General features: G+C 42.3%; 461 protein-coding genes, 8 tRNA genes, 1 other RNA gene, 11 pseudogenes, 4 riboswitches and 2 other annotated features (2 of these 487 cut by a window edge). Of the genes and pseudogenes, 84 read left to right on the forward strand and 397 right to left on the reverse strand.

Features of this window, described 5'->3' with window-relative positions:
- The 12 genes from V1497_RS10835 to V1497_RS10890 form a co-directional block, all read right to left on the reverse strand.
- Positions 1-813 carry the 5' portion of a heptaprenyl diphosphate synthase component 1 gene (locus V1497_RS10835; protein WP_349407571.1) on the reverse strand. It extends 6 nt beyond the left edge of the window, so only the first 813 of its 819 coding nucleotides appear in the window; the start codon lies at positions 811-813; its stop codon lies off the left edge, out of view.
- Positions 814-1,038: 225 nt separating this feature from the next.
- Complete coding sequence (gene mtrB / locus V1497_RS10840; protein WP_349407572.1) at positions 1,039-1,263, reverse strand: trp RNA-binding attenuation protein MtrB; 225 nt, start codon at positions 1,261-1,263, stop codon at positions 1,039-1,041.
- A 16-nt stretch (positions 1,264-1,279) separates the two neighbouring features.
- A complete protein-coding gene (folE, locus tag V1497_RS10845) occupies positions 1,280-1,837 on the reverse strand; it encodes a GTP cyclohydrolase I FolE (protein WP_349407573.1) in 558 nt (185 codons plus the stop codon).
- A 113-nt stretch (positions 1,838-1,950) separates the two neighbouring features.
- The gene (locus V1497_RS10850; protein WP_349407574.1) at positions 1,951-2,223 is read right to left on the reverse strand and encodes an HU family DNA-binding protein; all 273 of its coding nucleotides are present in this window, start codon (positions 2,221-2,223) and stop codon (positions 1,951-1,953) included.
- A gap of 326 nt (positions 2,224-2,549) precedes the next feature.
- Complete coding sequence (spoIVA, locus tag V1497_RS10855) at positions 2,550-4,028, reverse strand: stage IV sporulation protein A (protein ID WP_349407575.1); 1,479 nt, start codon at positions 4,026-4,028, stop codon at positions 2,550-2,552.
- A 312-nt stretch (positions 4,029-4,340) separates the two neighbouring features.
- Positions 4,341-5,060 carry a hypothetical protein gene (locus V1497_RS10860; RefSeq protein WP_349407576.1) on the reverse strand — a complete coding sequence of 240 codons (720 nt, stop codon included), beginning with the start codon at positions 5,058-5,060 and terminating at the stop codon, positions 4,341-4,343.
- 40 nt (positions 5,061-5,100) lie between these two features.
- The gene (locus tag V1497_RS10865; RefSeq protein ID WP_349407577.1) at positions 5,101-5,301 is read right to left on the reverse strand and encodes a DUF2768 domain-containing protein; all 201 of its coding nucleotides are present in this window, start codon (positions 5,299-5,301) and stop codon (positions 5,101-5,103) included.
- A 305-nt stretch (positions 5,302-5,606) separates the two neighbouring features.
- Positions 5,607-5,864 carry a stage VI sporulation protein F gene (locus tag V1497_RS10870; protein ID WP_349407578.1) on the reverse strand — a complete coding sequence of 86 codons (258 nt, stop codon included), beginning with the start codon at positions 5,862-5,864 and terminating at the stop codon, positions 5,607-5,609.
- 62 nt (positions 5,865-5,926) lie between these two features.
- Complete coding sequence (locus V1497_RS10875) at positions 5,927-6,985, reverse strand: NAD(P)H-dependent glycerol-3-phosphate dehydrogenase (protein ID WP_349410800.1); 1,059 nt, start codon at positions 6,983-6,985, stop codon at positions 5,927-5,929.
- A complete protein-coding gene (gene plsY / locus V1497_RS10880; RefSeq protein ID WP_349407579.1) occupies positions 6,985-7,587 on the reverse strand; it encodes a glycerol-3-phosphate 1-O-acyltransferase PlsY in 603 nt (200 codons plus the stop codon). Before plsY ends, V1497_RS10875 begins: the two co-directional genes overlap by 1 nt.
- A gap of 9 nt (positions 7,588-7,596) precedes the next feature.
- Positions 7,597-8,910: a ribosome biogenesis GTPase Der gene (der, locus tag V1497_RS10885; RefSeq protein ID WP_349407580.1), complete on the reverse strand. Its 1,314-nt coding sequence runs from the start codon at positions 8,908-8,910 to the stop codon at positions 7,597-7,599.
- 150 nt (positions 8,911-9,060) lie between these two features.
- Positions 9,061-9,666, reverse strand: coding sequence for a hypothetical protein (locus V1497_RS10890; protein WP_349407581.1), 606 nt, complete (start codon positions 9,664-9,666; stop codon positions 9,061-9,063).
- Between the two features lie 133 nt (positions 9,667-9,799).
- Between V1497_RS10890 and V1497_RS10895 the strand changes: the two genes are divergently transcribed.
- Positions 9,800-9,934, forward strand: a complete 135-nt coding sequence (locus tag V1497_RS10895) for a YpzI family protein (protein ID WP_349407582.1) — start codon at positions 9,800-9,802, stop codon at positions 9,932-9,934.
- Between the two features lie 42 nt (positions 9,935-9,976).
- Here V1497_RS10895 and rpsA read toward each other — a convergent pair whose 3' ends face one another.
- The 8 genes from rpsA to prsW all read right to left on the reverse strand — a co-directional run bounded on the left by rpsA (position 9,977) and on the right by prsW (position 17,120).
- Positions 9,977-11,128 (reverse strand): 30S ribosomal protein S1, encoded by a 1,152-nt coding sequence (gene rpsA, locus V1497_RS10900; protein ID WP_349407583.1) that lies wholly within the window; start codon positions 11,126-11,128, stop codon positions 9,977-9,979.
- 146 nt (positions 11,129-11,274) lie between these two features.
- Positions 11,275-11,856 carry a lysophospholipid acyltransferase family protein gene (locus tag V1497_RS10905; RefSeq protein ID WP_349407584.1) on the reverse strand — a complete coding sequence of 194 codons (582 nt, stop codon included), beginning with the start codon at positions 11,854-11,856 and terminating at the stop codon, positions 11,275-11,277.
- Between the two features lie 6 nt (positions 11,857-11,862).
- Positions 11,863-12,540, reverse strand: coding sequence for a (d)CMP kinase (gene cmk, locus V1497_RS10910; RefSeq protein WP_349407585.1), 678 nt, complete (start codon positions 12,538-12,540; stop codon positions 11,863-11,865).
- Between the two features lie 132 nt (positions 12,541-12,672).
- The gene (locus tag V1497_RS10915) at positions 12,673-12,897 is read right to left on the reverse strand and encodes a YpfB family protein (protein ID WP_349407586.1); all 225 of its coding nucleotides are present in this window, start codon (positions 12,895-12,897) and stop codon (positions 12,673-12,675) included.
- A gap of 64 nt (positions 12,898-12,961) precedes the next feature.
- Positions 12,962-13,618 (reverse strand): flagellar brake protein, encoded by a 657-nt coding sequence (locus V1497_RS10920; protein ID WP_349407587.1) that lies wholly within the window; start codon positions 13,616-13,618, stop codon positions 12,962-12,964.
- Positions 13,619-13,949: 331 nt separating this feature from the next.
- Complete coding sequence (gene ypeB, locus V1497_RS10925; protein ID WP_349407588.1) at positions 13,950-15,299, reverse strand: germination protein YpeB; 1,350 nt, start codon at positions 15,297-15,299, stop codon at positions 13,950-13,952.
- Positions 15,300-15,314: 15 nt separating this feature from the next.
- Positions 15,315-16,106: a spore cortex-lytic enzyme gene (gene sleB / locus V1497_RS10930; RefSeq protein WP_349410801.1), complete on the reverse strand. Its 792-nt coding sequence runs from the start codon at positions 16,104-16,106 to the stop codon at positions 15,315-15,317.
- Between the two features lie 318 nt (positions 16,107-16,424).
- The gene (gene prsW / locus V1497_RS10935) at positions 16,425-17,120 is read right to left on the reverse strand and encodes a glutamic-type intramembrane protease PrsW (protein ID WP_349407589.1); all 696 of its coding nucleotides are present in this window, start codon (positions 17,118-17,120) and stop codon (positions 16,425-16,427) included.
- Between the two features lie 200 nt (positions 17,121-17,320).
- Here prsW and V1497_RS10940 point away from each other — a divergent pair, with 200 nt between their 5' ends.
- Complete coding sequence (locus tag V1497_RS10940; protein WP_349410802.1) at positions 17,321-18,253, forward strand: asparaginase; 933 nt, start codon at positions 17,321-17,323, stop codon at positions 18,251-18,253.
- Between the two features lie 59 nt (positions 18,254-18,312).
- Here V1497_RS10940 and V1497_RS10945 read toward each other — a convergent pair whose 3' ends face one another.
- From V1497_RS10945 to V1497_RS10970, 6 genes are all read right to left on the reverse strand, one after another.
- Positions 18,313-19,305 carry a YpdA family putative bacillithiol disulfide reductase gene (locus V1497_RS10945; RefSeq protein WP_349407590.1) on the reverse strand — a complete coding sequence of 331 codons (993 nt, stop codon included), beginning with the start codon at positions 19,303-19,305 and terminating at the stop codon, positions 18,313-18,315.
- Positions 19,306-19,496: 191 nt separating this feature from the next.
- A complete protein-coding gene (locus V1497_RS10950; RefSeq protein ID WP_349407591.1) occupies positions 19,497-20,762 on the reverse strand; it encodes a Glu/Leu/Phe/Val dehydrogenase in 1,266 nt (421 codons plus the stop codon).
- Between the two features lie 276 nt (positions 20,763-21,038).
- On the reverse strand, positions 21,039-21,638 hold the full coding sequence (locus tag V1497_RS10955; protein ID WP_349407592.1) for a genetic competence negative regulator: 600 nt from the start codon (positions 21,636-21,638) through the stop codon (positions 21,039-21,041).
- Positions 21,639-21,770: 132 nt separating this feature from the next.
- Positions 21,771-22,535: a metallophosphoesterase gene (locus tag V1497_RS10960; protein ID WP_349410803.1), complete on the reverse strand. Its 765-nt coding sequence runs from the start codon at positions 22,533-22,535 to the stop codon at positions 21,771-21,773.
- Positions 22,535-22,930 (reverse strand): hypothetical protein, encoded by a 396-nt coding sequence (locus V1497_RS10965; RefSeq protein WP_349407593.1) that lies wholly within the window; start codon positions 22,928-22,930, stop codon positions 22,535-22,537. The genes V1497_RS10960 and V1497_RS10965 overlap by 1 nt, the downstream gene beginning before the upstream one ends.
- Before the next feature lie 47 nt (positions 22,931-22,977).
- The gene (locus V1497_RS10970; RefSeq protein WP_349407594.1) at positions 22,978-23,613 is read right to left on the reverse strand and encodes a CBS domain-containing protein; all 636 of its coding nucleotides are present in this window, start codon (positions 23,611-23,613) and stop codon (positions 22,978-22,980) included.
- Positions 23,614-23,805: 192 nt separating this feature from the next.
- Here V1497_RS10970 and V1497_RS10975 point away from each other — a divergent pair, with 192 nt between their 5' ends.
- Entirely contained in the window at positions 23,806-24,024 is a 219-nt protein-coding gene (locus V1497_RS10975) for a hypothetical protein (protein WP_349407595.1), read from the forward strand.
- 8 nt (positions 24,025-24,032) lie between these two features.
- On the opposite strand, the gene V1497_RS10980 is transcribed toward V1497_RS10975, so the two are convergent.
- From V1497_RS10980 to V1497_RS11000, 5 genes are all read right to left on the reverse strand, one after another.
- On the reverse strand, positions 24,033-24,500 hold the full coding sequence (locus V1497_RS10980; RefSeq protein WP_349407596.1) for a DUF2663 family protein: 468 nt from the start codon (positions 24,498-24,500) through the stop codon (positions 24,033-24,035).
- Between the two features lie 69 nt (positions 24,501-24,569).
- Positions 24,570-24,890, reverse strand: a complete 321-nt coding sequence (locus V1497_RS10985) for a hypothetical protein (RefSeq protein ID WP_349407597.1) — start codon at positions 24,888-24,890, stop codon at positions 24,570-24,572.
- Between the two features lie 24 nt (positions 24,891-24,914).
- Positions 24,915-25,526 (reverse strand): type II CAAX endopeptidase family protein, encoded by a 612-nt coding sequence (locus V1497_RS10990; protein WP_349407598.1) that lies wholly within the window; start codon positions 25,524-25,526, stop codon positions 24,915-24,917.
- The gene (locus V1497_RS10995) at positions 25,519-27,030 is read right to left on the reverse strand and encodes an ATP-dependent DNA helicase RecQ (RefSeq protein ID WP_349407599.1); all 1,512 of its coding nucleotides are present in this window, start codon (positions 27,028-27,030) and stop codon (positions 25,519-25,521) included. The genes V1497_RS10990 and V1497_RS10995 overlap by 8 nt, the downstream gene beginning before the upstream one ends.
- The gene (locus V1497_RS11000; protein WP_349407600.1) at positions 27,020-28,111 is read right to left on the reverse strand and encodes a helix-turn-helix domain-containing protein; all 1,092 of its coding nucleotides are present in this window, start codon (positions 28,109-28,111) and stop codon (positions 27,020-27,022) included. Before V1497_RS11000 ends, V1497_RS10995 begins: the two co-directional genes overlap by 11 nt.
- A gap of 284 nt (positions 28,112-28,395) precedes the next feature.
- Between V1497_RS11000 and V1497_RS11005 the strand changes: the two genes are divergently transcribed.
- Positions 28,396-28,644 (forward strand): ferredoxin, encoded by a 249-nt coding sequence (locus tag V1497_RS11005; protein ID WP_349407601.1) that lies wholly within the window; start codon positions 28,396-28,398, stop codon positions 28,642-28,644.
- 188 nt (positions 28,645-28,832) lie between these two features.
- Here V1497_RS11005 and V1497_RS11010 read toward each other — a convergent pair whose 3' ends face one another.
- Positions 28,833-31,223 carry an immune inhibitor A domain-containing protein gene (locus V1497_RS11010; protein WP_349410804.1) on the reverse strand — a complete coding sequence of 797 codons (2,391 nt, stop codon included), beginning with the start codon at positions 31,221-31,223 and terminating at the stop codon, positions 28,833-28,835.
- Between the two features lie 214 nt (positions 31,224-31,437).
- On the opposite strand from V1497_RS11010, the gene V1497_RS11015 reads away from it, so the two are divergent.
- The gene (locus V1497_RS11015; RefSeq protein ID WP_349407602.1) at positions 31,438-31,926 is read left to right on the forward strand and encodes an inorganic diphosphatase; all 489 of its coding nucleotides are present in this window, start codon (positions 31,438-31,440) and stop codon (positions 31,924-31,926) included.
- 121 nt (positions 31,927-32,047) lie between these two features.
- Positions 32,048-33,622, forward strand: a complete 1,575-nt coding sequence (gene serA, locus V1497_RS11020; RefSeq protein ID WP_349407603.1) for a phosphoglycerate dehydrogenase — start codon at positions 32,048-32,050, stop codon at positions 33,620-33,622.
- Positions 33,623-33,865: 243 nt separating this feature from the next.
- Here serA and V1497_RS11025 read toward each other — a convergent pair whose 3' ends face one another.
- From V1497_RS11025 to V1497_RS11100, 16 genes and pseudogenes are all read right to left on the reverse strand, one after another.
- Positions 33,866-34,021 carry a hypothetical protein gene (locus tag V1497_RS11025; RefSeq protein WP_349407604.1) on the reverse strand — a complete coding sequence of 52 codons (156 nt, stop codon included), beginning with the start codon at positions 34,019-34,021 and terminating at the stop codon, positions 33,866-33,868.
- A 17-nt stretch (positions 34,022-34,038) separates the two neighbouring features.
- On the reverse strand, positions 34,039-35,190 hold the full coding sequence (locus V1497_RS11030; RefSeq protein WP_349407605.1) for a restriction endonuclease: 1,152 nt from the start codon (positions 35,188-35,190) through the stop codon (positions 34,039-34,041).
- Positions 35,191-35,374: 184 nt separating this feature from the next.
- Positions 35,375-35,733 (reverse strand): annotated as a pseudogene (locus V1497_RS11035) (VOC family protein).
- 151 nt (positions 35,734-35,884) lie between these two features.
- Complete coding sequence (locus V1497_RS11040) at positions 35,885-36,988, reverse strand: flavin monoamine oxidase family protein (protein ID WP_349407606.1); 1,104 nt, start codon at positions 36,986-36,988, stop codon at positions 35,885-35,887.
- A 164-nt stretch (positions 36,989-37,152) separates the two neighbouring features.
- Positions 37,153-37,965 carry a histidinol-phosphatase gene (locus V1497_RS11045; RefSeq protein ID WP_349407607.1) on the reverse strand — a complete coding sequence of 271 codons (813 nt, stop codon included), beginning with the start codon at positions 37,963-37,965 and terminating at the stop codon, positions 37,153-37,155.
- Positions 37,966-38,053: 88 nt separating this feature from the next.
- Positions 38,054-39,856, reverse strand: a complete 1,803-nt coding sequence (locus V1497_RS11050) for an ATP-binding protein (protein ID WP_349407608.1) — start codon at positions 39,854-39,856, stop codon at positions 38,054-38,056.
- Positions 39,853-40,572 carry a response regulator transcription factor gene (locus V1497_RS11055; RefSeq protein ID WP_349407609.1) on the reverse strand — a complete coding sequence of 240 codons (720 nt, stop codon included), beginning with the start codon at positions 40,570-40,572 and terminating at the stop codon, positions 39,853-39,855. The genes V1497_RS11050 and V1497_RS11055 overlap by 4 nt, the downstream gene beginning before the upstream one ends.
- An 82-nt stretch (positions 40,573-40,654) precedes the next feature.
- Entirely contained in the window at positions 40,655-41,845 is a 1,191-nt protein-coding gene (gene ccsB, locus V1497_RS11060) for a c-type cytochrome biogenesis protein CcsB (protein ID WP_349407610.1), read from the reverse strand.
- Positions 41,846-41,864: 19 nt separating this feature from the next.
- A complete protein-coding gene (locus V1497_RS11065) occupies positions 41,865-43,490 on the reverse strand; it encodes a cytochrome c biogenesis protein ResB (protein ID WP_349407611.1) in 1,626 nt (541 codons plus the stop codon).
- A gap of 12 nt (positions 43,491-43,502) precedes the next feature.
- Complete coding sequence (gene resA / locus V1497_RS11070; protein WP_349407612.1) at positions 43,503-44,030, reverse strand: thiol-disulfide oxidoreductase ResA; 528 nt, start codon at positions 44,028-44,030, stop codon at positions 43,503-43,505.
- A gap of 82 nt (positions 44,031-44,112) precedes the next feature.
- The gene (locus V1497_RS11075; RefSeq protein ID WP_349407613.1) at positions 44,113-44,832 is read right to left on the reverse strand and encodes a pseudouridine synthase; all 720 of its coding nucleotides are present in this window, start codon (positions 44,830-44,832) and stop codon (positions 44,113-44,115) included.
- Between the two features lie 220 nt (positions 44,833-45,052).
- Positions 45,053-45,586, reverse strand: a complete 534-nt coding sequence (locus V1497_RS11080) for a spore maturation protein (protein WP_349407614.1) — start codon at positions 45,584-45,586, stop codon at positions 45,053-45,055.
- Positions 45,587-45,588: 2 nt separating this feature from the next.
- Positions 45,589-46,182, reverse strand: coding sequence for a nucleoside recognition domain-containing protein (locus V1497_RS11085; RefSeq protein ID WP_349407615.1), 594 nt, complete (start codon positions 46,180-46,182; stop codon positions 45,589-45,591).
- The gene (locus V1497_RS11090; RefSeq protein ID WP_349407616.1) at positions 46,175-47,341 is read right to left on the reverse strand and encodes a D-alanyl-D-alanine carboxypeptidase family protein; all 1,167 of its coding nucleotides are present in this window, start codon (positions 47,339-47,341) and stop codon (positions 46,175-46,177) included. Before V1497_RS11090 ends, V1497_RS11085 begins: the two co-directional genes overlap by 8 nt.
- 107 nt (positions 47,342-47,448) lie before the next feature.
- On the reverse strand, positions 47,449-48,018 hold the full coding sequence (locus V1497_RS11095) for an isoprenylcysteine carboxyl methyltransferase family protein (RefSeq protein ID WP_349407617.1): 570 nt from the start codon (positions 48,016-48,018) through the stop codon (positions 47,449-47,451).
- An 18-nt stretch (positions 48,019-48,036) separates the two neighbouring features.
- Positions 48,037-49,131, reverse strand: a complete 1,095-nt coding sequence (locus V1497_RS11100) for a type III polyketide synthase (RefSeq protein WP_349407618.1) — start codon at positions 49,129-49,131, stop codon at positions 48,037-48,039.
- A gap of 143 nt (positions 49,132-49,274) precedes the next feature.
- On the opposite strand from V1497_RS11100, the gene V1497_RS11105 reads away from it, so the two are divergent.
- Complete coding sequence (locus tag V1497_RS11105) at positions 49,275-49,373, forward strand: YjcZ family sporulation protein (RefSeq protein ID WP_349407619.1); 99 nt, start codon at positions 49,275-49,277, stop codon at positions 49,371-49,373.
- Positions 49,374-49,451: 78 nt separating this feature from the next.
- Here V1497_RS11105 and V1497_RS11110 read toward each other — a convergent pair whose 3' ends face one another.
- Genes V1497_RS11110 through V1497_RS11120 form a run of 3 tightly spaced genes read right to left on the reverse strand, consistent with a single transcriptional unit; the run spans position 49,452 to position 51,216 of the window.
- Positions 49,452-49,850, reverse strand: a complete 399-nt coding sequence (locus V1497_RS11110) for a hypothetical protein (RefSeq protein WP_349407620.1) — start codon at positions 49,848-49,850, stop codon at positions 49,452-49,454.
- On the reverse strand, positions 49,847-50,461 hold the full coding sequence (gene scpB / locus V1497_RS11115) for an SMC-Scp complex subunit ScpB (protein ID WP_349407621.1): 615 nt from the start codon (positions 50,459-50,461) through the stop codon (positions 49,847-49,849). Before scpB ends, V1497_RS11110 begins: the two co-directional genes overlap by 4 nt.
- The gene (locus V1497_RS11120) at positions 50,458-51,216 is read right to left on the reverse strand and encodes a segregation/condensation protein A (RefSeq protein ID WP_349407622.1); all 759 of its coding nucleotides are present in this window, start codon (positions 51,214-51,216) and stop codon (positions 50,458-50,460) included. Before V1497_RS11120 ends, scpB begins: the two co-directional genes overlap by 4 nt.
- Before the next feature lie 215 nt (positions 51,217-51,431).
- Between V1497_RS11120 and V1497_RS11125 the strand changes: the two genes are divergently transcribed.
- Positions 51,432-51,959 carry a DUF309 domain-containing protein gene (locus V1497_RS11125; protein ID WP_349407623.1) on the forward strand — a complete coding sequence of 176 codons (528 nt, stop codon included), beginning with the start codon at positions 51,432-51,434 and terminating at the stop codon, positions 51,957-51,959.
- Positions 51,960-51,972: 13 nt separating this feature from the next.
- Here the strand turns inward: V1497_RS11125 and V1497_RS11130 are convergent, their stop codons facing one another.
- From V1497_RS11130 to V1497_RS11265, 28 genes are all read right to left on the reverse strand, one after another.
- Positions 51,973-52,347 carry a GNAT family N-acetyltransferase gene (locus tag V1497_RS11130; RefSeq protein ID WP_349407624.1) on the reverse strand — a complete coding sequence of 125 codons (375 nt, stop codon included), beginning with the start codon at positions 52,345-52,347 and terminating at the stop codon, positions 51,973-51,975.
- A 379-nt stretch (positions 52,348-52,726) separates the two neighbouring features.
- Positions 52,727-53,194: a 6,7-dimethyl-8-ribityllumazine synthase gene (gene ribE, locus V1497_RS11135; protein WP_349407625.1), complete on the reverse strand. Its 468-nt coding sequence runs from the start codon at positions 53,192-53,194 to the stop codon at positions 52,727-52,729.
- Positions 53,195-53,263: 69 nt separating this feature from the next.
- Positions 53,264-54,457, reverse strand: coding sequence for a bifunctional 3,4-dihydroxy-2-butanone-4-phosphate synthase/GTP cyclohydrolase II (locus tag V1497_RS11140; protein ID WP_349407626.1), 1,194 nt, complete (start codon positions 54,455-54,457; stop codon positions 53,264-53,266).
- A 27-nt stretch (positions 54,458-54,484) separates the two neighbouring features.
- Entirely contained in the window at positions 54,485-55,132 is a 648-nt protein-coding gene (ribE, locus tag V1497_RS11145; protein ID WP_349407627.1) for a riboflavin synthase, read from the reverse strand.
- A gap of 3 nt (positions 55,133-55,135) precedes the next feature.
- The gene (ribD, locus tag V1497_RS11150) at positions 55,136-56,224 is read right to left on the reverse strand and encodes a bifunctional diaminohydroxyphosphoribosylaminopyrimidine deaminase/5-amino-6-(5-phosphoribosylamino)uracil reductase RibD (protein ID WP_349407628.1); all 1,089 of its coding nucleotides are present in this window, start codon (positions 56,222-56,224) and stop codon (positions 55,136-55,138) included.
- 199 nt (positions 56,225-56,423) lie between these two features.
- Positions 56,424-56,573, reverse strand: a riboswitch (FMN riboswitch).
- Positions 56,574-56,926: 353 nt separating this feature from the next.
- On the reverse strand, positions 56,927-57,361 hold the full coding sequence (locus V1497_RS11155; protein ID WP_349407629.1) for a peptidylprolyl isomerase: 435 nt from the start codon (positions 57,359-57,361) through the stop codon (positions 56,927-56,929).
- Positions 57,362-57,537: 176 nt separating this feature from the next.
- Complete coding sequence (lysA, locus tag V1497_RS11160) at positions 57,538-58,863, reverse strand: diaminopimelate decarboxylase (RefSeq protein WP_349407630.1); 1,326 nt, start codon at positions 58,861-58,863, stop codon at positions 57,538-57,540.
- Positions 58,864-58,970: 107 nt separating this feature from the next.
- A riboswitch (Lysine riboswitch) is annotated at positions 58,971-59,141 on the reverse strand.
- A gap of 63 nt (positions 59,142-59,204) precedes the next feature.
- The gene (locus V1497_RS11165) at positions 59,205-60,677 is read right to left on the reverse strand and encodes a spore germination protein (protein WP_349407631.1); all 1,473 of its coding nucleotides are present in this window, start codon (positions 60,675-60,677) and stop codon (positions 59,205-59,207) included.
- Positions 60,625-61,233, reverse strand: a complete 609-nt coding sequence (locus V1497_RS11170; RefSeq protein WP_349407632.1) for a stage V sporulation protein AE — start codon at positions 61,231-61,233, stop codon at positions 60,625-60,627. Before V1497_RS11170 ends, V1497_RS11165 begins: the two co-directional genes overlap by 53 nt.
- A 6-nt stretch (positions 61,234-61,239) precedes the next feature.
- Complete coding sequence (gene spoVAE, locus V1497_RS11175; RefSeq protein ID WP_349407633.1) at positions 61,240-61,590, reverse strand: stage V sporulation protein AE; 351 nt, start codon at positions 61,588-61,590, stop codon at positions 61,240-61,242.
- Complete coding sequence (spoVAD, locus tag V1497_RS11180) at positions 61,590-62,612, reverse strand: stage V sporulation protein AD (protein ID WP_349407634.1); 1,023 nt, start codon at positions 62,610-62,612, stop codon at positions 61,590-61,592. Before spoVAD ends, spoVAE begins: the two co-directional genes overlap by 1 nt.
- Before the next feature lie 21 nt (positions 62,613-62,633).
- Complete coding sequence (spoVAC, locus tag V1497_RS11185) at positions 62,634-63,083, reverse strand: stage V sporulation protein AC (RefSeq protein WP_349410805.1); 450 nt, start codon at positions 63,081-63,083, stop codon at positions 62,634-62,636.
- A 56-nt stretch (positions 63,084-63,139) separates the two neighbouring features.
- The gene (locus V1497_RS11190) at positions 63,140-63,562 is read right to left on the reverse strand and encodes a stage V sporulation protein AB (RefSeq protein WP_349407635.1); all 423 of its coding nucleotides are present in this window, start codon (positions 63,560-63,562) and stop codon (positions 63,140-63,142) included.
- A complete protein-coding gene (locus V1497_RS11195) occupies positions 63,552-64,148 on the reverse strand; it encodes a stage V sporulation protein AA (protein ID WP_349410806.1) in 597 nt (198 codons plus the stop codon). The genes V1497_RS11190 and V1497_RS11195 overlap by 11 nt, the downstream gene beginning before the upstream one ends.
- Positions 64,149-64,330: 182 nt before the next feature.
- A complete protein-coding gene (sigF, locus tag V1497_RS11200; protein WP_349407636.1) occupies positions 64,331-65,089 on the reverse strand; it encodes an RNA polymerase sporulation sigma factor SigF in 759 nt (252 codons plus the stop codon).
- 12 nt (positions 65,090-65,101) lie between these two features.
- The gene (spoIIAB, locus tag V1497_RS11205) at positions 65,102-65,542 is read right to left on the reverse strand and encodes an anti-sigma F factor (protein ID WP_349407637.1); all 441 of its coding nucleotides are present in this window, start codon (positions 65,540-65,542) and stop codon (positions 65,102-65,104) included.
- On the reverse strand, positions 65,542-65,892 hold the full coding sequence (gene spoIIAA, locus V1497_RS11210; protein ID WP_349407638.1) for an anti-sigma F factor antagonist: 351 nt from the start codon (positions 65,890-65,892) through the stop codon (positions 65,542-65,544). Before spoIIAA ends, spoIIAB begins: the two co-directional genes overlap by 1 nt.
- Positions 65,893-66,017: 125 nt before the next feature.
- Complete coding sequence (locus V1497_RS11215) at positions 66,018-67,196, reverse strand: D-alanyl-D-alanine carboxypeptidase family protein (protein WP_349407639.1); 1,179 nt, start codon at positions 67,194-67,196, stop codon at positions 66,018-66,020.
- Positions 67,197-67,479: 283 nt separating this feature from the next.
- A complete protein-coding gene (locus V1497_RS11220; RefSeq protein ID WP_349407640.1) occupies positions 67,480-68,781 on the reverse strand; it encodes a pyrimidine-nucleoside phosphorylase in 1,302 nt (433 codons plus the stop codon).
- A gap of 18 nt (positions 68,782-68,799) precedes the next feature.
- Positions 68,800-69,621, reverse strand: a complete 822-nt coding sequence (locus V1497_RS11225) for a purine-nucleoside phosphorylase (protein ID WP_349407641.1) — start codon at positions 69,619-69,621, stop codon at positions 68,800-68,802.
- Positions 69,622-69,637: 16 nt separating this feature from the next.
- On the reverse strand, positions 69,638-70,456 hold the full coding sequence (locus tag V1497_RS11230) for a purine-nucleoside phosphorylase (protein WP_349407642.1): 819 nt from the start codon (positions 70,454-70,456) through the stop codon (positions 69,638-69,640).
- Between the two features lie 10 nt (positions 70,457-70,466).
- Positions 70,467-71,651 (reverse strand): phosphopentomutase, encoded by a 1,185-nt coding sequence (gene deoB, locus V1497_RS11235; protein ID WP_349410807.1) that lies wholly within the window; start codon positions 71,649-71,651, stop codon positions 70,467-70,469.
- A gap of 204 nt (positions 71,652-71,855) precedes the next feature.
- Positions 71,856-72,746 carry a site-specific tyrosine recombinase XerD gene (gene xerD, locus V1497_RS11240; protein ID WP_349407643.1) on the reverse strand — a complete coding sequence of 297 codons (891 nt, stop codon included), beginning with the start codon at positions 72,744-72,746 and terminating at the stop codon, positions 71,856-71,858.
- 17 nt (positions 72,747-72,763) lie between these two features.
- The gene (locus V1497_RS11245; protein ID WP_349407644.1) at positions 72,764-72,994 is read right to left on the reverse strand and encodes a YqzK family protein; all 231 of its coding nucleotides are present in this window, start codon (positions 72,992-72,994) and stop codon (positions 72,764-72,766) included.
- Between the two features lie 195 nt (positions 72,995-73,189).
- Positions 73,190-73,666, reverse strand: coding sequence for a Fur family transcriptional regulator (locus tag V1497_RS11250; RefSeq protein ID WP_349407645.1), 477 nt, complete (start codon positions 73,664-73,666; stop codon positions 73,190-73,192).
- A gap of 113 nt (positions 73,667-73,779) precedes the next feature.
- Positions 73,780-74,430 (reverse strand): stage II sporulation protein M, encoded by a 651-nt coding sequence (gene spoIIM / locus V1497_RS11255; RefSeq protein WP_349407646.1) that lies wholly within the window; start codon positions 74,428-74,430, stop codon positions 73,780-73,782.
- Between the two features lie 77 nt (positions 74,431-74,507).
- A complete protein-coding gene (locus tag V1497_RS11260) occupies positions 74,508-75,671 on the reverse strand; it encodes an endonuclease Q family protein (protein ID WP_349407647.1) in 1,164 nt (387 codons plus the stop codon).
- Between the two features lies 1 nt (position 75,672).
- Positions 75,673-76,215, reverse strand: a complete 543-nt coding sequence (locus V1497_RS11265) for an NUDIX hydrolase (protein WP_349407648.1) — start codon at positions 76,213-76,215, stop codon at positions 75,673-75,675.
- Between the two features lie 100 nt (positions 76,216-76,315).
- Between V1497_RS11265 and mciZ the strand changes: the two genes are divergently transcribed.
- A complete protein-coding gene (gene mciZ, locus V1497_RS11270; protein ID WP_349407649.1) occupies positions 76,316-76,456 on the forward strand; it encodes a Z-ring formation inhibitor MciZ in 141 nt (46 codons plus the stop codon).
- Positions 76,457-77,119: 663 nt separating this feature from the next.
- Positions 77,120-78,028, forward strand: a complete 909-nt coding sequence (locus tag V1497_RS11275; RefSeq protein WP_349410808.1) for an aldo/keto reductase — start codon at positions 77,120-77,122, stop codon at positions 78,026-78,028.
- A gap of 60 nt (positions 78,029-78,088) precedes the next feature.
- On the opposite strand, the gene V1497_RS11280 is transcribed toward V1497_RS11275, so the two are convergent.
- The 6 genes from V1497_RS11280 to V1497_RS11305 form a co-directional block, all read right to left on the reverse strand.
- Positions 78,089-78,436 (reverse strand): hypothetical protein, encoded by a 348-nt coding sequence (locus V1497_RS11280; RefSeq protein ID WP_349407650.1) that lies wholly within the window; start codon positions 78,434-78,436, stop codon positions 78,089-78,091.
- A 96-nt stretch (positions 78,437-78,532) separates the two neighbouring features.
- Positions 78,533-79,714 (reverse strand): thiolase family protein, encoded by a 1,182-nt coding sequence (locus V1497_RS11285; RefSeq protein ID WP_349407651.1) that lies wholly within the window; start codon positions 79,712-79,714, stop codon positions 78,533-78,535.
- Between the two features lie 29 nt (positions 79,715-79,743).
- Positions 79,744-81,060 carry a short-chain fatty acid transporter gene (locus tag V1497_RS11290; protein WP_349407652.1) on the reverse strand — a complete coding sequence of 439 codons (1,317 nt, stop codon included), beginning with the start codon at positions 81,058-81,060 and terminating at the stop codon, positions 79,744-79,746.
- 46 nt (positions 81,061-81,106) lie between these two features.
- On the reverse strand, positions 81,107-81,778 hold the full coding sequence (locus tag V1497_RS11295; RefSeq protein WP_349407653.1) for a CoA transferase subunit B: 672 nt from the start codon (positions 81,776-81,778) through the stop codon (positions 81,107-81,109).
- Between the two features lie 18 nt (positions 81,779-81,796).
- Positions 81,797-82,486, reverse strand: coding sequence for a CoA transferase subunit A (locus tag V1497_RS11300; RefSeq protein ID WP_349407654.1), 690 nt, complete (start codon positions 82,484-82,486; stop codon positions 81,797-81,799).
- Positions 82,487-82,506: 20 nt separating this feature from the next.
- A complete protein-coding gene (locus V1497_RS11305; protein WP_349407655.1) occupies positions 82,507-83,688 on the reverse strand; it encodes an acetyl-CoA C-acetyltransferase in 1,182 nt (393 codons plus the stop codon).
- Between the two features lie 199 nt (positions 83,689-83,887).
- Between V1497_RS11305 and V1497_RS11310 the strand changes: the two genes are divergently transcribed.
- From V1497_RS11310 to V1497_RS11330, 5 genes are all read left to right on the forward strand, one after another.
- Complete coding sequence (locus V1497_RS11310; RefSeq protein WP_349407656.1) at positions 83,888-84,796, forward strand: hydroxymethylglutaryl-CoA lyase; 909 nt, start codon at positions 83,888-83,890, stop codon at positions 84,794-84,796.
- 147 nt (positions 84,797-84,943) lie between these two features.
- Positions 84,944-86,518 (forward strand): spore germination protein, encoded by a 1,575-nt coding sequence (locus V1497_RS11315; protein WP_349407657.1) that lies wholly within the window; start codon positions 84,944-84,946, stop codon positions 86,516-86,518.
- Positions 86,519-86,541: 23 nt separating this feature from the next.
- The gene (locus tag V1497_RS11320; protein ID WP_349407658.1) at positions 86,542-87,741 is read left to right on the forward strand and encodes a Ger(x)C family spore germination protein; all 1,200 of its coding nucleotides are present in this window, start codon (positions 86,542-86,544) and stop codon (positions 87,739-87,741) included.
- 5 nt (positions 87,742-87,746) lie between these two features.
- A complete protein-coding gene (locus V1497_RS11325; RefSeq protein WP_349407659.1) occupies positions 87,747-87,980 on the forward strand; it encodes a hypothetical protein in 234 nt (77 codons plus the stop codon).
- 12 nt (positions 87,981-87,992) lie between these two features.
- Entirely contained in the window at positions 87,993-89,087 is a 1,095-nt protein-coding gene (locus V1497_RS11330) for an endospore germination permease (protein ID WP_349407660.1), read from the forward strand.
- A gap of 5 nt (positions 89,088-89,092) precedes the next feature.
- Here V1497_RS11330 and V1497_RS11335 read toward each other — a convergent pair whose 3' ends face one another.
- The gene (locus V1497_RS11335) at positions 89,093-89,635 is read right to left on the reverse strand and encodes a PadR family transcriptional regulator (RefSeq protein WP_349407661.1); all 543 of its coding nucleotides are present in this window, start codon (positions 89,633-89,635) and stop codon (positions 89,093-89,095) included.
- 167 nt (positions 89,636-89,802) lie between these two features.
- Between V1497_RS11335 and V1497_RS11340 the strand changes: the two genes are divergently transcribed.
- Positions 89,803-92,931, forward strand: coding sequence for an efflux RND transporter permease subunit (locus V1497_RS11340; RefSeq protein ID WP_349407662.1), 3,129 nt, complete (start codon positions 89,803-89,805; stop codon positions 92,929-92,931).
- Between the two features lie 163 nt (positions 92,932-93,094).
- Here the strand turns inward: V1497_RS11340 and V1497_RS11345 are convergent, their stop codons facing one another.
- From V1497_RS11345 to V1497_RS11400, 12 genes are all read right to left on the reverse strand, one after another.
- Positions 93,095-94,183 (reverse strand): FAD-dependent oxidoreductase, encoded by a 1,089-nt coding sequence (locus V1497_RS11345; protein ID WP_349407663.1) that lies wholly within the window; start codon positions 94,181-94,183, stop codon positions 93,095-93,097.
- A gap of 22 nt (positions 94,184-94,205) precedes the next feature.
- Positions 94,206-94,868 carry a haloacid dehalogenase type II gene (locus V1497_RS11350; RefSeq protein ID WP_349407664.1) on the reverse strand — a complete coding sequence of 221 codons (663 nt, stop codon included), beginning with the start codon at positions 94,866-94,868 and terminating at the stop codon, positions 94,206-94,208.
- Positions 94,869-94,898: 30 nt separating this feature from the next.
- Positions 94,899-95,561, reverse strand: coding sequence for a TVP38/TMEM64 family protein (locus tag V1497_RS11355; RefSeq protein WP_349407665.1), 663 nt, complete (start codon positions 95,559-95,561; stop codon positions 94,899-94,901).
- A gap of 261 nt (positions 95,562-95,822) precedes the next feature.
- Positions 95,823-96,356, reverse strand: coding sequence for an RNA polymerase sigma factor (locus tag V1497_RS11360; RefSeq protein WP_349407666.1), 534 nt, complete (start codon positions 96,354-96,356; stop codon positions 95,823-95,825).
- A gap of 16 nt (positions 96,357-96,372) precedes the next feature.
- Positions 96,373-98,382, reverse strand: a complete 2,010-nt coding sequence (locus V1497_RS11365) for a DUF6449 domain-containing protein (RefSeq protein ID WP_349407667.1) — start codon at positions 98,380-98,382, stop codon at positions 96,373-96,375.
- Complete coding sequence (locus V1497_RS11370) at positions 98,357-99,256, reverse strand: ABC transporter ATP-binding protein (RefSeq protein ID WP_349407668.1); 900 nt, start codon at positions 99,254-99,256, stop codon at positions 98,357-98,359. The genes V1497_RS11365 and V1497_RS11370 overlap by 26 nt, the downstream gene beginning before the upstream one ends.
- Positions 99,240-99,638: a GntR family transcriptional regulator gene (locus tag V1497_RS11375; protein WP_349407669.1), complete on the reverse strand. Its 399-nt coding sequence runs from the start codon at positions 99,636-99,638 to the stop codon at positions 99,240-99,242. The genes V1497_RS11370 and V1497_RS11375 overlap by 17 nt, the downstream gene beginning before the upstream one ends.
- Positions 99,639-100,172: 534 nt before the next feature.
- Positions 100,173-100,505 (reverse strand): YolD-like family protein, encoded by a 333-nt coding sequence (locus V1497_RS11380; RefSeq protein ID WP_349407670.1) that lies wholly within the window; start codon positions 100,503-100,505, stop codon positions 100,173-100,175.
- Between the two features lie 17 nt (positions 100,506-100,522).
- Positions 100,523-101,785 (reverse strand): DNA polymerase thumb domain-containing protein, encoded by a 1,263-nt coding sequence (locus V1497_RS11385; RefSeq protein ID WP_349407671.1) that lies wholly within the window; start codon positions 101,783-101,785, stop codon positions 100,523-100,525.
- Between the two features lie 191 nt (positions 101,786-101,976).
- Positions 101,977-102,234: a DUF6954 family protein gene (locus V1497_RS11390; RefSeq protein WP_414703561.1), complete on the reverse strand. Its 258-nt coding sequence runs from the start codon at positions 102,232-102,234 to the stop codon at positions 101,977-101,979.
- A 166-nt stretch (positions 102,235-102,400) separates the two neighbouring features.
- A complete protein-coding gene (locus tag V1497_RS11395; RefSeq protein ID WP_349407673.1) occupies positions 102,401-103,741 on the reverse strand; it encodes an FAD-binding oxidoreductase in 1,341 nt (446 codons plus the stop codon).
- A gap of 148 nt (positions 103,742-103,889) precedes the next feature.
- Positions 103,890-104,861 (reverse strand): nitronate monooxygenase, encoded by a 972-nt coding sequence (locus V1497_RS11400; protein WP_349407674.1) that lies wholly within the window; start codon positions 104,859-104,861, stop codon positions 103,890-103,892.
- Between the two features lie 178 nt (positions 104,862-105,039).
- Between V1497_RS11400 and V1497_RS11405 the strand changes: the two genes are divergently transcribed.
- The 3 genes from V1497_RS11405 to V1497_RS11415 all read left to right on the forward strand — a co-directional run bounded on the left by V1497_RS11405 (position 105,040) and on the right by V1497_RS11415 (position 107,872).
- Entirely contained in the window at positions 105,040-105,978 is a 939-nt protein-coding gene (locus V1497_RS11405) for an AEC family transporter (protein ID WP_349407675.1), read from the forward strand.
- Positions 105,979-106,081: 103 nt separating this feature from the next.
- The gene (locus V1497_RS11410) at positions 106,082-107,263 is read left to right on the forward strand and encodes a processed acidic surface protein (RefSeq protein ID WP_349407676.1); all 1,182 of its coding nucleotides are present in this window, start codon (positions 106,082-106,084) and stop codon (positions 107,261-107,263) included.
- Positions 107,264-107,269: 6 nt separating this feature from the next.
- Positions 107,270-107,872 carry a class D sortase gene (locus V1497_RS11415; protein ID WP_349407677.1) on the forward strand — a complete coding sequence of 201 codons (603 nt, stop codon included), beginning with the start codon at positions 107,270-107,272 and terminating at the stop codon, positions 107,870-107,872.
- A 30-nt stretch (positions 107,873-107,902) separates the two neighbouring features.
- Here V1497_RS11415 and V1497_RS11420 read toward each other — a convergent pair whose 3' ends face one another.
- From V1497_RS11420 to nagA, 4 genes are read right to left on the reverse strand one after another with little or no spacing between them, the layout of a single operon-like run.
- Positions 107,903-108,883, reverse strand: a complete 981-nt coding sequence (locus tag V1497_RS11420) for an N-acetylglucosamine kinase (RefSeq protein ID WP_349407678.1) — start codon at positions 108,881-108,883, stop codon at positions 107,903-107,905.
- A complete protein-coding gene (locus tag V1497_RS11425) occupies positions 108,883-109,623 on the reverse strand; it encodes a GntR family transcriptional regulator (RefSeq protein WP_349407679.1) in 741 nt (246 codons plus the stop codon). The genes V1497_RS11420 and V1497_RS11425 overlap by 1 nt, the downstream gene beginning before the upstream one ends.
- Positions 109,616-110,359, reverse strand: a complete 744-nt coding sequence (nagB, locus tag V1497_RS11430; RefSeq protein WP_349407680.1) for a glucosamine-6-phosphate deaminase — start codon at positions 110,357-110,359, stop codon at positions 109,616-109,618. Before nagB ends, V1497_RS11425 begins: the two co-directional genes overlap by 8 nt.
- 4 nt (positions 110,360-110,363) lie before the next feature.
- A complete protein-coding gene (gene nagA / locus V1497_RS11435) occupies positions 110,364-111,524 on the reverse strand; it encodes an N-acetylglucosamine-6-phosphate deacetylase (RefSeq protein ID WP_349407681.1) in 1,161 nt (386 codons plus the stop codon).
- A 180-nt stretch (positions 111,525-111,704) separates the two neighbouring features.
- Between nagA and V1497_RS11440 the strand changes: the two genes are divergently transcribed.
- Positions 111,705-113,252 (forward strand): glycine betaine uptake BCCT transporter, encoded by a 1,548-nt coding sequence (locus tag V1497_RS11440; protein ID WP_349407682.1) that lies wholly within the window; start codon positions 111,705-111,707, stop codon positions 113,250-113,252.
- A gap of 58 nt (positions 113,253-113,310) precedes the next feature.
- On the opposite strand, the gene V1497_RS11445 is transcribed toward V1497_RS11440, so the two are convergent.
- From V1497_RS11445 to V1497_RS11470, 6 genes are all read right to left on the reverse strand, one after another.
- Entirely contained in the window at positions 113,311-114,564 is a 1,254-nt protein-coding gene (locus V1497_RS11445; RefSeq protein ID WP_349407683.1) for an MFS transporter, read from the reverse strand.
- A gap of 100 nt (positions 114,565-114,664) precedes the next feature.
- Positions 114,665-115,267: a TetR/AcrR family transcriptional regulator gene (locus V1497_RS11450; RefSeq protein ID WP_349407684.1), complete on the reverse strand. Its 603-nt coding sequence runs from the start codon at positions 115,265-115,267 to the stop codon at positions 114,665-114,667.
- A complete protein-coding gene (locus V1497_RS11455) occupies positions 115,242-116,156 on the reverse strand; it encodes a GNAT family N-acetyltransferase (RefSeq protein ID WP_349407685.1) in 915 nt (304 codons plus the stop codon). Before V1497_RS11455 ends, V1497_RS11450 begins: the two co-directional genes overlap by 26 nt.
- 94 nt (positions 116,157-116,250) lie before the next feature.
- Positions 116,251-116,427: a hypothetical protein gene (locus V1497_RS11460; RefSeq protein ID WP_349407686.1), complete on the reverse strand. Its 177-nt coding sequence runs from the start codon at positions 116,425-116,427 to the stop codon at positions 116,251-116,253.
- Between the two features lie 157 nt (positions 116,428-116,584).
- Positions 116,585-117,370 carry an SDR family oxidoreductase gene (locus tag V1497_RS11465; RefSeq protein ID WP_349407687.1) on the reverse strand — a complete coding sequence of 262 codons (786 nt, stop codon included), beginning with the start codon at positions 117,368-117,370 and terminating at the stop codon, positions 116,585-116,587.
- Positions 117,357-118,343: an MBL fold metallo-hydrolase gene (locus V1497_RS11470; RefSeq protein WP_349407688.1), complete on the reverse strand. Its 987-nt coding sequence runs from the start codon at positions 118,341-118,343 to the stop codon at positions 117,357-117,359. Before V1497_RS11470 ends, V1497_RS11465 begins: the two co-directional genes overlap by 14 nt.
- Before the next feature lie 119 nt (positions 118,344-118,462).
- Here V1497_RS11470 and proC point away from each other — a divergent pair, with 119 nt between their 5' ends.
- The gene (gene proC, locus V1497_RS11475) at positions 118,463-119,344 is read left to right on the forward strand and encodes a pyrroline-5-carboxylate reductase (RefSeq protein WP_349407689.1); all 882 of its coding nucleotides are present in this window, start codon (positions 118,463-118,465) and stop codon (positions 119,342-119,344) included.
- A gap of 153 nt (positions 119,345-119,497) precedes the next feature.
- Here proC and V1497_RS11480 read toward each other — a convergent pair whose 3' ends face one another.
- A complete protein-coding gene (locus tag V1497_RS11480; protein WP_349407690.1) occupies positions 119,498-121,114 on the reverse strand; it encodes a M20/M25/M40 family metallo-hydrolase in 1,617 nt (538 codons plus the stop codon).
- 269 nt (positions 121,115-121,383) lie between these two features.
- Between V1497_RS11480 and V1497_RS11485 the strand changes: the two genes are divergently transcribed.
- Together V1497_RS11485 and namA are read left to right on the forward strand one after the other, a co-directional pair.
- A complete protein-coding gene (locus tag V1497_RS11485; RefSeq protein ID WP_349407691.1) occupies positions 121,384-122,172 on the forward strand; it encodes a glycerophosphodiester phosphodiesterase in 789 nt (262 codons plus the stop codon).
- Positions 122,173-122,364: 192 nt separating this feature from the next.
- Positions 122,365-123,381 (forward strand): NADPH dehydrogenase NamA, encoded by a 1,017-nt coding sequence (gene namA / locus V1497_RS11490; RefSeq protein ID WP_349407692.1) that lies wholly within the window; start codon positions 122,365-122,367, stop codon positions 123,379-123,381.
- Between the two features lie 463 nt (positions 123,382-123,844).
- Here namA and V1497_RS11495 read toward each other — a convergent pair whose 3' ends face one another.
- The 4 genes from V1497_RS11495 to V1497_RS11510 are packed head-to-tail and all read right to left on the reverse strand — an operon-like array spanning position 123,845 to position 128,436.
- Positions 123,845-125,086, reverse strand: a complete 1,242-nt coding sequence (locus V1497_RS11495; RefSeq protein ID WP_349407693.1) for a DUF4129 domain-containing protein — start codon at positions 125,084-125,086, stop codon at positions 123,845-123,847.
- On the reverse strand, positions 125,083-126,291 hold the full coding sequence (locus V1497_RS11500; RefSeq protein WP_349407694.1) for a DUF58 domain-containing protein: 1,209 nt from the start codon (positions 126,289-126,291) through the stop codon (positions 125,083-125,085). The genes V1497_RS11495 and V1497_RS11500 overlap by 4 nt, the downstream gene beginning before the upstream one ends.
- Positions 126,288-127,238 (reverse strand): MoxR family ATPase, encoded by a 951-nt coding sequence (locus V1497_RS11505; RefSeq protein ID WP_349407695.1) that lies wholly within the window; start codon positions 127,236-127,238, stop codon positions 126,288-126,290. The genes V1497_RS11500 and V1497_RS11505 overlap by 4 nt, the downstream gene beginning before the upstream one ends.
- Positions 127,213-128,436 carry a DNA polymerase IV gene (locus V1497_RS11510; protein WP_349407696.1) on the reverse strand — a complete coding sequence of 408 codons (1,224 nt, stop codon included), beginning with the start codon at positions 128,434-128,436 and terminating at the stop codon, positions 127,213-127,215. The genes V1497_RS11505 and V1497_RS11510 overlap by 26 nt, the downstream gene beginning before the upstream one ends.
- Positions 128,437-128,548: 112 nt before the next feature.
- On the opposite strand from V1497_RS11510, the gene V1497_RS11515 reads away from it, so the two are divergent.
- Positions 128,549-128,776: a hypothetical protein gene (locus V1497_RS11515; RefSeq protein ID WP_349407697.1), complete on the forward strand. Its 228-nt coding sequence runs from the start codon at positions 128,549-128,551 to the stop codon at positions 128,774-128,776.
- Here the strand turns inward: V1497_RS11515 and V1497_RS11520 are convergent.
- The 5 genes from V1497_RS11520 to V1497_RS11540 all read right to left on the reverse strand — a co-directional run bounded on the left by V1497_RS11520 (position 128,773) and on the right by V1497_RS11540 (position 134,814).
- Entirely contained in the window at positions 128,773-129,270 is a 498-nt protein-coding gene (locus V1497_RS11520) for a MarR family transcriptional regulator (protein ID WP_349407698.1), read from the reverse strand. The two genes, V1497_RS11515 and V1497_RS11520, sit on opposite strands and share 4 nt — an antisense overlap.
- A gap of 263 nt (positions 129,271-129,533) precedes the next feature.
- Positions 129,534-130,664, reverse strand: a complete 1,131-nt coding sequence (locus tag V1497_RS11525; RefSeq protein WP_349407699.1) for a M20/M25/M40 family metallo-hydrolase — start codon at positions 130,662-130,664, stop codon at positions 129,534-129,536.
- A gap of 24 nt (positions 130,665-130,688) precedes the next feature.
- On the reverse strand, positions 130,689-132,236 hold the full coding sequence (locus V1497_RS11530; RefSeq protein ID WP_349407700.1) for an acyl-CoA carboxylase subunit beta: 1,548 nt from the start codon (positions 132,234-132,236) through the stop codon (positions 130,689-130,691).
- Between the two features lie 2 nt (positions 132,237-132,238).
- A complete protein-coding gene (gene mce / locus V1497_RS11535; RefSeq protein ID WP_349407701.1) occupies positions 132,239-133,081 on the reverse strand; it encodes a methylmalonyl-CoA epimerase in 843 nt (280 codons plus the stop codon).
- Positions 133,082-133,158: 77 nt separating this feature from the next.
- On the reverse strand, positions 133,159-134,814 hold the full coding sequence (locus tag V1497_RS11540; RefSeq protein ID WP_349407702.1) for a methylmalonyl-CoA mutase family protein: 1,656 nt from the start codon (positions 134,812-134,814) through the stop codon (positions 133,159-133,161).
- A 161-nt stretch (positions 134,815-134,975) separates the two neighbouring features.
- On the opposite strand from V1497_RS11540, the gene prli42 reads away from it, so the two are divergent.
- Complete coding sequence (gene prli42 / locus V1497_RS11545) at positions 134,976-135,065, forward strand: stressosome-associated protein Prli42 (protein WP_349407703.1); 90 nt, start codon at positions 134,976-134,978, stop codon at positions 135,063-135,065.
- Between the two features lie 103 nt (positions 135,066-135,168).
- Here the strand turns inward: prli42 and V1497_RS11550 are convergent, their stop codons facing one another.
- Complete coding sequence (locus tag V1497_RS11550) at positions 135,169-135,684, reverse strand: L,D-transpeptidase (protein ID WP_349407704.1); 516 nt, start codon at positions 135,682-135,684, stop codon at positions 135,169-135,171.
- A gap of 58 nt (positions 135,685-135,742) precedes the next feature.
- A complete protein-coding gene (locus V1497_RS11555) occupies positions 135,743-136,699 on the reverse strand; it encodes an aromatic acid exporter family protein (protein WP_349407705.1) in 957 nt (318 codons plus the stop codon).
- Between the two features lie 189 nt (positions 136,700-136,888).
- On the opposite strand from V1497_RS11555, the gene V1497_RS11560 reads away from it, so the two are divergent.
- Entirely contained in the window at positions 136,889-138,244 is a 1,356-nt protein-coding gene (locus V1497_RS11560) for an arsenic transporter (protein ID WP_349407706.1), read from the forward strand.
- A 49-nt stretch (positions 138,245-138,293) separates the two neighbouring features.
- On the opposite strand, the gene V1497_RS11565 is transcribed toward V1497_RS11560, so the two are convergent.
- The 4 genes from V1497_RS11565 to V1497_RS11580 all read right to left on the reverse strand — a co-directional run bounded on the left by V1497_RS11565 (position 138,294) and on the right by V1497_RS11580 (position 140,793).
- A tRNA-Arg gene (locus tag V1497_RS11565) sits at positions 138,294-138,368 on the reverse strand.
- A 144-nt stretch (positions 138,369-138,512) separates the two neighbouring features.
- Positions 138,513-138,944, reverse strand: coding sequence for a BrxA/BrxB family bacilliredoxin (locus V1497_RS11570; protein ID WP_349407707.1), 432 nt, complete (start codon positions 138,942-138,944; stop codon positions 138,513-138,515).
- Between the two features lie 217 nt (positions 138,945-139,161).
- Positions 139,162-140,139, reverse strand: coding sequence for a metal ABC transporter solute-binding protein, Zn/Mn family (locus V1497_RS11575; RefSeq protein WP_349407708.1), 978 nt, complete (start codon positions 140,137-140,139; stop codon positions 139,162-139,164).
- A 159-nt stretch (positions 140,140-140,298) separates the two neighbouring features.
- Complete coding sequence (locus V1497_RS11580) at positions 140,299-140,793, reverse strand: lactoylglutathione lyase family protein (RefSeq protein WP_349407709.1); 495 nt, start codon at positions 140,791-140,793, stop codon at positions 140,299-140,301.
- 121 nt (positions 140,794-140,914) lie between these two features.
- Here V1497_RS11580 and V1497_RS11585 point away from each other — a divergent pair, with 121 nt between their 5' ends.
- Complete coding sequence (locus V1497_RS11585) at positions 140,915-141,259, forward strand: helix-turn-helix domain-containing protein (RefSeq protein ID WP_349407710.1); 345 nt, start codon at positions 140,915-140,917, stop codon at positions 141,257-141,259.
- Between the two features lie 86 nt (positions 141,260-141,345).
- Positions 141,346-141,669, forward strand: coding sequence for a hypothetical protein (locus tag V1497_RS11590; protein WP_349407711.1), 324 nt, complete (start codon positions 141,346-141,348; stop codon positions 141,667-141,669).
- 57 nt (positions 141,670-141,726) lie between these two features.
- Here V1497_RS11590 and V1497_RS11595 read toward each other — a convergent pair whose 3' ends face one another.
- The 3 genes from V1497_RS11595 to V1497_RS11605 form a co-directional block, all read right to left on the reverse strand.
- Positions 141,727-142,197 (reverse strand): SRPBCC family protein, encoded by a 471-nt coding sequence (locus tag V1497_RS11595; protein WP_349407712.1) that lies wholly within the window; start codon positions 142,195-142,197, stop codon positions 141,727-141,729.
- Complete coding sequence (locus V1497_RS11600; protein ID WP_349407713.1) at positions 142,190-142,540, reverse strand: MerR family transcriptional regulator; 351 nt, start codon at positions 142,538-142,540, stop codon at positions 142,190-142,192. The genes V1497_RS11595 and V1497_RS11600 overlap by 8 nt, the downstream gene beginning before the upstream one ends.
- 172 nt (positions 142,541-142,712) lie before the next feature.
- Positions 142,713-143,612: a GNAT family N-acetyltransferase gene (locus V1497_RS11605; protein WP_349407714.1), complete on the reverse strand. Its 900-nt coding sequence runs from the start codon at positions 143,610-143,612 to the stop codon at positions 142,713-142,715.
- Between the two features lie 208 nt (positions 143,613-143,820).
- On the opposite strand from V1497_RS11605, the gene V1497_RS11610 reads away from it, so the two are divergent.
- Positions 143,821-144,165 (forward strand): hypothetical protein, encoded by a 345-nt coding sequence (locus V1497_RS11610; protein WP_349407715.1) that lies wholly within the window; start codon positions 143,821-143,823, stop codon positions 144,163-144,165.
- Between the two features lie 75 nt (positions 144,166-144,240).
- A complete protein-coding gene (locus tag V1497_RS11615; protein ID WP_349407716.1) occupies positions 144,241-144,984 on the forward strand; it encodes a HipA family kinase in 744 nt (247 codons plus the stop codon).
- A 40-nt stretch (positions 144,985-145,024) separates the two neighbouring features.
- Here V1497_RS11615 and V1497_RS11620 read toward each other — a convergent pair whose 3' ends face one another.
- The 8 genes from V1497_RS11620 to V1497_RS11655 form a co-directional block, all read right to left on the reverse strand.
- Positions 145,025-146,362 carry a dihydrolipoamide acetyltransferase family protein gene (locus tag V1497_RS11620; RefSeq protein WP_349407717.1) on the reverse strand — a complete coding sequence of 446 codons (1,338 nt, stop codon included), beginning with the start codon at positions 146,360-146,362 and terminating at the stop codon, positions 145,025-145,027.
- A gap of 20 nt (positions 146,363-146,382) precedes the next feature.
- The gene (locus V1497_RS11625; RefSeq protein ID WP_349407718.1) at positions 146,383-147,366 is read right to left on the reverse strand and encodes an alpha-ketoacid dehydrogenase subunit beta; all 984 of its coding nucleotides are present in this window, start codon (positions 147,364-147,366) and stop codon (positions 146,383-146,385) included.
- A gap of 12 nt (positions 147,367-147,378) precedes the next feature.
- A complete protein-coding gene (locus V1497_RS11630; protein WP_349407719.1) occupies positions 147,379-148,371 on the reverse strand; it encodes a thiamine pyrophosphate-dependent dehydrogenase E1 component subunit alpha in 993 nt (330 codons plus the stop codon).
- A 27-nt stretch (positions 148,372-148,398) separates the two neighbouring features.
- On the reverse strand, positions 148,399-149,820 hold the full coding sequence (gene lpdA / locus V1497_RS11635) for a dihydrolipoyl dehydrogenase (protein ID WP_349407720.1): 1,422 nt from the start codon (positions 149,818-149,820) through the stop codon (positions 148,399-148,401).
- Positions 149,821-149,837: 17 nt separating this feature from the next.
- The gene (gene buk / locus V1497_RS11640; RefSeq protein WP_414703562.1) at positions 149,838-150,956 is read right to left on the reverse strand and encodes a butyrate kinase; all 1,119 of its coding nucleotides are present in this window, start codon (positions 150,954-150,956) and stop codon (positions 149,838-149,840) included.
- Between the two features lie 134 nt (positions 150,957-151,090).
- Positions 151,091-152,194 (reverse strand): branched-chain amino acid dehydrogenase, encoded by a 1,104-nt coding sequence (bcd, locus tag V1497_RS11645; RefSeq protein ID WP_349407722.1) that lies wholly within the window; start codon positions 152,192-152,194, stop codon positions 151,091-151,093.
- Between the two features lie 82 nt (positions 152,195-152,276).
- The gene (gene yqiS / locus V1497_RS11650; protein ID WP_349407723.1) at positions 152,277-153,170 is read right to left on the reverse strand and encodes a phosphate butyryltransferase; all 894 of its coding nucleotides are present in this window, start codon (positions 153,168-153,170) and stop codon (positions 152,277-152,279) included.
- 145 nt (positions 153,171-153,315) lie between these two features.
- Positions 153,316-155,364, reverse strand: a complete 2,049-nt coding sequence (locus tag V1497_RS11655) for a sigma 54-interacting transcriptional regulator (RefSeq protein WP_349407724.1) — start codon at positions 155,362-155,364, stop codon at positions 153,316-153,318.
- Positions 155,365-155,498: 134 nt separating this feature from the next.
- Between V1497_RS11655 and V1497_RS11660 the strand changes: the two genes are divergently transcribed.
- Positions 155,499-155,747, forward strand: coding sequence for a DUF2627 family protein (locus V1497_RS11660; RefSeq protein ID WP_349407725.1), 249 nt, complete (start codon positions 155,499-155,501; stop codon positions 155,745-155,747).
- The gene (gene yvfG / locus V1497_RS11665; protein ID WP_349407726.1) at positions 155,747-155,956 is read left to right on the forward strand and encodes a protein YvfG; all 210 of its coding nucleotides are present in this window, start codon (positions 155,747-155,749) and stop codon (positions 155,954-155,956) included. The genes V1497_RS11660 and yvfG overlap by 1 nt, the downstream gene beginning before the upstream one ends.
- An 86-nt stretch (positions 155,957-156,042) precedes the next feature.
- Here the strand turns inward: yvfG and spo0A are convergent, their stop codons facing one another.
- The 15 genes from spo0A to accB all read right to left on the reverse strand — a co-directional run bounded on the left by spo0A (position 156,043) and on the right by accB (position 171,252).
- Complete coding sequence (gene spo0A / locus V1497_RS11670; RefSeq protein WP_349407727.1) at positions 156,043-156,837, reverse strand: sporulation transcription factor Spo0A; 795 nt, start codon at positions 156,835-156,837, stop codon at positions 156,043-156,045.
- A 274-nt stretch (positions 156,838-157,111) separates the two neighbouring features.
- Entirely contained in the window at positions 157,112-158,425 is a 1,314-nt protein-coding gene (gene spoIVB / locus V1497_RS11675; protein WP_349407728.1) for a SpoIVB peptidase, read from the reverse strand.
- Between the two features lie 121 nt (positions 158,426-158,546).
- On the reverse strand, positions 158,547-160,274 hold the full coding sequence (recN, locus tag V1497_RS11680; protein WP_349407729.1) for a DNA repair protein RecN: 1,728 nt from the start codon (positions 160,272-160,274) through the stop codon (positions 158,547-158,549).
- Between the two features lie 18 nt (positions 160,275-160,292).
- Positions 160,293-160,742, reverse strand: a complete 450-nt coding sequence (gene ahrC, locus V1497_RS11685) for a transcriptional regulator AhrC/ArgR (RefSeq protein ID WP_349410809.1) — start codon at positions 160,740-160,742, stop codon at positions 160,293-160,295.
- Positions 160,743-160,890: 148 nt separating this feature from the next.
- Entirely contained in the window at positions 160,891-161,721 is an 831-nt protein-coding gene (locus tag V1497_RS11690) for a TlyA family RNA methyltransferase (protein WP_349407730.1), read from the reverse strand.
- A 1-nt stretch (position 161,722) separates the two neighbouring features.
- Positions 161,723-163,615, reverse strand: coding sequence for a 1-deoxy-D-xylulose-5-phosphate synthase (gene dxs, locus V1497_RS11695; protein WP_349407731.1), 1,893 nt, complete (start codon positions 163,613-163,615; stop codon positions 161,723-161,725).
- 9 nt (positions 163,616-163,624) lie between these two features.
- Positions 163,625-164,239 carry a hypothetical protein gene (locus V1497_RS11700; RefSeq protein ID WP_349407732.1) on the reverse strand — a complete coding sequence of 205 codons (615 nt, stop codon included), beginning with the start codon at positions 164,237-164,239 and terminating at the stop codon, positions 163,625-163,627.
- A 765-nt stretch (positions 164,240-165,004) separates the two neighbouring features.
- Positions 165,005-165,892, reverse strand: a complete 888-nt coding sequence (locus V1497_RS11705; protein WP_349407733.1) for a polyprenyl synthetase family protein — start codon at positions 165,890-165,892, stop codon at positions 165,005-165,007.
- Between the two features lie 2 nt (positions 165,893-165,894).
- Positions 165,895-166,128: an exodeoxyribonuclease VII small subunit gene (locus V1497_RS11710; RefSeq protein WP_349407734.1), complete on the reverse strand. Its 234-nt coding sequence runs from the start codon at positions 166,126-166,128 to the stop codon at positions 165,895-165,897.
- Positions 166,115-167,479: an exodeoxyribonuclease VII large subunit gene (gene xseA, locus V1497_RS11715; protein ID WP_349407735.1), complete on the reverse strand. Its 1,365-nt coding sequence runs from the start codon at positions 167,477-167,479 to the stop codon at positions 166,115-166,117. The genes V1497_RS11710 and xseA overlap by 14 nt, the downstream gene beginning before the upstream one ends.
- A complete protein-coding gene (gene folD / locus V1497_RS11720; RefSeq protein ID WP_349407736.1) occupies positions 167,480-168,346 on the reverse strand; it encodes a bifunctional methylenetetrahydrofolate dehydrogenase/methenyltetrahydrofolate cyclohydrolase FolD in 867 nt (288 codons plus the stop codon). It abuts the gene before it with no gap.
- Positions 168,347-168,359: 13 nt separating this feature from the next.
- On the reverse strand, positions 168,360-168,752 hold the full coding sequence (nusB, locus tag V1497_RS11725; protein ID WP_349407737.1) for a transcription antitermination factor NusB: 393 nt from the start codon (positions 168,750-168,752) through the stop codon (positions 168,360-168,362).
- A gap of 203 nt (positions 168,753-168,955) precedes the next feature.
- Positions 168,956-169,363, reverse strand: a complete 408-nt coding sequence (locus V1497_RS11730) for an Asp23/Gls24 family envelope stress response protein (RefSeq protein WP_349407738.1) — start codon at positions 169,361-169,363, stop codon at positions 168,956-168,958.
- Position 169,364: 1 nt separating this feature from the next.
- Positions 169,365-170,738 carry an acetyl-CoA carboxylase biotin carboxylase subunit gene (gene accC / locus V1497_RS11735; RefSeq protein WP_349407739.1) on the reverse strand — a complete coding sequence of 458 codons (1,374 nt, stop codon included), beginning with the start codon at positions 170,736-170,738 and terminating at the stop codon, positions 169,365-169,367.
- A gap of 10 nt (positions 170,739-170,748) precedes the next feature.
- The gene (gene accB, locus V1497_RS11740) at positions 170,749-171,252 is read right to left on the reverse strand and encodes an acetyl-CoA carboxylase biotin carboxyl carrier protein (RefSeq protein WP_349407740.1); all 504 of its coding nucleotides are present in this window, start codon (positions 171,250-171,252) and stop codon (positions 170,749-170,751) included.
- 169 nt (positions 171,253-171,421) lie between these two features.
- Between accB and V1497_RS11745 the strand changes: the two genes are divergently transcribed.
- A complete protein-coding gene (locus V1497_RS11745; RefSeq protein WP_349407741.1) occupies positions 171,422-171,676 on the forward strand; it encodes a hypothetical protein in 255 nt (84 codons plus the stop codon).
- A 36-nt stretch (positions 171,677-171,712) separates the two neighbouring features.
- Here V1497_RS11745 and V1497_RS11750 read toward each other — a convergent pair whose 3' ends face one another.
- The 13 genes from V1497_RS11750 to V1497_RS11810 form a co-directional block, all read right to left on the reverse strand.
- Entirely contained in the window at positions 171,713-172,255 is a 543-nt protein-coding gene (locus V1497_RS11750; protein WP_349407742.1) for a SpoIIIAH-like family protein, read from the reverse strand.
- A gap of 2 nt (positions 172,256-172,257) precedes the next feature.
- The gene (gene spoIIIAG / locus V1497_RS11755; RefSeq protein WP_349407743.1) at positions 172,258-172,908 is read right to left on the reverse strand and encodes a stage III sporulation protein AG; all 651 of its coding nucleotides are present in this window, start codon (positions 172,906-172,908) and stop codon (positions 172,258-172,260) included.
- A 6-nt stretch (positions 172,909-172,914) separates the two neighbouring features.
- Positions 172,915-173,523, reverse strand: a complete 609-nt coding sequence (gene spoIIIAF, locus V1497_RS11760) for a stage III sporulation protein AF (RefSeq protein ID WP_349407744.1) — start codon at positions 173,521-173,523, stop codon at positions 172,915-172,917.
- Between the two features lie 14 nt (positions 173,524-173,537).
- Positions 173,538-174,698, reverse strand: coding sequence for a stage III sporulation protein AE (gene spoIIIAE / locus V1497_RS11765; RefSeq protein ID WP_414703640.1), 1,161 nt, complete (start codon positions 174,696-174,698; stop codon positions 173,538-173,540).
- A 50-nt stretch (positions 174,699-174,748) separates the two neighbouring features.
- Positions 174,749-175,138 (reverse strand): stage III sporulation protein AD, encoded by a 390-nt coding sequence (gene spoIIIAD / locus V1497_RS11770; protein ID WP_349410811.1) that lies wholly within the window; start codon positions 175,136-175,138, stop codon positions 174,749-174,751.
- A 13-nt stretch (positions 175,139-175,151) separates the two neighbouring features.
- Entirely contained in the window at positions 175,152-175,358 is a 207-nt protein-coding gene (gene spoIIIAC / locus V1497_RS11775) for a stage III sporulation protein AC (protein WP_221565492.1), read from the reverse strand.
- 19 nt (positions 175,359-175,377) lie between these two features.
- On the reverse strand, positions 175,378-175,890 hold the full coding sequence (spoIIIAB, locus tag V1497_RS11780; protein ID WP_349407745.1) for a stage III sporulation protein SpoIIIAB: 513 nt from the start codon (positions 175,888-175,890) through the stop codon (positions 175,378-175,380).
- Positions 175,887-176,843: a stage III sporulation protein AA gene (spoIIIAA, locus tag V1497_RS11785; RefSeq protein ID WP_349407746.1), complete on the reverse strand. Its 957-nt coding sequence runs from the start codon at positions 176,841-176,843 to the stop codon at positions 175,887-175,889. The genes spoIIIAB and spoIIIAA overlap by 4 nt, the downstream gene beginning before the upstream one ends.
- Positions 176,844-176,918: 75 nt before the next feature.
- Positions 176,919-177,200: a YqhV family protein gene (locus V1497_RS11790; RefSeq protein WP_349407747.1), complete on the reverse strand. Its 282-nt coding sequence runs from the start codon at positions 177,198-177,200 to the stop codon at positions 176,919-176,921.
- A 339-nt stretch (positions 177,201-177,539) separates the two neighbouring features.
- Positions 177,540-178,097, reverse strand: coding sequence for an elongation factor P (gene efp, locus V1497_RS11795; RefSeq protein ID WP_349407748.1), 558 nt, complete (start codon positions 178,095-178,097; stop codon positions 177,540-177,542).
- A gap of 18 nt (positions 178,098-178,115) precedes the next feature.
- Positions 178,116-179,183: a Xaa-Pro peptidase family protein gene (locus V1497_RS11800; RefSeq protein ID WP_349407749.1), complete on the reverse strand. Its 1,068-nt coding sequence runs from the start codon at positions 179,181-179,183 to the stop codon at positions 178,116-178,118.
- Positions 179,184-179,624, reverse strand: coding sequence for a type II 3-dehydroquinate dehydratase (gene aroQ, locus V1497_RS11805; protein ID WP_414703563.1), 441 nt, complete (start codon positions 179,622-179,624; stop codon positions 179,184-179,186). It lies immediately after the preceding gene.
- Between the two features lie 139 nt (positions 179,625-179,763).
- Complete coding sequence (locus V1497_RS11810) at positions 179,764-180,276, reverse strand: YqhR family membrane protein (RefSeq protein WP_349407750.1); 513 nt, start codon at positions 180,274-180,276, stop codon at positions 179,764-179,766.
- A gap of 273 nt (positions 180,277-180,549) precedes the next feature.
- Here V1497_RS11810 and V1497_RS11815 point away from each other — a divergent pair, with 273 nt between their 5' ends.
- Positions 180,550-181,509 carry a DUF1385 domain-containing protein gene (locus tag V1497_RS11815; RefSeq protein ID WP_349407751.1) on the forward strand — a complete coding sequence of 320 codons (960 nt, stop codon included), beginning with the start codon at positions 180,550-180,552 and terminating at the stop codon, positions 181,507-181,509.
- Positions 181,510-181,528: 19 nt separating this feature from the next.
- Complete coding sequence (locus tag V1497_RS11820) at positions 181,529-181,918, forward strand: SA1362 family protein (RefSeq protein WP_349407752.1); 390 nt, start codon at positions 181,529-181,531, stop codon at positions 181,916-181,918.
- Here V1497_RS11820 and V1497_RS11825 read toward each other — a convergent pair.
- From V1497_RS11825 to V1497_RS11855, 7 genes and pseudogenes are all read right to left on the reverse strand, one after another.
- Complete coding sequence (locus V1497_RS11825) at positions 181,913-182,851, reverse strand: patatin-like phospholipase family protein (protein WP_414703641.1); 939 nt, start codon at positions 182,849-182,851, stop codon at positions 181,913-181,915. The two genes, V1497_RS11820 and V1497_RS11825, sit on opposite strands and share 6 nt — an antisense overlap.
- Before the next feature lie 314 nt (positions 182,852-183,165).
- Complete coding sequence (mntR, locus tag V1497_RS11830) at positions 183,166-183,600, reverse strand: transcriptional regulator MntR (protein WP_349407754.1); 435 nt, start codon at positions 183,598-183,600, stop codon at positions 183,166-183,168.
- A 100-nt stretch (positions 183,601-183,700) separates the two neighbouring features.
- Positions 183,701-184,729 carry a spore photoproduct lyase gene (splB, locus tag V1497_RS11835; protein WP_349407755.1) on the reverse strand — a complete coding sequence of 343 codons (1,029 nt, stop codon included), beginning with the start codon at positions 184,727-184,729 and terminating at the stop codon, positions 183,701-183,703.
- Positions 184,730-185,265: 536 nt separating this feature from the next.
- A pseudogene (locus V1497_RS11840) lies at positions 185,266-187,008 on the reverse strand (vitamin B12-dependent ribonucleotide reductase); the annotation flags it as partial.
- Between the two features lie 439 nt (positions 187,009-187,447).
- On the reverse strand, positions 187,448-188,338 hold the full coding sequence (locus V1497_RS11845; protein ID WP_349407756.1) for a helix-turn-helix domain-containing protein: 891 nt from the start codon (positions 188,336-188,338) through the stop codon (positions 187,448-187,450).
- A gap of 218 nt (positions 188,339-188,556) precedes the next feature.
- Positions 188,557-189,348 (reverse strand): annotated as a pseudogene (locus V1497_RS11850) (ribonucleotide reductase N-terminal alpha domain-containing protein); the annotation flags it as partial.
- 367 nt (positions 189,349-189,715) lie between these two features.
- Positions 189,716-190,549, reverse strand: a complete 834-nt coding sequence (locus V1497_RS11855) for a biotin/lipoate A/B protein ligase family protein (protein ID WP_349407757.1) — start codon at positions 190,547-190,549, stop codon at positions 189,716-189,718.
- Between the two features lie 181 nt (positions 190,550-190,730).
- Here V1497_RS11855 and V1497_RS11860 point away from each other — a divergent pair, with 181 nt between their 5' ends.
- Positions 190,731-191,111, forward strand: a complete 381-nt coding sequence (locus V1497_RS11860) for a rhodanese-like domain-containing protein (protein ID WP_349407758.1) — start codon at positions 190,731-190,733, stop codon at positions 191,109-191,111.
- Between the two features lie 43 nt (positions 191,112-191,154).
- On the opposite strand, the gene V1497_RS11865 is transcribed toward V1497_RS11860, so the two are convergent.
- The 8 genes and pseudogenes from V1497_RS11865 to gcvT all read right to left on the reverse strand — a co-directional run bounded on the left by V1497_RS11865 (position 191,155) and on the right by gcvT (position 199,615).
- Positions 191,155-191,469: a multidrug efflux SMR transporter gene (locus tag V1497_RS11865; protein WP_349407759.1), complete on the reverse strand. Its 315-nt coding sequence runs from the start codon at positions 191,467-191,469 to the stop codon at positions 191,155-191,157.
- Entirely contained in the window at positions 191,469-191,762 is a 294-nt protein-coding gene (locus V1497_RS11870) for a DMT family transporter (RefSeq protein WP_414703642.1), read from the reverse strand. Before V1497_RS11870 ends, V1497_RS11865 begins: the two co-directional genes overlap by 1 nt.
- A 123-nt stretch (positions 191,763-191,885) precedes the next feature.
- Positions 191,886-191,988: riboswitch (guanidine-I (ykkC/yxkD leader) on the reverse strand.
- A 61-nt stretch (positions 191,989-192,049) separates the two neighbouring features.
- A pseudogene (gene recQ / locus V1497_RS11875) lies at positions 192,050-193,822 on the reverse strand (DNA helicase RecQ); the annotation flags it as partial.
- A 181-nt stretch (positions 193,823-194,003) separates the two neighbouring features.
- Positions 194,004-194,324: a hypothetical protein gene (locus V1497_RS11880; RefSeq protein WP_349407761.1), complete on the reverse strand. Its 321-nt coding sequence runs from the start codon at positions 194,322-194,324 to the stop codon at positions 194,004-194,006.
- Between the two features lie 130 nt (positions 194,325-194,454).
- Complete coding sequence (locus V1497_RS11885; RefSeq protein WP_349407762.1) at positions 194,455-195,516, reverse strand: nitronate monooxygenase; 1,062 nt, start codon at positions 195,514-195,516, stop codon at positions 194,455-194,457.
- 181 nt (positions 195,517-195,697) lie between these two features.
- Entirely contained in the window at positions 195,698-197,161 is a 1,464-nt protein-coding gene (gene gcvPB, locus V1497_RS11890; RefSeq protein ID WP_349407763.1) for an aminomethyl-transferring glycine dehydrogenase subunit GcvPB, read from the reverse strand.
- Positions 197,158-198,501: an aminomethyl-transferring glycine dehydrogenase subunit GcvPA gene (gcvPA, locus tag V1497_RS11895; protein ID WP_349407764.1), complete on the reverse strand. Its 1,344-nt coding sequence runs from the start codon at positions 198,499-198,501 to the stop codon at positions 197,158-197,160. The genes gcvPB and gcvPA overlap by 4 nt, the downstream gene beginning before the upstream one ends.
- 19 nt (positions 198,502-198,520) lie before the next feature.
- On the reverse strand, positions 198,521-199,615 hold the full coding sequence (gcvT, locus tag V1497_RS11900; protein ID WP_349407765.1) for a glycine cleavage system aminomethyltransferase GcvT: 1,095 nt from the start codon (positions 199,613-199,615) through the stop codon (positions 198,521-198,523).
- A gap of 207 nt (positions 199,616-199,822) precedes the next feature.
- Positions 199,823-199,912, reverse strand: a riboswitch (glycine riboswitch).
- Between the two features lie 254 nt (positions 199,913-200,166).
- Here gcvT and V1497_RS11905 point away from each other — a divergent pair.
- The 3 genes from V1497_RS11905 (at position 200,167) to V1497_RS11915 (ending at position 203,281) form a co-directional block, all read left to right on the forward strand.
- Positions 200,167-201,846, forward strand: a complete 1,680-nt coding sequence (locus V1497_RS11905) for a DEAD/DEAH box helicase (RefSeq protein WP_349407766.1) — start codon at positions 200,167-200,169, stop codon at positions 201,844-201,846.
- Entirely contained in the window at positions 201,824-202,615 is a 792-nt protein-coding gene (locus V1497_RS11910; protein ID WP_349407767.1) for a YqhG family protein, read from the forward strand. The genes V1497_RS11905 and V1497_RS11910 overlap by 23 nt, the downstream gene beginning before the upstream one ends.
- Before the next feature lie 189 nt (positions 202,616-202,804).
- Complete coding sequence (locus tag V1497_RS11915) at positions 202,805-203,281, forward strand: YjdJ family protein (protein ID WP_349407768.1); 477 nt, start codon at positions 202,805-202,807, stop codon at positions 203,279-203,281.
- A 39-nt stretch (positions 203,282-203,320) separates the two neighbouring features.
- Here the strand turns inward: V1497_RS11915 and V1497_RS11920 are convergent, their stop codons facing one another.
- The 12 genes from V1497_RS11920 to V1497_RS11975 form a co-directional block, all read right to left on the reverse strand.
- Positions 203,321-203,497 carry a YqzE family protein gene (locus V1497_RS11920; protein ID WP_349407769.1) on the reverse strand — a complete coding sequence of 59 codons (177 nt, stop codon included), beginning with the start codon at positions 203,495-203,497 and terminating at the stop codon, positions 203,321-203,323.
- A gap of 18 nt (positions 203,498-203,515) precedes the next feature.
- Complete coding sequence (locus V1497_RS11925; RefSeq protein WP_349407770.1) at positions 203,516-204,034, reverse strand: shikimate kinase; 519 nt, start codon at positions 204,032-204,034, stop codon at positions 203,516-203,518.
- Positions 204,034-204,411, reverse strand: a complete 378-nt coding sequence (comGG, locus tag V1497_RS11930) for a competence type IV pilus minor pilin ComGG (protein ID WP_349407771.1) — start codon at positions 204,409-204,411, stop codon at positions 204,034-204,036. The genes V1497_RS11925 and comGG overlap by 1 nt, the downstream gene beginning before the upstream one ends.
- The gene (comGF, locus tag V1497_RS11935) at positions 204,408-204,860 is read right to left on the reverse strand and encodes a competence type IV pilus minor pilin ComGF (protein ID WP_349407772.1); all 453 of its coding nucleotides are present in this window, start codon (positions 204,858-204,860) and stop codon (positions 204,408-204,410) included. The genes comGG and comGF overlap by 4 nt, the downstream gene beginning before the upstream one ends.
- Positions 204,823-205,152, reverse strand: a complete 330-nt coding sequence (locus V1497_RS11940; RefSeq protein ID WP_349407773.1) for a hypothetical protein — start codon at positions 205,150-205,152, stop codon at positions 204,823-204,825. The genes comGF and V1497_RS11940 overlap by 38 nt, the downstream gene beginning before the upstream one ends.
- Complete coding sequence (gene comGD, locus V1497_RS11945; protein ID WP_349407774.1) at positions 205,139-205,549, reverse strand: competence type IV pilus minor pilin ComGD; 411 nt, start codon at positions 205,547-205,549, stop codon at positions 205,139-205,141. Before comGD ends, V1497_RS11940 begins: the two co-directional genes overlap by 14 nt.
- A gap of 13 nt (positions 205,550-205,562) precedes the next feature.
- Positions 205,563-205,886, reverse strand: a complete 324-nt coding sequence (gene comGC, locus V1497_RS11950; protein ID WP_349407775.1) for a competence type IV pilus major pilin ComGC — start codon at positions 205,884-205,886, stop codon at positions 205,563-205,565.
- 18 nt (positions 205,887-205,904) lie between these two features.
- A complete protein-coding gene (gene comGB, locus V1497_RS11955) occupies positions 205,905-206,936 on the reverse strand; it encodes a competence type IV pilus assembly protein ComGB (protein WP_349407776.1) in 1,032 nt (343 codons plus the stop codon).
- A complete protein-coding gene (gene comGA, locus V1497_RS11960; RefSeq protein ID WP_349407777.1) occupies positions 206,923-207,948 on the reverse strand; it encodes a competence type IV pilus ATPase ComGA in 1,026 nt (341 codons plus the stop codon). Before comGA ends, comGB begins: the two co-directional genes overlap by 14 nt.
- 150 nt (positions 207,949-208,098) lie before the next feature.
- On the reverse strand, positions 208,099-208,323 hold the full coding sequence (locus V1497_RS11965) for a hypothetical protein (RefSeq protein WP_349407778.1): 225 nt from the start codon (positions 208,321-208,323) through the stop codon (positions 208,099-208,101).
- Between the two features lie 225 nt (positions 208,324-208,548).
- Positions 208,549-209,028, reverse strand: a complete 480-nt coding sequence (locus tag V1497_RS11970) for a hypothetical protein (RefSeq protein ID WP_349407779.1) — start codon at positions 209,026-209,028, stop codon at positions 208,549-208,551.
- A 44-nt stretch (positions 209,029-209,072) separates the two neighbouring features.
- Positions 209,073-209,795 carry a DUF4272 domain-containing protein gene (locus V1497_RS11975; RefSeq protein WP_349407780.1) on the reverse strand — a complete coding sequence of 241 codons (723 nt, stop codon included), beginning with the start codon at positions 209,793-209,795 and terminating at the stop codon, positions 209,073-209,075.
- Positions 209,796-210,084: 289 nt separating this feature from the next.
- Between V1497_RS11975 and V1497_RS11980 the strand changes: the two genes are divergently transcribed.
- Positions 210,085-210,168, forward strand: a complete 84-nt coding sequence (locus V1497_RS11980) for a helix-turn-helix domain-containing protein (protein ID WP_235989001.1) — start codon at positions 210,085-210,087, stop codon at positions 210,166-210,168.
- A 462-nt stretch (positions 210,169-210,630) separates the two neighbouring features.
- Here V1497_RS11980 and V1497_RS11985 read toward each other — a convergent pair whose 3' ends face one another.
- The 11 genes and pseudogenes from V1497_RS11985 to V1497_RS18705 all read right to left on the reverse strand — a co-directional run bounded on the left by V1497_RS11985 (position 210,631) and on the right by V1497_RS18705 (position 215,724).
- Positions 210,631-210,834, reverse strand: a complete 204-nt coding sequence (locus tag V1497_RS11985; RefSeq protein ID WP_349407781.1) for a hypothetical protein — start codon at positions 210,832-210,834, stop codon at positions 210,631-210,633.
- 13 nt (positions 210,835-210,847) lie between these two features.
- Complete coding sequence (locus V1497_RS11990; protein WP_349407782.1) at positions 210,848-211,225, reverse strand: hypothetical protein; 378 nt, start codon at positions 211,223-211,225, stop codon at positions 210,848-210,850.
- A 255-nt stretch (positions 211,226-211,480) separates the two neighbouring features.
- Positions 211,481-211,642 (reverse strand): annotated as a pseudogene (locus V1497_RS18700) (RHS repeat-associated core domain-containing protein); the annotation flags it as partial.
- A gap of 86 nt (positions 211,643-211,728) precedes the next feature.
- The gene (locus V1497_RS11995; RefSeq protein ID WP_349407783.1) at positions 211,729-212,406 is read right to left on the reverse strand and encodes a hypothetical protein; all 678 of its coding nucleotides are present in this window, start codon (positions 212,404-212,406) and stop codon (positions 211,729-211,731) included.
- Entirely contained in the window at positions 212,342-212,764 is a 423-nt protein-coding gene (locus tag V1497_RS12000) for an HNH/endonuclease VII fold putative polymorphic toxin (RefSeq protein WP_349407784.1), read from the reverse strand. The genes V1497_RS11995 and V1497_RS12000 overlap by 65 nt, the downstream gene beginning before the upstream one ends.
- Positions 212,765-213,173: 409 nt before the next feature.
- Positions 213,174-213,551, reverse strand: coding sequence for a hypothetical protein (locus V1497_RS12005; RefSeq protein WP_349407785.1), 378 nt, complete (start codon positions 213,549-213,551; stop codon positions 213,174-213,176).
- A 4-nt stretch (positions 213,552-213,555) separates the two neighbouring features.
- Positions 213,556-214,014, reverse strand: a complete 459-nt coding sequence (locus tag V1497_RS12010) for a polymorphic toxin-type HINT domain-containing protein (RefSeq protein ID WP_349407786.1) — start codon at positions 214,012-214,014, stop codon at positions 213,556-213,558.
- 45 nt (positions 214,015-214,059) lie between these two features.
- Positions 214,060-214,227, reverse strand: coding sequence for a hypothetical protein (locus V1497_RS12015; RefSeq protein ID WP_349407787.1), 168 nt, complete (start codon positions 214,225-214,227; stop codon positions 214,060-214,062).
- Positions 214,228-214,255: 28 nt separating this feature from the next.
- Complete coding sequence (locus V1497_RS12020; protein WP_349407788.1) at positions 214,256-214,699, reverse strand: hypothetical protein; 444 nt, start codon at positions 214,697-214,699, stop codon at positions 214,256-214,258.
- A gap of 246 nt (positions 214,700-214,945) precedes the next feature.
- Positions 214,946-215,509 (reverse strand): imm11 family protein, encoded by a 564-nt coding sequence (locus tag V1497_RS12025; RefSeq protein ID WP_349407789.1) that lies wholly within the window; start codon positions 215,507-215,509, stop codon positions 214,946-214,948.
- The gene (locus V1497_RS18705; protein WP_414703564.1) at positions 215,506-215,724 is read right to left on the reverse strand and encodes an AHH domain-containing protein; all 219 of its coding nucleotides are present in this window, start codon (positions 215,722-215,724) and stop codon (positions 215,506-215,508) included. Before V1497_RS18705 ends, V1497_RS12025 begins: the two co-directional genes overlap by 4 nt.
- Positions 215,725-215,938: 214 nt before the next feature.
- On the opposite strand from V1497_RS18705, the pseudogene V1497_RS12030 reads away from it, so the two are divergent.
- A pseudogene (locus V1497_RS12030) lies at positions 215,939-216,139 on the forward strand (helix-turn-helix domain-containing protein).
- Between the two features lie 330 nt (positions 216,140-216,469).
- Here the strand turns inward: V1497_RS12030 and V1497_RS12035 are convergent.
- The 8 genes and pseudogenes from V1497_RS12035 to V1497_RS12070 form a co-directional block, all read right to left on the reverse strand.
- Positions 216,470-216,766, reverse strand: a complete 297-nt coding sequence (locus V1497_RS12035; RefSeq protein ID WP_349407791.1) for a hypothetical protein — start codon at positions 216,764-216,766, stop codon at positions 216,470-216,472.
- 1 nt (position 216,767) lies between these two features.
- Complete coding sequence (locus V1497_RS12040; RefSeq protein ID WP_349407792.1) at positions 216,768-217,061, reverse strand: hypothetical protein; 294 nt, start codon at positions 217,059-217,061, stop codon at positions 216,768-216,770.
- A 342-nt stretch (positions 217,062-217,403) separates the two neighbouring features.
- A pseudogene (locus V1497_RS12045) lies at positions 217,404-217,463 on the reverse strand (hypothetical protein); the annotation flags it as partial.
- A 289-nt stretch (positions 217,464-217,752) separates the two neighbouring features.
- Entirely contained in the window at positions 217,753-218,211 is a 459-nt protein-coding gene (locus V1497_RS12050; RefSeq protein WP_349407793.1) for an Imm26 family immunity protein, read from the reverse strand.
- Positions 218,212-218,435: 224 nt separating this feature from the next.
- Positions 218,436-218,675: a hypothetical protein gene (locus V1497_RS12055; RefSeq protein ID WP_349407794.1), complete on the reverse strand. Its 240-nt coding sequence runs from the start codon at positions 218,673-218,675 to the stop codon at positions 218,436-218,438.
- A 448-nt stretch (positions 218,676-219,123) separates the two neighbouring features.
- Positions 219,124-219,519, reverse strand: coding sequence for an SMI1/KNR4 family protein (locus tag V1497_RS12060; protein WP_349407795.1), 396 nt, complete (start codon positions 219,517-219,519; stop codon positions 219,124-219,126).
- 613 nt (positions 219,520-220,132) lie between these two features.
- On the reverse strand, positions 220,133-220,354 hold the full coding sequence (locus V1497_RS12065) for a hypothetical protein (protein ID WP_349407796.1): 222 nt from the start codon (positions 220,352-220,354) through the stop codon (positions 220,133-220,135).
- A 9-nt stretch (positions 220,355-220,363) separates the two neighbouring features.
- Positions 220,364-227,107, reverse strand: coding sequence for a polymorphic toxin-type HINT domain-containing protein (locus tag V1497_RS12070; protein WP_349407797.1), 6,744 nt, complete (start codon positions 227,105-227,107; stop codon positions 220,364-220,366).
- A 339-nt stretch (positions 227,108-227,446) separates the two neighbouring features.
- On the opposite strand from V1497_RS12070, the gene V1497_RS12075 reads away from it, so the two are divergent.
- On the forward strand, positions 227,447-227,692 hold the full coding sequence (locus V1497_RS12075) for a DUF2626 domain-containing protein (protein WP_349407798.1): 246 nt from the start codon (positions 227,447-227,449) through the stop codon (positions 227,690-227,692).
- A 52-nt stretch (positions 227,693-227,744) separates the two neighbouring features.
- Here V1497_RS12075 and V1497_RS12080 read toward each other — a convergent pair whose 3' ends face one another.
- Together V1497_RS12080 and V1497_RS12085 are read right to left on the reverse strand one after the other, a co-directional pair.
- A complete protein-coding gene (locus tag V1497_RS12080) occupies positions 227,745-228,845 on the reverse strand; it encodes a class I SAM-dependent methyltransferase (protein ID WP_349407799.1) in 1,101 nt (366 codons plus the stop codon).
- Entirely contained in the window at positions 228,842-229,483 is a 642-nt protein-coding gene (locus V1497_RS12085) for an MBL fold metallo-hydrolase (protein WP_349407800.1), read from the reverse strand. The genes V1497_RS12080 and V1497_RS12085 overlap by 4 nt, the downstream gene beginning before the upstream one ends.
- Positions 229,484-229,604: 121 nt before the next feature.
- Here V1497_RS12085 and V1497_RS12090 point away from each other — a divergent pair, with 121 nt between their 5' ends.
- Together V1497_RS12090 and V1497_RS12095 are read left to right on the forward strand one after the other, a co-directional pair.
- Positions 229,605-230,078 carry a hypothetical protein gene (locus V1497_RS12090; RefSeq protein WP_349407801.1) on the forward strand — a complete coding sequence of 158 codons (474 nt, stop codon included), beginning with the start codon at positions 229,605-229,607 and terminating at the stop codon, positions 230,076-230,078.
- 135 nt (positions 230,079-230,213) lie between these two features.
- Positions 230,214-230,399 (forward strand): DUF2759 domain-containing protein, encoded by a 186-nt coding sequence (locus V1497_RS12095; protein ID WP_349407802.1) that lies wholly within the window; start codon positions 230,214-230,216, stop codon positions 230,397-230,399.
- A gap of 51 nt (positions 230,400-230,450) precedes the next feature.
- Here V1497_RS12095 and V1497_RS12100 read toward each other — a convergent pair whose 3' ends face one another.
- From V1497_RS12100 to V1497_RS12140, 9 genes are all read right to left on the reverse strand, one after another.
- Entirely contained in the window at positions 230,451-230,759 is a 309-nt protein-coding gene (locus tag V1497_RS12100; RefSeq protein ID WP_349407803.1) for an MTH1187 family thiamine-binding protein, read from the reverse strand.
- Positions 230,760-230,772: 13 nt separating this feature from the next.
- Complete coding sequence (locus V1497_RS12105; protein ID WP_349407804.1) at positions 230,773-231,543, reverse strand: ABC transporter permease; 771 nt, start codon at positions 231,541-231,543, stop codon at positions 230,773-230,775.
- A gap of 5 nt (positions 231,544-231,548) precedes the next feature.
- A complete protein-coding gene (locus tag V1497_RS12110; RefSeq protein WP_349407805.1) occupies positions 231,549-232,250 on the reverse strand; it encodes a phosphate ABC transporter ATP-binding protein in 702 nt (233 codons plus the stop codon).
- 203 nt (positions 232,251-232,453) lie between these two features.
- Positions 232,454-233,644, reverse strand: a complete 1,191-nt coding sequence (locus V1497_RS12115; protein ID WP_349407806.1) for a M14 family metallopeptidase — start codon at positions 233,642-233,644, stop codon at positions 232,454-232,456.
- Between the two features lie 597 nt (positions 233,645-234,241).
- The gene (locus V1497_RS12120; RefSeq protein WP_349407807.1) at positions 234,242-236,122 is read right to left on the reverse strand and encodes an LTA synthase family protein; all 1,881 of its coding nucleotides are present in this window, start codon (positions 236,120-236,122) and stop codon (positions 234,242-234,244) included.
- Between the two features lie 507 nt (positions 236,123-236,629).
- Complete coding sequence (locus V1497_RS12125) at positions 236,630-237,601, reverse strand: ROK family glucokinase (protein ID WP_349407808.1); 972 nt, start codon at positions 237,599-237,601, stop codon at positions 236,630-236,632.
- A 12-nt stretch (positions 237,602-237,613) separates the two neighbouring features.
- Entirely contained in the window at positions 237,614-237,814 is a 201-nt protein-coding gene (locus V1497_RS12130) for a YqgQ family protein (protein WP_349407809.1), read from the reverse strand.
- Positions 237,815-237,920: 106 nt separating this feature from the next.
- Positions 237,921-239,381 (reverse strand): spore germination protein, encoded by a 1,461-nt coding sequence (locus V1497_RS12135; RefSeq protein WP_349407810.1) that lies wholly within the window; start codon positions 239,379-239,381, stop codon positions 237,921-237,923.
- Positions 239,382-239,501: 120 nt separating this feature from the next.
- On the reverse strand, positions 239,502-240,554 hold the full coding sequence (locus V1497_RS12140) for a M42 family metallopeptidase (protein ID WP_349407811.1): 1,053 nt from the start codon (positions 240,552-240,554) through the stop codon (positions 239,502-239,504).
- Positions 240,555-240,650: 96 nt separating this feature from the next.
- Between V1497_RS12140 and V1497_RS12145 the strand changes: the two genes are divergently transcribed.
- Complete coding sequence (locus V1497_RS12145; protein WP_349407812.1) at positions 240,651-241,532, forward strand: hypothetical protein; 882 nt, start codon at positions 240,651-240,653, stop codon at positions 241,530-241,532.
- Positions 241,533-241,539: 7 nt separating this feature from the next.
- Here the strand turns inward: V1497_RS12145 and V1497_RS12150 are convergent, their stop codons facing one another.
- The 7 genes from V1497_RS12150 to V1497_RS12180 form a co-directional block, all read right to left on the reverse strand.
- Positions 241,540-241,716 (reverse strand): hypothetical protein, encoded by a 177-nt coding sequence (locus V1497_RS12150; protein WP_349407813.1) that lies wholly within the window; start codon positions 241,714-241,716, stop codon positions 241,540-241,542.
- 138 nt (positions 241,717-241,854) lie between these two features.
- On the reverse strand, positions 241,855-242,958 hold the full coding sequence (locus tag V1497_RS12155) for a Xaa-Pro peptidase family protein (protein WP_349407814.1): 1,104 nt from the start codon (positions 242,956-242,958) through the stop codon (positions 241,855-241,857).
- A gap of 300 nt (positions 242,959-243,258) precedes the next feature.
- The gene (locus V1497_RS12160; protein ID WP_349407815.1) at positions 243,259-243,453 is read right to left on the reverse strand and encodes a hypothetical protein; all 195 of its coding nucleotides are present in this window, start codon (positions 243,451-243,453) and stop codon (positions 243,259-243,261) included.
- Between the two features lie 98 nt (positions 243,454-243,551).
- Positions 243,552-244,940: a Na+/H+ antiporter NhaC gene (gene nhaC / locus V1497_RS12165; protein ID WP_349407816.1), complete on the reverse strand. Its 1,389-nt coding sequence runs from the start codon at positions 244,938-244,940 to the stop codon at positions 243,552-243,554.
- Positions 244,941-245,294: 354 nt separating this feature from the next.
- On the reverse strand, positions 245,295-245,696 hold the full coding sequence (locus V1497_RS12170) for a hypothetical protein (RefSeq protein WP_349407817.1): 402 nt from the start codon (positions 245,694-245,696) through the stop codon (positions 245,295-245,297).
- 40 nt (positions 245,697-245,736) lie between these two features.
- A complete protein-coding gene (locus V1497_RS12175) occupies positions 245,737-246,342 on the reverse strand; it encodes a molybdenum cofactor guanylyltransferase (protein WP_349407818.1) in 606 nt (201 codons plus the stop codon).
- Positions 246,339-246,920: a 5-formyltetrahydrofolate cyclo-ligase gene (locus V1497_RS12180; RefSeq protein ID WP_349407819.1), complete on the reverse strand. Its 582-nt coding sequence runs from the start codon at positions 246,918-246,920 to the stop codon at positions 246,339-246,341. The genes V1497_RS12175 and V1497_RS12180 overlap by 4 nt, the downstream gene beginning before the upstream one ends.
- A 111-nt stretch (positions 246,921-247,031) precedes the next feature.
- Here V1497_RS12180 and V1497_RS12185 point away from each other — a divergent pair, with 111 nt between their 5' ends.
- Positions 247,032-247,946, forward strand: coding sequence for a nuclease-related domain-containing protein (locus V1497_RS12185; RefSeq protein WP_349407820.1), 915 nt, complete (start codon positions 247,032-247,034; stop codon positions 247,944-247,946).
- 514 nt (positions 247,947-248,460) lie between these two features.
- Here the strand turns inward: V1497_RS12185 and rpmG are convergent.
- The 4 genes from rpmG to V1497_RS12205 all read right to left on the reverse strand — a co-directional run bounded on the left by rpmG (position 248,461) and on the right by V1497_RS12205 (position 254,656).
- Positions 248,461-248,610 (reverse strand): 50S ribosomal protein L33, encoded by a 150-nt coding sequence (rpmG, locus tag V1497_RS12190; RefSeq protein ID WP_221565576.1) that lies wholly within the window; start codon positions 248,608-248,610, stop codon positions 248,461-248,463.
- A gap of 193 nt (positions 248,611-248,803) precedes the next feature.
- A complete protein-coding gene (locus V1497_RS12195; RefSeq protein ID WP_349407821.1) occupies positions 248,804-251,215 on the reverse strand; it encodes a sugar phosphate nucleotidyltransferase in 2,412 nt (803 codons plus the stop codon).
- Position 251,216: 1 nt separating this feature from the next.
- Entirely contained in the window at positions 251,217-254,009 is a 2,793-nt protein-coding gene (locus tag V1497_RS12200; protein ID WP_349407822.1) for a 1,4-alpha-glucan branching protein domain-containing protein, read from the reverse strand.
- Between the two features lie 14 nt (positions 254,010-254,023).
- Positions 254,024-254,656: a DUF4912 domain-containing protein gene (locus V1497_RS12205; protein WP_349407823.1), complete on the reverse strand. Its 633-nt coding sequence runs from the start codon at positions 254,654-254,656 to the stop codon at positions 254,024-254,026.
- Between the two features lie 328 nt (positions 254,657-254,984).
- Between V1497_RS12205 and V1497_RS12210 the strand changes: the two genes are divergently transcribed.
- Positions 254,985-255,188, forward strand: a complete 204-nt coding sequence (locus tag V1497_RS12210; protein ID WP_349407824.1) for a hypothetical protein — start codon at positions 254,985-254,987, stop codon at positions 255,186-255,188.
- Positions 255,189-255,201: 13 nt separating this feature from the next.
- Positions 255,202-255,705: a hypothetical protein gene (locus V1497_RS12215; protein ID WP_349407825.1), complete on the forward strand. Its 504-nt coding sequence runs from the start codon at positions 255,202-255,204 to the stop codon at positions 255,703-255,705.
- A gap of 297 nt (positions 255,706-256,002) precedes the next feature.
- Here V1497_RS12215 and phoU read toward each other — a convergent pair whose 3' ends face one another.
- From phoU to V1497_RS12305, 18 genes and pseudogenes are all read right to left on the reverse strand, one after another.
- Positions 256,003-256,662, reverse strand: coding sequence for a phosphate signaling complex protein PhoU (gene phoU / locus V1497_RS12220; protein ID WP_349407826.1), 660 nt, complete (start codon positions 256,660-256,662; stop codon positions 256,003-256,005).
- A gap of 14 nt (positions 256,663-256,676) precedes the next feature.
- Positions 256,677-257,441, reverse strand: a pseudogene (gene pstB / locus V1497_RS12225) (phosphate ABC transporter ATP-binding protein PstB); the annotation flags it as partial.
- Between the two features lie 90 nt (positions 257,442-257,531).
- Positions 257,532-258,416, reverse strand: a complete 885-nt coding sequence (pstA, locus tag V1497_RS12230) for a phosphate ABC transporter permease PstA (protein ID WP_349407828.1) — start codon at positions 258,414-258,416, stop codon at positions 257,532-257,534.
- A 2-nt stretch (positions 258,417-258,418) separates the two neighbouring features.
- A pseudogene (pstC, locus tag V1497_RS12235) lies at positions 258,419-259,323 on the reverse strand (phosphate ABC transporter permease subunit PstC).
- A gap of 167 nt (positions 259,324-259,490) precedes the next feature.
- On the reverse strand, positions 259,491-260,441 hold the full coding sequence (locus V1497_RS12240; protein ID WP_349410813.1) for a PstS family phosphate ABC transporter substrate-binding protein: 951 nt from the start codon (positions 260,439-260,441) through the stop codon (positions 259,491-259,493).
- A gap of 312 nt (positions 260,442-260,753) precedes the next feature.
- Positions 260,754-262,808: a peptidoglycan D,D-transpeptidase FtsI family protein gene (locus V1497_RS12245; RefSeq protein ID WP_349407829.1), complete on the reverse strand. Its 2,055-nt coding sequence runs from the start codon at positions 262,806-262,808 to the stop codon at positions 260,754-260,756.
- 208 nt (positions 262,809-263,016) lie between these two features.
- Positions 263,017-264,279, reverse strand: a complete 1,263-nt coding sequence (locus V1497_RS12250; RefSeq protein ID WP_349407830.1) for an MFS transporter — start codon at positions 264,277-264,279, stop codon at positions 263,017-263,019.
- Between the two features lie 245 nt (positions 264,280-264,524).
- The gene (locus V1497_RS12255) at positions 264,525-272,753 is read right to left on the reverse strand and encodes a carboxypeptidase regulatory-like domain-containing protein (RefSeq protein ID WP_349407831.1); all 8,229 of its coding nucleotides are present in this window, start codon (positions 272,751-272,753) and stop codon (positions 264,525-264,527) included.
- A 179-nt stretch (positions 272,754-272,932) separates the two neighbouring features.
- The gene (locus V1497_RS12260; protein WP_349407832.1) at positions 272,933-273,544 is read right to left on the reverse strand and encodes a superoxide dismutase; all 612 of its coding nucleotides are present in this window, start codon (positions 273,542-273,544) and stop codon (positions 272,933-272,935) included.
- Positions 273,545-274,074: 530 nt separating this feature from the next.
- A tRNA-Phe gene (locus V1497_RS12265) sits at positions 274,075-274,150 on the reverse strand.
- A 204-nt stretch (positions 274,151-274,354) separates the two neighbouring features.
- A tRNA-Met gene (locus tag V1497_RS12270) sits at positions 274,355-274,431 on the reverse strand.
- 273 nt (positions 274,432-274,704) lie between these two features.
- A tRNA-Ser gene (locus V1497_RS12275) sits at positions 274,705-274,797 on the reverse strand.
- A 25-nt stretch (positions 274,798-274,822) separates the two neighbouring features.
- Positions 274,823-274,899: transfer RNA gene (locus V1497_RS12280), tRNA-Ile, on the reverse strand.
- Positions 274,900-274,925: 26 nt separating this feature from the next.
- Positions 274,926-275,001, reverse strand: a tRNA-His gene (locus V1497_RS12285).
- Positions 275,002-275,017: 16 nt separating this feature from the next.
- Positions 275,018-275,094 (reverse strand) — tRNA-Met (locus V1497_RS12290).
- A gap of 1 nt (position 275,095) precedes the next feature.
- Positions 275,096-275,170 (reverse strand) — tRNA-Asn (locus V1497_RS12295).
- Between the two features lie 135 nt (positions 275,171-275,305).
- Positions 275,306-275,788 carry a DUF456 domain-containing protein gene (locus V1497_RS12300; protein ID WP_349407833.1) on the reverse strand — a complete coding sequence of 161 codons (483 nt, stop codon included), beginning with the start codon at positions 275,786-275,788 and terminating at the stop codon, positions 275,306-275,308.
- Position 275,789: 1 nt separating this feature from the next.
- Entirely contained in the window at positions 275,790-277,430 is a 1,641-nt protein-coding gene (locus tag V1497_RS12305) for a Na/Pi cotransporter family protein (RefSeq protein ID WP_349407834.1), read from the reverse strand.
- A gap of 187 nt (positions 277,431-277,617) precedes the next feature.
- Between V1497_RS12305 and V1497_RS12310 the strand changes: the two genes are divergently transcribed.
- Positions 277,618-278,394: a DUF1189 domain-containing protein gene (locus V1497_RS12310; RefSeq protein WP_349407835.1), complete on the forward strand. Its 777-nt coding sequence runs from the start codon at positions 277,618-277,620 to the stop codon at positions 278,392-278,394.
- 245 nt (positions 278,395-278,639) lie between these two features.
- Here V1497_RS12310 and V1497_RS12315 read toward each other — a convergent pair whose 3' ends face one another.
- The gene (locus tag V1497_RS12315) at positions 278,640-279,500 is read right to left on the reverse strand and encodes a DUF1002 domain-containing protein (protein ID WP_414703643.1); all 861 of its coding nucleotides are present in this window, start codon (positions 279,498-279,500) and stop codon (positions 278,640-278,642) included.
- A gap of 191 nt (positions 279,501-279,691) precedes the next feature.
- Between V1497_RS12315 and V1497_RS12320 the strand changes: the two genes are divergently transcribed.
- The 3 genes from V1497_RS12320 to V1497_RS12330 all read left to right on the forward strand — a co-directional run bounded on the left by V1497_RS12320 (position 279,692) and on the right by V1497_RS12330 (position 281,867).
- Positions 279,692-280,015, forward strand: a complete 324-nt coding sequence (locus V1497_RS12320; RefSeq protein ID WP_349407837.1) for a hypothetical protein — start codon at positions 279,692-279,694, stop codon at positions 280,013-280,015.
- An 88-nt stretch (positions 280,016-280,103) separates the two neighbouring features.
- Entirely contained in the window at positions 280,104-281,216 is a 1,113-nt protein-coding gene (gene ispG, locus V1497_RS12325) for a flavodoxin-dependent (E)-4-hydroxy-3-methylbut-2-enyl-diphosphate synthase (protein ID WP_349407838.1), read from the forward strand.
- A 99-nt stretch (positions 281,217-281,315) separates the two neighbouring features.
- Positions 281,316-281,867 (forward strand): hypothetical protein, encoded by a 552-nt coding sequence (locus tag V1497_RS12330; protein WP_349407839.1) that lies wholly within the window; start codon positions 281,316-281,318, stop codon positions 281,865-281,867.
- 37 nt (positions 281,868-281,904) lie between these two features.
- Here V1497_RS12330 and V1497_RS12335 read toward each other — a convergent pair whose 3' ends face one another.
- The 7 genes from V1497_RS12335 to V1497_RS12365 all read right to left on the reverse strand — a co-directional run bounded on the left by V1497_RS12335 (position 281,905) and on the right by V1497_RS12365 (position 286,588).
- Entirely contained in the window at positions 281,905-282,267 is a 363-nt protein-coding gene (locus V1497_RS12335; protein ID WP_349407840.1) for a DUF4190 domain-containing protein, read from the reverse strand.
- 138 nt (positions 282,268-282,405) lie between these two features.
- A complete protein-coding gene (locus V1497_RS12340; RefSeq protein WP_349407841.1) occupies positions 282,406-282,618 on the reverse strand; it encodes a DUF1540 domain-containing protein in 213 nt (70 codons plus the stop codon).
- Between the two features lie 89 nt (positions 282,619-282,707).
- Positions 282,708-283,112, reverse strand: a complete 405-nt coding sequence (locus V1497_RS12345) for a Fur family transcriptional regulator (RefSeq protein ID WP_349407842.1) — start codon at positions 283,110-283,112, stop codon at positions 282,708-282,710.
- Positions 283,109-283,966, reverse strand: a complete 858-nt coding sequence (locus tag V1497_RS12350; RefSeq protein ID WP_349407843.1) for a metal ABC transporter permease — start codon at positions 283,964-283,966, stop codon at positions 283,109-283,111. The genes V1497_RS12345 and V1497_RS12350 overlap by 4 nt, the downstream gene beginning before the upstream one ends.
- A gap of 12 nt (positions 283,967-283,978) precedes the next feature.
- Entirely contained in the window at positions 283,979-284,737 is a 759-nt protein-coding gene (locus V1497_RS12355) for a metal ABC transporter ATP-binding protein (protein WP_349407844.1), read from the reverse strand.
- 152 nt (positions 284,738-284,889) lie between these two features.
- Positions 284,890-285,615 carry a transglycosylase SLT domain-containing protein gene (locus V1497_RS12360; protein WP_349407845.1) on the reverse strand — a complete coding sequence of 242 codons (726 nt, stop codon included), beginning with the start codon at positions 285,613-285,615 and terminating at the stop codon, positions 284,890-284,892.
- Between the two features lie 103 nt (positions 285,616-285,718).
- A complete protein-coding gene (locus V1497_RS12365) occupies positions 285,719-286,588 on the reverse strand; it encodes a YitT family protein (protein ID WP_349407846.1) in 870 nt (289 codons plus the stop codon).
- A gap of 143 nt (positions 286,589-286,731) precedes the next feature.
- Between V1497_RS12365 and V1497_RS12370 the strand changes: the two genes are divergently transcribed.
- Positions 286,732-288,006, forward strand: coding sequence for an NCS2 family permease (locus tag V1497_RS12370; protein ID WP_349407847.1), 1,275 nt, complete (start codon positions 286,732-286,734; stop codon positions 288,004-288,006).
- Between the two features lie 29 nt (positions 288,007-288,035).
- On the opposite strand, the gene V1497_RS12375 is transcribed toward V1497_RS12370, so the two are convergent.
- Positions 288,036-289,451 (reverse strand): ATP-binding protein, encoded by a 1,416-nt coding sequence (locus V1497_RS12375; RefSeq protein ID WP_349407848.1) that lies wholly within the window; start codon positions 289,449-289,451, stop codon positions 288,036-288,038.
- A 326-nt stretch (positions 289,452-289,777) separates the two neighbouring features.
- Here V1497_RS12375 and V1497_RS12380 point away from each other — a divergent pair, with 326 nt between their 5' ends.
- Positions 289,778-290,038 carry a DUF2624 family protein gene (locus V1497_RS12380; RefSeq protein ID WP_349407849.1) on the forward strand — a complete coding sequence of 87 codons (261 nt, stop codon included), beginning with the start codon at positions 289,778-289,780 and terminating at the stop codon, positions 290,036-290,038.
- 71 nt (positions 290,039-290,109) lie between these two features.
- Here V1497_RS12380 and V1497_RS12385 read toward each other — a convergent pair whose 3' ends face one another.
- Together V1497_RS12385 and V1497_RS12390 are read right to left on the reverse strand one after the other, a co-directional pair.
- Entirely contained in the window at positions 290,110-291,003 is an 894-nt protein-coding gene (locus V1497_RS12385; RefSeq protein WP_349407850.1) for a deoxyribonuclease IV, read from the reverse strand.
- A 19-nt stretch (positions 291,004-291,022) separates the two neighbouring features.
- Complete coding sequence (locus tag V1497_RS12390) at positions 291,023-292,294, reverse strand: DEAD/DEAH box helicase (RefSeq protein WP_349407851.1); 1,272 nt, start codon at positions 292,292-292,294, stop codon at positions 291,023-291,025.
- A 257-nt stretch (positions 292,295-292,551) separates the two neighbouring features.
- Here V1497_RS12390 and vrrA point away from each other — a divergent pair, with 257 nt between their 5' ends.
- Positions 292,552-293,181, forward strand: a complete 630-nt coding sequence (gene vrrA / locus V1497_RS12395; protein WP_349407852.1) for a VrrA/YqfQ family protein — start codon at positions 292,552-292,554, stop codon at positions 293,179-293,181.
- A gap of 80 nt (positions 293,182-293,261) precedes the next feature.
- Positions 293,262-294,209 carry a 4-hydroxy-3-methylbut-2-enyl diphosphate reductase gene (locus tag V1497_RS12400; RefSeq protein WP_349407853.1) on the forward strand — a complete coding sequence of 316 codons (948 nt, stop codon included), beginning with the start codon at positions 293,262-293,264 and terminating at the stop codon, positions 294,207-294,209.
- Between the two features lie 377 nt (positions 294,210-294,586).
- Here the strand turns inward: V1497_RS12400 and V1497_RS12405 are convergent, their stop codons facing one another.
- From V1497_RS12405 to rpsU, 27 genes are all read right to left on the reverse strand, one after another.
- A complete protein-coding gene (locus V1497_RS12405; RefSeq protein ID WP_349407854.1) occupies positions 294,587-295,711 on the reverse strand; it encodes a Nif3-like dinuclear metal center hexameric protein in 1,125 nt (374 codons plus the stop codon).
- Positions 295,708-296,400 carry a tRNA (adenine(22)-N(1))-methyltransferase TrmK gene (locus V1497_RS12410; protein ID WP_349407855.1) on the reverse strand — a complete coding sequence of 231 codons (693 nt, stop codon included), beginning with the start codon at positions 296,398-296,400 and terminating at the stop codon, positions 295,708-295,710. The genes V1497_RS12405 and V1497_RS12410 overlap by 4 nt, the downstream gene beginning before the upstream one ends.
- A gap of 167 nt (positions 296,401-296,567) precedes the next feature.
- A complete protein-coding gene (cccA, locus tag V1497_RS12415; RefSeq protein WP_349407856.1) occupies positions 296,568-296,945 on the reverse strand; it encodes a cytochrome c550 in 378 nt (125 codons plus the stop codon).
- 184 nt (positions 296,946-297,129) lie between these two features.
- The gene (locus tag V1497_RS12420) at positions 297,130-298,770 is read right to left on the reverse strand and encodes an AMP-binding protein (RefSeq protein ID WP_349407857.1); all 1,641 of its coding nucleotides are present in this window, start codon (positions 298,768-298,770) and stop codon (positions 297,130-297,132) included.
- A 102-nt stretch (positions 298,771-298,872) separates the two neighbouring features.
- Complete coding sequence (locus V1497_RS12425; protein WP_349407858.1) at positions 298,873-300,012, reverse strand: acyl-CoA dehydrogenase; 1,140 nt, start codon at positions 300,010-300,012, stop codon at positions 298,873-298,875.
- A gap of 319 nt (positions 300,013-300,331) precedes the next feature.
- On the reverse strand, positions 300,332-301,453 hold the full coding sequence (rpoD, locus tag V1497_RS12430) for an RNA polymerase sigma factor RpoD (RefSeq protein WP_349407859.1): 1,122 nt from the start codon (positions 301,451-301,453) through the stop codon (positions 300,332-300,334).
- A 32-nt stretch (positions 301,454-301,485) separates the two neighbouring features.
- On the reverse strand, positions 301,486-303,297 hold the full coding sequence (gene dnaG, locus V1497_RS12435; RefSeq protein ID WP_349407860.1) for a DNA primase: 1,812 nt from the start codon (positions 303,295-303,297) through the stop codon (positions 301,486-301,488).
- A 56-nt stretch (positions 303,298-303,353) separates the two neighbouring features.
- Positions 303,354-303,815 (reverse strand): DUF188 domain-containing protein, encoded by a 462-nt coding sequence (locus V1497_RS12440; protein ID WP_349407861.1) that lies wholly within the window; start codon positions 303,813-303,815, stop codon positions 303,354-303,356.
- A gap of 365 nt (positions 303,816-304,180) precedes the next feature.
- A complete protein-coding gene (locus V1497_RS12445) occupies positions 304,181-304,999 on the reverse strand; it encodes a pyruvate, water dikinase regulatory protein (RefSeq protein ID WP_349407862.1) in 819 nt (272 codons plus the stop codon).
- 45 nt (positions 305,000-305,044) lie between these two features.
- Positions 305,045-305,692 carry a helix-turn-helix transcriptional regulator gene (locus tag V1497_RS12450; RefSeq protein WP_349407863.1) on the reverse strand — a complete coding sequence of 216 codons (648 nt, stop codon included), beginning with the start codon at positions 305,690-305,692 and terminating at the stop codon, positions 305,045-305,047.
- A gap of 196 nt (positions 305,693-305,888) precedes the next feature.
- On the reverse strand, positions 305,889-307,973 hold the full coding sequence (gene glyS, locus V1497_RS12455) for a glycine--tRNA ligase subunit beta (RefSeq protein WP_349407864.1): 2,085 nt from the start codon (positions 307,971-307,973) through the stop codon (positions 305,889-305,891).
- On the reverse strand, positions 307,966-308,850 hold the full coding sequence (glyQ, locus tag V1497_RS12460; RefSeq protein WP_349407865.1) for a glycine--tRNA ligase subunit alpha: 885 nt from the start codon (positions 308,848-308,850) through the stop codon (positions 307,966-307,968). Before glyQ ends, glyS begins: the two co-directional genes overlap by 8 nt.
- A gap of 761 nt (positions 308,851-309,611) precedes the next feature.
- The gene (recO, locus tag V1497_RS12465) at positions 309,612-310,355 is read right to left on the reverse strand and encodes a DNA repair protein RecO (protein ID WP_349407866.1); all 744 of its coding nucleotides are present in this window, start codon (positions 310,353-310,355) and stop codon (positions 309,612-309,614) included.
- A gap of 34 nt (positions 310,356-310,389) precedes the next feature.
- Complete coding sequence (locus tag V1497_RS12470; RefSeq protein WP_349407867.1) at positions 310,390-310,539, reverse strand: YqzL family protein; 150 nt, start codon at positions 310,537-310,539, stop codon at positions 310,390-310,392.
- 109 nt (positions 310,540-310,648) lie between these two features.
- Positions 310,649-311,557 (reverse strand): GTPase Era, encoded by a 909-nt coding sequence (gene era, locus V1497_RS12475; protein WP_349407868.1) that lies wholly within the window; start codon positions 311,555-311,557, stop codon positions 310,649-310,651.
- Positions 311,550-311,948, reverse strand: a complete 399-nt coding sequence (locus V1497_RS12480) for a cytidine deaminase (RefSeq protein WP_349407869.1) — start codon at positions 311,946-311,948, stop codon at positions 311,550-311,552. The genes era and V1497_RS12480 overlap by 8 nt, the downstream gene beginning before the upstream one ends.
- A 5-nt stretch (positions 311,949-311,953) precedes the next feature.
- Complete coding sequence (locus tag V1497_RS12485; RefSeq protein ID WP_349407870.1) at positions 311,954-312,322, reverse strand: diacylglycerol kinase family protein; 369 nt, start codon at positions 312,320-312,322, stop codon at positions 311,954-311,956.
- Positions 312,319-312,792, reverse strand: coding sequence for an rRNA maturation RNase YbeY (ybeY, locus tag V1497_RS12490; RefSeq protein WP_349410814.1), 474 nt, complete (start codon positions 312,790-312,792; stop codon positions 312,319-312,321). The genes V1497_RS12485 and ybeY overlap by 4 nt, the downstream gene beginning before the upstream one ends.
- Positions 312,789-314,963 carry an HD family phosphohydrolase gene (locus tag V1497_RS12495; protein WP_349407871.1) on the reverse strand — a complete coding sequence of 725 codons (2,175 nt, stop codon included), beginning with the start codon at positions 314,961-314,963 and terminating at the stop codon, positions 312,789-312,791. The genes ybeY and V1497_RS12495 overlap by 4 nt, the downstream gene beginning before the upstream one ends.
- 368 nt (positions 314,964-315,331) lie before the next feature.
- Positions 315,332-316,294 carry a PhoH family protein gene (locus V1497_RS12500; RefSeq protein ID WP_349407872.1) on the reverse strand — a complete coding sequence of 321 codons (963 nt, stop codon included), beginning with the start codon at positions 316,292-316,294 and terminating at the stop codon, positions 315,332-315,334.
- 6 nt (positions 316,295-316,300) lie between these two features.
- Positions 316,301-317,488: a sporulation protein YqfD gene (gene yqfD, locus V1497_RS12505; protein ID WP_349407873.1), complete on the reverse strand. Its 1,188-nt coding sequence runs from the start codon at positions 317,486-317,488 to the stop codon at positions 316,301-316,303.
- Between the two features lie 21 nt (positions 317,489-317,509).
- Complete coding sequence (gene yqfC / locus V1497_RS12510) at positions 317,510-317,794, reverse strand: sporulation protein YqfC (protein WP_349407874.1); 285 nt, start codon at positions 317,792-317,794, stop codon at positions 317,510-317,512.
- Between the two features lie 151 nt (positions 317,795-317,945).
- Positions 317,946-318,452, reverse strand: coding sequence for a hypothetical protein (locus V1497_RS12515; RefSeq protein WP_349407875.1), 507 nt, complete (start codon positions 318,450-318,452; stop codon positions 317,946-317,948).
- Positions 318,452-319,459, reverse strand: a complete 1,008-nt coding sequence (gene floA / locus V1497_RS12520; protein ID WP_349407876.1) for a flotillin-like protein FloA — start codon at positions 319,457-319,459, stop codon at positions 318,452-318,454. The genes V1497_RS12515 and floA overlap by 1 nt, the downstream gene beginning before the upstream one ends.
- Positions 319,460-320,824, reverse strand: coding sequence for a nodulation protein NfeD (locus V1497_RS12525; RefSeq protein WP_349407877.1), 1,365 nt, complete (start codon positions 320,822-320,824; stop codon positions 319,460-319,462).
- 213 nt (positions 320,825-321,037) lie between these two features.
- A complete protein-coding gene (locus tag V1497_RS12530; RefSeq protein WP_349407878.1) occupies positions 321,038-321,481 on the reverse strand; it encodes a GatB/YqeY domain-containing protein in 444 nt (147 codons plus the stop codon).
- Positions 321,482-321,496: 15 nt separating this feature from the next.
- Complete coding sequence (rpsU, locus tag V1497_RS12535; RefSeq protein WP_221565661.1) at positions 321,497-321,673, reverse strand: 30S ribosomal protein S21; 177 nt, start codon at positions 321,671-321,673, stop codon at positions 321,497-321,499.
- Between the two features lie 170 nt (positions 321,674-321,843).
- Between rpsU and V1497_RS12540 the strand changes: the two genes are divergently transcribed.
- Positions 321,844-322,776 (forward strand): Na/Pi symporter, encoded by a 933-nt coding sequence (locus V1497_RS12540; RefSeq protein WP_349410815.1) that lies wholly within the window; start codon positions 321,844-321,846, stop codon positions 322,774-322,776.
- Positions 322,777-323,077: 301 nt separating this feature from the next.
- Here V1497_RS12540 and deoC read toward each other — a convergent pair whose 3' ends face one another.
- The 12 genes from deoC to gpr all read right to left on the reverse strand — a co-directional run bounded on the left by deoC (position 323,078) and on the right by gpr (position 336,742).
- A complete protein-coding gene (deoC, locus tag V1497_RS12545; protein WP_349407879.1) occupies positions 323,078-323,743 on the reverse strand; it encodes a deoxyribose-phosphate aldolase in 666 nt (221 codons plus the stop codon).
- 49 nt (positions 323,744-323,792) lie between these two features.
- Entirely contained in the window at positions 323,793-325,145 is a 1,353-nt protein-coding gene (mtaB, locus tag V1497_RS12550; protein WP_349407880.1) for a tRNA (N(6)-L-threonylcarbamoyladenosine(37)-C(2))-methylthiotransferase MtaB, read from the reverse strand.
- Between the two features lie 6 nt (positions 325,146-325,151).
- Entirely contained in the window at positions 325,152-325,907 is a 756-nt protein-coding gene (locus V1497_RS12555; protein ID WP_349407881.1) for a 16S rRNA (uracil(1498)-N(3))-methyltransferase, read from the reverse strand.
- Positions 325,907-326,863 carry a 50S ribosomal protein L11 methyltransferase gene (gene prmA, locus V1497_RS12560; RefSeq protein ID WP_349410816.1) on the reverse strand — a complete coding sequence of 319 codons (957 nt, stop codon included), beginning with the start codon at positions 326,861-326,863 and terminating at the stop codon, positions 325,907-325,909. The genes V1497_RS12555 and prmA overlap by 1 nt, the downstream gene beginning before the upstream one ends.
- 39 nt (positions 326,864-326,902) lie before the next feature.
- On the reverse strand, positions 326,903-328,012 hold the full coding sequence (dnaJ, locus tag V1497_RS12565; protein ID WP_349407882.1) for a molecular chaperone DnaJ: 1,110 nt from the start codon (positions 328,010-328,012) through the stop codon (positions 326,903-326,905).
- Between the two features lie 243 nt (positions 328,013-328,255).
- Entirely contained in the window at positions 328,256-330,088 is a 1,833-nt protein-coding gene (gene dnaK / locus V1497_RS12570; RefSeq protein ID WP_349407883.1) for a molecular chaperone DnaK, read from the reverse strand.
- A 40-nt stretch (positions 330,089-330,128) separates the two neighbouring features.
- Positions 330,129-330,680 carry a nucleotide exchange factor GrpE gene (gene grpE, locus V1497_RS12575; RefSeq protein WP_349407884.1) on the reverse strand — a complete coding sequence of 184 codons (552 nt, stop codon included), beginning with the start codon at positions 330,678-330,680 and terminating at the stop codon, positions 330,129-330,131.
- 103 nt (positions 330,681-330,783) lie between these two features.
- Positions 330,784-331,818, reverse strand: coding sequence for a heat-inducible transcriptional repressor HrcA (gene hrcA, locus V1497_RS12580; protein ID WP_349407885.1), 1,035 nt, complete (start codon positions 331,816-331,818; stop codon positions 330,784-330,786).
- Between the two features lie 90 nt (positions 331,819-331,908).
- Entirely contained in the window at positions 331,909-333,051 is a 1,143-nt protein-coding gene (gene hemW / locus V1497_RS12585; RefSeq protein ID WP_349410817.1) for a radical SAM family heme chaperone HemW, read from the reverse strand.
- A 124-nt stretch (positions 333,052-333,175) separates the two neighbouring features.
- Positions 333,176-335,002: a translation elongation factor 4 gene (lepA, locus tag V1497_RS12590; RefSeq protein ID WP_349407886.1), complete on the reverse strand. Its 1,827-nt coding sequence runs from the start codon at positions 335,000-335,002 to the stop codon at positions 333,176-333,178.
- A gap of 201 nt (positions 335,003-335,203) precedes the next feature.
- Complete coding sequence (locus V1497_RS12595; RefSeq protein WP_349407887.1) at positions 335,204-335,557, reverse strand: DUF3679 domain-containing protein; 354 nt, start codon at positions 335,555-335,557, stop codon at positions 335,204-335,206.
- Between the two features lie 81 nt (positions 335,558-335,638).
- On the reverse strand, positions 335,639-336,742 hold the full coding sequence (gpr, locus tag V1497_RS12600; RefSeq protein WP_349407888.1) for a GPR endopeptidase: 1,104 nt from the start codon (positions 336,740-336,742) through the stop codon (positions 335,639-335,641).
- 340 nt (positions 336,743-337,082) lie between these two features.
- On the opposite strand from gpr, the gene rpsT reads away from it, so the two are divergent.
- Positions 337,083-337,349 (forward strand): 30S ribosomal protein S20, encoded by a 267-nt coding sequence (rpsT, locus tag V1497_RS12605; RefSeq protein ID WP_349407889.1) that lies wholly within the window; start codon positions 337,083-337,085, stop codon positions 337,347-337,349.
- A gap of 366 nt (positions 337,350-337,715) precedes the next feature.
- Here rpsT and holA read toward each other — a convergent pair whose 3' ends face one another.
- Positions 337,716-338,750 carry a DNA polymerase III subunit delta gene (gene holA / locus V1497_RS12610; RefSeq protein ID WP_349407890.1) on the reverse strand — a complete coding sequence of 345 codons (1,035 nt, stop codon included), beginning with the start codon at positions 338,748-338,750 and terminating at the stop codon, positions 337,716-337,718.
- 343 nt (positions 338,751-339,093) lie between these two features.
- Between holA and V1497_RS12615 the strand changes: the two genes are divergently transcribed.
- Positions 339,094-339,228 carry a YqzM family protein gene (locus tag V1497_RS12615; protein ID WP_349407891.1) on the forward strand — a complete coding sequence of 45 codons (135 nt, stop codon included), beginning with the start codon at positions 339,094-339,096 and terminating at the stop codon, positions 339,226-339,228.
- Positions 339,229-339,324: 96 nt separating this feature from the next.
- Here the strand turns inward: V1497_RS12615 and V1497_RS12620 are convergent, their stop codons facing one another.
- The 3 genes from V1497_RS12620 to V1497_RS12630 all read right to left on the reverse strand — a co-directional run bounded on the left by V1497_RS12620 (position 339,325) and on the right by V1497_RS12630 (position 342,757).
- Entirely contained in the window at positions 339,325-341,613 is a 2,289-nt protein-coding gene (locus tag V1497_RS12620) for a DNA internalization-related competence protein ComEC/Rec2 (protein WP_349407892.1), read from the reverse strand.
- Positions 341,614-341,615: 2 nt separating this feature from the next.
- Positions 341,616-342,206 (reverse strand): ComE operon protein 2, encoded by a 591-nt coding sequence (locus tag V1497_RS12625; RefSeq protein ID WP_349407893.1) that lies wholly within the window; start codon positions 342,204-342,206, stop codon positions 341,616-341,618.
- A 62-nt stretch (positions 342,207-342,268) separates the two neighbouring features.
- Complete coding sequence (locus V1497_RS12630) at positions 342,269-342,757, reverse strand: helix-hairpin-helix domain-containing protein (protein WP_349407894.1); 489 nt, start codon at positions 342,755-342,757, stop codon at positions 342,269-342,271.
- A 270-nt stretch (positions 342,758-343,027) separates the two neighbouring features.
- Here V1497_RS12630 and comER point away from each other — a divergent pair, with 270 nt between their 5' ends.
- On the forward strand, positions 343,028-343,855 hold the full coding sequence (gene comER, locus V1497_RS12635) for a late competence protein ComER (RefSeq protein WP_349407895.1): 828 nt from the start codon (positions 343,028-343,030) through the stop codon (positions 343,853-343,855).
- Positions 343,856-343,948: 93 nt separating this feature from the next.
- Here the strand turns inward: comER and V1497_RS12640 are convergent, their stop codons facing one another.
- Genes V1497_RS12640 through V1497_RS12675 form a run of 8 tightly spaced genes read right to left on the reverse strand, consistent with a single transcriptional unit; the run spans position 343,949 to position 348,971 of the window.
- Positions 343,949-344,704 (reverse strand): class I SAM-dependent methyltransferase, encoded by a 756-nt coding sequence (locus V1497_RS12640; protein ID WP_349407896.1) that lies wholly within the window; start codon positions 344,702-344,704, stop codon positions 343,949-343,951.
- A 12-nt stretch (positions 344,705-344,716) separates the two neighbouring features.
- Positions 344,717-345,070, reverse strand: a complete 354-nt coding sequence (gene rsfS, locus V1497_RS12645) for a ribosome silencing factor (RefSeq protein ID WP_349407897.1) — start codon at positions 345,068-345,070, stop codon at positions 344,717-344,719.
- The gene (yqeK, locus tag V1497_RS12650; RefSeq protein WP_349407898.1) at positions 345,067-345,642 is read right to left on the reverse strand and encodes a bis(5'-nucleosyl)-tetraphosphatase (symmetrical) YqeK; all 576 of its coding nucleotides are present in this window, start codon (positions 345,640-345,642) and stop codon (positions 345,067-345,069) included. The genes rsfS and yqeK overlap by 4 nt, the downstream gene beginning before the upstream one ends.
- Positions 345,635-346,210 (reverse strand): nicotinate-nucleotide adenylyltransferase, encoded by a 576-nt coding sequence (locus V1497_RS12655; protein WP_349407899.1) that lies wholly within the window; start codon positions 346,208-346,210, stop codon positions 345,635-345,637. Before V1497_RS12655 ends, yqeK begins: the two co-directional genes overlap by 8 nt.
- A 6-nt stretch (positions 346,211-346,216) precedes the next feature.
- Entirely contained in the window at positions 346,217-346,510 is a 294-nt protein-coding gene (gene yhbY, locus V1497_RS12660) for a ribosome assembly RNA-binding protein YhbY (protein ID WP_349407900.1), read from the reverse strand.
- Positions 346,510-347,358 carry a shikimate dehydrogenase gene (gene aroE / locus V1497_RS12665; protein ID WP_349407901.1) on the reverse strand — a complete coding sequence of 283 codons (849 nt, stop codon included), beginning with the start codon at positions 347,356-347,358 and terminating at the stop codon, positions 346,510-346,512. The genes yhbY and aroE overlap by 1 nt, the downstream gene beginning before the upstream one ends.
- Positions 347,345-348,451: a ribosome biogenesis GTPase YqeH gene (gene yqeH, locus V1497_RS12670; protein WP_349407902.1), complete on the reverse strand. Its 1,107-nt coding sequence runs from the start codon at positions 348,449-348,451 to the stop codon at positions 347,345-347,347. Before yqeH ends, aroE begins: the two co-directional genes overlap by 14 nt.
- 4 nt (positions 348,452-348,455) lie before the next feature.
- Positions 348,456-348,971 carry a YqeG family HAD IIIA-type phosphatase gene (locus V1497_RS12675; protein WP_349407903.1) on the reverse strand — a complete coding sequence of 172 codons (516 nt, stop codon included), beginning with the start codon at positions 348,969-348,971 and terminating at the stop codon, positions 348,456-348,458.
- Positions 348,972-349,448: 477 nt separating this feature from the next.
- On the opposite strand from V1497_RS12675, the gene V1497_RS12680 reads away from it, so the two are divergent.
- The 8 genes from V1497_RS12680 to pssA all read left to right on the forward strand — a co-directional run bounded on the left by V1497_RS12680 (position 349,449) and on the right by pssA (position 355,899).
- On the forward strand, positions 349,449-349,592 hold the full coding sequence (locus V1497_RS12680) for a sporulation histidine kinase inhibitor Sda (RefSeq protein ID WP_349407904.1): 144 nt from the start codon (positions 349,449-349,451) through the stop codon (positions 349,590-349,592).
- 258 nt (positions 349,593-349,850) lie between these two features.
- Complete coding sequence (locus V1497_RS12685) at positions 349,851-352,187, forward strand: Na+/H+ antiporter subunit A (RefSeq protein WP_349407905.1); 2,337 nt, start codon at positions 349,851-349,853, stop codon at positions 352,185-352,187.
- A gap of 2 nt (positions 352,188-352,189) precedes the next feature.
- Positions 352,190-352,528, forward strand: coding sequence for a Na(+)/H(+) antiporter subunit C (locus V1497_RS12690; RefSeq protein ID WP_349407906.1), 339 nt, complete (start codon positions 352,190-352,192; stop codon positions 352,526-352,528).
- Positions 352,521-353,999: a Na+/H+ antiporter subunit D gene (locus V1497_RS12695; RefSeq protein WP_349407907.1), complete on the forward strand. Its 1,479-nt coding sequence runs from the start codon at positions 352,521-352,523 to the stop codon at positions 353,997-353,999. Before V1497_RS12690 ends, V1497_RS12695 begins: the two co-directional genes overlap by 8 nt.
- A 6-nt stretch (positions 354,000-354,005) precedes the next feature.
- Positions 354,006-354,482 (forward strand): Na+/H+ antiporter subunit E, encoded by a 477-nt coding sequence (locus V1497_RS12700; protein WP_349407908.1) that lies wholly within the window; start codon positions 354,006-354,008, stop codon positions 354,480-354,482.
- Complete coding sequence (locus V1497_RS12705; protein ID WP_349407909.1) at positions 354,479-354,769, forward strand: Na(+)/H(+) antiporter subunit F1; 291 nt, start codon at positions 354,479-354,481, stop codon at positions 354,767-354,769. The genes V1497_RS12700 and V1497_RS12705 overlap by 4 nt, the downstream gene beginning before the upstream one ends.
- Positions 354,750-355,085, forward strand: coding sequence for a monovalent cation/H(+) antiporter subunit G (gene mnhG, locus V1497_RS12710; RefSeq protein ID WP_349407910.1), 336 nt, complete (start codon positions 354,750-354,752; stop codon positions 355,083-355,085). The genes V1497_RS12705 and mnhG overlap by 20 nt, the downstream gene beginning before the upstream one ends.
- Positions 355,086-355,359: 274 nt before the next feature.
- Entirely contained in the window at positions 355,360-355,899 is a 540-nt protein-coding gene (gene pssA, locus V1497_RS12715) for a CDP-diacylglycerol--serine O-phosphatidyltransferase (RefSeq protein WP_349407911.1), read from the forward strand.
- A gap of 66 nt (positions 355,900-355,965) precedes the next feature.
- On the opposite strand, the gene V1497_RS12720 is transcribed toward pssA, so the two are convergent.
- The 3 genes from V1497_RS12720 to V1497_RS12730 form a co-directional block, all read right to left on the reverse strand.
- Positions 355,966-357,747 carry a M3 family oligoendopeptidase gene (locus V1497_RS12720; RefSeq protein ID WP_349407912.1) on the reverse strand — a complete coding sequence of 594 codons (1,782 nt, stop codon included), beginning with the start codon at positions 357,745-357,747 and terminating at the stop codon, positions 355,966-355,968.
- A gap of 317 nt (positions 357,748-358,064) precedes the next feature.
- Positions 358,065-358,889: a cupin domain-containing protein gene (locus V1497_RS12725; protein ID WP_349407913.1), complete on the reverse strand. Its 825-nt coding sequence runs from the start codon at positions 358,887-358,889 to the stop codon at positions 358,065-358,067.
- A gap of 111 nt (positions 358,890-359,000) precedes the next feature.
- Entirely contained in the window at positions 359,001-359,573 is a 573-nt protein-coding gene (locus V1497_RS12730) for an HAD-IA family hydrolase (RefSeq protein ID WP_349407914.1), read from the reverse strand.
- Positions 359,574-359,726: 153 nt separating this feature from the next.
- Here V1497_RS12730 and V1497_RS12735 point away from each other — a divergent pair, with 153 nt between their 5' ends.
- Both V1497_RS12735 and V1497_RS12740 read left to right on the forward strand, forming a co-directional pair.
- Entirely contained in the window at positions 359,727-360,182 is a 456-nt protein-coding gene (locus V1497_RS12735) for a staygreen family protein (protein ID WP_349407915.1), read from the forward strand.
- A gap of 103 nt (positions 360,183-360,285) precedes the next feature.
- A complete protein-coding gene (locus V1497_RS12740) occupies positions 360,286-360,720 on the forward strand; it encodes a hypothetical protein (protein ID WP_349407916.1) in 435 nt (144 codons plus the stop codon).
- 36 nt (positions 360,721-360,756) lie between these two features.
- On the opposite strand, the gene V1497_RS12745 is transcribed toward V1497_RS12740, so the two are convergent.
- The 8 genes and pseudogenes from V1497_RS12745 to V1497_RS12780 form a co-directional block, all read right to left on the reverse strand.
- Positions 360,757-361,845, reverse strand: coding sequence for an AI-2E family transporter (locus tag V1497_RS12745; protein WP_349407917.1), 1,089 nt, complete (start codon positions 361,843-361,845; stop codon positions 360,757-360,759).
- Positions 361,846-361,948: 103 nt separating this feature from the next.
- Positions 361,949-362,335: pseudogene (locus V1497_RS12750) on the reverse strand (sigma-70 family RNA polymerase sigma factor); the annotation flags it as partial.
- Positions 362,336-362,363: 28 nt separating this feature from the next.
- Positions 362,364-363,872 (reverse strand): recombinase family protein, encoded by a 1,509-nt coding sequence (locus V1497_RS12755; protein WP_349407918.1) that lies wholly within the window; start codon positions 363,870-363,872, stop codon positions 362,364-362,366.
- Between the two features lie 966 nt (positions 363,873-364,838).
- On the reverse strand, positions 364,839-365,168 hold the full coding sequence (locus V1497_RS12760) for a hypothetical protein (protein WP_349407919.1): 330 nt from the start codon (positions 365,166-365,168) through the stop codon (positions 364,839-364,841).
- A 75-nt stretch (positions 365,169-365,243) separates the two neighbouring features.
- Entirely contained in the window at positions 365,244-366,314 is a 1,071-nt protein-coding gene (locus V1497_RS12765; RefSeq protein WP_349407920.1) for a hypothetical protein, read from the reverse strand.
- 92 nt (positions 366,315-366,406) lie between these two features.
- Positions 366,407-367,267, reverse strand: coding sequence for a YiiX/YebB-like N1pC/P60 family cysteine hydrolase (locus V1497_RS12770; protein ID WP_349407921.1), 861 nt, complete (start codon positions 367,265-367,267; stop codon positions 366,407-366,409).
- 309 nt (positions 367,268-367,576) lie between these two features.
- On the reverse strand, positions 367,577-367,828 hold the full coding sequence (locus tag V1497_RS12775) for a DUF3006 domain-containing protein (protein ID WP_349407922.1): 252 nt from the start codon (positions 367,826-367,828) through the stop codon (positions 367,577-367,579).
- Positions 367,812-369,554, reverse strand: coding sequence for an S-layer homology domain-containing protein (locus tag V1497_RS12780; RefSeq protein ID WP_349407923.1), 1,743 nt, complete (start codon positions 369,552-369,554; stop codon positions 367,812-367,814). Before V1497_RS12780 ends, V1497_RS12775 begins: the two co-directional genes overlap by 17 nt.
- A gap of 774 nt (positions 369,555-370,328) precedes the next feature.
- Between V1497_RS12780 and V1497_RS12785 the strand changes: the two genes are divergently transcribed.
- A complete protein-coding gene (locus V1497_RS12785; RefSeq protein ID WP_349407924.1) occupies positions 370,329-370,538 on the forward strand; it encodes a hypothetical protein in 210 nt (69 codons plus the stop codon).
- Positions 370,539-370,694: 156 nt separating this feature from the next.
- Here the strand turns inward: V1497_RS12785 and V1497_RS12790 are convergent, their stop codons facing one another.
- The 4 genes from V1497_RS12790 to V1497_RS12805 all read right to left on the reverse strand — a co-directional run bounded on the left by V1497_RS12790 (position 370,695) and on the right by V1497_RS12805 (position 373,786).
- Positions 370,695-371,279: a hypothetical protein gene (locus V1497_RS12790; protein ID WP_349407925.1), complete on the reverse strand. Its 585-nt coding sequence runs from the start codon at positions 371,277-371,279 to the stop codon at positions 370,695-370,697.
- A 215-nt stretch (positions 371,280-371,494) separates the two neighbouring features.
- Positions 371,495-371,938 carry a JAB domain-containing protein gene (locus V1497_RS12795; RefSeq protein WP_349407926.1) on the reverse strand — a complete coding sequence of 148 codons (444 nt, stop codon included), beginning with the start codon at positions 371,936-371,938 and terminating at the stop codon, positions 371,495-371,497.
- A gap of 342 nt (positions 371,939-372,280) precedes the next feature.
- Positions 372,281-372,862, reverse strand: coding sequence for a recombinase family protein (locus tag V1497_RS12800; RefSeq protein ID WP_349407927.1), 582 nt, complete (start codon positions 372,860-372,862; stop codon positions 372,281-372,283).
- 234 nt (positions 372,863-373,096) lie between these two features.
- Complete coding sequence (locus V1497_RS12805) at positions 373,097-373,786, reverse strand: hypothetical protein (protein ID WP_349407928.1); 690 nt, start codon at positions 373,784-373,786, stop codon at positions 373,097-373,099.
- Between the two features lie 344 nt (positions 373,787-374,130).
- Here V1497_RS12805 and V1497_RS12810 point away from each other — a divergent pair, with 344 nt between their 5' ends.
- The 3 genes from V1497_RS12810 to V1497_RS12820 are packed head-to-tail and all read left to right on the forward strand — an operon-like array spanning position 374,131 to position 376,672.
- Positions 374,131-375,267, forward strand: coding sequence for a DNA cytosine methyltransferase (locus V1497_RS12810; RefSeq protein WP_349407929.1), 1,137 nt, complete (start codon positions 374,131-374,133; stop codon positions 375,265-375,267).
- Positions 375,268-375,314: 47 nt separating this feature from the next.
- On the forward strand, positions 375,315-376,064 hold the full coding sequence (locus tag V1497_RS12815; protein WP_349407930.1) for a PmeII family type II restriction endonuclease: 750 nt from the start codon (positions 375,315-375,317) through the stop codon (positions 376,062-376,064).
- A gap of 32 nt (positions 376,065-376,096) precedes the next feature.
- On the forward strand, positions 376,097-376,672 hold the full coding sequence (locus tag V1497_RS12820) for a hypothetical protein (RefSeq protein WP_349407931.1): 576 nt from the start codon (positions 376,097-376,099) through the stop codon (positions 376,670-376,672).
- A 163-nt stretch (positions 376,673-376,835) separates the two neighbouring features.
- Here V1497_RS12820 and V1497_RS12825 read toward each other — a convergent pair whose 3' ends face one another.
- The 17 genes from V1497_RS12825 to V1497_RS12905 all read right to left on the reverse strand — a co-directional run bounded on the left by V1497_RS12825 (position 376,836) and on the right by V1497_RS12905 (position 399,725).
- Positions 376,836-377,141, reverse strand: coding sequence for a hypothetical protein (locus V1497_RS12825; protein WP_349407932.1), 306 nt, complete (start codon positions 377,139-377,141; stop codon positions 376,836-376,838).
- A 470-nt stretch (positions 377,142-377,611) separates the two neighbouring features.
- A complete protein-coding gene (locus tag V1497_RS12830; protein WP_349407933.1) occupies positions 377,612-383,248 on the reverse strand; it encodes a DEAD/DEAH box helicase in 5,637 nt (1,878 codons plus the stop codon).
- A 13-nt stretch (positions 383,249-383,261) separates the two neighbouring features.
- A complete protein-coding gene (locus V1497_RS12835) occupies positions 383,262-386,048 on the reverse strand; it encodes a hypothetical protein (protein ID WP_349407934.1) in 2,787 nt (928 codons plus the stop codon).
- 303 nt (positions 386,049-386,351) lie between these two features.
- The gene (locus V1497_RS12840; RefSeq protein ID WP_349407935.1) at positions 386,352-386,906 is read right to left on the reverse strand and encodes a hypothetical protein; all 555 of its coding nucleotides are present in this window, start codon (positions 386,904-386,906) and stop codon (positions 386,352-386,354) included.
- Positions 386,907-388,010, reverse strand: coding sequence for a lysozyme family protein (locus V1497_RS12845; RefSeq protein ID WP_349407936.1), 1,104 nt, complete (start codon positions 388,008-388,010; stop codon positions 386,907-386,909). It lies immediately after the preceding gene.
- Between the two features lie 12 nt (positions 388,011-388,022).
- Positions 388,023-389,900: a CD3337/EF1877 family mobilome membrane protein gene (locus V1497_RS12850; protein WP_349407937.1), complete on the reverse strand. Its 1,878-nt coding sequence runs from the start codon at positions 389,898-389,900 to the stop codon at positions 388,023-388,025.
- A gap of 4 nt (positions 389,901-389,904) precedes the next feature.
- Positions 389,905-390,264: a hypothetical protein gene (locus tag V1497_RS12855; protein WP_349407938.1), complete on the reverse strand. Its 360-nt coding sequence runs from the start codon at positions 390,262-390,264 to the stop codon at positions 389,905-389,907.
- A 16-nt stretch (positions 390,265-390,280) separates the two neighbouring features.
- The gene (locus tag V1497_RS12860; RefSeq protein WP_349407939.1) at positions 390,281-392,722 is read right to left on the reverse strand and encodes an ATP-binding protein; all 2,442 of its coding nucleotides are present in this window, start codon (positions 392,720-392,722) and stop codon (positions 390,281-390,283) included.
- Positions 392,719-393,135, reverse strand: coding sequence for a conjugal transfer protein (locus tag V1497_RS12865; protein WP_349407940.1), 417 nt, complete (start codon positions 393,133-393,135; stop codon positions 392,719-392,721). Before V1497_RS12865 ends, V1497_RS12860 begins: the two co-directional genes overlap by 4 nt.
- 12 nt (positions 393,136-393,147) lie before the next feature.
- Complete coding sequence (locus V1497_RS12870) at positions 393,148-393,369, reverse strand: hypothetical protein (RefSeq protein WP_349407941.1); 222 nt, start codon at positions 393,367-393,369, stop codon at positions 393,148-393,150.
- Positions 393,370-393,382: 13 nt separating this feature from the next.
- A complete protein-coding gene (locus V1497_RS12875; RefSeq protein ID WP_349407942.1) occupies positions 393,383-394,360 on the reverse strand; it encodes a conjugal transfer protein in 978 nt (325 codons plus the stop codon).
- Between the two features lie 31 nt (positions 394,361-394,391).
- Positions 394,392-396,290 (reverse strand): TraM recognition domain-containing protein, encoded by a 1,899-nt coding sequence (locus V1497_RS12880; RefSeq protein WP_349407943.1) that lies wholly within the window; start codon positions 396,288-396,290, stop codon positions 394,392-394,394.
- On the reverse strand, positions 396,274-396,993 hold the full coding sequence (locus V1497_RS12885) for a hypothetical protein (RefSeq protein ID WP_349407944.1): 720 nt from the start codon (positions 396,991-396,993) through the stop codon (positions 396,274-396,276). The genes V1497_RS12880 and V1497_RS12885 overlap by 17 nt, the downstream gene beginning before the upstream one ends.
- 399 nt (positions 396,994-397,392) lie before the next feature.
- Complete coding sequence (locus tag V1497_RS12890; protein WP_349407945.1) at positions 397,393-397,554, reverse strand: hypothetical protein; 162 nt, start codon at positions 397,552-397,554, stop codon at positions 397,393-397,395.
- 73 nt (positions 397,555-397,627) lie between these two features.
- Complete coding sequence (locus V1497_RS12895; RefSeq protein WP_349410818.1) at positions 397,628-398,485, reverse strand: DnaA ATPase domain-containing protein; 858 nt, start codon at positions 398,483-398,485, stop codon at positions 397,628-397,630.
- A complete protein-coding gene (locus V1497_RS12900; RefSeq protein WP_349407946.1) occupies positions 398,442-399,332 on the reverse strand; it encodes a phage replisome organizer N-terminal domain-containing protein in 891 nt (296 codons plus the stop codon). Before V1497_RS12900 ends, V1497_RS12895 begins: the two co-directional genes overlap by 44 nt.
- A 15-nt stretch (positions 399,333-399,347) precedes the next feature.
- On the reverse strand, positions 399,348-399,725 hold the full coding sequence (locus tag V1497_RS12905) for a helix-turn-helix transcriptional regulator (protein WP_349407947.1): 378 nt from the start codon (positions 399,723-399,725) through the stop codon (positions 399,348-399,350).
- Positions 399,726-399,894: 169 nt separating this feature from the next.
- Here V1497_RS12905 and V1497_RS12910 point away from each other — a divergent pair, with 169 nt between their 5' ends.
- Together V1497_RS12910 and V1497_RS12915 are read left to right on the forward strand one after the other, a co-directional pair.
- The gene (locus V1497_RS12910) at positions 399,895-400,305 is read left to right on the forward strand and encodes a helix-turn-helix transcriptional regulator (protein ID WP_349407948.1); all 411 of its coding nucleotides are present in this window, start codon (positions 399,895-399,897) and stop codon (positions 400,303-400,305) included.
- Positions 400,268-401,092 (forward strand): ImmA/IrrE family metallo-endopeptidase, encoded by an 825-nt coding sequence (locus tag V1497_RS12915; RefSeq protein WP_349407949.1) that lies wholly within the window; start codon positions 400,268-400,270, stop codon positions 401,090-401,092. The genes V1497_RS12910 and V1497_RS12915 overlap by 38 nt, the downstream gene beginning before the upstream one ends.
- 45 nt (positions 401,093-401,137) lie before the next feature.
- On the opposite strand, the gene V1497_RS12920 is transcribed toward V1497_RS12915, so the two are convergent.
- From V1497_RS12920 to V1497_RS12975, 12 genes and pseudogenes are all read right to left on the reverse strand, one after another.
- Positions 401,138-402,910 (reverse strand): hypothetical protein, encoded by a 1,773-nt coding sequence (locus V1497_RS12920; protein WP_349407950.1) that lies wholly within the window; start codon positions 402,908-402,910, stop codon positions 401,138-401,140.
- Between the two features lie 2 nt (positions 402,911-402,912).
- Complete coding sequence (locus V1497_RS12925; protein ID WP_349407951.1) at positions 402,913-403,383, reverse strand: Panacea domain-containing protein; 471 nt, start codon at positions 403,381-403,383, stop codon at positions 402,913-402,915.
- Positions 403,384-403,785: 402 nt separating this feature from the next.
- A pseudogene (locus V1497_RS12930) lies at positions 403,786-404,094 on the reverse strand (sigma-70 family RNA polymerase sigma factor); the annotation flags it as partial.
- 196 nt (positions 404,095-404,290) lie between these two features.
- Positions 404,291-404,437, reverse strand: a complete 147-nt coding sequence (locus V1497_RS12935) for a hypothetical protein (RefSeq protein ID WP_349407952.1) — start codon at positions 404,435-404,437, stop codon at positions 404,291-404,293.
- A 114-nt stretch (positions 404,438-404,551) separates the two neighbouring features.
- Positions 404,552-404,701, reverse strand: a complete 150-nt coding sequence (locus V1497_RS12940; protein WP_349407953.1) for a hypothetical protein — start codon at positions 404,699-404,701, stop codon at positions 404,552-404,554.
- A gap of 401 nt (positions 404,702-405,102) precedes the next feature.
- Entirely contained in the window at positions 405,103-405,768 is a 666-nt protein-coding gene (locus V1497_RS12945) for a GNAT family N-acetyltransferase (protein ID WP_349407954.1), read from the reverse strand.
- A 585-nt stretch (positions 405,769-406,353) separates the two neighbouring features.
- The gene (locus V1497_RS12950) at positions 406,354-406,590 is read right to left on the reverse strand and encodes a YrhC family protein (RefSeq protein WP_349407955.1); all 237 of its coding nucleotides are present in this window, start codon (positions 406,588-406,590) and stop codon (positions 406,354-406,356) included.
- A 133-nt stretch (positions 406,591-406,723) separates the two neighbouring features.
- Positions 406,724-407,860 carry a bifunctional cystathionine gamma-lyase/homocysteine desulfhydrase gene (locus tag V1497_RS12955; RefSeq protein WP_349407956.1) on the reverse strand — a complete coding sequence of 379 codons (1,137 nt, stop codon included), beginning with the start codon at positions 407,858-407,860 and terminating at the stop codon, positions 406,724-406,726.
- Position 407,861: 1 nt separating this feature from the next.
- Entirely contained in the window at positions 407,862-408,785 is a 924-nt protein-coding gene (locus V1497_RS12960; protein WP_349407957.1) for a cysteine synthase family protein, read from the reverse strand.
- Between the two features lie 24 nt (positions 408,786-408,809).
- On the reverse strand, positions 408,810-409,280 hold the full coding sequence (locus V1497_RS12965; protein ID WP_349407958.1) for an S-ribosylhomocysteine lyase: 471 nt from the start codon (positions 409,278-409,280) through the stop codon (positions 408,810-408,812).
- On the reverse strand, positions 409,273-409,977 hold the full coding sequence (mtnN, locus tag V1497_RS12970; RefSeq protein WP_349407959.1) for a 5'-methylthioadenosine/S-adenosylhomocysteine nucleosidase: 705 nt from the start codon (positions 409,975-409,977) through the stop codon (positions 409,273-409,275). Before mtnN ends, V1497_RS12965 begins: the two co-directional genes overlap by 8 nt.
- Before the next feature lie 12 nt (positions 409,978-409,989).
- Positions 409,990-410,634: a class I SAM-dependent methyltransferase gene (locus V1497_RS12975; protein ID WP_349407960.1), complete on the reverse strand. Its 645-nt coding sequence runs from the start codon at positions 410,632-410,634 to the stop codon at positions 409,990-409,992.
- A gap of 268 nt (positions 410,635-410,902) precedes the next feature.
- Between V1497_RS12975 and V1497_RS12980 the strand changes: the two genes are divergently transcribed.
- Both V1497_RS12980 and V1497_RS12985 read left to right on the forward strand, forming a co-directional pair.
- On the forward strand, positions 410,903-411,112 hold the full coding sequence (locus V1497_RS12980; protein WP_349407961.1) for a DUF2536 family protein: 210 nt from the start codon (positions 410,903-410,905) through the stop codon (positions 411,110-411,112).
- 155 nt (positions 411,113-411,267) lie between these two features.
- The gene (locus V1497_RS12985) at positions 411,268-412,125 is read left to right on the forward strand and encodes a DUF4097 family beta strand repeat-containing protein (RefSeq protein ID WP_349407962.1); all 858 of its coding nucleotides are present in this window, start codon (positions 411,268-411,270) and stop codon (positions 412,123-412,125) included.
- A gap of 44 nt (positions 412,126-412,169) precedes the next feature.
- Here the strand turns inward: V1497_RS12985 and V1497_RS12990 are convergent, their stop codons facing one another.
- Positions 412,170-412,859 carry a DUF1510 family protein gene (locus V1497_RS12990; protein ID WP_349407963.1) on the reverse strand — a complete coding sequence of 230 codons (690 nt, stop codon included), beginning with the start codon at positions 412,857-412,859 and terminating at the stop codon, positions 412,170-412,172.
- 191 nt (positions 412,860-413,050) lie between these two features.
- On the opposite strand from V1497_RS12990, the gene V1497_RS12995 reads away from it, so the two are divergent.
- Positions 413,051-413,287 carry a KTSC domain-containing protein gene (locus V1497_RS12995; protein WP_349407964.1) on the forward strand — a complete coding sequence of 79 codons (237 nt, stop codon included), beginning with the start codon at positions 413,051-413,053 and terminating at the stop codon, positions 413,285-413,287.
- On the opposite strand, the gene V1497_RS13000 is transcribed toward V1497_RS12995, so the two are convergent.
- The 17 genes from V1497_RS13000 to cymR form a co-directional block, all read right to left on the reverse strand.
- Positions 413,277-415,046 carry a penicillin-binding transpeptidase domain-containing protein gene (locus V1497_RS13000; RefSeq protein WP_349407965.1) on the reverse strand — a complete coding sequence of 590 codons (1,770 nt, stop codon included), beginning with the start codon at positions 415,044-415,046 and terminating at the stop codon, positions 413,277-413,279. The genes V1497_RS12995 and V1497_RS13000 overlap by 11 nt on opposite strands.
- Before the next feature lie 155 nt (positions 415,047-415,201).
- Complete coding sequence (gene greA / locus V1497_RS13005) at positions 415,202-415,678, reverse strand: transcription elongation factor GreA (RefSeq protein ID WP_349407966.1); 477 nt, start codon at positions 415,676-415,678, stop codon at positions 415,202-415,204.
- A gap of 159 nt (positions 415,679-415,837) precedes the next feature.
- The gene (udk, locus tag V1497_RS13010) at positions 415,838-416,479 is read right to left on the reverse strand and encodes a uridine kinase (protein ID WP_349407967.1); all 642 of its coding nucleotides are present in this window, start codon (positions 416,477-416,479) and stop codon (positions 415,838-415,840) included.
- 18 nt (positions 416,480-416,497) lie between these two features.
- Positions 416,498-417,151 (reverse strand): O-methyltransferase, encoded by a 654-nt coding sequence (locus tag V1497_RS13015; protein WP_349407968.1) that lies wholly within the window; start codon positions 417,149-417,151, stop codon positions 416,498-416,500.
- Positions 417,152-417,236: 85 nt separating this feature from the next.
- Positions 417,237-418,376, reverse strand: coding sequence for an endolytic transglycosylase MltG (mltG, locus tag V1497_RS13020; protein ID WP_349407969.1), 1,140 nt, complete (start codon positions 418,374-418,376; stop codon positions 417,237-417,239).
- Positions 418,377-418,576: 200 nt separating this feature from the next.
- Positions 418,577-418,864 (reverse strand): DUF1292 domain-containing protein, encoded by a 288-nt coding sequence (locus V1497_RS13025; protein WP_349407970.1) that lies wholly within the window; start codon positions 418,862-418,864, stop codon positions 418,577-418,579.
- Between the two features lie 18 nt (positions 418,865-418,882).
- Positions 418,883-419,302 carry a Holliday junction resolvase RuvX gene (ruvX, locus tag V1497_RS13030; RefSeq protein WP_349407971.1) on the reverse strand — a complete coding sequence of 140 codons (420 nt, stop codon included), beginning with the start codon at positions 419,300-419,302 and terminating at the stop codon, positions 418,883-418,885.
- A gap of 9 nt (positions 419,303-419,311) precedes the next feature.
- A complete protein-coding gene (locus V1497_RS13035; protein WP_349407972.1) occupies positions 419,312-419,584 on the reverse strand; it encodes an IreB family regulatory phosphoprotein in 273 nt (90 codons plus the stop codon).
- A gap of 77 nt (positions 419,585-419,661) precedes the next feature.
- Complete coding sequence (alaS, locus tag V1497_RS13040) at positions 419,662-422,298, reverse strand: alanine--tRNA ligase (RefSeq protein WP_349407973.1); 2,637 nt, start codon at positions 422,296-422,298, stop codon at positions 419,662-419,664.
- Between the two features lie 660 nt (positions 422,299-422,958).
- Positions 422,959-423,167: a binding site (T-box leader), on the reverse strand.
- Positions 423,168-423,209: 42 nt separating this feature from the next.
- On the reverse strand, positions 423,210-424,283 hold the full coding sequence (locus V1497_RS13045; RefSeq protein ID WP_349407974.1) for an AI-2E family transporter: 1,074 nt from the start codon (positions 424,281-424,283) through the stop codon (positions 423,210-423,212).
- A gap of 143 nt (positions 424,284-424,426) precedes the next feature.
- Positions 424,427-424,561 (reverse strand): DUF3918 family protein, encoded by a 135-nt coding sequence (locus V1497_RS13050; RefSeq protein ID WP_349407975.1) that lies wholly within the window; start codon positions 424,559-424,561, stop codon positions 424,427-424,429.
- 13 nt (positions 424,562-424,574) lie between these two features.
- Positions 424,575-424,766, reverse strand: coding sequence for a hypothetical protein (locus tag V1497_RS13055; protein WP_349407976.1), 192 nt, complete (start codon positions 424,764-424,766; stop codon positions 424,575-424,577).
- A gap of 78 nt (positions 424,767-424,844) precedes the next feature.
- A complete protein-coding gene (locus tag V1497_RS13060) occupies positions 424,845-427,139 on the reverse strand; it encodes an ATP-dependent RecD-like DNA helicase (protein ID WP_349407977.1) in 2,295 nt (764 codons plus the stop codon).
- A 16-nt stretch (positions 427,140-427,155) separates the two neighbouring features.
- Entirely contained in the window at positions 427,156-427,836 is a 681-nt protein-coding gene (locus tag V1497_RS13065) for a tetratricopeptide repeat protein (RefSeq protein WP_349407978.1), read from the reverse strand.
- Positions 427,837-428,056: 220 nt separating this feature from the next.
- Positions 428,057-429,169: a tRNA 2-thiouridine(34) synthase MnmA gene (gene mnmA, locus V1497_RS13070; protein WP_349407979.1), complete on the reverse strand. Its 1,113-nt coding sequence runs from the start codon at positions 429,167-429,169 to the stop codon at positions 428,057-428,059.
- A gap of 17 nt (positions 429,170-429,186) precedes the next feature.
- On the reverse strand, positions 429,187-430,329 hold the full coding sequence (locus tag V1497_RS13075; protein ID WP_349407980.1) for a cysteine desulfurase family protein: 1,143 nt from the start codon (positions 430,327-430,329) through the stop codon (positions 429,187-429,189).
- 44 nt (positions 430,330-430,373) lie between these two features.
- Positions 430,374-430,793, reverse strand: coding sequence for a cysteine metabolism transcriptional regulator CymR (gene cymR, locus V1497_RS13080; protein ID WP_349407981.1), 420 nt, complete (start codon positions 430,791-430,793; stop codon positions 430,374-430,376).
- Positions 430,794-431,051: 258 nt separating this feature from the next.
- Here cymR and V1497_RS13085 point away from each other — a divergent pair, with 258 nt between their 5' ends.
- Together V1497_RS13085 and V1497_RS13090 are read left to right on the forward strand one after the other, a co-directional pair.
- A complete protein-coding gene (locus V1497_RS13085) occupies positions 431,052-432,383 on the forward strand; it encodes an AAA family ATPase (RefSeq protein WP_349407982.1) in 1,332 nt (443 codons plus the stop codon).
- Positions 432,384-432,479: 96 nt separating this feature from the next.
- Entirely contained in the window at positions 432,480-433,241 is a 762-nt protein-coding gene (locus tag V1497_RS13090) for an RsfA family transcriptional regulator (RefSeq protein WP_349407983.1), read from the forward strand.
- Positions 433,242-433,298: 57 nt separating this feature from the next.
- Here the strand turns inward: V1497_RS13090 and V1497_RS13095 are convergent, their stop codons facing one another.
- From V1497_RS13095 to V1497_RS13115, 5 genes are all read right to left on the reverse strand, one after another.
- Positions 433,299-434,066 (reverse strand): tRNA threonylcarbamoyladenosine dehydratase, encoded by a 768-nt coding sequence (locus V1497_RS13095; protein ID WP_349407984.1) that lies wholly within the window; start codon positions 434,064-434,066, stop codon positions 433,299-433,301.
- Positions 434,067-434,189: 123 nt separating this feature from the next.
- Positions 434,190-434,370: non-coding RNA, 6S RNA (ssrS, locus tag V1497_RS13100), on the reverse strand.
- A gap of 499 nt (positions 434,371-434,869) precedes the next feature.
- Positions 434,870-436,654, reverse strand: a complete 1,785-nt coding sequence (gene aspS / locus V1497_RS13105) for an aspartate--tRNA ligase (protein WP_349407985.1) — start codon at positions 436,652-436,654, stop codon at positions 434,870-434,872.
- Complete coding sequence (gene hisS / locus V1497_RS13110; protein WP_349407986.1) at positions 436,651-437,937, reverse strand: histidine--tRNA ligase; 1,287 nt, start codon at positions 437,935-437,937, stop codon at positions 436,651-436,653. Before hisS ends, aspS begins: the two co-directional genes overlap by 4 nt.
- 194 nt (positions 437,938-438,131) lie before the next feature.
- Positions 438,132-438,369 (reverse strand) — a binding site (T-box leader).
- A gap of 69 nt (positions 438,370-438,438) precedes the next feature.
- Entirely contained in the window at positions 438,439-438,612 is a 174-nt protein-coding gene (locus V1497_RS13115) for an RNA polymerase subunit sigma-70 (RefSeq protein ID WP_349407987.1), read from the reverse strand.
- Between the two features lie 162 nt (positions 438,613-438,774).
- Here V1497_RS13115 and V1497_RS13120 point away from each other — a divergent pair, with 162 nt between their 5' ends.
- Complete coding sequence (locus V1497_RS13120; RefSeq protein ID WP_349407988.1) at positions 438,775-440,511, forward strand: SH3 domain-containing protein; 1,737 nt, start codon at positions 438,775-438,777, stop codon at positions 440,509-440,511.
- A gap of 50 nt (positions 440,512-440,561) precedes the next feature.
- On the opposite strand, the gene dtd is transcribed toward V1497_RS13120, so the two are convergent.
- From dtd to V1497_RS13165, 9 genes are all read right to left on the reverse strand, one after another.
- Positions 440,562-441,017 (reverse strand): D-aminoacyl-tRNA deacylase, encoded by a 456-nt coding sequence (dtd, locus tag V1497_RS13125; protein WP_349407989.1) that lies wholly within the window; start codon positions 441,015-441,017, stop codon positions 440,562-440,564.
- A gap of 15 nt (positions 441,018-441,032) precedes the next feature.
- Positions 441,033-443,225: a RelA/SpoT family protein gene (locus V1497_RS13130; RefSeq protein ID WP_414703565.1), complete on the reverse strand. Its 2,193-nt coding sequence runs from the start codon at positions 443,223-443,225 to the stop codon at positions 441,033-441,035.
- Between the two features lie 248 nt (positions 443,226-443,473).
- Positions 443,474-443,986: an adenine phosphoribosyltransferase gene (locus V1497_RS13135; RefSeq protein WP_349407991.1), complete on the reverse strand. Its 513-nt coding sequence runs from the start codon at positions 443,984-443,986 to the stop codon at positions 443,474-443,476.
- 5 nt (positions 443,987-443,991) lie between these two features.
- Positions 443,992-446,352 carry a single-stranded-DNA-specific exonuclease RecJ gene (recJ, locus tag V1497_RS13140; protein WP_349407992.1) on the reverse strand — a complete coding sequence of 787 codons (2,361 nt, stop codon included), beginning with the start codon at positions 446,350-446,352 and terminating at the stop codon, positions 443,992-443,994.
- A gap of 66 nt (positions 446,353-446,418) precedes the next feature.
- Positions 446,419-446,754: a lipopolysaccharide assembly LapA domain-containing protein gene (locus V1497_RS13145; RefSeq protein WP_349407993.1), complete on the reverse strand. Its 336-nt coding sequence runs from the start codon at positions 446,752-446,754 to the stop codon at positions 446,419-446,421.
- Positions 446,754-447,662, reverse strand: a complete 909-nt coding sequence (locus tag V1497_RS13150; protein ID WP_349407994.1) for a cation diffusion facilitator family transporter — start codon at positions 447,660-447,662, stop codon at positions 446,754-446,756. The genes V1497_RS13145 and V1497_RS13150 overlap by 1 nt, the downstream gene beginning before the upstream one ends.
- Before the next feature lie 513 nt (positions 447,663-448,175).
- Complete coding sequence (gene secDF, locus V1497_RS13155; protein WP_349407995.1) at positions 448,176-450,410, reverse strand: protein translocase subunit SecDF; 2,235 nt, start codon at positions 450,408-450,410, stop codon at positions 448,176-448,178.
- An 84-nt stretch (positions 450,411-450,494) separates the two neighbouring features.
- The gene (locus V1497_RS13160; RefSeq protein WP_349407996.1) at positions 450,495-450,779 is read right to left on the reverse strand and encodes a post-transcriptional regulator; all 285 of its coding nucleotides are present in this window, start codon (positions 450,777-450,779) and stop codon (positions 450,495-450,497) included.
- A 96-nt stretch (positions 450,780-450,875) separates the two neighbouring features.
- Positions 450,876-451,361, reverse strand: a complete 486-nt coding sequence (locus V1497_RS13165) for a small multi-drug export protein (protein ID WP_349407997.1) — start codon at positions 451,359-451,361, stop codon at positions 450,876-450,878.
- Between the two features lie 132 nt (positions 451,362-451,493).
- Here V1497_RS13165 and spoVB point away from each other — a divergent pair, with 132 nt between their 5' ends.
- Positions 451,494-453,041, forward strand: coding sequence for a stage V sporulation protein B (gene spoVB, locus V1497_RS13170; RefSeq protein WP_349407998.1), 1,548 nt, complete (start codon positions 451,494-451,496; stop codon positions 453,039-453,041).
- 236 nt (positions 453,042-453,277) lie between these two features.
- Here spoVB and V1497_RS13175 read toward each other — a convergent pair whose 3' ends face one another.
- From V1497_RS13175 to V1497_RS13185, 3 genes are all read right to left on the reverse strand, one after another.
- Positions 453,278-453,913 carry a hypothetical protein gene (locus tag V1497_RS13175; RefSeq protein ID WP_349407999.1) on the reverse strand — a complete coding sequence of 212 codons (636 nt, stop codon included), beginning with the start codon at positions 453,911-453,913 and terminating at the stop codon, positions 453,278-453,280.
- Between the two features lie 221 nt (positions 453,914-454,134).
- Entirely contained in the window at positions 454,135-454,806 is a 672-nt protein-coding gene (locus tag V1497_RS13180) for a DUF421 domain-containing protein (RefSeq protein ID WP_349408000.1), read from the reverse strand.
- Positions 454,807-454,878: 72 nt separating this feature from the next.
- On the reverse strand, positions 454,879-456,177 hold the full coding sequence (locus tag V1497_RS13185; protein WP_349408001.1) for an ArsB/NhaD family transporter: 1,299 nt from the start codon (positions 456,175-456,177) through the stop codon (positions 454,879-454,881).
- 127 nt (positions 456,178-456,304) lie between these two features.
- Between V1497_RS13185 and V1497_RS13190 the strand changes: the two genes are divergently transcribed.
- Positions 456,305-456,682 carry a TIGR04086 family membrane protein gene (locus V1497_RS13190; protein ID WP_349408002.1) on the forward strand — a complete coding sequence of 126 codons (378 nt, stop codon included), beginning with the start codon at positions 456,305-456,307 and terminating at the stop codon, positions 456,680-456,682.
- 70 nt (positions 456,683-456,752) lie between these two features.
- Here V1497_RS13190 and yajC read toward each other — a convergent pair whose 3' ends face one another.
- From yajC to V1497_RS13225, 7 genes are all read right to left on the reverse strand, one after another.
- On the reverse strand, positions 456,753-457,019 hold the full coding sequence (yajC, locus tag V1497_RS13195; protein WP_349408003.1) for a preprotein translocase subunit YajC: 267 nt from the start codon (positions 457,017-457,019) through the stop codon (positions 456,753-456,755).
- 33 nt (positions 457,020-457,052) lie between these two features.
- On the reverse strand, positions 457,053-458,192 hold the full coding sequence (gene tgt, locus V1497_RS13200) for a tRNA guanosine(34) transglycosylase Tgt (RefSeq protein WP_349408004.1): 1,140 nt from the start codon (positions 458,190-458,192) through the stop codon (positions 457,053-457,055).
- The gene (gene queA / locus V1497_RS13205) at positions 458,189-459,241 is read right to left on the reverse strand and encodes a tRNA preQ1(34) S-adenosylmethionine ribosyltransferase-isomerase QueA (protein ID WP_349408005.1); all 1,053 of its coding nucleotides are present in this window, start codon (positions 459,239-459,241) and stop codon (positions 458,189-458,191) included. Before queA ends, tgt begins: the two co-directional genes overlap by 4 nt.
- Positions 459,242-459,302: 61 nt before the next feature.
- Entirely contained in the window at positions 459,303-459,494 is a 192-nt protein-coding gene (locus V1497_RS13210; protein ID WP_349408006.1) for a DUF2905 domain-containing protein, read from the reverse strand.
- Positions 459,491-460,495: a Holliday junction branch migration DNA helicase RuvB gene (gene ruvB, locus V1497_RS13215; protein ID WP_349410819.1), complete on the reverse strand. Its 1,005-nt coding sequence runs from the start codon at positions 460,493-460,495 to the stop codon at positions 459,491-459,493. Before ruvB ends, V1497_RS13210 begins: the two co-directional genes overlap by 4 nt.
- A gap of 16 nt (positions 460,496-460,511) precedes the next feature.
- Positions 460,512-461,108, reverse strand: coding sequence for a Holliday junction branch migration protein RuvA (ruvA, locus tag V1497_RS13220; RefSeq protein ID WP_349408007.1), 597 nt, complete (start codon positions 461,106-461,108; stop codon positions 460,512-460,514).
- 169 nt (positions 461,109-461,277) lie between these two features.
- Positions 461,278-461,373, reverse strand: partial view of a BofC C-terminal domain-containing protein gene (locus tag V1497_RS13225; RefSeq protein WP_349408008.1) — the end only. It continues 477 nt past the right edge of the window; only the last 96 of its 573 coding nucleotides appear in the window; the start codon falls outside the window, past its right edge; it ends in the stop codon at positions 461,278-461,280.

Raw genomic sequence — 461,373 nt, forward strand, 5'->3', positions numbered from 1 at the left:
TTCTTCCGCATATTTCTTCGTTCGGAAACCGGACTGTTGGATGTACTCCTCAATCCGATGTTCCAATATTGTATACATGACCGGTTCTTCAGCCCATAATTTCTCCAATCTTCTTTTAGAGTGGAGAATATAGGAGTCGATGACCTCCAAGATCTGATTTTTAAGGGAGAGCCAGCCAGCTTTCGAGCGATTCATATGATTCATAATCTTAGCCGCTAATGGTGTATACGTATTATCTTGTATGTTTTTCCGTTCAATCAACATACGTTTCATGAACAAGAATTCATCAGCGATCCCTTTCCATAACGGAAGGTGGAAGTGATCTGCCGTCTTCAATAAGAGGGAAGATTCGATTCGATGGATGTTTTCCATCGAATTCTCAATGGACTGGTGGTCGTTCTTGTAATATTGCATCTTATTTTCATTGATCTCCTGAATCGCCTGTGCAAGTGTCCGGATCATCGATAAATCCTTCATGTCAGATAAAAGATAATAGTAGAGACTACTGTAATAATCTCCTGCTAAAACAGTAAGCTGGCGATTCTTCTTATCATGATCAGCAATGACTTCATTAGAAGTGATGGATTCATGCGTATCCAATGCAATTTGCACGAGCATTGTAGAAATGGCGTATTTGTCCAAATCTTCTTCTGCTAGTTCTTTCTCATTCAAGATAATGTACGTCAATAACAGTTTATCCTCATCAATCACAGGTTGATCAATATAGCGCATCAAATACGGATGTTGCAACCGTTTATTAATCTTATATAGTAAATCTGAAATTTTCATTTGAATCGATTGTTTCTGCGTCATGCCCTATGCCCCCACCAGTTCCGATTTAAACGTGAAAGGAACCGTCGTGTTAATCCTATGTATTGAGAACTTATGATAATGTACTGTCTGTCTATTATATCATAAAACCCCTTTGACCATACTGCTATACCTGCCTCATGCCAGAAGGGGCTTCTGGTTTGTCATTATGTACATCATGTCTGTTGAGCCAGTGCTCCTTAAGAGCCTTGACTCAACAAGCGATGATTATTCTGTATCCGTATGCATTTCACCATGTCGTGTCTGGATGACCGCTTTACCTCTCACCTTCACAGCAGAGGTGTGTTCTGTAAACTGAGCAATCATCACTTCATCTTTATCAAGCTTTTCAGAATGATGAAACCTTGTGTCCGATCCTCTCGTCAACCCGATGACATTCACACCATTTTCCTTCGCCTTGATGACAAAGAATTCATTTTCAGATGTCGCCATTTTCCATTCCTCCCGGTTAAGACTTAATTAAGCTCATGACCTCTGCACGAGCCGCTTGATCCTCTTCAAAAATACCCCTCACAGCAGAGGTGATCGTTTGGGAACCAGGCTTCTTCACGCCTCGCATCGTCATACACATATGCTCCGCCTCGATGATGACCATCACTCCATGTGGCTGTAGTGAACGTAATAAGGAGTCTGCAATTGTCGAGGTGATCCGTTCTTGTAGTTGCGGACGTTTGGCAACAGCTTCGACCGCCCTTGCGAGTTTACTTAATCCAGTGACTTTTCCACCTTTAGGTATATAGGCAACATGCGCCTTCCCGAAAAATGGGACGAGGTGATGTTCGCACATCGAGTAGAATGGGATATCCTTTACAAGGACCAATTCTTCATGATCCTCTCCGAAAACCGTTTTGAAATGTTCTGAAGGATCTTGATCCAGGCCTTGGAAGACCTCTTCATACATTCGGGCAACACGTTTCGGTGTATCCAAAAGACCTTCTCGTTCAGGGTCTTCACCGATTGCTTCAAGTATCATTTTGACTGCGGTTTCAATTTTGGTGTGGTCCATGTTCCTTACTCCTTCATTAATACAGTATCAAACAGATAATAGCACAATAGTATCTGAAGACGCAAAAAAAGAAGAGCCGGATGAACGACTCTTCTCTATGCCCTATGTACATCTTACTTAACAGCGTCTTTAAGGGCTTTACCTGGTTTGAATGCAGGCACCTTGCTTGCAGGGATTTCGATTTCTTCCCCTGTTTGCGGGTTACGTCCTTTACGAGCAGCACGCTCACGTACTTCGAAGTTACCGAAACCGATGAGCTGAACCTTGTCCCCATCTTTAAGAGATGATTCAATTGATTCGAATACAGCGTCAACTGTCTTTGAAACATCTTTCTTAGAAAGTTGGGTCTTTTCAGATACAGAATTGATTAGATCTGTCTTGTTCACTCGACTCACCTCCTCTCAAAAAGTATTTCAAATTTTCATGCTAGTCATTATAACCAATTATTCAAAGAACTAACAGCTTGAATACGTTGACATGCCTTATATTAAACGATATTGAAGTGAAATTCAATCATTTTTCAGCATATTTGCTGAAACGAAAGGGAATATCAGTCAAATCTCGCTGATTCTTATCATATCAATGGTTTGTCCCAACAGCATAACATCCAACGATCATAACGGCAAAGGATATTGCACATAAAAGTAAATATCGACTGAATATTGCTGCAAATACAAAAAAAAAAGACTCCACTGGATTGGAGTCTTCTGGATTATAGGATGATCGCAATCAGGCCGCCTGAACCTTCATTGATGATGCGTTCCAAAGTCTCTTTAAGCTTGTAGCGTGCATTCTCCGGCATCAACGAAATCTTTGCCTGAATGCCTTCCCTTACGATCGAATTGAGTGAGCGACCAAAGATATCCGAATTCCAAATCGAAAGTGGGTCGTCCTCGAAATCCTGCATCAAATATCGTACCAATTCTTCGCTCTGCTTTTCGGTTCCGATGATCGGTGCAAATTCAGACTCCACATCAACCTTGATCATATGGATGGACGGAGCGACAGCCTTCAATCTTACTCCGAACCTGGATCCTTGACGGATGATTTCCGGCTCATCCAAGCTCATATCCGATAGGGCAGGTGCAGCGATACCGTAGCCTGTTTGCTTAACCATTCTCAGTGCATCTGCAATCTGATCATACTCAGATTTGGCATAAGCAAAGTCCTGCATTAACTGTAAGAGGTGGTCCTTCCCTCTTATTTCAACCCCTACGACATCTTTGAGGATTTGATCATACAGATCATCTGGCGCATAAAGGTCGATCTCGGCAATCCCTTGCCCCATTTCAATACCTGCAAGCCTTGCCTCATCAATGAATTCGTAATCAGTGAAATTACCGACAACCCGATCGACGTCACGCAGACGCTTGATGTCCTTCACTGTCTCTCTGACGGATTCCTCGTAGCTGTTCCGGAGCCAATGTTCATTGTTCAATACCATGACCCAGCTCGGAAGATTCACGTTCACTTCGAGGACAGGGAATTCATAGAGCACTTCTCGGAGAACATTATTGATATCGTGTTCCGTCATGCTCTCTACACTTAACGATAGGCAAGGGATATCATAACGTTCACAGAGTTCCCTTCTGAGTTTCTCTGTTTCTGGGTGATGCGGATGAACAGAGTTGATCACCATGATGAATGGTTTTCCGACTTCCTTCAACTCTTCAACAATTCGTTCCTCGGATTCCACATAATCATATCTCGGGATTTCACCGATTGAACCATCGGTTGTCACAACCACCCCGAGAGTGGAATGTTCTTGAATGACCTTTCTCGTTCCGATCTCTGCTGCTTCATGAAACGGTATTGGTTCTTCATACCAAGGTGTATGGATCATACGTGGTCCGTTTTCGTCCTCGTACCCCTTTGCGCTTGGAACAGCATATCCGACACTGTCCACTAACCGTATATTCACTTCTAGACCCTCGTCTACCTCAATCTTTACGGCATTGTTCGGTACGAATTTAGGCTCTGTCGTCATGATCGTTTTACCTGCCGCACTTTGAGGCAATTCATCCTGGGCTCTCATCTTTTCTGATTCACTTTCGATGTTCGGCAGCACGACAAGTTCCATGAACTTCTTGATGAACGTCGATTTACCGGTACGGACAGCCCCCACTACACCCAAATATATATCGCCACCAGTCCGTTCTGCGATATCTTTGAAGATATCAACTTTTTCCATTAGTTCCCCTCCCCATTCCAGAGTAGTGTTTGGGTAGTTATAGACAATATATGTCTATGATGTTGTCCAACGAATATGACTGTTCCTTGAACAAAACTGAAAATATATTTTAATAGGCTACCTATCACCTCATTGCGGGAAACTCTTTATATTTGTTCGGGGTATGAATAACCCTCCCATACTACACTTTATTGATAGGAATAAGGGAACATGCCAATTTTCTTGACGAGTCCTCCAATTATTTCAATAGAAAGAGGCACTGTTCTTTCGAACAGTGCCTTGCCTTTTGTGAAAATCATTCAAGTGAAATGCCTATGAGTCCTTAAACAGGAATACCGGCTCGCCCTCTTCTAGTGTATAAGGTACTGAGTAAGCTGGGACGAACGGTGAATCTTTCATAAGGAGATCACGGATGTCATCTCCTTTTTTATAGGCATGTTCTTTCTCGTTCAACGCTTTGTATAAGTCCATTGCATAATCGATATAGACATTGTTCTCCCCATCCACGATAAGGGGGAGGTTATTCCCGGTGTACGGACTCTTCACCACCGGTTGTTCCTTGTAACCTAATTTTTTGTGGTCCAAGGTATATCGTCCATTTGCTAGAACGTCCCGATAAGGGGGATAATCATTTCTTTGAAGGTAGAGCCTTAATTTCATCTTGTAATCTTTCACGACTTCCACTGCTTCAAGGTCTACCAATTTCACCTTAGGGTCCTTCTCAACATTTACAAGGACATACTGGAATACTCCGCCATTCTCAAAGGAATTTCCAGGGGGCTCCGGAAGGTAACGTGGAACCAGTTTGTTGAAATTGATCGGGTATTTTATATAGATGGAAGTATCCTTATCTCGATTCTCAATCGGCAGGACACCTCGATTCGTCTGGTATTGATTGACCGCATCCTGGACAGCGTCCAGCTGCTGTTTATGTGGGATCCTGTTCTTTGCGAGACGTTCATCAGGATACAAACATCCTGTAAGCACAGAAATGGAAAGACTTATCACGATAAAACCTAACATTCGCTTCATACTATCACCTGACTTGTTTGGCTATGTATAGATCTTGCATTTATTCAGGTACTGGACCACTGAAGACGACAAACAAAATGAGAATGCCTGCTGTAATCATACATGCATAGGCAAAAATGGAAATGATGTATTTAATGATGCCGTTAAGTTTCGTACGGCTGATGGAAATGGAAACGACCGCAATGAACATCAGACCGATAGCTGCAAGTGCGATCCACATTTTGATTAATCCTTCAGACATTGGCTTACCTCCTTAATACCGGGTTTTATTATAGCATATTTTGTCCTTTGAGAATATGTAAGAAGAAATCCCATAAAAAAGGATGACATGAATTCAGGGTGTGGTCACCCACTTGTTTAATTTCAATTCCTCAACGACCTCACAAATCGCTTTGCAGGCATTAAAAAGCTGGAGAAAAGGGCGTCTTTTCTCCAGCTTCTGACTAAATAACATTTCCCACAGCAGCTCAAAATGTCCATTCCATGCTATTTTATGCAAATTTATGGATACTGTATCGCTCAATCGCCTAATTTTACATCGATTAATTATTTCTTATTGAACATTTTCGCGATCGAGGCCATGTCCAGAGGGATATTATTATTAATGATCGCCTTGACGATTTGATCTTCTTTCTCCTTGGATACGGGTACACCAGCTAATCGAGAAACTTGGGAAATCAATTGTCGTATCGTTCTTTCATCACGTAAATTAGCACCTTGAACCGAGTCTGCTAACTTGAAAATATCTTCTTTTTTAACGCCCGTCTTCTTTTCAATGTCATCCATGAAATTATTTCTGTCCATCGAAGTCCTCCTCACACGTAACATTCATGATATCTTATGCGATAGAAAGGACTTCGTGATATTTATTCTGGTTTTTTTTCGTTGAAGGTTGGGGCCTTTGAAATCATGGAGGTCAAATCTTCCACTTCATTGGTCCGGCTTCTCATCATCAAGGAGTCAACAGCTTCTTTTGGCGATTTAGAATGGAATAGAACTTCATAGAGTTCGTTCGTGATCGGCATCTCCACGCCTTCTTTCTTCGCAAGCTGATACGCTGCTTTCGTCGTTCTGACACCTTCTACGACCATCCCCATGTTTTCTAGGACTTCTTCAAGGGAGTTTCCCTTACCAAGCATATTTCCTGCGCGCCAATTCCGGCTATGTACACTCGTACATGTGACGACTAAATCACCTATTCCTGAAAGACCTGCGAATGTAAGTGGCTGTGCACCCATATTCGATCCGAGTCGTGCTATTTCAGCAAGACCTCGTGTCAACAGGGCTGCTTTCGCATTATCCCCGTAACCAAGACCATCCGATAACCCTGCTCCTAATGCGATGATATTCTTCAAGGAACCCCCCAATTCAACTCCGACGATATCAGGGTTTGTATATACTCTGAAATTCGGGTTGATGAACAGATCCTGCACTTGTTCAGCTGCTTGCTGGTCCTTAGAAGATACGGTAACAGTCGTCGGCTGCCTTAAACTCACTTCTTCTGCATGACTAGGTCCTGATAAGACAACGATGGCACGACGTAACGTTTCCGGGAGTTCATCCTCTATCACCTCGGAAACGCGGAATAGCGTATCCGGCTCAATCCCTTTACTCGCATGGATCAATGTGACGCCTTCCTCCAAGCAACCCTTCAATTGTTGTAAGATCTCCCTCATCGCACTCGTCGGTGTAACGAGCAGAACTGTATCCGTATCCTTAACAGCTTCCGCTAGATCATCTGTAGCGATAATATTCTCCGGAAGATCAATGTTCGGAAGGTATTTCTCATTGGTATGCCTTTCGTTGATTTCGTCGACTTGTTCCTTTCTACGTGCCCAAAGTCGAACGTCATGACGATTATCCGCTAGTACGAGAGCTAATGCTGTTCCCCAGCTTCCTGCACCAATTACTGCTATTTTTTTCATCAACTTGTCACTTCCTTTTTCTGTCCGATCTTACTTTCAGTACCGTTCAATAAACGTACGATGTTTGTCCGATGCCTCCATAAGGATAGCAGTCCAATGACAGCTGCTAAGAGGATATGGATCGTGTCATATCCGAGTACAAACGTAAGGGTAGGTGCTGAGACCATGAACACGAGTGAACCAAGAGACACATATCTCGTAATCACAATTAATAAGATCGCGATGATACCTGAAATGAGTGCAGGGATAAAGACGAGTATCGCAAAAACGCCAATCGTCGTCGCGACCCCTTTTCCCCCACGGAAACCATAGTAGATCGGCCAATTATGTCCGACGATCGCAAAGAGTCCCGCTAAGAATGCAACCCATTCCTCCGCTCCCAAAAGGTAACTGAGGAGGACAGCCACAATCCCTTTTGATGCATCAAGCAGAAGCACAGCTATGGCCGGTCCCCAACCTAGCACTCTTAATGTATTGGTAGCACCGGCATTCCCGCTCCCTTGCGTACGGATATCGACCTTTTTGATCTTCTTTGCAATCAAATAGCTAAAGCTGATCGAGCCAATGAAATATCCGATTAAAATAGCAAGAATGATGTTCATAAGTTCCTCCTATTCATTTTTTCTTCTGGCAATGATTCGAATTGGGGTTCCTTTGAACCCAAACGCTTCCCTTATGCGATTTTCGATAAAACGCTTGTAGGAGAAGTGGAGCAATTCAGGATCATTGACGAACAAGACGAAAGTCGGAGGCTTGATCGCGACTTGGGTGACATAATTGATCTTCAATCGACGACCTTTGTCTGTCGGAGTCGGATTCATCATGACGGCGTCCATGATGACATCATTCAGCACATTCGTCTTCACACGCATCGTATGATTTTCCGCCACTGTTTCAATGACCGGCAGTAATGTATGTAATCGCTGCTTGGTCTTGGCGGAGACAAATACAATCGGTGCATAATCAAGGAATAAGAAATGATCTCGGATCTTCTGTTCAAATTCCTTCATCGTTTTATCATCTTTTTCGACTGCATCCCACTTGTTCACGACGATGATGACTGCTCGTCCTGCCTCATGGGCATACCCTGCAATCTTCTTGTCCTGTTCGATGATTCCTTCTTCTGCATTGATGACAACCAGCACAACATCAGAGCGATCAATGGCTTTAAGCGCTCTCAAGACACTGTATTTTTCCGTCGTTTCGTATACTTTCCCTTTTTTCCGCATACCAGCAGTATCAATGATCACATACTCCTGGCCGTCCCTTGTAAATTTAGCGTCAATCGCATCCCTTGTCGTCCCAGCAATATCGCTGACGATGACACGCTCTTTTCCTACGATTGCATTGACCAATGATGATTTCCCTACATTCGGGCGTCCGATCAGGGAGAACTTTATCGTTGAGTCATCGTAATCTTCGCCATCGTTTTCAGGAAAATGCTTGACGACTTCATCCAAGAGATCTCCTAGTCCAAGACCGTGAGCACCAGAGATTCCAATCGGTTCTCCAAAGCCTAAGGAATAGAATTCATACACTTCGCTCATGCGTTCAGGGTTGTCGATTTTATTAACTGCAAGAACAACTGGTTTCTTTGACCGGAACAAGATTTGAGCGACTTCTTCATCGGCTGATGTAATTCCTTCACGACCATTCACCATGAATATGATGACATCTGCCTCTTCAATCGCAATTTCCGCTTGCTGACGCATTTGTTTCAGCAACGGTTCATCTCCTAGGTCGATTCCACCCGTATCAATAATATTGAATTCTGTATTCAGCCACTCTGCTGAACTATAGATCCGGTCACGTGTCACGCCTGGCTTATCTTCTACAATTGACAGGCGGTCCCCAATGATGCGGTTGAATATTGTGGATTTCCCCACATTCGGTCTGCCTACTACGGCTACTACCGGTTTACGCATACTATCACTTCCTTCTTTAAAGGGCTACAAAAATCACCCATTCCATCCTCTTTATGTATATCTCCTCTAAATCAGTGGAGTCTGATACAGATAGAACTCATTTATTTTAGCAAAAAACCGTTATACCTACAACTGCATATAAAGGGGCCCTTAATGGAGTCCTTCTTTAACATGCTTTTTCGGACGGTCCATTTTCACTTTCATACCTGTCGTGATCTTTTCATAGAGAGTCCATAAAAAGAGTATGCACCCTGAAATAGATAAATGGCTTAGAAATAATTCACCACCCATTACCTGGATATCCGGTACGTTGACGAACAAACCATAACCTAATTCTCCATGAACGTATGCGGATAGGAGAACCCCTATCCTTATCCTTACATCCTTGATCATGATCAACAGTAATAAAACGATCGGAACCGCAGCGAACAAATTCACGCCATACACAAGCCAATACGGGTCATTCAAGACGACATACTGCATGCCTATATAGACGATCGAAAGCATCAGGCTAAGTAGTATGGCTGGAATGACGAGCTTGTTATCCTGTATCCCAATGTAAGCATAACCCAAGATTCCGATCAAGAAAAGGGAACCATTGAAAGAGAATTCCTCATAATGAAGCGTAATGGACGATGTATGGATAATAAGTAATAACACCGCGGAAACATAAAATCGTTCTTTCGTCTTTCGTAGAAAAAAAGTCGTTACGGTCCAAATGATCCAGGTCACCCAGTAAAAGAACAAACCCTCCATATATACCTCCGTAGATGATCGTTATTGTTCCTATTAGAAGTATGGAAGGTGGAAGGGAATTCTAAACAAGGAAACCGTAATTCATGCATAGGAATGCGCACATTCCCCAAACTAATGAAAAGGAGTGAAAGGCATGGGAAAAGATCGACAAGAAAAGAAGCTGAAGCAATCAGGGCGTGTCGAATCGGACCGGGATCGAGGAGTCCGGTTCAAAGGCGCTACACGACTTGATACCCCTGAAGAAGCGCAAAGGGAGAACAGGAAATGAAAAAGGCTGACCCAATATAGGGTCAGCCTCTCTATTTATCGTTTATTTGTATTTTTTAAGTTGGTCGCCGATCATGTCGCCTAATGAGAATCCAGTGTTACCGTCAGTTTCTTTACTGTACTCTGGATCGATTTTTGAAGGGCGGTTTTCTTCTTCCAATGTAGCACGGATGCTAAGTGAAATTCTCTTTTCATCCGTATTGATATCCAATACTTTCACTTTGACGACATCGCCTTCACTCAAGACTTCGCTTGGTGTGCCGATATGTCGGTTTGCAATTTCTGAAATGTGTACAAGGCCTTCAACACCTGGTGCAACTTCTACGAACGCACCGAATGAAACGAGGCGTTTGACTGTACCTTCTACAACTTTTCCTTTTTCAAGTACATCCGATACATTATCCCAAGGTCCAGGTAATGTTTCTTTAATGGACAAGGAAATGCGTTCATTATCACGATCGACGGAAAGGACCTTCACTTTTACAGAGTCCCCTTCACTAACGACCTCAGAAGGCGTCTCCACACGATGGTGAGCGAGCTGAGAAATATGGACGAGTCCGTCAATTCCTCCGATATCAACGAATGCACCAAAATCCGTCAAACGTTGTACCGTTCCATCAAGGACTTGACCAGCCTCAAGAGAATGGAGTACTTCCTGCTTTTTGCTTTCTTCCTGTGCTTCCAATACAGCACGGTGGGAAAGGATCAATTTGTTGTTTTCTTCATCAAGCTCGACGATTTTGACTTCAAGCGTCTTCCCTTTATAGGAAGAGAAATCTTCTACAAAGTGTCTTTCAACTAGAGAAGCAGGAATAAAACCACGGACGCCAAGGTCGACTACAAGGCCGCCTTTCACTACATCTGCGATTTGAACTTCTAATGTTTCGTTATTTTCTTGTGCTTCTTTCAACTCAGACCAAGCTTTACCTGCGGAAATTGCACGCTTGGAAAGAACAAGCTCATCTTCTGTCAGTTTAATCACTTGAAGTGTTAATGTATCTCCTTCAGATAAAACATCACTTACTTTTTCAACATGTAAGCTTGAAAGTTCACTGATCGGCAGGATGCCATCCATCTTGTACCCTGCGTCGATCAAAGCATGTTTTTCTTCGACCTTTGTAACGGTACCTTCTACTACATCTCCCATTTCCAAAGGCTTCATTTCTGAAAGTTCTTGATTCATTTCATCAGTCATTGACTCTACCTCCTTAAGTGTCTAAACGAAGAGAAAACTATATGGGACCCTTCACATTGTGAAAGAGTATGTATAAGGTTCATTTCCCTTTCCTCTAACTTCTTATAAATAGCGAGATTTGTCAAGTAACTAAACCTCGGACTTTCCTACTTGTTCTCGTCATATAATTTTCGGATTTCAGCCATGATTTTTTCTGTCGCTTCCTTGGCAGAAGCTTTCTGTTCTTTCATTTCCGTAAAATCAATCGGTTTCCCATATACGATTTTGACGGATCTAAAGAGCTTGAAGGGACCAATGATTGCGCAAGGAATGACCTTTGCATCCGTCTTCATTGCAAAGAATCCGGCACCAGCTAATCCAGCACCGATATCCCCGGTCTTACTGCGTGTCCCTTCTGGAAACAGACCGACCGCTTCTCCCTGTCTTAATAGCTCTAACCCTTTACGCAAAGCTTGTTTATCGCTCATCCCCCGACGAACCGGGAAGGCATATATCTTTGGAAGGATTTTTTTCAATATCGGCATTTCGAAAAGCTCAGCCTTCGCCATGAAGTGGACGGTACGGTTTGATGAGCAGCCAACGAGAGGAGGGTCCAAATAGCTGATATGGTTACTACAAATCAAAACTCCGTCCTCTTTTGGTACATTTTCCACACCTATGACCTTCAGCCTATACCCGGAATTGAAGATCCCGTTGAATAAATTCTTACCTATTGTATAAAGCCTCACCAACCATCAAACCCTTTCATATTCTCGAACAATCGTAAGGATGGCATCGACTACCTCATCAATTGTCATCGTTGTTGTATCCAGCTCGATTGCATCGTGCGCCTTCATCAGAGGAGATGCTTCACGCTGGGAATCCAATCTGTCGCGTTGCTCAATTTCCGTTTTGATCTGCTCAAGATCGGACGGAATTCCTTTTGTAAGGTTCTCTTGATGTCTACGTTTCGCCCGTTCATCTACAGATGCAATGAGAAAGATCTTGACTTCTGCATCGGGAATGACATGAGTACCGATGTCCCTGCCGTCCATAACGACTGAATGTTCATGACTCAGCTCCTGCTGTTGTTTCACCATTTCCTTGCGTACGTTCGCGTGCTTTGCCACTTCTGACACATTATTCGTCACGTCCGGTGTACGGATTTCATCTGTTACATCTTCATCGTCCAACAAGACGACTTGCCGATCTTCCGTTTTTCTCAGATCAATCTTTGTGGATTTCAGCAGAAGTTCCAGGGCTTCCCCATCACAAACATCCACTTCATTCCTCAGTGCTTTCAATGTAATTGAACGATACATCGCGCCTGTATCGATATAGACATACGATAATATGTCTGCTACTTTTTTTGCTACTGTACTCTTCCCAGCACCAGCTGGTCCATCAATTGCGATTTTCATCAAATTACTCATACTTCCTCCTGCTATTTCCGGTTGTCCTAAGTTATCTATCCATCTTGAGTGAAAGGGTAAAATCACAGAGAAAACTTGGCTCAAAGGGAGGTCTGGATACTCCTTGGACCAAGTTTATTATCATGTGAATTTTCACTTCTTCAGATCTTTTTCAACTCTTTCATGATACCATAGGTCGTTTGAGTGGTCTATGGTTTCCACGGTTTCTCCCCTTTGTCCACTGAGGATCCCCTCATATTGATAGACACGGTTCAAATACGATCCGATTCCCGTTTGCAGGACCAATAATTGTCCAACAATCATAAATATGACCTGACAGATGATCACCTTCATGATGATCCGCTCGATGGTTTTCATAAAACGCTATACCTCATTTCAGCTCTTTCCATCTAGCGTGTCCAAATAAAGCCAATCAGTTACATCAAATCAGGCCATTCTTCTTGAATTTCAACTGTTCTTCAAAACAAAACCGGAGATAATTTTGTTTGTCTTTCTCTGTAACATCGATGAATTGCAGTGGGGCTTTAAGCCTTCCGTTTTCTCCTTCTAAAATCCGTAAGACCATCGCCTTTTGTTTTATGTACCATGTATACTGCTTTAACGGGATGACCATCCAACAATAGATCACCTGACCATTTCGCAATGGATGACGTTCTGGCAAATTTATCATACAGCCACCTGCGCTAATATCAGATGTCAATGTTGTGAAGGGTGAAAACTGATGTGCTGTAGGGTGTATTGCGACGTCGATGGCAGAATCGACTCGTACGAATTCCCTTCTCTGTACTTTTTCAAGCCCTTCTTCTCCTGGAAACGATAAAATCAATAATGGGATACGATCCTTGAAACGATCCACCATTTCCGTTGAAAAAGCGTAGGTCGATTTATCTGAAGTTGTAAAACTCGCCCGGAACCGTGAACCAATCATGAAAAACTCCGACTTGTTCGTCTGAAGGTTGGTTGGGTAAGTGACAAAGATTCTACCATTATCAATTTTATCGACCTTGCATTTATATTTCACAGTCTTCCGGCCTGGTTTCTCCATCTCAAGTTCAAGTGTTTCTCCAGCCTTAATCACGGGTGTCCCTCCTTTCCTCATTCAATGATTCAATTAGGTCTATTATCTCATTTTAACTCAAAAAGGAAAAGCAAATCTTGCTTTTCCTTCTCCATTTTCAAGGTGATAAAGAGGGCCGATTCCTTCATCCTCCGAAAACGCACAAAATGGAAATATGGAGGACGTATGAAGCGTTTTATGAGTCCTCCATATCGAGAAAAACTGAATATGGGGGACGCATGGAGCGGTTATGAGTACTTAAAATTGAAAATATGGAGCTCGTATTTGAACCACTCCCAATAAAAAAGCTTGTAAAGAAACACTCGGTTTCTTTACAAGCTGCTTAAAACGTTCACATGCTATTGACTGGTGTGTTCGGGTCATCCAATTTCTTTACTTTCTCCTCGTAACCATTGTTTGCATTAATGAAAATCCTGAACGTTTCGTTTTTCAAAGTTGCCAGGAATTCATAGCAATGGACTTCCTCACCGAGGTCGTTCACGATGATTCCTTGATGAACCTCCATGATTTTGAGCTTTGGATTCATTTTACCTCTTGCTTCTTGCTCTGAGAGTTTCGGTGAAGTTATCTTTCGTTCCCTTTCACCGACCAGGTAATTCATCCCTTCATACCCGATAATGTCCCCGTTATCTAGTGCGACCTTGATGGTGATTGTTTGTGGGTAGATCCTGACATCACCCTGCTTTTTCACGTACGTGTAAATTCCGATGTTGTCGTACTGATCGCTTACCGACATCTCCATTTTGTCCATCGCATGAGCCTTCAAGAATGCAAGGGCTTTTTCGCTCCCTTTATATAAGCTGAGCTTCGCTTTCTTTACATCCCGATCCTGAAGGATCCAAACCGGATGTCCACCCTTCTTCGTCAATTCCATATAGATGTTCGATTTGCTTTGCGGCTCGTTAATCGATACACGATATGCCTTATATGGACTACCTTTTCCGTTCTCCTCGACAATCACTTTACTTCCTTGCTTCAAATCCAGAAACTTGAATGCGAGCTTTTTCGCTTCTTCCTTCGTGATTTCCTTACCCTTCAATGCCTTGTATTTATTATCCTTAAACTCGCTGATCTTTGTCATTTCAGGTCCCCAATTGACTTCCGAGTACCCTTCTGACGATTTGTCCACCGTTTTGAGGCCATCAATGATCGTGTTGTCTTTCGGATCCGATTCAGTAGCCAAAGCCAATTCGACATCCATCCACCTCAGGTTCTCCTTCATCACGAGAGATTGGACTTTTCTTAATTCATTCTTTATTTCAGTCGCATTTTCATGGAGCTTTTCGAGCGTCTGGTATTCCTTGTCTGAAAGCGGGGATTTTGTTAAGTCTCGAATCGCGATCCTATAACTGAATTCCCCGATCTTTGTCAGGAATTCCTCCGTCTTATTGAAAGGTAACAGCGCCAAAGGCAATTGTCCCACATCGTTATGCGCTTCCGATGTCAATCGCCACACTTCTGCAAGTGCTGGAGATAGCTGCTGCCTCGAATTCATCGCCAATGTCGTTCCAATCTTTTCTTCCAACGCATCGAAATGGAAGTTCAGATCATGGAATGCACGTTGGTAATTATTCTCTGCATTGATCAATACCGCATTTTTTTCCTGATGCTCTTTATAACCCCAATAGCCTGTTCCGACAACCGCTAATGCTAAAATGGTCAAAAGGACTGTTCTTATCACAATGGTTCACCTCCATCATTTTGCGAATATATGTTTTCCGATTTGGGTAACTTGACTTCTTGTCCAAATCCAGCCTGATGTCGCTGTGTTTGGATTGAAGTAATAAATACTTCCATCAGTAGGGTCCCACCCATTCAACGCATCCTGTACAGCTTTCTTGGCTTTCTCATTCGGTGTTAGCCAGATCTGACCGTCAGCTACAGCTGTGAAAGCCCCTGGCTCAAAGATGACACCCGAAATCGTATTTGGAAATGAAGTGCTTTCAATTCGGTTGAGAATGACAGCTGCCACCGCAACTTGACCGACGTATGGTTCCCCTCGTGCTTCTCCATAAACTGCGTTTGCCATCAACTGCAAATCATTTTCAGAGTATCCACTCGGTACATTTTTCCCTTGCTTCGGTGAAGCTTTCCCTTGACCAGCTGGCGCCTGGGCTTTGCCCTGACCTGAAGGTGCCTGTGCTTTGCCTTTCTTGTCCTTCTCCGTTTGTTGATCGAGCGGTTGCCCGCCATAATGGGTGAAGTCCTTCCCCTTCCTGATGTTTTTCTTGACATAGCTTTCATAATATTTAGAAGCATCCGCTAACTTCTTCTTTGTTGTAAAGCCTGCCAAACCATCCACTTCCAATCCGAACTCATATTGGAAGTTTCTAAGCGCCCAATACGTCCCCCACCCAAAGATCCCGTCTATATTCCCATTGTAGAATCCTAGGTATTGGAGCCTTGATTGGAGCTCAATAACATCCTCACCAGTCGCACCCCTCTGGATGACTTGAGGGCTGAATGCCTCCGCTTTCTCTGTTGTCATCGATCCGAACAAAGGAATGATAAAAAGAATAGTGGTTATGCAGATTTTCAAATAAAAAATTGGACTTTTCATCGGTACAGCCTCCTGTAGAATCCTGTATGACTTTTCAATGTCCGTAGTTTCTGCCACTATTGGAATTTTATACAATGTTACCGAACAGCTTCAGGCGGAAGCTTTCCGCTGGAGTCGCCGTATTACGCTTCTATATCACTAATAAAAGCTTACAGAGCCAAAAAAAAGAAGCCATCCATCCTTCAATTTCTCATCATCAATGTAAAAGTGATGATTGGAATTGCTAGGAAGAAGGCTTCAGCAGGTTCAAATCGTAGAGCTAGAGCTTTTTTTCCGTGGATTGTATCGTTGTTCTGAAATCCTCTGTGCATACTTGATTTTACGAAGGCCAAGCCACCAAAGGAAAACCATGAATGGCAGCATGAAGAAAATCCATTCCCCTTCCATGAAGGAAAAGATAATGTAATCATAAAAGCCATGGAAGATGATTGGTATAAGCACAGAAATGAAAATGAAAATTCTCTTTCGTTGCAAACTTCTAGCTGATTTACCACGTGATAAATAATAACCCATCGTAACGCCGAACAAGGCATGACTTGAGACAGGAAGCAAAGCTCTGTACATGGCAGTCTCTACACCGTTGGATAAGAGGTAGAGTACATTTTCAGCAGTTGCAAAACCTAAAGAAATGGAAACGCCATATATGATACCGTCATAAGGATCATCAAAATCAATATGCTGATACGCAGCAAAATAAAGTAAAAACCATTTAAAGAATTCTTCCAGCATGCCTGAAACGAGAAAGGCATCCACCCATGCAGGTACGAACAATTCTTCGTGTATCCCGAACTGGAGCACCATGACAGGAAACACAAGGAGAATGCCAATGATGAACGTTCTCAATACCATGAGGATCGGTTCGGGTTTATACTTCTCTTTCAAGTAAAAAAAGGAGAGCAAAGCTACACCGGGTGCTATTCCAGCAGAAAGGATCGTAAACATGTCTATCGTCTCGTTTCAATTTATTTTCTCTATCGTAACATGAACGGTCTTTATATGAACGGAAATTTTTGCCGTGATGGATTGTTCCTTTTAGACGAAAAGTGACGAACGTGGTATCTTTAACGTTGGAGAATATTCGGATTGGGGTGACGTAATTGAAGAAAAAGATACTAGTTGTTCATACAGGTGGAACGATCGCCATGAGTGAAGATAAAGAAACTGGAAAAGTCCTGCCTGGTGAAGTCAATCCTTTACATGAAACATATGCACTTTTGTCCCAAATTGCAGAGGTGACGATGGACGATTTTATCAATCTTCCCTCTCCTCATGTTACACCAGATCATATGATGGAATTATCCAATTATATACGAGCAAAGCTGGTGGAAACTGATTTTGACGGAGTTGTGGTGACTCATGGAACAGATACGTTAGAAGAGACCGCTTATTTACTTGATCTGATGCACGGTCACGACGTTCCGATCATCCTGACAGGAGCCATGCGATCCAGTAACGAGTTAGGGGCAGACGGACCTCATAACCTCATTTCATCAGTTCGGGTGGCTGCAAGTGACGCGGCTAGAGACAAAGGCGTATTAGTCGTTTTCAACGATGAAATCCATACGGCAAAGAATGTTACGAAAACCCATACGAGTAATATCGCAACGTTCCAGAGTCCTCAATACGGGCCGATAGGGATTGTGACGAAAAGGGGAGTCTTCTTCCACCATAATCTGGTGAATAAAGAACATTACAAAACATTAGCATTAACAAAAAATGTGATTCTTTTGAAAGCCTATGCAGGCATGCAGAAGGAACTTTTACGCTCCGTCCGGATGATGGATGTCGATGGTCTTGTCATTGAAGCGCTCGGACAAGGGAACCTGCCTCCTGAACTCCTTGAGGAAATTGATGCTTTTATCGAAAAAGATATTCCGATCGTACTTGTCTCAAGGTGTTTCAACGGTATCGTCCAAGACATCTACAGCTATGATGGCGGCGGTAAACAATTGAAGGAACGAGGCGTCATTTTCACGAATGGCTTAAACGGTCAAAAAGCACGGCTGAAATTGATGGTCACCTTGGAGATGAACCTTACACACGATGAACTAGTGGAAGCGTTTCGAACGAATTGAAAACATGCAAAAAAGGCTGTCCAGAAAACATTTCTGGCAGCCTTTCGTTTAGTGACGGATTAAAAAGCTCCGTCTTTCTCTCTTCTCAATATTTCGTTGGCAATGAGACCACCATGAAAACGACCGTTCTCAATGAATATTTCATTGGCGTTATTTCCAGCTGCAATTACACCCGCAATGAAAATACCATCCACGTTTGTTTCCATCGTTTCATCATTGAAATGAGGCCGTCCCGTTTCAGGATCGATTTCGACTCCCATCTTCGTCAAGAACGTATGATCAGGGTGATAGCCAGTCATGGCAAATACGAAATCATTCGGAATTTCAACCTTCTCTCCATCTGCCTCATATACGAGTGATCCAGGCTTGATTTCTTTCACCTCAGCATTGAATACCATGTTGACCCGGTCATGTTTCACTAATGCTTCGAATTCCGGTAAAATCCATGGCTTTATGCTTCCGGAATACTCTTCCCCTCGGTAAAGGACCGTTACGCGGGCACCTACCTTCTCTAGTTCAAGTGCAGCATCGACAGCAGAGTTCTTCCCGCCTATGACTGTAACATCACAATCGAAATAAGGATGAGCTTCTTTAAAGTAGTGGAAGACCTTGTCTAGCTCTTCTCCCGGTACATCCATATAATTCGGGTGATCATAGTAACCTGTAGCGATGATCACATAGGGGGTTACATACGTATGTTCAGCTCCGCCCTTGCGAACGGAAAAGACCGTGAACCGCCCATCCTTCATTCTCTCCACACGTTGCACCTTCTCATATGAATGAACGGTCAGTCGTTTCCTCTTCACGACTTCCCGGTAATAAGATAAAGCTTGATTTCTCTTCGGTTTCCTTCCCTCGATAACAAACGGCATATCCCCGATCTCCAATTTCTCACTCGTACTGAAGAACTGTTGGTGTGTCGGATAATTGTATATTGAGTTGACGATATTCCCTTTTTCAATGACAACCGGTTTCAAACCGATTTCTTCAAGTGCGATTGCAGCCGAAAGACCACAGGGACCACCGCCTACGATGATTGCGTCAGCATGCATAGTTCCGTTTCACTCCTACTGTGACTTCTCTCTTTCTGTTTCTCTTATTCCTATCATATGCCAAATCGACATATTGATCATTTCTCGCTGGGGATGACCAAAACATTGATTTAACATGGTCCTACGTCAAAAACCCCCTATCATACATATAGATGATAGGGGATTTTGCTATAGGTTTCAACTGAACAGTCTTAGATCCAACCTCTGAAACGGGATGCTTCCGCCATTTTCCTAACGCCTACCATATAAGCCGCAAGCCTCATATTCACCTTACGGTTGGTTGCCGTTGTCAGGATATTGTTAAAGGCTTTCACCATTACTTGTTCTAATTTCTGCTCGACTTCCTCTTCCGTCCAGTAATATCCTTGATTGTTCTGGACCCACTCGAAGTAAGAAACTGTGACTCCACCTGCACTCGCCAATACATCCGGTACGAGGAGGATATCACGCTCAGTCAGGATGTTCGTCGCTTCAATCGTTGTTGGACCATTTGCAGCTTCCACGACGATTGATGCTTTTATGTCATGAGCATTGTGCTTCGTGATCTGGTTTTCGATTGCAGCTGGTACAAGAATATCGCAATCGAGTTCAAGCAGATCCTGATTTGATATCGTATCTTTGAACAGCTTGGTAACAGTACCGAAGCTGTCTCTTCGATCCAACAGATAATCAATGTCCAATCCGTCCGGATCATGTAATCCGCCATAAGCGTCGGAAATTCCGATCACTTTTGCTCCAGCATCGTACATGAATTTGGCAAGGAAGCTTCCTGCATTACCGAAGCCCTGGATGACGACACGCGCTCCTTCCAGGTTGATTCCTTTTTGTTTAGCAGCTTCACGGATACAGATGGTGACACCTTTCGCCGTAGCTGATTCTCTTCCATGGGAACCGCCCAGAACGAGTGGTTTTCCTGTAATGAACCCTGGTGAATCGAATTCTCGGATCCTGCTGTACTCGTCCATCATCCAGGCCATGATTTGAGAGTTCGTAAAGACATCCGGTGCAGGGATATCTTTTGTCGGTCCTACAATTTGACTGATTGCACGGACATATCCACGGCTCAACCTTTCGAGTTCGCGGAATGACATATCCCGGGGATCACAGATGATTCCACCTTTACCCCCGCCATAGGGTAAATCCACAATCCCAGCTTTTAGACTCATCCAGATGGATAGAGCCTTGACTTCCGTTTCAGTTACATTCGGGTGAAACCTTACTCCACCTTTTGTCGGTCCTACTGAATCATTGTGTTGAGCACGATAACCAGTGAAGATCTTGATGGCGCCATCATCCATTCTTACAGGAATACGGACGGTCATCAATCTTACCGGCTCTTTTAATAGCTCGAACACCTCTTCAGGGTACCCTAACTTATCTAAAGCATCATTGATAACGGTTTGTGTTGATAATAATACGTTGTCTTGTCCATTGTTCTCTTGTTCATTGGCAGACATGGTTTACCTCCCGTGAAAAATCCAAAAGTAAATAAGTATGATTTCAATTTCTCAATGCATAGTATACACCCTAGCAGGCATTATGAGAAGTGATATATATAAGTTTTCTATATTAAGTTGTAAACGCTTTCTTAGCTTGCAAACCAAACGCGTTTTACATACATGCAATCTTGGTTCAAGGGTGTTTGAACGCTGTAAAACATCCATTACATCAGGATATTTCCGTTATTGAGGCATATAAATAGAAAACTTGGCGTTTGCCAAGTTTTTCTTCAATCATTTATTTTTTGATAAGAAGTGATGATTGATGCGTCCAATTGCCTCTTGATCGAGAATCAACTTTCCATATTCCCTGACACGCCATTTCGTGATCGTTGAAGGGTTCCCGAATTCTGACAAAAGCGCGACGAACATATCAACATCAAGCTGGACATAATCCTCTTCTTCAAAAGAGGCATAATAACGTCCATTGAAATAATAAATCTCGCCACCTGTGATACCAAGCGGGTATACACGAGATGTCAATGAAATCAGATCATCGAACCCATTAAATTCGTAGAAGACATCATCACTGATATCCATAGTCACTTGAAGCTCCAGGAATTCATCATCATAATCTTCATCTTCATTCGTGGATTGCCCCTTCGTAACAATTACGACCATCCCTTGAGCAGGTAATGAAAAAACCTCGACAGCAATCGGACCATCTGCTTTGAAGCCCAATTCATCATCAGCTTCCAACATCATATCCCTGAAGAGTTCATGTACTTTAGGCAGGTCTTGCCACATTTCATCTTTGGAAATGCCACGTTCGTCAAGGTCATCCAAAGTTAAAAACACTTTGATTTTATTATATGTCAAACGCTCCAGTCGCATATATGGTCCTCCTTAACAGCAATACTCCACCCTTTCTACACTATATGATTGGTGAAAGAATAAGGTTCATGATGGTCATGTTGTTCTTCATGAAATCAGGATGAGTGAGGGGACCCCCCCTGATGATTGCATTCAGTTTTTCCGATGAAAGCTGAAAATATGGGCCTCTGAAGGAGCACACAGTCTCAGTGGCAGAGCAGTGTAACCATAACCGTTACTGATGAACAATTTTGTAACTCCTTTATCAAATAAGCCACCTCTAGCTGCGATCCCCCATTTAAAAAAACGGATTTGGCCTCCGTGTGTATGTCCGCTCAGTACAAAGCCTATATCATCTTCCTTTTTAATTTTATGAATAATAGCGGGGTTGTGGCTGACCAGTATTTTGTATCCATCTTCATCCACATCCTGAAGAGCCAGATCAAGTCGGTCTCGATCCATAGTGGGATCATCGACACCGAGCAGGTACAGCCTGTCTTCCTCTGTGTCAAAACGGGCACATGTATTGTCAAGGATCGAAACACCTTTCTCCCTCAACAAAACATCGAGTTTACGAAAGTCCACCTCATAATCATTATTCCCCCATACAAAATAAATAGGTGCCAATTTTGACAATTGATTCAAATTTTCCGAAACTCTATCAAATGGAACCCCTTTTTCTATAAGATCTCCACCTATGATGACGAGGTCCACTTCCTCATCAACCTGATCCAGTAATCGATTGTCGATTTGCCGTGTATGTATATCCGAAATAAAAAAAACCTTTAAGCCATTGAAGCTTTCAGGAAATCGATCCAAGTAGATGTCTTGTTTTTTTACAACGTTACGATGCGCTTCAAACCACATATAGAGGAACATTGTAATCGCTGAAAGGACAACAACGATTATCCAAACCATCATTCTGCACCATCCTGTCTCCTCACGACATTTTTGCTTTGTGTCATCGACATGATACCATAGATTGCTATACATGGTAAGATGACAAGCATGACCATTGCGTTCATGAGATAAAGGAAGTATACACTTAAAATGAACAGGATACAAAACAAAACGCGCATGAACCAGGTCGTTTTGGTCATTTGACGTAAATCGTCCGCCATCCACTGTACAATCACGCCATAGGCAATGATGCCGATAAGAGCCAGCACGGAGACCCAAATAAACGTGAACGGTTGGAAAATCAAGGACATGAGCCACCGCCTGAAATCCGGGTAAGACTCCGTCGGGATTTCATTGACGACAAGGTATAAGGACCAATAGCCAATCGATAATGCCAACAATCGCTTATACAAAAAATCCCCTCCCCCTACACGATATGTAGGGAGAAGGGGAATCATGTTCAGTCTTCTTTAATATCCAATACACGGAAGCCAGATGATTCAAGCTTTTGGACGAATTTATCAATATTTTGTTGCTTTTCTACCTTCATGACAATCCGTCGGACGAATTTATCGGTTTCATCAAACGTGGCGAGTGAAATGATATTTTCATGGAACTGTTTTGCAATTTCAGCGAGCCTTGCGATCCGTCCCTCTGCCTCAGAAGCTGAAAAGGAAATTCGAACACCCTTCTTCTTCATGCCGAAAGCACTTTGGAATTGTTCAATGACATCATAGCGTGTCACAATTCCAGTGAGATCCCCTTCACGATCCACTACTGCGACTAACGGTCGATCCTTCACAGTCAGAAAAGTCTTTTCAAATACCTCTTCTTCGTCAATGAAATCTTCCTTATAGGTTGCTACATCACCTGCGAGAGTCGATGAAAGGAAATCGTCACGTGTTAACGAAGACTCGAAAAAGGCTTTATAAATTTTATTAAGTGTGACAAGGCCGCCGTATTTACTGCCATTTACGACGGGCATCCCATCAATCTGGTATTCCTCCATCTTATGTAGGACATCCTTCAAGCAGTCAGTATGTTGGACCACATACGCTTTATTTTTCGGTATCATAACACTTCTTACAAACATCATATCCCCCCTGTTAATTTGCACTATAAACTATTTTCTCTAGAGAGCTGATAATTCCTACGTAACGTGGCACATTTTGTTTTTTGTCTGAATATTTAAACAATAGAGGTTGAAAATTATGTAAATTTACATTAAGATAATAATAAGAAAATCAGATCAAAAATTATGAAAATAAAAGTTAGGAGAGGACACACCATGACCATATCCAAGTTTACGAATAAGTCTCTCGTTCTCGATCAGGATTTGGAATACAGCCAGAAAATCGGACTCCCAGTAGAAGTTTATTGTATGAAGGAATACGAAACCGTTGCGTTCGGCCGCATTCAACTGATTACAAAGGATCATGTTCAAATCAATGACCAGCTTTTTTGCAGAAATGATAACGCTTTCTTCGGATGCCCTTGTCCCATGTAACTGAAGGATTACTTGTGGTAAAGGTTCACATCATATTCTTTTTTCAGCCATTCATAAACCTCATGGCGACGATCCCATGGAGCAGGTTTCTCCCAAAGTTCTTCTCCTCGTTCAATTGTTGCAATCCTTAACTCTTCATACTCTTTTTCAGCTTTCATATGTTTTCTTTTATAGAGGAACATTTGAATGAAGCAGAATACGCCAATAACAAACAAGATGAAAAGGATTCGATCCTGGAACAAATAGGCTGTCATTTTTCCTGCTGATAAAAACATGTTTTCAAACATCGGAAGTTTGTAAAAGTAAATATATAACAGTGAAAAAAACATGATTACGAACAAAGACAAAGACCACTTCAACAACAATTGCTCAAATCGCTGTTCCTTCTGTCTACGTTCCACGAGGTTCTTCACAACCTCTAAAGTCACTTCAGACACTTGGTATTGTTTGAACTTCCATAATTGAAGACCATCCATACGCATTCCCTCCTATTCAAACCTATGCGTGGAGGAAATGACGTATACATTGAATCAGAGCTCACGTTTTCAACGATCGATCTTAATGAAAACGTCAGATTCACTCTCTATCTCTGGAATCAAGTTAAAGCCGTTTGTAAAATAAAAAATCGTGAAAAACAATAAGAAAATAAAAGCAATGACGATGCCCCGGGTCACCCATATATGACCTTTACCGGAATAGGGCGTCTCTTTTTGTGTTGTCTTTTTTGGGCTTTTCCTGTGCTTGCTGCTTCTTGGCGGAAGGTTAAGGACATCGATTTCCTCAGTATCCTGAATCGCATTCATTTCGAGATTTGAAACGGGCTTCACCTTATTTCGTAAAGATGATGCTTGATCATGCTGGGTCATGATGAATCCTCCTTCATCGTTACTCTATTCTTGAAAGTTCGACTTGGCACGTACAGAGAAAACGTTATAGCGTATGATAAGACCTAATATGAAATCGATGAATATATGGACCACGATCGGGATGAGCAGATTCTGAGTCAGAAGGAAAATTCCACCCAATAGAAAGCTCAGCAACGTTACGAATAGCAGCAGGACAGGTTTGTAAACATACCGGATATGCATGAATGCAAAGAGTATACTAGCTGGAACATATCCTAGATTGACCTGCAGAATCCCTCTGAATAGTAATTCTTCTGAGATTCCGATCATGCAAGAAACAAATAAAAGGTGTGGAAACGAAATGGTGGCGAAGATACGCTCGTTGATTCCTCCATCATCCATCCATTTTCCAGGAGCTTTCTTCCACAGGATAACGTCAATGACAACGACAATCAGGATTGTAGGTATCGCCCACAACAAGATGGAATTGAGATCGAATGAAACCAAATCCAGCCAGGCAGATACATCTTGTTTGAAAATGAATGAAAGGATGACGGTCAATGCTAAGAAAATGATTTGGGTAAAATAAAGGTTGGCATAGAGCTCCCGTTGAGACAAGCTTTGGATGAGTTCTCTTTGATTCCTTCTCTTACCCATGCTCTACACGCTGGCCGAACATTTCAGCTAATTCCCTTTCCCAATCAAAATGATGTCCTCCCGATCCATCTCCTTGGTGCTGATCATTTTGATCCTGTTCAAACGTGCTTCTATCAATACCACAATGTGTACAACAATTTTCAGGCCGGTCCAAGAGGATTTCTGCAAATTCACTAAGGATGCCTGCACGCTTGCAATCATCGGATTCAATCCATTGCTTCATCCGCCGTAATCGATTACGCTTCTCATTGATTCGAACCTGTATTAATTCGAGCATCCCTTCGGTCCATTGCGTGAGTGAATCAGTACTTGAACGTAGATATTTCTCATAATGGAAGATCATGAATCGTTCACAGGTTTCACTCAACTCCATCCGTTCAAGTAATTCCTTCCATCCCTTTTGACGGTCCGGCATGGCCGCTACATTTTCTGCGAATTTCTGAATATCATGGCTACTCGGGAACTCGGACATCAAGAGTCTTTCCGGGATGAAATCATCCTGGTCATGATAAAGTAATAAAGCCAAGCTCTGGTCACCATCCCTGCCAGCTCGTCCGATTTCCTGAAGATAGGACTCCATATTCGGTGGAAAATGATAATGGATAACATATCTGATGTTCGATTTGTTGATGCCCATACCGAAAGCATTTGTACAGCATATAACATCCAGTTCATCGTAAAGGAACTGTTTTTGTATGAGAAGTCGATCGTCGTTTTCCATTCCCCCGTGGTAGTAAGCGACCCGTTCAACCCCTGCCTGTTTCAACATCTCAGTCAAATCCTCCGTCATCGCCCTGCTGGAGGTGTAAATGATTCCTGGTTTCTGCAAACGTTTCACAGATTCAATCAGGAGGTCGGTCTTTTCAGCAGGGTGATTAGCCTTTTCCATATGTATTGCAATGTTCGGTCGATCAACTGAATAAATATGCTGCTCGGGTTCTTCAAGGTTGAGCTGACGAATGATATCATCTCGGACTTTATTAGTAGCCGTTGCTGTCAGGGCAAGGACAGGAGGTCGCCCGATCCGGTTCCTGAAATCATCCAGCTTAAGGTAATCCGTCCTGAATTCATGTCCCCATTGGGAAATACAATGCGCCTCGTCGACCACGAACAAAGAAACCTTCAATTTGGCTATGGTGTTGGTGAAAACCTCTGTTTGTAACGTTTCTGGAGAAACATAAACAATCCTGTAGCTGGATAGATGTCTTAATATCCTTTTACGAATTTCGAACGGCAATCCACTATGAAATGTACAAACACGTCGTTCCCCATTCTTCTTCATTTGTTCGACCTGATCTTCCATCAAGGAAATGAGTGGAGATACGACCAGGACCAAACCATCCATCATATATGAAGGTAATTGGTAACAGATTGACTTTCCGGAACCTGTTGGCAGCATGGCGAATACATCTTTACCTTCTAATACATCTTCAATGATCTCCCTTTGACCTTTTCTGAATGATTTGTATCCAAAGCGTTCATAAAGTACTTCTTCAATCAACACGGCTTCGAACCCCTTTTTCTTCCTTTAAAACGTTTTCTATCCCTTTTGCCAAGGTTAGACGAATTTGAAAATAGCTGAATTCCTCTTGAAGCTCCTGTTTAATCCATTTCAGCCTTTTACTGCGTAAGCGTTTTGACACTGCGAAAATCCTTTTTTGATCTTCAATTGAAATGAACGGGCTTATTTCGAATTCCGGTACATGTATGGCGATCTCGACAATATGGTCCTCAATCGTACTTTCCTTTAATTTCCTGATACGCACGATATCATCAAATGTATATCCGTCCTTAAGCAATTCAAAGGTTTTCCTTGTAGACTCTGTCAACGTATAGGGTTGGCTACAATCCGCTATGAAGATATGTATATGGGGGAACGATCTCCGATCAGCCATGACTGTTTGTATCATCTTATGAAGGGTGCCTAGGAAACGGATATGGCTTTCAAAAGGATCCAGTCCGATGATTTCCCCGATCTGTCGGGTAGTTTTTCCGATGCGATCCTTTCTGGATAGACGAAGGACGAAGTTGTCTGCATCGTTACCTTCTACAGTCGATAGCAAGATTTTCAACTCACTGTATATCCCCTCAGCACTCATATGCCTTGAACGTGGATCACGAGGAAAGTGACGCTTCACCCATTGTAAAACCTGTGGATCATTTTGAATCGGATAGAAGTGGCGCTCATTTTCCAATAAGTGTGATAAGGTTTGGACATATAACGTAAAACGACGCCAGAAAACTGTACCGATATCTCCATAACGCCAACCATCGAGTGAAGTTGGAATCGGACTCCTCTTCAAGTTTTCGTCGAGAACCGATTGACCTCGTTCGGTCAACCGGGCATTAGAGGCATCCGTCAGATTGATCCAACCCGATTGTATAAAATCTTGCATCTTTTCTTCGAATCGCGCATAGGTATAGCCATGAAAAGTCCCAAACAGGTGAGACAGACCGAATAGTTTGCCATCCTGAACCGTTTGAGAGGATTTCTTACCGGTCAACAGATGGTATAGACCTGAGACGGTACGCTCACCATCCATCCGTTCAAGGCCATACAGCAACAGCGTGTCTGAATAATCCATTGAACCTCTCCTCATTCCTTACACTTCTTATATTGTATCAGAGGTTGTTTAGAAATTGGTCTTTTTGGGAAAATTGCTTATGTAGTCGTCACATGTCTGTTAACCCCTAATTTGATAAGGATTCTCAATGAATTTAACTGTTGAAATCTCAAATCAACAGTTTTACAATAGTAACATGGATATAAAAATGGTTTGATTTGGAGAATATGAACTGTTTTTTGGCGTTTGATAGAAAGAGGAAGATAAAAGACAGTTTCATCAATTTCTAGGAGGGTAATTTCGATATGCCAAAGTACACAATTGTTGACAAAGAAACTTGTATCGCTTGCGGAGCTTGTGGAGCAGCAGCACCTGACATCTATGATTACGATGATGAAGGAATTGCTTTTGTTACATTAGATGACAACCAGGGAATCGTTGAAATTCCAGAAATCTTACATGAAGATATGACAGATGCCTTCGAAGGTTGCCCGACAGATTCCATTAAAATTGCAGATGAGCCATTCGATGGAGATGCAACGAAATTCGAATAAGATAGTACGGTATTAAAAACGCGCCCTTCTCTGTAGATCAACTAGGGCGTGTTTTTTTATTAGCTTATTACAAATGATAATCATTGTCAATTAAAAAATTAGAATATTGGCATGACAAAGCCTTCATAACAAGGAAAATGTCAGACACCCCCGTTAAGCATAACTCGCCGGAGGTATCTGACATTTTTTTATTGTTCTTTATAAATGCCGATCAAGGCAGTCGATTTATCTTTTGTATGTGCAATTACGACGAAATGCAGGCCGAAATCCGGTATATTACGTCCCGCATCCAGTAACCCTGAATTCAAAAAGTCGTCACCGTCATAGAATGAGCGGTCCCCCCGCAGTTCAGGTGAAGTCAGTGAGATTCCTAACGTATCCCCGTAATCGAGAAATTCTTCATTCGTGTTGACGATACCGAAAGCGGCATCATTGATCTGGTATTTCGTCGATGCAATGGAACCATCACTCCACTCCAGTGTATGCTGGTGAGCATCGACGACACCGACAAATCCTTCACCAGGATGATCCCCTGTCCAGTTATCTGTATAAGATTCATCAATATACCAGACAACCAAACCAGGGTCATATTCCATCAATGAGTTTCCACGAAGAATGTGCTTCAGACCCATATCGACCCCATGATGGTTTCGCCATTCAAGCAGGTAATACTGTTTAGACGAAAACTTTCCTTTATCTTTTTTGAAACCATGCATCCTGAATTTCGGAACAGATTCTGCATTATCGTGAAGGAATGGCTTATCATTCACGTATATCCGGATATCATCGATATACAATCCTTTTTCTGCTACAGCCATATCGGTCCAATAATGGATTCTCAGCTCGATTTGCTTTCCAGCATATTGTGTAAGATTGAAATACCCTTCCACCCATCCGTCTGAGTGACCAGTAATGCCATGCCCTGGGTTCTGATCATTCGGATTTTCGGTCGTCGTCAAGTTCCCAGGAATGCTTACCCACTCATCAGTACCAAATTCTCTCACTTGTATGGAAGCATAATCCCAATCCTTTTCAATTTCATACCAGGCCTGGAAGGTCAATTGAGCCTGTTCAGCTGTGGTCAGGTCGAGGGAAGTCACCATTGAATGGTTCAAAAGATTTCCTTTTCCACTATGATATTCATAGCGACCATTGTAAGGTTGATTCACAATTGTCACCTTATCCGGCAGTTCAATCCGTATCGCATCATTCCACCTTCCCTTTTCACTCGCCTGATCTAAAAAGATCAGTTGACCGACGAAGGTAGGATCTTCCGTATCTATGGACACACCCGTCAACCAGTTCCCTCCGATATAACCTTGAAGGAATTCCTTGGCCCAAACACTGAAACCTGTCGGTTCTGTGCCAGGAATTTTACCAGCCCAACTTCCACTACTCATGATTGACCAATATGCGACCGGTTCACCTTGTCCGGTATACTGCGTATCATACTCATCCGGCAGAGCTAAATCGTGTCCATATTCATGTGCAAAGACGCCGGTTGCTCCATCCTCAGGCTCAATCGTATAGTCGTATGCTCCTAAAAATCCGTTCCAATACGGAACATTCGTATACGTACCAGGAATGAGGAAAACTCCTCCGAGATTCCAGCGATGTGACCAGATGGCATCACTTCCAAGACTGCCCCCTCCAGCTTCTTCACCGACCCCTGAATGAATGATCATAAGATGGTCAATTAGCCCATCGGGTTCACGATAGTTCCCGTCGTTATCCAAATCATAACGGTCTTCCTGATCATAGTCCGCAAGATTGATTGAAGGATCCTGAGCTGCTTTCGACAAAGCCTCAGCTACTAAATATCGTGGTCTTCCGTCCCGGCCATCAGGATTTGGTACATTTGCGCCATAATACGCTGCAGGATGTTCTGCTGTATACCAGCCTGCAACCTCACCCTGTACGCTATAGCTCCCTCCTGACTGTTGTTCATAATACTGCTTCATGGAGATGAACGTTTCACCGTTCGGACCTTCATACCCTTCATCTCCGAAAATCATATCTTCATAGTGCTCGACAGGATATTCATCATAGTACATATCGGTTTCTTCTGGAGTAATGCTTCCAGTGGGATAGTCAGGGAAATCAATCGCAATCACCAATACACGATCCTTCCTGACTCCCCCGTTCCATTCTTCCGATTGAATTGGAGGTAGTTCGAGGCGTTCGATCCGTTCATGAAAATGTTTTTGCTCTTTAACATTCATCCCTTTTTGAAGAAAAGCACGAGTATCCTGAATCTTATTCTTTTGCTCTTCCTCTAATGTATAATGGTGTAGATAAGCATCATCAAGTCCGTCCGTCTTTCTCTCAAGGTAACGTTTAAGTGCCGCTTCTTTCCCTGATACACTTAAACTGTTCGATATTTCCCCTCGTTCAACCAATGCTTCAATCAATTTTTCATCATTCACGACACCGAGATCTATTGGGCCAGGGATATCAAAGTCCGGGTTCAATGGGTCATCCGAGAAGATCGTCTTTGCTGAGGATTCTTGTGGCGATGCACCAAATACGAGTCCGACTGACAATGTGGAAAGACATACGATGGTCTTCCATATTTTCATCACCCTCTTAAAACCTCCTAACCGAGTTACTTACATCGTATGATTAAATCCTAGGTCTGCTCGTAAGGACGAGTAAGAAGTCGCCCAATTTCTTTTGAAGAGGTTGACCGAATCATGGAAAACCAGCTTTCTTGCGCTCTCAGTTTTCAAATGCACACCAAATTGCTATAATAGGTTATTGTAAGTTGTACATAAAAGGGAGGATGTTTGAAGAATGGAAAATAAAGTAGTCGACGCTTTCATCGAAATTCCGACTGGAAGCCAAAACAAATACGAATATGATAAAGAAGCAGGCGTATTCAAACTGGATCGCGTATTGTTCTCACCTATGTTCTATCCAGCAGAATACGGCTATCTCGAAAACACACTCGCTCTTGATGGTGACCCACTTGACATTTTGGTCCTAGTCACCAATCCTACTTTCCCAGGATGTGTGATTGAATCTCGTGTAATCGGGTACTTGAACATGATCGATTCAGGAGAAGAAGATGCAAAACTATTAGCGGTACCGGTAGAAGACCCACGCTTTGATCACGTCAAGTCCCTTGAAGATGTATCCGAACACACGCTCAAGGAAATTTCCCATTTCTTCGAACGCTACAAGGATCTTCAAGGTAAGAAGACCGAGATCGGCTCATGGGAAGGCCCTGAAAAAGCAGCTGAGCTTGTTGTTGAGTGTCAAAAACGCTACGAAAATCAATAATCGTTCCACGATCAAAGACCCATGGAGATAAGATCCATGGGTCTTATTTAAATCTGTTGACATACATTGTGAACAATAGGAAAATCAACTATTAATACACATGGATGAGGTGAGATCGCCAATGCATCAAATCGTCATAAGCGACCCGATCAGCGAGATTGGTCTGGAACCCCTTGTAAAAGCCCCTGAAATGCACCTTGTCGAGAAAAATATTCATGAAGTCCAAAACAAAGATAAAGTTGACGCTATCATCGTCCGAAGCAGTACAAAACTGACAAAACAGCTGATGGATGAAATGCCTTCGTTGAAAATCATCGCGAGAGCAGGCGTAGGTGTAGATAATATCGATGTTGAAGCAGCCACAGAACGAGGAATCGTTGTCGTCAATGCTCCAAATGGTAATACCGTCTCCACTGCTGAACATACTTTTGCTATGATGTTGTCGCTTTTACGTAACATACCGCAAGCCAACCGCTCGCTCCGGCGAATGGAATGGAAACGTTCCGTCTTTACAGGACATGAACTCCATAGCAAAACACTAGGAATTGTCGGTATGGGGAAAATCGGCTCAGAAATCGCGAAGAGGGCCTTAGCTTTTGAAATGAAGATTCTCGTATATGATCCATACCTTACACAAGAAAGAGCAAAAAAGCTTCAGGTTGAAACCGTACCCTTCGATCACCTCATCAAGCATTCCGATATCATCACTGTACATACACCATTGAATGAAGATACGAAAGGGCTGATTAACCATGAAACAATCCAACGGATGAAGAAAGGCGTATTCCTGATCAATTGTGCACGCGGAGGAATCATTGAGGAAAATGATCTGTTAGCCGCACTTGATTCAGGCCACGTTGCAGGTGCTGCTTTGGATGTATTTGCAGAAGAGCCTAGCATGAACGAAGCGTTGCTGCTACATGAAAAAGTCGTTGCAACACCTCACATTGCTGCCTCTACGACAGAAGCGCAATATCAAGTAGCAAAACAAGTAAGTGAAGATGTCCGAAATGTACTGAACGGTGAACCGGCCCGTAACGCCTTGAACTATCCAACCATATCGAAGGACGTTCATGAATTCATCTTTCCGTATATCGATCTTGCCAACCGTTTAGGTTCTTTCTTATCTGCATGTATCAAAACCCCTGTCCATGAAATCCAATTACACTATTCAGGGGATTTGACCGATCACGAAACGCTTCCAATCACGAGAAGTGTTTTATCAGGCTTTCTAAATCCACGGATCGACCAGCCGGTCAACATCATCAACGCGAGTGTGATTGCGAAGCAGCGAGGTATTACCTATGGCGAAACAAAGTCATCTGAGAACTATGGTTACTCCAACCTTATCAACGTTAAAGTTGTCGGCGAAGATCATACCGTTTCCATACAAGGGACATTACTCCCGGGATTAGGAGGAAGAGTCGTTAACCTGAACGGATTCGACATCGACTTCACGCCGAAAGGGCATCTCGTATTCATCACGCATAATGATCAACCAGGTGTCATCGGGAAGGTCGGCAGGGTTCTTGGTAAATATGAAATGAACATAGCCACGATGCAAGTCGGACGGAAAGAAGCCGGCGGTGGCGCTGCGATGGTTCTCACATTTGATGAGCCACTGACAGACAATATGCTCGATGAACTTCAAGAAACGAAAAATATTTCCTCCATTTTAGCCATGTCGATGGAATAAGGTGAAGGCTATGATTTATTACAGTTGATTTCTAACAAAAATAAAGGGGACTTCCGTATTGGGAAGTTCCCTTGACTATTCCATTAAAGACCCTTTTATAGAGACCTTTTTTATACTTTTCTTTATTAAGTTCTTCTTTCAAGTGAAAACACTGCTCTAAATCAATGTCATAAACATTTGCTATACCTATATGTAATAAAGGACATCATATAACTCTTCTTCAATTGTTCCTTTTATTGTGCCTTATTGTTCGAGCCTTATATCTTTCCTAATTACTTCTGATAGTTCTCCTACCTCTTCAATCAGCTTTTGGAAATATGTATTCTTTAGTTCAAGTTTATAATCTTTAGCTTTAATGTATTGTTGTAATTCTATGTGCGTAATGATATTATCCATCAAGTTAAAAATCCTCCTAATTACTCGTCTTTAAAATAATCAAAATCAATTGCTTTCACTACAAAAGTATGATTAATATCTACTCCTACATTATGAGATATCATAAGTTTAGATAATTCTATGCCATCAATCAGTATAATTTTTTTTGTTTCTAGACGATCAGCATATTTCTTAGCACCCTCTGTAAAGTAAGACGTTGTAATAAACACACCTTTTCTCGCACCTTTTCCATCTAATGCGCCAGAAAAACTTTGAACAACATCACGACCTACAGAGTTATTAGCTGCATACCTTTTTGCTTGGACATATATATTGTCTAGGCCTAATTTATCCTCTTTAATTACTCCATCTAATCCTTCATCATTAGTTCTTTGAGTTACTTGACCATCTCCATACCCCATAACGGTCAATAATTCTACTACAATGTCTTCAAATTTTATCCAATGGACATTTCTTAATTGTTTTAACAAGTTATCTGCTAACTCATTTGTCATATCGTTTAACTTTTCTTTCACGATTGTTAAAGGGTCAACCACTTTCTCTAATTCTTCAATCTCTTCCCTAATACCAATACTAGTTTCATTTAATAAATCAAGGCCATCATTAGTAATTTGGTATGTTAATTTATTGACTTCTTCTATATAATTCTCCTTTTTTAAGCTATACCTAACGCTTCGAACTCTAGATAGAAAAATAATGTCTGTATTATTTTCATATTTCATCGAGCGCTGTTCATCACTTAAATTAAAATGGTTTACTAATTTTTGTGTTATCTCGCTAGCAGAATATGCTTCTCCATCTTTAATAATTTCCAAATAAGGAATCATCATATCTCCAGATGATGGTAGTGTGTCTTTAATTTTTTCATCATATTCTTTATGTATTCGATCTATCTTGTGTTTATCGATTATTTGTTGTTCATCTTGTTCGTTTTTTGGTATACCTTCTTTTATAATTATTGTTTTAATTTCAGGAATAGTTAGACCTGCTTCATTCATTTTCTTTAAGAATTTCATAATCCTTAATGATTCTTTAGTATACATAATTTTATTTTTAATCATGACAGTGGGGATATAATCTTTAAATTCTTTTACCCATCTTCTACCATTGGATTCAGACCAACCAACTAACTCAGACATTTTAGTTTTAGAAAGTAATTTACTAGTGTTCAATATTCCCCACCCTTTGTACTTATTATTGAATTGCATACCCTTTAGAAATCTTATAAACTATATATGTATCATTTATATTAACATAAAATTCCATAATATTATCTTGTAATGTAAATAGACTATCCTTATTAATGGATAGCCCCCTCTTAATGAATAGTACTCTAATTACAAGATTCATCGGTATTTAATTTCCTACTAACACAAATACATTTCCATCTGGTGCTTGCATCACCGCCACGTGCCACCTAAAGTATTAGAGAATGGAGATTGGATCCATTTAACTTCTGAATTTGATTTCAAAAATTCGTAGGTCTCCCGTACATCTTCAACTACAATTTCAGTTTCAGCGAGTTTTAAACTAGGGTTGTTCTTTAAAACCAATTCTGTATTTCCATCAGGATAACTCATACCAATAAGCTTCCACTGTTTGTCTGTGTCTTGAAAAGCTTCCCAAGACTTTGTTAGCCCTAACGATTGATAGAACTTTACTGATTTTTGGATGTTTTCTGTATAAATTGCAACACACTCAATTCTTTTCCACATAAACCATTCATTCCTCTCTAAGGAAACCCAGATCTGTCCCTTTTCTTGAAGACTCCATTTCAAGATATTCTCATAGTAAGCTGAGTACAAACAGAACAAATGAAAAAAGAAATACCAAAAAACCAATGCAACAACCATTGGTGCTATCAGCTTAAAATTCCTCTAGATTGTTTATTTCATAAACTGCCTGTTCAGCTGCCAAGAGTGCACCTTCAAGATGACCACCATATTGAGAATTAGCTTCTGTACCAGCAAAAACAATTTTCTTACTCCATACCCCTGATTTTGGTGGTTGACCATAGCTTGGAAAATCACTAAGCGGGACTAAATCGTCCTCAGCAGCCGTTTCAGCATCTTTGGACCAATCCTTGTAAAGGATAGCCTTTACATTTTGAGCAGAGGCTCCAAACAGTCTGACTAATTGATCAATGACCAGATATAAAAGTTTATCCTCACCCATTTCATGACGCGATTTCGCCGGCATGCCAAAGAATCCAAATAATGCACCAGAACCCGTTTCGGGAGATGCATCATGGATTTCTTGTAAGGGTCCAACCCAGCTTGTAGCAAATCCAGAGAGTCCTGACTTCCTCCAAAAAGGACGGTCATAGACGGCAATGGCCTTAGCCTGTCCTCCCATCCAAGTAGGTTTGCTTATTAGGTCAGTTATCATATTTTTGGGTAATGAAGGAGAAAAATGAATATGGCGCGCCACAATCCGGGGCGGTAATGCTAGGATAACAGCTCTTGCCGAAACTTCTTTTCTCGTACCATCAGCCTGAGCTACTACAACCTTGATTGCACCGTCTTCATCAAGTCGTATTTCTGTAACTCGCTTTTCAAGCTCGACTATTCCTGAAGGAATCGTATCTGCTACAGCATCAATAAGAGACTGCACCCCACCTATGAAACGAATTGACCTTGCACTCGAATTTTCTGGAAGAACATAACGCTCTGGGGGAATGTTTTGGGATCGTTCTGAAAGCATTGCCCCTTTTGAGTACTGGGGGAACGTCCCTACATTCAGTTCTTTAACAAGGCTGGTAATTGTGCTTTCATACTGCGGCCAGTACCATGTTGGACCGAGGTCAAATTTTCCTAAGTCAGGTTTATTTGGATCTGAAGAACTCAAGACCCTACCGCCAATCCTATCTCTTGCTTCTAGCACCTTACAATTGGTGCCTTCTGCAGCTAGTAGAGACGCTGCGCGAAGGCCACTTAAACCAGCACCAATAATGACTACAGGATTGTTCAACTTCCTCCCTCCTTCCAATGATGTGTAAAGTGGTTGTTTTTATGTCCAATTATTGCAAACCCCGTAGACGAATTCAATCTTTATTACATATGAAAGGGAGCTTATCTGAAATTCAGATAAGCCCCCATTTATTGAGTAACAATTTATTAGTTTGGAACACATTTTCACCCTAACGGAACTTCTTTCCGTTTTCCTTTTTCAAAGGTCATTAACGTACGATAGCCGACTGAACGTGCGAATTCAACTGCTTCATCATAAGCGTACCCGACGTGCTGTGGAAAATGTGCATCTGAAGACAAAACGATCGGTATGCCTTTGTGATACGCCATTTTCAAGAGCTCCTTATCAGGATAAAGTTGTTTGACAGGCTTCCGTAAACCGGCTGTACTGATTTCAATACACGTTTTGGAGTCTTTCAGAGCATCTGTCGCACGATCATATTGCTCTAGGAGAAATTCCCGGTTTTCCGGAATATGCTTGAAAATCTTCACGAGATCGATATGTCCGATGATATCGAATAGATCCGATTGCGCTAATGTCACGACCTGATCAAAATAGCTGCGATAGGTTTCATGAAGGTCTCTTCGCGTCCATTCATCCTTAAATTCAGCGAGATCGATTCCGAAATCATCCACCCAATGAATCGAGCCAATGACATAATCGAAATCATATTGTTTTATGAATGTCTCCATTTCCTTATGCTTTCCGGGTGTATAATCCATCTCGATCGACATCCGCACGTCGATGTCTTGTCTCCACGCATCTTCAAACAGAGCAACATAGTCTCTCATATCATAATACCGTCGTTCATCGACCCATGGGTTCGATAATATGTCGGCAGTTTGATAGAAATGGTAGGCATGCTCTGAAATCCCAAAATGTTCGATTCCTTTCGCTTCAGCGCTTTGAGTGAATTGTTTCAAGTAATCTAACGTCAAAGATCCATTCTCCAAATGGTTATGGTAATCCGTCAGCATCTCATCACCCCTCCATCCTCGGCTCCAGCTTCGGTTTCGCTTTTACCACGTTTGGCTGAACGTGTTCCATATGGAACAAGATTAATCGTCAATTTTTATTTTCTTCATGATCGAAATGTGGAATATGGAAGGAAAATGTCGTCCCTTCCCCTACTTTACTATGAACAGATATTTTTCCTCCATGAGAGTCAACGATATTCTTTGCGATGGCAAGACCTAGCCCAGTACCGGATCGGCCACGGGTTCGAGCTTTATCAGCTTTATAGAAGCGTTCAAATACGAATGGCAGGTCTTCTTTCGGAATTCCGGATCCTGTATCTTTCACTTCAACATACGTCCCATCGGATTGATCCATGACTTTTACTTGAACATGGCCTCCTTTGTTCGTATGTCGAATGGCATTGTCTACAAGATTTGTCATCACTTGCTCTAAACGATCTGGATCGCCGTACATGATGGACGAATGGTCCGGTTTCTGAAGCTCTAGACTGATTTCCCTTTCCTTTGAAAGACCCTGGAACTTCCTTACAACCCGTGGGAAGAATTCATCCACTTTGATTTCCATCTTTTCCAATGAAACGTGCCCTGCTTCCATACGTGCTAAATCGAGCAGCTCATTGACGAGTCTCCCCATCCTCAACGATTCATCATAAATGATTTGGGCGATATCCTTCTTTTCGGCCTCAGTCGCAGCAATATCATCAATGATCGCTTCACTGTACCCTTGGAGCATGGCAATCGGGGTTCTGAGCTCATGGGAAACATTCGCAATGAAGTCTTTCCGCAGCTTGTCATGTTGGCGTTCATCGGTCATATCCCGAAAGACAGCTACTGCCCCCCGGACATAAGCTTGGTTATATAACGGTGTCATAACGACGACCCAGCTACGTCCCTGGAGCTCGATCTCTGTCATCTGTTCCTTCTCCAAGTTCACGACTCTTCGGAAAAGATCATTGATTTGTTCAGGAAGAACTTCTCCTTCGGACTCCTCTTTCATCCCTTGTTCGTAATACCATGCTTGAATGAAACGTTCGGACGGTGGATTCGTCACAAGGATCTTTCCTTTTCGATCGAGGGTGATGACCCCATCTGCCATACTGCTCAAAATGCTCGACAGCTGTTCCTTTTCTTGACTTAGAGCGGTGATGTTATTTTTCAATTTTCTCCCCATCCGATTGAAGGATAAAGCCAGCTCTCCGATCTCGTCATGAGTCAGGATGGGAACCTTCGTATCGAATTTCCCCTGTGCAACCTCAAGTGCCGCTTCACGCATACGTCGTAATGGAGCTGTGATTCTTGTAGAAAGGAAGAATGCGAAAATGGTTGTAAGAATAATGGCAATTCCAGCAGAAAAATAAATGATTTGTTTCGCCTTCTTGTTCGTTTCTTGGATCAGATCCAAAGACTGATAGATGAATACAGCTCCTCTTTCATTTGAACTGAGCTGGACAGGCTTCCCGACGATCAGGATCTCATTCGATTCGGTGTCATTTCCCTCTTCTAATGGAAATGCTCCTTGTACGCTCACTGCCTCACCTTTTTTCAAAACCCTTGAGAGTTCTTCATCCTTCAAAAACAACGAGTATGGAAGAAGCTCCAAATCAGTCTGATCCGAAGCATGCGCAAACCTCAAATCTTCTCCGAGGATGATAATATTGCTGGAATGGGCATCGACTACCGAAGAGACAGTCTCTTCGGAGCTTTCAAACCGGTCATCCTCCTCAATCACTTCAACCAAAGAACCAGCTAGCTGAGACAGCTGGACTTTTGCATTATCTACAATTAAATCTTCAAAGAACTGTAAAAGTAATACAGTCAATATGAATAAAACGACCGAAACAAGCAGAAGGATGGTACCCCAGAGCTTGCCGACGACACTTCTCCAAATCATGAGCGTTCTTCCACCTCGAACTTATAGCCTACCCCCCAAACCGTTGAAATCATTGAAGCGGCATCACTCGATACACGGTTAAGTTTTTCGCGTAAACGCTTTACATGCGTATCGACCGTTCGAAGATCTCCGAAGAACTCATAATTCCAAACATCCTTTAAGAGCTGCTCACGTGAGTATACTTTGTCAGGTGTCTTAGCGAGATAAAGCAAGAGCTCGTACTCTTTCGGTGTCAAATTGATTTCCTTCCCATCTGCCGTCACCCGGTGGGCATCATTATCAATCGTCATGTGGGGAAAGACAAGGACATCTTTGCTGACTGTCTCTGTATGTAAATATTTAGTGGACGTTGAACGTCGTAATAATGCCTTTACACGAAGAACGACTTCCCTAGGACTGAACGGCTTTACAACATAATCATCCGCTCCTGCCTCAAATCCTTGGACACGATTGGACTCCTCGCCTTTAGCTGTCAACATGATGATGGGCGTCGCTTTTTCCCTTCTCAACTTTTCACATACTTCAATCCCATCCATTTCAGGTAACATCAAGTCCAGAAGGATGATGTCAAACTCCGTTTCCAAGGCAGTGCTTAATGCGGTTTCTCCATCTTCTGCCTCGACGACTTCAAAATCTTCCCTTTCAAGGTACATGCGAAGCAATTTCCGGATTCTTTCCTCGTCATCGACAACTAGTACTCTTTGTTCTTTATCCATCGTTCAAACCCTCCTGCATCATACATATCATTTATTGTTACCAAGTGACAAGAAAACCTCCACGAAACGTGAAGGTTTTTTTCTAGGCATACGAATGTAGGCCGGCAATCACAAGGTTCACTGCAATCAAGTTAAACATGATGATAACAAATCCTAGCACACAAAGCCATGCTGACCGTTCACCATGCCAGTCCCTTGTAAGTCGTAAATGAAGATAAGCGGCGTAGAACAAGAATGTAATCAACGCCCACACTTCTTTTGGATCCCATCCCCAGAATCTTGTCCAGGCTTCCTGTGCCCAAATCATCGCAAACACAAGTGCACCTAAAGTGAATACCGGGAATCCGATTGCCACAGCCCGATAGCTGATTTCATCTACTAATTCCGTATTGATATTTTTCAGCATTGGTTTCAGGGAGGCCCCTAACCGCTGGCGTAGAAACAGCCTCAAAAGTCCGTAAAGGATGAGACCGGATAATAAGGACCAGATGAACGTGTTCAGCTTTTTAGGAGCGTCCACACCTTCCATCCATGCTGGGGCTTCAAAGATCGGACCGAAATTGCCTTCCGTCAGCATCTTGCCTTCATGGGGTCCTGCGATTGCTGGCATTTCATATACGAGTTCAGCTTTCGTATCATTTTCATTGACCCATTCGAAAGTTGTTTGGTAATCCATCAAACCAAAGGATATGGAAACAAGAATGAATCCGAGTGTACTCAATAACGTATAAAGGACGAATTCCAACCAACCTGTCTTCTTCGAACCTTTCGATTGATCAATCGTTGCAATCAAATAAATGAGTCCGGCAACGAAAGAAATCGCAAGTATTCCTTCCCCTAAAGCAGCTGTCGTAACGTGGATCTTCAGCCAGTTACTTTGAAGAGCAGGAATCAATGGCTCGATTTCACGAGGAAACATGCTCGCATATGCAATGATGAGCAATGCAATCGGCATCGCAAAAACACCTAGTACGTTCAATCGATAAATTGCATAGATGACAATGAATCCGAGTACCATCATCATCCCGAAAAACGTCGTAAATTCGAATAAGTTACTGACAGGAGCATGCCCGGAAGCAATCCAGCGCGTAATGAAATAACCGAGCTGGGATAGGAAGCCGACAATCGATAGGATATATCCCCAGCGCCCCCACTTGCTCATGGATTCTCCTTTATCAGCTTTCTTATCCGTCAACGCCACAGCAAAGACAGCAGTAGCGATAAAATAAATGATGAATGCAGCATATAAGAGGCTGCTACTTATTTCAGCCAATGTATTTCCTCCTTCCTATCTATCTTTTTCTCTCTTGATCATGCTGATCGATGATTTGATTCAATTGAAGTTTAGACGTGACGTCAGACAATTCACGTTTAATGCCATGCCAATTCTTGTTCGTATGAGCAGCTACCCACACTTCGTCATCCTTCAGCTTCAACCAAATCCGTCTATGATTCCAATATAAGCCTTGTACAACACCAATCATGAAGATGATCCCACCGATGAAAATAATCGGAAGTGTATAATCACGATTGACCGTAAGACCGGTGATGAAATCTGTTTCGACACCATTAAAAGCGATCTTGTATTGATTGTCCCCTGATGCTTCAAGATTTTGCCGAATCCCGATAAAAGCAATTTCACCCTCAGGTGTTTCTGGGGTAATCATATTAAAAATGAAAGCAGGGTTATTTGGATTTGGAGTCTTAGTAGCTGGTTCACCCTGTTCCTTGTTGAAGTAGAAATCCGGATAATAGTCTTTAAGGATGACCTTGTTCCCGTTTCCTAAGTCATATTTGTCTTTAGGATTCTGCAGATCGACTGTAAATTCACCGACCGGCTTTTCCGTTTCCTTGTTCTGAAGCTGGAAACTCATTTCACTCATTTCTTGTCTGTAGTCCACCTGGTAGACGGAAAAACCATCAAATTGCAATGGACGGTTCACCTGGATCGGGTATTCCTTTACTTTCGTAAGGTCCGGTTTAGCCCCAGGCAGCTTTTCCCCTGCTTTATAGAGGGTCACATCACTCTGGTAATTTTTAATGACCGATCCGCCTACTCTTTTGATCGCCTCTGCATAGCGTTCCTCTTCAGGGTCATAGGTTTCAACCACGAATTTTTCATGCTTTAGATAATATTGGTGGTCGGTCCCTTTAATTGCGACCGTTTCGCCTTCTCGGACCCAAATATCCTCGTCGATATACATCCCAGGGACAATCCGCAGCATCGTTCCAAGAAGGAAAATGATGAGACCGACATGGTTCACATAAGGCCCCCATCTTGAAAAACGTCCTTTTTCAGCGAGGATATTACCATTCTCACGACGAACATGATAACGCTTTTCTTTCAATCGAAAAACGACCTCATCCATGAATTGTTCCTCATCTTCAGGTCGCTTCGACGTCCCAAACATTCGCTGTCTTTTCAGGAAGTTATCATGCTTTGAAACTCGTTGATTCTTCAATGAGCGATAAAGTGGAATACCTCGATCGATACTTGCGACAGTTATTGATACCCCGATCAAACCAAGAAGAAGTACGAACCACCAAGAACTATAGAGTTCATGGAAACCTAACAGATAATAGATTTCGCCTAGAACACCATACTCATCTTCATAATAAGCAGCGACATTCGTCACCGTCTTGGGGATGTACATTTTTTGCGGAAAGATCGTCCCGATTGCAGACGCAATCAACGTGATGACGATCAACCATACTCCTACTTTGACGCTTGAGAAGAAATTCCATGTTTTATCGATAAAATTCGTGTTATAGGTTTGGGAACGTCTTGCCGTCCCTTCATACCTCATGTTCAATAATTTTTCATCATTCGTCTCATCTTGGATTGGTTTTCCGCAGGACTCGCAGAGGATCGTTCCGTAGGGATTCAGATGGCCACATTCGCACTTAATCTTCTCCATTTGAACACCCCATTAAGGTTTGATTTTTTCCATATAATTGCGGACGAGTGTGTCATTCAATTCGCCTGTAATCTTATCAATCACTTTACCTTCAGGATTGATGAGATAAGTCGCAGGCAAATTACCGACACCGTATACATCCACGACTTCCCGCTGCTTGTCCAAAACAATTGGGAACGTTAGATTCTTTTTCTCGGCGAATTTTTTAACAGTCAATTCCGGCTCTGCAATGTCCACAGCTAGAACGACGACGCCTTGATCTTTGTATTTTTCGTATTGGCGTTGAATTGCCGGCATTTCTTTCTCACAAGGCGGGCAATATGTACCCCAGAAGTTCAAGAAAACGCCTTTCCCTTTGAAGTCTTCCAGTTCTACTTCATTTCCACTAAGGTCTTTAAGAACGAAGTTTGGAGCTTGATCACCTACTGTCACAGGCTCCTTCTTATCACTGAAAACGGTTTGATAAAGTGTATAACCAAGGGCAAGGGCAATTACAACCAATATGACTGACCGCATCACTAATCGCTGTCGTTTTTTCATATAGGTAATCGCTCCAATCTATTCTTCTACCCTTCCTACTATAACGCTATTTTGTCCAGTATTCATGGGTTTTTTTTGACTTTTATGTGACAGCAAGGTTCCTGAGCTGCTTCACTTCATGAGGGGTCAACGGGCGATGCTCCCCTGCATTCAGACCTTTCAAATCCAAATAGCCATACCCTTCCCGTTTCAGCTTCTCGACTGGATATCCTAATGCCTCGAACATCCTTCTCACTTGACGGTTCCGTCCTTCATGGATGGTCAGCTCGATGATGGCTGTCTGCTTTTTCTTATCCAAGCTTTTCAATTTCACTTTAGCTGGTGCTGTCTTACCATCGTCAAGCTCAATGCCATGCGCAAGGTTTCTCAGCTCTCGTTTAGACGGAATCCCTTTCACCTTTGCGATATAACGCTTATCGATCTCAAATTTCGGATGCATCAATACATTGGCGAAATCACCATCATTCGTCATGATGATCAAGCCGGAGGTATCATAGTCCAGTCGTCCAACCGGGAAGAGTCTTTGCTCGATTTCCGGGAAGAAATCGGTGACCACCTTCCTGCCTTTTTCATCATTAACACTTGAAATGACACCGGTCGGTTTATAGAAAAGAAAATAAACCGGTTCTTCCTTATCAATCGGAACACCATTCACTTCAATTTCATCGGACGGAGATACTTTTGTCCCCAGTTCCGTTATTGTTTCTCCATTCACTTTCACTTGTCCATCCTGGATCAGCTTCTCTGCCTTACGACGAGAAGTGACGCCAGCTTGTGCGATAACCTTTTGTAATCGTTCCATGCTTTCACCTCATTCTCAATCATACTCTTCGGGTGTTCAATCTTCAAGTTTTGGTAGGAGTCTGTCATCAACATTTCGTTACCGTTATTGAGGACTTCTCTTTTGATAGGGATGAATAAGGCTCTTTCCATGCCACAAAATCTTCTTGCCACAAGCCCGACCACAATAAAAGAAGGTGCCCCTTCTAAAGGCACCTTCTTCAGAAAAATTGGATGTCTACCTAGCTTCCAAATACGAGGGTGACGACGATGATCGCACTGATGATACCGACTAAATCTGCAAGAAGACCGACCTTCAGAGCATCACCCATTTTTTTGATACCTACTGCCCCAAAGTAAACCGTCAGAATGTAAAGGGTCGTGTCTGTACTCCCCTGCATGGTTGAGGCAAGCCGGCCAATGAAGGAATCAGGACCGTGGGTGGCAATAAGATCGGACGTCATCGCCAATGCACCTGTACCAGAAATCGGACGAATCAAAGCAAGAGGTACAATATCAGAGGGTATCCCCACAGAAGATAAGAACGGCTGGATCAGTGAAATCATGAAGGCCATAGCCCCAGATGCTCTGAAAACCGTTATCGCAACAAGCATACCTACGAGATATGGAATGATAGAGACCGCGATGGAAAAACCCTCTTTCCCGCCTTCTACAAATTCTTCATAAGTCGATACACGCTTGATCGTTCCATAAACGAGAACGAACCCGATCAAACAAGGCATGATCCAAATGGATACAGTTGAGACCACTTCCATATCTACAGCCTCCTTTTCCGGATTCGCCTACGATAAAAGTAGCGGTCAATTAGGATCGCAGCAATTGTTGAACAAGCAGTGGCAATTAGTGTCGTACCGACAATATCCGTTGGTGACACAGAATCGTAATTCATCCGGATTGCTATGACCGTCGTCGGAATGATTGTAAGGCTGGACGTATTGATCGCCAAAAATGTGATCATCGAACGACTCACTTCGTCACGATCCTGATTCAATTTTTTCATTTGTTCCATCGCCTTTATCCCCATTGGTGTAGCGGCGTTCCCAAGACCAAACAGATTCGCGACCATATTGGAAAGGATATAGCCCATTGCTGGGTGATCTGGCGGTATGTCAGGAAACAGCCTCCGGACAAGCGGACGGAACAAGCCTGTCAATCGATTCAGAAGCCCTGCTTTTTTGGCGATATTCATGAGACCGAGCCAAAAGACGAGGATACTGATCAAGCCTAAGCTGATTGTGACCGCTTCCTGGGCACTTTTAAACAACACCTTGTTCACTTCTTCCATCGTCCCATTGATCGCTGCATAGACGATGCCAAATACGAACATGAAGGCCCAGATCAGATTAACCATAAGGCACCGTAATCATGAAGAATTTCGTCATGACACCTTTGACGGTATCCCAAAACGTCTCTTCTTCCAGCTCCCGGTAGGTCCCTTTCATATATAAAGGCATGGATCCGATCTCTTGCTCATCTAAAAAGATTTTCACCTGACCGACTGGAGTGGGTGGATTTTTCCATTTCCCCTTTGAAGGCGGTCTTTTCAAGTGAATTTCATTCTTGACGAGATCACGCTCTTCTTCTGTCAATGGATAAAGAAAACTTCTTGCAGCTTCAACTTTACCTTTGTAAGCTTCATGTGTAAGGCCATCAATCGTCCCTTTTTGTACGATGGAAAGAAGATCGTATTCATTGAAGGCCCAGTTATAAAGGTTCATATGGTCGTTCCAATCATCTCCATCGTTCAGGGTTACCGCGATCAATTCCATGTCCCCTTTTGAAGCGGTTGAAACGAGTGTTCTTTTCGCGCGTTTCGTATAACCGGTTTTTCCACCCGTCGTATACTTGTACATACGAAGGAGCTTGTTCTTGTTCTTCCAGATCCGGTCCCATTTCTCTCCTTCTTGCGGGGCTCGATGGGTATCCGTCCCGGCGATCTTCCGGTATTCCTTATTCTTCATGGCGTATCGTGTTAACAGGGCCATATCATATGCAGTGGAGTAATGCTTCTCACTGTCATCAAGACCGTGCGGGTTGGAAAAGTATGTATTGTCCATCCCTAGTTGCTGCGCCTTTTCATTCATTAAGTAAACGAAGCCTTCTAAGCTCCCTCCCACATGTTCTGCGATCGCTACCGCTGCATCGTTGCCTGAACGAAGCATCAAACCATATACAAGATCTTCAAGAAGGATTTTCTCTCCTCTTTTCAAATAAATGGACGACCCCTCAGCTCTCGTTGCACGTTCACTCACTTTGGCCTTTTCATCCATTTTCTTTGACTCGATGGCAAGGATCGCCGTCATGATTTTCGTAATGCTTGCGATTCGCATCGTTTCGTGTTCCCGTTTTCCATATAAAACGCGACCCGATTCTTGTTCCATCAAAATGGCACCTTGTGCATGGACACCAGGACCTGCCCCATGGGCCTTATTGATTGGAGGAAAAATCAATGATAATAAAAGAAAGGCTAATCCTATCCGGAGTCCTTTATTTATGGTGGCTGCAATCATAACATCCCGTCCCTTAGCCTGTTTTGTACAAGTTTATGCTGGAAAGGACGGGTTATGAAAAAATTATTAATTAACATAATATTATTATTTTATATTAAGTTGGCGGGTCAGGATTGATTTGGATCGGTAGACGGGAAAAAGCGGGGTGTTTCTTTAAAGGTAGCACTGTAGTCGGATTGCTGGGATAGTGCCGCTTCTTCTGCAGGGATACGGACGAAACGAATAAGAAGTGCATTCAGGAATGTAAAGAGGATCGATGTGATGAAAGCATGAAACATTAAGGGGATGAGGAACAACTCCAGAGCAACGATGACATAATTGGGATGGCGCATATAACGGAAAGGACCTTTTTTGACGACTTCAGAACCTGGGAGGATGATGATTTTCGTATTCCAAAATGGGCCGAGAGACTTGATGGTCCAAATTCTTAAAGCTTGAAGCACGATGAAAAGAATAAGGAAGTATGGAAATGCAGGCGAAGGGACAAATCCGTTCAAATATGCCTCAACAGCAAAAGAGATCAAAAAGGCAGTATGCAGGATAACGATGTATTTGTAATGACCAGGGGCGAATTCCATGGCTCCTTTCGCTTTCATGATCCTTTCATTTCTTCTTGCAATGAACAATTCTACGATACGTTGTGCAACTAAAAAAATAAACAGATAAAAGAAAATCATTTTTTTACCCCCAATCGATTATTCATCCCATTCCAATAAGACGATCTCCGAACTGAATCCAGGTCCAAGTGCCATCAGGATTCCTTTCTCTCCAGAACGGATCCTTTTTTCCATAAATCGATTTAGCACATAGAGGACAGTCACCGAAGACATGTTCCCGTAATGCTTTAATACTTCGAACGCATCCTCAAAATATGAATCTGGAATGCCGAGAGCCGTCTTATAAGCGTTCAACACTTTTATTCCACCAGGGTGTGCGACAAAATGCTTGATGGCGTCGATCTCCAACTCCTGATCCACTAAAAACTGGTGGATGGTCGGATACATCCAACGGTCAACAATCGTCGGTATATCCTTGGAGAACACGACATTCAATCCATTGTCCTTTACTTCCCAGCCCATCACGTCTTCAGAGTCAGGCATCAAATTCGATTGAGAGGCAATCGTTTTCGGATAAGGGATCCCCATCTCCCCTACTTCATTCGTCTTCACCTCTTCACCTACAATTAAAGCTGCCGCTACACCATCTGCAAACAATGACGTTCCAATCAGATTGCTTTTCGAAAAGTCGTCATTCTGGAAAGTAAGACTGCAAAGCTCAACACAAACAAGCAATACTTTTGCATCTGGATAAGCGATACAATAATCATGGGCTCTGGAGACCCCTGAAGCACCGCCTGCACATCCCAGCCCCCAAATAGGGATGCGTTTCGTATTTTTAGAGAATGGCAGAGCATTCATCAACCTTGCTTCAATACTTGGCGTAGAAAATCCCGTAGAGGAAACGAAAAAGATGGCATCAATTTCATGATAAGGAAGCGGATGTTCTGAATAAGGCCCTCCTGAAAGGCATCGTTCAATTGCCTTTACACTGTATTCGATGGACTTTCCAATATAAAGATCATTCTTCTCCTGTAAAGAATGAGGTTGTTTGTACCAGTTAACGTCCTTCACGAAATGGCGTGATTGAATCTGTCCATTTTCAAATGCTTTTAAGAGACGATTGATATTTTGGAAATGACCACTGAACATCTCTTTTGCAAACTCGACGGTCTTATCTTGTTCTACTCGATAGGATGCATCACACGTGCCCACTGAAAGTATGTATGGCATAAACCGGCCCTCATCTCATTATGATGTTATCAGTTTGTACCAATTTAATTGAATTATGTAAAAAAGGGCATCCGTCTAGTCCGCCTATTAGACGGATACATATAGTATGGGTAAATGACTTCATTTTTTGAGGAGGCGATTCGATGTCAGATGGTATTTCCAGCGGTTTCATACTTGTCGTTGTATTGTTCGTCCTATTAGTTATCATCGGGGTAGCTGTGGTTTCAGGCTTCAAGGGATAAAAAAAGCCGATCCTTCTGGTGTTCACCTCTTTTGTATGTAAAGAAGGTAAACTACGGAAAGATCGACTCTATTTTCTTTTAGCCGACGGACAAAGTTGCTTCCCCATTGCTATGAATGGTTTTTACGATGTTTTTCAGCGCTTCGATGTCCACTCCATCAAACAGGGTGGCAAAATCAGATTCCTCATTGATGTAGACCCGGGTGCGCTCTTGAAGCTCCGGCCTGTTTATTAACGCCTGAATGGCAATCACTTCTCGAAGATGGATGTCCTTCCCATCCACTTCAAAGATCGGATCTGCTTCAAATGGCGTAAGCTCAGCCATTTTTTCTTCGAAATATCGGACGTACAAGACAGATAGAGTTTTGATCCGACCTTTGTCTACTTTATAGTGCACGGTGGAGCGATTAAAGAATTCTTCTGGAGAGTTGGATTTTGATTTCTCAAGCACTTCTCCTTCAAACGACGTTATGATCATACCTTTTCCTCCTGTTCCTCTGCATTTGTTTCTAAAACATTATGGAAGTTTTCAAAAAACAAATCGGCCTCTTCTTCAATGGACTGATCTTGCGATTGATCAGGCAAGGCAGGTAAGTTTTCAATCGATTTAAGACCGAAATACTCGAGGAATTCTTTTGTCGTTCCATACAGGATCGCACGCCCTGTCCCTTCTGCTCTTCCCACTTCTTTTATCAAGTGCTTGGAAGCGAGGGTCTGAATCGGCTTTTCTGTCTTGACCCCTCGTATATCTTCGATTTCGGCCCTTGTAATCGGTTGCTTATAGGCGATGATGGCCAGGGTTTCCAGTGCTGCTTGAGACAATGAGCTAGTCGTGGGTGACTCGACGAATTTCTCATAATAGGCGACATGCTTCGCTTTGGTCGTAAATTGATATCCCCCGGCAATTTCAACTATTTCAATGCCACGGTCATCAGACTGGTAATCTGTCATCATTTCCTGGATCAAGGAATCTGCAGCTTCGATTTCAATGCCTAAGACATCCGCTACCTGTCTACTCTCTAAGCTCTCGTCACCGACGACAAAGAGAAGCCCTTCTATGACCGCTTTTTGCTCAATTTTTGTCGTCATTGTTTATCCTCCTTCACCAGCTGAATCGTGATATCCTTGAAATTTTCATGTTGTTCACATTGGATCTGTCGCGTTTTCATCAATTCAAGAATAGCAAGGAAGGTCACGACCATATGATCTCTGCTCGGGTAAGGGAAAAGCTCTTGAAAGGTCTGGACCCCATTACGTGTGTGTAATTGGTCCACGACCTCTGCCATTCTTGTTTCAATCGGGATATCCTGACGATCAATCTTTGTCTGCGGTCTCTTTTTCAATTTCTTGTTATCAAAAATGGATTGGAAAGCACCTACAAGGTCATAGATGGTAATTCCTGATACAGGATTCACGTTTTGTTGATTCCCTTTGAATTCATCAAGATTGCTGGGCGGTTTTGAAAAGGTCAAGCTCTTCTTACTTTCATGTTCCCTTAAATAAGTAGAAGCTTCTTTAAATTTACGGTATTCAATCAATCTCCGGACCAATTCTTCCCGAGGATCTTCCTCCATCTCCATTTCCATTTGTTGATCATAATCTTCCTCTTCATGTTTTGGGAGGAGGGTTTTACTCTTGATTGCCACAAGCGTCGCGGCCATCACCAAGTATTCACTTGCCACATCCAGCTGAAGTTCTTTCATGGTATGTATATAATCCAAATATTGTTTTGTAATCTGTGAGACTGGTATATCATATATATCAATCTCGTAGCGGTTTATAAGATGCAGTAATAAATCGAGAGGTCCTTCAAATGCATCTAACCGGACATTGTATTGCGTCATGTATTGTTCACCATTTTCATATTCGATTCACAAACGGATCAAACATTAGACTACACCACTAAAAAAGGCTTTTTCGTAACGTATGTCCGCTTTTTACACTCTCTAAAACATGTCGATATTATAGCATAACGTATGCACCATCACAATTTACCATTTTTGTTCCATTATCATGATATGATAAACTGATTAATAGCTTATGAAAGCGGGGGAAAACCATGTATCCAAAACCATACATCGATTATCTGGTTCATTTTCATGGCTTGAGAGACTATTTTGAGTGCCATGAAATTCTAGAAGAGCATTGGAAATCCGTTCCTGAGGACCAAGCGAAGAAACATTGGGTCGGACTGATTCAAATTGCTGTATCCCTCTATCATCAGCGAAGAAAGAATTACTCAGGTGCACTACGTATGATGACGAGTGCAGCCAACATCATCGAGAAAGAGCAATCTGAAATTGAGGCACTCGGTCTTGATGTTGATGTCTTACTCTTGAAACTGCAAGAACGGATTGTGGAAATCGAAAACCAACAACCTTATGAAAGCTTCAACCTTCCAATCAAGGATAAGACCCTTCTTGCCCGTCTCGAAAAAGAGTGTGAAGAAAAGAACTGCACATTTGGAATTCCAAGTGACATGGACGATGATTTTCTAGTGAACAAGCATACATTGCGAGATCGCCAGCCTGTCATCAATGAACGACTTGAACAAAAGGCTCTCAGAAAAAAGAAACGGGAAGGATAATCCTTTCCGTTTCTTATTCGTCCTTGTTGAGCTCCACTGGACCGTCTTCACATTTCTCATAAAATGAGCTTGTTTCAACATTTGCAGTGAGTTCATAATTGTCTTTTAAGGTCTTTCTGACAGCATCAACCATCTTCTTCCCGATCCCTTGATGGCGATGGGATGGATTTACACTCAAATGCTGCAGCTCTGCTTGTCCATCATCCAATTTCAACCCGATGATCCCGATGATGTCTTCATCCTCTTTCCACATGAAAAGTTGGTGATCAGGTTCGGTTTCGTATTGCTTCACGGTTTGCTGCAATTTTTTAACTTCCTTTTCATTCGGCATGAACGAAAGAAGTCCCATCGCAATTTTTTCATAATTACGTTTATATCGAATTAACATAAATTCTCCCTCATTATCGAAATAACTTTCCTACGAGTGACAAAAGTAAGAGGACTGAGACGATGATCACTACGATGAATAATATGCGTTCTTGCTTTTTGTTGTTCATCTTTATCCAACCTCTTATGCGGAACATGAACGAAAAAAATCACAAATCACAATTATTATAGCGAAACTTCATCCATGTTGCTAATTTGTCCTAATTCCGTTTTCAGTATAACATTCTACAAGAATAGTTAAATACCTTTATCCACCCTTACGTAAAAAAACATGTTCATGATTTTGTATACTCAAAGGATGTGATTCCAATAATGGGCTTGAAAGTGCTCTGTTGGATAAGCCTTTCCTTAATGAATGGATTTGTTAAAGTTAACTGTTATTATTTAAACGATCGACAGAGGTTGCCCATCTCGATTGCGGAAACGGCAGCTTCCCACCCTTTATTTCCTGCTTTCGTGCCTGCACGCTCGACAGCTTGTTCAATTGAGTCTGTTGTTAAGACGCCGAAAATGACCGGTAGCCCCGTGGACATCGCGACACTTGATACGCCTTTCGATACTTCATTGCAAACATAATCAAAGTGCGGTGTAGACCCTCTGATGACGGTTCCTAACGTTATAACAGCATCGTATTTGTTTGATTCTGCCATCTTCTTGGCAATCAACGGAATCTCAAATGCACCAGGAACCCATGCAACATCCACATCTTCTTCATTAACTCCGTGACGCCTCAACGCATCTTCAGCACCTGAAAGCAATTTACCTGTAATGAATTCATTGAATCGACCGACGACGATCCCGACCTTTAATCCTGTTCCTACTAATTGTCCTTCAAACGTATTTCCCATGTTCATTGACCTCCTGTTAAATTGATGGTGTTTTTAAAGTATACTTCGTTATCTGATCGTGCGTTTGTTTTAAAAATGCAGCATGTGGCCTAACTTGCTATGCTTCGTACGTAAATATCTCTCGTTTTCATCTCGGTGTGGCAATTGTATGCCAACGCGGTCCACCACTTCCAACCCATAGCCGCTCAATCCTTTGATTTTACGTGGATTATTGGTCAAAAGTTTCATTTTGGAAATGCCGATGTCGCGGAGAATTTGCGCCCCGATCCCATAATCCCTTAAATCAGGAGCAAAACCTAATTTTTCGTTCGCTTCAACCGTGTCATAGCCTTCTTCCTGAAGCTTATAGGCTCTCATCTTATTCAGAAGTCCGATACCCCTTCCCTCCTGCCTCATATACAGAAGAACACCGTGACCTTCCTTTTCGATTTGTGATAAGGCAGCATGCAGCTGCGGACCACAGTCACATCGGTAGGATCCGAACGCATCTCCTGTCAGACATTCTGAGTGGACACGGACCAAAGTCGGCTCGTCCGGAATGATTTCTCCCTTAACGAGAGCGACGTGTTCTTTTTGATCCAGGATGTTGGAGTATCCGATTGCTTTGAAATCGCCGAATACCGTCGGCAATTTGATTTCGATTTCTTTTTTGACGAGCTTATCCTTCCTGTTACGGTATTGGATAAGGTCTTTGATCGTGATCATTTTCAAGTCGAATTCATCCGCTATTTTCCTCAGCTCCGGCACCCTTGCCATTGTGCCATCCTCATTCATGATCTCACAAATGACACCTGCAGGTTCAGCTCCCGATAGTCTTGCGAGGTCAATCGCCGCTTCAGTATGACCGGCGCGTCGTAATACGCCGCCTTCCTTTCCGACCAATGGGAATACATGTCCCGGTCGTTTAAAATCTGATGCGACTGATTTCGGATCCAATAAATAACGGATCGTCTCAGCACGCTCTTGAGCGGAAATGCCTGTAGTTGATGTTTTATGATCAATACTCACAGTAAAAGCTGTTCCGTGGGGATCCGTATTGTGATGGACCATTGGACTCAGCTCCAACTTATTGGCCAGTTGTTCCGTAATCGGGGTACAGACGAGCCCGCGGCCGTGGGTCACCATGAAATTTATGATTTCAGGTGTCACTCTGTCTGCCAAGGCGATAAAATCCCCTTCGTTTTCTCTGTCTTCATCATCACATACAATGACGACATTTCCTTGCATCAATTCATAAATCGCTTCTTCAATTCGGTCAAACATTTATGTCACCATCCTTAATGTGAACGATTAGAAACCGTGGTCTGTCAAAAATTCTTTCGTCAAATTACTTTGTTGAGATTGTTCTGCTCTTCTTTGCAGCAAATTATCCATATATTTCGCCAACATGTCACATTCGATATTGACGAGATCGCCTTCTTTTTTGTGACCGAGTACCGATTCTTCTACTGTATGAGGGATGAGAGACAGTGTAAACGTATTTCCAGATACGCCGAAGACTGTGAGACTCGTTCCATCGACAGCTACCGAACCCTTCATCATGAAATAAGGGCTCAACGCTTCCGGTGCTTCGATTTCGTAATAGATGGCATTGTGCTTTGGCGTTCTTTTTACGATTTTCCCCACGCCGTCAATATGACCTGAAACGAAATGACCACCGAATCTTCCGCCGGCTGCCATTGCTCTTTCCAGATTTACTGCATCACCGGCACCCAGCAGTTTCAAGTTCGTGGCTTTCAAGGTTTCCGGCATAACGTCGACAGTAAAATGGGATTCTTTGAAGGACGTAACGGTAAGGCAAATCCCGTTAACAGCGATACTATCCCCTAAACGGACATCCTCCAGCACTTTCGTTGCGCTTATGGTCACAACATATCCGTTATTGGATTCTTGAACGGATTGGATTTTTCCTAACTCTTCAACGATTCCGGTGAACATGGCTCAACCCTCCTTCAAAACGGATATGATTTTCAAATCATCACCAAGTTGATTGACTGAAACGATTTCAAGTTGAACGGCTTCAGCCATCGTTTCAATCCCTTCTCCTCCTATGACAGAAGGACTCTTTTTGCCCCCGATCAATTTGGGAGCGATATACGTAATCATTTCTTGAAAACACCGCTCTTTCATAAAGCTTGCATGAACAGAAGAGCCTCCTTCAACAAAAATCGATGTCACACCTTCTTCAACCAACCGTTCCAATAATGGATAAATCTCAATAGATGGACAATCAAGTTGGATGATGCGTACATGATCCCTTCTGAGGCTTTCAATTCGTTCTGTTGGCGCACTGCTGCCTGCGATTATGATGGTTTCGGCTGCTCCATCATGAAGAACCTTTGCGTCCTCAGGAATACGGAGGTTCGTATCAAGGATGATACGAATCGGGTTTCGGCCCCCTGATGGGAGACGTGTTGTCAGCTGGGGGTCGTCCTGGATAATCGTATTCACCCCAACAAGAATGGCATCATGCTCGTGACGGTACTGATGGACGTCCAGCCTCGCATCTTCACCAGTGATCCATTTGCTATCACCGGAATTTGCAGCTGTCTTTCCATCTAAACTGGATGCAGCTTTCAGGGTCACGAAAGGAAGGTTTGTTTTCATGAAATGGTTGAAGAACCGATTCAAAGAAATGGCTTCTTTCTCCAACAAACCGACATGTACGTCAATGCCAGCATCCTTCAACCGTTCGACACCTCTTCCGGCCACAAGTGGATTCGGGTCAAGCGTTGCGATATACACCCTATGGATGCCTCTTTCAATGACGAGATCGGCACAAGGCGGGGTTTTCCCGTAATGACTGCACGGTTCAAGAGTGACGTACATCGTTGCCCCTTCAGCTTTATTTCCAGCCATATTCAATGCATGAACTTCCGCATGACCTTCCCCAGCTTTCAAGTGTGCCCCAAGGCCGACAATTTCTCCGTTTCGTACGACCACTGCACCGACTTTTGGATTTGGAGATGTTTGACCGGCAGTTTGTTCGGCCATCCCGATTGCAAGCTTCATATAACGTTCGTGTTCCATCCGCTCTCCTCTTTTCACAACTGACGATGATCTTGAAATAAAAAACCCCGAAAATGCAATCTTGCATCTCCGGGGTATTAGGGTATAAGAAATAAGCCTTAGCTTTTAGGACACTGAACGAATGTTCAGAAAAAAAGCATAAGGAACGTACAGGCACATGTGCGATGCATTCGTACATTGCCCTCTATACCTGTTCTTATAAATCCTTCTCCCATCCAGACTATACTGTCGGCTTCGGAATTTCACCGAATCCACCGTTACAATGATCATTGCAACGGGTCACGGACTGAAAAGCAACGTTCGCTTTATCACCGCCGGTTGGGAATTTCACCCGACCCCGAAGGATATGTGTGTTGTATGTATTCAATGTTACTCTTTATTTCCCGCATACGCAAGGAGAATGTACCAGTAGATTGTGTTTGGAACACGATGTGGGTTTGTTGTTCAGCCTGATGTGAAGATCATTTTTGTTTTTGTAGATAAATTCGATTTTTTGTAGATAAATCCAGATTTTCGTAGATAATTTCTGTTTTTCGTAGATAATTTCGAATTCTCGTAGATAATTCCGTTTTTTTGTAGATATGATCTGATTCTGGGCCGTTCGCGTTATCAAAATGGCGTCCTCCAGTGCAAAATCGTCCTTCCAACAATAAAAAAGACCGATTCTCTTTGGAATCGGTCCTCTGACTTACATTTTTTCATTTATTCTTCCCAAACTTTAACTTCTTTCATTACATCGCCGTTTTGTGTGCGAAGTACAGAATCCAATCCTTCAGTCACTTGACCGAAAACGGTATGTACACCGTCTAGATGTGGTTGGTTTTCATGTACGATGAAGAACTGGCTGCCACCTGTATTTTTACCGGCATGAGCCATGGACAAAGCTCCTGGCTTATGCTTGTGTGGATTGCCTTCTGTTTCACAATCGATCGTATAGCCAGGTCCACCTGTACCTGTTCCAGTCGGGCAGCCTCCTTGAGAGACGAATCCCGGAATCACACGATGGAATGTCAAACCGTTGTAAAAGCCTTCGTTGGCTAATTTTTCGAAATTGGCAACTGTGTTTGGTGCTGCTTCAGGGTAAAATTCAATAAGAACCTTTTCCCCGTTCTCAAATTCGATACTTCCTTTTTTCATGAATCAAATCCTCCTCATCATTGGCACCACCATTACGCTAAAAGAAAGCGAGTGTGGCACCTTATCGTGAAAGTGACCTGAAACCGGATATAAGACATTTCCGGTCACCCACAAGTAGTTTCATTGTATGACGTTTTCATGAAGAAGTAAAGGAAGAACCGTACCGGGAACGATGTCTAAAAGCTTGATACGATTGACTTTTTCAACGGACGATCCAAGTGTACGAGATCACGGTAGGTTTCCCTTTCAACGACAAGCTGCGATTCACCATTCTCGACAAAAACGACAGCCGGACGAGGTACCCTGTTATAATTGTTTGCCATCGAATACCCATAAGCACCCGTACAGAACATGGCGAGGATATCCCCTTGTGACGTTTTCGGAAGAGAGATGTCATGGATGAGCATATCTCCGGATTCACAGCATCTTCCTGCAATGGATACGAGCTGTGTGTTCGGCTGCATGAGACGATTTGCCACCACAGCCTCATATTTGGCTTGATACAGTGCAGGTCTTAAGTTATCTGTCATGCCTCCATCCACAGCAATATAATTCCGTATTCCTGGTATTCTTTTTTCTGATCCGATCGAGTATAATGTCGTCCCCGCTTCTCCTACGATGGATCGCCCTGGTTCGATCCAGATCTCAGGCATAGCCATACTCGTTTTCTCAACTTGAGCTTCAACCTCATCAATGAGAGCGTTCATCATCTGTTCAATTGAAACGTCTTGATCGGCAGAGGTATAAGGGATGCCGAAGCCTCCACCTAAATTGACGACAAGTGGTTCGTAGCTGTATGACTCAGACCATTGCTGCAACTGATTGAACACCTTCTGGATCGCCATGACAAAGCCCTTTGCCTCAAAAATTTGCGACCCGATGTGACAGTGGATGCCCAGCACGTCGATGCGATCTGACCCAAGAGCCTCCTGCAGGGCTTGATCCGCCTGTTGACTGACGAGATCGAAGCCGAACTTCGAGTCCTCTTGCCCTGTTAAGATGTAATCATGGGTATGTGCCTCGATTCCTGGAGTGATTCGTAAAAGGACTGGGACTGTACAATTCATCTGTTCTCCTAATTCCTTTATACAATCCAGTTCATAAAAGTTATCGACGACAATACACCCTACACCTTCTTGTATCGCCATACGTAATTCTTCCATGCTCTTGTTATTGCCATGAAAATGTATGTTCTCAGTTGGAAACCCTGCTTGTAAAGCTGTGTATAGCTCTCCGCCGGAGACGACGTCGAGGTGCAGACCTTCTTCTTCCATCAGCTGGACCATGGCTACACTTGAAAATGCCTTACTGGCATATGAAACTTTAGCGTCTACCCGACGTTCTTTGAATGTCGTTAGGAATGCTTTGGCTTGCTGACGAATCTTTGCAACATCATAGACGAATAACGGTGTTCCATATTCCTTAGCCAATTCAATCGTATCGACACCTCCAATTTCCAAGTGTCCCTTCTCATTCATTTTCCCTGTCCCCAAGAATACCATTACAATTCTCCTCCCTCGATTTAAGAGAGAGCCTATAAACTGATAAAAATACAAAAAACCAGTCCATGTAGAAAGGTACATAAACTGGTTTCAACCGTACCCTCATCAGTTGGAATAGCTCTCCACTACATGTGTAGTGACAGTCCGTTACTTGTTCAGCAACGACCCAGCAATCATAATCGGCATCATGACTACTTCGGCAAATTGACCTTTCTTCGTCCGTCCTGGCACCCCTGCTCGGGACGAGTACTCATTCGCTTTGCGCCTCTACCCCATTACGTTGAATGAGGCATTTATTAAATTATCAATAACTTTAGCATAAACTCAGGCTGGAATCAACTTCAATTTGCTTGTTTTTTCTGATTTTGTGGCCTTACGATACTTGGTCGAACTTTTGATAATGGCACCGACACCCTGACCAGAACTTGTAAAAGGGCTTGTGGATTGAACGGGATGAATGGCCATAAGTATGGTGTATTCAGATTCTTGATGCTGCAAAGTAGGATGATAACCAAAGTCACACCTACCATGAAGCCAGGCACACCGAATATCAAAACGAGTGTAATCATAATCAACCGGACGATCTTGTTGGCTACACCTAATTCATAGCTCGGGGTTGCAAATGAACCGATCGCGGCGAGGGCGACATATAAAATGACCTCAGAAACGAAAAGACCGACATCAATGGCGATTTGGCCGATTAACACAGCAGCGATCAGACCCATTGCCGTTGAAAGGGCCGATGGTGTATGGATGGCGGCCATCCTCAGCACGTCGATGCCGAGCTCCGCAAAGAGGATTTGCAAATAGATCGGGATGTTCGAATCCTTAGTTGGACCGATGAAATCAAGATTAGGCGGTAAAAGGTTCTCGTTCAAGACGAACAAAAGCCATAGAGGCAGCAAGAACACGGAGGTGAGCATTCCACCAAAACGTATCCAGCGCAAGAACGCACCGATCATCGGGGTTTGACGATACTCTTCAGCATGCTGGACATGATGGAAAAAGGTTGTCGGTGTAATGATGACGCTTGGAGATGTATCGACAAAGATCAGAACATGTCCTTCAAGTAAATGCGTAGCCGCGACATCTGGTCTTTCTGTATATCGTACGAGCGGATATGGATTCCAGCCTTGTTTCACGATGAATTCTTCGATCGTCTTATCCGCCATCGGAATCCCATCAATACGGATTTCATCCAATTCCTGCTTGATGGTTTTGATGAGCCCCGGATCAGCGACGTCCTCCAAGTAGGAGATACACACATCCGTTTTGGAACGATCACCGATTTGGACAATCTCATTACGCAGCCTTTCATCCCTAAGACGTCTCCTTGTCAGAGCCGTATTCTCGACGATGTTTTCTGTATACCCATCACGAGCACCACGCACGACTTTTTCGACATCCGGCTCTTGCGGCGTACGACCAGGGTAACTTCTGACATCCACAATGAAGCCTTCATCATTGCCATCAATCAATACAGCAATAAGTCCTGATAAAACGCGATCAATCACCTCGTCCAAGTTCTTGGCAGTTGAAACCTGTTGGTGGGCAAGATGATTTTTGATGATGTCCTTCGCTTTGGTCGTTGATCTGTAGTCCGTATTCATGACCAGTAATTCTTTAAGGAGCATGATGATGTACTCACTGTCACAAAGACCTGTACAGTAATAGACATGAACTTCCTTGTTCAGAAGGTTCATCTTACGGACACCTACATCGAAGCTTTTTCCTATGCCGATTTTCTCTTTCAAGAATTCCTCATTGTCGGTGATTTTCTTCTTGATCGGTGTTTCTTCTTTTTGAGGATGCATGATGATCACTCCTTTCTAAGATGAGTTCAATCGCTTGCTTCGTAATCGGAGCTCCCCGTTCAGCATGGTCAATTCCTGCCATTTTACCGATATCACCAACTCCGACAATGTAAGGAATATCAAGTTCATCCAGAATATAGACGGTATCTCCATCCAAACGGCCAAATTCCATATCCGGTAATCCGCTTTTGTCTACACCATAGGCTGACAACTCACCGAATCGGTCAATGCTGACGTCCACTTTTGTCCACTCGGCCAGGTGCGTTTTAGAAGCGACCGCAATCGCCCCTAAGACCTCTACTTCAGGATGGTTACAGACGACTCGCATCGCACGTTCACCTGGTCCTTCCCCTCGATATCCGCAATCATCGAACATGACGAGGACAGGATCATAAGGAGTGGAAAGAATCAAAGAAACAAGCTCCTCACCTGTCAGCTTTGACGGATTGCCCCATGAGTGGGAAATACAGCGACCGCCGATTTCCTTGGCAACATGCTCGACAGCCTTCAAAGCATAGAGATCTCCATCTGTAATCAAGATGACTCGTTTTTTCATATTAGATCATCCTTTAGGTTTGAACAGCACGGCAACGATAAATCCGAATAAGATGGCTGAGGAAATACCGGCTGATGTAAGCTGGAAGATCCCCATGGCGATACCGATAAAGCCGTGGTCCTCCGCTTCAGCCATCGCCCCATGCAGAAGGGAATGACCGAAACTTGTTATAGGTACTGTCGCACCTGCACCTGCGAATTGAATCAATTTATCATACAACCCAAATCCATCAAGGCAAGCACCTGCGACTACAAAACCTGACGTAAGGTGAGCAGGGGTGATAGGAAAGAAATCCAATAATAACTGACCGATCAGGCAAATCAGTCCGCCTACGACAAATGCGATAAGATATTCCATTATGAATTCCCTCCTCCGTTTGCAGCTTCAAGTACGACACCATGAGCGATTGTCGGAATCGTTTCCTTTTGCTGGATCATGATCGGATTCATCAACGCACCTGTCGCAACTACGAAAATCCGTTTTAAGTTACCTGCAGCAACTTCCTTCAACAAATGTCCATAGGTGACGACAGCTGAGCAGGCACAACCGCTTCCTCCTGCAAAAACAGGCTGGTCTGGCCGATAGACAAGTAAACCGCAATCCTGATGATTGGAGGAGATGTCATAGTTCTGTTCTTGTAAAAGCTGTAACAAGATCGGGGAGCCGACAGCTGAAAGATCTCCGGTTACGATCATGTCATAGTCGCCAGGTTTTGATCCTGTATCTTTAAAATGAGTTGCAATCGTATCAGCAGCTGCAGGAGCCATGGCTGAACCCATATCAAACGGATCGGAAATGCCCAAATCCATCACGCGCCCGATTGTGGCAGAAGTGATTTTTATTGGTGACGGCGTTGTTCCAACGATAGAGGCTCCTGCACCGGTGACCGTGTAGGTGGCAGAATCGGGTTTCTGTCCACCGTATTCAGTAGGGTAACGGAATTGTCTTTCCGCTGTAGCATTATGACTACTCACCGCTGTAAGGACGTTGTTGGCAAATTCTCCATCGATCAAAGCGGAAGCAACCGCTAATGTCTCCATGGATGTCGAACACGCACCAAACATACCAAGGAAGGGAATCTGGGTTTGACGTGCAGTATAATTCGCAATGACTGTCTGATTGATCAAATCACCAGATAGGAACAAATCCATATCGGACGGTTGTTTGTTCGCCTTTTGCAAGCAAATGTCGACCGCCTGCTCCATCAGATGCCGCTCAGCAAGCTCCCAATTGTCCTGTCCGCAATGAAGCTCATCGAACGTCAGATCAAATTTATCGCCTAATGGCCCAGCAGCTTCTTCAGGTCCAACAACAGCTGCTGAAGCGTTGATATATAATTGTTTTGAAAACGTCCACGTTTGTTTTCCAGTTAACTTCAAGGTTGAACAACCTCCATAGACTTAAAAGAATAGTTTAACCAAATAACGAATCATACCAATGACGTAGGCTGACACAGCTCCAAAAACGATGACAGCACCAGCTAATTTGAACAGGTTGGTTGCCACACCTAGGACAATTCCTTCACTCTTGTGCTCTAATGCTGCACTCGTGACCGCATTGGCAAACCCTGTGACAGGAACGATGGAACCTGCACCGCCAAATTGACCGATTTTATCATAAACACCAAAACCGGTAAGAAGCGCAGCAATTAAAATGAGGGTAGCGACCGTCGGGTTACCCGCTGTTTTTTCTGTAAAATTGAAGAAGGTAATATAGAAATTCGAGATTCCTTGACCAATCATACAGATGAACCCACCAACCATAAATGCTTTAAAAGCATTGAATACATAAGGAGGTTTCGGTTGTAACGGTTTGATTTTTTCCTTATAGGCTTGCTGTTCCGGCGTCAACTTATTCTTTGCCAAGCCGCTTCAACTCCTTTTTCTGATTCATGTCAATTCGTTCCTTACAAATGAACGAAGAAAATCCAATGGAAGAGGGACCCTACCACTTTTCCGAAGAGAATCGCCATCAAGAGGACCAGAACTTGTTCTTTAAATCCGACTCGCTTCATCAGAATGGGAAGGACATTCAGCACTTCCGTCAATGCTGCCGCAAGCATCCCGACAAACGTTCCACTTGCAAGGCCGATAGGGATTAGAATCAAAGGACTGCTCGATATCGTTAGATCACGTAAACCGAACCAGCTTGAAACCAATACCCCTAGAATGATACTCATTTCATAACTTCTTAGCTTGGAGTAGGTTTTGGAAATTTGCATGAGCCTTGGCAAAATCCCAAATACGGTCAGAATCGCCACGAATCCAGCTCCTACTGCCAGTCCTCCGCCAAATCCGATCAACATTACACTCAAAATTTTAATCGTCATGGGCTTTCTTCTCATTCTCTTTGTTTTCATTCAGAATCACGTATTGGTCAAGGTCCTGCTGATAGTTGAACATTTCGACTTCAAGGGGGCTCGGTTCTTCGTTGAAACGCTTTTTGAAGATATGATTGAAAAACAATACCATCCCGAAGCCTAGCCCTAATGAGTATGGAATCTGCAACAATAACGGGTAAGCATTTTCATGACCAGTAACGAGATAGTATATCTTCTGGTGCACTTCTTGCATACTTACATCTTCATGGAAATTCATGATGGCTAAAGCTGCCCCGATGAATAACAACATCCAGACGATGATGAAGTAAACGCCAGTAATGCTGTTCTTGCCATATTGCACTTCTACGATCGTCTGGGAGGAACCGATCGGCTGAATGTCAACCTCCGGAAATCGATTACGGATCGTTTTTAGAACTTTCATAAGATCGATGATGACGATCGTCTTGTCTTGAATCGTAATCTTATGAATGATGATTCCACCTATTTGTTCAACAATCTCTTCAGGTCCTACGAGTTGGGCGAGGTCTTTGATCCGAACTGTTTGATCTGGAGAAACGAGCAGCTTATGTCGCATACGAAGGTACACCGTTTCTGCGTCCAAAGTTAATCCCCCTTATGCCAATTCGTTTATATGTAGTATGTTTCTTCCAAACCTGTATCATTCTGTCCACCTTAGTTCTCCAACAATTTCCTATTTCGTTCTGTCAGCTTTTTTCGAGGATTTCTGTAAAACGATAAAAAACCCAAACGGACGATTCATTCGTCCATTTGGGTTTTCATTTCCTTCAATATTTTCTTTTCGAGCCTTGAGACCTGGACCTGTGAAATCCCTAATCTAGAGGCGACTTCGGATTGAGTCTGATCCTTGAAATACCTTAAGTAGACGATCAGCCTTTCCCGTTCATTCAATGTTTGGATTGCTTCACGTAAGGCAATCTGATCAAACCATTTCGACTCATCTTGATCCGAGATTTGATCGAGCAATGTGATCGGATCCCCATCGTTTTCGAAAACCGTCTCATGAATCGAAGATGGTGCCCTTACAGCTTCCTGCGCCATGACGACTTCTTCAGGGCTGATTTCGAGTCGGGTGGCAATCTCATTTACCGTAGGGTTTCTTCCAAGGTCTTTGGATAGTTCATCCTTCATCTTCCGTACCTTGTTCCCAAGCTCCTTCAGAGAGCGACTGACTTTGACCGTGCCATCATCCCGGATGAACCGTTGGATTTCGCCGATGATCATCGGGACAGCATAAGTGGAGAATTTTACGTCATAACTAAGATCGAATTTATCAACTGACTTGAGCAGACCGATGCTGCCGATTTGAAAGAGGTCATCCGGTTCATAGCCTCTGTTCAAAAAGCGTTGTACAACAGACCAAACAAGGCGCATGTTCTTTTCGACAATCGTATCGCGCGCTACCTGGTCGCCGTCCTGACTTCGTTGGATAAGCTCTTTCATTTCCTTGTCATTCAGGTACGTGTTCTTATTATCTTGTTTGACGTCCAAATCCATAGGCTGAGCTCCTTAATTACAAAGCGCTTTATGATTTGATAGGAACTTTTTCAAGCGAATCGTGGTGCCGAAGGATTTTTCTGTTTCAATTTCAATCTGGTCCATGAAGTTCTCCATGATGGTGAAGCCCATGCCAGACCGTTCCAACTCAGGCTTTGTAGTATATAATGGTTGTCGTGCTTCATCCAAGTTCGGAATTCCGATCCCTTCATCGCGAATCACAACTTCAACACATCCCTCATCAAGCCGACATTCAATATAAACCATGCCATGTTCATCATTTTCATATCCATGAATGATGGCGTTCGTTACCGCTTCTGATACCACTGTCTTGATTTCTGTCAGTTCATCGACAGTCGGGTCAAGCTGGGCAATGAATGCAGCAACGGTTACACGAGCAAACGATTCGTTTTCACTTTTTGCAGAGAACTCCATCTTCATCACATTTTTCATTATGCCACCCCCAGCGTGTTCAGTGCTTCTTGTTCATTTTCCTCTAGACGGATGATTTTGAACAGCCCTGACATTTCAAACAGTCTTTTTACAGAAGGGGAGATCGAGCATACAACCATTTCTCCGCCTTGACTTTTAATCAACTTATAACGACCAAGGATTACACCTAATCCTGAGCTATCCATAAAAGACAAGGCTTCCAAATTCAATATAATGTCGTGGATCTGATTCTCTTCGATGGTCTGATCGACTTCTGCTCTCAACTGTGCCGCTGTATGGTGGTCTAAGTCACCGGATAATCGGATACATAATACACGGTCTCTCACTTCGAGTTTCACACTAAGACTCACTTACCTCTCCTCCTTCTTCTGGGTAGTGAGTCTATTCGATACCGCTACAATTGAATCCTTCCCGGTGACAAAACTAGTGTCGAATCGATGTTAAATGTGTTTATTTGCAGTTCTATTACCTACTGTCACGGTGTTTGTGAAAATTTACCGACTGTACGCTTGAACAGCCCCCACCAGTTGGCAGATTGGACATTTTCAGAAGCGACAAGTGCTGATTCCGTCAATGTTTTTCCATTGTTCTTCACAACCAATGTTCCGAGACGGTCACCTTTTTCAATCGGCATTTTGATGTTTTTCTTCACTTTAATTTCAGTATGAAGCTTAAGTTTCTTTTCACCTTTTTTCATTAAAATCGAAATCGGCTCGGATGTCGCCATTTGGACGGTTTTACTATCACCTTTTGGCACATCAATCGTTTCAATCATCTGATGGCGGTCGTATAGTTTTTGTGTGGCGTAATTCGCAAATGCGTAGTCAAGCATCTGTGTGACTTGGGCATTCCGCTCTTTTGTCGTCGGTGCCCCCATGACTACAGCAATGACACGCATCCCATTCTTTTTCGCAGTTGCTGTCAGGCAATATTTCGCTTCATGGGTGTAACCTGTTTTCAAGCCGTCAACACCTGGATAGAACTTCACCAGCTTATTCGTATTAACGAGCCAGAATTTCTTGTCAGTGTTCTCACGAAGATAATCCTCGTATTTACCTGTGTATTTTGTGATCTGTTCATATTTCAGCAGTTCCTTCGCCATAAGCGCCATGTCCCTGGCTGTACTGTAGTGCTCTTTACCAGGAAGTCCGGTTGCATTTTCAAAGTTTGTATTCTTGAGACCGAGTTGCTTTGCTTTCTCATTCATCATGTTGACAAAAGCATCGTTTGTGCCAGCGATATGTTCACCGAGCGCCACAGAAGCATCGTTACCCGATGCTAGTGCGATACCCTTCAGCATCTCTTCGACCGTCATTTCCTCGCCGGCCTCTAAAAAGATTTGCGAGCCTCCCATTGAAGCTGCGTATTCACTCGTACGCACTTTGTCCTTCATATTGATTTTGCCTTTATGTAAGGCTTCCATCACGAGGATCATCGTCATTATTTTAGTCATACTTGCTGGAGGAAGCTTTTCATCAGCATTTTTATCAAATAAGACACTGCCCGTGTCCCTTTCAATCAAAATGGCAGAAGATGCATTGTTTGCAAGTGAGTTGACCGTTACATGATCTTCATTTTCGTTCGCAAATGCAGCTGGTGAAACCATTGTAAAAGCGATCACAGCCGCGAGTATACTTGAAAAAATACGTTTCATGGCATAATCCCTCCATTCTTATTATTCTTATATTTTCCAATTTTGGAGAGTTTATACTTCGTTGATGTGAATGGGACTTGTTTGATGCTTGATTGTGGGAGGGGAATTCCTGAAAAATGAGGAGGAATTCCTGAAATTTTGGGGTTATTCTTTGGATCGGGAGCGGAATCCCTGAAAAATGCCTGTAAATTCCTGAAATACAGCAATAATTCCGGAATTCACCACTTTCTTACTATAAAAAAATGCCCTGGAGCGAAAGCTCAGGGCATCTCATTTATTGAGTTTACATAATTTCTTTATAGACAAGTGGTGGTGCGTCCACTTTTTCAGCTGAAATCGTGTAGGATTCACGCAGCTTTTTCAATACATTGTCTACGTTTTCCTGGTTGCTGTGGATTGTAGCAAGTGCTTCGCCTTTCTTCACTTCATCTCCAACTTTCTTATGGAGGACGATTCCGACAGCCAGGTCGATTTCAGATTCTTTCGTTGCACGACCGGCACCTAACCACATCGCAGCTGTACCGACTTCGTTCGCAACAATTTCAGAAACGAATCCGTCTTGGTCTGCTTCAAACGGGATCTGGTACTTCGCTTGCGGCATTTTGCTTGGATCGTCAATGACAGATGCGTCGCCACCTTGCGCTTCCAAGAATATCTTGAACGTTTCTACTGCTTTACCGTTCTCCATCACTTCAAGCAGCATTTTACGTGCTTCTTCTTTCGTTTCTGCTTTTCCAGCAAGCATGACCATGAATTGGCCGAGCGTGAGGCAAAGCTCTTCCAAGTCTTTTGGTCCATTACCACGTAACGTATCCGCTGCTTCTTTCACCTCTAGTGCATTTCCGATCGCAAAGCCAAGTGGTTGGCTCATGTCAGAGATGACTGCCATCGTGTTACGGCCGACGTTGTTTCCGATTTTAACCATAGCATTCGCAAGTTCTTCTGCTTGCTCGACTTCTGTCATGAACGCGCCTGCGCCTGTTTTGACGTCAAGCACGATTGCATCAGCACCTGCTGCAATCTTTTTACTCATGATGGAGCTCGCAATCAACGGGATCGAGTTGACTGTACCCGTTACGTCGCGAAGTCCGTACAGCTTTTTGTCTGCAGGTGTCAAGTTTCCACTTTGCCCGATGACAGCAATTTTATTTTTATTGACGAGGTCGACGAATTCGTCTTTATCAAGCTCGACGTGGAAGCCTGGAACAGCTTCAAGCTTATCGATCGTTCCACCTGTGTGTCCGAGACCACGTCCAGACATCTTAGCAACTGGAACGCCGAGAGCCGCAACCAATGGTGCTAGGACGAGTGTTGTCGTATCGCCTACACCGCCTGTTGAATGCTTGTCGACCTTGATGCCTTCAATAGCAGAAAGGTCGATCTGATCGCCGGACTCCACGATTGCCATCGTGAAATTCGCACGCTCATCCTCTGTCATATCGGTAAAATAGATCGCCATTGCTAAAGCGGACATTTGATAGTCTGGGATTTCCCCATTCGTATAGCCGTTGATGATATAGTCGATCTCTTGTTTAGAGAGTTCTTGTCCATTTCGTTTTTTCTCGATTAAATCTACCATTCTCATGCGTAATCATTCCTTGTTTTAAACTTTATCAATAACCGAACGTAACAATTGCTTGAATGTCGGCTTCGTACGGTTCGCCACTTCGACGACTTGTTCATGGGTCAACGGTTCCAATTCTTCTGCAATCGCCATATCCGTGATACATGAAATTCCGATCGTTTTCATGTCCATATGACGTGCGACGATTACTTCAGGGACTGTTGACATGCCGACTGTATCTGCACCAAGTGTACGCAGCATCTTCAACTCAGCACGTGTCATGTAGGTTGGTCCGCTAATAGAAGCATATACACCTTTTTGCAAGTTGATTCCGTGCTCTTTGCCTACGTTTTCAACTAGTTCGATCAATTCAGGCGTATACGCCGTACTCATATCAGGGAAGCGTGGTCCGAGTTCTTTATCGTTCGGTCCAATCAATGGGTTTGCGCCAGTCAGGTTCAAGTGATCTTCAATGATCATCAAGTCTCCTGCTTTGAATTCAGGGTTCATACCGCCGCACGCATTCGTGACGATGATTTGCTCGACTCCTAATCCCTTCATTACACGGACAGGGAAAGTGACCTCCTGCATCGTATACCCTTCATAAAAGTGGAAACGGCCTTGCATCGCAACAACCGTCTTACCGCTCATTTCACCGATGACCAATTTCCCTGCATGTCCTTCGACCGTCGATACTGGGAAATGGGGAATATCCGCATAATCAATGGATGTTGCGTTTTCAATTTCATCGGCAAAATCACCAAGACCGGAACCTAAGATAAGTCCGATCGTCGGCTCTTGGTCTGTAAACGTATGGATTTTGGCTACTGATTCGTTTATTTGATCCATTAGGTTTGACATCTATATCCCCCTCTGTTTACATGCTTTTGACAACTTGTTGGACGAGATCCATAAAGTTGGCTTTTACTTTTTCAGTCGTTTCAATGACTTCATCATGCGTAAGTGGTTGGTCAAGGATTCCAGCAGCCATATTGGAAATGCAAGAAATCCCTAGAACTTCCATACCGCTATGTCGCGCGATGATGACCTCAGGTACAGTGGACATGCCAACTGCATCTCCACCCATCGTACGAAGCATTCGGACTTCTGCTGGTGTCTCATAAGAAGGGCCGGAGTTGGCAATGTAAACACCTTCTTGCATCTTCACACCAAGATCTCCAGCTACTTGCTTCGCAATGCCTTGCAAGCGTTCTGAATAAGCATCAGACATGTCAGGGAAACGAACACCGAGATTGTTATCGTTTGGTCCGATCAACGGGTTGTCTCCAGTATTATTAATATGATCAGTAATCAGCATCAAGTCACCAGCATCAAAGTTTTCATTGATACCACCAGCTGCGTTCGTTACGAGCAGCTGCTCAACTCCGATTTCTTTCATTACACGTACAGGGAATGTCACCTTTTGCATGGAGTACCCTTCGTAATAATGGAAGCGGCCTTTCATTGCGACGACGGTTTTACCGGATATCGTACCAACGACGAGTTCTCCAGCATGACCTTCTACAGTGGAGACCGGGAAGTTCGGAATATCCGAATAAGGGAATGAAACCGGGTTTTCAATTTTATCAGCCAAAACACCCAGGCCTGATCCGAGAATCAGACCTACCGTCGGCTTAGCATCGATTTTCTCAGTGATGTATTTGGCAGCTTGTTGTATGGATTCCTTTTGACTCATGTTTCTCCTCCTAAGACAATTTCTCTAAAATGCTTTTTCCGTGTTCAGGTGCCTTAATCTTGAAATTATCTGCAATCGTTGCACCGATATCTGCAAAGGTCTTGCTTGTAGGAAGCTCTTTCCCTACTTCAATCCCTTTATGATACGCAAGTAGTGGTACATATTCTCTCGTATGATCTGTACCATGGTGGACCGGGTCGTTTCCATGGTCAGCTGTAATCAACAACAGATCATCGTCTCGAAGCTTTTCTAAAAGCTCAGGTAGACGCTCATCATATTCCTCCAACGCTTCTCCGTACCCAATCGGATCACGACGATGTCCGAACTTGGCATCGAAATCAACAAGGTTCAAGAAGCTGATTCCTGTGAAATCACGATCCGTCGTCTTGATGATCTGATCCATTCCGTCCATGTTAGATGTCGTACGAATTGCGTCAGTCACACCTTCGCCATCATAAATATCGGAGATCTTCCCGATCGCGATGACATCATAATCGGCATCCTTCAACTCGTTCATGACTGTTCGTCCGAACGGTTTCAGTGCATAGTCATGTCTGTTGTGTGTACGTTCGAATTCACCAGGCTTGCCGATGAATGGACGTGCAATCACGCGTCCAACCATGTACTTCTCATCCAGGGTCATTTCTCGCGCCAACTTACAAATTTCATACTGTTCTTCGATTGGAATGATGTCTTCGTGAGCTGCGATTTGAAGAACAGAGTCAGCAGATGTATACACGATCAATGCTCCTGTTTCCATGTGCTCTTCACCGAGCTCATCGAGGATTTCAGTACCGGAAGCCGGTTTGTTTCCGATCACTTTACGACCCGTCTTCTCTTCCAATTGTTGAATGAGTTCGTCCGGGAATCCATCAGGAAACGTCTTGAATGGGTTTTCAATATAAAGCCCCATGATTTCCCAATGACCTGTCATCGTGTCTTTCCCATTGGACGCCTCTTCCATCTTGCCGTAATGCGCCATTGGCTTTTCTGCCTTTTCAATGCCCTGGATTTCACGGATGTTGCTCAATCCGAGCTTACCCATATTCGGCATGTTCAGGCCGTTCATCTTTTCTGCTATATGTCCGAGTGTATCCGCCCCGACGTCATTGAATTTCTCAGCATCAGGTGCTTCTCCAATTCCTACAGAATCCATTACAATGAGAAACACACGTTTGAATTTTGGATCCGTCATCATAAGTCTCCTCCCTAATTTGCACACTATTTAATACCATTTCCAGCGAAACGGTCTACCAAACAACAGATCAAAAAGGTCAGAAGTCTGACCTCTATTCGTATTCGTAAAGTGCCCTTTATCCTCTCTCTTAACCGTGGAATAAGGACACTTTTTTGAGTGTATCATTTTTTTTATCACAGCGCACGTTATTTTATGCACGCTTTACGCTCTTGGATGGTATGTGGAATAAACATCCTTCAATCGCGTCTTCGTTACATGGGTATAAATCTGAGTCGTTGATATATCAACATGACCGAGCAGCTCTTGTACCGCTCTCAAGTCTGCACCGTTTTCGAGCAAATGCGTAGCGAATGAATGCCTCAACGTATGTGGGGTCAGCTCTTTCTCGATTTTCGCCTGAAGGGCGAGTTTCTTTAAGATCTTCCAAAACCCTTGCCTGCTTAACCGGTTCCCATGATGATTCAGAAACAACGCTTCCGATGTCTTCCTTTTCAACAGCTTCCCACGAGCTTCCTCAATGTATGTTTTTAGGGCTTCACCGGCAATCCTCCCGATCGGGACAATCCGTTCCTTACCCCCTTTCCCATGACATTGTATGAAACCCATCGTCAAGTGAGCATCTGACAGATCCAACTGTATCATTTCTGAAACCCGGATGCCCGTTGCATATAACAGCTCAATCATCGCCCGGTCCCGAATGCCAAATGGCGTCTTCGTTTCCGGTGCTTCCATCAAACGGTCCACTTCACTCGTCGAAAGGATCTTTGGAAGTCGTTTTTCTGTTTTCGGTGTTTCAATATGAACAGATGGATCTTGATCTGTGACCTTTTCTCTTATCAAAAACTGGTGGAAGGACCGGATCGCTGCAACCGTGCGGGCAATCGTCGACGGTGCTTTTCCAGCATCCTTCATATGATAGAGATATTGCATGATATCATTTCTTCTGATTGTATCGTATTCTTGATGGTTCAGCTCTTTATGTAAAAATGTCGTGTATTGTCTTAAATCTCTTTTATAAGATTGTAATGTATTGTCAGCTAAGCCTCTTTCTACTGTGAGAAAGTGCAAATAATCATGTACTTCATCCATCATGAAGCAACCGCTCCTTCTTATTCGCCGATTTCATAAAATAGCTGAAGACGGTCGATCCAGTTCATTTCCTCTTTTTCATAAAATGCCTCAAACACTTTTACGGCCCGTCCTTCAGGTTCATCATATTTGTGATAATCCTGATACTCTTCATTTAACCATAAAAGTGCATAATAAAACAGAAGGGTACAGCAAATAAAAGCGAAAAATACTTTGATGGTACTCCAAGCCACTTTTAACAAAGAAATCATAGGAAAGAGCCTCCCAGTTTGTCCTTTTTACAGGATATGCCTGCATTTCCCCAATATATACGTAGAAAATGGGACTTGGAGGGTTTCCTCGCTTACATTTTTAAATACCTGTTTACTTCCAAAGCTTTCTACACAAAAATAGAAGAGCTGATCCAATAAAAACTCGAATCACTCTTCAACGTCATTTTAGGTATTTTATTTCGTAGTCACTTTTTCTTCTGACTTGGATTCCGATTTCTCATGGCATCGATGACATATCCCATGGAACGTCAACCGATGATCCTTCACCTTGAAATTCCAGTCTCTTTCAACAATCTGTTCGACATCTCCAAGGAGATCCTCCTGAATCTCATCCACTGCACCACATTCAATACATACGAGATGATGATGAAAATGATCTGCGCCTTCTTTGCGGAGATCATATCTGGATACCCCATCGCCAAAGTTGATTTTATCGACTATCTTCAATTCCGTCAGGAGTTCCAGAGTCCGATAAACGGTAGCAAGCCCAATTTCAGGGGCCTTATCCTTGACGAGAAGGTATACATCTTCTGCACTCAAATGATCTTCTTCTCTTTCTAAAAGGACTCTGACAGTCGCTTCACGCTGGGGGGTTAATTTATAGCTTTGAGAATGGAGCTGTTTTTTAATGCTTTCAATACGATTTTCCACGAAGAACCCTCCCACACTATATGTATAGTATCATTATAAGCGTGGGGCAAATGGGTGTCAAATTATAATAATTTTAATGTGTATTTTAGAATAATTATAATTAAAGCTCTTTTCTAATTGAAAATACCGATCGTCGTCTTAATCAAGGAAGGCGATAAAAACGCTTCAATAAAAGACGCACAGGCTACAAGGATCATGATGATAACGACTGTCATCGTGTACCTGAATAATAAAGGCATCAACGGTGTTTTCATCCTATTTGAGAATTGAGCCTTGATCAGAGTCATGGAAATCGCAACTGCTGCGGTGGTGACCAGGACAAATGCAGGTATCAGAATCAGATTCTGTGGCAGGACTGAAACGAAAGATAAAAGAAAGCCTTGCCAGCCCATCTGATTAACGAGAAATCCTACTGTAAAACCGACCACCATCCCCTTAAGAAAGAGGAGAACAAGGATGACTGGAACACCGATGATGGATAGACCCAACAGCCAGATCAGCCCCATGTATTTCAAATAATGAAAGAAGCTCTGGGCGAACATGGCAGCAGCACTTGCCATATCCCCTTCTGAAACTTGTCCGAAAAAACGATTCAAATAATGGAACAGGTCTTGCTTCTGCATCAAACTTAGGCTGTTTACAATCACCGCTCCAAAAACAATCCCCATCATTAACAGAACAACAGTAAAGGTATATATGGATGAATGTTCTTGCACGTGTTGTGCTAAGGAACGTTTCATCGTCATCGTAAGCCTGGGCTCCATCCTAGCGCCTCCCTCATCATATCTCTTACTTTATCTTATGAGAGAGTTCATAGAGTATGACCACATGATTGAATCTATCATTTTAATCGACCGTATACACCACCGCCACCCGGTTCAAAGGCTAGTTCACCTGATCTGGATCGAATGATGGATTCTACTATTTTAGGTGATAGATACCTTTCAAGCTCTTCTTCCTCCACGTTATGAATTATGTTCATATCTGTTTTGAATTGTTTTCTCAGCTTCGCCAACGTATGAGGTCCAATGCCTGGAATGTATTCCAACGGAACATGGTGGATGTATGCTGGACGTTCTTTTGAATCGAATGGAGCTGTGGTCCCTAGTTCCTTAACCCGGTTCACGACACCTTTTACAATCCGTCCTTTTTCACAGGTTTGGCACTTGACCGGAGTGATTTGATAGGAGGTTCCGCACTTTACACATCGCGTTTCGTAATATTTCCCAAGCTGAGGATGCAGTCCGAAGTTCCGAGTGATTTTTCGCCCCTCTAATCCTTTCAGAGCTAAACCTATCTCTTTAAAACTATCCTCTTTCAATTGAAAACACTGGTATTCACGACCAATCTTTTCTAAGGAATGGGCATCTGAGTTTGATAGGTAAGTAAACCGATGGAGCTCACTGATCTGATCTGCCATTTTGGTATCGGCACTCAAGCCTAATTCGATCGCATCAATCAAATCTGGATCGAATACTTCCTTCATTGACCTTTGCACACCTTTACCGTACATGCTCTTAAAAGGGGGAAAAGCATGAGCAATGACAAAAAGCCCCCCGAGCTCGTTGACTTTCGTTTGCAATTCGGTTGCTGTTCCGTAATATCGCTGTGAGGATAAGTTGATATTGGTCGTCCGTTCACTTAGCCAGTCACTAAAATGTTTCATCCTATTGAAATAAGGAAAATATACCAATACATGTATAGGCCCTGAACAATGATCATCATAGATTTCGATTTCTGAACCTAAGATGACTGTCCCGTTTTGATACATAAGCCCGCCATCTGCATGTTCTTCCAGTTCTCCCCGGAAAATCAATTCCTGTATCTCATCCAAGACGGCAGGTACATGGCAATCGATGATTCCAAGGATATCCATCCCCTTCACCTTCACAGCATGATGGATCACCTCTTGGAGCGTTAAATGCTTTGAAGCACTGATTTTTACCGGATCCCCATTTTTCGTTCGACCGATATGAACATGGAGATCAGCAAATAAACATTCCATATTAATCAACCATCTTTTTTAATTGAAGGTACTGGACGGCAAACGCTGTCTTTGCATCATAGATTTTTTGATTCTTTACCATTTCAGACGCTTCTTCCAATGATACCTCAATGGTTTCTACGAATTCATCTTGATCCAAGTGTTCCGTTCCCGCCTCCAACGAATCTGTGTAATAAATATGAATGAGCTCATCAGCAAACCCAGGTGAAGTATAAAACGACTGGACGTAGGTAAGCTTGTCAGTCCGATAGCCTGTTTCTTCTTCAAGCTCCCTGATGGCACAGGTTTCAGGGGATTCACCTTTTTCAAGCTTCCCAGCTGGTATCTCGATGATTTCCCGATTGAGCGGTTTTCTGTATTGTCTTACGAGGACGATTTTATCTTCAGGTGTGACTGCTATGACCGCAACGGCTCCCGGGTGTTTGACGACCTCCCGTTGTGATGTTCTTCCGTCCGGCAGCTCGACATCCTCTATATGAAGGTCAATAATTCTTCCGCTATAAACGACTTTCGAATCAATCATCTTCTCTTCCAAACGTTTCATTGTCCATAACTCCTTGTACTAATTATCGTCATTCTTACATAAAGTCTATCATACACGATCATCCTAAACCTACTATCGAAAAAATGGAGGGGATTGGATTTTGAAGGTCTATCTGCAGCAAAATAGCGTCACACTTGTAGGAAAAGCATGGCAGATCAAATACATGCTTAAGAAATATATGAATGAGTATACTACCGTTCAAGACTGGATCGATGGAAAACAAAAGCGTGAAAAAGCGTAGAACCAGTGGCTTGTAGAGGAACCTTATGTTTCTTTACAAGCTTTTTTATTGCTGTTTCATGGGATTCCACTCGCCTTTTTGGGATTCTAACCTCTTAAACTGTGTATGAGGTGTTCATTTTCCTCTATCCTCATTTTCGGCACCTCATAGACTCCGTTTGAGGTGCTCTTTTTCCTCTTTCCTCATTTTTAACACCTCATAGACTCCGTTTGAGATGCTCTTTTTCCTCTTTCCTCATTTTCGGCACCTCATAGACTTCGTTTGAGGTGCTCTTTTTCCTCTTTCCTCATTTTTAACACCTCATAGACTCCGTTTGAGGTGTTCATTTTCTTCTATCCTCATTTTCGGCACCTCATAGACTTCGTTTGAGGTGCTCTTTTTCCTCTTTCCTCATTTTCGGCACCTCATAGACTCCGTTTGAGGTGCTCTTTTTCCTCTTTTCTCATGTTCGGCACCTCATAGACTCCGTTTGGGATGCTCATTTTCCTCTTTCCTCATTTTTGACACCTCATAAACTGCTTTTGAGGTGCTCATTTTCCTCAATCTGCATTTTTAACACCTCATAAACTGCGTATGGGGTGTTCATTTTCGGCTTCCCGTACGATCAACGTGTTGTTATAAAGGTAGATGAAAGTGGTATGGTAAGGATAGGAGGTGCTCATGTTGAAACAAAATCAATTAGGTTCATCTGATATTCAGGTATCTGAAATTGGACTTGGCTGTATGTCACTCGGTGAGGATGAAAGAGAATCGATTCGTATCATCCATCAAGCACTTGATGAAGGTGTTACGTTCATCGACACAGCTGATCTTTATGGATTCGGAGCGAATGAAGAACTTGTCGGAAAAGCGCTGGAAGGGAAACGTGATCAATGTATTCTAGCTACGAAAGTGGGAAATCGCTGGGACCATGTTGACGAAGGATGGGAATGGGCGCCAAGTAAAGCCTACATACAATCAGCCGTCAAGAAATCCCTACAACGGCTTAGAACGGATTACATCGACTTGTATCAGCTGCACGGTGGAACAATGGAAGATCCAATTGACGAAATCATTGAGGCATTTGAGGAGTTAAAGCAGGAAGGAATTATTCGCGAGTATGGCATCTCTTCCATTCGACCGAATGTCATAAAAACCTATCTGGAGCGTTCGAACATTGCGAGTATCATGATGCAATACAGTCTTCTCGATCGACGACCTGAGGAATTTTTAGATCTCATCCATAATCATGGAGTTTCTGTCATTGCAAGAGGACCATTGGCGAAAGGAAACCTGACAGAACGCATCTTTTCCGATAAAGCGGATGGAAAAGGATTTCTAGATTATTCACATTCGGAAATTGAGGAAATCATGCAAAATATGAAAGAAATCGCCCGTGGCCGTGATTTATCCCACATGTCTCTTCGTTATCCTTTACATCATCCAGCAGTTGCGACCACGATCCCTGGAGCAAGCCGGGTATCCCAGCTCGAGGATAATGTAAAAGCATCAAACATCGAACTTTCCACAGACGATATTGAATTTATGCGGAAATGGACCACCTTTAACAAATATGAGAAACATCGAACATAAGATGAAGTCCTTGCATTTTTGGGGTGATGGAAGCGATGCTTGATTGTTTCCACTCACCTCTTACTTTTGTTCATAATGGCGGACCATGGTAGATGGAACATACTCCACCTTAACGGATCTACCTATTTCACGAGAGATTTTCTCTAATAGTTCCGATCCCTCACGATTGAACGCTTCTTCCATTTGCTTCGCTCCCTTTTGCAATCGATCCTTTTCCCAGTCCATCCACTCACCATATCGGAATCCCCAATCCATCAGCTTGCATTTCAAGTCTTCCGAGATAGGAAAAACATCTACATCGAGGTTTGCCCCGCACTTTCCACACCAAATCGGTTCAGCCCCTACATCCCCCTCGAGCTTCAAATGCGTTGTCGGTTCCTTACAAAAGCATGTGTGTTCCTCATTCATACGCCATCCGTCCAATCTCCTTTTACTTAAACAAAAAAATGAGTAACCCAAACATGTCAGACGTGATCATTCGGGTCACTCGATATGGAATATATTCTATACGCGTTCAATTACCATTGCAATACCTTGTCCACCACCTATACAAAGGCTTGCAATTCCGAACTGCTTGTCTTGTTCCTGTAGCTCATACGCTAAAGAAAGCAGGAGTCTGGATCCACTTGCACCGACAGGGTGACCAAGTGCGACCGCTCCACCATTTACATTCGTCTTCATACGATCTAGCTTCAATTCTTTCTCAACTGCAAGGTACTGTGCAGCAAAAGCTTCATTCACTTCAAAGAGGTCAATGTCATCCATTGACAGCTTAGCACATTCTAGTGCGATTCGAATTGCAGGGACTGGTCCGATTCCCATGATGGAAGGATCAACGCCGCAAATGCCCCAAGAACGTATTTTTGCCAACGGTTTAAGGCCTTTGTTCGTGACGGATTGTCCATTTGCAAGGATCATGGATACCGCCCCGTCATTAATACCGCTAGCATTCCCTGCTGTGACCGTTCCATCTTTTTTGAAAGTCGGTCTTAGTTTTGAAAGGCCTTCAACCGTAGTACCAGGTCGGACGTGTTCATCGGTATCAATCAGACGAGATTCTTTCCGCTCCATCACTTCTACCGGGACGATCTCACGCTTGAAACGTCCTGATTCGCTTGCTTTTCCTGCTCTTTCGTGACTTAAAGCTGAGAATTCATCCTGCTCTTCCCTTGAAATCCCATATTGTTCACTCAAGTTTTCTGCTGTTATTCCCATTCCATTACCGATCGCTTCATCTCGTAAGGTGAGTAACAGCATATCTTCAAACTGGACATTTCCTAATTTCGGATGTCCGAATCGATTTGAGAACGATACGTGAGGACTCATCGACATGTTATCGACACCGCCAACCAACGCTGTATTCCCCTCTCCGAGCAGCAAGGATTGTGAGGCAGAAACAACTGACTGAAGACCCGATCCACAAAGCCGATTCACGAGTAGGGCTGGTTTGTCGGTCGGAATACCTGATTGTGTTGCAATATGCCGGGCAACATAAGGTGCATTCGTACTGCTATGGATGACATTCCCATAAACCACTTGGTCGATTTCCTCCGGTGATACCTTTGAGCGTTTCAAAGCTTCCTTTGCTGTCGCTACCCCAAGCTCTGTAGGCGTGACCTTTGCGAAAGAACCGCCGAAAGTGGTAAAGGCTGTACGCGCCCCATCTAAAAGATAAATTTCATTCATACGTTACCTCCTGGTTTTTACTTGTGCTGTTAAATGAAAACGAGACCGATGGTGATGAAAAAACCGCTGACAAGCATTGCGATGACACAAAAGCCCATGATGTCTTTCGCTGAAAGACCTGCAATTGCAAGTGCTGGAAGTGCCCAGAACGGCTGGATCATATTAGTCCATGCATCTCCCCATGCCACTGCCATTGCTGTTTTCGCTGCGTCCAGACCGAGTTCTTCCCCGGCAAGGAGCATGATGGGTGCTTGAACAGCCCACTGACCTCCCCCAGAAGGGACGAAAAAGTTGACAATCCCTGCGCTGATAAATGCAAAGAAAGGAAAGGTAAGATCATTGGAAATGCTCACAAACCACTTCGACATTTCAGCAGCAAGACCAGAGGCAACCATCATACCCATGATTCCCGCGTAAAAAGGGAATTGGATGATGATGCCACCTGCTCCTTTAACCGCCTCCGAAACACTGTTGATGAACCTTCTTGGTGTACCATGAAGTAGGATTCCGAAGAACAAGAAAGTGAAGTTCACAATATTCAAGTTCAGGCTGAAGCCGTTCGTCGCAAAATAATAGATGATGAATGCTAGACCTAGCAGTCCGATAAGCAGCGATAATATCTTACTGTTCTCCATCTTTTCAGCAGGCGTATCTGCTTCGACTGCCGCCGCATGAACATCCGTATCTTTCAACACGGAAGGATCGATGTAATACGCATTTTCCTTCGAATTCATCATCAAACTGTTCACAACTGGAAGCACGATGAACAACGAGATGACGATGAACAGATTGAACGGTGCAAAGATCGTTTCCGAGGTGGGAATCACACCGATCATGTCACTTGTAAAGTGATCAGGAGTTGCAATCGTCAACGGTATGGACCCTGAAAAACCGCCATGCCAGACGAGGAAACCACTATACGCACTCGCAATCAACAGGCGATAGTCGACCTTCTCTACTTTTTTCGCCAGTTCCTTCGCAAACAGGGCACCGATGACCAATCCGAAGCCCCAGTTTACCCAGCTTGCGACCAATGAAACAATCGTGACGAAAACGATCGCTTGACCCGGCTTGGAAACAAGTGATGCCATCCCTTTCAGGATCCTTTTGAAGAACGGACTACTCGCAAGAACAAATCCGGTCACCAGGATCAAGACCATCTGCATCGAAAACGTCAATAGATTCCAGAATCCATCTCCCCAATATGTCACCATTTCAACCGGTGTACTTTGCATGATGAGCATCCCCATCAAAAACACAGCAATTGTTAAAAGGACGACAAAAAGGAAGGGATCAGGCAGATACCTCTGCATGATCCGATTTGAAAGTGCTGTTAATCTTTTCAAACTCATTCCCCTCCTCCAAAAACGCTAAAAAACAACGCAAGTGCTCTTAATTTGTCATTGTTTTTACATCATTTGCAATGATGAGCGATGGCTCAGTCACTTCCTGGATTTCTTCAGGTGTAAATCCTTCCGCAACTTCAACGAGTTTTAGTCCTTCAGGGGTTACATCAAGGACGGCACGATCAGTGATGATCCGGTCTACCACACCTTGTCCCGTGAGTGGCAGAGAGCATTTGTTCAAGATCTTCGGGTCACCGTTCTTATTGACATGGTCCATGATGACGATGATACGCTTCGCACCATGGACAAGATCCATTGCGCCCCCCATACCTTTGATCATCTTTCCTGGAATCATCCAATTCGCAAGGTCACCGTTTTCGGAAACCTCCATACCACCTAAAATCGCGATATCAATATGTCCTCCACGGATCATGGCAAAGGACTCTGAACTGTCGAAGTATGAAGCGCCCTTTGTCGCCGTAACAGTTTCTTTCCCTGCATTGATTAGATCCGGATCGACTTCATCCTCTGTCGGATACCGTCCGATTCCGAGCAACCCGTTTTCCGATTGAAGGACGACCGTCTTATTATCCGAAATATAGTTGGCTACTAAAGTCGGCATGCCGATTCCAAGGTTCACGTAGAAGCCGTCCTGGATTTCTTTTTCTGCTCTTCTAGCAATACGTTCACGTACAATTGCTTTATCTACTTTCGTCATGATTTAGTTCCTCCTCTGCTACTTTGTAACCGTCAAGCGTTCGATCTTCTTCTGTTGTTCACCAACAATCAGCTTCTGCACATAGATACTCGGTGTATGAATCTGGTCCGGATCGAGTTCACCGACCTCATACAGCTCTTCAACTTCAGCAATCGTTACTTTCCCTGCTGCTGCAATCATCGGGTTGAAGTTGCGAGCGGTCTTATTGTAGATGAGGTTCCCCATCTTGTCGGCCTTTTTCGCACGAACAAGACTAACATCTGCAGTCATCCCATACTCCAGCAAGTAATCCTTCCCATTGATGTTACGGACCTCCCGACCTTCTGCGAGTGGAGTTCCGACTCCAGCTGGCGTATAGAAAGCTGGAATACCGGCTCCACCTGCCCGAATCCGTTCAGCTAGCGTCCCTTGAGGAATCAGTTCGACTTCCAATTCGCCTGCTAACACTTGGCGTTCAAATTCTTTATTTTCTCCGACATACGAGCCGACCATCTTTTTGATTTGTTTGTTTTTCAATAGGAGACCGAGTCCCCACTCATCAACACCGCAGTTGTTGGAAATGACGGTCAAATCTTTGACACCGCTTTCAACAAGGGCAAGAATGAGATTTTCCGGGATTCCGACAAGCCCGAATCCTCCAACCATGATCGTTGCGCCATCTTTGATTTCTTTGACTGCTTCTAAGAATGATGTTTCGATTGGTTTCATTATTTCTTCATCTCCTTTACTTAAGCTTCATTTTCAATGATGGTTGCGACACCTTGTCCGCCACCGATACATAATGTTGCCAAACCATATTGTTCATTACGTCGCTTCAACTCATGGATGAGTGTTACGAGTACGCGTGTACCGCTCGCTCCAATCGGATGTCCGAGAGCGATTGCGCCACCGTTGACGTTCAAGATATCACGGTTTATATTCAAGTCTTTGCCGACTGCTAATGATTGAGCGGCAAAAGCTTCATTCGCTTCAATCAAGTTGATGGCATCCATAGTGAGATTCGCTTTTTCAAGTGCTTTACGTGTTGCCGGAACAGGGCCGATTCCCATCACACTCGGATCGACTCCAGCTGAAGCATTTGAACGGATGACGGCAAGCGGCTTCAGTCCAAGTTCTTCTGCTTTTTGACGGCTCATCACGACAACAGCTGCTGCCCCATCATTGATTCCAGATGCATTCCCAGCTGTCACCATGCCATCCTTTTTGAATGCTGGACGGAGTTTCGCCAATTTTTCAGCTGTTGAACCTTTCTTCGGATGTTCATCTGTATCAAAAAGAACCGGATCTCCTTTTCGTTGAGGAATAGAAACCGGTACGATTTCATCCTTGAATTTACCGCTTTCAATCGCGTTCGCCGCTTTTTCCTGGCTCCACGCCGCAAATTCATCAAGCTCTTCTCGCTTCAATTCATGGGAGGAGCATAGGTTTTCTGCTGTAATGCCCATATGGTAATCGTTGAACGCGCACCATAGCCCATCATGAACCATGGAGTCGACCACTTTCTGGTCACCCATTTTATAGCCATCACGTGCACCTTGTAACAGGTAAGGCGCCTGGCTCATATTTTCCATGCCACCTGCAAGAACAACGTCTGCGTCACCAAGCAAGATGGACTGGGCTGCTAGATGAACCGTTTTCAGTCCTGAGCCACATACTTTATTGATCGTCATTGATGACGTTTTCTCTGAAAGACCTGCATGGATTGCCGCCTGGCGAGCCGGATTTTGCCCTAAGCCTGCCTGCAGGACATTCCCCATGATGACTTCATCCACTTCTGATATACCAACTTTTTGTAAAGCTTCTTTAATAACGAGTCCACCTAATTGGGTGGCTGGAATTGATTTCAGACTGCCGCCGAACGTCCCGATTGGAGTCCGTACAGCACTTACGATAACAGCTTCTCTCTCCATCTCTTTGTTGCCTCCTTGTATAATGTAGTTCTTTGTCTTACCTTGTCTATTTCTCATTTCATTCGGGCATTTCCTTCCTATTACGAGATATTTCTGCAATTTATTGAAAATTCTTGCCCTTGTGAAAATATTCGCGTTACAATGGAGGTTAGTATGGGTGAAAACGCTTACGATTTTTTGCGAAAATGGGAGGTTGACCATGAACTTACCTGAAAAAGTGACCATGATTGAAGTCGGACCAAGGGACGGACTTCAGAATGAGAAAAAGCAAGTGCCAACGAACGCAAAAATACATTTCATAAAAGGGTTGAAAGAAGCAGGATTGAAAGAAATGGAGCTCACTTCCTTCGTCTCACCGAAATGGGTTCCTCAGATGAGCGATGCCAAGGAAGTCATTGAGTCCTGCCTGGATGAGGACCGGAATTTCGTTCTCGCACCAAACCGAAAAGGAATCGATCGCGTCTATGAAACGGACGTCAAGCATGTCGCGGTGTTTGTTGGTGTCAGCTCGGCTTTCAATAAAAAGAACATCAATAAAACAACCGAAGAAAGTATGGAAGAATTGAAGCCGATTCTTGCAGAGCTGAAGCAAAAAGGCTACTTCGTAAGAGCTTGTATATCCACTGCCTTCTACTGTCCTTATGACGGTAAGGTTGACCCAGATGACGTATTAGCTCTTTGTACGCAATTCGCCGATTATGGCGTAGATGAACTGAGCGTTGCGGATACAGTCGGAATGGCGAATCCACAAGAAAGCTATGAACTCTTTAAGCGATTGAACGATGAACTCGGAGACCGCCTTCTCCTTACTGCGCATTTCCATGATACGCGCGGAATGGCACTTGCGAATGTGTTCGCTTGTTTACAAGCAGGCATTTCAAGGTTTGATGCATCTTCTGGTGGATTAGGAGGATGCCCGTTTGCGCCAGGTGCAACTGGAAATGTCGCCACTGAGGATGTCGTATATATGCTTCATCAGATGGGAATTGAAACGGGGATCGATTTAGAGAAGCTGTTGAAAGCGATCCAAGGAATTTCGGGTCATGTCTCCAGAGACATTGAAAGCAAGTATTACAAGTTGAATAATCAGACGCATTCGGTTTCCTGAAGAGTTATGTAAATCTGCAAAATAAAGATAAGAAAAAGATGAACCAACTTCGTTTGGTTCATCTTTTTTATGTGTTCATAAATTCATAATGTCCTGTGAATACTAAAGAAAATCGAGCAAAATCAGAAGGGAAGCAGTGAGCTCGTCATGAGTTTCTTCCGTAAGCGAAATCGGATGAAAGATCGATTCAGTCAAACTCAAAAGAAGGTCCCAAAATCTCCTATAAATGAGGTATCTCGCTCATTAAAGGAGAATGTTACAGCACTTCGTGAAAGTCTAGGACACAGTGATGATATCATCATACGAGAATTCCAGATCAACCAACAAATCAATGCTTCCATCGCCTATGTAGACGGCCTTGTCGATATTCAATCTGTCCAGGATTTCATCTTGAAGGTCATGATGTTCAATCATGACTCACGAGAAATGCGCACTGAAAAGAAGAACTACCTTGACCTCCTGAAAAAACAAGCAATATCCATCGGTGAAGTACATGATGAGAAGGATTTCAAGAAGACGTTGAACCACATATTGTCAGGAGACTCTGCAATATTCATCGAAGGATATCCTACAGCCGTAATTGCAGCTACCCGTGGTTGGGAGCACCGGGAAGTTACCGAACCGACCACACAAAATGTCATTCGTGGACCGAAGGAATCCTTTACAGAAAGCATAAGAACCAATACATCACTTCTACGTCGAAAAATTAAAGATCCAGACTTGAGGGTTGAAACAAGTATCATCGGCAAACATACTCACACCGATGTCTCAATCATCTCAATCGACTCGGTGACCAATCCGAAAGTACTCCAAGAAGTACGTGATCGTCTAAAGCAAATTGATATTGATAGCATTTTGGAGAGTGCTTATATAGAAGAATTGATTGAGGATAAGACATCTTCCCCTTTTCCAACGATATTCAACACCGAACGTCCAGATGTCGTTGCTGCCGCTTTGTTAGAGGGAAGAGTTGCAATTCTCATTGATGGAACCCCATTTGCACTTATTGTACCTGCATTATTCATCCATTACTTCCAGTCTCCTGAAGATTACTATGAGCGATCCTTTTTCGGAATCATACGGATCTTGAGATTTCTAGCCTTTTTTGCAGCCTTACTCATTCCATCACTTTATATCGCGGTAACGACATTCCACCAGGAAATGATACCAACACAACTGTTGATTGATTTAGCCGCCCAAAGAGATGGAATCCCTTTTCCCGCTCTCGTTGAAGCATTGATTATGGAAGTAACCTTTGAGATTTTACGGGAAGCTGGTATCCGGATGCCACGGGCAGTTGGACAAGCCATATCAATCGTTGGTGCTCTCGTCCTTGGTCAAGCTGCTGTCCAGGCAGGACTTGTATCGCCAACAATGGTCATCGTCGTGTCCATCACCGCCATTTCCAACTTCGTATTCCCTTCGTATGACATGGCTCTATCTGTCCGGATTCTCCGGTTTGGCTATATGATCCTTGCAGCTACATTCGGCTTATTCGGGATTGCGGTCGGTCTGTTTTTATTGCTGTTACACTTGTGCAGTTTACGCTCATTCGGTATGCCATATATGTCACCAATCGGACCATTCAGCCTGAAAGAGCAAAAAGATGCCGTATTCAGATTCCCTAGGAGATGGCTGATTACCAGGCCAAGATTGATCAGCCAAATGAATACGACAAAGCAACAATACCATCCACCTTTGGATGATAAGAGAAAGCAATGACGATTATGAGGAGTGAATGATATATGAAACCTTTTTTAACATTTATTATACTACTCGTCTTCATCACTCCCCTGCTTTCAGGCTGCTGGAACAGCCGTGAACTGAACGAACTTTCCATAACGTCAGGTCTTGGTATTGACAAAGTTGATGGGAAATATGTCTTTACAACACAAATCATTAATCCGAGCGAGGTAGCAAAGGAACGGGCTCCTAAACGAACAGTTGTAACGACTTTGGCGGAAAAGGGCGATACACTTTTTGAAGCGTGGAGGAAAATGACGAAAAAATCTGCTACGAAAATGTACTTTTCACATGTCCGAGTCCTCATCATCGGTGAAGATCTTGCCAAGGAAGGGGTATCGAAAATCTTGGATGTTATGTTAAGGGACCACGAATACCGTTCTGATTTCTTCATCTTGATTGCAAAAGATAGTAAAGCGAATGACATCCTTTCGATTTTGACCACGATGGATGAAATCCCCGGGAACAAATTGTTCAAATCGCTCGTGACATCCAGCACCTCGTACGGAGTAACTACTGAAGTATCCTTAGACACCTTCATCACGGACCTGTTAAGCACTGGGAAAAATCTCGTGGTTACAGGGGTATTCATTGTGGGTGACAAAGAAGAGGGTGAAACTGAATCGAAGTATACGTATATCAGTCCTAAAACGTATCTCATGTATAGTCCCTTAGGAGTCTTCAAAAAGGATAAGCTTATTGATTGGATGGAAGAGAAAGAAAGCATTGCCTATAACTTCTCTCAAGGAAATATCCAAAGTACATTGATGAACATTCCCTGTGTTAAGGGCGATGGACTTGTAGGGGTAGAAATCATCAATACAAGCGCAAAAATTACGTCTGGAGAGAAAAACAACCAAATTCAAGGCGAGGTTTCTGTAAAAATTAACGGTAATATTATGGATTCGGAATGTGATTCACCTCAGCCATTCAATGATCCCAATTATATGAAGCAGTTCGAAAACAATATTAATGAAACCGTTGAGAAGGACATCCGAGAAGCCATCCTCAAAGCACAAACCACCTATCAATCGGATATTTATGGGTTTGGGAACGCTCTTCATCGTAGTCATCCGAAAGTATGGAAAAAAGTAGAGAAAGAGTGGCATGATGTGTTTCCAACTATCGAGGTGAAGGTCAAAGTGGATGCAGCTATTCATAATACAGGTTCCATTACAGAATCTCCAAAGGTAGGAGGATGATAGAGGTGGGATTCTCTGTAGGGATGTTATTATTAGCAGTTCTATTCGTCACTGTTGAATTGCCACCCTTGATACGGGAAAAGCAATTCTATCCTAGTGTGATTTATTTCATACTTCTAACCATCGGAAGCATATTGCTGGTTCTTCATGGATTGGATGTTAAAATCCCTAATCCATTGGACCTGGTAAGTTATTTATTCGAACCGATCAGTACGAGTATTCTCAATTTATTTAAGTAGGGAGGGAAACATATGGGAAAAGAGGAACGAATCAGCTCCCGGCAATTTGTACTTCTCGTCATGTTATTCACAGTAGGAAGTTCAATTATCATTATCCCATCAAGTCTTGTATCAACGGCTAGTCAAGACGGTTGGATCTCAGCCATTTTGGCCTCCATCATCGGTTTGGGATTGGTCTTTCTCTATTCCTCATTCCCTAAGCTTTATCCCGGATTGGATCTACCTAGCATTGCTGAACTTGTGATGGGTAAGTTTTTTGGGCGTATCGTCGTCGCGCTCTATTTTTTCTTCTGCTTTACCCTGGCTGCACTTGTATTAAGGAATTTCGGAGATTTCTTAAAAACGAAAATCATGCTTGAGACACCTCTTGAAGCGATACATATCATGTTTTTGATACCAGTCATTTACGCAGTGAAATTGGGATTTGAGACATATAGCAGGGTTGCAGAAATCACATTTCCATTTGTTGTACTGATGTTCTTCATTCTTATCGCCCTTACCTCTCCACAAGTCGAGATAACGAATATACAACCTATTGCAGGGGAAGATTGGAAGACGATTTTTGGCAGTTCGTTATCAATGGTTGGTGTTCCCTTTCTCGAGTTGGTCATCTTGACCACCTTTTATTCGTCCATCAACCATCCAGAGAAAACGAGAAAAAGCTTCATAATAGGTATCACATTAGGCTCTACCATTTTAATTATTACGACCTTGTTTACGATCCTCGTCCTCGGCCCTGAACTGACTAGACTGAAAGTATACCCGACCTATGTTTGGGCAAAGAAAATCAGTATAGCTGACTTTCTTGAGCGTATTGAAGTGACTGTAGCTGCGTTATGGGGAATCACTCTATTTTTCAAGTTGGTTCTTTCTTTTCATGCTGCACTCATCATGCTCGAAAAATTGTTCAACTTGAAGGATTATCGTTTGTTGGTCATCCCGATGTCTTTCATCCTATACATTTACTCTCTGATTGCCTATCCAAACAGCGCATATTTCATCGACTTTGCCACGAAAACGTGGTTAGCGTATGCCCTGCTGTTTGGTTTGGTTATCCCTGTACTTCTTCTGATTATTGGTCAATTAAAAAAAAGAGGCCAATCATGACCTCTTTACTCCTTTAACTCTTTCAAAACTTGAATCGCCCAATCGCACCATTCAATCCAGCTTTTCATATACCTTTTGCCGAATTCGGATGTGAAGTATTCACCGAGTGCGGCTTTTTTGTCTTCGTTGGTCGGATATTGGGTCTGTTGCCATACGTTCATATGATGAACCCCAATGCGGTGATGCTCTTTACTTTTTTCCAAAAAGCGAATCGCATCGTCCGGGTCAATCAGATGGAACATTGAGACCCTTAACAGCTGTTGGTCCTTCAGTTTAGGGGGCTCAACTTTGTAGTTCAGAAGCCACTTCAGCAGTTCTTCTCTTCCTTGATCTTCAATCGTGTACACCTTCTTATCGGGGGAATCCTCTTGTGGGTAAATGACGGAACTCACCCACTCTTCTTCCTCTAACTTGATCAATTCCCGATATATCTGTGTATGATGAGCTGACCAGAAATGAATCATCGTTTCTTTAAACTGTTGATTCAGTTCATATCCGGTTGAGGGTTTCTTAGTTAATAACCCGAGTATCGCGTATCGTAAAGCCATTTTGATCCTACTTTCATGTTAATTGAATCCATCTTATCACAAAATTTACACAAAATCAGATTCAAAATAGTTGCACCTTCTCACTAATCCATTATACTTAGGGTGTATATGTGAAAATTCACATATGAGCACTGAAATCATTTTTACCTACATAAGGGGGCGAAGAATTGAGTTTCTTAACCAAATTCAGTCTAAAAAACCCGATTGCCGTCATTATTTTCGGGGTTTTACTAGTTGTTGGCGGCTTATATTCGTTCAGTAATTTGAAGGTCGATCTGTTACCGGATATCGAATTTCCACAAATGTCTGTACAAGTGGTCTATCCGGGTGCTTCCACCCAGGATGTGAATGAGAAAGTCACCGACAAACTCGAAGAGCAATTGAAAGCATTGAATGATGTTAAAAAGATGCAAAGTCAATCTTTCGAAAGCTTCTCTGTCATCAATCTGGAATTTCCTTTCTCCACGAACTTGGATGATGTAGAGCGTGAGATTGAAAGCTTAATTGAAGATGCTGATTTACCTGAAAACGCAAAACCTGAAGTGAACCGTTTTTCTTTCGGTGCCTTCCCAATTTATAACATCTCCTTATTCCCTGTTGGAGAGGATGAAAATTTCAAGGCTTTCGTCGAGAATGAACTCGTGCCAGAAATCAACAAGATCTCTGGAGTCAACAACATTTCTGTCGGGGGATTAGAAGATGAATCCATCATCATCACCGTCGATAAAGAGAAAGCCAAACAATATGGATTGAACCTGAATCAGGTCAAAGATACAATCAACCAGCATTACATGTCCTTCCCTGCTGGTTCAATCGAACAGGAAATCATCTCTGTACCTGTTCGTGTAGAAGAGAAAATTGAAACAATCAAGGAATTGAAAGCATTGCAGGTCAACGCCGGCTCAACAGGCGAAGCTCCACAACAGCAAGGCCCACCATCTGGTACGGGTGATGCAGGACCTCCTTCCGGGGGGGAAGCGACACCGCCAACCGGAGCCACTGAAGCAATCACGTTAGGTGATATTGCGAAGGTGGAAGAAACCTCTGAAAGCGATGAAATTACCCGTTACAACATGAAGGAAGCTTTATCTGCAGCGATTACGAAAAAGCAAGGCGCGAACACCGTTGAAGTATCCGAAAAAATCATTTCCACATTAGAGAAGTATGACGACAAAGTCGATTATGCGATCGGTTTTGATCAGGCTTCCGGTATTAAGCAATCTGTTGAGAAGCTCGTTAAAGAAGGCTTGTATGGTGCCCTTTTCGCTTCCTTAGCTGTTCTATTGTTCTTGAGGAACTTCCGGGCGACGATCATCGCCATCATTTCCATTCCGCTCTCTTTATTGATCGGTGCGATCTTCTTGGATCGCATGGATATTACGTTGAACATCATGACCCTTGGTGGGATGGCCGTTGCAGTCGGTCGAGTCGTCGATGACAGTATCGTCGTTATTGAAAACATATTCCGGCGACTACGAAAAAGTAACGGAACCGAGGATCGCAACGAGCTTATTTTAAGCTCGACCAAAGAAATTCTGAAAGCGATCGTTTCCTCCACGTTGACAACGGTGGTTGTATTCCTACCTTTAGGCTTTGTCGGTGGTGTGACAGGAGAATTCTTCCTTCCGTTCGCTTTGACAATCGTGTATGCGTTACTCGCTTCATTGATTGTTGCGGTAACGATCGTACCAATCCTTGCAAAAGTATCCTTTAAAAATGTGAATAACGAAGAGAAAGTGACGTGGCTGCAAAAGGTTTATGTGAATTTGATCAAAAAATCATTGAACCATAAAGCGATCGTCATCATCCTTTCATTTGTATTATTGGGAGGATCCTTCTTCCTAACATCTCAGCTCGGCTTCGTCTTCTTACCGAATGAAGAACAAAAAACGTTGATTGCCTCAGTCGAAATGCCAGCATCAACGACCCTTGAAAACACGAATGAAGTGTCATTACAGGTTGAAGAATATTTCGAGGGACAAGAAGGAATCAAGGATGTAACTGCGGCTGTCGGCAGTCGTGACTTCCAGACCGGTCTGAAGCGCGAAAACGTGGCAAACTACTTCATCAACCTCGAAGAGTCTGCAGATGTCAGTGCAATCATTGATACGTTGGAAGATGAGATGAAAAAGATCGTCATTGCTGAAAGCGACGAAGCAGTAGTGAGTGTCCAAGAGCTTCAATCTGGTGGACCTCCAACGAACAATGAAGTGAACATTGATCTATACAGCAACGACCTTGATAAGTTGCAGGAAGCAGCTGCCGAGGTTGAAGCATATATGAAAAAGAACGATGATTTGGACTATGTAAGCAATAATTTCTCTGAAAAGCAGCCGCAATGGAAGGTTGAAATTAACCCGGAGGCTGCCTCAGAATACGGCGTATCCGGATTTATGATCCTCGGGATCATCAGCGAACAAACGAAGCCCGTGAAAGTCGGAGAACTCCCGATCGGGGAAGAACAACCTACAGTCACGCTTCAATACGATGAGAAGCTCACGTCTCTCGATGAGCTTGAAGAGCTGCAAATTTTTACAAGTAAAGGGCCAGTTGCACTCTCCGAGCTTGCAGAAGTGAAACAGGTTGAAGATGTCTCTTCGATTCAAAAGCTTGATGGCAAAGTGTTTGCTCGGGTATCAGCTCAAATCTTAGGACAGAACATCCAAAAGGTATCGAACGACGTCATCACTGGTGTGAAGTCTGATGTAGAGCTACCTGAAGGCGTTTCCCTTGAGGGTGGCGGCGGAAGTGATGAAACGGAAGAGACCTTCCAACAGCTTGGACTCGCAATGCTGGTTGCGATTGGTCTTGTCTATCTTACGATGCTGATTACATTCGGAAAAGCACGTATCCCGTTCATCATCCTATCTTCCTTGATCTTTGTTCCAATCGGTTCAATCGGAGGACTATGGTTGGCGGGTGAACCACTCTCCATCAGTGCGATGATTGGTGTGTTGATGTTGATTGGAATCGTTACGACCAACGCAATCGTACTTGTGGATCGAATCGGACAGAACCGATTTGAAAAAGGCATGGCAATTCGCGAAGCTCTATTGGAAGCTGGTAAAACACGCTTGCGTCCAATCTTGATGACGGCTTTCGCAACGATTGCAGCATTATTACCATTAGCCTTTACAACCTCTACTGGAACGTTGATTTCAAAGGGGCATGCGATCGTCGTTATTGGTGGCTTAACGACCTCGACATTCCTCACCTTGATCATTGTCCCAGTGATCTATGAGCTCTTCTTCTTCAAGCAAGCTCGTAAAGAACGGAAACAAGCAATGGATGCATAATTAAAAAGAAGAAGCTGATCCCGCTTTGAAAAGCGATGGGTCAGCTTTTTTCGTGTAATCTTTTTGTGGGTGTAGGATGAAGGACATTTCCACTGCCTACGCTGTTTTATCCTTCATCACCCGAATCACAAGAAAGGAGTGCCGACTCGGCACTCCTTCTTTATCATTTAAACGTCGACATGAACTTTTGGTCGATCTTATTCTTCAGCTTCCAGGCGAGCTTCCCGGACGTACAAAGTCCACCGTAGCGAAGGTAGCCGTGACGGGCACCAGTTGAAAGAATCGTCAAATACCGCTTTTGCGGCTTGAAGTGATAACCTTCTCCAGATCCTAAGAAACCGGAAAGATTATCCCACAAAACCTCCCCTTGGCGGACCGCCATGACGCCATTCCTTGGAATATCCGGGTACTCCCTCACTGTCACACCATTTCCTGAGCCGAAAATAAACGGATACTCCTTTACTTGTAGTGTATCCTCGACAAGGAGGTAGCCCTCTTCATCAATGGGAAGCTTTGAGCTTTTATACAATTTAGGCGCTTCAGATCCGGTCATCCATAACAACGAATCGTACCGGAACGTTTCCTCGCCCACGGTCACTTTACCATCACGAACATCACTGATCCGTTCATTTTCATGAAGCTCGACACCCGCTTGAAGCAGCTTCTCTTTCAGTTGTTTCTGACAGCTGCTCTCTTTTGATTCGCCGTAAATGGGTGAAGCACTGATCAATCTTACATGGCCATCATCACTGTGCTTCTTTTTCCAGGCCTTGATGGAGAAACTGAGCTCAATGCCTGCTGCACCTCCGCCGACGATGACCACCTCACCACGTTTACTCGAATCCTTGCCAAGCGCCTTGATCTGCTCTTTTCGATTCAAGTGGAAAATACGATCCGAGTCCGGTAATTCAGCGATCCCTTTCCGCCTTGTTCCGATATCGAATGAGAGGACATCAAAGGAAAGGATGTCCCCTTTTTCAGTGAGGACCATCTTCTGTTTCGCATCGACACTCATCGCCGTTCCTTTAAAGAATTGGACACCAGACCGTTGACATAACTCCTCTAGATCAATTTCCAGCTCCTCGAGGGAATAGATGCCTTCCACGTAACCCGAAAACATCCCGGAATAATAATAGGTCGATGTTGGATTCAAAAGTGTCACTTCACAATCAGGAAGCTTGTTTTCTTTCATATTTTTCAATAAAGAAAGGTGGGCATGGCCACCTCCGATAAGCAATACATTCTTTGACATGTAATCTCCTCAGCTTTATCTCTTACTCGAATAGCTCGGTCAGGTCACTGACGACATAATCAGGTGTGACCCCGAGTTCATCCATTATACCACCTGATCGGTTCACCCATGCAACTTGGAAACCGAACGTCTTCGCACCGGCAATATCCCACGTGTTCGAGGACAAGAACAGAACTTCATCTCTCTCCACACCAAGCTGCTCTAACGCATACAGATAGGAGGATGGATGCGGTTTGAATTGTTTGATTCCATTTACGGAGATCAGCTGATCGAAATAACCTTGATAATTATGGTGCTCAATCAAGGGATGCAGCATTTCTTCCGATCCATTTGAAAATACAGCCAGTTGATAACCCTCGAGCTGCGAGAGGACCCCTTCCACTTCTTTATAAGGATCTAATTTTTTATAGGATTCCAACAGCTTTTTTTCTTTATCCGGTGTCAACTCTACGTCTTCTGCCATACATGCGTAGCGTAATGCATCTTTCGTAATTTCCCAGAAAGGTCGATAATTCCCCATCAAACCTCTCAGGAACGAATATTCGAGCTGCTTCTTCCGCCAGATTTGACTGATCGTCTCTCCTTTTTCAGGAAATTGCCGTTCACACTCCTCAATAACCGAATGGACATCAAACAAGGTACCGTATACATCGAAAACAATCGCTTTCACGTTATTGTCTGTCATAAGTATGGATCAGCTCTCCTTTCACATTCGTTATTCTTGGTCTGCTCGCATGGCAAGCATCGTAAACAGTTTTTTACGGAACAAAATCGGAATCGAGGTCAGGATGATCAAACTGATAATTGAGAAAAGCAATAGTTCATTTCCACCCGAGTAGGAGCTGCTTCCGATCCCGCAGTAAATCGCGGATCCTGGTATCACCCCGAGTATCGTCGCAAATAAATAATCCCGGAAACGGATATTGGAGACGGCGCTCAAATACGTTATGAAATCAAAATGTAAAAATGGTATCAACCTTAATATCAATAGAATGATGAAGCCTTTTTCATCAATCTGTTTCCTCAATCCATCGTATTTCTTCTTGGATGGAATTTTACCGAACGAAATGCCAAGCTTACGGACGGCTAAAAATGAGAGAACCGCTCCTAAAGTCGTTCCGATTACCGTCAATAGGACACCGAACCAGAAGCCGAATGCGAGCCCGCCAACGACTCCCAATAACGATGAGGGAAATAGAATGAAAGGTCTGAACGCAAAAATGACCAAATATACGCCAGGGGCAATCCACCCGAACGACATGACCCAATTCCGGATCTCTTCAGGTGGTATGTCCAGGAATGTTCGATTCAACCAGACGAACAACGCAATAATAAGGATGACGATACTGATCTTCTTGATCCATTTTCGTTTTCCCATGCTCTAACCTCTTTTTCTCCACATATATCAGGTACAATTCGCTTCTTGCCTTATCTTTCCCTTTTTAACATCTCAACTAAACGTTAATGTCCGCCGTGAGCGCTTTACCGAATAAAAACATCAAAGAATAAAAGAAAATAAAAAAAGACCCCCACATGTATGTGGAGGAACCCGAAACTTATGAACACAACCCCCTTAAAAGTTATTTTGAAAGGACACTTCTGATGTGGATCCCCTGCATCTTAAGTGTCCTTTTTGTATTCAGGCAGTCATGTCAAATTTTAATTCGTTCTTGATCTGCTTGCGCGCACGGTACAGTCTTGATTTGACCGTACCGAGCGGAAGCTGTAAACGTGAGGCGATTTCCTCTTCCTTCATTCCTTCATTATATTTCAACAGAAACGCATTGCGAAGCTCAGGTTTCAACTGAAGGACCTCTTGCGTGATTTCCTGCTTCAGCCACAAATGCTCGATCGTCTGCTCGACGTTATCAACAGCCCTCGATCGTTCGGTGAAAAGGATATCCTCTACAGGAGTCATGCCTGACCTTTTCTCTTTCCGAATGAAGTCGATGGCCGTGCGTGAGGCAATCGTCGAGAGCCAGGCTCCGATTTTCTCCAAATCCAGGATCGACTCAATCTTTTTATAGGCTTTGATGAATGTTTCCTGCACGATATCCTCTGCGAGATACGCATCCTTCGTAATCATGATCGCAACCTTATAAACCCGTTCTGCGAATGTCTCATAGATAAAGCTGAAATCGACTTCGCTTGCTTTCATTAAAGATGTCGCCACATTGGTTCACCTCCGTTTATTCAAAATGTTTTTTTATAAAGTCCGGTACATTGTATTCGTTGAAGCTACGGATATCACGGTGCTTGGAATCTTTGTACTTGAAAATAACCACGTAAGGATTCATCGGGTCTTGCCACATGACAGTATCCATGGTTTGTTGCAATTCGGCTTTGGAGGTGATCTTCATTCCCCCATCTCGTTTTAGCAATTCTTCAAAAGAGATTTGATGGAAATCATATGGATCTCGGTTTTTCTTAGTCGGTAACACAATCGCATAATCGATATCTTCAACTGTGGTCCTTGCTTGCTTCAACAGTCCTTCTTTTTCAAGCCACGTTTCAAAATTGGTGAATGATTTACTGAACGTGGTATGGAGACCTTCACGATCCCCAGACAAACTGATTTGGATGTTTGATTCGAGTCCCCTATGAAGATAGTCTGTGTACGGCTGGTTTTTGATGTCTTCCTTCAAGGCCTGAATAGCTTCCTCAATCTTTTCCGGTTCTTGGATGATGATTCCTTGATTTTGTTTTGTAAGTGGCTTATCAGGATGAACCGTAATCCTTGTCACATCTGTTGTATTCACCGAAAGAACCGGCTCGGTGTACGCCTTATACTCCATCGATTCATAAATCGGCTTTAAATAAGGCTGGAATTCGTCTGTCGGCGGAACATGATATTCCCGGATGATTTTATCCCCATTCTTCAATTCATAGGCGAGGAATACAGTCTGATGGCTTATGTGATTTCGGTATCGGAAAAGATCATCCAAATCATCTTTGTTCTCTATAATTTGCTGATGCAGCTTCCGCACAGCTTGGATATTTTCTTCTGTCTCCAAGTAAGGTTTCTCCACGGATTCAAATTCTGCATCGTCCTGGTTTGTGTACGCGTAAGCATGCTGCCCGAAATAGATGCGGTCGATTTTATTCGCTGCAGGAACATGATTTTCAAATCCAGTTACGTCGAATTGCAAAATGAGAATTGCCAATCCAGCGACGAGGACATAAATGACATAACCTTTCAATTGGTTGAAGACCCGCCATGTTTTGTGAAGGATCATTTCAGCAACTAAGTATCCTGCAATAGAACCGAGGCCATAACCGACAAGGATCCATATGATACTATGCTGTGTTTCACCGAAATACACGCCACCAACGAGCATCGTACAGAAGGTCACCCCGTACTTAAAGACGGGTTTCATCTGTTGAAAAACGAGCGCTTGTGCTACACCTTCGACTTTCCGTCTCTTATAAATGAGCATCCCTACTACATAAAACAGGATACCTGCTAATAAATAGATCAAGCCTTGCGTCAAACCGATCTCTGAATTTGAGTTTTGAATCATCGGTGCGGCAGTTATCGGTGAAAAACGTTCCAAACGCATATTGAAATAATAATCCGGTTCAAATCCGAACAAAAAGTATTGGGCGTTCAAGTAAAACAATGCTGTTATACCTGCTGGAAACAAGAGTAAGATGTACGTCAAAACGCCTTGGACCGCCGTAATTCCAGTCAGCGTACCAATGAATACGCACGCCGCATAGATGACGAACAGATTAGAAAACGTGAGACCAGCCCATTCCAACACATCCATCTTCGTATAGAGCTGACCCATCTCCAGCGGTCCTTGCAACACAAACAACATGATTGCGGTAATCAGGACGGGAATAAGTAAATACACGATTCCGATGATGAAATATTGCGTGTAAATCTGAGTGCGGCTGATCGGCAGACTATGTATGAAATCTGACGCACTTTTCATCTGCAAATACCGGTATAGGAACATTCCGAGGAGCACCGGGATGAGGAAAAGTAAAATCAATTGCAGCTCAAAATTGATGGTGAACACGTTTTTTTGTGTGTAGTACCAATGGTTGTATTCTTGCTGATTGCTCCAGATCATGATCAATTGGAGTGGCAGGATCAAAAGCAGGCCAACCAGATAGACGATGCTCACCCACCCGACATTCCGGAAGCTCTGAATGACGATTTCTCGATTAAACCAGGACGTTTTCGATTGCATAGCCTACATCCCCCATCTCATAAATGAATATTTCTTCTAAAGTGAGCGGCAGCATATCGAAGATGACTGGTTTATACGCTTCGAAATGTTCCGTAATCTCGTCAGCCGGTCCCTTCACGATACAAAGAAGGACACTCCCGCGCTCCTCTTTATAGAGCAGTTTCATATTTTCAAATAAACCAGCCGGCACACCATCCTTGAATGCAATCTGGATTTTATGTGTATCGGACTTCAAGTCATCCAGATCTTTTTCAAGAAGAAGCTTTCCTTTATGTAAAATGCCGATATGGTCACAAATATCTTCAATCTCTCTCAGGTTATGGGACGAAATCAAAACGGTCATTTCCCGTTCTGCGACATCCTGCAACATCAAATTTTTTACTTTCTTCCTCATGACCGGATCCAAACCGTCAATCGGTTCGTCAAGGATCAGGTAATCAGGCATGGCCGAGAGAGAAATCCAGAATGCGACCTGTCGCTGCATCCCTTTTGAAAATTTCTGGATTTTCTTGTTCACATCGATTTCAAAGACTTCCTTCAATTTTAGAAAACGTTCTTCATTCCATCTCGGATAGATGCTGCTATAAAAATTCGCCATCTGTCGTACCGTGTACTGTGAAAAGAAGTAAAGCGTATCCGGCAGGAAGATCAGCCGCTCTTTCACCTTCCTGTTTTCAAAAACAGGTTGATTATCCACCGTGATGCTTCCTCCGCTTTCTTTTAAAACCCCTGCAATGATGCGCAACAAGGTCGTCTTTCCTGCTCCGTTTGAACCAAGCAGACCATAAATGGATCCTTTCTTAATTGAAAAGGAAACATCCGTCAACGCATCTGTGTCATCAAGCTTCTTGGCAATTTCATTCACTACGATCATCTTGTTCCCCTCCCCCTATTGTGCTCTCTATTTCTTCCACGAGTGTTTGTAACTCTTGTACCGTCATCCCTAGATATAAGGCTTCCAGTATGAGTTTAGTCAGTTCTTTTTGGACTTTCTCAAGCTTTTCCGTGTTAACGACATGCGTCGTTTCACTCACAAAGCTCCCTTTTCCTTTGATTGAATAGATATAGCCTTGCGTCTCCAGCTCCCGATACGCTTTCTGAATCGTATTCGGATTAATCGTCAGCTGTTGGGCCAACACTCTTACAGAGGGGAGTTTCTCATCTTTCTTCATCACTTCACTGATGATCAGCTCTTTGAATCGATCCACTAACTGTTCATATATCGGCTTTCGGCTACGCACATCCAAATCAAACATATACACCCTCCCATCTGCGTCAACTGTATTATCTGTTCTAACTGTATTATGATTATTAATACAGTTATGATTATATACCACTATTTTCTATTTGGGAAGGATTAATTTGGAATATTTTTCGGACTACGTCCAAAAAAACATAGAATGCGGTTTTATTTGCCCTGAAAACTCGGTACTCAGCATAATGAGGGTAATGAAACGCTGTTTATTTGCCCTGAAATCTCGGCCTCAGCCAAATGAGGGCAATGAAACGCTGTTTATTTGCCCTGAAATCTCGGCCTCAGCCAAATGAGGGCAATGAAACGCTGTTTATTTGCCCTGAAATCTCGGCCTCAGCCAAATGAGGGCAATGAAACGCTGTTTATTTGCCCTGAAATCTCGGCCTCAGCCAAATGAGGGTAATGAAACGATGTTTATGTGCCCTGAAATCTCGGCCTCAGCTAAATAAGGGTAAAGAAACAGATAACACGGCTCCGGATCCACTGCTCTATCCGTAAAAAAACACCCTCCTTTTCAGGAGGGTGTTTCATCGTATTATAAGTAACGAATATCGAGAATGTCTTGCAGCTTCAGGTCATAGCGGTCCCCGAATTCATCGACGATCCGCAGCTCCTTTTTTACCGGATCGGCATAATGGATATGACCGACGAGCATTTTATAATCGTATTGTTCAAAATAGACGAAGGATAGCGCCAGGTTGTAGGCCATCGCCTCATGAATCGTCTCGTTCATCTCTTCAAGCTTCTGTTCATCAAGCTCCGGCCTTTTCCGGAGACGCTCTTCTTCCTTCCAGTCCCGAAGCAGCCTGACGTGCTCCGGTAGCATCATCGACGTCCATTTGATGGTGCCGCGATCACGAATACTCAATCGACCCACACTCCTTTCTACGCTTTATGTCCACCGACAAGACGGCTGCGATGTCTTGCGGTTCCAGCAGGTGTATACGATACAGCACGCAGGAGGGCGTCTCCGCCATATTTCTCACGGATCTGGTCCATCGTATAGCCGAGCACCCGTTTTTTCGGCCGATCGAGCTCAAATAAAGACAGCTGCATTTCATCGTCTGGACACACATTGGATAAGGTGATCGAGAGCTTCCGGACCGTCTGACCTCCGTAAAATTCATCAAACAGCTCGAGGCAGACGCGGTACAAATCCATCGTGATGTTCGTCGGGTCTGCAATCGTGCGCGAACGGTGGAAGCCGCCCCCGCCTTCATCCTTACTGTAGCCGACACCGAGGCTGATCGTACGTCCGGCCTTCCGGGCAGTCCGTGCACGCCTTCCGACTTCCTCACACATTTCGAGGATGACGTGCTGAATTTCTTTCCGGTCGGTATAATCCCGAAGCAAGATCTGCCCCTTTCCATAGCTGATCTGCCCTTGCATGATCGGCGCACCGATTTCAGACAGATCGACACCCCAGGCATGGTAATACAGTTGATTCCCCATGACCCCGAACTTTTTCTCAAGCAATTTCAACGGATAGTTCGCCAATTGACCGACAGAGGTAATTCCCATCCGGTTGAGCGTCTTCTCTAAGCGGGGACCAATTCCCCACATCTGGCTGAGCGGCGAGACCTTCCACAACTTCCGTTGCACATCCTCGTACGTCCACTCGGCAATCCCTTTCTTCTTCGCTTCAAGGTCGAGACAGATTTTCGAAAGCAGCATGTTCGGCCCGATGCCGATTGCACACGGAAGGCCGTATTTCTCCCATATTTCCTCGCGAATCCGGCGGGCGACCTCCCATCCGTCTCCCCAGAGTCGTTCGGTTCCATCCACTTGCAAAAAGCTTTCGTCCACGCTGTACGTATGGATGGAATCCTTCGGTACATAGCGGTTGAACAAACGGGTCAAATCGGTCGAACGCCTGAGGTACAGGCGCATTTGCGCATTGACGATGTGGATGCGCGGATCATCAGGTACTTCGAACAACCGGCTTCCCGTTCGGATCCCGAACTCCTTCTTCATCATCGGTGAAGCGGCCAATACGACACTGCCCTGCCGTTCGGTATCCCCGACCACGACCAGATAGCACGTCAGCGGGTCCAAGCCTCTCTCCACCGCACTACAGCTTGCAAAGAAACTTTTCATGTCGATACAAAGGATCGTACGTTTTTCAAAGGTCGAATAATCAATCTCCATCCTCAGTCACTCCCAATAAGAACGTTTGTTCTATATCTTATGTCTTATTGTAAGCGAATATACGTTCGCTTTCCACTGGTAATTTTCACCTAGTTGATCAAAAGGTGGTTCAAGCCACAAAAAAACACCTATACGTTATGTACAGGTGCTTACGAGAACAAGCCTCTTACCTTTTGAACCCCAACCTCAGATTACCGCCAGATTCCTGAGAAAAAGATAATCACAGCCAGTATAAAAAGGAATGGGGGTGCGATTAGGAGCTTGTTCATTTTGTTCTTCAACATCCATCTTATAAAAAAGAATGAAAGAACAACCTCTAAGAGTGTGACGATAACAAGTCCGCTTATTAGTTCCTGTTTGTTCGAATCCCCAAAGAGAATGGGGCCGTAGCCAAAAAATGTGATAAAAAAATAAAGAATCAGAAAAAGCAAATAAAACAACCATTTCATATCGTTTCCCCCTTGTGCGTAAGTCCATTATACGCTTTAATTTTACTTGCAAACTAAAAATTTTAAATATTGTTGTAATTTTTAGCAAAAAAACAAAGAAGCCCCAACATTTCTGCTGGGACCAAGTATTAAACATCTATTTGTTTTCGAGCTTACGATTATTCCTCTAACGCCAAAATGGCGGAATACTTTGCTTGAAGTTGAACACATTCATCGGGTCGATCCGGGTTTTCACTTTTCGTAAGCGGTCGAAGTTTTCACCGTAATAAGAGGTTGGCCAGTCACGGATGGATAGATCCGGCCAGTTGACGTAGTCGCCTTTCGTATAGGGACTCATATGTTTTCGTAAAGCGACGACCCACTCGACAAAATCCTTTGCGTCTTCTCCCTTATTCCAGGTCGTATTGTATTCCTGGGCAATCAGCGCATTTCTGTGATAGAAAGCCGTTTCAGTCGGGCTGACCGACTGGACCTTTCCTGCTAACGATTGCTGCCATATGGACGCATTTTCATTAGGTGTATTTTCCAAAAACTTTTTCATGATTTGGATACCACGCTCGGGAATCGGTTCATAAATGAATGATCCTGATCGTTTGAAATAGGCAGGTTCATTTCCTGCAGGGTAATTGAAATAATCAAACGCTTTATTGAAGGGAACCGTGGCAATCTGTATTTTTCGGGGATCTGTCTCTTTCACCAACGGCTTCAATAACTTCTTCAACTCTTCCTTCGAGCCGACATATTGACCCTCTGAAAAAATCAGATTTTGACTTTTCGCATGCAGTTCAATGCTTGACGTTAGCTTTTCATCCGTAAAAGGAGCCCAGTTTTGCCATGCATCATATGCTTTTTCCAATTGATCAAAATCCCACTCCATACGATAGATGGAAACCGTATCAATCGGATGCACTCGGAATTTGAACTGCGTGACGATTCCAAAGTTTCCTCCACCACCGCCACAGCATGCCCAGAACAACTCGCGGTTTTTCCACCTCGTTGCCTCAACAACCTGTGCACTGTCCTCTCCTTTTGGGATGACGATCCTTACACCGAGTAAGTTATCGCAGGTCAAACCGAAGATCCGTGATAAGTAACCGATGCCTCCACCTAATGTCAGGCCTGCGAGACCGACACTATATTCTGTGCCACCGGGCAGCGCACGTCCGTACTTCCACAACGATTGATAGACATGGCCTAAATCGGCTCCTGCCTCAATATCAGACGTGTTCCGGTTTACGTTTACCGAAACTTTAGTCATTTCGCTTATATCGATGACAAGGCCTTTGTTCAGTATAGAAAAGTTTTGATAGCTGTGCCGGCCGCTCCTTACGCGAAAAGGGATGTCCTTTTCACGTGCATATTTCAACGCATTCAACACATCCATTTCATCCTGGCAAAATACGATTACCCCTGGGAACTTCGACCTATAAAGATTAAGATTCGTTCGGGCTTCTGAATAATCTGGATCATCAGGATGTACGACACGCCCAGTCAATTTTGTTGCCATTCTCTCTCCACCTCTAACTTGTCTTACCGCAGTATATGAGACAAGTACCACGGTCGAGAGGGCGAAACGGCAACGAATGTAGAGAGAGGTTCGTGCTCTTCCATAATAAAAAAGCATGACCTCCTATCGGAAGCCATGCCTCACATGTCTATGTTGTAGGTACGAAAAGTCCCTTTTGGGCTTGTTCGTACTCTTTTTTAAGCTCGTCGACGATTTCTTTGACCGGTTGGACAGCTTGGATCTGATCGACACCTTGTCCAGCAGACCAGATGTCCTTCCATGCTTTTGAATCGGATTGATTTAGTGTAGAGAGATCGACTTTTTCCTTGCTCTTCAGTTTTTCAAGATCGATGCCCGCTTTCATGATGCTGTTTTTCAAATAATTGGCGCTCACTCCGGTGAAGGCATCAGTGTAGATGAGATCATCCAAGACGGATTCGATGAGCATCTCTTTATATTCATCCGACGCAAAGCTTTCTTTTGCAGATATGAACCTTGTACCCATGTAGGCCAGATCCATCCCTAATACTTGAGAGGCGAGCACATCTCTGCCGTTTGAAATACAACCAGCAAGTATCGTGATGCCATCCCAGAATTCCTTTACCGCTCCTGCAAATGCGAAGCTGTTGATGGTGCCTGCATGTCCACCTGCTCCAGAACAAACAAGAATGAGTCCATCTACACCTGTTTCAGCAGCTTTTTTCGCATGGGGGATCGTGGAAACATCTGAAAAAACGAGTCCACCGTAGGAATGGACGATTTCAATGACTGCAGATGGATTCCCGAGAGATGTAATGACAATCGGTGGTTCATATTTTTTTACGATTTCAAGGTCCTTCTCGTAACGTTGGTTCGACCGGTGGACAATCAGATTCACTGCCCATGGTGCGACCTTTCTGTTCGGATCCTCTTGTTTCACGTCATTTAATTCACAACGGATCCTTTCCATCCACTCTTCTAAAATCGTTTCCGTTCGTGCATTCAATGTTGGAAATGAACCGATGATGCCTGATTTACAGCTTTCAATGACCAGCTCAGGGCTTGATACGAGAAACATCGGTGCAGAGATGATCGGTAATTCAAGTTCATTTCTGATATGATCGGGCAATTTGGACGTCAATTCGAAAACTCCTTCCACTCTTCCTATTACTCTACTAATACTAATACGCCATTGAATCGCGATTCACCTTCCTGGGGAGGGAAATGTGATGCACCTACACGCTCCTCTTAAAATTGAATCTGCCATTCTGCACCATCGCCCAAACGTTCTCATACCCTGCATTGGGGGAGGAATTCGTATGGAAGAAATGATGTCTTTAGTTTGGGAGATGATCATGCTTTACGGTATTACCGTCATTGGTTACATGGCACGTAAAACACGCGTACTTCCTGATGGTTCTGATTATGTATTGACCCAGCTTGTCCTCTACATAACCCTACCGGCACTTATCCTTTATTCGTTGGACTTTCCATATGAAGAACGCTATCTTCATGAATTCAGCTGGTTATTGCTCCTGTCTGTGACAGCCATCGTCGTTGCTTGCTCATTCGGGTTCGTATTACGCAGGTCGGCAAAATTACAAGCAGAACAAGAAGGTGTGTATGAAGGTCTGATTGTATTCGGTAATCAAGGCTTCATCGGCTATGCAATCATTTATATCCTGCTCGGTCAGGTTGGGATTCTTTATACCGCTGTTTTCAATTTTTTCTATATCGTGTTGATTTGGACGTACGGAATTTATATGATTGCCCGCTCCAATGCCTCCTTCTCTTGGAGGTGGTTAATCTTTAATCCGGGAGTGTTAGCCACACTCGTTGGATTCATCCTCTTTCTCCTTCCTTTTCAATGGCCGGCACAGGTCCATACACTGTTCGAAATGGTCGGGCTTCCAACCATCCCCCTTTCCATGCTCATCATTGGGATCCTGCTCGCCAATTTGAATAGAACCGAAGTGTGGCATTATATCCAAAACAGATACATTTGGAGCGCCGTATCAATGCGGCTTCTCATCATTCCGCTTTGTCTCTTTCCACTTCTCTTACTACCTATAAACCAGACACTCCTCGTTGTTGCGATACTCGTTTCCGCTACACCATCGGCACCGACCATAGCGCTATACGCAAGAAAATATGACGGGGATCCTTACTTCGCATCGGTAGGTTCAGCCATCTCCACAATCCTTTCCATGGTTACCATCACATGCTTATATTGGTTACTCCGTTATTTCGGTGTCTGAAAGCGGTTTATTGTTTGAAAATTACCAATCATATCCTGTATCCAACTAAAAAATATATCTATATAATTATCTTGTTTCTATACACATACAGGGGGGCACATTGATGAAACATGTGTTAGCAATTGTTTTTAGTATCACAGTATTACTGGTTCCGATGTCTGCGTTGGCAGCCATTGAACAATCCGAGCTAGACGCTTATCTTGAGCAGATCGGATGGACGCAAGAAGAGCTGGAGGAAGAGCTCGCCTTTTTTGAAATGACTTTAGCCGATTTCGACTCGATCGAAATGCTGCAGGAATTTATCGGCACACCATTATCCGAAGAAAACTTACAATCGATTCTAGACGATTTCGATTTGACCCGTGAAGAGCTTAACGGGTTGCTCGTTGAAATGGGAGAACTAGAAGAGGGTGAAGATGTTCTTGATGTGTATACGATCTATGAATATCTTCGTGATGATGTCGAATTCTACCTTTATGAAGGGACGCCAATCGACGAAGAGTCCCTCAATGAGCTTCTTACAATCTATGAGTTGACCTATGAAGAATTGATCGCGCTGCTTGAAGAGAATGGCGACAGCATCGAGCAATACGAATATATTGAAGACTTGGAAGAAGCTTTGTTTGAATACATGTATGGTGATGAAATTCCGACAATGGACGACTTCTTCACTGAACTTGGTATTACAGAAGAAGAGCTTGATGCATTGATGAACCACTTGATGACCATCGACATCGACGATCCGGCAATCGAAGAAAAAATGGATGCTCTGACAGAACGACTCCTTGCGATTGGTGATTTTGAAAATCCAGAGGATCTGACGAAAGATCAAGTGGCTGAAATGGCAGCCATCATGAGTGAAATGCTTGCGCTCTTCCAGCTGGATGCAAAATTCTATTTAATCGTGGATGGAAAGACTGAACCAATCACGATCAACCAGCTTTTAGCTATGAGTGAAGAAGAGGTAGCTGGAACAAAACTTTTAGTCGAAATTTACGATCTGAATGGAACGTTGCTTTTGGACATGCTGCTTACGGAAGAATTGGTTGAAGCAGAAAAGATTCAGGAAGCGGCTGAGGACCTGAAGGTTGTCGAGGAAATCGTCACAGGATCGGCTGAGCAATCTGCTGAACCATCGAATGCATCCCCTGTAACGAAAACCGTTAAGGGTGCAAAAATGCCCAAGACTGCCGGTCATTACATGGAAGCTGCTATGCTAGGAATCGGCTTTGTCCTTGCTGGATTGATGATGATTCGACGGTTACGTCAAAAGACGGCCGCTTAATCGGACATGAAAAAGAAGAGCATTTTGTTATGGGTGACAGCTGTTTCCTTCATTATCATTGGCGTCGCCCTTTCTACGACAAACGCCTTTAAGCTTTATAAGGGGATGGCTTTCGCACATCAGCCGAGCGAAACGGACCTACCTGAGGAAGAAGATGTAATTTCTGATCAGGGGTCTAGCCCTATGCTATATGAGACAAAGCCTGAAGAAGGGGAAAAAATTGGGCACTTGTACATTCCAAAGCTTGATGAAACACTGCCAATCATTCATGGGACCGATGAAGAGGAATTGAGCAAGGGAGTCGGTCATTTTGCAGACAGCGTCCTGCCGGGTGAGGAGGACAATAGTGTCCTTTCGGGTCACAGGGATACAGTATTCCGGCGTCTAGGCGAAGTGACCGTCGGAGACGAGCTCATCGTCACAACTTCAGCTGGGACCTTCACCTATAAAATTCGTAAAACAAGGATCGTCGATGCTGACGATCGGACGGTCATCGTCCCGAAACCACGGGCCACCCTTACCCTGACGACCTGCTATCCATTCGCATTCATAGGGGCGGCACCTGAAAGATACGTACTGGTTGCGGATTTAATAAAAAAAGCTGAATAACGTACAAAAAGAGACCGAATGGTCTCTTTTTTATTTCATACCCTTCTCCCATTCAGCGAGTGAGGTATGAAGGTTTTCGATGAACTGACTTGGACACTTACCGTTTAAGACTTTATAGCTTTGGATGATGGACCCGGCAACAGGTGGGGTTGACGGCTGAATCAACTGGATTTCAGTCGGGAGTTTGTTTTTTAGAAGTGGCACGATCAAATCCTTACTCTTAAACACACTTCCTGTTAAAACCACGTTGATTCCTTGCTCTCGATTAAAGTGATGTTTGATGAGGTTAAGAATACCTTCTGCCATGTCTGAGGCTGCTTTTTCAATGATGTTCCTTGCAGTCTGATCTCCAGTTCTCATTAGATGGAAAACATCCTCACAAACAGACGCAATTTTCATTCGGCTGTTTACATGACTGTAAAGATGAGGAATCAACTCAGGAGGAGTAGCCACATTGAACCTCTTGAGGACGTAATCTGTCAAAGGCGTAGGTGGGATGATTCCGTCGTATGCACGAAAGACCGTTTGCAGCGCATCCCGGCCAATGCCATAACCGCTTCCCGACTGATCCAACAAGTACCCCCATCCTCCTGTCCGGACGAACCCACCGTCCGTTGTAACTCCAAATGCAATCGATCCGGTTCCTGCAATGTTCACGATGCCGGGTTCACCATTCGTACCGGAATAGAGGGCCGTCAATGCATCTGGACATAACTCTACACGGGTATTAGGCTTAAACGCATCTTTCAAATATGTATGCAATTCGTCCCTTGAGTGAAAGTTTTCTAAGCCAGCGATTCCCGCACAGACGCTTTGTATATGTTCAAATCCAGCGGGCTGTTCATTACGGATAGTGTCAAACAGCGACTTAAACGTATGCTTGAGATCGTCCATTGATATGGAAAGCGGGTTACTTGGTCCCCCTTTTTGGTAGGAAAGCACCTGTCCTTCTTCATCAGCAAGAGCAATCGTTGTCTTCGTCCCGCCTCCATCAATTCCTAAATAGCCCATCACCCTTCCCCCTGTTCATGGTCCATTGTGATTGAAAACGTATACCTATCACCACGGAATACGGTTTTGACGGATTCAAACGGGATATCTTCCTCTGTATAAGTTGTCCTATGGACGACCAATACAGGACTTTCAGAAGGAAGATCAAGTAAAACGCGGTCCCTTTCGGTTACGATCGATGCTTCGATCTCCTGCTGTGCCCTTTTGATGACGAACTGCAAGCGATTCCTGACATATTCATAGATCGATCCTTCTGTATCTTTCTCAGTCAAATCCTTGAACAATGTATAAGGAAGAAAAGCTGTTTCAAGGGCAAGCGGCTCCTCATTCGCGAATCGGATCCTTTCAAGCCTCAAGACCTTTTCACCTTCCTCACACGCAAGATCGTTGAGAACCTTAGGAGGAGGCTCCGATTCCACGTGAAAGGAAACGACCCGTGTAGAAGGGGTAAGACCTCTCCGTTTCATGTCCTCGGTAAAACTGAAAACCCCTTTAAGCGGATAAGCGATTTTCGGTTGGGCGACGAAGGTCCCCTTTCCACGCTCCCGAGTCAATAACCCGCGATTGACTAAATTGTTGATCGCTTGCCGTACAGTCATCCGACTGATTTGGAATCGTTCGGAGAGCTCACGTTCAGACGGGATAAGGGTGCCTTTCCTATATTCACCCGTTTTTATTTTGTTCAACATGTACTGTTCAACCTGAAAATATAACGGTAAAGCAGACTGCTTATCAAGCATGATCGTCCTCCTTATCACTACAGTATGCGTCTTCGGTTACGATAAGCGTTACGTCTGGATGACCATTTAATATCGTGACCGGCCACTCGATATCTACCTTCCCGTCCAACAGCGCTTCGACAGCCGCACATTTTTCCTGGCCGGATGCTAGTAATAGAATCGATCGACTTTTCATGATCGTTGAAATGCCTACTGTAATCGCTTGGGTCGGCACTTCTTCAATATCATTGAAAAACCGCGCATTCGCTTGACGTGTACTTTCTGTCAACTCAACGACATGTGTCCTTGAATCCATGGGCGTCCCCGGTTCGTTGAAACCGATATGTCCATTCCGGCCGACGCCTAGCAACTGGAGATCGACACCCCCGAGGCTCTCGATTGCCTCCTCATAACGATTGCATTCTGCTTCCAAATCCCTGCTTAAGCCATCAGGAACGAATGCGTTTTCTACAGGAAGCTTGAGAGGCTTATAGAGATGTGTATAAATATAATGCCAGTAGCTTTCCTCATGATCACGAGGCAGGCCGACGTATTCATCTAAATTCACCGTGCGCATTGAGGAAACATCCAATTCCTCCTGCTTCACCCGATCGACAAACTCCTCATAGGTACCGATGGGGGTTCCACCCGTCGCAACGCCTAGAACCAGTTCAGGTTTTTGACGTAATTTATCGACAATCAATTTGGAAGCGGTAGCACTCATTTCCTCTTTCGTTTTCACTGTTACTACGTTCATGATTTCACCTCTTCGAATAGGCGATTTGCCCACGACAAATCGTCATTTTCAGGTCATCGTTTTCGTCCAGAATGATCAAATCAGCATCTTTTCCAATATCGATGGATCCTTTACGATCGTAAACCCCGTATTGCTTGGCAGGGTTGATGGAAGTCATATGGATGAGATCTTCCAGATTCGCACCTGTAAATGTCTTCATATTCATGAATGCAGATTGCATGGTAAGTACGCTTCCTGCTAACGTGCCATCTTCTAAGGTCGCTTTATCTCCGTTTACACGTACGTTCTGCCCGCCTAGCTCGTATACACCGTCGTTTAAACATTTCGCCCTCATTGAATCGGTAATCATCAACAAATTTTCACGGCCTTTCAATTCATACGCAAAATGAACCATTTCAGGAGCACTGTGGAGACCATCTGTAATGATCTCGGTAAGGATATCCCTGCAAAGGAAGGCCGCCCCAACAACTCCCGGCTCTCTATGATGCATTCCTCGCATTCCATTGTATAGGTGGGTGAATTGGGAGGCCCCTGCAGCCAACCCTTTCTGAACTTCTTCATAGGTCCCGTTGCTATGACCGATTGACGCGACAACGTTTCGTTTCGTAATCGCTTCTATGAACGGAAGTGCACCCTCAATTTCCGGAGCAACTGTCACGACCTTGATCTGGTTACCAGCACGTTCATTCCAATGGCTGAAACGTGCCAGATCTGGTTTTTGGACATAGTTAGGATTTTGGGCACCGATTTTGTCTGGAGAGATGAATGGTCCCTCCAAATGGATACCAATGACTTCAGCTTTACCTCTTGTATTATGCGACGCAATGTATTCCTGTAACGTACATAAAGCTTTTTCAAGATCTAGATCAGCTGCTGTCATGGTCGTCGGAAGGAAGCTTGTCGTCCCCTCACTTGGGAGAGCTGAGGCAATACCTTCGAGAGCCTCGATCCGAGCGTCCATGACATCAAATCCGTGGGTACCATGTATATGACCATCAATTCTTCCTGGAAGCACCTTATCATTAGCTTCCAGCTGGATGATTGTATGATTTGGGATCTGCAGGTCCATGCTTTCAATTTGACCGTCTTCAATATGAAGATTCGTGCGTTTGAAGCCATTTTCACCTACATACACTTTTCCGCTGACAATTGACAGAATACTCAAACGGATCACCTCTTTATATGAGTATATGTGATTTAACGTATAGTTGTCTAGACCACTTATACTCTTTGCTAAACGACACTCAACGCATTTTACTTTAGTAATAAAAATTTGTTTAGTCGTCGAATAGATAGGTTATTAATCAAACATGTAAGGACATCTGAATACAGAAAGGAGAATGATATGAGAAAAATCAGATCTGAGTTCAATAAAAAAGTGACATCCGTATTTTGGATCACTTTGGCTATCACGATTTTCGCCTCTTTTTGGGGATCCTTTGCTCCGAAAAGTATGGAGAAGATTACAGGGAACATCCAATCGTATATTTCTGTCCATTTTGGATGGTACTATTTATTGATCGTCTCCCTATTCGTTGTCTTTTGTCTTTATATGATCTTCAGTCCATACGGAAAAATAAAGCTAGGAAAACCGGACGATAAGCCAGATTACAGTTATTCCACCTGGTTTGCCATGCTTTTCAGCGCCGGTATGGGGATCGGGCTTGTCTTCTATGGTGCAGCCGCACCGATTTCCCAATACATCAAAACACCTCCTCTCGCGGAGCCGGGGTCTGCTGAAGCACTGAGAGATGCAATGCGGATTACGTTCTTCCATTACGGTGTCCATGCATGGGGAATTTATGCCGTCGTCGCCCTGGTACTGGCTTATTTCAAATTCCGTCACGATAAGCCTGGTTTAATCAGTGCCACCTTGGAACCTATTTTCGGTGATAAGATGAAAGGACCTTGGGGGAAGGTTGTAGATGTCATCGCTGTATTCGCAACCATTGTAGGTGTCGCTACTACACTTGGTTTCGGTGCAGCTCAGATAAATGGTGGTTTCACGTATCTGCTTGGACTGGAGAAGCAGTTCTGGATACAGCTGGTCATCATTCTCATCGTAACGGTATTGTTCATGATTTCTGCCTATACTGGCCTGAGTAAGGGAATCCGGTACTTGAGCAATGTGAATATGGGGCTTGCTGTCCTTTTATTCGTTGCAATGATGATCATTGGTCCGACATTGTATATCATGAATACTTTTACAGATACGTTAGGGGCTTATGTTCAATCCATCGCGCAGGAAAGCTTGCGTCTCGCACCAGAGAATGATGATCGTCAACAATGGGTCATGAATTGGACCGTCTTCTTCTGGGCATGGTGGATCGCCTGGTCACCTTTCGTCGGAATTTTCATTGCGCGTGTATCTAGAGGACGATCGATTCGCGAATTTCTATCTGGTGTACTCATCGTCCCATCCGTTGTCAGCTTCCTATGGTTTTCAGCTTTCGGTATGACAGCGATTAATACGCAAAAAGGCGGGGCCGATATTGCTAGCCTTCCAGATGAACAGATGTTGTTCGGCGTGTTTGATCAATTTCCGTTCAGTGTCGTTTTATCAATTATAACGATGCTCCTGATCGCCACATTCTTCATCACCTCCGCTGACTCTGCAACCTTTGTACTTGGCATGCAGACGACGAACGGTTCCTTGAATCCACCGAAAACCGTGAAGTTTGCTTGGGGAATTGCACAATCTGCCATTGCAGCCGTGCTTTTATATACTGGTGGACTGCAGGCATTGCAAAACGCACTGATTTCTGCCGCCTTCCCTTTTTCATTCATCATGTTACTGATGGTCTATTCCCTCTACCGAGCATTGAGAAAGGATAAGGCAGAACTTGAGAAAACAGGTGATCATCAGGAAAATTATGAAGAAAAAATATCTTAGCAGAAAACGAGCGTGTAACCGAATATGGTTACACGCTCGAGTACTTTTGTACTTACAATCAATCAAACTCACGTAGACTAGGAACTTTAAAAAAGGCGATAACAGATAGTATGACGATCAACGCTCCGCCGATGACCATGATGTTCGTAATATCAGCTCCTAGAGACAAAAAGAGAGATGTTAATGCAAAGGAAACCGGAACCAGCCCCATTGACGCCATCGATAATAAACTCATGACACGGCCGATCATCTCTTCTTTTACAATCGATTGGATCGCTGCAATGACAGGGATGTTGATAACAGAGAATGTCGTTCCAAGAAACGCAATCAAAAGTAAGCTTTGCCATAGTTCATTTGTGAAACTGAACAGACAGAAAAATAACCCATTGATTCCCATCGCACAAATGACAAGCAGACCTCTACGTTTCTGGAGGTTTAAAATACCGACCAGAATCGAACCTAACAACATACCTCCAGCTAGCGTTCCTTCAAGATAGCTGAAAGTCAAAGAGTTTCCATCCAATACCCCTTTGACAAACAACGGCATTCCCATTTGAAGCGGACCTACCATGAAGAGATTGATGAATACGGCAAACAAAATCAAAGATACAAGAAACGCAGACTGTTTTACATACAGGATTCCCTCTTTGATAGAGGTCCATAATTCTGAACCATTCTCTGTTGATGATGCTTTTGTTTTCCTCTTCGTCATCCTGATCAATAGAATCGCAATACTCGCGATAAGTAACAATCCCGCTGTCACGGAAAATGCGAGTACATAGCTCCCTAAAGCGATAACGGCACCAGCTAACATCGGTCCTAAAATAAAAGAGGATTGATTGGTTATTTGGATGATTGAGTTTGCTCTCGTCAGTTGTTTCTTCTCTACAATTGAAGGGAGAAGTCCGCCATTCGCCGGCCAGAAGAACGCATCCAAGATACCGAAAACCAAAGCGAATAAGACGAAGGACCAAATCGTGACGGTACCGAACAAAAGCCAAAACACAAGAGCAACTGCTACACCAGCACGTAGGATATCCGATAAAAACATGATGACATTCTTGTTGAAGCGATCGGCAACTGCCCCTCCAATCACCATGAACAATACCCGGGGGACACTCGACGCGATGAAAACAAGTCCTAATGAAGCTTCAAGCCCCATTACTTCTACGACATACCAAGACTCTGAAAACAGGAAAATAGCAAGACCGAAGCTTGAACAAAGTCCAGCCAACCATAAGTACAAAAAATTCCGATTCCGCCAAATAGCGGGGGAAAACTCATCCTTCTGCTGTTCGACTACCGCTTCCATATAATCGCCTCCAAAACTAGATCTACCTCCATTTTCCTCGAATTCACCACTCATCTACACTGTCTGGAGATTGTAATTGATCTCCGTCTGCAGACGGAATTTATGACTTCAGATATTTTAAAACCATTCTTTCATATTCGTAGAGCATATCTTCAAAACGTTCTTTACTCCGGTGAAAAAGTAAATGGAGGAAGATGCCATCGAGGCATGCCCAAAACAATCGAGAGAACGTTGAAACCTCCACATCTGATCGGAATTCTTCTGCTTGGATGCCTTCAGTGATAATCTCTTCAATGAAACGTGCGAAATCGTTTGCTCTTTCATCAAATAACGCTTGTTTCTCTGTTTTGGAGGTGAAGATCCAAAATTCAAACTGGACAGCAATCGAGTCGTATGAGATGACACTGCTGTCACCTTGATAAAAATAGCGAAAAATATATTTCATTTTTTCCGTAGCACAATCGATTCCCGCCAATTGTTTCTTTATTTCAAAATACTTTTCCGTTCGTTTCGCATTCAATCTGTGAAAGATCTCTTCCTTACTCTTGAAATACAGATAGATTGATCCTTTACTCGTTCCAGAAGCCTTTGCGATATCATCGACGGACGTTTCGTTATACCCTTTTTCCGCAAAGCATTTGGCTGCAGCGTCTAAAATGGCTTCGGTTTTTTCTTCTTTATATTTCTTCGACACACGTGGCATTTACCTTCATAGACTCCCTCATGTTTTTTTCCATACAGACTTGTTCAATCATGGTCTCAAAACCTAAACGACGAACCGCTTCATAATCTGCCAGCTTCTGTTTCGAAAGGTTGATTACAATCCTTTTACAAGACAATTCAGGTGCAAACACCTTTGCTAAAAGGGCTGATCGCAGTTCATCTGGATTTTCCGTCAGCGGGGAAATCCCATACTGATGAAGGATGATCGTTGAAACGGTATTTTCTTTAAAAACCCTCCTGTAAAGTGCGTAACCTACTGCTTTTCCCCCATCCGAAAGGGCGATGAGCACTTCTCCGTTATGCACACTTTGCCATTGGGTTTGCCAAGGAGCTCCATCGTCATAAAACGGCAATTGCTGGATTGTCTCCCTATCCTTCCGCACAAAAGACCACGAACCTGTATCCGGTACTGATTGCAATCCTTCCATTACACCGTTCTGTTGCAGGAATTCCACCCGATCTGTGACTTGGTAGCCAAGTGACCGATATAAAGCGATGGCAGCATCGTTACTGTGAATAGCCTCCAAGGTTGCTGTATCGACACCCTTATCCCGGTAGATGTCAAGGACGGCTTCCATCATCCGTTTGCCGACCCCTGTTCTCCTGAATTCCGGCGCAACCCCTGTGCCTCCGTTATAGCCGATGAGTTTCCCCTGTTTGCTTCTGAACCCATTCAATACAATCCCTGCTGGCACCCCACTGACAAATGCAACGATAGAATCTTCTGCTGAGAAGCCTTCTTGAACCATACGCTGCAAGAAATAATCCATCGTCATCGTCATATCCGTAAAATATCCTTTAAAACCGCTGTTCCACGCTTCAAGTACATCCGTTAACGTGCAGTTAGAGAGACGCTCGATTGTTATCAAATCATTACTCCTCCTCATTAAAACTGACCGGTTAGTTTTTTATATACCTATATTATGATCCATTTTCCTTTCTGTTTCAAGAAAAATATGGGAATCATTCCAGGATCTCGTACGAAGAAATGTGGGAAGGATTGATATATAAAGAAGGGTGAATTTCAATAAGCTCATCACGAACAGATTCATCCTGAGTCATCACGATTGTTTGAAAATCGTCTTTCTCCATCTGCAACACATATTCCTTACCACTGTTCATGACCACTTTAATACGCATCCAACATTCCCCCTTTTTGTTGTATATGTATATTCGTTTCCGTTATTTTCATTTCCTTCTTCCTCTGATTGGACTTTTAAAATATTAACGGAACTTGAAGCAAAAAAAGAGCACCAAATCCGCATGATTTAGCACTCTAATTCCAATCTCATCCTCGTCATTTTTGACTGAATGCCTTTTTACCTAATTTCTCCACGATGGAAGGAGCAAGCTGATACAATTTACTCCCAATTTCCATCCAGCCTGGCATGTTCACTTCACGTACCGGTCTTTCAATTGCTTTTGTGACTTTACGAGCAACATCCACCGGCTCCAGCAGCCACTTTTCAATGTTCTTTTCATATTCCCCTGTTTTATCGGCAATCTTGAAAAAGTTCGTCTGAATCGGCCCTGGATTTACTGTCGTCACAACAATGCCATGGTCCTTTGTTTCTAATCGCAGACTGTTTGAAAAGCCGAGGACGGCATGCTTGGTCGCTGCATAGACGCTTCCTTTCACAGTGGCGAGCTTTGCTGCTTGGGATGCAATATTGATGATATGTCCACTTTTACGGTTCATCATCTCTGGGAGGACTGCTTTTGTGCAAGCCATCAACCCGACGACATTCGTATCAAACATACCCTTCACATCTTCCATGTCCGCTTCCAGGAAATATTCGAAAATGCCGTATCCTGCATTATTGACCAGCACATCAATGGGTCCTACCTCTCTTTCAATCCGGTTGAAAACCCGTTCGACATCAACTACATCTTGGACATCCAGGCGATAATACGGTGCTTGTATTTGGAAATCATGCTTGATTTCATTCTGAAGATGCTGCAATTTGTCCTCTGAACGGGCCACGAGTACAGGCGTCCAGCCTTTTGCTGCGACCATTTTTGCGATATGCGACCCAAGTCCGCTCGAGGCCCCTGTCACGACAACACACTTATTTGCACTCATTCGTTATGACCTCTTTCGCTCGAAAATAGAGTACACCGTCTACTTGGTGAATCGTAACTTGATCCTTGCTCATCAACAAATCCAAATGACCAAGCGTTTCTGACATCGTCAATCCGAGTTCCTTCAAAAAAATCGTCGGAAAAAGCTTCTGACAGATCTCAAATCCTGTCATCGATTCTTTAGATATGATCTTCAAAATATCATCTGCTCTTTCTTCTTGTTTCAGCAAACGTAATTGGACAAGCTCCACAGGGTGTTCCACCGGCTCACCGTGCCCTGCGAGGACCTTCTTCACATCATGTTCAATCAGCTTTCTTAGAGATTCCCTGTATTGCAGTAAGGTTTTCGGACGTGCCGTGTTTCCGGTTGGAGGTGGCTCGATGAGTGCATTGGATGAAATATGTTTAATCAAATGATCTCCGCCAATCATCAGCCCATCTTCCTCTCGTATTAAGGAGAGATGACCTTGAGCATGACCGGGTGTCTCAATGATATACCAGCCAGGCAACCCCGCAATTCCATCACCTTCTTTTACGATCTGATCCACTTCTATGGTACAAGAGTAATCAAGGTAACCCCTGACCCGTTCCATCGCTTTTTTATGAAACTTCTCAATGCCCATTTCCTTGTAAACCGTAAAATAGAATTGGTCATGATGCGCGAAGAAATCAGGATCCTTCTTCAACCACGGAAGATTATATTCAAGACATATAAAAGGGATTTTGTCCTCTTTCAAGTAATCGGCCAATCCTACATGATCAGGATGATGGTGCGTCAAAATGACCTGATCGATATCACCCGGTTTAAAGCCTAAGGCATTCAATTGGGATTGAAACGATTGCCATGCTTCGGGTGTCTTGGGTCCGGTATCGACCAGTGTAAGCTTTTCGCCTTCAATAAGATAAAGATTCACATCACCGACAGCAAAAGGAGTCGGGAGTGTAATGCAATGGATAGTTTCTAAATGATTCAAAGCGTTAACGCCTCCGTCATTGATATTGAATGAACACCCAGAAATACCGGGATACTATCTAAAACCTTTTCGAATAACGTTTATAAATAGACTTTTTTCAAGATGAAAGGAGCATTTTCATGACGACCAAGATGGGACGGGTCGCGTTCATCGGTGCAGGAGCAATGGCTGAATCCATCATCAAAGGATTGATCGCCAAAAAAATGCTTCCTCCCCGGAATATTATTGTGACCAACCGAACAAACGATGACCGACTGCAGCAATTAGAACAAGATTATGGTGTCCATCCATCGAGGGATACAAAATGGATTGTGCAATCTTCACAAATCATCTTACTGGCTATGAAGCCGAAGGACGCCCAGTCGGGGTTGGATCGGATTCGTCCATTCGTTCAGCCCGAGCATATTGTTGGGTCAGTCATGGCTGGCATCACGACTACATTCATGGAAGATCGCCTTCCCTTACATTGTGCGGTTGTTCGGACGATGCCGAATACGTCCTCAGAAATTGGACGGTCGTCAACTACATTATGTACCGGTCAGCATGTGTCCCATCTTCAACAGCAATTGGTGGAACATCTTTTCCAAGCAATCGGTACAGTTACAGCGGTAAGTGAACAAGATATGGATACGACCACAGCCCTGGCTGGAAGTGGCCCCGCCTTTCTATATTATATCGCAGAAGCAATGATGGAAGCAGCAAATTCCACCAACCTGGATGAGCATGAGATTCGCGAACTCGTGGCGAATACAATGATTGGTGCCGGGCTGATGATGAAAACAGCTCATTGTGATGTCAAGCAGCTCCGTATCAATATCACCAGTCCAGGCGGAACGACAGAAGCAGGACTCGAAGCCCTCATGGACCGAAAAGTAGGAGAGGCTTTCAAGGCCTGTATTGTAAAAGCCGCAAACCGCTCCAAAGAACTCCAGGAAGAGTATTGCAAAAAAGAAGACAATATTCGTCCCGATGATAAAGAAATGAAAAGAGCTCAATCATGAGCTCTTTTATGCTCTTTTAAAGAATGTTGTTGAACTAGAAAAGCTCCAGGCGGACGCTTTCCGCGGGCAACGCTTCAGCCTCCTCGACCTCGTTCCTTGGTCTGCGGGGTCTTCAGCTGTTGCTTTTCCCGCCGGAGTCGCCGCCTTCCGCTTTTATTTAAGCAGCTTCGAAATCGCTACAGGGAGCATATCATGGAATGGTCCGAATGAATAATCAACATTCAAGCGTTCCGTCCATTTGTGTGCATCCCGTCCTAAAGGTCCGAAGTTCATGACAGGAATCTTCAGCTGCTGCAATTCATCAAGTGGAAAATGGTACCCATTTGAGAATAGCGGCATGTTTCCAAACAACGGGACCAATTCGCTCACAGGCTGAGAGAGACTGGTAAAGCTTAAATCGGACAATCCACCAAAATAGTTTTGCTCTTTCAAAACGACATTGTGGTTCACATTTGCATAATCAATCATATCGTGAACGACTTGTTTGATATGTGCATTTTTTCTTGATGAGACAGCTGGATAGAAAGGTGGGCTGTAGAACAATACAATCATAGGCCCTTCTTCCTTACAGAGTGCTGCAAGATCAAATACCAGCCTTGTAGAAAGATCGCGATCACCCAACACTTTAAAATTGGCAGCAATATATGCCTGTCTTCGGATGATTTCCGCTTCACCGTATTGTTCGATCGCTTTGTCTAACAGTTGTTGATAGGTGAAAACGGATATTTTATGCTCCAGCGGCTCAAAGGCTTCCCACTGTGTAAACGTCATCGCTTTGTCGTAAAGGTTCTTTTCAATTCGTTGGGCGACCCGTTCCGCCAGAGCTAATAGGTCGTCATTGATCTCTTTGACAGACCGGTCCATTACCATAAGGTTATACATCGTCACAGCAACATGAGGAATCTGGACGGAATATTCCTCTTTCAGATCCTTTTGCATCAAGTTCGTTGGAGGCGGTGTTACCTCCCCTTCAATCGATTCACAGAAATCCGTGTTCAACTCCAGTTCCCTCGATAACTCTGAAACCATGTAATTCGCATTTATACCGGAAAAGGGTTCACCTACGTGCGTTTCCATGCCATAACACAGAAAACCTGGAAGCAGCTTCCCTATTGATCCTGTATACACATACTGGTTCGTGTCGCCGGGAAATCGTGTAAATACCGGTTCAGAATTCAAACATGCTTTATATTCAAGACCATGGGTTTTGGACATTTCTAAGAGAACCTCTACCGCTTCCATCATCCCGGTGGAATTGGCTTCTTCATCCGGGACGGTCAACAGCAAGATATTACCGTCGAATTCCCCTAGCCCTGCTTTTTCCACCATCGACATTTGAAGAGTCAGACCAGCTTTCATGTCCATGGAACCTCTACCGAATAACCACTCGCCGGACTTCAAATCCTCTTGGACCAGTTCAGGCAGCTCACTTTGATTTGCCATAAACTCCTGAGTCAATTCCTTCGGTCGGAATGCAAGGTTCTTCCATTCCCCATAATCCTCTATATCAACGACATCAAAGTGGCTGATAAGAACGACTGTTTCAGATTTCAGTCCGTTTCGGACAAGGGCTGTCACAAATTTCCGACCATCCGTTGTGGGATGGATCTTCAAGTCGTCTGGATTGGTTTTGAAATAATCGAGATCACTGAGCTGCATATAGATGAATTCACTAATGCCTAGCTCTGCTTCAGAACCTGTTATACTCGGAAATTCAATAAGATGACATAATAATTCCTTTAAGCTTTCCTTATCCTGCCACTTCTTCATAGATGCACCACTCCAATATAAAAAGAGATTTGTGTCGAATTTTCATAGTGTATATATATTTTCGTGGAATAAAGATAGATTCCTCTCGTTCTCTATAAATATTTTGCAAGCTGGAACAGGCTGCGCGCAATTTCACTTCACTTGTGTATACTATATAGATAATGCTAAATTACATTTGTAAGAAGCTATTTTTCTAAAATAAACGATCCATCTATTTTAAACGCTTCAAAATTTAATTGACCACCATGGTAAATCAAGGAGAGATTGGTTTGACCTATATATTTGCGCACAGGGGATCAAGTAAATCTGCACCTGAAAATACAATGGCTGCCTTCCGTAAAGCATTGGAGGAAAAAGCAGACGGAATCGAATTGGATGTTCAGCTTTCAAAAGACAAGGTACCCGTTATCATTCATGACGAATCCCTAAAACGGACAACTGGTACGAAAGGCTTTGTCGGTGAATACACAGTCGAAGAGCTTAAGCGTCTTGATGCCGGAAAATGGTTCTCACAAAAATTCAAAGGAGAGAAAATTCCTACCCTTGAAGAGGTCTTGATATGGCTGCAGCCAACTTGCCTATACTTGAATATCGAGTTCAAGAACAATGTACTGCCCTATTACGGCATGGAAAAGATCGTACATGACCTCGTGTGCCATTACGGACTCCAGGATCGAGTCATCTATTCTTCTTTCAACCATTACAGCTTGAAAGAATTGAAGAAAGTGAATCCGCGTGTTGACATAGCACCCCTCTATTCTTCAGGGCTTTACGAACCATGGAAGTACGCCAAAAGCATGACGGCTGAAAGCGCACATCCACATTGGCGTACGCTTAACCAAGCAATCTTGAAGGGATTTAAAAAACACGGCATCCGAGTGAGACCATATACCGTCAATGACACGAAAAAAATGAAATGGATGTTTGAGAATGATGTAGAAGCGATCATTACCGATACACCAGAGATAGCACGATCAGTAAGAGCAGGCACCCATCAATCAAAAACAGCCAAATTCATCAACACATTACAAAAGATAAATCCGAAAAGCCTATTTTAAGAAGGGCGATCTGATAGTCCCGAAATCATACAAGGTCAAGTAGTTCGAATGTCTCTACTTGATCTTGTTTTTTATTTTTTCAATAAACTCATTCGAAATTGTTCCACCAATAAACGATAGAGCATATCATCCTGCATCTGCTTGGCCATGTGATACACTAAATGAAAAATCATCGATCTTGGAGTTGAGTGGATGTCTATCAAATTATTTGAACCGATAACGTTTCAGAATGTGACAATAAAAAACCGGATTGTCATGTCCCCGATGTGTATGTACTCGTGTGAAAATGAAGATGGAAAAGTGATGGATTGGCATAAAACCCATTACACAAGCCGTGCTGTCGGACAAGTGGGACTGATATTTCTGGAAGCAACAGCTGTACATACACAAGGCCGAATATCCATGAAGGACCTTGGAATTTGGGAAGATGAACACGTCGAAGGTCTCCGAAACCTCGTCGATTTGATCCACAGTCAAGAGGCAAAGGCAGGAATTCAGCTTGCGCACGCTGGTCGAAAGGCGATTGTGGAAGGACCCATCTATTCGTCTTCCTCCATTCCTTACAACGAGGAGATGGAAGTGCCAAATGAAATGACGGAACAAGAAGTGAAACAGACGGTGGAAGATTTCAAGCAAGCTGCCCGGAGGTCGAAAGAAGCCGGGTTCGACATCATTGAGCTGCACGGTGCCCATGGTTACCTGATCAATCAGTTTCTGTCTCCACTCATCAATAAGCGGACAGACCGATACGGCGGTTCAATAGAAAATCGTTTCAACTTCCTTAAAGAAATCATCCAAGCTGTGAAGACGGTCTGGGATGGACCTCTATTCGTGCGGATCTCCGCCGACGAGTACAATGAGAATGGGTATACAGTTGAGGATCATGTGGTATATGCGAAGTGGATGAAGGATTTGGGTGTTGATCTGATCGATTGCTCATCAGGCGGTGTAGTCCCGGCAAAAATACGTCCTTTCCCGGGATATCAAGTAAAATATGCTGAAGCCTTAAGAAAAGAAGCAGAAATCGCAACCGGAGCAGTAGGAATGATCACCTCCCCTCTTCATGCTGAAGAAATTCTTCAAAATGGACGAGCGGACCTCATTTTTCTGGCACGTGAATTGCTGAGGGATCCGTATTGGCCTAGAAAAGCAGCTGACATCCTGAATTATGACTTACCAGCACCCCGACAATACGAACAAGGCTGGTGAAACGAGGAAAAGGGGTGATGAAGCTTTATCTTACTCTCATTTCTCCTTTTTCTCCATTTTGGGTGAGGATAGCGTCTCTATCTTGCCCTCATTTCTCCTTTTTCTCCGTTTTGGGTGAGGATAAAGCCTTTATCTTACCCTCATTTCTCCTTTTTCTCTATTTTGGGTGAGGATAGAGCCTTTATCTTCCCCTCATTTCTCCTTTTTCTCTATTTTGGGTGAGGATAGAGCCTTTATCTTACCCTCATTTCTCCTTTTTCTCTATTTTGGGTGAGGATAAAGCCTTTATCTTACCCTCATTTCTCCTTTTTCTCTATTTTGGGTGAGGATAAAGCCTTTATCTTACCCTCATTTCTCCTTTTTCTCCGTTTTGGGTGAGGATAGCGTCTCTATCTTGCCCTCATCTCAGCTTTTTCTTCGTTTTGGGTGAGGATAGATTGTGCACCTAAAAAAGGAGGACTCATTAGGAGTCCTCCTTCTTCCTTTCCTTCTTCAGTACTTTATTGCGTTCTTTCGCCCAGGCAATCAGTTCACCGATTGCATTGACGTATCGTTTTTCTTCCTCATCAGAGACTTCCTTTTCTCCATATCGCACAATTTGATAGATGCGGTTGATCGATTCAGTAAGGTTAGACGGAGCTTCAATTCGATTGAGCCACTCCATTACAGGTTCATGAGGTGCACGTCCTAATTCATATGAAGCTAATTTCCTTTCCAGTCGGAAGAGTTGCTTTCGAATTTTATTGGCCGAACCTTTACTAGAACTATAAACGGCTTCTCCCGTGTAAGGGGTACCAATGAAAGCACTTTTCTCAAGGACACCACCCACTGCCACAGAATCGGCACGTGTCAGTTTTGTTCTGAAATATTTGATTCCGAACCAAATTAGACAAAGGAACAATAGAGTAACCAATACGTATGTCAATAAGTCCCCGCCGGTTTCATTGGATATTTGCTGCAAAATCTCCTCTTTGTAAACGTCAGAGTCCTCATCGTCTCCGCTTTCGGTATCTTCAGTTACTCGATCTCCCTCAATTTTCGAAATCAAGTAATATAGGATCTGGAGCGGCACATACATGATAAAGGCAATCGTTCGCCCACCCCAGTAGGCAAGAAATTTAAAAAGTGATTCAATCCACGGGAAGGTAAAAACGAAAACGGCTGTCAAGCCTCCGATAAGAAGCAAGAACTTTACCAACCAACTGTTCACTTCTTTCCCGGTATGTACACTTTTTGCTAGAGTACGAGAAATCCGGACGGCTGCAAAAAGGACGAGCTGAATCACAATCAATGTAAAGACGACCGGTAATGAATTCAACGACTGATAGACGACATAGATCAGGAGACCGTTCAAGCAGGAAATCAAAAGGATGGCTGATTCTTGACCGATATCACGGTTTGTATAATGTGATGTGAAACGCCAGCCGATGAAGCCGGTTAAAACGAAAATCAGAAACCAATCAATACCAAGCAACCAACCGATAAAAATGATCAGTGGAAGGGAGAACAGCACTTTCCCTGTTGTCACGGTTATCCATCGGAACAGAAGCTCAAGAATAATTGAACCAATCAATAATAATAGAAAAACTGACAGGTACTCATTACGGTTGAACGGGGCGAAAACCCACGTTGACAATAATAGGATGAGAACCACGTCCATTGAATATTGGAGCCATCTAAAACGAATATCTGAGGCAGCCTTCATGACGTTTCCCTCCTTCGTTCAAGCCCTGCCAACGAAGCATGGGCTTCCCCAATATTCAAGGTATAGACGTCTGTGCCTTTCTTCCTCCATCGTTCATAAACTTCCTCATCTGTGGACGTGTCCCCAATGATGATGACTGTCGTAGCGTTCGACTTCCAGCTCTCATATAACGACAACAAACGATGCATCGGTATTTTCACACTATTGAGATTCAATCTGGATAAGAGCTCTAACCCTTTAATTAATTGCTGTTTTCCTTCGCCCTTCTCGAGATGGAGATAAGGGATCCTCCCCTTTGTCTTGATGTTGACATACATATCAAAAGGAATATTATGCTGGGTTGCAAATTGGCATAGGTATGCAGCGTAACTGATTTGTCTTTCTGATAACTCAATTTCTCCATATTTGGCTGCGAGCTGGCGATTTGGCTGGACATTCAGCAGGATCGTCCAATTTTGATTGATCGTCTTCTCGAAAATTTTCGTCTGAAACGTATCCTTACGCGCACTCGCTTTCCAGTGGATTCGTTGAAAAGAATCACCTGGCTCATAGTCCCTTGTTCCGACGATCAGGCTTTGGTCCTCATATAGGGAGGCTTGAGACGGGCGTTCACCTTGATTAAACCTAACGATTTGGTCGACCCCTTCTACAGGGAGTAACGAAGGATATACGATGAATTCCGTTTTGACGAGTCGATCGTTCAAAAGCTTCACCTGTTCAAAATTGAATACATCGCTAAATTGCAGTTCAAACTTGGACAGCTTTGCTACTCCTCGTTTCTGACCCTTCACAGGGATTTGGAGCGTTTTAGTCTCATTAGGCTGGAAAACGAGAGGTAATGTATATTCGTTAAATCCTTTCCATTCAGCAGTCGGTTTGATTTTATCAATCGTAACGACCGAGTTCATTTGAAAATGCACATTTGTATGGATGACTGGGAAACGGCTTTTGTTCGTTACTTTGAGCTGCCACTTTTCTTCATCTTCTGCAAACATCCTGTACGTTCTTTTTTCATTGTGATAATGAATACTTTCTGAACTGATGTTAAGGTATTTTGAAGAAAGAAGCAGACTGATTCCGATTAAAACGCCGACAGAAAACAGTGAAACAGATCCAAGGTAAATTGAAACAAAGAGAAGAAGGACTGAAACAGCGGATAAATATCCTTGGGTCTTCCCCTTTAGGATGGACTTACGCCAGATCATCTGTGCACAGCCCCATCCTCTACAGGAACTTCAATATCTTCAAGTATAGAAGCAATAACATCCTTGTTCGTCTTTCTCAATTCACCATCCAGAGATAATACGATACGGTGAGCAAGAACAGGTTGTGCCAGCTTTTTCACATCTGAAGGGATGACATAATCCCGGTCATTCAGCCAGGCAAATGCTTGTAAGGCACGCATGAAAGCGATCGTCCCTCTTGGGCTGACACCGACCTCTACATATTTTGATTGTCTCGTTTCATGGATGATGGATAGGACATATTGTTCGATATCTTCACTTAGACGGACGTTTCTGATCATCGATTGCATTTGGACGACTTCATCAGTGGTGAAAACAGGCTTCAAATTGTCAATCGGTTCTTCCAACCTATAGGCACGCATGATTTGCTGTTCTTCATTCAACGTTGGATAGCCGACATTGATCTTTAGCAGGAAACGATCCAGTTGTGCTTCTGGTAACGGAAATGTTCCTTGAGATTCGATGGGGTTCTGAGTTGCGATGACGATTAGTGGGGTCGGTAATGGTTCTGTATGACCATCGATGGTGACTTGTCGTTCTTCCATGACTTCCAATAAGCTGGATTGCGTCCTTGGTGTTGCCCTGTTGATTTCATCTGCGAGCAGCACATTGGTCATGACAGGTCCGTATCTCATTTCAAATTCTCTCGTTTTCGGGTTCAAGTATTGGATCCCTGTCACATCTGAAGGGAGAACGTCCGGAGTGAATTGGATCCTCCTGAATGTTCCTTCGATCGATCGGGCAATACTCTTTGCGAGCATGGTCTTTCCTGTCCCTGGGACATCCTCCATAAGGACATGTCCTTTCGCTAATAAGGCAACCATGATCAGATCGACGCTTTCCTCTTTACCGATTAACACGCTTCCAATGCTTTCCTTCATCTCATTCAACTTCATCTTTACTTCCATCTTTTTTATCCCCCTTTTTCTCTATCCCTCTACGGATGGACTTGTCTCCATATTTTGTATGGATTCGATCCATCGTTTCATAAAGCTTTTCATCTTTCGTATGGTCTTCATAAGAAAATAAATCCAATTGCATCGTCGCCTCTTGTCGATCGACGATTTGCGTTGCTGTTATCCCTAATAGACGGACTGGTTCCTCATTCCAATGCTTTTGGAAGAGTCCATATGCGATCTGTTTGAGTTCTTCTTTTCTTTGAACAGGATTTAAGAATGTCTGACTTCTCGTTACCGTTTTTCGGTCAGCATACCGGATGGTGAGCTGAATGGAAGTGGTCATCGCATTCTTACGCTTTAAACGTTTCTCCAATGATTCAGCAAGACTATTCAAGACCTGCTTCGCATTTTCCACGGTCTTTACGTTTTTAGGTAAAGTGGTAGATGTGCCAATCGATTTGAATTCGCTTGATGCATCCGGATCGACTGGCCGGTCATCGATTCCTCTTGCGCGATGCCAGAGCTTCTCTCCATTCCGACCAAGCTTTACCTTTATCTCGAATTGATCTGCCTCAACTAAGTCACCGATTTTATAAATATTGAGTTGATGGAATTTTTCCATCGTCTTTTTTCCTACACCATGCATTTCTTCAATTGGCAAGGGCCATAGCTTCTCTGGTAATTCACGTTTCCGCAGGATGGTAATGCCACGAGGTTTTTTCATATCGGAGGCCATTTTCGCTAAAAATTTATTCGGTGCAATTCCGATGCTGCATGGTAAATGAAGCTCTTCCCACAGCCTTTGCTGGATTTCCTTCGCGATATCCACCGGGGATCGTTGAGTCGCTACCTCGGTCATATCCATATACCCTTCATCAATTGAAATCGGTTCGACCAAGTCAGTATATTCAAACAGCAAATTGAACATCTGTTCAGATGCCTCTCGATATCGATCAAAAGAAGGCGGCATAACGATAAGGTCCGGGCAATTCTTCTTCGCTTCCCAGACCGGCATCGTCGTCTTCACCCCTTGAGCCCGTGCTTCATAACTGCTTGTGACGACAATCCCTTTCCTTTCTTCTACATTCCCTGCAATGGCAAGCGGTTTTCCCCTCAACTCAGGATTAACAGCGCTTTCTACAGAGGCATAAAAGCTGTTCATATCGATATGGAAGATGATTCTTGCTGTTTTGACCTTATTCAACATGATCCATAACTCCTCGAACCAATTCGGCAATACTATTATAGTTAGAATTTTTTGAATATTCTATCTTTCTATGATAAAATAGACGTATATCAAGAGGGAGGAGGCATTAAGAATGTATAATCGCATTCGACATTATTCTTTAACGCCGTATCCTGTGTTCCGTGAACGAATTCTGCTCATCATCGAACAAGTGAAGAAAGAACATCATCGCTCCCCCACGATACACGATCTATCCAAAAAGACTGGAATTTCAATCGAAATGGTCATTGAAGCTTTGGAGTTCAACGTCCTCTCCAATCGAGATTCTCCAAGTGAAAAGGAGGGATGTGCGTTGCATTAGCTCCCCTTTTTAAGTGTCTTCGCTGTCTTTTCCGCCCAATCAATGAATTCTGTCCCATGAAAATGCTTATTCAGATCGCGATGGAATTCCATCAATTTTTCAAGAAACTCTGAATTCTCGTTTGATAATTGACTATAGTTTTCTAGATAGTCATAAAGTTTATACGAAAATTCCTTGGACTCCTGGAACTTTTCCTTTCCGAGTTCAGTAAGAACCGCATACGAAACGCGTCGGTCGGCATCCTTTTTTACTAGGGTGATATAACCTTTTTGCTTTAAACGTGTGATAACTTGCATGACAGTTGATACATCCCAAAGCCCAATAGACGCAATTCGAGTGATTGTAGCCTCTTGTTCAAGTTGAACGATCCACAATACATGTTGTTCGGCTTGCGTCAAACCGATGCTCCTTGCTGATTTCTGCCACTCCTCTTCGAGTACCTTGTACGTCCCTCTCAAATAATTCATCATGATATGTAAATTTGATAAACTCACTACCAACGCCTCGCTTTCTCTTTTTCTATTAATAGGCATTAAAAGGTAGTTTAATATTAACATATTATGTAAAAAACGACACCCTTCAATGCTTATTTTACAAAATTCGATGGTGACACCCATAATTTGAGTAGCACTATAGAAGGAAATATCGAATATATTCACATGAATAAAATTTTTAATAAGCCTTTTCCATGACCACCATTGTACCTAAATATAAAAAGGCTGACCACCTATAAGCGGTCAACCCTTTTGAAACCCTATTATTTAATTTGGCCTACTTCTTGAATGATATTGAAGACCAATTCGGATGTTTTCACTAGTTCCTCAATCGGCATCCGTTCATTTTTTGTATGGATCTCTTCATACCCGACAGCGAGATTGACGGTCGGAATGCCAAATCCAGCGATGATGTTCGCATCACTACCGCCACCACTCTTCTGTAGCTCCGGCTTCCGGCCAAGCTTTTCAACAGCTTGTTTGGCAACTTCAACGACATGATCCCCATGATCGTACTTAAAGCCTGGGTACATGACATTAATATCGACATGAGCTTTTCCGCCCATTTCTTCAGCTGTTTGCTCAAAGGCTTCCTTCATCTTCTTCACTTGCGCTTCCATTTTTTCAGGGACAAGCGAACGTGCCTCTGCCAGTATTTCAACATGATCGATGACTATATTGGTATTTGTACCAGCTCCGCCTTGGAAACGGCCGATATTTGCTGTCGTTTCTTCATCAATTCTTCCGAGAGGCATTTTCGCGATGGCTTTTGCCGCAATCGTGATCGCTGATACTCCTTTTTCAGGTGCGACACCAGCATGGGCAGTCTTTCCCTCAATGGTTGCCTTCACTTTAGCTTGTGTGGGAGCAGCAACGATGATATTTCCTACTTTACCATCGGAATCAAGAGCAAAGCCGAACTTAGCATCGATTAGTGAGGAGTCGAGCTCCTTCGCTCCTACTAGTCCAGACTCTTCACCAACCGTAATGACGAATTGGATTTTTCCGTGTGGGACGTCCTGTTCTTTCAATACTTTGATCGCTTCGAGCATTGCCGCGAGGCCAGCTTTATCGTCCGCACCTAGAATCGTCGTTCCGTCCGTTTTTACATACCCATCTTCAATGGATGGTTTTACACCTTTCCCTGGTACAACGGTATCCATATGTGAAGTGAAATAAATCGCATCTGCCTGATCAAGATTTCCAGGAAGGGTACATACTAGATTTCCTGCTCCATGTCCTGTCCGTTCCTTCGAATCATCTTCCACGACTTCCAAACCTAAATCAGAAAATTTCTTTTTTAGGACTTTTGAAATCTCTTCTTCGTATTTTGTTTCAGAATCGATTTGCACCAATTCCAGAAATTCTTCCACGATACGTTCTTGGTTAATCATCCGTATTCCTCTCCTTCTGGTTCATTACAATGGTATATTGCCATGTTTTTTGTATGGGCGATGCACTTTTTTGTTCCGGAGCATATGTAAGGCTTGGGTCAGCCTTATACGCGTATCTCTTGGATCGATGACATCATCGACCATCCCGCGAGCAGCAGCAACATAAGGGTTCGCAAACTTTTCCCGGTACTCCTCGATTTTTTCCTGACGCGTTTTTTCTGGATCCTCGCTGTTATTGATTTCCTTCGCGAAAATGATATTCGCTGCTCCTTCAGGTCCCATGACCGCAATCTCTGCATTAGGCCACGCGAAAACAAGGTCTGCACCAATCGACTTACTATTCAAAGCCACATACGCACCGCCATATGCTTTGCGTGTAATCACCGTGATCTTAGGGACCGTCGCTTCTGAATAGGCATAAAGGATTTTCGCCCCGTGTCTTATGATACCTCCATGCTCCTGTTTGATGCCAGGAAAGAACCCTGTTACGTCTTCAAACGTAATCAATGGGATGTTGAAGCTGTCACAAAAACGTATGAAACGAGCTACTTTATCTGAGGAATCGATATCCAATCCCCCTGCCATCACTTTCGGTTGATTACAAATCAACCCGACAGATTCACCATTTATCCTTCCGAATCCGACAACGACGTTCTTCGCAAAGTCTTTATGGACTTCAAAGAATGAATTTTCATCCACGACTTCTACAATAACATTTCTTACGTCGTAAGGGCGAATGGTTTCAAAAGGCACGATGTCTGCAAGGTTTTCCCGGTAATCTGATTCATCATCCACTTGCTTCGGTTCTGGACGTTCTTCACTGTTTTGTGGAAGATAATCGAGGAGCTTTCTGACATTCTCCAACACTTCTTCTTCTGATGGTGCAGTGAAGTGGGCATTTCCGCTCTTTGAACTATGTACTTTTGCCCCACCAAGATCCTCTGAACTGATTTTCTCACCGGTTACAGTTTCGATGACCTTAGGACCGGTAATGAACATCTGACTCGTCTGTTCGACCATGAAAACGAAATCGGTGATTGCCGGGGAGTATACGGCTCCTCCTGCACACGGACCTAGTATGACTGAAATTTGCGGGATGACTCCTGAATAGATCGAATTCCTGTAGAAAATTTGTCCATATCCATCTAATGAAACGACACCTTCCTGGATCCTTGCTCCACCGGAATCATTCAGTCCAATGAATGGAGCACCGTTTTCAGCCGCTAAATCCATCACCTTCGCGATTTTTTGAGCATGCATCTCGCCTAATGCACCACCGAATACGGTGAAATCCTGGGCAAATAGGTAAACCGATCGCCCGTGGATCGTCCCATAACCTGTCACAACACCTTCACCAGGCGCTTCATTCTTATCCATACCGAAATCCGAGCTTCGATGTTCTATGAAGGGATTGATTTCCACGAAGCTATCCTTATCTAGTAGAAGGTCGATACGCTCCCGTGCAGTCAATTTCCCTTTTTCATGTTGTTTCTCAATACGTTCGTCACCACCGCCCAATTCAATTGTCCTTCGGCGGTCATAAAGTTCGTTGATTTTATCATAGATGTCCATAATTACAAACGCTCCTTCAATGGTTTCTCACATAATTCATAGAGGACTCCACCAGTTGATTTCGGGTGCATAAAGGCTATGGATGCACCTCCAGCTCCTGGCTTCGCAGTATCATGAATCATTTGGATTCCTTTTCGTTTCATTTCGTCGATTCGCTCTTGAATATCATTCACACCGAGGGCGATGTGATGAATGCCTTGTCCACGTTTATCGAGAAAAGCCTGGATGGAACTAGCTGGTGATGTCGGTTCCAACAACTCAAGCTTAACATTGCCAGCATTGATGAAAGCGACCTTGACATGTTCCGTATCAACCTCTTCAATACCTTCGAGCTTTAATTGAAGTGTGTCCAAATAATAAGGAAGTGACTCATCTAACGATTTGACGGCAATTCCGATATGATCCACTCGATCGATGAGCTCTCCTGGTTCTCGGTCCTTGATCCCATCTCGTTTGTACACCGCCTGCTCGATGTATTTTGCAGTTTCTACGGATGGGGTGCCTGGAGTGAAGATTTTCATCACACCTTGCTCTTCAAGGTAAGGGATATCTTCCCATGGAATGACTCCACCACCTACGACGATGATGTCATCAGCACCATTATCCTTTAATCCCTGGACAACCTCTGGAAAGAGTTCATTATGGGCACCGGAAAGGCAAGATAAACCAATTGCGTCGACGTCCTCTTGGATAGCTGAAGCAACGATCTGTTCAGGTGTTTGCCTTAATCCTGTATAGATGACCTCCATTCCATAATCCCGTAACGCTTGAGAAATGATCAAGGCACCGCGGTCATGACCGTCCAGCCCTGGTTTTGCAATGAGTACTCGTATTTTCTTCTGCATATATCATACCTCCGTTTACCCTTATATGGGGTGTCTATCCATTGATGATTTCTCGTTTACTTATCCATAGATCGTTCCTAGACTCCAGTAAACTCTCCGAATTCTTCTCGTAATACCCCACAAATTTCACCGATCGTACAATAAGATCGCACGCATTCCACAATATGAGGCATGAGGTTATCCGTTCCTTGAGCTGCTTGACGAAGCGATTCTAACTGAGCGCTCGCTCGTTGTTGATCCCGGTTGTCTCTTACCTTTTTCAATTTCTCTTTCTGATTCTTTGCTAATTCTGGATCAAGCCTGTGAAGCTCGGGCTTCGGTTCGTCGTCTAATTGAAAGGCGTTCATGCCGACGACGACTTGTTCACCTTTCTCGATGGATTTCTGTGTTTCGTATGCGGTGTGATGGATTTCACGTTGCATATATCCTTGCTCTACCGCAGCTACCGCCCCGCCTAATTCTTCGATCTTATGAAGATAAGCATTCGCTTCTTCCTCTAGGGAATCCGTCAAAGATTCAACATAATAAGAGCCTGCTAGCGGGTCGACCGTATCCGCTACTCCACTTTCGTGTGCAAGAATTTGTTGGGTCCTTAATGCAATTCGGGCAGAATCCTCTGTCGGGAGGGCAAGTGCTTCATCCCTGGAATTCGTATGAAGGCTTTGCGTGCCTCCTAATACCGCAGACAAGGCCTGTACCGTTACCCGGACGATATTGTTATCCGGCTGCTGAGCGGTCAAAGTGGATCCGCCTGTCTGGGTATGGAATCGAAGCTGCCAGCTTTTCGGCTTTTTCGCACCATAAGTCTCCTTCATAATCGTTGCCCACATTCTTCTTGCTGCCCTGAACTTAGCAACCTCTTCAAAAAATTCGTTATGGGCATTGAAGAAAAAGGCAAGTCTAGGTGCAAACTGGTCAATGTCGAGTCCCGCTTTCAGTGCAGCTTCAACATAAGCCTTGCCGTTTGCAATTGTGAAGGCGAGCTCTTGAGCTGCTGTTGCTCCAGCTTCACGGATGTGATAACCGGAAATACTGATTGTATTCCATTTCGGAACGTGTTCAGAGCAATAAGCAAAGATATCCGTGATAAGACGCATGGATGGCTTCGGCGGGAAAATATACGTTCCCCTTGCGATATATTCCTTCAGGATATCGTTTTGAATAGTACCCGCTATCTTATCTGGTGCGATCCCTTGTTTTTCTGCAACAACAATGTACATCGCTAATAAGACAGCTGCTGGTGCATTGATTGTCATCGATGTGCTGACCTTATCGAGAGGGATATCTTTAAGTAACGCTTCCATGTCTTCGAGGGAGTCGATCGCTACCCCAACTTTACCTACCTCGCCCTTTGACATAGCATGGTCAGAGTCATAGCCGATTTGGGTCGGCAGGTCAAAAGCGACAGAGAGTCCTGTTTGACCTTGTTCAAGAAGGTAATGGAAACGGCGGTTCGTCTCTACTGCTGATCCGAATCCAGCATATTGACGCATCGTCCAATGCCTTGCTCGATACATTGTCGGTTGAATTCCTCTTGTATAAGGATATTGACCAGGGAATCCAAGTTGATTGATATATTTTTCATCTAACATTTCAGGCAGATATAACCGCTCTACAGGTATGCTCGACGATGTCTGAAACGCATCCTTGCGCTCTGGAAATCTTTCCATCAATTTCTTCGTCGTTTCTTTCCACTCTTCATACAATTTATTGAAATCTTGATCCTGTTCCATTCTAGAGGCCTCCTTTAACAAATCATGTTTGCCACTTACTTCACTTCTCTATGTAAGCGGTTAACTCCTGCCACATCATGAAAAATATCGACATTCTTTGCGCTTGTCCCACTCTTTAATTCTTTGTACAATAGGATGAGACAGTTGTAGGAGGTCTTTCAATGCGAAACAAATGGATGAGAATCATGATATATGTGATGATTATCGCTATGTTCATCTCACTCTTGGCGAACGTCGCCTTCATGTTCTGATTGATAAACAGCGCTAGCTCAATCAAAAATGATTCATTATAGCGATACAATTAAATGTAAAAAAGGCGAAAAGGATGCATTTCCTTTTCGCCTTTTATCTGTTTTACTGAAGTACGTTCCGCTCAGCAGCGATTTCGTCGAACGAACGATCAGTATCCACAATCAACACTTTTGCACCAAGAGGGACACGTTCGTAAAGCCACTGAATATCCGATTCAGAGAATCGGACACAACCAGCCGTGATGAACCGTCCGATTGCTTCAGGGGTATTCGTGCCATGTAATCCATAGATCCGCCCATCCGTCTCCTTTGCATCAAATCCGATCCAACGTGAACCTAACGGATTGTCAGGACTTCCCCCGGGGATATCTTTTTTTCGATAATATGGATTCTCCGCCTTTACGACGATCGTGAATTCACCTTCGGGCGTTAGATTCTTCGATTTTCCGGTGGCCACTCGCCCGACCTTTTCGATCTTCCCGTACTCAATGTAAGAGTAAGTATTATTGGATTTATTTACAATAACGTAGGGGTCTCCTGGTAACGGGTTCTCACCTAAAGGCCAGATCGGTGAGACCATCATCAAAAATGTCGTGAATACCAATGCTTGAAGTCCCATCCGCAAACCACCTCCTTGGATCTTTTAAGGTTAGTTTGCCAATTGGCTTCTCTGTTTATCACTCATCTCGCGCTTTAAAATACCGTTTTAAAATCAGGTATTGCTCCATTTCCATCAGAAAATAATGAAGCGCAGACCTCGTTTCAAATTCCTTTCGATCCTTTGGAAGCTCCATGCTTTTAAATGCACTTCGCATACCCTCCAGTTCGTCCAAATATTTCTGCGCCGTATTCCCCGGATGAATGGCATCTGCAAGATCGTCCAAAAAGTCTGCAATCCGAAAGTTCTGCACATAGGCTTTATCAATGGACGTAATGATCGGCATTACCCTACCTAAAATCTCATATTGCTTCTCTCTCATTTTAAAATAGTTGTAATACAGATCCTCGTGTCGTGTAAGATGGTTCTCAACATTTCGGAAAGCTAAGCTCTTAGCCTGCTGAATCATCTTATCAACCTCAACGATTTCCTTTCCATCCCAATTGCTTTCCCCAACTCTTAGAAATTCAGCAAACTCTCTTAAAATGGTTTGGAATTGTTCTTCTATTTCCTTTTGGTACGTAATCAATTGATTCTCCAAGCTGGGCATATAAAGATTCATGATCAATGCAATTCCAATTCCGATGACGATGATGCCGATTTCGTTCAAAACGATCTCAAAAGTGAATTCCTTATACATAAGAAAGTGAAGGATGATGACAGAGCTTGTTATGACGCCTTCCTTCAACTTGAGAACTACCATGGTAGGAATGAAGATCAACAACAATAATCCGAGGACAATCGGGTGATAGGAAATCCCCTCGAAGAACACAAAGGCAAAGACGATGCCGATAAGACAAGCTGCAAATCTCTCCCAAGAACTGATGATGGATCTCTTCTTCGTAACTTTTATGCATAAAATCGCCAATATGCCTGCAGATATGTAGAACTCCAGTTGTAAAGCCTGTGCGATCAGGATGGCGATCGGGGTTGCTATAGCTGTTTTTATCGTACGATACCCTATATGAAATTTCATACTTTCCCCTTTCTGCCCTTAGACATCTGTACTAATAGATCAATTATATTGGTTCTATCGCCTATATTTCCCTTGTCCATTTGTATTCATGAATAGACGTTCGTAATAGACCGTTATGAGAGACCATGCATATAATATCGGACAAGCAACGCTCGTACTGAAAGATATAACGAAAGGACATGTTCTATAATGAGCACTGACATCATGATCTCAATATCAATCTTTCTTCTTGCGACAATCCTCATTATGTGGAGGCCAAGGGGTATTAATGAAGCCTGGCCAGCAGCAATTGGAGCACTCATTATTTTATTCACAGGTGTTGTTTCCCTTGGAGACACATTGGAAATCCTCAATAAAATAGGCGGTGCCTCCATTACCATCATTGCCACGATTGTCATGGCGGTTGTCCTTGAAAGCTTTGGATTCTTTCATTGGGCTGCTTCGAGATTAGCGACATTATCAAAAGGATCTGGTTATAGGTTATACTGGTACATCCAGCTTCTTTGCTTCTTAATGACCATTCTGTTTAATAATGATGGAAGTATACTTATTACGACTCCGATCTTAATTCTACTACTTAAAAACCTCCAATTGAAAGCCCACCAGCAAATCCCTTACCTCTTATCAGGAGCGCTTATTGCAACAGCATCCAGTGCGCCCATCGGTGTAAGTAACATCGTCAACCTGATTGCATTGGATATTGTTCATATGACACTCTATATGCACACCGCTATGATGTTCGTTCCAGCCATGGCAGGTTTATTATTCATGTCTTGGTTGATGTATGCCCTGGTAAAAAAGAAGCTACCGAAACATTTACCTGATACCAAGTATGATATGGAACAGATTTTCTTCACAAGGAATTTCCACCCTTTGAAAGGTAAAATCACAATCGAAACCAAAAAACAACGGACACGATTCATGCTGAAGATCCTTCTCTTTGTTTTCGTTTTACGCTGTTCCTTATTTCTAGCCTCTTACTTCGGCATCCCAATTGAACTGGTTGCCGTAAACGGATCCCTTGTTCTATTAGGGTGGAGATGGTACCACCTACGCACACCTCCATTCGATCTATTGAAAAAGACGCCATGGCAAATTTTCATATTTGCTTTCTCGATGTATGTCATCATATTTGGATTGAAGAATTCAGGATTGATTGAATTTCTAGTAGAACTCAGCCAGCCGATTGTCCAACAAGGCCTCTTTGAAGCAAGTCTTTTGATGGGGTTATTAGTTTCCCTGCTTTCAAACCTATTCAACAACCATCCTGCATTACTAGTCGGTACAATCACATTGACTGAATTGAATCTCGATCCATTAACATTAAAAACCATGTATCTTGCAAGTATTATCGGTAGCGACATCGGATCCTTGTTATTGCCTATCGGGACACTCGCCTCGCTAATCTGGATGCACATTCTACGACAGAATGACATCCAAGTGAAGTGGAAGGATTATTTGAGCGTATCCTTGGTGGTTATTCCACTCACCCTAGTTGTTACATTATTCTTGTTATACTATTGGGTCGTACTGATTTTCAGTTAAACAAAAAAACTCTGCTACGAAAATAGCAGAGTTTGAACTCGTATGTAGATGGCGCGCCCACCAGGATTCGAACCCAGAATACGAGAGCCGAAATCTCGTGTGATATCCATTTCACTATGGACGCAAACTGTAATATGTGGTGACAGGATTTTATTTTATAGCAATCTAAAAATATTGTCAAGAAAAGATAAGCTTTCTTAAAACAATCTTGCTTAAAAAAGTAAGACGCCATCATATCTGAAAGTTTGATGACGTCTTTTTTGCAATTTTAGCAGTATTGCTTGAAAGCCTCTTGCAGCTTCTGAACGACTTCAATCGGTTCAGATCCTTCAATCTCATGACGTTCAACCATCGTCAACAGTTTTCCATCCTTAAGTAAAGCAAACGACGGAGAAGATGGTGGATAACCCGTAAAGTAAGAACGTGCTTTTTCTGTCGCTTCTTTATCCTGGCCAGCAAAGACCGTTACTGCATGATCTGGCTTTTCATCACTTTTATGAAGTGCATAAGAAGCTGCAGGTCTAGCGATTCCGCCAGCACATCCACAAACGGAATTGACGAGCACCAAAGTCGTGCCTTCTTTCGCAAATGCCGCCTCAACCTCTTCTGGTGTGGTCAATTCTTCAAAGCCTGCTTCTTTCGCTTCACTTCTGGCCGTTGCCACTACATCATTCATAAAGAAGTTAAAATTCATATTCATTCTGTCACACCCTTTCCAATACCCTCATACCTTCATTTTATGCTGAATAGTGGTCCAAGCGCAAATATGACGTTTAAGGATAATTTAATCTTTCCAGATACAAAAAAAGAAGCAAGCACTAGGCTCACTTAAGAAAGGGGTTAGGGGGTATAGAGGTGTTGTAGTTTCTATATACCCCGCTGAAAAAAATTAAAACCTTTTTTTGAAAAATTTCCGTTTAATTTAAAGCGGTTTTCAACGTATCGAGGTTATCATACATGATGTTGAGATAATCCTCTTTGTTCTGGACCTGTTCTTCCGTTAAGGATTCCAAATTGCTCAAATACAACTTCTCCGCTTTGACTTCCCTTTGAATCATTTCAGCGACATCTGATGTATAGTTCTTTTCAAAGATGATATACTTCACTTCATTTTCTCTCGCATAATCAATGATCGCTTGTATCTCTTTTTGAGAAGGTTCATGTGATGGTGATAATCCTGCAATGGAAATTTGTTTAAGGCCATATCTCTCCCACTTCCCATAGGCACTGTGAGCTACGATAAACTCTTTCCGCTTTGCATTTTCAACGAGTTCTTTAAAGTCACGATCCAAGTCGCTTAAATCCTTTTTCAATTGTTGGAAATTGGCTTCAAATTCATCTTTTTTCTCTGGGTGAAGAGCAATCATTTCCTTCTTGATCGTTTCGGCCATTTGAATCGCCTGGACCGGGTCTAACCAAAAGTGAGGATCGACGTCACCATGTCCGTGAGCCTCTTCATGTCCATGCTCATCTTCCTCATGATTCCCATCTTCATGATTCTCTTCTTCATGATTCTCTTCTTCATGTCCACTGCTCTGTATGTCTCTTGATGCGTTGACAAAAACGACATCCTGCTTTTTCAACGATTCTTTCGCTTTTTCGACGAAACCTTCAAATCCAGCCCCATTATAAATAAGCATGTCAGATTCCGCTACCTTCACCAGTTCCCTTGTTGTCGGTTCGTACGTATGACCATCTGCTCCTGGAGGGATGATCGACTTCACGTCAACGTTATGCTGGCCGATCCGTTCAGCAAAATATTGAAGCGGATATATGGACGTATAGATCGTCAATCCTTCATCTTTTCCATCGGATTTGTCAGTATCATCAGGACTACATCCTGCAATCAACATTGAGAATAGAAATAAAACTGTAATTAACTTTGAAAATCTCAATGAATGTTCCCCTTTCAATTCACATTACTTAATAAATAAAAGCATTTTCTATTATATCGTAATCATTACGATTTTCAAGCCGTAGACATGCTGATTTTTACACAATCTGAAAAATAAAACAGGATGACCATTTAAACTGGTCATCCTGTTATTGTGCCATTAGTATGCGCCTTCTGAATACGTCAATTCATAGCTGTGTGTATAGATCTCAAATATGTTCCCGAATGGATCCTCGACGTAAACCATCTTATACGGCTTTTCACCTGGGTAGTATTCTCGTATCGGCATCCGTTGTTTTCCACCATACTCCTTGATCTTTTCTACAATTCCTTCAATATCAGGATCCTGGATACAGAAATGGAACAATCCTGTTTTCCAGTATTCAAAGTTGTTTTCTGGATCCTCGTTGTGTGGGAACTCGAATAGTTCAACCCCGATCTTGTCTCCTGTCGCTAAATGGGCGATTCGGAATTTCTCCCAATCATTCCCGAACACATCGCGACACATTTGTCCGATCGGCGTATCATCGTTATGAACCTCAGCTGGTTCCATAATGACATACCAACCAAAGACTTCTGTGTAGAATTTGACTGCCTCTTCAAGGTTAGGCACGGATAAACCGATATGTGAAAATGTTCTTGGGTACGGATACATATGAATTCCCTCCTGTTTATCTTTTGACAATGATTATTATAAATCAGTAAGATTCATTTATGTAAGAATGCACTTTTTTGTGAGAAACTAACCTTTAGGTAAGTAAGGAGTTGAAAATAAATTGACAGATACAATTCAAGTCGATGATGAAGGAAAATTGAAATGTGCGATTGAATATACCTTGAAAAAGATTGGTGGCAAATGGAAGACGGTCATTTTATGGCACTTAAGTATGGATGGCACTTACCGATACAATGAATTGAGACGGCTTCTACCTGGTGTGACCCATAAAGTGTTGACCCAACAGCTGAAAGAATTGGAAGAGGATGCGTTCATCTCTCGAAAACAATTTGATGAAATCCCGCCAAGAGTCGAGTACTCGATAACAGAAAGGGGTTTGACCCTTATGCCCATATTGAAAGAAATGCATAAATGGGGTACTGAAAATGGTGAAGACTTTTGTTAAAGATGAACAAACATGTTCATCTTTTTGTTTACATTTGAAAGACTTCAGATTACGCTTAAACTAACGAACCTAAAGGAGTGTATGTAGTGGAAAGTTCAAGTTTTGCGATTGCACTTTATCAACCAAAAGAGGGGAAAAAAGACGAATTGCTGAAAATCATTGAAGACCACACCCCACTGCTACGACGCGAGGGACTAATTACGGAATTCGAGCCAGTTCTTCTTAAGAGTGAAAATGGTACATATTTAGAGCTCTTCCAATGGAAGTCGATTGCAGCTAAAGACGCAGCCCATCAATCTGAACAAGTAATGACACTTTGGGAAAAAATGATGGAAGTTGCTGACATGAAGCAATTATCTTCTTTATCGGAGGCAGATCAATTGTTCCCGAATTTCGAACGATTAAAATAAGCATGAAAAGGATGAGTGGAATACACTCATCCTCTTTGTTCATTCATTAAAGATTCCTTACCTTACGTTGGATTGCTTTTCTTTTAGTGCCTCTTCCTCTACGCGGTCCATAAAATCATCCACGACTTTCTGGTTGTTCTTCTTACCGCCTAGCTTCAATAAGGTTTTCCCTAAAAAGTTCAACCCTCTATTTTGTCCTTTGTAAATGAAGCGGGTTTCATCCTCACCCTCTTTAATAAGTGTGAAGGATGCTTCAACTTCGAACGCTTTCGCCAGGGTGAACCCGATCTTGTTATGTTTCTTATCAGGTGTGTTTTCATACTCAAGGTCTTCTACGATATAGGTTTCGATCCGTTTTCCTTCCTTATATTTTTGTTGATAGGTTGTTCCAACAACGCCTTCTTTCTTCTCCAGCACTTTCGTTTCTACAACATTCGGCATGATCCGGCTCAAGTTATCAATTTCAAACAGCTCCCAAATCACTTCAATGTTTACAGGTATCACTCTTTCTTCGTGCCAACTAAGCATTTTCCTCATCTCCTTTATTTAACTCAAAGAAATCGTCCATCTCGTCAATGATCGATTGTAATCGTTGGATTTCTTCCACTAAGTTTTGCCTCTTCATTCGTATTAACCGTTCAAGATTCTCAAACGATTCATCATTCACAACTTCCAGCATTTCTTGAATCGTGAAATTGAATTTCCTTAAGTAAACTAACAGTCTTCCTACCAAATAAGATCCATTATCATAATAGCGGTAATGATTACGCGGATCGATATAAACAGGTTCAAGAAGCTTGATTTCAGCGTAATACCGTAACGTCTCCTTACTCAAACCCGTCATTCTCGAAAACTCACTAATCTTGTACATGATTGCCACCTCTAATTCATCATAAACGATGTGGTGCACCCCATGGTCAACCACTTTTGTCCTTTTAAAAAAGCTCTGTTAAAGACTGTTGTTGATGTTGAAAAGCTTCAAGCGGACGCTTGTAATTTCTATAGAATATCAACAATAAAAGCTAACAGAGCATTCAGTAGGATCAACCGTGACTCTCCACTCTACCCAATTCAAGCTGATAGGCCACAAGCCGATGCTCTTCAGTAAAGCCTGATTGTATATATAGATTATAGGCTTTTTCATTTCGGGTTCCGACACATAAGATGATTTCATCGATCTCTGGAAAACTGAACATGAAGGATAGACTTTTCCGCATCAAGCTCCGACCAAGCCCTCTCTTTCGATAAGAAGGTGAAACCCCAATAAAGTGGATATCACCTGCCGCAAAGGAAGGTGTAGCTTCACAATAGACATATCCTAGCACCTTGCCTTGTTCAACGGCAATGAATACTTTTTTTTCATCATCAATCCGTTCAATGATCTCTTGGCTTGAGTAGTATGTATCCTTGAAGGTTTCATCATGCAGAGAGCTGAAATCCTCGAAATAGTCATCAGTCAGTTCAATGATCTCTTGATTAGTTTGCTGCATTGGGAGCATGGTATCACGCGTTACCTTCAGAATGGCGTGAGTGTGTTTCTTGGCCGCATCGAGTCCTTTCATAAATGTGTGCGCCCTTTTATTCTTGACGTTATAAAATCCATGAAGTCTTTTCAAGGAGATTGGACTATTCCTTTTTAGATGTCGCAACATTTCGCTCGCAACGTCAATCCAATTTTCATGTACAATGAAAGGCCCCCATAATTCCCCTTCAAGCGTTTTTTCATCGATATCAATTCCTAACACACCAATCATCCTATCATTTTCATAAGCAGCTACCATGGATTGTTCCAGTGGAAAATCTGAAAAATCGTTGAAAAGTGCATGGAGAATTTCGTTTGGCTGATCACCACAATAGCCAACGTGGTGTTCAGGTTGTTTGTTTAATCTTGCAATGAATTGAGAAACCGTTTCTAAATCCAGCTCTGTACTGAAATTTATCATACACCTAACCTCATCGTTTTGGGACATCATACATTCTGCTTAATCAATTTCTAGATTTTCATTAACTTTCCTTCTCCCATTTTTCATTAGAACTCAAAAAGACAGGAGGTGGGTAAACGTACAAACTTTAGGTTAACTAGGTACTTCACCATCCATCCTAAAGAGAACGTTAATAAACTATATAAATCAAAGAAATGGGGGTGGGGTTATGAGTTTATTCTCAGATGATAACTGGGGTTGTAAAAAATCCAAGAAAAAGAAATGTGATTCTTTTGGATGTGCGCTCGTAAAGCAATTGAATGTAGGTGATCGTGTCCGAATCACATTCGGTGACGACTACTTCCTGATTACGACGACAGATCCAACATCAACTGCAGCAGTATTGAAATTCATGTGCTTCGATGAAGAGTTGTGCGCTGCAACGTTTGTGAGTGAAGATCCAAATCGTTCTCAAAATTTAGACCTTCCAGTTACAGTTGATTGCAGAAAAATCGTCGGAATCCAGTATTGGGGCAATCGAGATCAACGCGGTGGTTCAGGAGCAGCTGAATAAATGTTTAAAAAAGGGGAGCCAGAATATTTGGATCTCCTTGTTTTATGAAGTTATTAGGCGTAAGGGGGACATCGGATGGGGACACCAGGCAAGGTCATCCGGGAATTAAGAGGGTTCACTCGCCCACAAATCATAGCTTTCGACGATGGCGATGAATATGTCGTGAAGTTTAAGCATGCCTTACTCGGTACAGGATACATTGTAAAAGAATATCTGGCCGGCAAGCTGGCTGAAGCTTTGGAGTTGCCTATCGTACCATTTCAAGTGTCTGAGATTTCAAAACCGTTTATCATCAAGCACCGGCAGTTGTTCAAAAATCGTTTCAAATCTGGAACGCAGTTTTGCAGCAAATACATTGATGGCATCGGACTTCCAGAAACGCCTCCAGATCGTGACCAAGTCATCAATCATAAAGACGGTCCTGCTCTGCTTGTATTTGATGCGTGGATCGGGAACAAAGACCGACATCGGAAAAACATTCTTTTGGAGGAACGTGGAAATGAGATGTATTATTTTCATCTGATCGACCATACACATGTGTTTGCAGATCTCTCATTGCCATTAATGAACGATAAAGTGCAAGTCCATAGATGGTGCGCTTCTTTAGCCGTGCACCCTGATGAATTGAGAGCTTTCTCAAATAAAATTATAGCATTACCCGATGAAACGTATACACAAATTTTAGACTCCATCCCATCTGATTGGAATGTGTCCGATCGTAAAAAGAACGAGATCTTGGAATTTTTGAATCGTTCCCGAGCACAATTACCAGATAAGGTCACGGAGTTAATCAATCATTACGAGCTAGATGCAAAATAAAAAGAAGTACAGCATAAGAGTGCTGTACTTCTTTTTTTGATTAATAAATGGATGTATTTTCTTTTGTTGTGTTTTCGACGATTTCTTTGACGCGGGATAGGAATTTTCCGCAGATCAATCCGTCTAGTACACGGTGGTCCAGTGACATACAGAGGTTCACCATATCACGTACTGCAATCATCCCATTATCCATAACAACCGGACGCTTCACGATCGATTCAACCGAAAGGATCGCAGCTTGCGGATAGTTGATGATCGGCGTCGATTGGATGGAACCGAATGAACCAGTGTTGTTCACTGTGAATGTTCCGCCCTTCATATCTTCACCTGAAAGTTTTCCAGTACGGACTTTCGTTGCCAAGTCGTTCACTTCGCGAGCAATTCCTTTGATGCTCTTCTCATCCGCATTTTTGATGACCGGTACGAAGAGAGAATCCTCGGTTGCAACCGCAATTGAAATGTTAATGTCCTTCTTCTGAACGATCTTATCGCCAGCCCACATGGAGTTGATCATTGGGAATTCTTTCAATGCTTCAACGACTGCTTTAATGAAGAATGGAAGGAAAGTGATGTTGTATCCTTCTTTCGCTTTGAAGTCGCCTTTCACACTGTTACGGTATTCAACCAGGTTCGTTACGTCAACTTCCATCATCATCCATGCATGTGGTGCTTCATGCTTACTGCGGACCATGTTGTCTGCAATCGCACGACGGACGCCACTTACAGGGATTTCGACGTCACCAGGCTCAACCGGAATGTTCATCGGTTTAGAAGCTGGCTTGGATGCCGCTGCTGCTGGTGCTTCTGCTTTCGGCTCTGCTGCTTTTTCAGGTGCAGGAGCTGCGTCTTCCTTCTGCTTATCTCCAGCCTTTGGAATGTTGCCAGAGTCGATCAACTTCTGTAGGTCTTTACGGGTGATACGACCCTCACGGCCGGACCCTTCCACTTGATCTAAATCGATATCGTGCTCTTGAGCCATGCTCATCACTGCAGGAGAGTAACGAGCTTTACCGGTCTTCGGCTGCTTCGGCTTTTCTTTCTTAGGTGCTTGTTCTTTCGGCGTATCTTCAGCTGATGCATCTTCTACTGGGTCTGCTTCAGTTGGAGCCTCTTCTTTCGCTTCCGCACCTGCTCCGCCCTCAGTTTCGATATAGCAGACGAGCTCTCCTACTTCAAGTGTGTCACCTTCGCCAGCAACGAGTTCCTTGATCTTACCTGAGTAGGAAGAAGGAATTTCTGCGTTTACTTTATCGGTCATGACTTCCGCAATTGGATCGTATTTTTTTACCTCATCTCCAACTTGAACGAGCCACTTACTGATTGTACCTTCTGTTACACTCTCACCAAGCTGGGGCATGGTAATTTTTTCTGTTGCCATTTCGTTTCCCTCCTTGGAGATTAAAATTCTGCTAAATCACGCATAGCTTTTTCGACTTTATCAGGGTTGATCATGAAATACTTTTCCATTGTAGGCGCATATGGCATTGCCGGTACATCTGGTCCTGCAAGACGTTGGATCGGTGCATCCAAGTCGAATAGGCAGTTTTCTGCAATGATGGCAGAAACTTCGCTCATAATGCTTCCTTCTTTGTTATCCTCCGTTACAAGCAATACTTTTCCTGTCTTGGATGCCGCTTCGATGATTGCTTCTTTATCCAATGGATAAACGGTACGTAGGTCAAGAACGTGTGCAGAATAGCCGTCTTTTTCAAGCTTTTCAGCTGCTTGAAGCGCAAAGTGCACAGCCAATCCGTAAGTGATGACGGTAATGTCTTCTCCTTCACGTTTTACATCCGCTTTTCCGATCGGTAGTGTGTAATCGTCCTCAGGAACTTCTCCTTTGATCAGACGATAAGCACGCTTATGCTCGAAGAATAGGACAGGATCGTCGTCACGGATTGCCGCTTTCAATAATCCTTTTACATCATAAGGTGTTGAAGGCATGACGATCTTCAAACCTGGTATATTTGCAAAAAGTGCTTCAACCGATTGAGAGTGGTAAAGTGCACCGTGGACACCTCCGCCGTATGGCGCACGGATTGTCAACGGGCAGTGCCAATCGTTGTTTGAACGGTAGCGAATTTTCGCTGCTTCCGAAACAATCTGGTTCACTGCTGGCATGATGAAGTCTGCAAATTGCATCTCAGCGACTGGACGCATGCCGTACATTGCAGCTCCGATACCAACTCCAGCGATTGCAGATTCTGCGAGTGGTGTATCGATGACACGATCCTCACCGAATTGTTCATAAAGACCTGCAGTGGCACGGAATACGCCGCCTCGCACACCAACGTCCTCTCCAAGAACAAATACTTTGTTGTCACGTTCCATTTCTTCGCGTAAAGCTTGAGTTACTGCATCTATATAAGAAATTACTGGCATATGTTCGTCCCCCTATTCCGCATACACATATTTGAGCGCACTTTCAGCGTCAGCATACGGCGCTTCTTCAGCGTAATCCGTTGCTTCGTCCACTTCTTTCTCGATGCGTTCAGTGATTTCTTTCGCCTTTTCTTCCGTTAAAAGACCGAGTTCTTCAAGGTACTTCTTGAAAGTAATCAAGGCATCTTTTTGCTTCGCTTCTTCTACCTCTTCACGCTCACGATAAGCACGATCGTCGTCATCACTCGAGTGAGGAGTCAGTCGGTAAGAAACCGTTTCGATTAAGGAAGGACCTTCACCACGACGTCCGCGGTCAGCTGCTTCTTTCACTGCCTCATAAACTGCAAGTGGGTCGTTTCCATCAACCGTCACACCTGGCATTCCGTAACCGATTGCACGGTCGGATACCTTTTCACAAGCCAATTGCTTGGAAACTGGAACGGAGATTGCGTACTTATTGTTTTCACACATGAAGATGACCGGAAGCTTATGTACTCCCGCAAAGTTTGCAGACTCATGGAAATCACCCTGGTTGGATGAACCTTCACCGAATGTTGTGAATGTGACAAGATCTTTTCCTTCCATCTTACCTGCAAGTGCGATGCCAACTGCATGTCCGACCTGTGTCGTTACTGGAGAAGATCCAGTGACAATGTGGTTTTTCTTTTGCCCAAAGTGACCTGGCATTTGACGTCCGCCAGAGTTCGGGTCTTCCGCTTTCGCAAATCCGGAAAGCATCAGGTCACGTGCTGTCATACCGAAGTGAAGGACAACACCCATGTCGCGGTAGTAAGGAAGGACATAATCCTTTTCTTTATCGAGCGCCATCGCTGCACCTACTTGTGCTGCTTCTTGTCCTTGACAAGAGATGACGAATGGGATTTTCCCAGCACGGTTCAATAGCCACATTCTTTCATCGATCTTTCTTGCCATCAACATCGTTTCATACATTTTCAATACATCTTCATCAGATAAACCTAGTCTTTCATGACGATTTTCGGCCATCACATTACCCTCCTTGAAAATCTTTCTTTAGTTATGAATCGCCTTTCCATCAACTGCAAGTGCTGCTTCCCCGATCACTTCTGATAAAGTCGGGTGTGGATGGACAGAATGGGCGATTTCCCATGGTGTAGCATCCAATACCTTAGCTAGTCCTGCTTCAGAAATCATATCTGTTACATGCGGTCCAATCATATGGACACCTAACAGGTCATTCGTTTCTTTATCCGCAATCAATTTGACGAAACCGTCGGATTGACCGTAAACAAGTGCTTTACCAATCCCTTTGAACGAGAATTTACCGACTTTGACATCGTATCCTTGCTCTTTCGCTTCATCTTCAGTCAAACCGACACTTGCCATTTCAGGGTTTGAATAGATACATTTTGAAATGGTCGTATAATCGAGTGGATGTGGATTTTGTTCAGCCATGTGCTCAACAGCAGCAATTCCTTCGTGAGAAGCAACATGCGCCAATTGCAATCCACCGATGACATCCCCGATCGCATAAATGTGGGAATCCTTCGTCTGGAAGTATTCATTCACTTGGATTGCACCTTTTTCCACTTGAATCTCAGTGTTTTGAAGTCCGATATCTTCGACGTTCGGTTGACGACCGACAGATACGAGCAATTTATCAGCTGAGAAGGATTTTTCTTCACCTTTATGCTCAGCCTTGATCGTTACGCCTTCCCCTTTTTCAAGGGTTTCAGGCAGCACTTTTGCACCTGTGACGATGTTGACGCCCTTCTTCTTCAAGATGCGTGTCGCTTCCTTAGAAATTTCCTTGTCTTCCGTAGGTACGATACGATCTGCATATTCTAGTACCGTTACGTCTAATCCGAAATCGATGAACATGGAAGCCCACTCGATTCCGATAACACCACCGCCGACAATGATGATGGAGGATGGAAGCTCTTCTAGTTCTAACGCCTCATCAGATGTCATAACCAGATCTCCATCAATTTCAAGCCCAGGCAATGTTCTTGGACGTGAACCTGTAGATACGAGAAGGTTCTTCGGTACAAGAATTACGTTTTCGTCTCCGTTGTTATACTCAACAGAAACAGCTCCTGGCATCGGAGAAAAGATGGATGGCCCTAGAATACGACCATGTCCTTCATATACGTCGATTTTTCCTTTTTTCATTAAGTGTTGGACACCTTTATGAAGCTGATCAATGATGCCTTGCTTCCGTTGTTGGACTCTTTCAAAGTTCAGTGCAACATCTTTCGCAATAACTCCGAATTCTTCACCTTTTTTCGCAGTGGCAAAGACTTCTGCACTTCGAAGTAACGCTTTACTTGGGATACATCCCTTATGCAAGCACGTTCCACCTAGCTTACCTTTTTCTACAATCGCAACGGATAATCCAAGCTGGGACGCTCGAATTGCTGCTACATAACCGCCTGTTCCTCCACCGAGGATGACGAGATCATAATTCTCAGCCATGATTTATTCCCCTTTCGTTAAATGCTCTGTTTGACTGGTTGATTCGGGTACTCTTTTGCTTCTTCTTCTCCACGAAGAACGCGCAAGCCACCTTCAGCTAGAGCTTGAAGTTCGTTTTCACCCGGATGGACGATGACATCACTGATCCATTCAATCCGTTCGGTGATTTGATTGACGAAATCTTTTCCGTACGCAAGACCGCCTGTCAGAATGATCGCATCGACCTTTCCATGTAAGACAGCACTCGCCGCACCGATTTCCTTTGCAACCTGATAGGCCATCGCTTCATAAATCAATTTCGCTTTCTCATCGCCTTCTTCGATTCTCTTTTCCACTTCAACCGCATCGTTGGTTCCGAGATATCCGACGAATCCTGCGTTACCTACCAGCTTCTTCATGATTTCTTCGGCATAATATTCTCCGGAGAAACACATGGATACGAGATCACCGACAGGAACTGTTCCTGCTCTCTCAGGAGAGAACGGTCCTTCGCCGTGTAGACCATTATTCACATCAATAACTCTTCCATTTTCATGGACCCCTACTGTAATTCCACCGCCCATGTGGGTGACAATCAAGCGGAGTTCTTCGTAAGGCTTGTCCATTTGTTTCGCAACTCGACGGGCAACCGCCTTTTGGTTCAATGCGTGGAAGATACTTTTTCGTTCAATTTCAGGAACACCAGAGACTCTTGCAAGTGGTGCCAATTCGTCAACAACGACAGGGTCTACGATGTAGGACGGAATGTTCAACCCTTGTGCGATCTCAAAAGCGATGATACCACCAAGGTTTGAGGCATGCTCACCAGAGTATCCCTTACGAAGGTCCTCGAGCATCATGTCATTAACGTTATACGTTCCACCTTCAATCGGACGCAGCAGCCCTCCACGACCGACGACCGCACTTAACTTGGAAACATTGATACCTTCATGATCCAAGGTTTCTAAAATGACATTTTTTCTGAACTCATATTGATCGATGATGTGTTCGAAAGCCTTGATTTCTTCATTATCATGTCGAATCGTCTTCTCAAACACGGACTGTTCATCATCAAATATTCCGATCTTAGTTGATGTGGACCCAGGATTAATTACGAGTAAACGATATTCTCTTTGTTGCAAAACGGAACCCTCCATTGATGACTTTCTAATTTCAATAATACTTCTATGCTCCCCTTAAACGGACATTTTTACTAGAAGGAGCATAGAAGTGAGTATTTCTGAAGTATCGTTAAAGATTTAGTGATTTAACGATACTTTTTAATGATGTGTTATTGACCGATACGGTGGGAAAGGATGTGTCGGTCGTTCAACAAGAACTGGCTTCTTGAATTTTTGTTTCGTTCGATACGTTCTTCTGCTAGACGGTCTGCAGCCGCATACGTCGGGATGTTGTCGCGTTTCGAGATTTCAAATACGCGAGCGATGTTGTCATAAATCAATTCAACCTTCTTCATCGCACGTTCACGGTTGTACCCGTACAATTCATCGGCTACATTGATTACGCCACCTGCATTGATGACGTAGTCAGGAGCATAGGCAATACCCATTTCGTGAATCATGTCGCCATGCTTCGTGTCCTTCAACTGGTTATTTGCCGCACCAGCAATGACTTTCGCCTTCAATTGAGGAATCGTTTCATCATTGATTGTGGCACCGAGGGCACATGGTGCATAAATGTCACAATCCACGGAGTAGATTTCTTCAGTATCGACAGCTTTTGCACCGAAATCATCTACTGCACGTTGAACAGCTTCCTTGTTGATATCTGTTACGATCAGTTGAGCTCCTTCTTCGTGAAGATGCTTACAAAGGTTGTATGCAACATTTCCGACACCCTGAACGGCAACGACTTTTCCTTCCAATGAGTCTGTTCCAAACGCTTCCTTCGCAGCAGCCTTCATACCGCGATAAACGCCGTAAGCCGTTACTGGAGAAGGATTACCAGATGAACCGAATGCAGGAGATACACCTGTTACAAATTCTGTTTCCTGACGGATAAGGTCCATATCTGCAACTGTCGTTCCAACATCCTCTGCAGTTATGTAACGACCATTCAATCCTTGGATATAGCGACCGAATGCACGGAACATTTCTTCATTCTTATCCGATTTCGGATCTCCGATGATGACGGTCTTACCTCCGCCTAGATTCAAACCAGCTGCAGCATTTTTATACGTCATACCTTTCGCAAGGCGAAGTGCATCTTCAATCGCAGCATCCTCTGTTTCATAAGTCCACATACGCGTTCCACCAAGAGCAGGTCCTAGAGTCGTATCATGAATACAGATAATCGCTTTCAATCCAGATTGTTTATCCTGGCAAATCACCAATTGTTCGTAATCATATTGCTCCATATACTTGAAAATTTCCATTTTCTATTCCTCCTTATAATTTAAAAAATCATATATATCGTTTGATCGTCCTAAACAGCTAAAGTTAAGCTGGAACAATCGTTTACACTGAACGAACGGCTAATGCAATCGAGTTCAGCTTACTTTCAGCCGTATCTGCACGAGATGTAAGGACAATCGGTGCTTTCGCTCCTGAAATGACAGCCCCTACTTTCGCTCTCGCAAAATAAATAAGCGATTTATAAAGAGCGTTTCCGGTTTCAATGTTAGGTACAAGCAGAATATCTGCCTGCCCAGCTACCTCTCCACTGATCCCTTTATGTGAAGCCGCTTCCAAAGAAACAGCATTGTCTAACGCAAGTGGACCATCCACTATACAATCTTTAATTTGTCCTCGGCTGTTCATCTGGCTCAAGGCTGCTGCATCAAGCGTCGCTTCCATGGATGGATTGACGACTTCAACTGCTGTGATTGGTGCGACTTTCGGCGTTTCCACCCCGAGTTTACGCGCAACGTCCACAGCATTTTGGATAATATCGGCTTTTTGTTTCAAATCCGGCGCAATATTCATTGCCGCATCTGTTACAAAGATCAGCCTGTCAAACCCATCGATTTCAAAAGCAGCTACATGGGAAAGGACCTTACCCGTCCTTAAACCAAATTCTTTATTCAAAACCGCTTTCAAAATGACCGATGTTGAAACCATCCCTTTCATGACAACATCCGCATTGCCACTGCTGACAGCTTGGACTGCCTTCGCAGCTGATTCGTCAGGTGCTTGACAAGGAATAACTTTTAATTGATCAGATTGTTGAAGACCGTGTTCATTAAGTAACGCAGTTGTTCGGTCTTCATCCCCAAACAATTGAAAGGATGCTATCCCTTTATCGATTGCCATTTTCACTGCATGGATGACCTCGCTATCTTCTGAGGCTGCAACCGCTACAGTTCGGTTTGGCATTCGGGTCGCTTCTTCGATGATTTGTTCTAAATGCATGACCTCGTTCAACCCTTTCTACTTTTTTTGCCCACTTTTAATTAATGCAAGTATCGTGCCAACTTTAAAACAGCCGTAAATCAAACTTTTTGTCGATCAGAGGCGTGCAAATTCGTTCATAGTATGAAGGTTTTTGCATGCAACCTTATTCAATGTTGTATTTTTCCAACTTATAATAAAGATTCCTTAATGAAAGCTTGAGCTCTTTCGCGGTTTTCGTCTTATTCCCTTCACATTGGACAAGGGTGGCCCTGATCAGTTCTTCTTCAAACTGTTCCACCTGCTCCTGAAGGGATTGCTGTGGCGAATGGCTGGAAGCTTTCTGTTCCTTTATATTGGTGTTTGAAGTAAGAGCCGGAATGGATTTTACATCAATCCATGATTCATGGAAAGACAGATGGATGATCGCCCGTCCGAGCACGTTCTCAAGCTCACGTACGTTCCCAGGCCAGTCATAACCTTCAAGGTACTTGATTCCAGCCTCAGTTATCCCTTCGATATTTCGGCCATAATCCTGGTTCAGCTTTTGAATGAGATGATTGCATAGTGCTCCGAGGTCTTCCTTCCTCTCTCTTAACGGCGGGATGAAGATCGGCAGCCGATTGATACGATAATATAAATCTTCCCGAAAAGACCCATCAATTATTCTTTTCTCAAGATTGACATTGGTTGCTGCAATGACTCTTACATTAATCGGTATCGCTTTCGTTCCACCAACCCGGATAATTTCATTTTCTTGAAGTACCCTTAATAGCTTGGCTTGAGTATCACTTGATAATTCTCCAATTTCATCTAAAAAAATGCTGCCGCCATTTGCCTCTTCAAATAAACCGCGTTTGCCACCCTTCCGAGCTCCCGAGAAGGCACCCTCCTCATAACCGAACAACTCACTTTCCAATAATGACTCAGAAATGGCTGCACAATTGACTCGTACGAAACGGTTATATTTCAACTTGCTGCTGTTATGTATGGCGTGGGCAAAAAGCTCCTTACCTGTACCAGATTCTCCACGTAATAGCACTGTCGCTGGGGTCGTCGCACCTAATTTTGCTTGATCAATCGCAAATTGCATTTCCTTGGAATCGCCAATGATATCTGAGAACGTATATTTCGCTTCCAATGTGCGGATGATTTGTCTTGCACGCTGAAGCTCTGCCGTTAGCGACTGTATTTCCGACATGTCATGAATGACACCGACACTCCCCTTCAGCTTACCGTCTACGATCACAGGGGCGACATTAACGATGACATCCCGCCGATTCGGTCCAACCTTCAAGCGGACACCTCTGACAGGCTTTCGGGTACGTAGCACGCGCATATGCATGCTTTCCCCTTCGGATATGTCAGTTGTGGCTGGTTTTCCATAAATATCTTCCGACTTCAACCCGGTAAGCTTCGTATATGCCGGATTGACGATCAACCCTTTTCCCTCTTCATCAACGACGGTAATCGCTTCTTCTGAAGAATGGATGATCGCTTCAAGCATCGTCTGAACGCTTTTCAAATTCGTCACTTCTTCAGCCATTTCCACAACTTCAGTGATATCCTTGAATACAGCAAAGGCACCAATGATCTTACCTTCATCATCAATCATCGGTGTACGAGTCGTGATGATTTTCCGACCATTATCCAGAACCTGCTTTTTGTTGACTTCCGTCTTACCATCATTCAAAATCCGAGGCAATTCACTATTCGGAATCAATTCTGTGATTTCCTTGCCAATCGCCGATTCATCAAGAAGACCCGTCATCGTTCTTGCACTCTTATTAATGATGGTGATTTTACGGTTTTGATCGATGGCGATGACACCGTCATGTGAGGAGCTTAACACTAAGTCCTGCAGCCTGGATTGACTAGACAGTTGCGTAATCAGACTTTCCTGCTCTTCCATTAACCCAGAAATCAAAGTGGCTACGGAAGAAGGGATGATCACCCATTGACGATCCTTCACTTCCTTCAACGAAGTGAAGATGTCTTCATCACCAGCCGCTTCAATGATGACGTCGATCGGCTCATTGATGAAATCCTGCCAAGCTTCCGATGTTCTGATGCCCATCTCTTCCGCAAGCTTAATTGCTGGAGCTTCTTTATCGGGGTCGATGACAGCCATCAATTTCAATGCGTTTGACTTTCTTATAATCTTGACAAGCGCTGTACCAACTTTATTCGCGCCGATGATTATGACATTTTTCATTGTTTAACACCCTATTTTTACCATGCAAGATTTTTCACATCTTTTATTTTACCTGTAGTCGAGCGTATTCGCAAACTTATGGACAGACCTGACGAAAATCGGTAAAATGTAATTCGGAGAAAAGGATGGATGACATGATACGACTTATTGCACTACTCATACTCTTAATTCCAGGGTTAGGCGGGGTGTTGGGGATCAAATTGATCCGTGATGCTTTATTTGGAATCGTCCACTCGCCATTTCCAAACTTTATCGTTGAATTAATTGCCGGCGTTCTTCTCTTTATTGTCGGATTCGGTTTTGTGGGTGGTTTTATCTTTTATCGTGACCGGAAGAGGAATAATGTACAACCGAGGTTTAGAAAAAAAGGGGGAGATTCCTGATGGAACAATTCAGTGTGCCGTTTTTCGAAGAAAATTTCCGTACGTATACAGAACAAAACAAGGATGTCTTTGACAAGCAACAAGCGATGAACAGTTATTACGTATCAATGGTCTCAACACTCATTAATGATAACATCAACAAGAATTCAGAAATCGTCAAGCGTGTCCGAAATCTGAATACCGCCTATCAAAATGTCAGATCAAAATAAAAATTGTTTTTTGCAATATAAAAGCATCATCTTTAACGGGAAATCCCGTCAAAAGATGATGCTTTTTTTACTAACTTATAGAGGAATCAACCTGCTTTATGCTCGATTCGAAGTTTATCGGCAACCATCGCGATGAATTCGGAGTTCGTCGGCTTCGCTTTCGACATGCTCACTGTGTATCCGAAAAGGTTTGAAATGGAATCGATATTGCCACGGCTCCAAGCGACCTCAATCGCGTGGCGGATTGCCCGTTCAACTCTGGAAGCAGTCGTATTGAACTTTTTGGCGATATCCGGGTAAAGAACTTTTGTGATCGATCCAAGCAATTCGATGTCGTTGTATACCATCGTAATCGCTTCACGTAAGTACATGTAACCTTTGATATGTGCCGGAACCCCGATTTCATGTATGATACTTGTGATGCTCGCATCAAGGTTTTTCGGCTTGTATTCTTTCGTAAACGAACGAGATGTAGATGATGAGGAATTTTTAACAAATGATTTCTTTGAGCCACTGATCTGACGGATTTGGTTTGTCAGATTCTCCATATCAAATGGCTTAAGGATGAAATATGAAGCACCCAGTTCTACCGCTTTCGACGTGACATCCTCTTGACCGAACGCTGTCAGCATGATGACGTTTGGTTTCGAGCTTAAATTCATTTCATGCATATTTTCAAGAACAGCCAACCCATCCAAATGAGGCATGATAATATCCAATACCAAGACGTCAGGCGATTCTTCTTCTAATAATTCAAGACATTCCTTCCCGTTATAAGCAACCCCAACGACTTCCATATCCTCCTGAGTGGAGATATACTCATCAAGCAAGCCCACAAGCTCTCTGTTATCATCTGCTAAACACACTTTAATATTTTGCACTTTGATGTTCCTCCTCGCATCTTTTCTAACTCTTATGTAAGATTTCTGCACACACTTCATATTTCCTTTAATTATTTTAAAAATTTATCAAAAAATATCCTAATCTTTAACATACTCCATATTCCTTTATTTTTCGACCAGTAATGATAGTTGACACCTCAGATTTTCGTGTTCTTTGTCGAATTTTCTTTATATTCATTATAGCAGAACCACTTTCGATTGCTATATAAAAACACTTTAAAATTGGAAATGAAAATAGAAAAAGGCGAGCAAATTAGCTCGCCACCTTATCTCCATTTCGATTTCGTTCATATATATTAATTCCTGCTTCACTTAACATCCATTCAATGTGTACGCCATATCCACTTGTTGGATCATTGACGAATACGTGTGTCACAGCACCGATTACCTTTCCATCCTGTATGATTGGACTGCCACTCATTCCTTGAACGATTCCGCCGGTAGCCTTCAGCAGTTCAGGATCGGTGATTTTCACAACCAGACCTTTCGTAGCTGGAAATTTCTGTGGAACGGAGCTGACGATTTCAACATCGTACTTTTTGACCTCTTCTCCTTTAACGACTGTCAGGATTTCTGCTGGTCCTTCGGTCACTTCATGGGAGAGTTTGATCGGTAACGGTCGATCCATGATGCCATTTTTCATGGGACCATTAAGCTTTCCGAAAATGCCATATTGTGAATTTTTGAAGATGCTTCCCAGTACTTTCTCTCCTTCTTTGAAGCGAGCCAATTTCTCTCCTGGACGCCCATGAACGCCTTTTTCAATTGACGTTACTGTCGAACCGATGATTTGACCGTCATTGACTTTAATCGGTTTTCGTGTATCCATATCTGAAATTACGTGACCTAAGGCACCGTATTTTCCTGTTTCTGGGTGGTAGAAGGTCATCGTTCCAACGCCAGCAGCAGAATCTCTGATGTACAGTCCGATACGGAATTTGGCGTCTGACTTATCTTTGACTGGCATCAGTGTTTTCTCCATCGTCTGTTTATCACGGATGATCGTCAATGTAAGAGGCCGGTCGACTTGACCACTCTTTTTGACAAACGGTCCGACATCACTGAGCTTTTGTACGGCTTCCCCATTGATCTTCGTAATGATATCGCCGACTTTAATACCTGCTTTTTCCCCTGGAGAAACGTCTCCTTGCGAGGTACCTACAAGATGATGTCCGACAACCAGCACACCGACTGTATTTAATCGAACACCTATATTCTGGCCACCAGGAATCACTTTGAATTCAGGGAGAACTTTCACATTCATCTTCTTGACCGGAAGATTGGCTACCTGCATCGTAAGCTCATCTTGGCCGTCCTGGTTCGCTTTTATTGAAAAGGATTGAGGATTGTCTTCGATACTGCCGATCGACAAGATGGATTCTTCAGCATTAGAAGAATGGACTGTCGCATTGGGGTGTTTCTGATCTATCGTTAACCTCTCTCCCTGGAAAACGGTTATGTCAGTTGGAATACTGAGATAGTCCTGAATAGGCTTTATGAAACCCAAGCTTATGAGGAATCCAAGGAGAAGAATGCCGACTAATTGTCTGATTTTTACTCTTTTCATTCAGTCACTCTCCTCATTCCTTACCCTACAACTTTTTTGGTTGCATTTATAATTTTACCTTCAAAGGTTGTTTCTATAACTTAGAACCAAAAGAAAAAGCTATCCTTAAATGGATAGCTTTTCATGAGGTAATTTTTACTTCGTCTGCAAATTCGATCATTTCTTTAGCATGCCGCTTTGTTAGATCAGTGATTTCAACACCTGAAATCATCCTTGCGATCTCTTTTACTTTTTCATCGAATGGCAATGGTTTGACGAGTGTCAACGTACGATCACCTTTGATCTTTTTCTGTATGTAAAGGTGCCGGTCAGCCATCGCTGCAACCTGTGGTAAGTGTGTGATACAAAGAACCTGGGATCCGACAGAAAGCTTCTGTATTTTTTCAGCGATCGCTTGTGCAACTCTTCCACTTACACCTGTATCGACTTCATCAAAAATGATGGAAGCCACTTCCTGTTGATTGGAAAAGATGGCTTTCAACGCAAGGATGATTCTCGAAAGTTCACCACCTGAAGCGATTTTGACCAATGGTTTCAACGGTTCACCTGGATTGGTCGATATGAGGAATTCCACATCGTCCATACCGTTTTTGTTAAGCTGTATCTCGTGTCCGTCTTTGTCAATTTTGATATTTGAAGACCCGCTCAATGGTGTAAAGGACACCTCGAACGTGGTTTTCGCCATGTAGAGATCCTTCAATTGCTGGTGGATTTTCTTCTCGAGTTTTTTTGCAGCCTGCTTCCTCAATTTACTTAATTGTTCAGCCTCTAAGTATAGATCTTTTCCGATCTCAGTAAGATCATCATTCAATTGTTTAATTCGGTCGTCTTTATTTGTAAATGTATGGAGTTCTTCCTCAATACGAGAGCTGTATTCTAAAATTTCCTCAACTGTGTTCCCATATTTTCTTTTCAACGTATTGATCTCGTGTAAACGATCTTCAATGACCGCTAAACGCTCCGGGTCGAATTCCATTTGATCGACATAATCCCTTAACTGGTGTGAAGCGTCTTCCAGTGCATAGTACGTATTCGTAATCGTCTCCTCAATCGGCTTCAATGCCTGATCATAATCTGAAACGTTTTCAAGATGGCTCATGGCAAGGCCGAGGATATCTATGCCTTTTCCGTCCCCATAAAGGGCCTGGTATGCATCATTGACAGCCTGGTAAAGCCTTTCGAAGTTATTGAGCTTTTGTTTCTCTTCCATCAATTCTTCATCTTCATTCGGTTGAAGCTTCGCTTGGTCGATTTCTTCAAGCTGATATTGAATCAAATCAATACGATGTGCCATTTCCTGCTCATTTTCAGTCAGCTGCTTAAGCTGTGCTTGTGTATCTTGATAGCGCTTGTAAAGCTGCATATATTCCTGCTTCGTCCGTTCAAGGTCGGAGGAAAGATATTGGTCTAATAAACTCAAGTGTTTATCGCTTTGCAAAAGAAATTGATGCTCATGCTGTCCATGAATATCAATGAGTGTTTGACCAATTTCCCTTAAAATCGCTAAAGTGACCAACTTTCCGTTGATACGGCAGATGCTTTTTCCTGAGTTTGTGATATCTCGCTTCAATACAATCATACCGTCCGACACTTCAATTCCCTGCTCTTGCGTCTTCCTTATGACAGGATGCGCTTCAGGGACATAAAACAAGCCTTCTATTTCTGCCCTGTCCGTTCCATGTCGAACATACTCAGAAGAGCCTCGACCCCCAATTAACAAGCCGATTGCATCAATGATGATGGACTTACCAGCACCTGTTTCACCAGTCAATACGGTCAATCCATCCTCGAACGGAACGGTAACTTCTTCAATAATGGCAAAATGTCTTATCGATAATTCCGCAAGCATATTGACCCTCCTAGCTTTCTAAAGCATATCTAAGAATTGTTGTGTAATGATCGGGCTGTCTTCAGCGGAACGGCATATGATCAGTATCGTGTCATCCCCACAGATCGTCCCCATGATTTCTTCCCAGTCAAGATTATCGATCAAGGCACCTACCGCGTTTGCATTACCGGGCAGTGTTTTCATGACGATGAGATGATCCGTATGATCAATATTGATGAAGCTATCCGTCAACGTCCGTCTCAGCTTCTGTAAAGGATTGAATCTTTGGTCAGCAGGAAGACTATATTTATATCGACCATCCTGCATAGGTACCTTTACCAGGTGCAACTCCTTAATGTCCCGCGAAACGGTAGCTTGTGTCACATTGAATCCTGCATTCTTAAGACGATCGACCAATTCATCCTGAGTATCGATGTCGAAATTCGTAATGATTTCCCTGATTTTTATATGTCTTTGTCCTTTGTTCATCATTGAATCACTCCACAAGAGGCTATCTATCTTCAGTCATGTATAAGCATATCATATACGATTAAAACAAGATTGTACACGTAAAAGGTGGATAAACATGTAGGTCTATGCATGAGAAGAATGAAAAAGATAACGGAGTATCTTTCCGTTATCTTTCGTCAATTTTATAGGATTCATGTGCTTCATCCACGACCGCGCTTGGTTCTCCAGTCCATTTGATTTCAGCGGTCTCATGTTCTGAGGGCTTGGAGAGGTGAAGCAGGAATTCGATATTCCCTTCTCCACCACGAATCGGAGAATGAATACAGTCCATCACATGATAGCCTGTATCATGACTGAACTGAATGATCTTCTCCAGCACCGATCGATGGATTTTCCTGTCACGGACAATGCCTTTTTTCCCGACTTCTTCTCGCCCTGCCTCGAATTGGGGTTTCACCAATGCGATAATCTGGCCGCCTGGCATGAGGATTTCTTTCAGAACAGGTAAAATCAATTTCAAGGATATAAACGATACATCGATGGTAGCTACGTGAGGCAGTCCATTGGTGAAATCCTCAGGTTTGGAATATCTGAAATTCGTACGTTCCATTACGCGTACACGTTCATCATTCCGAAGCTTCCAAGCGAGTTGATTGTATCCAACGTCCACGGCGTATACGAATTTTGCACCATTCTGGAGCGCACAATCTGTAAATCCACCTGTTGAAGAACCAATATCAATCATGATTTTATCTTGAAGGTCAAACTCAAATGTTTTTAACGCTTTTTCTAATTTCAAGCCTCCGCGGCTAACATAAGGGATCGGATTCCCTTTCAACTCGATCGGAATCGTCGCATCGACTTTTTGGCCTGGCTTATCCATTCTCTCTTGCTCTGAAAAGACAAGCCCTGCCATGATCGCCCGCTTGGCTTTTTCGCGTGTTTCTATCAATCCTCGTTCGACGAGGAGAATATCCAGTCGTTCTTTCTTTTTCATTTCAATATGCCCTCTGTTGTTTCTTAGGGATCATCTCAAACACCCGCTCTACGACGCCTTCAGGTGTCAAGCCGATCTCTTCAAGCAGTTTCGAGACACTTCCATGTTCAATGAAGCGATCAGGAATCCCCATTCGATCAATGACAGCATTATGAATACCCAGCTCATGAACAAATTCGAGTACCGCACTGCCGAAACCACCCTGGAGGATACCTTCCTCCATCGTAAGGATTGGGATACGTTTAGTTACAAGCTCCGTAATCATCCCATTGTCAAGTGGTTTGATGGAACGTGCATTGATGATGATTGGTGATACCCCTTGTGATTTAAGAAGCTCTGCCGCTTTCATTGCTACAGGAATCATTGTGCCGACTGCTAAAATGGCGACGTCTTTTCCTTCTTCAAGAACTTCCCATGTACCGATTTCAATTTTTTTCAATTCTTCATCCATCGGTACTCCAATTCCTGTTCCTCTTGGGAAGCGTACAGCAATCGGGCCGTCGTCATGTTCTGTGGCTGTATACACCATATGCTGAAGCTCGTTTTCGTCCTTCGGATTCAAGACGACCATATTCGGCAGGTGACGGAGGAATGCGATGTCGAACACTCCTTGATGCGTCTCCCCATCCGATCCGACCAATCCAGAACGGTCGACCGTAAATACGACGTTCAGGTTTTGTCTGCACACATCATGAACAAGCTGATCATAAGCACGCTGCAAGAAAGTCGAGTAGATCGATAACACGGGTTTCATTTCCTGAGTGGCAAGACCAGCAGCCATCGTTGCAGCATGTTGTTCAGCGATTCCCACATCATAAAGTCGATCAGGGAATTCTTCACCGAACGCTTCTAATTTCGAACCGACGGTCATTGCTGGTGTTAGAACGACAAGCCTTTCATCCTTACGGGCGATTGTTCGCAATGTTTCACTTACAACCTTACTATAACTAGGTCCAGCAACAGCTGGTTTGATGAAATCACCAGATTCGATTTTATAGGGACCTGGTCCGTGCCACGTACCAATGGCATCCGTTTCAGCTGGTTTATAGCCTTTCCCTTTTTGCGTCAAGACGTGGACAAGGACTGGCCCTTTCGTCTTTCTTGCATATTTGATGTTTTCTGTGAGGTCATCAATACTGTGTCCGTCAACAGGCCCTAAATAAGTAAAGCCCAGTTCCTCAAAAAAGATTCCTGAGACGAATAAGTATTTTAGACAATCCTTTAAACGCTCAGCAGTTGATGCAAGTCTTCCACCTGCAGGTACTTTTTTAAGCAGGGATTCAAACTCTTCTTTCACACGCTTGTATTTTCCAGCCGTTCTTAACCGGCCTAGGACATTATGAAGTGCTCCTACATTCGGAGCGATGGACATTTCATTATCGTTCAAGATGACGATGAGATCCTTCTGCTCGTGACCGATATGGTTGAGCGCTTCTAATGCCATGCCTCCTGTCAGTGCACCATCTCCGATGATCGCAACAATTTCTTCATCTGTCCCCTTCAGATCGCGTGCTGTTGCCATCCCCATGGCTGCTGAAAGAGAAGTAGAGCTATGCCCAGTCTCCCAAACGTCATGCTCGCTCTCAGATCGTTTAGGAAAACCACATAACCCTTGATACTGCTTGAGTGTATCAAATTGGCCTGCTCGACCAGTCAATATTTTGTGTACATATGCTTGATGTCCTACATCCCAAATGAACTTATCTTTAGGACTATCAAATAATTTATGTAGCACCAGGGTCAATTCCACTACACCTAAATTAGGCCCCAGATGCCCACCTGTCTTAGAAATTTTCTCGATCAAAAAAGTGCGGATGGTTGATGCAAGTTCTTCAAGTTGATCAGCATCCAGCTCTTTTAAAAATTCAGGATCCTTGATTGATTCCAAATCCATGGAACATCCTCACTTTCCTTTCGAATTGCGTTTCACCCTGTTTGAAGCGGGTTGAGGAACCAATTTCTTAAGCTTTAATCTTTCCTCAAAGAAGTAGATTACTCGTCCGACCTGATAAATGATTGCCGTAGAGAAATGTATGGCAAATGATTTACCCAGAGCCTTCCCACCAACCGTAACCGCTGCTACAACGCTCGTGAACACAATTGAAACGGTGTATTGAAATGCGGAAACATCATCTCCGCCAAAGGTTCGCGCAAGTTGTACAATGACTGCTGCAGAAGCAGTCCCGCTTATTATACCAGAAATGTCTCCAATCACGTCATTACAAAAACTCGCAACACGGTCGGCGTTACGACAAATCATAATCGCCTGCCTCGAGCCTTTGACCTTTTCTGAAGCCATCGCATGGAAGGGTACTTCATCTACTGCTGTTGCCGCAACCCCTATAATATCAAATATGATACCGATAAGCACGATTAAAAATACAATAAGGACCCCTACGGCCCATGCGACTCCTTCTATTAACAATGTTGAGACAATTGAAAAAATAGCCGCTAACACAAGCGTGATAACGGCAATTCCAGAACTCCATTTTAATGATTTAGTTAAAACTTTATTCATGTATGCTCCTTAATGAGTACTATGTTAAAATTGTTGATTTTTTCTTCAAAATCAACATTGTTTGTATTCGTAAGCTCGAACTGCGCTTAACGATCTATTCATATGTATGGTGGAGTGGTCATTCAAAGAGTAAACACTGCGGCTTAGGTCCAGTAGGTTTTCCCAGAGGGGTACCAGTACGTTGCCATACTGGAGGTTTCCCTTTAATCCCCTCTTGACGTTGTCACCAATCGTCAGACTAGATTACCACTTAGTCCGCACTATAATCCTCAATGAATGTCACATGGAACAGTCTAGGAGTTTTCCTCAACAGTCTTTACCATTCCCTAGCCTCTTTCGCAGAATAGATTTCATATGGTATGGATTCCTTTCGGCGGCCAACCGGAAATTCATCCTCTTCCATAATCCCCTCAAATTCCACTCAAGGCAGGCTACGCTGCTCACCAGTAGTTTCTAGCGACCGAAAAAACCAGTGATACAGGTTTATAACCTCAGTTCGCAATAAGGTATTAGCACACAAATCGCAAAGTTGAGGTCCTCCGCGGCAAAAGGGTCAACGCCCACATGCCTTTGTGGATCGCCCTTTAGCCTTAACTCCCAGTATAGACCCAAGGCTGGGCGCCTCGAGCCTATACCAGGAACTTCATCGATGTGCCCTTTGGCGGATTTTTAGGCCCGCCCTCAGAAATGGGAGACTGACTAGAATACTGCACCACTCCTCATGTAATTATAATATACCATAGAAACGTTTTTGTCTCAATGTTTCTAATGATCCCTGCTGATCATATAATCTGTGAAATGCTCGAGCCATTCATGGTTGATGCCTGCTTCGAACAGATGTTTCTTGGCTTCAGCCACTTCAATCATCAACTGTTCCTTTGCGCCTGATAAGGTCAAAAGGTGAGGGTACGTACTCTTGTTGTTTTGTTCATCGCTTCCAATCGGTTTCCCCATTTTCGCTTCGTCACCCTCGACATCCAAAATATCATCCTGTATTTGGAAAGCAAGTCCTAAATGATGAGCGAATTGGGTGAGATGATGCTGCTGTTCTTCTGACCCTCCGGCGATCCGAGCACCGGCATAAATGGAAAAACCAAGTAAAGCACCCGTTTTCTTACGATGAATCGCCTCTAATGCTTCCAGGGAAAGACGCTTGCCTTCCGCCTCCATATCGGCCACTTGACCATCAACCATGCCTTCAGGTCCTGCCGCCTTTGAAAGTCGATTGATGAGGTCCATCTTCGTATCACTATCAAGCATGGTCGATTCGGAAATGATTCTGAAAGCATGAGTCAGGAGACCGTCTCCAGCCAGAATCGCAAGAGCTTCCCCGTAAATCTTATGGTTGGTCGGACTGCCTCGACGGAAATCATCATCATCCATGGACGGAAGGTCATCGTGGATCAACGAATACGTATGGATCATTTCAACTGCACAGGCAGCATCAATACCACTTTCAACCTTTTCGCCGAACGCCTCGATCGTCATCAACAGCAATGTCGGCCGTAGCCTTTTCCCCCCAGCCAGGATCGAGTACAGCATCGCTTCCTTCAGGCTTGAGTGCGCATCCAGCATTTCCACTTTTTGAGGAAGTACGTCGTCTATAAGATTTTTCTTATTTTCGAGAAGCTCCACAAATGTTTCACTATTCAACCTTATTCGTCCTCCTGTAAAGTGAAGGGTTCGGTTTCTCCATCTTCCTTCAACAATTCATCCATCTGTTTCTCTACATGCTGTAATTTATCGTGACAAAGCTTGGAAAGCTTCATGCCTTCTTGAAACAATCGAATGGATTCTTCGAGAGGAACGTCTCCCTCTTCAAGCTTTTCAACGATCTGTTCAAGCTCTTCCATCGCTTCTTCAAATGTTTGTTTCTTATCCTCTTCCATTATTCTCACTCTCCTCAAGCCCCCACACCTGGCAATCCAGCTTCCCATCCTTCAGCCGGACGGCTATGGGGTCTCCTGGTTGTACTTGTTTCACGCTTTTCACAAGCTCACCCTTCGTTTGGTGATAGGCGAGGCTGTATCCTCGTTCCATGATGCTTAACGGACTCAACGCATTCAGCTTCCCGATTTTCTGCTGGAAGGAGCCTGTTGACTGCTCTAAATGATTTCGCATTTCTTTTTTAAGCATTCGGACAACCGACTGATATCTCTCCTTCGATTGCTCATGGCGCTTTGAAGGATGATTTCGCTCAAGACGCTGGTTCATCTGCTGGATTTGTTCAGACCTTCGCGTCAGTGTCCTCGCTCCGCTTTTCTGTAATCCTTCAATCAGTCGGTCAAGCTCCTGTTCCTTCTGTTTGACGAGTTGGGTAGGATACTTGAATGCATAGGACCGCTGATAGCGATTGAGTGTATTCCTCATCGTTTTTACATTTTCAGTTATCGCTCTGGACAATCGTACACGTCTCTGCAAAATCCGTTCCTTCAGCTCATCAATATGCGGGACGGCTAGCTCTGCAGCAGCAGTAGGGGTGGCTGCTCTCACATCTGCCACGAAATCAGCGATTGTATAATCGGTTTCATGTCCTACAGCAGAAATGACTGGGATATGACTATGATGGATGCTTCTAGCCACGATTTCTTCATTAAACGCCCATAATTCCTCAATGGATCCTCCGCCACGCCCGACGATCAACACGTCCCAGGCTCCTTGCTCATTGGCATAATCAATGGCCCGCGAAATACTCGGAGCTGCATGAGGACCCTGGACGAGTACAGGCATTACCGTCACCTTCGCAATCGGGAAACGCCTTTTAATGGTTGTCAAAATATCTCTCACAGCAGCCCCCGTAGGAGATGTAATGACTCCGATTTTTTTAGGCATAGCTGGAAGCGGCTTTTTTATTTCAGGTGCAAACAACCCTTCAAATTCTAGCTTCTTCTTCAGTTCCTCGAATGCAAGGAACAGGTTTCCGATTCCATCCGGCTGCATTTCTTTCACATACAGTTGATATTGACCATGAGGCTCATAGACAGAGACTTCTCCTCTGATCAACACTTTCATCCCTTCTTCGGGCCGGAATTTCAAGAAACGGTTATTGCCTGCAAACATGACCGCATTGATTCGGCTGTTGGCATCTTTTACGGTAAAATACATATGTCCACGGCTATGGAATTTCACATTGGACAATTCGCCTCTCAGCCACATGTCTTGAAGACGGTTGTCCTGATCGAATTTTCGCTTAATATAGCGCGTCAGCTCGGTAATACTGATATATCGTTCTTGTTGCATTTAATGCACACCTTCTGTTTGATGACTCCATTTTGCAGATTGAATTGTATTCTGGAGAAGCATCGTGATCGTCATAGGACCAACACCCTTCGGCACTGGTGTCAAATAAGAAGCGACTTGCTCCACTTCTTCAAAATTGACATCCCCTGTCAGCTTGCCATCATCCTTACGGTTAATTCCAACATCGATGACGACAGCGCCCGGCTTCACAAATTCTTTTCCAACAAAGTGCATCTTCCCTACGGCAACGACAAGAATATCTGCTTGTTTCGTGATTTCTTTCATATTTGCCGTTCTAGAATGACAATATGTAACGGTCGCATTTTCATTTAAAAACAATTGGCCGACGGGTTTTCCAACAATATTGCTTCGACCGATGACAACAACGTGTTTTCCTTCAATCGGGATACCTTTCATCTTCACCATTTCGATAATCCCAAAAGGGGTGCATGGTAAAAACGCACGTTGCCCTGTCATCATCCTGCCAATATTGATCGGGTGGAATCCGTCAACATCCTTCTCCGGTGAAATGGCTTCTATGATTGCTGTATCTGAGATGTGGTCCGGTAAAGGCAGCTGGACAAGGATACCATGGCAAGTCTCATCCTGATTATAGTGGTCGATCAGTTCAAGCAGCTTTTCTTCCGATGTTTCTTCAGGAAGCTCAATCAATTTTCCATTGATCCCCACTTGTTTACATGCCTTCGTCTTCCCTCTTACATAAGATAAAGAGGCTGGATCATTCCCCACCAGAATAACAACCAGCCCTGGTATGACGCCTTCTTCTTTCAGCCTTGCAACTTCATCCTTCATCTCGTCTCTTTTCGCTTGTGCGATTTCATTTCCTTTGATAAGCTCCGCAACCATATTTTCCCCTCCGCTACTGGATTGTCTTGCTTATTTTTGAAAGGACCGCATTTACAAATCGACCTGACTCATCTCCTCCGAAAGTTTTGGCAAGGTCAATCGCTTCATTGAACGTGACATTTTTCGGAATCTCTTCCATATGGATCATTTCAAATACCGCGATTCGCAGTACAGCACGGTCAACGTTGCCGATTCGATCGAAGCTCCAGTTTTCAAGATGCTTCTTTATGAGGGCATCGATTTCCTCGAGGTGATCAAGAGTTCCTTCGACGAGTTGTACGAGGAAAGAGTCACGCTCCTCACCTTCTTCTAGTACATGACCAATTGCTTCGTCACGATCTAATCCACTTACATCTATTTGGAACAAGGACTGTAGTGCCTTCTCCCTTGCAATCCTTCTTTTCATCTTGGATACTTCCTTTCATTTCTTCTCTACCTGATGATAGCATAGAGGCTCATTCCTTAACAGCATTCACATTTTTGTATGGATATAATCGAAGGTTTCCATACGAGAAAAAGAAGACATAAAAACAGACCCGGATCCCCGCACCTTGGAATTCCACATCTAGTAGAATCCAACAGGCCTGAAATCCGAGTCAGCTCATTATTTTAGAATTCTTCGATTTCCTCTTGCTGGTTCGGTTTTCCTTCAAATTGGACACCGACAACGTGCACATCAATACGATTCGGTTCAAGGGCTGTCATCGTATGAAGGGTTAAACGGATATTTTCTTGAATTTTTTCAGCTGTATCTGGAATGGATACACCAAAGTTCATTGTGACGAAAACATCGATATCAATGCCGTCTTCCGTCAACTCAACCTTAACCCCTTTGCCAAGAGATTTTTTGCCAAATCGCTCAACTACACCTGACGCAAAATTTCCTCGCATAGATGAAACGCCTTCTACCTCAGTAGCAGCTATGCTGGAAATGACTTCGATCACTTCTGGTGAGATTTCAACTTTCCCAAGGTTTGAATCCTTTTCTTCCATTTCAAAAGTTTGATATTCGTTCATCCTATTCACCACCTTTAGAAGCTGATTTTGATGTCAAATCATACATCTCTAAGAACTTCGTATTGAATTCGCCACTCGTGAACTTTTCATGATCCAATAGACGAAGGTGGAACGGGATTGTCGTGTCGACACCTTCAATGACGAATTCGCTCAATGCACGCTTCATACGTCGAATTGCTTCATCACGGGTACTTCCGTATGTGATGACTTTCGCAATCATCGAGTCATAATACGGTGGTATAAAGTATCCTGGGTATGCTGCTGAATCAACCCGTACACCTAAACCACCCGGTGGGAGGTACATTTCTATTCTACCAGCTGACGGCATGAAATTCTTGTCTGGATTTTCAGCGTTGATCCGACATTCGATCGACCAGCCGTTAAAGGTAATATCCTCTTGAGCGAATGAAAGTCGTTCTCCACTTGCCACTCGGATTTGTTCTTTGATCAGGTCCGTACCCGTGACCATTTCAGTTACAGGATGCTCTACCTGAATCCGTGTATTCATTTCCATGAAGTAAAAGTTACCTGTGTTATGTTCGAAAATGAATTCAACCGTTCCTGCACCGGAATAATCAACTGCTTGAGCTGCGCGGACAGCCGCTTGCCCCATCTCTTCCCTCTTTTCAGGATCAAGTGCTGGGGATGGCGTTTCTTCCAGAAGCTTTTGCAGACGGCGTTGGATGGAGCAGTCACGCTCTCCTAAATGGATGACGTTCCCGTAATTATCTCCAAGAACCTGGATTTCGACGTGACGGAAATCCTCAATGTATTTTTCAATGTAAACACCAGGGTTACCGAAAGCGGAAGCTGCTTCTTGCTGAGTCATTTTGATCCCTTTTACAAGCTCCTGCTCGTTGCGGGCAACACGGATTCCTTTTCCGCCTCCACCGGCTGTCGCTTTGATGATGACTGGATAACCCATATCTTCAGCAAGCTCAATTGCTTGTTCTGTGGACTCGATGATTCCTTCAGAACCAGGAACGATCGGTACTCCTGCTTCTTTCATTGTAGCTCTTGCAACATCCTTTGTCCCCATACGGTTGATCGCTTCAGGACTTGGACCGATGAATGTAATGTTACACTCACCGCAGATCTCTGCAAAATCAGCATTCTCGGCTAAGAAACCGTATCCTGGATGGATGGCATCTGCACCGGTCAATGTTGCGACGCTCATGATATTCGTAAAGTTCAAGTAACTGTCCTTTGCAAGAATCGGACCTATGCAATAGGCTTCATCTGCCATTCGGACATGTAAAGATTCTTTATCTCCTTCCGAATATACGGCAATCGTCTCGATGTTCATCTCTTTACAAGCTCTGATGATCCGGACGGCAATTTCTCCTCTATTTGCGATAAGAACTTTTTTAATCATCTGCATCACCCTATTGTTTCTTTACTAGGAATAATGGTTGTCCATACTCGACCAATTGGCCGTTTTCTACTAGGACTTCAACGATCTCCCCATTTACCTCTGCTTCAATTTCATTGAACAGCTTCATCGCTTCAATGATACATACGATGGAGTCATTGGAGACTTTATCTCCTGGTTTCACGTAAACATCTTCATCTGGTGATGGAGAAGCATAGAACGTTCCTACCATTGGGGATTCGATCTTATGTAAAGATTCGTCCATTTCTTTCACTGGTGCATCCGAATCTTTCTTCGGTTCCTCTTTTTGCTGCTGAGGAGCCTGTTCAGCTTGTGGCTGTTGTGGAGCCGGCGCTGGTTGTTCTGTACGTACTTGCGGAGCCTGTTGAACGACTGGTTGTTCAGTTCCACCTTTCCTCAAGGAAATCTTCGCACCTTCTTGTTCGTATTCGAATTCATTGATTGAGGATTGATCGATTAGTTTAATCAATTCTCGTATTTCTTGAATTTTGAGCATTAGTTCCACTCCTTCTAGAAATCTACTGTCATTTCATTATTATAGCATAAATTAGTCTAACTAAACTTAACACCTTATTATGGTAGTAGGTGCTAATTCGATACTATCATATCACAAACAAATTCAAGAAGGTAGATATAGAATCATTTCAATTGAAAACGCTCTATTTTTGATGGTGATGATGGTGGTGGTGATGGTGATGGTGATGGTGATGGTGATGGTGATGGTGATGGTGATGGTGGTGTCAGGCACTTTTGTCGAACCCGGTTGGTGCAAGGGGTGTGAGTTGGTGCCTGACACTTCTCACAAACACAGCTGGCACAAGGGATTTAGGTTGGTGCCTGACACCTCCAACGAACCCTACAGCCACAAGGGCTGTAAAACGGTGTCAGGCACTGCACACAAAAAAGACAGACCGCCGTGAGCGGTCTGTCTTCCATATTTTTGACTTTTTTGCTGATCAGTTTTTGGCGACTTGGTATTCGACGGCGACTTGTTTGTCTCCGAGCTGTTCTTGTGCACGGCGCATAATAGCATTAGCTTCCTTGGCCGTAAGCTCCTCTTCGACACGGACGATGATTGTGACCTCTGCACCCATCGTGTTGACGAGGACATCTTCATAGCCCATTCCTTTGATCAAGGTTTCAAGGGTTTGTTCCTTCATACCGAGCTCTTGGAGGGCAGTCAATTGATCCAGTGCTTGCATCTGAACCTCAGCAGCTACACTTGTCGAGGCAATGACTTCTTGATATTGGGCCTCAAGCTTTGAACGCTGATCAGCGAGCTTCATTCGGAGATCCATGAACAGCTCGTCACTGCTCATTTCTGAGACGACAGTACTGCCCTCTCCATCCTTCACGCCCTTCTTATCAGAAGCATTCTCACCTTCTTCTGTTGCAAAGTCGGTAGGTGATTGTTCAGGACTCGTGATGTAATAGACCGATAACACGATAATCAAGCTCAGCATCGTCAACAACCAGACCGTTTGTTTCTTCAATAACATTATTATTCCCCCTTTAGCTTTTTCGCACTTACACTTACTTTATGGCTGGGCATATCAAACACCCTCGATACAGCTTCAATGATTCCATTTTTCACTTGAAGGTTTTCAGCCCCTTCAGCTACGACCCAAACACCTGTAACCTTAGGTTTTTCAATGCTGACGATGAAAGGCTCTTTACCGTCTTTCCCATCGATGATGATGACCTTTTCATTCGTCTGCAAAGTCGTCGATTTACGTTTCCCGCCGTTTTTATCCGTTTCATCTGTCGTGGTGTCCTGTTTATTGATTTCCTTCTCCACGATCTTCTTGAAGGTCGAGTCGAGAATGACCATCACTTCTGCATTTTGTACACCTATCATTTCATCCAGAAGGTCTTTCAACTGGTTTTCATAATGTTCCTCGAGCTCTCGGATGATTGATGAAGGATCGTCTGACTTGCCCATCGAGAACGTCGGCTTCGACTCTGGATTGTCTGCCGCCATATTCATGACTGAGGTGGAGTCTGGGCTACGAATCAGGTTTTGGACGAGCATCATAGCGATACCGAATCCTAGTATTAAGAGAATGTATTGCGATTTGCGATTGAGCTTTCCATCCTTTGTCGGCTTCAGAATCAATTTCAGCCAGTCGTTCTTCTTCTTTTCATCAGACATGTTCCATTACGATCCTCCTTCCTCCTCAAGTACAATCTGTTCTTTTGGTAATCCCCACTCTTTGGAAAGGAATAGCTTGATTTCGTGCAGGTCCGATCCATCTTCCTCCTCTTTCGTGGAATCAGACGTATCAATGGAGACTTCCTTTACTGTTTCAATCGCATGTTCATCATCGAGATCCTCCAACGTAACCTGGATGACAAGATGACTTTCATTTGAGCCTGGTTGAGATTGATCGAGTACCACCACATCCTTTAATCGTTTCTCATATCTTTCTTCCAGCTTGCTTTCTACCTTTTCGCGTAATGGGACAGCCATTTGTTCTAAAATATATGCACTTTGTGAGGCTTGTATTTCACTTTTCTTGTTTTCAATCGAATTTTCCATCTGATCTTTGTCATTTTCAAAATGCTGGAGCTGAAAAGTAGCCAACTCCTCCTTCAAATCAACCGAGAAGAACGTAATCAACGGATTAAGGATGGCAATGATCAACAGAAGGCCGATGACGACTTTTACATACTTTTGAAAAGCCGATGAAGGTAGAAGGAGTTCAAGGATCGTCGCCAATAAAATGATGAGGATGATGTTCGTCACCCACTCATATAAAAAGGACATACCAGGTCTCCTCCTTATCTCATCATCAAGGTCAAGTTGCCTGCAGCGATCATCATCGTGACAGCAAGGAAAAACATGAAGCACACGATCGATAATGCCGCAAAGATGAACATCACATTTTTACTGATAATCGAAAGACATTCGATGATCGGTCCTCCCCCAAGAGGCTGTAAAACGGCTGCGGCTATTTGATAGATCAAGACGAGCGACAGAATTTTCAAGGCTGGAAATGCACACAGCAGAATGAGGATGACAACACCCGCTATCCCGACTGTATTTTTCAATAAGAGGGAAGCACTTAACACCGTATCTGTCGCTTCCGTAAACATCCGGCCGATGACCGGTATGAAATTGCCAGTAATGAACTTTGCCGTACGGATTGCGACTCCATCCGTAACCGCTGCAGTCGCCCCCTGGACACTGATGACACCGAGGAACACTGTGAAAAAGACAAGCATGACGCCTATCGCCGTTGCTCTCAGGAGGTTTGCAAGCTGTGTCACTTTGTAATGGTCGGTCAATGTGCTGACGATGCTTAGTAGTGCAGAAAGGAAAAGGATCGGGAGGACAAAATGTTGAATCAGCATCCCGCTCGTGTTGACAAGTAAGATGATAAAAGGGTGGAAAAAGGCGACGGACACGATACTACCCGTTGTCGCCATCAATGCGAGTAATAAAGGAATAAGAGCAATGATGAACGCATTCATGTTCTGTATCGCATCAATCGTATAGGAAACGGCTACGTGAAAGCTGTTCAACGCGATTACGATCAGCACCATATAGACCATGCCATAAGCAACTTTACTCACGGCCTGGTTTTCAAACGCATTCTGCATCGTTTGCAACAGCATGCTGAAAAGGGTCAACATGATGAGCATGCCGAGGAGCTTCCCGTTACTCAAGATTTCATGAAAAAGGTATTTGAGCAATGAAGTCGCCCACTCCATCAAGGAAAAGTTCCGATCGCTTTCAATGAATTCGAGGATACTCCCCTTTTGACTTTCCGGCAAGAAGCCCCCATATTGATTCCGAATCTCATTCCAATACTCCCGGATATCGTCCAGGTGTTCGTCCTCGACTTGAAGACTTTCCTTCAACGAACTGTTGGGCCCTACTTCAGCATGTACTTTGTGACTGGGTTGTCCCAAAAAGGCGAAAAAAAGGATTGTCAGCAATGTAACGGTGAAGCCTGTCTTTATGGTCTGCCGCCGCACTTTTTTCACCCCTAACTTGGTAACAGCTCAATAATTGTTTCAATCAATACAGTCAAAATCGGGATCGCCATGACCAGAATCAAGATTTTACCCGCCAGCTCGATTTTGGAGGCGATGGATCCCTGACCTGCATCTCTCGTAATTTGGGCACCGAACTCTGCAATGTAGGCGATGCCGATTATTTTCAAGATTGTTTCCACATAAACCATATTCAAATTTGCATTAGTCGCAAGCCGCTCCAGCATGTCGATTACTGTTTGGATTTTTCCGATAAGGAACAGAAAGACAGCGGCTCCGGCAAACAATATGATGAGAAAAGAGAAGGCGGGCTTTTGTTCTTTTATGACAATGGTAAGGAACGTCGCAATCAGACAGAAGCCGACGATTTGGATGATTTCAATCGTAGATCCCTCCTCAGCCCTGGAAGAGGAACACACCTCTGATTTGTTGGAACAGATCGTCTAAAAGGGTGATGACAATAAAGAGGACGAGTACAAACCCGATCAGCGTGATCCAATGTGCGATGTCCTCCTTCCCCATCTGTTTCAACACGGTATGTAACATTGCAATCACAATACCGATTCCAGCAATTTGAAAAATCGTGTTCACATCATACGGCATTCTCCTTGCTCCTCTCCAACTAGATCAACAGAATGACTATCAGCAAGCCTGTAAGGAATCCTAGACTTTTCACCATGGTTTCGTACCGACGCTGAACCTCTTCAGCTTCTCTCTCTTCTCTTTCCAGATGGACGATCGTGAGCCGGATCTGCTTTTGCTGGTGTTCACGATCGTGTCTGCCAAGTGTGGACCCGAATTGTTTCAGGACTTCGATTTCACCCTTTTGAAGGGCAGTATGTTTCTGAAAGACCTCCAGGCTTTCTTCCCATGCAACCTGCACGGTCGAACGCCCTGTATATAACCGGTTGGCCATTTGTTCAAAAAACAGCGACAACGGTTCCTTCATTTGTTTAGAAAGGTGAATGCAGGCATCGTATAACGGCGTCATGCCGAAAACAATTTCAGCCTCCAGGGATTGGAGGGCAACCTTCAGCTGCCGAAGCTGTCTCGGACGTTCTTGCATCCGTTTCGCCCATTCAAATCCAGCCCAGGTTGTGGCAAGGATAATGCAAAGCGCACCAATCATATTCATGTGGACACCTTATTCTTTGAAATCATTAGTGGATTGAACTCTGCATCCAAAATACGTTTCACCCGACTTGGACCACTGGACTGCGACATCTCGATGAACCGGTCGAACAATTGGATTTCCATCAATCGTTGAAAGATCGGACGTTTCAACACATTCTCAATTCCGTATCCATGTGCTGTCATAATCATCTGAACACCCGCATTCAAAGCTTCTAAAATCGCTTCCGCGTCTTCTTGTCTTCCGATTTCATCCACGATAATGACTTCGGGACTCAAGCTTCGGATCATCATCATGATCCCTTCCGCCTTTGGACATGAATCCAGCACGTCTACTCTCGGTCCGAGATTGTGCTGGGGAACACCGTGGATACAACCCGCAATTTCGGATCGTTCATCGACAATGCCAACCTTGGAGCTTCTGATACGTAAGCCAGCAGTCCCCTGACTCGCGATTCTGGCGACATCGCGTAAAAAGGTCGTCTTCCCGGATTGAGGTGGGCCGATGATCAACGTGTTCAACCACCTGTTTTTATATAGGTAGGGAGCCCAACGCTCAGCCGTTCCCTCTTTCTGGGTCGCCACCCGGATATTAAAGGAGCTGACATCCCGAATGACTTTGACTTGTCCCTTTTCCGTTATGACCTTTCCAGCGAGTCCAACACGGTGACCGCCTTTAATAGTGATATAGCCTCTCCTGAGTTCTTCCTCAAACGCATAGAGTGAGAATTGACTTAGTTTGTTCAGGAGATGCACGCCATCCTCGACAGTGACGAAATAAGCACGACCATTTGCATCCGACGACATGGATGGATATTCTGGACGTCCATTGCTGATCACCTCCAGAGGACGGTTGACACGTATACGAATTTCCTCAATCGGCTTAAGAACCCGGCGTTGATATGCCTCAATGATGGATTTGATGGTTTCCGGCAGCATTCGTATGATTTCTTCCATAACGTTTCCCACTTCTTTCTTTATGGGCTTGTTTTCAATGTATGCCGTACAGGCTGTTTTATGACCTGTGACCGCTCACTTAAGGACAGCGAACAAAATCAACCCGACCCCAAGACCGATCAAGAGCAATCGCCCTATAGAAAGATCATCAGCAAGTCCGACCAGCCCCAACGTCATTGTCGCTACGAAAATGATCGGACCTACAAGGGCAAGGGATCCGTTGATGATGATCGCTTTATGAATCGAGTTGAAGTACAACATCAAAACGACTGCTGTGAGCTCGAAGGAAGCCGACAGCAATCGAAGTCCTGCCATATTGAGTACTGTGGAATCAAACAAATCGAAAAAATGCTTCATAGATCGCTCCACTTTCTTTTTTGTACAACCTATGAAATGGAATGGAGAAAAAGAATGGATATTTGGTTAAAGGAGTGAAGAGAAGGTTGAACCGGTTCCGGATGCTGGAATCGAGATAGGAAGGTGGGGATTGCGTTTTTGTAGATAATCTGGCATTTTCGTAGATAATTTTTAATTTTTGAAGATAATTCTCAATTTACGTAGATAATCCTGAATTTTTGTAGATAAATTCAAATTTTTCGTAGATAAATCCGAATTCCACCTCGATTTTCGTAAAATCCAAGCCTTTTGACATAAAAAAACTGCCCAAAACGTGTTTGGGCAGCTCTAAATTCTCGTTTATGCTCTTGAAACGTACTGTCCAGTACGCGTATCGATGATCAAGACATCGCCTTCATTGACGAAGAATGGTACTTGAACAGTCAAACCGGTTTGTACTGTTGCCGGTTTCGTACCACCTGAAGCTGTATCACCCTTGATTCCAGGTTCTGTTTCTGTCACTTCAAGTTCAACTGTGTTCGGCAGTTCAACACCGATCGTTTCGCCTTCATACATTTGTACTTGGACCGTCATGTTTTCAAGCAGATATTTCAGTTCTTCTTCAATTTGAGCAGTGCGAAGCTCAAGCTGCTCGTAAGTTTCCGTATCCATGAACGTATGGACATCACCTGAAGAGTAAAGGTATTGCATACGGCGGTTATCGATGTGCGCCTTCGCTACCTTTTCTCCTCCACGGAAAGTCTTTTCCTGGATCGCACCTGTGCGAAGGTTACGAAGCTTCGAGCGAACGAAAGCTGCACCCTTCCCTGGTTTTACGTGTTGGAAATCCAACACTGTCCAGATTCCACCATCAACTTCAATTGTTAAACCTGTTTTAAAATCATTTACTGAAATCATATGTCTTCCTCCTGTTCTTTACTCGCCTATGATAAACAATTCTTTGGATGATGTCGACAATTTTTCACAACCTGTTTCCGTTATGACAACATCGTCTTCAATTCGGACACCGCCCAAACCGGATACATAGATTCCTGGCTCAACTGTAACAACCATACCAGGCTCGAGGACCGTATCGACTTTGAACGATAAGCCAGGTCCCTCATGGACATCAAGGCCGATTCCATGACCCGTCGAGTGACCGAAGTTTTCTCCGTATCCTTTTTCCTTGATGTAATCTCTTGTCAGAGCGTCTGCTTCAATACCTGTCATACCCGGTTTCAAGCCTTCCAATCCTTTCAACTGGGCATCGAGAACGATTTGATGGATCTCCTTCATTTTCTCACTCGGCTCGCCGACAGCGATTGTTCGAGTGATGTCAGAGCAATACCCTTTGTAAAGTGCACCAAAGTCAAGTGTCACCATATCTCCTTTTTCAATCACCTTCTCAGAGGCTACACCGTGAGGCAAGGAAGAACGTACCCCAGAAGCTACGATGATATCGAACGAGGATGAAGTTGCTCCATTCTTTCTCATGAAAAACTCCAATTCATTTGATACGTCGATTTCACGCATGCCAGGCTTGATGAAAGTAAGGATATGTTCAAATGTCTTATCTGCAAGCTCAGCTGCTTCTTTCAGAACCTTGAGCTCATCTTCGTCTTTGATCAGTCGAAGTTTTTCAATCATGCCTGATACAGGCACCAGCTCGCCGTCCACTTTTTTCGAATAGGATTGGTGGACCGCATATGTAAGATAGTCTTGTTCGAATCCAAGCTTCTTGATACCCATCGCTTTCGCTTGATTTGCCACCTCTTCGGTGATCAAGCCCGTATGCTTGACGATTTCAAAACCTGCAGCTTGTTCATTCGCTTGGTCGATATAACGGAAATCCGTTACGAACTTCGCTTCGTCCTTCGAAATCAATGCTACCCCAGAGGAACCCGTGAATTGACTCACATATCTCCGGTTGCTCGGGCTTGTAATTAACATCCCGTCAATTCCATGATCGTCAAATAATGCTCTTAATCGTTCAATCCGATTCATTTAAATTTCCCCCTTCAAATGATTAATCAATCCTCGTAATGCAAGTTCGTATCCGATGCTTCCAAACCCGGAAATTTGTCCAATCGCGACTTCTAAGAGAACAGAGGTATGCCTGAAGGATTCTCGCGCATATATATTGGATAAGTGAACTTCTATAACCGGGAGTGAAATGCTCGCGATTGCATCCCTTATTGCATAGCTGTAATGCGTAAATGCTCCAGCATTCAGGATAATCCCGTCATGCTCCTCTTCAGCATGATGGATCCAATCAATCAAGTCTCCCTCATGATTCGACTGGTGATGTTCAATTTCACAACCGAGTTCGTTTGCTTGCTGACTGAGCGATCCCATGATCTGGTCAAGACTTTCATGACCATAAATGGCAGGTTCGCGTTTACCTAATCGGTTCAAATTAGGCCCATTGATGATCATCACTTTCATTATGTACTTCCTCTCCCTTACGTACCGCTCTATCTGTCCGGGTGACTTACATTCATACAAAAAAATCGCTTACATCGTTCTGTAAAAAAACAGAATGTTCCATTGAACATTCTATCATAGGCGTATCTGTTTGAATAGTTTATTGCCGTTCCTTCCGAGCCTTCTGCAGTTCGTCATATTCAAAGGAAATCGAAAACCCGATGAACAATCCATATAACACATACAAACACAAGGTCGTCGTCACCGTATTCCTTCCGAGCTCTTGAATCGGCTGCAAACCAGGGAACATCGGTCTAAGCAGGTAAAAAACGATGATCCATAAACCTACACCGAATAAAATGCCGGTGATCATATGCTTGAATTTCGCAAATAAAACCTTATACAGGAGAGCGACCAGCAAAGACAGCAAACCAATGACGAGGATGCCGATCCAATCACCTAAAGCTTTCTCCTTCCATTCGCCAACCACCCATGGCGATAAAACGAGGGCCGGCCGTATCTTCGTAAAGTTCAACATATAAAGGCCATAACCGATCAAGCTCCAAAACAATCCCCCGATGAAACCGATCGTCAAAATTTTACCTGTAAACGAATATTGGGTTTCCTGTTGATCCTGCTCTAACTGCTCATCATGTCTCTTTTCCGTTTCCATTCCGAACACCTCCAAAAATTAGTATGTCCTTCCATAAAAAAACTATTTTTGAATTCCACAACATTTTATCTGTCATTCGAGGTGTAAAATGAACCGAAAAAGGGGAACAATTAAGTAAACTTCCTTTACCAAATAAGGCTTTTTGGGTGCAGGAAGTCCATTTCTACATTTTGTAAAATAAAAATCATAAGAAGTCCACACGTATAGCGGTCTCCTATACTATCATGATAGAATAAAGGTATATAGGAAACGTTTAGATAGGTTGGTGGATGAATGTCTAATCAAAAAACGCCAGCGTACGGTGGTCAGGCCGTCGTAGAAGGTGTCATGTTCGCTGGTAAACACACATATGTAACAGCAATCAGACGTAAAGACGATTCGATCGAATACTTTGAAGTGAAGAAAAAACATCGTCCCGTACTGAACTTCTTCAAGAAGGTACCTTTTGTCAGAGGGGTTGTCGCGATCGTCGAAGCAAGCGGGAATGGTGTCAAACACTTGAACTTCTCAACGGATCGTTACGATGTAGATCCTGAAGACGATGAAGAGATGTTAAAAGGGAAACAGCCCTCGAAGTTTTCACTCATATTGGGTACCGCATTGATTGGGGTATTATCCTTCATATTCGGAAAATTCCTGTTTACCTTGCTTCCAGCAATCGCTGCAGAAGCTTTCCGTCCCATTCCGATATTTTCCGGACACATTGGGCAAAATGTCATTGAAGGCACTCTGAAGTTGGTTTTATTGCTATCATACTTATATTTCATATCCCTGACACCGCTGGTTAAGCGAGTCTTCCAATATCACGGTGCCGAACACAAAGTCATCAATGCTTATGAAAACAATTTACCGCTCACAGTCGAGAATGTTCAAGCACAATCAAGGTTACATTATCGTTGTGGAAGCAGCTTCATCCTATTCACAGTCATGGTGGGCTTTCTCATTTACTTAACGGTTCCAACTGATCCTCTATGGGTGAGATTGTTATCGAGATTGGCTCTGATCCCTGTCGTTCTCGGAGTCTCGTACGAAGTGCTTCAAGCCACGAATAAGCTTAGAAACATTCCAGTATTACGGTTTCTAGGTGTTCCTGGACTTTGGCTGCAGCTGTTGACAACCAAAGAACCGAACGATCGACAAACAGAAGTCGCAATCGACTCTTTCAACGAAATGCTAAAAAGAGATCAAATGTATGAAAATGAAGCGACAGAAACGAGCGCAAAAGTGGTTTAATTCTTAAAGGAGGTGAGTCTTGTTGTTTCCACGTAAATTCAACGTGATCATCCCATTACTCCTTGGTCTTGCTGCATTCGGATTTGTGATGACAGTAATCACCCGCCCGATGTATCTTGTGAAAATGGTCTTGATCATTGCTGCAGTCGGTGGGCTCTTCTATTTTCTGTATAAGCGCTTCATCACAAAGAGAATGGGTAGAGATTTAGGTCAATACAAGCAAGCGGCTCGCTATTCGGCCAAGAAATATCAGAACAACACTGGTAATTTCTTATCTAAAGCGACCACGCAAACCAGCCCGAAAAAGAAGGCAAAACCCTCCTTTAACAAATTAAAAAAGCGTAACGTAAACCACAACCTGAAAGTAATAGAAGGAAAAAAAGGCAAGAAGAAAAATCGAGCACTATAAGGTGCTCGATTTTTTTAATGTGACGATTGTTTTTTTATGAGGAGGATAATGCCGCCATGTTCGGAGGAACTTCTCAGTGCTTTCTTTTCCGAAATCGGTTAATTGATCAATCAATTGGTCAGACAGATCGAAGTTGATCATGGAAATTTGTTGAACGGGAATGAACACGATATCTGCGCTGTGTGCTTCAGAGATGTGACGAGCATCATGCGCATCCATCATCGTATCGAACAAGCCGTGAAATAAGGAAATGGCGTTCGTGATGTTGTTCGGCTTCTGTTCATACTGGGAGGGCTGAAGCTGAAAGCCTATGACAGGCCGCTTAGCTGGATGCTTTTCATCCTCAAACAGCCAAATCGGAAAATTACTGAGCACACCTCCATCAACGATGAAATTCTTTTTCCCTGTCGCATCGAAAAGCTTGATCGGATCGAAAAAGTAAGGAATGCTAGCGCTCATCCGGACAGCTTTTGCGATTTTGAAGCGCTCCGGCAAGATCCCGTACCGCTCTAGATCATCCGGTAAGACGATCATCCGTCCATTCGTAATATCCGAGGCGATAATGCGAATGGAGCCCTCTTCTAAATCAGCAAACGTTCTGACCCCTTTTTCCGCCAGCTTTTCTTCAACCCATTGCTCGAGCTTTTTCCCCTTGTACAAACCGAGCTTCCAATAGAGCGTCAGCCATTTCATTAACGGAAAGGCCACCGATAACCGCCTTGGATCGAGGAATTCACGCAGATCGACCTCATGCATGAGCGTCTTGATTTCATCAGCGGTATACCCAGCAGCGACGAACGCTGAAAAAATCGCACCAGCACTCGTACCGGCTGTCCTTTTAAAGGTGAGCCCCTTCTCTTCAGCCACCTTCATCGCTCCAATGAATGCGATCGCTCGCACACCGCCCCCTGAAAATACGCCGTCTACCTCCATCATCCCACCTCTCTTCCTTTCTATATATACGAGAAAGTCAGCGGGTTCATTAACAGCTTTTTATGATCGGATTTAAGAAAGGTTCCTTTGTTGTGTATTCAGCTTGATTTATTCGTACGGTACGTGAAATTTTAATAGTGGAGGTAACGGATCGTATTCGGGAGAGATGGGATAGTAAATGGCTTAATTCGGATAGTACACTGCACATTTCGGATCGTAAATCATCAGAATCGGAAAGTAAGTGGACAATTTCGGATAGAAAACAAGTTAATCGGACTGTTTTTTTATTATAAAAAAAACAATCATAACAGATGTCATGATTGTTCCTGTTCTTCTTCATTTTTCCGTTGGACTTCACGCAATCCGGAGATGCGCTCTTCATCCTCGTCAAAATATTGGACGAGATCCCCAATTCGGTCAATCGCATTCCAGCTCAAATGGTGCTCGATTCCTTCCACATCATCATAGATGTTTTCTTGATCCACACCAATGACCTTCAAGAATTCTTCTAATAATTCATGGCGATATACAAGACGTTTTCCGAGTTTTTTACCATTCGGCGTTAGTACAAATCCACGATATTTTTCGTAGACGACATATTTCCCTTTGTCGAGTTTCTGTACCATTTTCGTGACCGATGACGGATGAACTTCTAATGCCTCTGCTATATCTGAAACTCTTGCGTACCCTTTTTCATTGATCAATTGATAAATGCGCTCAATATAATCCTCCATACTTGGAGTTGGCATGTTCTTCCCCTCCAATACCGCAGATCCTGTACCTGTTTCAATTTCAAAACATACTAAAAGGATACAATAATAATGAGTAGGTGACAAGAGAAGCTCTGGATTACGTGAAGTATTCGATCGTCGCTTCCGGAAAGTATTGATGGATATACCCCTCGATCGTTTCTCTCAGCTCTTGCGCCTCATCCTTTTGATAGACGTACTTTCCGATACCATAGCGTCCCCATTTGTACTTCCGCTTTTCTTCATCCATTTCAAGTTTACTTTTCGGATATCTTTTTTGAATAACCTTTTTGGCAGGCTTCGTAAATCTGTGCTGGATCAGCTCGAAGGTGATGTTTTTGAAATAATCGGCTGGAATCATTTCATTGATGATATCAAACAGTTCCTTGTACCCTTCCCGCCAATCATCGTGCAAGTAGAGCGGGGCCACAACAAACCCAAGCGGATAACCCGCTTCAACCACCTTTTTAGCGGCACCTAGTCTTTCCTCAAGAGAGGATGTCGCCATTTCAAAATTTTTGATCACCCATTTACTGTTCACACTGAAACGAAAGCGTGTATTTCCATTATGCTTGGCATCTAAAAGGTGATCCACATGATGATATTTCGTAGTGAATCGCAAACGGCCAAGCTCGGTTTGCCCAATGAATTCAATGGTACGTTTGAGTGAGTGTGTCAGGTGATCGATTCCAACAATGTCGGATGTACATGACGCTTCGAACCTGGTGATTTCGGGCGATCTTTCATCAATGTATTTCTGTGCCTGATCGAAAATTTCATCCAAGTTGACGTATGTTCGGATATACGGTTTGCTACCGAGTGTTGTTTGGAGATAACAATAATGACAATGTCCCATGCATCCTGTCGCAAGTGGAATTGCATATTCTGCGGACGGTTTCGAAGAGTCGAATTTAAGTGTTTTCCGAATCCCGATGACAAGCGTGGACTTAGCGTTCCGATATTTTTGAAGTTCATTCTCTCCTGGTAGATTCCGGACCTGATTATGGGAGGTCGTCTCACGTATTTCGAGTCCCATGTCCTCAAATTTTTCCTTCAATTGATGTGCAAGTGGATATTTTTCCAAAGCCTTTGGTTCGATATAAACCAATTGCGGTACAAACGGTTTCATCAGATTTCACCTCGTGATTAGTATGAGCGAGGTAATGGAATTTAGTCTGATTTTGTTTTGTTGGGATTGAAGAGGGCAGTTCGTGGGGACTTCCGATGGGATAAGGTCTTATTTGGAGATCCACAGGCCATTCTTGCGTCCTCCATTTTGCGTTTTTCCCGTTTTCGGGGACGCATAAGCCTCTCTTGCGTCCCTCATTTTCCGTTTTTCTCATTTTCGGGGACGCATGACCCTCTCTTGCGTCCTTCATTTTCCGTTTTTCCCGTTTTCGAGGACGCATGGACCCATCTTGCGTCCCCCATTTTGGTTTTTTCTCCTTTTCGAGGACGCATGGACCTCTCTTGCGTCCCTTATATTTCGTTTTTCACATTTTCGAGGACGCATGGACCTTTCATGAGTGCATGAAACATTGATTTCTCAGTTTCCGTTACCTCATAAACCCTTCATAAGTGCATGAAACGCCATTTCATTTTACTTACGTGTTCCTCTAGAATAAAAAAACCTCCCTTAATCCAAGGGAGGTTTAATGCCAATTATTAAATTCCGCACTTCAACTGTGCATTACAGTTTGTACATGTGTTACATCCACCGATTTCTTTTACCTTTCCTTTTCGGCAGACTGGGCAAGTGTTTCCTACTTCGTTACCAATCGTTACGTCTGTTGACCGGAGGGCTGCAATCGTATCAACGAGAACAACTTTCTTCGGCTCACTTTCGGTTTGCACTTCTTCATTGTCTTCGAAGCTGTTTTCTTCCGCTTTTAAAGTCAGAACTTGAGAGTCCCGGCTACCATCTACATAAACTGTACCACCTTTTGCTCCACCGTTATAAAGACGCTCATAAACCGCTTGTACCTGTTCAACCGTATAGCCTTTTGGAGCATTGACAGTCTTACTGATTGAGCTGTCGATCCAGTTCTGGATGACACATTGCGTGTCAGCATGGGCTTCAGGTTTTAGTTCCATCGCTGATACGAACCATTCAGGTAAGTTGTCAGCATCTGCATTTTCATTTCTTGACAGGTATTCATTTACGATATCGGCCTTCACTTCAATGAACTTTCCTAAGCGACCGCTTCGGAAGTAAGAGAAGGAGAAGTAAGGTTCCAGCCCTGTGGATACCCCAACCATAGTTCCTGTGGAGCCAGTAGGAGCTACAGTCAACAAGTGTGAGTTGCGGATTCCGTGTTCAAGAATACCTTGTCGGATATCTTCTGGCATCTTCTTCATATAGCCTGTATTGATGAAGGCTTCTCGAAGCTCTCTCGTCTCTTCATCTGTTTTACCGACTAAGAATGGGAAGCTGCCTTTTTCTTTAGCCAACTCAATTGATTCTCGATAAGCTGTCGTCGCCATCGTTTCGAAGATTTCATCGACGAGCTTGTTGCCTTCTTCTGATCCGTACTTCGTCTCACAGTAAATGAGCAGATCATGCAAGCCCATCACACCTAGACCGACACGGCGTTCACCAAGCGCTTGTTCACGGTTTTTCTCTAAAAAGTAAGGTGTTGCATCGATGACGTTATCCTGCATGCGGACACCCGTACGTACCGTCTCTTTCAGCTTCTCAAAATTGACTGTCTTAGTGTCTTTATCAGCGACATTTGCCAAGTTTACAGCTGCTAAATTACAGACGGAGTAAGGTGCGAGAGGTTGTTCCCCGCATGGGTTCGTCGCCACGACCTTCTGTCCATATGCTTTTGCGTTTGTCATTTCATTCGCATTGTCTATAAAGAAGATCCCTGGTTCAGCTGAATAGGTGGCACAGATGTTGATCAGGTTCCAAAGTTCACGTGCTTTAATCCGCTTGTAAACACGAATGCCGTAACCAAGTGCTTCCCATTCCCGAACATCTCCGTATTCGTGCCATTTGTTGTTGTATTCAAGCATTTCTTCAAACGTGTAATTTTCCACATCCGGGAAACGTAATTCGTATTCTTCGTCGTTTTCGACTGCTTCCATGAATTCTTTGGTCACACATACCGAGATATTCGCCCCAGTCAAGAACTCTGGATTATGGACGCTGTAAGTTCCGCCCGTACGTAGCTTTTCTTCCGCTTCCTTGATCGCTTTATCCGTGAACCCGCCTTGACCCGGGATGCTCTTGTAATTGACGATTCCCTGGTACATCGCTTGTTCGGTTTCAGTCAGTGGAGTGAACTTCAGCTTATCAAGAGCCAGCTGTTTAATTCGATCGTCCTTCGTATTTTCTACTAAGTATCGTAAAATTCTCGGGTTTTGCATTTTTGAAATGATGAATTCGATAATATCAGGATGCCACGTAAATACCGTCCCTTTCAGGATACTTTAACTCTGCATGTGCAGACGGTCTAGACTATATCATCACCCTCAGCATTACCTGTTAGGGGTTGGGCGCTTCGAAGATCAAATGATCCCCTACTCTACTCCCCGAAACTAATTCAGGTTTCGATAGTCGTTGAACCTTCACCTTTAAAGGTGCTTGGCTGCTGATTGTCCAATACGATCAATTTTTGGCATTCACGCTCACCGTTTCCAGTCACGTTGTAGCTTGATCGTCTCTAAGGAATTTTCAGCAATTCACCCAATTTTCTAGTCATCCATTGTCTGAATGACGCGGACTAGAAAATTCAATCCGCTAACATGATCATTTGCGCTCCACGCTAGTTTGTTACTCACTTGTAGTCCAAGTGGGTGTAGTCATTTCTGCTACACTCTCATGCTTTCACATGAGGTCAGACTATATCATCAAAGAAGAAAATTTTTTGTATTTCCTTTGCAATCTAATGTCTCCATGTTTGTATAGGTGAATGAAAATAGTTTTAACATCATTAAGACTTGAGATATGAAGATCAAAACATCCTTCTTTTTGGCGTATTGAATTTACATTTAGTGCAATATTGTTCTCTTGTAGAAAAATCAATATTCCCTCTAACAGTTGCTTAGAGCCGGTTATACCAAACCTTGTTTTCAAATAGGTTTTATTTCTATCTGGATAGTACCTTTTATAAACTCTTATATTTCCATCTGCATCAAAAATACCTCGTAAGAAGCTCCATTGTAGTTGATTATCACCAAATGGTATCCAGCACTCTCTACCGGTCTTATTTGGTGTAATACCTAATTTTATTAAATCGTCACACATTTTTGTACAGCTGATTGTTAATGTATATTTATTTTGTTCATTAGGAGCATTTCTTTTTCTAAACTTGATTGCTTCTTTCATATTTATTTCTGATGCTATATCTTCAAGCAACTGTTTGTCTTCTTCCGCCAAAGAAAGAACTAATCGTTTTGATTTCATCCTGTCGAATACCGTTCCATCACCTAAAATATAGCCAACTAAATATGCTTGATTAGGTGTATTTATGGCTGAAAAATAATTTTCGTCATAGTTATATTTTTTATTTGCTAGGATTCCAGCCTCACCAGGTTTTCTAGGGTTAAAAACCTTCATGGTTTCATTCCAACGATGTAAGGTCCCCCTACTGATATCAAGTATTTCAGCAATTTTAACTTGGCTATATCCTTCTTCATGAAGAATTTTAGCTACTTTCATCATTTCTTCTTTGTCTCGTGCCTCATAACCACGTTGCCGCATGTTATGATTTACTCCTTCCTTAATTTCCATTTGTACTCCTCCACATTTCAGGAAACCTTAGGAAGTTTTAATAGTCGTTGAACGTTTATCTCAGTTTCCTAAGATACTTCGCTGCTGATTGCCCATTGTTTCATCCTTGAAATTTTTCCGCTTTCACGATCGCTGTTACCAGCCGCGTTGTAGCTTTCAAGGCTTTAGGGTGTTCCAGCAATTCACGAGATTTTAATCCCGCCGATTGGAGCGATTTAACGGGACCCGCCCTGCTCAACCAAATGCGTCAGCTTGGCAATGTCGTCGAGCCATGAGACTGATCCGGAGGATTTTCCGTTTACACCTTTTGCGAGTGTGTTACGTGGTCGGAGCGTTGAACCGTTCGTTCCGACTCCGCCTCCACGGCTCATGATTTCCATCACTTGCTTCCGGTGATCTGAAATTCCTTCGCGGGAATCCTCCACGAACGGCATGACGTAACAGTTGAAATACGTGACGTCTGTTGCCGCTCCTGCTCCGTACAGGACACGTCCCGCCGGAACAAAATTCAAGTTCACGAGCTCCTTGTAAAATTTCTCGAAGGACTCCTGTTTCTTCTCTTCTGTCGTTTCTACTGCTGAAAGCCCTGTCGCATTTCGTTTTGCAATCTGTTCATAGTAGATTTCCAGCGGCTTATCGATCGTATCAAGGGATCGTTTTACGATACCTGTTTCGACCTCTTCCGGTTTATCCAATACACCTCGATAATCGTCTTCTACCTTCACTTCTGCCATTTTATGTTCGTGGTCTATTGAAACGACAAATCCGACACCTCTTGCCGGGAACTTCGGATCATCTTTTACAGTCAGTACGACGAAGTCCCCTTCCTTCAACGTCCTTTTCTCGGTATCTTTAAAAGAATACCGGTCCAACATAACCAATCGTGATACACCTTTATGCGTCGTATGCATGTCCGGTGTGATCGGATGCACCTGCTCAAACTTTGCTATGTCCTCATTCAACCGGTCAATGTTGATATGATGTCGTTGTTCCCCTGTTACAATCGCCATCCAGGATCCTCCTCATTCTTTTTTAGATTCTATGTTTTTCTATTATGTCTTTTGGATACCCAAATCATAGCACATCTAATCTTCAAATATCAATATATAGTGTACATTATATTTTAATAATACAATATATTGTGTCCTAGAGAACGAATAAGGTTGACCTTGTCAAAAATAAAAACATATGAAAAATGTAGAATTATGAAGATTTATGGATGATAAATAAAGCTAATCCACTCAAAGGATAAAATCATCCGATTGCACGATTCTTCTTTTTCTGAGCTTCAGATGTGCCAAAAGATTTCCAATCTCCTTCTTTTTTTCCGACAAAAAAAATAAAAAACTGCGACCTGAAAATGTCGCAGTTTTTTTCTTAACGTCGATACGTCCATTCATCGTTCGCATAACGTCTTTCCATGATTTCATCTACATATTGTTTTTGTTCGTCTGACAGTTCAAGTGGAACGAACTCGATATCAAGGCCTTCCGCAAACCCTTCTTTAAATGCTATCTTCGATTCTTCAATCGTTACACGTTCTGAGCGGAGGTCGTTGATTGCGACTGCTTTTTTGCTGAATGCTTTTTGCATCCGTTCCCGTACGCGGTCATTAGCAAATTTAAAGCAATCAAATAACTTGTCTTCGTCTATATCCAGAAGGATGGACCCGTGTTGCAGGATGACGCCTTTTTGTCGCGTTTGTGCACTTCCAGCGACTTTTCTACCTTCGACGACGAGCTCGTACCACGACGGGGCATCAAAGCATACAGCGGAACGCGGATTTTTCAGTCCTGCTTTTTCTTCCTCTGTCCGAGGTACTGCGAAGTAAGCCTCCAATCCTAAGTTCCTGAAACCTTCCAAAATCCCTTCTGATATCACACGGTAAGCCTCTGTTACCGATTGAGGCATTTTCGGATGCTCTTCGGATACGATGACGCTATACGTCAATTCCTTGTCATGTAGAACAGCTCTTCCACCCGTCGGACGCCGAACAAAGCCATATCCATGCTTTTTGACAGCCTCCATATTGATTTCTTTTTCAACCTTTTGGAAGTAACCAACCGATAGGGTCGCAGGGTTCCATTCGTAGAAACGGACGACCGGTTTGATCTCCCCTCTGCTGTGCCATTCCAATAACGCTTCGTCCAATGCCATATTATAAGCTGGTGAGCAAGCACCAGAATCAATGAAATACCATTGTTCCTTCATAAGTTATGTACGCCTCTTTCCTTTTCTAGTACCGTTCATAGTTTATCAGATTCATGTGCACCGTACAATTTATTCGGATACACATGAACTTTACTTTGCGAATACGCCCAATCCTGTATATAATGGACATGGTGTATTTATCAGAGTATTGAAAGAGATTCATATTAGGGGGAAGAAGATAATGGATTGGATTTTATGGGTGCTGCCACTAGCCTTGATCGTTTATATGATCATTGCTGGACTCTATCAGCGCAGACATTTGAAGACATTGACTGAAGAGGAGTTCCGCAGCGGCTACCGTAAAGCGCAATTGATCGATGTCCGTGAAGCAAGAGAGTTTGAAAATGGACATATTCTAGGAGCTCGAAACATTCCGTTGTCCCAGCTTCGTATGCGACATAAGGAAGTCCGCCAAGACCAGCCCGTCTACCTATACTGTGAAAGCGGTATGCGTACAGTCAGAGCTGCGGCGATCTTAAGGAAAAAGGGTGTCAAGGACCTTTACAACCTTAAAGGCGGATTCAAAAAATGGTCAGGTAAAGTGAAAAAAGGGAATAAATAAATGCATGTTAAAAAGCCTCAGTTCCACAAAGAACTGAGGTTTTTTATGAAATTAACTTTAAACCGATCGCCGCTCCTAAAACCATTCCGATAAAAACAATCCTTTTCCAATCTGTTGATTCACCATACCAAAGCATGCCTAAGAGTGCTCCACCGGATGCTCCAATTCCAGTCCAAACGGCATAAGCAGTCCCCATAGGTAGCGTTTTCATTGCATAAGCAAGAAAGAGAAAACTCGCTCCGAATCCGAGAATTAGAAGAACGAAGGATTGCCAGTTCCTGTCCTTATGCAGTTTGTTAATCATCACAACACCTAGCATTTCACATAAGCCGGCTAAAATTAACGATCCCCATGCCATTATGATTCCTCTCCTCCCTCAGCTTTGTCTATAGTAACGGATTTCAATCCAATTACACCGATCAACAAAATGGCAATTAATATAATTTTTCCAACTTTAAATGGCTCTCCAAAAAAGAGGATTTCTGAGAAAACAGTTCCTGCAGTACCGATTCCCACAAATACGGCATATACCGTTCCCACGGGTAGTTTTCGCCCGGCCATAATCATTAAATAAAAGCTTATGATAATTGAAGCAACCGTACCGGACCAAGTCCAAAAATCATATGCGTGTTTTAAACCAATCACCCACATGACTTCAAAAAAAGCAGCAATGAAAACTTTTAACCAATTCCGATCCACGTTCGTAACACCTCCACGCTTATTCTTACCAAATAACCCATAAACAAAAAAACTGGGAGACCACTGTATAAACAGATCTCCCAGGCTTTTATCCTTCCGTGTCACAGTTGAAAAACTGTGTGTTTTCTCTCGGACCAGACCAGCTCAGCAAAGCTACGGAACCCTAGAAAACAATCGATTTTTTTCAATTGTATCTAATTCATACCGGCAGTCCCTTTTATTGCTTCGTCTTTCTGCTCAGGATTCTGGACTAAATAATACGAGATGGCCTCAATAAACTGTTCGCCGTACTTTTCGAGTTTATTTTGTCCCACTCCCGTTATCGTTAAGAATTCCTCTCTTGACTGCGGCTGTTTCACACACATATCTTTTAATGCCGTATCTGCAAATATTACGAAAGGCGGTACGTTTTCTTTTTCCGCAATCTCTTTACGGACCTTTCGAAGTTCCTCGAACAACGGATCATTGACTGCAACTTGTTTTGTTTGGATAGCTTCTTTTCGCTTCACGATTTCTTTTCCGAGAAGAACGTCCTTCCCTTTTTCTTTAATGTAAAGGGTAGGAAATGTACCGTGTTCGACAGCAATCAGTTCCTGTGAGATGAAAAACTCGATTAAGTCCGTCACTTCTTTCGAACTTTTTTCTTTCATCAAACCATAAGTCGGAAGTTTATTGAGACGCAACTCCAGTACTTTTTTATTCTTCGAACCTGTTAGAACTTGTGCGATGATCGTCTTTCCAAATCTCTTCTGCCCCATTCTCACGATACAAGACAGTACGATTTGAGCTTCTCGTGTCACATCGATACTTTCTCGTGAATCCGTACAGTTGCCGCACCGTCCACATGAGGGAGGATCCTCGTTGCTGAAATAGCTGACAATCGAGGTTTGTAAACAGCTTTCTGTATGACAATAATCCACCATGAGCTGTAGCTTTTCCAGTTCCTGTGCCATACGGTCTGACTCGCTCGATTGATCGATTAGGAAACGCTGTAGCTGTACATCTTGGGAAGAATACAGAAGGATGCATTCACTCGGAAGTCCATCACGGCCTGCACGACCTGCCTCCTGATAATAGCTTTCCATGTTCTTTGGCAGCTGATAATGGATCACATATCGGATGTTTGATTTATCGATCCCCATACCAAACGCATTTGTGGCAACCATCACGGTTGATCGATCCTGTAAAAACTGCTCTTGCTGCTCCATCCGCTCCTCTTCATCCATTCCTGCATGATAGCGCGAAACATCAACACCGCTTTTTTCCAATTGATCATGCAGCTTATCCACCGTTTTTCGGGTTGCTGCGTAAATGATGCCTGCTTCTTTTCCATTCTTTTTAATAAAATCCTTTAGAAATCCAAGCCTGTCTTGTCCTTTGACCACTGAAAACGATAGATTCTCCCGCTCAAAACCAGTCAGAACGGAATTGTTCTCATCAATATTGAGCGACATACAAATATCCTGACGGACTTTCGGGGTTGCCGTTGCCGTTAACGCTAAAACTGTTGGTCGTTTCGGGAGATTCCGTATCATTCTCTGAATGCGCTGGTAACTCGGCCGGAAATCATGCCCCCATTGCGAGATACAATGGGCTTCATCCACTGCGATCAAAGGAATGTCCAACTCTTTCAAAAGTGCCATAAACTCATAGGATTCCAGTCTTTCAGGTGCAACATATAGCAGCTTATATTCTCCGCGTTTCGCCTTGTCAATTCGCTCTCTCATTTCCGATTCAGAGAGTGAACTGTTGATAAAGGCAGCGGGAATGCCTAATTGAAGTAATGTATCAACTTGATCTTTCATTAATGAAATCAATGGAGAAATGACGATCGTCGTTCCCTCAAATACGACCGCAGGAATCTGATAACATATCGATTTCCCTCCACCAGTCGGCATGACACAAAGAGTATCATCCCCATTCAATACCGACTGGATTGCTCTCTCTTGGCCCATCCGGAATGATGAATAACCATAATATTGCTCTAACATTTCTTTTGCTCTTTCTATCAAACCTCGTTATCCTCCTCCGAATATCTTCTCTGTTTATAAGGGTACCATCTGCACATCGAAAAAACATTCAAAAGTATAGATTTTCATAGAAAAAGATTGTTGCTATTTACTATTAAAAAATGGCGTATCCTCTTTCATTTAGGAATACGCCACTTTTTAATCGGTGCGAATTGTGAAATTTCTAAATCAGAACGCCAAAGTAATAGGTAGCAAAGTAAGCAACGAGACATAGTAATGACCCAACTAACAACGGATTGATGCTAGTAGTCATTTTTTCGTGTTTGGGTATGTAATTCCCTAACAATGACCCAAACACTGCTGCTTCCGAAATCTTTGTAAGTGAATCACCTTTGGTCCCGAATAGCAACGACACTACAATAAAGAAACAAGCACCGAAAAATAATGTGTTATAAAGGTTAGTATTGAAGAAAACGGAAACCCCGACAAGCAATCCAATTTCTAGGGCTAATACGAAAAATACGAAAATCAAATATTTCTTCAACTGAATTCCACCCCTTTTTTTATTCACACTACATATACGGCTAATAAAAGGAATGGTTTCTAAAAATTTAGAAAAAATTTCCGTAATTTTACAAGTTATTACATTAATCCTTAATCAGAGGTTTCTACAATCAATTTAGTAAACCATTGATATCACTAACTAATTTTCCGAAAAGTTCTTTAACTGTAGTATTCTCACTCATCCTGCTACCTTGCCCAGACCATAAAGACATGAATCTTGTATCTCCTTGCTTCATGGCCTCACTACGGATAGGTTTTGTCAAACTATTTTGGATCGGATAAGGTGCTATCAAAACCCCTTCACCCGTTAACTGATGAATAAAATAATTATTAATGCCCCTTGCTGCCTTTCCAGAAAAGGCTGTAGTTATAACGGTCTGCTCTTCAGTTGAAGTAAGAACAGCCCTTTTATGGAATTCATTTGCCCCACTTTCTTTAGTGGTTAAAAAAGCAGTCCCCATTTGAACTCCCTCAGCACCTAGCATTGAAGCTGCTGCAAAGCCACGTCCATCCATAATTCCACCTGAGGCTATGACTGGAATATGAACATAATCCTTAACTTGTGGAACAAGCGCCATCGTACCAATCAGTCCATTGTTAGAATGACCAATAAAGGTTGCCCTGTGACCACCTGCTTCGCTTCCCTGAGCAACTACAGCATCCATACCTGCTTCTTCTACCGCTTTTGCTTCCTCAACTGTAGTAGCTGTTCCAACAACAATGATATTGTGCTTTTTTAAACGTGTTATTATTTCTTTGTCCGGAATTCCAAACGTGAAGGAACATATCGGAACCTCCTCATGAATGACAATATCTATTAACTCTGTAATTCCTAAAGACGTCTTGATTTCTGGTAATTCATCAGGCAATTTCAACTTTTCACGAAAAGGCCCAAGAGATTCAAAGCTCTTACGAAGATCTGTTTCCGACACAAACTGCTCTTTTACAACAAATAAGTTGACCCCAAATGGCTTATTCGTACGTTTCTTCACTTCTTGTATAGAACTCGTTAACTTCTCTGCAGTAAAGTATCCAGCACCAATAATCCCCAGTCCTCCTTCATTACTTACCTCAGAGACTAGTTCAGGAGTTGTTGGACCACCTGCCATGGGTGCTTGAATAATAGGGTATTCGACGCCGAAAAGAGTTGATAGTCTTGTCTTGTTCCACATGATATCACTCCCAAAGATGAGATTCTAAAGCTTCTCTGCAGTTTCCTTGCCCTTTCACTGAATAATGAACAGCAATCTATTACTCTAAATTTCAACAAATATTCCGACCATCCTTCTTTATTCGCTTGCAAAAAAATAAACCCCCACCAGCTGCCTGGTGAGGGTTTTGTCTATCATCTTATTATTGTTTTTGGTAACGAAGGATCGGTTTACGTGCGGCAGTTGTCTCGTCCATCCGTTTGATGATGGTGTTGTGAGGCGCTTGTTGGACAACCTCTGGAGACTCTTCTGCTTCCTTCGCGATTTGGATCATCGCTTCAATGAATTCGTCCAATGTTTCCTTCGATTCCGTTTCCGTCGGCTCGATCATCATACATTCCTCTACATTAAGCGGGAAGTAGATGGTCGGCGGGTGATAACCGAAATCAAGAAGACGTTTTGCCATATCGAGCGTACGGACGCCAAGCTTCTTCTGACGCTTACCGGAGATAACGAATTCGTGCTTACAATGCTGCTCGTATGGAAGCTCGAAGTGAGGCGCAAGCTTACGCATCATGTAGTTCGCATTCAAGACAGCATAGTCACTGACCTTCTTCAAGCCTTCACGGCCCATCGTGAGAATGTACGTGTAAGCACGGACATTGATGCCGAAGTTGCCGTAGAATGGCTTCACTCGACCAATGGAATCCGGCACATTGTAATCGAACACATAGCCTTCTTCTGTTTTCTTCAAGATCGGCTTCGGAAGGAATGGTTTCAAGTCCTCCTTCACGCCGACAGGACCAGATCCTGGACCTCCACCGCCATGTGGTCCGGTAAAGGTTTTATGAAGATTCAAGTGAACGACGTCAAAGCCCATATCCCCAGGCCGCGTACGTCCCATGATGGCGTTCATGTTCGCGCCGTCATAGTACAGCTTACCGCCAGCTTCGTGGATGATGCGTGCCATATCAAGAATATGCTCTTCAAAAAGCCCCAATGTGTTCGGGTTCGTCAGCATCAAGGCCGCTGTGTCATCCCCGACAACACGCTTCAAGTCTTCCAAGTCGACGAGACCGTTTTCGTCAGATTTAACCGTGACCGCTTCAAATCCTGCGACAACTGCGGATGCAGGGTTCGTTCCGTGCGCTGAGTCAGGAACGATGACCTTCGTACGGTGGTGATCACCATTCTTTTCATGATAAGCCCGGATCATCATCAATCCAGTCCACTCACCGTGTGCACCTGCAGCTGGTTGAAGGGTAACCTCATCCATACCTGTGATTTCTTCAAGGGACGTTTGCAGGTCGTAAAGCATTTCCATCGCACCTTGGACCGTATCCTCGTCCTGATACGGATGGATGTGTGCGAATCCAGGAATGCGCGCCACATCTTCGTTGATTTTCGGGTTGTACTTCATCGTACAAGAACCTAACGGATAGAATCCAGAGTCTACGCCGTGGTTCCGCTTCGATAGCGCTGTATAGTGGCGCATAATCTGAAGCTCGGAAACCTCTGGTAGATCAGGCTCTTCTTCACGGATATAATCCGCATCTAACATTTCTTCAATGGGAGTTTCAGGAACATCGAGTTCCGATAGGCTGTATCCTTTTCGTCCAGGTTTCGATAATTCAAAAATGAGTGCTTGATCCTTTTCGTGACTCATTGGACTCCCCCCAATTCTTTAGCAAATGTGTCAATTTCCTCTTTCGTACGTTGCTCCGTCACGGCAACGAGCATATGCTGGTCAAGCTCAGGGTGATATTGCCCTAAGTCGTATCCGCCGATGAAGCCTTTTTCAAGAAGCGACTTGTTGATTTCGCTCACAGGCTTCGACACCTTAACGACAAGCTCGTTGAAGAATTTGCCCTGGAAGTGAACGTCAAGACCGTTCTCTTCAAGCTTCTTCTTCGCATAGTGTGCTTTTTGTAGGTTTTGAATCGCGATCTCTTTGATTCCTTTTTTACCGAGGGCTGTCATCGCAACAGAAGCAGCCAATGCATTCAATGCCTGGTTGGAACAGATGTTGGAAGTCGCTTTGTCACGACGGATATGCTGTTCGCGCGCTTGCAACGTCAGAACGAATCCACGTTGTCCTTCTTCATCTGTCGTTTGTCCGACAAGACGTCCTGGAACCTTACGCATCAATTTTTTCGTCGTCGCAAAATAACCGCAGTGTGGTCCACCAAATGCTGCTGGGATACCGAATGGCTGAGCATCACCAATCACGATGTCTGCACCGAACTTACCAGGAGGTGTCAACGCTCCAAGAGAAAGTGGATTGCTGGAAACGACGAACATCGCTTTTTCTTGATGGACGATCTCTTCAATTTCCTTCAATGGCTCGATTTGTCCGAAAAAGTTCGGATACTGCACGATGACACACGCTGTATCCCCATCCACCGCTGCTTTCAGGGCTTCAAGGTCCGTCGTGCCGTTCGTTGCTTCGATCTCAACGACCTCGAGGTTCGGTCCCTTTGCATACGTATGAAGGACACTTAACGCTTCAGGGTGTACGCTCTTCGATACGATTACTTTGTTCTTACGTGTTTGTGCTGCACTTAGGAAAGCCGCTTCAGCAAGCGCTGTCTGGCCATCGTACATGGACGAGTTCGCAACTTCCATCCCTGTAAGCTCACAAATCATCGTTTGGAATTCAAAAATCGCTTGAAGCTCACCTTGAGAGATTTCCGGCTGGTAAGGCGTATAAGCTGTATAAAATTCAGAGCGTGAAATGACGTGATTCACGATGGAAGGGATGTAATGATCATAAACCCCTGCACCTAGGAAAGACGCGTAGTCCTTCGTATTCACGTTCTTAGCTGCAAGCTTCGTCATCTTCTTCATCAGATCCGGCTCAGGGATCGCTTCAGAAATATTCAAATCGCCTTTGAATCTTACATTCTCAGGGATATCTTCAAAAAGCTCATCAATCGAGTCAATGCCGATTTCAGCGAGCATCTCTTTTTCGTCTTGTTCAGTCATTGGTAAGTAACGAAATTTCACCGTTCATTCCCCCTTATGGTTAACGTTTATAGAAAGGTGTTTTAACAACCTGTGCTTTTAGTCTGCGTTTACGGACCTGAACCTCAACTTCCGTTCCGAGCTCCGTATATTGGGTATCAATGATGGCAAGTCCAAGGTTCTTGCCTAACGTCGGAGACTGTGTTCCCGTCGTCACTTCACCGATCTTTTCATCATTTTTGAACACTTCATAGTGCGTACGTGGAATCCCTTTGTCGATCATTTCGATTCCGACGAGCTTACGCTTAAGCCCTTCTTCCTTCTGCTTGATCAACGCTTCCTTCCCGATGAAGTCCGCTTCCTTTTTCAGCTTGACTGCAAAGCCGATTCCAGCTTCCAATGGAGAGATTTCGGACGTCAACTCTTGTCCGTAAAGAGCAAGACGCGCTTCAAAGCGTAACGTGTCACGCGCACCGAGACCGATCGGAAGCACGCCGTCTTCTTTTCCTGTCTCTAAAATCGTTTTCCAGAGCGTTGCCGCATCTTCTGCGTCACAATAGATCTCAAAGCCATCTTCCCCTGTATAACCTGTGCGTGAAACAAGCGCCTTCGTTCCGTCCAACTCAACGTCTTCCGCAAATTTGAAGAATCCGATTTGTGAAAGATCGTAGTCCGTCAGCTTTTGAAGGACTTGTTCTGCCAATGGACCTTGAAGAGCGAGCTGGGCTACATCATCTGAAATGTTTTTGATTTCAACGTCGCCTTTTTTGTTTTTCAGCATCCAGTCAAAATCTTTTTCCGTATTGGCTGCGTTCACGACGAGAAGATAATCTTCATCCGCACGCTTGTAGACGAGAAGATCGTCCACCGTGCCTCCATCCTCATAGCACATTGCCGTATACTGGGCACCGCCATCGTTCAATTTGGAGACATCATTCGTGAGTACATATTGAAGATAGTCTTCTGCATCCGGACCTTTGACCGTGATTTCACCCATGTGGGAAACATCGAAGAGTCCAGCTTTCGTACGGACCGCCTCATGCTCCTCTTTAATGCTTGAAAATTGGACTGGAAGCTCCCAGCCGCCAAAGTCGATCACCTTCGCTCCATATTCTTTATAGAGTTCAAATAATGGCGTTCGAAGTAAAGTTGACATGTGCATCTCTCCTTCTATTTCATTCTTCGTTAATCTGCTGCTAGATTTGGCTTTTTTAAGCAAATATTAAAAATTTTCATGCAAAAAGAAAAGACAAAGAAGACTCGAAAGTCCCTCTGTCCTTGATACCTGAAAGTTTATCGCAGTTCATACGACCTGCGAATGTCCCCTTTGGTGGCTCCTCGTAAGGAACACTCTCCAGAGTTGCGTCAAACAAGAGTCCGCTTGCCTGAGAGATTCGCATCAGCTTGCTCCTTCGGCGCTACTTTCGACAGTAGACTCTCCCCTTGTTCTCATTCGCAAATATGTGATTGAAGCAAGCCGAAAATTCCGGCTGTTAACAGCAAATCGATTGCAGCAATTATATTTCTAAGTCAGCTTGTTCATACTAAGTATGAAACTAGTTCTATCTTATCATCGAACTACGTAAAATGACAATTATCTTTTCTATGAAAGCGTTCTATTTTTTCATATAAACGAACAATACATAGTTCCATATTTTGAATGTTCGTTCATGTACTTCATTTTACATTCGGAAAGGGTTTTCGTGTATGACGTTTACTATCCATCATGATCAATCCTGGACTCAAGATTTCCTTAAACGCTTGGACGAGGATGGTCCATGGGCGAATTGGGAGCTTTATAAACTTGCATTGGAAGCAGAAAAGAGCTTGATCATCCCTGAATTTCTCGGCTTACAGGCACCGAGGCATATTCCACATGTCCAGATCCTCCCCCACCAGTTGGAGGTAGCAAGGAAGGTCATCGAGGACATGAACGGAAAAGGAATTCTGGCAGACGAAGTAGGTTTAGGGAAAACGATTGAAGCCGGGCTAATCATGAAAGAATACATGATCCGAGGACTTGCGAAGAAAATTCTCGTCCTTGTGCCAGCTTCACTCGTCCTTCAATGGACCCATGAGCTGAACTCGAAATTCCTCATCCCTGCGGTTCCTCAGAAAAAGGCCTATGTGTGGGAGCAATGTGATGTTGTCGTGTCATCGATCGACACGGCCAAGCGAAGCCCGCATCGGGATATCGTCTTGAACCAGGATTATGACCTTATCATTATTGATGAAGCCCATAAGCTGAAAAACAAGAAAACGAAAAACTATGAATTCGTCCAGCACTTGAAGAAGAAATATTGTCTCCTTCTTACAGCAACACCGATCCAGAACCGGGTTGAAGAAGTCTTCAACCTCGTTTCGCTCTTGAAGCCGGGGCATCTCGGAAACGAAGAATATTTTGATGAAGCTTATCGATCCGGCAAATACGATGTTCAAAACGAGGAAAAGCTGAAGCAGCTGATCAACAAAGTAATGGTCCGGAACCGTCGGGAGGATACCGGTCTCAAATGGCCGAAGCGGATCGTCAAAACGATTCCAATCACCCTGTCCCCAAGCGAACGAACGCTTTATGACCGGATTACCAATACACGGAAAAATACAGCACTCGGGCAGCAGCATGCGTTTTCGACCATCACGTTGCAACGGGAGGTGTGCAGCAGTCGTGAAGCTGTTTTCCTAACCTTGAAGGCGATGTCGGAAAAAGAAGGGATCAGCGATGCGGCTCGCGAATCGGCACTTTCCCTCATGGAGGAGATTGAAAATGTCGATCGGAATTCCAAGGCGGAAAAAGCGCTAGAAATCATCCAGTCGATCGATGACAAAGTGATCATCTTCACCGAGTACCGGGCGACACAATTGTATTTGCAATGGTACTTAAAGCAGCACGGAATCAGCTCCGTTCCATTCCGTGGAGGATTCAAACGGAACAAGAAGGATTGGATGACGCACCTGTTCAAAAATCATGCGAAGGTGTTGATTGCGACCGAAGCTGGCGGCGAGGGAATCAACCTCCAATTTTGTCAGCACATCATCAACTATGACTTGCCATGGAATCCAATGCGGATCGAGCAGCGGATCGGCCGTGTCCACCGGATCGGTCAGGAACACGATGTTCATATCTACAATTTTGCTACTGAAAACACAATTGAAGAACATATCCTGCGCTTACTCTATGAAAAGATCAATTTGTTTGAAAACGTCATCGGAGATTTGGATGAAATTTTATCCCGTGTTGGGATGAAAAACATTGAACAACACATCCGGGACATTTTCTATGATTCTGAAACCGACGGAGAAGTGAGGATCAAGATGGACAATCTGACTTCGTTATTGACCTATTCGAATGAGGAGGGCGATTCCCTTGCTTCAGAAGGACATTCATAATTTTCTAGAAAACTACTTCAAAGCGAATGAATGTGAGTTGCTTGAAAGACACAATCACCTTCTTCACGTCCAATTGACGATCGAGCTCGATAAACATTTGATGAACCGGCCGTTCTACTGGCATTATCAACAGTTGACCGGTGCCGAACCGAATCCGATGAAGCTGAAGCTGGTCACCGAGCAGGTCGAAGGTGAAGACGGGGAATTCGTCCATTTCGGCTCACCGAGACTGCACCAAATTTTTCAATCCACGAGAAAACTCGGGTCCTACATCCGGCTTTATGAAAATGTCCAACAGGGGAACAGCGGCTATGTCCCCCTCGTCCCTTGGCTTGGCTTGAACGTCAAGGTTTCCTATCAATGTGACCGGAAAAAGGATTTCCTTCACTCGATCGGGTTGAATCTGATAAACGGGATGATGGTCAGTGACTTCCAATCGGTGCTTGAACAGAAGGCACTGACTCCGAAAATCCCTGATTACTGCTACACGATGAGTACGTTGATCAAGCCTGTGAGCGGTGTAAAGCGGATTGAAGCCTACCTCGAGCAGGTCATCCAATCCGACGATCCGCAATGGTCGATCGATGCACGGAAACGCTGGCAGGAGGATGATGAATTACTTGATCACTTTTATCAGGATGTCGAAGAGCTTCCGGAAAGCTACCATGTGGAAAAACAAGCGCTTCGGGACCTCTACGAACCGAAAGTGATCGTCGAAATCATCAACGGCGGCATGTTCTACGTCTCCAACGACACGATGATGAATTAGAAGAGGGGTATTGTGGAGGATGACTCGGTTACGGGTTCATCCTCTTTTTTGTTAGGTGCTGTTCGTTACCATCAACGCGACTTTTGCTCCTCATAGGGACGAATAGCCTCTCACCTTACAAAAGACACCTCTCTCTATGATTGCAATTTATGGTAGACTTGAAGTGGATTTAGGAGAGGGGATGGGTCAATGAGCTTGATCATTCAGATTGTTTTTGCGTTGCTTTTATTTTTCTTTTCTTCAGCAGTTGCCTGGTATGAGGGGAGTGCGTTGCTTGAGCATCCATCGGAATGGAAGCATTCGGCACCGTTCTCGCAAATGATGAATGAGGAAGTCGTCCAGAAGGGCGATCTTTATCCGATCGATTTCTTCGTATATGCGGCTAAATTTCAACCGACGTTTCCGTTATTAATGGCCATTAGCCTTATCTATATCTTCGTTGTGCTTGCTCACCATTATTTAAGTGGACGTGCTTCAAGTATTGGCTTTGCCGTACTGAGTCTGATCCTTTTAGCATGTGCCGGTCTGATCGTGAATTCGCCGACTGAAGGCGGCCAGATTTTCACACGTCTTTTCTTCATCGTCGGTCTCTTGTGCGGTGCCTATTCATTTGTACAAGCCTTTCGCATCAAAAAACAAATGAAAGCGAAAAAAGCAGAAGCCTAATCGAACGGAAAAAGGATCGACCTCGAGGTCAATCCTTTTTTATTTCCGCTTGATCAGCATGGAAATCGCCATTGGGACGAGGCCGAACCATTTCACAGAGGGAGGCGCTTTTTCTACTTTCCGCTCCTTCTTCTTCTGCATGCGGTCTTCCTTCGGCTGATCGACATATTTGACGAATTGCTGCGTCAAGAATTTCACAAGGTCGTTCAACGACATGGTGATCACCCGTTTTTATTACTCATTCTCGTCAAACTCCGTCTGTTTTATCCATTGAATAATTTCTTCCACAATCTCATCGATCGGTTTATCATCGGTCTTTACCGTTAAATGCCCTTCTCGATAAAAGGGTTGACGCTTTTCGAGCAGCTGTGCCATTTCCGCTTTCGATTTTCCTTTTGCCAACGGGCGATTATCTCGCTCTGAAATCCGTTCATAAATCGTCTCAACATCGGCTTCCAGGTTAATGATGTAGCCATGTTCCTTCATATATGCCCGGTTCGCTTCCCTTAACACGGCACCACCACCCGTTGTGATGATCACATCGTGCTTCGGAACCTCTTCAAGAGCTTGCTGTTCTTCATCCCTGAAATAAGATTCGCCCTTTTGCTGAAAAATCGACGGAATGTCCATGTTATGTTTTTCTTCAATATAATCGTCCAGATCGATAACCTCGACTTTCATCCGTTCCGCAAGCGCTTTTCCAATTGTCGTTTTTCCAGCACCCATGAAGCCTGTCAGATAAATTGTTTTCATCAAATCACCACCCATTTTAGAACCCGTTTGTTTACATAATCATAATACAAGAAACCTGTACCTTTACCAATGTCATCAAGCTCGGCTTCTAAACGGACGACATACGTGTTTGGATCATAGCTGGACACGGAAAAACGCACCAATCCGCTATCATACATAAGCGTTCCGGTATCATCGCGCTGTAATGCTTCAGCTCTCAACTCACTCAACAGATCTTCTCTCGCTAATTGTAAAATAACATCCACCTGAAACCAAGCGATTCTTTCCTCGATAAACGCACGTTCACTTTTCAAAAGCTGAATATTGTAAAGCAGGACCGAAGTGAGGATCAACGAAACCATGACCGAAAGTGCTGTCATATAGCCGTTTTGGTTCATCTGTTCATCAATGGCAGCATGAGGATGGAGTTATACATGAAGGTGCGCCCTCCCATATCGAGTCGGAGCTCCACCATTTCCTCCTTCACTTCAGCCTTGAAGCTCGTTACATCTAGAAGGATGATTTCATAGCCCTTTCCATCCACTTTCCTCACCACCCTTGTCCCAATCCGTTCATAAGTGACGACCCGTTCATCCTGTTGGGTCAAATATAACGTCTCTCCGAAAATAGCTGCTGAAGCGGATCCTTGAATTTCTTTATCAGCTTGCTGAAAAAACAAGGCCACCTCTTGATGCTTTAAGGCTTGCTCGTCGGTTGAAAAAATGACTTGAAATAAACCCGGCATCAAACTGATGAGCGCCATGCACATGAATAAGGAAAGCAGGCACTCGAGTAACGTATAGCCCTTTTCATTTCGCTTTTCCACAAACGGAATCGACCCGTCCATTCGCTCCATTCCAATCTATACAAATCTCCATGATTTCCTCCTCATGCGTCCAATGAATCGAATAAACATTGCCGTTTTCACCTGTAAGTGTCGGTTGGTCCGGCTCCTTTCCTAGCACAATCCACTCCTGAAGCAGATTATGGCACTGCTCTACAGCAAAAGCTCGTTCGCTGACCGACGTCCGCTCTTTGTACACCTCAATCAGTTCCGGAACGACATACAGGACGGTGAACATGAACAGACTTAAACCGAGCATCGCATCGAAAAGCACGAACCCTTTACAATTGTTCAATGTAAAATCGTCCCTTCCCTAAAAGAAAGACGATCTTGTACATCTTTTTCTTTGAACGGAGCAAGATCGTGCCACCCTTCTTGATCGTACCGTTGCTGCTGTATTCGAACACTAACCCCGTCGAGACCTCTTGAAAATAAACATGCTCTGGGAATTGGACAGACTTGATTTTTTTCATGGGTCCGGACTGGATGATATATTGCTCTGAGATATTATTGAACTTCACCTGAATCGGAACGCCCTCCGATAACGCATATTGCTGTGCATAATGCAGGTCTGAAGTGAGAAGCTGGATGAACTGGTCGACCTCCCTACTTTCCTGCAACGGTCGCAATGAGAGGACGACAATACCAGTAAGGATGACGACAATCGATAAGACCATCATAATTTCAATCATCGTATATCCGTCCTCACGGTGTCGTGACTTCACTCGGTCGCAGAACTTTTCCATTTTCTAAAATGAGCTCTTCGTCATTCGGACACGTCGATTTATCAATATAATTGTTGTCCTTCATCTCGGTGAAATCGACAGGATAACGGGAATGCTCCACTTCAAAGGCTGCCACCTGGCTTTGAAGCAGCTGGATCGTAGCCTCACAGCTTTTCTCCTTTACGACGGTGTTGTTTTTCGTCATATTCGGTACGGCAATCAACAGTAAAATTGACATGATCAGGATGACGATCAGCATTTCAATTAACGTGAATCCCTCTTCATTCTTAAAAAAATCAAACATGAGAATCTCCTTTCGTTTTCATAAGGATTGAAAGAGCCGAAAGACCGGAATCATGACTGACAGGAAGAGGAACAAAACGATGGAACCGACGATTGCAAAGAGAACAGGCTGGACGAGGATCACATAACGCTGGAATTGCTCTTCCGCTTGTTCAATGAGCATCTCGCTATAAACGATAAGTTCCTCACCTAACCGCCCGTTCGACTGACCAAAAAGAATGATTTGGTACAGTTCAGGTAAATAGTACGGATTGGCACCGATGACCTCACTTAGCGCATGTCCGCCTCTAAGTTCCGCTTGAAGAAGAGCCGCCTCCTCTTTAAAAAAACGGATGTACTCCTGAGTTTCGAACATATGCAAGGCCTCCGAGATTGAAAGCCCTCCCTTCAACAGATGACCGAATTGGAACGCAAAATAATGAGTCAAATACGTCTTCACCGCAACAGATAAAAAAGGGATTCGCAGAAAGGGATACAGCTGTGCGTGAGCTGACTTCCTTTGGTAATGAAAGTGAAAATAGAGCGCAAGGAGGACGAGGGAAACAGCGACAAGATAAAGAAAAATCGGTAAATAATCAAAAAGGGAAATGAAAATTCTTGTAGCGAGCGGCAGGGTTAAATCAACAGAGGAAAACAAAGAATGGAATTGGGGGAACAGGAACTGGACCATAAGCGTCATCATAAGCCCCAGGAGTATCAACAGAACAACCGGATAGCGCATGTTTTCCATGAACATCCTTCGAAGCTTTTCACGCTTCTCGAGGATTTCACTTCCTTCCTTCAAACCGAGGATCAAATTTCCATGCTCGGATGCAAAATACAGATATCCTACGATGTCAGACGGGATGCCTTTTTCAGCCAACGCTTCATAGATGGGACTCCCGCTTTGAAGCGCTTCACGAATCTCTCGGATCGGAAACGCTCGATTGCGATTATATTGAAGCTCCAGTAAGACGAGCGCTTCTGAAATGGAGTAGCCTTTTTCAAGCAGTTTGCTGACACTTCGTAAAAAAGACGCCTGCTGCACCTTCGTCCATTTACGTTTTTTCATGCAGGTTACGCTTTTTCCATTCGACAGGTGGTGCCACATACCCCATCAACACGGCTCGTTTATAGTAATCATCCAATGTAGGGAAATCAATTTGGTCCTCGCCATTTTCACCAATTGCCTTGATCACTTTCTGCAGTGGGAATCCATGCAACACTTCATAAAGTCCCATGCGCCTTTGCTTTCTCTGTATCAAACAATGGAAGGAGCAATCTTCTCCACAGAAAGGGCACAATAATTCATAAAGACGCTGAGAAACGATTCCTAATGTTGTTTGTTTGATTTCTTCGAGCGTTAAACCGAATTCCAAAAGCCGATGGACACAACCAATCGTATCTTTCGCATGAAGTGTCGACAGGACGAGATGACCAGTGAGTGCAGCCCGGATCGCAAGGTGGGCAGTTGCCTCGTCACGGATCTCACCGATCATGATCACATCCGGATCATGTCGTAAGATGGATTTGAAACCGTCCATATATGTCACGCCTGCCGGCTCATTGATCTCGATTTGAAGAAAGTGATCCTCACGCTTTTCAATCGGATCCTCCAACGTAATGACCTGTCGTCTAAATTGGTGCTGGGCATGTTTCAACAGGGAGTAAAGGAGCGTCGTTTTCCCGGATCCGGTTGGACCGACAAATAAAACCAAGCCTTGCTTTTGCGCTAACAAATCGTAAATCGTATCCAGCGGTCCTGGAAAAATAGAGAGATCATGATAATGGGTTTGTTGCTGCTGAGGAAGGATGCGTATGGCTAGTGCTTCTTGATAAGCGGATGGCAATGTGGATAAACGCAGGTGGAAATTCCCTTTTGCGGGTAAATAATGATGGATGGCACCATTCTGGGGTTTTCTTTTTTCGCCGATATCCATACCGGCAAGGAATTTGAAGTGGGAAATCAATCGTGAACTTTCGCTATGCGGAATCTCTTCGAGGGTGAACAATCGTTCGTCGATTCGTGCTTGAATCGTGGAGGTTTTTCGTTTCGGGATGACATGCAGATCGGAGGCTTTCATCAGTAAGGCTTGAGAAATAAGCCTTTCACTCTTTGTTTCGACATTAACTCCTATACAACCACCTTCTTTCGGGGAATATAGGATTCATTCGACACCTCCATACGAAATCCTCTTTGGGGTATAAATATTTTTATAACTGATGTGAAATTTCTAATCAAAGTTAGATAATTTATTATACAAATAATTACAGGCCTCTTCTTCTGATGTGAACTCCTTTACCGAATACTTCTTTCCACGTTCGGAATAATAAACTTCCCATCTTACAGCACTTTTTCTTAAACACCAAGCATCATTTGGTAGTCCACCATCTAATGAATAATAATGACTTGGAATATTCTTTTTTTCCAATACCTCTTTTAATTTTTGTATATTCATTTTATTTCACCTTCATTTTACAGATAACAAAAACTGTCTTATTCTTGATTAGAACGTCTAACAGAACACCTACCTCGATTTATAAAGAGGGATTATCTCACAATTTTCAATATAAGAATATGTTGAGAGACATGATAATAGTTCCTTCGTTACAACTAATTCACCCATTGAGGACAAACAAAAATGGTTTCCTGACCAATCAGAGTAGGACTTTCTACTTCTGGCTCAATTAGATATAAAGTCATTTTCTTTCTCCTTATTTATATCCGATATCCTTATCCACATATTGGATTCATCATATCCTATAACGGTTCCTTTAATTCTTTGATTAAATCTTAAATTAACCTTACCGCTATATATTCCGATTAAATCTGCTTCTCTTAAAATCCATCCCTGAGGATAATGATACGCTACTTTTAACCTTACTTCCTTCCCAATGGGATATTTTTCTTTTTGAACTTCCCACAATTTTCTCTTATTCAAAGTTGCTGTATTCCACTTCTTTTCAAATTCATGTTGGGTAATAAATCTAAATTCTCCATCTAGTTCATCTATGTGTATAGCCCCTTCGGCCAAGCAATCTTCGAAACAAGAAACATGTGTCGTTTCATCTTCATTAACAATTACTTGTCTACACGCATACCCTTCCGTCCCCACTTCAACCCAAAACTCCTCTTTTTCAAAATCAATCAATAAATATTTCATTCTTTCCCCCTCGTTAATTGCAAGGTATACTTTCAGATAAAATTCTATGTATTCAACTCTACCTCATCCCATGATCGATCTTCCGCTATCCATTCAAAGGCATGGTGTCTCCATTTTGCAATAAATCTTGTTCGATTCTTCTCTTCTAAGTTTAAATCACGAAAAGCTTTATTATTTAAAATAAAATCATCATGACCCTTTTTAAATGCTTCCATCCTATCTAGTACTTTCAAATATTGCTTTCCAAAGGTTGACAGTATTACCTCCTTTGCAGATTTCTGATTAAAAATTACGTTATTTGCTTCTCTAGTTCTCCAATGCCAAAGCATCGAGATTTCCTTGTGTAATTCTATATCTTCTAATTCCCTAACATGACATTTATTTAACAGGCTTTCTAATGTATGCTTTCTACCTATTTCTAATATAGGATGAAAATCTTTTGATACAAAACAATCGTAATCAGAAAGTGTATCCTCAAGACCAAGTGACCATAAACAAGGTTCAATTGCTTTATATTGAATTTGTCTGGAAAGTATTTCATCTTTATTACCTTTATCTACTTCTTGTTCAAATAACATTTTTTCATCCAAAATCATAGAGGAAATATAGCCTTTCTCTTGCAACCATTTATAGATCGCTTTCCTCTGCTCATCCCTTTCTTTTAATGAATATACCCTTCCTTCAATGCTTGTTCTTTCTAAGGCACATCTATCTGAGAGACATAATAAAATAATCGCTCTCGTTACAATTTCTTCAGCATTTTTCATATTTCACCTTCTGCTTCCTTTCTATTTAATACTTCCCCCATGGCCGTTAGGTTCTGAAGTTAAAAAATCATGTTTTAAAAAACTTTGGTGTTAATTTTATCATCTCGTGTTAAGAAGCTTCCTGTTTCAGGATTATAGTATCGCTGCTTCAGATAATAGAATCAGGTTTCCTCATCGTAAACATCACCAGCATACCGGAATGGATTTTCATCCTTTAAATATTTCCCACTCGATCGTAGAATCCTCTATTTGATTAAATCGCACATAAAAAACCTTTAACTCAGTAAATATGGACAGAGTTTACCTCTCAACATTAGAAACAGTATGCAAAGTGTTAGACATCGACATTCAGGAGTTAATCGAGGTGGAGTAGTCCTCTTGCTATAATAATCGTTCTTTGTACGTCAAAGTTGAGAAAAATTTAAAAAGCAGGGAGAAAGTGAAGGTAAGATTTGGGTGAATAAAAATGGTGTTAACTGATGATTTTAAGGTTATTTATGGAAATAGAAAATATTAATTAGGGTAAACGTTTTAAAGTGAATGTATGTCTAATAAATTCAATAAAATACTGTATAGGACTTTCAAACGTTATATTTTTTCTTAGAACATCAAGAGTTTCATTCGACACTCCATCTTTAAATAATAAGAAAACAAAAAAGAGGAATTGTTCTCTTATTCTCTCTAGTTATATAGGGTGGCTTATATATGAATTACAGACTTATATTAATTAATAAATTCCAAGATACCATTATTAACAACCTGTGTATTACTGAAATTAAGAGTGCGGTGATAAACAGATATCACCGCACTCTTAATTTTTTAAAACTTTCACTAATTAACCAATTGTTCTTATCGCTATTTCAATAGCTTTTTTCAATTCTACAGCTTCATCTTTATTTATCCAAATTTCTACATCTCCACCATATCTTTTAGATATGCACACTCCAACCTCTTGTTCATTAAATGTGCTTAAAATAATTACACCTTCATTTTCCTCTTCTTGAGTATTAATAGTTATTGTTTTTATTTCTTTTCTCATTTAATTCCTTACCTCACTTTAATCGAAAAGTTTGTCCAGGTATATTTTCTCCTGGAAGATATCTTTGATGTGAATTACCAGGTGTATCTAAATGCCAATGCGGTTTTTTATGAAAATCTGGTGCATTTCGGTGATAAAGATGTTGTTCATATATTATTTTTGTATTTTTATTTGGCTCCCAGACAACCTTACCTCTTCCCGGTGTTTTAGGGCCATCAGGTACATTTCTACCTGGTACTCCCAGCATATCATCCATTTCTTTAGCTGTGTTTGGCCATTTATTTCTTAAACCATTCCCTATATTATCTCCTGCTGCAGGTGCATTAAGTTTAGGAGTACCCTTATTACTAACCTTCTTCGTTCGCGAAGACCTGTAAGATACCGATTTCATCTTCCGCAGCATGTTGCCGGCATAGGATTTTCCGTATTTCACGGCTTTGTAGGAGTAGCTTCCCGGGACGAACGGGACAAAGGTAGCTGCTATATCCCAGGCAAGATAACCGGCGTTTTTCCAGGACGGCTTTTTCGCAAATCGTACCGCACTGACGACGGTACTCGCGATGTCAAGTAACGAATCGAAGAAGTTCCCATTCGCATCCGTAAAGGTGGAGGGATTGTTCCCCGCATACACATACAGATTGTGACTCGGAACATCATCTCGTGTTAGGAACCTTCCTGTTTCAGGAATATAGTATCGCTGCTTCAGATAATAGAATTCGGTTTCCTCATCGTAAACATCACCAGCATACCGGAATGGATTTTCATCCTTTAAATATTTCCCGTTATGTAGAAGAATCCTTTTTCTTATATTGAACTACAAAAAACCTTGAGAGGGTTGGCCCCCTCAAGGCCTTTAAACTCATGTGGTATACAAACTCTATAATTCAACCCATACTAATTAAAAGGAACGCCATAAAACATCCTCTTATTTTGAGCTAAAGTGATAATATCTAATTCACATTCTTCTGATGAATCTCCCCACCTAAATACCAAATCTCCATCAGGACAAGAAGATAATGAAAGTTTAAAATAATCAATCGTCCCTTTAACATATACCTTATTTATAAGTGTTCGTATAAATTTTTCTGAACGATAATCCTGCCTTTTACTGCCTAAAATCGCAAATTGTTGTGGATTACTACTTATTATCTTAATCGCATGATAAAATTCATCTACTTTAAATTCTGCTATACTTCCGTAATATAAATTTCCCGCTTCAGAATATTCAACTTCTGGACCTAGTGTAAAGTTATCGAGGTTAAACTGTCTCCCTAGTCTTTTCCACAATTTTTGATATTTAAAAATTGTGGAATTTAAATCGTCATGAGCAGCTAAACCAACCAAATAGAATTTATATTCTTTGAATATCGTTTTCTCAATGGTTGAATCTGTTATTAATTTACTACATAGTCGTGTAAATAACTTCCTATCCTCGCTAGAATATATCATCGTACCAATTATGCTAAATACACTTAAATTCGGGGCAAATCCAATTTCCTTAATAGCTTCATCTTTTGAAAACCATTGGAAAAGTGAATATACATCCTCCGAAAATTCCGTCCAATATTTCAAATGACCTCCTCCGTTTCATATTGTAATCATAATGTTCACCATTAACATCGTTAAAGTGAGGTCCCCTATTTTGTGTCGGATCATCAGGGTACTGATGGCCTCCGGAGTGCTCTCTAATAATTTTTCCGTTACCAAAGTCATATTCTCTACCAGGTATATTATTTCCACGTCTATCAACTGCAGGAGATACTTTTTTCGGCTGTTTTGAAACAGGTATACCACTATTCCTCTTCGCTTGTCTAAATGCTCCATTACGTCCTGCACCATAAGGGGTTAGGTTAGGAGGACGATTTCCCTTACCCTTAGTTCTATCAAAAATTATACATGAGTGAAGGTGACAGTTGAATAACACCGCCACCTTTATTTACTAACTAACTTTTGCTTCTACCATTAGAAACAGTATGCAAAGTGTTAGACACGACATTCAGGAGTTAATCGAAGTGGAGTAGTCCTCTTGCTATAGTAGTTGTTCTATGTATGTAAAAGTTGCGAAAAATTGAAGAAGGTAGTAAGAAAGTGAAGATATGGCATTGAAAAATACAAATGGTGGCAACTGATGATATTATGGTTATTTGCTTAAGAAAATATAGAGTAAATAGGGCTTATGTTTTAACGGTGTTGTACGTACTATATATTTCGATAATACATCATGTAGGGATTACAAGGATTATCCCTATTCTTAAAATCCAAGGAAAGTTATTCGGTACTCCCTCCTATCTATAAAAAATGGATGACTACATTGTAGCCAGCCATCCATCCTTTTTGTTTTATTCCCCAATGACTATACCATAGATAGTTAACTCAAAATCTTTGTAGTCAACATCGCAAATTTCTGCAGGAATGAAATCACTTTTACTTACACTGTCGTTAAATCTGTCTATACAAAACTCGATTATATCTGTATCAAGTTCTAGTATAAATTCTCCATCATTATAAGTTAACTCTGAGGGGTTACCTTGATTTGTTACTCTAAATACATTAATCGGCTTGTAATCCTCTAAAAAGCTATTACTTATCTGTATACCTGCTTTCCCTTCTTCAAGAGACTTCATAAACATTTCTTTTAATTCGGTAGCACCTGTAAAATCAAATTCAAGTTTAAGGGCATACTCATCATCCCTATATATTCTAATCACTTTATCCACCCCTCTACCTCAATCTAATATGAACATTTTTAGATACTTCAAAATTCTTATTCAAAAACTCAAAATGGACGTAAGGTCCTATATTCCCATGTTTTCCTTGAATATCATTGGGCTTAGCTCTGAATTGCCTTGAACCATCACTATTCCTCCACTTACCAGGTGAAACTTCAATATAGTCATTTCCTAAGAATTTACCTTTTTCGTATTCTAATTTATCTAGAGAAATATTTCTTCTGTGCTCAGTTATTTGTTTTGTGTTACGTGTAACTTTTTCTCTTTTGTTAAGATTATTAGTACCCTTAACACTACAGTTATGAACCCAGATACCGAGGTTCGATACGAAGTAGGAGTGATAGTCTGCGACCTCAAAGTTATAGACCGTCGCTTGCCTTGGTTCTTTTTCGATCTTTTCGATGGCACGTGGAGTTCCATCACTCGAATGCAGCAAATCTCCTACATTCAAGTCTTTGACAAGCGTCCATCCGATTCCTTCCAACCAGAATGGATGTTAAGCCGTTACCTCAATGATTTCATCGCCGATGTGAATGTAATAGATCTCATCAGCCTGTTTCTGGAATAATCCGACTACATCTTTGTAGGCCACTTCACCCGTTTCGTCCGATTTGGCAAGACTCTTACGACCTAAATTGATTTTTTTAAAAAAATAAGGCTGCAAAAACAAACAGCCTTAACGATTTATATATTTATTCGATTATTTCTATTTTAAATACTAAATCATCAAAATTATCATCTGGGTGACCATCATTACAAAAATATATTTTACCGTTATCTAAATCTTGAGCAATCATAGCTGCACCATTTATCCAGGCATCAGTGGAACCGTTTCCCGTATCCCAAATATTCCAAAGTAACAATTCCCCATTATTTGTTTCTACATCATATTCTAAGTAACTCGGCGCATGTTTTTCCCATAGCCTAAGGTGCTTTATTTCTTCTCCCTCAACAATAATACCTTTGTCTACTTTTAAACTTATTCCTTGATCCCATTCAGAATTTGTTTTCTCGAATTTTATTCTAATCTTTGACTTTTTTCCTATCGCTATTCTATCTAACATCATTATTGTCTTACCCTTGTATACAATTGGTTTTCCACGTGATTTCATGAACTCTTCTTGAAAACTTACCATATTTTCATCCCTCCAAGCGGTTACTTATATCTTCTAAAACAATCAACAGAAATGGTGGTAAATTAAATAGGCAAACAATTTACAGTTGTTGCATGTGTAGTAAAATTTATAAATATCTGTGGTGGATTGCTAAGATAGATCTATTCTGTGATTACAAAGAGGTTCATTCGGCACTCTATTCCCCCTGTTGCTTACTAAAAAAAGAACCTTAGAGTTTGTTTATTACTCTAAGGTTTTAAAAATGTGTTAGATTACTTTTACCTCAAGGAAGTCACATCCTGTAATATTATTTTTAGTGACTAATTTTTCCACTGACTCAGAAACAAATAAAGGTATCTCAAGGCCTTTTAATTTGAATAAATGGTTCATATTTATTTCGTTTTTATCTAGTGCATACTTTCTAATGGAGTATATTTTCTCATTATCCAAACTTATGACACTATAATCTGAATGATTAAAATTTATTGCGTCAACTACGTTAATAACATTTGCTACGTAATAATTATTTAATACGGTATTATCCTCTGAGTTAACTACTTTTACAGGTAAATACTGTACTCCATCCTCATCTAAATCACATAAAACTTCCTTAAATCTTGTTGATACTATAAACCATCCGAGATTATTTGCTAAATAATCGGTCAGTCTATCTCCTTCCGATGGATTAAAAACAAAAGTGATGTCTGTATTCCAGTCTTGTATAAATTTACCATTACTTAATTCATATTGTTCGTAACCATGAGTATTATTACAATGACCGACAACATCATTTTCATTGCTGTCATCTAATAATAATTTAAAATACCTCATTTTAACCTCCAAAAATCTTTATAAAGCATATCTGGTTTAATTCTTATTTCGTTTTTCAAACCTTCAAACAACCTAAGGAATTTATTTCCATCAAATTTTGCTAGATTATCGCATGTTCTTAAATTATCAATTACATAATCATGATAAGCATTAGGGTGTCTTCCTTGATGAGGGAGATACTCTTTGTTCCATGTATCATCTAAATCTAAAATCATATTTTTTTGTAATACTCTCTATTTGTGGAGTATATTTCTTGCTTTTATTTGTTGCATAGTGATGTTTTTGTAAAGTTTAACATTACCCTTAGTTTTATCTAAAATTATATATGATAGAAGGTGATTGTTGAATAACACCGCCACCTTTATTTACTAACTATCATCTTTGTTTCCTACTTGATCTGGCATGACATAAGGTGTCTTAATATTTAACATGACAATATCAAGCAAACTTAAAGAAAATCACTAAGAACGTAACCTATTACAACGTGATTTTGCACGAATGACAAGGCTGCGTCCTAATACAATCAGCCATCTATGTTCAGACAATGTGGACAGGGTATATCTATCAACATTAGAAACGGTATGCAAAGTGTTAGACATAGACATTCAGGAGTTAATCGAGGTGGAGTAGCCTCTCGTCCTAGTAATCGTTCTATGTACGTAAAAGTTGCGAAAATATTTATATAACAGGGATAAAGCGAAGGTAAGGTATTGAAGAATAGAAATGGTGGTAACTGATGATTTAATGATTATTTTCATAAGATAGAATACATTAAATAGGGCATACGTTTTAATGTGGTTGTACGCACTAAATAATTTGATGAACCATTATATAGGGCTTACATTGGTTATCCCTATTCTGTAAATAACAAGCGGTTTATTCGGTACTAGGTTACCTAAAATAATTTTCACAAAAATTAATGAGGGCAGCCTGTTAATTAAACAAGCCACCCTCTAGTTATCATTGCATATTCTTTACATAATTCTCTAACAATAAATCAAAGTTAGGAAAATCATCGTTTATTTCCTTTTGTTCATAAAGCTTTGTATCTCCTGTACTGAAGTCTATTACTTCAATATCTATTTTTTTTGAACTCCAAACAGTAATTCTTCCCATAGAACTATCTGATACATGGTCAACTCTTAAGCTAGGGTCAGGTGAGCCTTCAACAGAATGAGTTAAATCATCTAACTTAATACCTAACCCCTCAAGTTTTTTCTTGTTTTGAGATACCCATTCCTTTAGTAGTGTTAACATTTTACTTCACCCTTATCGTTCGTATATTAGTAGCGGGTGGCATTTGTGGTATTGGTAGACCTTTTTTACCTGCTAAACGCCCTTCTAAACTGTTTGGTCCTAAAATTTTTGCCCATCCTTCATTAGTTGGCTTTAAAGAAGATAATGGAACTTCAAATTCAGCGTACACACTTCCTGGTTTTGCTTGTTTTCCAAAAGCACTTGGATTAGAAGGGTGAGCTACATGGGTAGTACCAGAATAACTTTCTTGTACTTTGCCTGTTTTAGTCATTTTTGAAAGTTCATCTTCTGACATCCATCTACCAACTGTAGTTTTACCTTCTCCTATACCCTTATTACTAACCTTCTTCGTTCGCGAAGACCTGTAAGATACGGATTTCATCTTCCGCAGCATGTTGCCGGCATAGGATTTTCCGTATTTCACGGCTTTGTAGGAGTAGCTTCCCGGGACGAACGGGACAAAGGTAGCTGCTAGATCCCAGGCCAGATAACCGGCATTTTTCCAGGACGGCTTTTTCGCAAATCGCACCGCACTGACGACGGTACTCGCGATGTCGAGTAACGTATCGAAGAAGTTCCCATTCGCATCCGTAAAGGTGGACGGATTGTTCCCCGCATACACATACAGATTGTGACTCGGAACATCATCTCGTGTTAAGAACCTTCCTGTTTCAGGATTATAGTATCGCTGCTTCAGATAATAGAATCCCGTTTCCTCATCGTAAACATCACCAGCATACCGGAATGGGTTTTCATCCTTTAAATATTTCCATTAGTCTTAGCTTTTCCCCAAATATCAAAAACCTCCTCCTACAATTATTACAACGGCGTCTCAATGGGAAATCTAAATTAGTTAGAGCCTCATTATCTTCACTAATTTAAATATCCTCCAATACTCAAAAGCCCCCTTTAACACAAGCTCTTAAATCAAAAAGATGTCCCATAAGCTAGTCTTTCGGGACATCCTAGTTTCACCATGAATTTGTTTAGTTGTTTTTTTCAAGCTCATGTGAATATCTTATCTTTACAGCATCGTGCCCAAAAACTCCATATGGTTGTGAATCTCCTCTTTTTTCTGCGGTAGTCACAATTGAATGAGCATCTTCGTCTTCTTTCATAAAATATTCCCCAGGTACAAGGAGTATTTGATTAGGATTAAAGGCATCTTTTTTCCAAAAGTATGGAAGGATCACTTCTGTTTCTATGGGTATATTACCTACTACATTCCATTCTCCTTTACGTAAACCATGGTTTGAACACCATATTGATAATATCGTCTCCTTCTCTTTTAATTCATTAAGTGTATATTTTTTTGAAGGGATTATATTATAAAATTCACAAAATATTATTGGATAATCAATAATTAGTATTCTCCCATAACCAATTTTGTTGATTTCTATAGGAATTTCAAAAACATCTCCAACATTATTTTTAAATTTCGACATTAACTCACCTCAATCTAATAACTTTGTTCCCCTCATCCAAATAATGTGATTTCCTTGGATTTAGGGGACTTATAGGATTAATTTTATTTAATAGATTTTCTTTACCACCATTGTTTCTATACAAAATATGCTCTATCCCTCTAGCTTGAGAGTAGTTTGAACCTTGTTTAACAGGATTAAATACTAAATCACTTTTCCCTTCAGTTCTATCTATGTATGTGGATCTATTTGTTTATTTTCTCCCCTAATATTGGTGCAATTTGACCAAAATCTTCTACTGAATATCCGAAAGATTTTAATTGAGACTCAATTAATTCTAATACATCATAATATGAAAAATTTGCACCTAATCTGTAGTTTTTTTCTTCTAACCGTTCATCTTTAGTTGGTAACAATGAATGATTATACTTTTCTTGTATTTCATATATTAAATCAATTAAAAAGTTTTTCATCTCATTTTGCATGTAATCATCCCCTTATTTTATTCTTAAGATTCCTTCAATTATTTGTTTTTTCCCATTTGTTGTTGTGCATCAGATCGAACTTCTGTCCACAAACCCTTAAATGGAAAATCCGGATAGACCAACCGCCATTCTTGATTACATTCTGAACATTTATACCATTTCTCTTGTTAGATGTTACTTCCCCCATATTTACTTTCCACAGGAATTTCAACTAAATCCGAATCATTTCAAGATTAGCAATATAACTTAAAAACCTTTCAAATTCATTTATTGAATGAAATCCATTAAGTTTATCTAATACGTTACAAATACACTCTATTTTACTCTCCAGAAGGGTCAACCTCCCTTTTCTATACTTGATTACCGCTACCAAATCCCCTCTTATGGGGACTGCTACACCTTCAAAAACTCCAACACCTTTTGGACTTTAATTTAAGATTTCACTTTATTACTCTAATTCATAAAGATATCTCAAAAAATCATTAAAGGATTCTCCGCATACTTCGACCATGTCTATTGACATACCAATAAAAGGAACTTTGACGAAAAATATATCTTCTTTTCTATAATTAATACAGTAAGCGGTATCTCCACCATCAGAACCTATTATTAATAAACCCGAAGCAAATTCCTCAACATCGTATGCTTGATTAAGTTTATTAATATCTTCAATTTTCCATAAAATTAAATATGATGATCCGACTGAACCTTCTCCACCATTAGCAGTTATCATAAAATTTGCATAATCTGTTGGTAATATTTTGGTTGCTTGCTTTTCAAAGTCATTAATCACAGATAATGACGTAGGCTCATTTTTATCAAACTCTAATAGAAATTCTTCCATATCATTTCCTCCCTATTTCATCCGTTGTATGTTTCTTTGAAGACTATTCCAATACTTTGTGAACTCACCAGGTTGTTTAGGTGTTAATGGTATTTTGTTTGATAAGTCAGTTGGACTACCCCGAATTTTACAGGTTGAATTTTATGTATATGTTTACCTTTTAGAGATGGATTTGCTCTGTGTATAGAAGCATAAGCATTGTTTGCAGTTTTTCTAGCAGTTATTTTAGTACTATTTGTAATATTATTTTCCACTCGATCGTAGAATCCTCTATTTAGGAGTTAATCGAAGTGGAGTAGTCCTCTTGCACAAGTAATCGTTCTATGTACGTAAAAGTTGCTAAAAAATTAAAAAGGCAAGGAGAAAACAAAGGTAGGGGATTTAAAGGTGAGAATGATGGTAACTGACGATTTTCAGATTATTTACATAGAATAAAATTCATTAAATAGGGTATACGATTTAAAGGTGTTATACGTACAATTTAATTTGTTAATACATCATATAGGACTTACAAAGGTTAGCGTTATTCTCTGTATGGATAACGCTTTATTCGACATTCCGTACTATAAAAAAGACGGTTATCTTCAACTGATAACCGCCCCATAAATGAATATTAAATATCTATATCATCAAAAACCTCTTCTAATGTCATACCTTGTATTATTCCTAAACGAAATAAATCATCCACAGACTTAAAGGACTGGGAATATCCATCTTGCTCTCTTGTCAAAAAGTATCCATTTTCATTTTGACTAATCCAAAAACTTTTGTCTTTAACATAAAATTGAAATTCTTCACCCATCAAAATTCTATCCTTAAACTCTTTTAATTCCATATCAAACACCTATTTCCTTCTGAAACTTCCAGACCTATCCCATTCAAAAATGTGCTCATGAGGCCATTCTGGATGTGATTTCGGATTTCCATGGTTTGTGAAGTCAACATCTCTTAAAGCCCTTCCTTCAATATCATGATACCTTCTTGTTTTTATTTGACCTGTTTTTTTATCTAAAATGTCAACCGAACTACTTGGAATACCTTTATTAGGATTAGGAACTGATGTCGTAGTGGTATGGTTTGGCATTGGAGTGATATCATATTCATTACCTTTATTAGATTTAACTAGATCTTTACCCTTACCCTTAACACTACAGTTATGCACCCAGATACCGAGGTTCGATACGAAGTAGGAGTGATAGTCTGCGACCTCAAAGTTATAGACCGTCGCTTGCCTTGGTTCTTTTTCGATCTTTTCGATAGCGAGTTGAGTTCCGTCACTCGAATGCAGCAAATCCCCTACATTCAAGTCTTTGACAAGCGTCCATCCGATTCCTTCCAACCAGAATGGATGTTCAGCCGTTACCTCGATGATTTCGTCCCCAATGTGGATGTAATAGATCTCATCAGCCTGTTTCTGGAATAATCCGACTACATCTTTGTAGGCCACTTCGCCCGTTTTGTCCGATTTGGCAAGGACCTTATCCCCTACCTTGATCTCGTCGATCGGCTTCTCACCTTGATCGGTTAATACTTTGGTTCCGGCTGTAAAACAGTTACATGCTTTCCCTTTACTCGCCTTCCGCGAAGACCTGTAAGATACGGATTTCATCTTCCGCAGCATGTTGCCGGCATAGGATTTTCCGTATTTCACGGCTTTGTAGGAGTAGCTTCCCGGGACGAACGGGACAAAGGTAGCTGCTAGATCCCAGGCCAGATAACCGGCGTTTTTCCAGGACGGCTTTTTCGCAAATCGTACCGCACTGACGACGGTACTCGCGATGTCAAGTAACGTATCGAAGAAGTTCCCATTCGCATCCGTAAAGGTGGAGGGATTGTTCCCCGCATACACATACAGATTGTGACTCGGAACATCATCTCGTGTTAAGAACCTTCCTGTTTCAGGATTATAGTATCGCTGCTTCAGATAATAGAATCCGGTTTCCTCATCGTAAACATCACCAGCATACCGGAATGGGTTTTCATCCTTTAAATATTTTCCATTTCCGAGCTTGACGCTTCCTGTTTTAGATAAAATATTCCCCCAGGCATCATACTCATATTCTACAACAAGAGTACCATTCGTATCACGAAGTCCCAACACATCCCCACGATGATTCATGACAAATTCATAGGTTTTAGGACTTGTCCCTGTATGATCAGTCATTGAAACGAGTCGGTTTGTCGAGGTACGTGTAAAACTATATTTCAGGTTGTTATTCTCATCCGTAATGTAAGATAACTCACCAGCCATATAGTAGTAATATTCTGTTTTTTGACTGGTTACTTTCTTAGTACGGAGTCCTTCGTAGTCATATTCGTATTCAGAGACGACACTTGAAGCGCCATTCTCTACTCGTACGAGCTGATCCTCTACATCATAAAAGTACTGATACTTCGCATCTGATTTAAGGTTACCATTGGCATCATGAGTCGTGTTCGAACCATTGATTGAAGTTAACTGATTAGCAGTATCATAGGTATAAGTGATCGTAGAATTATTTTTAGTCATGGACGTACGGTTACCCATCACATCATAACTATATGATATTTCGTTTGTTATTGTACCGTTTTGATCTTTATGGACTTCTTTAGTGAGTCTGTTCCCTACGTCATATGTGTATTCATCTTTACTGCCATCATAATGATTTATGGAAATCAAATTCCCATTTGCATCATACGAGAAGGTGTCATGTATCTTCACATTCCCATCAACGATTTGGATGGCTTTTTCCATAAACCCAGATTCAGTATATTTATACTCAGTTTCACTCGTTTTCCCATTTTTTAATTGTGTTTCGATTTTGGAAATTCGACCGCTTTCGTCATACATCATTAATAGTGTTTCCCCGTTAGCACCCTGTGTGCTAGAAGGCATCCCACTATCATAATAATCATGAGTGGTTTGGCCACTCAAAATACTTGGATCATAAATGGTTAATAATCCAGAAGGGTTATAAAATAAGTTATCTTTATGTCTTTTACCTTTGTAACTCGGATACGTAATATTCGTAACTTGATCCATTTTAGGGTCAAAGGTCAAATCCGTAACCTCAGTCCCATTTTTGACCATTTTGTTCATATTCCCAGAGGTATCATAGGTGAAGGACCATGTGGTTGGATCATTGGTGTACGTTACATTTGTGATTTCATTCAAGTTATTGTGCTGATAATGTGTTATCCCTCCAGTAGGATATTCGATATCAGTGATATTACCTATTTCATCTCGATAATAAGTTGTAGTATGATTTAACGCATCTGTAAAACTCTTGATTTCGCCAAAAGAATTATAAGTTTGGCTTGTTGTGGCAATCACTACACCGGTCGAATTGTTCACATATTTAACTTTGTCAACATTCCCGGTCGTTGTGTTGTATACAAGTTCCTTCCTAAGTCCAGTGGCATCTTCAGTAGCCGTTACGCGATCAAGCCAATCATATTCGAAAGAGGCATATGTCCCATCAATCGGAAAATCAATTCTGGTTAGATTCCCTCTTGGATCGACATTATAAGTAGTAGTGTCACCATCTTCATCTGTTGTACGTGTTACATAATTTCCACTATTATCATAATCGTAACTAGTAAATAGATTTTGCTCTTCAAATCTAGCAGCATCTACAAGGAGCTTCCCATTCGAATTATCCGTCAACGTAATAAAAGCTTTAACATATTTTGCTTGAGGGTACTTCTTCGAATCAAGTTCCACACCAAATCGTTTCCACTGTTCTGAAGTACCATTAATTAACTTTGATTGTACAGTGCCAAGTGCAACCTTGTTTGCATCATAATAACGGATATTTAAATAAGCTCCATTATTCGTAATGCCCTCAGCTTTCGTCATGGCAGTAAACGTATAGGTGCTACCAGCTTCTACAGGCTCTAGATGATCCTGGGCAACCATTGAGTATGACGGACCACCTGTCAGCTGAGCATATCGCTCTCCTATAAAGGCTTTTTCATCATTTGCAACTACAATCGGTGTTTTACTTCCGACCAACTGCCAAGCATAATTTTTTCCATCTCCATTATAGTCATACATTTCAAAGCTTCCGTTTTGGATGATGTTGTATTGACTGATCATCGGATTACCTTGAATTTCTTTCTTGACTACAATATCGTCAAACCAGGCTTTACCCGTTTCATTCTTCAAACGTGTATAGACCGCGAAACCATTATAGTCCTTATCTGTTACTTTAGAATCTTCACTGAATTCCCAATCGTGTGTACCAGTATTAAAGTACGCAGAATTCCAGTGTGTCGTTCCGTCGGTATAGTCGATTCTCATTAAGATGTCATACTTACCACTTGTATTCGTGACATTCTCTGATTTCGAATAACCGGACCAAATTAACTTATCTCCTTTTTTCCCTGGTATATTGAACTCTTGGACGAAAAATTGACTGCTTGTTGTATTTCCTTCAATATAGACCGAGTTCTTTTTGGTTTTAGACACTGATGTATCTAACCCATCTTCACTTCCATTGGAACTTGAAGATTTCCAGTTATCTGGTAGACCGTCTTGGTTATGATCGGATTCAAACCCATTATTGGTTGTAAAGTTATAGTCGTTCACAAATGCTGATTCTTGTAATTGTACATTGTCAAGCCAAACTTTACCTGTATCAACTTTTATCTGCACTTTCACATACCATGCATAATCCGGAATGGTTATTTTAGAACTTTGGCGCGTCCATCCTGCTCCATCATCTCCAGATAACTCAGTAACCTTTTCTTCAGAGAGTAACTGATGGTTACTGTCAAGATATCTCACCCAGAATTCCGCTTTATTCAAGTTGGAAGTGGTAACATCCCATGACAAATTGTAAATGATGTTGCCAAAAACAGGAATTGGCTCAGAAACTACATTCGCCTTACCAATCGTGCTAGTGGAATAGAGTTGTAACGAATTTTCCCCATTCTTCTTAACCGTAGTATCCTTTGTTATTCTCCCGGAACCTCCTCCAGTTGCTGTAAAATCAAACCAATATTCCGGGAGGGTACTATCCCAATCTTCAAACCCACTATTACGAATCAAGTTATAGCCCAAGCTTATTGGACTTGAAGATTGTTCTAGGTTTCCATTATCCTGATAGTCATTAATGGTTCCACTTGAAACCATACTTACCGAGGATTGCTGATTTCCTTTGGAATCATAATAGCTTTTGTAAGTGTCACCCATAAAACCTGTGACTTGGGTCATGTTACGATCGTCATCGTATTTCATAAGCGTTTTATGACCCTTAGCATTTTGTATTTCTTCTGTATTTCCATTTTCATCATATGAAACTACAGTAGAATTACCTTTTGGATCAATAACTTTGGCAAGCATATTGTTTTCATCCCATACTTGCTCAAAAGTCCGTTTCGAGGTTCCAGTAGATTCATTAAAGTCTTTTTCAACTTTTGTCAGATTACCATGTCCATTCACTGTGAACCGTGTTTTGATACCTTTTGGATTGGTCTTTATAGTCTGAACGCCCTCACCTGTCTCAGAATAACGATAGGAAGTGATGAGCGTGTCGGTAGCTACTTGAGTGAATGACTCGACTTGATCTTTAGCATCATACTGTATTTCAGTACGATTTCCCGAATTATCGATGATAGCTGATAGATTATCTCCGCTATATTCGAATTTTGTTTCGACCACATCTGACGTTGTGTGGCTTATTTTTTTTACACTCACTAACTGATTACTAGCATTTTTGGTGTATATAATATCAAAAGGCATAATTGAAGCATCGCCTGTAATCCATACTGCATCTGGGTTAAGATAAGAAAATGTTATTGAACGTCCTGAAGTATCGGTAATTTTACTAATGACCCTTTTTTTATAATGAATAATGGTATATTCAAAGGTTGTAATATTCCCATTACTATCTTCAATTTGATTTAGTTCTCCAGTACTGGTAAAGCGGTACTTTGTTTTATCTACACTTTCGATGTAGCGATAGCCGGATGATTTATCCTTATAAAGCTTTAATTGAATCCCGGACGGTGGAATATACTTTTTTAACTTTTGATCATATATAAAGATATGATCGGTTCCGTCCTCATCTGTGAAGGTTATCGGATCCGTATCCCCAGTACTTGTTGTCGTGTTCAGATGCATTTCAAAATCAAATCGCCAATTATCTCCTAAGTGAGGGCTTGTATAATCACTTTGACTATTGTAATTTCGCGAGATACCAATAGGAATCCCTCTCCCTGGGAGTAGAAAATCCGTCCCGCCCGTAACAAAATTACCTGTCAGTAAATTTACACCATTATCAAAGGCCCAAAATGATTCCATACCTTCATTTTTAACTTCATATGTGATGGATAGCTCAGGTGCGTTTCCGCTTTCACTTGAATAGAATCCTTTTCGGTCCTGAGATTCATCTAAAGCTTTTATCATAAACCCATGGAACACTTCTTTTCCTGCATAGATGTCACGTATAAAATTGGTTAAGTCCGTGCCACTAAAAGACCAGGTCGAGATTTCATTGCCAGTGTATTGTGCTAATATTTTGTTGGAATCAATAGTAGGCTGATTATTCCAATTAACCGTCTTAACATCCCATTCTTTAGTCACAGGGAATAATTGTGCTGTCGTAATATCTGTGGACGATGTATATTGATAAAGATCCAAAGTCACATTCGTGATGTTTGCACCACTAATTAAACTTGGCATTTCTAAATCTATTAAAGTCCTATTAATTCCATAACCGTTTGTTGCTATTGCGAGCCAGCCACGAGGATCATAATTTTGTGTAGGGTAACCGCTTGCAATAAAAGCATCTTTAATTTCATCATCCTCTGATCTATTGGTTATGGTCGGATCGACGATTATTGGAAATTTACGGTTAGAATCATGAGCCCATGCTTCATTCAAGACTACTTGTAATTCGTATGTATTGTTCGTGTTGTTTATTTCATAATGGACATCCTCTGTATAAACTCCATTATCATCATATGCAAACGGTTTTGGTGACAGGAAGATGACTTGTTTATTTTCATCTAAAAATTCCAAGTCACCATTTTTATTGAGGACTGGAGTTAAATTCGTATCCACTTCAAATACAAAAGTTGTTTGTGCATCCTTATCAAGTAAGACGATATCTTCTTTTAAGCTTTCGCCGAACATCGTGTATGAAATATCGACATTACGATAGACATTCGTATAGGTGATTTTATTATCTTGGTTTTTTAACTTGTACTTACTAGTATTCGTCGGTGTTAATTGGATATACGAATCGTCAAGTTCGACCCTTTGAGAAATCGTTTTGTCGAGCTTTACTTTGAAACGATTTTCTTTGTTTACGAATTTTTTCCCTTTTAAAACAAAATCATTGTTGATTTCTTTCCAATTTCCTTTTTTATTCTTGTAATGGATAGGTTTTGAATAAATTTTTGTGGTGAACGTCCCATCAGGGTTATAAAGAACTTTTTGATTTTTCGTTCGTTTTGTCTTTAATTCCACTGGTCTTTCGGATTTTTTTGGAAATGACTTCACAGGTGGAGTGATAAAATTCGTGGATTCTTCTTTGTTCGTTACAGCATTTGCTTGTTCATAGGGCTGCAACATTGGAATTAGTAATGCAACAATCATCATTAAATAAAATATTCTCTTCATTTTTTCCCCCTTAATTTTTATATAAAAAGTTAACATACAAAATTAATTATACAAAAATTCTGACATAATAGAAGATATTTTTTACATATTTTGTCGTAATTTTACTTTTTCGCATATTTTGCCTCGGTTTTTTTATACTATGGGTAGTGGATAAGGAAAAAGTTTAACCGCCACAAAATTGACATAGCAAATGTAATTTACTTTTTTCCTCAATTTGATTTATAATACTAAAAGAGTCCATTATAATAGTGAGTGGCGTATTATTTTTTCAAGCACTTATTAATCCGTATGATCATTGCTGCAAAGGAGGAAATACATATGGCAAGAATGTACCGCATGATGGGATTCTGGACGGCTGTCATCGCTGTTATGGCGTATGTAGGTGGCATGCAAGCGTTCTCCCTATTGTTTGTCGGACAAACAATCATGTTCGTCGCACTTGGTTACTTAAACTTATCTGAAAGAATGTATATTTATATTTTCGGTGCATACCTAACAGTCTTCTTCATCGGCTTTACGTATTGGACCACTTTCATGATGACCCCTGGATCAGGTGGACATTAAATCTCATAAGTGAAATGAAAAAGCTGACCTTTTGGTCAGCTTTTTTTCGTGGTCATGATTTTTCTTGAATGAGGACGTGATAGGCTTCGCTCATCCCGCCTGGCATTGCAAATGAACGGATCGCCCGGTTCAGCTTGCTTTCCGCTGAAAAAGGATCGCGGCCTTCATGCTCGACAAGATGGTCGAACAAGCCGTGCTCGAGGAGAAACGTACGTTGCTTTCCAAGATACTTCTCCTTAAAGCCTTCTTCCTCACCTTTTTTGATGAGCGCGTCCAGATGGATATGTGCGGTCAAGTCCATTTCACCCGGGTGCAGAAGGGGATCCTCGATCAATTGATGCTGGTAATAGCCTCTCAGCGTCCCTTGTCGTAATGCCGGATCGAGCAGCTCCTCGTTCCGATACCCGTAATCGACTGTTACGAGAAGACCTCTGGCCAACACGTCCGCTACATTTTCCACCCACTCCATCATCTGTAACGGCACTTCCACTCGAAAACCGTCTGGAAGCTCAAGTTCGCTCCAACTCATCCAATCCAAGATGCGTGGATCCGAGATGGGCTGATGGATTTCCTGAAGACGGTCCGACTGATCCATTGTGACCATCACTTCAACGATCTCCCTGCCTTTTTTCTCGATCACATGGACCGGAAACGCATCAAGCAATTCATTGGAAAAAAGAATCCCTTCCGCTTTCCCTTCATGTTGTTGCAAATCGTCCAGAGACGTGAAGTAGGTCACATTGTCATGCTCGGCGAGTTGCTTGATTGCCTCATTCTGATGACCAACACTCACATCGATGAAATGGTACGTCAGTTCCTCATAACGATGCGGCTTCATATGCTTCAGGTAATCCAGCAGCTGCTTTGCAAAGGAGCCGCTTCCGCCACCAAGCTCATAAAGGGCGAAAGGGAGCTGATGATCCTTGCAATAGGCATCGAAATAGTCGGCAAATACCCACGCAAAAACGGGATGGACCGAGCTGGACGTGTAAAAATCCCCCTCACGTCCTATTTTCTTCTGATCCCGCTGATAATAGCCCTGTGCATCATAGAGAACCGTTTCCATGTACGTCGCGTAGCTGATGCATTTGTTCGTTGATGAATTGATTTTCTCGCTTAAAATCGCCATCATCGGGCTTTGCTGCTGTTTCATAACGAAAAGCCGTTAAGGAACGGGTTCGAGTCCATCTCTTCCCCAATTGTCGTTGAAGGTCCATGCCCGGATAGGACAAGGGTGTCTTCATCAAGGGTAAGAAGCTGATCGTGGATACTTTTCAGCAATTGTTTATGATCGCCTCCTGGCAGGTCTGTTCGGCCAATACTCCCCATGAACAATGCATCCCCACTGATGACGATCCCCTCATCTTGAAAGTGGAAGGATACACTTCCCGGAGAATGTCCCGGCGTATGTAACACGTCGATGGAAAAGCTTCCTACCTTCAGTTCTTGCCCTGGCTTCAGTTCATGGTCCGCTTTTTTTGCAGATACCGATTCGACCATCGGGAAGAAGCTTGAACCGTTCAATTCAGGGTTCCCGAGCCAATCGAATTCTGCTTTATGCAAGTACACTGGCAGGTTCCACTTCGCCCTTACATCATCAAGTGCACCGATATGATCAAAATGCGCATGCGTCAACAAAATCGCAATCGGTTGTATTCCTTCAGCCTGTACTTCCTTAATGATGCGATCCCCTTCACTTCCGGGGTCGATGATGAGCGCTTCATTCTCATCGTTCCAGATTAAATAACAGTTCGCTTGTACCGGTCCTACCGATAAACGTTTCCATTCCATTGTAATCGCCTCCATTGCCAAGCTTCTTCATTTATTCTACACTAGAATCAGGTCCTTCACATAGGACGCTTCCTATTCTTACAATATCAAATTCTTATGACGATTTGAAAGCGAGGGTGCTATGCAGACTGTATATGGCGTAGAACATTGTGATTTACGGAACCAAGGGTCTGGCTTCATCAGTCAATTTGTAAGGAAAATCGCGGATACCGCAAACGTCGTTGACCGCGATGATCGCCTCTGTATCGTCCAGAGTGAGGCCGATTTTAAAGCCTTGAAAAATCTTTTTCAACAGGAGAACGTGTTCGAAGAAGCGTTCGAGCTTTACCCGCTTCAATCTCCGACGGCAACCTTCAATACGGATTACGGGTTCGTCTCGTCGTCCAACCATGCCTATCTGTACAAAGAGATGTCCATCCCGTTTCAGATGGATATGGATGGGGAAGACGAGAAAATGGCCTTTATGCAAATGGAGGAACATCTTGTCGGCATTGATGATTCGGTCAGCCCGATTCATTATTACGTCGATCGCCAACAGAAGGAACTGATTGAACAAATTGCCTCTGCTTATCAGGTAACCGTCACATTTTTGTAAGGAAGGATTCTCGACATGAACGAGAAAAACAGGTACAATAGGATAGGCAATCATTCTATTACATAGATTGTTTTTCAAGAATCAGGTTATAGTAATACTAAAAGAAACTTTGAATCCGATAAGGGGGGAAATCTAATGGCATTGTCAATTATCTTTGGCCTTGTAACCCTTTTCTGTTTATGGGCGCTATTCAGAGAGTTAAAAAAGAAAAATATGCTGGCAGTAGGCTTCGCCTTTCTTAGCTTAGCGGTATTTGGTTGGTTCACAGTAATGACTGTCATCGACCTTTTCCACACAGGCGGTTGGGGCGCAGGCCATTAATCGCTCATCATGAAAGAAACCGGCTCACAGGAGCCGGTTTCTTTTTTTATATCATTGATTCAATTTCGATTGGATCGTATTCACTTTGTCTCGCATGCTAACTTTCTTGTCCCGGCGGTCATCGATCCGAATGTTCGTCGCCACGCGTTCGATACCATGCTCGAACGGTACCTCGTGTATTTCACGTATGACGTCCAGCAAGTCCCCCATTTCACCTTCAATTAACGTGCTCATCGGTGTAAGCTCATAAAGTATCCGGTCGGAATTCCTCTCTAGCACTTTCTGGATTTCGACGACGTAGTCACTCACACTCGGACTTTTCGTTCCAATTGGAATAACGGTTATATCTACGATTGCCATATGGCTCTCCTCCTTATGTATTCATCTCAATCAATTGCATTTTATCATTAAAATAGAACCGGTATAAAATAATCGTGACGAGCATCGCACAAACGGCCACAGATACGAAAATACTCAACGAGATGATGATCTGGTACCGGACCGCATCCAACGGTGAGACGCCTCCCAAAATCAATCCGGTCATCATGCCAGGAAGCTGGACGAGGCCGATCGTTTTCAAGCCGTCGATGTTCGGAATCATCGCCGCCTTCAACGTCTTACGGATGATTTGCAGCGAGGATTGTTTCGGATTCGCCCCTAACGAAAGTGCAGCAAGAATCCTACCCCGCTCTTCTTTAAACTGGCTTTGGAGCCGTTCCAGCGCTAAGCCGATCGCAATCATGCTGTTCCCGATGATCATCCCGCTGACAGGGATCACTTTTTCCGGGCTGAACGGGATATAGCCGAACAGCAGCCAGAGGGAGATGATGACGATTTCGATCAAGGCGATGATCGAAAAGACGACAACTTTCACGTATGGAATACCTTCCCCTTTCTGTGAGGCATTCAAAGTCGCAACGACGATCATCACGCCAACCCACAACCCGATTCCTTGCCAGCTCGGCAGGTCGAACAGGAATGTGAGCACATACCCGATGATGAAGAGCTGGACGATTCCCCTGAACGAAGACCATAAGACCGGCTTGGTCAAGCCTAAAGAGAACAAGTAGGATAGGGATACCGGAATGATGACGAAAACGATGATAAACATCAATGATAAATTCGATATTTCGGGTGATTGCATCGCTTCTACTCCTTTAAAAACTGTTTCAATTCATTCGTCTTTGGTTGTTGGAAGAGTTCTTTCGTCGGGCCTTGCTCCAACAGTTCTCCTTTTTGGATGAACAAGGTCTGATCGCCCATCCGCTCAGCCTGTGAAAGATTATGGGTGACCATCATGATTGAAATGCCTTCCTGGTCCCGGAGCTTGAACAGGAGTTCCTCGATATGTTCAGCTGTACGGATATCGAGTGCGCTCGTCGCCTCATCAAGGAGAAGGATGGATGGACGGTTTGCGAGCGTCCTCGCCAGCGCGACCCGTTGCTGTTCGCCTCCTGATAAGGAGCTGACCTTTCGTGATATGTAGGATTGAGGAAGTTCAACAAGCTCGAGTAACCGCTTTGTTTCACTCGGCTCCCATTTTCCACAAAGCTTCGGTCCATATTGGATGTTCTCCTCAGTCGTCCCGTCGAAAAGATACGAGGATTGAAAAACGATCCCGATTTCCCGCCGCAATTCCGTTACAGGTATCTGGGTAATCGCTTTGCCTTTGTAAAATACCTCACCTCGTGCAGGCTCCTTTAATCGGTTTAAAAGGAGTAATAAGGAGCTTTTCCCTGCACCAGATGGACCGATGACTGTCGTGATCTGTTGGTCCAGTAATGCAAATGAAATGCCGTTCAGATGCTCAGTCGTAAGGTCTTTACCGATTAATATTTCGTTTGATCCCATCCTGCATCGACTCCATTCATTCTTACCCTATTGTTTACGTATTCGAGATCATTTAGCAGCAACATAGTCATTTTAAATGAAAGGAGGGGGTTGGACAAAGGAGAAAGCTCAGGTGGGGCACATGTAAAAAGATCCGTGGGAAACGACGATCACATGCAAAAAAACCACCTCCTCTTTTTTTGAGGAAATGGCTTTTTTTCGTTTTACATATATAAACTCGCCAGCATGATGCCGAGGCTTTCCTGGTAGATTTCATCATACTGTTCAATTGGGAGTGGATTGACCCCTTCGCCGAGTTCGACTGTATACCCTGGGCGCTGGAATTCCTGGATGAACCAATCCTTATAACCCGCGTAACTGTCTACGTACCGGACGGGCTTATACCCACTCACTCTTCCGAATTCTTGGACGATCGTTTCCGCATATGGCGGTTCTAATCCTTCATAACCCCAGTAGATTTCTTCTCCTTGCGTGTGGAAGGCAACAACTCGATCAAAGTTTTCTTGATAAGCAAGCTCAGCCATCGCAATCGCTTCAGGTTCACTGAGCGGCTCGTCTCCCGGATAATCCCTTGGAGCTGGCTGCTGCGGCTTCCGTTCTTTTTCAATCTCCCACTTGGCCGGGTATTGATTATTAAGGTCAACGCCCCGTATGTTCGCTTTCCAGCCGGAGAAATCCTGGTTTCCTTGATTGAGCTCCATCACATAATCTCGGTAAAAATCATCGTCAGGAGGACCATTCAGTACGAGATCCACGCCATCCGGGTTCACCATTGGTACGATGGATAGCGTGACACCATCATAGAACGGTGACATCTTCAGACCTCGAATCGTCCACTGATTCGTCAGAGCGAGCAGATAATCATTCAAGAAGTTCATGAGCACAGCTGTTGTGATCCACTCTTGCGCATGGAACGACCCGTTCATATGCACCTTTTTCGTTCCATTACCGATCTGTATTTCAGGAATGGCTTTTCCAAGCACAGAATTCTCGATCGAACGAACGTTTATGAAAGGATAGATTTCACTCAACCGCTTCAACTGTCTCAACATCGTTTTATAGTCGTAATTCATTTTCGGCGTTACGACTGAGCGCAGAACCCGCACTGGAACTTTTATGACCTGGCCGATTTGCAGGTTGCTTGGTGAAGCATTCGGATTTAATAATGTTAAAGCATCCAGAGGGATTTTTCTTCTCTGTGCGATTTTATAAAAAGTATCTCCCCGTTGGATCGTATAGTTTTCCGTCACATATCCGGGGATGTTGATTTGCGTTCCAACCTGAAGATTCGCTGCATCAATCGTTCGATTGGAATCCAGAACAAGACGTAGTGGTACATTGAAAACTTTGGCGTAATACCAAAGACTATCCCCTTTACGAACGACTACCTTCATAGCTCAGTCCCCTCCATTACACCATTCTCCTATCATGTATATGGACAAAATGAAGAGTTATGAGTGGGGAAACAATCTTTAAGGAAGATGTTCTTTAGGTTGGGATGTTAAGGACTTCTTGGTCGCCTTTTGAGGTGCTCATTGTCGTGTTTCTTGGTTTTTGGCACTTCATTCCGGCCCTATGAGGTGCTCATTTTTGTGTTTCTCCGTTTTCACCACCTCATACCAGCTCTTTGAGGTGCTCATTTTCGTGTTACTGCGATTTCACCACCTCAAAGCAGCTCTATGAGGTGCTCATTCTCGTGTGGCTGCATTTTCACCACCTCATACCAGCTCTTTGAGGTGCTCATTTTCGCGTTTCTCTGTTTTCACCACCTCATACAGACCCTATGAGGTGCTCATTTTCGTGTTCCTGCGTTTTCACCATCTCATACCAGCTCTATGAGGTGCTCATTTTCGCGTTTCTTTGTTTTCACCACCTCATTCCAGGCCTATGAGGTGCTCATTTTCGTGTGGCTGCGTTTTCACCACCTCATATCCCCTATTCCATATAACGAAAAAAAACCGCACCAACTGTAGTTGGCGCGGTTTCATGCTTTATTGTTCTTCAGATTTGACTTGCCCTGTTTCGGAATCAAAGAATCGTAGCAGGTCGCCGTAGATGATGCGATCCGAATAATCAAGCTCTTTCTTCGCTTTCTCCTTGAATGCGTCGCATGCTTCCTCTTCTACTGGTTCACCTGTCGCTTTTTCGTAACAAGTGCCATCTGTGTAGACGTGGTCTTTCGTAATGAAGCTTCCATCACGAAGAACAGCGAAGTCTTGACGTTCTTTAGAGAACAAATCAGATCCGAAATGAATGGTGTTTTTCGTTTCAATTCCTAATAGGTGCATGATGGTTGGACGTAGGTCGACTTGACCGCCGACAGTATCCATCACTTTACCTTTTCCATGACCAGGGATGTGGATATACATTGGTACACGCTGCAATTGCGTGGACTCGAATGGTGTGATCTCTTTACCGAGATACTCTCCCATAGCCTTGTTATGGTTTTCAGAGATTCCATAATGGTCTCCGTAAAGGACGAACATCGTATCTTCATACATACCTTCATTCTTCAAGCTTTCGAAGAACATTTTCACAGCTTCATCTGTATAACGTACGGTCGTGAAGTATCTGTTCACAGTACCATCATTGGACGTCCACTCCGGAATGAATTCATCCTCTTGTTCAAGGCTGAACGGGAAGTGGTTCGTCAATGTGATGAACTTCGTATAATACGGCTCAGGCATTTGCTTCATGTGGTCGACGGATTGACGGAAGAAGCTTTCATCCTTCAGTCCCCAACCGATCGTCTCTTCATCTTTCACTTCATAATCCGTGACAGAATAATATCGGTCATAACCGAGTGATTTGTACATGATGTCACGGTTCCAGAAACTCTTGTTGTTCGCATGAAGCGTTGCAGAGTAATATCCTTTATCCTTCAACATCTTAGGTGCAGCCTGGTATTCATTTTGTGAATGAGTGAAGAAAACGGCTCCACTTGGTAAAGGATACATGGAGTTCGCTAGTAGGAACTCAGAATCCGATGTTTTCCCTTGACCAGTCTGATGGTAGAAGTTAGGGAAGTAATACGTGTCCTTATCCTTCTTCAATTCGTTAAGGAAAGGTGTGATCTCATGTCCAGCTACATCGTTGTCGATAACGAAATTCTGGATGGATTCGAGTGAGATCAGTACGACGTTTTTCCCTTCCGCTGCACCGAACATTTCAGGATCCGGCTTCTTGTAGTCTGCTTTTACATAGTTTTCGATATCGGTAATTTCACTACCATCTGCAAGGGCACGTTGAGCCTTCGCTTTCGATTGGATGATGGCATCATACGCATGATAATTGTATGCTCCAATGTTTTTAATCAGCATTTCACGGTCGAAAGAACGCGTAAGAAGCTGAGGTCGCTCTGTTTCAGCAATACCGACGTTTACGATGAAGATGATCAGACTGGAAGCAAACACAAGTCCGATTTTCTTGGACGAAAGTTTCGGTGCTTCAAGCTTACGTACTTTCATGTAAACAGCCAGAATAATGAGATCGACGAAAAGCAGTAAATCGAATGGGTAGATCAATGTCGTGATACTGCTTCCTAGATCTCCCATGTTACTTGTCTGGAATAGTACCGGAATCGTAATGAAGTCATTGAAGAACCGGTAATAAACCATGTTCGCGAATAAAATGAATGACGCTACCAAATTCAATATTAAAGTGGCGATATTACGAGCTCGTCCGGAGAAGAATAGGGCAAACCCAAGAATGAACACCACTGAACTTAATGGGTTGATGAGTAAAATCAGTTCTTGAACAGCATTTTCAATTTTCAAATCAAACGAAATTTTGTAAACAAGATACGATTTCATCCATAGCAAAACACCGGTGATGATGAGAATCTGATATTTCGATAAGGTGTTTTTCAGCATCGTATTGTTACCTCCTTGACAATCTGTATGTCGTTAAATTCTTTTATAATCTCAGTTCGTTTATTAATCAATTTACTTCACTCGTTTTTCACATGATTGTTATATTACTCCCTTTCAGATGATTTTTCAAGTGAAAATCGTACTTTTTCAAGATTTTGTAAAAACTATGTAAATCTCCATAAACATTTATACCCCACTTTAAATTCCCGCTAAACCTATAGACGTTTGAGACGGTAAAAAGTTCTGCAATCAGGTGTAAATTCACACTTTATTCACATTTTACCTGCTTTTTGTTCACCGAACAGGGCCATTTGTACTAAACACAATTTCTTTACATTCTTAATAAAACAAAAGCTTGGCTGAGCCAAGCTTACAGTATTGTTGATCCTCTTGGTGTTTTATGCTGACCCCTCAGGTTTCATGAATATGAAAAAAAGAGCCGGCTACGACTCTTTTTATAATTGGTATAGTATTCGATTCTAGAACGAGTTATGAGTGGATATAAGGTTATTTTTTTGAGGTTTGATTGAAGAGAAGCTTTGCCGCACCGACGACACCAGCATCGTTTCCTAAGCTTGCGATGGCGAAATCTGTTGCTTCATACACTCTTGGAAGTGCAAACTGGGCAAACACTTCCTTCAGTGGTTTCAAGAGCTGATCACCTGCTTTGGAAACGCCTCCTCCAATGACGATTTTTGACGGATTAAGTCCATTCGACAAATTCGCAATTGCAAGTCCGAGGTGATGACAGATCGTCCGGATGACTTCATTGGACCACTCGTCACCATCAGCTGCACTGATGAACACATCTTCAGCTGTTAGTCGCTCTTTTCCGTCCAACCTTTGGTGAAGTGCGCTTTCTGGATGATCGGACAACCCTTCTGTTGCGATCCGGGCAATTCCTGTTGCAGAAGCGATCGTTTCCAAACACCCTGTTTTCCCACAATTACAAGGCGCTCCTCCACTCGTAATCGACGTGATATGACCGATTTCACCAGCCATCCCGTTTGCACCATGAAGAATTTCACCGTCAAGGATGATGCCTCCACCGATTCCGGTACCTAACGTGATACAGATTAAATTCGCTGCCTGGTTTCCGGCCCCTTTCCACATTTCGCCGAGAGCGGCAATGTTGGCATCGTTATCGACAAAGACTGGCAAACCCGTGATGCCTTCAAGATCGTCTTTTAACGGGTAATTTTCCCAACCAAGATTGACTGCTTTATAGATGAATCCATTCTCAAGATTGATGAATCCAGGCGCTCCAATACCGATTCCTTCTATAGAAGAGATCTCCAAATCGGTGTCCTTCAGTTTATCTTTTATGGAAGCACCGATATGATTCGCGATGTTACGACCTCCATCGGTAATATCTGTCGGGATGTGCCACTTTTCAATCATGTTTCCGCTTTCATCGACAAACGCCATTTTTATCGTTGTACCGCCGAGATCGACCCCTACCGCTATCTTTTCTTTCATATGTATCATCCTTTAATTCAATTTATCCTGTTTGTTTATTTCGCTTCGTAAAATGAGGGTGGCTTGTCGGAAATCATCGGTATCAATCATTCCGTTTTGAAAAAGCTCTTGAATCTCACCCTGCATCAGCTCTAAGTCCGCTTTTCGATTACCAGTATAGATGAAGCTTCCGAACCGCTTCAACAAATTTTGTACGTCAAATAGTGTTTTCATTGATGTTTTCACCCACCCGTATTATATCATTATTGCAATGGATAGAAAGGGTTATTGCGATAATCAACGGCTTTAAAATAAGAAAAGAGAAGCTCAATGAGCTTCTCTACCGATCTGGATCCTTCGGGTGTAAGACTGTCGGACGTCGATTTTTCAATGGAATCGGCGAGCGAATCAGAACATCCCGGAATCCTTTATAGGAGAATGGAAGGAACGGCCATAGATATGGGATGTGGAATGACTTCAGACGGACGAGCATGATGAGCCACAATGTCGATCCGAGCACGTATCCGACGACACCGAACAAGGCGGTCGCGATGAGTAAGGCCAAACGTACCAATCGGTTTGCAAGGCTGAGCTCATAGGTCGGGGTTGCAAATGAACCGAGTGCAGCAATTGCAATATAAAGAATCACTTCGTTAATAAACAACCCGACTTCGACTGCGACCTGTCCGATCAGAATGGCGGCGACGAGCCCGAGGGCGGTTGCCAGTGATGACGGAATATGAACGGTCGCCATCCTTAAAATATCCAGTCCGATTTCAATGATGATGAACTGGAAGATCAACGGAACATCCCCCACACTCTCTGGACCGATGAATGCGAGCGGTGCCGGCATCAGTTCCGGTTCAGTCGCTAACAGATACCAAAGCGGAAGCGAAAAAATCGACAAAAATACGGCTAAGAATCGTACCAAGCGTAAATACGCGCCGACAATCGGTTTCTGTCGATATTCCTCCATATGTTGAAGATGGTGCCAGAACGTAGCAGGTGTAATTAACACACTCGGTGAACCATCAACGAAAATGAGGACGTGCCCTTCATATAAATGCACGGCTGCTGTATCCGGTCTTTCCGTATAACGGACAAGAGGATAAGGATTCCAGTGACGCCCGCACACGAATTCTTCAATCGTCTTTTCTGCCATCGGTAAACCGTCTGTGTCGATCTTCGACAAGGAATCCTTGATTTTTTCAACGATTTTAGGATCCGCAATATCCTCAATATAGGAAACGCAAATATCCGTCTGCGATCGGCGGCCAATGTTCATGTATTCCATTCGTAATGAACGGTCCCGCACCCTTCTTCTCGTCAATGAGGTATTAAAGATGATCGTTTCGACAAAACCATCACGTGACCCACGGACAACCCTTTCAAGATCCGGTTCGGATGGACCTCGGACTGGGTATGTCCGGGCGTCAATGACGATGACCGTATCGACCCCATCTACAATCAAGAGGGTCGGACCCCCAAGGGAAAAATCGATCGCTTTATCAAGATCGTCTTCTTCATCTATCTCCATATATGGTAGATGCGTACGCATCAGCTTTTTTAATGGGGCTGGTTCTAATTGCTCCGGCTCCAGTTCAGACAATAATTTCATAAGATAGTGCATGATTTCGTCTTTTACAAAACCATCAATCATGAAGAAACTCATCTTTCGCCCCGCGTATTCGACTTCTAAATGAATTTGGTCGAAGCTTTTTCCGATTCCGAGCTCTCTCTTGCAATACGCGATCGTTTCTTCATAATTTTTTATCTCTGGAACATGATTTTCTCGTGACATCGCTCCTCATCCTTTCAGTTACCATCATTAACCAATTTCGTGGTAGGCATACTTGGATTTAAGGAACGTGTTTCTTCATATATAAAAGAGGGTGATTGCTCACCCTCTTTTGAAAGCTGTTTATGCGTTCATTTCTGATTTGACATAATGGTAGATAAGACGCCCAGTATGTAAAAGGGACGTTTCATGAGTCCGTTCAAAGGCATGGGAAGCATCGATCCCCGGCCCGATTAATCCGTGTTTTACGTCAAAACCTGCACGGATTGCAGCAGATGCATCTGATCCATAATACGGATAGATGTCAGTCTGGTATTGGATATGGTTCTTCTTGGCGAGTGATTCCAGGTGTTTGCGTAAACCGAGATGATAAGGACCACTGGAATCCTTTGCACAGATGGAAACCGTAAATTCATCGGTCGATTGACCGTCACCGATTGCTCCCATATCGACTGCCAGATATTCTTCCGTTTGCTCTGGGATATTCGAGTTTCCGCCATACCCGATTTCTTCATTATTGGAAATCAGGAAATGTGTCGTATGCGGCAATTCTGCTTTCTCTTCCATTAATAATTGGACGACATGCATTAACAATGCGACGCTCGCTTTGTCATCGAGATGACGTGACTTGATGAAGCCACTCTCTGTCACTTGCACACGAGGGTCGAACGAAACAAAGTCACCGACTGAAATACCAAGCTCTTGAACATCATCCTTCGAAGAAACACGTTCGTCGAGACGGACTTCGATGTTTTTCTCGTCACGTTTCGCTTCTCCAGACTCCTTGTATACATGGACAGAAGTCTGATGCATAAGGATCGTGCCGGAATACTTGCGATTGTCGGACGTTTCAACCTGGCAGTATTCGCCTTCAACATGATTCCATCTGAAACCGCCGATCATCGAAAGCTTCAAGCGGCCGTCCGGCTTGATCTCTTTCACCATTGCGCCAAGCGTGTCGACATGGGCTGTCAGGAATCGATGTCGATCATTGTCTTTCCCAGGTAACGTGATCAACAAACCACCCTTGTGATTTGTTCTTGTTTCTACGCCTAATTCCGTAAAAAACGACTCGACATGACGGATGACTTCATCTGTGTTTCCAGATGGGCTTGGAATGGTGACGAGGCCCTTGATCAGTTCCATGATTTCACTCGTATTGATGTTTTCATTCATTTTTAAAAATCCCCCTAAAGATGAACTATTCCTTCTAAACCATCGGACAAAATCATAATTTGTATTGACAGGATTGTCCATGGAGGTTTTGAAGGTATGAAAAGAATGATGATATTCTTGATTCTATTTGCGGCCATTTCCGCAGCATCTCTCTATATGTATCATAACCAAACTGATGAGGTAAAAGAAAGCATTATCTATTTTCCGATCGATCCGACGGTTACGTTCAAATCTGCGGATACGGTGCTGAAGATTCTTGAGGAAAAAGATGAAGATGAATACACGATACAATGGAAGGTCAATTCAGAGCTTGGAAAAACAGCGTATCTTAGACAGGATATCTCCCTTTTATATGAGGATGGATTGCTAAAGGGGAAGCTTTCGAAATGGATGGAGAATGAAGATGTCCTTCAACAGAAAGAGATTGTCACGAATGAGGATAGCGGTCATTTTGAAGCAATCAGCTTCCATCATGCAGAGCTTCATTATCCGAACGATATCATAAAGAGCGCCCAGACGATGAGCTATGACCAGCTGTATGTCATCGATTCGCCGTTGCAGCCACTGGAATCGTTCAAAACACCGGAAACGAAACAAGACGAAATCAATAAGAAGATTCTTGATCATGCGACGAACCAGCAGATGAAAGTAATCTGGCATAATCTTATCAAGCATTTCAACATCCAGGTCGACCACTATTACATGATGCCGCTGACAAAAATAAGCGATTATGATTCCATCCCTTTACCTGGATTGACAAAAGAAAAGACCGATCAAGTAATCGGCGGTCTATGGGAAGGGATCTATAAAAATTATTTTCTTGGCATCAAGGACGGAGCTGGAGAAATCGAATCTCCTATCGGCAGCAGCCTCCCATTGATTTTGATCAGTAAAGACATGTCACACTTGTTATTTTTAACGGAAACGCAATCAGGCAGGAACGTCCAATTCGTCCAATTCATCGATCCTTCGAAATAGTAGACGATTAGAACATGTCTTGGACGATTTTTTCACGCACGCCCGGCATTTTCATGAAACCACGGATCGCCAATGTACGAAGCAGTTTCATGCCCAACACCATATTCAATAGCTTATAACGATTTTGATAGATGAAATATGCCGCAACACCGAGAATCAACCATTTCAACATTCCGTTTCTCATTTTAATAACCACCTTTCCTCCTTACTATCTGATTTTGAAAGCAGAAATATACAAATCAATTTGCGGCCACAAATGAAAAACTTTTAAATCAAAAAACCCTGTAAGCGTGTCACACTTACAGGGTTCATTTTTGTTGGTTCAGTTCCCTACGATTTGTAGTTCTTTCGGGTATTTCGTCAAGGTTTCGCAACCATCCTTGGTTACGAGCAGATCATCTTCAATACGTACCCCACCGATGTGTGGAAGGTAAATACCCGGTTCAATCGTATAGGTCATCCCTTCCTTCAGAAGGTTGTCGTTGTTTTCACTCATGGATGGATATTCGTGTACATCGATTCCGATACCATGACCGATACGATGAGGGAAGAAATCGCCATATCCTGCATTCGTGATGATTTCACGGGCTTTCTTGTCAAGATCACCAAGTCTTGTACCAGGCTTGGAAATCTCCAACGTCTCTAATTGTGCCTTCAAGACGATATCATAAATTTCCTTTTGCTTATCGTTGACCTCTTGGAATGCCACTGTACGCGTGATATCCGAACAATAGCCATCCAACACGACGCCTAGGTCGAATAGGACGAGGTCCCCTTTTTTCAATTTGCGGTCCCCAGGGTTTCCATGAGGCTGGCCTGATTTTTCACCGAACAAGACCATTGTCGAGAACGACATTTCACGGATCCCCTTCTTCTTCAACTCATATTCAATGGTTGCAAGGACTTCCATTTCCGTGCAGCCTTCACGAAGGGCATTGACGCCTGTTTCCACTCCGAAATCAGCGAGCTCAGCTGCTTTTCTCAAGATCTCCAATTCGTTTGCATCTTTAATCAAGCGGAGTTCATGAAGCTTTTCTTCTGCACTGGTGAACGTTACGGAAGGGTATCGCTTCATCAGTTGCTCTGCGCGCTCATAGGAAAGCGTCTCCTTCTCAATCGCAACGTGTTGAGCTTCTGTTACGCCACGCTCCTTTAATGCTGAGTGAATCAGTTCCCAAGGATCATCTGCATCGCCATGCCCGATGATTTCATATTGCCAGCCAGCATCTTTTGCTTGCGAAACTTCCATTCCAGGGCATACGAGGAATGGGTCTTTGTCAGGGAATACGAACAATCCGAGCAAGCGCTCATGAGGTTCAGTATTGAAGTTGGAAAGATAAAAGACATTGGCAGAGGAATGGATAAAGGCGAAAGTTTGTCCACTCTCCTGCAACCATTGCGAGAATTTTTCCAAACGTTGATTCATTATAGACCACAACCTTTTACCATGAATTCATATACAAACTAACAATATCACAAAACAACCACTATACACAGTTGTATAGTGGTTTCATGTTTACTATTTGAATGTTAGGTACTTATAACCGATGTCGGCGACGAGGAATGATTGCTCTGAGTACAGATCTTGGAATGAATGTCACAAGTCGAAACAAACGACGGATCAAACCCATTTTGTAATCCTCCTTCATGCTTGTTTTGTTTTATTCTTTACGTTCACGTTTTGAAGAAGGATTAAACATTTAATTGGGATGACCCCAGAACATATTTACGGTTTGTCCATCTGCTCCTCTAATTCCTTTTCGATTTCTTCATTGCTTACCTGGCTTTGTCCTTCATTCTCTGCATCGGCGCCCTTCAAAACTTTTGACAATTTATGATTGATGCTCGCAAGGCTGAAGATCACATATAAAATGATGATGAATTGAACAACGAAATACGCATATCCGAGAACGTTTTCCATCAAATCCCCTCCCCATTTTGGACCATCAGCTCAAAACAGAAAAAAGCTGTTTGGAACATGTTATGAACCAAACAGCCTTTTTACGTCAACTTTTTCAATTAACTTTGAACGGGCTCGCTATTCTTTCTGCCCACTCCGATCCCGAGATACCCTAACAGAATCGTGAAGATCGGGGAAAGGAATAGGAAGTACACGTATGGCATGTAATCGAGGACACTGATTTCAAGGGTGGATGCGAAAAACGCTCCACTTACTCCCCATGGAATCAACGGGTTCACGAGTGTTCCCGCATCCTCCAAGGTTCTAGATAAGTTCCTCGAATCAATCTGCTGCTTCTCGAAGTGGGGTTTGAAGGTTTGTCCCGGAATTAGAATGGACAAATATTGCTCTCCCGTCAACACGTTGACACCGATTGAAGATAATGCCGTTGTAGCAATCGTGTTTCCACGCTTATGAATTTTATTTTTCAAAAGATCGACAAACGAATCGAGAATGCCCAAGCCTTTGACCAGGCCGCCGAGCGCGAGCGCGATCCAGATTAGGGAGATCGACCACATCATCGATTGGATGCCGCCGCGATTGATGATTTTATCAACCGTAGCTTCTCCAGTTTCCAATTCAAAACCGTTCTGTAGCATGTTGAAAATGACACTGATCGAGCCTTGGCCTTGAACGAGCCAAATGGTAAGAATCCCCGTAATCACCCCGATAATCAGTGCTGGAATTGTCGGAAAGCGCAGCACAGCTAACAGGATGACGACCAGCGGGGAAAGCAGTGTCCACACACTGATGTTGAACGAGTTTGCGAGCTGATCCTGTACCGGTTGAATGGATGAGAGCGCCTCATCTCCTGCTCCACCGCTTCCCATGAATATGAAAATGATGACGGTAATCGTTAACGCGGGAATGGTCGTCCACATCAAATGCTTAATATGATCGAACAGTGCGACACCTGCAACGGCTGGAGCAAAATTCGTCGTATCGGATAACGGCGACATTTTGTCACCGAAGCAAGCCCCGCTGATGATGGCACCAGCAGCCAATCCAGGATGGACACCAAGACTTGTCGCAAGACCCACCAATGCGACCCCGACCGTCCCGATCGTCGTGAATGAACTTCCGGTGAAAGTCGATACGATGATCGTCACCACTAGAGCACTGACGGTAAACCAACCCGGATCAATGACCTGTGTTCCGAAGTACAGCATTGTCGGAACGGTTCCGCTCATCATCCACGTTCCGATGAGCATGCCGATGATCATCAGGATCAGCACAGGTTTGATGCCGATTGTAATCCCGTCGACCAAGCCTTTCTCCATCTGCTCCCACTTGTAGCCGAATCCTTTTGCCATGATGGCGATACCGACGAGGGAGACGAGTAATGGAATGTGCGGTTCTGTCTTTAAAATCAACATGGAATAAAGAATGATTCCAATCAATAACACGAACGATAGGAATGAAAACGTCTGTTGTTTCTTAGCTGTCATTTGTGAACCCTGCCTTTGAATGATTCTCTCATTTTATGTTAACCAATTTTTCTATCTTGAACGTAAAAAAACTGTCGAGTACATATACAGGGGCGAACGAATCGCGGTACCACCCTGCTTGATGTCTTCAACAGCATCTTCTCTTCCATAATAAAGGTATGAAACCTATAAGCTCCACGGCTGTAATTTCGTCTGTACCCCTTCCTTAGCTTGCACCACCCGCTAAGTCTCTGATGTTTGAAGAAGTTGACTACTCGGTCCGCTTCAGCGCTTTTATGCTTTTGTGCGTTCAAGTAACAATGTATCTTTACTATAAAAGCAATCCGATCATTCGTCAAGAGGTTTTTGTGCTGGTTATGTGTGGTCATCGAATTTTACGTCATAACCGATGCGATTGAATTCTTTGTTCAGGTTTTCAAGGAATTTTTTTGCCGCACTTTTTAGAGCTATCGTGTGGATTGTATCTTCGGGCTCGAAGTTTTGCCAAATGGAATGAAGCCTCCATTGATTGGAAGATTCATATTGAAAGGTCAGGATCGGTTCGTCATGGTCAATCGTCTTGAAAATGAAGTCTTTTTGGGAACCGCTGTTCATCCACTTATCCAGTTGTGCAGCAAGCTCCGCAAGATTGTTGTGGGGATCGTGGAAGAAGAGCTTTTGATTGAAGTGGATGTTTAACTCACCTTCCATGTAGCCGAGCTCATAAGCTGAATGCTTCTGTTCAGGATTTATTTTAAAAGTGAACGTGATTCCCATTTCACTACCTCCTTATTTGAAAAAAACTGACACGGGTGTGTCAGTTTTCTCTCGTTTTTAAGCCGCTGAAATCTTCAGGTGTATTAACATTGCTGAAGGACTGCTTGTGGTGTTTTGACGTATAGTTGATGAAGGCGCAGTCCGTCTGTTGAATCAGATCGGTTAATCGCCGTTTCTTTTTTTCCAATAAAGAGGGGATCAGGTCCAATACAGCGCTTGAGTAAAGTGCCGCTAAAGGCTGGAAACGGCCATCAACAGTAGGAATGACACTGCAGTCCGTTGGCAGCAGGCGTTTTACAGCAGCCAATTGCTGATAGATCGCGGTATCCATTTTGGGCATATCACAAGCGAGCACATAGTATTCTTCAGCCGTTTCTGCCTTCATGCCGCTGTAGATTCCGGCTAACGGCCCCATTCCCTGATAGGATTCAACATCTGTAATGACGGTCACATTGGTCGCTGATGGGGAGACGTGTTCAATAATGGATGGATGGGCGACGATCACGATTTTATCCACGAGTGGCCGCAGAACGTTTATTGCTTTTTCGTAAAAAAATTCGCCATCCATCTTTTCTAGCGCTTTTGGTGACCCGTACCGACGCGATTCCCCGCCAGCCAGGACGATACCTATATTGCGGGCCGTCATTTTGAGTCCCTGTTCGTGTACTGGACTCGATCGGGAAACACGAGAAAATCAACAGGACGATCAAACGATTCCTTTGGGATGTCGGGATGAAGCTGGATAGGATGAAGCAAGGATCCGGTTTTGCCATCATACCGCTCTAAATAGCGATCGTAAAAGCCTCCCCCGAACCCGACGCGGAATCCTTCTTCGTCAAAAAGAAGGCCAGGTACGATGAGCAAGTCGATCTGATTCGGCTTAATGCGTTCGGTTTTTTCGACGATCGGTTCCTTCAAACCAAAGTACACGACCTCGAGTTGATCGAAGGACTCCAGCTTCCTGAAATCCATCGAAAAATCCTTTGCATCGCACTTCGGAACGGCAACCGTTTTGCCTTCCTCCCACGCTTTTTCAATGATCGGATATGTATTGATTTCAGTGCCTCTCGATACGGTCACACCAATGGTACTGGCTTGCCGCCATTCCTCCGTATTGAATAATTGCTCTCTGATCATTTCAGATTGCTCGTTACGGATTTCCGGTGAAAGTTCGGCTAGCTTTTTTTGGATGTCAGCCCGTAACGATTTTTTTATTTCTTTCAAGTGGTCCACCTACCCTTGAGAAAATATGTATTTCGATTTTAACACATAAGCTTGTCCTTTGGATTTTTTCCCTTTATGATAAATGTAAAAAGATGGAATGGAGGAATGCGATTGATATTGAAACCGAGGACTGAACCAGAAGAGTTGAAGAAATTGAGAATATTAAATGTGAGGTTGCCTTTGACGGAGCATGATAGAAACAATTATTCGTTTGCTGAAAAAGGTTTTGCCGGTGAAGTGAAATTCGACGAGTGGCTCTCTCCTCTTTTAAAAGGAAAAATCGTTCTGAATGATTTACTGCTCCAGCACAACAACACGGTATTTCAGATTGATTCCCTGGTGATAACGTCCCCGAAGATCCTAATGTTTGAGGTGAAAAATTACGAAGGAGACTATTATGTAGAAGGCGACCTGTGGTATTTATTGTCCGGGAAAGAAATCAAGAACCCCTTGCATCAATTGCAGCGGAATAAGGTATTACTCCAGGCCCTTTTACACGAAGCTGGTGTGAAGATCCCGATCGATTCCTATGTCGTCTTTATGAACCCCGATTTCCACCTTTATCAATCCCCTGTTAACCTACCGATTATCTACCCAAACCAGTTAAAACGATTTGCTGAACAATTGAAAAAAGAGCGTTCATATGTAAATGACCGGCATAAAGAACTTGCCAACCACCTCGCGTCCCTCCACCTTAGCGAAAACCCCAACGCCCGTTTGCCTGAATACCATTATGATGGACTTAGAAAAGGGATCATGTGCCCTGCGTGTAAAGTGAAGTATAAGGAATTGAGGAAAACCTATTTGGTTTGCGATTCATGTGGAAGCGCCGAATCCTACGAACCAGCAGTGTTACGAACCGCAGAAGAATTCCAACTCCTATTTCCAGGTGAGAAGATCACCACCAATCGGATTCATGAGTGGTGTGGGGTTATCAAATATAAGAAAACGATAAGAGCTGTTTTGAGAACACATTATACTTTAGTAGGACACGGTAAATCCGCACATTTTATTAAAAAGTACTAACCTTAAGTCCCTAGCATATGCTTTATGTGATTTTTGTAGCTTTCGTTGACCTATTACTGCGCTTTGAGGTGTTCATTTCCTGCATTCACCGTTTTCAGCACCTCATTCATGCTCTTTGAGGTGTTCATTTCCTGCATTCACCGTTTTCAGCACCTCATTCATGCTCTTTAAGGTGCTCATTTCCTGCATCCCCGGTTTTCAGCACCTCATTGATCCTTTTTGAGGTGCTCATTTCCTACATCCACGGTTTTCAGCACCTCATTCATGCTCTTTGAGGTGCTCATTTTCTGCATCCACGGTTTTCAGCACCTCATTGATCCTTTTTGAGGTGCTCATTTCCTACATCCACCGTTTTCAGCACCTCATTCATGCTCTTTGAGGTGCTCATTTCCTGCATCCACGGTTTTCAGCACCTCAATCATGCTCTTTGAGGTGCTCATTTCCTGCATCCCAAGTTTTCACCACCTCACCGCTCCCACAAAAAGAAAAAAACAGCAGGAGATCTCCTACTGTTTTACTTCGTTTCACGATGTAGTGTGTGACGCTTCAATCTTGGGCTGTATTTCTTAAGCTCCATACGATCTGGGTTAGTACGTTTGTTTTTAGAAGTGATGTAGTTACGGTCACCAGTTTCTGTGCAAGCTAATGTAACTTGTACGCGCATAATGTTTCCCTCCAAACTATCTACAATGTTTAAGCGTACGAAACGATCACCCAGCGGATGACCGATCGCTTAACTGTTAGTTTTTATAATCTTATCGTCAAAATGACACCTTTGTATGATATCAAATTTGACAAAAATAATCAAGATGCTTAATAGAGGGAAAATCATTAATTCTTCGCAACAGCCAAAAACCCTATAACTGCTGGTATGTCTTGATTTTATTCTTAAAGGATTCGCTCGTTTGTCGGGCAAACTCCAAATCGGGCGCTTGTGAATAAATCGTGAATGTCGGATCGACCGTATCCGGTAAAATCAACGTCCACCCGCCATTTGGATGATAGACCTTGATCCCGTCGACGAGATCGGTGATTTGGTCCCGTGTTTCTTCCATCAGCTTTCGCATCACTTTCCCTTTTACCATCGTCGGGCACTGTACTTGATCGCGAATCAGCTTGATGTCTGGAAGGTTCTTAATCAGCACGGACAATGGTTCATGTCGGTTCGCCATCCTATTCAATACTGCGACGAGCGCAAAAATCGCATCAAACTGGACGTTCAACACCGTTCCGCCGACCTTCATGATCGACCGTGCATCCGCTTTTGTCCGTAAAAGCTTCCCATCTAATGTTGTCGCCAGCTCATCAAGCTCTGAGGAACCATAGACCGGGATCGCATATTCCTTGATATTCAACTCCCGCAGTGAAATCAAAACATACAACGATAACAGCTGATCATCGCTTAACCAGTCCCCATCACCTGTAAGGAGCTTCATCTGCTCCCCTTTTTCATCCATCCAAACCCCAATTTGCGCTTCTGTCGCTTTCACGATATTCGCCATCTGCTCGAATGTCGTATTGGTAGGGACAGATACGTAGCTACAGTTCAGTTGCTTCAAAAGCTTTGTCAAAATCACATTCTGATCATCAAACTGGCTATTAAGGACGAGCTTGAACCCGCTTTCCATAATGGCATTCTGATTGATTTTGCCAAGAATGGCGTTCAAATAATCATCGTTGTGGTCACTGATTTTGACGGTGGTTCCGATCCGGTCAAATGGGGCGCGGCGATAATCCTCCTGCCAGAAGGCATTTTCAATCTTCCGTTCAAAATCGGTGTCCACCGGAAAGCCGTCCTGATCGTAGAATTCGATCACGATCTTTTTCCGGTTCCCTGTATCCCCCATTCGGATGAACACGCCTCCATCCCAGTTCTCCTTTTCAACTGCATATCGGAAAATCGGACTGAGTGTAGGAGAAAGGTCGATAGTATGGATACCGGCAGAATGCAATCCTTGCTCGAATGATTGCAAAATCAACTTTGAAAAAGAATGATAGTCAGAGGCAATGCCGATCTTTTTCCCTTGCATGATGCAGGCCCCATAGGCCGAGGCCACTTTTGCAGCAAAATCAGGCGTAACCTCAACGTTTGCAAGCCCCTTGACTGCATGGTTGCTGAATAAGGAACGGGATGCCTTTTTGCCCCAGATCAAGGACGTTTGGATGACCGAATCATCCAGGATGCCTTTCTTCGGCCATACTTTCACTTCAGGTTTGATCGTCACTTTCTTCCCGATTTGAACCTGATTGCCGATAACGCTATGTTCAAACAATCGCGTGCCTTCATTGATAAATGTTCCGCTTGCAACTGTCGTTCCCCGCAATTCGGAATCGGCTCCAACATACACATCATTCCATAAAATAGACCGCTTAAGTGAAGAGCCCTGGGCGATCTCATTATGAGCCCCAACGACTGTATAAGGATAGAGCATCGCATTCTGCCTCACAGTGGTGCCATCGCCAATGTAGACAGGTGTTTTGATCGTCGCTTGCTGCTCGATCGTGACATTTTCACCAACTCGTAATCCTGGCATAATTTCTTTCCCCGGCAAAGGGAAGTTGATGAGGCCGTCAAGGAAATCCTCATGACTTTTGCGGTATTGCTCAAGGTTCCCGATATCGGACCAATACCCTTCAGCGGAAAATCCGTAAAGCGGCTTGCGATCCTTCATTAAAATCGGGAACAGATCCTTACTGAAATCGGTCGGAACATCCTTCTCCAGGTACCGGAAAATTTCAGGCTCCAACACATAGATCCCAGTGTTGACGGTATCGCTGAACACTTCATTCCAGCTTGGCTTCTCGAGGAACCGGATGATCCGGTCCTCCCGATCTGTCATAATGACACCATATTCCAATGGATTTTCAACCTGTTTCATGAAAATGGTGACGAGCGCCTTTTTCGTTTCGTGAAAATCAATTCCTGACTGCAGGTTGAAGTCTGTCATAGCATCTCCGCTTATGACCATGAACCGTTCATCCAAAAACGATTCAGCGTTTTTGATACTGCCAGCAGTCCCTAAAGGCGTCGTTTCCTCAAAATAATGTAATTCTACCCCAAACCGACTTCCGTCGCCGAAATACCCTTTGATCTGTTCAGGCAAATATTGTACAGTAACCGCAATTTGTGTGATGCCATAGTTTTTCAATAGTTCGATGGTATATTCCATGACTGGTTTTTCAAGGATAGGAACCATCGGCTTCGGTAAATTACATGTAAGAGGACGTAATCTCGTACCTTTTCCACCTGCCATTATGACTGCTTTCACCCTACTTCACTCCTACCGTTTTCGGATTCGATACAGCGCCATTCAAAATTTGAAACGTAGCAAGAGCAATATGATCCCAATTATATTTCGTGGTAACATCCTTCCTCGCATTGTTCACCAGCTCATGAGTGAGGTCCTGATTCTCGTAAAGTTCGATGAGCTGATCACGGATGCTTTCAGGGTTTCCTGGATAGACTTTCAATCCGTTGACCCGATGCTCGATAATGTCTCCTAGTCCACCCGTGTCACTTACGATTACAGGCGTTTCAGCAGCCATTCCTTCTAGTGCGACGATACCGAATGGTTCATACAGGCTGGGAAAGATCAATGCATCCGATTGCCGTAAAAATGCATTCCTTTCTTCATCGGAGACGAACCCGACGAAATGGACCGTCCCTTCTAATCCTCGCTCCTGGACCATTTTCCGATATTCTTCAAGCATCGGCCCCTTCCCTGCGATGATGTATTGCATGCTCGGATAATCATTTTTTAACAAGGAAGCCGCCTCAATCAAGGTTTGATAGCCTTTTTCAGGGACAATTCTTCCTAATGAAAAAACGTAAAAACCCGAACTACCAATAAATCGTTCTTTCCAATCCTCCTCCGTTGCAACAGGTGGGATAAGCAAAGGGTCAACCCCGTTCGGGATGACCGAAATTTTATCAGAAGGCAGATCGAACACGTTTTGCAGCTCCTTTTTCATATATGCACTGCAAACAATGATATGCTCGGCTTCATAAGTTAATTCCCATTCTTTTTGATGGATCGCAGATTGGATATCGTTATGGATGCCATTGTTCCGCCCGTGTTCAGTTGCATGGATCGTCACATACAAAGGAAGGTTCCATTTCTGTTTCAATCCTTTGGCTGCCACACTGACGATCCAGTCATGGGCATGAATACAGTCAAAGGTTACTTTCGAGTGAAGTTGGTCTGCTGTCTGTACCATCGAAAGATTCAAACTCCCGCTCCAATGGAAAAATTGTTCATGGTGCGGCTGAATTCCTGATACCCGATGGACATGGACGCCCTTGTTCAATTCGTAAACAGGATACCCGTCTACCGCACTCGTAACAACGTGAACGTTGTGTCCTTGTCTTACGAGCGCCCGGGAAAGATCGTATACGTGCCTCGCTAGGCCTCCGACTACCATCGGCGGAAATTCCCACGATAACATCAAAATGTTCAAGCTCGATCCTTCCCCTTCAGGCGCAGGATAATTTCGCGATTGGACATACCGATCATGTTCAGACACTAGTGAAAGAAGAGTCAGCCAGTTCATGAATTCGTACCTCGCCTCGACTTCACTAAGCGCCTCCTCATCTAGTTTCCCTGCACGGTATCGATCTCCCAACTCCAAAAAGGTGAGGATATGCTCTTTCGTCCGTTCCAACGCATAGTGAGCTGCCGACTGTTCATCCAAAATGAAGGCCCAATCACTGCTTGAAGCAAGGAGCCATTCCTTGGTCAACTGCTTCATCACGCGTTCTTGTAACGGATCTGCCGTATCCAGTTCGGCCGATAATTTTATCAGTTCCTGTTCCATCGCATGGAGATGTCGATAAATCCAAGCATTCTGTTCGTTCAACCATACTTCCCCGTGGTTATTCCTTCCCCATGTCGAGAAACAGGCATGATGCGTCGGTAAAACCTCATAATGACGTTTGATGAATTCTTTAGGAGTGATCCATTCAACTGCATCGTCCTTCAACCGCTGCATCTCTCCTAACCATTCAGGACCTTCAAACCACCAGTGTCCGAAAAGCTCGGCATCAAACGTTGTCAGACAAAGGGCTTGGGGAGAATGTGCCTGACGTTCCATAACATCCTGCCCGACGGTCGTTTTAAAATCCTCAGCATGCTGTTTTACCTTTTCCATTGCCCAGTCGCGATTGTAGACGTCTTTATGCTCTGTTTTCCCGGTTATCCGATAATATTTGAAGCCCGTGTCAATACGGATCCCTTCAGGATGAATGTAAGGCGCAATATAGTCGAAGTCACGATCATACCCGATATCACGATAAAATTCTCGGTAATCATAGTCGCCTGGATAACCGGTCGTCGCATCCCACACTTTTTTGGAAACATCGGTATTCCTCGGGAACAACACAATCCCGTGTGGAGAGTATACAGGGGATGTGGTGTCCTCCGGCTGGGGATCCAACGTTTTCATCGTCTCCTCATCTACAAAGGTGTAGCGTACCCCTTCCTCAAACAAAATCTGATCGATCCCAGGTGTATAAGCACATTCCGGCAGCCAGAATCCATCCGGCTTCATCCCAAAGTGATGCTCGAAGCATTGCAATCCGTACACAATCTGTGCCCTGACCCCTTGTTCAGACTGGATATACGGGAGAATGGCGTGGGTAGCTGATGATGTGATGCATTCGATCTTGTTCTCCGTCATGTAAAATTTGAAGGCTGATATCAAATCGCAATTCCATTCCATGAATGTCGCTTTCACCTTCTGGAGCCTTTTGTGATAAAAACGAACCACCTTCAACTCATCAGGATTTGTAACGTCGGTCAGTTCTTTCTTAAGAAGCTTCAGTCCATTATCCAGGTCGAGTAGATATCTTTCCTGAAAGCGTGAATCGGACCACATTTCTAAAAGTGGAGGAGAAATGGATAACGTATAAGGAGAATGGTTTGGACTTTGTTCAAGTCCCCATAATAACGGGATGTAGGTTTCGGTAACCGCTTCATATAACCATCGTTCCTCTAGTCGATCCTTCTCGTTATGTAAGACATACGGCAAATGTGCGTGCAGTACTAGTGAAAAGTATCGTGCCACGGTCCTTCCTCCTCTCACTTTAATAGGTTGTAAATCGAATAGGCTGAAAATGTTTCATGCCATTCAGGTGACGATAATTCTCCAGTCTGCCATCTCTTTACGGGGTCTCGATGTCGGCTACTATGCTTATCGCCTATCCGAGGTGTCTCAACTGGTTTGGAACGTACGATACTGAAAAAATCACAGCCTTCGTCTGCAACGCCATAATCAGCAATATACGTGCGATTTTCCTCCAAATCTCGTATGAACCAATTATTCGTCATTTCAGGTACTGGGATATCAATATAGCGATGGGCATTATGGCCATTGAAAATCACATCACTACAATCATAAATACGTAATTTCTTTGTAAGTGCAGTCCATGACTTTGAAAAGTGATGGGCGACCATATGTTGGGTTGGAGTCTGCACGTCCCAATAAGCGTAGAGACAATGAGGATTTTGAGGCAGGACAACAATACGATCGATTTCATAGGCTCCTGGAATCTTTTTTGAAATCGTGAATTGTGTTTCAGATTCAGCAAGTGGTTGAGTGAGTCTTTCTTTTCGGAGCCTGTACTGAATCTTTCCGACGGAAACATTCAACTCGGATGATATTTGTTTAATCGTGTAGCCTTTCTTTTTCATTTCAATGATTTCTTCAATCATGGTTGTCCTCCCGTACAAGTGAAATGGAATGTTTTTTTCAACATCGTATCACCCGTTTTTTAGACCAGCAATAAACGTAATTTGTAGAACTTTGCGGTCCCTAATAACGGTATAGGATTACAGGAATTATTTTATTTTTGTAAACGCTTTAACGTGATTTCCGACACCGTTCTTACCTGAAACTTGTAAAAGTTCCTGAAATATGTCATATTCGGCAGAACTTGTCGAATTTTAATAGGTAGAATGTTGTGGATTTGCGAAAAAGCCTATCCTGTCGACAAAGTCTATGATATAAAAGAATGAGAAAACCTTTGTAAGGAGGAGCACAATGGAATTTACAATCATCGTTTTATTGATTGCGGGTATCGCTTTGATCGTACTCTCATTCTTCAAACAAAATAAAACGCAACAAATTGAAACGCAATTAGAAAATGTTTCAATACAGTTGATGAAAGAGTTATATCAAATCAACAAGAAAATTAAAGTTCTTGAAGAAGAATTGATGATAACAGACAGAAAAGAGATTAGATAAAGGGGTCATCAGCATGTTCAATAGTGGATTAAGAGGATTCGGTGCTGGCCTCATTGTAGCAGCAGGCATCCTTGCCATCGTACATTATCAGGGCTCTGGTGCTGAAGATACTCAAGCGAAGGCAGAAGGATCTGAAACCATTACATACGAAGAAGTGAAGAGCTTTCTTGATAGTGAAGGCCTTGTTGCCATTACCCAGGCCGAACTTGATCAAATGAAAGAAGGAAAGGCTGGCAAAGATTCAGACGATAAGAAATCTGGTAAAACAGAAGAAGATACAGAAGAAGAATCGGCTGAAAAAGAAGAAGTCATCAAGACGACACTCGTCATCTCGAAAGGAACATCGACAGGCGAGGTAACCAGCTTTTTAGAAAAACAAAAAATCATTGATGATGGTGATGACTTGTTGGATTATATCCAAGACCATAACCTTGAAACGAAGGTACGGTTTGGCGAATATGATGTGAACAGTAAAATGACGATCGCTCAGATCGCCAAAATCATCACATCACCATAAAATAGGAGAGCAGCCTTTACGGCTGCTCTTTCGTTATAATGCGGGATGTAAGCATAATGAAACACTGTTTATCTGCCCTGAAATCACCAAATCACCATCTTGAGGGCAATGAAACGCTGTTTATCTGCCCCGAAATCACAAAATTACCATTTTGAGGGCAATGAAACGGTGTTTATCTGCCCCGAAATCACAAAAACACCATTATAAGGGGCAATGAACTTACATTCCCTATAATAATATTCTCAAAAAACCCACAAAAAAGGACTGACAGCTGTCAGTCCTTTCATTCATACTATACTATTCGTTCAAGTCGTAGTGCTTTCCTTTTACAAGATAGACGATGTTTTCACCGATATTCGTTGCGTGGTCTGCGGCACGCTCAATATAGCGGCAAATGAAGCTCAACTGAATGATTTGGTTGGTTGAGTCCGGATTTTCTTTCATAGTACCAAGAAGCTCCTGGATCAATTCACCGTACTTCTCATCAACATAGTCATCTCGGTCTGCCATCTTCTTAGCTAGTACGATATCTTCATCGTTATAGGCCTTGATCGCTTCCCCTAACATCGTTTTCGCAATTTCAGCAAGCTCAGGAATATCGACCAATTCTTTAATTAATGGTTCCTTACCAATGCGAATGACCGATTTTGAGATATTCACGGCGAAGTCCGCAATACGTTCAACATCAGAAGAAATCTTGATTGCCACGATGATGCGGCGCAAATCACTCGCAACGGGAGCTTGCTTGGCGATAAGGAGAATCGCTTTATCGTTGATTTCCTCTTCCAGTTCATTGATGCGATGATCATTCTCGATGATACGCAAAGCTTTGTCTACATCTTGGTTTTTCAAGGAATCAATTGCATCATCAAGCGCCGTTTCCGCCAAATTACCGAGTTCAACTAACATATCTCTCAATTCATCAAGCTGGGTTTGAAAACTTTCTCTTACAACCATGTTATACACTCCCCTTAACCGAATCGTCCAGTGATATAATCCTCAGTTCTCTTATCATCAGGATTTGAAAAGAGCTTGTTCGTATCCGTGAATTCAACAACTTCTCCATTCAAGAAAAATGCGGTCTTATCAGAGATACGTGCAGCTTGCTGCATGTTATGAGTAACGATAATAATACTGTAATCTTTTTTCAATTCTTGTACAAGCTCTTCTACCTTCAATGTTGAAATCGGGTCAAGAGCAGATGTTGGCTCGTCCATCAAGATGACGTCTGGTTCGATCGCTAGACAACGTGCAATACAGATTCTTTGCTGCTGACCACCAGAGAGTCCATATGCGTTTTCATTCAAGCGGTCTTTTACTTCATCCCAGATGGCAGCTCCGCGTAGACTTTTCTCTACAATTTGATCAAGTACTTTCTTGTTTTTGATTCCATGAATACGTGGTCCATACGCAATGTTATCATAGATGGATTTCGGAAATGGATTCGGCTTCTGGAACACCATACCGACTTGCGTACGTAATTCTTCCACACGATATCTCGGGTCGAAAATGCTTTTTTGACGGTATTGGATTGCACCTGATACTTTTACGATCGGTACCATTTCGACCATACGGTTCAACGTCTTGATGAATGTGGATTTACCACAACCGGAAGGTCCGATGATCGCAGTGACCTGATTTTCAGGTATTTGTAGGTTGATATCTTTCAGGGCATGGTCATCGCCATACCAGAGGTTAAGATCCTTCGTTTCGAACACCGTTTTCTTAGGCTTGTTGGCCTTTTTATCATTGTCTTTATCTTGAGGAACTTCAGCGAATTTCTTTTCGTTATCAGTAATAGTGGACATGGACATATCCCTCCAAAATTATAATCTCTTCTGAAATTTGTTACGGATGATGACTGCAATTGAGTTCATTGCAAACAAGAGCAACAATAGGATAACAATGGCAGCTGCAGCCAAGTTTGCATACTCATCCACTAATGCAGAATCAATTGTCCAGTAGTAGATCTGCAATGGCATAACCGTGAACTTGTCGAAAATATTATCCGGAAACGGAATGATTAATGCTGGGATTCCGAGTACAACGAGTGGTGCAGTTTCCCCAATTGCACGCGAAAGCGCCAATATTGAACCTGTCAAAATCCCAGGTAAAGATGCAGGCAAAACGACACGCTTAACGGTCTGCCATTTTGTAGCTCCCATACCATAGGAAGCTTCTCTCAAATATTGGGGTACAGCACGAATCGCTTCCTGGCTGGCTACGACCACGATCGGTAAAACCAAAAGCGACATCGTCAAACCACCAGCTAGGACGATATTGCCTAAATTCATCCCTTTAACGAACACTGTAAGTCCAAGAAGACCGAAAACAATTGAAGGTACACCGGCAAGGTTTGAAATGTTCGTTTGAATCAATGACTGCAGGCGATTTTTTTTCGCATACTCTTCCAAATAAATTGCGGTTCCGACTCCTAGGAATAGCGTTACAGGGGCTACTACAAACATGAGCCAGAACGTACCGAGTAACGGTCCCATAACACCCGCATTTTCAGCCATCGTAGATAATTTTCCTGTGATGAATTGCCAATCAATCCATTCCACTCCTTGTGACAACACGCGGTACATGAGAATGACTAACACAATTAATCCGAATATCGTCGATAAGAAGAATAGTGATTTGGCTAATTTATTGAGTAACAAACGTGGACCCATTTTATTTTGAACTTGACTCGTGTCAACATATTTCATAATTAATATTCCTCCCTGAACCTACGAGAAATATACTGTGCAATCAGGTTCATAATCAATGTAAAGACGAACAACGTCATCGCCACAGCATATAGGCTGTAATATAAAGTAGAGCCAGCAGGTGCTTCTCCTCCAGTAACCTCTACGATATATGCTGTCATCGTCTGCATGGATTGAGTAATATCGAATGTGAAATTCTTTGAACTTCCACTTGCAATCGTAACAATCATCGTTTCCCCAATGGCACGTGATATCGCAAGCACGAAGGAAGCGATAATCCCAGAGATAGATGCAGGAATTACTACACGCCATGTCGTTTCAAGCCTGGTTGCACCAAGTGCGAATGCACCCTGCCTCATTTCTGAAGGTACTGAACTCATAGCATCCTCAGAAAGTGATGCTACCATCGGAATAATCATGATACCCATAACCAGCCCTGGGCTTAAAATATTGGTCGGGTCTAGGCCAGGTATGAAGGTTCTCAAGATTGGAGTTACAAATGTGTAGGCAAAGAAACCATACACAATTGTAGGAATTCCAGCAAGTATCTCTAATAGCGGTTTTAACGTTCTTCTCACCTTATCGGATGCATATTCACTTAGATATACCGCAGTCATCAAACCAACAGGTATAGCAACGAACATCGCAATAATTGTAGAAAGAAGCGTCCCGGTCAATAACGGTAACACGCCAAACTCTGCATTTGCTCCAAGTGGCTTCAATCTCGTTCCAGTAAAGAAATCCCAAAATGGAACTGCCCTAAAGAATGCAATCGTTTCTACTGTCAAAGTAGCCAATATACCGATTGTTGTTAGGATAGATATGATTGCGATTGACAGCAGCACTTTAGGGACCATTTTTTCCCAAATGCGTCCGCGTTCATTGTTTGTTTATTCTTGTGGATCATATCTCTTACATTCACATTTTTATCCACTTTTATTTCTCCTTTCACCCATCACACTTACTGTTTAGAGAATTTTCAGGCTAGTAAGAAAACACACATAAAAATCTAAGAAGATGAGAGGTCCATAAAGTCCCTCTCACCTTCAAAGATTCAACTAACCGTTGTTAATCTTACTTCAAACCTTCAAGGTATTCAACAGCTTCAGCGTATTCTTCTTCTGGTAATGGTGCGAATCCAGTTTCTTTTGCTACATCACCAGCATTCTCCATTGCGTAGATTGCGAAATCCAACACTTGTGCCTTCTCTTTCGCCATCTTTTCGTTCAAGTATGTGAATACTGGACGTGTGAATGGAGCGTACTCGCCATCTTCCTTGATTGTATCGATAGATGGTTCAACTGGTCCGTTACCAAAGTCGATTTTCACGGCTTTAAGCTTGTCATTGTTGTTTTCGTAGTAGCCATAACCGAAGTATGCAATTGCGTTCTTATCTTTAGAAACCATGTCTACAAGAGTTGAGTATTCTTGTTGAAGGTTGATATCATCGCGAAGTTCTTGTTCTTCAAGAATTGTCTCATAGAAAAATTCGTATGTTCCATGGTTTTCATTCGGTCCGTATGCTTTAATTTTTTCATCAGGGAAGTCTGAACGTACATCAGACCATTTCTCTTTGTTTGCACTTGCTAGGAAGATGTCAATAACTTCTTCTTGAGTGAGATGATCGATCCAGTCGTTATCTTTATTTACTACGATTGTAATTCCGTCTAGAGCAAGCTTTAATTCTTTATATTCGATTCCAAGTTTTTCGGCTTTCGCTTTTTCTTCTTCTTTAATTTTACGGGAAGCGTTACTTAGGTCTGTTCCGCCACCTTCAGTCAAAAACTTTTTAAACCCAGCACTTGAGCCAGCACGTCCAACTTCAACAGAGACATTTTCATTTTCACCCATATAGTTTTCAGATAGTCGAGCCATCAATGGATAAACAGTACCAGAACCGTCAATTACAACACTGCCTTCTAATTGTTCACCGTCTCCGCCTTCTTCACCATTTCCGCAAGCTGCAGTAAATACCATTAATGCCGCCAGCATGATAAAGAGCGTGCTTTTCTTAAAAGCTTTCATCATGAAATCCCCCTGTATCGTTTATATTTTGGGTAGTTTGAAATAGATGAGTATGGTTTCTCTCTATTCCGAGATAGGGCGAATTGCCCGCTTTCCCTTACAATGCCCATAATATCGATATCTTATTAAGTGTGTATAAACGGATTGTAAAGGTTTTGTAAAGATGGGTCGAAAGTGATGGGTTTTTGGCGATTCACACATGTTTATATACCCTTACCACAATGGTCAAAGACCTAAACGATTTCATGATAAAAATAAAAAGGATTGACCGAAATGTGGCTAAAAGCACATTTTCAGAGCAATCCTTTTTTCCTAACGATCGTTCTTCTTTTCTACGTCTTCCTCTTCATCTTCCGGTTTATCTGATAAATCCTTCGTATACCCTTTTTCTTTCAGTTCAAAATAGGCATCTAAAGCCTGTCTGCCGATTTCCTTATTGATTGCACCCTCCACTGCGTAAGGACTTACAACAGCAAATGCAATTTCCGGATTATCATGTGGTGCATATCCTACAAGTGTGAGGATATAGGAATCCCCATCATATTGGGCTGTCCCTGTCTTACCTGCAGCGACATATCCTTCCGTATCTTTGAATTGGGTATAAGCCGTACCGTTTTTCGTATTCATGACCATCCATAGCCCTTGTTTCACCCGATCGATCCATTCAGGTTTCATGTCAATCCGGTTCAATACGTTCGGCTCAAATTGATAGATGCTTTCACCAGGCTCTTCTGCACTTGCACTTGGACTTTTGATTTCCTTCATAAAATGTGGCTGCATTCGATACCCATTATTGGCGATCGTCGATATATACTGCACCATTTGCATCGGTGTATACGTATCAAACTGGCCGATCCCCATATCCATCAAGTTACCGAGTGCTTTCACCCCGCCATTGTATCCATCATCTTCATACGGAAGATCGATACCCGTCGGTACACCAAGACCGAATTGATTAAAATAATAGCGCATTGTTCTGAATGATTTTTCAGGGTTTGTAAATCCTCTTTTTTCATCATAATCATACCCGGCCATCATCATGGCAATCCGGAACATGTATACGTTGGAGGACTTTTGTAAAGCCTCGACATCACTTACATATCCCATATTCTTGTAGGATTTTTTGATTTTCGTACCCGGAAGCTTCAATGGCGTATCATACAACACCGTACCGGGTTGGATGACGCCTGTCTGGTACCCCGTCAGCACTGTTGCTGCCTTGACGGTTGACCCCATCGGGTACTGGTTGTAGACATTCCCGAAAGGAACATCGGTGAACTTGCCATCCTCGAGTTCTTTTCCGACCATCGAATAGATTTCTCCCGTATTCGGATCCATCATCACGACGTATGAGCTTTTCAAACGGTTGTTTTCGGCATATTCTCTGCGCGCCTTTAGGATCTGCTCTTCAACGATCTTTTCAACCTTTTTCTGAAGCTCCATATCGATCGTCAAAACGATATCATATCCTCTGCTCCCCGGATTTTCGGCTGGTTTTCCGACCGGATTCCCTGATTTATCGGTAATGTAATTAATCTTCGTCTTCGTTCCTCTCAGAACGGATTCATATTGCTGCTCTAAAAAGCTTGTCCCAACGAGATCATTACGGTCTCTTCCTTCCAACTCATAGCCCTTGATCATCTCTTTAGGGATCTGACCCACCTTACCGAAAATGGACTGTAGCGTTCTTTCATACGGATACGTTCGTTGGGCATCAGGTTTGATGTCAATCATCCCATTGAACTCATCCAAACGTTCACTGATCAAGGCCATTTCCTCTTCGGTCGCACCGACTTTAACACGCTGCGGTGTCAATGCATAGCCTCTGATCATTTCTCTCCAGATAGCGGCAATTTCTTCTTCCTGTTCTGAGAGATCAATCTCCTCGATATCAAGACGATCAATGACCAGTTTGTATTGTTCTTTATCCGACAGCTCTTCTCTTTCTTTATCGGTCAATAGGTTTTCATACACATCTTGAGCATCCACTTTGTATGAAAGATAGAAATCCTTTATATCACGCTCAGTCAGCTCTTCTGTATCCTTATCGATGTATTCCGATAGCTTTTGCGCAACTTCATAGATATCTTCTTTCTTCGTATTGTTCGTCCGTGTAAACGTTATTGAAAAGACCGGTTTGTTATCGACCACCACCCTGCCATGCCGATCGAACATTTTTCCACGTGGTGCATCGAGCTTTGCCGTAATATTTTCCGTGCGATCTGCTTCAGCCTTGAACGATGTGCCATGCACAATCTGAATGACACCTAATCGTAAAATCAAGGCAGTAAACATAATAAAAACGCTTAGAAACAATATATTCAAGCGAAGAGGAACGTGACTTCTCTTCTTCTTCTTGGTATCCATTCCCCATCTCCTTTATATGTAACGTAATTCGAAAGAGGGTGACCAGAATCCATTAAGTCAGACAGCTCCTGCACAACATTTTGAATGGATTACAGCTTCATTCAAATATGGTTGTAGGGAGGAACTCGCCTGACACTTCGGGGTCACCCTCAAATGACATAAATCGACTTTTATTGTATCGTATCTTTATTTTAAACAAAAGAAAAAGTTATGCATTCGACTCTTTTTCGTTCGAAAGTACGACAGGTTCATTATCTTCTGAGTTGAATTGGACTTTTCTGATACAGAAGTAGATGAGTGTATGTCCAATCCCGATAATCGGTAGTAAATATGGGATGCTTTTCTCCTCGTTGAAGAAGGTTATGGCAAAAATGAACAACAGGATGGAAGTTATCCTACCATAATTTAAATACAATTCACGTACAACAATGTATTCAATCCGCATTTCTCTCGCATTCCAGCTGCGGCCGATAACATCATATGTAAGTGAAACGTATGGTACGAGAAGAATTGGATAGGCAATTGATATGATGACGCCATAAGTCAACAGCTTCGCAAACGTCAAGTCGAACAGGATCAACACGAGAGCGCCATATAGTATGAGTCCTCCAAATAGGATCGCTTTCTTGCGATATCTCGATTTGATAAACCTGGTGGCCAAATAATAAACGACAAAAGACACTGCCGAGTTGATCAATCCGAAGGTTCCAAGTGCCAGCTCGCTGTTCGTCGTAATGAAGACCCAAACGACGATGACAAAAATGAACGTCCCTTCCCTCAGCCCTTGAAAGAAATGGGCGTTCAAGATCCTTTTCCAATTTGGATTCTCTTTACGTTCTTTAATGATTCGAACGAAGGAATACACCCCTTTTGCTTCACGTCTATTCAACATGAAGCTCATGATGACAGCTCCAAAGAAAAGCGTCAGGGAAATTGCAAAGATCGTCTTATAGCCCACAAACTGATCCATACGCGTAATGATCCATCCTGCAAGAAAAGGACCGACCATCCCTGCAAAGGAAGTCAACAGGCCAAGGAAGCCATTGAAGAAATCACGCGTATCCGGTTCTGTGATTTCGAATGTCAGAACATTAAAGGCTAACCAATAAAAACCCATCCCGACACCAAGTAAAGCCCCTAACAATATTAAAAACTGCTCAGCTCTTACTCCCAGCAGCAGGACAGTCAAATAGAAAATGGACAAGGTGATGACACCTAATCGTAGTACGATGACACGATCGATTCGCTTGGCGATACGTCCTGCAAGAATGAATGTGATGGGCTGAAAAATCACGATCGAGAGGTTATAAATCGCAATATCAATGAATTTCCCGGACTGTTTCCAAAGGAATACATTGACGAACGTATTGGACAACGCAATGCTCAAGGCGTATAACCCGCCAATAATCAAAAGCATCAGTAAATCTTTTGTTATATCAATGTTTCCGATCACTTTTTGTAAAGCCTTCATGGTTTGTCTCCCCTTTACTCACAACCCTAGTTTTCCTAAAAGCCCTGTGGTTATTCCCTGAATAAACATTGGGGAATAAGGAAGAGTGAGACCGATTGAGGATTGGCTTGTATTATGCTCAAATATAAAAAAAGCTGGCGATGGTTCCTTTCCATCACCAGCTTTTTTCTATCTGACGGGCACTAGTCTAGAGCAGTTGGGGAAAATAATGATGACCTCGTTTCTTCATGGTTTCGTAAAAATCATTAACCAATCCTTATAACCCTGAAGCTTTCTAGGCTAATGATGACTATCCGAGTCTGGCCACTTGTTCGGCTAATATACGAAAACGTTCCGCAGCATGTTTTCTCATCTGCGCAAAGTAAGGTAAATACGGTCGGTTTCGTATCCCCATCAAGTTTCAAAGGCTTACCCGTTTCACAATCATATAGCAAATATTGGTTCAACCCACTTGGCCTTGGTCTTGGATTTGGTTTGCTGATCAGATCGATATCGTATGGCTTTACTTCACCTTGATCCAAGAAAATTCCATCAGTAAAAGGTTCATAACCATCAGCAGAAGCACGGATCGTATATTCACCCTCAGCTAATCCCGTAATGACATATTTCCCGGCTGAGTCCGTTTCACGTTCTGCAATCAATTCACTGTTCCTGATTAATCGGATTAACGCTCCATCAATCGGTTCCTTTGTCTCGGCGTTCCTGACAGTGCCTTCAAGAGTTGCGGGATCATCCACTCCTAAAACGAAATTGATGGTTAGTGAAGCATTTGGTGGCACAGTGACCACTTTTTCTTCTGGTGTGAAGCCAGGCAATGATGCAACGAAGGTCAATGTTTCACCTGGAAGATAACCTACGACATATTCGCCTTCTCTACTCGTTACACCAAAGTTGACCAGTAATCCATTTGCATTATACGCTTTAACACTCACATCATTTAACGCATTTCCACGTTTATCTGTTACATTTCCTCTGACAATGGATGGCTGACCTGTCAAAAGGAAATTGATGGTCTGTGTCTCATTCGCAGTAACAATAACTCGTTTAGCGTCTGAATCCCGATCATTGGCCAATGCACGAATCGAGTACGTTCCTGGTGCGAGTCCTGTAATAAGGTAATTTCCGGTTTGATCGGTCAACGTATTTTCGATGATCACTTCGTCTTCGTTCAGAATGATCACTGATACTCCTGCAACAAATTGGTCCGTCATCTCATCCTTTACTCTTCCTTGAACGGTACCAGGCTCACTTTCCAGCTCAAAGTTGATGACCTCTGATCCTAACGGTTCTGCAGTAAAGCTTTTTGCAGCAGATTCATAAACACTGCTTCTTACGGCTACTGTATATTCTCCTGGATCAAATTCTTGGAACGAATAGTCCCCTGAAGCATCTGTTAACGTTCGCTGCAGGATACTCCCACTTGAAGTGATCAGCCTTACTACAGTATTTTGGATTGGCTGCCCTGTCACTGCATCTGTAACGGTTCCACTAACACTTGATGGAAGCGGGAATAAGCCAAGGTTCTGGACTGTTGTTTGGTTGGCAAATACCTCCACTGAAGCCAAATCGCTTCCTAATCCGCCCCCGTATGCGATGACGGTATAGACTGCAGGGGTTAAGCCTTCTAACAGATATTCTCCATCTTCATTCGTTAACGTTGAAGCAAGTAATTCACCATCAGGACTTAACCATCTGATTTGAACGACAGCATTGCTGACAATTTCTTCAGTCACCTGATTCGTCACGATACCGCTTATGCTTCCTTGCTCGGAAGACAGTGAAAAGTTGAGAATTGCTTTCTCATCACTTTTGACAATCGCTCCAGCTAATTGAGTACCATAATCGGGTTGGCTCACAGTAATTTCATATACACCCGGGCTCAAATCCGTTGCCAAGTATTGCCCATCAGCTTGTGAAAGCACCGTTGTGACAACTGTCCCATCACAATCAGTGACTTGGACTGCTGCATCTGCAATGGGTTCTCCTGATTCACTATCTCTGATTACCCCTCCTACACTTCCCGGATTTGGAGGGAGTTCAATGACCGTTTCAACGATCTCATTCGGCCGTACTCTTAGACTTACAGAATTTGTTCCGAATTTCTCTCTAGAGGCGACTGCGAAAAGTGTGCCAGTCGGAATATCATCAATGCTGAATCTGCCATTTTCATTTGAAATTCCGGTCGCCAACAAATTGTTTGAAGAGTCCCTTACATTGACTGTAGCCCCTGCTATGCCATCTTTTGTATCTTCATTGATAACACTTCCCTGTAATACCCCTGATTCTTGGAATAGAGTTATATTTAACTCCTTTGTCTCTCCGGCAATCACTGTTACAGGGACGACCTTCGATTGGTAGCCTTCCGCACTTATGCTGATGAGGTATTGTCCAGGACTTAAGTCTAGGAAAGCGAAATCACTTTCAGGAGAGGCTACTGTTGATTGGAGCAGAAGGCCTTTCGAATCCAACAATCTTACTCCTATTGTAGACGATTCGATCCTATCACCTGAAGCATCCCGTAGAATTCCTGTGATCGAACCAGTTGTTTTGGTTAAGGCGATGTTCACAATCGTGGTATCCGCGGTATTGACAATCGCACCCTTTGTTTGCTTTGCATAAGAATTTTTCGTAACCGATACTGTATAGCTTCCCGCTGCCAAACGATCCACAAGGTAATTCCCATTGGTATGTGTTACTGTCGTTGCAATGACCTGGCCATTCGCATCAAGGATATTTACGTTGGCACCTACGATCGGTTCCCCGGTTGTTCCGTCGGTCACTCTACCTGTAATCGTTCCAGGGTCCACTCGTAGGACGAAATTTACTTCCTTCATTTCAGCAGCTACTAATGTAATACCTGATGAAGCTGAGACGACATCAGGAGCAGATGCTCGTATCGAGTAGGTTCCAGCTCGTAGGTTCCCTATTGAATAAAATCCATCTGCATCGACTGCACTCGTTCCAATGACGACTCCGTTTGAATCTATAATTTTGATGACAGCATTTTTAAAAGGCTGACCATCTGTACCCTTTACCGTACCTGAAACACTTCCAGGGTTACTTGTGAGAGAAAGGTTTGTGGTTGTGGTCTGATTCGCAGCAACGATACTACCCGTTGAATTTTCGGCATAACCCACAGCATTTACAACGATCGTATACGTCCCAGGAGTAAGTCCCGGAATCGTGTACTCGCCTAAACCATCGGTCAAGGCTACGGCAATCGGAACAATGTCTTGAGCTACAAACAATAGGACCTCTGCTCCTACAAGACGAGTATTCGTCTCTGCGTCACGGATTGTACCTGTTATTGCACCAGGATTAGAATCCAATCCAAAGTTTACGATGGATGTTTGATCGGAGACCACCAAAACTCCAACCTCTTGAGACTGGAAGTCCGGACTACTTGTCACGATTCTGAATTGTAATGCTGCGAGACCAGTAAACTGATAAAACCCATTTTCATCCGTAACTGTGTTGAAAACAAGAATTCCATCCTCATTGAAGATTTCGACTAAGACTCCTGATACTGGGTTCCCGGTCGTATTATTTGTTACTGTTCCTTCAACCGTTCCAGGGTTCGGAACCAATTTGACATCTACAGTTTTGGTCTCATTCGATACGACCATTGTAGTTGCTTCAGCTGCACCAAATCCTTCAGCAGAAACCACAACCGTATACGTACTAGGAGCTAAGGTATCAACTGAGTATTCTCCATTCTCATCAGTCAGCGTCGTCGCAATGATTGGACCACTCGGGGTTTGAGAACGCACGGCAATCGTTGCTCCTGAAATCGGTGAACCTGAATTGAAATTTGTAATTCGACCTTGGATACTTCCAGGTTCAGGAGACAAGGCAAAGCTTAAAGTTGTGGTTTCATTCGGAAGAATCGTAAAGCTGGCAGTGCTTGAGGTAAAACCATCTGCTGCAGCTACTGCTGTATAGGTACCCGGACTTAAACCTTGTGATAAAAACTGTCCAGAATCATTCGATGTCACATTTGCTACTTGCTGGCCATTTTCATCAATTAAAACAACAGCACCAGCAATCGGATTTCCAGTTGCGATATCTGTAACGTAGCCAGTCAGAAACCCTAGACTCTCTGTTAGACCAATATTGACGGTTTTCGTCTCGTTAGGTCCCACCACTGCCGTAATCGATTCAGCACCAAAGTTCTCCTTCAAAGCGCTTATTACTACAGTCCCCGGCGGAACATTTGACGCTGTATATTCTCCAGTTGTTCCACTGATTGTTGAGGCAATCGGCAATCCTTCAGGAGTCGTTAATGTAAGGACAACTCCACTGATACCATCAGATGTTGCTGTATTGAATACCCTGCCAGTTATTGTTCCTGGTAATAAAGAAAGTGGGATGTTGATATTTTCTGTCGTGTTCGCAACAACATTTGCATTGACTGTATTGGCCGTATAATTCGGTGCTGTTGCGTTCACAAGATACTGTCCTGGTTGGAGACCAAGGATCGAGAATGTTCCATCTGTATCCGCGACTAAAGTTTGAAGTAATGCTCCACTCTCGTTAAATAGCTTGATTCCAATATTGTCCCCAGTGACCGGATCTCCGTTTTCATCCACAACTGAACCTGCAATATTTCCTACCACACTTGTCAGAATAATGTTCGCATTCGTACTTTCGTTACTCTCAACAAGGACTCCTACAAAATTCGTGGAAAAATCCGTAGCCGTCGCAACGACTGTATAGGGACCAGGAGCGATCCCTTCGACTAGAAATTCACCAAACTCATTCGTAGTCGTTGTGCGGATTGGGATATTCTCAGCGTTACGAATAATTATTGTAGCTCCTGGAATTACATCTCCATTTGTATCTGTAATTTGACCGACAATGGTACCTGGATCAGGTACTAGTACGAAATTCGCATCCGTTATTACGTCTCCAGCTTCCAAGGTGATTCCATCCGTTGCAGAAGAGTAATCCATAGCATTAACGACAATGGTAAAGGATCCTGGTGGAAGGTTTCCTATAGCATATCGTCCATCCTGATCCGTACTACCGCTCTGTAAGACCGTCCCATTATTATCAAGAATTTGTATGGTCGCATTCGTGACAGGATTTCCAGATGTATCTGTTATCACTCCGCCTACTTCAGCCGGGTTCGGTTGGATGGTCAACGAAACAGAGGTTACCTGATCTGAAACAACGGTTGCTCCCGTTGAAGACGTTTGATAGTTCGGAGCAGAAGCAGTAATGATATATTGACCTGGCTGCAAATTGTTAAATTGAAACTCACCGTTCGAATCCGCTATCGCAGAGCTGATCGGAATCCCTTCTGAAGTCGATAACGTTATCGTGGTTCCACCTACAACAGGTGTGACGGTTCCTGATATCGACCCTGGATTACTGACTAAACTTTGGTCAACGACTGTCGTTTCATTCGATTGGACAATCGCACCGGTTGAGGAAGACTGGAATCCATCTGCAATGGCAGTAACAGTATAATTTCCAGGTGCGAGACCATCAAAGACATACTCCCCATTGCTATCTGTTAAAACTGTCCCAACTAGAAAACCCGTGTCATTGACAACTCGTATCAGAACATTCGAAAGTGGATTACCGGATGTATCCGTTATTGTTCCGATGATGCTACCTGGCTCAGGAGTTAGTGTCACATTCGTAACTGACGTTTGTCCGGGCTGTAATGTGACTGTGGCCGAGTTGGTTTGAAAGTCAGGTGCATTTGCCTGTATTCCATATGTTGCAGGCATCAGGTTGTTTACTTCATATTGTCCATTTAAATCTGTGAAAGTGGTTGTTATCACATTCCCATTCAAATCTACGACTTTTACTTCAATTGCTACTCCGGTAATTGGTGATCCGGTTGATGAATTGATAATTGTACCGGTTACACTTGCAGGATTTGCTTCTAGTGTGAAATTCGTCGTTGTCGTTTGATTGGATAGAATCGTTGCACCTTTTTGCTGGGTTTGGAAGTCCTCTGCTTGGGCGATTACGATATAATTCCCCGGTGATAGACCTAAAGCGGTATAATTTCCTTGATTGTTTGTTACAACCTGAGCAATGTTCGCCCCAGTACGTGCATCCTTGATTGTAATGACAGCACCTTCAATAGGATCACCGGTCGTTGTAAGCACTGATCCTGTCAATGTCCCTGGATTCGGAGTCAACGCTACATTTGCGACAGTGATTTTATTCGCTACTACTGGTGCTCCAACCGTTTCAGTACCAAAGTTTTCTTTTGAAACACTTACCGTATAAGCACCAGGGGTCAGATTGTTAACAAGATAAGATCCGTTACTATCCGACGTTGTGGATGCAACGAGAATATTATTTAAAAAGATTTCAACCGTTGCACCAGATAAGTTATTACCCGAATCATCCGTTATCGTCCCGGAAATCGCTCCAACAAGTTGTTTCAGAGCAACATTTAAGAGTGTCGTTTCGCCAGAGCGTATTTTAGTTCCAACTGTCTCAGAACCATATCCTTCTGCAGAGAAGGTAACCGTATACGTTCCAGGTGACAGCTTCGTGACAGTATAAGCTCCATTTACATCCGTCATTGTGGTAGCTACGATAACGCCAAGACCATTTTTCACTTGCACCGCAGCGATTTGGATTGGATCACCCGAATCTGCATCACTTACCGTCCCTGATAGCGTCCCCGGATTCGGTTTCAACGTGACATTCAACGTTTCTGTTTCTCCAGCTGTCAGATTGAAACCAAGCACCTTCGTTATAAACAGGTCTTTGCTGACTCTTAACTGATAGTCCCCGGGTGCGAGCTCATCAATTATATAGTCGCCCGTTGCATTGGTTGTCGCGCTACTGATAACGAGTCCAGCAGGATTGAGGACTTCAACAAGTGCCCCAGATATTGGATTCCCATTCGAATCGGAAACGACTCCTTGTACCGTACCAGGATTCGGCTCTAGAACGAAATTGACTGTAGACGTTGTATTTGCTCGGACGGTCACCCCTTGTGTGGCAGACTGAAAGTTAGCGGCAACGACTGTAACGGAATAATGGCCTGGTTCGACGGAAGGAAACGAATAATTCCCACTCGCATTCGTCGTCGTTTGCCCAACTACATTCCCTGATCGATCCAGTAATTTCACCGTGGCGTTATTGATCGCACCCCCGCCTGAGGCGGAAACGGTTCCATTCACACTACCAGGGAGCTCAGTTAAAAATACATCTTTTCTCGTAATGGTTCCTGAGTTTATGGTAACGGACTGAATATTGGTTATATAATTGACCTTTGAATATTCAATCGTATAACTTCCGGGCGCAATCCCAGTAAGGCTATATTCTCCATTTGAGTTGGTTGTGGTGGTCGCAATCGTGGTCGCTCCATCCTTCAGCTCAACCTCCACACCCGAAAGAGGCAATCCGGTCGTATGATCCTTTACAACCCCAACGACACCACCATTTGCAACAACTCTGACACCTGTTGTTATGCTGTCGCTCAATCTTGCTCCGGTATTGCTGTCGTTACCTTTAACAGTTGCTGATTCTAATGTTCGTTCTCCAGCCTCATTAAAAAATCCACTCATTTGGAATTCCAATACAGCTGAATCGCCTGGACCCAGTCCACCAATTTCCCAGCTTAAAGTCTTAGCATGTGCATCAAAAGATGTATGCCCTGTTGGTGTATTTGTAATTGTAAAGGTATCTAAAAGATCAAACTGGATGACATCCCTCAATGTCACATGAACTGCTTTACTCTTTCCGGTGTTCTTAACAACCAGTCTCGCTGTATACGTGGCCTCTTCACCGGCTAATACTGTGTTCGGACCACTTAGGATGACTTTTTGCAGGTCCAAGTTTGCTCTAACATTTGTATCATCTGGTGAAATTGGCTCTGAAAACGCATCTGCAAACTGGAATCCTTCACTAATCCTTAAGGAATCTTTGTTGTAATTATTTGCATTCGCTGACGAAAATGAGATTAATTGTAACGGTGTTTCTTCTGTAATATTTAAAAAATCAAAAAGGATTCTCGCAGGGATAAAAAAGTCTAGAAAGACATTATCATCATTTCCAAACCTTGTACCTGCAGGCTTTACTCTGGCTAGGTCGGTATTTATAATCGGTTTAGAGTAATTCGGTCTTCCTCTTCCGTCAGTACCTTCTGCCGGATCATTCCAAGAATTCGCCTCTTGTATGGTGTTCTCTATCAACACCAATTCCCCAGTATTGCCATCTACCGCTAATAGCCATTGATAGGTTCCCGGTGGTCCGCCCGTATTAAAGAGCACCCCCCAAGCAAAATTCTGAAACCCAGTCTTTTGATTATTCCTAGGATCTTCCCTTAATCGCAATCGAAAGTAGACGTTTGTCCCATCATACGCCATTGAAAATGACGGATTCGCTTGGTTCCCGACAAGGTCTACTGAAGCTGGATTCTCATCGCCTGTTACATCAAAATAAAACCCTGTTCCTAATGGAATTGAGGTATATTGATCATCTTGTGGAAAAGACACCTATTTCTTCCTCCTTTATTTTCACTCTTATTAGTTTTATGTCCAATAAAGGAGGCTGGTGTTGGTTGCACGTCCCAACATCCTGATTTTTCCACTTTTGTCCAATTTTGAACAAGCCTGTTTTTTGACATAAAAAAAGAAGGACCATTTTTTTGGCCCTTCTTTTAATCTTGATTTGATTATTTCGCTTCGTTATAACGTTTTGTAACTTCGTCCCAGTTTACTACATTCCAGAATGCAGAAATGTAGTCCGGACGACGGTTTTGATAGTTCAAGTAGTAAGCATGCTCCCAAACGTCAAGTCCAAGGATAGGTGTCTTGCCTTCCATCAATGGTGTATCTTGGTTTGGTGTGCTCATTACTTCTAGTTCGCCATTGTTTACGACTAACCAAGCCCATCCAGAACCGAAACGTCCAGCTGCTGCATTTGAGAATTCTTCTTTAAATTGGTCATAGCTTCCGAACTTGGAGTTGATTGCGTCAGCTAATTCACCAGCAGGAGCTCCTCCACCATTCGGGCTTAGCACTTGCCAGAACAACGTGTGGTTGGCATGTCCGCCACCATTGTTACGGACAGCAGTACGGATATCTTCAGGTACAGCATCCAGGTCGCTCATAAGCGCTTCAATGCTTTTATCTTGTAGATCCGCATGCCCTTCAAGTGCACCATTCAGCTTTGTTACATATGCGTTATGGTGTTTGCCATGGTGGATTTTCATCGTTTCTTCGTCAATGTGAGGTTCAAGAGCGTTGAACTCATACGGTAGTGCAGGTAGTTCATGTTTTGCCAATTGAATCTCCTCCTTTTAGATATGTAGTTAAAAAGCACGAGTTAAGTGCCTACATTTCTAACCATATCAAATTTACCCAGTGGATTCAATTTTTAAACACTGTGCATCGGGCGTGTTTTTATAAAGTTTGATTTAGGGTTTAATAAAAGAAATTTTGTTAGTATGAAGACTATGTTAAGGGGATGAAGGACCTTTCAATGGGATTCGCTCGATGTTTTGTCCTTCATCAAGGGGATGAAGGACATTTCGATGGGATTCGCTCGGTGTTTTGTCCTTCATCAAGGGGATGAAGGACTTTTCGTCGGGCTTTCCCCCTCCTTTTGATCTTCATTAGCGTTATGAAGATCTTTTCGTCGGGCTTTCCCCCTCGTTTTGATCTTCATTAGCGTTATGAAGATCTTTTCCTAGGCTTTTCCCCGTCGTTTTGATCTTCATCAGCGCTGAAAAGTTCTATTCTATTAGAGCTATATAAGCTAGTTCATCTTCTTTAGACAAAATAAAAAAACTTCTGGGTTTAGAAGTTTTCAAAATGGTGGCTCGAGACGGAATCGAACCGCCGACACGAGGATTTTCAGTCCTCTGCTCTACCGACTGAGCTATCGAGCCTTATGTAGTTAAATTGTCCGTCGGTTTCCCTGTCCCTTTCTCTACCAGCAAATGCTATCGTTGCTGGCTGCGTCGGGACAACTCGCCGCTTATTCGGCGCTGAACCGCTCGTGACTAAGCTATCGAGCCATATGTAGTTAAATTTGGTTGCACATCTTCGGGTACTCCACATGTAAGTTACAATCTAAGTAGTGAGTTTTAAATTGGTTGCGGGGATAGGATTTGAACCTACGACCTTCGGGTTATGAGCCCGACGAGCTACCAGACTGCTCCACCCCGCGACGATAATAAAGTTTAAGGACGATGTACCTCTTAGTTGCTGAAGATGTACTGTATGTCTTCCGTCCAGATTTCAGAAGGATTAACCAAGTAGTTGCTAAATCTGTACGCTGAAGCTTATGCTTCGTAGCTTATTCCTACGTGCTCCACCCGCGACGATATTAGTTTACGGACGATGTATGTCCTGTATGTTGTTTCCTCTACTAGCTAATGCTGAACGTTGAGAGTTGTTTTAGGACAAATCGATTTCATAAGAATGAACTTAAGTATAAAAATGGAGGAGGTAGAGGGATTCGAACCCCCGCGGGCTGTTACACCCCTGGCGGTTTTCAAGACCGCTCCCTTCAGCCAGACTTGGGTATACCTCCATATGATATCCTTACCTAGGGTAAGTGGTGGACCCTGTAGGACTCGAACCTACGACCAATCGGTTATGAGCCGACTGCTCTGACCAACTGAGCTAAGGGTCCATTATGTATGTGGTGATGTTTCTAAATGGGGCGGCTGATGGGAATTGAACCCACGAATGCCGGAACCACAATCCGGTGCGTTAACCACTTCGCCACAACCGCCATGATATTAAAGAATTGGTAGCGGCGGAGGGGATCGAACCCCCGACCTCACGGGTATGAACCGTACGCTCTAGCCAGCTGAGCTACACCGCCATGGCTCCACAGGCAGGACTCGAACCTGCGACCGATCGGTTAACAGCCGATAGCTCTACCACTGAGCTACTGTGGAATAAATATCATTTTAACGACAAGATTTAGAATAACATCTTTGTCGACAAAAGTCAATCCTGTTTTTGTTGGAAATAAGTAAAGCAAAACAGGGACAAGAAGTAATATACCACGGAATGCCCCTGTATGCAATACTTTATAATACTTTCATCAAGAAGTAGATCACCATACCTGCTTGGATGATGAGCTTCACTGTTGTACCGCCGATAAAGCCCAATAATGATCCGATCCCTACTTTAATCGCTTGCTTGACATCTCCTTTTTGATGGAGGAGTTCCCCGATGATCGCCCCTAAGAATGGTCCGATCAGGATTCCGATTATAGGGATAACAAAAGGGCCGATCAAAAGACCAATCGTACTTCCCCAAATCGCATACTTGCTTCCACCACGTTTTTTGACGCCGTAAAAGTTACTCGCATAATCGGTGACGTATAAAAGGATGACGAGAATCCCTTGGATCATCCAGAAAACCCACGTAAGGGGCTCGAAGCTGAACATCCAGCCGTACACCAGATAGCCTGCAATTAAAAAAAGTGATGAGGGAATGATCGGATAGATCAGTCCCACAAAAGCCAACGCTAATAAAGTCGAAATAAGAATCCAAGCGAAAATGGTCATATTACTCCTCTTCTCCTAATACATATTCAGCGATGTTGACAGCATGGTCACCGATACGTTCTAGGTTACTGATGATATCAACGAAGACGATTCCTGCTGCACCGCTGCACTTCCCTTCATTCAGGCGAAGAATATGCTGCTTGCGTAGTGTTCTTTCCATTTTATCAATGTCATTTTCCATTTTCACGACTTTTCTTGCTTTTTCCTTATCGTTTTCGTCCATTGCATGGAAAGCTTCATCAATTGTTGACATCGTCAGCTCGAACATTTCATTGAGATCGTTAATAGCCGTTTCTGATAGATCGACTTTATGACTCATTTGATATTCGACAAGTTCAACGATATTCTCCATATGATCTCCGATACGTTCAATATCACGGACCGCATCCATCAAGATGGAGTGCTGTTCAGAATCATGAGTAGATAACGTATAGGAAGATAACTGGACAAGGTATTCTGTAATCCTTTGATCCAGATTGTTGATCGCTTCTTCATATTGGGCCGCTTTGTCCGCATTCTTCTTACTCTTCGTATCTAAATATGCGAACGTCTCATGTAATCCTTTTTTCGCATAGTCAGCCATACGCAATACTTCGAGCTTAGCTTGCCCGAGTGCAACAGCTGGTGATTTTTCTAAGAAAATTGGATCCAAATGCTTCGCTTTATATTCAATCTCCACATCGTCCCCTGGTACCATCTTCGTTACAAGATAAGCTAAGAAACCGATGAACGGGAATTGGATCGCTGTATTCGCAAAGTTAAATGAACCATGAGCGAATGCGATTTGCATTTTTTCATTCAAGTTGAATGTATCCGCCAGGAATTCAACATATTCTCTGAACGGTATAAGTAATAACAAGAAGATGATTGTACCCAACAAGTTGAAAATCACGTGGGTCAACGCAGCACGCCTTGCAGCAACACTTGCACCGATTGCTGCCAATACAGCTGTAATTGTCGTACCAATATTATCCCCGAATAATACAGGTAAAGCAGCATCTAAATTGACTGCACCTTGAGCATAGAGTTCTTGGAGGATTCCGATTGTGGCACTCGAACTTTGTACAATTACTGTGAATAGCGTTCCAATGACCACACCTAATAGTGGTGTTTCAGACATGTCAATGGTCAACTGTTGGAATGCTTCTAGGGATCGTAATGGCTTCATTCCTGAACCCATCAAGTCCAATCCATAAAATAGCGCACCGAATCCAAAGAATACCTGTCCGATATACTTGATTCGTTTTGAATTAAAGAAGAATAGCAATAATGCCCCAACTGCTAGAATCGGCAATGCATACTCCTTAATTTCAATCCCGATGATAAATGCTGTGACTGTCGTACCAATATTCGCTCCCATGATGACTCCGATTGCTTGTCTGAGTGTCATGAAACCGGCATTGACCAATCCTACCGTAAGTACTGTCGTTCCTGAACTTGATTGAATCAATATGGTAACGATAATACCTGCAAGAACCCCCATGAACGGGTTCGATGTGAATCGATCAAGGATATTCCTTAGCCGATCACCAGCCGAATTCTGCAGACCATCTCCCATATACTTGATACCAAACAGGAAGATACCGAGTCCGCCGACGAATTCGAATATCATCTTTTGAATGTCTAAATCCAATTCATTCATCCCCTACATTTAATATTCGACATAATTTGCCCCATTCATTATTACGGAACCTCTCATGTTTGTAAAGACTATTAATGTTTTTTAATTTTTTTGTAAATTTTGTTTTTGAAGATAAAGTGCAACTTATTGCTTGTCCCCTCCGTATAGGAAAGATAAAATGAAGCTAGATGATTAAAGGGGGATATTCATGAACATTTTCAAACAGTTCGCCACGAGTCTTTACTCACCTCAACAAATGGCGACCTTCAGATTCCAAAAGATTGGAAAAACGATCGGTTATGTTTTCATCATGATGCTGATTGCTTTCATCTTTATCGGAACAAACATCGGTGTGACGATTTCCGGAATGGCAACCAGTCTCGATAAAGTTTTGAACGAGGACGTACCTGATTTTACATTCAAGGATGGAACGTTGACCTCTGATATGGAAGAACCGATTAAGCGTGAGATTGATGGGGAAACCTTCATATTTGATACGACCAACACTGTCACAAGGGACGACTTGGAGCAATACAACAATGTCATGGCTATTCTTAGTGACAAAACGATTATCATTACCGAAGGGTCCGCCGAAACATTCGATTATATGATGATGAAGGATATGACGTTCAAGAAAAGTGATATTACCGGATTTGTAGAGTCAGCGAATAATCTTCTGCCACTTATCATCACTGTTGTCATCATCGCAGCATACATCTTCATGACAGCACTTAAATTCATAGGTGTGACTGTCCTTGCACTAATCGGACTTATTGTGAAAAATATCATGAAACGGAACCTCTCTTATCGACAGTTGTGGATTTTGTCTGCTTACGCAGTCACTCTTCCGACCATTTTCTTTGCACTATTAGAATCATTGAACATCATGGTTCCAGGTCAATTCCTTTTATATTGGATTGCAGCAATCACGATGCTTTCACTTACTGTCAAGAACGTTCCAGCACCAAAAACAACAGAAGAATAACAACACAGACCCTGACACCTCTATTGGCTCAGGGTCTTTTTTACAATAATTTTGTTATTTTTGGACAGCTTCAGGCGGATGCTTTCCGCGGGCAACGCTTCAGCCTCCTCGACCTCGGTCTGCGGGGTCTTCAGCTGTTGCTTTTCCCGCCGGAGTCGCCGCCTTACGCTTCTGTTTTTTTACCATCAAGAAAAGCAAACAGAATTTACAATAAAAAAGCGAGACCACATAGGTCCCGCTTTCAACTATTTAAATAGGTTTTTCAATGCTTCAATCAGTGCGATGAAGAAGTCCAATATATTTCGGATGAATCCTTTTGTTTCTTCTTTATTCAAAAATTCACTCAGATTGTTCCGAACATTCTCGAGGTTGCTCTTCACCTGATCCCAATCAATGTTGATATCCTTCATTTTATTGAACAAGGATACGAGCCCATTCAGTTCTTCTTCAGTTAACGTAATTCCAATATCATCAGCTACGCGTTTGATAAGTGCTCGTAAGTCTTCTTCTGTTTCAACCGGATTTTCGGCAAGTTCATTCTTGATTTTGGTCATCAATTCAGTGGCTTTATCAGCCCCGATACGATCACCTAATTTGACCGTTTTGACCATTTCTTCGTTGGCAACCTGTTTCTTTTCTTCTGGAATTTCAATATCGGTAGTGACTTCATATGCCTTCAGAATCCCAGTCAAACCAGCTGTTCCGGACACCTCGAACGGTGCAGTTACATAAATATCCGCATCCTTCACTCCTGCAGTTGTCAGGGCATTGGCATACATTTCTTCCGTAACCCAATTGATGTTGTTCGTCTCCACATTCAATCCTGAGTCCTTCTCACCAATTGTAATTTTCGTAGAAGAGATAGCACGGGTTCCGATTTGGGCTTTCGATATATAGTCACCAAGGTAATTATGTTCTTCTTCATTCGTTACAGTGATCGTCTCCACATCAGAAGGGACGTCCATTTCTTTCAAAAGCTCTTGTTTCTGGTTCTCTTTCAAGTCCTCTCCTAATGTCACGATAATATCACCAGGTGCAGCATCTGCGAATGCTACGCCAGGTATCATACAAGCAGCTAGAACGGCTGTCATCATCCATTTTTTCAAATTCATACCCATTCTCCTTTATAAAGAATTCCTTATACCATACGTATTAAATTTGAATTTCTGTAGGTTCTCCCTTTTATTTTACAAGTTGTACCATCATATGACCAATAATTTCAATTTACATCGAATAAACACTTTGGACAAGCATATACATGTACGGACGAATGATTAAAAAATGGAGGCGTTATGACATGAAGAAATTCAGTATCGTTCTTCTTTTCTTCCTCTTATTATACAGCGTTTACTTTGACTTAAAGTTCGGCACACTACCTTCAACGAAGGCAGAAGCTCTCCCTGTACAAGCAGCCTATTCCGAAGAAGAGACTCAGCAAGCGTATAAAGAAATCATTGTCCAACCAGGCGAAACAATGCTCACCATTTTAGAACGGCTGCATAACGGGAATCTCCCTGTATCCATTGAAGTGGCCGTTGCCGACTTCGAAAGGCTGAATGAGGGGATATCCGCTCATAACATCAAAGCAGCACATACTTATCGATTTCCGCATTATCCATAAACACATTTCCTTGCCAAAACCTTCAAATCATTGCTAAAATGAAGTCGTTAACTTAGGAAGCAGACGTCCTTAAAGGAGCGATAAATACATGAGTGAAATTACTCACCGTACGAAAACAAGACCCGTTAAAGTTGGAAACCTGACAATTGGCGGAAACAATGAAGTAGTAGTACAAAGTATGACAACGACTAAAACCCATGATGTAGAAGCGACAGTAGCTGAAATTCTTCGTTTGGAAGAAGCAGGCTGCCAGGTCGTCCGAGTTGCATGTCCGAACATGGAAGATGCTGAGGCGATCGCAGAAATCAAAAAGAGAATAAACATCCCCCTTGTCGTCGATATTCATTTCGATTACAAGCTTGCACTGAAAGCGATTGAGGGCGGTGCCGATAAAATCCGGATCAACCCAGGAAACATTGGTAGAAAAGAAAAAGTAGAAGCAGTCGTTAAAGCAGCGAAAGAAAAAGGAATTCCGATCCGAATCGGTGTTAATGCCGGTTCATTGGAACGAAAAATTCTTGAAAAATACGGATATCCTACTGCAGACGGCATGGTGGAAAGTGCTCTGAACCACATTAAGATTCTAGAGGACTTGGATTTCCACGACATCATCGTTTCGATGAAAGCATCCGATGTCAATCTTGCGGTTGAAGCATACGAGAAAGCTGCGAAAGCATTCGATTACCCGCTACACTTGGGTATTACGGAGTCCGGTACGCTGTTTGCCGGAACCGTAAAAAGTGCTGCAGGTCTTGGTATCATCCTTAACAAAGGAATCGGTAACACGGTCCGTATTTCCTTGAGTGCTGATCCTGTCGAGGAAGTGAAGGTCGCTCGTGAACTGTTGAAAACATTCGGATTAGCATCCAACGCTGCGACACTGATTTCTTGCCCGACATGTGGTCGTATCGAAATTGACTTGATTTCCATTGCGAATGAGGTTGAAGAATATATTTCAAAAATTAAAGCTCCACTTAAAGTTGCGGTACTTGGATGTGCTGTAAACGGTCCCGGAGAAGCCCGTGAAGCCGATATCGGTATCGCAGGCGCTCGTGGCGAAGGCCTTCTTTTCAGACATGGGGAAATCATCCGGAAGATTCCAGAGGACATTATGGTTGATGAGTTGAAAAAAGAAGTCGATAAGCTTGCAGAAGAGTACCATGCAAAAAAAGCGAAAGAAGAAGAGTCTCAGAAAGTATAATGCTTAAGCTGGCCGAAAAAGGCCAGCTTTTTTAATTTTATGAAACGTTTTGCCCACTTCCACGTAAATGTAGTAATCATATGTAAATGGAGTGGTTTTTTGAAACAACTTATCTTTATCGTCAGTTGTATCATGCTTCTTGCGGGGTGCACGATTAGTTCCACTAACGGACTTCCTGAGGACATTAAGGAAGAAATGGAAGAACACGTTGGATTTAATGTATCACTGCCGGAGGACACCGATTATGAAGTAAGCTATGTGGATATCCAATTCCCGCCTGAAGTGAACGGAAAAGCGAACGGGAGCCGACATGTTGCCGATATCGCCTTTAGTGAAAATATCGGCAAAAAGAAAGACCTCCCTTCAACTTCCAACGAAGATCAGAAAGTCCTTTACGGACCTTATGAAGGTGACAGCGTGATTACGTTAACAATAAGCAATATGCCTAATCAAATGTCTGATGCTAAAGAAAAGAAGATCAAACACGTAACCGTCGAATATGCTGAGGCGAACAAAAACGGATCCGATTTCCTTTTCATTTCATTCAACACTGACAAGGGCTCATTCTTCACAACATTCCATTTGAGTGAGGAACTTACTGAAGAGGATGCCTGGAGTTTCATTCAAAAACTCGTCGACCAAAATACGTAGACGAAAAAAGAAGGCAGCTTAGCTGCCTTCTTACAAATTAGAAAAATGGGACGAAAATCAAGCTGACGACGATTGAAACAATCCCCAGTCCGATCGCCCAGTTCCCTAACGAACGTGCTCCTCTTCTTCTTGCAAAGAATCCTACGATGATTCCTGCAGCACCTAACAATACCGGGAGGAAGAACAAGGATAAGACTGACAAGGCAAGCGCAAAGTAACCGACTCCTCTGCCTTCATTCAAGTCATCCGTCTCCTGATCCAACTCCTCCTCATGATTTCCGCGTCTATCATCTACTCGTTCTTGCTCTGGAAGAGGGAGAACCTCTGCGGCTGTTTCTTCCATAAAGTCTGCTTCGTACTCACGATCCTTTCGTTCTTCGCGATCGTATCGATTTTCCATCAGCAATCCCTCTCTTTCATAAAAGTGGAGGAGCCTTCTTATTATTCGTATCTCTTTCTGCTTTCATAATGACAATGATTGTTAAACAAGAGAACAATATAAAAAATCCATCCGTGGTGGATGGATTCCTTCTAGGGATTAATGCTTTGGACGGAACGTATGACAGCATGTTTCAGCGCTGTGCCTTGCCTGATCGCGATGCAATGCTTCTTCAGCAATACTTGAAGTGACAGACATGTCATAATCTTCATTCGCATGCTGATCGATTTCAACCAGGATTGCATCAGCTTGGCAATTGTTCCCTTCGCCCCAATATGTGCAGTTCGCTACATTACATTTAACAGTTGGCATGAAGATCTCCTCCTTAACAAATAGAGTTCCTCATTCCAGTTATTTTCATAACATCTAGTAAAAATTTAGGATTCATCCAACAATTTCCATTAATGACATTCCTGGCAGTATCCATATATTTCGAATTTGTGGTCAGTAATCAGAAAATCCTTTGATTGGATGTCTCTCATAGGACATGCTTCAATGGCATTCGTCTTCCCGCATTGAAGACAAATCATATGATGGTGATGACCGGACGTGGAACAGGAATATCGAAAATGTTTTTCGCCATCTAATTCTGTTTCTTCAAGTATGCCCAGCTCGGTAAATACAGCTAAGTTTCGATAAATGGTATCAAAGCTCAATCCAGGAAAAGATGTTTTCAAATGCTCAAGAACGTCCTTAGCGGTCAAATATCGACGTTCAGCCGAAAAAAGCTCAAGAAACATTTGCCGTTTACGCGTATGCTTATAACCGTTTTCTTTAAGGATATCCAGTGCATCCCTTACATTCATGCCTTTTCCTCCTTATGAGTGAATGAATATCGGTACTTTTTCCATCCAATTACGAAAATAAGGATGAAGGCTGCAAATAACACAATGGTCCCACCTGGAGCCAAATCGAAATAATAGGCGGTAATCAAGCCAGTGATCACAGAGAGCTCTCCAAACAACACAGCAATCCAAATCGCCTGTTTAAAACCATTCGCGATGCGGATGCTCGCCGCTACTGGTAATGTGATCAATGAGGATACCAGTAAAATCCCGACGATTCTCATTGAACCGGCAATAACTAGAGCCACCATAATCATAAATAGGAATTGGATGAACCTAGACCTTATTCCAGCAACTTGAGCTTGATCTTCATCAAAAGAAAGTAAGAATAATTCTTTATAAAAGAGAACAATGGCAAGAAGGACAAAGATCAAAATTCCTAGCACCATCCAAACGTCTGATGTATCAACAGCAATGATGCTTCCGAACAGGTAGTTGAACAAATCTGTATTGAAGCCATTCGCTAATGAGATGAAAACGACACTCAGTCCGATTCCAATCGATAGGATGATGGGAATCGCCAGCTCTTGATAATGTTTATATTCCTTCCTCAACTTTTCAATGAAAATCGAGCCTGTCACAGAAAAAGCCATTCCGAGATAGACTGGATTGAGCATTTTCAGTGCAAGGAATTGTTTACTTAACAACAAGCTCGCTGCAATACCCGCAAGTGTAATATGAGATAGTGCATCAGCAATCAAAGCCTGCCGTCTTACGACGATGAACACGCCAAGTAATGGTGCTAAAAATCCAATCATCAAACCGACGAATACAGCATTCCTTATAAAATCATATTGTAGAAATTCTTCAATCATTAAATCGCACCTCTAGTCATGATGATGGTTCACCGCATGTACGGGATGGCCATAGAAAGAGGATAACTCATGATCCCCCATCGCCTCATATTCATTCGTGTCTCCATGGAAATGCAGTCGCTTGTTCAGGCAAGCAACATGTGTAACCAAGTTGGTGACAGGACCCATATCATGCGTGACAAGAATGAGCGTAATTCCATTTTCCTGGTTCAATTTTTTCAAAAGCTTGTAAAAATCATCAACAGAAGAGGCATCGACGCCAACTGTCGGTTCATCCAGAATCATCAGCTGCGGATCACTGACGAGTGCTCTCGCAATAAAAGCACGTTGTTGCTGACCACCAGACAACTCACCGATATTACGGCTCGCATATTCCTCTAAGCCGACTGTTCGAATCGCTTCACTCACTCTTCTTTTATCGCTTTTTGAGAGAAAACGGAACATGCCGATTTTCCCGAATAGCCCCATTGAGACCACTTCAAACACGGTTGCTGGAAATCCACTATTGAAGCTGTTCGCCTTTTGGGAGACGTACCCGATTTTATGCCATGAGCGGAACTTCTTCATGCTTTCCCCGAACAACTTGATTTCGCCTTGTTGAGGAGGAAGCAAGCCGAGAATCAATTTAATCAACGTCGACTTACCTGAACCATTCGGGCCAAGTAGTGCAAGGAACGATCCCTCTGGAACCTCTAGGTTGATTTTCTCCAGGACTGCTCTGTTTTGATATTGAAATGATACATTGTTAATGGATACGACATTCGATTTCATCGTGATCCCCTTTCAAAAGACAAATATATATAATTAGGAATGATTACGATTTACTTTATTAGTATATCTCAAAATTCGTGATTGTAAAGCTGTCTGTTTTGACCAAAGAAAAAAGAGGCTGACGATGGTCGTGTCAACCTCCGAATGCAGGATCACTTATCTTTCACTGCAATAAGTTCTTGTTTTTCAGCTTTTTCTTGTATTTCTTTCGCATACCAGCTCTTTGCATGCCCTTCTTTCTGGATGTATTGCTCAAGTCCATACATGCCTCGATGGTAAGCTGTCAATGCTTTGTCCCAATCGTCATACTTTGCGTGCAGGTAATCCAGATAGACGATTGAAAGTTGAATGGCATAGTAAGGGTCAAACAATTGTTCTTTCCCCTCATATTTCATTCCTGCCATTTTAGCAATCCATGGAGCGGTATTTTCCATGAACTGAGCCATTCCATAAGCTCGTCCATACTTTGTTTCAGGTCCTACAAGTGTTGGATCGAATTTATTCCCTGTTTCAACCCTAAGCAATTCATAAACGATATAGGGATCGACGTCCTTACGTAAAGATTCCTGAACAAGAAAACGACCCCACTCTTCTTTAAAGCGACCCTCACTCTGCTTTTCAAATTGCTTGGCAAGCTTACGGGCTTCCTTTCTAAGAACGTAGCCACTGGCTTGAGGCTTGTTCCCTTGACTCCTCTGCTTATAAAAAGCAATCATCTGCTGGTAATCCTTTTCAGATTCGAGCATCAGGTTTTCTTCTTTTTGGTCACTAAGCTGCTGTTTCAATTGATGATTTTTTACGAGTGTATAAGAAAATGCAATAAACAGTATTAAGCCAAAAGTCGAAAGTAGATATACGATTTTTTTCAATAAAAACACCTCATTTACATTAGGTATTTTGACACACGTCTTTCATAATAGTCGATTGCTATACCTATTTGCAAGTAAATGAGGTTTTTATACATTATTTTACAGGTGCACCTTAGTGAATCGGTGATTTGAATTTGGCACCCTTTGTTTCCTGTGTATTCATAATCGTAATAAACGCTTGCTTATCAATATCGTATACAATATTTTTCAGCTTCGTCACTTCAAGTCTTGTTATGACAGCATAGATGACTTCCTTCTGGGCATCTGTATAACCACCCTTACCCATCAGCTTGGTCGTACCGCGGCCAAGTCGATCCAAAATTGCACCGGAAATTTCTTCATAATGATCGGATACGATCAAGACGGCTTTGGTTTCATCCAGTCCTTGGATAACGGTATCAATCGTTTTGAAGGCGATATAGTATGTAAGTATCGAATACATTGCCCGTTCGAGACCGAAAACGAAACCTGCCCAACCAAATACGAAGATGTTGAGGAACATGACAATTTCCCCGATTGAAAAAGGGATCTTCTTCGTAATCAGAATTCCGAAAATCTCCGTGCCATCCAACGATCCCCCATGCCGAATCACGAGCCCGACACCTACCCCGAGAACCAGACCTCCAAAAACGGTCGCTAAAATCAATTCATTCGTGAACGGTTCAAAATTATGCAACAACGTTTCAAAGGCTGCGAGGCTCAAAATCCCTACCATTGATGAAATGACGAATGTCTTCCCGATTTGTTTATAACCTGCAAACATGAAAGGAATATTCAAAATGATGACCAATACAGCAAAGTTCAAAGGTGAAAGATAATCAAGAATCAAGGATACCCCGATGATCCCACCATCGATGATCTGGTTTGGAATCAGGAACAACTCGATCGAGGCAGCTGCTAAGGCCGCTCCGAGGATAATCATGATGATACGATAAATCAAATGCCCGAGACTCTCTTTTTTATGTTGTTTAGGTTGTACCATGGGTCACTCCTCATTTTTATTTTATGTACCGATTATATCATGTCGGCTTGAAACTCTTAAAAAATCCGCTATAATAAACAATCGTGGTAGAACTTTTCTGCCATGGGTGGGAGAGGGTTAAAACTAAGAAAGAAAGGTAACTGATGAAACAATTTATTGAAAATTGGTTTCGACTTTCAGCTTTTGGAACGACGATCAAACAAGAAGTGTTAGCGGGTATTACCTCGTTTTTCACGATCAGCTACATCATCATCGTCAATCCATTGATTTTGGCTGATGCAGGCATACCCTATTACGGCGCATTGATGGCAACGATCTTGGTCAGTATCATCTCTTGCCTCTTTATTGGATTATATGCAAACGCTCCTATTATTTTGTCACCTGGCATGGGGGTCAATGCATTTTTCACCTATACAATCGTCGAAGGAATGGGGCTGACATGGCAAGAAGGATTAGGTGCTGTCGTTATGGCCGGTTTCCTCTTCTGTCTGGCTGCCTTCACACCAATCAAGTCCCTCTTATCCAGATCAATTCCAGAGTCATTGAAACATGGGATCACAGTAGGTATTGGATTGTTCCTTGCCTTCATCGGACTTCAAAAAGCAGGCATCGTCGAGAAGAGCCCCGACACGTTTGTGAAGCTTGGAGATCTCAGTGAACCAACAACCTTGTTGGCTCTTGCTGGCTTTCTCATCTGTTTAACCTTTTATGTAAAAAAAATAAAAGGTGGATTCATCCTTTCGGTCCTGCTGATTTCAGTACTAGCCTATTTCCTGAACCTGACACCTGAAGGGAAATCAATGGATGAAAGTGCATCTCTTCTCTTGTTTGAAGCGGACTTAACAAGCTGGATAACGATGGACTTCTGGATCGCCTCATTCTCGCTGGCACTGATCCTCATTGTTGAAAACATGGGACTACTCCACGGGATGCTGCCAAAAGATAGCCAATTCAATCGTTCTTTCCAGTCCAGTGCTTTCTCCAGTGTCTTATCCGGCATGTTCGGAACAAGTCCTACGATCTCCACTGCTGAAAGTGCATCCGGTATTGCAGAAGGTGGACGTACAGGTCTTACTGCTTTGACGGCAGGATTGTTATTCATTCTATCCGTATTCGCCATTCCTGTACTATCTGGCATTCCTGACGCGGCTATCGCACCTATTTTGATTATCATCGGCGGTGTAATGATGCAATCCATTCAGTACATTCCTTTAGAGGATTTCACTGAAAGTTTTCCAGCCTTCATGATCATCGCATTGATTCCATTGACCTATAGTATCGTGGATGGACTGGCCTTCGGATTCATCGTCTACCCGATCATCAAAATGGCGGTCGGTCAATTCAAGCAAGTACCAAGGACGATGTACGTCATGGCTTCGTTATTCATTTTAAATTTCGTATTTCATTTTTACTTTTAATAAATGATACAAAAAGAACAGCTGAGCGGTCAGCTGTTCTTTTCAGTTATAAAGGGGATCGTGAAAAGGATTTGCGTTCCTTTTTCAAGCTCACTCGTGATCTGAAATGTCCCTCCATGGTCCTCTACAATTTTCTTACATAGCGGAATCCCTATCCCGTTCCCTCTCTCCTTTGTCGTAAAGAAAGGCTTCCCTAATTGGTCGAGGACACTCTGTTCCATTCCAGGACCATCGTCTTCAAATAAGATTTCATAATGATCATCCTTCACTACGCCACTCAGCCGGATGAATCTGCTCTCCTGCTGGCGTTCATAGGCCTCTACAGCGTTTCTCAATAGATTCAAGATGATTTGTTTCATCATGGATTCATTCACCATGCTATATTGTTCCGACTCTTCCACATGGTATTCGAAATAAAGATTATGTAACAGACACTCTGATTGAATGATGTGTATCAATGATTTAAGGATAAGGTCAGGCCGCTGCTTCTGCTTATGCATCTTCCTTCTTGAGACAGATAAGAAATCCTCGATGATTTCATTCATCCGTGACAATTCAGAAAGGACCGTATCATAATATTTGCTGAAGTCCTTCGTGACTGCAGAAAGCTGTATGAACCCTTGAATGACTGACAGAGGGTTCCGCAATTCATGGGCAACACCGGCAGCTAGATGAGAGACCGATTCCATCTGTTTTTTATATAACAGAAGATTCTCAAAGCGTTGCTGATGTGACCGGTCATAAAGGACAAACCTGATACTCTGGTCAGATTCGAAATATAACCCTTTGACCTGATACAGGACATCATCTTCATAATAGAACCGCTCGTTTACAATCTTCGAGGCGCGGATTTCTTTTGTCATCTGTTTCATTTGGGATAACAAAGGATGGAGGTCATTTAAGTGGAGAAGATTTTGACCAATTAATTGATTGACGGATTCCAGATCGACAAATAGCTTCATGCGTTCATTGCAGCAATCAATCTCATTGGTCGAAGTGATTGTAAGAATGCCAATTTCCAACTCACGGAACATGAATTTACGGAACTCATGTTCTTTTTCGTAAAGCTTTCGATAGTCCATTTCACTAGAGTGTCCGCTCTGTTTGTTTTCCTTGATCTTTCCTAAAAGGACAATTTCATTTTCAACCGCTTTTCCACGATATTCAATGGCGACCATCTTGTCCATCAGCGGTTGTAGAAACGTTTCAGTACCTGACTGATGTGAAGACAGTTCTTCTATAAATGAATAGACCATCGGCTGATCTTCTTTAAGGAACAAATGATAAAAGTTATCGGAACCCATTTCCAGGATGGTTTCTTTTGCTAACCGATTCGATTCAACAATGGTTCCGTTCGGTTTAATAAGAAGATAGAGATCGTCTGTCAGGTCGTTCATGATATGTTGAAAGGCTGCAAATGTGTTGTCAGATTGACAATATTGCATAGCATGCACCCCTATATCCTTAACATAGTATTTTTATTATACTAAATAAACTTACCAATACCTAGTGCAAGCACCAATAAATCCCTAGACATATATCGTCAAAAAACTACAAATCCGCTACTCTGGCTCCTCTTATATTAAAATGGCTCTGTTAGCTTTTAGCGTTTATCTTTAAAGAAATAAAAGCGGAAGGCGGCGTCTCAAGCGTATCCCCTGGGAAAGCGTCCGCCTAAAGCTGAGCAACTTTCTTTAACAGAGCCTTGAGCATAAACATACAAGCACAGATTCATTCTCTCCTTCATAAAGTATGCAAGAGGAGGGAACGAATGATGAATCCTTTTCTACAACAGATGATCAATCATAAACTTAATACGTTATCTGCAGAAGAATTGATTGCTTTGGCATCGCAGTACAATATTCAACTGACAGATTCGCAAGCCGCCAAAGTCGTCCGTATACTTAGAGAAGAAAAAATCGATGTGGCTAATGCGAAACAGAGGGAGCGGATCCTTAAAAAGATCGAAGCGGTGACCAACCCTCAAGTTGCTCAAACGATCCAGGTCATGTTCCAGTCGATTATACGTTGATTGAGCCCTGTTCGCATGAAAATCAACCGTAAAAAAAGAGGAAAACCATCATGGTTTTCCTCTTTCTTCGTTTATGCTTGCATGATTTTCTCTAACAAAGAGTCATCGAATTGTTTGTTTCGTAGCATGTGGATTTCGTGTTGGTAAGGAGGTTTTTTATTTTTCTTATCTTCTCCGACATAAGGGGTCTCAAGGATTTTCGGTACTTCTTTAAGCTGAGGGTGATGAACAATATAATTCAACGCTTCAAAACCGATCTTTCCGAACCCAATGTTCTCGTGGCGGTCTTTTGCAGCCCCTCGCTCATTCTTACTATCATTGACATGCAGGACTTTCAAACGATCGATCCCAATAATTCTGTCAAACTCATCAAGGACACCATCGAAGTCATTGACCAGGTCATACCCTGCATCGTGGGTATGGCATGTATCAAAACATACTGAGAGCTTTTCGTTATTTGATACGCCATCTATAATCGCTGCAAGCTCTTCAAACGTCCTTCCGCATTCTGATCCTTTTCCTGCCATCGTTTCAAGAGCGATTTGAACATTTTGTTCAGTCGATAATACTTCATTCAAGCCTTCAATGATCTTTTTGATACCCGCTTCTGGGCCTGCACCGACATGGGCACCAGGGTGGAGCACGATTTGTGTCGCACCGATTGCGTCTGTACGCTCGATTTCCGACTGAAGAAAGTCTACCCCTAAACGGAAGGTTTGTGGCTTTGTCGTATTCCCGATATTGATGATGTACGGCGCATGGACAACGATGTCCTCGATACCATTTTCCTTCATATGGGCGATTCCGTTCTCGATGTTCAATTCTTCAATGGCTTTTCGCCTTGTATTCTGAGGAGCACCTGTATAGATCATGAATGTATTAGCACCGTATGATACAGCTTCTTCACTCGCTCCCAATAACATCTTTTTACCACTCATCGACACGTGGGATCCCAATTTCAACATCTCTGATTCCCCCTAAAGTCTATTTGTTTCTCTTTCTGTATTGTTGCTTCTGTTTTTCTTGGAACTTCTTCTTGTAACCAGGCTTTACTTTTTTAGGCTTAGGCATGACGAATTCATTTGGAGAGTTCTTCTTTTTCGGTTTCGGTCTCTGAACATTTACCTCGACCCATTCTTCTCCCTTCAAGTCCTGGTGCTTGAATTGAATGCCTTTCTTTTCAAGTTTCTCGAGACGATCCATTTCATCACGTTCATAGAGAACGGCTGCAATACCACTCATCCCAGCTCGTCCTGTTCGACCGGAACGGTGAATATAGTAATCAAGGTCTGTAGGAATCTGATAATGGATGACATGGCTGATCCCTTTTACGTCAATACCCCGTGCAGCAAGGTCCGTAGCCACAAGATACTGACATTCAGCATCCGCGACTCGTTTCATGACGTTCTTCCTCGTACGAGGCGGAAGGTCGCCATGCAATCGATCGACGTTCATTCCTTCTGCGAGCATCGCATCAGCCACTTCATCAGCGTCTTTTTTCGTATTCGCGAATATGATGGCCAAATAAGGGTTGAACTTCTTGGCGATATCAATCGTCAATTCGATACGGTCACGATGTCTGACAGGAATGGCGATATGTTCGATTTCACCAGGTGCCGCTTCTTCCGGCTTTACATGGACATGCTTCGGGTTGTTCATGTATTTACGAAGGAAAGGCTGAAGATTTTCAGGAATGGTTGCTGAGAAGACCATCATTTGCAATTCATGTGCCATTCTTGCAGCAATCTGATCGACATCTTCAATGAAGCCCATGTCAAGCATCTGATCCGCTTCATCAACGACGAGCATGTCTGCATGGAAAATCGAGAAGTTTTCTTGCACGACCAAGTCTTTTATCCGACCAGGCGTTCCAATAATGACATGAGGCTCATTCTTCAGCTGGTCGACCATTCTTTTCCGGTCTGTTCCACCTACAACTGTTTTCACCTTGATGTCTGATTCACCAATCAATTGAACAGCCACATCATAAACTTGTCTAGCTAGTTCACGTGTTGGTGCTGTGACAACAGCTTGAACCTTCTGTACGTCCGGATTGATTTTTTCAAAAATCGGCAGAAGAAATGCGAGTGTCTTCCCTGAACCCGTTTGGGATTGACCGATCACATCCTGTCCTTTGATGATGCTCGGGATCAATCGCTCTTGAATCTCGGTTGGACGTTCGAATTCCAATTTCCGTATTGCATCAAATAAAAACGGTTTTAATTGAAACCGTTGTTCAAAAACATTTTTATCCATAATTTATCACCTTCAATAGTAATTCCCACAATTCATCCACATTAATGACCTGATGGAAAGAATTTCACAAAAAGAGACGAATCAAAACAACCTCCTTACGTATTATAGAGGAAATTCAATACTAACGCTATGTTTTTTGGGGAGATACCCATTCTTTCAATGGATGGACACCAAATATTGTGCCATCGCATATCTTGTTTATCAGAATAACCACTTTTATGTAAAGTTATTGAGAGTATGATGAAAGGAGCATCTTTATGTACCGTATGCCTCCCGGTTTCGGTCCCCCTGGTATGGGACCCATTTCGCAGTTCGGTCAGATGATGCCTTTTAGAGGGGGATTTCCTGCTGCACGTACAGCTGGATTTTTCAGCCGGTTTCTTTCACCAAACCCTGGTGCAGGTGGCGGGCTCAACCTAATTGGTATGGTTGAAAATATACAAAAAGTAATGAAGATGGCTGATACAGTCAGGCCTCTCGTTCAACAATACGGACCTATGGTCAAGAATTTCCCGTCTATGCTGCAATTGTTGAAGGAATACCAAAGCTATTCTTCAGATTCAGACTCAGATGATGAAACAGACAGTGATAACAAGAAAACACCTGAACAAAAGAAATCGTCTACAACCAGTGGTAAGAAATCAAGCGGTAAAAAGTCTAGTGGCAAGCTATCCAGTGGGAAGTTATCCAGTGGGAAATTATCCAGCGGAAAAACATCCAGCTCAAATCGTAAAAAAGCTGCTTCCAGCAAAAAAGCATCCATTAAAGAAGTAAAAAACACCAAAATCAAAAAACCGGTCAAAAATCAAAAGGTCCCTCACGTCAAACAGGTTCAATCTGTACCGAGTTCTCAAAGAAAGAGTTCGGTTCCGAAGCTCTATATTTAAACAGTCATTCATTTGTCAATTTGATAGGTCCTCCTTTATAATATAGCCATGAGCGCATGTATAAAGGAGGACCTTTTTATATGAAGGTAATGAAGGTTTCACCGCGCGGTTATTGTTATGGCGTTGTTGATGCGATGGTTATTGCACGACAAGCAGCTAGTGATCTAGATATACCAAGACCGATCTACATTCTCGGTATGATCGTTCACAATAAACATGTAACTGATGCATTTGAAGAAGAAGGTATAATTACACTTGATGGCCCTAACCGTCTTGAGATTCTGAAACAAGTAGAGAAAGGAACCGTCATTTTTACAGCACATGGGGTTTCACCCGAGGTTAGACGTGTGGCAAAGGAAAAAGGGTTGCATACGATTGATGCGACATGTCCAGACGTTACAGTCACCCATGACCTGATCAGAGAGAAGAGAGAACAAGGCTACCACGTCGCCTATATCGGTAAAAAAGGCCATCCTGAACCTGAAGGAGCGATGGGGATTGCTCCAGATATCGTTCATTTGATTGAAACAGAAGAAGACGTTAAAAATCTGGACATCAAAGCTGACAAAGTTCTGATTACTAACCAGACAACGATGAGCCAATGGGATGTACAGCATTTAATCAATATGATTCAAGAAAAATATCCACAGGCAGAAGTACACGAAGAGATTTGTAAAGCGACACAAGTACGTCAAGAAGCTGTTGCAGTCCAAGCTGTGGACGCTGACCTCCTCTTGGTTGTTGGAGATCCGCGAAGCAATAATTCAAACCGTCTTGCTCAAGTTTCGTGGGAGATTGCTGGGACTCCTTCTCACCGGATCGCTGATGTCTCCGAAATCAAGCTTGAATGGCTTGAAGGTGTTGAAACCGTTGCTGTAACGGCGGGCGCTTCGACTCCAACGCCGATTACGAAAGAAGTCATCATGTTCCTTGATCAATATGATCCTAACGATGAATCCACGTGGGTAAGGGAACGAAAAGTGAAACTACACAAAATTCTACCGAAAGTAAAAACAGCAAAGAAATAAGCGTGAAAAAACCTAACCGAGGACGGTTAGGTTTTTTTTCATTACCGTATTGTGGTTTTTCTGGTTTGAAAGGAAGGAATGGAGGCTATTCGTTACCATGATTGACATTTTTCCTTTTTATAGGTGCGAATCGTCCTTATTCGTTACCATCATCGGTTGTTTTCCACTTCATAGGGACGAATAAGCCTTATTCGTTACCATCATCGGCTGTTTTCCAACTTCTTAGGGATGAATAAGCCCTATTCGTTACCATCACCGGCTGTTTTCCTACTTCTTAGGGATGAATAAGCCCTATTCGTTACCATCACCGGCAGTTCTCCCCGTCTTAGGGACGAATACTAAAAAAAGGGCACCGATTCTGGTGCCCGTTCCTTTATTTATACAAACTTGAAAGGATCGGTCTGTTCTTTTGAACGGTAAACTTCTGTTTCTGATCCCTTCGCTTTTATCCATTCCGATAAAAGACCTGCCATGCCGTCGATCATCACTTTTTCGATGTTGTGTCCTGGATCGATGACCGCCATTCCTTCCATCCAGGCATCATGAGCAAAGTGGTATTTGATATCGCCTGTGATGAAGACATCCGCTCCCTTCACCAACGCCTTGCTGATGAAGTCATTGCCTTCCCCACCAGAAACAGCGATTTTTTTCACTTTTTTATCAAGGTCGCCAACGACACGTACTCCCTCAAGACTGAATTTCTCTTTCAGTTGTTGCGCAAGCTCTCCGACGGTGATTTCTTCTTCCGGCTTTCCAATCCGTCCAATCCCTAACCTGTTACCAGGGTTATCAAGAACAAGAAGATCATAAGCGACCTCTTCATAAGGGTGTGCTCGATGCATAGCCGCCATGACATCCTTCTCGATACTCATCGGATAGATTGTTTCGATCTTCACTTCATCTACAAATTCCAGCTTTCCTTGTTCACCGATGTGCGGGTCTGTCCCTTCATGTGGAAGGAACGTACCGGTACCAGGAGTATTGAAGGTACAATGGCTGTAATCGCCGATAAAACCGGCTCCGGCCTCGCCAAGGGCCTCACGTACAGCATCTGCGTGACTTTCCGGAACGAAAACGACGAGCTTTTTCAATTTATCCTCTACCGTATCTACGAGTACCTCTGTGTCAGTCATTCCGATCACATCCGCGAGGAGATCGTTCACCCCGCCAGAAGCCACATCTAAATTGGTATGGGCTGCATAAACGGTAATATCATGCTTCATCAGCTTTTGAATCGTACGACCTTGAGAGGTATCAGGATCGATCCTTTTTAACGGTTTGAAAATGAGCGGGTGGTGGGCAAAGATGAAATCCACACCTTCACGTATTGCCTCGTCGATGACAGGTTCAATGACATCAAGTGTGACCATGATCTTTTTCACTCTTTTATTACGTGAACCTACTTGCAATCCGATTGGATCCCAATCCATCGCCATCCACTTCGGTGCCAGCTGATCAATTCGTTGTATGACTTCTTGCGCATGAACATATTGATTACTCACGATATCGCCTCCGTCACAAATTTGATTTTCTTTAAAATGTCTCTTTTCCGCTCTATAATTTCCTCTGACTGAATCGCTTGCTCCAGCTGTTCAGCGATCCTTTCCCAATTGTTCTTTTCCCGTTTCCATTTCTTTTGGAACGTCTCATTCTTTTCTTCCATCAGAAATGGACCTAATAAGCGCTCCGCTTCGCTAAGTTCCATCGGATCGTCGCTACGTACAGCCACCAAAATCTCATAGATCTTTTCATCTTCTTCTAAGATTGATTCGGCCGTAAGCACCCAACCGTTCGCCTCCATCCATTGTCGAATGAATTTCGCTCCCATATTCGGCTGTAAGATGAGCCGATTTACACCTGAAAGACGATCCTTCCCTCGATTTAAGATGTTGCTGATCAATTGTCCGCCCATTCCTGCGATGACGACTACTGAAACCTCATTAGGAGAGATGACTTCCAACCCATCTCCCAGCCGTACCTCGATTCGATCTTCTAAACCCAATGCCTTCACCTGAGATAAGGCTGATTGATACGGTCCTTCATTCACTTCACCGGCGATCGCATGTTGTATGATCCCTTGTTGAACGGAATAACAGGGGAGATAGGCATGGTCAGAGCCTATATCTGCAATTGTAGACCCAGCTGGTATGTATGTGGTCACTTTTTCTAAACGCTTCGAAATGGCTATCATTGAATACTCACCTATTCTCTTACATTTTCACTTGTTAGTTTCACCATCAGTATAAACTTGTAATCTGGATGGATGAAATAAAAAGGGGCTTGTCCAAACGATGGCCAGGTTCTCCAACACGATGTCGGAGCCAGACATTCAGCTCGGATCAGCCCACTTCTTCTCTATTAATGACTCTCTTCTTTCTTCTCGCCTTCTCCGCCTTCTTCGCCACCGCCTACTAAGTATTCAGCGACTTTTTGAGCTTCTTCAATGCTCAGGCCTTGAGCAGGCATTTGTCCTTTACCATTCTGGATGATATCAACAATCTCATCTGCTTTATACTTTGAACCGACATCTGTTAAGCCAGGTCCGACTCCGCCCTCAAGATTCTGTCCATGACAGGACACACATGATTGTTGGACGATTTCTTCTCCAGACTTCGTTTCTCCTCCGCCGGCTGCTTTTTCTTTAGCTTCATGAACGCCTACTGCAGACATAACAAGCATGATTGCAATACCGAGGACAGCAGTTATGGCGAATGGAATCAATGGATTTCTTTTCATCTCTCATCCTCCTTTTGATGCAGTTTAAGTCTGTTGTTATTGTTTCCTACCTATGTAATAGTAAACAAGCCATTTTCTATTTTACTTGAAAATCAATAGGAAGGAAAGTCTTAACTAAGGAGTCGATACGATTGTCATGATTTGGACACGATTCCCCCGCCATAATCAGGCTTATATTAAGCAATCAGACGATTTTTGTCTCTTCTTCCTTCCATTTGACGGCAAGCTCTCTTAATTTATACTTTTGAATTTTTCCGGATGCTGTCATCGGATATTCATCCACTATGAAAATGTATTCTGGTATTTTATGATGGGCAATCTTCCCTTCGCAATAGGAACGGATCTCCTCTGTCGTCAATGATTCTCCTTCTTTCAGCTGGACACACGCCGCTACTCTTTCACCGTACTTTTCGTCAGGGACGCCGATGACTTGGACATCAAGGATGGATGGATTCGTATATAAAAACTCTTCAATTTCTCTTGGATAGACATTTTCTCCGCCACGGATGATCATGTCCTTCAAACGCCCTGTAATTTTCACGTATCCTTCCTCATCCAATGTTGCCAAATCACCTGTATGAAGCCATCCTTCTGCATCGATGGCCTTTGCTGTCGCCTCTGGCATGTTGTAATAGCCTTTCATGACAAGATAACCTTTCGTACATAGCTCCCCCTGTGTTCCATTCGGTACTTCTTCATTGGTTACCGGATCCACAATCTTCACGTCGGCTATCGGATGCTTCTTCCCGACCGTTTCAACCCGTCTCTCAATTGGATCATCAGGCCTCGTTTGTGTAATGACCGGAGAGGACTCCGTCTGACCGTAGGCGATCGTGATTTCCTCCATCCCCATCAAGTTGATAACCTTCTTCATGACTTCAATTGGACAAGGGGAGCCTGCCATGATTCCTGTTCTCAGGGTAGAAAGGTCATAATCGTCGAAGGATTCCAGATTCAATTCTGAGATAAACATGGTCGGTACACCATGTAAGCCTGTACACTTCTCCTTTTCTACTGTCTGGAGAACCAGCTCTGGATCGAATTGGACAGTTGGAACCATGGTTGCCCCAACAGACACACATGCAAGTGTTCCCAACACACAGCCAAAACAGTGGAAGAACGGTACAGGTATGCAAAGCCGATCCTCATGGGTTAGATTCATCGCATTCGCAACCTGGTAGGCATTATTGACAATATTATTATGGGTTAACATGACCCCTTTAGGGAAGCCTGTCGTACCGCTTGTGTACTGCATATTGATAACGTCATCCACATCAAGTTCGTTTTCCCGTTGGACTAGTTCTTCATCCGAAATCGATTCACTCTGTTTTAAGAATGCTTCCCAAGGCAGAAGCCCTTCCGTATTGTGTTCTTCCATGAATACGAGCTGTTTGAGCTTAGGCAAAGCCTCAGATGTCACTTTCCCATCTTCCCCGGTAGGACCGATGATCGACTTCAGAATGTCGATATAGGAGGTCTCTCTGAATTTGTCCATTAAGAACAGCGTGGTCGTATCGGATTGCTTCAGCAGATATTCAAGCTCACTTTTTTGATAATTCGTATTCACCGTAACAAGCACGGCTCCGATCCTCGCTGATCCGAATTGAAGCAGCAACCATTCAAAACGGTTTGTCGACCAAGCCGCTACATGCTCCCCTTTCTTTATTCCTAAGGCGAGCATCGCTTTTGCAACTTTTCCAGTCAACTCGTAAAAAGATTTGTATGTATGTCGTATCTCTTCTTTACTATAGACGACTGCTTCATGATCAGGCAGCTTCTCGGCTTTTTCCTTTAATAATTGACCAATGGTTTGATTTAAATACACGACATAGCACCTCCGGATTTTATTGAAATATCTAAATTATCTGAATATAGCTTATAAAAGTAAAGGGGATTGAGCGCTCAATCCCCTTTTGTCCATCACGATTTAACAACCGATTTCCCTTGCAATGACCATACGCTGTACTTCAGACGTACCTTCTCCGATTTCTAGGAGCCTGCCGTCACGATAGAACCGCTCAACATGGTAATCCTTCATATATCCGTATCCACCATGAATCTGGATTGCTTGATCACAAACTTCCATACAAATTTCAGAAGCATATAGCTTTGCCATGGAAGCTTCTTTCGCAAACTTACGCCCTTGGTCCTTCAACCAGGCTGCTTTATAGACCTGAGTCCTAGCAAGCTCGATTTTCATCGCCATGTCCGCTAATTTGAATTGTGTTGCTTGGAATTTCGATAGCGGCTGACCGAATTGCTTTCTTTCTTGAGCATAGGCGAGTGCTTTTTCATAGGCTGCTTGTGCGATCCCTACTCCCATTGCACCGATACCGATTCTTCCTCCATCAAGCGTAGCCAAGAATTGTCTGAATCCGTATCCTCTCTTACCTAGCATATTCTCTTCAGGGACCCTGACATCTTCCATAATGAGTTCTGTCGTGTTTGAAGAGTTCAATCCAAGCTTCTCATAATTGTCAATCACCTTGAATCCAGGTGCATCTGTGTTCACAATGAAGGCGGTGATCTCTTTTTTATCTCCATCACGGTCTGTTACAGCCGTCAGTGCCAAATGCTTCGCATAGCTCGCATTGGTAATGAAACATTTGCTGCCGTTTATGACCCACTCATCCCCATCTTTTACCGCAGTCGTCTCCGTTCCTCCTGCATCTGAGCCAGCGTTCGGTTCCGTGAGACCAAAAGCACCCATGGACTCTCCAGTACATATCGGTGTTAGATATTTTTGTTTTTGCTCTTCCGTCCCGAACATGTGTAGCGGAGCGCCACCTAATGATATATGGGCTGAATACGTAATACCTGCAGACCCACAAGCGCGGCTCAATTCTTCAACAACGATTGCGAAGCTGACAGCATCAGCACCTCCCCCACCATATTCTTCTGGGAATGGAAGCCCCATCATTCCTAGTTCACCAAGCTTCTTGTAAATCTCTAAAGGAAACCGTTTTTCTTTGTCCCGTTGTTCCGCCCCAGGGGCTACTTCTTCCTCAGCAAATTCCCGGATCATCTTCCAAATCATTTTCTGTTCATCAGTTAAATCAAAATTCATTTACTCCACTCCTGACTGTTGTTGATTATCTCTGTATACGCTTACATCAATTATACGTATAAAAGAGATAATTTTTCAACAGTTAAAAAAAGTGCGAAAATATAATCAGTTTTATGTAAATAAGGTGGAAATGTCCTAAATTTTTCCGATGGGCGTTTGCAAATGAGTCAGAAAATAAGTAAAATAAAGGACAAGAAAGTCGGAAATAAAAAAAGAGACTGACCCAATTAAGTCTAACCCCTCGTCCTTAACAACATTTTGAATGATAAGCAAAATGCTGTGGTGGAGGTGTTTGACTTGGTCAGCCTCAATAATCGTCCTATTCTAAGAAATCTTTCAAGCGTTTACTACGACTTGGATGACGCAGCTTGCGAAGTGCTTTTGCTTCGATTTGACGGATACGTTCACGTGTGACCCCGAATACTTTACCGACTTCTTCAAGGGTTCTTGTACGGCCATCGTCAAGACCGAAACGGAGTCTCAATACATTTTCTTCACGGTCAGTCAGCGTATCCAATACATCTTCAAGCTGTTCTTTCAACAATTCGTATGCAGCTGCATCGGATGGAGCAAGTGCCTCTTGGTCTTCAATGAAATCACCAAGATGTGAATCATCTTCCTCACCAATTGGTGTTTCGAGGGAGACTGGCTCCTGAGCAATTTTCAGGATTTCTCTCACTTTTTCCGGTGAAAGCTCCATTTCCTTCCCAATCTCTTCAGGTGTTGGTTCACGCCCGATATCCTGCAAGAGTTGTCGCTGTACCCTGATGAGCTTATTAATCGTCTCTACCATATGAACTGGAATACGGATCGTTCTTGCCTGGTCAGCTATCGCACGAGTAATCGCTTGGCGGATCCACCAGGTTGCATAGGTACTGAACTTATATCCTTTACGATAGTCAAACTTCTCTACCGCTTTGATCAATCCCATGTTACCTTCTTGGATGAGATCCAGGAACAACATCCCTCGACCTACATAGCGTTTTGCTATACTTACAACCAATCGGAGGTTCGCTTCTGCGAGACGACGCTTCGCTTCCTCATCCCCATTCTCAATCCGTTGTGCGAGACTGATTTCATCATCTGCCGATAATAGATCGACACGACCGATTTCCTTCAAATACATCCGTACTGGATCATTGATCTTTACTCCAGGAGGTACACTCAAGTCGTTTAAGTCGAACTCGTCATCCCCACTCTTGACCACTTCTTGAATATTTGGGTCATCGCCATCCTCTTCGACAATCTCAATTCCTTGATCACCCAAATACTCATAAAATACGTCCATTTGGTCCGAGTCTTGTTCAAATGGGGCGAGTTTATTGGTAACTTCATTATAAGTGAGAACGCCTCTTTTTTTACCGAGTTCAACTAATTGTTCTTTTACTTGATCGATGGTTAATTCACCTTCCGCTTCTTGGCGATTAGGTTTCTCAGCCATACGATCCCCTCCTTCCATACTTCTAACTTCGATTAACTCTTTAAAGCTTTTTTCAGTTCCACGATTTCCATCGCGATCCGTGCAGCCTCAACCATGTCCTGTTCGCGTTCTGCACGTTTCTTGTCTTTCTCTCTTTCTTGTATTTCAAGCAATTTAGGATACTTCTTCACTTGCTTTACATAATCGTAAAGCTCTTGATCAGATATATCCTCATTGATTGTCAGCATTGCTAATTCTGTGACCACCTGTTTCAAACGCTGGTCGTCGATCCTTTCAAGAAACATACTGATATCAGGGGTATTCCCTTCCGCATAGTACGCATACAAGTAAGCCGAAATTGCACTGTATTCGTCTATGTTGAAAGCTCCACCCAGAAGCTCCTCCACTTTTTCAGCGATACTTACGTCCTTTAGCATATGGGCAAGTAAAATCCGCTCAGCATTGTGGAAGGCAGGAAGAAGTCGTGATGGTTGACCGATATATTTCTTAGGGTTATTCTCCCTATTTCGACCATCCTTATCCTTTTTCCTCTTCTGATCCATGAAAGCCTGATATTGTTGTTGTTTCAAAGCATCAAGAGAGAGATTGAATTCATCCGCCAGCTGTCGTAAGTAATGATCTCTTTCTACAGCTTTGGGGAGTTTTGCAATTTCATGTAATATCTCTTCGATATAGCGCATCCGTTCTCCTTCATCTTGGAGGTTTTTTCCTCTGCGCATGAATTGCATTTTGAAAGCCATTACCGTCAAACTTGCCCCTATTACATCCTTTTTAAACCGGTCTCCTCCGTGTTTTTGGATATAGTCATCAGGGTCCATTCCTTGAGGCATCTGTGCAATTCTCACATTGCAATTCACCTTTTCAATTAATTCCGATGCCCTGAAGGCTGCATTGATTCCCGCTTGGTCAGAGTCATAACAGATGATGACAGTCGTGACGTTTCGACTTAACAAACGGGCTTGCTCTTCTGTGAGTGATGTCCCTAACGTCGCCACACCGTTCGTCAGCCCGGCTTTCCAGGCAGCAATCACATCTACATAGCCTTCAAACAGAATGGCCTTATCTTCTTTTCTCATAACAGGTCTAGCCATATGGTAACCGTAGAGTGATTTGCTTTTGTGAAAAATTTTCGTTTCTGGACTGTTCAAATATTTCGGTTCACCCTCACCAAGAATCCTTCCGCCAAAAGCAATGTTCTTTCCTTGGGAATCCCAAATGGGGAACATTATCCGATTACGGAAACGATCGAAATACTTGCCATCGAATTCACGCCTAGCCAGAATCCCAGCTTCCTGCATTGTAGCTAGTGAATAATTCCGCTTGTGCAGGAATGATGTAGCAAACTCCCAAGAATCTGGAGCATAGCCGATTTGGAAATGGTCGATCATTTCTTCGGTGAATCCTCGGTTAAGCAAGTACTCTTTTGCTTTTTGCCCGTATTCGGTATTTGTTAAACAATGGTGGTATAACCTTGCTAGTAACCCATGCCCCTCCCGCATTGTCTCCTTCTCTTTGGAGGCTTGGTCATTCTGGTTTGGTGTGTCCAGCTGGGGAAGTTCGATACCGATACGATCAGCGAGGTTTCTTATCGCTTCAATAAAGGAAAAGCCTTCTAATTCCATCAAGAATGAAATGACATTTCCACCTTTTCCACATCCAAAACATCTATAAATCTGTTTTTCTGATGAAACAGAGAAAGAAGGTGTATTCTCATTATGGAATGGACATAGCCCAAAATAATTACGTCCTTGCTTTTTCAGCTGGACATATTCACCTACCACTTCGAGAATGTCATTCGATTTTTGTATTCGTTCAATTGTCTCTTCAGGAATACGTGCTCCCATGCTATCACCATTCTTTACTGTTCTCGTCTAATTTAAAACAAAAAATGAGAAGATGGTCACCGTTTTAAAGGGTCGAATAGTTGTTTGAAATTTCGAATGAAATTTTGGACATCTTCTTGAGTAAATGGTGGTGGCCCTTTTGTCCGGTAACCGGAACGCCTCAATTTGCTTGAAAAGTATCTGGACTCCAACAAGGTCGGCATTTCCTCTTCCGTAAATCGCTTCCCTCTTGGTGATATCACCTTTACACCTTTGGATACGAGTAAGCTGGCTAAGCCATGGTCCTGGGTGATGACGACGTTCCCCTTAATCGAATGGTTCACGATGTACATGTCAACCGATTCTGGTTCAGAATCAACAAGAATCCACTCTGCACTTTGATATTGATCTGTCGCATGACTGTATGAGGCAATAAAAAAAACCTTGTACTCATAGAAATTCGAGATTTCAAGGATTGCTTTCTTTATTTGGTTCGGACATGCATCTGCATCAATCAACACATTTCGAGTATTCTTCATGTATTTGTATTTCTACATCCTCTCAGCGATTCCTTCTCAATCACCAATGTTTTATATTTCAGAATATTGTCGAATCCTTAACCATAGTATACCCAAATTGTCAAGTTTAATAACTTGACCAGGGTACAAACACACACAATACGATATTATAACGCATTTATAGACAGATGACTATCATTTTGCACCGGTTATTTTAGTTATTTCGACAAATCCTGCACAATCCCTTCAATAAAAAAAGATGGATGTGAACAAATCATGACGATTTCATAAAGGCATTCGTCTTTTCCCATTGAAAAGAAGGGGCTGACAGACAAATTGTTGTCAACCCCTTCACTTTATGTGCTGAATCTTTTCTTTATACCTATTTAAATACGGTTCTTGTGGATATTCAAAATATAATTCGCCGTTTCTTCGACTGCCTTGTTAGATACATCTACAACCTTACAACCTAGCTTATCGACGACCTTATCGAAATACTCCAGCTCCGCTTTGATCCGATCCATATTTGCGTAATTCGCCTGATCATCCAGCCCAAGTGCTTTCAAGCGCTCCCGTCGTATGTCGTTCAGCTTTTCAGGACTGATCCTCAGCCCGTAACACTTGGATTTAGAGACTTGGAATAATTCTTCCGGAGGCTCCACTTCAGGTACAATCGGCACATTGGCCACCTTCAACCGTTTCAAGGCAAGATATTGGGAAAGTGGTGTTTTGGATGTACGAGATACACCTACCAAAACAATATCTGATTTGAGAATCCCCCGTGGATCCCGACCATCATCATATTTGACAGCGAATTCGATCGCTTCCACTTTACGGAAATATTCCTCGTCCAACTTATGAACAAGACCAGGTTCATTTCGTGGAAGCTTTTTAAAGATATCGGCCATTTGATTAATCATCGGTCCGACGATATCAATTGCTGGTACCCCTTCACTTCCTGCCTTCTTTTCCAGGTGCTCCTTTATTCTCGGAATGACGAGTGTATATCCGATGATTGCATGATTGTCTTTCGCTAAGGCAACCACTTCATTTATGGTTTGTTCATCCTCCACATAGGGAACACGTCTGATTTCGATGTTGGTTGAATTGAATTGGCTGGCTGCAGCTTTGACCACAAGTTCAGCTGTTTCTCCAACAGAATCGGAAACGACATAGACGATCGGTCGTTGTATGTTCTCTGTCATATGTACCTCCTTATCCATTTGATTGTTTCGAACGATTCAATATAATTATATGATTGCATCACCTGAGAAATCGACCAAAGCCTTTGTGATATTGGTTTTCGTGATCCGACCGATTACTTCATAGGCATCTTCGTCATCGGTACCTTTGATGACTGGTACAGCATCAATCTGTTTATCAATAAGCTTTTCAGCGACTTCAATCAGATAATCTTCTTTCGTACAGACCGTAATGTTCGGCATACGGGTCATAATGATACTGACAGGAATTGAATTGAGCTCCTGATTCCCCATGCTTGCACGCAACAAATCTTTTCTGGATAACACACCTGCCAATTTTGCTCCTTTATCGACGACAAACAACGTACCGACATCTTCAAGGAACATCGTACATATCGCATCGTAAACCGTCGAAGCCTCTTGGACGACGACCGGTAGGGATAAGTAATCTTTCACTTTAATTTGACGGATTTTTTCTGTAAGCAATTGTGCACTTGTTTTTCCTGTATAGAAATAACCGACACGAGGGCGCGCATCCAGGTACCCTGCCATCGTCAATATGGCCAGATCCGGCCGAAGAGTTGCTCGGGTCAAATCCAATTGTTCAGCAATCTGTTCTCCCGTTATTGGTCCATAATCCTTGACGATTTCTACGATTTTTTCTTGCCTTGCATTCAGTTCGATTGGTAACACCACCTTACTGCCCTATATGCTATACTCTTTTCAATACATTATATCCTATATAATAGCTGAATAGGAAGTATTTCAAAATAAATGTGCTACATTCTCTAATTAGTAAAGCATATTAGGGGGGATGTACCGCCTGCTTCTGCTATCAAAAGCATCACGTTACAAAAAGGAAAACGAAGACCCGTCAAGGTCTTCGTTTATTTTATTGAAATACTAACTGGTTGAAATCCGCAAAGGACTTGATGAGTTTTGAGAGTTCTCTCATTTGTGCCTGACGATTTTGACGAAGTGTTTCATCCTCTGCATTCACCATCGTATGATCAAAATACTGATCGATCTCCTCTGACAGCTGCATGAGTTCGTTATAGAAGACTTCAACTTCCTCAGGCTGTTGAACACCCTCACCAGCTCGTTTACAAGACTGGAACCGTTCATATAAGGCTTTCTCTTCCTTATTCTCAAACATCTCCGGTTTGATTTCAGGCCCGTCCTCAGGTAGATTTTTTGCAATGTTAAGCACTCTTGTCAACGAATCGTTCTTCTCTTTGAAGCCTGGATCTGATAATCCGCTCCTGAGTACTTCAGCTCTACGAATGAGCATATCGACCTGGCCGATTTCCCCTGTCAGAACAGCATCTATGACATCGTACCGGATACCCTGGTCTTGAAGAATCGTCTTCAACCGGATTGTAAAGAACTCAACCAGTTGTTGATAGACTTCGGAACGATCCTTTTTCAGCAGTCCGCGTAGTTCATAGTCATCCAGGACAATGTTCAACAGGTCTTCCATTGAAACAGGCCAGCCTTTTTGAATCAGAATCTGCAGTACTCCTGCCGCCTGTCTTCGTAGTGCATATGGATCCTGTGAACCTGTTGGGACGATGCCGATACCGAAGCAGCCGACAATCGTATCCAATTTATCCGATACACTAAGGACGGATCCTACTACGGTACCAGGAAGTTCGTCCCCAGAAAACCTCGGCTGGTAATGTTCATTTACAGCTGCCGCGATAAGTTCATCCTCACCGAAGATTTTGGCATATTTCTCACCCATTACGCCTTGCAATTCCGGAAATTCATATACCATTTGCGTAACGAGATCGAATTTACAAATTTCTGCAGCCCTTTGAATGGAAGCACTGGATGATTGATCGAGTTGAAGCAAATTCGTCGTGCGATCTGCCAAGGTTTTGATTCGCTGGATTTTGTCAGCGATTGTACCTAATTCCTCATGGAACACGATTGATTCAAGTCGTGCGAGATAATCATCAATAGACTTTTTCTTATCTTCATTGTAAAAGAATTGAGCGTCTTTCAGGCGAGCGCGCAGGACTTTTTCATTCCCTTTTGCGACATTTTGGAGATGGGTGTGATCCCCATTGCGTATGGCAACGAAAAACGGCTGAAGCTCACCTGATTTGTTTTGGACAGGGAAATAACGCTGATGTTCCCTCATGGAAGTGATGAGAACTTCTGAAGGCAATTCCAGAAATTCTTCATCAAATTTCCCGTGAAGGGCTGTCGGATATTCAACGAGGTTGTTCACTTCTTCAAGCAAGCCTTCGTCTACCGGAATGACCCAGCCCTCTTCTTCCTCAAGGTTCTCGAGTTGATTTTGAATTGCGTCCTTCCTCTCTTTGGAATCAGCAATGACGAACTGACCAAGCAATTCAGTCGGATACTGAGCCGGAGATTCAATTTCAATCTCTTCACCTAGGAACCGGTGACCGAATGTTTTGCGGTCTGCTTGGACACCTGCTACTTCAAGATGAGGCACCTCTGTTCCGAATAGGAAGAGAATCCATTTAATCGGACGCACAAACTTGAAATCCCGGTCTCCCCATCTCATATTCTTAGGGAAGTGAAGGCTCTGTATGACTTGATCAAGTTCAGGAAGCAACTCCATCGTATCAATTCCGGATGTGTGCTTTTGTGCAAAGACATATTCCGTATTCTTCACTTCTTTGAAATAGAGATCCTCTGGGGCAACACCTTGTCCTTTAGCAAATCCGATCGCCGCTTTCGACCAATTCCCCTCATCATCTAAAGCGATTTTTTTTGCAGGACCTCTTAATTCCTCTTCCTTATCTTCTTGTTTATCAGCGACATCCGTCACTTTGACAGCAAGCCTTCTCGGTGTTGAATAAGGAATGACTTCACCGTGTGCAATACGGTTTTCAGTCAGCCAAGCAGCAATTTTATCTGAAAGCTGATACATTGCGTCTGTTACGAAACGCGCCGGCATTTCCTCCAAACCGAGCTCAAGCAGAATATCTTGTCTATTCATCACGATCAGCCTCCTTCACCATTGGAAAACCTAACTGTTCTCTTTGATCGTAATAGGCTTTCGCACACTTTCGAGCCAGATTTCGCACCCTGCCGATGTAACCTGTTCTTTCTGTAACTGAAATGGCACCCTTCGCATCAAGTTGATTGAATGCGTGAGAACATTTCAACACATAATCATACCCAGGAAAGACAAGCTGTTGTTCCAATGCTCGTTCTGCTTCTTTTTCATACGTTGCAAATAGATCAAACAGCATATTTGTATCGGATACTTCGAATGTATATTTCGAGTGTTCAAATTCAGGCTGGTAATACAAGTCATGGTAGGTAATGCCGGAATGCCATTCGAGATCGAATACATTCTCTTTGTCTTGTATGTACGAAGCCAGCCTTTCAATACCATACGTAATTTCTACGGATACTGGTTTCGCTTCCAGCCCTCCTACCTGTTGGAAATATGTGAACTGCGTGATTTCCATACCATCAAGCCACACTTCCCAACCTAGACCTGAGGCTGATAACGTTGGCGCTTCCCAATTGTCCTCAACGAATCGAATATCATGCTCTAAAGGATCGATACCGATTTCCTTGAGGCTTTCCAAATAGAGTTCTTGGATATTGTCTGGAGAAGGCTTCATCACCACTTGAAATTGATGGTGTTGATACAACCGGTTAGGGTTTTCCCCATAACGACCGTCAACCGGTCTTCGGGATGGTTCAACATAAGCGACATTCCATGGTTCAGGCCCGATGCTCCTAAGAAAGGTCATTGGATTCATCGTTCCCGCACCTTTCTCCACGTCATAAGCCTGCATGACAAAACAGCCTTGGTCTGCCCAATAACGCTGTAAAGTTAAAATCATGTCTTGTAAGTTCATTGCGCACCTCCATAGTTTATTCTTTTTTCAATCCTGGCGTGGTCTAGAGTCTAATACATAAGCTCTGTTAAAGTATGGTGTTAATGTCAGCTTCAGGCGGACGCTTTCCGCGGGTTAAGAAATGCGGAATCGCCTTGTTCAGGTGCGATAAAGAAAACTTGGCGATGACAAGCCTTAGCGAAGGCTGAGCCTTAGTTGCCCTTATGCTTGTAGTGCAAGCGCTGGAGATTCCTTATAAAAAACACCTTTAGTGTTTTGAAGGAATCGAAGCGACCTCGAGCACCTAGGCGATGGAGCTGGACAGACGCTTCAGCCTCCTCACTTCCACAGGATGTGGTGGCTTCGACGTTCACCACAGGACGTGGTGGTAGTTAGTCGAAAAACCTTAATTTCTCGCTCTGCGGGGTCTTCAGCTGTTGCTTTTCCCGCTGGAGTCGCCGCCTTACGCTTCTGTTTTCTTAAAAATCAACGATATAAAAGCTAACAGAGCCAAAACATAAAAAACTCCCGTTCCTATGCCAAGACTTGACATAGGGACGAGAGTTCACCCGCGGTTCCACCCTATTTGAAGGCTTCCCAGTATGGGTCCCCTTCCACTTTATTGGAATGCTCCTGAGCGCCATTCCTTACTCCTCGATCCCCAGCTTGCACCTTCCTGGGGTCGCTTCTATCAAGGGTGGTAAGTACTCCTCTCAATCAACGCATTTTACATTTCATTTTGTTGAAAGTATCATAATGGTTTTTGTTGAATTTGTCAACATTCACTCAAATGCTTGGATTTGATCCAAGAATCGTTTGGATTTCAATCGGATCCCTGTATATTCATCCACGTAGGTCGTTAAAATCCGCTGCAAGACTTCCTTCGTTTCATTTTTCACAGAAACATTGCCAAGCCTAGCAATATCGATATGATAGAAAAGATTCAACAACCTGGCAGTTTGTGTGGATAATGGGGCAGAATGCGGATCGGCATGCCTGCATTGCTGACAAAGGAAACCACCTTCACCAATTGAAAAGGAGAAATTCCCTTCCCGCTTCCCGCATATGACACACCGATCGACTTGGGGTCCTACACCTGAAATCCGGAGCATTTTCATTTCAAAAATTGCTTTCAAAATATCAGGGTCGATCCCTTCATCCAAATAGTTGAGTGAAAGGGAGAGAAATTCAAACAACGCACTCGAAGGCTTATTCTCTTCTACGACCTTGTCTAGAAATTCAACCATATAAGCTCCATAAGCCGTTTTTATGATATCTTGTTTGATACCTCGATACGAATGGATAATTTCACCCTGACTCAAACTCCCCAGTCCACTTCCTTTTTGAATAAGGAAGTGAGCATGTGTGAAAAGCTGGGAAACAGAAGAGAGGCGACTCTTTGTCTTCTTCGCCCCTCTCGCCATTATGCCCATCTTGCCAAAATCCTTTGTATACACTGTCAATACTTTGTTCGATTCTCCGTAATCGGTCGTACGGATGACGATCGCTTCCGTCTTGATTAACATCTCCATCACCGCCGCAAATTCAGTGTAGGAGTAATCAAAGCTCAGTCTCTATAAAATCGCCTTTCCTTCCTTCAACTTCCAACACTTCAGGTGAAAAATCGTCTTCCTCTTCGAGTTCTTTCCACAACAGATACGTGTCGATGTTTCCAGTCTCGCAAAACAATTTCCAGGTAAAGTCCCTCATGGAATATCTCCACCTTCCGAAAGAAATAAGCAATCTATATGATTATCATGGCCTTGATCATCCAATTTAATGTTATGGAATTTTTGACAATTTCAGCTTCTCACAAGAATCAATACGTGTCGTCGCTAAATCCGAGATCCTTCAAATTGAACGCTCGGTTCCGCCAATCCTTCTGCACCTTCACCCAAAGCTCTAAATAGACCTTTGAACCAAGTAGATGTTCGATATCCTGTCGTGCAAGTGAACCGATTTTTTTGAGCATGCCGCCCTGTTTACCGATAAGGATCCCTTTTTGAGATGAACGTTCCACGACGATTGTCGCTTGAATGTCGACAATGTTTCCATCATCTCTCTGCTTCATTTGATCGATGACAACTGCAACGGAATGCGGTACCTCTTCTCTCGTAGAATGAAGCACTTTCTCACGGATCAATTCTGAAACGACAAAACGCTCAGGGTGATCTGTCACCTGGTCTTCAGGATAATACTGCGGTCCTTCCTCCAGATAGTTCTTGATCTGATCCATCAGGGTCGTGACATTGTTGCCGTTTATCGCAGAAATCGGAACGATCTCAGCAAACTCAAGCTTCTCACGATATTGCTCAATGATCGGCAATAAATCGTCAGGGTGGACTTTATCAATTTTATTGATGACGAGGAAGATCGGACTCTTCACGTTCTGAAGACGATCGATGATGAACTGATCTCCTCGGCCGTATCCTTCTTCAGCATTAATCAAAAATAGGATCATGTCGACTTCATTTAAGGTCTCTTGAGCGATCCGCGTCATGAAATCGCCTAATTTATGCTTAGGCTTATGAATCCCTGGCGTATCGATAAAGATGATCTGTTCTTCATTCGTCGTATAAACACCTTGAATTTTGTTCCGCGTCGTTTGAGGCTTGTCACTCATGATCGCGATCTTTTGGCCAAGCACCTGGTTAAGCAAGGTCGACTTACCGACGTTCGGGCGTCCGATGATGGATACGAATCCTGATTTGAATCCTTCTCTACTCATTGAGATCCTCCGGAGAAAAGGCACCTGGAAGTAATTCGCTCACCTTTATCTCTTGAAGATCGCCCTTCAAGTTCGTTAGATAAACGGTCATGGATGGAGGGCATAGCTCAGAAATCACTTGCCTGCAGGCACCACAAGGTGGCACTGGGCGTTTCGTGTCCGCTACGACAGCAAGAGCCTTATACGATTTATCCCCCTCAGAATACGCTTTGAACAAAGCTGTACGTTCAGCACAGTTACAAAGGCTGTATGCCGCGTTTTCAATGTTGGCTCCTCTGTAAACTTTTCCGTCTTCAGATAAGAGGGCCGCTCCGACCTGAAATTTTGAATAAGGTGTATATGCAAATTTCCTAGCTTCAATTGCTTCTTTAATTAGTTCTTCTTTATTCAACTTTCTCACCTCGATAAAACGATTTCAAATAATGGTTCAGCAAAGAGAAGGAATCCTATTATAACAGCAATGAGGCTGAAAATAAAGACAGAACCGGCAGCAAGGTCTTTTGCTTGTTTAGCCAAAGGATGTCGATCCGTCGTCACAAGATCCACAGTTCGTTCAACGGCAGAATTCATCAGCTCTAACGAAAGCATGATTCCGATTGTGAGGAGGAGAATGATCCATTTGACCATCGAGAAGTCCAAGGCTGCGGCTAGCAGAACGGTTAAAACAGTAAAAACGAGATGAATCCTGAAGTTCCGTTCCTTTTTCCAGCCCTCCTTGACACCTTCCATAGCAAATTTAAAGCTTTTCAATACATCGATAATCATGAACGATGCAGCCCAAACGATTTTAAAATTTCGTCCTGTCTACCGAACATCTCCTTCTCATCCTCTTCCTCCATATGATCGTATCCCAACAAATGGAGAAATCCATGAAGAGCTAAGAATCCCATTTCACGCCTGAACGAGTGGCCGTATTCCTCAGCCTGTTCATGTGCTTTATCAACGGAAATGATAATATCCCCCAAAAGAGTAGGACTTTCTGAGTCAATGATCTCCATTTCTCCATCAACCTCATCTTCAAGGGCGAAAGAAATAACGTCTGTAGGTCGATCGATTTTCCTGTACTCTGCATTGATTTCTTGAATCCGTTCATTCGTTACGAATGTAACGGCCAGCTCAGCATCCCCTTCAAGGGATTCCTCTGCTGCTGCAAATTGGAGAAGCTTTTCAACCTCCTCCATGATCGAGTGATCTAGTCGTTCCGTTTCATCAAATAAATCAATTGTCAACATTATGCCTGGCTCACTTTCTTTTTATGAATTTCTTCTGGGTATTCAATACGTGAATGGAACATCCCGTTTAAGGTTTCGCAAATGGTGATCGTCACCGTCTCCAACTCTTGTAAAGTGATGGAGCATTCATTGAATTGGCCATCCTCGAGACGGTCTGCGATGATTTTACGGACCAAGGATTCAATCTTGACCGGTGTCGGCTTCGGCATGGAACGAACGGCTGCTTCGACCGCATCGGCAATGCCTAGAATGGCGACTTCCTTCGTCTGAGCCTTCGGACCAGGATAGCGGAAATCGGACTCTTCAATTTGTTTGTCTGACTGCTGCATAGCTTTATGGTAAAAATACTTCAGCAAGGTCGTCCCGTGATGCTGTTCTGCTATATCGACAATTTCTTCCGGCAGCTTATACTCTCTTAGCATTTCGGCCCCGTCGTATGGGTGCGCAATAATGATCGTCTTGCTAAGCTGTGGTGAAATTTTATCATGAGGGTTCTCGATATTCAGTTGATTCTCGATGAAAAAGTGAGGACGTTTCGTCTTTCCAAGGTCATGATAATACGCCCCGACTCTTGCCAAAAGACCATTCGCTCCCACTGCCTCGCATGCTGCTTCAGCAAGGTTTGCGACGACGACACTGTGATGATACGTACCCGGTGTTTCCATAAGGAGTTTCCTTAGTAGAGGGTGATTCGGGCTGGATAATTCGATCAGCTTCATTGAAGTCAATATTCCAAATCCAGCCTCAAAGAATGGTAATAACCCTAGCGTCAATACGGCAGATAGGAAGCCGGACAAGAGGGAGAAACCGACCTGCCAAACGATACTGATCAAGTCGAAATGTCCATTGGTGAGCGCCAGAATCAACAACACGACTGTCGCATTTACAATTGCCACGTAAATCCCTGTTTTCAGGATATTTGTCTTCACATTCCTTTTTCCGAGGAAGACAACCCCTGCTAATGAGCTGATCAGAATATACGTACCGAACGTAAAGTTAAATGGACTTGTCGTATTCTCGTTAAAAATTAAACTTCCACAAATGGCAAAAACGATACTTGAAATGATGGCCGTCTGTTCATCGATCAACATTTTGATCATCATCGTACCAAAAGCGACAGGGATGATGAAAGCAACACTTGGATAGAAACCACTCAAAAGACTGACCAATTTGACCAGGACCATGGTGAGTGAGAATAGGAGGACGTAAAGGATAATTTTGAGATTCTCTTTATTCTTCCCTGCAATCAAATCTTTTAAGAAATAAATCATGAAAGCCGTCAATAAAAAGACAAGAAGTCCAAGTCCGATATAAGGATAAGGATCGATGTCACCCTTTAGAAGACCTACCAATTCCAGCTTATAAAGGGCATCGTTATCCACTTTGGCCCCTTTTTCAACGATGATCTCCCCTTCGCGGATGTACACAGGCTCTACTTCTTTAACGACCTCGTCCTTCCGTTTCTTGGTCATTTCTGCATCGAATGTATAATTAGACGTAATCGCACTGCTCGTGATTGAAATCAATGCAGGCTTCAAGTGATCTGGAAGCTTAGCAGATTTAAGGATATGTGGATCGACCTCTTCCTTGACATCGTTGATCTTGTCCACGGTGATCGGCTGTTCCATCACTTTATTGATCGTATTCGTTGCAAGCTCCTTGGCAAAAGCAACATCAGACGATTTTGCCTGCAGGAAGGTCCTTAACGCATTATCAGTAAGATCACTAGCTATGAATCCTGGTAATCCTGCCTTCAATTCTGTAATCTGTTTTTTCAGCCTGGCTTGTTCTTCATCTGGATCAGCAGCTTCTTCGTCATCCTTTGAACGGGCATTTTCAGCTTGGAATTTTTCGATAGAAGAAAATAACTCCTGCATTTGGACGACTTGATCCAGCCTCTTTTCGGTGTCGAAGTTGTATATGTCTTCAACAGCTGCTGCAGCTGCAGCTTGCCTGGCTAGTGTTTCACGTTCATTTTGAATACGGATTGGTGATTGGATGTCTTCTTCAGCTGTGGCATTCAGTTCGAGATCCACATGTTCAGGAATGACGTTACTGAGCATTGAAATAAACAAGACGAAAGCTAATGCAGCGTATAACAGAATCCTGCTGATTTTGCTATTTTCGATTCTGTTCCACTTGGATTTCATATCCTTTATGAGTTTTGGGGACATCCGGGTTTCACCTTCCGATCTTTATCTTGCTACCATTTTATCATGGAATGAAGGGCTTAGGTCGAAACAATGAAAAAAATGTAAAGAGGTGTAAGGAGGCAGGTCATTATCAGAAGGATAATCGTCAGAGCGAAATGCTTCGCTTCTTGATCAGCTTCATGCGGACGCTTTCCGCGGGCAACGCTTCAGCCTCCGCGACCTCGTTCCTCGCTCTACGGGGTCTTCAGCTGTTGCTTTTCCCGCTGGAGTCGCCGCATTACGCTTCTCGAGCTAATAAAGCCTTTACATTAACGAAAAAAGCTGACTTGAATGAGCAGCTTTTCCACAAATGTGAGTCAAAGCTGCTTGTATTCAAATCAGCACTCTAGTCAATCTTCATTTCCTTCATATGCATTTATGATTCTTTGTACAAGCGGATGGCGTACGACGTCAGATTGCTGCATATGCATCACGCGTATGCCCTGTATGTTTTTCAACAGCTTCTGTGCAATCCGAAGGCCCGATTCTTTCCCTCTAGGGAGATCGATCTGAGTAATGTCACCTGTGATGATCATTTTGGAACCGAACCCTAATCTTGTCAGGAACATTTTCATTTGTTCAGGCGTCGTATTCTGAGCTTCATCGAGTAAGACAAATGCTTCATCCAACGTTCGACCTCTCATATAAGCAAGAGGTGCAATTTCGATGGTACCTCTTTCGAGTAACCTCTCCGTATGCTCCACACCGAAAAGATCATGGAGGGCATCATAAAGAGGTCTTAAGTAAGGATCCACCTTTTCCTTTAAATCGCCAGGAAGGAAACCGAGGCTCTCCCCTGCTTCTACAGCCGGGCGCGTCAAAATGATTTTCTTCACTTTCCCTTCCTTCAAAGCTTTAACAGCCATGACGACAGCAAGAAAGGTTTTTCCGGTACCAGCAGGACCGATGCCGAAAACGAGGTCATTCTTTTTAATTGCGTTGATATAATGGCGCTGACCAAGCGTTTTTGCACGGATCGGGCGCCCTTTTATATTTGTCGTGATTTCTTCTTCGAATAATTGATCCAATTCATCCAGTATGCCTTCATTGGCTAATTGGATGGCATAAATCACATCACGGTCTGTAATGCTGACCCCTTTTCTAATCAAAGAAAGCAAAGCGTTCAGTACATCCTCTACGAGCTGTGCCGTCGCCTCGTCTCCCGTTACAGCAACACCGCCACCACGAGTGACGACATCGACATCGAGAGTCTGCTCTAACGTTCTGAGATGGGAGTCATTTGGACCGAAAAGAGCAAGTCCTTCTGCGGGATTTTCTATTTGTAGATTTTTTAAATTCAAGCGTTCGGACAATATGGCTCAATCTCCTCCAATTATAGGTTGTTCTTTTGCAATATTCTCAATGACTTTATAATACATCGATACACTTACTTTACCATTGTCGATCCGATGGTGCAAAATTTTACCGCTTATGATTTTGGAATCCTCTTCCATCTGCTGTTCGATTTCTTCATCGCCCATTTGTTTTGCAATTTTGACGGCTTCCTTTGCCGTATACTCTCGAATAACACTTTCTGACTCGTATATTTCCCTCTTTACGTAGGAAATCGGAACCTCCCATTTAAACATCCTGAACGTATTCTCGTCCTCATCCACTTCATAGTCTTTGTACGTCACATCTCCGAATCCCCAAACAGGTACACGCCATCCAAACAAAGAGAGATAGTGTTTATCCATCCTTTCACCTGTATAGGTTCCGAAGGTGGTTTTCTGTGGTAAGGTCACTTGGACATAATACCAAACCTCGCCGAACACCTTTCCTTTTGCAGATACGGTTCTTATATTTTTATCTTTTCCAATCTGTCCTGAAACTAATAGTTCACCTTTTTGGACAAATTGGTTTCTTTCGACTTTCGGCTGTCCTTGCTCTACGAACATATCGGTTACGAGCGCTTTTTTCTTTGCTACGAGATGCTGAGGTCCTGTAGATTGGATCTCTTCAGGTAGTTCTTTCTGGACAACCTTGAAATGAAAGGTCGTCCCCTCTAGTGTGACGCCGATCCAAGTGACCTCGTCCATTTTTTCGGTAGCCATATACTGGATCTCCCTTGGATCCGGCAGACGGAAAAGCAGCTTCCCCTTCTTTATCCCGATTTCCTGAATAACCTTCTGTAGATGGTGCTCCGTTTTCGGATCAGCACCTGTTATTTCAATGTTCCACACCATGTTTGAGAGAAAGAAGACAATGACAAAGAAGATGACGATTCCAGAGACAAAGCCGCCTCTTGAGACCATTTTCCTGACGATGAAAGGAGCTCCCCTCCGATGAAGCACAACAAACTTGCAGTTCATGTGTCTAAGGGTTGTCCGGATGTGAAGGGCGTCATCCGTATACATATGAAGCTCTAATTCCGTTTCGTTTTTCCGTCTGATCTCCCAGATTTGAATATTATTTTTCAAGCAATAGTTGAGGAACCTTTCTGCATCCTCCCCGACAACTTTTATTTTGACTGTACCCCGGAGATATTTTGTCCATATTTTCGTCATGGTCCTCCTCCTTCATAAATATCAGGAAATGTCTATGTAACGTACATCCGTAATCTTGCCTTCAAGTAATATTTCCTCTGGCAGGATCGTTTTGAGCACGAAATTATTCCCTGCCACCAGCAGTTCCCCATGTTCAAGGAACAAACAAAGCTCGTTATTTGAAAACCTTTTGACTCCTCTATGATTTTCAATATAGATGTGCAGGTGGCCAATCATTGTTATTCGTGGTAGGTCCATAACGACGTCTGCTGGTAATTCCATTGAATGGGTCATCCATCTTTTGAACTTCTGTCTCCATTGCGCCATAAACGAACCCCCTCTCATCTCATTTTTATGAACGGAGGTGTTAAACTATCACTTCAGAATTGCATGTTTTCAAACATCTCTTGGGCGGACGTAAAAAAAGCTGTGTGCGGATTCGCACACAGCTACTTGTTTATCCTATTCATTTTTGATTTCAATATTTTCCGCGTTGAAAGCGTGAGCCAAGGTGATGCGGCTTCTTGGATCGTGGTGGTCCTAGAATTTCAGCCCATATGACACCTTGCGCGACATGATCTGGATTAGGCAGCACCTGGTTCGGTGAAATCTGCCTTTCTTTCGTTTTGGTGCGACTGCGAGGTCGAACAACAGGTGATGAGTTATTGCTTTCTTGATTTACACCATTTTGCAACTCTTTACGCTTCTCTTCATACAATTCCTGAAGAGATTCCTTTACTCTTTCCTGCCGTTCTTGACGTGGACGATCAGGACGAACCTTCTCCTCTCGAGGCTCTTGAGGCATTGAAATCGTCTCAGCTTGTGGACGAGGTCGTACAGGCTGCCTTTGTTGACCTTTCCGAGGAGCATTCTGTTGTTCGTTGTACTTATCAATCTGACGTTTGAAGAAACTAAGAATTCCGCCAATCACTACAATTAAGAAAAAGAGATTTGCAAAAAGGAATTCAAATAGCTGCTCAAGCACTAGTAAGTGCCTCCTCCAGGATTGTCATCTTCATCCTTAGGATCTGTCGCTTTACCGATTGAGCCACGCATATCCGTATCCGCTTTGACGTTGTTGTAATTCATGTAATCCATGACGCCAATGTTTCCAGAGCGGAGAGCTTCAGCCATCGCCATCGGTACTTCAGCTTCTGCTTCCACAACTTTCGCGCGCATTTCTTCGACTCGGGCTTTCATTTCCTGCTCTTGAGCTACTGCCATTGCACGACGCTCTTCAGCTTTCGCTTGGGCGATGTTCTTATCTGCTTCAGCTTGCTCGGTTTGAAGTTCTGCTCCGATGTTCTTGCCGATATCAACGTCCGCGATATCAATCGAGAGGATTTCAAACGCTGTTCCAGCATCGAGACCTTTCGTCAATACTGTTTGAGAAATGAGATCCGGATTTTCAAGAACTTTTTTGTGGTTATCAGAAGAACCGATTGTTGATACGATCCCTTCACCGACACGAGCGATAACGGTATCTTCTCCGGCACCCCCGACAAGTCGTTCAATGTTCGCACGGACAGTAATTCTCGCCTTTGCCTTCACTTCAATTCCGTCCATCGCTACACCGGCGATGAAAGGTGTCTCAATGACCTTCGGATTTACACTCATCTGAACAGCTTCTAGTACGTCACGACCAGCCAGGTCTATGGCAGCACATCGTTCAAAGCTCAGTTCAATGTTCGCACGGTGAGCGGCAATCAACGCATTTACGACGCGATCGACGTTACCACCTGCAAGATAATGACTTTCCAATTGATTCGTGCTTAAATCAAGACCTGCCTTCACTGCCTTGATCAACGGATTGATTACGCGAGACGGAATAACACGTCTCAATCGCATCCCGATCAGTGTGAAAATGCTGACTTTCACTCCTGCTGCTAGTGCTGAAATCCATAATGCAACAGGAACGAATGTGAATAATACGGCCAGGGCGATGACGATGACCCCGATTAAAATGACCATTGTTAAGATATCTGGTGACATTTACTGGTTACCCCCTTGATTTTCTACTTCTTCTACTTCTCGAACGATGATCCGAGAACCTTCTGTTTTCACAATTTTTATTGGACGATTCAATCCAATGTAATTGCCTTCCGTTACCACATCATATCGATCATCGCCGATTACTGCTGTCCCAGACGGACGTAATGGTGTCAACGTTCGCCCAGTCAAGCCGATCAACTCACTTCTCGTAACGTTTGAAATGTACCCTCTTTCATTGGACGTGGAGTCGAATAGGATGATTTTCTTCAGCGGCCCATTGTACCCAAAATACTTCAGGAACAGAATGGACACGACAATCGTAGCGATCATGGCAATCAAAATTGATAACAAGATGTTACCAAGCGACCCACCTGCCAGAACGATCCCGATTAGGACGGCTAAAATACCACCGACCCCCAGGATACCTCCTGGCACAAAGACTTCCGCAATGATCAGCCCTATACCAAGTATGAACAGAATAAGTGATTCCCATCCGGCTAGACCTGCAATCATATGCCCAAAGAAGAAGAGCAATAACGAACCAAGCCCTAACATACCAGGTATTCCAAAGCCAGGTGAATAAAGTTCAAGGACAAGACCGATGCTTCCGATGGAAAGCAGGATTGGCACGACGACCGGATGTGTGATATAACGTGCGATGTTTTCAGCAAACGATAATTCAATTTCTCTTATTTCAGCATCCGGAAGCTCTAGATGATCGAGTAATTCATTCCGATTGTTGACGATTGCTTCCGCATAGCCGACTTTCTTCGCCTGCTTCGCATCAAGTGTCAATAACTCACCTTTTTTGACACCAAGGTCTTCAAGTACGATATCTTCATCAGCCATTGCCAACGCATAGATCGGATCCCGATTGTTTAGTTCGGCTGAGGCTTTCATCTCAGCAAGCCAGGCAGATTCTGCTTTCTTCCCGGCTGTATTCCCTTGCGAATCGATGACGGCAGCAGCCCCCATCGTCGTAGATGGCTTCATGACGATCTGGTCGGCATTCAGAGAAATATAGGCGCCTGCGGATAAAGCTCGCTTCGTCACATATGCGATGATTGGCACTTCAGAATCACGCATGATTTTAGCAATATTCCCTGCAGCTTCCACAAGTCCGCCTGGAGTATCAATCTCCAGCACAAGGTAGTCAGCCCCGTTTTCCTCGGCTGTAGTAATCGATCGTTCCAAAAACTTCTCAAGCCCCCGTTCCACTGCATCTTGTACTGGTGCAAAGTAGACGACACCTTTCCCTTCAGCAGCATTGGAAGGATTGATTTGCATAAGCAATATCGGAACGATGATCAAAACCATATAAAAAGAGATTTTCATGATTTTCGTTATGTGTTTCAAAGGACCCACCCCCTTTTCAATTAGTATGTACTACGCTTAACTATACATTTAGGTTTCATACTTTTAAAGATTTAATGTGAAAACATCCTTGTTTTTTTCCACTGGAGCTTTCACAGGCAATCTGTATCCTAAATGTAGAGTGGGCACCTCTCTTAATACACCTGAAACATCAATCGCATTAAAAAAACGCCTTGCAGCTTGCAAGGCGTTTCATTTGAGTAGTTACGATAAGTTCTGTTGAACTAAACGGTTCACGAGACCACCATCAGCTTTACCTTTTACTTTAGGCATGATGGCTCCCATCACTTTCCCCATATCTTGTTTGGAAGTTGCGCCAACTTGTTGGATGGTTTCCTTAACAATTTGGTCGACTTCTTCCTCAGATAACTGTTCAGGGAGATACTCTTGAAGTATTTCAATCTCTTGACGTAAGTTTTCGACTAGATCATCACGACCAGCTTTCTCGAATTCCTGGAGGGAGTCTTTCCGCTGTTTAACTTCACGTGAAAGAACCGTCAATTCCTCTTCTTCGTTCAATTCGTGTCCTAACTTGATCGACTCGTTCTGAAGAGAGGCCTTCACCATACGAATGACCGTCAATCGTTGTTTGTCTTTGTTTCTCATCGCTTGCTTCATATCTTCATTCAAACGGTCAAGAAGACTCAATTAGAACACCCTCTCTTAGTACTTACGCTTACGAGCAGCTTCAGACTTCTTCTTACGCTTAACGCTTGGCTTTTCGTAATGCTTACGCTTACGTACCTCTGCCAATGTTCCTTCTTTAGAAACGTTGCGCTTGAAACGACGAAGTGCATCTTCTATAGATTCGTTCTTACGAACACTAGTTCTAATGGACATATATTTCCCTCCCTCCAAGCTCCTTCCAAAAAATATAGAAAAGGAGCTAAAACCATATCTTAAAACATTATAATATATGCCTCTTTTTTTCGTCAACTTTATTCAAGGAATTATTTCGTCATGTCCTAAACATCTCGTCCATAAAATGGACATAGGTGGTGGTGACGGTGATGCAAATCTTTTCTCTATTCGCCGTATTCCTGACGATTTTCTTGTTCGGAATGACGGTCATGCGCATAGGATTAAGTGCCGCTTCAAAACAAAAATTGCAAACCTGGCTATTGAAATATACGAATACAACCTGGAAGAGTTTCCTTGCAGGAATACTTATAACGGCGATCATGCAGAGCAGCTCCGCCGTCATGGTCATCGTAATTGGTCTGGTTGCTGTGGGGATCATGAGCTTCAGACAATCCATCGGCATTATTTTAGGTGCAAATATCGGAACGACAGTGACGACAGAAATCATCACCCTAGAAATCAGTCAGCTGATCCTGCCATTCCTTATCATTGGTGTCGTTCTCATACTTTTACCGAAAACATGGACATTCTGCCTCGGTTCGACGTTATTCGGTTTAGGATGTATGTTCGTTGCCATGAACGGCTTCGAAACGTTATCCGATCCCATTACTGATTTAAAGTCTGTGAAAAATTTTCTCAATATCACAGATGAACATCTTTGGTTAAGTTTAGGCTTAGGGACAACAATGACAGCCGTCATCCAGTCAAGTACGGCAACGACGGCGATCATCATGCCGCTGATGAACGAGAATATCCTGACCTTGACTTCAGGGATTGCAATCTTACTCGGAGCGAATGTAGGAACGTGTGTGACCGCATTGATCGCTTGTATTGGTACATCGAAGGAAGCGAAGCTTGTCGCCTTCGCTCACGTTTGGATCAACATTATCGGGGTGGTTTTATTCTTGCCGTTTTTAAGTGGTTTTTCGGAAATCGTCATGCTGCTGACCCAACTCCCAGATGTTCAGATTGCTCACGCAAGTGTCCTGTTTAACGTGATTTCGTCCTTGCTCCTGCTCCCATTCGCAGGTATGTTAGCCTCCTGGATCGCTCGGGTTCATGGGTACAGAGTCGTTTCATAAGTTCTTTGAAATCCTCTTGTGATATGGAGAGGACCGTTGGTGGCTTTCTATCCGTAAAAACAACGGAATCCAAATATGGAGGACAGAAAGAGGGCTTTTCTATCCGCGAAAACAACGGAATCCAAATATGGAGGACAGAAAGAGGGCTTTTCTATCCGCGAAAACAACGGAATCCAAATATGGAGGACAGAAAGAGGGCTTTTCTATCCGCGAAAACAGCGGAATCCAAATATGGAGGACAGAAAGAGGGCTTAAAAGAAAAAATGACCACGACACCTTGTCGTGGTCATTTTATAATCAATTAATAATCAGCGTTTGACGTTTCGCCTTTCACGATTGAGATTCCAGAGCTTGCTCCGATACGAGTTGCGCCAGCATCAATCATTGCTTGAGCAGATTCTGGGCCACGTACGCCTCCACTTGCTTTTACGCCGATTTCAGGTCCTACAACCTTACGCATCAATGCTACGTCTTCAACAGTCGCTCCACCTGTAGAGAATCCAGTTGACGTTTTTACGAAGTCTGCTCCAGCTTTTACGGAAAGCTCACAAGCTTGCTTCTTTTCTTCGTCAGTAAGAAGGCAAGTTTCGATGATTACTTTTGTAAGAGCTTTGCCTTTTGCTGCATCTACAACCGCTTTGATGTCTTTTTCGACGAGGTCATAGTCTTTGCTCTTCAGAGCGCCGATGTTGATGACCATGTCCACTTCTGTTGCACCGTTCTCAATAGCATTCTTCGTTTCGAATGCTTTTGTTTCTGGTGTAGAAGCGCCCAATGGGAAGCCGATTACCGTACATACCTTCACATCCGTGTCTTTCAACAATTCATAGGACAATGGAACCCACGTCGGGTTTACACATACTGACATGAAGTTGTATTCTTTCGCTTCTTCACATAGTTTGACGATGTCCTCTTTGTTCATATCTGGCTTTAAAGCTGTGTGATCAATCATTTTTGCGATGTTCATTTTAGCATCTCCTCTTTTGTTGTTATGGTTATTTTCTAAGATGTATGAATTATGCTGTAGCGGAGGTTTCCGCTTGGTCTACATCCATTACACGAACGAATTGTCCTTCGTTAACAGGGTATCCCGCTTTCGTGATCTTTACTCGAACGAGTTTACCAATCAAGTCTTCTGTCCCTTCAATTCGAACCTTCATGTAGTTGGCTGTATACCCGATAAGCCTGTTTCCTTCAGGATGGTCTTTATCGAATTCCTCTGGGATGATTTCAAGGACTTCTCCTTCATACTCAGAAGCATACTCTTTGGCCAATTGGTTGGAAAGCTCAATCAAACGATGGACACGCTCGTTCTTCACATCTTCAGGAACTTGGTTGTCCATGTTCGCAGCCGGTGTACCCGTCCGTTTACTGAATGGGAAAACATGAAGCTCAGAAAACTTATGCTCTTTGATGAAATTATACGTTTCCATGAATTCTTCTTCTGTCTCGCCTGGGAAGCCGACGATGACATCAGATGTGATCGCTAAACCAGGCAAAGCCTTTTTCAGCCTTGTCAATCGTTCTGCGAACATCTCCATACTATACTTCCTTCTCATACGTTTCAAAACAGTATTCGATCCGGATTGAAGCGGTATGTGGAGATGTGGAACAACTTTATCAGAGCGATCAAGCACGTCGATCACCTCATCGGTCACCTGACTTGCTTCAATCGATGAAATTCGAAGACGCTTAAGTCCTTTCACTTGTTCATCCAGATCAGAAAGCAATTGGGCAAAGTTATAATCCTTCATATCCTCACCATATCCTGCAGTATGGATCCCTGTGAGGACAATCTCCTGATAGCCTGCATTCACAAGCTGTTGAGCCTGTTCAATGACAGCCTCAGGCTTCCTGGAACGTAAAAGTCCTCTTGCCCATGGGATAATACAGAACGTGCAGAAATTATTGCATCCTTCCTGTATTTTCAATGATGCACGAGTGCGGTCCGTGAACGCAGGTACTTCCAGCTCTTCATAAACACGAGCCTTCATGATATTACCGACGCCATTGATCGGCTGTCTTTCCCTTTTGTACTGCTCGATGTAATCAAGCATCTTTACACGATCCTGGGTGCCGACGACGACATCTACACCAGGAATCGCCATCACTTCAGCCGGGGATGTCTGCGCATAACAACCCGTCACGCATATGACAGCATCCGGATTCTGACGGATGGCTCGACGGATGACCTGACGACTTTTCTTATCGCCCGTGTTTGTTACTGTGCACGTATTAATGACATAAACATCCGCTCGTTTTTCAAAATCTGTTCGTTCGTATCCTTTATCCTGGAACAATTGCCAGATCGCTTCAGTTTCATAATGGTTCACTTTACATCCTAATGTATGAAACGCTACAGCAGGCATAATTGGTCACCTCAATAATTCTAGTTGATAAGAAACAGCAGATAAGATATAAAATGGTGCCGTTTCAGTACGGAGAATCCGTGGTCCAAATCCACAAGTGACGAAGCCGGCTTCTTGAAGCCTTTCCACCTCTTCATCAGTCAGGCCACCCTCAGGCCCGATGACGACCAGCATCCGGTCCACCGATGGATCTATCTTTGTAAGTAATTTCGCCAAATTGGATCTTTCGTCTTGTTTGGCTTCCTCTTCGTAAGCGACGACTTTTATCGAATATTCCTCACTAACAGAAAGCAACTGTTTAAAGGAAACCGGTTCTTCGCAATCCGGCATCCGGTTACGATGGGATTGCTCCGCAGCTTCCTTGATGATCTTCAAAAGTCGCTCTGTTTTCTTTCTGGACTTTTTATCGTCCCATTTGACGATCGACCTGGATGCTTGGAAAGGGAGAAATTTTGATGCGCCTAACTCCGTTCCTTTTTGGACAATCATCTCTAGTTTATCATGCTTGGGTAGCCCTTGTGCAATCGTTACAGGAATTGGCAGTTCCGTCTCAAACTCGCTCCATTCGACTATGGTGAGCTCGACAGATGAATCGTTCAGCTCCTCAATTTCACAAACGGCCACCCGATCTTGATTATCACTGCAAATCACTTGGTCTCCAGGTGACATTCTCATCACTTTTGAAATATGTTTCACGTCATCTCCTGTAATCCTTACAGTCGAATCTGTCATTTGATCAGGTGTAACAAAATAACGTTGCATCAGTTGTTCACCTGTTCATCCGGCCTTTTAGCGATAAAGGCAACCCAATCTTCCATAAGTAGCGTTTCTACAACCTGGAACCCATTTTGAATAAGGGATCGTTTCACTTCTTCTTTCTTGCTGCTGATAATTCCCGAAACGATGAACTTCCCTCCCGGCTTTAGAAGCTGGAAGGCCTGGTCATCAAAACGCATGATGATTTCAGCCAGGATATTTGCGACGATGACATCTACTTGTCCATCCATTTGGTCCAAGAGATTGTTTTGCCGGACCGTTACCTGCTCATGGCATTTGTTCAGCTTGATATTCAATCGTGCGCTTTTTACAGCGATTTCATCGAGATCAAGCGCTGTCACTTTTGTTGCACCGAGCTTTGCAGCAGCAATACTGAGTACACCGGATCCTGTTCCTACATCGATGACTTCATCATCTGGCTCCAGTGTCTTTTCAAGTGCTTGTATGCACATCACTGTCGTAGGGTGTGTGCCGGTTCCGAACGCCATACCTGGATCGAGTTCAATGATCAATTCATCTGTACTGACTTTCTCATACTCTTCCCATGTGGGGATGATGGTGATCCGTTCAGATATTTTGACCGGTTTATAGTACTTCTTCCATGCTGTGGCCCACTCTTCTTCATGAACCTCACTGATGGTGATCCGGTTATGTCCGAGGTCGATATCATGCAATAAGAGACCATTGATCGCTTCTTTAATTTCCTCGACCGTTTCACCTAAAAAGCTGTTAACCGGCAAATAAGCCTTTACGATGACCCCCTCGTCAGGGTAATCATCTGGATTCAGTTGGTAGATCTCACCCATAGAAGTATCCCATACTTTCACAAGGTCCTGTGGATCTTCGATAACGACACCGCTCGCTCCGGATTCATGCAATATATTCGAAATCGGTTCAATTGCTTCCTGTGTTGTTAGAATACTGATTTCAGACCACTTCATGAGATCTACCATCTACCTTTCCTTTTTCATTGCAAAGCCTTATTCACCTTTAAAAGCTCTTTTCACTTTACTGAACAGATTTCCATGTTGTTCATCAACGGATTCGCCGCTCAACTCAGCAAATTCTCGCAACAACGCCTTCTGACGCTCGCTCAAATTCTGCGGTGTGACGACTTTTATTCTTACGTGTTGGTCACCTTGACCATATCCGCGGACATTCTGTACACCTTTTCCGCGTAAACGGAATACCTTACCGGATTGTGTGCCGGCAGGAATTTTCAGTTTCACATTTCCGTGCAGCGTAGGGACCTCAATCTCATCTCCAAGAGAGACTTGAGTAAATGTAAGCGGCATGTCGACGTGAATGTCATCACCTTCACGTTTATAAAACTCGTGTGGCGTTACACGCACGACAACATAAAGATCCCCTGGAGGACCTCCGTTTTCACCAGCTTCACCTTTTCCAGCGACACGGATCTGTTGACCATGATCAATTCCAGCAGGAATCTTGACATGGATTTTCTTCTGTTTACGTACTTTTCCTTTTCCGTGACAAGTGTTGCATTTGTCCTTGATGAATTTCCCTGTTCCATTACAGTGATGACACACACGACGGTTCACGACGCGTCCGAACGGTGTATTCTGTTCGACATTCAATTGTCCGCTTCCACCACAATGCGAGCAGGTTTCAGGTTTCGTACCTGGTTTAGCACCAGATCCAAAACAAGTCTCACATTCTTCTTCACGTGGAATTTGAATATCGGTTTCTTTTCCGAACACCGCTTCTTCAAACTTCAACGTCATCGTATATTGAAGATCCGCTCCTTGGCGAGGTGCATTCGGGTTACGACGACCGCCGCCACCGAAGAACATGTCAAAGATATCTCCAAAGCCTCCGAAGTCAGCTCCACCTGCACCGAATCCTTGATTTGGATCCGAATGGCCAAACTGATCATAGTGTGTCTTCTTCTGAGGATCACTTAACACATCGTAAGCTTCTTTTACTTCTTTAAATTTTTCTTCTGCATCCGCTTCTTTATTAACGTCCGGATGATATTTTCTCGCGAGTTTTCGATAAGCTTTTTTAACCTCATCTGTCGAAGCGTTCTTATCGACGCCTAAGACTTCATAATAATCTCGCTTACTCAAGACACTCACTCCCGGTTCTTTTACATAACGATTATCATATCACTATATTCTATGAATCCGCAACAGGCTGCACAGTTTTTTACAATTCCATAACATACGGAAAACTTGGCATCGCCAAGCTTTCCGAATTTTAAGCTTCATGTTATGAAATTCACTCTGTGCGTTACAAATTTCATATTCTTCATTAGCGGAAAAAAGTCAAAGCCTAGAAGACTGACTTTGACTTTTCCCTATCATTCACGATTACTTCTTTTCGTTATCGTCGTTCATTTCTTCGTATTCAGCATCTACGACATCATCGTCTGATTTTTGTTCTTCTCCGCCCTGTTGTTGAGCTTGCTGTGCTTGTGCCGCTTGCTCATAAAGCTTCGTAGAAAGCTCTTGTACAACCTGTTGAAGCTCATCTTTCGCAGTGCGGATCGCTTCAAGATCTTCGCCTTCCAATGCAGACTTCACTTTGTCTTTTGCCTCGTTCGCTTTCGTCACTTCTGCTTCGTCTACGTTACCTTCGAGGTCCTTCAACGTTTTTTCTGTAGTGAAGACGAGTTGGTCCGCTTCGTTGCGAAGGTCTACTTCTTCACGACGCTTCTTGTCTGCTTCAGCATTTTCTTCTGCATCTTTAACCATCTTTTCGATTTCGTCTTCGGAAAGACCGGAAGAAGATGTGATCGTGATGGATTGTTCTTTGTTTGTTCCTAGGTCTTTCGCTTTAACGTTAACGATACCGTTCGCATCAATATCGAATGTTACTTCGATTTGTGGTACACCACGTGGTGCTGGCGGGATGTCAGTCAATTGGAAACGACCAAGTGTCTTGTTGTCTGCTGCCATTTCACGCTCACCTTGGAGCACGTGGATGTCAACAGATGGTTGGTTATCCGCAGCAGTCGAGAATACTTGTGACTTACTTGTCGGAATCGTCGTATTACGCTCAATCAGCTTCGTGAATACGCCACCCATCGTCTCGATACCTAGAGATAGTGGTGTTACGTCGAGAAGAACGACGTCTTTCACATCACCAGTCAAGACACCAGCTTGAACCGCTGCACCAAGAGCAACGACTTCATCAGGGTTTACGCCTTTGTGTGGGTCTTTACCAGTAACTTTTTTGATCGCTTCTTGTACGGCTGGAATACGAGTAGATCCACCGACAAGGACGATCTTATCAACATCTGAAGGAGTAAGACCAGCATCTTTAAGTGCTTGACGAGTTGGTCCCATTGTACGTTCAACAAGATCAGCTGTCATTTCTTCAAACTTCGCACGAGTCAATGTAAGTTCAAGGTGCTTAGGACCAGAAGAATCAGCTGTGATAAACGGCAAGGAAATTTGAGTTTGTGTAACGCCAGAAAGATCCTTCTTCGCTTTTTCAGCAGCGTCTTTCAAACGTTGCAATGCCATTTTATCTTGAGAAAGGTCGATGCCGTTCTCTTTTTTGAATTCACTTACAAGGTAGTCGATGATTTTTTGGTCGAAGTCATCTCCACCTAGTTCGTTATCTCCAGAAGTCGCTTTAACTTCGAAGAAGCCATCGCCAAGCTCAAGGATGGATACGTCAAATGTACCTCCACCTAGGTCATAGACAAGGATGGTTTGATCTTCTTCTTTTTCAAGGCCGTATGCAAGTGCAGCTGCAGTCGGCTCGTTGACGATACGTTCAACTTCAAGACCCGCAATCTTACCTGCGTCTTTTGTCGCTTGACGCTGAGAGTCGTTGAAGTATGCCGGAACTGTAATTACAGCTTTCGTTACTTTTTCACCTAAGTAAGCTTCAGCGTCAGACTTTAATTTTTGAAGGATGATCGCAGAAACTTCTTGAGGTGTGTACTCTTTACCTTCTGCTTCTACTTTATAATCTGTTCCCATATGACGCTTGATGGAAATGATCGTGTTCTTGTTTGTAACAGCTTGGCGCTTTGCTACTTCACCAACTTGACGCTCACCGTCTTTGAAAGCGACGACGGATGGCGTTGTACGGTTCCCTTCCGGATTCGGGATAACAGTTGCCTCTCCGCCTTCCATAACTGCTACACAAGAGTTTGTTGTACCTAAGTCAATACCAATTACTTTGCTCATGACATATACCTCCTATTTAAATATGTAGTCCAATGACTTTTTATTTCGAGTTCACCTTGACCATTGCTGGCCGGATGACACGGTCTTTCAGCAAGTAGCCTTTTTGCAAGACTTCAACGACTGTATTGTCTTCATAATCGTCTTCTTGTACTTGCATGACAGCTTGATGTTGATGCGGATCGAATGTAGCTCCTTCCGCTTCAATCTCTTCAACACCTTCGTTTTTCAGGGCTTCAATCAGTTGATTGTAAACCATTTTCATCCCTTGAAGAAACGAATCAGTCTGTTCACTGCTGTTCGTTTGAAGAGCACGCTCAAAGTTATCAATTACAGGAAGCAATCCTTCAACAATTCCTTGAGCACGGTATTTCGCAGCAGCTTCTTTTTCCTCGCGCGTACGGCGACGGAAATTGTCATAATCAGCCTGAGTACGAATCAGACGGTTTTTTATTTCATCGAGTTCCTGTTCAAGCTCAGTCACTCGGTCCATTTCTTCAGTCTCAGTTGACTCAGATGTTTCTTCCACCTGCTCCTCAACTGTTTCAGATTTCTCCTCAACTGTTTCTTCTTGTTGTTGCTTATTCTCTTCCACTTCATTCACCTCCCTGACCTAATAAAGCTTTATTTGTGAAACATTTTATCTGGACATGAAAAGAAGGGAGAGGTGATCTCCCACTCTAAATGTATTTCCATTATCAGTTTGAATAATACCGCTGTGTCAGGACCTTCGTCAAATCTTTTGATAGTAAGTCGAGAAGACCGATCACACGTGGATATTCCATCCTTGTAGGACCAAGGATCGCGAGTGTTCCCATGTGCTGTCCACCTATGGAATAACTTGCGGAAATCAGACTGCAGTTCTTCATCTCCTGGATCGTGTTTTCAGCTCCAATTTTCACCTTGATACCAGAAGTACCATCCTGATGAAGAAGCTGCTGGACAAGGTCCTGCTTTTCAATCGCATTATAAAGGTCTTTCACCTTATTGACATCCTGGAATTCAGGTTGGTTCAATATGTTGGTTTTACCTCCATAATAGACTTTGTCCGATTTCTCAGTTTGAAACAACTGGTCCAAGAAATCAAGTGTCTGCTTATAATTTTCCGTATGAGTCCTCAACAGGCCTTCAACTTCTGATTGAAGCCTCAATTTCAGATGTGAAAAAGGAACACCCTTCAAACGTTCATTCAAGATATTCACTGTGCGTTCAATATCCGCAGAATCCATTTCCTCCGGCAAGTCGACCGTATATTTCTCGACATGGCCTGTATCGGTAATCAAGACGAAAATTGCAGTTCCTTTAGAAATCGGAACAATTTGAAGATGCTTCAGCTTCGTCTCATAGACTTCAGGTCCCAAGATAATGGATGTGTAATTTGTAATTTCAGAGAGTAAGGTCGCTGAATGCTCGATCAAGAGTTCCAGCTCATACATTTTTTCATGAAATAGGGAGTGAATCCTCGCCATATCATGCTGTTTCAATTGGACAGGAGAAAGCAGGTTATCTACGTAAAAGCGATAGCCTTTCTCAGATGGTATCCGCCCTGAAGAGCTATGGGTCTTTTCAATGAATCCCATATCCTCCAAGTCTGCAAGTTCATTACGAATCGTTGCGGAACTGTACGTGATGTCCTGTCTTTTCGAAATACTACGAGATCCCAGGGGCTCTGCATTTTGAATATACTCGTCTATAAGAATCTGGAGAATTAACAGCTGACGATCTGTTAACATCAATTCTCATCCCCCTTTGTTAGCACTCTGTCTGTTCGAGTGCTAATTCTACTTTATAAATTACCAAATCGGAATTTAGTTTGTCAATGTTTAAATCACACCGATGAACTCCTGGAATACTTCGTTGCCGAGAAACACACCTTTATCCGTTAACCGTAAGTTTTTCGGGGTACTGATCAGCAACCCTTTCGATACGAGTTTATCAATTTGGGCGCCGAAAACCTCGTCCATTTCGACCTTGAATTTCTGATGGAACAACGCCTTATCTACTCCAGACCTTTTACGAAGGCCGAGAAATACCTCTTCTTCCATTTGCTCATTCACAGTCAGTTCATTGACAGCCCGTTGGGGCAACTCCCCTTCTTCGATTTTACGGATATAATGCGGTAATGGTTTTATATTTTCATACCGCTTATTTTCAATATACCCATGTGCTCCGGCGCCGATGCCATAGTACTCTTCATTTTTCCAGTACACGAGGTTATGACGGCTTTCGTAACCAGGCTTACCGAAATTACTGATTTCATATTGGTTAAAGCCGTTCTGCTTCAATGTCTCGATCAAATACGTAAACATTTCCGATTCCTGCTCTTCCCCAGGCAGTGTCAATTGACCTTTTCGATCCCTGATATAAAAAACGGTCTGCTTCTCCACTTGAAGCGAGTAGGCAGAGATATGAGGAACGTCCAGATCGATCGCGTGTTGTACGGACTGCTTGAACATCTCCAATGTTTGGCCAGGAAGCCCGAACATCAAGTCGATGGAGATGTTTTCGAATCCGACGGCTTGTGCCTCAGCAATCATCTTCCATACGTCGTCCTGACGGTGGTTTCGGTTGAGCGTGGATAACAGCGTATCTTGAAAGGCTTGTACACCTATGCTTAATCGGTTTACGCCTGCTTCCTTCAAGATGTCCAGTTTATTCCGGTCCGTCACAGATGGATTGGCCTCTACCGTAAATTCAACGTCAGAATGAATCGGCTGCAGGTTCGTCTTCACACTCTCGAGCATCTTTTTTAACTGATCCTCACTTAGTGCAGTAGGTGTCCCCCCGCCAATATAAATCGTTTCAATCGGTTCTTGATCGGTTGTACGGACGAGCCTTTTCATTTCCAGGTCCATCGCATCCAAATAATCATCGACTGGCTGACCTTCCAAGAGAAATTTATTAAAATCACAATAATGACAGATCTGTTCACAAAACGGGATATGAACATAAGCGGCTTTAACCATATCAATCACACTTTCAATCAGATAATTGAATTGCACTTTTCCAAAACCCTTAAAATAAAGGTTTTACATCGTAAAAAGAAGACTGGCTTGTGTATCCTAATCGCCAGTCTTAACCAGTTTGTATTTAGTCGTCAGAATCCATACGGAGTACAGACATGAATGCTTCTTGTGGTACTTCAACATTTCCGACGGTCTTCATTCGTTTCTTACCTTCTTTTTGTTTTTCGAGGAGCTTACGCTTACGAGAGATGTCTCCTCCATAACATTTAGCAAGTACATTTTTACGTAACGCCCGGATATTCGTTCTTGCTACGATTTTTTGGCCAATCGCAGCTTGGACCGGAATTTCGAATTGATGACGCGGTATCAATTCACGTAGCTTTTCAACGACTGCTTTTCCGCGGTCATATGCAAAATCACGGTGGACGATAACCGATAGTGCGTCGATCTTCTCACCATTCAAGAGGATATCCATCTTGACGAGCTTGGATGTACGGTATCCAATCAGCTCATAATCAAGAGATGCATAACCCTTCGTACTTGATTTCAATTGATCGAAGAAATCATAAACGATCTCAGATAACGGAATTTCGTAAATGACATTGACTCGGATATCATCCAAGTATTCCATCGTAATGAAGTTCCCACGTTTCTTCTGACAGATCTCCATGACTGGACCTACGTAGTCGTTCGGCGTCATGATGGAAGCCTTCACGTATGGTTCTTCTACGTGATCGACCGTTTGCGGGTCTGGCATGTTGGACGGGTTATCGACGACAAGCTTTTCGCCATTCGTCAAATGGACATTGTAGATAACGCTTGGTGCTGTCGTGATCAAATCGATACCGAATTCACGCTCGATACGTTCCTGGATGATTTCCATGTGCAAAAGACCAAGGAAGCCGCAACGGAATCCGAAGCCTAACGCCTGGGACGTTTCAGGCTCATATTGTAACGATGAATCATTCAGCTCAAGACGTTCCAACGCTTCACGCAAATCGTTATAGTTGTTTGAATCGACTGGATACAAACCACAGAAAACCATAGGGTTCATACGACGATAACCAGGAAGTGGTGTATCCGCTCCCCTTTTCGCATGAGTGATCGTATCACCAACGCGGGAATCACCTACGTTCTTGATGGAAGCCGTTAGGAAGCCTACGTCACCAACTGTCAGTTCATCTTTCATGACCGGCTTTGGTGTGAATACGCCAATCTCATTGACTTCGAATTCTTTTCCAGTCGCCATCATTTTGATCTTATCTCCGACTTTGACCGTACCTTCTTTAATCTGGATGTAAGCGACGACACCTCGATAGCTGTCGTAAAGGGAGTCGAAAATCAATGCTTTCAATGGAGCTTCAGGATCCCCTTGAGGAGCAGGTACTTTTTCAACGACCTGTTCAAGGATATCTTCAATTCCAATGCCGCTCTTGGCAGAAGCGAGGACGGCATCGGAAGCATCAAGACCGATTACATCTTCAATTTCTTTTCGTACCCGTTCCGGTTCGGCACTTGGCAGATCGATCTTATTAATGACTGGAATGATTTCAAGATCGTTTTCCAATGCAAGATAAACATTCGCAAGCGTTTGCGCCTCAATCCCTTGCGCTGCGTCTACAATCAATAAGGCACCCTCACAGGCAGCCAGACTTCGGGAAACTTCATAAGAGAAGTCGACGTGTCCCGGTGTATCAATCAAGTGGAAGATGTATTCTTCCCCATCTTTCGCTTTATACATCAATTGAACAGCATTCAGTTTTATCGTAATACCACGTTCACGCTCAAGGTCCATGGCATCCAGCATTTGCTCTTTCATTTCTCTTTTTGTAAGAGCACTCGTCATTTCCAAAATCCGGTCTGCTAAAGTCGATTTCCCATGGTCAATATGGGCGATGATCGAAAAGTTCCGGATTCTTTTTTGACGTTCCAACTTATCATTTTTGCTCATTCTCTTCACTCCTAAAGGTCGTACAACTAAGCTAGCATTGATTATAGCAATAGCACACACTTTATTCAATTCTTTCTATAGTGGTTATGTGCTTGATTCTCGACTAGAGCGTGATACGGACCAATTTTTCAGGAAGCTGATTGCACATAGAAAAAAGAATTGATCCGACCTTGAATGATCGAACCAATTCATAACCGTGCATTATGAGAATAAGAAGTAAAGGATTTCAGACACAATCGTTCCAACCATCGTCATGATGAAGGTGAGGACATCGCTGATCAATGATGAGATCATTGCACCTAGTTTGGAAAAGAGATTGAAGGCTTCGACTTCTTCAAGCTGTTGTTGTTTTTCTTTTATATCATGGCTTGTAATCTGCTTTCCGAATACTTCCGCTTCAACTGCCCCTTCATCATTGATCTTCCATTCCAGGGCGCGGCTGCTCTCCACACCCTTCATCTTATCCATCTGACTTCCGACTTGCTGCATCCCGATTACGATACCGACAAGGAGGACAGAAATCAGCACCATACTCTTCAACAAGAACCGAATCATCTATATCCCTCCAACATCTTCATCCGTTTCGACCGTTTAGGTTTTGGTACAAGCCTATGACTGTGAAAACGACCTTAGAACCTAATGTGTGTAAGAACCGCTGTTTTTTTGGTCAATTTGACCGTGCAAGGCAGCATTCAATCCCCCGGCAATGACATTCGCCATATCCTCGATGAACACATCGACCTCTTTCGGCGTCACCATCAAGTTATGTCCGAGTGGTGCCAATACTTCTTTAATCAGCTGTCGTTTCTGTTGATCGCCCAACGTCCCGATCAACCCCAGATAGGCTTGTCTGTTCTCCTCATCCGGTAAATCTTCATCTGACAGTTCCCTTCGTTCTCCGAAAGTCATTCCTGCAGGAGTCAACGCTTTGGATGGGTCATCCTTCTCACGCATCTCCCGACCGAAATGCTTCAAAATGTAATCGATCGTATCACTTGTAATGGTAACGGCATCCACGACAGTAGGAACACCGATTGCAATAACAGGAATTCCGAGCGTTTCTTTGCTCAATTCCTTCCGTTTGTTCCCGACACCAGATCCCGGATGGATCCCCGTATCGGATATTTGGATCGTCGTGTTCACACGTTGTACTGCTCTAGATGCTAATGAGTCCACCGCAATGACGAAATCGGGTTTGGACTTTTCAATGACCCCGACGATGATATCGCTCGTTTCTATTCCAGTCGTACCCATTACACCAGGTGAAATCGCACTCACAGGTCGGAATCCTTCTTCCACGTTCTCTGGTGCCACTTCAAAGAGATGTCTCGTAACCATGAGGTTTTCTGTCGTCAGTGGTCCTAATGCATCTGGTGTCACATTGATATTCCCTAGTCCGACGACCAGGCAAGTTGCGTCTTTTGGAATATTGAGTTCTACCAGAAAGTTGTGAACTTCATGAGAAAAGACATCCTGGACACGCTGCTGGAGAGCAGTATCCTGATTCCGGATCCCTTGCATTTCCATGGTCAGATAGACACCAGGCTTCTTTCCTGTCGCTTCTACTCCGGCTTCTTCAATTTCCACCCGGGTCAGTTTGATTCCATCCATTTCTCGTTCTTTGACAATGACACCATCAATCGTCTGTTTCGATTTTTCTTCTTGTTCTTTCGTAATGACTTCATTCGCTTCAATCGCTAAATCTGTTCTGACATTATACAGTTCCAGTTCCTTATCCATAATCGGTTCTCACCTCGGGTTCTTTATCGCATTATGATTTAGGATGACCGCCTTTTTCGTATTTCATTCTTGTTGCTATAAAATGCGTGTTTTGTTATTGATTGTAGCGCAAGGTGCGAGACTCCTGCGGGAAAAGCGAGCCAGGCAAGACCCCACAGTGAGCAACGCGATCGAGGAGGCTTGCGGATCGCCCGCGGAAAGCGAGCAACCTTAAGAGAAAATCAATAACAAAACTTCACAATGCCTATTGAAAAGAGATTGCAATTATACGTACCGTTTGATAGAATACTTTGTGTTGTATTTATCGCAATTTCGGTTGCATTCAAGGAGGTGAACGGAATTGGCAAACATTAAATCCGCTATTAAACGTGTAAAAACAAACGATAAGCGTCGTGCTGTAAATGCATCTTATAAATCAGCAATGCGTACTGCCGTCAAGAACTTCGAAACAAAAGTGGCAAACAACGATGTTGAAGGTGCTAAAGATGCTTTCTTGGTTGCAACCAAAAAGCTAGACAAGGCAGCAGGTAAAGGAATTCTTCACAAAAATGCTGTAGCGAGAAAGAAATCAAGTCTTGCAAAGCAGCTTAACAACCTTAGCGCTTAATGAATTGTATTGAAATAAACGACCTAATCTAAGGTCGTTTTTTATTTTCTAGAGAAAGTTACAGGGCGTTTCCATGCGTCCCTGAAATTGAGAAAAACGCAAAATGGGGGACGCATGAACGTGTTATGCGTCCCCGAAATCGAGAAAAACGCAAAATGGGGGACGCATGAAGGCGTTATGCGTCCCCGAAATCAAGAAAAACGCAAAATGGAGGACGCATGAACGTGTGATGTATCCCCGAAATCGAGAAAAACGCAAAATGTAGTGCCTAACGCTATGGCGCTAACCATGAATGACTTCCCTTTTGAAAAAATGAAAAAAGAGCTTGAGATCACCTCATTGATCTCAAGCTCTTTTAATGTGAAATTAATTCGTTTGTTTCGCCTTGTGGATCCCTGTCATGAACAGCTCGAGGGAGAGTTGTTTATCCCGTTGGCCTGTCTTCATTTCGAAATCCGCATCTGCTGCACGAATTAACAGATCTTTCAGTTCTTCTTCTGAAAAAGCTCTGCTTTGTCTGCTGGCTATTTTTACGGCGTAAGGATGCAGAGATAGGATGGAAGCCATTTTTTTCTCAGTGAAACCTTGAGCTTTCAACTGTTTGACTTGGAGGATGATCCGGAACTGCCGGGCTAGCAGTGCCATAAGCTTGATCGACTCTTCATTCTGTTTCAAGAGGTCATAACAAATGCGGAGCGCCGCATCAATACGTCGATTGGCAACATGTTCTACCATTGTAAATACATTGCTTTCCAGCGATCGGGAAATCAATTCATCAACGATTGACGGTTCTATAACACCGCCCTCACCAACGTAAAGCGCCATTTTGTTCACTTCTCCAATAAGCAGTCCGAGGTTTTCACCTTGGAGTTCAATCAAACGTTCGACCGCTTCATCCGTCATTTTGACGTTTGCTTCTTTTGACGCATGATTAATCCATTCTTTTTGGAGCTGAACATTCATTTTTTCAGCTTGGATGACTTCTCCTTGCTTTTTAAGCGCCTTGACGATTTTTTTCCGTTCATCCAATTTTTCATAAGGAGCAATGAAGATAACAATCGCTTGTTCAGATGGATTCTGAAGGTATTGCTCAAGTTTTTTCAGGTCGTGTTCAACCTTTTGCTTCACTTTTGCGCCTGTAAGGAAATATGGATTCTGAATGATCACCACTCGATGATCCCCCATAAAAGGAAGTGTTTCAGCATCTTCAATGGCAGCTTCGATCGGCTGTTCCTCCATATCGTATGAAGACAAGTTGAAATCTGCCGACCCTTCGTCAAGAACAGCTTGTACAATCAGCTTCTGAGAGTACTCTAATATGTATTTTTCTTTTCCATATAATAAATAAAGCGAAGAATAAGCTTCATTCTTCAACTTCTTGGTCAATTCATTAATCGACAAACTCATCACCTCACTAATATCCTAAGCATATATGATAAGTTTGCCAAGGTACAGGGTAAAAGGAGGCTCAACTATAAAAGTTAACCCTCCATTTATATGAACGCTGACAGTGAAGACCCGGGAAACAACACTGTCAACGATAACACTCTTCCCCGTAAGCTTATTGTTATGTTATCCTATGCAATGTGAAACTATAGGTGTCAACTCTTAGCAATATGGGCTACTTTTTAGGTAATATGGAAAAGACAAGCAAGCATAAGTTTCACGTAATCGTAAAAAATACAAATATGGATTTTTTTCAGCGAATACCGTATACTTGAGTTGAAACAGGAGGGTTGCGGAAATGAATGAATTTGAAAAGGATGTTCAGGCGAAGTCCAACGATGCAATTGAATCCGGTCTTGGTTTCGTATTTTCGTTTTTGTTCTTTACAATCATTTTCTTTATCGGTGTGATCATTAAGGCAGTCGCTCTATAGGGCAAGATTGTCTTACGTATGAATCAACCCATACGGGTACATATACGGAGTTGAAAAAGCGGAGGCCAATTGCCTCCGCTTTTTCACGTTCCCCTCTCATTCACTTTGCATCGTTTTTTCTACATGTACCTTTTCAGGGTGGATGGTGATCTTAATTCCACCAGATTTCCCAGTTTGTAGCACCTTCACCCCTTTTTCTGCAAGTCTCGATAATACATCAGCGTCAGGATGACCGTAGCGATTTTTTTCACCAGCGGAGATGATGGCGACTTTCGGATCAACATAATCCAAAAATTCCTCCGTGGTGGATGTCTGACTGCCATGATGAGCAACCTTAAGAAACTCCGCCTTCAAAAAAGGATATTGTTCGATAAGATTGATTTCCCGCTCACTTTCAATGTCTCCTGTAAATAAAAATCTCTGTCCGTAAAAATTTGCATGAATGATCAAGGACCGATTGTTACGGTCGGGATATTCCTGATCCTTACCCAACAGACGGATGTGTCCTCCATTTACCGGCCATTCCAAGTCTTCTTTTATAGCTAACAAAGGAACTTGATGATGTTTCAATTTACGCATGGATGACGTTTCATCCCATACACCCGTAATAATCCGAAGGACTTCAACATTTTCAATCAGTCCGGCGGTTCCTCCGATATGGTCATAATCGGGATGGGTCAAGATCAAGGCATCTATTTTCCGGATGCCTCTCGCTTTTAAATAAGTGGCAACGATATCTTTACCTGTATCGAACGTGCTGCTCCGCTCCATCCAGTCTTCCTGCTGAAATTGAAGCCTTCCACCTGTATCAATGACATACACAGCCTGTCGGAACGGGGCTTCCAAAACAATGGCATCTCCTTGCCCGACATCAAGCACAGTCACATAAGCATTCCGATCAAGCTTAGGAAGAGTAAAGATGATCACAAATGTAAGGAAGCATATGAAGCTCCCTTGGATAAAAGATTTTGCTGTTCTTCGATTTTCCCAAATGAAGAGCCATACCAGGATGGATAAGGTAAGGAGAATCGCTACGATACTGGGGAGTTTTCCTGTTGTCACCGTCCCGAGGGGGAGTGCCTCAAACCAGTCCATCAAGCTATGGATCACTCCGAAGATCTTCTCCACAACATAGCTTGAAATTCTCCAAACAGGAAAAGGAAAAAACGTATACAAGAGGTACGTTAAGAAGACGGCAGGCAGCAGGATGAGCGTCATGATCGGGATATAGATGATATTCAAAGGCAAAGTCCAAATCGAAACCTCAAAGAAATGCCAGAGCACGATCGGTAAGGAGACAAGGGTCGCGATGAATGAACTGCTTAACAACTGCTTGAACGGTGATAATCTTTTTAGAATGTATGTATTGGACAATAGGAGTGAAGCTGTAATCAAAAACGAAAGCTGAAATCCAATATGAAAGATGTAGGTGGGCTTGATCAGTAACATGACTAAAGCGACAAGTGACATCTGGTCAATCATTCTCATCTTCAACCGCAATAGCAACCCAACACAAGCGGTTCCAGCCATCAATCCAGCTCGGATGACAGACGGTGCTCCTCCTGTAAGCAAGATCAGCAGTGGTATGGTACAAAGAATGGATATGATGGCTGCTTCCTTTATAACGCCGCAACGAATGAACACAACATACATAAGTCCGAGCATTGTACCCACATGAAGGCCAGAGACAGCGAGGAGATGGATCAGGCCTAATTTCTGATATTGTTCAAGGAGCGATTCACTTAATCCAGATCGTTCACCAAACACTAATGTGTTCATAAGACCACTGAGTGTTTCCGGATAATCACGCTGTATTGATTCGATCCTTTCCTTTCGATATTCATGAAGTCGGATGATGGGTCCATCAGTAGTATGGCAGTCCCGCATATCGATATGATCAAGTTTCAGCAGCCAATGGATGTTAAAGGTCCGTTTCAAATAGGATCGGTAATTGAATGCATAGGGATTTCGATTTACAGAGGGCTTTTGCAATCGTCCTGATAAAGAACAACGATCCCCATACGCAAGCATTTTCACCTTTTTCTGTTCTTCGATTGACGGGATTGTATATTGAACGAGGATCTGCTCGTTATGAGGAAGGGTGTAGCGAAAGGAGAGCTTATTGCCATCAATAAGGGGATTCGAAGATATTAGGCCGGTAAAATCGGTCCATTCACTGTTCAGCCTCGTTGCATGAAGGTCTTCATACCACGTTGTATAAAAGGAAAAAACGATAAAAATTAGCAGAATTGGAATCGAGGAGAGAGTTAGGAAGGCGTGCTTACGGATTACGAGAAATAATAGGAGGAATAAGAAAAGCCACCAACGGTCATAGGTAGTCAGTATACCGAAGATGGCTGCCATTACAATCATATGTAGCTGCATTCTCATGTAATCATGGTCGGTTTGTCGTTCTCATACAAAGCTTTGAACTTCTCCTTCAAGTGTTCAACGGTTTCCGTGTCAGCATCACTTTTCATCAATTCTGATAAAAGCTCTTCAGTGAACGCCATCTTCCTGTGTGAGGATTGTGAGGTCAAATCATATTGCTTTTCAAGCGGAACAAGCTCTGTTTCTACACCTGATTGTTGGAAGAGTTCAATGGCATAAGGGTGGTTCCGATAATCTTCTGCATAATACACCTTCTTGATTCCACTCTGAATAATGGCTTTGCAACACTGAAGACATGGAAAGTGTGTGACATATATTTCAGCACCTGAAGTCGGTACTCCGAACTTCGCACATTGAAGGAGTGCATTCATTTCTGCGTGGATCGTCCTCACACAATGTCCATCAATGACATAGCATCCTTCATCTCGACAATGGACCCCGCCTGATATCGATCCATTATAGCCTCCTGCAATAATTCGTTTATCCCGTACAATTGTAGCTCCAACTGAGAGCCTTTCGCACGTGCTTCGTAACGCAAGTAAAGAACTTTGGGCCATGAAATATTGATTCCAGGATATACGACTCAAACCTTATCATCCCCTTCCCATTGTTCCTTTAAGTTTATCGATACTTCAGAAACTTCGCAATGTCAATTGGACACCATTATCGATTCCTTGATTCTCTCCAACGTCTTTTCTCCGATCCCTGCGACCTTCGTCAAATCTTCCACCTTGGAAAACAGGCCATTTTCCTCCCTGTAATTCAATATAGCTGCCGCTTTCGATGGACCGATTCCAGGAATCGTCTCCAGCTCCTGTTGATCAGCTTTGTTGATATCTACTTTTCCAGAATCCTTTTTTTGAAGTTCGAATACAGGAGACTCCTCACCTTTTCTAGGTACAAATACAACCGCTTCATCTTGAAGGACTTCTGCCAAATTCACCCTGTCAGCATCCGCATCGTTCTGAAAACCACCTGCGAGCATGATCAGATCATTGATCCGTTGACCGGGCTTCATCTGATATACACCTGGTTTCACCACCGCACCTTTCAAATCAACAAGGATGACATTTTCCTCTTTTTGGTGAGCAGCAGGTGGTTCCTCTTCTTCTTCCATGACGTTCATTTGGTTCATCATTTGGAAAGGGTCCTCCTGCTGCTCGCTTTCCTTCCATGTCTGCCACACAACTATGAGAATCAAAATGATGATAATCAGTGCCAGAACGGCTTCCAACCTTGAAAATTCCTTTAATTTCAGCCGTTAAACCTCCCTTCTTCTTATGCTCCATTCATGATCAATCACCCAGAAGCTTCCTGAGAAAGGTACAATACACCTTTGTCACATACATAATTAATTAGATTCGTTCATACATTTGAAGATAGAAGACGGTCAAAAGGAGGGTTATAAATGAAAGTAGGCATTATAGGTACAGGGAACATGGGGACGATATTAATTTCTGCTTTTATCGATTCGTTAGCCGTAAGGCCGTCCGAATTAATGATCATCAACCGAACAGCTCAAAAAGCTGAAGCGTTAAAACTTCAATACCCTGACCTACTTGTGGGTAAATCCAACAGTGAGGTTGCGGAATTCGCCGATATTCTTTTTGTATGTGTGAAACCTCTGGAGTATTATGCATTGATTGAACGCATATCACCTTACTTGACGAATGATAAATTAGTGGTCTCCATTACAAGCCCGATATCTGTTGAACAGCTTGAAGAACTAACACCCTGTTCGGTTGCAAGAGCGATACCAAGCATCACGAATCGCGCTTTGTCGGGGGCATCTTTAATCACATACGGAAAACGCTGCTCAGAGGATCAAAAGAAGAATTTAGAACAATTGATGGGATGTATTTCAACACCAGTTGAAATAGACCAGGCAATAACAAGGGTAGCCTCGGACCTTTCGAGCTGTGGTCCAGCTTTCTTCAGTTATCTTCTGCAAGCCTATATTGAAAGTGCAGTGGAGGAAACAGAGATCTCAAAAGAGCAGGCGACCTATCTGGTCAGCGAGATGATCATCGGCATGGGTAAGTTGCTTGAAAAGGAAATTTATACGTTACCGACTTTGATGAAGAAAGTATGCGTGAAAGGTGGCGTTACAGGAGAGGCGTTGAAGGTATTCGATGCGGAGTTAGGTCCTCTTTTCAATCATGTCATCGATCGGACACATAAAAAGTATGAAGAAGACTGTGAATTAGTGGAGAGACAGTTCACTAAACAGTATTAGCATTAAGCTCTTATTCTCCATTCAACTGCATTTCCCTTCAACCAACACAAAATTAAATCAAAAGGAAAGGGACTGCCGTAAAGGCAGTCCCTTTCATCCTTTTTGGATCTTTTTTGCGATGAAGAATAATCGTTCTGTTTGTTCGTCTGGTTCACGGTCTGAAAAGTCAGAAGTGATCGAGCACACTTCAAAGCCAGCATCCTTCAACAGATGAACGTATGTATCCATTGGATAGGTGATTTGATAATGAGATTCATCATATCGGTTGTAAACAGATTCCTTCTCCTGCACGAAAAAGGATAGATCATGGTGAATACTCCCAGCTTTAGCTCCCTGGTGGCATTCCCAGATATAACTGATTTCCTCTTCATTCAACGTAAACGTCTCGTTTCCGAACACCTCTTCGATTTTATAAAGACTATGGACGTCAAACATGAATAGTCCATCGTCTTTCAAAGTGTGTGCGATACGTTCGAACGTCACTTTGACATCTTCTATGGTTGGGAGGTAGTTCAAGGAGTCGCAGAAAATGATCGCTGCATCCAAGTTTGAAAACCCCTCCAACTCCCTCATATCTTGTTGGAAAAACGGGATTTCTAAGTCATGATTTTCAGCCTTTTTCCTCGCGACCGCAAGCATCTCTTCAGAAAGGTCGATTCCCTGGACATGATATCCCTCAAGACCAAGACGTACGGAGATTTCACCTGTTCCACATCCGACATCAAGCACGTCCAATGTATTGTTTATTCCATAGCGATCGATGGCATTTCTGAAGAAACTCACCCACATATCGTAGGGAGCATCCTCCATCAATCGATCATATAATCCTGCAAACTGTTGATAATTCATGTTGTCACTCCACTAAGCCAGCATTGATGCAACGTTTAAAGTCGGGGCATCTCCCCATAATTTCTCCAGATTGTAATAAGAGCGGTCGTCCTTATGGAAGACGTGTACTAAGACATCACCTAAGTCAATCAACACCCATCTGGATTGATCCAATCCCTCAAGGCGTTTGATGTCAAGTCCACTCTCTTGCGCACGGTCCTTCAACTCTCGAGCGATGGCTTCTACCTGCTTCTCAGAGTTCCCATGACAAATCATGAAGTAATCCGCTACCAGAGAGATCCCTTGAACATCTAGTACGACAATATCTTCTGCTCTTTTATCATCAGCAGCTTGTACTGAAACTTTCACCAATTCATTTGCTGTCATCCGTGATTTCCTCCTTGTTGACTTACAATATCATTATATGTGTGCAGCGTTCCCGGGTACACCAATTGATTCCGTTTCATCAAAAAGGTGATTGTATTTTTAATCGATTGCTTAACCGCTTCATCAAGGTCATCTTGAGCGATTTCACGAACTTCTTCAACCCCTGGGAAGTGTCTTCCTGGTTCAATATAGTCGGCCAGAAAGACGATTTTTTCAAGCGTGGTCATTTGAACCCTTCCTGATGTATGGCTTCGTATGGCTTGAAGGATTTCATCATCCTGAATCCCGACCTCTTTCTGGACGAGGTATGCCCCGACAGGAGCATGCCACAGTTCAGACCCGTACTGAAGAAGTTCGTCTCCAAGCTTTTGTTCAATGATGACTGCCTTCATCTCATCCTTTGGACGAAATTTCGCATAATCATGAAAAATGGCTGCCATTCTTGCTTTTTCTACATCTGCTCCGAACCTTTCAGCAAGTTCTACGGCAGTGTCCATGACACCGATCGTATGCTGATAACGATGGTCCGTCAATTGTGCTTTAACGATCTCCAGTGCTTCTTCTTTATTCATAAAGTCGATTCACCTCAATGTACTTCTGCACTTCCTCTGTCACGTAATATTTCGTGTTACGATTCTTTGCAAACCGCTCACGCAAGAGTGTAGAAGATAGTTCAATCATTGGCGTTTCAATCTGAACGATTGAATCCATGAAGGGACTATCAAATTGATATCCCGGGCGCTTCACCCCGATGAAGGTCACCATCTCCAGCAATTGTTCGATCCGATCCCACGTATGAAGGGAATCAACCATATCCGCTCCAATGATGAAGTAGAAATCCCACTCAGGATGTCGTTCCTTAAGCGCGCTGATCGTATCGACTGTATAGGAAGGACCCGTGCGATCGAATTCAATCCGTTCCAACTCAAATTTCTCTTGATTTTCGATCATCCTTTGGACCATTTGGATACGATGCTTCCCTGAAGAGATCTTTCTATTTTTGTGTGGGGGGATCGCACTCGGCATGAATAGCACTTTGTCAAGGCTGCACTGTTCCAGGGCTTCTGTTGCAATGATCAAGTGACCAAGATGAGGAGGATCGAATGTCCCCCCGAGAATACCGATCTTCTTCTTACTCATGACGAATCAGGATGGCAGCTCGATCGTTTTTTTCTCTGTGGATTCTTTGTACAAGACGATTGTGTTTCCGATGACTTGTACAAGTTCAGCCCCAGTATTTTCAGTCAATCGTTCAGCAACTGTCTCCTTATCCTCTTCACAGTTTTGCAGAACACTAACTTTGATCAATTCACGCGCCTCAAGTGCATCGTTAATTTGCTTATACATATTCGGGTTTGTTCCTCCCTTGCCGACTTGAAAAATCGGGTCAAGGTGGTGTGCTTTAGATCGTAAAAAGCGCTTTTGCTTTCCTGTTAACATTACTTCTTCCCTCCAAGTTTCTTTATGACGATATCCTCCATTATCTTGCTATCTGGTTCCTGTCCCGTCCAAAGCTCAAAAGCTAGTGCTGCCTGGTGAACAAACATCGGAACACCATTTTGGACTGTACAACCTATCCTACGACCTTGCTTTAGAAATTCCGTCATCAATGGATTATAGATGATATCGATTAAAGCTGTACCCGAATCGATCGTACGAATGGATAAGGGTATCTCATCCGTGTTTGGATACATGCCGATCGGTGTCGTATTGATGATAATGTCGAATGATTCGAGATTATGTTCTGCTGCTGAAATGGTAATAGCTTGTCCATATCTGCTTCCGTTCAAAAGACCATGTGCTTTCTCAACGGTCCGGTTGGCGATGGTTACGTTTCTTACCCCTTGCTTTATCAAGGTTTTTACAATTGCACGGGATGCACCACCTGCACCGAGGATCAGAATGGAAGTTGCCTTCAGGTCTCTTTTATAAAATGCCCTCAATCCCTTGAAAAAGCCAAGCCCGTCCGTATTATAACCTTTCAGTCGTCCATTTTCGATGACGACGGTATTCACCGCTCCGATTTCATTTGCCAATGGATCGATTTCATCCAGATGCTCCATGATTTTCACTTTATGAGGAATGGTCACATTAAACCCTTTACAACCAGTCTCCCTCAACTCCTCAATCATGTTCGGAAGTTCATCGCTTCGAACCCGTATCGCTTCGTAGACTGCATCCATATGATGATGTTCAAGACAAGCATTATGGATTTCAGGTGACATGGAATGAGCAATCGGATCGCCGATTACGGCATAATAAGGACGATTTCCCTTAAATGAGTGCATGACGAAGGTAGACCCCCACTCCTTCAGGGGCATAGGCAGTAACACTGCTTCCCCCAGTCGAGACAGTGATCCAACCTAGCCCAGAAAATACGATATCCATCTTATCTTCTTTAATGGAGAAATCGTGCCTGACAAGCTTCGGCATGTGCTCAAGACTATCTGCATCAGGCGGACTCAACATTTCACCAAGATGGTTCTCATACAGCTTCGATGCGTTTTCAAGTTTCGTCCGATGAATCGGCAGCTCATTGGATAGATAACAAATGAAAGATTGATTTGGACCAGAGGCATAATCAAATCGGGCCAATCCACCCAAGAATAGGGTTTGTCCATCTTTCAATTGATACACCTTCGGTTTGACTTCTTTTTTCGGTGTGATCTTTTTAAGATCCGTTTTACTTATATAATGTGCAATTTGATGATGATTGATGATACCAGGTGTATCATACAACGAGCTTTGTTCATCCAATGGAATTTCAATCAAATCCAACGTTGTTCCCGGATAATGGGAGGTTGTAATCAATGAAGACGTTTCTTCGCTATATTCCTGGATGAGCTGATTGATGAACGTCGACTTCCCGACATTGGTTGCACCAACAATATAGACATCTCTTCCGTTCCGATAACTCTCGATTGCCTCTGCAACTTCCTGGATTCGCATCCTCTTGCCTGCACTCATCAGTTCAACATCGATTGGTTTCACGCCTTGTTGACTTGCTTCGTATTTCATCCAATGTTTGATTTTATTCGGCTTTACGGATTTCGGTAAAAGATCAAACTTATTCCCAACCAATAAAATGGGGTTCTTACCGACGAAACGATGAATCCCCGGAAGCCAGCTGCCGCTGAAATCGAAAATGTCTACAATTTTCACAATCAAGGCATCTTCTGATCCGATACCCGATAAAATTTTACGATAATCATCGTCAGTCAATGAAACATCTTGTACTTCATTATAGTGCTTCAGACGAAAGCACCGCTGACAAATCACTTGTTCACGCTCGAGAGCGGAGGGTGGCGCATATCCAAGTTCGTTTTTATCCTCCGTTTGGATGGTTACCCCGCAACCTTCACACTGTATTTGATTACTCAAAAGATCATTCCTCCCAATTAATTAAACCTTTCCGCTTGAACCACTCAAGCACATGTCTTTCCATATATCTGTTTAACTTAGTAGCTAGTCCATCATTCTTTGCTACCGGCACGACGAGGATCGTGTGTAACCCCAATCGATTGCCTCCTAAAACATCCGTGAAAATCTGGTCACCAACCACCACAACTTCTTCATGTTTCAGCCTCATATTCTTAGCTGCCCGCTTGAACGCTTTCGTCATCGGTTTCCTGGCTCTGAAAATGAACGGGATGTTTAAGGGATAGGAGAAGCTCCTTACTCTCTCCTCATTATTATTCGATACGATCGTCACTTGTAGTCCCTTTTCTTTCAGCATCGCAAACCACTTGATCAGTTCAGGGGTCGCTTCGGGACGGTCCCATTCTACAAGGGTATTGTCCAAATCCGTAATGATACCCTTGATGCCTCTTTCAAGCAATTCATTCGCATCAATATCATATATAGACGGAACATGTTCATTCGGTAATAATCGTTTCAGCAACAAGAACACCTCATTCGTTTCATTTCAATCAATCTTATTGTACCAATAACTCATACTTGAACAATGATTTTTAATCACTTCACTATATACAGAAAAATCATAATAGACAAAAACTTTTCGACAAATTTCGATAATCTTTCATTTGTGGATAACTTTACTCACATTATACACATTGAAAGGGAACCAAATATTTACTTTATGAACAGTTTACCCACAACTTATCCACTTCTTTTTGTGGATAATAGAACGATTGTTCCTCATTTGGATTCGTGGTAAGCTAGGTTTACATCATAACATAACAGGTTATGAGAACTCTCCAATCATTATGACTGATTATAAATTACACGATTGAAATTTATCCTCATAGATCACCTTGAACCGATTTCTGACCTTATTACATTCATCCGATTCGTAAAATTTTGTTTAAAACAACATCAAAACCGTCTGGAGGTGCGAAGGCCATTTTCGGCTCTACTTATGGAAAATTTATCTGACGAGCTCCTTATCGAATCCTATCACAAAGCCAAGGAATTGAAACTCAGTCAAGACTTTATCAGTTTGATCAAACAAGAGATTGACCGTCGCCACTTATCACCGAAACTCATAACGACGCACTTATAATCGAGCCAACGATTTTGTTGGTTCTTTTTTTTTGAATTCTTTTAGATGTATTTTGTGTGATTTAAGCATATTTACTGTTAAAGTCCTGAAGTTAGGCGATAATATAGAGGAAACTATTGGTGTTTGAAGATTACGTATTTTGATTTTCAAGGTCAAAAGACGTTAAAAAAGTTGAAAACCTAAAGTTATTTTGCTTACAATGATAATGGTCTACATACATATTCGTTTTCTGAAAACTCGATAGGAGGATTTTTTATAATGTTACAATTTGCAATCCTTGCTCCTTTTCTAACGGCATTATTCGTGCCGTTTTTGTTTCGATACATACGGCAGATCCATACTGGGTGGTTCATCCTTCCAGTCCCATTTGGTGTGTTCATCTACTTCTTGACTCAAATGGGCTCGGTGTCGAACGGAAACAACATTGAAGCCTTTGTAGAATGGATTCCATCTCTTGGAATGAATTTCAGCTTCCATCTTGATGGACTTAGCTTGTTATTTTCATTATTGATTAGTGGAATCGGAACACTTGTTACTTTATATTCCATTTTCTATCTGAATAAAAACGAAAAACTAAACAATTTCTATGTCTTTCTGTTTTTATTCATGGGAGCGATGCTAGGTGTCGTCCTATCTGACAATGTTTACGTCTTATATTTCTTCTGGGAATTGACGAGTATATCATCGTTCCTGCTAATCGGTTATTGGTATGAGCGGGAAGCCTCACGATACGGCGCTCTCAAATCCATGGTCATAACCGTTTTAGGTGGTTTATCCATGCTCGGTGGATTCATCCTATTATCGTATGTGACCGGCACGACGAGCATCCGTGAAATGATTGAGGTATCGGATGTCGTCCTGGATAGTCCATACTTTACTGGGATTTTACTTCTGATCTTGCTAGGGGCATTCACGAAGTCAGCCCAATTTCCTTTTCACATCTGGTTGCCGGATGCAATGGAAGCACCGACTCCGGTCAGTGCATTCTTGCATTCAGCGACAATGGTTAAAGCCGGCATCTATTTAACGGCGAGACTGTTCTTATTGTTCGGAGGAACGGATTTATTCTTCGTCCTTGTAACAGGATTCGGATTACTCACCCTATGTTGGGGTTCTTACATGGCCGTACGACAAACCGATTTGAAAGCGATACTCGCCTTTTCGACCATCAGTCAGCTCGGAATGATCATGGCCATGCTCGGCTTTGGTACGAAGGCTGCCATTTTTGCAGCCGTGTTCCACATTTTCAACCATGCTACATTTAAAGGAAGCTTATTCATGATTGCGGGGATCGTCGATCACGAAACGGGTACCCGTGACATTCGTAAATTAGGTGGACTTATGACGCTTATGCCGATTTCAGCTACATTGGCGTTATTCGGTGCTTTTTCAATGGCAGGGGTTCCACTCCCAATTTTCAATGGCTTTTTAAGTAAGGAGATGTTCTTTGAAACCTCTATCCATTTGGAGTCAACCTCCGAGCTGGTCATGACGCTGGCACCTATACTACCAGTATTAGCAGTGCTCGGGAGTATTTTCACGTTCGTCTATTCGATGTATTTCTTCTTCCATACGTTCACAGGAGAGACGAAAGGGGAATTGCCTGTAAAACCACATGAAGCACCAATCGGAATGTTATTATCCCCGATTGTGCTGGTCATCTTCGTTGTGGTGATCGGGCTGCTTCCGAACCTAATAAACGGTCCGATCCTCCAACCTGCAACAGCTGCAGTGTTCGGAGAAGTACCTGATAAACATATTAAGTTCTGGCATGGCATTGATAACCCAGCACTCTATATGTCACTTGCCGTCGTAGCGATTGGGACACTCTTATATGTATCCATGAAAAAGTGGAAATCAGTATATAATTGGCTTCCTGGTCCATTAAGTGCAAATAAAGTCTATGATTTCACTTATAATGGACAGTTCAAACTTGCCGAGAAAACGACTCGCACTTACATGACAGGCTCATTAAGACATTATGTGCTTTACATTCTCCTTTTCTTAGTAGGAGCCACCGGAACCACTCTGGTTGTAACGGATGGTTTCGTTATCTCGACGGAAAATCTGGCACCTATATCATGGCCGGAAATCATTGTTGCAGTTGTGATGGCCATTGCAGCGTTCGGAACGATCGTCATGAAAAACAGGATTGCCGCGATTCTCGTCCTTGGAGTAGTCGGTTTCGGACTGTCATTATTGTTCGTGTTCTTCCGAGCTCCTGACCTGGCATTAACACAATTGATCGTCGAAACCGTTACGGTCGCTTTGTTCTTATTGTGTTTCTACCATTTACCAAAGCTTGATACTGAGAAACAACCTGTTTTCTCGAAGATGATCAATATCATCATTTCTGGGTCTGTTGGTCTGATCGTGACACTGGTGGCAATCGCTTCACACAGTTCAAAACGTTTTGAAACGATCTCACATTATTTCATTAAAGAGTCCCATCACCTTGGTGGTGGAGATAACGTCGTCAATGTCATCCTCGTTGATATGCGTGGATTGGATACGTTGTTTGAAATCACGGTACTCGGCTTAGCTGCATTAGGTATTTATGCAATGATTCGACTCCGTAAAGAGGAGGAGATGTAGTAATGGAAATCATCATGGCCATACTTGCCGGCATACTGTTTTCGGCGGGTGTCTATCTGTTGCTGCAACGTCAGCTTTTGAAGATCATATTCGGGACTGCATTGATTTCCCATGGGGCCCACCTTCTCATCTTGACGATGGGAAAACTGAACCGGGGTGCCCCTCCGATACTGGAAAAGGGGATTAAGGCATACGCCGATCCCCTTCCGCAAGCTTTAATCCTTACCTCGATCGTCATCAGCTTCGGGGTAACGTCTTTCCTGCTTGTCCTTGCTTACCGGGCATACAAGACGAACAAGACAGACAACATGGAGCAATTAAGGGGATCCGATCATGACTAATCTAATTACATTACCGATCTTAATACCACTCATAGCGGCAACCATGTTTGTCTTTTGGAGAAAGAGACTTTCCGCTATCCGAGTCGGAACGCAAATCATCACAATTGTAAACCTTGCCGTCACAGCATATATCATGTCCGTTGTCTTACGTGATGGATCAATCATATTGGAAACAGGTGGCTGGATAGCTCCGTACGGTATCATCCTTGTAGGTGATACACTATCCATCTCATTGCTGTTGGCTACGAACGTCATTGCTGTGGCTGCGGCATTTTATGCTCCGTATTCTCTGGATGAAGGTAGGGAGAAACATTATTTCTATACATTCTTCCTCATCCTTATCGCTGGTGTAAGTGGAGCGTTTCTAACAGGTGACATCTTCAACCTATTCGTCTTTTTCGAAGTTCTGTTGATGGCTTCATACGGAATGATCGTCCTAGGTGGAACAAGACAACAGCTTCGTGAATCGATCAAGTATGTACTGCTGAATTTATTTTCTTCTATGCTTTTTGTTACTACTGTAAGTTTTTTGTATTCCGTTACAGGAACCGTCAACATGGCGCAGCTTTCTGAACGTGTTGGCCAAGTCAATCAGGAAGGCATTCTGACGACCATCGGGATTTTGTTCTTTGTCGTTTTTGCAACGAAGGGAGCGTTATTCCCGCTCTATTTCTGGATGCCTCATGCTTATGCTAAGCCACCAGCAGTCATTTCAGCATTATTTGGTGCACTTTTGACGAAGGTTGGTATTTATTCGATCCTTAGAGTCTTCACTCTGATCTTTAACGGGAACGTTGATTATACACACAGCTTTTTCATCATACTCGCCGGTTTTACATTGATTTTTGGTGTAATCGGCGCAATGTCGACGAACAATATCAAATTGATCATCGCATACAATATCATACCTGCAATCGGCTTTATGATTCTCGGTATCGGTGTATTTACGGAAGGCTCTCTAGCGGGGTCTGTCTACTACCTGCTCCATGATATGGTCATCAAAGGGGCATTGTTCCTGCTCGTCGGGGCAATCGCAATCGTTGCTGGTACATCTGACCTTCGTAAAATCAGTGGACTTATCAAAACGTATCCGCTGCTTGGCTGGCTCTTCTTCTTAGCAACCTTGACTCTTGCCGGTTTGCCTCCGTTCAGTGGTTTCATCGGCAAATTGCTGTTATTGAAGGGTGCTTTTGAAAACGGTCATTACGTGGTAGCTGCAATCGGGTTGATTACAAGTTTACTTATTCTCGTATCTGTCATGCGTATTTTCATCAACGGATTTTGGGGTGAGAGCATGACCTTGCCAAAAGAGAGACGATCGATTAAACCACTCTATTTACCGATTTCATTTTTACTTGTATTCTCAGTCATCCTTGGAGTCGGAGCTGAGTGGTTCCTACCACATATCCAACAAATCGGTGTTGATCTAATGGACCCTTCCATCTATGTCGACGCCGTATTAAAGGAGTAGTTTGACATGGCTTTTCAACTTTTGATCAACCTGGCTATTGCACTAATCTGGATGTTCTTGACGGAAACGTACACGTTTGTAACGTTCTTGATCGGTTTCCTGATCGGGATCTTTCTGTTATTCTTGCTGAACCGATTCATACCGGATACGTTTTACTTCCGGTATGTGTGGTCGATATGGAAGCTGATCTTATTGTTCTTAAAGGAATTGCTCATCGCAAATATAGACGTGTTGAAAATGGTCTATAAGCCGAAAATGGATATGCAGCCAGGTATCATCGCATTACCCACAGATCTTAGATCGAACTGGGAAATTACGTTATTAGCAAACTTGATAACCCTCACACCTGGAACATTATCTGTCGATGTATCTGCAGATAACAATTTCATTTATATCCATGCGATGGATTTACCGGATGTCGACGAAACCATCAATCAGATTAAAGGGACATTCGAGAAAGCAATAAAGGATGTGACACGATGAGCTTATTACTGCATAACGTCATCTGGCTTTGTATGATCGTGATTGCCATTTCAATTCTCATGTTGCTCTATCGTGCAATTAAAGGACCATCTAATCCTGATCGGGCTGTAGCAATCGATACGATCGGTATCAATTTGATTGCGATGACAGGACTTGTCGCAATTCAACTGAATACCACACGATTGAACGACGTAATCTTGTTGATTGGTATATTGACATTCATCGCAACGATAGCCATTGCGAAATTCTTAGAAAAGGGTGTTATCATTGACCGAAGTCGTGATTAGTGTCCTCTTGTTGATGGGTACGTTCTTCGTCTTCTCGAGTTCACTAGGAATTTTACGTTTTCCAGATGTATATTCCAGACTCCATGCAGCTACGAAAAGTGCGACCTTAGGAGTTTCTGGTGTGATGCTCGCCGCATTCCTCTTTTTCTTATTTGAAGGGAACATGGTCAGCGGAAAGTTGATCTTGGGAATCTTATTTGTGCTATTGACAGCTCCGGTTAGTGGTCACATGATATCACGGGCGGCTTATCGTACAGGTGTGCCATTATCTGAGCGAACCATCAAGGATGAATTACAGAAGAGATACAAAGACTGATTCGTATAAAAGTAAAAATTCGTTAGGAGGGTGACCCAAAGATCTAGTCTGACACCTCCAAGCCTGCCTTTCCTTAGTTAGGAATGGAGGTAGAAATCAAGGTGTCGACTGGTGCGGGTCACCTTTTTGAATTGTAAGGATTTTGTAAATCAACCCTTTCCTAATCACCAATTGTGGCATATAATAGTTTTAATACGTTGGCTTTAGCCACGATATAAAAAGTTCATATGGATTGGGTTTTCACACGAAAAACCAATAAGGAGTGACAACCATCATGATTTTTCAAGAACGGGTTGACCACACCGTTAAGAGGATGAGGAGTCAAGCGGCAAATGCGATGACGTTATTGAATTTGACACTTGGCGCGATTGCGATCGTATTCATTCTTAAAGGTCAATTGGAAGTAAGCTTTTGGTTCATTTTTCTTTGTGCACTCTTTGATCGATTTGATGGTATGATTGCAAGAAAGCTGCAAATTGAATCCGAGTTCGGTAAACAACTCGATTCCTTATGTGATTTGATTTCATTCGGTGTAGCCCCTGCTTTTCTCTTGTATGAGGCAGTTCTTTACGAGTTTGGTATACCTGGAATTGTATTCATCATCCTTTATATCATTTGTGGTGCAGTACGACTCGCTCGCTTCAACGTAACGGAATTTAATGGTCATTTTACTGGTGTTCCGATTACTATTGCAGGCTGTCTTCTTGCACTATCCTATCTGACAATCAACCTATTCCCTGATTATGTTTTCATGTTTCTCGTACTCATCCTTTCATTCTTTATGATTAGTGATATTCGTATACAAAAGAGATAACATTAAAAAACAAAAGTGACCCGGAAAATATTCCGAGGTCACTTTTTGCTGCGCTTTTCTTTTTTGTTATTTCGTCAGTTTCAAGAACTCTTCTACATCTTCTACCGCTAATTGGATGGCACGCTTCCAAAATTTCGGCTTCGTCAGATCTTCCCCGAGGTGTTTTTCTGCCAACTCTTCCACTGACATTCTTCCAGTATCTTGAAGCAACGCAATATATTTATCCTCAAAAGAAGCACCTTGTTCTTTCGCAATTGCATAGATTCCCGCACTGAACAGATATCCGAACGTGTATGGGAAGTTATAGAACGGAACATCTGTAATGTAGAAATGCAGCTTCGAAGCCCAGAAGTGTGGATGATATTCACCAAGAGAATCACAGAAAGCCTCTCTTTGTGCTTCTTCCATCAATGCCTTCAAACGATCCACGGAAACAAGCCCTTTCGAACGTTCTTCATAAAAACGTGTTTCAAATAAGAAACGAGCATGGATATTCATGAAGAATGCGACTGAGCGTTGGATCTTATCTTCAAGCAATACGAGACGTTCTTCTTCTGACTTTGCCGTTTCAACCGCTGCATCAGAGACAAGCATTTCAGCATAAGTGGATGCCGTTTCTGCTACGTTCATCGCATAGTTCTGATTCATGTAAGGAAGTTCATCCATCACGTGCTGATGATACGCATGGCCTAATTCATGAGCTAAGGTAGAAATATTGCTTGGTGTGCCTGAGAATGTCATGAAAATGCGTGTTTCTTTCGCATTCGGGAAGCTTGTACAGAAGCCCCCAGGACGTTTCCCAGTACGATCTTCTGCTTCAATCCAGGACTTTTCGAAAGCTTGGCGAGAGAATTCGCTCATTTTCGGATTGAATTGTTTGAACTGGTCGATGATGAAATTCGCTGCTTCATCATAGGAAACCTTCGAATCCGTCTTCGCAATTGGAGCATCAACATCTGTCCAACCAAGTTTTTCGAGATTCAACATCTCCGCTTTACGATCAAGGTATTTTACGAACGTCGATTTGTGGTCTGTGATGACCTTCCACATCGTATCAAGGGTTTCTTGAGACATACGGTTGATTTTCAACGGTTCCTTCAATACGGAATCCCACTTACGATGCTCATAGGTGCTCAGGCGGAAACCTGCCAGGTGATTCAATGCTTCTGCACAAAAATCCTCCTGCTCTTCCCAAGCTTTTTGGTAAGCTTCAAAGGCACGTTCTCGTACTTCTTTACTCTGACTGGAGAGCTTGTTATCGAGCTGCCCGACAGAAAGCTCTTTCACTTCTCCGTCCTCTTCGAACGGGATGGTCATTTTACCGACAACCAAATCATAAAGGTTGGACCAAGCATGGTAACCATCTACTGCGAGATCGTTAATGAGTGATTCCTGGTCGAAGCTCAGCTTCTCGACGGCGTTTTGACGACGCTCATTCAAAACGAATGAATAAGGATAGAGATTATCGTATTGCAATAATGTCTTCCACTCATTATCTGTAATTTGCGTAAGCTTCTCATCGAATTGCGTCCAAAGTGAGTGATATTTTGCACTGATTTGGTCAAGTTTTCCTCGGATGGCTACAGCCTCTTTATCCTTTACATCCTGGGCTACGAGACAGCCGACGAACGCGCTGCTTTCATGAAGCCGTGAAGAAAGACGGCTCAACTCTTCAACGACATTCGATAATTGTTCATGATCGGATGGATTACACGATTCGATGGTTCCTTTCAATTCCGCCACTTGTGTTTCGATGGATTGGATGTAGGCTTTCAATTCTTCTGATTGACTGCCTCCTGAGAAAATGTTTTCTAAGTTCCATTGCTGAGACAATTGTGCAAGTTTCATGGGTATCCTCCCTAATTCTTATGTAATAACTCCATTATAAGGAAAATTCAAAAAATAAAAAAGAGAATCGACTTTTAAATCAAAAGAAAAACTGACCCGAGCATGTTTCGGGTCAGTTTCTTCTTAATCAAAAGCACATGCGTACATGAAATAAATGAGCATCAGTATGAGGGTACCACTGAAGATCATCTCCTGCATTTTGAAATCTCCTCCTCTTTCTTTTATTTATCCTAGTATCTATAATTCCACATCTTCACAAGGAGTAATCTTAAATCAACAAAAAGAGGATGGAATGACCATCCTCTTGCACTTCATAATCAATAAGTCTCTTCCGCTTCCAACGCATCTGCCTTTGTAGGATGAACGGTCCCAAATGGATGTTCAGGTGGTGCATAAATAGCGTAAACCTTCATCGGTTCATTGCCCGTGTTCGTTACATTATGCCACTTCCCGGCAGGTATGAAGATCGCATAGTCATCGAACACTTCGGCTTCATAATCTAGATTCTCGGGATCGTCTCCCATTTGGACCAGCCCTTGTCCTTGTTCAAGGCGGATGAATTGATCCAATTCCGGATGAACCTCCAGCCCAATATCCTCTCCGACAGGGATACTCATCAACGTCAACTGCAGGTTATCTCCTGTCCATAACGCCGTACGGAACGTATCATTCTGTAAAGTGGCCTTTTCAATATCAATGACGAATGGTTCTCCGCCATAGTCTTTCAACTTTAAAGGAACATTCTTGTTCAAGAACTTGAGTCGTGCAGCATATTCTCTTTCCAGATTAGAAGCTTGATAAAAGGCGTTTCGAACAAGTGGATGTTGGGCTGAATAACAGCTCTTTTGGTATTCCTTAAAACCTTGTATTTCTGCTTGATATGCTTTTTGTATGCCCTCCTGATAACGAGCGAATTGGACATCATCCGCTTCATAACCAGGCTGTTCCCCTGTAAGCATGACAAAAAGATCCGTAAAATGTTTCAATTGGTGTTTTTTGTTTTGGAGTGTGTGTAGAATAGCATACTTATGTCTTTGATTCGGTGCTGTTTGCGCTAATCGACTATATAGCTGAACAGCAGTCGCCTCTCTGTTGATTCCAGCTTGCAATGCATTGATGAGGTGGCGATAGTCGGTCTCCATCTCCTCATTCCTTTCCTAGGCTTTCTAACGTTATCATATGCCCAGGTATTGAAATGGTACTTCCCAAATAGTTAATGGGCGGATTATGCGCACTCCCATAAATCGCAATTCCTATCCTTTATCTCTTAGGATTTCATACAACTCATGATACGAGTCGACATGAAAGTCCACTTCTTCAATATTCGGTGCCTGGAAACTGCAAGTTGGAATCCCTAATTCTTTTGCCGGTAACAGATCCAGTTCTCGATCGCCGACCACCAGATCAATGTCATAATCTTTTAATAGATGCTTATAAGCAGCTGCGTCTGGTTTTCTTGGAAATTCGTCCTCACGACCGATTATTTTTGTAAAATATTGACCAAGATTATGATGCTGTAGCACATTGTTGACGACTTCTCTGGAGTTATGTGTGACCACAAAGTTATGTTCAGCAAGCTTCAACACATCCTCGAGACCTTCAAACTTTTCAAAATCTGCAGGTTCCAACTCACGCTCTAACGAATAGAAATCATTCTTTTGTTCGTCTGTAACGCCATAATGGTCAAAAGCGTGGCCGAACGATACCTTCAAATGAGAAAGAATTTCATCCTCGGGTGTATCATCTCCTAGCATCTTCTTAAAGAGTTTGACAAATAGCCTATAGCTATCCACTAATGTCCCATCAAAGTCCCATAAAATATTCATTTGCGATCGATCCCTCCTCACTTAAGCTACTTACAGTTTCCCCAATTCCCTGTCTCTATCCTGCAATCTACTTCGAAATTCATCAATAGACATAAAGAAGCACATATCGTAATACCTTATTTTAAGTCATCCCTACGCTAAAGGGGGAATCCGATGTCTACCTTTGACCCGCAAAAATTAAGCACCACTTTCTTGCCTCCCGTTAATCCGTTTTGGCCAAGGGTCGGGAGAAAATATACACTGACCCATTCAGACATTACGGGTGAATTGTTTCTGACTGTTGGGTGTGTGTATGATTACGAAAGTATTGATCAAAAAATGCGAGATGAGGTTTTAGCTGAATGGCTAAGAGACCGACAAGGAAGGTACTATCTATCCGGTGAGGTTTATGTAGATGGTGGGGAATTCAGTAAAGAAGTAGCAGAAATGCGCTTTAAAATCTTTCAAAGGGAAATGGGGACAGCATTAAAAGGGATGCTTTATGGCGACAAATCCTTTCTTTCCAACTATCCGTACCTTCTAGATGCACCGATTTCTATCACGTTCAAAACCACCTTCCCCTCCTTCAGCCGGACCCTTTCTTTTGGTACGCTACGAGATTATATATAAGCTCTCGGAGAGTTTCCGAGAGCTTTTTTAATGTACTTTTAACTTCAACAAAGAAGTCCTTTGACCGATATTATAAACAGTCTGTAAAAATAGGGTGATTTTCTTGGGATTTTGGAGTGGTTTCATCATCGGTAACCTTGTATCAGGTGAAGCAAATGAAAGCAATCAATCGGCCAACGGTGGTTGTATGATGTTGGTCATCGGATCAATCGGCTTATATGGAACAGGATGGGGCCTCCATCAAATGGGCCTATTGGAAAGTACCATGAATGTCTTTCTTGCTATGCTTTATCCATCCTTATGGGATTTTTATCATGATATCGGCATTGGACACAAAGGAAAAATAACGCTTATTACGTTTTTCCTATTCAGTGTCGCTGTCAGCGTATCGTTCCTCATCCTGGATGCTCTTAAGTCTTATAAAATCGTTCGAAGCATGAGATGGTTATTTAAAGCTTTGGAAGTCGTGTTCATTGTAAATGGTGGCCTGATTCTTGTGAGACTGATCTATTACTTCATTCGATCTTTGTACAATTAGCTCTCGAGAAAAGTTTCCCCGAGAGCTTTTTTATATTCAGGCATGACGATTTCCGTAAAGATGGATGAGCCGTTTCGTATGGAGGACAATGACCTTCAGAACAGCATAGGTCGGAATCGCAAGAATAAGACCTAAAATGCCAGCCAGACTGCTTGCAACAAGGAGAAGGAAAATGATCGTCACCGGATGCATATCCAATCGCCTTCCCATCACCTGAGGCGAAATGAGGTTGCTCTCGATTTGTTGTATGATGGCCACACCGATAATGACATACAGAGCTTTTATCGGGTCGTCGATTAATGCCACTATCACACTCGGTGCCGTCCCGATAATCGGACCGATGAAGGGGACTACATTCAGGAAGAGGGCTACAAGAGCAAGGATCAACGCATATTTCAAATCGATGATCAGATAAAGGATATAAACGAACGTACCGACGAACAGACTAACGATCAATTGACCCTGGATAAACCCGCTCAGCGCTTCATCCATATCATTTAAAATTCTTTTTCCTTCCTCATGATGTTTTTCCGGGAGAAAGCGCAAAATGGCGTCTGGCAGCCTGTCTCCATCCTTCAGCATATAAAAGAGCACGAATGGAAGGAGAATGAGGATGACCAGGATATTCGTCAGGATACTTAAGAACGAAAAGATATAATCACTTGCCGATGAAGTAACATCGCTTATGTAACCTGTCAGTTTCTCTCCGAGATTTTTTTCCTTCACCATTTCGCTGTTCATGAATCTTGAAACGACTGGACTTTGCTTCCACTCCTCCACTTTATCCTTCAAATCATCCGCAAGCTCAGGCGAGCCTTCCACAAGACCTTTTACCTGCTGCTGCAGCTCCGGTCCGAAAGCCCACGTGGCGCCTGTAAACATCCCGGCGAAAAAGAGGTAAACGATGAGAATTGCTAATACTTTTGGAATCTTCCACTTATGAAGCTGCTTGACGATTGGGCGGAATAAGTAAAAGAACACACCGGAAACGACGATTGGAAAAAATAAAGTCGTAATTAGGATTGCGATCGGCTTGAACAAAAATGAGATATCGGTTCCTATCCAGATGATGACGAACAACAATAAGACCCAGATCATCCCACGGAATAGCTTAGACTGTAACATACTCCCTCCTCCTTTCTTTTTAACGGTACCTTCCCCTTTACCCTTTTGAATGCATGAAAAAACAGCCCCGGCTTATTCGCCGTAAGCTGTTCTTCGATTCCCATTATCCTTTTTCTTTATCGTTCCGCTGCCGATAAAACTCGTGGAACAATTTCATCAATGCGCGTTTTTCAATACGAGAGACATAGCTTCTCGAGATTCCCAGGTCTTTTGCGATCTCTCGTTGGGTCCGTTCCTTTTCCATGTCGAGTCCGAAGCGTCCGACGATGACTTCCTTTTCTCGATCATCCAAAATATGAATGTGCTCATAAATCTGCTTCTTCTCCATTTTGAGCTGGATCGTATCGACGATGTCATCGAGATCCGCCTTCAGGACATCAATCAGTGTTATCTCATTGCCCTCTTTATCCGTACCGATCGGATCATGCAAGGAGACATCCTTCTTCGTCTTCTTGATCGCACGCAGATGCATGAGGATTTCCATTCTAATGTCATTACCTAGCGTAAATATATGTTAATTAGAAGGTGTATATTTTTATCCGATCTTCATATACCCTGATTTCTTTTACAACATGGCGGATGAGTGATTTTTTATCTTCAAAAGTGAGGTTCTGTTGTCCTTTTGAGAAGTAAAATTCAGCTGCTTCTTGTAGCAACTTTTTACCGTAAATGTGTTGATCATTTTTTTTTCTTACCTTCTCCAGTTCTTCTAGTTGTTTCGAGAGGCGTTCTTCTTTTTCCTTCAGCTCTTTTAAAGACTCTCTAATTTCTTCTTCAGATATATCTAATCCTTCTGAAAATAAATTCAACAGCTTTTTTCTTCCGGCCTTTACTTTGCCAATTTCAGAATGAAGTCTTTCAATCTCAATTTCATCAAAGTCAGGGGTATCTTCTTCTCCATCTCTTTCGGTTGCAGCTGCAATCTCCTCTGGAGCATTCAACCAGTTAAGTATCGTTTCCCAAACTTCTTGATCTAGCTTCGAAACGTTTATTCTACGTCCACATCCAGGATGCTTTGCTCCTGCATAATTTTTAACATCCGTATAGATATAAACGGTTTGCCCCCAATTCGTTGTTTTTATCCCTACCATTGTATTGTTGCAGTCACCACAACGGATTAAACCACTTAACAAATAGTCATTTTTGGATTTTTTCGCCCAACGTCTTCTGGATTGTTCAAGTAATGTTTGAGCATGTTTAAATGTTTCTTCATCGATGATAGCTGGACAATCAATTGGAATCCATTCCTCTTTTGGACGTTCTTTCATCGGAACACGTTCGTCTTTTGACTTATATTTATTTCCAAGCATACCTTCAGTGTTCCAACGATTTTGAAAGAATTTACCTGTATATACTTGGTTCATCAATAACTGACGAACTACTTGACGGTGCCATATTTTTGCACCTCGTTTTGTTGGAATGCCTTTGTTAGTTAAGTACTTGGCAATTCCATTAATTCCTTCTACGAGGTCATTTGGTTTAGTAAATAAATCAAAAATCAGTTTAACAACATTCGCTTCTTCTTGATTTATAATTATTCGGGAAGTTTCTTTATCATAGTCGTAGCCGTAAATTTGGAAGTTTCTTAGCACTTTTCCCTGTCTTGCTTTTTCACGTCGTCCTCTGCTCATTCGTTCATTAATTTTTGCTTTTTCAAATTCTGCAATCGCACCACGCATACTATAAAACAGATTGCCTTCAGGTGTCTTAGTATACTCACTGGTGACAAAAACAAGCTCAACACCGCGTTTTTCAATTTCATCAGTTATAATCAATTGGTTCATCAGTTTACGGGAAAGACGATCTGGATCTAAACATACGACTTTCGTTATCAAACCTTCTCGAACATCATTTCTTAATTTTGTTAAGGCATGACGGTCCAAAAATTCACCGGACATTCCCCTGTCCACATATTCAATCACTTCTTCAGAGTTTGCTTTCTTCCGACACTCCTTTAACTGATCCTCCAGACTGAACCCCTTCTTCGCCTGTTCCTCCGTGCTCACCCTTGCATAAATCGCAATCATTGAGTTTCTCCTTCCTGTATTTTTCCTTCAGATAAGAGTAACAAGAATACCGAATCCGGTCAGTAGAACTTCCTTCAATGATTTCGACATGCACCTCGCATCACCTCTTTAAATAAAAAGGTATGCGATTACGGCTTGGTTACTTTCATGTTTGTATATAAAAGATGTCATTATAAAAAACCTCTAGTGTCCCCAAAAGATCTTGAATAAAGGGTTCAGGTTACTAACGGAGAAAAGAGACAAACCTGTTAATCTACCTAGACCACCATCTTATCATTGGATTATAACGTATTGGAGCGTACAAAATGAATGTTTTACTTTAGATTATCGGGTAATGCTTTCTAACTATATCAAATATTGTAGCTCCTTCTCTTTACGTTTTTGGCCTTTCTTTACCTAAAGGTTTATTAAAGCTATTGATAGAATCATGACCAAAACCAATATTATTCCAATAATCTCTTCTTAATCGTACTAATTTCGCCTAAATATATCGTGTATGAACCTTTCGTTGTGTCATCCATAATTTCATAACTAACACGGTACTTAGGATCTTTTAAACCGAACATAACATCTTCAGAAACTTCCTTCACTATAACTTTATTTTTTAAATCCACATATACAGGTTTTCTCTTGTATATAATTCCTTTCAAAAGAATTTCTTATAATAAATGAAATAGTACTTACAAAACAAGACAATATGTTGGATATGGGTACAATAGATCCTACAATAAATATGTAGTTTTTTTCATTTTTCCAAGTTATCATGTATTGGGAGAGAAATCCTGATTTGTTTTTTAAAAGTAGTTTTTTGGGGGGTTATGCCCATAACTAAATATTCCTTAATAGAAAGTTTAGGAAAAGCACTCAAACGCAATCAAATAGAATAGTAAAAAAGTAAAGGGCTTCTTCAAAGGACCAATTATGGTCCTTTTGAGGAAGCCCTATTTTTACTTCTTCCAATATAAGTTAGGAGTTGTTGGATTTATACAATTTTTTATTAAAGATTAATAAAAACCACCACACCAAAATAAACATATAGCCTATTATTACATATATGGACCAAAATGTTCCATGTTCTAATTCTTTAATAAAATATTCATATTCGTTCAGTCCTTCTTCCCTTCCAATACTGTTAAAAATACTAACTATAGGTACAGTTATTGCAAAAAAAATGGCGATAATAGCAATTTTCTTAAAAAATTTTCGACTAATACTAAATATGGCTGAAGCAAATGTAATAGCTAAAAAGCTGAAATATAAAGTCCAAACCCAACCTGGTAGTGATTCCCAGTACATGACAATCCTCTCCTTTTCTTTTCATGTTATTACAAAGGATATAAGCTGAAAATATTTCAAAATACCTAATTAAATTTAATCGTTAATATTGTCGATAAAATAAATTTGGTCACTGTTATCTAAGGTAATCTTATTTTTAATTCCAAGTAATCGTGTATCTCTAATCGTAAGGACTGTTTTATTATTTACATATGATCTGGTATAAACTTCATTTGCATCATAATCAATATTTAGAATATCTTCATTTACAGTACTCTGAATTATCTCTAGTTTAGGAACGTTCTTTCCAAAAGAAATTTTATTTAAGAGATGGATTTTATCTGTTATAGTTTCAATCTCCATATCTACAAGGATACTTTTTGAATTTAGCACTACATTTTTATTATATTTTACTCTTAGTATATCACTAGAAATCTCACTTAAATTTAATTCATGTATCTTATGATTTAAACTACTATCTATTTCTACTATGTCCCCATCGTACATAAATAGATACAATCTTTTATTATCTAAGCTAGTATAAGTAAAATAATTTGGCACTTTGTTAAGTGTGATCTCATTTAAAAATTTTAAATCTCGGTCGTATTTTTTTATTTTTACAACTTCTCTTTCCCCAGATTTATCAACAGCTACTACCATAATATAGTTTTCCAAAGTAGATACAGTGTGTACTCTAAACTCTCCAAATAATTTCACACATTTATTCAGTTGCAAATCACAAAACTCATTATCATCATTCTTATCCATCACAGTAACTATGTAATCTGACACGTTATCTTTATAATATTTTTCTATGTATTTTTTTTGATTTGTATTAATTAGAGATAATTTTCTTTTTGTAGGTTGATACTCTACTACCTTAGTATCCCCAGAATATGCTCCACTTGCAAAATAATAATTTTGCTCATAATAAAATACATCCGAAGGAGCAAAGAGTTTATCTTTGATTTTGTGTTTTTTTGCAACTTGACCACTATTGTTTATCTCTAATATGTAGCCCTCTGTTTCAAATGGATCTATAAAATGAAAAAGTAAATAATCACCATCATTATTTGTTGAGAACTGGGTAATTTGATCAATTTCTTTATCTGGAGTACATCCAATTAGAACTATTAACAAAATAATTATTATTAGTTTCTTAATCATTTAATTTCCCCTTCAATAGAGTTAAAATTTTATTCTAAAAAGATTATAGGCATGTCATACTAAAATGACTACCTATAATCTTTTAATTTAAATTAATAAGGATTATTTTTATACTTTACCGTATCCCAATCAGCAATTATACTTTTTGGGAGTACAAGACCTAGGTATGCATCATATGTCCCCACATGATACCCTGCATATCTCCAAGCTTTATACACTAGTTTAGAGCAGTACCATTGAGAAGTATCATTTAGACTTGTTTTTAATTTATAAGGTTCACCTATTTGATTTTTCGCATACTCTACAGCTTGTATATAATCTACATCAGCGGCCCCTCTCACATAATATTGACCTTCATCAGAAACACCACTCCAATATTTAGTTGCAGAATGCTGTACAACGCCATGGCCAGGTAAAGCCTCAATAGCATAATCCCGGATAGTACTCAGAATAGCTGCATGACCGTGAGGGAAATTATAAGTTTTTGCCTCTAGGCTTATTAAAATATCTCCTTTACCACTCCAGTAAGTATAACCTCCACCGCCTGGGTCAATATCAACACTTTGTGTTTCTATTGAACTTTCCTTATTATTTTTTTTAAAACTAATAGATTTACTCCCAAAATTAGTGTTTCCCTTTTCAATTTTTACATTGTACATTAAACCGTCTATTTCATCTAAACTATTAAATAAAGTTGATAACTCTTGATTTGTTAAATTACGATTCTTATCTAAAAATTTATTCACTAGTTTATATGACTCTTTACTTATTTTTTCCTTTTCATTTAGTGAAATATCCATTTTTCCTTCTATACTTTCCTTTGTTGAATTTAAGTGAGAAACTACATCTTGGTAAGATAAACTGGAAGTAGAATTATTTGCGTATACAGAATTTGTGAGTAGACTTGTACTTAGTGCAACTGCTACTGAAAATACACTTATTTTCTTAAACATTTTTTAACTCCTTTTTTAATTTAACACCGGTGATATGCATTACATCCTAGGTAATTTGTAACACAATATAAAAATACCAAATTAAACCACAAAAAAATACATTTTTTTCTAATTTTAATATTGGGAAATAAAGGTTATTACTAACCTATTTTTCACATGATACACAGATCTATTTTCCCAATATTTTTAAAGAAATTTATATTGACAAACATCGTTCATTGAATAAATTGTAAAAATTTGTTCTTCCATTCGTTGAAACAAATGCTCTTAACGTATATTTAAACCCACCTCAAAAGAGGTGGGTTTTTATTAGAATTTCTTTTTCAGTTTGTTTAACAAATTTTCAGCCTTTTCCATAGCTTCATCCGTTTCTTCTTTAAGGATTTGATATGAAGGTTTGCCGTTTATTAAAAGCTTTTCCTCTACAATATCCCCTACTTTTACGTCTTTCGGTAGATAATGAAGGGGAACATCCTTTTGCTTTGTTTCATCACTTCGGTCAAGTAATACAGCTAAGTCGCCCTCAAAGCGGTCAACTGTGTATTTACTTGGATAACTCATCAATTAACTTCCCTTGTGGATCATATAATCTTGCTGCATCCCCTGAATTGTTCCAGATATAAGCCTTAGACCACAACAAGACTGTGGGAGGATTTGCAACCGCGCCTCGACCAGCTACAATCTTAACAGTTGCTCCCTTTTTCAAAACAAAATCGCTAGGGAATTCATAGGTTTGATTACCTTCAACACTGACAAGAGTCCAACCATCCATTGGAATATCCTTGGTATCAATGTTCTTTATGGTTACATATTCGTCACTCAAGCTAAGAGAAGTAATATCCAGTTTACCTGTCGTAGGTTTGGGCTCTGGTTTAGGTTCTGGATTCACATTAGTACCACAGCTGTCAGCGCCCTGGAATGGATCAGCATCCACTTTATAGTTCACGCCATCAGATGCAACTGTAATCGTCCCTGCATCACAAGTTGAATAAAGTGTAGCCCCATAATTCCACATACGGTTTACCACATCAGAATCAGGATGGCCGTAACTGTTATCACCATACGATAAAATGCCGACCTCTGGTTTTACCGCATTAATGAATGCTTGTGAAGTTGAAGTGGAAGAACCATGATGCCCAAGCTTTAGAATTTCTGCTTCGACATTGTATTTATTCATCATGTTTGCCTCATTTTCAGTGCTCGCATCTCCTGTAAGCAAGAAGTCAACATCATTATAACTTACTTTAAGGACGAGAGAAGATTCATTACGGTCACTGCTGTTATTAAATGCATTAAGCACTTTAATAACAAGTATGTTATCAAAATTGATCTTACTTCCTTCGTTCGGTACATCGAAAGGAATATTCTTCTGATCAATTAAATTAAGATACTCCATGTAAGTATTTGTGGTATGGGATTTCCCACTATCCAATACCTTATGAACCTTCATTTGCTCTAAAACATCGATTAGTCCACCAATATGGTCTGCATCCGGGTGAGTAGCAACCATTAAGTCAATGGAACTTACACCAGCTTGTTTGAGATAATCTACGACTTTTTGTCCCGCTGACTTACGACCACCATCAATTAGAATTGTCTTTCCTGAAGGAGATTGAATTAAGATACTATCTCCTTGTCCAACATCGATAAAGTGAACCAACAAATCACTCATAGGTCTGAAATCTTCGTTAATGGTTCGTGCAAGTACAACTGAGAATTCTGCTCTTGTAATATTGTTTTTAGGCTTAAAAGTACCATCTGTATATCCATTAATGATATTGGCAGATGACAGATCTAAAATACTTTCCAATGCCCAAGGTACACTAGCTAGGTCAGTGAAGCCTGTGGCAGAACCTTTTCGTGCTATTTTATAGGCCCGATCGATTAGAACCGCCGTTTCAGCCCTCGTTATATTTGCAGAAGGCCTAAACGTATTATCCGGATACCCTGTAATAAGACCTTTCTCTGCGGCCACTGCTATTGCATTATAGTAGAAGTTATTCTTGGATAGGTCCTTGAATCCTGGATTCTTTGAAGCATTCTCTCCAGGATACAATGCTTTAACAAGCATCAGTGCAGCTTGAGCACGAGTTATGTTGTCATTTGGCCCAAACCTACCATCACCATAACCATTGATAATCCCTAAGTCACTTAGATAATAGATATGTTCCTTTGCCCAAGGAACTTTACCTAAGTCTGAAAAATGCGAATGAGCACTAACTTGATTGTGGTTAACAAATGAAAGAACTAAAGCGAAAACCATGAAAAATGATAAAAACTTTTTCAAAAACAATCCCTCCTAATTATTCTCATAAACTATTATAATAAAGAATTAGGGATAATTGGTTATTTTTTGTAAATAAACTTTAATTTGTATCACTTCTTCATAGTGAAGACCATTATAGCGCTCATTCCATTACTCAGAACATGTTTTTTGTGTATTGCGATCTTCGATAGATAATGATTTGAATACTACCGATACTGAAATAGTCTAAGATATATATTTTGTTATAAAGGAATGATTTTCAGATAATGTATCAGCTTGTTCCCTTGTTAACCGTTGAGTATGTGCAATTTGATTTCGAATTGGATATACGTTGTGTAAGTGTAAATAAAAATTTGGAGGAAGATCTTTAAAAGGTTGATAAATACGAAGAAAGGAACGTTCCAGTTCATATAGATATAGTTTCTCTATCGATGCTCTAGGAGGGTTTCTCTGAAGAAGTTTAGGAGCTTTGTAAAACCATAGAGGGCCATAACGTTCTCTCATACGCCTTGAAATAAAATTCCGTAACATATTCTCAATCTCGTATAACTTCCGATATGCAGCTTGCATCATTTTTATTTCTTCACTTTCAATCAAACGGATCACCTCACAAAATAATAATTTATTGAATTATGTGAAAATCCCTTTTTTTCAGTTACCAATTTAATATAAATAGATCATTTCTATATAGAAATCGACCATTTCTAATTAATAATGTAATGAAAGTGAGCAAAAGAGAATTTTCATTTCTTGGGCAGTAGTTTTACAGTGGAAATATAAAGGAGATGATGAATAATGAAACGAACTTATTATGTTGAAGAAGGAGTTCCAGTAGTTAGTTATGATTTGAACAAAGATTCAAATGGAGACATGCCTATTAAAAGGGTAAATGTATTTAATGGACGGAGAGTTGAAGAGTTCTTAAATCCATTTCAAGGGAAGAAAATAAGGGTCACCATTGAATTACTAGAAGAGGACCTAACCAATGTATTAGAGAAGTTTTGACTTAATTAAACATTTAGCTAGAAGGAATTTTTATGATCAGAAAAGGAAGGAGCCAAGCTCCTCCTTAAGTTCTTAAAAATATATATCAGTCTGCACATCCATTGAGTAAATTATTTATAAACTTCAAATATCTACATTAATCAGCTCTTACAATATTTAGTTGATTAGCTCGTATCCTTCTAAAAATAACTTTGTTGATGAGTTAAGGTATTCTCCTGCGGTTATCCATGAAAGATCATCATCGGTATTTTCAAGTCCTTTTTTTATAAATTTATTGGCTTCCCTTTGCTTTGTAATCATTTCAATAGTGATTGAATAAAGTTTTTTGTCTAGTTCGTTTGTAGGTTTTGCATTGTCCGTATAGACATCCAATAATTCATCAAATTCATTTGTCCAAATAATTAAATCATCAATTAAGTTTGAACTGTAATTGCCTTCATATATTAGTTCAAAGTTTCCACCAATAAGATCTAAATTATTTTTAAAAGCTGTATAGTACTTATCATTATACTCTAAGAAATCTTCTGTAAGTAATTCTGTTTGTTGTTCAACTACTATTGCAATTCCGGTTTCACTTGATTCTCCTACAGTCTCAGCATTCGTACCCTCTTCTTCAGCTACTGTTTCCTCTGTTATCTTGGATTCTGTTTCACTAGTAACTTTTTTAGTATTATCTATTGCACACGCTGTCAAAAATAAAAGTAAAACAATTGCAATTATAATCCATTTAAATCTGTACACAACTTAATCCCCCTCTATTTAACTCTTAGTTATTATACATGGAAAATGTTGTATATAAAAGTGGATTTACATTTATTTATTTCGATTATTATCTTATTTAAATATGAGTTACTTAGAAACAAGCTTATTTTGAAGGTGAAAAGATTATGTCCTATACTTGACCTATGACAAAACATAAAAAATAAAATGGAAGGAGCTTAGCTCCTTCCAAATTTTTATACATATCCTTTTTCTTTTAAGCTGGTATATCCCGCTCCTGCATTGACAATCAGATGATCCAGCACCTCAACTCCAATCAAATGACCTGCTTCAACAAGACGTTTAGTGACCTCAATATCCTCTTGAGATGGATTCGTATCTTGAGAAGGGTGCTGGTGACAAAGGATGATTGCTGCACTGTTATTCAGAATTGCACTTTTGAATACTTCTCTGGGATGAACAATGCTGGCATTGATTGATCCTACATGACAACGATGAACTGCAACAACTCTGTTTTTCGTATTGAGACACATGACGAAGAACACTTCACGATCATCTTCCCCGATAAATTCAACAGCAACTTTTGCAGCATCTTCTGGAGAACGGATGATGTATGGTTCCCCTCCTTCTACCTCTAAGATTACTTGTCTGATCCGTTGAATTTCATAAATTGTTTCCATCTTGAAACAACTCCTTTCTTTGTTTGAAAAGAAAGGAATTTTTGCGAAAACGAGTGTAGAAGGAGACGAAAGTATGCGAAGCATCAAGTGGGAGTTACGGACATATGCAAAACCCAATGACTTAGCCAGCGTTTCCACCAGTGATTTCATCTTGTTACGTTGGCTTAGCCGACTTGGTTTTGTTTGTGGCCGTTCGACCACGCAGATCCTTTACCGAGTGATGAGCAAATAATTACAATGAGGAGAACAAAGGAAGGAAAATTATAGACATAGTGAAAGGCGGTGGAATATCTCTGATGGGATTCACCGCCATAAGCATGAGGATTCGAGATCCGAAAGGCATTAAGATGTTTGCCTTTCATTTTTAAAGTTTTCTTTAATAAATTTATATAACGTACTTCTACCCACTTTTGTAATATCGCAGATTTCCTGGACCGTCATACAGTTTTGATTACGTTCTTCAAACAATTGAACTGCATGTAACAGGCTTTTGTTTTTATTCGTATATTTTTTGGGACGACCCTTATAAGCGCCTCTTTTTTTGGCTTCAGCTATGCCTTCAGCCTGTCTTTCCTTGTTCAGACCCAATTCAAATTCCGCAATACCGCTTAAAACTGTTAACATTAGTCTTCCTAAAGGGGTCGTCGTATCAAGGGTATCTCCCCCCATATTTAACACTACAAGCCCGACTTCCTTTTGGTTCAGGATTTCGATGATGTTCAATGCATCTCTTGTGGATCTTGCAAACCTGTCCAATTTTGTGACGACAATTGCATCATCTTTTTCAACCTGGTCTATTAGTTTCTGAAATTGTTGACGATTGTTTGCACTTTTACCACTTATTTTTTCTTGAAAAATCGTTTCGCAGCCATTGTCTTTCAGTTGTGCAATTTGTCCCTCGAGATTTTGTCCTGTTGATGACACTCTTGCATAACCATATCTGGTCATAATAGACACCTCTATTTTGGACGTGTATTTTGGACATTATAAACCTATATTACTCCATAGTCCCAAGAGTGTCCATTTTGACCTTACTCATATGGATACAAACTTTTTAAAACCACATGATAGAGGGGACTCAATGGGAGGAAGGGCTCAAGTTTAATACTTTTTACATGGTATATAATATAAATTCTAAAATTTTTATTATATTAATTTTCAGTTTTCGAGATCTTTTTTCACACTGCTATGGTGTTGTTCTCTAAAAAACGATATAAATGAGGATATGGAGATTGTTAGAAGTACAAATATTGTACTAATACCAGTAAAGATAGCTTCTATTGAATCATAGTTTAACTTGCTTTTATCTAAATAGATTGAAAATATTATTGAAATTATTATTATTAAAGCTAGTATGTAATATCTCCTATTAAAAAGAAACTTAACTTTAAATCTATCATTAAGTAATTTAAACAAATCCCTCAAAGCCATTACAAAACTAATAAATGTAAAATAATATATTACATAAAATAAAAAAGGCATTTTCATAGTTGAGTATTCATAATAGAATGTATGAAATATTGATAAAAACAATGTATACAATCCGAATGAAAATACCACAAGTACTAGAATGGTTAGTACTACAGAAATACTCTTATTTATGAATTCGATTTTAAATTTAATATTCGGTTTTATGAAACTATATATTATTCCAGAATTCCAAAAAAAAGTTACAACAATATAAAATGCTAATGCAATTGAGATAATAATCATGTTTAACTTGTTGTTATTGAGAAATTCCATTAATCTTTGAATATCTTTATTCTTTTCTAAAACAACTCCAAATATTACAGCATAAACTAAAGTTGTTATTGCTACAAATAGCTTTATAGACGAAAGATACCCCATTACTTGCCTCCTTATTAGCAAGAGATTTTTCCATTCTATAACAATTTAACACAGATTCTCTTCCATTGGAGAATTGTCAATTATCATAGCAAAATTTTCTCAACAATTGTTTAAGTCAACTCCTATAAGAAATAAGATTACCCCCAATCATTTAATATCAAAAGTTGAATTTAAACTATTGTCTAATACGAACAGATGGATCACCCCTAAAATTAAAAGTATAATCTCGTGAAATTATGCCTATTACTAGCAATTTATTAAATCAAATTCTGGACCGAATTATTGATAAATGTTATAATACACCTATCAATAAAAAGTACAAGCTTCTAGAAGGTGTTAATTATATGTATAGAAATGCGATTTCCTTATTTGCTGGTGCAGGTGGACTTGACATCGGAATAAAAAAAGCTGGTTTTGACGTAAAACTTGCTGTAGAAATTGAGCCAACTTATTGTAAGACTCTCCAGGCTAACTTCCCTTCCCTAACAGTAAAAGAAGGAAATGTTATGGATTATTCTCGTGATCGTATTTACGAGGAAGCCGATCTGAATGACGATGAAGAAATAGATTTATTCATTGGGGGAAGTCCTTGCCAATCTTTTTCAACCGCAGGAAAAAGACAAGCATTTGAAGATCCTAGAGGACAAGCTATGTTAAAGTTTGCAAATCTAGTTCAAGAAGTACAACCAAAAGTATTTCTACTTGAGAATGTTAGAGGGCTTCTCTCATCTGCTTTAAAACATGTTCCTCTTGCAGAACGAGAAACAAGACCTTTAGAGCCAGATGAACAACGGGGTAGTGCATTTAGACACTTACTTGAACACTTTGGAAACTATGAAGTGTCTGTTGCATTGATCAACGCTGCTGATTATGGTGTAGCTCAAACTCGTGAACGTGTATTTATCGTTGGAGTTCGTGAAGATTTTAGAACAGAATATTCATTTCCTGAACCTACCCACGATAAACATGGGACTAACGGAAAAGATTATTGGAGAACTGTTGGTGACATTTTCGAAGAGTTAAATGTCTCGAAACATAACCATGTTAATTACTCTGCTGATCGGTTGAAATGGATGAAAATGATTCCTAAAGGCGGAGGAAACTGGAGAGATTTACGGCAATACGGTGAAGACGTTGTTAGAGAAGCTATGGGTGGTGCCTATGAATCTGGCGGAGGTAAAGTAGGATTTTTCAGACGTGTTAGTCTCAATAAACCAGCCCCTACTCTACTAACTTCCCCTAGCCAAAAAAGTACAAATTTGGGACATCCTTTAGAAGATAGACCATTAAGTATTGAAGAATATTTGGCTATTCAAGAGTTTCCAAAAGGTTATTATGTAGCAGGAACACTTTCACAACAATACACTCAAATTGGAAATGCTGTTCCAATTCGATTAGCACAAGTATTAGGCGAGTCCATATTTAATATGTTAAATAAAATAGAAAAACCCCAAGAATTGTCAAATAGTATGGTAAGATAGGATATAGGGAAATTTTCCCTATATCTTTTTTATTTTGGGGGTATGTTATGTCTATTAATTGTATTAGAAAAATAGACGGTACAGATATTACACCGGAGATCCAAGAGATCATGGAAAAATATCTGAAAAATGTGTTCAAAAATTTATATAAGTTGCAACTAGATGATTTAACACCCAACCCTCTACTAATGAAGTTGGTTGGGTCAGCAGCTGAATTAAATTCCGCTGATAAATTAGTAGAATACATGATTAACGCTCGGCTGGAACGCTCTACAAGTACTGGATTTGGTATGACAATACAAAAGATTGCAACTGCTTTTTGTGAAAAAACAGGTGTTGGGGGTGCCGACATTTCAATTGTTAAAGACAATGAAAATGGTATTCCAATCCGTTGGTATATACAGATGAAATCTGGGCCAAACACTGTTAATAAAGATATATGTGTCCAAATTAGTAGTGAACTTCAATCGGCTATTAGACGGGCTCCTGGTTCAGCTGGAATGTTAGGAATTACATATGGAAAAACGGATCGAGTAAGTGGAATCACGCAACAATATTTGAGTTTTGATTTTGAAGCAGGTCGAGACTTTTGGGAGTTTATTTCAAATGACCCTGATTGTTACAAAAAACTATGGCTTCTTACAATTTCAATATCTGAAGGTTATGAGGATAGTCGGGGCCTCACTTTAAAAGAATTAATTGATAAAAAACGCAATGAATTAACTGACCAGTTTATTTCAAAGTATGGAATATCTGGGGAGAAAATGTGGAACACCTTTCTGGAAGAAAACATGTGAAAATTAAAATCTATAATAGGGATGTGTGGTAAATGGCAAGACCTATAATGTTTGATATCAATGATGATATTGTTACTCACAGAGATTTACAAGATAAAGGCGCATGGTGTAATCATGGGGAAGAAAAGGAAGAAGTATTTATTGAAAATTATGGTCAACAGCTAGAATTAATTATCAATCCAGCAAAACAAACAAATCGTTATGCTCCTGACATTTCAGACATTTCTGGGGAAAAATTATCGGATCTAAAAACACAAAACACCCCTTTTTTTACAGCAGCTAGATATGGATCTGATCCTCAATTTACAGTTACCTTTAACAGAAATGATGCTGATCGATATAGAGAAGAACATTCTGATATAGACATTTATTTTTGGGTAGATTGGATAGCTGTTAGGTATTTTAAAGAAAGTACCAATCCATATTTTGGAGATACTAACATTCAGGTTAACCCTATGCAAGGAGTATGGAAAGTATCGTTTCAGGATTTAGACTCTATTATACAAAACTCACCTCTCCATACGTATCAACAAAGAGTAAATGATAATCGGGGTAACGCACCAGATAGTTATTTAATTGACTTAAGATATTTACAAAGAGTTATCTAATATTTTACTTGATTCATAGACGTTTTCCCACACTGGATTACGTCTTTTTTCCACCAAAAAAACCACCCACATAGACGTTTTTATCTTGACTTCATTTTACAGGAAATTCATAAACAAGCTTTAGTAGCATTACTAAAATTGTTACATTGATGTATGCAATTTCCTAAATAAAATCCACATAAAAAGGGAATTTTTGATTTTCTCTAGCCCCTTCTTGAACAGTAAGGTTCATTAATAATTTTCTACAAAGTAATACAGTTGTATTATATAAGCCTGAAGAAATTACTTTTCCGGTTTCTCTAAATAACATTCCAAGCGATTCAGGTAAGTGTTCCACACTTGCATGAATTTTTGGGCTCGGTAAATGAATACCTATATCAAATTGTAAAAAAGTTGGGTAGTTACACCCTGTACATACTAGAGTATATGCACCAATTTCCTGAAAGCCGTGTTCATTTCTTCTTTCCAAAAGATACTCACTGGTTGGTGAAGTTGCTGTATCACAATGACCACACGTAAAATTTTAACCATAAACATCTTCTAGATCTCGCTATTCCCCTAGTTTTTTAAAAAAACTCCCTCCATTTATGAATAGCTGATCAATCTTTTGTTAATCTCTTAACTTCATTTATACTTTCACCAAAATCATAAGGTTGGCTGTAAAAGTTCTCTTTATCATGAAAAAGAATTAAAACCTGAATGTACAATTTGTTCATTATCATCACCAGGATTTTCTCAAATATAATCTTTCCTCCGTTTAACTAAAACTCTAATGTACACACTAAACAACAAAATCGCACCCATTTTTGAGTGCGATTTTGACTTATGGTTATATTTATACGAGCTTATTTTGATAATAATTTTTTCTGCTTTCTGGAATAACATAATCTTTAATCTAAGTCATAATTACATTCGCCCAATGAGTTCTTATTTTACATATTATAAGATAAATGTATTCTCTTGATTTTTCTTTTCTAATACATTCATAATCACCCAGTTCGGCCTTCTTATTAAATCAAAGATATCATAATTAGTTAACATATGACCTTTGTTTTCGTAATGTTCAGTTAGCTCTAATAGACTAGATCTAAATTTGTTCCTATCTACTTTTTCCAAAAATGGGTGAACAAAAATTAAACTAACTGATTTATCCTCGAATGGTAAGGTTAAAACAGGAAATCCATTTATCCAAGTTGCTGATGTACCTCCATAATTGGCGAGAATACTCTTGATAGCATTATTCACTAAAGGTTTCCACTTACTATCAATACTAGGGATAAAACTACTATCCTTATAAATGGATGCTACATCTAAACCAAGCCTCCAATCTAAAATTGGATGGTACCCCATATTTTCGTATGTTCTTAAACAATCGTAACATGATGTATCACAATTATGGTTTTTAATTGTAGGGATATTACGAAACACCCCTGTTAAATCCGTAATTATTTCATCTAATAACTTATTATTTGATAAATGTTTCGAATAACCGGCACCATTGATTAGTCTATCAGCTATAAAGATTTCACCTATAGTATTATTGTTGATAGTATCAACTTTTGACCTGATACCAACTTGAAGTTCATCTGCATCAACATCAAGTAGTGTAGTAGCAACACGTCTAAACAAATAACCGAAGGAAATAAGCCCTGATTTTACACCTAAATTTGTTGGATCAAAAGTAATTTCAGACGTCAAATCTTTAGGACTAAGAACAAGCACCTCAGTATTTTTAATAGAAGCTAGTGCTACATTTTCAATAGCATCTTCCATGAGATAAGGGTTAAATCCCTCTTTATTTAATGTACTGGTTTCAATCCAACCATCGTATTCATTTTTCGCTTTTTTGAATGTAAATAACTGACCATAATTGTCATTTATTGAATAAACATTTCCATCCTGTGATGCGTATTTTATATTATAAAGGTGGTTAATATCTTGATTTATTGATGCATCATCCGCTAACCTTGGAATCGAACTTCGAGAGCTCCATTCAAAATCTTCTTTATAATCTCTATTTATCCATTCGCTTCTAAATCCTTGAGGTTCAGAGATAGGTGTTTTTCTAAAATCAAAGCTTCTATCTTCACCTAAAGGAGATTTACAGGAAGGACAAATAATAGGAAAAAGAGATTCGTCGTCAAAAAGTAAATGACAATTATTACAAATTGCAACATGTCGTATTTTACCTAAAGGATTCTCTTCAGGAACTACTTGACGACCTCGTACCCAGTAATGTGCAATTCCAACTGCCTTGTGCTTAACCTTATCTTTTATTATTTCAGATCCAGGTGAATATTCACTAATTGCTATTTCAAGGTCTCTATCTACAGTTCCATATTCCAAAAATTGAGGGGGCATATTTCGTGATCTTCTTTCATGATGGAACATCCTAACTCTAGTTGGAAACCCAAACATTGGAAGTAAACCTGCAGCAGCTAAGTTTTCACTCAAAGAGTTTGAAGAGTATCTTGAATCCTTTGATATTTCAGTGATTTTCTTAGTAAAATTACCATTTACAATAGATATTTTAAGTTTTTCTATCTCACTAGATTTGATTTTAGATTGAAATGATAATGCATCCACTATACTATTTAGTCGAACATTACCTTCTTTTGATTGGAGGTAAGCCTGTATTCTATCATTATATAATTCCCAATCGTCTTTATGGCCGAACTCACCATGGACACTATCTCCACCATCAATCTCCTCTATCAAACCTGTAGCAGCAAATGAATGAAACAAAATCTCCTTATATAGTACTCTTGAAAAAATCTTTTGAGATTTTAAATCAATATAAGGTTGCGGAGGAGGATCACCTGTCATTTTATCTAAATTATCAAAATACCAATCATCATGACTACGTCCTCTACATAAAGTCAAACTTACTGAAAGTGCTGAACCTCTTCGTCCGCAACGACCAACACGTTGTTGATAATTAAACCTTTGTGGTGGCATGTTTGACATTGCAACTAGTTGTAATGAGCCTATATCTACACCAGCCTCCATAGTTGTAGTCACACTTAAAATATCAATCTCATTAACTAATGGAATATCATCAAAATCATATATTGATTGAAACAACTGTTGTCTTCTGGAAGCAAGTTCTGCATCAGTTTGACCTGTCATTTCTTCCGAATGAAATCTCCTATAGGTTTTTTTATCCATTGATAAAAACCTGTAATAATCATTTATTTTAATACTATCAAATGTTTTTTCTTTTAAAGCCGAAAAACAATCCGTACAAACATTACAAGAAGCATGCAAATGATTTCTTCCACATTTTTTACATTCAAATACTTTTTGTTCTGCTGGTACAATATAAATCTCATTCGAATTAATTAGATAATCTTTTACTCCCCTTAAATTTTCAAAAATCCTCACGGTATTATTAATTAAAGCTTCCTCTTTTAAATTGTTAGATTTCGCAACAGCCTTCCAATATTTTTTTAATAAACTTGGTGGATTATCTGTTGGTGCTCTATTTAAATCATATCTTCTTAACCCACCTAAGATTCTAATAGAACTATCTACTAATTGTCGCCAAAAATCCGGTTCTTTTCCCATATTCTCCGTCAATAACATTTCGATATCAGTAGTAAGTCTTGCTATACACAAAGATTCAAAATCCCTTTTTCTTTGTGAAAACAAAACATTCGCTAGTACATTATCTTTTAGACTTTCTATAATTTTCTTTCGTAATCTCTCAAGATCTATAGGAAGTGTTTCTAATTTAGGTATTGGCCTTTCTATATTACTCCAATCATATAATTGTACCCATTTGTACCCATTTTGTTCATAAAGAGAAATTTCTGATCCCCCAGGATTAATTCCCAGTTTAATCAGACTATGTTCAATTGGGTTCCATAATTCAATAAGCTTTACAGGTTTATCTAGAGAGTCTAATATTTTTTTAATTTGTTCCTTTCTTTGTGGAGCAAGTATGCCTCCTTGATAATAAAGTTGTAACAACATTGCCTGATTTTCATGATTGTATAAATAATCTTCAGCTTCTAATTTTTCACTAGGGCTTAATTTAAGACCTTGCAATTGTTTAATAAATGATTTAAGTGGAGTCTGTTCTTTCCCCAATACTGAAACCACAATATATCTTAAAATATGATAATAATGATTTAATTCAATTTTAGCTGAAAGTTTTGCTGCATCTTGTCTGCTATCTGAAAATAGCACAGCTTTTTGCGCTTCTTTATTTGGTAGCTCTCTCATTAGGGAGTCAAGCATAACTTGTGCTATCATATCAAAACCAGTTTTTTGCCCTCTAATTGGCGATCTAGTTCTTTTGGTACTTTCTAGAGGTTCGGTTTTTGTAAGTGGACCTTTCAATTCCCAATCATCTGCACAGTTTGGACACTTAATTGGAAATGCAGGCATTTTAGCTTTATATTCTTCATCTCCTTCAATTAAAAACATATAAACGTTTGGGTCATCAAAGCTATCTCTTTTAATTTGGCCAATTTTATCTCCATAATTAGCCTTAACCCATGAAAAACTTAATTTATTTTTTTTATTATTAGTATCTATTGTTCTCTTCCATGATTTTATATCTTCATCAATATCCAAGGATGGCCAAAAAAGAGCATATTCTCCGTATCTTTTTTGAAAAGGAATCTTATCAGGTAACCCTTCCAGGTTAGGGTAATCTGCAGTTAAGTAATAAGCACTTTCCTCATCGGCCTTACTCTTATATCCTCCTAAAAATGAGTCACTACAATTCTGACAATAATAGAAATCTAAAACTCTAGAGCCACAGCTACATTGAACTCTAGGTTGATTGTATAACTTTCCTATCCTCCTTTCGTTAAATTTAAATTTCTCGTCTACCGAAGAACAACTCGGATTTGAACACGCCCACAACCCTTGGAAATTCTTAAAAAACAAATGTGTCCTAATCGGTATTACAACCTCACCATTTTTCTTTGAATTAATTAATGCATGAAGAAGACCACCAATAGCGTTAATAGATTTAGTATTTGTACCAAATATTTTTTTATTAAGTTCTTTTAAGGATGTTGGTTTTTCACATTCCTTAATAAATTCATTTAAGATTCCAGATTTATTAAGAACATTATATAAAGATTCCTCACAACTGTTCTCTTCAAATGGTTGTTCAAACTCATTACATAGTCTTTTTACAGCAGTTGTGTAATCGTTATTACATAACTTGTAATAATCTATAAAAGCATTAGAAGTATTTTTAAATGCTTTGTTCTCTTCGAATAAGTTAGCTCTTTCTCTATCTCCGGTAATGATTTCAAATTTATCAATAGGTATACCAAAAAATTGTTCTAAAAACTCTTTTCCGCTTTTATCTAAAGAGGCACTAGTAGCAATTACCCTAAGTTGCGGACTTTCGGGTGTTAGCCCTAGACGACTTAGAAGTGCTCTTATTACATAAGCCACCTCTGTCCCTGCTGTTCCCCTATATGTATGTAATTCATCTAAAATTAAAAAAAATGTATTATTAGAATCTTCTTCTAACCACTCTTTTGTTTTTTCAAACATTCTCTGTTCAATTGATCTAGTTAATATGATATTTAGCATACTAAAGTTTGTAATCAAAATATCCGGTGGATACTCTTGCATATCCCATCTTGAAATCATTTCTGAACCGCCAATTTGATTAATATACGTTATTTTTTCATGGTATTTTTCTTTTAGCTTAGTTTTAATATGATAAATTTCATCACTATTCCAAGTGTTTAAATTTAGCAACTCATTAGTCACTTCACTTTGTAACTCAAGTTTTACTTTTTGTTTTATTTCTTGACTGGGCTCACTTGAAATATTTTGAATTAGGTGCATAAAATGTTTTTCTAATTCGATTTGTTTTCTATACATCTGCTTTTTTAAGCCTCGTAATTTTTTTACTTTAACCTTATTTGCGGGATTTCCAGGAACTGGGGTTTTGCCGGTATACCTCCCAAAATGAATTCTATTTCCTTCTCTATTATGGTCAAGCCACTCCTTCGCTTCTTCACTATCTAGTGATTTCCTTAAACGTACTAACTGATCCTCGACTAGGGCATTTAATGGATACAAAATTAATCCTCGAATCGCTGGTTTACGTCTTTCATTACTTCTCGAAGGTACCCATGTATCTCCTACTTGCCACCAAGGAGTTGGTTCTTCTCCTGGCTTTTCCCAACTTTTTGCTTCGTTTAATATATTTGCAATTAAAGGGAGAAGAAAACTTTCTGTTTTACCAGACCCCGTACCTGAAGTAACTACAACATTTTTATTGTTTTTCAAAACTTCCTTAAAAGCACTGTATTGATGTAGATGTAAGCTATGATTGTTATTAAAAAGACCTTTTGAGGCAAAATCTCCGAAATCAGTAGACCATCCAATTGATTTACAGGAACTAGTAACATTTTTACCAGAACTTTTAAATGGAGGCATCGCTTCAATATATGGATATTGATATACGTTACCTGGCTCACTTAATATTGTTTCTCGTTCTTCCATTAATTTTTCATGCCCTAAGGCAAAAGGACTATCCATATATCTTATATACATCTCTTTCATTCTATTAAAAACACCTAATACATCATTCATTCTATACACCATCCTAATGATAGTAGTTTAATTGAAAACCTAATTTATATACCAAAGAAATAGCTATTTCATGAGGAACATTTCTATAAACCCTATAACCGTTACTCACTTCTGGACATTGACCAATACAAGAGGTTAACACCCTTTCATATAGTTCCGGCAACTCATATGCTTGCTTAACCTTTAACTCGTAATTTTTATAATTAAAAATTGGTATCCCTTGTTGTCGTGCGTAATAAAGTTTTCCTATATCTCTATCTATTTTGATAGTATTTTTACTAGTTGCCCTATATAAACAAATATATTGACCAAAACTATTTATAAGTAATTTTAATGGTGATTCCTTATCTTTGATCCATTTATGACTAAACAGATCCCAGCCTTTGACTATCCAATATGAATTCCCAATTATCGGTTCTGAAATCGGTTCAGCACCTTTTATATACGAGCTTAACTCAGGCAAGCATCTTAAAAGATCATAGCTAAAGTAATCTAATCCCCAGTTATATTTAATATTTAGATTGTTTAAAAATTTTTTTAATTCATCTACTGATTTTCCTAATAAAAATATTGATAACGGTTCATGACTTGAATTAGGTATAGATTGTAAATGCGTGACTTCTCCATACGTTAATTTTAAAAGTTGTCTTACTGATTCCCTTGTACGACCCCCAGTTAAGTATACAATTGGATCATTGGAAGGGATAACAGCAACAGATGTTGGAATGACATTCCAATAGTGCCTATTAAAATCCTTATCTTTTACAAACTCCACAAACCCGAGCTGGGAAAGTTTTTGTCTTACCTTATACGCTGTAAGTCCAATATTTTCACTACCAAAACACCATTTTATACCTTTTAAAAAAGCATCCCAGTTGCCTTCTTTTCTGATAGTTAAATATTCAAAAAATAAGTCAATAGGTCTAAAGTGAGTTAAATTCTCATTAACAAAGCTTATCCCCATATCTTTATATTCGCGGTTTAAATTAAACGGCATAGCATTAATAAAGTTAGGGACTTTCTTTGCTACGCTTTTTTCTTTATTGCTTGTGTTTAAATAAGCTATGAAGCCTTTTTGCTTAAAAGGTCTAGGAAAGGATTCTAAAGATTCATAAATATAGGTTCCTGCAATTTTAAGCTTTTCGTTAGAATATTGCTTAGGGTTAAAACCTGAAAATGTAATCAAGTTTTCATGATTGTTCTTTAATAAGATTGTTTTCTCAATATCATTGAAACTAATTTTATAAATTTGAGACTTTTTTAAAAGTAAGTTTTTAAAGTTAATAGTATCCTCACCATCTATTAAACTAAAAAACGGTGTATCATTTACTGAAATAGTTGTTTTAGGTTTTGTAATAATTGAAACTTCTGGTGGCCCATCTAATAGCCACTCCATGTAGCCTACTTTTAGGCCACCTAAAAATGTTATTTTATCTTGATCATTTTTTAAGACAAAACTGTTTAGTACATCTTCTGAGCCTATTATTTCCCTATTATGTATTTTAAGAAATATACACTTCCAAGAAGAAGGGAGATTTGAAATTATTATATCCTTACTTTTGAACTCATTTATAACTAGCCACTCTTTTATAACACTTTCCATCTCTGTATTAAAAACTACTAAATGATCTTTACCTTTCACTATATTATCTCTATTTATCCAGCCATTAATTCCTAAATCAACACCACGACGGAAAAAAAATAAATTTCCACCTTCAAACACTAACTTAAGTTGATTAAGAATAGTATATGTATGTCTAGTTACTAAGTTATTTTGTTGAATATTAACTTCCTTATAAAAAGTGTTATTTTTATAGCAAAATCCTTTTAGGTCTTCTGTTTCTAAAATTTCTTCAGAAATATTATCTTCGTCTATAATAGAGAAAAAGCCCATTTTTACTTTTGGATTAAAAAAGTTAGTTTGCCTATCTTCGTCAATACGTAAAAACATATTATATCTTTTTACTAAGCTTTTTATTTGTGGATCAATTGTATTAGCTTCAAATTGATTATCTTTTGATCCAGTCCAATTTTTATACTCGAAGAGTACAGCTTGAATAATACCTTCACGTATACCTTTTTTATTTTTAAAAAATAGATTTGATAGACGATTAACCTTCGTTGAAAGGTATAATTCTAGTTGCTCTAACATTGAATTAGTATTAACATTGAGTCCTGGACGTAGACCAGCCCAATAAAAAAAATCATAAATTTGTTCTCTATCAGCATCTCTTACTAAGCACTGTGACTTTGGATATCCTATATATGCTTGACCATACTTAAATACGTTTGTATAACCATACATTCCATTATTTTCCTTTTGCCAAGTGATAAGATGTTGCCATAGATATTTAGTCTTCTCAAAATAAAAAGGCTTTCCTTCTCCATTTAATTCAAGTAAATACCTTAGTCTGTGATAATAGTTTCCTGCACCTATTCCCTTTTTTCTATTTGATTTCATTTTTGTTGCCGCAAGAACTGTTATGGCCAACACTCCAACAAATGGTGGAAACCCAACTTTCCCCTGCTTAAACCACTTTCTTCCCCATATATACGCCTTTTCAAAAACTAATTCCGGGTCATTTCTTCCATATGATTGAATACTTTTACAGAATGAATACATGGCCTCTTCTTTATTTAATTTTAGTTTAGCACCTAATTTTATAATTAGATTCTCATTTACATAAAGGTAAACTATTTTATTCTCATTATGTTTACCAAAAAAATATTCACACAATACTTGATTCCAACTTTTATAATCTATGAGGGTTTTAGTATTAACTGTATTTTTTAGTGTCACATAACCGCCCCCTTAATAATTTTAAATATTCAGAAATAAAGAGATAAAAATCTAAAAGATTAGGAATTTTCTACCGTAAGACCTTATATATAAATATTATTATTATGCTAATAAGAATACAAGCATTAAAATTCCAGATAATACCTTAACCTAAAGACAAATCAGAAATAACAAAAAACTTTAATGACCTTGAAATAAAACAATTACATATAAGATTTATCCTTTATTAATATAGACAGTGCTAAATTTTTTTAAGAATATACCTTTTTTTAGAATATTGACTCAACCTTAATGAATTTGTATTTAATCAAGTTGTAGAAAATTAACGACAATCCAGTTTTCTTCTTCTTTCCGTAGAAGGACTTCAACAGTAAGCCTTATCTTATTACTTTTATTATTTGCTAAATTTTTTGCTGTATGATTAAAAATTAGATAGGCAGATGCATTCTCCCTATCCAGTCTTGTATACACTCTTAAGTCTTCTACATCATGCTCGTATAGTAGTTTCTCAGACTCGTCAGAAAAAATTTGTTTAAATAACTCCTGACTTAAAACCCTCTCTGCATTCGATCTTCTCTCTTTGTAGTTATCTTCTTGAACGTTGAAAACTGACCGAACGAACAGATTGATAGTTTCCTCTATTTTTTGATTATCTGTTTCCTTATAAAATTGAGTTTTCATCTGATTATTATTTTTTAAAAAGCTAATTTGATTTTTTTGTCTCTGTGTTGTTTCTTTTAACTTTTCTATTTCTACTTCTTGCTGTTCTATGGTGGTTAAACTGAACCAACCTCCAACTATAACTATGATGGCAATAATTAATAAAACAGTCTTAATTATGAAGTCCTTTGTGTTCATCTAATCACCCTTGTTTGCAAATAAACCTTTAGGATTTTGGTGACCACTCCATTTGTTTGTTTTCCATTCGAAGTGAAGATGTGGGCCAGTTGAGGAACCAGTGGTTCCGCAAACCCCTACTTGCTGCCCTCTCTCTACAATATCTCCTTTTTTAACTGATAAATCTGAAAGATGGGCGTAAGCAGTGATGAATCCTTTCCCATGTTGGATCATCACTAGGTTCCCGTATCCAGGTGTTCCATCACTATTTGTATGGAACTCTGAATAGATAACCTTACCAGCATTGACCGATTGGATTGGTGTGACATAGTTGATGCAGCCGAAGTCCATACCTTGATGCAAATCCTTTGATCCATCAAATGGATCTTTACGATAGCCATAATTTGATGTCACTTTCTTTATGCCATCAACCGGGAAGGTCCATTCACCTTCAGCAGCTACAAGAGTTGAATAATCATAGTACTGCATGACTGAGTCAACATAATAAATATCCCCATAGCAGGCTTCATACTGTACAGCTTCAGGTCTTACACAGCTGTATTCGCCTGTTTCCTTCAATTTGTCATACATCATCGATGAGTATTCGATTGCAAGCTCTTGTGTATACTGGCCACCGTTATCAAATACATAAGGGATGAACCCAGTACCAAAGTTATAGGATTGCACAGCGAGTTTGACATCACCTTTGGCTTTCTCTAGTACATTGGAAAAATACTTTACACCCTGTTTAATTGATAGCTCTGAATCATCAATACATCCAACCTTACCGCAATAACTTTCAGATGCTTGCATGGGGTCATCCCCACGACCTCCCGACTCTTGCATCATCAAGGCAAGAAGCATCCCCACATGTTTTTCAACACCATATTCCTTCGCATACTTTTCAACCGTCGGTTTGTGCTGCAAAACATCTTTAGACAGATTTGCTCCATTATTTCCATCAAGAGACGTAGATTGATTGTTTACAAGTTGATCCGCGAACATTAACAACATGAAAAGAAGACTGAATAAAAGGGCAGAAGCAAGGAGAAAGGGGAACAGATACTTTAGGAATAATCCTAACGCCACTTTTTTTGTTTTCACTTCTAGCGCTTGGCGGAACAAAGCATCTCCTCCCTACTCGTTATTTGATGAATAAAAGTGAGATTTCCGGTTTAATAGACCTTCTGAATTTCCTCCCACTCTTCTTTTATCTTTGGTTTGTATTGATGGTTGTTTATGGTGATTATAAGGGTTTCGAGCTGATTTTGATGGCTCATGGTTCAACGATTGAGTTGATTCGCTTACATTCTGTGAAGGTGATGTTTTTGTATTACTCTGCTTCGAGCCTTTTCGTGAGGTGTTTCTAACATTCTTAGTATTTACGTGTTTAGTAGAATTGGATTGATTATTTGATAGGACAGATACCTTATCATTTTGATAAACATTCTCCCTCTCATCTGTTGCTGTAGTCGGTTCAGGATGGAACCCCTGTTTTTGAAAGCTTTGTTTTCCACCAAATTGAGCTTGTCCGATTCGATTTCGTGCTTGTTGTACTTTTTCATTGATCGATCCACTTACATTCCGAGCAGACTGTCCAATTGACGACAACCCATTTCCGGCTTTCGTTCGACTCCGTGAGACGACTTGTCGACCCTTTTTTAGTCCACTTCCTGTTTTCTTTTTCATTTGAGAGGCATGACGAAGTCCTTGTTGTGTTCGAGATAGCGTCGTTCGACCCGTTCGTGCTGCCCCCATATCACCGAGACTTGGTGACGCCCCTTCCAACATGCTGAAGACAAATTGACGTTTCATGTACATGAAGATGATAGCGACACTGAAGACGATTTGAATGAATATACGGTAATAGAGATCGTTGGACATGTTCGTCATATCATAACCGAGCGTAATGAAGCTTGTAGCCACTAGAATGAAGAACATTGTAATCGCTTTGAAAAAGACTAGAATAAAAGTCCCTTTGGCATATTTGGCAACCAATGCTTCAAACGATGGGAAAATACTCATGAACAAAATGAAAGGTGCAAGTAGCATCATCAAAATGAACGCAAATTGCAGCATAATCCGAACCAAAGCGATGAAGAAAAAGACGATACCTTGAATAGTGGTCGACAATAACATGACCATGATGTAACCAGCTTGTTTGAAGGCATTCCCAGCAAAGATTTGTTTGTTCCCGTATTCTTCGTATTCTTTTTGAGAAATTTCTTCACGTTTTTTCATACCTTTTTCTGTGCTTGGATCAGCATTTAAATACTCTTCAACGCGATCAGATTGTTCAGCATTGATTTTTGCTTTATCCGCACTCCCGTATTGAAGTAAAAGATACGGTTGATAGATCAACGCATCAAACACCTTGTTCTCGACTGAGACAGATACAGAACGGGCTGAATTTTCATCGAAACTGACAAAATTAAATGAATCATCCTCCGTCAATGACGGATTCACCTGCATTACTGCATTTTCAAGAGTTGTAGAAAATCCGTGTAGGAGATCGATGTAATTGAACTTATCGGTCTGTATGGAGAAGAGCAACGTCAAACTGAGCATAATCAATGTGAGAAGCTTGAAAAACGCCTGCCAATTCTGTTGGATATAAGCCCGGACTACGATGCCAAGAGAGGCTACAGCTAATGCAAATAATCCAAAGTTATAGGTCAGAGTACCAGCTGTACTCGATGTTATCTCTTCAACAGCACCTTTGGTCATATCGATGATGTCAAGCGAAAATAGCTGATATACAATCATGAGAACGATATTCGCTACAACGATGTTGATCATCCAAATGAAGCTTTTGATAGAAGTCGCAACAGAGGAACCTGTCTTCCCTGCCACATCCCACCAGCTATCATCGGCATAGGTCATTAATTCATAACGATTTTCATCAAACTGTTTGGATTTCCTTTCATCTTCCAGTGATTCTGCGTACCCATCAGTGGATATATTTAATGAAATTAAAAGGAGGATGAACAAGGAAAACAGAAGCTTACGTTTCATAGGATTACCTCCTATTAAAAGTTGTGCAGCTATCTTTTATTTCCTCATAGTTGTTTGTTCCGTAGTTAATTTCATATTCTTTCATCATAAACTTTCTTTGATATTCTCCGTCCGCAGTTTGCCAGTGAACAATATAATTTCCATCAAAACCCTTTTCCTCATTGCCTTTTTCAGTTGCTTCACAAACCTTTAAAACTTCAATTTCCTCTTTTTTATAATTGCCTTCTTCGATCACCTTTTGTTGTAATGCACGATTTGCCACAGCATCTTTCACTTTTTCTTCATCATGGTCAAATTCATTTCCCCCACAACCTCCAAGGACAAGTAAAATGGTAGATATAAATAGTAGTATTGTTTTTTTCATCTTCAGCACCCTTTCTTCAGCTGTAGGCTTCTTCTAAATGTACGGCTTCTGATTCTTTTTCAGTGGTCTTGAAAGCTTCAAACCACTCATCAAAAAGAATATCAATTGCAATCGCTTGATTACGTCCTAAATGGTCCTGAAACAGACACATACCCGATTTTAGATTACTGACGATTTCGATATTTTCTTGGTTCTCTTCCATATCGAAAAAACGTAAGACAGGTTTAATCGATTCATCGGATTTCGGTCGGAAAGCGAATTTGATTCCGATTTGTTCCTTTGTTGTATCGACATTGAAATCATCATACGCCTGGGTGACAAGAACAATATCTGTTCGTAATGAACGACCGGTCCGCAGCATTTCATCGATCAGATCCTGACCGTTGGAAGAACGCTTCAATGTCCATGCCTCATCAAAGATGATCATCGCTTCCTCTTCTTTCTTGGTTGAGAAGGTATGGACGTATTTGGAGATCGACATCATGAGGCAGAGCCCGATCCGTTCCTCTTCGTTCATGTTGTCTGACGCCGGAAGACGCAAGCCTTGAAGACCCAATACATTGATTTGGCGCTCAAAATCTAATCCCATTGATTGTTTGCTGCCGAACAGCATACGCCCCAGTCCATAACGGTATTTTTGTATGAACTTCCCTAACGTCACATCCTTCTCAATGATCCGTTCAACTACACCTGTCAATGTCGGATACTCATTGGTCTCCACCTCTTCAATGATCGAATCATAGATGATGACGGATTCACCTCTCGACCCTCGAACCTCAGCTAATGTATTGAGGATCATCATTGCCGTTTGGATTGCTTGGTCCCCTTTCAGGAATACAAGAGGATCAAGCGCACCGTGGTACTCGCTTTTTTCAGATAGATGGATGAAGTTAATCCGTTCATACAGTTCCTTGAATTCGGGTATGTCTCCGTATTTGTGCAAAGCATCTTGATAATAACGCTGAAATTCATTTTTTGGATCGACGTAAAGAACCTTAGAACCAAAGAATGTACACCATGTGAAGAAGTTCTTCACCAGAACTGATTTCCCACTCCCAGGAGGTCCTGTAATTAAAATGTTACCGTTGGTATGGGTAGCACCGGAAATGGCCTTTTTCGTTAGTAACGGGTTAAAAACAACAATGTTGTTATTGATTTCACGCGCCTGCTCCACACTGGACAATTTCTTTCCAGTGATCACTTTTCCAAGGACCATGCCAAATCGATTTCCGACTTTGTTGGACAGATCCATGGCAGACTGGGCAAGATACGTCTCATCGACGACCTGTTCAAAGTACCTGTAATCATGGTAGGAAGCTGGCAAACTCTGTGAAAAGAGAGTTAATTGATCAACAAGGGGCTTCGATAGACAAAATCCTGTATTCTTGAACAAGTTTTGTAGTGCTTCCTGCTTCTCCTTCATTCCTCTCTTGGATCTATCGGCTATCACAAGTGTGAAGGACATATGAAGAACCTTTCGTGCATCGTGTTTGAGATCCTCCAATAGCGCCTCCAATCTGTCTGATGCCATTTCTACGACTGAATCGTCATCTGCTGTATGGGTAGAACGGATTTCTCGATCGAAATTGGTGAAACGTCTTTTTAATTTTCGGACCTGACGGATGTTAGTCGTTTGATCTTTGAAGTGATAACGGATTTGGAACTCAACAGGGAAATCAATACTCTCGAGAATGTCCTGAATGAACCGATAATTCTCAACCGATACGGGCATTTCTGAAAACGGCATAAAACAGAGGTATTCGGTATGGTCCTCATGTTTGACCGTCATATGACCGTACTCGTTCTTAACGACTCCTTCGGTCAGGTTATATGACCCTTCCGGTGTATCGAAGCCATCGCTGGTTCGGTGGAACATGTAATAAATGAACCGGTTGATTTCCTTTTCGGTACACTTCTTGAAGTTCTTATGATAGGCGACCTTGTTGCTGAAGGATCGTTCCAGCTCCGCGTAATACTCGAAATCATCTTCAACATGTGTCTGAAACGTCATCAGTTTCGAAAGATCGTCCCGCACCCTTTTCGTGAACTTCTTCATAAAGTCCCCGACATCCACCATCACTTTGTTATCCATTTTGTTCAGATGGATTCCGATGTATAAATCGTATTCATGCAGGAACACTTCGTTTTCCAACGTTAAAGAAGCTCGATCAAAGTACACCCGTCCGATATCCGAGAATTCCCCTTTTACGATGTTATCGTTGATGACACTTGTAAAGGTCGGAAAGTCAAACTTTTTCGGGATGATCATGATGTGATAGTCGTATTCCGTGTGTGACAGAAAGGCTGCCGTCCGTTCAACATATCGCTGGAACTCAATTGCACTGTTCAGGCGAATATGTTCCTCATCCAGTTTGTAGAATGCCCAGACCTGTTTTCGTTTGTTGAAGATCATATTCTGATGTTTGAGCTCAATCGGGAACTCAAGCATAGCCTTCATTCATCTTCACCTGCTTTCATATGCGGTTCGAACACCATCTCTTTTCCCATTTGCTCACTTGCCACTTCAATGAAATGTTCATAAGAGGTCTCTTTGGTCCGATAAAACCGGACGCGACCCTTTAGAAACGGAATGAACTTTTTGTTGTCATATTGTAGGTTGAATACGACGAATGTAATGATCCCAGGTATAACAGTGATAAGGATCAGCCAGTTTTTTGCTACGAAGCCTAGGAGGTTATGGTCGCCCTGGACCCCGATCATCACAAAACCGATGACGAGAAGTATTGCCAATACGAAGGAAAAAATCATTTTTCTTACCTCCAGCCCATTCGCAAATTCAATGGAACCGATCCGGTAAATTTTAATCGGATATTTATACTCCGGGGTGAAGTTTTCTCCTTTGAGCTTCATACAAAAACCTCCTTACTGGAATACGGTTTTTCCGATCGTTTTCGCAAGCTCCTGGAATTGTGGACCAAAGAAGACAACAATCAAGCAGCAGATTCCAAGTGCGAGTCCAGACCAGAACTGTCCCCAATCCTCACGGGTATAGGCAACTAATGCCCGTATGACCATTATGAGCAAAACCAGAAAACCGATTTGTGATACGAGGTTTGTCGTCACTTCTTGTAAAGTGAAATTCATCTGTACATCCTCCTTATTCCATGGATTCAATGAAAAATTTATTGTTTTCAAATGAGAGCTGTAGTTTATACGTGTAAAGACTGTTCAGTGATGTTTGGTTGTTTTGGTATTGAACATCTACAATCGCTCGATAGGATGCTCTGTGGTCTTTGGCAACCTGACGGATGGTGACGCTTTGAAGGATTTGATCGTTCAACCCTCTTTCCACTTCAGCCATGAAGGGAAGTTTTTCATCACTCGTCCCATAAGAAGTGAAAAATTCGGTTAGGAACGATTGGAGTTTCTTATATTCTGAAGACGTAGGTAACTCCCCTTCCAGTTCGTTTGGTTCAGCGTTCATTGTGGTTCTCAAATCACTTTCAACCAGACGAGGATTTTGATACACAGCATATCCTTTACCGTCTGTCGTAACGGGTACAACGATCTCAACACGATTCGCTACCTTTTTCGGATCGTTTTCTTTATTGTCTCCCTCCTTCGATTCTCCCGGATTTTCAACAATTTCGTATTTAGCTATAAAATGAACATTTGCCTGATTTCTGCTGATTTGTTCTGTATCCATGTATTGAAGATCTTTTAACACTCGACTTCCTTTGAAGTCGTCCAGATTTCCTAAACGCTGGAGATCATAACCACTGACAAAATAGGTGCTGAGCGTTTCAAGACGCTTCTTACGTTCATCCTCACTTTCGGGAATCCCAAAATATTGCTGTAAGAATTGATCCGTGAAAACGACAATCGAATGGGAATGGATGAGATTGGAATCATGAACCTGATTGAGTTCTTCTTCGATCGAGTTTTCTTGTGCCTTAACTGAGTTTCGAATGGTTTGGTATTTGCTGAAAAAGATGACGTTGAATACTAAAGAGAATAGGATCACCGTGAAAAAAACGATGCTTGTGATTCGTGTGGCGGTCCTTCTGGAATAGGGAACTTTCCGTGCCCCTTTTTCCTTGTTCATCTTTTCTGATGGTTTTCGTTTACGCTTCATAACTTCACTCCCTTTTGAGGATGTAAAAGAGTTAAGCTTTCAACGGATGTCGGATGTATATGATTTGGGGTTCTAAGATATCTTTTGCCGCTTTTCGGGCGATGATAAATTGCCCTGTTCGAAGATCGCGAATTTCATCGGGCGTGATTTTGAACTTCTGTACATTTCGCATCGTACCCATTTCTGATTTTTGATCGACACGTTTCAAGCGTCCGGCCTGCTCTTTCGTCTGTATCGTTAAATCAATATCCTTGAATGTGCCCAGTGTGTTGGCCCAAGCCTCCACTTCCTTCGGGCTATTCGTTTGACCGATGGCGAAGGTGTTGGTGTTTCCAATAACCTGTTTGGCTAGTACCGGATCCACCTTTTCTAGATCCGCTATCGTTTGGGTTGCGATGATACAATGGAAACCACCGGACCGTGACTTGTTGACGGTATCGACAATCTTGTCATTCGCATAGACGGAAAACTCATCGTAGATGGCGAGCAACGGCTTGTCGTTCATCTGCTTCCGGTTTCGGTATGACACGAGGTAGTTCAAATCCAGAATCAAAAACCTTGCGATGATTTTGATGAACGTGTTGTAAATCAAGCCGTCAAAGCTGACAAACAGCGCTTTTTTCTGATCACTCACCTGGATCAAATCGAGACCGTTTTCGTTTTCTTCGAACAGGTGACCCAGTTCGCTGTCCAAAAGAAGATAGAGCTGAGTACGGACCGACGATGCATTCGTAAACAAATACATCTCCCCGTCTTCTTCGTGCTCATAACGTTCGAAAAACCGCAGGTAATGTTTCTTTGCACGTTCACTTCTGACTTTTTTCGTCATTTTTTCTTTTACAGCTGTTTCAGTTGTTCCTGTATCTTTATTGGACTCCTCTAAAAAGGATGAGTATAACGCTTTCTCTCCTTGTACCTTCTCATCGTCAACTGTTTGGACTTCAACCACGTCTGCCTGTAAGACCTTCTTGATTTCGTTAGGGTTCAAGTATTTTGCAAACGTCCATAGATCCCGTTTGAAACCATAATCATCGATAAACTGGATAATGGCTTGCACCAGGGAAGTCGAGATTTCCGTATAGTAATGACTTTCTGTTGCAATTAATTGTTCGAGCTTATCTTTGATGACCGTCGCATTCCCGTACCGAAGTGGGTTATAGGTAAGCTCCCCCTCATCCGAAAAAACTTCCAGCGTTTTCCCGTTACGATCGCATAATGCTCGGACATCGTCGATACTCTCTGCGGAACCTTTGCCGTCTATGAAAATAAAAGGGTAGTTTTTGAGTAACGCATACTCGATATAATTCAGAAGCAGAACCGTTTTCCCTCCACCAGTCGTTGCCGGAACGAACATATGCTGGTTGACTTCTTTGAAATCCATGTAATAGGGCTGTCCAGTCTCCGTTATCCCGATTAATAATCGGTCGGTTTTCCCTTTCGCGAAGTCCTCCCGCCATTTCTGTTGGGTTTGCTGGGTTAGCCGGAATCGCTGCTCATACGTTATTCGGAATACGGTAGATTGCTTCAAAGCGTCTCGTTTTGCTTCTTTGGAATGGACTCGTCTCGATCGGAAGTAGTCCGTCAAAACCGACCAGAGATAAGCTATTACTAAACCTCCGCTTGCGTAAAGGACGTATGAAGCAGCACTGAATTCTACAGGTTTGTGGACCAAAGAGGTCAACCAGGAGAAATCGACTGGTAATACCTCATAGAGAGCAAAATAACTTTCAGGCTGATTTATGATCACAAATGTGAAAACAAGTAACCCCAAAATCGATAAGGTTAAATGGACGTTGGGTCTATTGATCAAGCGTGTGATAACATAGAACGGTAATGAAAAGAGAAAGAGTGGGAAGATCAACAATACTGCAAGTAATAAACCGATTCCAAAGGCGAATTCCTTGCTCACTTCTTCATTGCTTTTGGCCAATGGCAAGCAACCTCCCAATCAGGTCCAGTTGCAGCATGTTTGATTCCACCCCAGCACGTTTCGCGTGGGTAATGACGGTCTTTTTGATTTGGTCCGTTTCACATAAGTAACGAACCCTGCTGTACCGTCCCTTCATAATTTCATCTTGATACCGTTTCATTTTTTCCAAGTACCGTTTTGCGGATTTTTGGGTCAATTCGACTTCGTAGGCGATCCGCCGTTCCCCTTCCATGATGACGAAATCAGGGATCCGATCAGCGACCTGTTTTAGTTTAGTTGGATTCTTTCGTTCGTTTTTCGTAAAATTCTGATCGAGGTACTCGCTTCTAAGTTCCCGTTCAGTCAAGAAATGGAGTTTTTGATTCTTCTCGTTGGTGAGCTTCTTGAAGGTTAACAGACAATCATTCATGAGCATTTGGTGTTTCAATTGGCTGAGGTTGATCTTGGTGAATGCCGTCAATGGACTGCCGAGATAGTCGACACCCCGGGGGCGGACGGCAAGAATAAGAGTGTAACCGATTTTCTTTTCCGTGATGAAGCCGAGTGAAAGGAGTTTCTTTTTGGTGTTGTAGACCGTTACGTGAGAGATGTCCCCTTCCAAAAAGTCGACGAGTTGAGTAGATGTAATGACACCGAACCGATTAATCACTTTCAGGATGCGTTCCTGCTTCACTGCAAGTAGGTTCGATTGGCTGGCTTCCAATTGTAGACAACCTCCTCACTCTTCTGAATTTTTCTAATTTTCACTTTAAAGAAAAAATTATGCTTGTATATTATCACTCTCCAAAATCAAAAACAACCGTTCGCATAAAAACTTTACAAAAGGCATCTGCGCCGCCGTGGTACGTTGACCTCACACAGAGTGATGTTGTCTGTGTGAGGTCAACGTATATTCGCAGCGATAGCGAAGAATAAACAAGGCGCAGATACCTTATCATTGTTGGGAAAACATCTGCTCACCTTTAATAAAAAACATCCCTAAATTAAACAGTTTTTAAAGCTCTTTTAAACACTTAAGAATGATCGTTTTAACCTACTTCCGTAGTGAATTGGATTCATTTACACTTATTGGTAATATTATCCTTATATAAATGATTTTTAGTTAGTTGCTGTTCGCTTTACCAACTGGATTGTACTTCCCCTCATCCAATTGCTTTTTTACAATGCTCGCCATGAATGCCCATGCCGAGGATTGCAGCTTTTCTTTTTCAGCTAATGGACCTTTGACAATCGTGACTTCGAACTGCTTTCCGGCTTTTGTCATATGAGCACTCCTTTTATCAGGTTCCATTTTGCTGTTTTAGCAAAAAGTTTTTTTAAAAATTATAGTACCTTTCCTAACCCAAACGCTGGTTTAACACTTTTTTATTCCCCTGGATAAGAACGGTGTAATGGCTACACATTTCATAGATGCGTGTTCCCAGAGCTTCGTCGACAGATTCCAATTCATCTACAGTCAACTCAGAGGAAACTAATATGGGCAGATGGTTTAAGTAGCGATAATTGACTAAGGCATACATTCTTTCAATTTGCCATTCAGTAGCCCTCGGCTTCCGGTTTCGTCCAATTGGTTTGAAGAGATCATCGATAAACAGAACATCCACCTTCTTCATTCGCTCCATTTTCTCTTCCAGTATTTCAAAATCGTCCTTTAAGTCATCAAACCCTTCCACATACGGAAAGTAAAGTACAGAGACCTGCTTCTCCACCATCAAGTGGTTGGAGATCGCCGTTAGTAAATGGGTTTTCCCACTACCGGGTTGTCCCAATAAAGCAATACTGTTGGCTCTTGTATCCCGAATTTCTGTGAAGTCCAGAATATACTCTTGTGCACATTGCAGCGCATCTTTGATCATTGGATGCTTCCCTTCCGTGACAAAGTTTTCAAACGTATTTTTTCGGAAAGCTTCGGTAATTTCAGAGGAAAGGAGCAATTGTTCAACGTTCTTTTGTTTTACACAGCTACACCGTTCCGAGTAACAATCGTGCCATTGCCAAGCCTGTTCGGGACAGCATACACTCCCTGAAAGGTAGTCCTTTTCAGGAACCTTACTGGCTGGAAACCTGAAATGTGATCGTTCATCCCAATGCCATTCTGTATCTTTGTGAACCCGGTAAAAGATAATGCCTTTATCTTCGCATATCGGACATTCATGAGCTTCCTCTCCTTCGGATCCGTCCGGTTTGTCCTCCAGTGATTGAAGATGTCTCTGACGGAGAGTCTCGATGATGCTTTCCAAACGATTTTCCACGGTCACCCTCCTTTCGGTTGTTCAAAAACTCGAGATCAAGTGCTCCAACATCATCCAATGTTTGAACATTATGTTTCGTCCACTTTGAAAGAATGCCCCTTGCATAGGTCCATGACGGTTTATTTAAATCGATGGAACGTATCAATGCCTCGATGACCAGTTCTTCATCTAGAACCTTATTCCATACTTCTATTTCTTTTTTGATTTTGGAATTGGCTTTTCCGATGTGTTGTTTGTAAAAATCATATGCCTTTATACTTTTGGTTTTAAATTTATCTTTTCCGTTTTTTCTTTCAGAATCTTTTTCTATATCTTTATCTATATCTCTTTCTAATTCTTTATCTATATCTGTTGCGTTACCATCCGTTACCGTAACGTTACATGTACCGTTACCTGATTGGAGTCGCTTCTTTTCCCGGTGTCTCGCCACTCGTTCCCGGGTTTGTTTTCGGATTTTATCAAGCCCTTCGACGTTCTGATGTTTTTCCCAGTTGCTGATGGTGATGAAATGATCATCCTTAATTTCGATCATTCCGAATTCCTCAAAAGTTCTCAGGGCTAACCTGACAATATTAAGAGGACGATTGAATATCGTTGCCAGCATTTCATCGGTATAGGGGATTGTTTCATTCAAATAGATGTAACCATTGGCATTGGTCTTTCCTGCTTGTGTCAATAACTTGATCCAGATGATTAACAGTGCATCGGATTCAGGCATACACTCGATCAGTCGGATCTTTTCATCTTCAAACATTTGAGTACTCAGCTTAATCCATTTTACTTCAGGCATTTTCAACACTCCTTTTCAGGATATCTGGGAAAAGGAAAAAGATTTTATAAGCGACTGTGTATGATAAGGCAGGATTTCCAGGTGACGAGATTGAAAGAATGAGTGGTAGATTCGTGTTACATATTTCGTAAGAGGTTCATTGCAGAATTCCGAGTGTTTATAATTCGTTTTTGCTGATTCAGCAAAGTTATTCCCAAAAAAAAGCTGATTAAGATCACATCGAAGTTCTCTCGCAATCAACGGCAAGTGATGTGCTTTAAAACAATAGTCCCCCTTCTCATACTTCAAGTATGTGGAGGCATGCTTAAAGCCAAGCAATCGAGCCATATGTTGTTGCGTAATCCTGAGGTTTATCCGTCTTGATTTGATATATTTCAGATTAATATATTCCATGATCAACCTCCCTTCCCGAGATTTTTTGCTGATTCAGCAAATCCTTAACCTTATTATAATTTGCTGAATTCGCAAAATCAACCCTGTATTTGTTGTTTTAGCAAATTTATTTTTCTGGTTTAGAAAAATGGTACAATAGTTATGCTGTATTAGAAAAGGTGGGGATTCCATGTCCGTAATTGGTCATCGTATAAAAAAGCTGAGGGAACAGAGGAATTGGTCTCAACTTACTCTGTCCAAAAAGATTGGGATCAATAATAGTGTTTTGTCCCGTATTGAAGCTGGCAAGCGAAATGTTGAGGATGATCTAATAACAAAATTTGTTGAATTATTTGAGGTTACCTCTGATTATTTACTGGGGTATACAGACAATCCGGATAAAACCGTAACGAACAAATTAGATAATATTGATGAATCCGAATGGCCAGAAGCTTATAATGTGCTACGAAGAGCTAATAAGAAGCTAACAGATAAAGAGAAAAGGAAAATGCTTAGACTAATCGAAGAGCTATTTTTAGACGACGAGGAGGAAGAGCAAAAAGATGGGAAAGCAGACGAAGGTGGTACCGGAAAAAGTTAGGATGGATTTGATCAAGGAAGAAGTAAGTAAGTGCTTGCGATCCAATTCCTTTAATTCACCACCCATCAATGCCAAAGGAATCATTCAAACAGTTACCAATACCAAAATTCAAGAAACAACTGAGATTGACGATGCATTTGTCGTCTACAATAAAGAAAATGATGAATATGGCATTGTCATCAACACGGATCATGTTGAAGGCAGAATCAACTGGACGTACGCACATGAGCTTGGTCATATCCTATTGGATCATGTAGCTTATTTGAATGATTCTGATCTTACAGAAAATCAACGAAAAATCATTGAACGGGAAGCCCATGTATTTGCACGAGAGCTGTTAATGCCTGAAGAAGTACTTCGAGAGAATTTAATAGACCCCATCACTGTCCAACAAATTGGGAAATTAACTGAGTGTTTTAATGTCTCCTGGACAGCGATCATCAATCGGTTGGATGAACTAGGGATAAAATCGAGAGAAGAAATTCTAGATATGATAGAGAATCGTAATAAGACGGAGAAGTTGACTTGCACCGCGCAGGATGTATACATAAATGTAAACAAACAATTTCCTAATAATGAAATGAGATTTAAAGAATGTCCACAATGTAAAAATAATGATTTCTCCGAGCATGCTGAGTACTGTAAAAAGTGTGGATACCATTTGTATAATCAATGTGGGGAAACAGAGTGTGAAAAGATAAACGTTGTCGATGCTTTGTATTGTGAATTTTGTGGAGCCTTAACACTCCTAGGAGGTATATCAGAAGGAAAATTCACTTCTATTTAAAGTAAAAAAACTACTCATTAAGAGTAGTTAAAAAAATATATAAAACTAACTTGTCTCCAAAAAACTTTTCTTTTTGTTATCTAATTCACTAATAAGGTTGTCAATATTATCATCTTTTAAACATAAAAGACCATATAAACCTTGCAATCCTTTTACTTTTTCTATCAAATACTCAAGATAAGATTTGTCTTCATTTCCAAAGAACTTATCTAAGTTAATATAATTCTGTTTATTTATATTAATAATTTTCATACTTTCAGATACAAACCTTTGTTGTAATGCCAACAATAATACTGTTTTCTGTAAACAATATTTATATGATGCAGGGCTAAAGCTCAAGTTAATAGATAAATGTGATGTAATTTCTTTACTTAACGTTAGATCAGGAGTGGTATTTTTTCTATTTTTAAAGATATCTGTTATTTCATAATTAAGCAATTTCTGATCAAAGTTTTTAATAATTACTTTTATTAAGAAACCCGCGCAATTGTAATGACCTAATTCAATTGATTTGATAATACCAAATATCATTATTTTCACAATTTTACGTTGTATATCCTCACTTTTATGTATTTTTTGATTAGTTATTTTTTTTACACTAATTCTTTTGCTAAATTTAGTTTTTGGTATTTTATTCTCAGGTTTTCTAAGGTTTTCTTGCTCTAAACTTTTTATAAAAAATTTAAAATAATTATTTGTTATATCTGTTAGTACTTTTAAATTTCGGGTTTCTATTGAATTATAGAATAAGGCTGAAGTAAGAGTTAAAAAGTCATTCTCACTAATAAACCTCCTATTATCAAATTCATGGGCTATTAATCTTTCAAAAATATATGTAGTCCTGCTATCATTTTTCTTGTAAAGGTTCAACAATATTTTATACATTATAAAATAATAATGATTAAAGAACTCTTTAAGCATGAACTCTAGATTTTGATACCTATCATCATTCCTTTTATATACAATCCATTCAGCATAATCTTCTTTCCTCACCTGAAAAAGAAATGGTTTTATATCACAAAATGTGTCATTTATTAATTGGACTTCTTTTTCCCTACCAGTCTCTAAAGACACTTCAAGTAAGTTACTCAGATTTTTTAAAATCAAAATATAAAGATCAAAATATTTTGTTCCTGATAAAGGAACAATTTTACTAAATATTTCTTCATCTTTATTATACTCAACAAGTTTATTAAATAAAGTAGAATTAATTGTTCTTAAAGAACTACTAAAGTTATTAGTTAATTTATACTTTTCTTTAGTAATTAAAATCTGAAAGTTAATCTCTGTTGCAACTATTATATTATCTAGTTGCTTTTGAATTTCTTTAGCCTTATATGCTTCATTTTTTTCTTTTATCACCATTATCTTGTCTATTTTTTTAAAGGCCTTATTTATAAGAGAGGTATTTGTTCTAAATTCATCAATAATGTTAATATTTTTTAATATTGATCTATATGAAGTAACTGAAGAAATTATCCACCACAAACTTATTAGCATTATTGTTAATAATGCTAACGTATCTAAATTGGTTACATTCTTCGCGTTTTCTTTAGTGGATCCAGGAGTTTGAGTAGGTACTTGTTCCGAAGATAATTGGAGATGGTAACTATAAAATTGCATAGCTATTAGTAATAATATTGAAGATACTATAAAAGAAACCGTCTGCCATTTTTTCTTTCTTTTTAATAATGAGTAAGCTACTTCCCTTTGTTCCCTGTATGCAAAAATAAAAATAGTAAAACTTAATGGAATTACCACTTTATAAATGCCATTTATAATATTTATAAATCCTTCAACAAAAATATTAAATAACATGACTACCTCTCAACTATATATTCCTGTGCAAAATACGCCCTTATCTCTTGAGGATTAATTTCATTGTCACCATAATCATAAGGAGCTAGTCCTTCCCTCGCCTGTATCCAAGGAGGTTCAGTATGTGAAAGTCTTTCTAAGTCCTTACCATTATATCTCCCAAAGTTCCTCCAAACCTCATCTAATAGCTCAATTTCTACTTGAGTGAGTTCAAGAACTTCGTCATGATAATTTATGTTAATATCCTTGTAAGAAAAACCCTTAAATTCACGATAAACTTCAGGTACTACAGGACCATGAACCCAAGCTTGTATTTCCTCGTCAAATAAAGGTTCATCTGTGTCATTCAATGCCATAAAAAAGCCTTGGGCATAATATAACAACTTTTGTAATTTTAAATTTGTGATATTCTCATTAGTTCCAGGTTGACTTAAATTAATAAAATACTTTGCAACATCTATTGCACTAGCCATATACACATCACCCCCATATTAATAATTTCGACAACATATTATTCGTTTCCTCTTTATTATTGTTTATCATACATTTTATTCGTTGAATTTTCTTATGTATAGATGTTTGTATCAATGTTTCTCAAAATTATTAACTGTATAATAATTTTAGGAATCTCATTAGAACATATTTCTTATAGTTTTTGATGAAATTAAATAAATAGAGCCTCTTTAATTCTGAAATCAATTTTTCTTACTTTTCTTCTATATTGGTTATTCCCATAGTATTTACCTTCATCTATTGTACTACATTCAAAATCAATAAAAAATATGGAAAACTGATAAACAACACATAACTGCAAGTAACTGATTAAACGTGAACCATTAAAAAATCGAACTATAGCATGCTTGCAATCGCACTGGTAATGACATTAGAATCTCATTCTCAATACACCTCGCTGCGTACGTTGCGAGCTTCGTTCCTTTTCCTCGGGAGTAACTTTCGATCGCTTTGATCAAGCCGATTGTTCCGATTGAGATCAAGTCCTCGGTGTCTTCTCCTGTGTTTTCGAACTTCTTACAAATATGGGCGACTAACCGTAAATTGTGTTCAATCAGACGATTGCGTGCTTCTTCACTACCTTCCGCCATTTCCTTCAGATACCGGGTTTCCTCTTTGGGTGACAAAGGCTGTGGAAATGCATTGTTCTTCACGTAGGAGACGAAGAACATGACTTCTTTGAAGAAATAAGCCAGTGCCGCGATGATGCTTGACACACCCTCACCTCCATAGGCAGCTTTCACACATACTTATACCTATGATGGGATGGGCTTGGTTGTGTCTGTACGAGGAAAGAAATGATGAGGAGGTACCATCTTGCACTTATAAAAAAGCAAGCGGTGGCGACCCCCGCTTGCTTCGTTAACGTTACATCATGTTTATATAATAAGCTGACTTGTGACGTGCTTCTTCCATGATGGCTTCGACACGTTGTTGATGCTGCAGCTTTTCAAGATTTCTCTCTTTATTCCTGACCTTTTTCATGACCAGAATAAACAAGTGAAATGGCATCATATCGCTTCACTCCTTTTCATACCGATTCTTTCAGGTTGTATCCATCTCCGTTACAATCCAATCGAGAAATACTTTTCCTTTTATCATCCTGTTCATCCTCCTTTTTATTCGACACTACATCCAATTCATGTAGTGGAATGCTTTTTCACGTGACTCGTTATAGAATTCTTCAATTTGCTTCTGTTTGTTCGAATCTTCGTACGTCATTTCTTGCTTCAATACTTTGTGTACCATCGTTAACAAGAATAAATGGACTGGCATCATAGCGGATCCCTCCTTTCTATGATTGAACTATTGAGAAAATACCTCCTGCTTGAGCCTAATCGTTTTTCTTTGTTTCTCATTCCACATGTTGCTCTCCTCCTTTCAATTTGTTCATATAAAAACGCCACAGGATAGACCCCTGTGGCGTAAAAAAGTTAATTAACGTAAAACTCACGTCAAAAGGCATATAAAAGCCACAGGCAGTCGTCGACCTGTGGCGATTTTAACGAGTTGTCAAATTACATGTACTGCATGTCACTGGCCGAACTACTTTTATTAAGTTTGAGTTGGATTGCTTTTGTTTGAATGATCATCATTTCGTTCGACCTCCTTTAGTAATTTTAACCTGCAGAGTAAAGTATACCCATGCGCCAATGAAATGTAAACCTTAAATTGGAAAATTATTTCGTTTTTTCGAAAAATGGGTTCTTCCACTCCATCAATAGCCCATAATTCGCGGATTCAGGGTCATCTAAATAGTCCGGCAACAGCTTGACGGGTGTGCGTCCAGCTTTCATCAAGAACGTGACGACAGGATCCTTTCGCTCTCCATTCAGAATCGATTCCACATAATGTTCAGGAGTAAGTTTGTCTTTCACGCGCTCATATCCTGGCATGCGGCTGCCGCCTAGAACCGATTCAAGCTTCAGTTCCACAACTAGATGATATAAGGACTGCATCAAAAGCTTCCCTAGTCCGGTCTTCCGGTATTTAGGCCGTACACTGATATCGACCACATATAAGGCATTGCCATGTGGATCGTGGGTTACGATACTTCCGTTATCGGTGATTTCTTCCCATGTATGGTCCTGTCCTTTGTAAGTGATGATCAAGGTCGTTATCGATCCTGCTATCTCCCCATTAATTTCTGCACATATTGCACCTTGTGGAAAATGACGGATATGCGAGCCGAGTTGATCTTCAGACCACCAGAGGTCTGAAGGGAAAGGTGGAGGAAAGCATTCTTTCTGAATGTCGATCAGTTCATTGAAGTCCGCTTCCGTATAATTGCGGATCGTCGTTTTCAACGGTTTATCAGCTTGGAACAAATATTGTGTAAGCAGCATAGGACGCGGCCCCCTCTATCTGGTAAAAATCTTACCTATAGATTAGCTACGTAAGGGGAAGAATCCTGGTTGTTTGTAGATAAAATCTGATTTTTATTGGGAGAAAGATAACTTCCTCTATCTTGGATTTCAACATTTCTTCAATATGGAGGATAGAATCTGCCTCTTTCTATCCGCCATTTCAACATTTCTCCAATATGGCGGATAGATTCGACCTTTTTCTATCCGCCATTTCAGCATTTCTCCGATATGGCGGATAGATTCGGCCTTTTTCTATCCGCCATTTCAGCATTTCTCCGATATGGCGGATAGATTCGGCCTTTTTCTATCCGCCATTTCAACATTTCTCCAATATGGCGGATAGATTCGACTTTTTTCTATCCGCCATTTCAGCATTTCTCCGATATGGCGAATAGATTCGACCTTTTTCTATCCGCCATTTCAGCATTTCTCCGATATGGTGGATAGATCCGGCCTTTTTCTATCCGCCATTTCAACATTTCTCCGATATGGTGGATAGATCCGGCCTCTTTCCTTTGAAAATTCATAAAGAGGCTGACCTCGTTTGGTCAGCCTCTTGTCAATTTATCGTTCTTCATTCAATTGTTTTTTCCATATTGCAACTTTTCGGTAAAAAAGAATCGCAACACCTATTAACGTATAACTCGCACTTAAGAGGACGAGTTGATCAGTGGCCTCTTTCCCATCAAAAGGCACGATGCTTCCAATATATAAGAAAGCACTCAATGAAAGGAGGACCAAGCTGAAACGTTTGAAATCTGCAATCTTCTCTTGAATGTTCTTAACCATTTCCTTTGACACTTTCCCCACCCCTTCTGCAATCATCTTAACACGATTGTTGTGCAGAAACGGGTATTTTCAGAAAATTCCTCAACTTACCAATGTAACATTTGGCAGTAAAAAAGAGCATGGGGACCCATGCTCTTCAACTCGTTTATCCTTCTAGCGCTTGTTTCAAGTCTTCAATCAAGTCTTCTGCATCTTCAATTCCGACTGAAATACGGAGTAATCCATCTGTGATTCCGAGTTCATCACGGCGATCCTTTGGAATAGATGCATGCGTCATACGGGCTGGTGCAGAAATCAAGCTCTCAACCGCGCCTAAGCTTTCAGCAAGTGTGAAGTATTTCGTCTTGCTCAACACTTGATCCGCTCGCTCTTGGCTGCCGACATCAAAGGAGATCATGCCGCCGAATCCGCCAGCTTGACGCTTCGACAGTTCATGCCCCGGATGAGACTCAAGACCAGGATAATAGATTTTCGTCACAGCAGGATGACCATCTAAAAACTCAGCGATTTGTTTCGTGTTGCTTTCCGTTGCTTCCATCCGGAGGCCGAGTGTTTTGATTCCACGGATCAACAGCCATGAATCTTGTGGTCCAAGCACCGCTCCTGCGGAATTTTGGATGAAGTGAAGCTCTTCAGCCAGCTCTTTCGAGTTGACGACTGCAAGACCAGCAACAACATCACTGTGTCCACCGATATACTTCGTTGCACTGTGCAGGACGATATCAGCACCATGCGTGATCGGTGTTTGCCAGTATGGAGTGTTGAACGTGTTATCGACGATCAACAACAGGTCATTTGCCTTCGCAATCTTTGAAGCGCCTGCAATATCAGTCACCTTCAACAACGGATTGGTCGGAGTTTCCACATAGATCGCTTTCGTGTTTTCTTGAATTGCATTCTCAATGTTTTCGAGGTTGCTTGTATCAACGAACGTAGATTCCAAGCCTAGACGATTCAACACTTTGGAAACGAGACGATACGTTCCACCATACACATCATCTGTGAAGACGACATGGTCTCCTGTATTGAACATCATCATGATCGAATTGATTGCGGCCATTCCGGAACCGAAGGCAAAGCCAGCTTCCCCTTCTTCAAGGTCCTTTATCAATTCTTCTAATGCGTGACGCGTCGGGTTTCCTGTACGGGAATATTCATAGCCTTTGAAATTCCCGACACTCTCTTGTTTATACGTACTCACCTGGTAGATCGGCGTCGATACAGCACCTGTGTGCTCATCTCCGAAAATACCAGCGTGGATCATTTTCGTTTTTGGCTTCATTTTACATGCCTCCTTCATAGATCTTTTTACTTAAGTAACGTTCACTGCTGTCTGGAAAGACCGTAACGATATGGCTGCCAGGCTTTGCTTCTGCTGCCTCGATCAAGGCGGCATGTAACGCAGCTCCAGAGGAACTGCCGACGAGAAGCCCTTCTCGTTGAGCGAGCTCCTTCACGCGTCTGAAGGCATCTTCATCCTCGATCGTATGGATCGCATCAAAATAAGATGTGTCCATATAATCTGGCAAGAATTCCATCCCGATCCCTTCTGTTTTGTGAGGACCAGGCTCACCGCCATTGAGAATGGATCCCTCAGGCTCAACAATGACCGTTTTGACGTTCGGATCCTGTTCTTTCAGATACTGGGATGTCCCCATGAAGGTTCCACCCGTACCAGCGCCTGCGAGAAACACATCCACTTTCCCATCAAGTGCTTCCCAGATTTCAGGACCGAGGGATTTATAATACGTAGCCGGATTGGCAGCGTTCGCAAATTGGGCTGGGTAATATGAATTTTCAATCAGTATTTCCAGCTCTTTCGCCTTTTCAATCGCGCCTCGCATCCCTTTTTCCGTGTCGGTATTCACGATTTTCGCGCCTAATGCGCGCATCAATTCTTGCTTTTCGACACTGAACTTTTCCGGGACGACGAAGATGACGTTGATGTCTTTGTTGACTGCCGCCAGCGCTAGACCGATCCCCGTGTTACCGGCTGTCGGTTCAATGACCGTTCCGCCTGGCTTCAGCTTGCCGCTTGCAAAGGCTTCCTCAAGAAGCTCTTTTCCTAACCGATCCTTAATACTGCCACCCGGATTATAAAATTCCAGCTTTGCAAAAAGGCGTACGCCGTTCGGGAGGCCAAACTGTGTAATCTCCACCAACGGCGTATGGCCAATCAATTCCTGTACATTTTTGAAGTACTTCATAACCTGTTCCTCTCTGACTGTTGCTTATTCCTCTCCGAACACGTCTTTCCATTCGCTACGTTTTGCTAACATATCGCGGGCGATCTCTTTTGCCCCTTCTAGGCTGTGATTAGCTGCCCATCCGCATTGTACTTCGTTACATGCAGGAACTTCATCTGCTTCAAGAACATCATTCAATGTTTTTTCCAGCACATCATGGATTTCATCATGGTCCGTTTGATTTAGAACTGCAAGGTAAAAACCAGTTTGACAACCCATAGGACCAATATCAATGATGCGATCGTGATGATTACGGATATTTTCAGCCATTAAATGCTCGATAGAGTGAAGACCGGCCATATCCATATGTTCCTTGTTCGGTTGCTTAAAGCGAATGTCGTACTTCGCGATTTCGTCTCCGTGTTGTCCTTTTGTTATACCTACAAGACGTACATAAGGGGCACGTACCTTTGTATGATCGAGATTAAAACTTTCTACATTCATTTTTTTAGCCATGTTTCTTCAGCTCCTTTACCATTTTTAAAATTAATTCCGTGGAATTCTTTGCTGCTACCTTCAAGAATTGGTCAAATGACATCGGTGCATCCTTACCGGCGATGTCGGATAGGGAACGGATGACCACAAAGGGAACCTTAAACTGATGACAAACCTGGGCGATCGCTGCTGCTTCCATTTCGGCAGCATAGAGCTCAGGGAATTTCCCTCTCACATCTTCGACACGGACAGCATCATTCATGAAGGAGTCCCCAGATGCGATAAGTCCTTTGACGATTTGTTTGTCAGTCACATCTTTTGCACTGTCTTCTGCAATTTCAACCAACATTGGATCTGGCATGTAAAATGCAGGTAGTTGTGGGACCTGGCCATATTCATACCCGAAAGCCGTCACATCAACATCATGGTGACGGATTTCAGAAGAGATGACAACATCCCCCACATTCAATTCCGAGTTGAATCCACCAGCAGATCCTGTATTGATGACATAGTCTGGTTTGTATAATTGGTTCAATAAAGTCGTCGCAATCGCTGCATTTACTTTACCGATTCCGGATTTCAACAATATAACTTCCTGGTCATAGATCGTACCAGTATAAAAGGTGCATCCTGCAATTGTTTCTGTTTCGCAGTCTTCGATTAATTCCTGCATGAGGATGACTTCTTCGTCCATAGCTCCGATAATTGCGATCTTCATATCCACATTCCTTTACGAATCTTTTTTTACGGCATTCATCAGCCAAACATATCGGTTCAAACGCTCGAATTCAACCTCGAAACCATTAGAGGTGAAGATGTCTGATAACACACCGATTGTCGTATAGTATTCTGTTTGTAAGTCATGAAGCAGATTTTCATAACCTTGTTCTCTGACTCGGTCATGGATTTCTTTCTTTGCCTCTTCATGCTCATATACAGTGTCCGCAAATACAATTCTACCATTCTTCCCAAGGAGCTTTCCATAATTATGGATGGCTTTCTCCTTTTCTTCATCCGTTAAATGATGGAAGGCATATGTGCTGACGATCGTATCGATTTTTTCATTCAACTCAGGGAATGTGATGAAATCGCCATCCAGGAGTTTCATGTCAGGGAAGCGTTTCTTCGCCTTTTCCCTCATTGCTTTTGAAGGTTCGATGCCAATGACCTTTCGTTTCTTCTCTCTTAATACGAAGGAGAGGTTCCCCGTACCGACACCGAATTCAAGAACTGTTCCCTTTGATTCTCGTGCGACACGCTCCAAGATTTCACCATATTTATCAAAGACTTCATGGTATTCATTATCTTTACCTGAAACCGTCTCGTCGTAAGAATCCGCCCACTCATCAAAGAGTTCAATAAACTCTCTACCCACTTCTCCACTCTCCTATCTATTAATCTTTATTATTCCTATCATTATAGTATGAATTAAAATGAATATGGCTACAAGATACCACACTAATCCCTGGATATCAAGATTGTAATCCTTGTTTGTAGGAACTTCGTGTAAGAACGATAATTAACTATAAAGAATGAACGTCTACCATTATTCGTGCCTGTCATGGTAAAATGATCTGGAAATATGAATCGTCCCTTTAAAAGGGCCTGATCAATTAATTGTGAAATTAGGAGTGTAGATCAAAATGGAACTGCATCTTGATTACATTGAAGATAAGGTCGAATTTTACGAAGCGACAGAAATGGGAAAATTGGAAGCAATCGTGCAGGAGAAAATCGAACAGAATAAAGCATTATTACTGCGTGTTCATCATGTTTCTCATCAAGTCAGCATTGATCCGTCCAGCGGAAAGCGACTATATTCAGCAGTCGTACATTTTCGTTACAAAGGATGAAAGAATGATGAAGAGGACCTGGCATCATCTTTTTGCCAGGTCCTCTTTTTTTATAAGGCTTAAGGCTGAGTTTAATTTCATGCTAAAGAGCATTGTTCCATCCTGATAATTGGATTAAGATGGAAGATATCAACAGATGAAAGCAGGGGGTATGAATGAAAACGATCGCTGTTCTATTACTCATTTTGATTGGGGGGTACCTTATTTTGACGGAGTCCAGTTTCTCCACTTTTTCCTTAACGTCTGAAGACGAAAAAGTCCAATCGGATTCTATGGACGGAATGAGAAAGGTTGAGGTGGATGTGGCTGGCGCAGAGACGACGATCATCACTGAAAAGCGTGACGATATATTGGCAGAGTTGGATGGAAAAGGGACACTTGAGCTTGATCAAAAGGGCAAAACGGTCCGGATCAAAGTGAGGCAAGGCTGGTTCAATTGGTTTAATTTCGAAAGATCCGAATTGACGATATTCCTTCCCGAAAACTTCAATCAAGAGATGGAATTGGATATTGGCTCTGGAAGCCTGGAATTGAAAGGTCCCTCAGCTGATGAACCATTGAGTCTTACAGAGTTGACTGTCCATATCGGCTCAGGGGATGTTTCTTTAGAAAACATTCATGCTACTGAATTCATCCATAACGGATCCTCAGGAGATGTGGACATTAAACATCTGACGACAGAATCAGGTACCTTTGATCTCAGTTCAGGCGGGGTACACATCGACCATTATCAAGGACCATTGAAAGCAGATTTGTCCTCTGGCGAACTGAATGTCCAAATGGATCAATTAGTCGGTGATATCGAAGTGGACGTAAGCTCTGGATCCGCTAACATCGATTTACCGGAGGATTCAGATTTCACGTTATCTGGAACGGTGAGCAGCGGAGATATCCACTGTAAATTTCCTCTGAAGAACCAATCGACAGAAAGCAGGAAGATTCAAGGCAGTTACGGATCTGGGGAGCACTCGATCGATCTATCCGTATCAAGCGGCAGTGTAAATATATATTAGAATATAAAAAAAGCTGCCGAGATTTCCTCGACAGCTTTTCGTAATTAATGACCATCAGCAGCTCCTGGTTCACGTTCGACAGATACCGGTTTCCACCCTTCACCATCGACCCATTCAAGCATGACGACATAAGGATTGTCCTTATTGGAGGCCTTACTTACGATCCCTTTGGCTGTATTTGGTGATCCGCCATTTCCGATCCACCAGTATACAATTTCATCAGGTGACAACCCTGTTGCATATTGGAGTGCTTTCTCCTTTTCCTTCCAATCGAGTGAGTCCATTTCAAAGCTATTTTGATGCTCACCCTCCTGCTTCGTTCCGATTGGCTCCCATTCACCATCTTCTCCAGCTGATTCATCCTTGTGCGTTTTATATCCGCTGTTGTCTTCTTCAGCTGAGGCGTCTTCCTCTGAATCCTCTTCTTTCATTTCAACACTTTCTGAATCTTCTTCCTCTGAAGCCTTTTTATCTTGTTCGTCCGTAGACGATTCGTTTCCTTCTTCGTTCGTCGTTTCATTTGTTTCTTCATTATTTGTATCATTCGTCTCTTCTGTAGAAGCAGATTCATTCTGTTGGTTGGCTTGCTCCTTAGAAGCCGGTTCATCATCCCCAAATAAAAATGTTGCGCCGACAGCTAAAATCCCTACAAAAACGACACCGATGAGAACATTGAGTATGATGTTTTGTTTTTTTGACTTTTGAGTACGTTCGTATCTTGAGTAATTATTCATCGATTCACCCTCCATTCCTACATATCATTCTATCACTCTACATTGATTCGAAGAAGTGCTATTTTTTGTACCGTCACTTGAAATATTGTATAATGAATATTGAGAATATTTGTAATATTTAAACTTGTTTTGTCGTTTAAAAGGAATTTGAGCATGTTATCACCAATATAACTAAGAAGGAGGGGTACAATATGCAATTCACGACATTTCATTCTGAAGATTGGAATTTGAAAACGTTTCATACGATCGGTTATCAAAAAGAAACGGAAACGCTGCATGTTTGTCTCCATGGCGGTTCGACCCTTGAGGTTCTTGGTGTAACAGAACATAAGCTCTTCGAATTCATCCTGGCACCTTATAAAGAACAATACCTTCAAGAACAACTGCTCCCAAACCACGAAGTTAAAATCGTCCAACCTAATTCATAGAATTACGACTTTCGGCTGGTTGTTGCCGGTTATAAAGTTGTCGGACAATCTCCGCAAAAGCTTTGTTTGTAGCGGTATCGAATTCTTTTGCATCCAAGTCGACAACAACCAGCGCATACTTCGCTTCTTCCGCAGGGAAATATCCCGCAAACCATTTGTTATACGTTTTCGTTTGCCCTTTCTCAGCGGTCCCTGATTTACCAGCCACCTTCCAAGGCAGGTCATGAAAGGATTGGTACCCTGTCCCTTTCGGATTGTGAACCACACCCTCCAGAAGGTCTTGAAGTTTACGGACTGTATAAGGGGACAAGGAATCTCCTTTGAGTTCCTTCTCTTTAAATTCAACCAATGTCGTATCATTCTTGTAGAGGACTGCATGGGCGGCTCGGACCTGCTTCTTTGCTCCACCACGGGCAATTGTGGCCATCATGTTGGCTACGGACAAAGGCGAAAGGCGGACATTCAGTTGCCCGATTGCCGTCTGAGCGATCGCTCGGGATACAGATTTGTCCGTTTCATCATTCCAAATCACATTCCTTCGTTCCTGCGGAAAATGCTTAAAGGCATTTAAATGAAAGACATCATCCTCCCATCCTACCCGATCGACCATCCCTAAACTGTGTGCATAATGCTCAAGAATGGACCGATCCGTATCCATCAGTTCATTCAATAGAGTTGCAAACGTATAGTTACAGCTTTGGAAAAAGCTATCCTCAAATGAGAGCATCCCTAAATTCCGCTTCTCATCCCCGTCATCATATGTATTTTGGCTGCAATCAAATGTGCGGTCGGCCGTCACATGGTTTTGATCAATGGCCGCTGCGGCGGTCACAAGTTTAAAAACCGAACCAGGTATTTGCGGAAGAAGCATGTGATTGCCTGTCCCATCAGCTTGCGGATTTTTCTTAGGAGGTAATGGACGACTCACCAGTCCAAGTACATCGCTTGTCTCAATATCGAGTAAAACAGCTCCACCCTTCGTAATTCCAAATTGATCGACTGCAGCTTCCACGATTTGTTGCGCATTCCGATCCAATGTCGTTAGGAGAGACACAGGATAAAAAGGATTAGAAGGTGCAGTATATTTTACATCTAATCCGAATAACGGTTTACCAGATTGTTGGACATGATAAATAAGCTTGGATTCACCCTCGGAAAGTAGGAATGGATCGAAAGCTTGCTGAATTCCATTTATCCCCACTTTCGTCGTTTTGCTTACCAATCCTTTTTCCAAGCGATCAGGATACCGTTCTAATACTTGTTTCGGATTCTCTCTGACGGCTCCGATGAAATGGAAGGCAAAGGACATGTCTTCATCAGGGTTCAATAGCTGGCCATACACCCCTGGAACCTCCATCTCATTGATTGCGCTCACCATCGTCTTCGATATGTCTTGTTTCAACACGAGAGGAGTCTTTGACATCGTCAATTGATCCTTCAATCCTTGAGCTGGCATGTTCAACACTTGAGCGATCTTTCGCAAGATTTCCTCTTCATTCTGAAGAAATGGAAATAGAATGATTGCCGGGACATGAAGATCTTCCAGCAATTCACCATGTCGGTCAAGCATTTTCCCACGTCCATCATCTAAAGCGACTGAATGGATACGTTGCTTTACACTTTCTTCAACTAGATTGACCTTGTTCTTGGAGAAGGAAAGTGGATCTATGAGCTGAATATGGGCTAGGCGCCCAATCAGGATCAACAATAAGATTCCAAAAAGAACAGGTATATGATAAAGACGCTTCGGATTTTGCATGATGTTCCACCTCATCCATCATTTTCACCCGAAAGAGCCATTTTTAACCTGTTTTGATTCAGTCTTGATAGATCCAGAATCCTTGCATTTATTACGCAATAAAAAAACCAGCTTTGTCTTAAAGACAAAGCCGGTAGTTCGTCCATTTATTTTGATTAGCCAACTTCCGTAATACGGACGTTCATTTCTCCACCAGGTGTTTGTACAGATACTTCATCGCCTACTGTACGTCCGAGCAAGCTTCTTGCCATTGGAGAATCATTGGAAATCTTTCCTTCAAACGGATCTGCTTCCGCACTTCCGACAATTGTGTAAGATTCCTCTTCTCCATCTGGAAGCTCAATGAATTTAACAGACTTTCCGATTGAAACAACATGCGGATCCTCGTCTTGCTCTTCGATGATTTCAGCGTTTCGAACCATTTTCTCCAACTGTTGAATACGTGCTTCCACGAATGCTTGCTCGTCTTTCGCAGCATCGTACTCGGAGTTCTCAGATAAGTCACCGAAGCTTCTTGCTACTTTAATGCGCTCGACAACTTCCTTACGCTTTTCCGTTTTTAGGTATTCTAATTCATTTTCTAATTTTTCTTTACCTTCTTCAGTCATGTAATGTTTCTTTTCTTCTGCCATGTTACTCACTCCTCCAAAACCTTCTCGTTACCGACTAGTATATGCATGGTATATCTTTACGTATTAATAAAAGCTGTAAGCGTAACCATTCTTCTATTCATTGATTATACTTCTTTTCCACCATATTGAAAACAGAGGTGAGAAGAATCATCCTCTGTATTATGGATTCAATATTTCTTTTGTTTCGAGTATCGTCTTGATCTTCGTTACCATCAAGTCGATCGCTACCCGATTTTGCCCGCCTTCAGGTATTATGATATCTGCATAACGTTTTGTCGGTTCAATGAATTGATTATGCATCGGACGAACAACGGAAGTGTACTGCTCTATTACAGAATCAATCGTACGACCTCGTTCGTTCATGTCTCGTAATAAGCGACGGATGATCCGGACATCGGCATCCGTATCAACGAAAAGCTTGATATCCATCAAATCACGTAGACGCTCGTCCTCTAAAATCAGAATTCCTTCTAATATAATAACATCTTTTGGCTCAATTGGAATTATTTTATCACTTCTTGTATGTGCTGTATAGTCGTAAACCGGTTTTTCGATCGCTTCCATATTACGAAGCTGCTCTATATGTTGTATCAGAAGATCATTATCGAACGCAAGTGGATGATCATAGTTTGTTTCAAGTCTTTCTTCCATAGACTTCTCAGATTGATCCTTATAGTATGCATCCTGTTCAAGGATCAAGATCGATTGATCGGCAAACTTCCTGAATATTTCCTTTGCCACTGTCGTTTTTCCGGAGCCTGATCCTCCGGCCACACCAATTACTACTGGTTTTTTACCCATGTTCTTTCCCCTTCATTCTTATTCTTTCGGCTTCAATATACTGATTGCCATCCCGTCACCGACAGGTAATATTGATGTTATGAAATGCGATTGTTCATAGAGGAATTCATTATAGCCCCTGATCTTTTCCGTAAGCTTTCTGAACCTCTTCGATTCAATTTGGTCGTCCGTCTTCGCCACAAAACCACGAAATAGGACGTTGTCGCTGACGATGACACCTTCAGGAACAAGCATTTTTTCATACTCTTGAAAAAACCGCTTGTACTGTCCTTTGGCCGCATCTATGAAAATAAAGTCATAAGGACCATGCGCACGGATGGTATCCGTCAATTCAAGCGCATCCCCTTCGAGTATCGTAATCGACTTCTGCATGCCTACCTTTGCGATGTTATCCACTGCCTGGGAATATCGTTCAGGATCGCGTTCGACTGTCACAAGATTGCTTTCTGGCATCGCTTGGATCATACGGATGCCTGAATAGCCGATTGCTGCACCAATTTCCAATATTTTTTTCGGCTTGTGGAGACGTATGACTTGTAATAAAGCTTCCATACCGATTAAATCCATGATGGGAACGTTCCCTTCGCGCGCTTGCTGCTCCATTTCAAGTACTTCTGGCGTTCTTTCTGGAACAAGTTCCTCTATATAGTGCTTCATTTCATCCGAAATCATTTGGAAGCCTCCTTTTAACCCGGTCTATTTTAACATAAGAAAAGAGGGAATGCGAGTCTATCTCGTTCCCTCTTCCTTCCAAGGATTAATCGTTATCTTTATTGGCAATATCTCGCCATTCCTGAATATACTTTTGTTTGATTTTATTATGCTCATCCAGGTTTTTAGCATACAACACTTCACCATTTGGACGGGCAAAGAAATAATAATATGGGTTTGCCTCAGGGTTTACAGCAGCCTTGATTGCGGACTCCCCTGGTGAGGATATCGGTCCAATCGGTAATCCGGTTTGATTATAGGTATTGTAAGGTGAATCCACTTCAGTATCCTTGTACGTGACTGTGACCTTTGATTCTTGTTGCGCATACGTAACCGTTACGTCGGATTGAAGCTTCATCCCTTTTTTCAACCGGTTATAGAACACACCGGAAACCATGTGCCGGTCTTCCACTTTCCTCGCCTCTTCTTCAATGACAGAGGCTAGTGTAAGGATTTCATGGGTGGAATACTTACTTTCATCAATACCAGCTTGATATTTTGATACGACCGTGCTTGTCTTTTTGATCATCGATTCAATGATCGATTCCAATGCAGGGTCTTTCTTATAGAATTCATATGTGGCTGGGAATAAGTACCCTTCCAATGGCCAAATGATATCGTCATCCAGGATTTTTTTATCCAGGACAGGGTATTTCGCCATTAAGGATTTGATATATTCCTCATCCTTCATTTTCTTCAGGATTTCTTCTTCAGAGTAGTCCGTCTGATCGGCAATTTTAGCGGCTACTTCAGGTATACGTAGACCTTCAGCAATTCTTACAGTCATTTCGGCTTTTTTATAAACCTTTCCATCCTTTAAAGAAGCGATGACTTCTTTCAACCCCATGGATTGATTCAATTCATAGTTTCCAGCTTGGAAGTCGTTATCGTTTTTATATTTCACATAGTATTTGAATACAAGTGCACTTTTGATGACACCTTTGTCTTCCAATTTGTTTGCGATTTGACTTGTCGATGTTCCGATCGGAATTTCGACCTCGATCGGTTTCTTATTCGTTTTATCTACAGGTTCAAGAGCACCTTTTATATATACATAGCCACCGATTCCGACACCAATGATGGCGAGAATGATGATTGTAAGAATGAGTATGACAATTCTTCTTACAACCTTCGCCTCCTGATTTCGGCGCAGTATGGTATCTTGATCAAGATTTGGTTGAAGCACCAAAAATCCCCCTCTCTCATCTCCCCTATTATACTATATCTTGTAAATAATTCAGCTAAAAATCGGCAATTTTTTTCATCCCTGTCGAATAGCGGGGATGCTGATTTCCCTGCAGAATCGCCTGCAGAAAAAATCAGACTTTCTAAACGTACACGAAAAAAGGACTGACATCAACCCTGTCAGTCCTTTGAATGATCTTCTTATAGTTCTTCGGAATCCTGGAATGTGTTCAACATTTCTTCAACCATATCCCATTCTTGATCTGTCTCAATTGGGAATAGTTCGATGTCATCTTCCTTCTCACCTTTTTCTTCATAGCGGAAGGCGAATACCTCGACATCCTCTTCATCTTCTGAGCTTTCTACTGGTACAAGTACCATGTAAGACTTTTCGGTCTCATCCACATCGAATGTGAAAAGAACTTCAAATAAATGTTCCTCTCCATTCTCATCTGGAATGATGATCCGCTCTTTTTCTTCTTCTGCCATTTTCATACACCTTCTTTTCTAATTTGCAGCTGGGCTATCAAGATAACTTTGCAAGATCAAAACAGCTGCCATTTTATCAATGACCCCTTTACGCTTCTTACGGCTCACATCTGCGTCAATTAACATCCGCTCAGCAGCCGCTGTAGTCAATCGTTCATCCCAGAGGACGGTAGTTATATTTAACCTTTCCTCAATCTGCTTGGCGAATTCTTGACACATTTCTCCACTAGGGCCGATCGTTCCATTCATGTTTTTGGGGAGCCCAACGACCACTTGATCAACATCGTGCTTTTCAATCAATTCTTTTATATAGCCGATGTCTTGATCGAGGTCCCCCTTACGCCGGTATGTTTCGATTCCTTGAGCTGTCCAGCCCAGTGCATCGCTTAATGCAATTCCGACCGTTTTCGTACCGACGTCTAATCCAAGTTTTCGCATTATTTTTGTTTATCTCTCACTTTCTTGATGCTGCACTAAATAGGATTTCACAAGCTCCTCGATCAATTCATCACGTTCCAGCTTACGGATCTTACTTCTCGCATCATTGTGTCGAGGAATATAAGCTGGGTCTCCAGACAGCAGATAACCGACGATCTGATTAATCGGATTGTACCCTTTGTCTTGCAAGGAGTCGTACACAGACAACAATACATGCTTGACATTGGTATCCATGGAATCATCATGGAAATTAAACTTTACCGTTTTGTCAAATGAGCTCATCTTGACACCTCTCTTTAGCGTATGAATTTTGGAAGCCCCCCACATATCTACCATTATTGTACCTTACGCATGGAGGTTTAGGAAATGGAATTGACGAATTCGTAAACATAATTTAATGCTTCGTCAAGTTTTTCAGGCTGTTTGCCCCCTGCTTGAGCCATGTCAGGACGGCCACCACCCCCGCCACCGCAACGGCTAGCGACTTCCTTCACGATTTTACCTGCATGATATCCTTCTTTCGTTAAATCATCAGTAACTCCTGCTACGATATTGACTTTTTCATTTTGAGCAGAACCTAAAACGACGATTCCACTGCCGATCTTATTCTTCACATCATCTACAATCGATCGGAGATTATTCATATCACTTGCTGAAACTTTTTTAGCAAGGATTTTCACACCGTTGACTTCTTTTACTTCGTCTGTCAGTGATCCTGCTTCAATGTTCGCAAGCTTACTTTTCAACGATTCATTTTCACGTTGCAGATCACGAATCTGGCTTTGCAGTCCCTCTACTTTTGTCGGAACATCATTCAGGTTCGTTTTTAAAGCCTGCGCGGTTTCTTTCAAGGTTTGCACTTGCCCTGAAAGGTGACGATAAGCCGCCTCGCTCGTCACGGCTTCAATTCTCCGTGTTCCTGCTCCGATACCTGACTCGGTTACAATTTTGAACAGTCCGATTTCAGCTGTATTCTTGACGTGACAGCCACCACAAAGCTCTAGGCTGTAATCACCGACTTGGACGACACGAACTTCACTTCCATATTTCTCACCGAAGAGCGCCATCGCTCCCATTGCTTTTGCCTCTTCAATCGGTTTAATCATCTTATCGACCGGAATCGAGTTCCAGATCTTTTCGTTTACAATCGATTCAATTTGTTCAATTTCTTCTGTCGTCACTTGATTGAAGTGGGAGAAGTCGAATCGTAAACGGTCTTTTGTGACAAGAGAACCTGCTTGGTTGACATGTTTTCCGAGCACGTCCTTCAATGCTTGGTGCAGCAAATGGGTAGCCGTATGGTTCTTGATGATGCCTTTACGGCTTGTTTCATTGACTACTGCTTCTAGTGAATCATTTACTCGTAACGTGCCTTTTTCTACAAGGACCGTGTGTAGGTTTTGACCATTCGGAGCCTTTTGGACATCTTTTACAACGGCAAATACGTCATCATTGCTAAGGGTCCCTTTATCAGCGATTTGTCCTCCACTTTCCGCATAAAACGGTGTCTTGTCCAGTACGACAAGGACTTCTTCGCCTGCATTCACTTCCTCTACTGTTTCCGTGCCTTTTACAATGACATTCACTTTGGAGGATGCACTGAGATGATCATATCCGATGAATTCGCTCTCGTCCTTAATATCACTTAACACACTCGTTTGGACCTGCATAGAGCCTGTATCTTGACGGGCTGCACGCGCTCGTTCGCGCTGGGCTTCCATCTCCACTTGGAATTGAGGGCGGTTGACGGTCATCCCCTCTTCTTCCACATACTCCTCAGTTAATTCTAGCGGGAACCCATATGTGTCATAAAGCTTGAAAGCATCTGAGCCTGTCAGTTCAGTTTGTCCTCGTTCTTTCGCTTGCTTGATCATTTCAGAAAGGATAGCAATTCCTTCGTTGATTGTTTCATGGAAACGCTCTTCTTCGTTCTTGACCACTTTCTGGATGAATTCAGCATTTTCAAGTACATTCGGATAGAATTCTTTCATGACGTCCGCTACGACAGGGACCAATTCATACATGAACGGTTTGCTGATATCGAGCTGTTTGGCAAATCGAATCGCCCGTCGAACAAGACGTCTCAGGACATAACCGCGTCCTTCATTTGAAGGAAGTGCGCCATCCGCTACTGCGAATGTCACAGTTCGAATATGGTCTGCGATGACCTTGAATGCTGTATCTAGTTCTTTCTCTTTTCCGTATTTGATACCAGAGATCCGTTCTGTTTCTTCGATCATCGGCATGAACAAGTCGGTCTCGTAGTTTGTAGGAGCGTCCTGAAGGGCACAAATGACACGTTCAAGCCCCATCCCTGTATCAATGTTCTTCTTCGGAAGCGGTGTATAGCTTCCGTCCGGATTGTGGTTGAACTGGGAGAAGACGAGATTCCATATTTCCAAATGTCGTTCATTCTCTCCGCCCGGATATAATTCAGGGTCATCCGGATCATTTCCGTATTTCTCTCCTCGGTCGAAGAAAATTTCTGTGTTTGGCCCACTCGGTCCCTCTCCGATGTCCCAGAAGTTTTCTTCCAGGCGAATAATTTTTTCTTTCGGAAGACCGATTTCGTTGTGCCAAATATCATGTGCTTCGTCATCCTCAGGATGGATGGTGACAGCAAGCCTTTCAGGGTCGATTCCAAGCCATTTTTCACTCGTGAGGAATTCCCATGCCCAATGAATCGCTTCTTTCTTGAAATAGTCACCAATCGAAAAGTTACCTAGCATTTCAAAGAATGTATGGTGCCGAGCTGTTTTCCCGACATTTTCGATATCATTCGTACGGATCGATTTTTGAGCATTGACGATACGTGGATTTTCCGGAATGACACGGCCATCAAAATACTTCTTCAATGTTGCTACACCACTGTTGATCCATAAAAGAGACGGATCTTCATGAGGTACAAGGGATGCACTCGGCTCAACCTTATGCCCTTTTTCTTTGAAGAAATCAAGGAACATTTGTCTTACTTGAGCAGATGTCAGTGTTTTCATTCGTAATTCCTCCTTCATTAATTAGCGGTAATAGGGACGGTTTAAAACATAGGCTCTGTTAAACAATATAGTGTTTTATTGATTGGAGATTAAAGGTGTGAGACTCCTGCGGGAAAAGTGAGCCAGGCGAGACCCCGCACCTCATTTGTCATTGGCAATGAGGGAGGAGGCTTGCGGTTCACCCGCGGAAAGCGAACAACCTTTAATCAAAAGGCTCTTTTCTAAAAGAGTGTTATTCAGACGAAATCTAGAAGCTGTGACACTGAGGCAAGTTTGATTTCCACTACAGACAGTCGCTTTCCGCGGGCAACGCTTCAGCTTCCTCGGAAGGGAAAAGCGCTTCCTGCGGGATCTTCAGCCGTTGCATTTCCCGCAGGAGTCGACTGTCTTACGCTCCAATCAAAAAAACCTAGCGAAGGAAATTCACGTAGACTCCTGCGGGAAAGCGAAGACGCTGAGACCCCACAGTGAGCGAACTTTGCGAGCGAGGAGGCTCAGCACGAGCCCGCGGAAAGCGTAGTGTATTTCCGAAGCGGTAGATTATCTCGCCGTTTAATCCAATTGCCAGGGTTAAAGAGCAACAAAGTCTGCGAAAAGAGCCACTCGAAATCAATATCCATATAAAACAGAGCCAAAACACAAAAAAACTCACGTCCTTAAGACAGGGACGAGAGTTATCACGCGGTACCACCCTGGTTACGAATACATATGTATCCATCACCTCGACACATTAACGGTGTGCGCCGGCAGGTTTTTGCCTGCATTCCGGAACAGCTTTCGGTCAATCTTCTTCCAGAACCTCTTTCAGCCAAGGAGGCTCCTCTCTTTGGAACAGGGCTTCGACTTACTTCTTCCATCATCATTTTAACTATTGGTGTTTGTTCTGCTGTGCATAATTATAGACTTACCCTTTAAACGTTGTCAACATTTCTGAAATGGTTCCTCGTATGAATGTAGACCACCTTCCCTACAGCAAAAATCGGGACGGCAAGGAGCAAGCCGAGTACACCACCGATTTCTCCGCCGATCAACAGGGCGGCAATAATCATGATCGGGTGAATGTGCAGTGTTTTGCCCACAATTAATGGTCCGAGAATGTTCCCCTCAATAAATTGGAGGACGATGACAATCCCCAAAACAATGAACAACTTCTTCACCGATATTGTTGCTGCAATCAGCACCACTGGCACGGCCCCGATGATCGGACCGAAATATGGGATGAAGTCCGTTAAACCGACAATGATACCAAGAATGACCGGATATGGGATACCAGCTACCCAGAAGGCCAACACTGCAAGACAGGCTAAAGCAACGGCAACAGTCAATTGTCCACGAATATAATTCCCAAGTGATTCATCGATGTCCTTCGCGAGCCGCTTTCCAGGTTTGCGCAATCTTGATGGCGTTATGTTCCAGATCATCTTGTAGATGATATCAATGTCCTTCAGCATATAGAAAACGAGAAACGGGATGACAATCCATGAAAACAGGTTTCCCCAGAATGCTTTGATGAATTCAAGTACACCTTCTATCGATTTGTCCAAATATTTTTCAGTCGAATGTAGGGTTTCTTCAAATTCATTATGGACGACTTCAGGGAGATGATCGGTATGTTCATAGAATTCCCTCACCCACATTTTGTACGTATCGGATAGGACCGGGAGCTGTTCACTCAAATCCTTCAATTGAGCGATTAAATAGGGAACACTTTTGAAAATAAGAAACCCTGTTCCTCCAAAGAAAGTAAGATAGATAATCAGAATTGCGATCGATCTAGGGAGACCTTTCCGGTGAAGCCATTCCACAATCGGGTGTAAAAGATACGTGATGAAAATCGCGACGAAAAAAGGAACGAAGATCGTGATCAAGATGTCGAGGATCGGATGCCAAAAAGGTCCCAACTTCATCAGGACAAAGATCGTCAATAGACTAAGCAGGATCATACCTAGACGAACGAGCGCTTCAATTGTAAACAAATTTTTCATAATCTCCACCGGATCTCATTCGAATTTATCAGTCTTACTTAACTTGTACCGATTCGGTGTCACTATACCTGTTCGGGATTTTTTCCACTGTAATCGATGTTGAAAAACGAAAAGAAGAACCGACCTATAGTTGTCCGTTCTTCCTAATAGATTGCTTTCGCTATTCGTTTACGAATTCGCTTCATCTTTTTACTTGATAGGAGATCTGAATTGTATAGGGATTTCATCAAGTAGGCACCTGCAAAGGTTGTTGCAATTGCTACGAAAGTACGATTCAAATGAACCACCATCCTACATTGAAATGCTTAAATCATCATCTTCGAACAAATCATCCAGTGAGGTCAGGCTCCCATCCTCTTCCACTTGATTCAGCGCAAGCTTGCCTTCTACCACTGTCAATTCGATAAAACAACCCCAGCAATAGTACTGGTCTACCCCTATTTTGCCTAGATCTTTACAACGGCAATTGGGACATCTCATCATGTGTTCCTCCTCTTCTATCATTCACCCATCTGGTGATGAAAGAAATGATAGAACTAGGATGTCCCTTTCCAAGAGGGTTTATACGTTCTCCTGCTCTACTTGTTGTTCAAGATATCCTTTCAATTTTGAACTTAGATTGGAATTTCGGCGGCTTGTCTCATTTTGTTGCACAGCACGCTCCAGCGCCTCCATTTCACCGCAAAGGATCAAGTACTCTTTGCTTCGGGTCACTGCTGTATAGATCAGGTTCCTTCTCAACATCCGAAAATACCCTCTGACGATTGGAAGGACGACGATCGGAAATTCGCTTCCCTGGGATTTATGGATGGAACAGCAATATGCATGGGTGATTTGGGTAAGGTCCGTTTTCTTGAAGGTAACTTCAATGCCATCGAATGAAATGACAATCTGATCCTCTTTGTCTGTCGTTTCCTTTGCGTAAATAATAGACACGATTTCACCAATATCACCATTGAAGATCTGTTCTTCAGGTACATTGACCAGTTGAAGGACTTTATCCCCTACTCGGTAAATCGTTTCAAAATGGTTAATTTCTCGTTTTTGTTCATTCGGTGGATTGAACATCTCTTGTAATTCTTTGTTCAGTTCATCAATCCCAGCACGCCCCCGATACATAGGTGCAAGAACTTGGACGTCCTTCGCTGTGTAACCTTTCGACATTGCGCTCTTACAGACTTGTAGGATCGCTTGTGTCACCTGGTCTTGTTTGCATGGGAAAAAACGTCGATCTCGCTGAGGTGCATGAAGGTCGTCAGGCAGAGTCCCATTCTTCATTTCATGTGCAAGCTGGATAATGGTCGATCCTTTCGCCTGCCGGTAAATTTCATCGAGCTGGACTGTAGGGATTACAGTGGAATCAATCAAGTCCTTCAGTACCTGCCCAGGTCCTACGGAAGGCAACTGATCCTCATCCCCTACCATCACGACCTGGATATGCTCCGGAAGTGCATCAAACAGCCGGTATGCGAGACGGAGATCGACCATCGACATTTCATCAATAATCAACAACCGGCCAGCGATCGGATTATCTTCGCCATACTCGAAGCCGCTTCCACCTTTCCATCCGAGAAGCCTATGGATTGTAACCGCTGGAAGCCCTGTGGATTCACTCATCCGTTTGGCCGCTCGGCCTGTCGGTGCCACCAACAGGAATGGATACTCATTTTTCTCATAATCCTTTGGATCAAGGGATAGACCATGAATTTCAGCATAAACCTCAATAATTCCCTTTATGACGGTCGTCTTACCTGTACCTGGGCCCCCTGTCAGGATCATCATCGGTGAGGTCAATGCTTTGTAGATCGCATCTTTTTGGGCTTCCGCATATTCAATACCTTGATGCTCTTCAAGCTCACCGAGGGCATTGTAAAAGTCTGATAGCTCAACACGATCATATTCATCCTGTTTCATGATTTTATCGATCGATTGAATAAGACCACGTTCCGAGAAAAACAATGAAGGAAGGTAAGCATTCTCTTCCTCGATATACGCTTTTCCATCTCCGTGTAGAGACACAATCTCACTGTAGAAATCAATTTCCTCATCATCAACCTGGCCATTGAACAAGAGCCGCTTCGTTTCTTGGATCAGCTCGTCAACCGGCATATACGTATGTCCTTGTTGATTGGAAAGCTCCTTCAGGCAATACAAAATACCTGCCTGGATACGTTCAGAAGAAGTGTCTTCTATGCCTAAAGCCTGACCGATTTCATCTGCTCTTTTGAAGCCGACTCCATCAATATCGTAAATCAGTTGATAGGGATTCGATTGAATGACGGACAAGGATTCCTGCTGATATGTCTGATAAATTTTCATGGCAATGGAAGGACCGATACCATAGTTATGTAGGGTGCTTAACAGCTGCTCCAGCCCTTGATGCTCCATCAGCGTCTCATAAATCGTACGGGCTCTTTCTTCTGTTAAGCTCGATATTTCATTCAAGACTTCCGGGTCCTCGAGAATTTTCGAGAATGCATTATCGCCTAATGTCCGAACGACCTTTTCTGCCGTTTTCTTCCCGATCCCATTAAAAAGGTCACTCGATAAATAGAGAATCATTCCATCTTCTGTACGGGGCAGATCTTTACGATAAAAATCGACCACAAACTGCTTGCCGTATTTTGGATGCTCTTTCATATCTCCCCAGAAAATATACGATTCATCCTCCAGCAGTACTGGAAATGCGCCGACGACAATCAGTTCCTTTTCAATTTCGGCAAGATTCGTTCCAGAGGTTTTAACCTTCAGAACGGTGTAATAGGTTTCGGCATTCTGATAAATGACATGCAGAATCGAACCCTTCACATATGTCTTTTCTTCATTCCCGAGTTGGAGTTGTCCTTGTAATTCCATAGTTTCGCCCCGCTAATCATTCATTGTTTCCAGTGGACTTGCGCAATTCATTCACCTGCTTGATACCATTATGGGCAAGAAGATGGTCATTTTGGATGCTGACAGCTTTCTGGAACATTGCTTCAGCTTGATCTAGATCTGATTGATAGAGATAAGCGACACCAAGGTTATAATAGGCATCTGCATGCTCTGGATCGAGTTCAATCACATTTCGCAATGCGTTGGTAGAGTGCTCGAACATTTGAAGCTTACCAAGTGCCATTCCATATTGGAACCACGCATCCACATCCTTCTCATTCTCTTCTGTCGCCTTTTGGAAGTGTGGAAGGGCGCGTCTGTCATCTCCAAGTTGTGTAAAGCTCATACCAAGCATGAAATGTGAATCGCCATCGGAAAGCCCCTTCTTAATTGCATCAATGAAAAGGTCCACGGCATCATCGAATTGCTCTAGCTTATAGAAGACGACACCTGCACCATAATATGCTGCTGCCAAATCTTCATCCAACTCAATCGCCTTATCGAAAAACCCCATCGCCTTCTCGTACTCTCCGACGAGTTCGAGAAGGTTCCCGAAGTTCACATATGCAACAGGATCATCCGGTTTTTCTTCAAGTGCTTTATGAAAAGCCTTCGCTGCTTCCTCATATTTTCCTTCTTTCATACGTTCAATGCCGATTTTATTATGATCTTCAGTCATGATCTCTGCCTCCTCCTAATTTTGCATCATTGTAGATAAAATCGTCTATTTGTAGATATTTTTTCATTTTCGTAGATCATTCTTCATTTTTGTAGATAAATTCAGTTTTTTGGTAGATAAATCTATTTTTGTTGTAGATAAATACGCAATCGTCGAAAAGAAAAGGGACCTCGTCAAACGTTCATTTGAGAAGGTCCACTGCTGTCTTGCATTTCAGCGACTACAAGTACGAAATCGCTTCTTCATTCTTATAGACTTTATCGATCGTCCCTCCACCGAGACAAACATCTCTATCATAAAAAACGACGGCTTGTCCAGGTGTAATGGCACGTTGCGGTTCATCAAACAATACATCATACAGACCGTCTTCGCGTTTACGGACCGTCACGTTGCGGTCTGGTTGACGATAACGGAATTTCGCTGTGCACTTGATTTCGTCCGGCATTTCCTTACCAGTGACCCAGCTCACTTTGGTTGCAGTCAACCTGTCAGAATAGAGAAGGTCATTATGGAACCCTTGCTCGACGTATAGTACATTCCTATCTAAGTCTTTACCGACGACGAACCATGGATCACCGTCTCCTCCGATTCCAAGTCCGTGACGTTGGCCGATCGTATAATACATCAGACCATCATGCGTCCCCTTCTTTTCACCGGAAAGAGTTTGCATTTCTCCAGGTTGGGCTGGTAGGTACTGACTCAGGAATTCCTTGAAATTTCGTTCCCCGATGAAACAGATTCCTGTGCTATCTTTCTTTTTAGCAGTAGCAAGTCCTGCTTTCTCAGCCATTTCTCTGATTTCAGGTTTTTTGTATTCACCGATCGGGAACATGACTTTGGAAATTTGATCCTGGCTAAGCTGATTCAAGAAATACGTCTGGTCTTTGTTTTCATCCACGCCTCTTAGCATGACCGTTTCACCATTTCGTTCAGCAACACGTGCATAATGACCAGTGGCGACATAATCTGCCCCAAGGCTTAACGCATGATCGAGAAAAGCTTTGAACTTGATTTCTTTGTTGCACATGACGTCCGGATTCGGCGTACGCCCTGCTTTATATTCTTCAAGGAAGTACGTGAACACTTTATCCCAATATTGCTTTTCAAAGTTTACAGCGTAATAAGGGATGCCAAGTTGGTTACAGACGCGGATGACATCTTCATAATCTTCCGTTGCTGTACATACGCCGTTTTCATCGGTATCATCCCAGTTCTTCATGAAAATTCCGATTACATCATAACCCTGTTCCTTTAAAAGCAATGCCGCTACCGAGGAATCGACTCCCCCTGACATACCTACGACAACACGTGTATTTTCTGGTCTTTTTTCCATTTCGTTCACACCTCCATTCATAGTGATGTTAATCGCTTGACGATTTTGACTGATTCATGGGCAGCCTGTTCAACTTCATCCATCGTATTGCCGTAACCGAAACTGAACCTTATTGCCGAGGTCATACGTTCATGGTCATCGAACATCGCCGCCAACACATGCGATGGTTCAATGGATCCCGCTGTACATGCCGAACCACTGGATGCGGCAATTCCCGCTAAGTCTAAGTTGACGAGCATCGATTCAACATTGGTTCCTGGAAAACTGACATTCAAAACATGTGGTAACGAATATTCCATGGAGCCATTCAGTATATACTCGATTCCTTCTTCATTGAAAATATCCAGCATCCGTTTTTTGAACCCTTGCAGCTCGTTATGGCGCTCGATCCGCTCGGCGTCAATTAACTCGACGGCCTTCTTCATTCCCATGATGCCAGGTACGTTTTCTGTTCCTGCTCTACGCTTCCGTTCCTGCTCTCCACCGAAAGCCCTTGGCTCCAAGCGGACGCCATCTCGTACATAGAGGAATCCATTTCCTTTAGGTCCATTGATTTTATGAGAGGATATGGAGAGAAGATCGATCCCCATATGTTTTACATCGATAATGACACTTCCATAAGCTTGGACAGCATCTGTATGAAACACGATTTCGTGCTCGGACGTGATCGATCCGATTTCCTGGATCGGCTGTAACGTTCCGACTTCATTGTTGCCGTACATAATCGTGACAAGGATCGTGTCTTCCCTGATCGCATCCTTCAGTTGCTCTGGACTGATTCTTCCTGTTTCGTCAACAGGGAGATAGGTCACTTCGAATCCGTTCTGTTCCAAATATTCGACTGCATGCAGAACGGCATGGTGCTCGATTTTTGACGTGATGATGTGGTTCCCCTTCTCCTTCAAAGCGAGCGCAGCACCGATAATCGCCATATTATCGGATTCTGTTCCTCCGCTCGTAAAGACGATTTCGTTGAACGAAGCGTTAATGCTTGAAGCGATTACTCGCCGTGCATCGTCTAAAGCCTGTCTTGTATTCCGACCAAATTGATGAATACTAGAAGGGTTTCCGTATGATGTTGTAAAATAAGGAACCATTGCCTCTACAACTTCCTCTCTTGTCGGGGAAGTAGCCGCATGGTCCAAGTATATGCCATTCATTTTATCACCTTATTAATGTAGTAAAGACTCACGTCCATTGTTAATTAAATGTAGAACATGTACGCTTCTTGATCGTCATCGTTACTGTAGGAAGCGAGCTCATCTAACGTCGTACTGTCCAGTACTTCTTTGACAGCATCTCTAATTTTGATCCAGAGGTCGCGTTTCGCCGGTTCTTCATCATCTAAAATTTCCACTGGCGTAATCGGACCCTCAAGTACGCGGATGATGTCACCTGCCGTTATCTTTTCCGCATCGCGGGTTAAAGTATACCCTCCATATGCACCACGGACACTTTTGACGAGTCCTGCATTCCGAAGGGGACCGACCAGCTGCTCAAGATAGTGCTCAGACAGGCCATGATCCTTTGCAATTGATTTTAAGGAAATTGGTCCTTCACCGTATTTTTTGGCCAAGGCAATCATGATGGTCAACCCATATCGTCCCTTTGTCGATATTTTCATATTCTCCTCCTCAATTGAATAAGCATCGAATGTCTATGATCAATATCACGTTTCATTTTTCAGGGGTTTCAACCTGTTTGCTTCCTGCTCTTTTTTCCTATGACATTATAGCACGAATGGAGTAATTCTTGCATTCACCGAGTTCCTATAGTATCGTTCAGTTGAATTATGAAAGTCAACGTATATGAACCATTCATGTGGAGATTACAACAACAATGCATCAACTCGAAATAGATGTCCATGAAAGGACGTGATGAAATGGACTTATTCGATATGTCGATGGATGATACGCCGAAAGGCAAACCGCTTGCTGACCGGATGAGACCACGTAAGCTGGATGAATTCATCGGACAAGAACATATCGTCGGTAAAGGGAAGCTGCTCCGTAGAGCAATTGAGGCTGATCAATTGTCCGCTATGATCTTCTTTGGTCCTCCGGGAACAGGGAAGACGACACTTTCTAAAATCATCGCAAATACAACCTCTGCACATTTTGAACAGATCAATGCGGTCACTTCAGGTGTCGCAGATATTCGTAACATCACATCCCAGGCACGGGAACGACTGAAGATGGATGATCAGAAGACACTTCTATTCATTGATGAAATTCATCGCTTCAATAAGAGTCAACAAGATGCGTTACTTCCTTATGTAGAAGATGGCACAATCATCTTGATTGGTGCGACGACCGAAAGTCCAATGTTTGAAATTAATCGTGCCCTGTTATCCCGATCGAGATTGTTTCGATTCGAACCCTTGACGGATGCCCATATCAAACAAGTGTTGCAAACGGCGATTAAAGATAAGGAAAGAGGATTTGGAAACCATTCGATTGAGGCAGAGGATGAAGCCCTCGACCATCTTGTAGACGTTGCAAATGGTGATGCACGGACAGCACTGAACGCTCTTGAACTTGCTGTTCTGACGACGACACCTGATTCAGAAGGTACCGTCCAGATTACGCTGGAGATTGCAGAGGAATCCATCCAGCAAAGAGTCTTACAGTATGATAAACAAGGTGACAACCATTACGACACCATCTCCGCTTTTATAAAAAGCATTCGCGGTTCGGACCCTGATGCAACGCTCTATTGGCTTGCAAAAATGATCTATGCCGGAGAAGATCCGAAATTCATCGCAAGAAGACTTTATGTCCATGCAGCTGAAGATGTCGGTCTGGCTGATCCAAATGCCTTATTAATTGCACAAGCAGCTGCCCATGCTGTCGATTTTATCGGTATGCCTGAAGCACGCATCCCACTTGCAGAGGCAGCACTTTACATTGCAACTGCCCCGAAAAGCAATGCCGTCATTTCAGGCATCGATCAGGCTCTCGCAGCTGTGAAGAACGAAAAAGCAGGCCAAGTGCCTACCCATTTGCGGGATACGCACTATAGCGGAGCAAAAGAGCTTGGCTCAGGAATCGGGTATAAATATCCGCATGATTATCAAGATGGGTATGTCCCTCAACAATACCTCCCTGATCACCTGACACACAAAACCTTTTACAAGTCCAGTGACCGGGGATATGAGAAAACTGTCCAAAAGCGGCTTGATTATTTCCAAAAGCGTAAAGAAAAAGGGCAATAACCTAGTATTTAAAATTAGTAAACTTGTATAGTTTCTCTCTTTTTTGTCCAAGATAATGCTAAAAAACCTATTGGGGCTTAAAGGAGAGATAACAATATGTCGAATCAACGCCAAGACGCGTGGTCTGAAGAAGACGATCTATTATTAGCGGAAACCGTATTACGACATGTACGAGAAGGAAGCACACAGCTTCAAGCATTTGATGAAGTTGGTGATAAGCTTGACCGTACATCTGCCGCAGTTGGATTTAGATGGAATGCAATCGTCAGAAAAAAATATGAGCAAGCTTTGAAGCTTGCGAGAAGGCAAAGAAAAGAACGGAAGCGGGCTGCAGCAGCCACCACTAAGCCGGCTCCACGACAAACCGAAAAGAAAGATACTTATCAAACTCGTTTTGATGACCCTATGGATTTTGAAAACTATCATCCTCTTTCTGAACCGAAAAGTCGTACTGTAGCAGAGGAAACAGTTGAACCGAATATGGTCCCGACTCCTCCACCTGTTGCACAGTCTACCACTCCTAAAAGTAGTAGCAGTAAAACCCGTAATGGAGATGGAGTTGAGCTTGATTCCATCATCGCGTTCTTACAGCAATTGAAGCATCAGGATACAAGTTCTTCTCATCAGAACGAGCAGTTACAGCAGGAATGTGCTGCACTTCAGAAACAAAATGAGGCATACAAACAAGAGCTTGAAGAATTAAAAAACAATTACACATCCTTGAAGGAAGATTACCAGGCGTTATTACAAATCATGGACCGGGCAAGAAGGATGGTCCTCCTTCAAGATCAAGAAGAGCTCTCATCCTCTAAATTCAAGATGGATAAGAACGGTAATCTTGAAAAAGTGGCGAAATAAAGAAAAGATGATCCAATGTACGATTTGGATCATCTTTTTTATGTTCGTTTATAGACATTATCGGACGCGGTCGATTCGAATGTCATTCTTCTCGATGATTTTGTTGATGACGTGTCCTGCCATGATCAACCCAGATACCGATGGGACGAAAGCATTTGATGATGGTGGCATTTTCGCCTTACGGATTTTTGCATTTTCATCAGGAACAATTTCTTTTCTGACTTCTTCTCGTATTTGAATCGGCTTCTCATCTGAAAAGACGACATTGATTCCTTTATGGATACCTTCTTTACGAAGTCGTGTGCGAATGACTTTTGCAATCGGGTCGTAGCTTGTTTTCGAAATATCTTCGATTCTTAAGCGTGTAGGATCCATCTTGTTCGCAACACCCATACTGGAAATCATCGGAATTTCCCTTTTAAGACACTCTTTCATCAAGTGGATTTTATATTCGATCGTATCTGAAGCATCCACAACAAAATCAAGAGGATAGCTGAAAAACTGTTCGTACGTCTCTTCTGTATAGAACATTTTCAAGGCTTCAACTTTACAATCCGGATTGATATCCACGATACGTTCCTTCATCAAGTCTACCTTAGGTTGTCCGACTGTAGAGACTAGCGCATGAATTTGTCGATTTACGTTTGTAATATCGACATCATCTTTATCGACCAGGACAAGTGTACCAACACCTGAACGTGCCAATGCCTCAGCAGCGAAAGATCCAACGCCGCCAATTCCTAATACAGCTACAGTCGCCCCTTTTATGACTTCGATTCCTTCTTTTCCTATCGCTAATTCGTTTCTCGAAAATTGATGTAACATCTGTATACTCCTTCCGTGCTGCAATCCAATATCTCTAATAGCATATACGATGTAACAACTTGAATGCAACACACACGTGAAAAACACCAGATTTCAACCATCTGGTGTTGGAATAACCTATGTAAGAGTCCCAATTGTGCCGTCACATTTCCTTTGTGTTGAACCTGCCTGTATAAAGTGGGTGCCCTGCTACAATTCTTATGCGTCCTTTCGGAGAAGGCTTGCACGCAAATCATAAACTCAGACTCCCATATTTAAAGTGTTGGCTCAAACATTCGGCAGAAAACGAACACCGCAGGACTCTTTAAATATTTTGTAGTTATAGAATAGCATACCGTTTTTCGATTTTCAACGATTTGTCAGTGTTTTCTCAAAAATCAGACTTCTATACCAACTTGTGTAACGATACTGAAATAGACCTTGACACTGTTGATCCAAAGCGAGTTCAGCAGTATCAACCATTCAAAATTTCAAACCTCATTTTGTGTGAATTGGTCGAAATGTGACTAAAGTAAGAAAAGCAGATTAAGATCAGATGTATGATAATTTATGAGTGCATCTTTTGGTGGTTTATCCTTTTTCGTGCACTCATAAACCCTCCATGAATGCACCATTTTTGGATTTCTCCTTTTTCGTGCACTCATAAACCCTCCATGAGTGCACCATTTTTGGGTTTCTCCTTTTTTGTGCACTCATAAACGCTCCTTGCGTCCTCCATTTCACGGTTTTCTCGTTTTCGGGAACACATAACCCGATAAAATCCAATTAAAAACCGCCCTCCAATTAGAGGGCGGTCTCAACTTTTACGATTCGTTTGTTACTTTCGCTTTCTTCACGTTCAAGTGCAGGTCATCGAGTTGCTGCTGACTGACTTCACTTGGTGCATTTGTCAGTAGATCGCTTGCGCTTGCCGTTTTCGGGAAGGCAATCGTATCTCTCAGATTTTGACGACCTGCGATCAACATGACAAGTCGGTCAAGTCCTAGCGCGATACCACCATGAGGAGGTGTACCGTATTCGAAAGCATCGAGTAAGAATCCAAATTCATCATAGGCTTGCTCCAGTGTAAATCCTAGGGCTTTGAACATCCGCTCCTGGACATCCTTTTGATAAATACGTTGTGATCCTCCACCCACTTCATAGCCGTTCAAGACAAGGTCATACGCTTGAGCACGGACGTTGACTGGATCCGTTTCAAGTAAATGCAAGTCTTCCTTGCGTGGCATTGTGAATGGATGGTGAGCTGCGACATAACGGTTGGCATCTTCATCAAACTCAAGCAATGGGAAGTCTACGACCCAAAGGAAGTTGAACTTCTCTTTATCGATCAGCTCAAGCTCCTTACCTAGCTTCAATCGAAGGGCTCCGAGACTTTCTGCTACTACCTTCGGTTTATCTGCAACGAACAGAAGGAGGTCTCCTTCTTTAGCCGCAAATGCTTCAGTCAATTGCTTTTGCATATCCTCATCAAAGAATTTCGAGATCGGTCCTTTAAGGCCATCCTGTTCGACCTTCAACCAAGCTAGACCTTTAGCGCCGTAAACTTTTACAAAGTCCGTCAATTGATCGATATCTTTACGTGAGAATTGATCCGCTTTTCCACTCACATTGATTCCTTTTACTTCTCCGCCCGATTCGACTGTTGATGCGAACACCTTGAAGTCGGAATCCTTTACAAGATCGGATACATTGATCAATTCCATACCGAAGCGTGTATCCGGCTTATCGGAACCGTATCGGTCCATCGCTTCATGATACGTCATACGTGGAATTGGTGTTTGGATCGTAATGCCTTTTGTTTCTTTCAAAACTTGAGCCATCATCTGTTCAGTCATCTCAAACAAGTCTTCCTGATCCATGAACGATGTTTCGATATCGACTTGGGTGAACTCCGGTTGACGGTCTGCACGAAGGTCTTCGTCCCGGAAACAGCGTACGATTTGGTAGTAACGCTCAAATCCTGAAACCATCAATAATTGCTTGAAGATTTGAGGAGACTGCGGCAACGCGTAAAACTGTCCCGGATGGACACGACTCGGCACGAGATAGTCACGAGCACCTTCAGGCGTGCTTTTTGTCAGCATCGGCGTTTCCATCTCAAGGAAATCATAACCATCCAGGAAATCGCGGATTTGCTTGGTCACCTTGCCTCGCATTTTGAACGTTTCCTGCATGATTGGACGTCGTAGGTCCATATAGCGGTATTTCAGTCGGATATCCTCACTGATTTCCTCTTTATCCGAAATCATGAAAGGAGGTGTTTTCGCAGCATTCAAGATTTCAACATGCTCCGCTTTGATTTCGATGTGTCCTGTCGGCATTTTCTCGTTAATCGTTGATTCATCACGAGCTACGACCGTTCCTTTGATATCCATAACATATTCATTACGTACTTTATCAGCGATTTCTGCTGCTTCCTTCGAAACTTCAGGGTTCACGACGACTTGCACGATACCTGAACGGTCCCTTAAATCGATGAAAATCAAACCACCAAGGTCCCTACGCTTTTGGACCCACCCCTTTAATTGAACACTTGCTCCGATATCTTGTTCTGTAATTTTGCCGCAATGATGGGTTCTTCCAATCATGATGCAGTTCCTCCTTCTAATCGTTTCATGATGTAATCTTTTGCTTCGCTGAGCGGTACCTCAACCTGTTCTCCTGTTGCCATATCTTTAACGTTGATAACTTCCTTGGCAAGCTCATCCTCACCGAGCACGAGGACAAATTTCGCTTGAAGGCGATCAGCTGCTTTAAATTGAGCTTTCATTTTCTTATCCTGGTAATCACGGTCCGCTGTAAGCCCTGCTTTCCGTAATTGCTTCAAAATCGACATGCTGTACTTCTTCGGACCTTCACCTAATGAGACAACATAGCAGTCAATTCCTTGTTCAAGCGGAAGCTCGATTTGCTCTGCTTCGAGTGCGACAAGAAATCGTTCCAAGCTCATCGCAAAACCGATTCCTGGTGTTTCAGGTCCTCCGATTTCTTCGACGAGACCATTGTAACGGCCACCACCGCTCAATGTCGTAATCGCCCCGAATCCTGGTGCTTCACTCATGATTTCAAAGGCAGTGTGATTATAATAATCCAATCCTCTTACCAACGTCGGGTCAACAACGTATGGTACGTTAAGCTCTTCCAAAAAGGCTTTCACTTGCTCAAAATATTCTCGAGAAGAATCATTCAAGTAATCAAGGATTGATGGAGCGGACTCCATTTTTGGATGATTACGGTCTTTTTTACAATCCAAAATCCGTAACGGATTCGTTTCAATCCGGCTCTGGCAATCCTCACACAATTCTTCCACTACCGGACGGAAGTGTTCCACAAGGGCTTCCCGATGTGCAATTCGACTGTCCGTATCACCAAGTGAATTGATGATAAGCTTCAAATGCTTCAAGCCGAGCTCTTTATACAGCTCCATCGCCAAAGCCATCACTTCTGCATCAATGGCAGGGTCATTGCTCCCGAGTGCTTCGATTCCGAATTGAACGAACTGCCTCATACGCCCTTTCTGTGGACGTTCATAACGAAACATCGGTCCGATATAATACAGCTTCGTCGGTTGCTGTGGATTACCGAACATTTTATTTTGTACGAATGAACGTACAACGGATGCAGTTCCTTCAGGTCGAAGCGTCAAGCTTCGATCGCCTCGATCCTTGAACGTGTACATCTCTTTTTGGACAATATCCGTTGAATCTCCTACTCCGCGTTGGAACAATTCTGTGTGCTCGAAAATCGGTGTACGTATTTCGTGATAATTGTATCTCCGGCAGATTTCCTTTGCTTTTTCTTCAATTAACTGCCACTTCTCAATTTCCCCTGGTAAAATATCCTGGGTACCTCTTGGAATTTGAAAGCTCATTCCAGTTCACTCCTCTATTTTTCTTATCAAAAACAAGCTGTAAGCTCATCCTGTAATCGTTAATAGGTTTTACTTCCACAGGATGTGGTGACTTCGACGTTCACCATAGGACGTGGTGGTTTTTAGTCGAAGATCCATAATCCAGTGCCAAAATAAAAAAACTCCCATCCCTTCCGATTCTACTGATAGAATCTTGAAGGGACGAGAGTTTTAATCCCGTGGTGCCACCCTAGTTGAAGTATGTATTACTTCCACTTGATTTGCAGTTAACGCCTGCATAACGTTTAATCCCTACTGCTTTTTTAAATAAGGGTTCGGGATAAAACCTCCGAAGTGTCTTTCATCCAGCCTCTCTGTAGAAATGCTTCCAGCCATGGCATTTCCTCTCTTGACATGAGTATCCGAATTACTTTTCTTCATCAACGGTTTTTTTCGTTTCATTTTGAATTGATTACTATCATACGTACGTTTAATGCTGATGTCAAGCACATTTTTTGGAAACTAACGATGGATCTGCCTTTTCAGTTTCTTCACCGATTCAAGAGTGACTCCGAATTCCACTGCCAGTTCATAGTTGCTTAACATATGCTCCTTCTCGACGAACTGATGGAAATCAACATCATACAGGTTTTGAGAACGCATATTTGCCGCTTCTTGCTTCATGCTTTTCCTCATGCTTACCATACCACCTATCAATAACTATTCATCCTTATCATTGCCACATTGTCGGTTTTTTTTACATAAAAATCATTTTTCCGAAGAATGAACGACCTCATATAAAGGAAAACGTTCCTGTAGCCGATAAAAGGAGTAAAGCAAATATTCGGAGGTGTATGGATGAGAAGGCTTTGTTCCATTGTTTGCATTTTCTTCTTGTTGTTGAGTTCCTTCGTTATGACTGACAAAAATGACATGGTTTCAGCAGAAAGTAATAACCGTGCTCTCATTACTGTCGACGCACTAAATGTAAGGTCGGGTCCAGGACTCGATTATCCGATTATCGTCCAAGTACATAAAAACCATAAGTATCCAATCTTGTCTAAGAATAAGGATTGGCTGCAAATCAAGGTCGGGAGCAAAAAAGGGTGGATTGCAAGCTGGTATGCTGAAGAATTATCCGTAGACAACGCTTTCCCTTCAGACGGAAACGGAAATAGGGAGTGGATCCGTTCAAAGGTCGAGGGGTTGAATGTCCGGAATGGCCCGGATACTTCTTTCCAGGTGATCGGAACGATTGCCCCTCAACAGACCTATCAGCTCCTTGACACGAAAGGCTCGTGGACAAAGATCCGGTATCATGATACGACAGCCTGGGTCGCTTCATGGCTCGTGGAATCAGTTGAAAAGGAAAAAAAGATAACACCATCCAATCACTCCACAGTGAGTGCAACCAGCCTCAATATTCGTAGTGGTCCGGGGACGAATCATTCGGTTGTAGGGTCCTTACGTAAAGGGGACAAAGTGGATGTGCTACAACGTAAAGAAGGCTGGTCTCAGATTCAATATAATCAATTGAAAGGCTGGGTCGCTGAACGTTATCTGACGAATGGACCGCCAAAAACAGCCTCACCTATACAACCTAAGAAAGCAAAAGTGACAGTATCCATATTGAATGTCCGGAATCAAGGCTCTCTTCAAGGAAAGATTGTCGGGCAATTGACGAAGGGTACAACGGTAACGATTGTCGAAACGAAAAACAATTGGGCGTATATTGAATCGGACCAAACAAAAGGATGGACAGCTTCATGGTTCCTTCAAGAGATCGACAATGAAAACACAAATTCTTCTGAGAATGAACCTTTTGTAGCCTTGCTACATGACGGAACGAACCTGAGGAGTGGCCCATCGACCAGCCACCCTGTTATACATCGAGGGGATATGGGCGATCAATTTCCCTTGGTTGCAAAGGTAGGCGATTGGTACAAAATCAGGCTTGAAAACAATAAAGAAGCTTATGTGGCTGGGTGGATCGTCTCAGTAGCCGGCTCTTCCCTCCCAGGAGTAAGCCATCCTACCGTCGGGGACCATTTAAGGGGAAAGACAATCGTTCTTGATCCGGGACATGGTGGGCATGACAGTGGTGCAGTTGGCGTTGCATATGGGTCTCTTGAAAAAGATTTGAATTTGAAAGTAGGGTTGGCTGTCGCGGCTAAATTACAAGCAGCAGGAGCAAAAGTCATTTTAACGAGGACAGATCATCGATATGTCAGCCTGCATCACAGGGTCACTCTCTCACATATGCACAATGCCGATGCATTCATCAGTCTGCATTTCAACTCGTCAACCTTTCCAAGTGCAAGAGGGATCAACAGCTTTTATTACTCTAAAACGAAGGATACCAAACTCGCCACATCCATACAGGATGAAATAGTCAGACAAACCGGTCTCTCAGATCGAGGGGTCCTTTTCGGGAATTACCAGGTACTGCGGACGAATAATCGACCATCAGTACTCCTTGAACTCGGTTTCCTTTCTAACTCTCAAGAAGAGCATTACATCCGTACATCCACGTATATGGATAAATCGGCACACGGAATTTATCGTGGGCTTGCCCAGTATTTCTCAAAAAGGTAAAAGCAACAAAAAAAAGAGGATGACTCGCGAGTCATCCTCTTTTCAATCTGTTACTTCTTTTTCATCTCATCTGTATCCAGTATGAGTGTGACAGGTCCATCGTTATGGATTTGGACATCCATCATCGCTCCGAATTGTCCTGTTTCCATCTCAAGACCTTTTTCAACCAATTTACGATTAAATGTCTCATATAAATCTTCAGCAAAATCGGGCTTGGCTGCGTTCATGAAGTTCGGTCTTCTTCCTTTTCGACAATCCCCATAAAGGGTGAATTGCGAGACAGATAAAATACCGCCATTAATATCCATCAAGGAATGGTTCATCTTCCCTTCTTCATCTTCAAAAATCCGCAAATTCGGGATTTTATCAACCAGGAAGGCCACGTCCTTTTCCGTATCATCATGTGTGATCCCAACAAGCAATACAAGACCTTTTCCGATTTCACCGACTGTTTGATCCTTCACAAGCACTTTACCATGTGAGACACGCTGCACAATGACTCGCATCTAGTCTCCCTCCAATTACTGCATTACTCTTCGGACAGCATAAATATCTGGAATTCTTTTGATTCGTTCTACGACCTTTTGTAGATGACTGACATTTTGAATGGATATCGTCATGTTGATCGTTGCCATTTTGTTCTTATCCGACCTTCCAGACACAGCACTGATATTCGTCTTCGTTTCAGCAACGGCATGCAGGACTTCATTCAGAAGTCCTCGGCGATCAAAACCGTTGATTTCAATATCGACACTGTAATTTTTCGTCTGGTGGTTTGCGCCTTCCCATTCAACTGGCAATAGACGGCTTTCATCATTCTCCACATCGATGTTCGGGCAATCCTTTCGATGGATCGATACTCCACGACCTTTTGTAATGTAGCCGACAATGTCATCACCTGGAACAGGATTGCAGCACCTTGAAAGTCGGATCAACAAATTATCGATCCCTTTCACCTGAACGCCGACTTCGGTCCTTTTACGTTGTGGATAAGATTTTGATTCATTGATTGTGTTCAGAAGCTGTTCGGTCTCAGCTTCCGTCTTCTTCTTACGGACTTTATCCGCTAATCTTGTTGCGATTTGTGAAGCTGTAATGCCGCTATATCCGACTGCTGCATACATGTCTTCAATGTTAGAGAAGTTATATTTCTCAGCAACCCGCTCGAGATTTTCCTGGGTGAACACATCTTTCAATTCATACCCGTTGCTTCGTACTTCTTTTTCAATAAGTTCTTTCCCTTTGGATACATTCTCTTCGCGCTTTTCCTTCTTGAACCATTGTCTGATTTTATTCTTCGCATGAGAACTCTGGGTCAGCTTCAACCAATCCTGACTGGGACCGTAGGAATGTTTGGAAGTAAGAACTTCCACGATATCGCCCGTCTTCAATTTATAGTCGAGCGGAACCATTTTTCCGTTCACTTTTGCACCAATACATTGGTTACCAATCTCGGTGTGGATCCGATAGGCGAAATCTAACGGAACTGAGCCTGAAGGAAGCTCGATGACATCTCCTTTCGGCGTAAAGACAAACACCATATCCGAAAAGAGGTCGACCTTCAACGACTCCATGAACTCTTCAGCATCGGATGCATCATTTTGCCACTCAAGGATTTCTCGGAACCACGTCAGCTTTTCCTCGAACGTGTTTTTCCCTGTATTCGTTTGATTTTCTTTATAAGCCCAGTGTGCAGCGATACCATACTCCGCAACACGATGCATATCTTCCGTACGAATCTGGACTTCAAGCGGATCGCCCTTAGGTCCGATGACTGTCGTATGGAGGGATTGATACATATTCGCTTTCGGCATCGCGATGTAATCCTTGAACCGACCCGGCATCGGCTTCCAGCACGTATGGATGATTCCGAGTACAGCATAACAGTCCCGAATACTGTCGACGATGACTCGGACCGCAAGCAGGTCATAAATCTCATTGAATTGTTTGTTCTGCTTCGTCATCTTCCGGTAGATGCTGTAAATGTGCTTCGGTCGTCCCCAGATGTCTGCTTTGATGTTCACTTCATCCAACCGGCCCTGGATATCGTCGATGACCTCTTGCACATACTGCTCCCGCTCATTGCGTTTCTGCTTCATGAGATTAACGATCCTGTAATACTGTTGCGGGTTCAAGTAACGTAACGAAACGTCCTCTAACTCCCACTTTATCGTCGAAATACCTAGTCGATGAGCTAGTGGTGCGAAGATTTCAAGCGTCTCATTCGCCTTCTGGATTTGTTTTTCCTTCGGCATGTGCTTCAACGTCCGCATATTATGAAGCCGGTCAGCAAGCTTGATCAGAATGCAACGGATATCTTGAGCCATTGCGACGAACATCTTCCGATGGTTCTCCGCTTGCTGCTCTTCCTTCGACTTGAATTTAATCTTTTTCAGCTTCGTCACACCATCGACGAGCATTGCTACTTCTTCATCAAACTCTTTTGTAAGGTCGTCTAAAGTGACGTCTGTGTCTTCTACGACATCATGAAGAAACCCTGCTGCAATCGTAGGGGCGTCCAACTCGAGATTGACGAGGATGTCTGCGACTTCAACAGGATGATCAATATAAGGGTCGCCCGATTTACGATATTGCCCTTCATGAGCATCTCTCGCAAATTCGTACGCCCTTTCCAAATAATCTATTTCTTTACTCGGCAAATAAGTTGCCGCTTTTTTCAATACATCTTGAATGGCCATACAATCACCTATCATTGTTGATTGGTATATAAATTCTATTATCGTTAAAATTTTACTCTGTGTAAAGCATAAATCGAAAATTGTCGATTGTTCTTACTTGTAAACTTTTAACAACCCGAACTTCCAAGAAGTCATTAAGCTCCACACTACATTATTCTCTAAATTCATTCGGTTTGACACCTATAGAAAGAAAAAAATTCAAGAACTTTTTGGATAATAAAACGAGCTCGTACTAACGAGCCCGTTCACACAATATATACCTATTAATATTGCATAAGAGTAAAGATATCGTATCCGTCCAACTTATCTCGGCCATTCAAGTAAGTCAACTCAATCATGAATGCAATTCCTGCTACAACACCGCCAAGCTTTTCAACAAGCTGGATTGTGGCATCAATCGTTCCACCTGTAGCAAGCAGATCATCGGTGATCAATACACGCTGTCCTGGTCGGATCGCATCCTTATGAATGGTCAATACATCTTTTCCATATTCTTTTCCATAGTCGACTTTCACAACTTCACGTGGCAGCTTTCCATCTTTTCGAACAGGAACGAAGCCGACATTCATTGAATAAGCCACTGGACAACCGACGATGAATCCTCTCGCTTCAGGACCCACGACGACATCGATTTGTTTTTCTTGTGCATACGTCACAATGTCATCCATCGCTTTTTTGTAAATGTCCCCTACTTGCATCAAGGTTGTGATATCTTTGAAACGAATCCCTTGTTGTGGGAAATCTTCTACTACTTCAATATATTTTTTATAATCCATCTTCTTTAGTGAGCCTCCTCAAATCGAACACCATCATTTTCTTTTTCAAAAAACCAGCGTTTTAAGTCACGATAGGAGGAGTAACATAGGTCATTTTCTAGACTCGTCTGTTCTTGCTTTCTCCTATACGTTCTTGAATCAGTCAGCGGTCTTTTCATCGGTTGGTCCGCTACTGTAACAACACCATTGTCTATTGTAACAAATTCAAGCTCAAAAAACACCTCTGTCATGAAATAGATGGATTCTTTTGTCCACCCTTTATAAGCAGCCAGTTCTTTTGCTTTCTCTTTATAGTTGAACCTACCTTGCTTTCTCAAGAATGCATAGTACCATTTGAATGATTCCCTGCTCGGGATCGGGTTGAAATAATGGTCTTCTTCGTGATGAAACACGGTATAGATCCGTTCAGCTGTAGAGCCTGCCAACATCAGCTCCTTCAATTGGCGCTTGCTTGATGGAAGATCCAGAATGATGAGGTATTGTCCTTCAATATCAAGATCATTGAGCGTTTCATCCTCACCCACTCGATAGATGACATCCTGCCAATCTCCTAGTCTAAGCTGTTCCACAGTTTGTTCTTGGAATGCAAGGAGGCGGACCTTTTCTGGATCTAATAGATTAAGGCGATCCTTCAGGTTCTTGACCCCACGATAATCAAAGAGCTGCTTCTCCTTGATTGCGATATCCTGTAACATCAATTGCGGCTTCCGGAACCCATTCCACTCATTGATGGACAGCTCTCCTACGACAGATAAGGAAGCATTCGGCGTAATGTCTTCAAAGACCTCTCCAAAATGGAATCCAATGACATCCAATTGGGTGTTGGAGCCCTGCAAAGCAAGCTTGAGATGTTTGGAATCACTTCCTATTCTTCTGAATTCCTTCAGTTTACATGGTTCAATGAGAAATTTCGGTTTTGGATTTTCGACACCGAATGGTTCAAGAGCCTGTAATTCCTCAATGACCTCCAATGAAATGTCATCAACCGAGCACTTCAAATCGATGGATGTGATCGGTATGAAATCTTCAGGAACGAGCTTCTCTTCGGCCAATTCATTTAGGCGATTACGGAGCTCATCGACATGTTCCAGGTCCAAGGTCATCCCAGCTGCCATCGGATGCCCACCGAAATGGGGGAGAATGTCACGACATTCGGAAAGGTTGGCAAACATATCAAAGCCATTGATACTTCGTGCTGAACCTTTTGCTACCCCTTTCTCAGGATCCATACTCAATACGATGGTCGGTCGATAAAACTTCTCCACAAGTCTTGAGGCTACAATACCGATCACTCCAGGATTCCAGCCTTCCTTCGCAATGACCAGGGCAGAATTCTCCTCAGGTGGGTAGTTCTGTTCCACAATTTGAACCGCTTCTTTCGTCATCTGGTTGACAAGGTTTTGTCTTTCTTTATTCATTGCATCGATCTCTTCAGCAATCATTTCAGCCTGTTCTGGGTCATCCGTCGTAAATAAGTCGACCGCCGGATCAGCTGAATCCAGTCTGCCGGCTGCATTCACCCTAGGTCCAATTCCGAACCCGATATGTTCGGCATTCAACACTTGATCCTTAATTCCACAAAGCTTCAGCAAAGCTTGCAAACCCGGCTTTTCAGTGCGTTGGAGTCTTGAGATTCCTCTTTTCGCAATGAGGCGGTTTTCGTCCACGAGTGGAACGAGATCCGCAATCGTCCCGATACATGCGATATCGAGTAAGTGGACTGGCGGTTTCTCTAGTAATGCATGTGCCACCTTTATCGCAACGCCGACTCCAGCGAGGCCCTTAAAAGGATATGGACAACCGGGCTTTTTCGGGTTGATGATCGAAAAGGCATCAGGAAGTTCTGGCTGTGGTTCGTGATGGTCCGTAATGATCAGATCTAATCCGAGTTCTCTAGCTACAGAGGCTTCGTGGATTGCGGAAATACCAGTATCAACCGTGATGATCAGCGAAAAGCCTTGCTCCTTCGCCCAACGGAAGGCGGCTTCATTCGGACCATATCCTTCGGTGAAGCGGTTGGGTATGTAATAATCGAAGTCAGCGTTCAATTCTCGTAACGTATAAATCATCACAGAGGTACTACTTACTCCATCTGCATCATAGTCACCGAAGATCAATATCTTTTCTTGCTGTTCAATCGCTTGCCGTATACGATTCACTGCTTTTTCCATGCCATCTAATAACAAAGGATCATGGAATTCTGCATTTTCAATATGTAAAAACGTTGCTGCTTCATCGATATCGTATTTGCCTCGATTCACAAGTAATCCAGCAACGAGTGGTGATATGTCCAAATGTCGGACCAGTTCATTTTGTCTGTCCTGGTCGACGTCAGTGACATGCCACCTCGTTTTTGCATTCAACATAAAAACCACCTCTGACTCACCCATTATACAAGAGGGGGTGAAGAGGTGGCAAATTGTATTTTGAAACTATACAGATGTGTCTTTCGGTAATTCGACGGTCTCTTTGGTGGCCTCACTCTGATTTTCATCCGTCTGTGATTTGCTTTCAAACCCTGCTTTGTATTGTTCATTCTCTTTACGTAAAGAACGTAATTCCTTGCGCATTGCCATGAAACGTACCGATCCTGCAATACCGATTGAGAGGGCACCAATCAGTGCTGATCCCAGTATAACTAACACGAGCGGCCATTGCGCGGTTCCAAATAAATAATCCACCTCAACAGCTTCAACATTAATTACAGCAAACACCGCAACAATGATTGCAAATAACAGGACTAAAATGTAACTCCATTCTCTCCTCATTATTCTCCTCCACCCTTTTCTTCTTGATATGGATTAATGTGAACGAATACGTCTTTGACGAGAGTTTGTTCAATCAAACGATTTTTCACTTCTTTTCCGATATCATGTCCTTGTTGTACTGTAATGTTCGGGTCAACTGCAATCTTAAGATCGATAATGACATAGTATCCATGCTCTCTTGCGAAAAATTCATCAAGATTCAACACCCCATCTACACCTCGGACGATCTCTTTCATTTCAACCGTATCCTCTTCATGAAGGACGTGATCGAGGGTATTATGAATCGACTCTGAACCTAATTTCCAGGAGATTCGAAGGACGAGCAATGATACGGCGAGTCCTGCAATCGGATCAGCATACTCAAGCCAGCTGATATCCAGTTTCCCACCAATTACCGCTGCTCCGATTCCGACGAGTGCAGCCATTGATGAATAGACATCTGATCGATGCTCATAGGCGTTATTGATGACAGCATCACTATTAATTCTTTTTCCCAATCGGAACTTATATTGAAACATCAGTTCCTTCGCGATGATTGAAAAGATGACGGCATAAACCGCCCAAATTTTCGGTGCTTCAATCGGATGGAAAAAAGCTTCTACAGATGAATAGCCGATTTCCAGTCCGACTACAAAAAGGAGAACAGCGACAATAATAGCGGCGATTGATTCTGCTTTCCCGTGTCCATAAGGATGATCTCTATCCGGGGGAAGCTTAGCAGCACGAAGGCCGAGCAACACCGCAAATGATCCCGCAACATCTGATGCAGAATGGACAGCATCCGCAATTAATGCTCGACTATTTGAGATGAACCCGACAAAACCTTTTATGATCGCAAGAATCAGGTTCCCGATAATTCCGACCCATGCTGCAAATTCACCTTGTTTAAAACGATCATTCTGATCCACATTTACCACTCCAAAACACGATCTTCATTCTAATCTACGTTTAACATTCCCTTTTCAATCAAAAGTGAACGAAATATTTGAAATATCTTTTTAAATAGCTAGGTTAAAGAATGTTGTTGATAACGAACAGCTTCAGGCGGACGCTTTCCGCGGGCAACGCTTCAGCCTCCTCACTTCCACAGGATGTGGTGGCTTCGACGTTCACCACAGGACGTGGTGGTTGTTAGTCGAAGAACCATAATGCAATGATCTGCGGGGTCTTCAGCTGTTGCTTTTCCCGCTGGAGTCGCCGCCTTACGCTTTTGCCCTCTTTAGCATATCAACAATAAAAGCTAACAAAGCCTTTTTTTAAAAAAGGCTCCTCGGGCAACCTGGAGTCGCCACCTTTTGAACTCTTAAAAGGGAACAGGGCCTAATAAAAAAGCGGCTGACCGTATAGGGTATGTCGTTCTCCTTTTCATAATCAGAAGAAATTCCTACACCCTATACACCTGGTCAACCGTACATTATGAATTATTCTGCAGATTCTGCAGGCTGTACACGCTTCTTTTGCAATTGCTTACCTTTCCAAACCAACCAGACCTGGGAGGCGATGAAAAGGGAAGAATACGTTCCGGCTACCAACCCAATCAATAGCGCGAATGAGAAGTTCCGGATGGCTTCACTTCCGAATATCATCAGTGCAGCAGCAGCAAAGACTACTGTGAGCACCGTATTGATGGAACGAGCCAATGTTTGCACAAGACTGATATTCACAACCTTCGCCAGGTCCGCAAATGTCTTGAGCTTCATATATTTCGAGTTTTCCCGTATTCGATCAAACGTAACGATCGTATCGTTGATTGAATACCCGACGATCGTCAGAACCGCAGCAATGAACGGGAGATCTACCTCAAGCTGCAGCAAGCTGAATACTGCGACGATGAAAAATGCATCGTGTAGTAAGGCGACGATTGAAGCTAAGGCCTTCAACCATTCGAAACGGATCGTCACGTAGATGATGATTCCGATCGAGGCAATCGCGATCGCAAACATCGCATTTTTAGCCAGTTCTCGTCCAACAGTCGGATCTACCGTGCTTACGTTTGGTTCTTGACCATATTCTTTATTGAAGAACGTTTTTAGCTCACCGATTTCACCTTGGGTTAATACCCCGACATAACGTGCAACAGCAATGTTGTCGTTATCGCCCGAAATGATCAGCTCGTTCGGTTCTAGATCCATCGTTTTCAGTTGATCTTTGATTTTATCTTCGTTCAATGACTGTTCTGCCGTAATCTCTACACGGCTTCCGGCTGCGAAATCAATCCCTAGATTCAGATTGAAGATGAGCAGGGAAAGGATTCCAAGACTGATCAACACTGAAGATATTGTAAAGAATTTCTTCCGATGCTGAACAAAATCAAAGTTCTTGAACTTACTCTTCGAAATATCCAGACGATCCGTGTCATCCAAATCGCTAATTTGTTCTTGTTTCACACCGAATAGATTCGGTTTCTTGTTCAGTGCACGGCTGTTGACCCAAAGACCGAGCAATAGGCGTGAGCCATAAACCGCAGTAAGGAAGCTTGCAAGGATACTGATGATCAACACAAGTGCGAAACCTTTGACAGAGCTTGTCCCAAACATGAACAATACAGCTGCTGCAAGAATCGTCGTGATGTTCGCATCTAAAATTGTTGAAAGTGAGCGTTTATTCCCTGCTTTAAACGCTGACATGACGGATTTACCGGAACGAAGTTCTTCCTTGATCCGTTCATAGGTGATGATGTTCGCATCGACTGCCATACCAACACCTAATATCAATGCAGCGATACCTGGAAGGGTCAACACGCCCTCCATCAGTTCGAAAATAAGCAGGATCAAGTAAATGTACGCTGATAACGTAATCGTCGCAATGATCCCAGGTACACGATAGTAGATCATCATGAATAAGAAGATGATTGCTATTCCGACTGCACCAGCTACAACCGTCTTATCAAGAGAATTCTGACCGAACTTCGCTCCGACTGAGGTTGAGTAGATCTCTTTCAATTTTACTGGAAGTGAACCAGCGTTCAATAAATCCGCAAGGTTCTGAGCTTCATCAATCGATTGCATACCATCGATTTGAACATTCTTTGTTGCCAAGGTTTGAGAGACCCTTGGAGCAGAAATGAATTTTGGCTCTTCTTTATTGACTTCTTCCTTGTAAGAATCGCCTTCCTCATAATCCAGCCAAATGACGAGACGATTATCCGGAGGTGTCATCTGTTTGATTTCGCTCGTTACTTTAGCGAATTTGTCTGCATCCTTCAACGTGAGTGTCACAACAGGTTGATTCGTCTGCTGTTCGAATTCAACCTTCGCTCCGCCCTCTTTCAGGTCGGAGCCCTTTAAACGCACGTTGTCATTCACATCACGGAAGGTCAGTTCCGCTTGTGTGGAAAGTAGTTCACGGGCTTTGTTCTGGTCCTCAACACCCGCAAGCTGAACACGGATCCGCTCACCCTCGATTTGAATATTAGGCTCGGACACACCGAGTACGTCTACACGTTTTCTCAATGCACTGACGGTGCTGTTCAATAGTTCTTTGTCAACCTTTTGACCTTCATCGGTCGGTTCAACGTCATATAAGACTTCAAATCCGCCTTGAAGATCCAGTCCCAGTTTAATGTCTTGGACGATATCCTTCGTCGTTACCCCTAACGTACCTGCAATCAAGATAACGAGCAAGAAGAAGGAAACGATCCGTCCTCGTTTTACCATATGTAAGTTCCTCCCCTATGCCGACAATCAATCATGTTATGTAATGACAATACATCCTATTATATCCATCGATTGAATTGTGTGTCAATTTTCCTCAGGATTGTTGAAATCATACCAATTATCGTTTGTCACAGCTTGAATGGTAAGCCAATTCATGAAGTCGTTGGTCGACAACGTCAGGATGCTGTTGACGACTTGATGAACCATCCATTCTTCATCCTTTTTCTTTTTTGCGCGTGAAAGGATGCATTCCCATATTTCCTCTTTTGTTACACTTTCATACCCCATAAAGTGTAATTCATCCTGCTTACTTTCAAGTGCAGGTCCAACTTGCGGCAGCCAATCAGCCAACTTCATCGAATCTGACATCCCCATATCCTCCTTTTAAATCCTTCTGATATACGCCATCGTCAGGTCATTCATATCACTGATAAGGTATGAATGGACCTAACGATCTGCCGTTCATTAAAAGATTGAATAGACCACAAGCCCGACACCTAACCCTGCCACTACGACACCGAACGAAATCGCAAGGAATGCATAGTGGAAACGGATGTTGAATAATGCAGCAGCCACACAAGCGCTATAAGCTCCTGTAGTCGGTAATGGGATAGCCGTGAACAGGATCAATCCGATTGCACCGAACCTCTCTACATTTTTACTGTTTCGGAGTGTACGCTCATACAACCAATCATAAAAGCGCTTATACCATCGAAAACGCATCATGAAGGTACTCAGCGGGCGGAACAAAATCAAAAGCGGGATGATTGGCAAGAGATTACCCAGCACGGCTAACGTGAATGCTGTCCAGAAATCATACCCGAATGTCGCAGCCAAAGGAATTCCTCCACGTAATTCGAGAATCGGCATCGCTGATACGATGACGACAACAAGCTCATTCGGTAAAAAACTTAGATGTTCAACCAGAAACTGTTTTATTTCTTCTTTCAACGTCTACACCTCAATATATACTTGTCATGCTTGGCCTCCTTCAACGCATATACATAGTTAAACAAGCAGGCTCACACCCCCAAAATCACTGAGAGCCTGACACGTTCATGTATAAGAAGGCAGGTACAATACATGTCAAAACAAACTTTTATACAAGGTACCATGATTCTCATCATAGCAGGTTTGATTACAAAAATATTAGGCTTCATCAATCGGATTGTCATCGCCAGGATCATGGGTCCGGAAGGTGTCGGTCTATACATGATGGCAGTACCGACGCTACTATTGACAATCACATTAACACGCCTCGGCCTTCCTGTCGCCATCTCAAAAATGGTCGCTGAAGCCGAAGCGCAACGAAACCCTAAGAAAATCAAGCAAATCCTTGTTGTTTCACTCACTGTGACGGGGATACTCAGTATCATTTTCACCACAGCCATGATTGCACTTGCACCTATTTTATCACAGAACCTTTTGACTGACGACAGAACTTATTATCCTTTAGTCGCCATCGCTCCAGTTGTTCCGATTGTGGCACTCTCATCCGTCATCCGTGGGTATTTCCAAGGCCGTCAAAACATGAAACCATCTGCTTATTCCCAGGTGATCGAGCAGGTTGTGCGGATAACACTTGTTGCTGTATTGACGGGTGCCTTATTGCCATATGGAATCGAATTTGCAGCAGCCGGTGCAATGATTTCCGTCGTAATTGGAGAATTCGCATCTCTCATCTATATGTTTTCCATGTTTAAAATGCAAAAGCGGATTCGCATACGTAAAGGGTTCTTAAATTATGTGACCAAAGGAAAGGAAACGTTCAATCAATTGATGCGGATTTCGATTCCGACAACAGCCAGTCAGTTGGTCGGTTCCGTTTCGTATTTCTTCGAACCGATTGTGGTCGCAAACAGTCTGGCCATCGCAGGCATATCAACCGTCATTGCAACGCAGCAATATGGAGCTCTAGCAGGCTATGTCATCCCTTTCCTGACACTTCCGATGTTCATTACATACTCCCTCTCTGTTTCGTTAGTCCCAGCCATCAGTGAAGCCGCTGCCCAGAAAAAGCATCATGTCGTTGAATACCGCTTGAATCAAGCTCTTCGCATTGCGATGCTATCAGGCGGAATTTCCGTCGTCATTACGTATGTGCTGGCTGCGCCTCTGATGGATTTGATGTATGGCACACCGGAAGTTGCGGTCTATGTGAAATTGATGGCCCCATTCTTCTTCTTCCTTTATTTCCAGGGCCCGCTCCAAGCTGTTCTCCAAGCTTTGGACCTTGCAAAGGCAGCGATGATCAACAGCATCATCGGTGCGGTCGTGAAGATTATTGCGATCTTTCTGCTCGCGACCAGACCGGATCTAGGTATCATGGGTGTTGCATTAGCAATCGTCATCAATATTGTTCTCGTCACGCTCCTTCACTTTTCGACCGTCGTCAAAGCAATCAGCTATACGATTTTTGTACGTGATTATATAAAAGGTGTACTTGCTATCGCGCTGACAGGGCTCGCTGTGTCGTGGTTTACGGGGATTGTACACAACAGCTTGTTAGTGAATACTCTTCTTGCGATCGGCTTTACCATTCTCGTTTATCTTGTATTGATTATCATCTTGAATTTGGTGAAAAAAGAAGATGTCCAATACATTCCAATCATCAAGAAGTTTGTAAAATAACAGACATCATAAAAAAGCTGACCCTTTTTAATTTGTAAAGGGTCAGCTTTTTCGTTGACTCTGTTAGTGCATGTAGAAAACAGAAGCGTAAGGCGGCGACTCCAGCGGGAAAAGCAACAGCTGAAGACCCCGCAGAGCGAGGAACGAGCTAGAGGAGGCTGAAGTGTTGCCCGCGGAAAGCGTCCGCCTGGAGCTGTTTAAATAATCAACTATAAAAGCTAACAAAGCCTTATCTTTTATAAAAACTCTTCTTGAGGAGCAAGCTCAGGTTTCAACATGTAATACGTCGGATAGGCTCTTGTATACCAGAATTGGATAACAGGTCCTAAGCCTATTACAAGCACACCTGTCCCTATACCGACTGGTCCACCGATCATCATTGCGATCGATGCCACAGTGACGGCTACGAGCGTCTGTCCAACCCGTAAGCTCAACTTAAATCGTGCGCTTACTGCTAGGAACAGCTGATCGACTGGTGCACGCGGGAACTGCGGCAGGATATAGATGGCGACACCAAGGCCAATCGCGAGCATTCCTCCAACCAATACCATTGCTTTTACAGCTAATGGCGCTGCCGTCAGATTAACAGATGCAAAGACGATTTCAAGCCAGAAGTCGAGTATGAAGCTTTCTAATATGACTGGAATCAAAGCTTTATACTCGGGGGCCTGTCGCATCAAGCGTGCGTTCAGGAAAATGATCAAGAACTGAAACACGCCATACCAAAAGCCGACCGTCATACCAAACAAATCAGATATACCAATGAAAAACGATGTCCAGAACCCTGCTCCAAGCGAAGCGTGAATAACTAATGCTACGCCAAAGAAATTAATTAACATACCTAGAAGGTAAACCGTAATTCGATAAAACATTACGATCCCCTCCCTTCCTCTAATATCAGTAAAACTTGATGGTAAAATCATTTATTCTCAAATTTTCTCCCCCGATTTTATTAGCGATTGTTTTCACCGTCAATCATTTTTTATCATGCATTTTTTGGAAGTCCTTAACGCCTTATTTAACAAGGTTCCATTACCATCGCTGTCGGATCAACAAACAAAAAAACAACCAGGTAATATTCCTGGTTGTCAGGTTATTCGTCTTTCGAATCGATGAAGAAGATCCCATCCGATTCCAATGAGCAGAAAGAGATTTTTTTCAAGTCCCGATATCCGATTTTCTTTAATTCTTGCCGCAGCCACAACTCGGTTTTTCCGATTCGCTTTAAATGTTCGTCTTGTATACGTCCATCTAAAACCAAAGGGAGAGGATACAACGCATGATCCTCTTCCTCTTGCTCATCCTGTTCATCTTCATCTGGTTTCTTAATCACCGACAGCCTCCCAGTCGGCTCAAGGATGGCAAATTCAACATCTGAGACTTTACTGATCCCGTTTTCTCTAAGTTGGATCAAGAGATCGGCGAAGTTGTACCTTTGCTTTTTCATTTCACTTTCATCGATTTTCCCGCGATCGATAATGACCGATGGCTTTCCATCGATAATTTCCCTCAGCCGCTCGCTTTTTAAGGAAACGTACGCGAAAACAATCTGTGCAATCAAAAGGATTCCGATTCCTAATAAAGAGTGGATCATCGGTTTTTCAGGGCTTTCAATGGAGATGACAGCCAACTCTGCAATCATGATGGACACGACAAAGTCCACAATCGATAATTGACCGATCTCACGCTTACCCATAAATCGGTACACGATTATGATAATCAGGTATATAAAAAATGTCCGAAACATGATGATTCCCAATTCCATGGATGCCTTCTCCCTTCTACAGATAGTTTCACCGAGATAGGAGAAGATATGAAAAGTCTAAAATGGTAATATTTATTGATAGGCGAGCAAATACCGGAGGATGATATAGAAAGTTGCAATGATTAACGATATGATAACAACTGGAAATCCGATCAACATGAACTGGACGAAGCTGAAATTGTTTTTTGACTTTGAAGCGAGGCCCGCAACGATGACATTTGCAGATGCACCGATCAAGGTCGCATTCCCTCCAAGACAAGAACCTAATGCCAACGCCCACCATAAAGGGTCAAGGTTTTGAATGCCGTATTCTTTGAATTCCATGATGACCGGTATCATGGCCGCGACAAAAGGAATATTGTCAACGAAGCCTGATAACAAACCTGCACCCCAGAGAATGACAATCGTCGTCTTCGGCACGTCCCCTTCTGTTACCGATAAGATTGCCCTTGCCATTTCATCAATGATTCCGACCTCAATCAATCCGCCGACTAGAATGAATAGCCCGATAAAGAAAAACAACGTCACCCATTCAATCGATCGAAAAACTTCTTCGATTTCCTGTTCTTTTGTCGAAATCAATAAAAGTAGCAGGGCGCCGCTCATAGCAACCGTCGTCAGATCCAAATGAAGGATCGGATGAAGAAGGAAGCCCATGATGGTCATCAACAGTACAGTCAAAGATTTATATAGCAATGGTCCATTTTTCAAAAAGCTCTTCGCATCAAGCTCCATCAATTCTTCCCTTTTCTCCTCTGAAATATGGAGTGACCTTCGATAGAAGAGTCCCATACCACCGATGACGACCAGGTAAATAATTAAAACAACCGGTCCAAGATGAAAAAGAAAGTCATTAAAATCAAGGTGATCCACTGCTTGACCAATCATAATATTAGGAGGGTCACCAATCAACGTGGCTGTTCCACCAATATTCGCAAATAGTATCGCACATATGAGAAACGGTACACTCGTCACATTCAAGAGGTTCGTCAGTGTAATGATGATTGGGACGAGAAGTAAGACTGTCGTTACGTTGTCAAGGAAAGCTGATCCAATCGCTGTAATCGTGGACATGACGATGAGCAGTGGAATCGGTTTTCCTTGGACAAGCTGTGCAAGCTTTATTGCCACATATTCGAATACACCATTTTGACTCGTGATCGAAACAAGGATCATCATTGAAAACAACAAAGCGATCGTGTTCCAATCTACATGTTCGAAAAAGGCTTGTTCCACGTCAAGTATGCCCAATATAAGCATGATCACACCACCGCAACATGCGACGAGTGACCTGTTGATCTTTTCAAGCATGATCCCTATGTAACTAATCAAAAAGATGATTAAGGCTAAGATTACGCTCACATTTCCCATCCTCTACTTGTCCGTATTAATACATGGTATGTACGAGGTCAGGTAAACATGTTCGACTTCTATTTTTACAACAGATGGAATAAGTTGTACTAATGAGTATACATGCCTAAAAAAGGGGTGGGAATATATGTCGAGACGTATGGTGACGTCAATGGGTTTCGGGTTGGTTGTCGTACTTACAATCATCATGGTAAGCAGTTTTTTACTTTCCCTTGTCCTTCGGTTTTCCAATTTGACTGAACAATCGTTGACATGGGTGATTTTAGGACTTTCGGCTATTGCGTTATTCATCGGGGGAATCGTTTCTGGTAAGAAAGGAAAAGAGAAAGGATGGCTGCTCGGTGCTGGGACAGGGTTGATGTTTTCACTCGTCGTGTTCCTTGTCCAATATCTCGGCTATCAAATCAAATTCGATGCCGAACAATACATGTATCATGCAGGTTATTTATTGTTATCTGCATTAGGTGGTGTCATGGGCGTCAATTTATCCTCACACCGGAATTGACGGGACAGCATGCACTTATGTTTACCGTTCATCCATGAAAAAAAGAGGCTGAGAATCAGCCTCTTTCTTCTTATTGATCGACAGTCTCACGAACCGCAGCGCGATCATATGTAAGTTTCGATCCATCACCTGCTCGAAGAACAACGGTGTTGTTATCTTCATCAATCGCTTCAATCGTTCCGTGGAATCCACCGATCGTGATAACGCGATTTCCTTTTTCAAGACTAGCCTGCATTTGAGCCGTCTTCTTTTGACGCTTCTGTTGAGGTCTAATCAAGATAAAGTAGAAGATTACAAACATTAGAATAATCGGTAATAATCCTGTTAATCCTTCCATGTTTCATTCACCCCTTTCATGGCATCGTTTATGTTAAAAGTTTTTTGCATTTGGCTTATTAAAACCATATTGCTCAAAAAACTCTTCTCGGAAATCAAGCAATCGATCTTCTCGAATCGCCTGTCTTACCCGCTCCATCAATTTTAACAGAAAATAAAGGTTATGGTAAGTCGTCAGTCTGAAGCCGAATGTTTCATTGCTTTTGACCAGATGACGTATATAAGCTCGGGAATAATTACGACACGTGTAGCAATCGCAATTTTCATCCAGAGGTCTGAAATCCTTCGTAAATTTCGCATTTCGTACGACGAGTCTTCCCTCACTCGTCATACAAGTCCCGTTCCTCGCAATTCTTGTCGGCAGTACGCAGTCAAACATATCGATGCCTCGGATTGCACCATCAATCAACGAGTCAGGTGAGCCGACGCCCATCAAGTAACGAGGTTTGTTCTCAGGGAGCCATGGTGTTGTGAATTCGAGCACACGGTTCATGACATCCTTCGGTTCACCGACCGACAGACCTCCTACCGCGTAGCCAGGAAAATCAAGCGAGACAAGATCCTGAGCACTCTGTTTACGTAGCTCTTCATATTCTCCACCTTGGACGATCCCGAATAACCCTTGATCCTCTGGTCGTGCATGGGCTTTCAAGCACCGTTCTGCCCAACGGCTTGTCCGCTCAACAGATTGCCTCATATACGAATACTCCGCTGGATAAGGAGGACATTCATCAAATGCCATCATGATGTCGGAACCGAGGGCATTTTGAATTTCCATCGCTCCTTCAGGAGTGAGGAACAATTTTTCACCACTTAAATGATTGCGGAAGTGGACGCCTTCTTCTGTAATTTTCCTAAGGTCGCTTAAGCTGAATACCTGAAAGCCTCCTGAATCAGTCAAAATCGCGCCATCCCAATTCATGAACTTATGGAGGCCACCAGCTTCCTTCACGATTTCATGGCCGGGACGGAGCCACAGGTGATACGTATTGCTTAAGATAATCCCAGCACCCATCTGCTCCAATTCTTCAGGACTCATCGTCTTGACGGTAGCAAGCGTACCGACAGGCATGAAAACAGGTGTTTCGAACGTTCCATGCGGCGTATGGACCTTCCCGAGGCGAGCTCCAGACTGTTTACACGTTTTGATATGTTCATATCGAATTGCACTCATAGATGTTTGGTACTCCCTTCAAGGATGAGCATCGAATCTCCAAAACTGAAGAATCGATATTCTTGGTCGACAGCTTCTTCATACGCTTTCATGATCAGGTCTTTTCCTGCAAACGCACTGACCAGCATGATTAACGTTGACTGCGGTAGGTGGAAATTCGTAATCAAGCCGTCAATCCCTTTGAATGTATAACCTGGATAGATGAAAATATCTGTCCAGCCTGATTGCTCTGTAAATTCAGTGGCACCATTCTGCATGACTGTCTCCAATGTCCTTGAAGAAGTCGTACCGACAGCGATGATCCGACCACCGTCTTTTCTGACCTGATTCAAAAGATTAGCTGTCCCTTTAGAAATCTGGTAGTATTCGCCGTGCATCTCATGCTCCTCAACCACATCTGCGGTAACTGGACGGAATGTACCTAAACCAACATGGAGCGTAATGTAAGCGATATGGACACCATATTCTTGAATCTCATTCAGCAAGTCCTCTGTAAAATGCAGCCCTGCAGTCGGTGCTGCTACTGATCCTGTGTGCTTGGAGAAGACCGTCTGGTATCGTTCTTTATCCTGTAATTGTTCCCGGATATAAGGAGGAAGTGGCATTTCACCAAGCTCATCAAGAATCTTGAAGAAATCTTCTCCCTCATAGGAAAAGGTCAACTCCCTTTCCCCTTGGTCTCCTGCAACAACACATGTTGCGCTCAACAAGCCGTTACCAAACGTAATCGTCGTTCCCTCTTTTATTCGTTTTGCAGGTTTGACAAGGGTTTTCCAACGATCTTGACCCTCTTCCTTCAAAAGAAGCACTTCGATCTTCGCACCTGTATCTTCTTTCATTCCATATAAACGAGCTGGAAGTACACGTGTGTCGTTCAACACAAGACAGTCTCCCGGTTTCAAAAACTCTTTTATATCATTGAACGCGCGGTGTTCAATTTTTTGAGTATCTGGATCGACGACCATCAATCTTGACTTCGTTCGATCCTTCAACGGTGTTTGCGCAATTAAATGTTCTGGTAAGTTAAAATTGAATTCATCCACTCTCATAATGCTATTCACCTTTGTTCAGTCTTCTATTTTTCAAGTTCTTGATTCACTCATCTTAAAATTATTTCATTCGGCCAAATAGATAAAAAAGCAACGATAGGACAATACTTACGACGATTGAGGTTACAATCGGAAAATAGAAGGTTGTATTCCCCTTCTTGAAAACGATATCTCCTGGTAGTTTACCGATAAAGCTTCCGATCAACCCGAATAACAGAAACACAATTCCAAGAATTATGAAAATCTTACTCATCGTTTACTCGGTACCTCCAAATTGAAATGCTTGTATGCAAGATCGGTGGCCATACGACCACGAGGTGTCCTTTGAATGAATCCGATCTGCAGCAGGTAGGGTTCATAAACATCTTCAATCGTCTGAGGCTCTTCACCTATCGTGGCAGCGATTGTATTCAGCCCTACAGGACCACCCTTGTAACTTTCAATGATCCCTCTTAACAATTTATAGTCAATATTGTCTAATCCTAAACGGTCCACTTGCAGCCTTTCCAATGCTTGGACAGCGAGGTCCTTCGTAATGATCCCGTCGCCCTGTACCTGGGCAAAATCACGCACCCTTTTCAGAAGACGATTTACGATTCTAGGTGTGCCCCTTGCTCTGCGCCCCAATTCTTCTGCAGCGTCCGGCTGGACCATTATATCAAAAAAATCACCGGTCCGGATGACGATTTCCGTCAAATCCTCTAATTCATAATAATCGAGCCTGCTATGGACGCCAAATCGATCACGTAAGGGCGCCGACAATAATCCAGCACGTGTCGTTGCACCGACGAGCGTGAAAGGTGGCAGATCCAGTCTGACAGACCGTGCAGTCTCCCCTTTCCCAATGACAATGTCCAAACAAAAATCCTCCATTGCTGGATAGAGGACCTCCTCTACGGACCGGTGAAGGCGATGGATTTCATCGATGAAAAGGACATCTCCCGGCTCCAATGCCGTCAGAATTGCCGCCAGGTCTCCAGGCCTTTCAATTGCTGGACCGCTTGTTGTTCGGATGTTCACACCCATTTCGTTTGCGATGATGCAAGAAAGGGTCGTCTTTCCTAACCCAGGGGGCCCGTATAATAGAACGTGATCCAATGGCTCACTTCTCATTTTCGCTGCTTCGATGAACACTTGAAGATTTTCTTTTACCTTCCGTTGACCTATGTATTGTTGTAGATATTGGGGACGTAGACTGAATTCCAAGTTCTCGTCTTCATTATTCATTTCTCCAGAAATAATTCGATCTTCCATCATTCATCCACCTCGATCAATTCAATAATAATTGTAATGCTTTTTTGATGTATTGATCGGTTGACAATGTTTCTTCATTTTTCAGTTGGGGCATAACCTTTTTGATTTCCTTTTGACCGTAACCCAATGCCCCCAATGCTTCAATCGCATCATCCAGACCGGAATCAGAGACCTCAACTTCGGTCGGCTCAAACTCAAGCTGTACGTCCGTCCAATTCGTCAGTTTCCCTTTCAAATCAAGAATCATCTGTCGAGCTGTCTTCTTTCCGACACCAGGGAATCGGGTCAGGAATTTCTCATCTTCATTTTCAATCGCCTGAACGACTTGTTCTGGTTTCCCTGAAGCTAGAATGGCCAAGGCACCTTTCGGACCAATGCCTGACACTTGAATCAACTTGATGAAAAGATCACGCTCATCCAGATTCTCAAAGCCATAAAGAGCAAGAATATCCTCCCTGACATGCTGGTAAGTATGTATCGTCGTTTGTTTACCGAGTTCTTGCTGATATATGAATGGATTCGGACAATGAATCTTATAGCCGATATGACCGCATTCAAGAACGACATGATCGGTATGTATATATTTCACAGTCCCCATAATATAATCAATCACGATTCATTTCTCCCCTTAAAGTTGTTCGTCACATATCAAAAATGCGAACATCTCTTCCTATCTCATCATTGTAGCATAACCTTTTCATAAAAGTCGAAAGAATCTCCAAAGCTTAAGCATGGCAAAAATAAAAAACGTGACCCACATTAAGTCAGGTCACGCAGCATGATCAATTCATTTCATAAGGTCTGTATTTATCCAGTATTTCCGTATAATTCTGCTTGGTCAGAACACGTATACCGTTTTCCAGTTCTTCCATCAGACT

The organism is Pseudalkalibacillus sp. SCS-8 (assembly GCF_040126055.1).
Classification (GTDB): Bacteria; Bacillota; Bacilli; order Bacillales; family Fictibacillaceae; genus Pseudalkalibacillus; species Pseudalkalibacillus nanhaiensis.

What these genes read in the sequence shown, in the direction of transcription:
- V1497_RS12320 (WP_349407837.1), top strand. Translation starts at nt 279,692, where the DNA reads ATGAAGAAATTCAGTATCGTTCTTCTTTTCTTCCTCTTATTATACAGC.
- V1497_RS11925 (WP_349407770.1), bottom strand. Translation starts at nt 204,034, where the DNA reads ATGAAAACAATTTATCTGACAGGCTTCATGGGTGCTGGAAAAACGACA.
- V1497_RS11620 (WP_349407717.1), bottom strand. Translation starts at nt 146,362, where the DNA reads ATGGCAACAGAAAAAATTACCATGCCCCAGCTTGGTGAGAGTGTAACA.
- V1497_RS11405 (WP_349407675.1), top strand. Translation starts at nt 105,040, where the DNA reads ATGGAAGAAATGATGTCTTTAGTTTGGGAGATGATCATGCTTTACGGT.
- accC (WP_349407739.1), bottom strand. Translation starts at nt 170,738, where the DNA reads ATGATTAAAAAAGTTCTTATCGCAAATAGAGGAGAAATTGCCGTCCGG.
- V1497_RS13115 (WP_349407987.1), bottom strand. Translation starts at nt 438,612, where the DNA reads ATGAGGAAAAGCATGAAGCAAGAAGCGGCAAATATGCGTTCTCAAAAC.
- V1497_RS12980 (WP_349407961.1), top strand. Translation starts at nt 410,903, where the DNA reads ATGGAACTGCATCTTGATTACATTGAAGATAAGGTCGAATTTTACGAA.
- V1497_RS12905 (WP_349407947.1), bottom strand. Translation starts at nt 399,725, where the DNA reads ATGGAATATATTAATCTGAAATATATCAAATCAAGACGGATAAACCTC.
- lysA (WP_349407630.1), bottom strand. Translation starts at nt 58,863, where the DNA reads ATGGTATTCTTGGGGACAGGGAAAATGAATGAGAAGGGACACTTGGAA.
- V1497_RS12705 (WP_349407909.1), top strand. Translation starts at nt 354,479, where the DNA reads ATGAGCTTATTACTGCATAACGTCATCTGGCTTTGTATGATCGTGATT.
- V1497_RS11540 (WP_349407702.1), bottom strand. Translation starts at nt 134,814, where the DNA reads ATGGAACAGGATCAAGATTTCAATAAATTGTATGAAGAGTGGAAAGAA.
- V1497_RS12140 (WP_349407811.1), bottom strand. Translation starts at nt 240,554, where the DNA reads ATGAATGAAAACATCAATACGAGTGAAATCATGGAACTGATCAAGGGC.
- V1497_RS10975 (WP_349407595.1), top strand. Translation starts at nt 23,806, where the DNA reads ATGACCATATCCAAGTTTACGAATAAGTCTCTCGTTCTCGATCAGGAT.
- V1497_RS11625 (WP_349407718.1), bottom strand. Translation starts at nt 147,366, where the DNA reads ATGCCAGTAATTTCTTATATAGATGCAGTAACTCAAGCTTTACGCGAA.
- dtd (WP_349407989.1), bottom strand. Translation starts at nt 441,017, where the DNA reads ATGCGAGTCATTGTGCAGCGTGTCTCACATGGTAAAGTGCTTGTGAAG.
- V1497_RS13120 (WP_349407988.1), top strand. Translation starts at nt 438,775, where the DNA reads ATGAGAAGGCTTTGTTCCATTGTTTGCATTTTCTTCTTGTTGTTGAGT.
- V1497_RS11990 (WP_349407782.1), bottom strand. Translation starts at nt 211,225, where the DNA reads ATGAAATCGGTATCTTACAGGTCTTCGCGAACGAAGAAGGTTAGTAAT.
- V1497_RS13160 (WP_349407996.1), bottom strand. Translation starts at nt 450,779, where the DNA reads ATGTCAGATTCGATGAAGTTGGCTGATTGGCTGCCGCAAGTTGGACCT.
- nusB (WP_349407737.1), bottom strand. Translation starts at nt 168,752, where the DNA reads ATGAAAAGAAGGATTGCAAGGGAGAAGGCACTACAGTCCTTGTTCCAA.
- prli42 (WP_349407703.1), top strand. Translation starts at nt 134,976, where the DNA reads ATGCGAAACAAATGGATGAGAATCATGATATATGTGATGATTATCGCT.
- cymR (WP_349407981.1), bottom strand. Translation starts at nt 430,793, where the DNA reads ATGAAAATATCGACAAAGGGACGATATGGGTTGACCATCATGATTGCC.
- V1497_RS13075 (WP_349407980.1), bottom strand. Translation starts at nt 430,329, where the DNA reads ATGAATGGCATATACTTGGACCATGCGGCTACTTCCCCGACAAGAGAG.
- spoIIIAB (WP_349407745.1), bottom strand. Translation starts at nt 175,890, where the DNA reads ATGAATATGATTGGTGCGCTTTGCATTATCCTTGCCACAACCTGGGCT.
- plsY (WP_349407579.1), bottom strand. Translation starts at nt 7,587, where the DNA reads ATGAACATCATTCTTGCTATTTTAATCGGATATTTCATTGGCTCGATC.
- V1497_RS11220 (WP_349407640.1), bottom strand. Translation starts at nt 68,781, where the DNA reads ATGAGAATGGTAGATTTAATCGAGAAAAAACGAAATGGACAAGAACTC.
- V1497_RS13065 (WP_349407978.1), bottom strand. Translation starts at nt 427,836, where the DNA reads ATGACTGAAGATCATAATAAAATCGGCATTGAACGTATGAAAGAAGGA.
- V1497_RS12615 (WP_349407891.1), top strand. Translation starts at nt 339,094, where the DNA reads ATGAATGAATTTGAAAAGGATGTTCAGGCGAAGTCCAACGATGCAATT.
- V1497_RS11425 (WP_349407679.1), bottom strand. Translation starts at nt 109,623, where the DNA reads ATGCTTGATAAGCAGTCTGCTTTACCGTTATATTTTCAGGTTGAACAG.
- V1497_RS11610 (WP_349407715.1), top strand. Translation starts at nt 143,821, where the DNA reads ATGAGTTTATTCTCAGATGATAACTGGGGTTGTAAAAAATCCAAGAAA.
- V1497_RS12410 (WP_349407855.1), bottom strand. Translation starts at nt 296,400, where the DNA reads ATGATAGCCATTTCGAAGCGTTTAGAAAAAGTGACCACATACATACCA.
- V1497_RS12110 (WP_349407805.1), bottom strand. Translation starts at nt 232,250, where the DNA reads ATGGGATCAAACGAAATATTAATCGGTAAAGACCTTACGACTGAGCAT.
- V1497_RS12805 (WP_349407928.1), bottom strand. Translation starts at nt 373,786, where the DNA reads ATGGGGTATCTTTCGTCTATAAAGCTATTTGTAGCAATAACAACTTTA.
- hrcA (WP_349407885.1), bottom strand. Translation starts at nt 331,818, where the DNA reads ATGTTAACAGATCGTCAGCTGTTAATTCTCCAGATTCTTATAGACGAG.
- V1497_RS12130 (WP_349407809.1), bottom strand. Translation starts at nt 237,814, where the DNA reads ATGAAAACACTATTTGACGTACAAAATTTGTTGAAGCGGTTCGGAAGC.
- V1497_RS12210 (WP_349407824.1), top strand. Translation starts at nt 254,985, where the DNA reads ATGGAATTTACAATCATCGTTTTATTGATTGCGGGTATCGCTTTGATC.
- V1497_RS11555 (WP_349407705.1), bottom strand. Translation starts at nt 136,699, where the DNA reads ATGAAATTTCATATAGGGTATCGTACGATAAAAACAGCTATAGCAACC.
- V1497_RS12765 (WP_349407920.1), bottom strand. Translation starts at nt 366,314, where the DNA reads ATGATTAAGAAACTAATAATAATTATTTTGTTAATAGTTCTAATTGGA.
- V1497_RS12865 (WP_349407940.1), bottom strand. Translation starts at nt 393,135, where the DNA reads ATGAAGCTCAAAGGAGAAAACTTCACCCCGGAGTATAAATATCCGATT.
- V1497_RS12820 (WP_349407931.1), top strand. Translation starts at nt 376,097, where the DNA reads ATGGCAAGACCTATAATGTTTGATATCAATGATGATATTGTTACTCAC.
- yqiS (WP_349407723.1), bottom strand. Translation starts at nt 153,170, where the DNA reads ATGCATTTAGAACAAATCATCGAAGAAGCGACCCGAATGCCAAACCGA.
- serA (WP_349407603.1), top strand. Translation starts at nt 32,048, where the DNA reads ATGCATCAAATCGTCATAAGCGACCCGATCAGCGAGATTGGTCTGGAA.
- V1497_RS12065 (WP_349407796.1), bottom strand. Translation starts at nt 220,354, where the DNA reads ATGGAATTAAAAGAGTTTAAGGATAGAATTTTGATGGGTGAAGAATTT.
- V1497_RS12050 (WP_349407793.1), bottom strand. Translation starts at nt 218,211, where the DNA reads ATGTCGAAATTTAAAAATAATGTTGGAGATGTTTTTGAAATTCCTATA.
- V1497_RS13085 (WP_349407982.1), top strand. Translation starts at nt 431,052, where the DNA reads ATGGACTTATTCGATATGTCGATGGATGATACGCCGAAAGGCAAACCG.
- V1497_RS10870 (WP_349407578.1), bottom strand. Translation starts at nt 5,864, where the DNA reads ATGGACAGAAATAATTTCATGGATGACATTGAAAAGAAGACGGGCGTT.
- V1497_RS12555 (WP_349407881.1), bottom strand. Translation starts at nt 325,907, where the DNA reads ATGCAACGTTATTTTGTTACACCTGATCAAATGACAGATTCGACTGTA.
- V1497_RS12170 (WP_349407817.1), bottom strand. Translation starts at nt 245,696, where the DNA reads ATGGGAATCACGTTCACTTTTAAAATAAATCCTGAACAGAAGCATTCA.
- V1497_RS12915 (WP_349407949.1), top strand. Translation starts at nt 400,268, where the DNA reads ATGGGAAAGCAGACGAAGGTGGTACCGGAAAAAGTTAGGATGGATTTG.
- floA (WP_349407876.1), bottom strand. Translation starts at nt 319,459, where the DNA reads ATGTCACCAGATATCTTAACAATGGTCATTTTAATCGGGGTCATCGTC.
- V1497_RS11155 (WP_349407629.1), bottom strand. Translation starts at nt 57,361, where the DNA reads ATGAAAAAAGGAAGTATCGAATTTGAGAACGGGGAAAAGGTTCTTATT.
- V1497_RS11100 (WP_349407618.1), bottom strand. Translation starts at nt 49,131, where the DNA reads ATGCCATACATACTTTCAGTGGGCACGTGTGATGCATCCTATCGAGTA.
- V1497_RS18705 (WP_414703564.1), bottom strand. Translation starts at nt 215,724, where the DNA reads ATGATTTTAGATTTAGATGATACATGGAACAAAGAGTATCTCCCTCAT.
- rpsU (WP_221565661.1), bottom strand. Translation starts at nt 321,673, where the DNA reads ATGTCCATTAGAACTAGTGTTCGTAAGAACGAATCTATAGAAGATGCA.
- V1497_RS12060 (WP_349407795.1), bottom strand. Translation starts at nt 219,519, where the DNA reads ATGGAAGAATTTCTATTAGAGTTTGATAAAAATGAGCCTACGTCATTA.
- V1497_RS13055 (WP_349407976.1), bottom strand. Translation starts at nt 424,766, where the DNA reads ATGATGAGATGTCCCAATTGCCGTTGTAAAGATCTAGGCAAAATAGGG.
- V1497_RS12725 (WP_349407913.1), bottom strand. Translation starts at nt 358,889, where the DNA reads ATGGAGACCGACTATCGCCACCTCATCAATGCATTGCAAGCTGGAATC.
- recN (WP_349407729.1), bottom strand. Translation starts at nt 160,274, where the DNA reads ATGCTTGCGGAATTATCGATAAGACATTTTGCCATTATTGAAGAAGTT.
- V1497_RS11365 (WP_349407667.1), bottom strand. Translation starts at nt 98,382, where the DNA reads ATGCAATCGAAAACGTCCTGGTTTAATCGAGAAATCGTCATTCAGAGC.
- dnaG (WP_349407860.1), bottom strand. Translation starts at nt 303,297, where the DNA reads ATGGGAGCACGTATTCCTGAAGAGACAATTGAACGAATACAAAAATCG.
- V1497_RS11600 (WP_349407713.1), bottom strand. Translation starts at nt 142,540, where the DNA reads ATGTACAAGATTAGTGAGTTTTCGAGAATGACGGGTTTGAGTAAGGAG.
- V1497_RS12720 (WP_349407912.1), bottom strand. Translation starts at nt 357,747, where the DNA reads ATGAAACTTGCACAATTGTCTCAGCAATGGAACTTAGAAAACATTTTC.
- V1497_RS11570 (WP_349407707.1), bottom strand. Translation starts at nt 138,944, where the DNA reads ATGAATATGAATTTTAACTTCTTTATGAATGATGTAGTGGCAACGGCC.
- V1497_RS10960 (WP_349410803.1), bottom strand. Translation starts at nt 22,535, where the DNA reads ATGGTTTGGATAATCGTTGTTGTCCTTTCAGCGATTACAATGTTCCTC.
- V1497_RS11245 (WP_349407644.1), bottom strand. Translation starts at nt 72,994, where the DNA reads ATGATTTCTTTGTTAAAAGTGGCTTGGAGTACCATCAAAGTATTTTTC.
- V1497_RS12985 (WP_349407962.1), top strand. Translation starts at nt 411,268, where the DNA reads ATGAAAACGATCGCTGTTCTATTACTCATTTTGATTGGGGGGTACCTT.
- V1497_RS12955 (WP_349407956.1), bottom strand. Translation starts at nt 407,860, where the DNA reads ATGAAGCCAAAAACGAAAATGATCCACGCTGGTATTTTCGGAGATGAG.
- V1497_RS11790 (WP_349407747.1), bottom strand. Translation starts at nt 177,200, where the DNA reads ATGAAGCATTTTTTCGATTTGTTTGATTCCACAGTACTCAATATGGCA.
- V1497_RS12305 (WP_349407834.1), bottom strand. Translation starts at nt 277,430, where the DNA reads ATGAATGAATTGGATTTAGACATTCAAAAGATGATATTCGAATTCGTC.
- gcvPB (WP_349407763.1), bottom strand. Translation starts at nt 197,161, where the DNA reads ATGAGTCACGAAAAGGATCAAGCACTCATTTTTGAATTATCGAAACCT.
- V1497_RS11125 (WP_349407623.1), top strand. Translation starts at nt 51,432, where the DNA reads ATGTATCCAAAACCATACATCGATTATCTGGTTCATTTTCATGGCTTG.
- V1497_RS12105 (WP_349407804.1), bottom strand. Translation starts at nt 231,543, where the DNA reads ATGCAATCACCCGAAATATCGAATTTATCATTGATGTTTATCATCGTT.
- splB (WP_349407755.1), bottom strand. Translation starts at nt 184,729, where the DNA reads ATGAAACCGTTTGTACCGCAATTGGTTTATATCGAACCAAAGGCTTTG.
- V1497_RS12730 (WP_349407914.1), bottom strand. Translation starts at nt 359,573, where the DNA reads ATGAATATTTTATGGGACTTTGATGGGACATTAGTGGATAGCTATAGG.
- V1497_RS11615 (WP_349407716.1), top strand. Translation starts at nt 144,241, where the DNA reads ATGGGGACACCAGGCAAGGTCATCCGGGAATTAAGAGGGTTCACTCGC.
- nagB (WP_349407680.1), bottom strand. Translation starts at nt 110,359, where the DNA reads ATGAACGTAGTAACAGTGAAAACGAAAGAGGAAATGAGTGCTACCGCT.
- V1497_RS13130 (WP_414703565.1), bottom strand. Translation starts at nt 443,225, where the DNA reads ATGATAGGTGATTGTATGGCCATTCAAGATGTATTGAAAAAAGCGGCA.
- V1497_RS12080 (WP_349407799.1), bottom strand. Translation starts at nt 228,845, where the DNA reads ATGAAACAGCAGCAAAGCCCGATGATGGCGATTTTAAGCGAGAAAATC.
- V1497_RS12840 (WP_349407935.1), bottom strand. Translation starts at nt 386,906, where the DNA reads ATGAACACAAAGGACTTCATAATTAAGACTGTTTTATTAATTATTGCC.
- V1497_RS11810 (WP_349407750.1), bottom strand. Translation starts at nt 180,276, where the DNA reads ATGGAAACGGAAAAGAGACATGATGAGCAGTTAGAGCAGGATCAACAG.
- V1497_RS12095 (WP_349407802.1), top strand. Translation starts at nt 230,214, where the DNA reads ATGGCATTGTCAATTATCTTTGGCCTTGTAACCCTTTTCTGTTTATGG.
- V1497_RS11320 (WP_349407658.1), top strand. Translation starts at nt 86,542, where the DNA reads ATGAAACCTTTTTTAACATTTATTATACTACTCGTCTTCATCACTCCC.
- V1497_RS12640 (WP_349407896.1), bottom strand. Translation starts at nt 344,704, where the DNA reads ATGAATTATCAACAGTTTGCAGGATTATATGATCGATTGATGGAGGAT.
- lepA (WP_349407886.1), bottom strand. Translation starts at nt 335,002, where the DNA reads ATGAGCAAAAATGATAAGTTGGAACGTCAAAAAAGAATCCGGAACTTT.
- V1497_RS12160 (WP_349407815.1), bottom strand. Translation starts at nt 243,453, where the DNA reads ATGGAAAACGTTCTCGGATATGCGTATTTCGTTGTTCAATTCATCATC.
- comER (WP_349407895.1), top strand. Translation starts at nt 343,028, where the DNA reads ATGAAAGTAGGCATTATAGGTACAGGGAACATGGGGACGATATTAATT.
- accB (WP_349407740.1), bottom strand. Translation starts at nt 171,252, where the DNA reads ATGCTCAAAATTCAAGAAATACGAGAATTGATTAAACTAATCGATCAA.
- buk (WP_414703562.1), bottom strand. Translation starts at nt 150,956, where the DNA reads ATGGAGGGTTCCGTTTTGCAACAAAGAGAATATCGTTTACTCGTAATT.
- V1497_RS11305 (WP_349407655.1), bottom strand. Translation starts at nt 83,688, where the DNA reads ATGGAGAGAGAAGCTGTTATCGTAAGTGCTGTACGGACTCCAATCGGG.
- V1497_RS12485 (WP_349407870.1), bottom strand. Translation starts at nt 312,322, where the DNA reads ATGATTATCGATGTATTGAAAAGCTTTAAATTTGCTATGGAAGGTGTC.
- V1497_RS13045 (WP_349407974.1), bottom strand. Translation starts at nt 424,283, where the DNA reads ATGAAAAATTTGTTTACAATTGAAGCGCTCGTTCGTCTAGGTATGATC.
- aspS (WP_349407985.1), bottom strand. Translation starts at nt 436,654, where the DNA reads ATGATTGGAAGAACCCATCATTGCGGCAAAATTACAGAACAAGATATC.
- V1497_RS12040 (WP_349407792.1), bottom strand. Translation starts at nt 217,061, where the DNA reads ATGTCAGAAGATGAACTTTCAAAAATGACTAAAACAGGCAAAGTACAA.
- V1497_RS12775 (WP_349407922.1), bottom strand. Translation starts at nt 367,828, where the DNA reads ATGAGTTATCCAAGTAAATACACAGTTGACCGCTTTGAGGGCGACTTA.
- dxs (WP_349407731.1), bottom strand. Translation starts at nt 163,615, where the DNA reads ATGGATTTGGAATCAATCAAGGATCCTGAATTTTTAAAAGAGCTGGAT.
- comGC (WP_349407775.1), bottom strand. Translation starts at nt 205,886, where the DNA reads ATGTTTGATTTTTTTAAGAATGAAGAGGGATTCACGTTAATTGAAATG.
- V1497_RS11300 (WP_349407654.1), bottom strand. Translation starts at nt 82,486, where the DNA reads ATGAAACCAATCGAAACATCATTCTTAGAAGCAGTCAAAGAAATCAAA.
- V1497_RS12795 (WP_349407926.1), bottom strand. Translation starts at nt 371,938, where the DNA reads ATGGAAACAATTTATGAAATTCAACGGATCAGACAAGTAATCTTAGAG.
- phoU (WP_349407826.1), bottom strand. Translation starts at nt 256,662, where the DNA reads ATGGTTGTAAGAGAAAGTTTTCAAACCCAGCTTGATGAATTGAGAGAT.
- V1497_RS12495 (WP_349407871.1), bottom strand. Translation starts at nt 314,963, where the DNA reads ATGTCCCCAAAACTCATAAAGGATATGAAATCCAAGTGGAACAGAATC.
- V1497_RS12125 (WP_349407808.1), bottom strand. Translation starts at nt 237,601, where the DNA reads ATGAAAGAAAAGATAGCGGTAGGGGTCGATCTCGGCGGTACAACGATA.
- ribE (WP_349407627.1), bottom strand. Translation starts at nt 55,132, where the DNA reads ATGTTCACCGGAATCGTTGAAGAGTTAGGAAAAATCCAATCCGTTCAA.
- V1497_RS12470 (WP_349407867.1), bottom strand. Translation starts at nt 310,539, where the DNA reads ATGAGGGACTTTACCTGGAAATTGTTTTGCGAGACTGGAAACATCGAC.
- V1497_RS12700 (WP_349407908.1), top strand. Translation starts at nt 354,006, where the DNA reads ATGGCTTTTCAACTTTTGATCAACCTGGCTATTGCACTAATCTGGATG.
- V1497_RS11445 (WP_349407683.1), bottom strand. Translation starts at nt 114,564, where the DNA reads ATGGAAGCGGTAGTCGAACAGCAGAAGGATGAGTTTTCCCCCGCTATT.
- V1497_RS11975 (WP_349407780.1), bottom strand. Translation starts at nt 209,795, where the DNA reads ATGAAAAATGCTGAAGAAATTGTAACGAGAGCGATTATTTTATTATGT.
- hisS (WP_349407986.1), bottom strand. Translation starts at nt 437,937, where the DNA reads ATGAGCTTTCAAATTCCAAGAGGTACCCAGGATATTTTACCAGGGGAA.
- era (WP_349407868.1), bottom strand. Translation starts at nt 311,557, where the DNA reads ATGAGTAGAGAAGGATTCAAATCAGGATTCGTATCCATCATCGGACGC.
- efp (WP_349407748.1), bottom strand. Translation starts at nt 178,097, where the DNA reads ATGATTTCAGTAAATGATTTTAAAACAGGTTTAACAATTGAAGTTGAT.
- spoIIM (WP_349407646.1), bottom strand. Translation starts at nt 74,430, where the DNA reads ATGGAGCCCAGGCTTACGATGACGATGAAACGTTCCTTAGCACAACAC.
- V1497_RS12815 (WP_349407930.1), top strand. Translation starts at nt 375,315, where the DNA reads ATGTCTATTAATTGTATTAGAAAAATAGACGGTACAGATATTACACCG.
- V1497_RS12250 (WP_349407830.1), bottom strand. Translation starts at nt 264,279, where the DNA reads ATGAAGGCTTTACAAAAAGTGATCGGAAACATTGATATAACAAAAGAT.
- sleB (WP_349410801.1), bottom strand. Translation starts at nt 16,106, where the DNA reads ATGACAACAGAGAAAGCGGAGGCATTCAGCCCTCAAGTCATCCAGAGG.
- V1497_RS12770 (WP_349407921.1), bottom strand. Translation starts at nt 367,267, where the DNA reads ATGTTTAAGAAAATAAGTGTATTTTCAGTAGCAGTTGCACTAAGTACA.
- V1497_RS11410 (WP_349407676.1), top strand. Translation starts at nt 106,082, where the DNA reads ATGAAACATGTGTTAGCAATTGTTTTTAGTATCACAGTATTACTGGTT.
- V1497_RS12850 (WP_349407937.1), bottom strand. Translation starts at nt 389,900, where the DNA reads ATGAAACGTAAGCTTCTGTTTTCCTTGTTCATCCTCCTTTTAATTTCA.
- V1497_RS12365 (WP_349407846.1), bottom strand. Translation starts at nt 286,588, where the DNA reads ATGGTACAACCTAAACAACATAAAAAAGAGAGTCTCGGGCATTTGATT.
- V1497_RS11450 (WP_349407684.1), bottom strand. Translation starts at nt 115,267, where the DNA reads ATGCCACGTGTGTCGAAGAAATATAAAGAAGAAAAAACCGAAGCCATT.
- V1497_RS11630 (WP_349407719.1), bottom strand. Translation starts at nt 148,371, where the DNA reads ATGGCCGAAAATCGTCATGAAAGACTAGGTTTATCTGATGAAGATGTA.
- V1497_RS13145 (WP_349407993.1), bottom strand. Translation starts at nt 446,754, where the DNA reads ATGAGGAGAGAATGGAGTTACATTTTAGTCCTGTTATTTGCAATCATT.
- V1497_RS11000 (WP_349407600.1), bottom strand. Translation starts at nt 28,111, where the DNA reads ATGGATTATTCAGACACGCTGTTGCTGTATGGCCTTGAACGGATGGAT.
- yajC (WP_349408003.1), bottom strand. Translation starts at nt 457,019, where the DNA reads ATGGAAGGATTAACAGGATTATTACCGATTATTCTAATGTTTGTAATC.
- V1497_RS11335 (WP_349407661.1), bottom strand. Translation starts at nt 89,635, where the DNA reads ATGGCTTTACGATACGCGATACTCGGGTTATTAACTAAGAAACCCTCA.
- V1497_RS12120 (WP_349407807.1), bottom strand. Translation starts at nt 236,122, where the DNA reads ATGCTGAAAAACACCTTATCGAAATATCAGATTCTCATCATCACCGGT.
- V1497_RS13185 (WP_349408001.1), bottom strand. Translation starts at nt 456,177, where the DNA reads ATGGGAAATGTGAGCGTAATCTTAGCCTTAATCATCTTTTTGATTAGT.
- ruvX (WP_349407971.1), bottom strand. Translation starts at nt 419,302, where the DNA reads ATGCGAAAACTTGGATTAGACGTCGGTACGAAAACGGTCGGAATTGCA.
- recJ (WP_349407992.1), bottom strand. Translation starts at nt 446,352, where the DNA reads ATGTTGAATGCAAAAACGAGGTGGCATGTCACTGACGTCGACCAGGAC.
- V1497_RS12875 (WP_349407942.1), bottom strand. Translation starts at nt 394,360, where the DNA reads ATGAAGCGTAAACGAAAACCATCAGAAAAGATGAACAAGGAAAAAGGG.
- V1497_RS12690 (WP_349407906.1), top strand. Translation starts at nt 352,190, where the DNA reads ATGGAAATCATCATGGCCATACTTGCCGGCATACTGTTTTCGGCGGGT.
- V1497_RS12240 (WP_349410813.1), bottom strand. Translation starts at nt 260,441, where the DNA reads ATGAAAGCTTTTAAGAAAAGCACGCTCTTTATCATGCTGGCGGCATTA.
- V1497_RS11140 (WP_349407626.1), bottom strand. Translation starts at nt 54,457, where the DNA reads ATGTTTGACCGAATTGAAGAAGCGATTTATGAATTGATGCAAGGAAAT.
- ribE (WP_349407625.1), bottom strand. Translation starts at nt 53,194, where the DNA reads ATGGGAAATACGTTTGAAGGACAATTAGTAGGAACAGGATTAAAGGTC.
- spoVB (WP_349407998.1), top strand. Translation starts at nt 451,494, where the DNA reads ATGTCAAAACAAACTTTTATACAAGGTACCATGATTCTCATCATAGCA.
- V1497_RS11595 (WP_349407712.1), bottom strand. Translation starts at nt 142,197, where the DNA reads ATGCTTAGTTGGCACGAAGAAAGAGTGATACCTGTAAACATTGAAGTG.
- V1497_RS11105 (WP_349407619.1), top strand. Translation starts at nt 49,275, where the DNA reads ATGTCAGATGGTATTTCCAGCGGTTTCATACTTGTCGTTGTATTGTTC.
- aroQ (WP_414703563.1), bottom strand. Translation starts at nt 179,624, where the DNA reads ATGAAAGTGATGATCATCAATGGGCCTAATTTGAACCGATTAGGTAAA.
- V1497_RS11055 (WP_349407609.1), bottom strand. Translation starts at nt 40,572, where the DNA reads ATGGATAAAGAACAAAGAGTACTAGTTGTCGATGACGAGGAAAGAATC.
- prsW (WP_349407589.1), bottom strand. Translation starts at nt 17,120, where the DNA reads ATGTTTACGATCCTTTCTGCTGGAATAGCACCCGGTGTAGCTTTGCTC.
- comGF (WP_349407772.1), bottom strand. Translation starts at nt 204,860, where the DNA reads ATGGACGGGTCGATTCCGTTTGTGGAAAAGCGAAATGAAAAGGGCTAT.
- V1497_RS10945 (WP_349407590.1), bottom strand. Translation starts at nt 19,305, where the DNA reads ATGCATGCTGACGCAATCATCGTAGGCGGTGGTCCCTGTGGTCTTTCG.
- spoIIAB (WP_349407637.1), bottom strand. Translation starts at nt 65,542, where the DNA reads ATGAAAAATGTGATGAAGATGGAGTTCTCTGCAAAAAGTGAAAACGAA.
- ahrC (WP_349410809.1), bottom strand. Translation starts at nt 160,742, where the DNA reads ATGAACAAAGGACAAAGACATATAAAAATCAGGGAAATCATTACGAAT.
- V1497_RS11525 (WP_349407699.1), bottom strand. Translation starts at nt 130,664, where the DNA reads ATGATTAACCAAGAACGTATCGTGGAAGAATTTCTGGAATTGGTGCAA.
- V1497_RS11310 (WP_349407656.1), top strand. Translation starts at nt 83,888, where the DNA reads ATGAACTTACCTGAAAAAGTGACCATGATTGAAGTCGGACCAAGGGAC.
- V1497_RS12035 (WP_349407791.1), bottom strand. Translation starts at nt 216,766, where the DNA reads ATGTTAACACTACTAAAGGAATGGGTATCTCAAAACAAGAAAAAACTT.
- V1497_RS11580 (WP_349407709.1), bottom strand. Translation starts at nt 140,793, where the DNA reads ATGTATCCGTACCCAAGAACATTTTCACATATCGGTTTATCCGTGCCT.
- V1497_RS12890 (WP_349407945.1), bottom strand. Translation starts at nt 397,554, where the DNA reads ATGACAAAAGCCGGAAAGCAGTTCGAAGTCACGATTGTCAAAGGTCCA.
- V1497_RS11285 (WP_349407651.1), bottom strand. Translation starts at nt 79,714, where the DNA reads ATGAATGAAATTTATCTTTTAGATGGGGCGCGTACAGCCTTTACCACT.
- V1497_RS11330 (WP_349407660.1), top strand. Translation starts at nt 87,993, where the DNA reads ATGGGAAAAGAGGAACGAATCAGCTCCCGGCAATTTGTACTTCTCGTC.
- V1497_RS12540 (WP_349410815.1), top strand. Translation starts at nt 321,844, where the DNA reads ATGCAAATCTTTTCTCTATTCGCCGTATTCCTGACGATTTTCTTGTTC.
- V1497_RS11845 (WP_349407756.1), bottom strand. Translation starts at nt 188,338, where the DNA reads ATGGAAATTAAGGAAGGAGTAAATCATAACATGCGGCAACGTGGTTAT.
- V1497_RS11860 (WP_349407758.1), top strand. Translation starts at nt 190,731, where the DNA reads ATGGATTGGATTTTATGGGTGCTGCCACTAGCCTTGATCGTTTATATG.
- V1497_RS11660 (WP_349407725.1), top strand. Translation starts at nt 155,499, where the DNA reads ATGATACGACTTATTGCACTACTCATACTCTTAATTCCAGGGTTAGGC.
- V1497_RS12310 (WP_349407835.1), top strand. Translation starts at nt 277,618, where the DNA reads ATGAACATTTTCAAACAGTTCGCCACGAGTCTTTACTCACCTCAACAA.
- V1497_RS12370 (WP_349407847.1), top strand. Translation starts at nt 286,732, where the DNA reads ATGAAACAATTTATTGAAAATTGGTTTCGACTTTCAGCTTTTGGAACG.
- V1497_RS11965 (WP_349407778.1), bottom strand. Translation starts at nt 208,323, where the DNA reads ATGAATATACAAAAATTAAAAGAGGTATTGGAAAAAAAGAATATTCCA.
- V1497_RS12595 (WP_349407887.1), bottom strand. Translation starts at nt 335,557, where the DNA reads ATGATTCGGTTCTTGTTGAAGAGTATGGTGCTGATTTCTGTCCTCCTT.
- rpoD (WP_349407859.1), bottom strand. Translation starts at nt 301,453, where the DNA reads ATGGCTGAGAAACCTAATCGCCAAGAAGCGGAAGGTGAATTAACCATC.
- spoIIIAA (WP_349407746.1), bottom strand. Translation starts at nt 176,843, where the DNA reads ATGGAAGAAATCATACGAATGCTGCCGGAAACCATCAAATCCATCATT.
- V1497_RS12630 (WP_349407894.1), bottom strand. Translation starts at nt 342,757, where the DNA reads ATGATGAACCAAATGAACGTCATGGAAGAAGAAGAGGAACCACCTGCT.
- V1497_RS13190 (WP_349408002.1), top strand. Translation starts at nt 456,305, where the DNA reads ATGTCGAGACGTATGGTGACGTCAATGGGTTTCGGGTTGGTTGTCGTA.
- cmk (WP_349407585.1), bottom strand. Translation starts at nt 12,540, where the DNA reads ATGAGTAATTTGATGAAAATCGCAATTGATGGACCAGCTGGTGCTGGG.
- aroE (WP_349407901.1), bottom strand. Translation starts at nt 347,358, where the DNA reads ATGCACTCATTTAAGGGAAATCGTCCTTATTATGCCGTAATCGGCGAT.
- mtrB (WP_349407572.1), bottom strand. Translation starts at nt 1,263, where the DNA reads ATGGCGACATCTGAAAATGAATTCTTTGTCATCAAGGCGAAGGAAAAT.
- V1497_RS12215 (WP_349407825.1), top strand. Translation starts at nt 255,202, where the DNA reads ATGTTCAATAGTGGATTAAGAGGATTCGGTGCTGGCCTCATTGTAGCA.
- V1497_RS10955 (WP_349407592.1), bottom strand. Translation starts at nt 21,638, where the DNA reads ATGCGACTGGAGCGTTTGACATATAATAAAATCAAAGTGTTTTTAACT.
- V1497_RS11195 (WP_349410806.1), bottom strand. Translation starts at nt 64,148, where the DNA reads ATGCGACATAAGCTGCTCGTTTCTCCAGATCAAACAGTTCGGATCAAA.
- V1497_RS12870 (WP_349407941.1), bottom strand. Translation starts at nt 393,369, where the DNA reads ATGAATTTCACTTTACAAGAAGTGACGACAAACCTCGTATCACAAATC.
- V1497_RS12145 (WP_349407812.1), top strand. Translation starts at nt 240,651, where the DNA reads ATGAAAAGAATGATGATATTCTTGATTCTATTTGCGGCCATTTCCGCA.
- spoIVA (WP_349407575.1), bottom strand. Translation starts at nt 4,028, where the DNA reads ATGGAAAAAGTTGATATCTTCAAAGATATCGCAGAACGGACTGGTGGC.
- V1497_RS11885 (WP_349407762.1), bottom strand. Translation starts at nt 195,516, where the DNA reads ATGTGGAACAAGACAAGACTATCAACTCTTTTCGGCGTCGAATACCCT.
- V1497_RS10915 (WP_349407586.1), bottom strand. Translation starts at nt 12,897, where the DNA reads ATGAAAACCATCGAGCGGATCATCATGAAGGTGATCATCTGTCAGGTC.
- V1497_RS12025 (WP_349407789.1), bottom strand. Translation starts at nt 215,509, where the DNA reads ATGAGGTATTTTAAATTATTATTAGATGACAGCAATGAAAATGATGTT.
- V1497_RS12115 (WP_349407806.1), bottom strand. Translation starts at nt 233,644, where the DNA reads ATGAAGGTAGTCGTTCGTAAAGGGGATAGTCTTTGGTATTACGCCAAA.
- folE (WP_349407573.1), bottom strand. Translation starts at nt 1,837, where the DNA reads ATGGACCACACCAAAATTGAAACCGCAGTCAAAATGATACTTGAAGCA.
- sigF (WP_349407636.1), bottom strand. Translation starts at nt 65,089, where the DNA reads ATGGATTTGGACGTCAAACAAGATAATAAGAACACGTACCTGAATGAC.
- V1497_RS12340 (WP_349407841.1), bottom strand. Translation starts at nt 282,618, where the DNA reads ATGCCAACTGTTAAATGTAATGTAGCGAACTGCACATATTGGGGCGAA.
- V1497_RS11980 (WP_235989001.1), top strand. Translation starts at nt 210,085, where the DNA reads ATGGACAGAGTTTACCTCTCAACATTAGAAACAGTATGCAAAGTGTTA.
- yvfG (WP_349407726.1), top strand. Translation starts at nt 155,747, where the DNA reads ATGGAACAATTCAGTGTGCCGTTTTTCGAAGAAAATTTCCGTACGTAT.
- V1497_RS11825 (WP_414703641.1), bottom strand. Translation starts at nt 182,851, where the DNA reads ATGGAGGTAGACGGCGTATTTTCAGGGGGCGGTGTGCGAGCGATCGCA.
- mtaB (WP_349407880.1), bottom strand. Translation starts at nt 325,145, where the DNA reads ATGCCTGCTGTAGCGTTTCATACATTAGGATGTAAAGTGAACCATTAT.
- V1497_RS11505 (WP_349407695.1), bottom strand. Translation starts at nt 127,238, where the DNA reads ATGGAAGTAAAGATGAAGTTGAATGAGATGAAGGAAAGCATTGGAAGC.
- V1497_RS11085 (WP_349407615.1), bottom strand. Translation starts at nt 46,182, where the DNA reads ATGGTTAATCTGATCTGGGCCTTCATGTTCGTATTTGGCATCGTCTAT.
- V1497_RS13025 (WP_349407970.1), bottom strand. Translation starts at nt 418,864, where the DNA reads ATGGCAGAAGAAGAAAAAGAGCGGATCATCATTCCAGATGAGAATGGA.
- V1497_RS12960 (WP_349407957.1), bottom strand. Translation starts at nt 408,785, where the DNA reads ATGAAGTACTTCAAAAATGTACAGGAATTGATTGGCCATACGCCGTTG.
- V1497_RS11655 (WP_349407724.1), bottom strand. Translation starts at nt 155,364, where the DNA reads ATGAAAAATGTCATAATCATCGGCGCGAATAAAGTTGGTACAGCGCTT.
- mnmA (WP_349407979.1), bottom strand. Translation starts at nt 429,169, where the DNA reads ATGGAAAAAAGACCAGAAAATACACGTGTTGTCGTAGGTATGTCAGGG.
- V1497_RS12785 (WP_349407924.1), top strand. Translation starts at nt 370,329, where the DNA reads ATGAAACGAACTTATTATGTTGAAGAAGGAGTTCCAGTAGTTAGTTAT.
- vrrA (WP_349407852.1), top strand. Translation starts at nt 292,552, where the DNA reads ATGTACCGTATGCCTCCCGGTTTCGGTCCCCCTGGTATGGGACCCATT.
- V1497_RS11065 (WP_349407611.1), bottom strand. Translation starts at nt 43,490, where the DNA reads ATGGAGAAGATTAAGTGCGAATGTGGCCATCTGAATCCCTACGGAACG.
- V1497_RS11815 (WP_349407751.1), top strand. Translation starts at nt 180,550, where the DNA reads ATGTCTAATCAAAAAACGCCAGCGTACGGTGGTCAGGCCGTCGTAGAA.
- V1497_RS11010 (WP_349410804.1), bottom strand. Translation starts at nt 31,223, where the DNA reads ATGAAAATATGGAAGACCATCGTATGTCTTTCCACATTGTCAGTCGGA.
- V1497_RS12355 (WP_349407844.1), bottom strand. Translation starts at nt 284,737, where the DNA reads ATGAAATCGAATGTCGTATCCATTAACAATGTATCATTTCAATATCAA.
- glyQ (WP_349407865.1), bottom strand. Translation starts at nt 308,850, where the DNA reads ATGAACTTACAAGACATGATTTTAACTTTACAGCGTTATTGGGCAGAC.
- spoIVB (WP_349407728.1), bottom strand. Translation starts at nt 158,425, where the DNA reads ATGAAAAGAGTAAAAATCAGACAATTAGTCGGCATTCTTCTCCTTGGA.
- secDF (WP_349407995.1), bottom strand. Translation starts at nt 450,410, where the DNA reads ATGGTAAAACGAGGACGGATCGTTTCCTTCTTCTTGCTCGTTATCTTG.
- V1497_RS11110 (WP_349407620.1), bottom strand. Translation starts at nt 49,850, where the DNA reads ATGATCATAACGTCGTTTGAAGGAGAAGTGCTTGAGAAATCAAAATCC.
- V1497_RS12335 (WP_349407840.1), bottom strand. Translation starts at nt 282,267, where the DNA reads ATGGAAAATCGATACGATCGCGAAGAACGAAAGGATCGTGAGTACGAA.
- V1497_RS11730 (WP_349407738.1), bottom strand. Translation starts at nt 169,363, where the DNA reads ATGAACGAATATCAAACTTTTGAAATGGAAGAAAAGGATTCAAACCTT.
- V1497_RS12445 (WP_349407862.1), bottom strand. Translation starts at nt 304,999, where the DNA reads ATGACAGAGAACATACAACGACCGATCGTCTATGTCGTTTCCGATTCT.
- V1497_RS11045 (WP_349407607.1), bottom strand. Translation starts at nt 37,965, where the DNA reads ATGCTGACGGATTACCATAACCATTTGGAGAATGGATCTTTGACGTTA.
- V1497_RS11480 (WP_349407690.1), bottom strand. Translation starts at nt 121,114, where the DNA reads ATGAAGAAGTGGCAGGATAAGGAAAGCTTAAAGGAATTATTATGTCAT.
- V1497_RS12245 (WP_349407829.1), bottom strand. Translation starts at nt 262,808, where the DNA reads ATGGATACCAAGAAGAAGAAGAGAAGTCACGTTCCTCTTCGCTTGAAT.
- V1497_RS12020 (WP_349407788.1), bottom strand. Translation starts at nt 214,699, where the DNA reads ATGGTAAGTTTTCAAGAAGAGTTCATGAAATCACGTGGAAAACCAATT.
- rpsA (WP_349407583.1), bottom strand. Translation starts at nt 11,128, where the DNA reads ATGACTGATGAAATGAATCAAGAACTTTCAGAAATGAAGCCTTTGGAA.
- V1497_RS10940 (WP_349410802.1), top strand. Translation starts at nt 17,321, where the DNA reads ATGAGTGAAGATAAAGAAACTGGAAAAGTCCTGCCTGGTGAAGTCAAT.
- deoB (WP_349410807.1), bottom strand. Translation starts at nt 71,651, where the DNA reads ATGACGGATCCAAAATTCAAACGTGTGTTTCTCATTGTAATGGATTCT.
- yqeK (WP_349407898.1), bottom strand. Translation starts at nt 345,642, where the DNA reads ATGAATAAAGAAGAAGCACTGGAGATCGTTAAAGCACAATTGACGGAC.
- V1497_RS11750 (WP_349407742.1), bottom strand. Translation starts at nt 172,255, where the DNA reads ATGTTATTGAAGAAACAAACGGTCTGGTTGTTGACGATGCTGAGCTTG.
- V1497_RS11080 (WP_349407614.1), bottom strand. Translation starts at nt 45,586, where the DNA reads ATGGAAGTGGTCTCAACTGTATCCATTTGGATCATGCCTTGTTTGATC.
- V1497_RS13000 (WP_349407965.1), bottom strand. Translation starts at nt 415,046, where the DNA reads ATGCAAAATCCGAAGCGTCTTTATCATATACCTGTTCTTTTTGGAATC.
- V1497_RS13180 (WP_349408000.1), bottom strand. Translation starts at nt 454,806, where the DNA reads ATGGAATTGGGAATCATCATGTTTCGGACATTTTTTATATACCTGATT.
- yhbY (WP_349407900.1), bottom strand. Translation starts at nt 346,510, where the DNA reads ATGTTAACAGGAAAGCAAAAGCGCTTTTTACGATCTAAAGCACACCAC.
- V1497_RS12345 (WP_349407842.1), bottom strand. Translation starts at nt 283,112, where the DNA reads ATGAATGTAAGGGATGCACTGGATATCCTTAAAGAAAACGGTTATAAG.
- V1497_RS11225 (WP_349407641.1), bottom strand. Translation starts at nt 69,621, where the DNA reads ATGTCAAACCTAATGGATCAAATAAACGAATCAGTAGCCAAAATCCAT.
- V1497_RS10860 (WP_349407576.1), bottom strand. Translation starts at nt 5,060, where the DNA reads ATGAAGCGAATGTTAGGTTTTATCGTGATAAGTCTTTCCATTTCTGTG.
- V1497_RS11015 (WP_349407602.1), top strand. Translation starts at nt 31,438, where the DNA reads ATGGAAAATAAAGTAGTCGACGCTTTCATCGAAATTCCGACTGGAAGC.
- V1497_RS11800 (WP_349407749.1), bottom strand. Translation starts at nt 179,183, where the DNA reads ATGAATCGGATTGAACGATTAAGAGCATTATTTGACGATCATGGAATT.
- comGG (WP_349407771.1), bottom strand. Translation starts at nt 204,411, where the DNA reads ATGAACCAAAACGGCTATATGACAGCACTTTCGGTCATGGTTTCGTTG.
- folD (WP_349407736.1), bottom strand. Translation starts at nt 168,346, where the DNA reads ATGGTTGCGGAGCTTATCAAAGGAAATGAAATCGCACAAGCGAAAAGA.
- V1497_RS11230 (WP_349407642.1), bottom strand. Translation starts at nt 70,456, where the DNA reads ATGAGTCAAAAGGAATCCATACAACAAGCTGCCAAATACATCACTGAG.
- V1497_RS12175 (WP_349407818.1), bottom strand. Translation starts at nt 246,342, where the DNA reads ATGACGGCCCGCAATATAGGTATCGTCCTGGCTGGCGGGGAATCGCGT.
- V1497_RS11970 (WP_349407779.1), bottom strand. Translation starts at nt 209,028, where the DNA reads ATGAAATATTTATTGATTGATTTTGAAAAAGAGGAGTTTTGGGTTGAA.
- V1497_RS12995 (WP_349407964.1), top strand. Translation starts at nt 413,051, where the DNA reads ATGCAATTCACGACATTTCATTCTGAAGATTGGAATTTGAAAACGTTT.
- V1497_RS13060 (WP_349407977.1), bottom strand. Translation starts at nt 427,139, where the DNA reads ATGGAATTACAAGGACAACTCCAACTCGGGAATGAAGAAAAGACATAT.
- V1497_RS12425 (WP_349407858.1), bottom strand. Translation starts at nt 300,012, where the DNA reads ATGAATTTTGATTTAACTGATGAACAGAAAATGATTTGGAAGATGATC.
- pssA (WP_349407911.1), top strand. Translation starts at nt 355,360, where the DNA reads ATGATTTTTCAAGAACGGGTTGACCACACCGTTAAGAGGATGAGGAGT.
- V1497_RS11075 (WP_349407613.1), bottom strand. Translation starts at nt 44,832, where the DNA reads ATGGAACGATTACAAAAGGTTATCGCACAAGCTGGCGTCACTTCTCGT.
- V1497_RS12205 (WP_349407823.1), bottom strand. Translation starts at nt 254,656, where the DNA reads ATGATTGAAGAAATCATTGAAATGAAAAAGAAAGGCTACACGATTAAA.
- ruvB (WP_349410819.1), bottom strand. Translation starts at nt 460,495, where the DNA reads ATGGAAGATCGAATTATTTCTGGAGAAATGAATAATGAAGACGAGAAC.
- der (WP_349407580.1), bottom strand. Translation starts at nt 8,910, where the DNA reads ATGCGTAAACCGGTAGTAGCCGTAGTAGGCAGACCGAATGTGGGGAAA.
- V1497_RS13175 (WP_349407999.1), bottom strand. Translation starts at nt 453,913, where the DNA reads ATGTTTTATCGAATTACGGTTTACCTTCTAGGTATGTTAATTAATTTC.
- V1497_RS11215 (WP_349407639.1), bottom strand. Translation starts at nt 67,196, where the DNA reads ATGAAACGTATTTTTTCAAGTATACTCGCGGCTGTGATCGCTTTTACA.
- V1497_RS11460 (WP_349407686.1), bottom strand. Translation starts at nt 116,427, where the DNA reads ATGCGTATTAAAGTGGTCATGAACAGTGGTAAGGAATATGTGTTGCAG.
- V1497_RS13015 (WP_349407968.1), bottom strand. Translation starts at nt 417,151, where the DNA reads ATGATTTCGGATGAAATGAAGCACTATATAGAGGAACTTGTTCCAGAA.
- V1497_RS11530 (WP_349407700.1), bottom strand. Translation starts at nt 132,236, where the DNA reads ATGGACATCTATGATAAAATCAACGAACTTTATGACCGCCGAAGGACA.
- V1497_RS12075 (WP_349407798.1), top strand. Translation starts at nt 227,447, where the DNA reads ATGGCAAGAATGTACCGCATGATGGGATTCTGGACGGCTGTCATCGCT.
- V1497_RS12085 (WP_349407800.1), bottom strand. Translation starts at nt 229,483, where the DNA reads ATGGAATGGAAACGTTTATCGGTAGGACCGGTACAAGCGAACTGTTAT.
- V1497_RS11005 (WP_349407601.1), top strand. Translation starts at nt 28,396, where the DNA reads ATGCCAAAGTACACAATTGTTGACAAAGAAACTTGTATCGCTTGCGGA.
- V1497_RS12925 (WP_349407951.1), bottom strand. Translation starts at nt 403,383, where the DNA reads ATGGCTAGTGCAATAGATGTTGCAAAGTATTTTATTAATTTAAGTCAA.
- V1497_RS11130 (WP_349407624.1), bottom strand. Translation starts at nt 52,347, where the DNA reads ATGTTAATTCGATATAAACGTAATTATGAAAAAATTGCGATGGGACTT.
- V1497_RS11390 (WP_414703561.1), bottom strand. Translation starts at nt 102,234, where the DNA reads ATGAAATGGTTGTTTTATTTGCTTTTTCTGATTCTTTATTTTTTTATC.
- V1497_RS12810 (WP_349407929.1), top strand. Translation starts at nt 374,131, where the DNA reads ATGTATAGAAATGCGATTTCCTTATTTGCTGGTGCAGGTGGACTTGAC.
- V1497_RS12620 (WP_349407892.1), bottom strand. Translation starts at nt 341,613, where the DNA reads ATGCAGCTACATATGATTGTAATGGCAGCCATCTTCGGTATACTGACT.
- deoC (WP_349407879.1), bottom strand. Translation starts at nt 323,743, where the DNA reads ATGAACATCGCAAAAATGATTGATCACACAGCTTTAAAGCCAGATATG.
- V1497_RS12055 (WP_349407794.1), bottom strand. Translation starts at nt 218,675, where the DNA reads ATGCAAAATGAGATGAAAAACTTTTTAATTGATTTAATATATGAAATA.
- V1497_RS11515 (WP_349407697.1), top strand. Translation starts at nt 128,549, where the DNA reads ATGTATAATCGCATTCGACATTATTCTTTAACGCCGTATCCTGTGTTC.
- V1497_RS11345 (WP_349407663.1), bottom strand. Translation starts at nt 94,183, where the DNA reads ATGTCAAAGAATGTATTGCTTATCGGAGGTGGCCATGCCCACCTTTCT.
- V1497_RS12910 (WP_349407948.1), top strand. Translation starts at nt 399,895, where the DNA reads ATGTCCGTAATTGGTCATCGTATAAAAAAGCTGAGGGAACAGAGGAAT.
- V1497_RS12685 (WP_349407905.1), top strand. Translation starts at nt 349,851, where the DNA reads ATGTTACAATTTGCAATCCTTGCTCCTTTTCTAACGGCATTATTCGTG.
- V1497_RS11385 (WP_349407671.1), bottom strand. Translation starts at nt 101,785, where the DNA reads ATGGAGATTGATTATTCGACCTTTGAAAAACGTACGATCCTTTGTATC.
- ribD (WP_349407628.1), bottom strand. Translation starts at nt 56,224, where the DNA reads ATGGAACACGAACGTTATATGAAGCTTGCAATCGGGATGGCCGAACAA.
- V1497_RS11495 (WP_349407693.1), bottom strand. Translation starts at nt 125,086, where the DNA reads ATGAAGGCTGCCTCAGATATTCGTTTTAGATGGCTCCAATATTCAATG.
- V1497_RS11440 (WP_349407682.1), top strand. Translation starts at nt 111,705, where the DNA reads ATGAGAAAAATCAGATCTGAGTTCAATAAAAAAGTGACATCCGTATTT.
- V1497_RS10990 (WP_349407598.1), bottom strand. Translation starts at nt 25,526, where the DNA reads ATGGGTAAGAGAAGGAATCAAAGAGAACTCATCCAAAGCTTGTCTCAA.
- V1497_RS12375 (WP_349407848.1), bottom strand. Translation starts at nt 289,451, where the DNA reads ATGCAATATTGTCAATCTGACAACACATTTGCAGCCTTTCAACATATC.
- V1497_RS12070 (WP_349407797.1), bottom strand. Translation starts at nt 227,107, where the DNA reads ATGATGATTGTTGCATTACTAATTCCAATGTTGCAGCCCTATGAACAA.
- rsfS (WP_349407897.1), bottom strand. Translation starts at nt 345,070, where the DNA reads ATGACAGCAAATGAATTGGTGAAAGTTTCAGTACAAGCTGCTGATGAT.
- V1497_RS12655 (WP_349407899.1), bottom strand. Translation starts at nt 346,210, where the DNA reads ATGAGTAAGAAGAAGATCGGTATTCTCGGGGGGACATTCGATCCTCCT.
- V1497_RS11905 (WP_349407766.1), top strand. Translation starts at nt 200,167, where the DNA reads ATGACGTTTACTATCCATCATGATCAATCCTGGACTCAAGATTTCCTT.
- V1497_RS12100 (WP_349407803.1), bottom strand. Translation starts at nt 230,759, where the DNA reads ATGGCAATCGTAGATATAACCGTTATTCCAATTGGAACGAAAAGTCCG.
- V1497_RS12830 (WP_349407933.1), bottom strand. Translation starts at nt 383,248, where the DNA reads ATGAATGATGTATTAGGTGTTTTTAATAGAATGAAAGAGATGTATATA.
- V1497_RS11920 (WP_349407769.1), bottom strand. Translation starts at nt 203,497, where the DNA reads ATGTCGTTGAACGACCTTGTGAAATTCTTGACGCAGCAATTCGTCAAA.
- V1497_RS11465 (WP_349407687.1), bottom strand. Translation starts at nt 117,370, where the DNA reads ATGAGTGCAAATAAGTGTGTTGTCGTGACAGGGGCCTCGAGCGGACTT.
- V1497_RS12755 (WP_349407918.1), bottom strand. Translation starts at nt 363,872, where the DNA reads ATGATTGCGATTTATGCAAGGGTGAGCACGGAGGAACAGGCGAAGAAG.
- V1497_RS11370 (WP_349407668.1), bottom strand. Translation starts at nt 99,256, where the DNA reads ATGATCGTAGTGAATGAAATTGCCAAGAAGCTTGATGACACAGATGCG.
- V1497_RS13095 (WP_349407984.1), bottom strand. Translation starts at nt 434,066, where the DNA reads ATGTTACATCAATTTTCGAGAAACGAATTAGCGATAGGAAAAGAAGGA.
- xerD (WP_349407643.1), bottom strand. Translation starts at nt 72,746, where the DNA reads ATGATGGATGAAGTACATGATTATTTGCACTTTCTCACAGTAGAAAGA.
- mtnN (WP_349407959.1), bottom strand. Translation starts at nt 409,977, where the DNA reads ATGAAGATCGCAATTATCGGAGCTATGGACGAAGAAGTCATCCTCATG.
- udk (WP_349407967.1), bottom strand. Translation starts at nt 416,479, where the DNA reads ATGGGTAAAAAACCAGTAGTAATTGGTGTGGCCGGAGGATCAGGCTCC.
- V1497_RS12150 (WP_349407813.1), bottom strand. Translation starts at nt 241,716, where the DNA reads ATGAGAAACGGAATGTTGAAATGGTTGATTCTCGGTGTTGCGGCATAT.
- V1497_RS11295 (WP_349407653.1), bottom strand. Translation starts at nt 81,778, where the DNA reads ATGACGAAAGTAGATAAAGCAATTGTACGTGAACGTATTGCTAGAAGA.
- V1497_RS11120 (WP_349407622.1), bottom strand. Translation starts at nt 51,216, where the DNA reads ATGACGCAATACAATGTCCGGTTAGATGCATTTGAAGGACCTCTCGAT.
- V1497_RS12920 (WP_349407950.1), bottom strand. Translation starts at nt 402,910, where the DNA reads ATGTTATTTAATATTTTTGTTGAAGGATTTATAAATATTATAAATGGC.
- V1497_RS12400 (WP_349407853.1), top strand. Translation starts at nt 293,262, where the DNA reads ATGAAGGTAATGAAGGTTTCACCGCGCGGTTATTGTTATGGCGTTGTT.
- V1497_RS11170 (WP_349407632.1), bottom strand. Translation starts at nt 61,233, where the DNA reads ATGAAAAAACGAGTCATCTTGATTACAGATGGAGATCTCTATGCTTTG.
- V1497_RS11050 (WP_349407608.1), bottom strand. Translation starts at nt 39,856, where the DNA reads ATGATTTGGAGAAGTGTCGTCGGCAAGCTCTGGGGTACCATCCTTCTG.
- tgt (WP_349408004.1), bottom strand. Translation starts at nt 458,192, where the DNA reads ATGAGTGCAATTCGATATGAACATATCAAAACGTGTAAACAGTCTGGA.
- V1497_RS12390 (WP_349407851.1), bottom strand. Translation starts at nt 292,294, where the DNA reads ATGGATAAAAATGTTTTTGAACAACGGTTTCAATTAAAACCGTTTTTA.
- V1497_RS12855 (WP_349407938.1), bottom strand. Translation starts at nt 390,264, where the DNA reads ATGAAAAAAACAATACTACTATTTATATCTACCATTTTACTTGTCCTT.
- V1497_RS10970 (WP_349407594.1), bottom strand. Translation starts at nt 23,613, where the DNA reads ATGATGTTTGTAAGAAGTGTTATGATACCGAAAAATAAAGCGTATGTG.
- ispG (WP_349407838.1), top strand. Translation starts at nt 280,104, where the DNA reads ATGAGTGAAATTACTCACCGTACGAAAACAAGACCCGTTAAAGTTGGA.
- V1497_RS12385 (WP_349407850.1), bottom strand. Translation starts at nt 291,003, where the DNA reads ATGTTGAAATTGGGATCCCACGTGTCGATGAGTGGTAAAAAGATGTTA.
- greA (WP_349407966.1), bottom strand. Translation starts at nt 415,678, where the DNA reads ATGGCAGAAGAAAAGAAACATTACATGACTGAAGAAGGTAAAGAAAAA.
- comGD (WP_349407774.1), bottom strand. Translation starts at nt 205,549, where the DNA reads ATGATTGAAATTATGATGGTCTTATCGATTGTCGTCATCCTTACTGGT.
- V1497_RS11090 (WP_349407616.1), bottom strand. Translation starts at nt 47,341, where the DNA reads ATGATTGCAGCCACCATAAATAAAGGACTCCGGATAGGATTAGCCTTT.
- V1497_RS12680 (WP_349407904.1), top strand. Translation starts at nt 349,449, where the DNA reads ATGGAAAATTTATCTGACGAGCTCCTTATCGAATCCTATCACAAAGCC.
- queA (WP_349408005.1), bottom strand. Translation starts at nt 459,241, where the DNA reads ATGAGAGTGGATGAATTCAATTTTAACTTACCAGAACATTTAATTGCG.
- V1497_RS11265 (WP_349407648.1), bottom strand. Translation starts at nt 76,215, where the DNA reads ATGAAACGTTTGGAAGAGAAGATGATTGATTCGAAAGTCGTTTATAGC.
- hemW (WP_349410817.1), bottom strand. Translation starts at nt 333,051, where the DNA reads ATGGTTAAAGCCGCTTATGTTCATATCCCGTTTTGTGAACAGATCTGT.
- V1497_RS11700 (WP_349407732.1), bottom strand. Translation starts at nt 164,239, where the DNA reads ATGAATAAAGTTTTAACTAAATCATTAAAATGGAGTTCTGGAATTGCC.
- gpr (WP_349407888.1), bottom strand. Translation starts at nt 336,742, where the DNA reads ATGGATAAGGAACTGGAACTGTATAATGTCAGAACAGATTTAGCGATT.
- V1497_RS12090 (WP_349407801.1), top strand. Translation starts at nt 229,605, where the DNA reads ATGCAGACTGTATATGGCGTAGAACATTGTGATTTACGGAACCAAGGG.
- V1497_RS13035 (WP_349407972.1), bottom strand. Translation starts at nt 419,584, where the DNA reads ATGAGCTCATTTGACAAAACGGTAAAGTTTAATTTCCATGATGATTCC.
- prmA (WP_349410816.1), bottom strand. Translation starts at nt 326,863, where the DNA reads ATGAAGTGGTCTGAAATCAGTATTCTAACAACACAGGAAGCAATTGAA.
- V1497_RS12945 (WP_349407954.1), bottom strand. Translation starts at nt 405,768, where the DNA reads ATGCTGCTTACACAATATTTGTTCCAAGCTGATAAACCGTTGAAAACG.
- yqfD (WP_349407873.1), bottom strand. Translation starts at nt 317,488, where the DNA reads ATGACGAAAATATGGACAAAATATCTCCGGGGTACAGTCAAAATAAAA.
- V1497_RS11560 (WP_349407706.1), top strand. Translation starts at nt 136,889, where the DNA reads ATGAGCACTGACATCATGATCTCAATATCAATCTTTCTTCTTGCGACA.
- V1497_RS11605 (WP_349407714.1), bottom strand. Translation starts at nt 143,612, where the DNA reads ATGATAAATTTCAGTACAGAGCTGGATTTAGAAACGGTTTCTCAATTC.
- V1497_RS12900 (WP_349407946.1), bottom strand. Translation starts at nt 399,332, where the DNA reads ATGCCTGAAGTAAAATGGATTAAGCTGAGTACTCAAATGTTTGAAGAT.
- scpB (WP_349407621.1), bottom strand. Translation starts at nt 50,461, where the DNA reads ATGACGACAAAAATTGAGCAAAAAGCGGTCATAGAAGGGCTTCTCTTT.
- V1497_RS13090 (WP_349407983.1), top strand. Translation starts at nt 432,480, where the DNA reads ATGTCGAATCAACGCCAAGACGCGTGGTCTGAAGAAGACGATCTATTA.
- proC (WP_349407689.1), top strand. Translation starts at nt 118,463, where the DNA reads ATGACGACCAAGATGGGACGGGTCGCGTTCATCGGTGCAGGAGCAATG.
- V1497_RS10985 (WP_349407597.1), bottom strand. Translation starts at nt 24,890, where the DNA reads ATGACCCAGCATGATCAAGCATCATCTTTACGAAATAAGGTGAAGCCC.
- V1497_RS10980 (WP_349407596.1), bottom strand. Translation starts at nt 24,500, where the DNA reads ATGGATGGTCTTCAATTATGGAAGTTCAAACAATACCAAGTGTCTGAA.
- V1497_RS11415 (WP_349407677.1), top strand. Translation starts at nt 107,270, where the DNA reads ATGAAAAAGAAGAGCATTTTGTTATGGGTGACAGCTGTTTCCTTCATT.
- bcd (WP_349407722.1), bottom strand. Translation starts at nt 152,194, where the DNA reads ATGGAAATTTTCAAGTATATGGAGCAATATGATTACGAACAATTGGTG.
- V1497_RS10865 (WP_349407577.1), bottom strand. Translation starts at nt 5,301, where the DNA reads ATGTCTGAAGGATTAATCAAAATGTGGATCGCACTTGCAGCTATCGGT.
- V1497_RS11550 (WP_349407704.1), bottom strand. Translation starts at nt 135,684, where the DNA reads ATGGGACTTCAAGCATTGGTATTCACGACATTTTTGATGATGGTCTCA.
- V1497_RS13210 (WP_349408006.1), bottom strand. Translation starts at nt 459,494, where the DNA reads ATGAGTAAGATTTTCATAATTCTTGGAATTGTGTTTCTGTTATTCGGG.
- V1497_RS10950 (WP_349407591.1), bottom strand. Translation starts at nt 20,762, where the DNA reads ATGTCTGCCAATGAACAAGAGAACAATGGACAAGACAACGTATTATTA.
- nhaC (WP_349407816.1), bottom strand. Translation starts at nt 244,940, where the DNA reads ATGACAGCTAAGAAACAACAGACGTTTTCATTCCTATCGTTCGTGTTA.
- V1497_RS12155 (WP_349407814.1), bottom strand. Translation starts at nt 242,958, where the DNA reads ATGAATCAACGTTTGGAAAAATTCTCGCAATGGTTGCAGGAGAGTGGA.
- V1497_RS12745 (WP_349407917.1), bottom strand. Translation starts at nt 361,845, where the DNA reads ATGTTACAGTCTAAGCTATTCCGTGGGATGATCTGGGTCTTATTGTTG.
- V1497_RS11420 (WP_349407678.1), bottom strand. Translation starts at nt 108,883, where the DNA reads ATGGGCTATTTAGGAATTGATGGAGGCGGGACGAAGACAACGATTGCT.
- resA (WP_349407612.1), bottom strand. Translation starts at nt 44,030, where the DNA reads ATGAAAAAACGACAGCGATTAGTGATGCGGTCAGTCATATTGGTTGTA.
- V1497_RS11375 (WP_349407669.1), bottom strand. Translation starts at nt 99,638, where the DNA reads ATGTTTGATTTGGATGTGCGTAGCCGAAAGCCGATATATGAACAGTTA.
- V1497_RS11315 (WP_349407657.1), top strand. Translation starts at nt 84,944, where the DNA reads ATGAGTTTCTTCCGTAAGCGAAATCGGATGAAAGATCGATTCAGTCAA.
- rpmG (WP_221565576.1), bottom strand. Translation starts at nt 248,610, where the DNA reads ATGCGCGTACAAGTTACATTAGCTTGCACAGAAACTGGTGACCGTAAC.
- V1497_RS11865 (WP_349407759.1), bottom strand. Translation starts at nt 191,469, where the DNA reads ATGGCATGGGGATCGTTAATTTTAGCCGGCTTATGTGAAATGCTAGGT.
- alaS (WP_349407973.1), bottom strand. Translation starts at nt 422,298, where the DNA reads ATGAAAACACTGACATCTGCTCAAGTAAGACAAATGTTCCTTGATTTC.
- comGA (WP_349407777.1), bottom strand. Translation starts at nt 207,948, where the DNA reads ATGAAAGCCTCCGATCTGCATGTCATCCCGAAACGAAAAACCTCCACG.
- V1497_RS11690 (WP_349407730.1), bottom strand. Translation starts at nt 161,721, where the DNA reads ATGAAAAAGAAAGAACGACTGGATATTCTCCTCGTCGAACGAGGATTG.
- recO (WP_349407866.1), bottom strand. Translation starts at nt 310,355, where the DNA reads ATGTTAATCAAGACGGAAGCGATCGTCATCCGTACGACCGATTACGGA.
- V1497_RS11855 (WP_349407757.1), bottom strand. Translation starts at nt 190,549, where the DNA reads ATGAAGGAACAATGGTATTTCATTGATTCTGGTGCTTGCTCACCAGCT.
- mce (WP_349407701.1), bottom strand. Translation starts at nt 133,081, where the DNA reads ATGCAGAAGAAAATACGAGTACTCATTGCAAAACCAGGGCTGGACGGT.
- V1497_RS10875 (WP_349410800.1), bottom strand. Translation starts at nt 6,985, where the DNA reads ATGAAAAAAATAGCAGTAATTGGTGCAGGAAGCTGGGGAACAGCATTA.
- V1497_RS11095 (WP_349407617.1), bottom strand. Translation starts at nt 48,018, where the DNA reads ATGATTTTCTTTTATCTGTTTATTTTTTTAGTTGCACAACGTATCGTA.
- V1497_RS11395 (WP_349407673.1), bottom strand. Translation starts at nt 103,741, where the DNA reads ATGGCAACAAAATTGACTGGGCGTGTCGTACATCCTGATGATCCAGAT.
- V1497_RS11280 (WP_349407650.1), bottom strand. Translation starts at nt 78,436, where the DNA reads ATGAATGAGGAACACACATGCTTTTGTAAGGAACCGACAACGCATTTG.
- V1497_RS11500 (WP_349407694.1), bottom strand. Translation starts at nt 126,291, where the DNA reads ATGATCTGGCGTAAGTCCATCCTAAAGGGGAAGACCCAAGGATATTTA.
- namA (WP_349407692.1), top strand. Translation starts at nt 122,365, where the DNA reads ATGTCTATCAAATTATTTGAACCGATAACGTTTCAGAATGTGACAATA.
- dnaK (WP_349407883.1), bottom strand. Translation starts at nt 330,088, where the DNA reads ATGAGCAAAGTAATTGGTATTGACTTAGGTACAACAAACTCTTGTGTA.
- V1497_RS11190 (WP_349407635.1), bottom strand. Translation starts at nt 63,562, where the DNA reads ATGACGATTAAAATTTTGAGTGTAATGTTGATCGGATTTGGCGGAGGA.
- V1497_RS11510 (WP_349407696.1), bottom strand. Translation starts at nt 128,436, where the DNA reads ATGTTGAATAAGGTCAAAACAGCAAGAATCATCTTCCATATCGATATG.
- V1497_RS12990 (WP_349407963.1), bottom strand. Translation starts at nt 412,859, where the DNA reads ATGAATAATTACTCAAGATACGAACGTACTCAAAAGTCAAAAAAACAA.
- comGB (WP_349407776.1), bottom strand. Translation starts at nt 206,936, where the DNA reads ATGAAAAAACGTAAATGGACGAAGGTGCAGCAGGCGTCTTTTTTACGA.
- V1497_RS11350 (WP_349407664.1), bottom strand. Translation starts at nt 94,868, where the DNA reads ATGACAGACAATAACGTGAAAGCGATTGTTTTCGATGTATACGGTACC.
- lpdA (WP_349407720.1), bottom strand. Translation starts at nt 149,820, where the DNA reads ATGGCTGAGAATTATGATCTCGTCATCCTCGGTGGAGGAACAGGCGGT.
- V1497_RS12735 (WP_349407915.1), top strand. Translation starts at nt 359,727, where the DNA reads ATGTCTACCTTTGACCCGCAAAAATTAAGCACCACTTTCTTGCCTCCC.
- V1497_RS12380 (WP_349407849.1), top strand. Translation starts at nt 289,778, where the DNA reads ATGATGAATCCTTTTCTACAACAGATGATCAATCATAAACTTAATACG.
- V1497_RS10890 (WP_349407581.1), bottom strand. Translation starts at nt 9,666, where the DNA reads ATGGAGGGTTTGTTCTTTTACTGGGTGACCTGGATCATTTGGACCGTA.
- V1497_RS11355 (WP_349407665.1), bottom strand. Translation starts at nt 95,561, where the DNA reads ATGGGAAAACGAAAATGGATCAAGAAGATCAGTATCGTCATCCTTATT.
- gcvT (WP_349407765.1), bottom strand. Translation starts at nt 199,615, where the DNA reads ATGTCAACTTTACTTCGAACGCCATTATTTGAACTCTATAAAGAATAT.
- V1497_RS12760 (WP_349407919.1), bottom strand. Translation starts at nt 365,168, where the DNA reads ATGTACTGGGAATCACTACCAGGTTGGGTTTGGACTTTATATTTCAGC.
- V1497_RS12440 (WP_349407861.1), bottom strand. Translation starts at nt 303,815, where the DNA reads ATGAAGAATACTCGAAATGTGTTGATTGATGCAGATGCATGTCCGAAC.
- cccA (WP_349407856.1), bottom strand. Translation starts at nt 296,945, where the DNA reads ATGAAAAGAAATCCATTGATTCCATTCGCCATAACTGCTGTCCTCGGT.
- glyS (WP_349407864.1), bottom strand. Translation starts at nt 307,973, where the DNA reads ATGAATAGACAAGATATTCTGCTTGAGCTCGGTTTGGAGGAAATGCCG.
- V1497_RS12965 (WP_349407958.1), bottom strand. Translation starts at nt 409,280, where the DNA reads ATGGCTAAAAAAATGAATGTAGAAAGTTTTAATCTCGATCATACAAAG.
- spoIIIAC (WP_221565492.1), bottom strand. Translation starts at nt 175,358, where the DNA reads ATGCCGTATGATGTGAACACGATTTTTCAAATTGCTGGAATCGGTATT.
- xseA (WP_349407735.1), bottom strand. Translation starts at nt 167,479, where the DNA reads ATGCAACAAGAACGATATATCAGTATTACCGAGCTGACGCGCTATATT.
- V1497_RS12350 (WP_349407843.1), bottom strand. Translation starts at nt 283,966, where the DNA reads ATGATTGAAGAATTTCTACAATATGATTTTATAAGGAATGCTGTATTC.
- spoIIIAG (WP_349407743.1), bottom strand. Translation starts at nt 172,908, where the DNA reads ATGTCTGATGAAAAGAAGAAGAACGACTGGCTGAAATTGATTCTGAAG.
- V1497_RS11165 (WP_349407631.1), bottom strand. Translation starts at nt 60,677, where the DNA reads ATGCATCCTCAAAAAGAAGAAACACCGATCAAGAAGAAAATCACCGAC.
- V1497_RS11710 (WP_349407734.1), bottom strand. Translation starts at nt 166,128, where the DNA reads ATGGAAGAGGATAAGAAACAAACATTTGAAGAAGCGATGGAAGAGCTT.
- V1497_RS11870 (WP_414703642.1), bottom strand. Translation starts at nt 191,762, where the DNA reads ATGTGGGTGATTGGTTTAAAACACGCATATGATTTTTGGACTTGGTCC.
- spoVAE (WP_349407633.1), bottom strand. Translation starts at nt 61,590, where the DNA reads ATGGAATATCTTATCGCATTTGTCGTAGGCGGACTGATTTGCCTGATC.
- V1497_RS12300 (WP_349407833.1), bottom strand. Translation starts at nt 275,788, where the DNA reads ATGACCATTTTCGCTTGGATTCTTATTTCGACTTTATTAGCGTTGGCT.
- V1497_RS11985 (WP_349407781.1), bottom strand. Translation starts at nt 210,834, where the DNA reads ATGAGAAAAGAAATAAAAACAATAACTATTAATACTCAAGAAGAGGAA.
- V1497_RS11260 (WP_349407647.1), bottom strand. Translation starts at nt 75,671, where the DNA reads ATGGAATGTTTATTTGCTGATCTCCATGTTCATATCGGTCGAACGAAA.
- V1497_RS12940 (WP_349407953.1), bottom strand. Translation starts at nt 404,701, where the DNA reads ATGATGCCAGTCCATTTATTCTTGTTAACGATGGTACACAAAGTATTG.
- V1497_RS12935 (WP_349407952.1), bottom strand. Translation starts at nt 404,437, where the DNA reads ATGATGCCATTTCACTTGTTTATTCTGGTCATGAAAAAGGTCAGGAAT.
- spoIIIAF (WP_349407744.1), bottom strand. Translation starts at nt 173,523, where the DNA reads ATGTCCTTTTTATATGAGTGGGTGACGAACATCATCCTCATCATTTTA.
- V1497_RS10895 (WP_349407582.1), top strand. Translation starts at nt 9,800, where the DNA reads ATGGGAAAAGATCGACAAGAAAAGAAGCTGAAGCAATCAGGGCGTGTC.
- V1497_RS13135 (WP_349407991.1), bottom strand. Translation starts at nt 443,986, where the DNA reads ATGGATTATAAAAAATATATTGAAGTAGTAGAAGATTTCCCACAACAA.
- mntR (WP_349407754.1), bottom strand. Translation starts at nt 183,600, where the DNA reads ATGCCAACTCCAAGTATGGAGGATTATATTGAGCGCATTTATCAATTG.
- yqfC (WP_349407874.1), bottom strand. Translation starts at nt 317,794, where the DNA reads ATGGCGCAATGGAGACAGAAGTTCAAAAGATGGATGACCCATTCAATG.
- pstA (WP_349407828.1), bottom strand. Translation starts at nt 258,416, where the DNA reads ATGAAATATGTTGACACGAGTCAAGTTCAAAATAAAATGGGTCCACGT.
- V1497_RS12695 (WP_349407907.1), top strand. Translation starts at nt 352,521, where the DNA reads ATGACTAATCTAATTACATTACCGATCTTAATACCACTCATAGCGGCA.
- V1497_RS12860 (WP_349407939.1), bottom strand. Translation starts at nt 392,722, where the DNA reads ATGAAGGCTATGCTTGAGTTCCCGATTGAGCTCAAACATCAGAATATG.
- V1497_RS12135 (WP_349407810.1), bottom strand. Translation starts at nt 239,381, where the DNA reads ATGTCACGAGAAAATCATGTTCCAGAGATAAAAAATTATGAAGAAACG.
- V1497_RS11915 (WP_349407768.1), top strand. Translation starts at nt 202,805, where the DNA reads ATGAGCTTGATCATTCAGATTGTTTTTGCGTTGCTTTTATTTTTCTTT.